Source organism: Chryseobacterium sp. BGA-UO-ETr-SB22 (genome assembly GCF_059567885.1).
Genome location: NZ_JCAQOV010000005.1, coordinates 115,343 through 576,715, shown reverse-complemented (window position 1 = coordinate 576,715; position 461,373 = coordinate 115,343). Strand labels below are relative to the sequence as shown.

The window sequence follows — 461,373 nt, the reverse complement described above, 5'->3', positions numbered from 1 at the left end:
CGTTTGAATTCTGTGAGGTAGACAACTCGTAAGCAATACCGTTATTTGAAGGAATTACTTTTCCGGTGATATTATAAATACTCTTTGCATAGTTCACCTTCAGCTTATCTAGAACTTTAAACTGATTGATCACTCTGTTTTCAAACTCTTTATAATTTTTAGGATCTGAGGTTCCCCAACCCACTTCGGAAAGTGCCATTAATCTTGGGAAGATCATATACTGCACCTGTTTAAAGTCTAAAATATATTCTGTCCACAAGTTAGCCTGAACTCCCATGATATATTTCGCTTGTTCGGCATTCAGTTCGGAAGGAATAGGATTGTAAGAATATACTTTGTCTAAAGGAGTAAAACCGCCAAAAGCGTTAGGCTCTGACTGCGGATCTCCCTGATAATGGTCGAAATAACAGTATGCACCGGGAGTCATTACGGCAAAATGTTTTGATTTTGCAGCTTCAATACCTCCGTTTACACCGGTCCAGCTCATCACCGCAGCATTCGGGGCCAATCCTCCTTCTAAAATCTCGTCCCAGCCAATGATTTTTCGTCCTTTACTGTTGACATATTTTTCAATTCTATGAATGAAATAGCTTTGTAAGCCATGTTCATCTTTTAAGTTGTTTTTCTTAATCAATTCCTGACAGTATACACATTCTTTCCATCGTGTTTTCGGGCATTCGTCACCACCGATGTGAATGTATTTGGATGGAAATAATTTCATCACTTCATCCAAAACATTTTCCAGGAAAGTAAATGTTTCATCCTTCGGACAGAAAACATCATCAAAAACGCCCCATTTTGTAGCAGCCTCAAAAGGTCCTTTTGTACAAGCCAATTCAGGATATGCAGATAACGCAGCCAAAGCATGCCCCGGCATTTCGATTTCCGGAATTACTGTGATATGTCTGTCCTGAGCATATTTTACTACCTCTTTTATTTGATCCTGGGTATAAAAATAAGGTCCGTAAGGTTTTCCGTCAAATGTATTGTCAACATATGCCCCAATCATGGATTCTTTACGTTTTGAACCTATCTGAGTCAGTTTTGGATATTTTTTAATTTCAATTCTCCATCCCTGATCATCTGTTAAATGCCAGTGGAAAGTATTCAGCTTATACATCGCCAGATAGTCTATATACTGCTTCACCTCTTCCACTGTGAAAAAATGACGGCATACATCCAGATGCATTCCTCTCCACGCAAACTTTGGCTGATCTTCAATTTTTAAAGCCGGAATTTTCTTACTCTCTTTATATTGCTCGAAAACCTGAATCAATGTTTGCAGCGCCAGAAAATAACCTTGTCTGGTGTATGACTTTATTCGAATCTGCTTGGGAGAAATTTCTATTGAATAATATTCTTTTTTCTGTTCCGCATCTGTTGAAGCCGCAGGAATTATAGAGCTTGTCAAATGGCTTCCACCATCCTTTTTAATGTCCTGAAATTTAAACTGAGAATCTAAGCGTTTTTTGAAATATTCCGTTTCTTCTTTTGGTAAATTGCCAGCTAATAACAAGGTTTCTGGTATAAGAAACTCTCCCTGTGAAAATTCAACTTTTTGAGGGTAAGGAATTAAATTCAATTTATTTTGGGCAAAAATCACATTTGAAATCAATACAAAAAATACTAAAAAAGTCCGTATCATTGGATGGAATTAAGGTTTGAGCTAAGATAATTATTTTTCAAAACTCTTGGGACTTTTTAAAAACAAAATTTAGACATCTTAAAGTGTTCAGTTTCTTATGAATGGATAACTTACAGTTTGCTAAACCATGTCCTTAGATATTCTTCTATTATATTCTGTTCATTATGGTTTGCTTTTTGATCAATTTAGACGACTTAAAAAAATTAAAAGATTTAAATTTGCAAAAAAATAGGATGAAAAAAAACTTTTTTCTGGCAGCTGGATTATTATTCTCAATGTCAACGCAGGCACAAATTTTCGATATCATAAAATCTGCCGTTAAAGATAAAACAGGGGTAGATCTTAATGTTCCCGTAAAAAATAACAGTACTAATACCACTACCACGACAACAACTGCCGGTCATGCCAATAATTCATCTCCTAATATTGGAAGCCTTACCTCTACTCAGATTTCTTCAGGATTAAAAGAAGCCTTAAGCATGGGAGTAACGGACGGAGTCAAAAAACTGGCGATCACCGATGGTTTTTTCAAAAATGAAGCAGTAAAGATTTTAATGCCCGAAAAATTAAGAAAGATCGACACTACTCTACGTTCTATCGGTATGGGAAGTCTTGCTGATGAAGGCGTGAAATTATTAAACAGAGCTGCTGAAGATGCCGTAACAGAAGCTGCTCCTATTTTCACCAACGCTATTACTTCCATGACCATTACAGATGCCAAAAACATTTTATTGGGCAGTAATAATGCAGCAACAAGTTATCTTCAGGGGAAAACACAAAGTCAACTTTTCAGTGCTTTTCAGCCTAAAGTAAAGGCATCATTAGGAAAAGTAGGTGCTGATACGCTTTGGAAAAACCTGATTTCAAAATACAATACTTTTACAGGGCAATCTGTAACAACGGATCTTAACGAGTATGTTACTACAGAAACTATCAATGGCGTATTCAAAATGGTAGCCGATAAAGAAAGCGGTATCAGAAATACTCCTGCAATGAGAACGACAAGTATTTTGCAGAAGGTATTTGGAGCGCAGGATGGGAAATAAAGAAGATTAGACTAAATATATAGAAGCTGTTTCATGATAAAGCAGCTTTTTTTGTTTTTAAATTTCTTTTGTCTTGAAACAAAAGAAACAAAAATTCAAGACTTGGACCTCTTCGCTAAAAATAAATCCTGTTCTCTAAAAATTCTAAACTTGCGCGAATCCATTATTGTTGAATGGGTTCTAAGTGTGTGTCGCGCTTCGGACAGGAGAATTTTCTTAACGTTCTCAGAATTTATTTTTTTAACGCTCCGAGTTCCTATGTCGGTTTTAAAGTCATTTATAGAAATATTTTTCCTTTTCCAGAATTTCAAATATAAAAACGTTTCATTAATGTGACAGTTCTTTTTTTTAGGCTTTAATTTCTTTTGTCTTGAAACAAAAGAAACAAAAATTCAAGACTTGGATCTCTTCGCTAAAAATAAATCCTGTTCTCTAAAAATTCTAAACTTGCGCGAAATCATTATTGTTGAATCGGTTCTAAGTCTGTCTCGCGCTTCGGACAGGAGAATTTTCTTAACGTTCTCAGAATTTATTTTTTTAACGCTCCGATTTCCTATGTCGATTTTATCTTCTATCTTATAAAAAGTTTCGGCCTCACTTTGTGAGGCCGAAACTTTTTATATTGTAATCAAATTAGAATTGCATTTCAGGAATTTCTCCTTCAATGATCAGATCTGCTTCTGTAGCTTTGATAATATCTTCTACTGAAACTCCCGGTGCTCTTTCCACCAGTTTGAAACCTGCTGGAGTTACATCCAGAACAGCTAGTTCAGTAACAACTTTTTTTACACAGTTGACTCCTGTTAAAGGAAGAGTGCATTTTTTAAGGATTTTGCTTTCTCCTGCTTTGTTCACGTGCATCATTGCAACGATAATATTTTCAGCAGAAGCTACAAGATCCATAGCGCCTCCCATTCCTTTCACCATTTTTCCGGGAATTTTCCAGTTGGCAATATCTCCATTCTCTGAAACCTCCATCGCTCCAAGAATGGTAAGGTCTACTTTCTGACCACGAATCATCCCGAAACTGAATGCAGAATCGAAGAATGACCCTCCTTCTAAAATAGTAATAGTCTGTTTTCCGGCATTGATGATATCAGCATCTTCTTCTCCTGCAAAAGGGAAAGGCCCCATCCCCAAAACTCCGTTCTCACTCTGGAATTCTACGGAAATACCTTCCGGAACATAGTTGGCAACCAAAGTAGGAATCCCAATTCCAAGGTTTACATAATAACGATCTTTGAGTTCTTTTGAAATTCTTTTGGCAATTTGTTCTTTTGTAAGCATAATAAAAACTTAGACTGCAATTTAATTATTTTCACTTGAATACAAAAGGCCTTTGTTGTATTCAATAATTAACACTGTTAGTTAAAATAATATCTGTAATTTTGCTTCATTATTTTAACAGAATGAAAATACTTTTTAAATATCTTAAACCTTATCAGTGGCTGATCCTCATTTCGTTATTTTTGGCTACTATTAATCAGGTTTTCTCTTTATTTGCCCCTGCTATTACAGGAAATATTCTTGACCAGTTGGTTACTCATCCTAATTTTTTTGATAAAGAAAAGTTACTACCCAGAAATCTAAATGAATATTTATACGGAAGTACTGTATACCATGGTGCCTTTTATTTTTTAGGACTGCTGATCGGAACGGCAATGGTGAGTAGAATTGCCAAGGCTTTTCAGGATTACGTGGTAAGCGTTATTACGCAAAAGTTTGGCGCTAAAATATTTACAGATGGCTTAAAACACTCTATGGCTCTTCCGTATCAGGAATTTGAAGATCAGAGAAGTGGTGAAACCTTATCTATTTTAACCAAAGTAAGAGAAGATACGGTGAAATTCATCACCAATTTCATCAATATTTTCTTTGGAATCCTGGTGAGTATTATTTTCGTTTCAGTGTATGCGATCCGTTTACATTGGTCGATCATGCCGGTTTATATATGCGGAATTTTCCTTATTGCCTTTGTTACCAATCTATTGAGCAAGAGAATAAAAGGTATTCAGAAAAATATTGTTACCGAAACCACTGCTCTGGCAGGAAGTACTACAGAAAGTTTAAGAAATATTGAAATTGTCAAAAGTTTAGGATTAACCAACCAGGAAGTAATCCGTTTGAATAACAATACCTATAAAATTCTTGGTCTTGAGCTGAGAAAGGTGAAAAGCATCCGTTCTTTAAGTTTTATCCAGGGAACGATGGTGAATTTTCTCCAGCAGATGATTACGCTGACTTTATTGTATTTGATTTTTAAAAACATTGTAACTCCGGGGCAATATCTGTCTTTGATGTTTTATGGTTTCTTTATTTTCGGGCCGATGCAGGAAATCGGGAATATTATTATTTCTTACCGTGAAGCTGAAGCATCTCTTCAGAATTTTGACCGTTTAATGAAAAAAGAAGTGGAAGAAAAACCTCTTCATCCGAAACAAATTGGTGCTATTGAAGAACTGGAATTCAAACACGTTTCTTTCAAACATCAGTCTGCGCAATATAAAGCTTTAAATAATATCTCTTTTGATCTTAAAAACGGAGAAACTATTGCTTTTGTAGGGCCTAGTGGTTCCGGAAAAAGTACGCTGGTAAAACTGCTGGTTGGATTGTACAGACCTCAGGAAGGGAATATTTTTTACAATGGAATTAATGGAAAAGAATTTGATTTTGATGAACTGAGAAATCAGATTGGTTTTGTAACGCAGGATACCCAGTTATTTGCAGGAACTATTAAAGAAAACCTTCTTTTCGTAAATCCCGCAGCTACTGAAGAGGAACTGGCTGTTGCTTTACAGAAATCGAGCTGTACAGCATTGCTGGAAAGGGCTGAAAAAGGAATTGAAACTGTTATTGGTGAAGGCGGTCTGAAGCTGAGTGGTGGTGAAAAACAAAGAATAGCAATCGCAAGAGCTCTTTTAAGAAAACCTCATCTGTTGATATTTGACGAAGCGACTTCTGCCTTGGACAGCATTACTGAAGAGGAAATTACCACGACTATCAAGGATATTTCAAAAGAAAAAGAACAGATCACAGTACTTATTGCGCACCGTTTAAGTACGATTATGCATGCCGATAAAATCTATGTTCTTGAACGCGGACAGGTAGTAGAAACAGGTTCCCACAGCAATCTGATTGCCGAAAAAGGACTTTACTACGCCATGTGGAGACAACAAATCGGAGAAAGAAAAACACTTACTCCCCAAGCATAAAAAAAGCGCTGAAAATATTTTCAGCGCTTTTTTATTTATTATTTGAGCTTATTCTTTAGTTCTTACGGTTCTCTGCTCAATTCTTTTTTCAAATTTTTCTCCCTGGAAAATTCTTTGAATCATGATTCCCGGAATATGAATTTCGTTTGGATCTAATTGTCCCGGTTCTACCAATTCTTCTACTTCAGCAATGGTGATCTTCGCAGCACCCGCCATAGGATGGTTGAAGTTTCTTGCAGAACCCTTGAAGATAAGGTTTCCGGCATGATCTCCTTTCCATGCTTTTACGATAGAATAATCTGCTTCGTAAGCATACTCCAGGATATGAGGTTTTCCTTTGAATTCTTTTACCTCTTTCCCTTCTGCTACTTCAGTTCCGTAACCTGCAGGGGTATAAAAAGCAGGAATTCCTGCCTGGGCAGCTCTGCATTTTTCAGCTAACGTCCCTTGTGGAGTAAGTTCTACATCCAGCTCACCTGAAAGCATCTGTCTTTCAAATTCAGCATTTTCTCCTACATAAGAAGAGATCATTTTCTTGATCTGTCTTTTGTGAAGCAGTAATCCTAATCCGAAATCATCTACTCCTGCATTATTTGAAATACAAGTAAGATCTTTCACATCACTTTCTACCAAAGCATTGATTGAGTTTTCAGGGATACCGCAAAGTCCGAATCCGCCAAGCATCAGTGTCATTCCATCCTGAATTCCTTCGATGGCCTCCTTTGCATTTTTTACTCTTTTATCTATCATGAAATATTAGATTTTTCTGTTGGCTAAATTTAATAAATTTTCTGGTATATCTGATGATCAGAAATAGTGGTGAATTGCATACTTTTTTTGAACCCTTTTTGTCTACATTTAACATCATAAAAATCAAACTTTTATCGATAAAAATGAACAAGTCGGTTCGTTTCTATGGCATTTCTCGTCAATTTGATTTATATTTGAGCCTTGAAAGTCCAGAAATACAAGCTATCATTGTTTTCGGGTATCATTGATTTAAACACACTATTAATATAAAAATTATTTCGCGGCAGACCATTACTGCCCTTTACTTCTTCTGATCTCTTCAGGGAACCATTTCAATATATACCATCACATTAATCATATACAAAATCAAACCTTAAATAAAAACATGAAAAAATTATTTACCTCAGCATTACTTGCTCTGGTACTGAGCATCAATGTGTATGCACAGGAAAAAACTTATTTTGATGAAAACTGGGAAAAAACCACTCAGGACAACATGGAATACTACCGTGAAACAACTCCTAAAGGCAAACTCACCCTTATCAAAGATTTCTATAAAGACGGAAAACTACAGATGGAAGGGCTGGCTTCTGATATAACTCCAAACAATGAAGTTTTTGACGGAAAAGTGACCTGGTACACTCCTGAAGGAAAGGTAATGAGTACAGTAACTTATTCTAATGGAAAACAGGTTGGAGCATCTCAGTCATATGACGATAAAGGCAGAATTACAGAAGATATGATCTATAAAGCTGACGGCAGCTTCACAGGAAAAATGGTGGCATACAAGGACCCTGAAAATGAATCTTATTATAACACGATAACCAATTATGAGAATTCTCTGCCTGTAAAGACCATTATTTACGATGAAGATATGAAGGGAATCAGATACGAAACCACTTCTGATAAAGACGGCAACTACGAGACTAAATATTACGGTGAGAAAGGGAAGCTTATTGGTACCTCTCCTTCGGGTTCCGGAGAAGGGCTGCAGGTAGATTATTACCCGAATCCAATGAGGATTTCAAAAATAGAAAAAACTAAAAGTGATGGCAGTATAAAAGAAAGTATCATCTATGCTAAAAACGGACAACTGCTGCAGGAACAAAAGAGAAACAAAAAAGACGGTTATAAAACCACTTATGATGAATCCGGTAAAAAAATAGGCCACCTTGTTTATCAGTATGATAAAGAGAATGATATTTACCAGCCAACAGAGGGTGAAGATTATCAGCTTAATTATGATTATGCACTGATCTCTTCTATTGATGTATATAAAAATGGTTCAATCATCACCAGTAAATACTTTGATGAAGAAGGAAAGTTATCCTCTGAGAAAATATTAAAAGACGATATTACTCAGGAGATTAAATATTACTCCCCGGACGGAAAACTGAAATCTACACTAACGTATAAAGATGAACTGCCTTATAATGGTACAGCCTACGAAGGACTTACCGAAACGCAATATAAGGAAGGCGTTTTAGTGAATATTAAAATGTATACCGAAGAAAAAAAGCTGAAATCTGAGAAGAAATTAAATTCGAAACAAACTGCTTACGATGCTACTATTTATGATCATAAAGGCGCTCTTTTATACACTTACAATCAGCCTTTGAGTGAAGACGGAGGTAATGATTACTTCTTCACAGCTCAAATTGTACAATACGTAAAAGGTAAGCCTGTCAATAAATCTTCTGTAAAAGCAGGTATTTTACAAAGCGGAAAAATAAAACTCACCACACTAAACGGAGTCAAAGAACTTGAACGCAGTGGAAAATGGATCCTCTTAAAATTATATAGTACAGATGGAAAACTTATCCAGGAAACCAAAACGCTGGCAGATATACCGGATGAGTATGCTTCTACGGAAAACCCGGCAGCATTAAGCGAGGATGATCTATATGTTGACTAATCACCGCATTCATACATCAAAGGCAGTTTCATTTTTTTGAAGCTGCTTTTTTGTTACTCATATGACACAGATTTTCACAGATGATTATGGAAAATGTACATTTGCCTGGCTCATTTTCTACACTCTGTTATAAGATTAAAAAAGAGACCGCTGGAAATAGCGGTCTCTAAAATTATAATTGTGTTTCGTTTACTTGTTACTGAATGATCAGTTTTAAAGTAAATAATTTTCTTCCGTGTACTTTTACAAAATAAACACCTGCCGGAAGGTTTTCATTCACCAAAGAGAAACGTTGGTTATTGATATTTTTCGATACATAAAGCAATTCTCCTGAAGCTGAAACCAATTCGATTTTCTCAATCGGGTAATCACTCTTAATGAAAGTAGGCTGTCCCGGTTTGGTTGGGTTTGGATACAACACTACATTTTTCTCTGTACTTCTGGTTTCTTCCGTTCCTAAGGTTGGTGAAGTTACCTGGAACTGTACTCTATTTGAAACTTCTGTATAAGAATCATTGGTAAACATAACCATATAATAGTTTCCTGGTGTAGCAGGTACTGCTGTTCCCTGAATCGTTTTTGTTCCCTGAGTCACTCCATCAAAATAAGTATAAGAAACGAAGTTATCGTCCGGTGTCTGAACACTTTGCGGATAAATTCCCAACCAGTCTTTGATAATCCCTGGAGAATCCGTCCATGAAGCGGTAATATTTTCTCCTAAAGTATATACTGGCTTATTGATCCATAAATCTGTCACTATATCTCCTACTTTAAAGAATACCTTCTCCCCTATTCCGTTATATCCATCTTCCAGCAGATACTGAGCATAATAATATCCTTTCGGAAGTCCTGTGAAATTAAGCGTTCCTGATGCAGTCGTTACATAGCTCCATTTGATAGCAGCTGTAGTTCCCGGAGTCTGCCCCATTTTATAAATTCCGATCCAGTCTTTCTGTAAGTTAGGTCCATTTGTAAAATTAAGAACCACTGTTCCTCCTACAGGATAAGTATCAGAAGTTGTCTGCAGCTGAACTTTCGGTCCTACATAGAACTCTTTTCTTGGAGTGATTTCGGTATAACCACCATTAGCAAAAAATCCTGCAAAATACTGACCCTTATTGGCCATACCATTATTAAAAGTAACGGTTCCTGCTACCTGTCCATTCGTATAACTATATACTTGTGAAGTAGTACTCGCCGGTGTTTGTCCTTTTTTATAAATTCCTACCCAATCCTGCTGATTTCCGGGACCTCCAGTGAAAGTAGCCGTAATTGCTTCATTTTGGGCGTATTCTGTTTTATTTAAAGTAAATGTAGGATTTGAAACTACACTTCCTGTGATTTCAAACTGCTTCACATCACTCCAATCACTCCACTCCAGGTTTCTGTCTCTGTAACGCGTTTTCACGTAATAGTTTCCGTTTGGAATAGAGTTTGCCGCCAAAGTTGCTTTTGTAATATCTACTCCCGCATTCAGGTTTTTGGTTTTATCAGGAGTTCCGTTTCCGTCTTTTCCGAACCAGTTTTCAAAATCTCGGTAGAACTCTTTTTCAATCACAGAAAAATTCGATGTCTTACTGATCAGAAACTGTGTTGTATTTAAAAGTTCATTATTTGAAGAGGTAAATGCACTTCCATTCAATGTCAAAGGTAAAGTGATAGTCCCCGAGAAACTGTTTGTAATGGATGGTTTTGCCGGTTTAGGCTGATTTTTATACCTGTGGAAAGAATCTACAAGCACATTATTCTTTTTGTTGTAGACTCCTCCAATAGAATAACATTCAATATCCACTTTTCCTGTCGGAATATCTACTTCTACAATCTGGTACGTCCAGTCTGTCAAAGTTTTCTGAACATCATCAAAATCTTTTTCATTAGACATTCCCCAATACTGGTCCCAAGCCGTTCCCCCGGAAATAATCTGATAGTTTGGTGTATTTTTCAACTGCCCTCTATGGTACAAATGATGGTGGGCCCCCACGTGCATTAAATATTTATCAGAAGTTACCAGAAGCGGTACAGCATTTTCTCTTACCCATGTAGAAATATCTCCCACATACTGCTCAGCCTGATAAGGTCTGTGGCTTAAAGAAATGATCCAGTCTACTGTAGTATCATTGTTAGCTGCTGTTAAGACCTGTTGAAGCCATGTCTGCTGTGCAGATCCCGTATGTTCTGAACTTAAACTTACGAATAATACATTCCCAGCCTGCTGAGCATAATAATTTTCATTTCCTGAGCTTATCCCTTTATAACTAATTTCATCAATATAAAAATGGGCATAGTAAGAATTCATTCCCATTGTTCCATAGGTCTCATGATTTCCTACTGTTGTCTGAATAGGCAGATACGGTGACAATTTGATGTTCTTTTTAAAGTGAACATTTTCATAATGATCCAATGTTCCTACATCCACCTGATCTCCCACCATAAAAGTAAGAGCAATATTATCCGAAGGATCTGAAGCAGTTCCGAATTTTTCTTTTAATTTTTTATAGGCATTCAAAGTAAGCGTGTCATATCTAGGCTCAGCTTTGATCTGATTGTCCCCCATAATAAGGAAACGGATCTTTCCATTAGCTGTTACAGCCTGCCCAGGCAAAGGAAGTGTTCTGAAATTATAAACAGCAGACTCGCTGGTACCTGTTTTTATCTTATAATAGTATTTCGTATTCGGCTGTAGATTGGTAACCTTTGCCGTATGATAATAATAGTTGTTGTTGTATCCGGTATCTGAGAAGATGTTGGTAGTTCCCGTTACTGTCACGCTTAAATTCGTTGGAGAATCTCCGTAGATCACGGTTGTTTCATTATTGGAAGCTGTTTTCCAATTGACGATCATAGAATTCGGCGTCGGGTTTTGTAAGTAGGGAAACAAAACCTGTCCGAAAGCCATCTGGACCGCGAAACAAAAAAAGAAGAAATAATGTTTCATAATAGCTTTAATTTTAAAATAACATATAGTTTTAAGTTGTGAATCAGGAATTTAAAAATCGGTGTTAAGATTTTTTATTTCGGGCAAAAGTAGAGTTCCCATATAAACTGTGTCTGATGGTATTTTAAATAAACTGTTAATTTTTTAACAAAACCGGAATGAAAAAATTATAGTTTTTAGTACATTAATTATTTGGTGTATTCAAAAACTATTTTGTACATTTGCAACCTGTTATTCAACCTCTGACGAAGAACGTGTAAGTTGCTTAGCTTTAACATTTTATTTTATTAATAATGGATTTATTAAAGTACGTACAAGACAAGTACATCGCTAAAAAAGAATTCCCTGAATTCAAAGCAGGTGATACAATTACTGTGTATTACGAAATTAAAGAAGGACAAAAGACAAGAACTCAGTTCTTCAAAGGAACAGTTATCCAATTAAGAGGTACTGGTTCTACAAAAACTTTCACTATCAGAAAAATGAGTGGTGATGTAGGTGTAGAAAGAGTATTCCCTATTAACCTACCTGCGCTTCAAAAAATCGAGCTTGATAGAAAAGGTAGAGTTAGAAGAGCTAGAATTTACTACTTCAGAGACCTTAGAGGTAAAAAAGCAAGAATCAAAGACGCTGCTTACAAGAAGAAATAATTCAGACAACAATACATACAAAGAGAGGCTGTTTACACGTAAACAGTCTCTTTTTTTGTTTAAAACATTCTTTATTTTCTATTTGGAGTCCTTTTCCTGTTTCTAAATTATCAATATGTATTCATGTTTCATTACATACTGTAAAAGTGTTCTAACCCCTATCAAGCTTTAGAACCTTGACAGGGTTTGGCGGAGTTTTTAACTATCCGAACGCTTTATTACCTGTAAAAATATTACTCATGTTTTATGAGATACTGCAAAGGAGTTGAGCCTGTATGCTTTTTAAAAAATTCTATAAAAGCACTGTCTGACGAGAAATCTAAAATATAGGACACCTCTCCTATTGAATTACCTTCTACCAAAAGCTCAATCGATCTTTGTAACCGCCACTGCTGTCTCCATTCCTGATAAGATAACCCTGTTTCTTTTTTAAAAATACGGCTGATTGTCTTCTCCACTGCTCCGATTTTTTCTGTAAGATCTTTCAACATTGGTGGCATAGCATATCGCAGAGTCCACTCTTCTGAAATTTTCTTAAAACGCCTGTCTTGTGGCATTGTAAGTTCCAGTTTTTCCTCCGGAGCACTGTTCATTTCATCCCAAAATACATGCATCAGACTGGCCTGATCATTTCTGAGATCTGACCATTCCCAAAAGCAGATCCTTTCGATAATTTCTTTTAATAAAGGATTTACATGCAACACTCTAAGGCCGGAGCCCATATATTTTTCTGCATAACTTTTATCAAAATAAACTGATCTGTAAGCCACAATATTTCTGAAATTTACACGGTGAATCTCATTGGCAGGAATCCAGAGCATTCTGAAGGGAGGAAGTACCAACTGTCTGTCAGAGGTTGTGACCGTCATACAGCCAGATGGCGCATAGAGCAGCTGAACCTTCGTTGTATGAAGATGAAAGCCGGAATCATGCATCACCATATCAGAAGCTATTCCAATTACTTTTCCCTGAATAGAATCCGCATCAAACTCTTCATTTTGCTTCAATACAGCCATGTCTTATTTTTGATGTTTTTTGTTTTTATATCATTATAAATATACATTGAAATTTTGGAAACTTTGCAGAAAAAAAATGAAAAAGACAAATCCTATCTGGCTGCTGACCGTGCTTGTAATGCTTCCTCAGTTTGTAGAAACCATTTACAGCCCTGTTTTACCAATGGTACAGGAACAATTCGGAGTGAAAGAAGAATCTGTCGCCCTGACGATCAGTTTATATTTTATAGCATTTGCTCTGGGAGTAGCATTTTGGGGAGTACAATGTGACAGAATCGGAAGGAAAAAGGCCCTGGAATATGGACTTATCACTTATGGCATCGGAACTCTGACGGCTGTTTTTGCGCCTAGTTTTATGGTTCTTCTTAGCGCCAGGGTTATTTCTGCATTTGGAATCTCCGTGGGCTCTATAGTAACCCAAACCATTCTAAGAGACACTTATGATCAAGACAACATCAGTAAAGTATTTTCCTGGATCGGAATTGGTTTATCCATAAGTCCTGTAATAGGAATGACCACAGGTTCAGCATTGGCCAGTTCTGTTGGGCACCAGGGTGTTTTCATAACATTATGCCTGCTCGGAGGGCTGTTTTTTATTCTTTCCCGGAAAAAAGTTTCGGAAACCCATCATTCAGTAAAGAAAATTAACATGGGTATTTTAGCAGGTTTATTAAAAAGGATGCTTCGTGATCAGGCGATCATAAAATGCTGCTTACTGATTATGAGTTTTAATGTCTTGCTGTTTTCATACTATTCACTGGCTCCATTTATCTTTAAAGACAATCATTATTCCTCTTATGTTTTTGGATACAGCAGTATTATACTGGCTGGCGGAACATTTTCAGGAGCAAAACTTAATAGATTTCTGTTATTGAGGAATATACAACCTAAACACTTAGTTGAAGCAGGTACATTTACTGCATTTATAGCTTCTATTTTCGTATGGATTCTGACAAATGCAGGAATATATTTCTTAATTCCCTATTTTTTTATTGTTATGGCATTCAGTATGGCAGTCCCGAATATTCTGAGTACTGCACTTATCAATTATAAAAACGAAACCGGAAGTGCCGGAGCTTTATTGGGATTGATTTATTATGTACTGATAGGTTTAGGCCTGATAAGCATTGGCTTTATACAGAATTTAGGGATTTCATGTGTCTTATTTTCGGGAATTGGAGTTTGTACTTTACTACTTATTGATTGCAAGAAGCAATAAAATTGAAACATTAAGTTTAATGAAATGATAAGGAAAGCAAAGTAGCTTATTATTTTAATCATTAAAAAAAAACTTAATGTTTCAAGTATTCTATTGTATAAAATGATACAGGGCATCAAAAAATTGAGGATATACTTCTATGTGAGGAAGATGTCCTACATTTTCAATCTCTACAAGTTTTGAACCTGCAATTTCACGCTGAGTTTTCTTTCCTAATTCCTGATACTGCCCCATTTTCGGCTGAAGTTCCTTGGGAGCTCTATCTTTCCCGATTGCAGTTCTGTCCCTTGTTCCGATAATAAGCAATGTGGGAACTTTTATATTTTTAAATTCATAGCATACCGGCTGATTGTAGATCATGTCCGAGGTAAGCGCTGCATCCCATGCTACCTGAGGGTAATCTTTATGAAGCGTCCATCCTGCAATCAGATCAAGCCATGGCTGATATTCTTGTTTCCATTTGTTATCATAATAGAATTTCAGCTGATAATTTTTATAGGTTTCAGCAGTATTTTTCAGTTCAGATTGATATGCCTGATCAATAGTCTGGTAAGCTGCAAACGTTTTATAGTCTTCAAGTCCTATTGGGTTTTCCAGAATCAGTTTCTGTACTTTCTCCGGATACAGCAATGTAAATCTGGCCGCTACCATTCCTCCCATCGAATGCCCCAGGATTATTGCTTTATCAATTTTTAATTCATCTAAAACTGCTTTTGCATTTTCCGCCAGCTGTGAAAAAGAAAACTGGTAAGCATGAGGCTTTGATGATTTTCCAAACCCGATCTGATCTGGAATCACTACCCTGAATCCTTTCGCAGACAAATCTTTTGCTGTTTTCTCCCAATACGCTCCGTTGAAATTCTTTCCATGAAGAAGCATTATTGTTTTTCCATTTGGTTTTTGTGGCTGTACATCCATATAAGCCATTTTCAAATCTTCTCCCTGAGATTTTAAATTGAGAAAATGAACTTCATAAGGATATTTATAGTCGGAAAGCATGGCATCCAGAGGTTTTACCTGTGAAAATATAAAACCAGACATCATCAGTGCAAAAGCAGCCGTTATATTTCTGAAATCTTTCATGAAACTTTATTTTAAAGATTAAAATTAAAAAAAACCGCTCCAAAAGGAACGGTTCAACTATTATTTTATTTAAATATTTTTTAAGACAATTCTGCCATCGGAACTTCTTTTACTTTTTTTGAAGGTAAATTCATCAAAACAATAGCAAAAAGAATCAGGGCAATTCCTATCCATTGGATTAAAAATACTTTCTCACCCAATAAAACAAAAGCCATCGTTACAGAAACCGGAAGTTCCAGTGAGGAAACAATACTTCCCAGACCCAATCCCGCATTTGGGAATCCGACATTGAATAAAATTGGTGGAATAATGGTTCCAAAGAGAGCCAGTACAAATCCGTACGTCAGGAATATTGAATAATTAAATGAGTGAATATGTTCTGTATTTTCTGTGAAATTCAAGTACAATGATTTTAAACCATCAAAATACATAGGTCCTATCTGAGCAAAGAATAAAAATGCAAAAACCACTACGGAGCCACCTGCCAGCATGATAATACTTTTCCTGAAAACCGGAAGATGGGTTGCCAGTGTATTGGAAGTAAACATTGTCAGGGTATATGAGGCAGCCGCCATCAATCCCCAGAAAACTCCATGCCAGTCCAGCTCAATCTCCATATTGATAAGATTCGTGGCCAAAACAGTTCCCAACAATACAATAACCACAGAAACTACTTTTCTTGCATTGGGCAGTTTTTTTGAAATAATACTTTCCACTACCACGCTGAACCAGACGGACTGCATCAATAGTACAATAGCAATTGAAACATTGATATATTGTACCGCAATATAATAGAATAAACTTGTCCCTCCCAGAGAAGTTCCTGCAAGCAATAGCATTCTTACTTCTTTAGAATTGGGCAGCGATAACTTTTGTTTTGAGGTTAGGGTCTGAATAAGATTAAGGATCAAAAGTCCTATTAAACCTAATACGAACTGGGAAGTAGTCACTTCCGAAGTGGTGAAACCATCATGGTAAGCCATTTTCACAAAAGTGGCCAACATACCGTATATACTAGCTCCAATCCCTACAAATAAAACACCTTTTAGTATATTTTTCTTCTTCATAATTTTTTTACAGCCTGCAAAGTTACGACATATAAATTAAACCAATCTAAAGTGTTATCATGATAGATAAACAAAATCGCCACAAGCAAGCTTGTGGCGATTTTAAAATTGATTATAAATAAATTATTTTTTAACCATTACTTTTGAAGCTGCTTCGAAACCTAATCCTTTGATTTTAACCATATAAGTTCCGTTTACCAAATTGCTTGTAGAAATTGCTTTCTTAGCATCTGGTGAGATTTTATCTTCAGAAGAAACCAGTTTACCAGACATATCATAAAGTTCTACGCTTACTTTTCCAAGGGTATTGCTTGGGAAGTTGATATAAAACTCATCTTTAGCCGGATTTGGATAGATCAAAACTTTATTATCTTTCTTTGTTTTCACTTCATTAGTAGCCAACAAACATTCTTCAGGTACCGCAAAATTTTCTACCTGATCTGTGATATTATTCTTAACCCCAGCTGAAGCATTTAAACCTAAACCTCTTTTGGCAAAAACACCCCAAATCATACATTTATCCTGCCCTTGTGTAGTTGCTAATTCAGCCGCTAATATAGCATCTCTTCCTTCAATAAAACTAGGGTTACATGCCTGAAGCTTTAATGCATTGGTGACTAACTGCAGTACTCTTGTACTTCCATTTGTAGTATTTGACAATACATCTGAAGAATATCCATATTTTTCAACATATTTCCAGTGAAGATCCCACAGCATTGTTGCCCAAACAAACCCAATGGAGTGTACGTCCGGAACCAAACTCCCATTTGAAGTATATTGCATTGTATTAGTATCTCCATAAGTAAAATCATTAATGGCAAAGTTAGGAGAATATCTTGCTGGTCTTATACCTCCTCCTTCATTTGGCTGTCCACCTACGTATGTACCCATACCTCTTGGTACTAAAGCGTTATCTCCTGCTTTATTTGTTAACATTAATGCAAAGAAATCAGACCATCCTTCACCCATTTGTTCTTTACTTACATTTGCGCTCAAACATGATGAACCTGTACCTGTAAGTCGATTTGAAATTCCATGTCCATATTCATGAATAACAATTCCATTATCGAAGCTTCCATCAGGAACTACATTATATATTGGATCTTTTTTTAATGTAACATTTACAGTTGCATTGGAAGCAAGCTGACTTTTTATATATTCTCCTTCTGAATTTGTAACAAGTATCGAAGGAATTGTAATCGTAGCATCTGCACCTCCCATGGCAGGTGGAATATTAACCGCTCCTGTATTATTATACACTATAACTCCAACAGCTCCAGCATTTTGAGCATTCTTTACTTTTACTGTAAAGCCACAATTGGTTCCTCCTCTTTCAATAAGTCCAATCTTTCCTGTAAGAGCTCCTGCTGGTAATGCCTGGCAACCTTGTATATCTGGTGAAAGTTTTACATCTCCAGTTACACCTAAAACATTTAACGCTGGACCAAACGCAGCTCCTATAACTATTGGCTCACGGGTAACCGCAGAACCGGGGCTATTATAAAATAGTAATCGGCTATTGGTTGTTGACCAAAGATACATCTGCATCCTAGGATTATAGCCATCTTGAGGAGGAGTAAAGTTTGCATTATTTAAGCCACCTCCATCTTGAGCTTCTGCATACACAGAATCATCATCTCCTCCTACAGGCCCATTACCAAAATTGTTCTGCTGGAAGTTTCTGGCAGATTCTGTAAATCCGAATTTATAAAAAACATCATGAATTTTGTTGTTCAGATAGAATAAATTGGTAATTGCTGCATTCCTGTTGTTTACAGAAGTTTCGTTGATATTAAAAGGAAAATTAAAATTTCTGGTAGCACCACCTTCAGCTGGGGTACCTGTAAGATAGTCAGGTGCCGTTAAAGCCGTTCCAGCAACATCCTCATAAGCAAAAACGTTGTTTCCTCTGGTAACCGTGTAATGATTAACTCCATCAGAATGCCATCCTTCAGGGGAAGCACTTAGATTCCAGGGATTGGTAAGAACTGATCTTGCTCCAAATGTAGGCGCTTCAATAGGCAATGGAAATACATTATAGGATGCATTATCCGGTAAAAGTAACGGAATATTATTCTGTGTTACATTATTTTGAGGCCCCATTAGGGTATTTTCAAAATGATCAGCATGGCTGTACTCAGCATCTGAGCTATAAGCATCATGATGGAAATTACAGGATAAAGTCAGATTGTTTTTTAACAGGATGTTTCCATTATTCGCATCTACTAAAATATTCCAGTAATTTGGAGTCTTGGGTTCCGTTAAGGTATATTCATAGGCTAAACGCAAGTTACCACTCTCGTCATTGGTATATACAAGTCTTTGATTGGCTGATGTCGCTCTTTTTTGAGTCTTCTCAAGATATTCAAGAATCGTAAAATTTGCAATATCAGGATTTTTCAGATCTTCAGCAATTTTTTGAAGAGCTGTATTCTTATTAATAACAGCTGTACCCGATGTAGATGCAGTATAATCTTTTACAAAATTATCTGTGTAGTAAACAATTTTACTGTCCTTGATCAATGCTGTTCCTACAGAGCTGTATATTGGTAAACCATTATAAGTCTGTAAAAATTTAACAACATTACCATTCAATGATTTTGACGGATCTACATTATCAACAATGATATTATTAAGATCAGATTTTTTATACTCTCTTATTTTATTTTGAGAAATATAATCTTTAATCAGTTTTTCATTATCCTGTCCAAACAATACTGTCGGAAATGCAGAAAATACTGCAAATAAAATAGGTAGAGCTTTGTTTTTCATATCCATTATTAAAGCTGCTAATCTACAAATAATTCACAAACCATCAATGTTTTTTTTATTTAAAATTTAAAAATAAACAAATACATACAAACCTATTATATTGGAATTGTTTTACATATTTCTCAATAAGGAGAACCTCGTCATAAATTTATGCCTACCACATTATATTTACCTTATTTTTAGATCTTTCTGATTTAATTACTTTATTAAATAAATCACACATCAATGGATATTCTTAATGATTATTGATCCCTATTTTTTTTGAAAAATTTTGTTTTCTGATGGCATATTACTGTTTCTTTCCTTATCAAGTTTTACATTTTATTGTATTAACATAAAAAAAGCCGCTCAAACGAGCGGCTCCTTATATATCAATGGTTCAAAGATTATTTACCTTCTTCCATTTTTCTTTTCAACTCTGCTAATGCATCGATGTCTCCAAGAGTAGATCTTTCTTCGTTGTTTGAAGAAGAAGATACGTTTCTAGAAGAAGATTCTTTAACGTTTTTCTTTTCTTCGTCTCTGAAGATACCTGTGTGAGATACTACTACTCTCTTGAATTCTTTGTTGAATTCGATTACTTTGAATTGAGCATCTTCACCTTTTTTGATTTTAGATCCATCTTCTTTCTCTAATAATCTTGAAGGACAGAAAGCTTCAACCTCAGCATCTTCGAATTGAACAGAAGCTCCTTTATCGTGAACTTCTACAGCTTTACCAGCGTGGATAGTTCCTTCAGCATATTTAGTTTCGAATTTATCCCATGGGTTTTCAGTCAATTGCTTGTGACCTAGAGATAATCTTCTAGCTTGGATATCTAATTCAAGAACTACAACATCTAATTTATCACCTACTGCACAGAATTCAGATGGGTGCTTGATTTTCTTAGTCCAAGAAAGATCAGAGATGTAGATTAATCCGTCGATACCTTCTTCTAACTCTACGAATACACCAAAGTTAGTAAAGTTTCTTACAGTTCCTACATGCTTAGATCCTAATGGATACTTAGTTTCGATATTTTCCCATGGATCTTTAGACAATTGCTTGATACCAAGAGAGATTTTTCTGTCTTCTCTATCTAAAGTTAATACTTCAGCTTCTACTTCATCACCTACTTTTACGAAATCTCCAGCAGATCTTAAGTGAGTAGACCAAGACATTTCAGAAACGTGGATTAATCCTTCTACACCTGGAGCGATTTCTACAAATGCACCATAGTCAGCAAGAACTACTACTTTTCCTTTTACTTTATCTCCAACTTTCATGTCAGCAGAAAGAGCATCCCAAGGATGAGCTTCTAATTGCTTCATACCTAATTGGATTCTTGTTTTCTCATCATCAAAATCAAGGATTACAACTTTTACAGTCTGTCCGTCCTCTAGGATTTCAGATGGGTGGTTCACTCTAGACCAAGAAAGGTCTGTAATGTGGATCAATCCATCAACACCTCCTAAGTCAATGAATACACCGTAAGAAGTAATATTCTTAACAGTACCTTCAAGAACCTGACCTTTTTCAAGCTGAGCGATGATTTCTTTTTTCTGACCTTCGATATCTGCTTCGATCAATGCTTTGTGAGATACAACTACGTTTTTGAACTCAGGGTTGATTTTCACAACTTTGAACTCCATAGTTTTTCCTACGAACTGATCGTAATCTTTAATTGGCTTAACGTCAATTTGAGAACCAGGTAAGAATGCTTCGATTCCGTGAACGTCAACGATCATACCACCTTTAGTTCTTGATTTAACAAAACCGTTAACGATTTCTCCAGTTTCGTGAAGTTCGTTTACTTTATCCCAAGCTTTAAGCGTTCTAGCTTTTCTGTGAGATAATTGTAACTGACCAGTTTTGTCTTCTCTCTTGTCAACCATTACTTCTACCTCGTCACCTACTTTTAGGCCTTGGTTGTAACGGAATTCGTTAAGAGAAATAACACCTTCAGATTTGAAGTTGATGTCTACGATAGCTTCTTTATCAGTTAATCTTACTACTCTACCAACTAAAACGTCATTATCGTTTAGGCTGTTAAGAGATCCGTTGTAGATTTCTTCTAAATCGCTTTTTTCTTTTCTCGCATCTGCATCAAGACCTGATTCGAAAGAATCCCAATCAAATTGTTCTGGTGCTACGTTTTGGTTTAATAAAACCTCTGCTGAATTTGTCTCTTTTGACATTTTCTAATAAAATTTGTATTCCTTCTTTTTTAATGGCTTGAATAAATGTGGATCTAAAAAATACGGAAGTAATTAATTTTTAATATTTTACCTTTTCAAACCTTTCACACAAAAGTGGGTGCAAAGATAGGAATTTTATTTTATATTAACAATGGGTTTTCTACTCCTTCTTATTAGAAATCAAGTAGAAACTTAAGTCTAATGTAATAGATTCATTCCCTGAAATGTTTTAATAGAAATTACCGGGATTTATCAAAAATAATTAACAAATCAATAAACCATGCAAAAAATTTTCCTATTATTTGCTATCATCTTTCTTTCATATCCTATTAATACAGTAAAATCTTGTACTATATTTTCGTGTTCGAGAGGTGGAGAAATGTTCGTTGCCGCCAATGAAGACGACATGACTCCTTTTACAAGAATCTGGTATAATCCTGCCACCAAAGACCGTTACGGATCCATCAGCTTTGGAGCTCCTGATATGCAAACTGCCGCAGCGATGAATGAATATGGGCTTTTCTATGATTTTGCTGCAGCTAATTACAATTTGAGTAAATTGAACCTAAAGAATCCTTACAAAGGAGATTTGATGTGGGAAATACTGGGAAAATGCAAAACCGTAAAGGAAGCCATGGTCTTTTTAAAAAAATATGATTACGCCATATCTTCCAAAGCCCTACTTGCTGATAAAGAAGGAAATTCTGTTGTGATCACCCCCGAAGGAATCATAGAAAAAACTGGTGCCTTTCAGGTGAATTCAAACTGTAATATGATCAATGGAAAACTCTCATGCAGAAGACCGGATATAGCCAATGAAATGCTTACTGCTTCTAAGGAAAATAATGTTGGATTTCTAAAAACTATTTTAGATAAAACACATCAGGAAGGAGAACTGAATACTCTATATTCTACCATCTGTAATCTTAAAAAGGGAATTATTTATGTGTATCTTTTTCATGACTACAATACAGTATATAAAATTGATTTAAAATCAGAACTCAAAAAAGGATACCGTATAGAAAATCTGGCAGATCATTTCCCTACTTCATTCGCATATGAAAATTTCTCAAAAAACCATTCTTTATACCTTAAGGAATCTATTTTCCAAGAAATACAGAAGGAAGACCCCGATACCACAATCGACCGCTATATCTCAGAAAGTAAAAAATCAGACCCAAAGAATAAAAATCTGGATTCTGCTCTGCTTGAAGTGGCTTTACAATTGATTAAATACTCATGGAATGAGCATAATAATGGCGCCATGTGGGATTACTGGTTCAGCAAACCTAACGGGTATGATGTAAAACCCTACAAAGACAACCGTCTGACCTCTGCTGAAAAGCTTCTAAAATACCTCTCGACTAAAGAAGAAAAAGATCTCAAACTACGAAATTTCATATACGAAATTTCAGGCTTCATCAATTTAGCTCAGGGAAATACCAGTACCGCCAAAGAATTTTATGAAAAGGCCATTTCAAAACCCGAAGAAGCTTATCCTGTTACTTTATTAAGGGGAAAAGAGATGTTGAGCAGATTGAAATAGAAGCAGATATTAGATTTTCAGATTGAGACTGAAGTTTACGTTGAAATTAAGTACATTATTTAAACACCCTTGTATCTAAACGCTTAAACTCTCCCATTCTCAAAACCTGCATCCATACTTCAAAAACTCTCCATGTCAAAACTTGCCCCCTAAATTCACTACCTTTGCACCATGGAACTACAATCAATCTATCAAAAACTGCAGATTCAGGATATGAATCAGATGCAGAAATCTACTTATACTGCGTCTGAGAACAATACAGACATTGTTTTACTCTCTCCTACAGGATCTGGAAAGACCCTTGCTTTTCTATTGCCGGTTCTCCGGAATCTGAAAAAAAATGTTCAGGGAGTTCAGGCATTAATATTGGTTCCGGCCAGAGAATTGGCTTTACAGATTGAGCAGGTTTTTAAAGCTATGGGAACAGATTTTAAAGTATCTGTTTGCTATGGTGGACATGATAAAAAAATTGAGGTCAACAACTTAATTGAAGCTCCTGCAGTTTTAATAGGAACTCCGGGAAGGGTTGCTTACCACGTGAGAAATAATAATTTTGATCCGAAAACGATTAAAACACTCGTTCTTGATGAATTCGACAAAGCGCTGGAGCTAGGTTTCCATGAAGATATGGAGTTTATTGCAGGTTCATTAAAAGGTCTTTCACAAAGAATTTTAACTTCAGCTACAACGATGGATGAAATTCCAACGTTTACCGGTTTAAAGAATGAAAAAACCATTGACTTTTTAAAACTAAGTGAAGTAAAACCAGATATCCAATTACGAAAAGTAATGACAATTTCTGAGGAAAAACTGGATACTTTATTTAATTTAATCTGTAAGATAGGCAATAAAAGGACTCTTATTTTCTGTAACCACCGTGAGGCTGTTGATAGAATCTCAGAGCTTCTTCATCAGATGGGAATCGACAGAGAAACCTTCCATGGCGGTATGGAGCAGGATGAAAGAGAACGTGCATTGCTCAAATTCAGAAATGATTCTGCCAGAATTCTTATCACTACGGATCTTGCTGCCCGTGGACTTGATGTTCCGGAGGTAGAATCTATTGTACATTATCAGCTTCCTCCAAAAGAAGATGCTTTTATCCACAGAAACGGACGTACTGCAAGGATGAATGCCAAAGGTTTTGTATACCTCATTATGACAGAGGAAGAAAACTTCCCATTCATTAAAAACAATACTCCTGAAGAAAGTGTCACTGGATTTACTAAAGTGCCGGAAAAAACACCTTTCCAGACTATTTATATCAGCGCAGGAAAAAAAGATAAGGTCAACAAAGTGGATGTTGTAGGCTATCTCATCAAAAAAGGAGAACTTCAGAAGGAAGATATCGGTTTGATTGAGGTAAAGGATACCACTTCTTATGTTGCTGTTTCCAGAAGTAAAGTAAATGCTGTTTTAAGAAAGCTTCAGAATGAAAAACTAAAGGGGAAAAAGGTAAAAATGGAAGTTGCTTACTAACTTTAAAGCGTCATTCTAAAATTTATAAACCACAAAAGCTTCAATATTTAAAGAAAAAGTAATTAACCGTCTGAGAATTCCCCTCCTCCGGAGGGGTGGCGAAAATTCAGAGAATTTTTGACGGGGTGGTTTCAACAATATAGTAAAAGAGCTCTGAAATTTCAGAGCTCTTTTATTTATATAAACATTGAATGCTATTTTATTCCTCTTACTCTGGTAGGAAATGTATACACAGATTTTGAAGCAGTAATAAATAGAATATCATTATTTTTTCCACCAAAAGTTACATTGGAGGTCCATTTTTCAGGAATAGGAATATGGTAAATTTTCTTTCCGGAACGGTTAAAAACATGTACCCCATCTCCTGTCAAATAAAGATTTCCATGCTTGTCCAGCTCCATTCCGTCTGATCCCATTTCACAGAAAAGTCTTTTTTCAGACAGTTTTCCTTCGCCCAATATGTCATATACATACGTTTTCCCGGCATCAATATCAGAAAGGTATAATTTTTTCAGTTTTTCGCTGCCTACAATTCCATTCGGCTGAGTAAATGTATCCAATTTGGTAACTTTCCCTGCTTTATCTCTGTAGTAAAGGCTTTTATGTGGAAGTTCCTGTTTAAAACCTATCCAATAATCTCTTTCGTATAATGGATCTGTAAAATACATTCCTCCGGTTTCATCATTCCAGACATCATTAGGGCCATTCAGTCTTTTTCCTTCAAAACCTCTAAGCAGGACTTCTACTTTTTTGTCTTTGGAAATTTTCCAGATTTCTCCCTGATCATCTGAGCAGGTAATTAAATATCCGTCTTTGTCAAAGTGCGTTCCGTTGGCCCTTCCCGTCTTGTCTAAGAATTCTATTACCTTATTGCTTTTCCAATCCCAATAATAGATCTTATCATTGGGTTGATCGGTAAAGTAAACATTCCCTTCTTTATCTGCTGATGGCCCTTCTGTGAAACTGAACGTATCTGAAACCATTTCTGGTTTTACTCCCTCATAAAACATTTTACTATAATTTACTGATTGACAGTTTACCAATGCGAAAACCAAACCAATCATGCCTATTTTAAAGATATTCTTCATACTTCATTTTTAGACCTGCAATTTACAATATGACTTACAGGTTTCAAAATATTTTCTCATTTTGATATAATAAAAACCAAGAACACAAAATGTCCTAATTGTCCTATTTTTGAAGTAGATCCTATTAGTAATAAGAGGATATAATCCGGAGCTTTGCAGTAACAGGATCGATCACTTTTTTCAATGATAAAATCAATTCAAAAAATAGGATGGATCCGGATGAAAATAGTACCAATATACTTTTATAGCATACAACAATGAGCGCAGAGTCCAACAATATCAAGTCTTTGGAAATTGAAAATGAAGATTTCAGAAATTCAGTGGGAACAATGGATGAAACCGGAAAAAGGAAGTGGATATTCCCCAGAAAACCTAAAGGAAAATACACCAACTACAGAAATTACACCAGCTATCTTCTTCTTGCTATCTTTTTCGGACTGCCTTTTGTAAAGATCAACAATAATCCTTTTCTGCTCATCAATGTCATCGACAGAAAATTCTTTATCCTTGGACAACCTTTTTACCTGCAGGACTTTTTTATCCTTGCATTAGGAGCGGTAACTTCTGTTATTTTTGTAATGCTATTTACTGTAGTTTTCGGAAGAATATTCTGTGGCTGGCTTTGTCCTCAAACTCTTTTTATGGAAATGGTTTTCCGTAAAATAGAATTCTGGATTGAAGGAGACCGAAACAAACAGATGAAACTCGACAGACAGGAATGGGATGCTGAAAAAATCCGAAAAAGACTGACAAAATGGTCTGTTTTTATTTTGATTTCGCTGGTCATCTCTACTTTCATGTTTATGTATATTGTAGGCTATGAGCAGGTTTTCCAGATTATGCTGGAAGGGCCTTCAGAACATCCTTTGAAGTTTATTACGATGATCTTTTTCACGATGACTTTCTATTTTGTTTTTGCATGGCTTCGTGAGCAGGTATGTACTCTGGTTTGCCCTTATGGAAGACTTCAGGGAGTTTTAATTGATAAACAGACAATCAACGTATATTACGATTTTAAAAGAGGGGAAGGCCGTTCAAAATGGAGAAATAATGAAGACAGAAAAGCGGCTGGTAAAGGAGATTGTATAGATTGTAATCAATGCGTTGTTGTCTGTCCTACGGGAATTGACATCAGAAACGGACAACAATTGGAATGCGTTAACTGTACCGCCTGTATTGATGCCTGTGATGAAGTAATGGAAAAGGTAGGTTTACCTAAAGGATTGGTTCGTTATGCTACAGAATCAGAAATTGAAAACCGCGAGAAATTCAGATTTACTCCGAGAATGAAAGCTACGACCGTTATTCTGGCATTACTGATCGGATTTCTTGGATTTTTAATGTACGACCGAGGTTCTATGGAAGCGAAATTCATTAAACCGGCAGGCTCTACATTCTTCGTTAAAAATGGTAAAATTACCAATACCTTTATTTATACGCTTCTGAATAAATCTAATGAGAAAAAGACTTTAAGTATCAAAGTTATCACTCCATCAAATGCAGAAATCACGTATTTCGGTTCTGAAAAAATCATCTTGAAAGGAGATCAGATCCTGAAAGGAAATATCAATATTTCCTTCCCTGAAGATGAGATTAAGTTTTCAAAACAAAATATGATCATCGGAGTTTTTGATGAAGAAGGAAAACTGATAGATTCATTTGAAACAACTTTTGAAGGACCGTTTAAGTTAGCTCTTTAGGAAGAAGATAATAGGTTGCAGGAATTAGGGAAAATGCGCAGTGAAATATTGATAGAGATTTTATTATATCAATGGTGAATTTTGCTTCGCAAGTGAATAGTTAATCTTAACAGAGAACTAAGATATCAGAACTGATAACCTTAAACATTGAACTATCAACTAAATTAAGCCTTATATTTCCTCATAAACTGAGTGGGAGTCATTCCGGAGCTTTTCCGGAATACTCTTACAAAGTAGGAATATTCTTCATATCCTAATCTGAAAGCAATTTCAACCAGGCTTTCGTCCAGATACATCAACATTCTTTTGGCTTCCAGTACTACTCTTTCTGTAATAACATCTGTAGCTGTTTTTTGAACAACAGTCTGTACAATTCTATTCAGATGTTTGGAGGAAATCCCTAATAAAGAAGCATAATGGGTAATCGATTTATGTTCTGCAAAATGCTGTTCAATCAGATTTTCAAAATCCTGATAATGTTTAAAATAGGAAAGTCCAGCGGCAGAATCCTGCGTATCAAAGTCTCTTGAAAATAATCGGGTGGAATTAATAAAGATCTGAGACATCAATGACAAAATAAGCCCTTCTTTCATTATATTTTTAGCCTGATGCTCTTCTCCGAGTTCCTTAAATAAACTAATATTCTTCTTCAATTCCAAAGCATCCAGTTGAAGTTTTCTAGGAAAAGACACAGATCCAAAAAAAGGGAAATTCCTCAGTTTCTGATTTACATAATGCATTTCATAAAATTCCTGAGAACAAAAGAAAATATAACCTTCTATATCTTCCGAAAGCTCCCAACTGTGAATCTGTCCGGGTGAAAGAAAGAAAAGGCTCCCCTCAGAAACATCGTATTTCTGAAAATCAATTTCATGTACCCCTGCTCCTTTGGTGAAAAGAACAGCAGCATAAAAATCATGCCTGTGTGGCTTTTCTATATGACGATGTCCTACCACCAAATGATTCTTCATCGTGTTAAAATAAAAATCTGAAGTATTTTTACCTGCCTGAAAAAGATCGATATGAAGAACAGAGATTGGATTCATCACTTATATTTATATGCTTTGTAAGGATTCACAAATTTAGACAAAAAAAAGACCAGTAATACCGATCTTTCTTATCCGTTACAAACTAATGTATGCTATTTTATAATAAGTTTACTGTTGTATAATGAAAGTCAGACCCTACTTTTTCCAATATATTTGGATACAATTTTAAAAAATTTTTATCTTTGAGGTTTAGGAGTCGTAAAATGAAAATAAATTTAGCTGATAAACTGTATTATTCTATAGGAGAAGTGGCAAAAGCATTCGATGTAAATACCTCATTAATACGCTACTGGGAACAGGAATTCCCTATTATCAAGCCTAAAAAAAACAGGAAAGGCAACCGATATTTCACTCCTGAAGATATCAAAAACCTTCAGATGATCTACCATCTGGTAAAAGAAAAAGGATATACTCTGGACGGAGCCCGCATCGCCCTGACCACAAACAGTAAAATTTCCGAAACCATCACCCTTATTGACCGACTGGAGTTTGTAAAAGCTGAGCTTATTAAGCTGAAAGAGTCTTTGGGAGAAAGGGATGGTGAATAGATTTTGTTTATACTCTCTACTACCCATCAAATCTGGGGTAAGCTTCCCAGAAAGAATAGAATTGAAGTTCAAAATATTAATCCTATTGATAAAATTGTTCAGCTTCATGAAGAAAAAATCCCTTTGTATTAAAGTATGCTGAAAGAAAAAGGATGAATGCGTTAGAGAAGCTACTTGAGAAGTAAGGGAATTTATAAAAATAAATTTTATAATAAAGAAAAACCCACTGCCTTTGCAGTGGGTTTTTCTTTATTATTACCTCTTCACACAACGCAGTTGTGTGGCAACGAGGGTGTAGCAATGACCACACATTTGAAACATTACCCATTTGTTTTATTTTTCATTTGTTTTTGGTACAAAATCATTTGTGGTATAAATAATAACAGAATAGATAATGATACAGGATTAAAACCTTTTAACACTGTAAAAATTAAAATAACGATAATTGATGTAATGAGTATTATTGAATTTATTCTATATGCTAATCTTAAATATCCTTTTTCAGCAAACTCATCCCAACTATCTATTATTTTAACATCATTTTTATTAATATCATTTTTCAATCTATTAATAAATTTCTCTGCTTCTTCAGATTTAATTTTAGAATTATTAATATAAATTACAGTATCATGTGTTTTTATTTTTCTTAAAAGACTTTCTTCATCTAAAACAATAACTTTTATATCATTAATTTTAATAGCTTTAATAGGATTATAATTAAAAATAACCTTTTTTCTCCATTCAAAAAACAATTCGTTTTCACTAATAGTTATTTTGAGACTACCAACAACATAATAGTAAATTAAAAGAACACTAATAACTATAAATAAAACCGAAATTATAAATGAATTTGTTTCTGCCCCTATAAAAATTGCTGTTAATAGAATTATAGGTAATAAAAAAAGGCATAGTAAAATTCTTGATTGTCTGAAAATTATGATATTATATTCTTGCATTATTTGTAATAAGTTTTTTTTGCTAAATCATAAACCAATATTCTAGTTCCATATTCCTGAAATTCTTTGTCATTATATTTTAAAATTAGAGCATTGAAATACAATGCCCTAATTATAATTTAATCATTAAAATGTATTCTTTAATGATCCGAGATAAATACCAAAAATAATAAACACAGGAAATGAAATAAAAACATAAGTGATTAATAAAATATCAGCAATAGTTTTTTTGTTTTACTAAATTTTTGCACTTTTTCATAAATTTCTTCATAAGAAGTAAATTTCCAATATCTTAATCCTAAAAATAAAATAATTGGCAAGCAATAGATTATTAATATATATTTGTTTGATGGTCCTAAATTAGGATTTAAATATTTATCTGATACAATAATAAAAAACACTAAATTCCAACACAGCATAGCGCATGTTAAAATAATTCCAGATCCCTTATGTGTCCCATCTTTTTCAAATTGATGATAGAAATTTGTTAACTGATAATATAAGTAATCAACGAGTATCATATATATTTTTTTAATAGCCCATGGCTGCGTTAAATTTTCTTTGTTCTGCTGCTCTCACACCGTCGTTGTAGTATTTATTCACTGCTCCTTCAATATGTTGTCCTATATCTTTTCCGGTTACATGTGTTGTAATTCCATTGGCAAGAAAATAAGTTCTGCTACAGCCTATCCTCAATCTATTTATGAAAGGTAAAATAAAAGAAGGCTGTCTCAAAAGTGAGACAGCCTCTTATAATTAAAAAGTATTTTTTAATGATCCTAAATAAAGACTAAAAAATATAAACCCTAACAACGAGATAGTAGCATAAATGATTAATAGAATATCAGCTATCATTTTTGTCGTTTTACTTAAATTTTGTACTCTTTCTTTAATCTCTTCGTAAGAAGTAAATTTCCAATATCTTAATCCTATCAATAAAATAAAGGGTAAAGCATATACTAATACAAAATATTTATTTGATGGTAAAGTCTTTATACCATAAAATGATCTAAAATCATTAATATAAATACTAAATTCAAGAATGGTAAACCAAGAGTCATTACAATTCCATACCCTTTTTCAGCTCCATCTTTATTGAAGTGTTTATAAAAATTAACTATTTGGTAATATAAGTAATCAATAAGTATCATATATAATTTTTAATAGCCCATGGCCGCATTATATCTTCTTTGTTCCTCTGCTATTAAATTTGGATTAGTTAATAATAATTTAAAATGTATTTTTTAATGTGCCTACATAAAGGCTTAAGATGAGCAATCCAAAAAATGAAATGATAGCATAACCAATTACTAGAATGTCAGCTATTATTTTTTTTGTCTTACTAAAATCTTTTACTTTCTCTTTAATTTCTTCATAGGAAGTAAATTTCCAATATCTCAAACTCATTAATAAAATAATTGGTAAACAATAAATTATTACTATGTATTTATTCGACGGTAAGGTGTTCATATCATAAAAATGATCTAAAAACATCAATATAAATATCAAATTAAATGAAAGTAAGGAACAAGCTCCTATAATCCCTGAAGCTTTATGTGTCCCATCTTTTTCAAAATGATGGTAAAAGTTAGTTATCTGATAGTATAAATAATCAACGAGTATCATATATATTTTTTAATAGCCCATGGCTGCGTTAAATTTTCTTTGTTCTTCTGCTCTCACACCGTCGTTGTAGTATTTATTCACTGCTCCTTCAATATGTTGTCCTATATCTTTTCCTGTTACTAATGTTGTAATTCCATTAGCTAGAAAATAAGTCCCTGCAATAGCTTGCCCCCAGCCTGTTGGTGAAATAGCCAATGCAGACATTACTAGATCTAATGAGTTAGATGTTGTTACTCCATTTTGACTAATATCAACGAATGCTAAAGCTGCACCAATTCCACCTAAAACTCTTCCCGCAACTTTAGTTCCCGCAGCTAATCTTTGTGCGTTTTTGACACTTACTTCCATCAATGGCACATATATTCTTCTTGAGCCTAATATCTTTGGCAGTGCTTTTTCAAAAACTAAATTGGTAGTAGAATAAGCTTCTCCAGCACCATATAAAACAGCTCTGTCAGCAGCAGGCTGAAATACAAACTTATTGGCAGAAAAAGCATATCCAGACCATGTTCTGAGAGTTTGCGAGGTTTTATGCAAATCGGTATCATACTCATAAGATGATTTTAGTTTCAACATACCAAAAGCACCTATCCCTGTTACAGTAGGATCAGGATCTTCATAATCTGTCCACCATCTTAATGTCCCTCCGATATTAGACATTCCTCCCGTTCCTCCATTATAAAATGCATCCATCAAATCTGCATACGCCTGTGTTTGTCCAAATGGAGTATAGTTTCCGTTTCCACTTCCTCCTCCTTGCCCAGGATATTGTCCCAGAAATTGCTGGTACATCTGTCTTCCACTGGTAAACCTGGGAGTTCTTCCTGAAGTATCAATAGAACCATCTTCGTTAAACCATCTTCCATCTACATCAAAGTTTGATATAGGGTTATTGGCTACATAAGCATAAGTACTGGTAAAAAGGTAGCTTTCTGCCAGCTGATCTATCCCGTTCCATCTTGCAATATCAGGCATATAGTCTCTCCAGCCATAGCTGTACATCCCTGTTTCCTGGAGTTCTTTGCCGTTGTGTTTAAGAATTAGAGTATTGGAAACCAATACTCTAATTTATTATCAACATATTTGGAACATTACCCAATTATCTAATTAATATATTTTTGACAATGGAATAAAACTTAAAACAAAAAACGTGATAATTCCTAAAATAACTCCTAAACTAATCCAAGCATATTTATGTCTTATTTTTTTGGGCTCTTTATCAAATTCATCAAAGTACTTTAAATATTTATTATTCTTAAACAGTAATTTCTCGTTAATAATCCAAGGCAAAACTAACAGTCCTATTATAAATATCCATTTATAGTAACTGCCTGGTTCCCAAAATATTTGTATTAACGACTTTCCTAATATTACCTGAAAAATATTAAATAAACCATATTCTATAAGAATTATTAAGCCTCCCATTTGAATGCCTGAAATGGTTATGTTTTGACCATACATACGATTGTTTATTGCATTTTCACTAGCTAATCTTATTTCTTGTGGTGAACTATTTTTCTTTCTGAGCGAACTTGCTATAAAAGGAATTTTATAAATTAAGTCAAAAATTAGAGTAATAGGATAGGTTATTATTTGAGAAGCCTTAACCTCAAATACATAAATAAAATAGTGGATATAGTTCCAAATTTTTTCCATAAATCATTATTTATTAAAATTTTTGTTTATTATTTTATAGGATCAGGTTTGTTTAAAATACCGCTAGCCCATTGTTCTGCATAATCTCCTCCATATACTCCTCCTAATATTCCTCCCACAATTCCACCAATTGCCCCACCAATTGCTGCTCCAGGTACTGCTCCAACTCCTTCAAACCAAACTCCTATCAGAGCTCCTAATTCTCCGCCAGCTAATGTTCCTGCTTTTCCTCCTAGCCAAGCGCCTGCCATTCCTCCTACTACGTTAGCTGTTGCAATTTGAGTTTTAACACCAAACTTTCCACCATCCTGATAAGTACCATATCCTATTTGTGCAGCACTGATTCCATATCCTACATAACCAGCTCTTTTGGAATATTTTCCAAGCATTTCAGTATTTCTTAGATAATCGCTTCTCAGCCCTATCAACGATCCTCTAGCTCTTCCTGCGTATGCAGTGCTTCTCATTTGTCCAAGATTATCAATCCAATATCCACTATTATATAGAACTGTTCTTCGATCAGCAAGATATTTAAATCCTCCTCCAGCGGTGCTGGCTCCCCAATCTGCCCAATTTTTATATGCATCTAATGGGAGGTCCTTAAATTTAGCGCTATAGCCTGTACCGAGATCAATTTCTCCATGTATATCTGTTCCACTATAAGTAGTTAAAGTAGGGTTTCCTATCCAACCTACAGCCCCATTATTGTCAAAGCTAAGCCCTGACATTGTTCCTCCATCTCTGAAATAGCTGAACATTGTGACTGCATCCTTTCCAGTAAAATTATATCCATCGCTACCACCGCCTCCTTGTCCGGGATATTGCCCCAAAAACTGCTGGTAAATCTGCCTTCCACTGGTAAACCCGGGAGTTCTTCCTGAAGTATCAATAGTACCATCCTCATTGAACCATCTTCCATCTACATCAAAATTTGAAATAGGATTATTGGCTACATATGCATAAGTACTGGTAGAAAGATAGCTTTCTGCCAGCTGATCTATCCCGTTCCAACGTCCAATATCCGGCATATACTCTCTCCAGCCGTAACTGTACATGCCTGTCTCCTGGAGTTCTTTACCGTTATTTTTTTAATCAGAGTATAAACCAATACTCTAATTTATTAGTGACATGTTTAAGATATTATCATTGATGAATTATTTTTAATATGAATAAATTAAAGAATATCAATAACCATGAAAAAATAATTGTTAGAATAATTATTAATCCGTTGGTTGCTTTATCTTTTCTATTCTCATTAATCCATCTATTTCTTAATTGCTGATATTTGTTTTTATATCTTATATTATTATAAATAAGAGTTCCAACCATTATAATTAGAAATATAATCCAACCATATTTAAGTTTTATATCTTGGAAAAATAATTCTTTTATAAATAATAGAAGATTAATTAAAATCCATGCCTGAACAGCTGATACGCTTATTAATGCTGTTGTAGCATCTGCTCCATCCCTCTTGTAATAAAATTTCGCAACTCTATAATAATGATAATCAAAAAAATCTTCCATAAATTATTTATTTAATGAACTAAAAATGTTAAAATCAGTACCTAATCGACTATTGTCTATGCCAGAAGCAATTCTATCTGTAATAGTAGTTCCCGTAATAACTCCTACTGCTAAGTCTGTAATACCATAAGCTATAGCTACAGGTCCAGCATATATAAGTCCAACCCCTAAAGCAACCTTAGCAACAGTTCCCCATCCGACCTTGTTATCAGAAACATCTTCCAATACACTTAAGCCTACACCCAGATAGCCTAAATACTTTCCGGCTTTTCCAATTGTTTTTAAGTTTTTTGATAAATTTCTTAGAGTACTTATAGATCCTCCTTTTGCCCCTAATTTTAAAAAAGCTTCATATTTATTTAAATGTAAGCCGCCGTAACCAATTAAAGCAGATGCTGATATAAAGTTGCTTTTATCTGCATACTTTACACCTTCAAGAAAATCTTCAAAAAAGCTTGGTTCATAAGTAGAAAAAGTTGCTTTATGTATTACTCCTAGATCAATTTCTCCAAATATCTCTGCCCCACCACTATAAGCAGTTAGAGTAGGAGTTCCTGTATACCATGTCAGCTGAGTATCACCGAAGCTAAGTCCAGACATTGTTCCTCCATCTCTGAAATAATTAAACATAGATATTGCTTGATCTCCAGTAAAATTATACCCATCACTTACACCGCCACCATCTCCGGGGCTCTGTCCTAAGAACTGCTGGTACATCTGTCTGCCACTAGTAAACCCGGGAGTTCTTCCCGAAGTATCAATAGAACCATCTTCGTTAAACCATCTTCCACATCAAAATTTGAAATAGGGTTGTTGGCTACATAAGCATAAGTACTGGTAGAAAGATAGCTTTCTGCCAGCTGATCTATCCCGTTCCATCTTGCAATATCCGGCATATAGTTTCTTCAGCCATAGCTATACATGCCTGTTTCTTGCAGTTCTTTGCCGTTGTATTTATAACTATAAAATTAGAGTATTGGTTTTCAATACTCTAATTTATTGCCAACATGTTTGAAACATTACCGAAATCATAGAAAGCAATTACCTTCCATCTCTTATATTCTGCATTTCTTTTATATAATTTGCATGATCTATAGAGTCTTTTATTTTTTGTTGTTCTATAAACTCTTTAGAATATGGTCCTGTATGATTTATTCTTGCTTTTCTAAACAACAGATAATATGAAAAAATCATGTTTATTATTATCATTATTATTATGCTCCAAACTATAACTCCTCCTTTCTTATTTCGATCTCTAGATAACTGATCAAACTCTTCATTATATTTTTTCCAGGTATCTTTATAATCAAATGATAAATAATTAAATACAAAAACAATTGTAACAGGTACAATAACAATAGGTTGTAAAAGATTTAAATGAACAGTTTTATTTGTAGTTATTAAAAAATAGTTTCCTATAGATAGTAATAACCATATTTCTAATACCCCTATTGAAGCTCCTGCTTTCCAGTTGCTTAACCACGGTTGTGAACTATTTTCGTAATGTTTATAAAGTTTATAAAAAAGATAATAGTACATTTTTTTAATTGACATAGCCTTTAAAATTTTATTGCAGAATTACTAAAAAATGGATGTCCAGTGATATGCTGCTCATATTCTTCTGTTCTTGTTGCTGTTTCAGAAGCACCAACCCATCCTCCCGGATAAAAATTATCTACTCCAAAATATATAGTACTAATCGCAGCACCGTAAGCACCTCCTTTCCATCCTATATATCCCATTAATGTATTTAAGATTGCTTTTCTAGGATCTACTGCATTAAGGGAGTTTGGATTAGTTGCATAATTTATGACACCTATACCATCAAATGCCACACCTAAAAAAATGAATATTTACCTATTGCATTTCCTATTTTAGTCATTTTGGCAATTGGTAAAGATCCATCTGTCGCTGGCATCTTACCAAATAAACTCAGATTTCTTCCTTTTAATACATAATTACTTGTTATCCCTCTTCTTATACCTTGAGTGTACATCCTTTCAGAATTTAGGTGTCCTTTAAGTAAAGATACACTTCCTCCTAAGCCCAAAAACCAATTTCCTTTCCCTGCAGGACCATACCAATCAGTTGTTGAGCTTCCTTTAAGTTTTAACATACCAAAAGCACCTATCCCTGTTACAGTAGGATCAGGATCTTCATAATCTGTCCACCATCTTAATGTCCCTCCGATATTAGATATTCCTCCGGTTTTACCATTTAAAAAAGCAGTCATCAAATCTACATACGCTTGTGTTTTTCCAAACGGGGTATAGCTTCCGCCACCTTCGTTATAATGCATACCATTAGAGGTACTGAAGGACATCGTAGGTTTGTATGCCCCTGGCATATAATCAAACGTAGTGGAAGGACGGATGCTTCCATCCTCATTAAACCATCTTCCGTCAACATCAAATTGTGAAACCGGGTTATTGGCAACATAAGCATAAGGACTGGTAGAAAGATAGCTTTCTGCCAGCTGGTCTATGCCGTTCCATCTTCCAAGATCAGGCATATATTGTCTCCAGCCGTAATCAAATAATCCTGTTTCCTGAAGCTCTTTGTTATTGTATTTGTAGCTGTAAAAGCTGCCAAATTTAGAAGTACTAAATGCCCCTGAGATATGATTCAGTCCAAAAGGATAATAATTGTTGGTATCAATAATTTCAGGAACGCCTGCGCTGTTTTTGGCAAAGGTTACCCTGGCATTTCCAAGGTGATCTGCGTACTGGTAAATGTAGCGGTTTTTCTAGAAAAGAGAGTAAAAACCACTGTAAAGCAGTGGTTTTTTGTTTTTATTCATGGATGCAAGGTATCAGCTCATTCCAGCGGAGGAGCATTGATTTTCAATACATTTGAAATATTCCCCAATCAATTATTCAATTTATATTTTTCAAAACTTTTTAATAGAGTGTCTTCCAGCTGAGTAAAACTACAACTTATAAAATTTGATGATATTGATATAGGAGTACCATAAGATTTATAATTTCCATTGAGTAATTTTGATTTTACACCTGTTGAAATATTAATGTAATGCTCAGGGTTCTTAACCTTTATAAGCAAAAAATTTGTCGATAACACATTGCTCTTTTCTATCGAAATTATATCCTCCCACTTAATGAGGCCAACACCTACAAAACTAGAATTATCAATAATTCCTAATTCATTTATTATAATCCCCATATTTTTATCAGATAATCTTTTTTTAATTATTGTAAGTAATACGAAACCAAAAAATGATAAAGCTACAATACCAGCAATACGTATAAAAAATATGTTTTTAAATATTGCGGATACGAATTTGTTTGGATTAATTGCTAGCCATCCTCCTAAAAATATAAATATTAAAGATCCAATTATTGATAATGAAAATTTTTTATTACTAGATTTAATTACTTTCGTTTCCATGTTCTCTTTTTGTTATTTAATAGATTACACCTTCTCCTGTTTTTGTCCCTATTATACCTCCAGCTATACCACCAATTATTCCACCAATAAGAGCTCCTGGAGCTGCTCCTACACCACCAAACCAAACACCAATTCCTGCTCCTATTTCTGCACCCAGAGTAGCTCCTCCCCAAGCTCCTATTGCACCTCCTACAGTTCCTGTGGTTGCCTTTGTAGCGTTATGTCCAAATGTTCCTCCGTCTTGCTGAATCCCGTTATAGATATTAACTCCTCCTATTATAACAGTTGCTGCTATACTAGCTTTTCCTAAAACATTTCCAACTTTACCCATGTAAGAAGGATTTATATATGTTTTACCATTTCCGTAAAATTTTGTAAAACCTAAATTAACTGGTTTATTTAGGCGAGCTGTACCAATATATAATTTACCTCCATTATTTCCATTATATGAAAGCCCTTCTGCAAATCCACCTAAACCATCATTTATATTTCCAATTAAACTCAAATTCACAAAACTTTGGGTAGAGATCTTAGCTCTATGTATTCCTCCGAGATCTATGTCTGAATAGATATCTTCCCCCATTCTATAAGCATTTTGAGTAGCAGTACCCGTATACCAAGTCAACTCAGTATCACCTAAGTTAAGTACAGATATAGATCCTCCATTTTTTAAATAACTGAACAATATACTTGAATCTTTTCCTGTAAAATTATAGCCTCCTTGATAACTATTTCCACCACCATCTCCGGGTCTTTGTCCCAAAAACTGACTATACATCTGTCTGCCACTAGTAAACCCAGGAGTTCTTCCCGAAGTATCAATAGAGCCATCCTCATTGAACCATCTTCCATCTACATCAAAATTTGAAATAGGATTATTGGCTACATATGCATAAGTACTGGTAGAAAGATAGCTTTCTGCCAGCTGATCTATCCCGTTCCAACGTCCAATATCCGGCATATACTCTCTCCAGCCGTAACTGTACATGCCTGTCTCCTGGAGTTCTTTGCTGTTGTATTTGTTATCTTTATAACTTCCCCGTCCAAAGAATGCATTTCCTGTTTTCAGGTGATTCATCCCAAAAGGATAATAATCATTAGCATCTGTAATCTCAAGAGCTCCTGCGCTGTTTCTTCCGTAAGAAACCCTTACATTCCCCAAATGATCTTTGTATTGGTAAATATACTGATCTTTCAGATAATCGTAAAATCCTTCTGCAGTGGGTAAATACTGCAAATCCGGAGTTTTCAGATTGGTGGTAAAGCTTCCTCCTACAGGCTGTACAGTAGGGTCTGTAACGATGCTATAAGCCTCTGGCTGCATTGCTCTGGCAGACATAGAAGAAAGTATCAACGCTTCCGAGCCACCTGAACTAGAATTTTCTGTTCTTACATATTGAAAACCGTCTAAATAATCTGTAATTCTTTTTGTGGTTGTAAAACCGTTAAATCCGGTAATCGTTGTTGTGTTTTCTTTTGACAGCTTTGTTCCGTCTGCCCTGTATTTTGTAATGATGGAAATATCTTCGTTTCCGTTTTTGTTTAAGTGAAGGCTATTGGGCAGATTCAAATAATTGTATTGAATAGAATTAATTCCTTTATCCAGCATGGTCAGCATATTTCCATTCTGGTCATAGGTGATGGTGTTTCCTCCACCTTCATAACCTGTCGGGTTTTGAGAAATATCATTGATATTTTTTGCCTGATTTCCTGTATAGGTATAATTCAAATTATCAATTACGGTTGCCGTATTGCTTCCATATTCTGCTAGGGAAGTTCTGTACAGATTGCTGATGTTTCCGTTGAGGTCATATAATAATGATTCCGTATTTTCTTTGCTGTACGGGTTGCCTGGGTTTTGATAATAACCAGCCGTCATTCTGTTCATTGAATCATAAGCATAGCCGTATCTTTTTGGAGTAAGTGAAGGATTTATCCCTACTGTTTCTACCGATCTCCAATCTACTTCTGTAATATTTCCATTATATTTCGGGGTTACATTTTTTCCTGCAAATTGTGCCGTATCCGGATTATCAATTCCGTTTTTTTGATTGTACTTGATTTTATAGGAAAAAAGTTTTCCTCCCAAATCTGCCAATCCCATCTGGTTTTTATTGACATCAGACAGCCAGCCACGGATATTGTAGGTATAATCTATACTCTGGAGATTATTACCTACTTTTTTGCTGGTTATTTGAGAAAGCTCGTTATAGGTATTTTCTGATAATAATTCTTCAGATTTATCATCTACCTGATGATAATGCTGCAAAAGCCTGTTCTGAGAATCATAAACATAACGCTGTTTAATAATTACTCCCGGTTCTCCCGGTTTTCTTACATGATACACGTTGCTTTTTTGTGGAACACCCAAAAAATCAAGTTCAGATTCTGTTTTAGAATATCCTCCTAAATGGTTAATAGAATAAGATCCAATAGCCCTTCCTTTAGAATCATAATAAATGTAATTCTTCGTCCAGTTATCATCTTCCATATTCTTTACAAGACTCATTACAGGAAGACTTTTCGTACTTACTGCATTAGCCGTTGAATTATCAGAAAGCAGCGCTTTTCCCATGATTGTATTGGGGAAAGCAGGATTAAAGCTGTATGAAGGATAGGTATCATAGTAATTAACACTTAAGATCTGGGTAACACCGGTAGGAGTAGAAAGCTTGGTATAATATACCGGCATACCGTTTAAGGTCATTCCTGCTGCTGCAGTTCTGGTTTCATATAAATTTGTATTGATGTTGGCACTGTTTTGCATGGATGCCCTGCCGGCAGGATTATTGGTGATTCCCGTGTAAACGATTCTTCCAAACTGGTCATATTTGGTAAAAAGCCATTGCCCTTTTCCTTTCAGGATTGTATCCTGTGACAAGATAAGTTGATCAGCCTTATTATACACCATATATTCCCAGCCTTTTCCCGGGATTTTCTTTTCTACCAGCCTGTTCCAACCATCATACCGGTACTGATAGCAAAGGTTATCCAATACAGTCTGTGTTAATGTAGAAGCAGAAGCTAATGGAGGAAGGGTATATACCAGTCCTCCATATTCGTTGTATATATAATACGTGTCTGCATTCTGGGTTCCGTCTTTTTTTCTTGTTAAGATGGTCTGTCCTTTCTTATTTTTGAATTGGGTAGTTACATTACCATCTTCATCCGTAACAGCAGATTTGTATAGCAGGTTCTCCGGATAAGTTCCTGAAAGACTTGGTTCACCATTAGTTCGTCCCTCTACCCAATTTGTTACCACGGTATATTTTTTCACGGCATCGGCTGAGGTATTGGCAGCATACGAAAACTGTACGGGATGTCCTGCCCAGTCGTTACCCACTTGTCTTTGTTCCTGTGGTCTTCCCAGAGGAGAAGATTCCAATATTTTTTCGGCATAGATTTTTTCACTTCCGTACAGGATAGAAGCATTGGAAAGCGGGTTTGTATATAAAGCTCCGTTTTGTGTCCCGGATTGCGGAACGGGAAGATAGCTTTTTACCTGTCTTCCATAGGCATCATATTCTACGGGAATGGCAATATCTTTTCCGGAAGGTGTTGCTTTTACCGCTATATTTTGCTTTGCTCTTCCAAGTCCGTCAAAATATTGTACAGATTCTGTTTTTTTGGAGCAATCTTCTGTTAGACAGTTTTTTTCATATACATAGTTCTCTGTCGAAGTAAGGTTAGTCTGTGCACAGGTAAAACCAACCACAAACAAATTGAGTAGTACTATTATTTTTTTCATTGTGTTTAGTTTTTGTAGTTGTATTGATATTCTTTTAGGGTTACATCATTCATATCTACAATTTTTTGTAACCTGTTATTAGTGTCGTACTTATAAATTACTCTGATCCCGTTAGGCGGGGTTGTTGTAGTCATGCCTATGAGTGGATTATAAGTTATGGTTGTGATCTGAAAGTCCTTCAATGCAGCTGTTTTTCTGAAATTATCCAGCGCAGTAAGTAGTGCCGATTCATTATCAGGGTTTTGGGCATCTGCAATGGAAGCATCTACAATGGTCTGAATATAAGGTGATACTTGTGCATAGGTTGCTCCCTCTATTTTTGCAATGGGCTGTGTTTTGTCATAGCCATATACAATAGCCGTGGGAATTCCTACGGAAGATGTGAACTGCAGAAGATTTCCTTTTTCATCATAGAGATCAAATTTCATAGTCGTTCTCGTAGTTCCATCACTAATGTTAGTAGCTAATATAGAAGTTGGGAGTGTGCTGCCTGTATTATCATATTTTGTCTCCGCTTTGGAAATGGCTTTCCCATCGCTTTTTTCTTCAACTAATACTGGAACATTCATAATGTGGGCATTGGAAAGATTAGCATATCCTGTTTCAGGATAGGTATAGAACTGTTCTATGGTGTTTCCATCCACCACTTTTTTAGTAGAAGCCACATCAAAATTGAACACATTGAAATTGGTTTCAGACTGCTCTTCCATACTTTGGTTATTGTCAAAATAGCCAGTGGAAGTAACAGATGATTTTTTCAGCCATGCTATTTTGGAAATGAAATTATTATAGCTCCAAAGTTGATAATCCTGGGCTCCGGGAATTTCTTCAAAAGTATAACTATTCTGCTCTGAAACCAGAAGCTTGTTTTGTGCATTATACACTTCTTTTTTATCTAATAACCCTCCACTTATTAAAGAATAATAAGGCCAGTAATTTCCATTTTTGGGATAATCATTAGGGTTTTTATAGTAGTATCTTACATGACCGTTGCTGTTATCGCCTTCCGTTATTTTAACATTTTTATACAATGGATAACTCTCAGCATTGGAATCTGATTCCGGAACGAATAAAGTACCCGATGAGGTTTGGGCATCCCCAAAAGTATTGTATTCATATTTTGTAATTTTTGCAGGTGTTATATCGGTAATACTATTGTAATACTTTATGTTGGCAATCCTTATACCACCTCCTGTAACGGTATTGGGAAAAGGCTGCGGAATATGTTCTATTCCAAAGAAATTGGCCATACCCCTTCCTCCAGAACCGGTTACCATCAATGTATAATTTCCAGGGGACAAATCGTATTCCCTTGCCGCATATTGGGAAGATCCGCAGGCATTTCCATAGATGAAAAATCCGTCGCTACTTTTAAGAACATAATCTACGTAGGTGGGAGTATTGGTATCCCAATATAGTGGGGCAGGATACAGTTCATCTACCCCAAAGACAAGAAATATTTTTTTAGACGGTGTTCCTGAAATAGTAAATGTATAATTAGCAACTTGTTTGGTATTGTACTGTAAATCCAAGAATGACTGAAGAAATTGTACTTCCGGATCTATAAAGTTGTTTCCACTTAGAATAGAATTTACATAGCTTTGCTCACTGCGGTCTTTATAATATTGATTAGATTCAAAGGTATATTCTACCATTCCTTTGGTCGGAGTGATTATCTTTTTTAAAATCCCCTGAACAGGTTGTGGGGTTTCAGTGGGATACAATTGATCACATAAAGTTCCTGGGGTCATCCCATATGATGGAGGGGCAATAGAAGCTCCATATTCAAATTCCGTTGTTTCAGAAACAAGCTCATTCTTATCCAGTTTTTTGAGTTTTGTAAGAGTTCTTTTAGAACCTGCATACTCAAAAGAATATCCCGAAATAAGGTGATTGTAATTATCCTTCAAGGTAACTTTCTGGATCTGATACGGATCATTCATCGTATTTTCCTTATATGGATCATACAAGTATATAAATTCTATTTTTCCAAACCCAGGAGAAGAAATTGTTTTTAACTTGCAGGTTTCGTAGAGTACTGTAGTATTGTTACTTTTATACTTTGTATCTTTCTGATAAGAAAAATTAGCAAGCTCAACATTATTGGCGTCTTTAATCTGTGTTAAAAAGAATGCTGATTTGTAAAGTTTACCTCCCGTGGATTCCATCTGCTGTTGGCGGTTACTTCTGCTGTAATCATTAAAAAAATACTTGATCCCTTTGACATCGGTTATTGTAAATGAGTCAAGGATAAGCGTTGCTGTATTGCTACTACGGGTATACTCAATTTTAATTTTATTGGAAGAAAGATTGACAAGTTCAAAAGTATTGGTATCAAGGTTTCTTTTAAACTTGAATTTGCCGGAAATTCCCGGAAGGTTATAATAATAAATATCATCAAACACGTTTTTATAGTAATAAGGACGGCTTGTATCATCATACATTTCGTCAATATCATACTCTATACTTCTTGAAATCACTCCTCCTGCAAATAAAGACCATCCTGCACCTACCTGGCTGGCTGGTTCACTCTCAGAAACATTCATAGGATTATAAGATAAACCTGCGTTTAAGCTCATCCCGTTGTTATAAGTTGGTAATCCTAACAAAGGAAACGAAATATCCGGAAGACCTGTTGCATTGGAAGTCGGAGTATTGGCATAGGTGGCAAGGGAGGAAACCGAGGGTACCGGATTGGGAGAATCTCCGAAATTAATTTCCTGCTGGGCATAAAATCGCCCCATACCAGCAATAAGGATTGCCAGTGAAATGATTATTTTTTTCATTATCTCGTGTTTATTTCTTGATTAATTTGGCATTCGCCGTTTTATTGTTATCCGTTTTTATCGTCACCAGATAAGCTCCCTGAACCAAAGCCTGAGTATTAATCTTTGTTACTCTGTTTTTTGTTTTTATACTTTGTAGTTGTCTTCCACTCATATCATACAGTATAATATCTGCATCTTTAAAGTCAAAACCAATTTCAACATAGGCATAATCAGAAACAGGATTCGGATAGATCTTGATATCATACTTCTCGATTAACTGATCCACCTGCTTGTCTCCCAGTTTTACAATTTTCCAGTTCTCTTTTCCCAGCTCTTCAGCACTGGTTCCAGCCAGAACAATAGAACCGTCTCTGTTCAGCTTTAAATCAGAAAGTCTCTCTTCCTTCTTTCTGGATTCTCCTTTGACGTGTTTTCTCCACTGTTCATTGCCATTTTTATCAAGGTATAACATCCAGAAGGTTTCATCATCAGTTTCTACTCTTCCTTCAGCCTGCGTGTAACCTCCTAATAGAATTCCTTTGGAAGATTTATCATCTGCGGAATGAAGAACGCTCATACCCATTAGGATATCTCTGTTTTTGAAATTGTAGGATTTCTGCCATTGTTCATCGCCTCTTTCATTTAAAGAAATCAGCCAAAGGTCTGTTCCTTCTTCAATTCCAACCGTTTTGTTTCCTGATCTTTCTGATCTGGATTCTCCGCCAATGATGAAGCCATTTGACGTTAAAGCCAGAGTTCTGATATGATCATCTCCTTTACCTCCAAAGTTCTTTTCCCATTCTACTTTTCCGTTTTTGTCTAACTTGACGATCCAATAATCGCCTTCACCGAAATTTTCGCTTTGCTTTGAGGTTGCAGAGAGCAGGTTTTGGGTTGCAGGTCTATCTGACGGAGTACTAGTATTGATCGTTGATTGCTGATGAGTTGTTTTAACAGCTCCGCTTCTGGAATAGATTCCCAGTAAGGCGCCTCCATCCTTCGTTGGAATCATCTTTTCCACTTCGTCTAAGCCTTTTCCGCCTAAGATTAATTGGGAGAGTTCTTTTCCGTCTTTATCCAATTTCGTGATCCAGACATCTTTGGAACCGTAACCTTTTGAAGAATTCTGTACATTTCCTGCTACAAAGAACCCTAAGTCTGTAGTTTGAATAACTGCTTTTGCTTCTTCATCTGAAGAACTTCCCAGAGTTTTCTGCCATAGTTCATCTCCAAATTCATTAATTCTGATCAGCCAGATATCTGAGCCTCCTTTAGAATCCTCTTTTTTATCCAGTCCTTTTCCTGAATAAGAGGTTCCGGCTAATAGAAATCCGCCATCTTGTGTAGTAACAGTTGCTGATAAATAATCATGATTTTGTCCTGAGAAGTATTTCTCCCAGACTTCATTTCCCTGCTGGTTTAGTTTTACCAGATGAAAATCATAGCCGTTGTTTTGCTTACTTTCTGAACTCTGCTGCTTATTGCTTTGAATTGAGCTTCCTGTAATAAGATACTGTTGATTGATTGTAGTAGTAACCTGGCTAAGAAAATCCTGGGTAGAGGATTTGATGTCTTTCTGCCATACCACTTCCTGGGCAGAAATGCCCAAGACCGTGCATAAAGTGAATGCACCGATATAGAATTTTTTCATTCCAATGTTGTTTTCTGAGTTAGTAATTAGTTTATTGAAAACTGCGCGAATTTAACACTTTTTAAGATATGAAAATCACAAAGTTGCGATTTAACATAAATCATACTATTTATTATTAAATTATTATCATAAATATCTTAATATGTCTTATCCTGATGCAAAATTATCTATGGACAACGACAAAAATTGTCGCATTACAAACAAAAAAAGATAAACCTTAATCAAAACATTCGGTCTCAATTACGAAATTATATCATATAAAAGATCAAATTTCTATTTACTTTTTAAGCATTAAATACAATCTGCATATCATATTTAATCATTTCATTATCAGCTATTGACATACTTTGTTTTTATTGATATTTTTACTGTATGATGAGAAAAAACTATTACCGAAAATTGGCATTCATGGTCACATTGCTGACTATTTTATTGGCTTATCAGAAATACACCAGCCGGGAAAAAGAACCTTTTCCTGATGTGAAATTCATTACAAGTTCTTCAAATTCTGTAGATCTATCAGACTTTGATCCCAATACACTGGATAAAGAGCAATGGCAAAAACTTGGATTTTCAGAGAAACAGACTGCTACAATTATGAAGTATAAAGATATTGTAGGAGGAAAATTTACATCAAAAGAACAATTGAAAAAATGTTATGCCATTTCTGAAGAGAAATTCAGTGAATTGTCATCTTTCATTTTACTTCCTGAAACAGCAGAAAGAGGAAATTCAAAAGGATTCAACAGTTATGAAAAGAAAGAAATTATTATTTCAGGGAAATTCAATCCTGATCGGTTTTCTGCTAACGATTGGCTCAAAATGGGTTTCAGTGAAAGACAGGCAGAAGCTATTTTGAAATACAGGAATTATTTGGGAGGAAGCTTTATCAGTAAGGAGAAGTTTAAAGAATGCTTTATCATCTCTCCGGAAAATTACAGCAAGCTTGAACCTTATTTGCTGCTACCAGCAAAAACTCCCGAAACGTTCCAAAATTCTGAAAAGAATAATACAGTTAAAACCAAAATTCAATATCATTCTTTTGATCCTAATCAACTGGATACGGAGGGCTGGAAAGCATTTGGGTTTTCAGAAAAACAAGCGGTTACCATTATCAATTACCGGGATAGAAATCTACGGGGTAGTTTTAAAAGCCCGGAAGATCTGCAAAAGTGTTTTGTAATTTCTGCTGAGAAATTTCAGGAAATGAAACCTTATATCAAACTTCAGGAAAAGCAGCAGGAAAAAACAGATTTTTCAAAAACAGATCTCAATGTGATTACTTTCAGACAGCTTATAGAATTTGGTCTGGATGAAAGAAGCGCAGGTTCTATTATTGGCTTCAGAAAAAAATTAGGAGGTTTCGTGAACAAGCAGCAGATTTTAAGCACCTATAATATTGATCAGGATCTTGTTCAAAAGCTAATTTCAACAGCACCGTTGAATACTTCAGAAGTACCCAGATATTCATTAGTGGATGCACCTGAAGAATGGCTTAAAAATCATCCTTATTTCAAATATTCTGCAGATAAAATCATATTCTACCGAATCAGTAATCCTGATGATAAAAAAATATGGAAGTTTTTAAAACTGAAACCTGAATATGAAGAAAGAATGAGGTTGTACATAAAATAATACAAGCTCATATCAAACAGAAAACAATCAACCCTTAAACCTATTTGAATTTAAACTTAACTATATCTACTTAACGTTCAAGCTATTTCCAATAAAAACTATTCCAAAATATTACTTTTTTGGAATAGTTTATTATCTGAAATTCTTCTAGATTTTAGTGATGCATATAATTGCTCGGGCCATTGGTTCCTTCAATTGATTCCGGAAGTATTCCATATCGGCCGCGTAAATCCACTGTACCTAAGGTGGTTCCTGTGTTGATATCAATCACACTAATGGTTCCGGAGTTTAAATTAGGGATATCCAATAAGTTATTTTGTACAGCTACAACTTCTTTTCCTGATTTGGTTTTGAAGAAAGCCATATGATGTGCTCCTTTATCCACATTTAAAGTCTTCAAAAGTTTTAGTTGGGGAAGATTGTTGATATCAAAGACAAGCACTTTTCCAGGATCAGCAAAACTCACATACAGTTTATTTGAATCATCAATATACATTTCGAGTGCCCAGCCTAACCCTTGTGTACTTCCGTCAAAAATCTTACTAAAAGCATCATATTCTTTGGTGACAGCATTGTAAGGAGCCAGCCAGATATCACCTCCAAGCATGGTTGTAGCAAGTGCATATTGCGGAAATTTTCCACGCAGCAGTAAAACTTCTACAGGAGCAGACATATCTGTTGGAGAGTCTGCTACCCGATAAGTCTTCTTTAATTCATAAGTATTGAGATCTATTAAAGTACATGTATTTCCCATCCCAGTAGTGAGATCCGGGTGAATGGTTGAACTCACCATCATTAATCCTTTTTCTTCATTGATTGAGATACCATGCGGATACATTATAAATTGATTGGGATTATCCTGAATTGGTGCTTTAATAGTTTTGATAAGCTGGTTATTATTAGTATTAAAAACACCTATACTACCATCTTTTGGGCCTCCTGCTCCCCCCATAAAGGTCATAAAGTATCTTCCGTCATTCGTGAAAAATAAATTTTCACCAACTGTATTCTCACCAGTGTCAATAGGGGTCGCATCAATTAATTTTGGCAGCCCATTTTGGTCTTCTCCTGTTTTTATCTCATAGAGATAACTGCCTCCCAAAGCAGTGGTGAACATTTTTTTTGCGTTTTGATTGTAATAAATATGATGCGGTAATACACCAACCCCCAATTCAAGCCTGCTGCTGATATTTCCAAAATTCGGGGCTTCAGGATCGAGTTCAATAACGGCAATTCCGTCTGGTAATCCTTTTAAACTTCTGTAATCAATGTAAAACGAAGAATCATGTGGGTGATCCGGATCGTGGTCATTCAGACAATTAGTAAACATTACCAAAGTCATAAACAAAAGAACTAAATTGAATTTTAATTTCATGATTTTCAGGTTATAGTTATTACTATTATAAATATAATTTATTTTCAGTAAAAACTAAAATATATTACACCAATATGTGAAAAATCATTAAATAGCGGGAATACAATTATATTTCCAGCAGTAAATACAGGAAAATATAAAAGTGAAACCGTTAAAGTAAAGTAAAAGTCTTAGTCGATTGTTTTAGTAGAATCTGAAAGCATAGAATTCAATGCACTCAGTTCATCTTCCGTAAGATCTCTCCATTTTCCAACAGGGAGGTCAAGTTTAATGTTCATGATACGGATTCTCTTCAGTTTTTTCACTTCATATCCGAGATATTCGCACATTCTACGGATTTGCCTGTTAAGTCCCTGGGTAAGAACAATTCTGAAATTCATATCATCAATCTTCTCTACCTCACATTTTTTTGTTACGGTATCCAGAATAGGAACTCCATTTCTCATTTTTTCCAGAAATCTCGGATTAACCGGCTTATCTACACGAACTATATATTCTTTCTCGTGATTATTACGGGCTCTTAGAATTTTATTGACGATGTCACCATCACTTGTCAGTAAGATCAGTCCTTCACTTGGTTTATCTAATCTTCCGATAGGAAAAATCCTTTTCGGGTGGTTGATATAGTCTACAATATTATTTTTTTCACGTTTTGTATCCGTAGTACATACAATTCCTACCGGCTTATTAAAAACAATATATATCGGCTTTTCCTGAGGTTCTCTGATTGGTTTTCCGTCTACCTCTACAAGATCTTCATCAGAAACTTTCGTTCCCATTTCAGGAATTTTCCCGTTTATTTTGATCCTGCCTTCTTCCAAAAGCTTATCTGCTGCTCTTCTAGAACAGTATCCTACTTCTGATAAATATTTATTGATACGTGTTTTTTCCATTAGTCTTCTCTGTAGCCTGTATAATTTTATTGCTGAAAATTGTAATTCCGTAGCCTGCCCATATAAAGGCAGCTTTGGATTTTGGGAAATTGCGAATTTCTAAAATGAGTCTATTTTCCTTCTTTTATTCTACAAAATCAGAATTGAAACTTGTAGAAGCATCATACCATCACCAGGACAAAAATAAATTTGAGCTGTATTATACAATACTTACGATCTATAAAGCAATATTTCAATCCTATTCCCAATGCAAAATTAGGCAAAAAATTATACCTGCCAGCTATTCTGATTCCGCCGGTAATTTTATTGAGTAAATAAAGAAAGAAATAAAGATCATTTTATTTTTATAGATCCTCGAACCTGTACTCGTTATTTAAAAACTGATCTGTAGCATTTTCAATAGCATAATCTCCAATCTTAGTACGTCTTAATTGGGTCAGATAGGCTCCCACTCCCAATTCCTGCCCGATATCATGTGCAAGACTTCTGATATATGTCCCTTTAGAACAGCCTACCATAAAGCTTATTAAAGGAAAATCTATTTTAATATCTTTAATATAATGAATAGTCGTTTTTCTAGCCTTCATTTCCACTTCTTCCCCAGCTCTTGCAAGGTTGTAAGCTCTTTCACCATCAATCTTAATAGCTGAATAAATGGGAGGTTTCTGTTCAATTTCTCCAACAAATTTTTCAAGAACTTCCTGTATCTGTTCTTCAGAAATGTGAGCAATATCCTGATGAAGAATTTCAGGCTTTTCAGTATCATAAGATTCTGTCTGTACACCAATCTTAATCTCTGTCCAATATTCTTTGGGAGCATCCTGTATTTCCGGAATTTTCTTGGTGAATTTTCCACAGCAGACAATCAAAAGGCCTGTTGCTCTAGGATCTAAAGTCCCTGCATGTCCGATTTTAAATTTTTTAGGGAGATCAAATTCCCTTTTAAGTTTGTATTTCATTTTATTGACAGCCTGGAAAGAAGTCCAGTCCAAAGGCTTATCTAATAAAAAAACGTATCCTGATTTCAGTTCTTCAGCAGTCATGAATGGGTATAATGAGTAATTTCCTATTTAAAGAAATAAAAATAAATCAACAGAGCAACTCCAACAAAAATACGGTACCAGCCCCAAGGTTTAAATCCATATTTGTTAAGCACTCCAATGAATGCTTTGATAGCGATAAGTGCTACAATAAATGCGACAACATTTCCTACCACAAAGATCATAATGTGATCCTGTGAAGCCATAATCATTTCATATCCTTTCTGTGGATTTGCGGTTTCTTTTCCCCAGGTTTTAACAAAAACCGAATACACCGTTACTGCCAGCATCGTAGGTACTGCCAGGAAGAAAGAGAATTCTGCAGCTGCTTTTCTGGTAAGTCCCTGAGTCATTCCTCCAATGATAGAAGCCGCACTACGGCTCGTTCCCGGCATCATTGCAAGGCATTGCCAGAAACCAATAGTCACTGCTTTTCTTATCGTAATTCCTTTTTCGTCGTCTATTTTAGGATTCTTAAACCATTTGTCAGCAAAAAGTAAAATAACGCCACCCAAAACCAACACCGAAGAAATAGCGATTTGATTTCCAAGAACAGCTTCAATTTTATCATCGAATAAATAGCCTAAAACCAATGCCGGAACTACAGCAAAAGCCAGTTTAAAATAGAACTGAATATTATTTAAGTCAAAAAACTTTTTCCAGTAGGCCACTACAACTGATAAAATAGCTCCAAACTGAATGGATACCTGAAACATTTTTAAAAATTCTGTTTCTTCAAGCCCCATAAGGTTGGCCGTAAATCCCATGTGTGCAGTAGAAGAAATTGGAAGATATTCTGTCAACCCTTCTACAATGGCAATAATAATTGCTTTGATTAAATCCATATTCTTTTAAAAAATTAAAAGATTAAGAGATCCGGAAATTCAGAATACAGTACTCTCAATTTCTTAATCTCTTAATCTCAAAATATAAAAATTTATTTATTTTCTTTTTAAGATAGCATATACTTCTATTACAAACCCAATAACAACAAAGAGAGGTGCTATTCTGATTCGTCTGAAAGAAAATATATCGTCATTCCATGAGTTCGGGTCAAACTTACCATCTACCGTATTGGCATCCGGTCCCATCATCAGTAGAAATCCTACGACAATAAACGCCAGCCCTATCAGCATCCACTTGAAATTCTGCGGTCCGAAATAGAAAGCGTTTTCCTGTGCTACTTCAGCCTCATGTCCAAAGTCTGAAGCGGAAAATTTATTTGTTTTTTTGCTCATTGTTAAGAGTAATATAAATCGTCAACGTTTGATTTTAAGAATCTCCATGTAGCGAAAATTGTACTTAAGACAGAGATAAAGACTCCTACTCCCAGTACCAAGATCACTAACCAGAAGTACTGGTTGTTGTCCTGTACGAAAGCAGAACCAATCTGGCTTGTGAAATAATACCAAACCCCACCTAAAGCAATAAGACCAATTACAGAACCAATAGCTCCTAAAATGATCGCTTCTATGATGAAAGGTTTAAGAATAAATCTTCTTTTCGCTCCTACCAGCTGCATTGTTTTAATAATAAATCTCTTCGAGAATATTTTCAGACGGATAGAGTTGTTGATCAATACAACAGCCAATACCAGGAACAGAATTGAAAATCCAAAGATCCACTTTAAGATTCTGCTCAGGTTATTGTAAACATCTACCATCAAAGTACTGTCATTTTTAACATCGATAATACCGGGAACAGATTTGATTTCTTTGATCGCTTCATCAATTTTTGCTGGATCTACGAATTCCGGTTTTAAAGCAACTTCAATAGAAGAAGGGAAAATATTTTCTTCAAACAATGCATCACTGTCAATTCCCATACTTTTCTTGGCTTCTTTTGCAGCCATGTCTCTTGAAATATAGGTTGCTTTTTTTACTGGACCTAATGTCTGTACCTTTTTAAAAGTTTCTTCCTCCAGTTTTGCAATTTTTACAGAATCTTTAGCATCATAATTTTCATCAAAGTAGGCGTTCACCACCAACTGTTCTTTGATATAGTCAGAATACTTCTGGGCATTAATTAAAATAAGCCCCATTAATCCTAACAAAAATAACACTAAGGCAATACTTATCACTACTGTAATATTGCTGGACCGAAGCCTTTTCTTATTAAATTCATCTACAGATTTAGCCATTAATATTAAAATTTTTGGCTAAAATAGAAAAAATCTTCCGAAATTTGGGACGAAATAAAGAAAATCATTGTTAATAAAATCATAAAAAACCTTGAGTGTAAAAGCAAAAAAACATCTTGGGCAGCACTTCCTGACAGATGAAAACATCGCAAGAAAAATCGTAGAAGGTCTTAGTTTTGAGAACTATAATAACATCATGGAAGTAGGCCCCGGAATGGGAGTTCTTACCAAATATCTTCTTGAAAAGGATCAGAACATTTACCTTGCAGAGATTGATACAGAGTCTATCGAATACCTGAAAAAAAAGTATACAAAGGTTACTGAAGATACTTTTGTGGGAGACTTCCTGAAACAGGACTTCAGTTTTATCAAAGATGATCAGATTGCCATCATTGGTAATTTCCCGTATAATATCTCATCGCAGATCTTATTTAAAATTGTAGATCATTATGAACTGATTCCGGAAATGGTAGGAATGTTTCAGAAAGAGGTAGCTGAGAGAACGGCAGCCGTTCCGAGAACTAAAGATTACGGTATACTTTCTGTCCTGATCCAGGCTTATTATGATGTATCTTATATGTTTACAGTACATGAGAATGTCTTCAATCCGCCACCAAAAGTAAAATCCGGAGTAATCCGTATTACAAGAAATCCAAAGGAAGGTCTTGCAGGCAACGAAATTCTATTTAAACAGATTGTAAAAACAGGATTCAACCAAAGAAGAAAAAAACTGTCTAATGCACTGAAATCTTTAAATATTCCTGAAGCTTTAAAAGGCCATGAGTTTTTAGATAAAAGAGCGGAAGAACTTAGTGTAACAGATTTTATCAACTTCGCCAATCTCTGGAAAGAAAATCAATAAACGTAAAAATAAAAGCTCCTGATAACGGAGTTTTTTTGTTGGAATAACAATAACGACCATTATTCCTAAAAAAGCAGAAAGCCTTTCAAAATACATTTGAAAGGCTTTCTTTTATATTACATTATCAGTTCTAATTTCTGTTTTTCAGCATGATCCATCCTGACCAGTTCATCTGAGCTTTTGATTTTGGATACTCAAAATTGAACTTATACCAGTATGTTGCTGTAGGAAGTCTCTTACCTCCCACTGTACCATTCCAGATAGGATTTTCTTTTGAGAATCTGAACATTTCCACTCCATATCTGTCATACACAGAACCTGTAAAGTTTTTAAAGTCTCCAAGAGCTTTAAGATCCAGTACATCATTGATTCCGTCTTCGTTTGGAGTAATAATATTATTGATTTGCAATGTAAAGAATTCAAGAGATCCCACACAATGTGTACCTACTCTTCTTACCAAAACTGTATAGTTTGTATTGTCTAAAAGACTGGTAAACACGTTTGAATCCTGCCAGCTGATTCCGTTGTCAATAGAATACTCCAAAGTACTTGGCATATTATTCATTGGAGGGTTTTCAGCCGTGATCGTTACTGTTTTCTTGATGCTTTCATAATTTAATCCAGTCACAAAAGGCGTAGCTGCACCCATTACTTTAGCTTCGAAAACTTTCTTACAAATTCCGTTATCAACTTCTACAGAATAGATACCCCATTGGTCTACATCAATTTTCTGTGTTGTTGCACCTGTGCTCCAAAGGTATTTAAAGCCTTGTCCTGCACCCGCATCAAGAGTCACTTTATCACCAATACACATTTCAACATCTTTTAATGGTGAAGTGATTTCCGGAGTAACTTCGATTCTTATTGTTGCTGGATTAAGAGATTTACAACCTTTTGCTCCAATAGCATATACTGTGAATGTAGTTGTCTGATATAAAGTAACAGTCTGCATATTTCCTGTTCCCATGAAGTTGCTCCACAGGTAAGTATCTCCACCTTCAGCAGTAAGGGTTACAGATTCTCCTGGACAGATTTTTATTCTGGAAGCTTTTACTTTAGCAGTTGGAGTTACTTCTTTCAGTAATTTCAGTTCTACCATTTTACTACAGAAAGCTCCGTTGGAAACTACAACATAAAGGATCTGACCGTCATTACCATTATAATTCAATGGAGTCTGAATATAATTATTGTTCTGTGCAATAGCATCAGCCTGATTTACGTAGAATTTAAAGATCGCTCCAGGTGTTGGGCTTATTGTCGGCATAATAGTACTTAAATCAAAAGTAGTAATATCCGGTGTGGTACAAAGCAATAAGGTTGCATCCTGGGCCTGAGGAGTTGTTCCTCCGTGAATCTGAATAGTCGCTTTACCCGGACATGGATTCCCCGGAACACTTACTTCGATAGTATAGGTACCAGGTTGTATGGCAGTAATAGTATTGGTAGTAGCATTAGGAACAGGTGCTCCATTATAATACCACTGATATACAAGGTTAGGATCATTTATAGAAGCAGTGATTACCTGAGGTACATTATCACACACGTTGATATCAGAAGGTAATTTGGTTCCTGCAGGGTCTAAAAGATCTACTCCAATATTGAAAGATCCTCCTTCCAGAAATACTGCAGAGTCATAACTGTGGTCACTGTAATCGGCAATTACCATTTTGAAGTGGTATTGCTGTCCTGCTACTACAGTTGCTGTAGCTGTCAAAGGAATTGTTCTTCCTTCAAAATTGGTTTCCACGTTACCAGTGTTATATCCAGCAAAATATTGTTCATTTACCGCACCACAACTTCCTGGTACTGCAGGGTGAATATTGGTAATACTTACAGGTCCTGCTCCTCCGGGAAGTACAGCCATATTCACATAAGGTCCTCCCGAAGTAGGTCTCAATAAAATCGCAAATGCATCTGCAAAGGTACATGGGAATGAACCTGTATATTCTTCGGAAGCAATCAAATAGTTAAATTTAATCTGACTTGTTGTTGGAACGAAGTCAAATTCCAGAAGAACAGCATCATTCAATCTGCTTTCCACTACTCCAATCACCTGTGCCAGATCAGCATCTGAACCTCCACCGTTGACATCACTCAGTCCTCCTTCAAAAGTGTTACCTGCTCTTCTCGCATATCCTGTAGAAAGGATAAGCCCATCTTTGAAAGGAAAATTGGTTGTAGCTTTATGGAAATACCCCCATGCTCTGTTGGCATCACTTGCAGCATGATTAGGAGTAATCTGCACATTACTTACATTCGGAGTCAGGCAGGTATTGGTCCCGGATGAGATCAATACATCTTTTACCATTTTCTCTATCGTGTAACTTGTTTCAGGATACTGCGGAGCATTTACATCAATAAAAGCTCCAGCCCTTCTGGATAATGCTGAAGGGATTTCCTTTGCATGTTTCCTGGGGGGCAGATTTTGTGAAAATAAAAAAGTCGAGATGACTAAAAAAAATAAACAAAGCGGTAGATATCTTCTCATAATATTTTTGTTTCAACAAATTTAATTTTTTTTTAAACATCTCACATACATATTTATATTTTTTACTGCAAAAAAACAAATTATAAACCTTTTAAAGCAAATTTTCGTTAATCAATCCCTATTCGCACAAATCATAAATAATATGGTAGCATCGTGTTACAAATTGTTTTAACATATTTATCCTCTATTTTAAATAATTCACAAAACGTGACAACGTTTACTTTATAAAACAACAAAATCTTTCATTGCTGAAAGATTTTGTTGTTTATTTTCTATTTTAATAATATCTAGTTTCTGTTCTTTAAGAGAATCCAGCCTGAACGTTGTTCAATTTTCTTACTGGCTGGGTTTTCCCACTGTACCCTATACCAATATGTGCCGGTAGGAAGGTTGATTCCTTTTAAAGATCCTTTCCAAATAACATCCCCTTTTCCAGCTTTGAATACTTCTGCTCCGTATCTGTCAAAAATGGAAGCTGCAAAATCTTTGTATCCACTGATTCCTGTGAAATCTATAGTATCATTTACACCATCCATATTGGGAGTAATAGCATTGCTGATAATGAATGTAAAATAATCCAATGAAGTACCACATTTTGCACCTTTCACCCTTACCATCAGAGTATACGTGGTATTGTTTAAAATACCAGTAAATACATTCGATGGCTGCCATGTTAATCCTCCATCAATTGAAAATTCTAAAACACCTCCAGTCGGGTTACTTGCTGTAAGGGTAAGAATATGATTATCATATACAACATTAGTAAACTGCGGCAGATCAGGATTAATCAGCTGAGCAGAGAATGTTTTGGAACAAACTCCATTACTGATTATTACAGAATAAGCACCTGCAACGTTAGTTGTTATCGTCTGAGTAGTTGCTCCTGTATTCCATAAGTAAGTATAATTTGGTCCCGGACCTGCGTCAAGAGTTCCTTTATCTCCGGCACAAACAAATACATCTTTCAATGTAGAAACAATTGCCGGAACTACTTCAATGGTTACTTTAGCAGGATTCACAGAGCTACATCCGTTTCCTCCCAATGCAAATACTGAATATTCTGTTGTTACGGTAGGAGTAACGACCTGCGTATTTCCATTTCCCGTAAGTCCTACCCAGTTATAAGTAATCCCTCCTGTAGCAGTCAGTGTCACAGATTCTCCTTCACAAATTTTTAATTTGGATGCCGTAAGCCCTGCTATTGGCGGACCTACCTGAACGGTAACTGATGCCGGTGTTGCAGAAATACATCCGTTAGCTCCAACAGCAAAAACAGTATATACCGTTGTTGTTGTAGGTGAAACAACCTGAGTACTTCCATTTCCTGTAATACCATTGCCCCAATTATATGTTACTCCACCAGAAGCTGTTAATGTTACAGATTCTCCTATACAAATACGAGGTACTGACGAAACAACAGCAGCAACAGGTTGTACCTTATCTTCCTGTACAGTTACTGTTGAAGTAAATGTACAACTTAAATTACCTGGCTGTGATACATTAGTAACCGTTAAAGTATACGTTCCACCAGCACTTACAACAGGAGTAAGTGTATTACCTCCTGATACGATAGTTCCTCCGGTTGTAGTCCATGTAATTGTAGATCCTGCAGGAACAACAGATGTTGATGCATTGATTGTAATCTGAGGTGCTGTACAGGTAATTGTTTGTGGCGCAGCAATGGTAAGAGTAGTTTGAGCCGTGCTTAATAATTGCAGAGATACTACATAGCTGCAACCTCCATTACTTGCCAATACATAAATTGTCTGGCTTCCCCCAGCCGGCGTATATGCTGTAGGTGTTACAATAAAGTTTCCGTTAGCAGCATTGGCGTCAGCCTGGTTTACATAATAGGTAAAAGTAACTCCTGCAGTAGTTGTGATCTGAGGCTGTGCTTCTGTAAGATTATAAGTTAACCCTGGCTGATAACACTTATGCAGTGTTGCATTCTGTGCTGTAAAAGGTTCTGATACTTCAATTGTTATGGTGGCAGGGTTTTGAGACGCACAGCCATTAGCGCCTACTGCTGTTACAGTATAAGTAGTAGTAACAGTAGGTGAAACAACCTGTGTGCTTCCGTTTCCGGTAAGGCCGTTACCCCAGTTATAGGTAGCACCTCCCGAAGCGGTAAGGGTTGCAGATTCTCCTTTACATATTTTTATTTTACTTGCAGTAAGTCCGGTAACTGGCGGAGCACTGTTACCTGTTACAGTTACATTACCTACAGCTGTACAGCTAAGATTCCCGGGCTGATAAACTTTTGTTATAGTTAAAGTATAGGTTCCTGCAGCATTGATAACTGGATTTAGAGTTGTTCCTCCTGAAACAATATTTCCTCCTGTAGTCGTCCAGTTGAATGTAGCACCTGCCGGATAAACGGAAGCTGATGCATCCAGTGTAGTCTGAGAGTTAGCACAGGTAAGTACTGCCGGAGGGGCAATAGTAGGTATCATTTGTGGTGCTTTCACCAATTGAAGTTGAGCTACCTTAGCACAGAAACCGTTTGCTACTCTTACATACACTGTTCCACCTGCACTCTGATGAGCCGTTGGATTAGGAATTGTATTTGTATTTCCTGCATTAGCATCCGCTAATGTGGTATAATATGAAAACACAGCTCCCGGAGTGGTACTTATTGAAGCTTGTGCTGATGTTAAATTAAATGTAGCATTTCCGGCAACATAACAGGCCGTTAATGTAGCGTTCTGTACAGTAGGAGATGTCCCACCTACTACTGTAATAGTAGCTTCTCCCGGGCAGGTATTTCCCTGGATAAAAACCTTAACAGTATAAACTCCCGGTGCTGTTGCCGTATAACTTGCATTGGTTGCACCGGCAATCGGGTTGGTTCCCGAATACCATTGATAGGTTATATTAGCTCCCTGAACAGAAGCTGTAAAAGTCTGTGGTGTATTATCACACATATTGACAGATGCAGGCAGCTGTACTCCAGCCGGATCCAAAATTTTCACTCCAATATCGAAAGATCCTGCTTCCAAAAATACGGCAGAATCAAAGTTAGGATCCTGATAGTCGGCAAGAACGATTTTAAAATGATACGTTTCTCCCGGGATTACAGTTGCTTTTGCTGTAAGAGGAATGGTACGCCCGTTAAAGTTGGTTTCGATCTGAGCGGTATTGGTACCTCCGTAATAGGCTTCATTTTTAGGTCCACAGTTTTGATACTGTGGGTGGATATTCGTTACACTTACAGGGCCTGCTCCTGCCGGAAGCACTGCAAGATTGGTATAAGTAGGATCAGATGCCTTTTTTAACAGCAAAGCAAAACCATCGGTGATGGTACATGGAAAGTTTTGCTGATATTCTTTTGAAGCAAATAAATATCTGAAAGTAACTTCAGTAGAAGCAGCAACAAAGTCAAACTCTATAGAAGTTGCATTGGTAAGGTTATTATTACTGATTCCCAATGCGTTCGCCAGATCTATATCTCCTCCTATTGTTCCAAGGTCATCACTTAAAGTTCCCTGAAGAGTATTCCCAGCTTTATTGGCATATCCGGTTGAAAGTATAATTCCTTTACTAAATGGAAAATTGGTATTTGACTTATTAAAATATCCCCAGCTTCGGTTCTGATTGGTAGCAGGTAAGTTTGGAGATACGGTAACGTTGCTTACGCTGGAATTTGTACAGGTACCTCCAGATATAAGGACATCTTTTACCAACTGGGTGATAGGATAGCCTGATTCCGGGTAACTTGGTGCATTAACGTCTATAAAAGCACCTGCTCTCAAAGAAGCAGCACTGGGTTTTGCCACAATTCCTACCCTTCCTCTATTTTGAGCCAAAATAAAGTTTCCTATAAAAACTAAAAATAACGCTAAAAATAAATTTCCTCTCCTCCTATTTAACATTTTATATTATTTTAAACAAAAATACTATTTTTTTTGATTGAAATTCAAGTTAACACAATTTACATTATTACTAACGCAAATTTATTTATGTTAGAATATCAACTCTATTTATTTTAATATAATAAAAAAAGACTGACAAAATAGTCAGTCTTTCGATTATAGTTTTAATTATTCTATATTTTTAAGTAATATCCATCCTGTTTTCACTGTAACTTCTTTACTCGCAGGATCTTCAAAGGTTACCTGATACCAGTAGGTGGAAGTAGGTAGTTTTTTACCCTGGAAATATCCATCCCAATACGGCCTCACCTTTTCAGCTTTGAAGACTTCTCTTCCGTATCGGTCAAAAACCTGTCCGCTGAAATTCTTATAATTAATGACTCCACTGAAATCAATAATATCATTAAGATTATCGCCATTTGGAGTAATTACATTTTTCATAACGAATGTAAAGAATTCAAGGAAGCCTACACAGCTCGTAAATTTAACTCTCACCCTGATGGAAATGACTTTATTTTTAGGAACATTGTTAAATACATTCGAAGCCTGCCATGTAACTCCGTTATCAACTGAATATTCCAAAATACCATTACTTGGATTGCTTGCTGTAAGAATCATTGTTCCATTATCATTATAATCCACTTTTATCACTTCTGGAATTACCGCTTTAATAACCTGTGTTTTAAACTCTTTAGAACATACTCCATTGCTGATTGTTACTGAATATTCTCCCGGAGTTGCTACAGTGATACTCTGACTTGTTTCACCGCTACTCCACTGATAGGTATATCCAGGCCCTGAACCTGCATCCAGGATAATTTTATCTCCCTGGCAGATATGTCCTCCTTTTAAGTTTGAAACGATAGCTGGTACTACTTCTATTGTAATACGTGCCGGCTGAAGTGATTTACATCCCTGTGCTCCGATAGCATATACGGTATACGTTGTTGTCTGGGTAGGACTCACCGTTCTTATTCCACCTGTAGTGGCTGCAGAGTCACTCCATTGGTACGTTACTCCACCTGAAGCTGTTAATAACAGAGACTCTCCTGCACAGATTTTTAATCTAGGAGCTGTAAGTAAGGCTGTAGGAGTTTCTTCTTTTCTTAAAGTTAAAGTTGCTATTCTACTACAGAAAGCTCCATTGGAAACCAGCACGTATAATACCTGTCCATCTGTTCCATTGTAGGTTGTCAGATTGGTGATATTACTGTTATTTTGAGCCTGTGCATCAGCTTGATTAGCATAAAAACGGAATACCGCTCCCTGCGTTGTACTGATCAGAGGTTTTGCTGTTTCTAAATCAAAGGTACTGAGCGTAGGGGTTGTACAAAGCTTAAGCACAGCATTCTGCACTGTAGGGCTCGTTCCTCCTACAATGGTAATGGTTGCTTCACTAGGGCACTGGTTACCCGGAACCATTACTTTTACAGTATATACTCCTGGTTGAGTAGCAATATAAATAGCGCTGGTTGCTCCCGGAATGGCAACTCCATCTTTATACCACTGATAAGTCATTCCCGGAATGGCTGCTACCTGTGCTTTCAGTTGCTTTGGTGTATTGTCACACATGTTGATGCTGCCTGGCAGCACTGCTCCGGCTTCATCTACAATTTTAATTCCGACATCAAAAGATCCTCCTTCTAAGAAAACAGCAGAGTCATGGGAAGGGTCCTTCGCATCTGCCAATACCATTTTAAAGTGATAGGTCTGCCCAGGAATTACATCTGCAACAGCCGTTAAAGGAGTTGTTCTTCCAAAATAATTAATAACAAGATGCGGATTTGCCAACGCACCAAAATAACCAGCATTGATAGGACCACAACTGAATCCATTTCCTGCAGGAACAATATTGGTTGCACTTACAGGCCCAGCTCCTCCAGGAAGTACAGCCAGGTTAGTATAGGTAGGGTCTCCAACTTTCTTTAATAATAGTGCAAAGGCATCAGAATATCCTGTACAAGGATAGTTGGAAGTATATTCATCAGAAACGAATATATAATTAAATTTTACCTGGTTGGAATTCGGTACAAAATCAAATTCAAGTGCGACAGCATCTGTTAAACTCACGTTGGCTCCAGTAGCTGCTACAAGGTCAGCATCACTTCCTGTTCCTACTGATTGTCCAACAGCTGACACATAGTTATTACCAGCTTCTGAAGCGTATCCTGTAGTCAGGACAATACCATCAGTAAAAGGAAAACTTGTTGTTCCTTTATGAAAATATCCCCAAAATCTGTTGCTGTTGGTCACATCATGATTAGGAGATACTGTAACATTGGTAACGTTGGCTGTTGTACAATTGGTACCACCATTGATCAAAATATTTTTCACCAATTGCTCAGGTGTATAATTTGATGGTAAATAAGGGGGTACATTCACGTCTATGAATGCTCCAGCTCTAAGACTGGCAGCAGAAGGCTTTATCTTTTCTGATTTTCTGACTGGTCTCGTTTGAGAAAATACAGAAACAGAAGCCAATAGAAAGGAAAAAAGGAAAAAATAGTTTTTTAATCTATAAATTAACATTTTGATTTCATTTGTTCAAATGTAGCAAAAATAATAATAACAAATCAGTCTTTAATGTTACTATTTTTCAATTAAACATCTAGATTCATAATATTTTTTTCTTATTATTATGTTTTCCGTAAATCACTTAGAGCAAAAATCTACCTATAAAAAAACGGATCAATGTGATTGATCCGTTCCTATATTCATTACTACCATTCAGTGGCAGTTATTCTTCTTTTTTCAGTTGATCAATCTCATTTTGCAGCTGAGAGATAATGTCTTTTAAAGCTTTTATTTCGTTTTTATTGGAGGTTACATTGCTTCTCAACATTACATTTTTTGCTCTCTCATTGTGATCTTCGTCTTCCTCTTCTTCATTGATCTCTTCAATATCTTCCTGGATATCCTCTATATCTTCATTGATCTCTTCGATATCTTCGCTGATCTCTTCAATATCCTCACTGATTTCCTCAATATCTTCCTGAATGTCTTCAATATCTTCACTGATCTCTTCAATATCTTCCTGGATATCTTCAATTTTCTCGTGACTTTTATTCACTGACATCTGGATAAAAATAGCCAGATAAATAGCTTCCAGAGACAGTACTGTGGTAAGAATCAGAAGCATCTTATCAAAATCTATGATATGCAGCATCGGAAGCAAAAACGAAGTAAGAAACAGCAGAGTATGTACAATCAGAGACTGGATAGACCCTATCCATGATGTAATGCTATCCGCTATTTTTTCAAGAACTTCTGTTTTTTCGTTATATTTTTTCATCCTTTATATTTTTACAACAGTTCTTTGGTAACTCCTAATCCAAACAAGGCAAAATCATATTTTGCAGGATCTGTTTCATCAAATTTCCTAATGGCAGCATCCAGTTCTTCAACCGTTTTCCAATCATTCTGTGTTCTGGAAACCAATCCCAATTTTCTGGAAATATTTCCGGTATGCACATCCAAAGGAATAGATAAGTTTTTCTGATCTATATTCTCCCAGATTCCAAAATCCACTCCCCGCTTATCCTTACGCACCATCCACCGCAAAAACATAATAATCCTTTTAGCAGACGAGTTTTTATAAGGAGAGCTGATATGTTTATGGCTTCTGTGTTTTTCTGTTTCCAGAAATCCGTTTCTGAATCTTTCTATGGCGTGGAGAAAATTATTCTCCGATTCTTTTACCTCAAACAGGCTTTCCAGGCTTTCATTTTCTTTATAAATCCTGTTGAACTGTCTGATGAAATAGGAAAAATCCTGTCCATTGAAAGTTCTGTGAATACTTTTATCCTGAATATCTTCAAGATCCTTTTCTGAATAATTCATCACAAAATCATAGGGAGAATTGCCCATAATATCAAGCATTTTATCCGCAGAATTAATGATTGATTTTCTGTTTCCCCAGGAAATTGTAGCCGCCAGAAATCCTGCAATTTCAATATCCTGTTTTAAAGAAAAACGATGAGGAATCTGTATGGGATCATTTTCAATAAAATCGGGAGCATTGTACTGATCTGCCTTTTCGTTGAGAAAATCTCTAAGTTCTTCAAATTTCAGCATATTCATTTTAAATCTTTACACTTTCCAATGCTTTTGGTAAAAATGTATTGGGAAAAATATTTCTGGCTTCATCGGTAAACACGGTCAGGTCTCCATATCTGTTGGAAAAATGTCCTAAAATAAGTTTTTCTACCTGAGCTTTCTGAGCAATAGTTGCTGCTTCCAATGCCGTAGTATGTCCTGTATAATCAGCCATTTCTTTCAAATCATGTAAAAATGTGGATTCATGATACAAAACGGTAACATTTTTAATAATCGGAATAACACTCTCAAGGTAACGGGTATCGCTGCAAAATGCATAGGATACCGGAGGAACAGGTTCCAGGGTCAGAATTTCGTTTTTAAGAACATAGCCATCGCTCAGTACAAAGTCTTTTCCTGCTTTTATATTATGATAGTCACAGGTTTCAATCTCGCTGTACTTAGCAATTTCTTTCATATTAAGATGCCTGTCTTTCGGTTTTTCCTTAAAAAGATAACCGTTACAGTAAATCCTGTGATCCAACGGAATAGTATATACTTCTACTCTGTTGTCTTCATATATTTTTTCGGAATAATCTTTATCCAGTTCATGATATACTACCTCAAAACCACGATGTGTTTCCGTAATCTGGAAAATGGTTTCCATCATCTTCTTAATGCCTTTCGGACCATAGACATGCAGCGGGGTATCTCTTCCTAAAAGGCGGAAAGAGGCAATAAGTCCCGGAAGCCCAAAACAGTGATCCCCATGAAGATGGGAAATAAAAATATGATTGATTTTTGAAAATCTTGCTTTTGCTTTTCTCAGCTGTACCTGTGTACCTTCTCCACAATCTATAAGAAAGAGCCTTTCTTCCATTTCCAACAGCTGGGCTGTGGGTGATGTATTGATGGTTGGAATAGCTGAATTAAAGCCTAATATTGTTAAATAAGTACTCAAATCAATAATTTATTATAACAAATGTACGATAGAAAATCTAAATGGTCAGTTTACCCTGATATTTAAACTTAATCGGTCACTTTTAAAAAATCCATAAATAAATCTAAAGCCTGCTTGCGGTGGCTGATTTTGTTTTTGTCTTCGGGATCCATTTCTGCAAAAGTTCTGTCATATCCTACGGGAACAAAAATAGGATCATATCCGAATCCTTTAAACCCTTTATTTTCTGTCAGTAAATTTCCGTGCACTCTGCCTTCAAAATATTGAGCTCCGTTTTCATCATAGTAGCACAGAACGGTCACAAAATAAGCTTTTCTGTTTTCAATTCCCTGCATTTCTTCCAGCACCTTTTCAATATTTTTTGCAAAATCGTGATCTCCGGCATAACGGGCAGAGAAAATTCCCGGTCTTCCATCCAAAGATTCTACTACCAGGCCGCTGTCATCACCCAAACTTGGAACACCTGTCTTTTCGAAACAGTATTTTGCTTTAATCAGGGCATTGGCATGAAAAGAGTCTCCATCTTCCACAATTTCTTCATGAATATTGTAATCGGCAAGACTTTTCACAACGCAATCGCTTCCCAGGATCTGTTGGATTTCTTCTTTTTTATGTTCGTTGTGTGTAGCTACTAATAATTCCATTTCTATATTCATTTTCAATTTTACTTTTTTAGCGTAGGTTGATTACATTTCGACATAATGTACTTTATTCTTTTTCATAAAGAGATAATAGAATAAAGAGAAAAGTACAATTCCGACAGCCAGGATCAGCCATTCTGAAACATTAAGGACCTTTGCAAAACTTTCATCTTTACCGTAAAGTACCAATAATGACAAGGTCAAATTATTAAACGCATGCAGCAATATCGGCATCAGTAAAGATTTTGTTTTATGATAGACCAATCCCAGCACACAGCCCAGCATCACTGCACTGATAAACTGCCATGGATTTCCGTGAACGACTCCAAAGATAATAGAAGCATACAAAATTGCTTTCCAGGGCTCTACTCCTTTATTAATCAATCCTTTCTGGATAATTCCTCTGAATATAATTTCCTCAAAAACAGGAGCCATGATTACCGTCATAATGATCATTATCACAGGATTATCTGTCAATTGGCTCATCAACCGGGTAAAATATTCATAAAAATCACCGAAAAAAGGACCTGTAGTAGGAATCTGAGCGGCAACAAATTCTGAAATAAACATCATCCCCACCATCATTGGAAAGATAAGGAGATAGGTAGAAAAGTTAACGGATGACAAATTGAAGTTAAGCTTCTTTTGGGTGGTACGCCTTACAATGAAAAAATCAAAAAAGGCAATAGCTGTAAGGAATCCTACAGCATTCACTACCATAAGGAACCAGTCTTTAAGCTCAAGATTTTCTTTGAAAACAACTTTCCAAAAAGTGCTGAATAATGAAACAGCCATTGTTCCCACGAATAATCCAACCACCAAAACAACACCGCCAAACCACGTGAAGGTAAACTTTGGATATTTGCTATTTTCCATCCTTTCTCTCTAAAAGTTTATTAGAAACAAAGATAATTTTTTTGAATGCCACGGGCAACTAAAAAAGGAATTTCTTATTTATTTGATGATGTAATAACAGTCATTTATAAACCGGTTTCAAACTCTACTGTCCACCTACTCTCTATACTGATACACATTGTTGTCATTTAAATTTGAAAACCTCGCAAAAAATCACGATTTTTGCAACTTCAAAATACGATATGTCAGACTTAATCAAAGAAATACAAAAAAGAAAGACCTTCGGGATCATTTCCCACCCGGATGCCGGAAAAACTACTCTTACGGAAAAGTTACTTCTTTTCGGGGGTGCTATTCAGGAAGCGGGTGCGGTAAAATCCAACAAAATAAAAAAAGGAGCTACCTCCGACTTTATGGAAATCGAAAGACAGAGAGGAATCTCTGTAGCAACTTCTGTATTGGCATTTGAATATAGAGACCATAAAATCAACATTCTAGATACTCCGGGTCACAAAGACTTTGCTGAAGATACTTACAGAACATTAACTGCTGTAGATTCTGTAATCGTTGTAATTGACGTTGCAAAAGGGGTTGAGGAACAAACTGAGAAACTGGTTAAGGTTTGCAGAATGAGAAACATTCCTATGTTGGTTTTCATCAATAAACTTGACCGTGAGGGTAAAGATGCTTTCGACCTGCTGGACGAAGTAGAACAAAAATTAGGATTAACAGTTTGCCCGCTTTCATTACCAATTGGTATGGGAAGTGACTTCCAGGGAATTTATAATATCTGGGAAGACAACATTCAGCTATTCCTGGAAGAGAAAAAACAGAAAGTTGGGGATTCTATTAAGTTTGATGACATTAATGACACTTCTATTGATGATGTTATTGGTGAAAAAGCGGCAAAAACTTTAAGAGAAGAGCTTGATCTTATTCAATCTGTTTACCCTGAATTTAACCGTGAAGATTATATGAATGGTGATCTTCAGCCTGTATTCTTCGGTTCTGCTTTAAATAACTTTGGGGTACGCGAATTATTGAATGCTTTCATTGATATTGCTCCAATGCCACAGCCTAAAGAAAGTGAGACCCGTCTGGTAAAACCTGAAGAAGAAACTTTCACTGGATTCGTTTTCAAAATCCATGCGAATATGGATCCTAAACACAGAGACAGACTTGCTTTCGTAAAGATTGTTTCAGGAACTTTCAAAAGAAACGAAAATTACTTATTGGTAAGAGAAGGTAAAAAAATGAAGTTCTCTTCTCCCAACGCATTCTTTGCTGATAAAAAAGAAGTGGTGGAAGAAAGTTTCCCTGGTGACATTGTTGGTTTACATGATACCGGAAGTTTCAGAATCGGAGACACACTGACTGGTGGAGAAAAATTGAGCTTCAAAGGTATTCCTAGCTTCTCTCCTGAACATTTCCGTTATATCAACAACAACGATCCTTTAAAAGCTAAGCAATTGGCAAAAGGTATTGATCAGCTGATGGATGAAGGGGTTGCACAGTTATTTACCCTTGAAATGAATAACAGAAAAATTATCGGAACAGTGGGAGCACTTCAGTATGAGGTTATCCAGTACCGTCTGGAACACGAATATGGTGCAAAATGTACGTATGAACCTCTATCCATGCACAAAGCATGCTGGGTAGAAGCTGACGAAAAATCTGAAGAGTTCAAAGAATTTGCAAGATTAAAACAGAGATTCCTAGCGAGAGATAAATACAACCAACTGGTATTCCTTGCTGACTCTTCTTTCACAATTCATATGACACAGGAGAAATTCCCGAATGTGAAACTTCATTTCATTAGTGAGTTCAGAGAAAATTAATCTTAAATAAGCAGACAAAATCGCGAAAAGGCGAAATTGTTTACGATATAGATCCGCAGAAATTTCTGCGGATTTTTTATGCTTTAATTATACAGTAATTCTTTAGTATAATTTAAACGATAGTAGATTCTACAGAATGATAAGTTGTACGGATAAATTCAGCGTTCTGTTTGTCATTCCGTAGGAATCTAATCCACAAGTAATAAAGTACCATTATTAAATGCTTCTTTAGAGCGTATAAATCTTATTCTTATACCATCAAAGCCTGGAATCTCTTTGTAAATCTTTTGTAAAACAAATACAAAACACTGAAAATACACCAGTTATCATTTTACCAGCACAATACATTCTATTTACAATCTTTACAAGAACTTCCCTCCTAATTTTACTTCATCAAAAAAATTAATGTTATGAAAAAGTTCATATTACTCGTTGCTGTATCAAGCACTTTCATTATGTGTAAAAAAGGAGAAATTGCACAAGGCAATATCCATGAAGCTATCAATGCGGCCGACAGTACTGCTAGTGCTGCTACAGAAACCATTGACAATGCCAGTAAAACTGCCAATCAAATCATGGATTCTGCCAGTATTAAAATAAAAGATTTTGAAAATACTAAAAGCGACATTCAGCAAAAAATAGAAAACACCTCAAAAATGGTAGATTCTTTATCTGAGAAAATTGCCACTACAAAACTGGAATCCAAAATAGAGAAAAAAGATTCTGCTGAAAAAAAATCTGAAAAAATTGCAGTAAAAGCTCCAGCTACAAAGATTATTAAAGAAACCAAAATCATTTATAAAGACAAGCCTAAAAACGACAGTTATGAACTGAATATGCCAAAAGATAAAATGGTAAAATCAGGATATCTTTCAATAAAAGCAGACAATGCAGAAACGGTGAAGGAAATCATCAGAGAAGAAGCTAATAAAAATAACGGCTACATCAAAAGTGAAAATCTTTCTTATGTAGAATCTGCCAGCCGCTATGGAGAGGATCAAAAAATATACAGCATTGATATCAAAGTTCCTATCCAGCATTTTGATGGTTTAATGGATGCTATCAACAGTAATGTTGGAGATATTGATACTAAAGATATTCAGGTTTCAGGGCGTAATTACGCAGACAATACGATCTGTACAATCAATGTAAATATCAGTGATAAGACTAAAACAGAAAAAGAACCTAAAACTTTTGGTGGAAAATCATTGGCAGCCATTGAATCAGGCTGGGGAGTGATCACTTCTATTTTCCTGTTTATTCTTCCGTTGTGGCCTTTATTCCTTATTGCCGGTATTGGGTATTATTTTTACAAAAAGAAGAACAAAAACGTTCCTGATAACGATTCTCACTAGATTTAAAATCCATCCTAAGGGTGGATTTTTAATATTTTTTTAATGAGGTTTAGAGGGCTAGATAAATTCTTATACTTAATTTTATAACATTAATAAAAACAGCTTGTTTATTAAAAAAATTCCTCTTAACTTTAAGTGTAATTAAAAGTAATGAATCTTCGTTATTATATAGGATTCACAACAAACCTGGAAATTTTTATTTCATATATTAATATTTTGTGATTTGGTGTAAAATAAGGCCCTCAGATTGAGAGCCTTATTTGTTTTATTTCATATTCACTATTTTGTCTACGACAAACTTTGTATTTCCTCTCCATGGGAGAGCACCGTTGTATTCTTTGTAATGCAGGTCAAAGGTTTTTCCGCTGTTGGTTTCCAATTGTTTGAAAATCTCAGGGTCATCTACAGAAAATTCAAACTCATAGCTTGTAATTGTTCCTGTTTTTCCTCTCCCGAAGCCTTCCTGAATCAGTTTACCTTCATAGGTTTTGAAGACATAACCTTTTTTCATGGCATAGTTCAGGTATCCGGATTTCACTCCTTCTCCGAAAACAAAATAGTACTTATACCAGACAAATACGCCCAGTAACAGCAGTACAACACCGAGTGTGATCCACAAAGATTTTTTCATAGGTAGTGTGTTTTATAAAATGTTATTTTGCGATGCTTCTTGAGATCACGATTTTCTGAATTTCAGAAGTTCCTTCGTAGATCTGAGTGATTTTTGCATCTCTCATTAATCTTTCTACGTGATATTCTTTCACGTATCCGTATCCACCGTGGATCTGTACTGCTTCAATAGTAGTGTCCATTGCCACCTGAGAAGAGTATAATTTTGCCATAGCTCCACTTTCAGAAATATCTTTTCCAGCATCTTTTTCACATGCCGCTTTGAAACACAGCATTCTTGCTGCCGTGATCTGTGTAGCCATATCAGCTAATTTGAATGCGATAGCCTGGTGATTGATGATCTCAGTTTTGAAAGCTTTTCTTGTTTTAGCATATTTTAATGCCAGTTCGTAAGCACCTGAAGCAATACCTAAAGCCTGAGAAGCAATACCGATTCTTCCTCCGTTCAATACTGCCATTGCAAAATTGAACCCGAATCCGTCTTCACCAATTCTGTTTTCTTTTGGAATTTTTACATTATTAAAGATCAAAGAGTGTGTATCACTTCCTCTGATTCCTAATTTGTCTTCTTTCAGTCCGATTTCAAATCCTTCCCATCCTCTTTCTACGATGAAAGCATTGATCCCTTTGTGTTTTTTCTCAGGGTCTGTCTGAGCAATTACGATATAATAAGAAGCTGTTCCACCATTGGTGATCCAGTTTTTGATTCCATTTAAAAGATAGTAATCTCCTTTGTCTTCAGCAGTTGTTTTCTGAGAAGTAGCATCAGAACCAGCTTCAGGCTCAGATAATGCAAAAGCTCCGATTACCTGTCCGCTTGCCAGTGGAGTAAGATATTTTACTTTCTGTTCTTCAGAAGCAAATTTTTCAAGACCGGCACAAACCAATGAATTGTTTACAGACATTACAACAGCTGCAGAAGCATCTATTTTTGCAATCTCCTCCATTGCCAGCACGTAAGAAACGCTGTCCATACCTGCTCCTCCGTATTGTGGATCTACCATCATTCCTAAAAGACCCATTTCTCCCATTTTTTTCACCTGTTCTGCAGGGAATTTCTGGTCACGGTCTCTTTCAATCACTCCAGGTAATAGTTCGTTTTGTGCAAAATCTCTTGCTGCCTGCTGAATCATCAGCTGTTCTTCCGATAAATTAAAGTCCATAAAAAAAATAATTAGATAGCCGTAAATTTACACTTTTTAAGCAAATCTGAAAAAATAAATTAAAAGCAGACAAAACGCACAAAAAAAGAGCTTTGAAAGAGGTTTTAAGGTTCGAAATAGCGGTAAATGACATGAAGGTTTATCAAATGGGAATACCATTCAATTCCAGAGGAAAAATAAAATACCAGGGTAAGATATACTTCATTCGTAATAAACTGCTGCAACCACCCTTTAAAAGCCACTGATCCCCTTTTTGATTCAATATATTATGGCAAGCATTTAACTAATTCCTAATTATTACATTCATACGTTTTCAATTAAAAAAAATGCTTATATTTAAATTTCTTTATAATTTATTTAAAAAATCATGACGATCAAGAGATTATTCGATATTCCGCACTACGCTTTAGAAAAATATCCTAAAACGGATATGTTTGTAACGAAGTATCAGGGTGAGTGGAAAAAAACTTCTACGCAGGAGTTTATTAATGAGGGAAATAAGATATCCAGAGGGTTACTGAAGCTGGGCATAAAACCGGGTGATAAGATCGCTTTGATTACTACCAATTCCCGTACTGAATGGGCGATTATGGACTTCGGGCTTTCTCAGATCGGAGTTGTTTCTGTACCTGTTTATCCAAGTATTTCACCTGAAGATTACGAATTTATCTTCAACAATGCTGAAATTCAGTACTGCTTTGTTTCTGATAAGGAGCTGCTGACTAAGGTAATGAAAGTGAAACATAACATCCCAACTCTACAGGGAATATTTACTTTTGACAACATCAGCGGTGCTGCCAACTGGAGAGAAATCCTGGATTTGGGTAAAGATGAATCTACACAAATTGAGGTAGATGATCTTTCCAATGCTATCAATACGGAAGATCTTGCCACTATTATCTATACATCCGGAACTACCGGAAGACCTAAGGGAGTAATGCTTACCCATAACAATATTGTATCAAATGTATTGGGAGCTATTCCACGAATTCCAAAGAAAAGAAGTTTCGATTATAAGGAAACAAGAGCATTAAGCTTCCTTCCTATCTGTCATATCTTTGAAAGAATGCTGTTCTATCTTTATCAATACAACGGTTTTTCTCTTTATTTTGCTGAAAGCATCGAGAAAATGGGGGAAAACGTAAAAGAAGTGAAGCCTCATTATATGACCGTAGTTCCAAGACTGGTAGAAAAGGTATATGATAAAATCTATAATACAGGATCTTCTGCTGGAGGATTGAAATCAAAAATATTCTTCTGGGCATTGAACCTGATCAGCAAAAAGAAAGTAATCTCAAAACCATCCGGACTTCAGGAAATTATTGCTGATAAACTGGTATTTTCTAAATGGAGAGAAGGTTTAGGCGGTGAAATCGTAACATTGGTTTCAGGATCTGCAGCATTGTCTACAAGACTTAACTTAATGTTCCAAAATGCAGGAATTCCAATTTTGGAAGGTTATGGTTTAACAGAAACTTCCCCGGTAATTTCCGTCAACAGCTTTGAGAAAATGAAAGTGGGAACGGTAGGAATTCCGTTGGATAATTTAAAAGTAAAGATTCAGGAAGATGGTGAAATTACGGTAAAAGGCCCATCAGTTTTCAAAGGGTATTTCCAAAATGAAGAGATGACTAAAGAAGCTTTCACGGCTGATGGATTTTTCAAGACTGGAGATATCGGACATATCGACAGTGATGGATTTTTACAGATCACTGACCGTAAGAAAGAAATGTTCAAGACATCCGGTGGAAAATATATTGCTCCTCAGACGATTGAAAATTTAGCAAAAGCTTCTAAATTTATAGAACAGATCATGGTAGTAGGTGATGGTGAAAAAATGCCGTGTGCTTTGGTACAGCCTGATTTTGAATTTGCAAAAAGCTGGGCGATGAGAAATAATCTGAATTTAGGTTCAACGCCGGAAGAAATTGCAAAAAGCGCTGAGCTGAAGCAAAGAATTGAAAAAGAAATAGAAGGCATCAACGAACATCTTGGAAACTGGGAGAAAATCAAAAAGATTGAGCTTACTCCTGAAGTTTGGAGCATTGAAAGCGGATTGCTTACTCCAACATTAAAACTGAAAAGAAAAGCGGTAAAAGAGAAATTTATTGCTTTGTATAATAAGATGTATGATCATCAGGAATAAATAATATCAACCGCTTCATTTGAGGCGGTTTTTTTATGTTTTAGCTAAAGCCAATAATGAAGATTTGTTTTTGATTAAACGGGCTAAAGACCTTTTCTATTGATTGTCTCATTAGAACTCTTTTTATTAGAGTTAGAATTGTCATTCCGTAGGAATCTCTACACATTCTTTTAACATGATATAGATTCCTACGGAATGACAAGGACACCGCAAAAAACTAAACAGGCTTTATAACAATAAACACAAAAAAAGCTGTTTCAGAAATGAAACAGCTTTTGTATAATTTAAAATCAATAATTAGAACTTAATTACAGATTTCATTCTTTCGTTTTCTTCCATTACCAACTCGTCATCAACAAGGATTTTCCCTGAATGCTCATCAATAATAATTTTCTTTCTCTGAGCAATTTCCATCTGCTTCTGAGGCGGGATTGTAAAGAAAGATCCTTTTGGAGCTCCTCTTTCTAATCCTACTACTGCAAGACCGTTGATAGAGTTTGTTCTGATTCTGTTGTAAGAAGCTAATAATCTCTCATCAATTTTACCTGCATATTCTTTAGATTGCTCTAAAAGATATTCTTCTTCTTTCTGAGTTTCAGAGATAAGACCTTCTAATTCTTCTTTCTTGAATTTCAAGTGGCTTTTCAAATCGTCGATCTTCGTATTCAGTTCACTTAAAGTTTCGTTTTTGTGAGCAATTTTAACTCCGAATTCTTTAATTCTTTTTTCAGCAAGCTGAATTTCCAGATCCTGGAATTCCATTTCTTTCCCTAATGCTTCAAACTCTTTATTGTTTCTTACATTATCCTGCTGAGATTTGTATTTATCAATTAAAGTTTTAGCATGGTTAATAACTTCATGCTTTGTTTTGATCTGATCGTCCTGTTCTTTGATATCAGCATGAAATTTTTCAGCTCTTTTTTCAAGACCTTCAATCTCGATTTCAAGATCTTCAACTTCAATTGGCAATTCTCCTCTAGTATTTCGGATTTCATCCAATCTTGAATCAATGATCTGTAAATCGTATAAAGCTCTTAATTTTTCTTCAACTGAAATATCGTTGGTTTTTGCCATATTTAAATGAAATAATTTACTGGGTTTGTTTTTTCAATAGATTTTGAAATTGCAAATGTACTAAATTTTTGTGACAAAATTTCAAATAATTGTTGACTAACAAATTGTTCTGATTCATAATGCCCTATATCACAAATCAGCATTTTAGACTCTGCCAAAAAATAGTCGTGGTATTTAAGATCTCCGGTAAGGTAAGCATCACATTTCCTGGCAGCTGCAGATCGTATTCCGCTGGCTCCGGAACCACCCAAAACCCCTACTCTTTTGATTTTTTTGTTGTTGAAAGAGGAATGTTTGATCACTTCAAGGCCAAACTTTTCTTTTACAAACCCAAGAAATTCCTTTTCATCCATTTCCTCTTCCAGATCTCCGTACATTCCCAATCCTGCATGATGGTTTTTATTATCAAGGCTGTATATCTGATGAGCGACTTCTTCGTAAGGGTGTGCCGCTTTCATCGCTCCCACAATCTGACCTTGTTTAAAGCCTTCAAAAATCACAGAGATCATATCTTCATCTGCATTTTCGCGAATACCCTGCTGCCCGGAAAACGGATTTGAACCTTCCACTGGTCTGAACGTTCCGTTTCCATTCACTGTAAAACTGCATTCGTCATAGAAACCAATATTTCCCGCTCCCGCTGAAAACATAGCTTCTTTTACCTTTTCAGAAAATTCTTTCGGAACAAAAACCGTCAGTTGTTTTAAATTGTTTTCTTTTGGCTGAAGAATCTTCATATTCTTTAATCCTAACTGGCTGCATATTCCATAATTGACCCCAAAGAAATCATTATCAAATGCTGTATGAATGGCATAGATAGCCACTTTATTTTCAATAGCCTTTAAAACCGCTCTTTCTACATAGTTTTTCCCTGTTAAAGATTTGAGTCCAGAAAATATAATGGGGTGAAAGCATACAATCAGATTGCAGTTTCTCTCAATAGCCTCGTCTACCACATTTTCCAGAGCATCATGACATACCAGAATCCCAGATACGTCACGGTCATAAACACCGCACAACAGACCTACATTATCAAAATCTTCTGCCTGTCTGATACTTATTTCCTCTTCAATCTTTGCAATTACAGTTTTTAGCTTCATTTATTTATATTTTTACGGTTACAGCGAAGATATTAATTTTACTAAAATTTTAAAGAATATTTCTGCTCCAATAAAAAAACCGGCTTTCATCGGCCGGTTTGAATTTGATATTAAAAAAATAGACTGTTAATCTTTGAAAAGCGATACTCTTGTAAAGGATTCCATTACTACACTACAGCTTATATCGGCTTCCATAAAAAGCTGATACCCTTTTCCCGGATCAAGACTCGCAGGATCGGCAATGGTATAGAAATAGAATGTAAGAATGTTACCTGTTCCACTTGAACCACTTGGAACTAATTGAATAGAGTTAATTTCAAAACCGGAATCAGGGTTTTTAAAAGTAGCCTTTACTGATCCTGAGGAATTGGACCCTGGAGTAATAGTAGCGATGGCTCTCCAGACATGGACTTGTCCGTTAATTTCGTTTTCTCTCCATTTACCAGTAGCTGAAATATAAATATTAGAGGTAACTCCCGGAAATGGAACTGTGGTTTCCGGCCAGCTTGTAGTAGGGCTTGCTGCAAAGACCAATGGGGTGGCATAGAGTATCTGCTGCCTTGGACCGTAGCCGCTTCCTGCTGCACTTAGACTGAGTGAAGGTTTTACATTTGCGTTTCCAGAATTTATTTTTACGACACCGTCGTTACCAGCCTGAGAAGATGTGGGAACAAAAAGCTGTCTCCAGAGGGTACCATCCCAATACTGGAAGTTATTCGTTGTCGTATTAAAAATAAGTGTTCCTGCAGTAAGGTTAGCATTCACAACACCTGCAGGTGGTATTGTGGAAACATTATTATCTGCCAGGTATGTATCCCGGTCAGTATCTGTAAGCCGAGGAATGAGAATCCCTTTCTGGTTGGAGACTATATCCAGTACTGCAGCACCATTGGGTGTTGAAGTATTAATCCCAACCTGAGCATGTACAAAACTGCTTATGAAAAACAGAATAAACAAGGTTAAAATTTTTCTCATGATATAAAGCTTTTGTTGGATAAAATTACAAACTTGAACTAATATTATGTTAAAAAATAAATTTTTATATGTCATTTTTTATTCGTATTTTACTTATTGTAAAGTATTGAAAACCATTAAATTAACTTGTGATAATTCACTTTTTGATGATGAAAATTGCATTAACATTTGCAAGATTCTTTTAACAATCCTATCTTTACCCTATACTCTATAGAAATTACTAACTTCGCTGTGAAATAACCTATACCAATGGAAAGAGAACATAATCTTGTTCCTGAAGACAATCTTTGGAAAAGATTCCTTTACCGGATCATTTATCGCTCCGATACGAAGCTCGGAAAACTGTTCGATATCATCTTATTATCTTTAATTCTTGCCAGCACTGCCATTATTATGATGGAAAGTATACCTCAGCTTGATAAAAGGTTTCATTACACCTTCCTGGTCCTGGAGTGGGTGATTTCCATTTTCTTCACTCTTGAGTATTCTATGCGTATTGCAGTGGTAAAGAATAAACGAAGCTATATTTTCAGTTTTTTCGGAATTATAGATTTTCTCGCTCTGGTTCCTTTCTTCCTCAGTTTTTTCTTTCCTATCACGAAGTATTTCCTGATTTTCAGGATGCTGAGAATGTTGAGAATCTTCAGGATTTTCAATTTGCTGGATTTTATGAATGACGGCTATCTTATTGTAAGGGCTCTGAAAAACAGTTCTAGAAAGATTTACATCTTCCTTCTCTTCCTGATTATATTCTCAGTTATTGTAGGATCACTGATGTTTATGGTGGAAGGCGGACGACAGGGATTTGAAACGATACCACAGTCTATTTATTGGGCAGTTGTTACTGTAACGACTGTTGGGTATGGTGATGTATCTCCTATAACACCTTTAGGGAAGTTTTTTGCGGTCGTTCTAATGCTGGCCGGTTACTCTATTATTGCAGTTCCTACAGGTATTGTAACAGCAGAAATGAGAAACAAAAGACAAAACCTGGAAATGGTATGTGAACGTTGTGGAAACGAAGATATTGATGATGATGCAAGATATTGTAAGCAATGTGGCAAGAAATTAGCTTGATATTGGGTATAAGTAAAATTTATTCACCAAATACCACAAAATCATGGAACCAAAAAAGAAAAACAAACCGAGCAGTTTAGTGATCATTCTTTTTGCACTGGTGGTGCTGATGATCATCGTCTACTTTATATTAGTAATGTTCTTCCCTACTGTTTTTGACCTTCTGAACAAGGGAGAGATACAGCCGGTACCAAATAAATAATGAGTAATAAATAATGAGTAATAAGTAATGATTTATATTATATACTAATCATACAGCAAAATAAGAAAGATGAGTGAAGTATTTCGCTCATCTTTCTTTTGACCCATTGATTTTCAAAGTAAATATCTGCTTCATAAAAAGGACGGATCATCAATGACCCGTCCCTTCCTTTTTATTTAAATGATAAATTATTTTTTAATGGCTTTGATGGTCTGCTTAGATCCGTCTTTCATTTCTAAAGTCACTAAGTAAACACCTTGCATTAAATCTCTTAAATGTATTGTAGATTCAGGGTTTGGAATAGTTTTCACTAATCTTCCTGTAACATCTGTTACTGATACATTTTTCACGTTTTTCACATCAGAGATATTCAACATATCCGTAAATGGATTAGGATATACTTTGATGCCGTTTTTCGCTGCAGAAACTTCAGATGTTGCCAGATTTGCATTACTAATGTTGATATCATCTACATACAGATTAAACTGGTCTGGATCTGAATAGGCATTAAATCCAAAGTAATACACTCCGGTTACAGGAACTGTAAATGTTATAGATTCTGTATGAGCCATTTCATCATTGATTGCAGGATAATCTGCCACTGAATTAGTCATTGCTGATGCAACTGGTGAAGTTCCGTAAGCTACTTTTAGTTTTTCAGCATAGGTAGATGAGTTATTTCCATACTTATAGCTAATGGTATATTGTGTTCCTGCTGTCAGGTTCAGTCCTTGAGTAAAGAACCATGCGTTGCCAGGGCTGGAGGAGTTATAATGGTATCTTAATACATTGGTAGCAAACCCCTGGCTATCAGAAGGCGGATCTGAAGTTTCCCAGTTATTCCCAGCTCCCGCGTTAACATTCATTGTACAGCCTGGAAGCTCAGGAACAGTAACATTTTCAAAATCTAAAGTATAAGGAAGGTTCGCACTTGAGCACAATGTCGTAAATGTAACAGAATCACTCCATACACTTGTACTGGTTGCACTACACGCAGATCTCACCCATACATAATAAACAGTAGAAGGAGCTAAACCTGGAATATTATAAGTAGTTGCTGTAACTCCCGTAAAATTAGGTGTAGTTGCAGCTGTAGGTGCTGTATTGGTTGTGCTGTAATAAATATCATATCCGCTTGCCGGTACAGGAGTGGCAGCCGTCCAGGACACCGTAGCTCCTCCGGCAGTAATATTAGACATCACTAATGCATTTGGCTCACTACAAGCTGGTGCCACATCTATATTAATATCATCCACATATAATTGATTCATATTAGCATCAGAATATGCCTGAAACCCAAAATAATACACTCCTGTGGCAGTTGGTGTGAAATTCGCAAAAGCACTGGTTGCTGTACTGGTAACAATATTCGAGTGATCAGCTAATGTATTGGTCATACCCGCACCTGTAGCTGAAGTTCCGTAGGCAATTTTTAACTTTTCAGCATATACAGTTCCTTCTGCATTTGCATATTTATATTTAATTCTGTAGCTAACTCCCGCGGTAAGGTTGATTCCATTGGTAAAAAACCAGGTATCTGCATTATTGGCATAGTCATAAGAATATTGAAGAACATTTCCCGTAAATCCTTGAGCATCCAAATCACCTGTCACCCACATATTTCCTGAACCGTCATTTACTACTGAGGTACAGTTCGGAAGATCTGGCGGAGTTATACTTTCGAAATCCAATGCATATGGCACTCCTACAGAAACGCAAGCTGTCATAAATGTTGCCATTTGAGACCATGCACTCTTATTTGAAGTACTGCATACAGAACGTGCCCACACGTGATAAACAGTAGCCGGAGCTAGTGTAGACAGACCAGCCGTTAAACCAGTACTAGTTCCGGAAGCTACAGCAGCAGCCGTAGGATATGTACTGGAAGTTGAGTAGTAATATTCATAACCGCTGCCTGGAGCAGAAGCCGGAGCCGTCCATCCAACCTGAGCTGAATTTGAAGTTACCGCAGTTACCGTTAAAGCAGACGGTGCAAAACAAGTCGGGACTGCACCAATTACTACTGTATAATCATGAGCTTCTCCATACCCATCTGTATTACAAGGAATGGGATCACTAGAGAATCGGTCTCCTACTCTCATTCTGTAAGTACCAGGAGTAACGGTAGAAGGAATTTCAATAAGCCCTGAGGTAATATTGTTTCCTCCTACAAAAGTACTGCTCGCAGAAGCTACAAGCTCCGGAGCTGCATCATCAAAAGTTCCGTCGTTATTAAAATCTATCCAAATACGTACATTCTGATCACTATAGTCATGTTTCACGCTAAAGTCATAACTCAAACCTGCACTAAGGTTGATCGTCATGGAAGTATAATCTCCATATGCATCAGTAGAGCAACCTGTATTAGGATGATCAAATCCTGCACCCGGAATTGCAAAGGAATCTATCACATCACCTCCGCTGCACCCACTTGCAAACGCAGGCGTACAGTAAGTCTGTGCGGAGGATAAAATGCCAGTCATTAAGAAACCAACGAGTAAAATGTTTTTCATATAAAATAGTATTTATAACTCAAATCTAGTGAAAATCAGTAATAAAAAAAATATTTTTTTAATTATATCACAATGAATTTAACTTTTCCTTTTACAAAAGATAATTCCACTTATAAAAAGAGAGGCTGCTCAAATTGAGCAGCCTCTTTCTCTTATTTTTTAAGAAATTATTTATCTCTTAATTGCCTTAATTGTCTGTTTAGATCCGTCTTTCATATTCAATACTACTAAATACATTCCTTGTTTCAGATCTCCCAATTGAAGCGTAGAAGAAGGATTGTCAATAGTCTTCATTATTCTTCCAGAAGCATCAACTACAGAAGCAGATTTTACTTTAGAAGCATCTGAAATATTCAGAACGTCTGCAAATGGATTAGGGTAAGCCTTAATTTCGCTGTTTTTCTTTTCAACTTCAGCTGTTGCAAGCCCTGAACATCCTTGTGTAACAGAAATACTATAATTACCAACTCTGGTTGCAGCATATCCTGTAAGTAATACATAATAAGTAGTCCCTGCAACTCCCGTAAATGTTAATGTCGGAGCATTATAAAGACTAACTGTACAACCGGCATCAGCATATCCTACCCCTGAGCTGTTACTGAAACAAGTAAGTGAACCACAAGTACCTGTATATACTCTTAAATAAGCGTCATATTGCGTACCGCAAGCATCAATAGTAATAGGACCGTTTTCAGTAGCTTTCACGGTGTACCAAACACCTTTATAAGATGCCGTACTTCCGGAACTACCACATGTTGAAGCAGGAAGTGTTTCATCCCCGGCAAGAGCATTAACACCCTGAGCCGTACCATTACAAGCCAGAGCAATAGCCGTATCACAAGTATCATTAGTTACTGACGAAGGAGTGGTTACAGCAATCTGGAAATTAGATGTTGTAGTTGAAGTACTTGTAGAAGAGTATACTCTAACATAATACATTTGTCCTGCTACAAGGTTTTGTAATAATATACTGGAATTCCCATAAGCACCATCAAAACAAGTCATAGCTGTTAAAGCTCCACATGTTCCAGAATATATCTGTGTACTTGTTGCATTATCAGTATATAAAACATGTACAAGGTGTGTAGCACCTGTTGCAGTAAATGAATACCAAACATCATCATTAGTACCGGATGCACTACATGTAGGTGCTGTAACTCCTGAACTCTGAGTAGCACTCACAGTAGAACCATTCACAGCATTCAGGAAAGCATCTGTGCTGCTCACAGATAGAGATGCAGCATTTGCACAATCATCATTTGCAGGTGGCGGTGGCGGTGTACCAATACAAATATTGAAGCTGTTAGCATATAATGTACTACCATTTGTATTAGAATTATAAACTCTTACATAGTAGGTCTGTCCCGCAGTAAGACCAGTAAGTGGTGTATTCACTGCAGTACCACATTTAATACTTGTCAAAGTACCACAAGCTCCACTGAAAACCTGAGTATATACACTCGTAGATGTAGAAGTTCCAACCGCAGCAACGTTTGAAAGCAATACTACATGGTCAGTACCTGTAGCTGTAAATTTATACCAAACATCATCATCAGCAGTTCCTGTACATGGACTTACTGCCAATCCTGAATTAGTAGCACTTAAAGTTGTCCCAGATACTGGTGAAGCACATGTCAATGTTGGGCTCACAGATAAAGAAACAGCAGCTGAACACTCATCGTTAGCAGGAGCTGCAGGAAGTGTTCCCATACAGATATCAAAAGAGTTAGCATAGAAGCTCGCCCCTGAATTAGCATCATAAGTATATACTCTTACATAATAAGTCTGACCTGCAGTAAGACCGGTTAAGTTTGTAAAGGTTGTATTTGAGCTGATACATGCAGTACTTACCAAAGCTCCGCAAGCACCACTGAATACCTGAGCATACAAAGATGTTGTAGAAACATTTCCTACAGAAACTATATTTTTCAGCTGGAAAGTATGACCTGTTGACGTTGCAGTAAATTTATACCAAACATCATCATCAGCTGTTCCTGAACAAGAACCAAGAGCAACTCCTGAACTTGTTCCTCCCAATGTTGTCCCTGCTGTAATACTAGCACAACTCATATCAGGGTTAATAGTAATAGCCACGGCGTTTGCACAGTCATCATTAGCTGGCGGTGCCGGTGGTGTACTTACACAAATATTAAAACTTGCATTCGCAGTAACAGTAGATGAATAAGTGTATACTCTGATATAATAAGTCTGACCTGGAGTAAGACCGGTAACGATATTCGTATCAGGATCAGAACACAGCATACTTGTCATAGTACCACAGCTTCCTGATAATACCTGGAAATACATATCTGAAACCCCTGTTGTAGTTCCCGTAGAAACTACATTAGAAATTGCTACAACATGACTTGCCGCTGTTGCAGTAAACTTATACCAAACATCATCATTTGGAGTTCCGTTACAAGCACCTGCAGCCATAGATTCTGTAGCTCCCAATGTATTACCAGGAGTTGTAGCAGTACAAGTCAAAGAAGGATTTACTGTTAAATTTACAGCATCCGAACAATTATCATTCGCCGGAGGTACTACAGTAGTCGTGAAATTTCTTTCAGTACATCCTGTTGATACAACACCACCGTTATAGGCTGTAATCGTATAATAATACTGCGTTGTAGGGTTCAACTGCTGTGCAGGAGTAAGAGTATAAGCAGTAACGTTACCCATATTAAAATTACTCAAAACATTGGATGAACCTGCAGATGTTCCGATACTTAAGTTGTATCCCAGTGCTCCGCTTACTGCAGGCCAAGAGAAAGTAGTTAACACAGGTAAACCAACCTGAGCAGCTGTAGGCGCACTCACAGACGGACATCCCAAGGTAGCCATTGTGGTAAAAGATCTTTCTGTACATGCAGCAGAAACTCCCGTAGAATTGGCAGCATATACTGTATAATAATATTGAGTATCGAAACTCAAAGAATTTGTTAGAGTATAAGAAGTTACATTCCCTACATCCTGCATATTCATCACATTGGTAGCCCCGGGCGTTGTCCCGATACTGATTTTATATGATGTAGCAGAAGCCGCTAAAGCCCAGCTAATGCTAGGCAACACAGAAACCCCTGTTGCTGCAGCCGCAGGAGCAGAAACAGCAGGACAAGCCGGCACTCCCGGAGTAAGCCCTAGCAGACTTGCAATAGATTTCGTTGCTGTTCTTGATCCTGTAGGCGGTGAAGCCGGATCCGGATTTGTTGCATCACTTCTATAATACAAAGTTGAATTGGAAGCCCCTGTAAAAGTATAGAATTTGTTTGAAGTTGCGGTGTAGTCTGCGGTATTCTCATCAACAACAACTAATAAATTATCTGTATTATTATAAGCAAATGGTGCTATAAAGTTTACAGTCACTTCTCCTCCGGAAGCACTTACTGTTCCCGAAAATACCTGAGACAGACCAGATACAGGAACCCAGTCTGTAGTACTTGAAAAAGATGTTTTAGTAGTATGACCTACATATACGACCCAATCTACTGATTTTGTAATATCAGCATTATTTGGCAAATAAAACTTCATTCCGGTAATATTACCCGCAGCGTTGGCGTTAATTTCACTTTTAGTAAAAATCTGCTGCGTATAGTTGTATCCGTAGTTGACATCAATAGGAACATACCCGCCCTGGGTAGTTCCGCTTCCCAGCATTATCTGGGCATTGGTAATGGAAGCTATTAAAAATAGACTTAATAGTAGTAATTTCTTCATAAATAGTAATAATAAAAGTTAGGGCGATAAATGTATAAATATTATTTTAAATATTAAAAATTATCATAAAATTTTGACAATAAACAAGCAAAAACACCTTTAAAATCAAATAAAATCAAACGTTTATTTAATTTAAATATTTATTTCGTAATCTATTGAATAAACATTAAATAACTAACAATCAAATACTTAAAATAGTATATCATTAAAATAGACTGTAGAAAAATTTTCTATTTAACATAAAAAACTATTTGAAAATTTTCACCAATATCACCAATACACAAACAAAAAAAGAGTGGCTTTTGGCCACTCTTTATATTATTATATCCTTTTTCCTAGTTTAAATAAAACTCATATTTATTAAGAAGCTGGATTTCTTTAATCAAATCTCCATTCAGATCAACTGAATGTTTCATAGACTGTACTTCGATATGGGAATCATCATCAAGATTTCTGATAAAGAATTTCAACTTTTGATTTCCTTTGTTTCTATCAAGAACTGTTCTGAAAAAGTCCAGATCTTCAGCTCGTACATCCATTACATCCATTACCAGAGATATACTCTTCGCAAACCGTTCGAAAGCTTCCTGAAGTTCTATCACATCATTCACATTCACGAAGACTCTTCCATCCTTTACCTGAGCAAATTTTATTTTGAAAATAACAAACCTCTGAACCTCCAGCTTTTCCTTCAGCCTCATATAATCCCTGTCTCCCAATCTGAATGAATATGATCCTGAATAATCTTCAAGGGTAACAAAAGCGACCTTTTCACCACTTCTGAAACCATCTTTTACCACATATTCCGTAATCAAACCTGCAACGGTATACTCTTTTCCACCGCCACCGTTTTCTCTTTCTTTCTGAAGTGTTTTCCAGTCTTTCTTTTTCTCTTCAAATAATTCTTCCTGCTTATTTGCAAATGCCTGTTCTTTATAGGCATCTACTTCATCAAGATTCAAAAAATGAAAAACCCCTTTCGGTTCAGCTTTTTTGGTAACTTCTTCTATCACTTCTTCCTCTTCACCGGCAACTATATCATCAGAAACAATTTCTACAAGGTCTGCAACCTCATCTGTAGAATCTTTTTCCAGAATAGGAGCTTCATCAGCAACCACTTTTCCTTCGTCCTTCTCCAACACAGATTTTTTAGAAAGCTGCCCCTGCATAAACTGATATTGATATTTAAATTCATCCAGTGGATGTGCAGAAAGATAAAACCCGATCGTTTCTTTTTCTTTATTAAGCTTATGCATATTTGGCCATTCCGGGCAAGGCGGCAATTTCGGCTGTTCAATCTGAACTTCTTCTGCAAAATCAGCAAAAAGAGAATGTTCCATCTCATTTTTACTCTCCTGGAAGCTTTGTCCATATCGGATCAATCTTTCAAGATTCGTTCTTCCGGCCATATCAATATCAAAATACTGACCTCTGTGGAAAGAATCCAATTCATCAAAAGCTCCAGCCAAAACCAAACTTTCCGCTACCCTTTTATTCATTTGCGAAGGCATAATCCTTTCAAAAAAATCATAAATATTCTTGAATCTTCCGTTCGCTCTTTCTCGTGTAATTCCTTCACTCGGACCTTCTCCAATCCCTTTAATTGCTCCCAAACCAAAACGGATCTGCCCTTTCTCATTTACAGAGAATTTATATTGAGATTCATTCACATCCGGTCCTAATACATCCACTCCCATACTTTTACAATCCTCCATGAACATGGTAATTGAATCCGTATTGTTAATGTTATTACTCATTACACTCGCCATATATTCTGCAGGATAGTTGGCTTTCAGATAGGCTGTCTGGTAAGCAATAAATGCGTAGCAAGTAGAGTGAGATTTGTTGAAGGCATATTCTGCAAAGGCTTTCCAGTCATTCCAGATTTTCTCCAGTCTTTCTTCATTCAGGTTGTTTTTTCTACCACCTTCAATGAATTTCGGGTACATTTTATTAAGAACATCAATCTGCTTTTTACCCATCGCTTTTCTCAAAGTATCGGCTTCACCTTTGGTAAAATTGGCCAGTTTCTGGGACAAAAGCATTACCTGCTCCTGATAAACGGTAATTCCGTAGGTTTCTTTTAAATATTCTTCTGTTTCCGGTAAGTCATAAACAATCTCTTCAATTCCATGCTTTCTGTTAATGAAGTTTGGAATATATTTAATCGGACCCGGACGATACAAGGCGTTCATGGCAATAAGGTCGGCAAAAACCGTTGGCTTAAGCTCCCTCATGTATTTTTGCATCCCGGGACTTTCATACTGGAAAATTCCTACTGTTCTACCTTCTTTAAATAACTGATAAGTTTTGGTATCATCAAGCGGAATAAGATCCGGATCAATATCCAGTCCATATCTTGCTTTCACCAGCTTCAAGGCATCTTTAATGATTGTCAAAGTTCTCAACCCCAGGAAGTCCATCTTCAGAAGACCTGCACTTTCCGCCACAGAGTTATCAAACTGTGAAACAAGAATATCCGCATCTTTTGCAGCGATGGTCACTGGTACAAGATTACTTACATCTTCCGGCGTAATAATGACCCCACAGGCATGAATACCCGTATTTCTGATACAGCCTTCCATTTTCTTCGCACTCGCAAGTACATCATGTCGGGCATCATCCGGACTATTCAGAACGTATCTCATTTCATCAACAAGCATCTGTTCTTCCGGCTTCAGTTTTTCATATTTCGCCAATGCTTTTGCAATGTTCATTCCCGGGCTTGGCGGAATTAGTTTTGCAATATTATTCGTATCAGGAATTGGCACATCCAATACTCTTCCTGCATCTTTAATTGCAGATTTCCCTCCTAAAACAGAGTAGGTAATAATCTGTGCTACCTGGTTTTTACCGTATTTTTCAACTACCCATTTGATAATTTTATCACGTCCCTCATCATCAAAGTCAATATCAATATCCGGCATGGAAACCCTTTCCGGATTCAGAAACCTCTCAAAAAGCAAATCATATTTAATAGGGTCTACATTGGTAATTCCGGTACAATATGCCACGGCAGATCCTGCGGCAGAACCACGACCGGGACCAACCCAAACGCCCATTTTTCTTGCTTCATTACAAAAATCCTGTACAATCAGGAAATAACCAGGATATCCTGTATTGGCAACTACCTCCAATTCAAAATCCAACCGTTCTTTGATTTCGTCTGTGATTCCTGTATCCATATATCTTTTTTTTGCCCCTTCATATGTTAAATGCGTCAAATACGCCATTTCACCTCGTTTCCCTCCATCAATATCATCTTCAGGATGAATAAATTCTTCCGGAATATCGAATTTTGGAAGTAAAACGTCTCTTTTTAAGGTATAAGGTTTGAATTTGGCCGTGAATTCTTCATAAGCATCAAAAGCATCAGGATAAGCCAAAAAAGCTTCTTTGATTTCGTCAGAATTTTTGATGTAATATTCTGCTGTAGCTAATCCTCTTCTCTTCCCAAAGCCTTTTCCGACAGGAGTCGTCAATTTTTCTCCGTCCTTGATACAGCTTACAATATCCTGAATATTAGAATCATCTTTATTGGTATAAAAAGTTTCGTTCTGGGCTAAAATTTTAACATTATATTTATCCGCAAAATGCAGTAAAACATCATTCAAATGCTCTTCTTCAGGCAGTTTATGATTTTGAATCTGAACATAAAAATCATCTTCAAAAGTATCTTTCCACCATTTGAAAAGCTCCTCTCCTTTTTGTTCACCGGTATTTAAGATCGCATCTGGAATATCTCCCAGAATTCCGGAAGTCAGAGCAATTAAGCCTTCTTTATATTCAGCAATCAATTCACGGCTGATCCTTGGAACTCCAAAATAAAATCCTTTTAAGAAACCAATACTTGAAAGTTTTGCTAAATTTTTATATCCTTCAAAATCTTTCGCCAGCAAAACCACCTGCGTTCTTCTGTCGGGATCATCTTTGGTAAACTGTTTCTGTTCGTAACGGTCTGAAATATAAAATTCACAACCCACAACAGGAATTAAAGACTCTGAAACAGGTTCAGCCTCATTAAATTCTTCTCCACTTTCTTCAGCTTCCTGTTTTTTTGCTAAATATTCTTTATGTTTTTTTGCACGGTCACCATTTGCCCCTTCAATTGCTGAAACAAATTTAAAAGCGCCCATCATATTCCCAAGATCCACCATACCGACAGCCGGGAAATTTTCATCAGAAGCTTTTTTAATCAAATCATTGATGCTTGAGGTAGCCGTAAGCGTAGAGAATACACTGTGATTGTCAAAATTGAAATATTTACCCAGATCAATTTCATCAACACTTCCGAAATCCTGTTGCTTTTTCTTATTATGAAAATCTGCAACCTGCCTTCTGATAACAATATTGAAAGGTTTTATCGGATCCGGATAAAGGCTCTTGAAATAGGCGAGCTGATCCTCAGAAATCTTTAATATTTCTGCCGGAACAACCCCAATTCTGATCATTTCAAAGAAAGCCCTGGCCGTAGCATTTACGTCGGCAGCAGCATTATGAGCCTCATCAAACTTGCTTCCATAAAGTTTTTCGTAAAGTTCTTCAAGTTTTGGAGATTTGTATCTTCCACCCCTTCCTCCACCTAGCTGGCAGAATTCGGTTCCCAAAATCATGGTATCCGCTTTGGGTTTTTCCTGTAGATTATCTTTAAGGTTTTTTCTGTAAAATTCTGCTCCTACGATATTGTAGTCGAATTCTACATTGTGTCCGGAAACAACTCTTGCCCTATCTAAAACTTCAGAAAATTCTTTTAAAATTTCTTCAAGGTCACGGCCTTCTTCATTAGCAATTTTTGTTGTAATTCCGTGAATACGGGCTGCGTTGAAGGGAATATCATACCCTTCAGGTTTTATTATATAATCCTGATTTTCAATCAAATTCCCATCATCATCATGTACCTGCCATGCAATCTGAACCATTCTTGGCCAGTTATCCGAATCTGAAAGCGGAGCGTTGAAATTTTTTGGTAAACCGGTTGTTTCTGTGTCAAAAATTAAATACATATAATTTTCTAACTTTTTTATAAAAAAGAGAATGTAAAGTTACTCCATTTTTTCTAAATATTGCTTTATAGCGGTGATATAAACAATCAATAATATTTAAAAAAATACAACAAATAAGGTATTTTAAAAAAAATATTTTAACAATTAAAAAGATAAATTAAAATTAGCTTAAAAAATTAGACTTATTCATCCAAACTAACTAATTATTAAAATATTAGCATAAATTTGATTTACGATAACTTTAACAATCTGTTACTTAAAATGAAAAAACAACTACTATTAATTAGTTCTTTGTTCGTTTCACTGATTAATGCTCAAAATAATGAAGAATTAAACAGGAAATTCGAACAACAAAGAACAGAGAACAATGAAAAATTTGACGCTTACATATCTAAACGATATAGCACTAATAAAACTCCTGAAGTTTTAAAAGAGATTGAACTGCAAAGAACCAATCTTGCTGGCTTTTTACCTGATAACAGACCTTATTTTTTCCAGGCACACGATATGGATCAGATTAAAAATTCCAATTCTGATTTTTTACAGGGAGGAACTATTACAGGATTAACCGGGTCTTTTAATGGGGAAGGAATCAAGTTTACTGTTTTTGACGGAAGCACCTCATCCGGTGTAGCCAGAGTATTTGCTGGTCACGTTTTTTTTAACAATCTACCCAATAGAATCACGAACAAAGAAAGCAGTACCGTCAACTATGGTGATCATGCCACCGCTGTTTCCAGCTTTATAGGCGCAAAAGATTACCCATACACCGTAACATTTACGAATAGTACAACAAGACAGGTTAATTTCAAAGGAATTGCACCTAACTCTACGATAGATGCATATGCTTTTGGAACTTCTGTTCTGGACGGCGAAACTACCCAAAAAACAGTTTTTCAAAAAATCACAACGGCTCAACCTAACATTTCCAATCATTCCTATGGAACAAATCAAGGATGGGCAGATCCTCAACTGATTAATAACGAACCTTCATGGGTATGGAATGGTGCATTTTCAAGCCCAAACAATACATTTGATGCTCAGGGAACTTATCACACCAATGATCGTGATTATGATCAGATTGTATACAACAACCCTTCTTACATCATTGTAAAATCTGCCGGAAACTCATTTGGTGAGGGACCTAGTGCTGATACAAGCACTTATAAAAAGTATTATAAAGATAATTCGGGAAATTTAGTTGAGTTCACTGCAACCGACACATTACCTCAAAACAATTGCGCGCAGGGGTATGACTGTATAGGAATTGGTTCTTTAGGAAAAAACATTATTGTTGTAGGTGCTGCAGACAGAATTACAACGAATGATGGCAGATATACGGCTTCTTCAGATGTTATCCATTCCGTTTATAGCAGCGCAGGACCTAGAGATGATGGTGGGATCAAACCGGATATTACAGCAGTAGGGACAAGTGTTGCCAGTGCATGGACAGACAATAACGCCACAGGAGGCAGTAAAATAGATATAGGAGACGGTACTTCTTATTCCGCTCCTGTAGTAACTGGTATTGTGGGACTTTGGACCCAGATTAACAAACAACTGTTTTCCGGAAACTTACTAAATGCTGCTTCCGCAAAAACCCTAATGGTACATTCAGCGAAAGAAGCAGGCAATATAGGCCCTGATCCACAATTTGGCTGGGGATTCATTGATGCAAAAAAAGGAGCTGAACTTCTTGTAGGGAAATCCAACAACAGCATTATCTTTAATGATGAAACATTGAACAGCGGAGTTGCCAATGTAAAAACAGTAAAAGCATCAGGTTCAGAACCATTAAAAGTTACTATTTCATGGATAGATCCTGAGTTCACCAACTTTACTAATCAATGGAGCAATATTTACAATAACAGAAGTTCCAAACTAATCAATGATCTGGATCTAAAAATTACAGACACTACTACCAATACGGTTTATTATCCATGGAAACTGGATGCCAACAACCCTATGACACCGGCTACCAAAGGAGACAATACTGTAGACAACGTGGAACAGGTGGTAATTGATGCTCCGGTTGCCGGAAGAACTTATAAAATAGAGATTACCAATAAAGGTATACTGAAAAATAATACAGGAGGCAATGCCCCCCAAAACTACTCTGTCATAGTAACAGGATTTACGGAAGTATTGGGAACTAAGGATGCAGCAAATCCTCTTAACAATCTTGCCATTGCCCCTACGATTACGAAAGATTTTACAAACATCCTAAAAGCACCTAAAAAGTCGACTTTCAACGTCTATGATCTCACAGGTAAAAAATTACAAAGTGGTACTATTAATAGCGAGAAAGAAACAGTAGATTTATCTGCTTATACAAAAGGAATTTACATCATTGAAGTAAAAACAGACAAAGATGTTATTTCTAAAAAAGTGATCAAGGAATAACCTATATAAACAAAGATTTTTCACAAAATACTAACAGTTGTTAGTATTTTGTTTTTTTATGTATATTTGCTTCCTATGGAAAATGCACTTCACGAAAAAGTTTCTCAGGATATATTACTCAAAGCGTATAATCATATGATGCTGGCTAAGGCAATGGCTGATATTTATGAAGAAAACAGAAACGTATGCAAATACGTTCACAGTACTTCAAGAGGTCACGAAGCCATCCAGCTTGCAACAGCATATCAGCTTAAGAAAGAAGACTGGGTTTCTCCTTATTACAGAGACGAAAGTATTCTTTTAGGAATTGGTTTTGAACCTTACCAATTAATGCTTCAATTACTAGCTAAAGCTGATGATCCTTTTTCCGGAGGAAGATCTTACTATTCCCACCCTTCAAGCAGGGATGAAAACAAACCTAAGATTGTTCACCAGAGTTCCGCAACCGGAATGCAGACTATTCCCACTACAGGAGTAGCTCAGGGAATCAAATATATTCAGGATTTCAATCTGCAGGAATTCGAAAACAACCCTGTTGTCATCTGCAGTCTTGGAGACAACTCTGTTACAGAAGGTGAAGTGAGTGAAGCTTTACAGTTTGCAGCATTACACCAGCTTCCTATCATCTTCCTTGTACAGGATAATGAATGGGGAATTTCCGTAACGAAAGATGAAGCGAGAACTTGCGATGCTTATGATTTTGTAGCCGGATTTACCGGATTAAGCAGAATGAGAGTAGACGGAACGGATTTCGTAGAAAGTTTTGAAGCAATGAAGAAAGCCGTGGATTTTGTAAGAACAGAAAGAAAACCTTTAGTTGTTTGTGCAAAAACCGTATTGATAGGACACCACACTTCAGGGGTAAGAAGAGAATTCTATAGAGACGAAGAAGATTTAACTAAACATAGAGCTAAAGATCCGGGAGAAATCCTTAGAAAACATTTACTGGAATCAGGAATTGACGAAGATCTTTTAAAACAAATTACCAAAAAGGCACGCCTTGAAGCAGAAGAAGCTTTTGAAAAAGCTAAAAATGCCGAAGAACCAAAGCCTGAAACTGTAATGCAGCACGTTTTTGCCCCTACTCCTATTACTGAGGAAGCAGGAACACGTGAGCCAGCTAACGGAGAAAAAATTGTGATGGTAGATGCTGCCATCCACGCGATCCAGGAATTGATGTGGAAACATCCTGAAGCCCTTCTTTACGGGCAGGATGTAGGAGAAAGAATTGGCGGCGTTTTCCGTGAAACGGTAACTTTAGGAAAAAAATTCGGAAGTAAAAGAGTTTTCAATACAGCCATTCAGGAAGCTTATATCATTGGATCTACCGCTGGAATGAGCGCCGTAGGACTAAAACCAATTGTTGAGGTTCAGTTTGCAGACTATATTTATCCGGGAATCAACCAGTTAATCACAGAGATTTCAAAATCAAATTATTTAAGTGGCGGAAAATTCCCTGTAAGCAATATCATCCGTGTTCCAATCGGAGCTTATGGAGGTGGCGGTCCTTATCACAGTGGGAGTGTTGAAAGTATTTTAGCCAACATTAAAGGAATCAAAATAGCATATCCAAGTAATGCAGCCGATTTTAAAGGTTTATTAAAAGCTGCTTATTACGATCCAAACCCTGTAGTAATGCTGGAGCACAAAGGATTATACTGGAGTAAAGTTCCTGGAACTGAAGATGCTAAAACGATAGAACCGGCTGAAGACTATGTTCTTCCGTTTGGAAAAGGTAAAGTAATCATTGAAGCTGATAAAGATGAAACTGAAAAAGGCAGAACTTTATTAGTGGTTACTTACGGAATGGGCGTTTATTGGGCTAAAGAAGCAGCCAAGAACTTCAATGGAAGAGTTGAAGTAATTGATTTAAGAACATTAATCCCTCTTGATGAAGAACTTGTTTTTGAAAGAGTGAAAGCCCATGGAAAGTGTATCGTCCTTACTGAAGAACAGCTTAACAACTCTTTTGCAGAAGCTTTTGCCCACCGTATCTCTAAAAACTGCTTCAAATATCTGGATGCACCGGTAGAAACTATAGGATCACTAGATGTACCTGCTGTACCAATCAATCTGATACTGGAAAAAGAAATGCTTCCGAATGCTGAAAAGCTCAGCAGTAAGATTGAAGAAATGCTGAAATATTAATTTTATATAAAATTAAAACCTCTAAATTTTTTAGAGGTTTTTTTTATCTTATTTCTTAATTATTTTCTTGATTATTATTCCCTTTTCTGTTTTAATTTTTAAGAGATAAACTCCGTTTATAAAACTGTTTACATCCAAAGAAACTTTAGTAGTATTGACTTGTTTTTTATTCAGGATTAAAAGCCCGCTCATATTATATACTTCAACATCTTCAATCTGATTAGATTTGACTGACATTAGATTAACTTCGGAAACAGCAGGATTAGGATAAACAATGACTGACAAGTCCTTTTCGTCCTTTACAATTCCAATTGTTTCATGGGTTCCTAATGTAATTTGGTCAACATTCATTACATATAATTCGTTACCATAGAAATTAAAGTTATTTGAATCATTAAATGGAGCATTCAAAAATATTTTATTATTTACTTTTGAGATAGAATTAATTATTTTGTTGTTTACTGGTATATTATTAGACTGAATAGAAAGTGGTGTTACTCCTCCGTTACCATTAGTAACCCATATTTCATTTTCTGAATACATTTTATTAAGAAAAAACAAATTTCCATTGATACAAACATTATTATAAGGTATATAATTATCAGGGAAAAATGTAGAATTATTTACAGCAGTATATATGTTACTAAACTGCCCATTATTATATAACCACATACTATTCCCGCTAGAATTAGGTGTACTCATATAATAAATTTTATTATCACAATGTGTTATAAAACTTCCACTATGTGAAGCTATAGGATAAGCTCCGTTATTAAATTCATTACTTGAAATTTTATAGGTACCATTAATTGTCCCATCAGAAATATAAGGGGCATGCTGTGTTAAATTAGCAGCATTCTCAGCACAAGCAAAAAAATATAATTTATCATTTAGAACATCTATATTATTATTGAAACCTGGATTAGAATAATGAGGATTACTGAAAGTTTTCAACATAAATGTTCCAATAACAGATCCATCAGAAACCCAAAGCTCTGTCTTATTTGTCCAATAATCTATTTGATTATTCACTAAAAAGAAAAACTTATTATTAGTATTCCCTAAAATTGAAGAAAAACTTTTGTTTCCATCCATATTATAAAATGTCTGAGTACCATTCTGAGTACCATCTGTAGACATTAAGACTTTTTTATTTAAAGTACTATCAAAGACTATATAATAGGATTTATTGTTAATAGAAGCGTATTTGTTTTCTGAACCTGGAGTAGCATTTAAATTATAAGTCCCATTTTCAGTACCATCGGAAACCCAAAGTTTAGAAGAGAAATCATTTTCACTTACTTTAAATAAAAATTTATTTGTATTCCCTACTCTAGCAAAGGATGGATGATCATAAGAATTTGAACCATCTTTTCCAATTGGGTTAATATTTTTAACCATTCTTGTACCAAGACTTGTACCATCACTAGCACATAATACTACAGGCGCACCTCCTATTGAACATGGAAAATAGATTTCATTATTCAATTGTATACTAGGAACATATTCAATTACGGGCCAACCATAAAAACCTACGTTAACATCGCTTTTTATTCTAGATGTGCCACTAATTGTACCATCTGAAATCATTGGTCCTAAACCATACTCATCGGTTCCAAAATAAAAAAGTTTATTATTAAACTCCTGTGGAGATAATAAATAAGACCCAGTACTAGAATTCGCATTATCATATAAATTGGGAAAACCAGTGCCAAAATTAAACTTAAAAATTTCCTGACCATACTTTTTATTACCTGCATTAATAATAAAATTATTATCTGACGTATCTGTAATTTCCATTTCAAAACCAGAATCATAATCGAATAATAAATTTTGAATAGGTTTTAATGAAGTTCCATTAAATGCTACCAAATTATTATTGTTATTATTGGAATATGCATTAAAAATCAAATAATTACTTTCACCGAAATTAGAGTTTGATTTTTTTACGATAGATCCGGTTTCAAGCTCAGGAAATATATCACCTAGCTTAGTCAATGTATTACCATCATAAAATAATTTTGTATATAAATTATTCCCTAAATAACAGTTAAAGTAAATTTTATTTTTAAAAGAGTAAATACTATTGATATTTTGAAGGTTTGGATATGAGCTAGAAGTAACTATATGAGTTCCTACACCCGTCCCGTCTGATTTCCATAAAGAATTATTATTGAAAAACACTAAAGAATTATTTTGCAAAAATAAATCCTCATTTCCACTAAAAGTACCAGGAAGATTTAAAACATCTACAACCGAATTATTATTAGAATCATAATATGATAAAGACAAAACATTATTCTTCCGTTTTATAAAATAAATAAAACCATTAAAATCAACCATCTTTCCATCTATGGTAAAATCATCTTGTATACCACTAAAAACAAGCGAAGTATTAGCTGTGGTTCCATCAGACTTCCACAACTTCATTTGTGAAGCTGAATTATACTTGGTAAAATAAAGGATATTGTTAACTTTTATGTAATTATTAGTCCCACTGTTGAAATTATTATTTATTGTATCCGCGAGCTCTGTTCCCACAGAAGTTTCATCAGAAACCCACAGCTCATTTCTAGTAGGTGATCCATACTGGTGAAAAATATCAAAAATAAGCTTCCCATTGACTTTTGTAAATGAAGTAATGATGAAATCTGATGATGAAAAGTTAGTATTAGGAAATTCTTTGATCATTTTAGTTCCTGCATCTGTTCCATCGGTCTTCCATAAACTTAATTTTGAGCTCTTTTTTATAAAAAAATAGGCATTATTATCAATTACAGAAATGTGTAAAGCTTTGGTAGCATCATAGGTATATGTATTATCTTCGTTGACATAATTTTTATATGCTGAACTTACTTTAATTAACAACTGACTATTTTCGTTTCCAGAACTTTTTATCGTAATTCCAAATTTTGTATTGAATATCAATTTATCAGAAGTGATAAAATTCATTCGGAAAGGCTTACTATCAGCACTAAAATTAGTCTCCAATAGATTAGCTGTTGCTTGCAAATTCTGCCCCATGAGATTGTTATTATTTAGCAAAATCAAAAACAAAATGAAAGAAGCAATTTTATATATTTTCATGGTTTAAAAAATTTTTGCAAAGATAATTATTTCAAGCTTTCTAATATCTTTAGATAAGTAAGAAATGCTTCCGAATGCTGAAAAGCTCAGCAATAAGATTGAAGAAATGCTGAAATATTAATTTTATATAAAATTAAAACCTCTAAATTTTTTAGAGGTTTTTTTATGCATTTTTTTTACTACATTTATTTAAGATTATCAATCTCAATCCTAGACTATTATAAACCAAGAAAACCCGATTACCCATTACCAGACAGGCAGGACAAACCAAAACCCATCACAGTTTGGTATTTATTTTGTCTCTACACGCAAAACACATTCATCTTTATGATCACAACCAAATACGTCAATTACAAACAGGTTCTCAATCTAGCTGGTATACATCTTATTTTAATCTCTATCTGGTGTACATTGATTGCTGTTTTCTTTTATTTCTTCAACTGGCACTGGATGACGATTCCCTGGGTTCCTGTTGCACTGATTGGTACCGCAGAAGCATTCCTTGTTGGTTTTAAAAATAACCAGGCGTATGACAGACTTTGGGAAGCAAGAAAAATCTGGGGTGGAATTGTGAATTCAAGCCGCTCGTTTGCTTCTATGGTGTATGCTTTTGATACCAAAAATGAAGGAATTGGCACTTTTGATCTTGAAGACCGTAAAAAAAGAATTGTCTTTCGCCATATTGCATGGTTATATACTTTCCGTGAACAGCTTTTGATTCCTACAGAATGGGAACATATCAGTACTGAAAAGAAATTCGGGAATATCAATTTGAGAAGAAACCGACTGATCAAAGCTGGTTTTCCGGATTACGGAAGAGCTCCTATTTTCCTGCACAAATATCTTTCGGAGGAAGAATATGAACTTAAAAATGATTATAAAAACTTTGCCACTTACCTGGTATCTCAACAGGCAAAAGATATCAATGAGCTTAAAAATATGGGTGCTATTACAGAATTCAACCAAACTCAGCTGCAAAACAGTCTGAACGAATTTTACAATTTTCAGGGACAGGCCGAAAGAATCAAAAAATTCCCTTCTCCAAGACAGTTTGCCAGCACAGCCTTTGTTTTCAATATTCTTTTTATCATGCTTCTTCCCCTGGGATTGGTAAATGAGTTTGCAAAGCTTGGCGATTGGGGAATCTGGACTTCTATTCCGTTCTGTATTATTATCGGATGGATCTACATTATTATGGAACTGGTGGGAGATTATTCTGAAAATCCTTTTGCAGGATTGATGTTTGACGTTCCTATGCTTTCTATCTGCAGAACCATTGAAATTGATCTTCTTCAGATGAGCGGAGAAACCGATCTTCCGGATCCTATTTCTTCTAAAAACGGAGTGTTGGTTTAATTTCTTTCTTAAAAAGCCATACATCAGGTCCTTAAAATCATTCAAAAAAAATTAAAAAATATACTTTAAAACATATTTAAAACTTCATTGTTTTTCATAATTTAGAGGAATTGAAAACATCAGCTAAAATCTGTCCAAAATTGAATTACGGTTCTGTTTCGGACAGATTTTAACGTATACTTTTTCGCCAACTAATAATTTATCCTTTCTTTTAAACAATGAAATCCAAGCAAGTACTGCAGGTTTTGACAATGCTATGTCTTACCCTATTCTGCCCTAAAGTAAAATCACAGGCAGCTTTTAACAAGGAATTACCAAAAGAATTTGAAGGCCAGTTCACCAAAGAAATCAATGACAGTATTCCATCCTTGGGTTCTTTCATTGTTACCCAAAACGGCAGGCTTTTGTATGAACACTATTTTCACGGAGCTAATAAAGAAACAACCTTCAGTGTAAAATCTGTTACCAAAAGTATCGTATCTGTTCTGGCAGGAATAGCAAAGGACAAAAACCTTCTTCCCAATCTCAACACTCCGGTTTTAAAAATCCTTCCGGAATACAATGTTTCAAGAAGCAGTTTCAAAAACATCTCTAATATTGAAGGTAAAATTCATCATGATTCTATCAGGAATACAGTAACACTAAGACAGCTGCTGACGATGCAGGCAGGTTTTGACTGGGTTGAAAATTCAAAAATTTCAACAGCTATGTTTTTTTCCGGTGATCCTGTAAAGTTTGTTCTGGATCTGCCTTTCGATGAGTATCCGGGAACTATATTCAACTATAACAGTGGAGAATCTCACCTTTTTGGTGCTGCTTTGGCAAAAATTGTAAAGACCAATCTGAAACAATTCGCGACTGAAAATCTTTTTAGACCTTTAAAAATGAATGTTACCCAATGGGATACAGACTCAATGAACAGAAATTTAGCAGGATCTGAACTTTTTATGAAACCGGAAGATATGCTGAAATTTGGATCTATGATCCTTAACAACGGAAAACTTAGCGGCAAACAGATTGTATCTCAAAAATGGATTCAGGAATCAACTTCTGAACAGGTAAAGCTGGATTCATGGGATGTAATGCCCAATGCCAACGGATATGGATATTACTGGTGGCGAAGAAAAACCAACGGACATCAGGCTTATGTAGCAACAGGCTATGGCGGACAGCTGATCTGCGTTATTCCTGATCTGAAAATGGTGATTGTAACAACCTGCTTTCTGAATGATAAGAACAAAGGAAGAGCAGAGATCAAAAGACTCCATTATTTCATTGATAAAATAACCACAGCTGATCAGTAAGAAGGAATAAAATAGAACAGAAAAGGCTGTAAAACATTCAGAAACATTACAGCCTTATGTTGAACAGTTCATACAACAGTCGGAAACAGTAGATTTTTTCATCAGCGAAAAAAGAATCTGAGCCGACCGTTTATGATACTCTGTTTTTTCAATAGCTTACAATACGATTGCCGTTGTATTTTTAATCTCGGAAATCATGAATGAGCTGTGCGTGCTTGCAATGTGCTGAAGCGTTGTAAGCTTCGTCAGCATAAAATTACGATAGTCTTCAATATCTTTCACTCCTATTTTAAGAATATAATCGTAATCTCCACTTACATGAAAGCATTCCGTAACCTCCTGTAAATCCATTACTTCTTTTTCAAACTGCAGTACAAATTCTTTTTTATGCTGGCTTAATTTTACATGGCACAGAACGATAAAATTTTTCTTAACTTTACCCTTGTCCAGCAAAGCCACATACTTTGAAATGACACCCGCATTTTCAAGCTTTTTTACACGCTCATAAACTGCTGTAACAGACAATCCAAGTTTACCGGATAGCTCTTTGGTGGTTTGCTTACAGTCATCCTGTAAAAAAAGTAAAAGTTTCTTATCAATTTCGTCAAGTTCCATAGATAATTTTTTGGTAAAAGTTTAATAATATCGAAGATACTAAATATTTTTTCTAAATAAACAATATTTTACAGTTTTATATTCTATATATTCAAATTTATGTTGTAATAATTAGGAAATTAACGCAAATTGGGACAATAAAATAAAAACAATATTTATGGAAAACTTTAACGCAGCCAATGAGATCCAGGATCTTCAGTATTTTGGTGAATTCGGAGGAGTGAATCCTTCTATCTCTGACAGCTCTACTTATACGTTCCTTTCTGCAAAGACGATGTTTGATACTTTCGAAGGAAATGCGGAAGGATGCTATCTGTATTCCAGACATTCATCACCCATGAATCTTTATCTGGCGCAAGCTCTTGCCAAGTTGGAAAATACAGAATCTGCCAACGTTACAGCATCCGGAATGGGAGCTATTACTTCTGTTTTGATGCAGGTGTGCAAAAGTGGAGACCATATTATTTCCAGCAGAACCATCTACGGAGGAACGTATGCTTTTCTTAAAAACTTCATGCCTCAGTTTAATGTAGCCACCAGCTTTGTTGATATCAACAATTTTGAGTCTATAGAAAATGCCATTACTCCCAATACGAAAGTAATCTACTGTGAAAGTGTGAGCAATCCGCTTCTAGAAGTAGCAGACCTTAGAAAACTTTCTGAAATATGTAAAAAACACAATCTTAAACTGATTGTAGACAATACCTTCTCTCCTCTTTCGATCTCTCCAACGGTATTCGGGGCAGATGTTGTGATCCACAGTTTGACGAAATTCATCAACGGAAGCAGTGATACGGTAGGAGGTGTATATTGTGCAACACAGGCATTTATTGACGATACTAAAAATGTAAATTCCGGTGCATGCATGCTTCTTGGGCCTACGATGGACAGCTTAAGATCTTCAAGCATCTTAAAGAACCTGAGAACATTACACATCAGAATAAAACAGCACAGCCACAATGCCATGTATCTTGCTGAAAAATTCGAGGAAGATGGTTTAAAGGTATCTTATCCGGGATTGCCATCACATAAAAACCATGAATTGATGAAAAGCATGATTCATGAAGAATACGGATACGGAGGATTACTGACTCTGGATGCCGGTACAACAGAAAAAGCAAATGAACTGATGGAGCTCATGCAGGCGGAAAACCTTGGCTATCTTGCAGTAAGTTTAGGGTTCTATAAAACTTTATTCTCTTGCTCAGGAAAATCTACTTCATCTGAAATTCCAGAGGAAGAACGCGCATCCATAGGGATTTCTGACGGATTGATCAGATTCTCCATCGGTCTTGACCACGACATCAAAAGAACGTATCATAAAATGAAGGAGTGTATGCTGAAAGTAGGCGTTCTTAACCACCATGAAAACATTTCCATATCCTAATTTATTGTAAAAAGGCTGTTTCAATTGAAACAGCCTTTTTTTATTTTTAGTTTAAATCATAAGATTCCTCTTTAGATTCCTGCGGAATGAAAAGTGGAATGTATATAAAGTATATATGTAAACTCATTTCCCCCAGACTCAATATAAATTATTCGCTTAGATTATCCATACAGTCTGTCATTCCGTAGGAATCTAGGTTGATATGTTTTTAATTTGAATAATAAATTAACGATAAATAAGGAGTTGGATTCCTGCGGAATAACAAACGTTGCGTTTTAATATATACCATAAAAGAATTCAATAAGAATGGACTTTAGCCAAAACCTGAACAAGATACTCCCTATTATTTCTTATAATAATGATGCGGAAAAGCTTCCTCCGGTTTCATTCTTACAACGTTCAGCAGAATCCAGGATTTTAGGAACCCGTATCCGTAAGAAAACATTTGAATGTATGTGGAAATAACCGCCATACCAGCAATACTGATATTTTTGGTCTGTAATAAAGCGTGAAACAACACCAAAAAGGTGTACAATCCATAAAAGCTAAGGATTATTCCTCTATGCATTATAAAATACTCCAGAAAGCCCATTATATATCCTAACATAAATAAGGTAGGAAATGCAAAAGAAATTTTTACATAATTCGGGTGTCTCTGATTAAGGATTGGCCTTGCGCAGCCAAACTGATAGACCTGCTTGGAGAATTTTCCAAAGTCTACCCTACGTTTATGATATACGGCAATATCATCAAAAAAAGCAGTGGTACACCCATTTTCCCAAAGGGTCATAGACAGATCAGGATCTTCACCTATTCTCATTTCTGAAAATCCGCCTACTTTTTCAAAAACGGCTTTTTTCACTCCCATATTAAAACTTCTGGGTTGAAATTTGGAAACCGCTTTCTTACTTCCCCTGATTCCTCCGGTTGTAAAAACAGAAGTCATGGAATAGGAAATAGCTTTCTGCATCAGATTAAATCCTTTATGCGCTTTATCTGCTCCTCCAAATGCATCACAAGGAATGGTAAGGATATCATTTTTAATATGTTCAATATAATCTTTTTCAACAATGACATCGCTGTCTACAAATACCAGCCATTCATTCGCTGCTCTTGCCGCCCCGTAATTTCTTGTCAGCCCTGGTCCAGAATTATCTTTTCTGAAATATTTAATACCCAACCCTTGTTCAAAGTTTTGGATGGTAGGTTTCAGATCGATCAGAGAACCGTCATCTACAATAATGATCTCGAACTCCTTATCTGTCTGCTGGGTAAGAGAGGTCAGCAACTCAAAAAGTTCGTCTTTTCGGTTGTAAATGGCAACGACAATGGAAATAGTAGGCTTCAAATTGAAAATTTTTCAAAATTACTTATTCGTAGAAAAACCTACAAACAGTTTAACAGCTTATTCAAAGAAATTAACGAAGTTAGATTGTATTCGTCTCAATGCATGGAAATTACAAATGAAATTCTGAGCCAACTTATTTGACATTTTAAACAAAATGAAGACGGGAAATCCAGCCTAATTTTGCTCTAGAAATTTAAACCAACAAAAAATGGAATCAACTATCAACCCATCACAACAGCCTCTTCAATCCGGCTTTAACGTTTACTCAACAGCTCAGGAAGTAATAAAAGGAATGGATCTTACCGGAAAAACAGTCATCATTACCGGCGGTTATGCAGGAATCGGCCTCGAAACTACAAAAGCCCTTACTGCAGCCGGAGCACATGTGATTATTCCCGCAAGAGATATTGAAAAAGCAGGAAAAAATCTTTCAGAAATTAAAAATTTTGAACTTGAAAAAATGGACCTGATGGATCCTTCATCCATAGACACTTTTGCAGAAAGATTCTTATCATCAGGAAGAAGTCTGGATCTTCTCATCAATAATGCAGGCATCATGTGGGTTCCTCTCCGCAGAGACAGCAGAGGTTTTGAATCTCAATTGGCAACCAATTATCTTGGTCAGTTTCAACTTACCGCAAGGTTATGGCCAGCTCTGAAAAAAGCAGACGGAGCGAGAGTTATAAGTGTTTCTTCATATGGACATCAGATGGCTCCTTTTGATTTTGAAGACCCTAATTTTGAGAAAAGAGAGTATGACACGCTTTCCGGATACGGACAATCTAAAACAGCCTGTAACTTATTTGCCGTAGAACTTGATGAAAGAGGAAAAGAACACAATATCAGAGCCTATTCTCTTCATCCGGGTTCTGTATATGGCACTGATCTGGGCAGAGAGGAACCTATTGAGCTTTTTAAGCAACTTGGAACGCATGATGAAAACGGAAATATCAAGCCGGAGGTTGAAGCCCGATTAAAAACTATTCAGCAAGGAGCAGCTACTACCATCTGGTGCGCTGTAAGTCCCCAACTTAACGAAATTGGCGGGGTTTATTGTGAAAACTGTGATATTGCGGAGATCGACAGAGGACAGATTGAACACAGGTTTGATGAACCGGCTACCATTCGTGGGGTACAGCCCTATTCTATTGACAAAAAAAATGCGGCGCAGCTGTGGAAACTGAGTGAAGAGATGTTAGGGTTCAGCTTTGACACCAAATAACTGTTTTTTAAATACATTTGTAATGAAAAACTTTTGATAATGGATTTCCAGCTGCAATACCTCACACCAGACATCAAGCTTTCAAGCTATGACGACAAGCTGTTCAAAACAGAAACGGTTTTTGAATATCATATGCTGGTATGGTTCATATCAGGAGAAACAAAAATTATTCAGGCCGATAAAACCTATCTGTTCAAAGCAGGAGATATTTTTCTGATTCCGAGGAATCATCTTGCCACAATCATCAATTATCCAAAAGACAGACTTCCTCATAAAGCAGTGGTCATGCACCTTACAACGGAACGTCTGAAAGCATTTTACAGCTCTGTTGATTACCAGAAGAAAACCGGGAAGCGGGAATCCAGTATTTACAGCTTTAGCAGTCACCCACTTCTGAAAAGCTGTCTTGCTTCTCTTATTCCTTATTTTGAGATTGAAGGGCCATTTCCTGAAAATATTGCTCACTTGAAGATCACTGAAGCCATCAGTATTTTAAGGGAAATTGATCAGAATATAGATTCTGTACTCGCAGATTTTGATGAACCGGGAAAAGTAGATCTGATTAATTTCATGGAAAAGAATTATATGTTTAATATGCCTTTGGAGCGATATGGCTATCTGACGGGAAGGAGTTTATCTACTTTCAACAGAGATTTCAGAAAGATTTTTCAAACGACACCACAGCGTTGGCTTACGCAAAAACGGCTTGAACTGGCCTATTATCATTTATCCAAAAGGAATAAAAAACCGTCTGATGTTTTTTTAGAAGTAGGCTTTGAGGACCTGTCACATTTTTCACATGCTTTTAAAAAGCAGTATGGTTTTGCCCCTTCACTGGCACGATAAAATAAAAGAGGCTATACACATGAGTACAGCCTCTTTTTATTATTTTAATTAAACTGAAATCTATTGCAGTTATTTTTTCTGCGAAATATCTGGATCTTTTAGTTCTTTCTTTTGAGATATTATATTGTGATTTAAAGGCTTTCTTTTAGATTTAGAGCCTGATGATTTTGATCCGGAGCTAAACAGACCAAATACATCCAAAACCACGTCAAATATATCTAAAAAATTCCAGGACATATATAATCTTTATTTATCTTCCAATTTATGTACCTTCTTGGTTCCTTCATACATTTCGTACTGTAAAAATCTCGTTTCCAGCTTTCCGTTGAAAAGTTTGATCTTTCTTGAAGGACGCAGACCTATTTTCTTCACTGCTTCAAGATCGGAAGAAATCAGCCATGCTAATGTATTCGGATAATGAGTCTTGAAGGTGTCTCCTATTTTTTTGTAGAAATCATCATCATTAATAGAAATTCTCTCGTCGTATGGAGGATTGAATACCATCAATAAAGGGAAAAGTTCTTTTTTAGACTCAAAGAAGTTTTGCTTTTTAATCTCGATAACATCCTCCATCTCTGCTGCTTCCACATTTATTCTTGCAGCATTCAGCATTCTAGAATCAATATCATAGCCCACAATTTTCCCATCAAACGGTCTCACCCTGTTAACTCTGAATTCTTTAATTTTCGAGAACAATTCTGCATCATAGTTATTCCAGTTCTGGAATCCAAATCTCTTTCTGAAAATCTGAGCCGGAAGATCCATAGCGATCATAGCCGCTTCAATCAATAATGTTCCTGAACCACACATAGGATCAAGGAAATTTCCTTTTCCGTCCCATCCTGCCAGCTGAAGCATTCCGCTTGCCAGCACTTCATTGATAGGTGCTTCTCCCTGTTCTTTTCTGTACCCTCTTTTAAATAAAGGATCTCCTGAAGAATCCATTGAGATCATCACCAACTCTCTGTCAATATGAAGATGGAATTTAATATCCGGATCTCTGGTCTCCACATTCGGACGTCTTTTGAATTTATCCTGGAAATAATCCACGATGGCATCCTTCATTTTTAACGTGACAAACTGTGAATGCTTGAACGTTTCAGAATTTACCGTAGCATCAATAGAGAAAGACTGGTCTACATCCATAAAGTTTTCCCATTCAAATTTGAATAGTCTGTCATAAAACTGATGCTGATTGAAAGCTTTAAACTCATGAATCGGCACTAAGATCTTCAATGCTGTTCTTGCAGAGTAATTGATCTTGTAAAGAAAACCCAAATCTCCTTCACAATTTACTGCTCTGTTTTTAATTTCAACATTTTTTCCACCCAGTTTTTTGATTTCTTCGGCAAGAATAGGCTCCAATCCGAAGAATGTCTTTATCTGTATTTTTATATTTTCTGTATCCATAAGTATGAATTAAAAGTTTTAAAGTTTTTAAAATCAAAAGATTAGCTATGTAACTTATTGTCCAATTGAATTTCTCAATCTCTTAATGTTGTAAAATACTTTGCTTTTAACCGCACAAATTTAGTTATTTTTGCATTATGGAATGGTTTGAATCTTGGTTTGATACCCCTTATTATCATTTGCTTTATAGCAACAGAGACTATACTGAAGCTGAAAACTTCATTAAAAAGCTCACAGCGGACCTTCAGCTTCCGCCTCAGTCGAAAATCATAGATCTTGCCTGCGGAAAGGGAAGACACTCAGTTTTCCTCAACAAATTAGGGTATGATGTTTTAGGGTTAGACCTTTCAAGACAAAGTATTGAATCTGATAAACAATATGAAAATCAAACCCTGCTTTTTGAAGTTCATGATATGAGAAACCCAATTGATGCAGACCCTATGGATGCTGTATTCAATTTATTTACAAGTTTTGGGTATTTTGATAATGAAAATGATGACAAAAAAGTATTCCAGTCGGTTTACAATGCATTGAAGCCCGGAGGATATTTTGTACTGGATTATCTGAATGAAGAGTACGTAAGAAATACTTTAGTCCCGGAAACAGCAATCACCCGCGGTGATATAGACTTCAAGATCATGAAAAAGATAGAAGGCAGACATGTCATCAAAGACATCCGTTTTGAAGCAGACGGGAAGCCTTTTCATTTCTTTGAAAAAGTAAAACTTCACCCATTAGAAGCCATTCATGCTTATGCTTCGGAATGTGGTTTTGAAAGAATAAAAATCTGGGGAGACTATCAGCTGAATGAATTTAAGAAAGAAAATTCCCCACGTTGCATCAATTTATTTAAGAAAAAATAATGACAACAGTACTTTTACTGATTTTAAGTGTAATAACAGGAGTATTTCTGGGAAAACACTTTGGTAAAAAAGAAAAACTGGCCAAAAATCTACTGATCTTAAGTGCCGGTTTTTTAATTACAATCTGCCTCAATGAAGTTTTCCCGCAGGTGTATACCTCTGCAGGAAGCAGTAATCTTGGGATATTTGTAATCGCAGGAGTTCTTCTACAGATGATTCTGGAGGCTCTTACCAAAGGTTTTGAACATGGACACTTCCATCATCATAATGAACACAACATCCTTCCTGCTGCTTTAATGGTGGGATTATTCATTCATGCTTTCATTGAAGGGATTCCTCTTGCCAATGAAGAGCATGAGATGTCTCCTTATCTTTGGGGAATTGTATTTCACAATCTTCCTATTTCATTCATTCTGGGAGCATTTCTATTCAACAGAAAAGGAGAATCAAAAAGTTCTTCATCTTATCCCTCTATTCTCATTGTCGCCTTATTTGCCCTGGCTTCTCCAATGGGAATGCTGCTAGGAAATTATTTCAATCCTGATCTTCAGCCGTATTTTCTGGCTATCGTAGGCGGAATTTTCCTTCACATCTCATCTGTGATTATTTTTGAAAGCAATAAAAATCACAATATTGACTGGGTAAAAATAGGACTGGTTATTTTAGGAGTTTCACTTGCATTAATGATGCATCTCTTCCATCAACATCCTGCTGCTCACTCTCATTAAAAAATAAAAAAGCTCCGAATCTTCGGAGCTTTTTTATTGATATAGCTTATTGAAAGCTTAGAATTTCCATCCTACGGTAAGGAAGAAATTGTTTCTGTTATTTTTAACCTCACTTGCTGCATACGCATCACTTTCGAAGATCTTATTAGCGGAATAGTAAGACGAATCTGAATTACCATCCATATATCCTCTCATAAAAGGGTTAGTGTACTTAGATGAGATATTCTGATAAGATGCATCTACATAGAAAGATTTGAAATCATACCCGATACCGAATGCAAGCGTATTTCTATCGCTTAGCATCATATTGCTGTAAGATTGATCCCCTACGCTCCCTGCATCATTAAATCTGCTGATCGTAAGCGCATCAAAAGGACTTGACTGGTAAGAGTAACCTCCTCTCAGTCTGAACTGTTGTACTCTGTATTCAGCTCCTACTCTTACTTCAGAAAGGTTTTTATAATTCTCCTTAAAGAAGTCATTTAGTGATCTTTCTGCACCTCCATATACTTTATAGTCAGGTTTTGTAAGCCCAAGGGTATAATCTACGTTTAAAGAGAAGTTTTTACTTGCTACAAACGCAGCACTCACCGTTGCTTTAAGCGGTGAAGTAAACTTTCTGTTTTCAGCACCCATATCATCCCCGTAAGTAGGGTCGTTGTAGAAATAGTAATTTCTGTCTATCGACCAAAATGTAGGTGTTTCAAGGGATGCCCCCACTCTGAAATTAGGACTTAGCTTTCCGATAACCCCTAATGAAGCAGAAAAACCTGAAGATCTTTCTGTATAAGGGGTATCCTGCTTACTGAATGCTTCAGTAGAATTATTGGCAAGGTTTCGGTATGCTAAAGTATCATATTGATCAACTGAAGCGTTGAAAAAATTTAAACCTGCTCCCAAATATAAATTATGATTATAATTCGCTCCTACCCCAAAGCTCATCTTTGACAGATTACCATATCTTTCATACATATGTCCTGCCAATGAAGCATCTTTGGTTATATCATTTTTATCAAAAGCGTAAACAATATTCTTATTACCTGGTGACTGAATTACATTATCAAGAGACTGATTGGAGAAATTAATACCAATATTAATAAACTTCCATCCCGTTTCCGTCATCAATGGGAAAGCAATAATCCCGCCTGCATTTCCAAGGTCTCCCTTAGTTTTGCTATAGTCTATAGTAGATCCAGCTAAAGTGCTGCTGTTTTTATTTCCTAAAATAGATAAAGTTCCTGAAACCTCTCCTGAAATAGCTACCCCTAAACCTGCCGGGTTGGTAAGCAAAGAGTTTGCATCACCACCCAGTGCACCATTAGCTCCAGCCATTGCATTGAATTTAGCCGATCCCACCATAGGAGTACTTGAGTAAACATCTACAGTATTTCTTATCACAGAAACATCCTGAGCCTGCGCATAAAATGCAGCAGAAATACTCATTAATACTAAAGATTTTTTTAACATTATTTTTTAATAGTTTATTCGTTTGAAAATTATCTGAAGCCACCTCTGCCTCCGCCGCCGGATCTCATTCCGCCTCCGCCGCCAGAAGAACCACCTCTGAAGCCGCCACCACCGGAGTTGAAGCCGCCGCTAGATCTGAAACCTCCTGAATCATTAGATCTGAAGCCTCCATTATTGTTGTTTCTAGGCTGTGGTTGCTGATAATTATAGTTAGGTCTTGTCTGTGGTGCAGTATTACGGAATCCACCATTGGACTGTGTATTTCTGAAACCACCATTTGAGTTGGAATTTCTGAAACCGCCATTATCTGTGTTTCTAAATCCTCCATTACTATTTCTAAAGCCTCCATTTGAGTTAGAATCTCTGAAACCTCCGTTATTTCCGTTTCTGAAACCTCCATTATTATTTCTGAAACCTGAATTGGCTGTATTGGTTCTGTATACTGCGTTGGCTACACCCGTATTTTGGAATCCACCACCACTGGCACCGCTTCTTCTATAAACAGGTCTGTTGTAGTAGCCACCACCCCAGTAACCGCCTCCGTATCCCCAATAAGGGTTTCCGTAACCGCCCCAGAATGGATCATAATATCCACCATAACCGTATCCCCAGTATGGACTTCCCCATCCGTAAGAGCCTCCCCAGCCCCAGCCGAATGATCCGCCCCAACCCCAGGACATACTTGCACCCCAGCCCCAGCCACGGTTCATGCCCCAGCCCCAATATGGGCTATATCCGCCATAACCGTATCCCCAGTATGGGCTTCCCCATGAATTATCATAGTAGTTGGTTTGAGAACCTGAATAAAGTCCCCAATCGGAATCTGTAGCATTGGAGTTCCAATTAGTATTGGTACCGCTCCAGTCATTATATCTGTTTTGCTGTTCTCTGGAATTCGTCTGTGCATTTTGAATGACATTGGAATCCTGATAATAGTCATAATATTCTCCTACCCTGTTTCCGCTATCATTAATGATAACTCCTTCAGGTAGCGTATCCTTATTGGGGTCGTAATACACCCCATCTGTCTCGCTATACCCTCCCATCTGAGCACCACAAGACACAAGTAACAATCCGCCTGATATAGCCAACACCCCTTTGGATCTTAGCAGACCAAGCAAATTTTTATGTATATTTCTTTTCATGATAACGTAAAAATTTTTAATTTAAATTATATTTGCAATCTGTACCAAAAATGTACCAAAATACTGGTAAAAAAATCTATCAAAAATAGATTTTTATTTTTAGATAACAATAATGTACAATAGTTAAAAAAATTTTAAAAAATAATGGCAAAATTAACCTCAAGAAGCGAAGATTACAGCAAATGGTATAATGAGCTGGTTGTAAAAGCTGATTTAGCTGAAAACTCAGGCGTGCGTGGATGTATGGTGATCAAACCGTATGGCTATGCGATCTGGGAAAAAATGCGTGATGAAATGGATAAAAAGTTCAAAGAAACAGGTCACGTTAACGCATACTTCCCGCTTTTTGTGCCCAAGAGCTTATTTGAGGCAGAGGAAAAGAATGCAGAAGGTTTTGCAAAAGAATGTGCTGTTGTTACTCACTACAGATTAAAAACCGATCCGAACAATCCATCAAAACTGATTGTAGATCCGGATGCAAAACTGGAAGAAGAACTTATCGTTCGTCCTACTTCAGAAGCTATTATCTGGAATACATACAAAAACTGGATTCAGTCTTATAGAGACCTACCAATATTGATCAACCAATGGGCGAATGTTGTTCGTTGGGAAATGAGAACACGTCTTTTCTTAAGAACTGCAGAATTCCTATGGCAGGAGGGGCACACCGCTCACGCTACAAAAGATGAAGCTGTTGAAGAAGCAGAAAAAATGAATAAAGTATATGCAGATTTTGCAGAAAACTTTATGGCAATGCCAGTAGTTCAAGGATTAAAAACGCCATCTGAAAGATTTGCAGGAGCAGATGAAACATATTGTATCGAAGCATTAATGCAGGATGGAAAAGCTTTACAGGCAGGAACATCTCACTTCTTAGGTCAGAATTTCGCAAAAGCATTTGACGTAAAATTCACCAACAAAGAAGGGAAAATAGAGCATGCATGGGCTACATCATGGGGAACATCAACACGTTTAATGGGAGCTTTGATTATGACACATTCTGATGATTTCGGATTGGTACTGCCTCCTACTCTGGCACCAATTCAAGTGGTGATTGTTCCAATCTTTAAAGGTGAAGAGCAGTTAGAGCAAATCAGTGAAGTAGCATTGGATATTCAGGCTAAACTGAAGGCAAAAGGTATTTCTGTGAAGTTTGATAATGACACTCAGAACAAACCGGGCTGGAAATTTGCAGAATATGAATTGAAAGGAGTTCCTGTAAGAATCGCAATGGGACCAAGAGATTTAGAAAACAAATCAGTGGAAATTGCAAGAAGAGACAATCTGACAAAAGAAGTTCGTTCTATTGACGGTTTGGATACTTATATTGAAGAGTTGTTGAAAACAATTCAGCAGGATCTTTACAACAAAGCTTTCGAATTCAGAAAAGATAACTTTACGAAAGTGGATACTTACGAAGAATTCAAAAAAGTCCTGGAAGAAAAAGGTGGTTTCATCTATGCACACTGGGATGGTACAGCTGAAGAAGAAGAACAGATCAAGGAAGAAACGAAAGCTACGATCAGATGTATTCCTTTAGATGATGATGTAGAAGAAGGAATTTCATTGGTTTCTGGTAAACCATCTGCGAGACGTGTATTATTCGCAAAAGCTTATTAATAATTTTAATGATTTTAAAAAAAATCGTTAATTTTTAAAGAAATATTCAAAAAAAAATGACATTTGGACGGATTTTTGTTTAAATTTATCTCAACATTAATCAAAAAAATTTATTATTATGTCTTTAAATGTCATTGATTTAATTAAAGGACAATTAGGTCCCGCTTTAGTTTCACAGGCTGCATCGCAGTTTGGAGAAAGTGAATCCGGTATTTCTAAAGCAATTGGCGGATTATTACCTGCTGTAGTAGGTGGATTGGCCAATAGTGCAGATAAGCCTGGCGTTGTGGATGCTATTACACAAGCCTCTTCAAGTGGAATTTTAGGAAATTTATTAGGCGGATCGTCTAGCAATCCTATTATCTCTACCTTGTTGTCTTCAATTTTTGGAGATAAAGTAAGTGGATTAGTTAATTCCATTGCCAGTTTTTCAGGAGTAAGCAATACCTCTGCAGGTTCTTTGTTAAACCTGGTGACTGGAGCTACAGTAGGCACAGTAGGAAAATATGCAGCAGACAATAATTTGGGTGCTTCAGGTATTTCCAGCTTACTGAACGATCAGAAAGGCATTATTTCTTCCTTATTGCCGGCAGGTCTTTCTTTGGCTTCCTTTGGATTAGGAGCTGAAAATTGGTTTGGTCAGGCTAAGGAAACTGTTTCTTCGGTAACTTCTACTGCTAAGGATAACATCGCAGAAGGTGTAGCTACAGCAAGAGAAAATGTTTCGGAAGGAGCAAGAGAAATAAGAGAACAATTTAACGATAATAACAACAATAATCAAGGCGGAGGCTCCATATGGAAATGGTTGCTTCCGCTTTTACTGTTACTGGCAGCCGGATATTTCTTGTGGAAACAGTGCGAGAAAAAACAGACCACTACCACAACTACGGCTACGTCTGATTCCGCTACAACAAGTTCTACTGCAGATACTGCTACAACAGGAACTGCAACACCTGTTCCGGCTACAGCTAAAACCGATGAAAACATTGATCTTAACGGAGTGATGTTGAAAGGTTATAAAGGCGGTATGGAAGATCAAATGATTACATTCCTAAAATCCGGAGCTTACAAAAATGCAGCTGATGATTCCGCACTGAAAGATAAGTGGTACGATTTTGACCATGTTAATTTCAAAATGGGAAGTTCTACAGAACTTGAAGCAGGTTCACAAGGACAATTAGATAACCTGGTGGCTATTCTTAAGGCTTTCCCTGATGCAAAAATCAAAGTTGGAGGCTATACTGATAAAACAGGAAATGAAGCTTCTAACGTAAAATTGTCAAAAGCAAGAGCTGAGTACATCAAAGCTGCTTTAGCTAAAGCTGGAGTTGGTGCACAGGTAATTGCTGCTGATGGTTATGGAAGTCAGTTTGCTAAAGTAGATGCTAAAGCTTCTGATGCTGAAAGAGCTGCTGACAGAAAAATGTCTGTAAGATTTGCAAAATAATCTTTAGATTCAATAAAAATTAGATCCCGGAAAGTAATTTCCGGGATTTTTTTTACCATGATGTCTCCTGTTTACATTTATTTAATTAAATTTGTTAGTCATTTCTAACATTTATGAATTTCAATATAAAAAGCGCTTGGCGAAAAGATAAAACATCTCATTCCTTATCAGAGGTTTATTCATCTATCAAAGTTCCTAAAAATGGAAATTTCTGGAGGAAGTATCTTGCATTTGCCGGACCGGGACTGATGATTGCGGTAGGATATATGGATCCGGGAAACTGGGCTACGGATATCGCCGGAGGAGCCCAGTTTGGGTATACTCTATTATCGGTCATTCTTATTTCTAATATTTTTGCAATGGTTCTGCAGCATTTATCCGTAAAACTCGGAGTTGTTGCAGAAAGAGATCTTGCACAGGCCTGCAGAGATCACTTCAGCCCTACTACCAATTTTATTCTTTGGGTATTCTGTGAAATAGCCATTGCCGCCTGTGATCTCGCCGAGGTCATTGGCTCTGCGATTGCCTTAAATCTATTATTTCATATTCCGCTGACCTGGGGAATTGTCATTACCACGGTGGATGTTTTAATTATCCTCTTACTTCAAGCCAAAGGTTTCCGATGGATTGAAAGTATTGTAGGAGGTCTTATATTCATTATCCTGGCCTGTTTCATTTATGAAATTGTGATCTCCCAACCTGCGTTCAACGAAATTCTGGGAGGATTGGTTCCTCAAAAAGAAATCATTACAAATCCTGCCATGCTCTATATTGCTATTGGGATTTTAGGAGCTACAGTCATGCCCCACAACCTGTATCTGCACAGCAGTATCGTACAGACAAGAGATTACACCCGAGATACTGAAGGGAAAAAAGAGGCCATAAAGTTTGCTACCTTAGACAGTACGGTTTCCTTGATGCTGGCCTTCTTCATCAATGCTGCAATACTTATTCTGGCAGCTGCCACATTCCATACAACAGGGAACGAACATGTTGCTGATATTCATGATGCCTACAAAATGCTGACTCCTATTCTAGGTGCTTCAATGGCAAGTATTGCGTTTGCTATTGCTTTACTGGCATCCGGACAAAACTCAACTTTGACCGGTACACTTGCAGGACAGATTGTAATGGAAGGATTCTTGAATATCAAATTAAAACCATGGCTTCGAAGACTCATTACAAGACTTATTGCTGTAATTCCGGCTCTTATTGTCGCTATCCTTTATGGTGAACAGGGAACGACCGAATTATTGGTTTTAAGCCAGGTGATTCTATCCATGCAGCTGAGCTTTGCGGTTGTCCCACTGGTTATGTTTACTAATGATAAAGCCAAAATGGGAGAATTTGTCAATAAACCGTTTCTTAAAATCTGTGTATGGGCAATTTCCATTATTATCATTGTTTTAAACCTATATCTCTTGTATCAAACGTTTATGGGAGAATAAAAAAATACAACTATAGTTTTTAAATTGACTATTGGACATTATTAAATGAATGGTCAATAGTCAATTTTTGTTTTGCAAAGTCAATTATTAATGAGCAAATTTACAAGCAAATCGGATTGATTTATTCACTATTCACCACTACTCATTTTTCTGCCTTAATGTCCTGATTTCAGATTTGGCAGGCTCTTTGTCAAACAATCAGTAAATAAATATTGAATTATGGAAAACCAGGATATTAACGAAGAAAGCATCAATAATCAGGAAGAAAACACTGTTCAGAATGACGCAACATCTCAGGACAATGTGACAGCAGCTCCTTCTCCAGAAGAACTTTTGGCAGAAGAAAAAGACCGTTACATCAGATTGTATGCTGAGTTCGAAAACTATAAAAAAAGAACAAGCAAAGAGAAGATGGAATTCTTCCAGTATGCCAACCAGGAGATGATGGTTTCAATGTTAGGGGTTTTAGATGATTTTGAAAGAGCATTAAAGGAAATCGCTAAAAACGGAAATCCGGCTGACCTTCAGGGTGTGGAACTGATCTATCAGAAATTCAAAAATAAACTTACCGAAAAAGGCCTACAAACAATGGAAGTAAGAGCTGGTGACAGCTTTAATGTTGATTTCCATGAAGCGATTACTCAGATCCCTGCTCCATCGGAAGATTTGAAAGGAAAAATCGTAGACGTTATTGAAACAGGATATACTTTAGGTGATAAGGTAATCCGTTTTGCAAAAGTAGTAACAGGAAATTAAAATTAATAATGATAAATGATGAGTGATAATGGATGAATATTTCACTTATTAGCTTTAAAATATCTTTTATCATTTATCAACAATCAATTATAAAATTGTCATGTCAAAAAGAGATTATTACGAGGTTCTTGAGATCAGCAAATCTGCATCAGCCGACGAAATAAAAAAAGCATACCGTAAAATGGCCATTAAATTTCACCCGGATAAAAATCCTGGTGATAAAGAGGCTGAAGAAAAGTTTAAAGAAGCAGCTGAAGCTTATGAAGTGCTGAGCGACGATCAGAAACGTGCAAGATATGACCAGTTTGGTCATGCCGGAGTAGGTGGAAACGGCGGTTTTGGAGGCGGGGGCTTCGGAGGCGGAATGAACATGGAAGATATTTTCAGCCAGTTTGGAGATATTTTCGGTGGTGGTTTTGGAGGATTCGGCGGTGGCGGCGGTGGTCGTCAGCAGGTAAAAGGTTCTAATTTAAGAATCAGAATCAAGCTGAATCTTGAGGAAATGGTAAACGGTACTCAGAAAACCATTAAAGTTAAAAAAATGAAGATGGCAGAAGGTGCCACTTCAAAAACATGTCCTACCTGTAACGGTTCCGGTGTTCAGCTTAAAGTAATGAATACCATGTTCGGTCAAATGCAGACTCAAACAACTTGTAGTACTTGCCAGGGAATTGGAAAAGTTGCTGACAAGATTCCTGCAGGAGCCAATGCACAGGGTCTTATCAAAGATGAAGAGGAAATCACGATCAACATTCCGGCAGGAGCAAGAGACGGGATTCAGCTTAATGTAAGAGGAAAAGGGAATGATGCACCATTTGGTGGAATTCCGGGAGATTTATTGGTGATCATTGAAGAGGAAGTAGATCAGACGATCAAGAGAGAAGGCGATAATCTTCACCAGGAACTCTATGTTTCTTTTGCTGAAGCAGCTTTAGGAACTAAAAAAGAAATTCCTACTGTAGGTGGAAAAGTAAAAATTACCGTTGATCCGGGAACTCAATCCGGAAAGATCTTAAGATTGGCAGGAAAAGGACTTCCAAGCATCGACAGTTACGGAAAAGGAGATATGTTCATCCACATCAATGTATGGACGCCGCAAAAGCTTACTAAGGAACAGAAAGACTTCTTTGAAAAGCAGATGTCCAGCGGAGAAATGGTTGCAGAACCATCCGGAAAAGAAAAAACTTTTTTTGATAAAGTAAAAGATTTATTCAATTAATATAAAAAGAGACTTTTTACAAGTCTCTTTTTTGTTTAAAGTTCAAAGTTTTAAATTCAAGGTTAAAATCTTGAACCAGATCATAAAAAATCCTGCATTCTTTCGAATACAGGATTTTTTGGTTATTTAATTCTAATTCTGTTTTATTTTTTTGCCGCTAAGGTATAGATTCCCTTTCCTAACGTAAATACGGCAACCGCCCCTAATCCGCCAACAACTCCAAGCGTAAGCTCTTTCAAAACATCCGGCCAGGTGGGAAGTATACCATGAAAAAATTCTATTCTATGTAGAAAAATTCCACCAGCAACCATTATTAAAGCAATTGTTCCTACGACTCCTAATATTTTAATAACAATAGGTAAAGCCTTCACTAATACATGCCCAAGCCTCCCGAAAAAACCTTTATCATTACTTTTTTTTATGAGTTTAAACCCTGCATCATCCATTCTTACGATCAAAGCTACAATTCCATACACTCCAACAGTAGCGATAAATGCAACCAAGCTTGTTACTAAAATCTGCGTAATGAAAGGATGGCTTTCTTCCAATACAGTTCCTAAAGCAATAATAACGATCTCGATTGATAAAATAAAATCCGTTGTAATTGCCGATTTTACTTTCTGTTTTTCTATTTCTTCAGAACTTTTTTCGTCTTCTACAATTTCCTCTATAACTTCATGACCCTTTTTGTCACGGTGAAAAAGAAATTCTATTACTTTTTCAACTCCTTCAAAAGCCAGATAGAATCCTCCAAGGATCAATACATAATTAATAGCTGGAGCATACAACCAATTGAGTAAAAAAACGACAGGCAAAATGATCAGTTTGTTGATAAAAGAACCTTTTGTAATTGCCCATAAAACCGGAATTTCCCTTGAAGAAAGAAAGCCAGTGGCTTTTTCTGCATTTACAGCGAGGTCATCTCCTAAAATTCCTGCTGTCTTTTGGGTAGCAATCTTACTGGTAACTGCTACATCATCCATCAATGCTGCAATATCATCTAAAATTGCAAAAAAGCCTGATGCCATATTTTAATAATTTTTTAATCTTTGTTAAGTTCAGCAAAAATAAATATTTAATTCCGTTTTTGGATTGATAATCTGACAATAATTTTGAAAATTATGAGAACGATAAAGCAACTCTTCGTTTTCAATATTTTATATCTTTGTTTAAAATCTATTCAATGGATGAAAACTGGGAAACCCAATTACAGGGTATATGGCTAAAACTCGGAACAATAAGCAATGAAGAGTTTATTCACCAAATTAAAAATCATACAGAATTATTAACGGATTCCCAGGCTATTGCTGATTTTGAGAAAGCCTGTGCTTTTGACTCAACGGGACACGAAAAGGAAGCAGAACCACTCTACAGATCTGCATTAGATCAAGGACTCACGGGTTTACGAAGAAGAAGGGCAAGAATCCAGCTGGCAAGTACATTAAGAAATAATGGAAAACTGGAAGAAAGCATCCTTATTTTAAGAGAAGAAAAAGCAAATTATTCTGATGAACTGAATGATGCTGTTGATTCTTTTCTCGCCCTTTCCCTTTCTTCAGCAGGAGAATACAAAGAAGCATTATCACTAACCCTAAAAGCCATTTCCAAACATCTTCCCAGGTATAATAACTCTCTGAAACGCTATGCTGAAGACCTATAATTCTTCAGATAAATTCTGAAATGATTACCCGCTGAGTATTCAACCCCTTACAGGTAACAAATTATACACTACTGGCATAACAAAAATCTGCTTACTTTTAACCGTTTTTAAAATCTGATACTATGCGACGTCAATCTTCTATTTTAGTCTTACTATATTCTCTTTTTATGTTCAGTATATTCTGTTCACCTCTAAAAGCACAGACTGAAACGAAGATCAACACTATTGATCAGGAAAAGAAAAAACAGGAAATAGATAGTATCATAAGAGCCTATGCAGCTATTAATAAATTTAATGGAACTGCCTTAATTCATTATCAAAATAAAATCATTTTTGAAAAGTCTTACGGCTGGCAAAATGTAGAAAAAAAGATACCGAATCAGGACGAAAGCATCTATCAGATCGCCTCTTTGACCAAATCTTTCACAGCACTAATGATTATGAAGCTAAGTGAAGAGGGAAAACTTTCTGTACATGATCCTATCTCAAAGTTTATTCCCGATTATCCGAGAGGAAATGAAATTACTATTGAGCATCTTCTTACCCACACCTCGGGAATTTATGAGGCTTTGAGAAATAAGGAGTATTTCCGTATCCTTCACACCAGAGAAATCATCACCAAAAATAAAGAACTTTCTTTTTTTAAAAATGAACCGCTGGATTTTGAGCCAGGCACTCAATTCTCGTATACCAATTCAGGGTATATTCTACTGGGAATTATTATTGAGAAAGCAACAGGACTTTCTTATGAAGATGCAGTAAGGAAAACGATATTAAACCCTCTGAAGATGACTCATACAGGCTTTAATTATCTAACTCTGAAAAGCCCATATAAAACGATTCCCTATTCTTATATTTCAAAAACAAAACAAGAAAAAACAGAAATATGGAATTCTTCATTAACGGGGCCTGCAGGACAGATTTACAGTACGGCTGAAGACCTGTACAATTATTACAAAGGATTAAGGGACTATACAATTGTATCCAAAGAAACATTTAAAAAAGCTACAACACCTTATTTGAGCGGCTATGGTTACGGATGGTTTATTGATGATCTTTATGGGAAAAAACTCATCAACCATGGCGGAAATATAGAGGGCTCTACAAGCTATTTCGCTATGCTTCCTGAAGAGGATCTCAGTATTATTCTTCTCAATAATATCACGAGTAAAAAGCTGGAAAAAGCTGGGAACACTATTTTAGCAGCCCTTTTAGATCAAACCTATACTCTTCCCCAGCCTAAGAAAGAAGTCACTTTAAGTACTGATTTACTTAAAAAATATGCCGGTAATTATAAACTTGCGGACAATAGTATTATTCATATTCTGTACGAAAATGGCCAGCTCTTTATTCAGAGCAATACTAACCCAAAAGTGAGAATGCTGGCTGAAAAAGAGAATGAATTTTTCCTGCAGGATGATGACAGCGAAATTTCTTTCATTTTCAAAAAGGCAGAAAAAGATGCAGTTATGATCAAAAAAGGACTTTCATCAAAAACCGCTGAAAGGCTTTAATTTTAATAGTGATCATTGGTAATACATCTATTTTTTTGTAAATTTAATTAATGAAAAGGCTCATTCTCAGGTATCATTTTTTCGTTATGGGATGCATTGGTTTCGTCCTGCAGTCCTGCAATACGAAATTCAGAGTCTGGGTGGGTCCCGGAGGCCAGCAGAAAATTTATAATTTGAAATACGGCGAGCATAAAAGACAGAAAATGGATGTCTTTCTTCCGAAAGATTATGCTGAAGATTCTCCCGTAGTTCTTATCATTCATGGCGGAGCGTGGACTTTAGGTAAAAAGGAGCACATGATACAGGTTCAGAAAATGCTTTTTGAAAACAAGATTCCGAGTATCAGTATGAATTACCGATTGGTTTCTGCCAAGAAAAAAATCACTTACAAAGAGCAGCTTGAGGATATTGGTCTGGTGGTTGAAAAATTCAATTCTTTAACCGACAAAGCAGAACTTCAGCCCAACAATTATATTCTTCTGGGAGAAAGTGCCGGCGGACATCTGGCGTTACTTTACGGATATCAGCATTCTGATCAGATCAAAAAGATTATTTCTCTCAGCGGACCTACAGATTTTTACAGTTCTGAGTATCTTAACTCTTTTTATTCCAAATATACTTCTCTCACTTTTCAGAAGGTAGTAGGCAGTAAATTTGAAAGGAAAAATGTTTCTGAAGCCTTTAAGGAAGCCAGTCCTATTGCGAATATTACCAATGTTCCTACCTTACTGTTTCAGGGGAATAATGATTTTCTGGTCAATCAGCATCAGGGAATTGCCATGGATTCAGCGCTTACCAAGATGAACGTTCCCCACAAATTTATCTTCATGAAAGGAGCAGGTCATGCTCCAAGGTTCTTCAGTAAAAGAAAGAGAGACAGTATCATCTATCCCAATATTCTGGAATGGATTAAAAAATAGCTATTATTTAATGCAATAAATAATTAAACTACTATTTTAAACAATTCATTCATAAGAATCTTTTAAGTATCCAGCATAAAAAATTTTTGTCTGGTAGATCTATTTAAAAAACGCTACGTTCGTAAAGAAATTTTAAAGCTTATATTCTATCAATCGCAAAGACACTTCGTTCAGCGAGGCAAATTACTTAGCTAAGTGAAGCGCCTCTGCGAACGAAAAGTAACGGATCATAATAATAACCTTGCGAGCTTTGCGTGGTAAAAAAAACATTTCTCATACATAAAAAAGCCGCCTCATTTCTGAGACGGCTGTATATTTTTGATTGAATTAATTCTTATTCAAAGTCCTGATCTTCATATTTGGAAAGATCTTCTTTTTTCCCGAATACAAACTTGAAAATTACAGGAAGAGTTGTTACCAATACAATGACGATGATAATGTACTCCAGTTTTTCTTTTAAGTTGATTCCAAACTGCTCCATAAACAACTTGTCCAGATAATGTCCGGCAAAGATCAGAATGAATGACCATAATATAGCACCAATAACATTATCTCTTAAGAATTCCTTTTTATCCATCTTCACAATTCCAGCTACAATGGGAGTAAAAGTTCTCACCACAGGTAAGAATCTCGCCATAATAATAGCTAATGCACCGTGTTTTTCAAAGAAATCATGAGCCTGATAAAGGTATTTTTTCTTGAAAAGCATTGAATCTGGTCTTTTATATAATGCAGGTCCTGCTTTTCTTCCAAAGTAATATCCTACTTCGTTCCCGATAATGGCGGCAATAGCAACTCCTGAAGCTAATATTGTGGTATCTAAGAAATCACTTCCTGTAGATCCAAAAGTCTCTTTGATGATTTCAACAGCATAAATCCCCGAAACAAACAAAAGTGAATCTCCAGGCAGGAAGAACCCTACAAAAAGACCTGTTTCAGCAAAAATAATAAATAAAATAAGCCAAAACCCTCCCATTTTAATATAAAACTCCGGGTTTAATAAATCCTTCCAGCTATTGAAATCTTCCATAAATATCGATGAACAACAAAAGTAAGCCTAAAATGTCTGAAACAAAAATTAATTATAAGATTTTAACTAAAATTCAAACATGATTTTTATAAGTCGAGATCATCATCCGAAACTGCCGTCCCATCGGCCATTAAGAATGCTTTTAAGAATGGGGTAAGATTCCCATTCATTACCGCGTCCACATCTGAAGTTTCATGACCTGAACGTACATCTTTTACCAATTTGTAAGGGTGCATCACGTAATTTCGGATCTGGCTTCCCCACTCGATCTTCATTTTATTGGCTTCTATCTCGTTTCTTGCCTTCAAACGCTCTTCCAGTTCCATTTCATATAATCTTGAACGAAGGAGCTGCATAGCTTTTTCTTTATTCTGAAGCTGGGAACGGGATTCTGAGTTTTCAATGATAATTCCGGTTGGTGCGTGACGAAGACGTACAGCTGTTTCTACCTTGTTTACGTTCTGTCCTCCTGCTCCGGAAGACCTCATCGTTTCAAAGGATATATCAGCAGGGTTAATATTAATTTCGATCGTATCATCTACTAAAGGATAAACGTATACGGAAACGAAACTTGTATGACGTTTCGCGTTACTGTCGAAAGGCGAAATTCTTACTAAACGGTGCACTCCATTTTCACCTCTTAAATATCCAAAAGCAAATTCGCCTTCTATTTCAAGGGTAACAGTCTTCACTCCTGCAACTTCTCCTTCCTGGAAGTTTAATTCACGGATTTTATATCCCTGTTTTTCTGCCCACATCGTGTACATTCTCATCAGCATAGCTGCCCAGTCGCAACTTTCTGTTCCTCCTGCTCCTGCAGTGATTTGAAGAACAGCAGAAAGTTCATCTCCCTCATTGGAAAGCATGTTTTTGAACTCAAGATCCTCAATTTTTTCAACCAATTGAGGGAAAGTCTCATCCAGTTCTTTTTCAGAATCCGGATCTTCTTTAGCAAACTCAAGTAAAACCTGCAAATCTTCAAACTGCGTCTGAATTTCGTCATAGCCCTCCACCCATTTTTTCTTGGAACGAAGTTGTTTTAAAAATGCTTCAGCAGTTTTCGGGTTGTCCCAAAATTCAGGAGCTGCTGTTTTTTCATCATCGTTGGCTATTTCTATTTTCTTTTTTTCAATCTGAAGGTATCTGTGTAAGTCTTCAATTCTGGATTGAACTTCTTTTATATGGTCGTTGTTAATCACGAATGTTTCTTTTTGCAAAAATAGGGAATTCTTTTAGAGTGGAGAGGTTTGAGTTGAGAGTTAAGAGATTTTTGGAACAATGAGATGCAGAAAAATAATTAATAAGTAATTATTCATTAATTATTTCGGCTTCAAAGCTTCTTCTAAGATATTCTTTTGATTGTTTACATTCCGATTTGAAACCTACCATAGTTAAAACATACACAAACAACAGCATACATAAAGGAAGAAAAAATTCTACGGATATTTCTTTTGCTCTTATATCTCTTATGGAAAAACCTATGAAGATAAGCAGGGCAAAAGAACACCAAACGATTAAAAAAAATAATACAAATGCATGTAATGACATAGTAACCTGTATTTTTGTCCCATCACTTTCTTTTTGAATTCTGCCATTTATTTGAGGAAGAAAAGAATTTCTGTATTGAATAACTTTGTTGATTTCAAAGCTATTATTATTTACAGATCCTTCATATTCTTTTATATAATTCTTTCCTAAACCAAACTTTTTAGGTTCTACAAAACCGGAAAGTCTTGTTAAAACTTCCTTTTCAGATAAATTTGTTTTGTAAATAATGCGTTCGTAAGGTATGTATTTCATTGGTTCACCACTTTATTTTAAATCATATCAGCCATTATTTCACCCATCTTCGGAGCCAGTGCCACTCCCATTCCTGAAAGTCTTACGGCACAAAACTGTCTTCCTGAAAGTTGTTTTACAATAGGTGATTTTTCATCACCCATGGCCATGATTCCTGACCAACGGAGTGCTATTTTAAAGTCTTTATGCGGAAGTATGACTTCTTTTAAAAAGTTTTCCAAATGATGTTGCAGAAATTCTGTCGTTTCAAAAGCCGTTGTTTCTTCTGTTTCAAAATCCTGATTTCTTCCGCCACCCAGTAACACTTGATTTCCGACATTTCTAAAATAATAATACCCTTCATCATAGTGAAAAGTTCCTTTCAGCTTCAATCCTTCTATAGGTTCTGTCAGAAGAATCTGTCCACGGGCAGGAATGATATTTTCATTTTCCAGGAATCTGGAAGTGAATGCATTGGTACAATAGATTATTTTATCTGCTTTTACAGAAAGATCATCAGAAAGACAAACCTCAACATTATTGATAGTTTCTTCAATATTCGTGACCTCTGTTCCGAATAAAAATTCAACTTTCAATTCATAGCATTTCTCCAGAAGTTTTTGTAATAGTTTCCCTGAATGCAGGCTTCCTTCACATGGATTTTCAATCAGAAACCGAGATTTCCCCAATCCGAATTCCTTTATTTTATCCTGTTTCAAAGAGTAGGTTTCTCCAAATCCGGTAATAGGTTTTAACTTTTCATTGATCTCATTGATATGAAGCAAAGGTTCTTCATTATTTAAAATTTCATAGCCTCCATTGAGTTCAAAGTCGATTTCATCACTTTTAAAATACTGTTTGATCTTCTGAAGACCATCAAACCTCATTCTAACAAGATCTAAAGTTTTTTCCCAGCCCATCTTTTGCGAATCGGCAATCACTTCTGTGAGGCTACCAAAACAGGCAAATCCTGCATTTCTCGTTGAAGCACCCAACGGAATTGCATTCCGTTCAATAATGAGAACAGATTTCTCAGGATATTTTTCTTTAATGGATATGGCAGTCCAGAGCCCGGAAAATCCGGCACCAATAATGATAACCTCTCTTTTTCTGTAGAAAGTGTCCAATTCCCAGATGCTGTTCATGAGTATTTTTTTGTAAAATGTATTAATGAAGGATACAGATCTGATAAAAGACAGATAGTAAAACTTTAGACCTCAAACATTAAACCTTGAACTTTCTTATCCCTTATCTTTCTCCTCATCATTATGTGAAAATCCAATAGCTCTTCTTGGCTCTTCAACAATTCTGTAGGTTTCCAGTTCGCTTTTTAGGGCCTGAATTCTAAACTGAAAATCATCAAAATTGTTGATAATAGCATCAGCCAGGAATCGGGCTACCTGATCAAGATATTCTTCGGTAAGCTTAGAAGCAGCATCTCTTAAAGCTCTGTTTAAAAGGTTCTGATCAATTTTCAGTTTTTCATTTCTGGTTTTTTGGTACAGATTTTTGATTCTTTTCTTTAAGCTTTGGGTAAAATCGATCAGCATTGTATTGCTGAAAGCCTTCATTTTTGCAGAGGATTCATGCCAGAAAGGGATTTTATCTGCTTTGTTGTTTTTAAGTATTTTATACAGTAAAGAATCTTCTTCAAGACCTCTCGTCATTGCATATAAAATGATCTCCGAACGTTCTGAAGCGTTGGGTGGAAAGATAGGAATCATTACATCAAATCTTCCCGGAGCAAGAATTTCTTCATCTATTTCTGAAACAGAATTGGCAGAACCCACCATTAAAACGCCTTCTTTTTCAAATTTTCCTATATAATGAAGAATAAGTTCCTGAGCTTCCAGATTACACGATGCAATATCGGTTTCAGCTTTTCGCTGCATCATAATTTCATCAAAATCATCCAGGAAAAGGAGCATTTTATTTTCTTTCATAATGCTCAGCAGAAAATCACTGAAATTGATTTCATTTCCGTCAATCAGTGAAGTTCCTAAATAGTGTTTTTTGACTTCTTTGAACTGGTAGCCAATGATTTCAGCAATCTTATTGGCCCAAAATATCTTACCGCTTCCCGGAGGACCATAGAGTACTATTCCTGCAGGTTTGTTGATTCCCCAGTCTTTGATCTGCTGTGGATTCAGGAATGGCTCCAGCACTGTAGATGTATAAAAGAACACATCTCTGTATCCTATAAAGTCCCTTTGCTGCAGGCTGGTTTTGTGTCCGAAATAATCATAAACAAACTGGTAGTTTCCACCCAATTTGTTATCAATTCCATAGCTTGATATTGAGGATTTGAAAAAACCGTTATCAAAAATATTAAGGTTGTTATCTTTAATCACTTTTTCAACCTTTTCTTTAGGCTGATTGATGACCTCGGCAATCTGTTCAAGAGTTTTATTTTTATCCAGGTCTTTTTCATATAACCTTAGAAAATCTATATTTTCCCGGGCAAATTTTTCAAAATCTTCTTTTACTTCAAAATTGGTACTGATGCATTCTACCAATTCCAGATCGAAATCCTGTATAAACTGTTTTATGGCTTCTGCAGAAACATTGAGTTCTTCTGCCAGTTGAATTAGCTTCATAAGTCTTGATTAATTCTATCAAATTTAATGTATTTACACCAAATTCATATTGATTTATGATAATTCTGTAACATTATCTAATTTAGATAGACTACTACTATGTAAAACAAATTACATGGAAAAGATTTTATCAGTAAAAAATTTGACGAAAAAATTCAAAAGAGTTGTGGTCAACAATATCTCTTTTGACGTTGAAAAAGGAAATGTCTATGGCCTCCTGGGTCCCAACGGAAGCGGAAAATCCACTACTTTTGGAATGCTGCTTTCAACCATCAACCCTACCAGCGGAGATTGGTTTTGGTTCGGTAAAAAAGGAACTGATCCGGAAACTTTAAAAAGAATTGGAGCCATTATAGAACAGCCCAACTTCTATCCTTATTTAAGTGCAGAAACGAACCTTAAAATTGTGGCGGAAATTAAAAATACTCCCTATTCAAGGATTGATGAAGTTTTGAAAACCGTTAATCTGTATGAGAGAAGAAAAGATACTTTTAAAACCTTTTCTTTGGGAATGAAACAACGTCTGGCTATTGCTTCCGCCATGCTGAACAACCCGGAAGTGATGATCTTAGATGAACCAACCAACGGATTGGATCCTGAAGGAATTATTCAGATCAGAGAAATCATCAGTGAAATTGCAAAACAGGGAATCACGATCATTATTGCCAGCCACCTTTTGGATGAAATAGAAAAAATATGCAGCCATGTGATTGTTTTAAAAGAAGGAAACTCCATCTACTGCGGAAGAGTGGACGAAATGACTTCCAACAATGGCTATTTTGAATTGAAAGCAGATAACAATACACTACTTTTCAATACGCTGAATGAACTACCATGGTTTAGTTTCGTCAATCAGGACAGGGATTATATTAAAGCCCAGATCCGTGATGATGCATCCATTTCAGCTTCGGCACTGAATCAGAAACTGGCGGAGAAAGGGATTTTCTTGTCTCATTTGGCCAAGAAAAAACTATCTCTTGAATCTCAATTCCTTGAACTTGTAAAAAACACCAATTAGTCATGATAAAATTATTAAAACTGGAATACTACAAAAACCTGAACTATAAGCCGTTCAAAGTTTTTACGATATTATATTTTGCTATTCTTATTGCTTTACTTTTCATTGGATTGGTTGATTTTGATCTTTTCGGAGGAACCATTAACTTAAAGGAGCAAGGGATTTATAATTTCCCGGAAATCTGGAATTTCACCACATGGATTGTTGCTTTATTGAAGATTTTCCTGGGACTGATCATTGTTTTCTCTATTTCGCAGGAATTCAGTAACCGGATGTTTAAACAGAATACGATTGATGGCTTAAGCAGAAAAGAATTCATCACTTCAAAACTACTGACGATAAGTATCTTTACCATTGTTTCTACAGTAATTGTATTTGGTCTTACCATATTTCTGGGTTATCAATATTCAAATACAAAAGAATCTACAAAAGTTTTTGCAGAGATTTTCTTCATTGGAAATTACTTTGTAAAGCTATTTACTTTCTTTTCTTTCTTAATGTTCCTTTCTATTTTGCTGAGAAAATCAGTGTTTGTATTTCTTGCCCTTTTTGTGTTCTGGATTGGTGAAGGAATTCTAACAGCCCTTGAAGTGTATTCAAAAGTAAAAGGAATGCAGGGGCCGCAAAGAAATGATATTCTTCAGAATGACTTTTTCATCACGCATCTTTTACCATTGGAAAGTATGTCCAGCCTTATTCCTAATCCAATGATGAGATTAAATATGGCTAAAATGATGGGCGTAAAATATGAGTTCCACTACCCTACGGAAAGTCTTATCGCATGTTTGGTGTGGTCTGCCATTTTCATATTCGGATCTTACTGGATTTTGAGAAAAAGAGATTGGTAGGTTTCAATGATTAGAATTTAAAGATTATTTTTAAGTGGTTCGTTTTCGAATCACTTTTTTTTGGCTTAAAATTTTCATTAGGTTTCGCTAAAACTATCCATGAAAAAAATATACTACATTCCGGGACTGATTAGTGCCATTCTGATTCCAGTTTTATTCTGGTATTATGGAAATCAGAAGTTTGAAGACATTAACGTTTCTGTGATGGATATTGGACTTCCCGCCAAATTAAAGGAAGATAGAAGCAACGATATGTATTCTTTTGAATCTGCAAGAAACTGGAATTACAAAAAAATAAAAGTAGCTCCCAACACGGCTAAACAAAACTCAAAATTGTATGTTTCTGAACTAAGAAACCTCCCAAAAAGAAATGAGAAAGAGTCTGGTATTGAGTTTATTTTAGATCAAAATAATACCTATGGTGATTTTATCTCAGTTTTGAATGATCTGGCAATAGCCAAACAAGAACAATATGCAGTTGATCTAGAGAAAACAGGACATATTTTTGCTGTTTATAGCTATATTGACCCCAATCCTAACCCTCTCGAATATAAATGTTTGCTTTGTAACGATACTATAGTGGGGCCTTTGGAAACTAATATGTTTGGATTATCTATTTATGAGAAAATAACAACAACTTTTACAACTCTTCCGAAAGAGTCCTTCTATGTAATTTTCGGATTTCTTATATTTCTGAATATCTCTATGCTCAGCATTAAAGAGCTATTTCAATTGCATCATTAATTCAAAATAAAAAGGCTGCCATCTGGCAGCCTTCCTTTCACATTACTTTTTATCTAACAACGGAAGATATTTTCCGTATCCTTTTGTTTCCATTTCAGCTTTTGGAATAAACTTCAGAGAAGCACTGTTGATACAGTAGCGAAGTCCTCCTTTATCTGTAGGACCGTCTGTGAAAACGTGTCCCAAGTGGGCATCACCGGTTTTACTTCTTACCTCTACTCTGTCCATTCCGTGGGTACGATCCAGTTTTTCATCAATCAAAGCCTTTGTAATCGGTTTTGAGAAGCTTGGCCATCCACAGCCGGATTCAAATTTGTCTGTAGAAATAAACAAAGGTTCTCCTGTGGTAATATCTACATAAATTCCTTCACGGGTTTCATTCCAGTATTCATTCTGGAAAGGTCTTTCCGTACCGTTTTCCTGAGTTACGTTATATTGTTCTGCGGACAATTTTTCTTTTAAAACTTTTTTATCCTGTTTTTGATAGGCTGGCTTTGGAAGTGGATTTGCTTTTTTCGCCATTTCAAAAAGTCCCGGTTCAATGTGGCAGTACCCTCCCGGATTTTTATCCAGATAATCCTGATGATAATCTTCTGCTCTGTAGAAATTTTTTAATGGAATCGTTTCCACCAATAAAGGTTTATTATAGTTTTTTGCCAGTTTCTGAACTTCATCTTTTACAACCGCTTCATCTGTTTTGTTGGTGAAATAAATTCCTGTTCTGTACTGGTTTCCTCTGTCATTTCCCTGCTGATCTTTACTGGTAGGATCAATGGTTTTAAAATAAAGGTCAATTAAGAGTTTCAGATCTACCTGCTCAGGATCATACTTCACTTTCACTGTTTCAGCAAAACCTGTTGTATGACTTACCACTTCTTCATAGGTAGGATTTTGAGTATTTCCGTTGGCATACCCCACATCTGTTCCTACAACCCCACGAATCTGTTGAAAAAAATGCTCTGTTCCCCAGAAACATCCTCCTGCAAAATAGATCTCTTTAACGTTTTTATTATCCATAATTTTCTCATTTTCTTTTTTTACTTCCACTTCATTGGGCTTCGTTTTCTTAAAAAGCCCGGATCCTGCAGCAAATACTGCTATACCCAGAACAATTCCGAGTACAATTAATATATTTTTCATATTTACTTTTTTATTCATTACTTATTATTTTGAACGATCATTAATCCAAATCCTAAGAGCATCAGGTCTTTTATAATAAAGAAATCTGTCACAGGAACTCCATCCACCACTTTCCACATTCCCGGCGTTGTAAACAAATAGCTTAATGTTACCAGAAAAGTGACAATCATTCCTATTCCTGCATACTTTTTCAGTACAGCAAATTTCGCACTAAATATGAGGAGTAAGGCAATGATAATTTCTATCGCTCCGATAAGATTTGACACTGCCTGGACGCTTATGATTTTATATACGAAAAAAGTTAAGAAATGGTTTTCCACCAAAGGTTTTATTGCAGCAGCTTCTGTAGGGGTAAATTTGAAAATACCGATCCACAGTAAAATAAGTGCTGCTCCGAAAAGCGAGACGTAATACCCTGTTCGGGTGAATTGATTTTTAGATTTCTGTACTGTTCCGACCATGTTTTAAGATTTTAATTGAATACTTTATTGTTTTCAATAGTATAGTCGGAGCCTTTTTACAATCCTGACAGAATTTTTCTTAGAAATTCAATTTATCGATCATTTTATTTTTAAAATCCTGAATTTCAGACTCATTTATTTCAGTTTTTTGTTCAGAAAATGTCTTTTTAAAAACTTGATCCAGAAGAGCTAGCTTTTCATTGTACATTCTGCACCATTTGCAGATCATCAGGTGCATGCTCAGCATCCTGTTTTCTTTGGCAGAAATAGATTGGGCATTTCGTTTTTCCATGAGCAGGGTTGCTTTGCTGCATGGTAAAAATAGTATATGTAATATCTTTCTTATCATTACTTATGATCTTGAAAACCAGTTAAACTCCAGACACTCTCTTAGCTGCATCCGGCTTCTTTGAAGGATCTTCCAAAGGTTAGTCGTAGAAACATTCAATTCCTGACTTACTTCCGGTGCTTTTTTTTCTTCTATATAATACATTTTAAGCAGGATCTTCCACCTGGAGGGCAATTCCTCAATGCATTCCTCCAATGTTTTGTTAAAATCATGATTGTCTAAAAGTTCATCTCCCTCTCCCGATACATTCCAGTCATTCAAAACATCATTATTTTTCCATGATCCTGTTTCATCAAAAAAATGATCCAGTCTGATATTGGGCTCTGATTTATATTTTTTCCTATAAAAATCAGCAATTTTCCTATTCAGAATAGCCATCAGCCAGGTGAGGGGCTGACTTTTCGCTTCAAAAGAATCATATCCAGAGTAAGCGGCAAGAAAAACCTCCTGAACAACGTCCTGAGCATCTTCTTTATTCGAAAGCAGATACAGCGCTTTTTTCAGGAGAGGTCCTGAATATTGTTCTATCCAGCTTTTCAGAATTTCATTTTTCATCATGGGAAAGGATGTTTTTTATCTTTATCAGATCATCACGAAGGTAGGAAGTTAAACGGATAACTCCAAAATTATAGAGTTCATCATTTATTTCAAATACTCCAAACCTTATAAGTTTATTCAACTTCACTATTTTTAAAGGTTATTATTTCATATAACCTGATTTTATAAAAAATGTATGATGTTCGTTTTTCGAATAATTGATGCTGATTATTTCTTTCAAAGCTGCTTTTTTATCTGCGGCCTTTTCATAATAACTCTTACAGATTGCATATCCTACAAAATAGGCAAGATCTGCGGGTTTATCTTTGGAGGGACTTCCGTTGTACATCCATTGATCTGTATCGTATTGATACATCTCCTTTTTAAAATCTGACCAAAGCTGTTCTTCATGCTGTTTGCCATAATCCATATAAGCAATATGGGGTAGTTTACCCAAAAGCTTTTCAGCAACAAAGTCACAGGAGCCTTCCATCAAAGCCCAGCCTAATAAATCAAGATCACGATATTCTTCTTCATTATTCACTCCGTTGATATAGTCCTGCTGTACATGCACCAGCTCATGGGCAATGTTATATTCTGTAGACAGTTTGATCTCCGAATCAGAAAGTGAGGTAAGTGCAGCAACTTCTGTTCCTATTAAAATAAATTCACGGGTTGTCGTTCCGCCTCTGTTAAAAGTACCTATCACAAAGCTGATCTGAGGACTATGAAATGGTGGGTATATTTTTTTAAAAGACGTATACAGTTTTTCTATATCGTAATTCTGCTGTACTATCTTCAACGTCTGCGCACGTACTTTATTCCAGCGCTTTGGTATTGTATTAATACTTCTTACGTAATCTGAAGCATTCATTGTATCCATTTTTATCAGTGCCTTAAGTGCCGGACTTGCTTTCTCCAGATACTCTGAATTGATGATTTCCATCTGTTTCAAAGAGTCCTTAGATTTCTGTACCAGATCATAGGCTTTCCAGAAGTTGGTAACATCCGTATTTGACACGCGTTTTTGAGAATAAACGAATATTGTTAAGAATAAAAATACGACACTATATTTCATAGGAAATTCTTTACGCCAAAATAAAACATTTAAATTGATTCCTAAGAAGATATAAAATAAGAATCTTTTCTCATAGCTCTGCAAGCCTTACAGGTTTATGCAGGGTCTGTAATGAAAGAAACAAATATCCGGCAAACTCACTCAGCACCATTCAAAACATAGCATAAAATTATTACAAATCGCTTAAAAATAGTAAATTTGCATCTTATCAAAATTTGATATTAAAAAAAGCAAAAGCAATACTATGACATCACAAGAGATACGTCAAAAATTTTTAGATTATTTTAAAAGTAAAGGGCATCTTATTGTTCCTTCAGCTCCTATTGTGCTGAAAGACGACCCTACCCTTATGTTTTCCAACTCCGGAATGACGCAGTTCAAGGATTTTTTCCTTGGCTACAAAACCCCTACCGCCCCTAGAATTGCCGATACACAAAAGTGTCTGAGAGTTTCAGGGAAGCACAATGACCTGGATGATGTAGGTAGAGATACTTATCACCACACCATGTTTGAGATGTTGGGAAACTGGTCTTTCGGGGATTACTTCAAAAAAGAGGCTATTGCTTTTGCCTGGGAATTACTGACTGAAGTATACGGAATTCCAAAAGAAAATTTATACGTAACGATTTTTGAAGGGGATGCTTCTGAAAATCTGGACAGAGACCAGGATGCTTATGATTTCTGGAAATCTCACATTTCAGAAGACAGAATCATCAACGGAAATAAAAAAGATAACTTCTGGGAAATGGGGGAAAGCGGACCATGCGGGCCGTGCTCAGAAATCCATGTTGACTTGAGAACACCAGAGGAAAAGGCTAAAGTTTCAGGACTTGAATTAGTGAATAACGACCATCCACAGGTAGTGGAAGTATGGAATCTGGTTTTCATGGAATTTAACAGAAAAGCTGACAAATCTTTAGAGAAGCTTCCTGCTCAGCACGTAGATACGGGAATGGGCTTTGAACGTCTTTGTATGGCGCTTCAAGGGAAGTCTTCCAACTATGATACAGATGTTTTCACACCGCTTATTGCAAAAGTTGAAGAGCTTTCAGGTAAGAAATACACAGGAATTTTAGAAAACGAAAAAGATATTGCAATCCGTGTTGTGGTAGACCACATCAGAGCGGTTTCTTTTGCTATTGCAGACGGGCAGTTACCATCAAACGGAGGTGCAGGGTATGTAATCAGAAGAATTTTAAGAAGAGGAATTTCTTATTCTTACCGATTCCTGGATATGAAAGAACCTTTCCTTTACAAATTGGTGGCTGTTCTTCAGGAGCAAATGGGACCTTTCTTCCCTGAACTTGAAAAACAAGGAAAACTGGTTGGTGAAGTGATCAAAAGTGAAGAAGATTCATTCTTAAAAACAATTGAAAACGGTTTGATCAGAGTAGAAAAGCTGATCCAGCAAACGATTGCAGATAATCAGAAAGTATTACCAAGTGAAGAGGTTTTCGAGCTTTATGACACTTACGGTTTCCCTGACGATTTAACAAGAATTATTGCTGAAGAAAAAGGATTAACTATTGATGAAGAAGGTTTCAAAGCTGAAATGGGAAAACAGAAACTTCGTTCCAAAGCAGATTCTGCTCAGAAAGTATATGACTGGGTAAATCTGGAATCAAAGCCTGAAATATTTGTAGGATATGACCAGACTGAATCTGAAACGTATATTACAAGATACAGAAAAGTAGAAAATAAAGACGGAGAATTTTACCAGGTAGTACTAAGCAACTCTCCTTTCTACCCTGAAGGTGGTGGACAGGTTGGAGATAAAGGTGTTCTGGAAAATGCTGTTGAGAGCTTTGAAGTACTGGAAACTAAAAAAGAAAACGGACTAATCATTTCGTTGATCAATGGTCTTCCGAAAGATGCAGGCGCTGTTTTCTATGCTAAAGTAAATGCTTCCGAAAGAAAAAATTCTCAGGGAAACCACTCTGTGACTCACCTTCTGCATGAAGCTTTAAGAGATGTTTTAGGGACTCACGTAGAGCAGAAAGGTTCTTATGTAGGGCCTGATTATCTTCGTTTCGACTTCTCTCATTTCAACAAAATGACAGAGGAAGAACTGGCATTAATTGAAGAAAAAGTAAACAAAAAGATCAAAGATAGCATTGCTTTACAGGAATTCAGAAATATTCCTATCCAGGAAGCTCTGGAGAAAGGAGCAATGGCTTTATTTGGTGAAAAATATGGTGACAGTGTGAGAATGATCCAGTTTGGAAGTTCAAAAGAACTTTGCGGAGGAACTCACGTAAAAAACACCAGCGAAATCGGTCATTTCAAAATCACTTCTGAAGGTTCTGCTGCTGCGGGAATCAGAAGAATTGAAGCTATTTCAGGAGACAAATCTGAAGAGTATTTCAACAATCTTGAAAAACAGATCATTGAGCTTTCTCAATTATTAAAGTCTAAAGATGTGGTAAGATCTATTGAAAAACTGATCGAAGAAAATACATCATTGAAGGCTGAAGTAGATGCCCTTAAAAAGGAAAAAGCAAAAGGAGAAATCGGTGAATGGAAGAATGCTTATGAGCAGAAAGGAAACAAACAGCTTCTTGTAAAGAAAACTTCTCTGGATGCAGGTTCTGTAAAAGATATTGTTTTCCAGTTGAAGAGAGAAATCCCTGCTTCTGTAACGATCATTCTTTCTGATGCAGACGGAAAACCAATGATTACCGTTGGAGTTTCTGATGATCTGGCTGCAGAATACCAAGCTGGTGCTATCGTAAAAGATCTTGCAAAAGAGATCCAAGGCGGTGGTGGTGGAAATCCAGGCTTTGCTACCGCTGGTGGTAAAAACCTTGATGGTTTAGAAAATGCTTACCAGAAAGCTTTGAATATTTAAAATAGCAACATCTATTATAAACGTTAGAACGGGCTGTTTCATTTTGAGACAGCCTGTTTTCGTTTTAACTATTATCTTTTATTTAACGCTAAGGACGCAAGAAATCCTCATATCATTATAGATATTTTCGTTCGCAAAGGCGTTACACTCAGCCATGAAATGATTGCGTTTTTTGCTAAATAGAATGCCTTTGCGAACGAAAAAAATAGATATCTAAAAGCCTTAGTGTCTCTGCGTTATAATATACCATTCCTTATTACTCAGATATTCATCAAAGTTTCTTTATTTATATCCGTTCTAATTATTGACCTTATCTTAACAAACCATCATCTAATCTTAAACTATTTGTTTTGTCTTATTAAAACTTAGTTAACACTATACCTTTAGTTTTGCCATAATCGAAATTCAAAAAATGAAATCATGAAAATTAACAAAACTATCGGAGCCCTACTCTTTGCTTCCCTTGTATTTCAAGGCTGCAACGATGACAATAACGGGAACTCTGACACACCTGTCAATGACAAAATCAAACTTGAAAATTTTTCTAAAGAACCTGCTTTCGTTTTTGGGATGCCTGGTTTTGAAAATTTAAATATTACCACCCTTATTTCCAGCTCTGATGTTCTTTCAGGTTCTCCTGATTTCGTTTTCGGAGGTCAGCCAGATGGAATGGGAATTATGAAAGATCCAAACTCTGACGGCTATCTGATGATCACCAATCATGAAATTAAACAGTCTGTATCAAGAGTTTATTTAGATAAAACATTTAAGCCTGTAAAAGGAGAATATATCTTAAACGGAACCGGAGGAATGACAAGATTATGCTCCGCTACATTGGCAACTCCTGAAATTCATGGTTTCAGTGCTTTTCTTACTGCCGGAGAATCTGGTGAAGAAAGTATGGTTCATGCATTGAATCCACTGGCAGCAGTATCTCAGGCATCAGATAAGACAAGAGTAAAACCAGCTTTGGGAAAGGCTTCAATGGAAAATGCAGTTCCGCTTCCTAAAGATATTTCCAATGGAAAATCGTATATCATCATTGGTGAAGACCAGTCTTATTCTTCTTCTCACCAGTCAGCAGGACAGTTGATCATGTACGTTGCCGATACACAGGGAGATCTTGATAACGGTAAGTTGTATTCTTTAAAAAGAACCAACAGCAACTATACTGAAACGGATATGACGAAAGGAAGCAGCTATGATGTAGAATTCGTTGAAATCCCTAACGCTAAAAATCTTACTGGCGCTCAGATTAATCAGAAAAATATTGATAACAACGCGATCCGTTTTTCAAGAGTGGAAGATGTAGATTACAGAAAGGGAGCTGGAAAAGGAAGAGAAATTTACTTTACCGCTACCGGAGAATCTTCTGACGGTGTAAATCCGAAAGCAGGATTAACCATGTGGGGAAGAGTTTATAAGCTTGTTCTGAATTCCAATAATATGCTGACAGGAAAGCTGGAAGTAGTTGCAGAAGGAGATTCTAACCCAGGAAATAACCTGATCAACCCGGACAACTTATGTGTTACTGAAAACTTTGTATACATCCAGGAAGACGGAGATTCTTATTACAAAAATGCCAACCACGATTCTTATATCTGGCAGCTGAATATTGCTTCAAAACAATACAAACCATGGTTGAATATGAAGCACAATAGAAGTGATTCTGCATGGCAGACTGCTTACAACCAATCCGGAGATCTTCAGAAATTCGGGTCATGGGAATTTGGAGCAATGGTGGATATTTCTGATATCATCGGAATCCCAAATACATTCTCTGTAAATATTCACTCTCATACCTGGCAGCTGGATAAATTCAAAAATCCTGACGGTTCCGGAATCAACACCAATAAAGAAGGTGGACAAATCGTAATCATCAGAAACGTAGAAAAATAGTTTTAATTCCTTCATATCAAATTAAAGTATCAATAGAAAATCTCTGTTGATACTTTTTCATACTTATGAATAAACTTTCAAAATACCCAATTCTTCTTTTCTTATACTGTGCAGCAGCACTTTTTACGCTTTATTATTGTAAAAATGATAAGCAGCAGCCCGTATACGAAGATCTTGGTTCTGTAAAAAACAGGATTATCAAGACCAATACTGATTTTGAAAAACAGATCAATGAACTGAGAATTCTTGTTTCTAAAGATTCTGATGAAAAACTTCTTCAGGAAAAATTTCAGGATATCAGAAAAACCTATAAAAAAATGGAATGGGCTGTAGAATATTTCCTTCCCCACTCTGCAAGGTTTATCAATGGTCCTGCTCTTCCTGAAATAGAAATGGATGAGCATACAGAAATTGAACCCGAAGGACTGCAGGTTCTGGAAGAGATGTTGTATCCCTATGATAAAGGAAATAAAGATGAGGTGACCAGAATGCTCAATAAGCTCATCAATAAAAGCAATACCATAGCAACCAACTTTCAGGTAATTACCATCAGTAAAGATCAGGTTTTTGATGCGTTAAGACAGGAAGCTTTCAGGATTTCAAGTTTGGGAATTGCAGGTTTTGATACTCCGGTTTCCGGAATATTTTTACAGGAAATGCCTTCTTCGCTGGAAGGGATTAAAGAGACTTTGGAACAAATTTCCACTGAACGCTCGAAAGACAAAGCCTTAAAAAGCATCATTGCAGAAATCAATTCAGCTATTGAAGTTCTGAAAAAAAATACAGACAAAAATACGTTTGATTACGCCAGTTTTATCCCGGATCATTTGAATAAGATCACCGCTCTGATGCTGGATTTTAAAAATCAGGAGAAAATCCCAGATGTTGAGGTAACGACAGCTTTAAATAAAAATGCAGCTACTTTTTTTGCCAAAAATGCTTTTAATCCTAACGCTTTTACTCCAGGAAAAGAATACGCATTCTCTGAAGAAAAAGCCGCTCTCGGGCATCAGCTTTTTAATGATAAAATCCTTTCCAACAATAATAACCGAAGCTGTGCAACGTGTCATATTCCTGAGAAAGCATTTACTGATGGGCTTGCCAAATCTATGTCCCTGGAAAATTCCGAGCTTGCAAGAAATGCTCCTTCTCTCAACTACGCGGGCTATCAGCATGGCCAATTCTGGGATATGAGAAAGGATGATCTGGAGGGACAGAGTTCGGATGTAATCTCCAATAAAGAAGAAATGCATGGTGATCTGAATGTAATTCTGGCCAAAATAAATAAGGATAAAAATTATCAGGCGGCATTTAAAAAGATTTACCATTCTCAAAAAACAGAGGTTTGGCAGCTTCAAAATGTACTGGCGAGTTATATCCGTTCTTTGTCAACATTCAATTCTGCTTTTGACAATTATATGAGAGGAAATAAGTCAGCAATGACGGAAAGCCAAAAGCAAGGTTTTAATCTTTTTGTTGGAAAAGCCCAATGTGCGATATGTCATTTCGTTCCGTTATTTAATGGTACCGTTCCTCCCAATTTCAAGAAAACCGAACAGGAGGTTTTAGGAACGGCAATCAATGGAGAAAATAAAACGTTTGACCATGACCTGGGGAGAGGAAAGTTTCATGAAACAGTACCTTCATTACAGCATTCCTTCAAAACTCCAACCCTTAGAAACATAAATAGAACAGCTCCTTATATGCACAACGGAGGATACAAAACATTGAAAGAAGTGATGAATTTCTATAATAAAGGCGGTGGAAAAGGTTTTGGCTTTAAAGTAGAAAACCAGACACTGTCTGATGCGCCGTTACAGCTTACGGATAAAGAAATAGATGATATTATTGAATTTATGAAAGCTTTGGATGATCAATAAGCCATCTGAAAGCACAAAATAACAACTGATCAAAAAAACTCTTGAACCAATCAGATTCAGGAGTTTTTTTATTCAAAATTTCCAGGAAATGCAGAAAGACTATCTGAGTGTTCCCATCATTCAGTTTTATAAGGCACAAAGTCCATAAAAACATTAGATTAAATCAATGTTATACTATGTTAAAAACTTTTCCAGAACAATAAATATCATTAATTTTGACCTAGTAATTTTACATGAAAAGGGGTTTACTGTTATTATTTTTTCTGATCTGCTTTTTGGGGTATTCGCAATCAAAAATTAAGGTTGTGGATGACGCCAGTCAAAAGCCTGTTTTTAATGCAAAAGTATCGTGTGACAACATAGTCATTGGATATACGAATGAACAGGGCGTTCTGGAATTTAAAACAGGATGCAAAAACATTGATATTGATGCTGATTCTTACCAAAAAGAAACAATATCGGTTGAGAGCAGTATGGAGATTTCTCTGCTCAAAAAATCATCAAAAACCACCAGTATTGAAGCTGTAGTTATTGAAGATAAAAGTGATCCCCGGGCCCTGGAAATTCTGAAAAAAGTAAATAAACTTTTTAACGAAAACTCTCCAAAAAGCTTAGGTTCCTATTCCTATAAATCCTACGAAAAAATATCCCTCGATATTGATGAAGACAGTCTTACACAGTTTAATCAGTATTTCAATGATTTAAACATTTTCAAGAAAAAAAGGGAAAAAGACTCATTAAATAATATTTCCGCAAGAAAAGTATTTTCAAAAAGTAAACTCTTTCTCTGGGAAAGGGCACAGGAGTTTTTATATTCCAAAAAATATGGCGAAAAGATCAATATCCTGGACAACAGAATTTCTGGTCTGAAGCAGCCTATTTATGAAATGATCGCGCTCCAGCAGAGTAACAGGGACATTGTTCCTGAGCAGGTGAAGCCTGAAAACAGAGGACTTTACAGGTTCTTTCTTTCGGATACTGTTACTCTTGACGGGAGAAAAAATTTTGTGATCCGTTTCCGTGAAGTCAATTACAAAAAGCCGGACAGAAAACGAAAGTATAACGGCGCCATTTATGTAGATACGGAAACCTACGGGATCAAAAAGATTGAAAATTTCAGTAAAAATAAAAACGACGGAATTATCACCAGCACATGGGTATTCTACAATAACAAATGGTTCCTTGCCCATGAAAAAACCAAGCTTAAAATGGGTAAAATGGCGATGGACGACAAAGAGCATGCTGACGATAAGAAAGACAAAAAAAGCTTCGGCACCTATGCTTTCCTCACCTCAAAATATTTTGATTTTGAAGCTCCTATCGAAGAGAATCCCAAAGATTTCAAAGGCTATACTTTCTCCGTAAAAAATATTGACGGCCATTCTCTGGACCGTTACAGAACAGAACCTCTTACGGAAAGAGAACAAAATACCTATAAGACCATCGACAGTTTAGGTAAAAAATATAAAATCGACAGCAAAGCACAGATCTTATCCGGATTACTAAACGGGCAGATCAGAGTAGGTTCTGTAGATTTCGCGGTGGATGAAATTGTCAACTATAACTCTTATGAAGGCTTCAGATTAGGTTTAAAAGCCAAGCTTAATGAAAATTTCAACCCTTATTTTTCACCGGATTATTATTTTGCATACGGTGTAAAAGACAGAAGATGGAAATATGGAATGGGGCTTGATATGAAAACCTCGCTGGAAAAAAACTCAATTTTCAGATTTGAGGTGTATGATGATGTAACCGCATCCGGAGAGTTTAACCGAAAACTCTGGAACTTCAAAATGAGGACGATGAATTTCGGGAATAACCTGAATAATGATAAATATTTTCACTTCAAAGGAGCATCTTTATCGTATATGAATGACGTAACGAATGGTCTTACCCTTGCCCTTGCCGTTAGAAGAAATACAGAAGAGGCAGAATTTGATTATCAGTTCAGAGACAGAGGGACTTCATACAGAAATTTCAATACACTTTTTACCTTAAAATATTCTCCGAATTCAACCAATATTATGACTCCCCAGGGAAAATCTCTGATTGACCAGAAATATCCTGAGCTCTATTTTAATTATGAGCAGAGTTACAAACTCCTGCAGGGAAACTTTAATTATTCCCGTTTTGATGCTCTTTTTGTTCATAATTTCAAGACACCGATCGGAACTACCGGTTTCAGGCTGTACGGAGGTGCTGTTTTGGGTGAAGCTCCAATCTGGAAAAACTTTACGATGAACGGGCTTGCTTCTCCGGGAAAAGATTTCAATTTTAACCTTACTTCTTACCTTGGATTTGCTACTCTGGAAGGAGGAAAATATTATAATGATAGGTTTATTGCGTATTACTTCACTCACAAGCTGCCTTGGTATTTCAAAAGTTTCGGGCACAATGTTTCCAGTTTTGATTTTGTTCTGAGAGGAACTATCGGAGATATGAAGCATCCGGAATACCATCAGTTTAAGTTCAGAAAATTGGATCACCTGTATCAGGAAGTAGGTTTGGAATGGAACAATTTCCTTTCCAGCTATTTTAACTTAGGTTTATTCTACAGAGTGGGTTATTATGCAACTCCTCATTTCAAAGAAAACTTTGCGATTCAGTTTAAACTGAAGTTTCTCGAGTTTTAATCGTCAGGAAAAGACAAAATCTTTATTTTTGAATGTAAATTCAGAAATATTAACCGATACTATATAAAAAAGAACATGCAGAAAATCGAAATCAAAGCAGAACAGTTTTTTGAATTATTAAAATTAAAAGACACTCCAATGTGGGACATTTTCTCACAGATGATCGATGGAAATGAAAAGGAAATTATCTTTTTAGACAATGAAGACAAGATCCTTTTTAATTATATTTTACCTTCTACAAAGGAAAAGCTGGAAGAAGACAGAAAGGAATTTTCAAAACAGTTTTCAGAGAAATTAGCTGAATTTAATTAAATACTGCTATGAATAAAAATTACATTTTCTCTCTGTTGGGCCTTTTCCTGTTTACGCTGGGAAATGCTCAAAATTATAAAAAGCCTTTGGTTTCTGCCATCAAAGAAGCTGATCTTCGTACCGATATGTATCAGCTTGCCGCAGATCAGTTCTGGGGACGAGAAGCAGGAACGCTGGATGAATTGAAAGTCTCCATGTGGCTTGCCGACAAAGCAAAAGAAGCTGGGATGAAACCTGCCGGAGATAACGGAACATTTTTCCAGTTCTTTGATATGTACAGACATCAGATTATCCCTCAAAGCAGTCTGAAAATTGGAGATAATAACTTGAAACTATGGAAAGACGTCCTTATTGCTGAACCTGTAAATGCTTCTATAGATGCCGAAATTGTGTATGCAGGAAACGCTGAGCCTGAAGATCTGGCAAAATTAAATATCAAAGGAAAAGTACTTGCCGTAAACGCTTCAGATAAAAACATCTCAAAGGATATGACCCTTTTTGTAAGAAGATATCCGGGATTTGTAAGGAATAAATATTACAATAAAGCTTCTGAACTGGGAGCGAAAGCCATTATCTTCATTACCGATGATACTTCTGAACAAAGCTGGGTAGAAGTACTCCCTCAAATGACTAGAGGAAGCTACGGTGTGGAAGGATTAAGAGAGAAAATCACCAATAATATTCCTGTTTTATGGATTAAAAGGGAAAATGCAGGCTGGGTAAAAAACAATCCTAAAGCTTCTCTGAACCTGATCACTGAAACTTACAAATATCCATCAGTGAATATCATCGGAAAAATAGAAGGTACAGATCCTGTTCTTAAAAACGAATATGTTTTATTAAGCGGACACCAGGATCATGACGGAATCCGACATCCTGTAAAGAATGACACCATCTACAACGGTGCTGATGATAATGCAAGTACGTGTGTTGCGATGCTGGCAATGGCGAGAGCTTACAAAAAGCAGCCGGGAAAAAGAAGCATTTTGTTTGTTTTCCATGGGGCTGAAGAAAGAGGATTGCTGGGTTCAAGATGGCATGCAGCTCATCCTGTTGTTCCTAAAGAGAAAATTGTTGCCGTGCTTAATGGTGATATGATTGGAAGAAATGATAATAATGAAGCGGCTTTATTGGGAGGAAATGCTCCTCATAAAAACTCTGAAGAGCTTGTAAAAATGGCTGAAGAGGCCAATAATGAGAGTACGAAATTCAAATATCTGAAAGATTGGGATTCTCCGAGCCACGCTGAATATTTCTATTTCAGAAGCGATCATCTTCCTTATGCTAAAATAGGGATTCCTGCTATATTTTTCACGAGTGTACTGCATGATCAGTACCATACTCCACAGGATGAATCTGAAAACATCAACTACAAAAAGTTGTATAAAATGACGGAATGGATGTACAGAACCTCCTGGAAAGTTGCTAATGAAGCAGAACGTCCGAAAGTAATTTCTAATTTTTCGTTAGAAAGATAATATATTAGGAAAAGACTTGAACCATTAAGAAAAATTTAGGTTGTAAGGAAAGTTAAGATTCAAATGAATTTGAATGAAGCATTCAGCTTACTAAATATCGAAAGAAATTTCCCTTCATTATTCTTAAAAACTTAATCAGTCTTAATGGTTTAAAATTATTTTTATTCTATAAAAAACATAAAAGCTTCACAATCTGTGAAGCTTTTTTCATCATTGTGTTTTTAGAATCTGTTTGAAAACGAAATAATTATTGAATATGATTTGGAACCATTAAGAAAAATTTAGGTTCTAAGGAAAGTTAAGATTCAAATGAATTTGAATGAAGCGTTCTGCTTATAAATATCTGAAGATATTTTCTTCATTATTCTTAAAAACTTAATCAGTCTTAATGGTTTAAAATTATTTTTATTCTATAAAAAACATAAAAGCTTCACAATCTGTGAAGCTTTTTTCATCATTGTGTTTTTAGAATCTGTTTGAAAACGAAATAATTATTGAATATGATTTGGAACNAACCATTAAGAAAAATTTAGGTTCTAAGGAAAGTTAAGATTCAAATGAATTTGAATGAAGCGTTCTGCTTATAAATATCTGAAGATATTTTCTTCATTATTCTTAAAAACTTAATCAGTCTTAATGGTTTAAAATAATTTTTAATTAATGATACTTCTTTTGTCTTGAAACAAAAGAACCAAAAATTCAAGACTTAGAAACTTCCGCTAAAAATGAAATCTGTTCTCTAAAAACTCTAAACTCGTGCGGTAGCAATGTATGTTTAGAATCATATTTTGTCCCGCACTCAGACAGTAGAGTTTTTTTAACGTTCACAGAGTTCATTTTCTTAACGATGCAGTTTCTTATGTCATTCATATGGTCGTTAAAAGAAAAATTTCTGTTTTAATAAATTTTCTTTTTAAATAAGCAAATTCATCAGCGATGGATCATTGTTAAGGTAGTTGACAAAAAAATCGTGTTGTTTCATTTTATCAATCAATGGGGTGAAATCTTTGTTTTGTTTTAAAGCTATTCCTACCACTGCAATCCCTTTTTCTTTTGAATTTTTTTGGGTGTATTCAAAATAGGTAATGTCATCATCAGGTCCTAACACATCCATTACAAAAGTTTTCAATGCTCCTGGACGTTGTGGAAATCTCACCAGAAAGTAATGTTTCAATCCTGCATACAGTAATGCTTTCTCTTTGATTTCTTCCATTCGGGTAATATCATTATTACTTCCACTGATGATACAGACTACATTTTTACCTTTTATTTCATTCCCATACTTTTCCAATGCTGCTACTGAAAGAGCTCCCGCAGGTTCTACCACAATAGCATCTTTATTATATAATGACAATATGGTTTCACATACGAGTCCTTCATCCACCATAGTCATATCATAGAGAATATCTTTGCAGCGTTCAAAAGTGAGATCTCCTACCTTCTGCACAGCAGCTCCATCTACAAACCTGCTTATCTTTTCAAGAAGGACAGGTTTTCCATTTTCCAGCGCTTTTTTCATGCTTGCTGCTGCTGAAGGTTCCACGCCAATAATTTTTGTCTGTGGTGACAGATGTTGAAATACAGAACAAATTCCCGCTGCTAATCCACCACCTCCAATCGGGACAAAAAGATAATCAACAATACCTTCCGCCTGCTCCAGAATTTCCAGTGCCGTTGTGGCCTGCCCTTCAATAATGGCAGGATCATCAAAAGGATGAATAAATGCACTGTTATTGTCTTTGCAAAACCTCATCGCAGCATCTTTGGCAGCATCAAATGTATCTCCGTACAAAATGACGTCTATGTATTCTCCTCCGAACATTTTTACCTGTTCAAGCTTTTGTCCGGGAGTAGGTAAAGGCATAAAAATAGTCCCTTTCACTTTCATTGCATGACACGCAAACGCCACTCCCTGCGCATGATTTCCGGCACTGGCACACACCACTCCTTTTGAAAGCTCTTCCTGTGACATCGTTGCCATCTTATTGTATGCTCCTCTGATTTTATAGGATCTTACTCTTTGAAGGTCTTCTCTTTTAAAACTAATATTCGCCTCATAAATAGCTGACAGATTATTATTGACAGCTAAAGGTGTTTTTACCACTACATCTTTTAATCGTTCCTCCGCTTTATAGACATTCTCTAAAACGGAGGAACTTATTCCCTCTTTCATCATCTGTATAAGTATTAATTGTTTTCGGGTCTCAGGCTTCGTACGGTCTTGCCGGCCTTCCACATTTCACTTTCTCTTAACTCGGTAAGCTCTACTTCCAGTTTTTCACGATAATCCGGCTTGCTGTTACTGTCTATTGAACGCTGTGCTTCATTTCCTTTAGCTACGTTATCATACAACTCTTCAAATAAAGGTGAAGTGGCATCTCTGAAACGCTTCCACCAATCCAAAGCTCCTCTCTGGGCTGTGGTACTGCAGTTGGCATACATCCAATCCATCCCATTTTCTGCTACCAATGGCATTAATGACTGAGTAAGTTCTTCTACAGTTTCATTGAAAGCTTCAGACGGGCTGTGTCCGTTTTTTCTCAACACATCATACTGAGCGGCAAATATTCCCTGTACAGCTCCCATCAATGTTCCTCGTTCTCCGGCAAGGTCGCTGTATACTTCTTTTTTAAAATCGGTTTCAAAAAGATATCCGCTTCCTATGGCAATCCCCAATGCCGTTACTCTTTCTCTTGCTTTTCCTGTTGCATCCTGATAAACGGCAAAACTACTGTTCAGACCTCTGTCTTGCAGAAACATTCTTCTCAACGAAGTTCCTGAACCTTTTGGTGCTACCAGAAATACATCTACATCGGCTGGAGGAACGATTCCTGTACGTTCGCTGAAGGTGATTCCGAAACCATGAGAAAAATACAACGCTTTTCCTGGGGTAAGATGTTGTTTTACTTTTGGCCAGTATTCAATCTGTGCGGCATCGCTCAAAAGATAGCAGATAATGGTTCCTTTTTCTAAAGCTTCTTCGATTTCAAATAAAGTTTCTCCCGGTACAAATCCGTCTGCTACTGCTTTATCCCATGATTTGGAGTTTTTTCTCTGTCCTACAATGACATTCACACCGTTATCTTTCTGATTCAAAGCCTGTCCCGGTCCCTGTACTCCGTATCCAATTACTGCTACGACTTCATTTTTTAATACTTCCTGAGCTTTTTCCAACGGAAATTCATTTCTCGTTACTACGTTCTCTTCTACTCCTCCAAAATTCAATTTTGCCATTTTTTTTGATTTTATTTGTTATTGATTATGATGTTTATTTTTTAGCTAGCGTGTTCTATTGCTGTCAGATAAGGGGTTCTGTGATAATGTACTTCCAGAACGTCTATCTGCTTTTCCATTTGTCTGCTGATTTTCTGGACAGAATCTTCCGTTTCTCTGATCACAATGACAAACTTTTTAACTTTTTCTATTTCTGAAGGACCAACATTGAAGGTCACCATAGAAATTCTTCTTCTTGAAAAAATAGCATTGATACGGCCGATCAATCCTAAATAATCTTCTGTATACGCGGTAATGGTATATTCTTTATGATCTGTTTTCATCTTTTTTATTTTTAAAATTTATTATTCAGTACAATTTCCGAAACACTTTTCCCCTGAGGAATCATCGGAAATACATTGTGTTCTTTTCCGGTCATCACCTCAAGAAGGAAAGATCCTTGGTGATCCAGCATTTCCCGAATGGCCCATTTCAAATCTTCTCTCTCAGAGACTCTATTTCCGGAAATATTATATCCTTTTGCCACCTGAACAAAATCAGGACTCTGAATATCTACTGAGGAATATCTTTCTTGGTGAAATAATTCCTGCCACTGCCTTACCATTCCCAGATAACAGTTATTAAGGATTAAAATTTTGACCTCTGGATGATACTGCATAATGGTTCCCAATTCTTGAATATTCATTTGAGCCCCTCCATCTCCCATGACAGCAATTACTGGACGGCCAGTCTCTGCATAGGATGCTCCTATTGCGGCAGGAAGACAGAATCCCATGGTTCCCAACCCACCGCTTGTAACATTGGTACGGGAATTTTTAAATTGAGAATAACGGCATGTGGCCATCTGATGCTGTCCCACATCGGTTACAATTACCGCCTCTCCTTCTGTCATCTCATTCAGATATCGGATCACTTCTCCCATTGTAATTTCTCCTTCTTCAGGATAAAGCTCTGTATTGATGAGGTTGATACTTTCAATTTCATGACAGTTTTTAAATCGTTCATGCCATTCCGGATGTTCTCTTTTTGTAATCCATTTTGTAAGAAACGGAAGGGTATGTTTACAGTTTCCAAGAACTGGAACATCCACTTTTACATTTTTATTGATCTCAGCCTTATCGATATCCAGATGAATGATTTTCGCCTGTTTCGCATATTGGTCTAACCTTCCTGTCACACGGTCATCGAAGCGCATCCCGACAGCAATTAACACATCACATTCGTTGGTCAATATATTCGGTCCATAGTTTCCGTGCATTCCTACCATCCCAACAGCTTGTGGATGATCGGTAGAAATGGCACTCATTCCTAAAACCGTCCATGCCACCGGAATTCCTGATTTTTCGGCAAATTCTAAAAACTCTTTTTCAGCTTTCCCCAGCATAATCCCCTGTCCGGCGATAATAAATGGTTTTTCAGCTTCATTGATCAGCTGTGCCGCTTTTTCAATACTTTCAAAACAAGGATCAGGATTCGGTTTATAACTTCTCAGCGAATGGCATGAAGAATATCCTTTATAATCAACAAATTGCAGCTGGGCATTTTTAGTAACATCAATCAGTACAGGACCTGGGCGGCCTGATTTTGCAATGTAAAATGCTTTTGCCAGTACTTCAGGAAGCTCATTGGCATCGGTGACCTGGTAATTCCATTTTGTAACCGGGCTTGTAACATTCATTACATCTATTTCCTGAAAGGCATCGGTTCCCAGAAGATGTTCAAAAACCTGTCCTGTAATGCAAACTAAAGGCGTATTGTCTAACAGAGCATCTGCTAATCCTGTAACAAGATTGGTCGCTCCGGGCCCGCTGGTTGCTAAAACGACTCCTACTTCTCCTGATACTCTTGCTAAGCCTTGTGCGGCATGTACTGCTGCCTGCTCATGACGTACCAGAATATGTTTCAGCGTTTCCCGATAATCATAAAGAGCATCATAGATAGGAATAATAGCTCCGCCAGGGTATCCGAAAACTGTTTTTACGCCTTCGTTAAGAAATGCTTCCAGGATGATCCGGCTTCCGGTAAGTTGTATTTCTGTTGATAAATTCAGGTTTTCCATATACTTTTATTGAGTGATTTCGTCTGTTACACAACCTTCAGCAGCTGATGATACCGTTAATGCATATTTATAAAGCAGTCCTTTCTTTACTTTAAGAGGTGGCTTTTGCCAACCTTTTTTTCTTCTTTCAATTTCTTCATCTGAAACTTTGAGCTGTATGGTATTGTTTACGGCATCAATTTCAATCATGTCATTATCGTTTACAAAGGCTATCAAACCGCCTTCATGGGCTTCCGGAGTGATGTGTCCCACTACAAAACCATGGGTTCCTCCGCTAAACCTTCCATCTGTAATCAAAGCGACACTGCTTCCAAGACCTGCTCCAATCAGCGCACTGGTGGGTTTCAGCATTTCGGGCATTCCGGGAGCGCCTTTCGGACCTTCATTTCGGATGACAATGACATCACCATGCTGTACGGTTCCATCCTGAATTCCTCTGATCAGATTTTTTTCCCCATCAAATACGCGGGCTTTCCCTACGAAACGTTCGCCTTCCTTTCCTGTTATTTTCGCCACACTTCCTTTCTCAGCAAGGTTTCCGTACAGTATTCTCAGATGTCCGGTAGCTTTTACAGGTTCTGAAAGAGGTTTTATGATTTTCTGTGTATTAAAATCCAGATCAGGAACATTTTCTAAATTCTCGGCTAAAGTCTTTCCGGTTACCGTCAGGCAATCCCCGTGTAATAGTCCGTGTTTCAAAAGGTATTTCATTACCGAAGGTATTCCTCCGTGCTCATATAAATCCTGCATCAGGTATTTTCCGCTTGGTTTCAGGTCGGCCAATACAGGAGTTTTATCACTCATCTTCTGGAAGTCATCCTGAGTAATGGACAACCCGACACTTTTCGCCATGGCTATAAAATGTAATACCGCATTGGTACTTCCTCCCAAAATAACAATCATTCGCAGTGCATTTTCAAAAGCTTTGCGGGTCATGATATCGGAAGGTTTGATATCTTTTTCCAGCAATATTTTCAGATATTTTCCTGCTTCATGACATTCTTCCTGTTTTTCTTTGCTTAAAGCGGGATTGGAGGATGAATACGGAAGACTCATTCCTAATGCTTCAATCGCAGAAGCCATGGTATTGGCAGTGTACATTCCTCCGCATGCTCCTGCTCCGGGACAGGAATTTTTCACAACACCATCAAAATCTTCTTCTGTAATTTCTCCTGCAATTTTTTTCCCTAAGGCTTCAAAAGCTGAAACGATATTGAGCTGTTCTCCTTTGTAACAACCGGGAGCAATGGTACCTCCATACACCATGATAGATGGTCTGTCTAGTCTTCCCATTGCGATAATGGTTCCCGGCATATTTTTGTCGCAGCCCGGCAATGCGATCAAGCCGTCATAGTATTGGGCTCCACAGATTGCCTCAATACTGTCGGCAATTACATCACGGCTCACCAGTGAATAACGCATTCCGTCTGTTCCGTTGCTCATTCCGTCGCTTACGCCAATAGTATTAAATATCAGTCCAGCCAATCCATGTTCCCATGTTCCTTCTTTTACCATTTTAGCGAGATCATTAAGGTGCATATTGCATGTATTTCCATCGTATCCCATACTGGCAATTCCTACCTGAGCCTTGTGCATATCTTCTTCTGTAAAACCTATCCCGTACAACATTGCTTTTGCTGCAGGCTGTTCACTGTTTTGTGTGAATGTTTTTGAATATTTATTTAACATATTATTCTTCATTTTCTTTTCTTCTCATCTGCTTAAAGCGATTTTTTTTATTTAATTTTCAGCCAAAACTACAGCTTGTAATATTTCTTTCATTTCTAACTTTCCCAAAAACTACAATATCCAATCATTTAAAAAACAGATGTATTTATTTGGTAATTAGATATTTAAATTCTAAAAATTTACAATGACAGAACTCTTACCCTTTTCAAATAAGCCTGTTGTACCTTCTCACTTACTGTATTCTCCCAGTTCTTTGTAAAAGGGACATCATCCAGGGAATCCAGTGCCACAATTTCGGCTGCTGTACCACAGAAAAACCCTGCATCTGCACCTCTCATTTCTTCAGGTTTAAAAAAGGATTCTTTAACTGGAATATCAAGTTCGTCACAGATTTCAAAAACCGTTTGTCTAGTAATTCCCGGAAGGATACTCCCTTTACCTGGAGTAAATAAAGTACCGTCTTTTTCGTAGAATACATTGGCTCCTGAACTCTCCGCAACATTTCCGTTTTCATCCAAAACTAATGCTTCATCATAGCCTTTGTCTTTGGCATCCTGACAGGCAAGGATCGAATTCACATAATGCCCGCCTACTTTTGCTTCCACTTTAAATGCTTTAGGATTTGGACGTTGAAAGGGTGAAGTCATGATTTTCATTTTATCTGCCAGATAGCCTTTGCTCCATTCCCAAGCCAGAAGAGACAGGTAAGATTTTTGTCCTTTTGAAAGTGACATATTGGGTGAACATGTGACCAACGGACGAATATAAGCATCTGTGAAACCGTTACGCTCCAGAAGTTCGTAGGTAAGCTCTGTAAGCTCTTCTGCGGAATAATCGAAGGGAATATGCATCAATTCTGCTGATCTTCTCAGTCTTTCATAATGTTCTTTTGCTTTGAAAATCTGGGTTCCATGATCTGTGCTGTAGGATTTAATACCTTCAAAAACAGAGTAACCATAGTGAAGGGACTGCCCATACAGATCCATTCCGGCATCTTTGGCTTTCATAAATTGTCCATCGAAATAGATGATCGTGTCGTCGTTATAATACATTTTATAGAGGTTTAAAAATTAACAAAAGGGAATAAAAAAAGCCCTCTCACAGTGTGAGAGGGCTCAATATATGTACAGTCATACATCTTCCTTCTCACAGACGCAAGGGAATAATAATGACGATAATAATTACTGATACTAACTGATACATACTTTTTTACTATAAAAAATTAAAACAAAAAAAACCGTTTCATAATTTGAAACGGTTTTATATATAATTTAAATTAAAATCTATCTAAAATGCCATTTCCTTCCTGCTGTTAATGACAGCAGCAATAATAGAAATGACAATAATATTTTTCTGATTCGTAAAATTCATACTGCAAATGTATAAACTTTTTAAATACTCACAAGTTTTTTTCACACTTTTTATTTTTTTCGCAAAAAATGGGTAAGCGTTTCCTTTGCTTCAGCTACTTCGTGAACCCTTAAAATTTTTGCGCCCTGCTCCAACACTTCCCTATGAAGTTTCTGTGTTTCTTCATTAATATCCAGAGGTGATTTCCCCAGCGGTTTATAGATAAATGACTTTCTGGAAATGCCTATTAAAAGAGGAAATTTTCCAAATCCGAGATATTCCACTTCTTGGATCATTTTCATCTGATCTTCTACGGTTTTTCCGAAGCCAAAACCAGGATCAAGAATGATATCATTTACTCCTTTTTCTAAAAGTTCTTTTGTTTTTTGGGAGAAATATCTGTTAACTTCCAATGTTATATCTTCAAAGCTTATCTTATCATGCATGGTTTCATAAGAAGGATTTACGTGCATCAAAATGTACGGAAGTTTTGTCTGGGCCGCCGTATCAAACATTTCCGTATCATACTGACCGCCAGAAATATCATTAATCATATCAATTCCTTCATTAAAGCCAAATCTCACTGTTTTTGCATAAAAAGTATCAAGGGAAATCAGAGATTCCGGAAATTCTTTTTTAATCAGAGAAATAATATTCCCAATCCTGTTTATTTCTTCTTCAGCAGTCAAAAACTCAGCGTTTGGGCGTGTAGACTGTGGCCCGATATCCAGTATTTCGGCTCCATCTTTCAACAATTTTTCAGCATGTTCTAAGGCAGATTTCTCGGTATTGAATTTTCCGCCATCAGAGAAAGAATCCGGGGTAAGATTGAGGATTCCCATGATTTTTGGGGTAGCAAGTTGTACTAATCTACCGTTACAGTTGATTGAGTAAGTTGCTGCGTTGGAAGGTTGGAGGGTTTGAGAGTTAGAGAGCATGGAGTTTATAATTGATGAATGATTTTGTATCCTGCAAAATTAGTGATTTGTGAGTGTTTAATGAGATGTTAGAAGCTGGAAATTAGAAATAATAGACAGGAAGCCAGAAGCTGAAGGTTAGAAGTTAGCGCACACACACTAAACCCCGAAATCTAATCCCCTTACTCTTCAACCCTCAAACGTTCCTACTCACTTCTTACTCTCAAACCCTCTCACTCACAAACTCATCTCCTCAAATTGAAAAATCTAAAACCGAATTCGTATATTTGGAAGATTAAGAAAATTTATGCTAAAAACATCAGTACAGTTCGAGAAAGTTATCAGTCAGTGTCGTGATCTTTTCGGTAAAAAATTACAGGATTACGGAGCTGCGTGGAGGGTGCTAAGACCGAGTTCCATTACAGACCAGATTTACATCAAAGTCAACAGGATCCGCACACTTCAGATGACTGATAAAAAAATGGTAGATGAGAGTGAAGAAGATGAATTTATTGCCATTGTGAACTATTCTATCATTGGACTTATTCAGCTTGAGAAAGGGCTTTCCAATGATTTCAATGAAAATAAAGAAGAAATTTTAGGTCTGTATGACAAATATTCTAACGAAGCCCAGGCTTTAATGGAAAGAAAAAATCATGATTATGGTGAAGCATGGAGAGATATGAGAATCTCATCCATTACGGATCTTATTTATCAGAAAGTATTAAGAACTAAACAGATTGAGGACAACCAAGGAAAAACAATCGTCTCTGAAGGGCTTGATGCCAACTATTTCGATATGCTGAACTATGCTGTCTTCTGCCTGATTAAGTTCTCGGAAAAAGAAAATCAATTCGAACCCAAAAATATTTAATATGCTTAAAGGTTTATTACGCTTTGTTATTGCCGTTATTTTTATCCTTTCAGGCTTTGTGAAAGCCGTGGATCTGGTAGGTTTTTCTTTCAAAATGGAAGAATATTTTGCCCCTCCGGTTTTCAATATGCCTTTTTTAGAAAAGTTTGCCCTGCTATTTTCCATTATAGTGGTGGTACTGGAGCTTTTCCTCGGATTTATGCTGCTGCTTAAATTAAAGCTTAAATTTACCTTGTCCATATTAATTGCCCTTTGTATTTTCTTTGGATTCCTTACTTTTTATTCGGCGTATTTCAATGTCGTAACAGATTGTGGATGTTTTGGTGATGCCATCAAATTTACGCCTTGGCAGAGTTTCCTGAAAGATGTTGTACTTCTTGTAGGATTGATTATCCTTTTCATTCTGTACAGAAAAGAATTCCGTAAAAAAGATGAATATGGGGTGACCGAGAAAGAACCTTCCAATACATTTAAATATATTCTTTTAACCGTTTTTTCTCTAGGCATGGTTTACATTATGGCACAGGGAATTATGCATGAACCAATCATTGATTTCCGTGATTACAAAATTGGGACAGACATAAAAGGTGAAAAAGGAAAAATTGATAAAAACCCTTCCGAATACAAGACTTTTTATTCTCTGAAAAATCAGAAAACAGGAGCTGTTGTAAAGGTAAATCAGGATGATTATATCAAAAAAACAGAATACTGGGCAGAAGGTTCTCCATGGAAAATTGAGGAAGGCAAAAATGAATCTGTATTGATTAAAGAAGGGTACAAATCTGAGATTGTGAAATTCAAGATTGAAGATCCTACAGGAATGGAAGTTACGAACGAAATCATCAACGCTCCAAAAGCAGTTTTGGTGTTCTCATATCATCCAAAAGATGTTCCTGCTGATCTGCTTCAGAAGGTGGAAGCTAAAGTAAATACGCAGAAAGGAGCTCTTATCTACGGAATTTCTACGTATCCGAATACTTTTAAAACCATTAAAAATGCAATGATGGACGGAACTGCCATCAAAACCATAGCAAGAAGCAACCCGTTTGTACTGATTCTTGAGAATGGAAAAATCATAGATAAACAACCCGCAAAAGATTATATCAACTAATTACTTCAATAGTGATGGAACAAAATTTCGCTTATATCAATGAAAATTACATTACGGAAAATGAATTATGTACTGTAACGGATATCAGTAAGGATGAGCTGGCTGCGCTTATTCAAAATGAATTAGTTCCACAGCCTTCTTACACGGTTTCCCGAAGTATCAGAATTACATCGCCTCTTAATGATGAGTTTGAAAATGAGATTACAGAAAAATATTTCAGTAAAAACTGTATTTCACTGGTTAAGAAGAATAAAGATTTGAGTGATGTTCATCAATATAAAGCAGAATTTAAAGAAAACTTCATCCAACATCTGATCAATCATCCTCATAAAGGTTTCGCTTATGACTGTATATTCCATACTTCTTTTCCGGAACAGGAAAAACTGGATGAAATATTTGAAAGTGAATGGGCTGCCTATTGTAACGGGATCTATGGGATTTGTACATTACATTCTACGGAAGAGGAAATTGTAAAAAAGGAAATTGCAGTAAAAAAACTGATTCATTTCAATACAGAATTTTCTGATAAAAAACTTACAGCGGATGAGTCAGACGAGCTGATAAAACTGAGTGAAGAATTCAATGAAGTAACACAGAAATTTGCTCCTTATCAAAGAAAATCAAGCAGCAGAGGTAAATATCTCGATAAAATTTTAGAAGAAAATAACTTAGACGATCTAGTAAAAAAATATTAAAACATGCAAAAATCAAATAAATCAATCGCCGGATATCACTTATTAATGATCCTTTCTTCTGTAGACGGAGAGTTTGCTCCTGAGGAAGGAATGCTGGTGCAGCAATATATGGCAGATGAATTTCCGTTCAGAATGAATCTTGACAATGAATTGGAAACCCTGGCTCTTTTACAGCCTGAAGAGTGGAAAGACCACTTTGAATTCCATGCAAGATGCTTCCATGAAGATTCTACTGAAGACGAGCGTGTAAAGTTTGTTCAGTTTGCAAAGTCATTGATCAAAGCTGACAATAAAGTAACTGAAGAGGAACATACATTCTATGTTCTGCTGAAAAATCTATGGGGATTATAGCATAAACACTAAAAAAGTAAATAAATCTATATTTAAATCTTATGAGAAGAAAAATAGTTGCAGGCAACTGGAAAATGAACAAAAATGTAATTGATGCACAACAATTGATGATTCAGTTACTAAGCTATAAAAACAACAATGCTACCAACTGTGAGGTTTGGATCGCTCCACCATCTTTGTATCTAATGATGGCAAAAGACATCTTTGAAAAGGACGAGATTGGGGTATTTTCTCAGGATATGAGCGAGCATGAAAGTGGCGCTTATACAGGAGAAATTTCTGCTGATATGCTAGAATCTATTGACGCTACCGGTTCACTGATCGGTCACTCTGAGAGAAGACAATATCACGGAGAAACAGATTCTCACTGTAACAGAAAGATCAAATTAGCTCTTGACAAAGGTCTAATTCCTGTCTATTGCAACGGGGAAACTCTTGAGCAAAGAAAAGCAGGACAGCACTTCGAGGTTGTGAAAAACCAGACTGAAGTCGCTCTTTTCACACTTTCTGCTGAAGAAATCAAGAAGGTAGTGATCGCTTACGAACCTGTTTGGGCTATTGGAACAGGAGAAACAGCAACCCCTGAGCAGGCTCAGGAAATTCATGCACACATCAGAAGCATTATCGCTGCAAAATACGGACAGGAAGTTGCTGATGAAATTTCAATCCTTTACGGAGGATCTGTAAAGCCAGACAATGCAAAAGAAATTTTCTCTCAGCCGGATATCGATGGAGGTCTGATTGGAGGAGCTGCTTTGAAATTAGAGGATTTCTCTAAAATCATTGAGGGTTTTAACTAAAATAAAGGAACTTTTAGAACAGACATGAAAAACTTCATTTTAATATTCTTCGGACTTCTTTTATTTGATCTTATTTATGTCTTTGTTTATGATCAGTTTTTAATTGGCATAAGACCTGACTTTTTGAGTTATCCATTGGCACTGATTAAGGCTCTGGTAAATTCTCCAGCCGTTTTATTTAATAAATTATTGCCTTTTTATGCTGATATTCCAACTTATCAGGCAGTACTTCTATTTATAGGAAACGTTCTGATACAAACATTTTTAGTTTATAGAGTTTTCTTTAAAAGGAGAAAAGTCAGCTAAGAAATACCATACAATAAAAACGGCGGCATCGAAGATGCCGCCGTTTTCCGTTAAAAAAATCTAATTATTGAATATCGACTACATACATAGTTCCTTTGTCTACCTTCCCTGTTTTAGGAAGAATTTTAGCCTTAGGGTTTCCGTTTCCATCATCCACTACTCCAAAATCATCATCATTGAAAACAGCCAGTTTATTATTTCCTAAATAAACAATTCCCTCAAACTTATCATGTTCGTAGCCCAGCTTTGCAACCAGATCTACGGCCAATGTTTTTGAAACAGCCTTTATCCCGGCATTGGTAATTTCGTCCCATGAACACTGTTCTAAGGCCTTACCATTAATTTTCATTCCGTCTACCGCATTAATATCAGTTCCATTCACATCGGAAGCATTGCTTAGGTTGATTCTGTATACTTTTTTAATTCCTCCCTGAGATCCGAAATTTCCATCTCTTTCAATCACCAGGAATTCATTATTACTTAAGGCTGTAATGTCACAAACTGAATCGGAAGCTCCTCCATCCTGTTTGTATAAAAACTGTTTGGTCTGCCCTGTAACAGTATCAAATGTGACAATTCTCGTCAAAGTAGTATTGGTAGCCAATGCTTTGCTGGGTACATACATCATTGACTGTATGGTTCCTACCAATGTTCTTCCATCGGGTGTAATAGCAAGTCCTTCCATCCCTCTGTTCGCTCTTCTTTTGGCTAAAACAGCAGGTAATTTTCTTGGTCCTGTATTTACGCCAATCGGGCTTATTCTTTCCATCTCCATTCCGTCTGCACTATAATGCACGATGTGTGGCCCGTATTCATCAGAAACCCAGAATGTACCGTCTGCTGCTGCTACAATACTTTCACTGTCTAATCCATATTGATCCGTCCCTAAAACATTTCCGGAAGCATCATAGGCTATTTCTCCGGTACTTCCCATTCCTGCAGGGTTTGGTAATCCTGTAATAGGCTGTCCTGATGGGTTTTTAAGCTTAATATATTTAATCACTTCTACATTTCCATCAGCATTGATTTTAAAATGCATAATGGTAGGCGTAAAGTTAGGGGTAAGAAATTTTTTTCCATTCTGGAAGTCAGTATTAGGTCCTCTATCTGTAATGACATAGAATTCACCTTTTCTTGTAGGGTGAGCAGCTGCTCCGGAACCAAATCCACCATTGATAACATCTACTCCGTTTATCGTAGCCAGTTTTGTAAATGGAAATTCCTGAGGCAGTTTGGAATAATTAATATCCTGATTAATTATTGTAGAATCAGCCTCACTGTTGCATGAAGCTAATACTGCCAGCACTGCAACAGACAATAGTAATTTTTTCATATTCACTTTTATGGCTGCGAAAATAGAGATTGATTATAAACTGATCTTGAATATAATGATAATTCTATTTTAACAATAGAACTACAAAATGAATTGAATATAAACAGAAAAAAGAAGATTTTAAAATGGAAATCCAGCAATCTAACTCAATTATTAATTAATATGAAAACCAACTTTTTAAGCATATCCGAAAAAAGATAATTCACAAAACGGACTCACAAATTTATATGATATATTTGCAGCGTTTTAAGGCTGAACATTGTTCATTAATAGGGAATCAAGTGAGAATACCATTCAAATTTTGAGCTGTACCCGCAACTGTAAACTGTTTAAACTTATAGCATATTAATACCACTGGACCTGAAAATCCGGGAAGGAGGCTGTAAGATGTGAGCCAGGAGACCTGCCTTAAAATACTGACTTTAGAGGAAAAAATACTTTCCTTTGAAGATAAGTTTCGGGAGTAAAACTTTAATTTAAATTATATCATGAGAAAAATCTATTTTTTTTTCTTGCTGCTTTGTATGCAGTTATTGTCAGCCCAATTCACAGAAAATGACATTAAATTCTGGGTAGGAACCGGTTCTAAAAAGGCCTATTTCATTGCAGATTTTAATGACAACAGCACTCCCAATTCTTATGCATGGGGATACCGCTTTGATAGCAATGATTTAACAATGGAAGATCTTATTAATGCTATTGTGGCCGCAGAACCCAAAATGCAGGTTGACATTCCTACAGGATACCTTTCTATTCTGAATTATAATCATCACACCTCCACTATTGATGACAGCTGGATAACATGGTCCGGATCCAGTGCATCAACCATGACATGGAATAATGGTGTAGGTTATACTCCTTTGGTTGACGGAAAATGGTATGGAGCTTCATACGGTCTTGATCATTACGACACTCCTCCTTCTACTCCTGTTGCAGCTTACAGCTCTTCATGGTACGTACCATCTCAGGTTACCAACTGGGTAGGAACAGGAAGCAATAAAAGCCTTGTGGTGATTGATTTCGGAACTGATAATGCCAATGGTGCCAATTCTTTTGTTTTCGGAATTAAATATAACGGGAGCATCACTGCTGAACAGGCTTTACAACTGATCCAGACTCAGGTTTCGTATTTTAATTATACATCGGCTAACAATCAGGTTTCCCATTTATCATTAAATTCATTCACCGGGAATACTTCCGGATCAGACAGCTGGAAGTTATACAAAGGAAAAGATTTGTCAAGCTGGCAAACGAAAACCAGCCTTTCTCAGGTTCAGCTGAGCAATGATGATTGGTTGGGGCTGAGTTTTGGGCAAAGAAGACCATTTACACCAACTGAAGCACAATTAACCTTGGGTACTTCTTCCGTTTCAAAGAAAAAATTCAGTATTTATCCTAATCCGGCAAGTGATTTCATTCAGATTGAAACAACTGAGAAACTAAAAGAAGTGAATATTTATTCAGCTGCTGGGCAAAAGGTACTAACTTCTCAGGAGTTAAAGATTCCTATCCGGGCTTTATCTTCAGGAGTTTATTTTGTTGAGATTAAAACAAATGGTGGTTCTGTGATGCATAAGATGGTTAAGAAATAAAGAAAAGCGCCTTTACACGTAAAACCACCCCGTCAAAAATTCTTTGAATTTTTGACACCCCTCCAGAGGATGGGAATTTTCACGTCTTCAGTTTAAATTTTTGTCAATAATTAGAATCTATGCAGAATTGCAAACTGTATGGAAAAACCATTATTCCAATTGTATCATTCTGTAGAAATCTAAACAGTCAATACAGTTCAAAATCCAGAATTGATTCAACAAAAAAACCGCACCAGATGGGTGCGGTTTCTTATGATTTTACAATCAATTATTTTTTCTCAGTAGATCTTTGCAGAACCTCATCTACCATTCCGTAGCCTTTCGCTTCTTCAGAAGTCATCCAGTAATCTCTGTCAGAAGATTTTTCTACCCACTCATATGTTTGTCCTGAGTGGTGACCAATGATTTCGTAAAGTTCCTGCTTCAATTTCAGCATCTCTCTCAAGTTGATCTCCATATCAGAAGCAACTCCCTGAGCACCTCCTGAAGGCTGGTGAATCATTACTCTTGAGTGCTTAAGCGCAGAACGTTTTCCTTTTTCTCCGGCAACCAATAATACAGCTCCCATTGAAGCAGCCATACCTGTACAGATTGTCGCTACATCCGGCTTAATAATCTGCATAGTGTCATAAATACCTAAACCTGCATAAACACTTCCACCAGGAGAGTTGATATAGATCTGAATATCTTTTGACGGATCTGCACTTTCTAAGAATAAAAGCTGTGCTGTAACAATATTTGCTACCTGATCATCAATACCTGTTCCCAGGAAGATAATTCTGTCCATCATCAAACGGGAGAAAACGTCCATCTGAGCAACGTTTAATCTTCTTTCTTCCATGATGTACGGAGTAAGATTCGTTGGCCCATACATTCCCATATACTGATCGGTAACCAAACCGTTGTTTCCTAAATGCTTTACAGAGAAATCTCTGAAATCTTTTTTAATGTCCATATTTCTATTATGTATTATTTTTATACTATTCTCGAAGTTTAAATTACAATATTTATTCCTAAAATTTTATAGGACTTTTTGTCACAGAATATCAAAAAAACTGACTTTAAAAACTATCTTTTTCTATCACCATAGATTCCTTTGATAGGCGAATATTCGATGATATTACTCAATCGCATCGAAGCCTGTTTCAGTAAGGTAATCTTTTTGATGAGCTCATAATATTTCCCTTCATCTGTGGTACTGTACTTATCAAGATCTTTAGCCGTTTCCGTGATTAAATAATCAATATACCTGTATTTATGCAATAAAACATCTCCCTGGATCTGATCTGCCACTTTATCACCATAATTGGGAGGATAAATATTTCTGGAAGCCCAGTTTTCAAGATCATCCAGTGGAATCAAAGCATCCACCACCTTTGTAGTAATCTCTTCATCCATAAAAGATACAAAAAAGTTTCCACTTCTAAGCTCATCTTTCTGAATTCCCTCTCTCACCTGAGTGATAATGACTTCATTACCTTTGACTAAAAACGTATACTGTTCTTCTTCAAAATGATGAAGAATTTCTTCAATTACCGTAATCTGATATTCTTCACCTTGTTCATTTCTACGTTTCAGAATAATATCCCCAAATGCCAGCATGTGTTCAACAAGTTTATTCTCCATAAACAGTACATCAAACAGGAAAGGATCTTCTTTTTCTTTTTCAAGAGGAACAATCTCCATCTTTGGAGCTGCTTTCTCCTTTTGCTGCTGTTGAACGTGATGGGTCTGATTCTGTGTGATCTGCTTCTGAACATCCAGTTCATTGAAAAGACTCTGCTCAGAAAGCCCGAATTTATTGGAAACCTCTTTAAGGTAAACTTCTCTTTTCAGTGCATTCTGTACAAAAGAAACAGACTTTACGATATCCCTTATTGCTTCTGCTTTTTTAATAGGGTCATTACCAACATCCCTCAACAGAATTTCCGCTTTGAAGTCGATGAAATCCATCGCTTCATTTTCGATGTACTTTTCTACGTATTCCTGTGGATGTTTTCTGGCGAATGAATCCGGGTCATCTCCATCAGGGAAAAGCAACACACGGATATTCATTCCTTCCGTAAGCAACATATCAATGCTTCGGAAACTGGCTTTAATACCGGCATTATCACCATCAAAAAGAATGGTTACGTTTTCCGTAAGCCTTTTGATCAGTTTGATCTGCTCTGTAGTCAAAGACGTTCCGGAACTGGCCACCACATTTTCAATTCCGGACATATGAAGTGAAATCACATCCATATACCCTTCTACCAAAAGACAGCCATTCTTTCTTGAAATAGCCTGCTTACTCTGGTTTAACCCATAAAGGACATTGGATTTATGATAAATCTCCGTTTCCGGCGAATTGAGATATTTTGCAGTCTTAACATTATTTTTAAGAATCCTTGCTCCAAAGCCCAGCACCCTTCCTGAAAAGCTGTGAATCGGGAAAATCACTCTTTCCCTGAAACGGTCTACTCCTGCAGGAGTGTTTTCCGGGAAAATAGAAAGTCCAGACTTCTCAAGGATTTCTTTGTTGTATCCTTTTTCCAGTGCATACGCAGTAAAAGCATTTTTCTTTTCCGGAGAATATCCCAACTGGAATTTTCTGATAATATCGTCCTTAAGCTCTCTTTCTTTAAAATAAGCCAGTCCGATACTTCTCCCCTCCTGGTCATCCCAAAGAATTTCCTGGAAATAAGTATTGGCAATCTCATGAATTTTATATAAAATATCTTTTTCGGTCTGTGCATGTTTAGCTTCCTCAGAAATTTCACGCAGATCCTCTTCTATTTCAATTCCGTACTTTTTTGCCGCGTGGCGAAGAGCTTCGGGATAGGTAAAGTTCTCAATTTCCATCAAGAAAGAAATCGCCGTCCCTCCCTTTCCGGTTGAGAAATCTTTCCAGATCTGTTTGCTTGGTGAAACAACAAAACTTGGAGATTTTTCTTCATGAAAAGGACTGAGCCCTTTAAAGTTAGACCCTGCTCTTTTCAACTGCACATACTCTCCCACAATCTCTTCAACGCGGATCGTGGAGAATATTTTATCAATGGTCTGTTTGGAAATCATGCTGTAAAATTAAGTATTTTTATAGAAATTGAAACTGTTTGAGAATGCGAGTTTCGAGTTTTGGGTTGCCGATTTTAGGTTTGATACTTACAACCAATTTTAGGTTCAATAATATTCACATAGATTTACTGTCCTTTATTCTTTTCTTTTTATTCTCAATTCCAATCTTTTAATTTCATTATTTTTGCAGAACAAATTAGCATATGCAGTTCACTATACATACAATCGAAGACTGGCAGGAAGTTGTTGACAGCATCATTCCGGAATTAAAACATAACATTTTTTTATTAAAAGGAAATCTGGGGGCAGGTAAAACAACTTTCACTCAATTTCTGCTTAAAAATATGGGCAGCAAAGATGAAGTAAATTCACCAACCTACTCTATTGTCAATGAATACAATACGGAGAAAGGAAAAGTATACCATTTTGATCTTTACCGCCTAAAAAATATTGAAGAAGTGTATGATATCGGAATTGAAGAATATCTGGACAACTCTTTTTTATGTATTATCGAATGGCCGGAAGTGTATGAAGAGGAGCTTTACGGCCTCAACTATCACACAATGAGTATTGTGAATACGGGTGAAAACAGAGAAGTTTCATTCGATTAAATATTATGTATCTTTGCTCATTAATTGAGTGTAAATAACAATCTGTAAGACATAATTTAATTTAAGGATGAGTACAAATATTTTTACTCCTTTCACAGAAGAAGAATTGATGCCGAAAGAGGAAAAATTGGAGGTTATTAAAAAGGGAAAACAGTTTAGCATTGGAATTCCTAAAGAAACCTGTCTCAACGAAAGGAGAACCTGCATCACTCCTGACGCCGTACAGGTGTTGGTAGAGCATGGCCATGAGATTATTATAGAATCCGGGTCCGGCGAGGGCTCGTTTTTTACAGATTTACAGTATTCAGAATCTGGAGCAAAGATCACCAATGATCCTAAAGAAGCTTTCGGACAGGATCTTATTCTGAAGATCAACCCTCCTACTGAAGACGAAATTGAGTACATGAAACCTAATACATATCTGGTTTCAGCACTTCAGATCAACCTGAGAGACAAGGAATATTTCTTAAAACTTGCAGAGAAAAAAATAAATGCCATTGCTTTTGAGTTTATCGTTGATGAATACAAACAGCTGTCACTGGTAAGATTAATCGGGGAAATTGCAGGAACGGTCTCTATTTTATATGCTTCAGAATTATTAGCCTTATCAAACGGTTTAATGCTTGGAGGTATTACAGGAGTAAGACCTGCAGAAGTTGTTATTCTTGGAGCCGGAATTGTAGGTGAATTTGCGACAAAAGCAGCAATAGGTTTAGGAGCCAGCGTAAAAGTTTTCGACAACTCTTTATCAAAGCTGAGAAGACTTCATACGATTGTTGACAGCCGTGTACCGACTTCCATTATTGATCCTAAAGAACTCAGCAAAAGCTTAAGACGTGCTGATGTAGTGATAGGAGCGCTACCTAGATTGAATATGACCCCTATCGTTACTGAAGATATGGTAATGAAAATGAAAAAAGGCAGTGTCATTATCGATATCACCATAGATAACGGTAAAGTTATTGAAACCTCAGAACTGACTACCATGGAAGATCCTTATGTCATCAAACACGGTGTCATCCACTGCGGACTTCCGAATCTTACCTCAAGAATGCCGAGAACCACCACCAAGGCCATCTCGAATTTCTTCCTTTCCTATATTTTAAATTATGACGAAGAGGGCGGCTTTGAAAACATGCTGATCCGCAAAAACGAAATGAAGCAGAGCTTATATATGTACAAAGGAAGACATACCAAGAAGATCATCTGCGACCGTTTCGGACTTACGTACCACGATATCAATCTTTTAATTTTCTAATGAAGAAACTGAAATTTTATGCAATAGGCTTCATTCCGGGGCTTTTACTCGTATTTTTTATTTTAAACAAAAAAGGGGCAAGCTGCAGCGGATATTTACCCAACAGCCGTGTTATTGCTGAAAGTCTTTCCAAAGAATTCAAATATTCTGAAGAGGCCAAAAGTGCAATGGCAGCCTACAAGATTGATGAAAAATTTATAAAAGACAGCATCATTACCAAAGGAAAAGTAGATTTTGACCGCAGCCATGCACAAAATAAACCTTGTCCGAGCTATCTTTTAACCTATCCTGAAAAAAATCCGTCTTACGAGATCACGTATGAAAAATGTGAGGAAACGTTGATGGTAAACGGTCTTAAAAAGCTTAAATAGTTTTAATACCATAGTATGGGCGGCAATTACTACATGATTCATGATTATCTGATATTCATCGGAGTTTTTGCTATTTTCCTGTTTCTGACAACCAGTATTTATCTCTACAGCCAGCATGAGAAACTGAAACAAAGAAATACTAAATTATCAGAAACCAACAAACTTATTGAACAGCGTCTGAATGAAGTCCGTCTGGAACATATTGGCACAAAGCTGAATCCGCATTTGTTTAAAAACATCCTTAATTCGGTTCAGTCTCATGCCTATCAGACGTATATGTCACTGGATAAGCTGGCCAATGTACTGGATTATATTTTATATGAAAGCAACAATAAGTATGTAAGCCCGAAAGAGGAACTCAATTTTGCTTTAAGCCTTATTGAAATTAATAAAATTAAGATCAATCCTCTTTTCGATTTTAGAATCAAATCAAGGATTGACAAGTCTGATTCTCTGTATGAAGAAAAGGTATTTGCTCCGCTGATCTCCGTGGATCTTATTGAAAATGCCTTCAAACATACGGATTTCCTGGCTCAGGACTCTTTCATTTCCATTTATATGGAGCTTGAAAACGGTATTTTCACCATGAAAGTAAGCAATAAAGCTTCGCTGAAAAATATTCTGGAAAAGGAAAAAAGCGGTTTTGGAAGCCAGTCTTTTGATCAAAGGCTTAAAATGATCTACAGCACTTATTACCACCTGGAAAGAAGTTCAAAAAACGGGGTCTTCACAGCAGAATTAAAAATCAATTTAGGAGAATTCTATGATAAAATGCGTTATTCTGGATGATGAATTATTAGCTATCAGCTACTTAAAACTTCTATGCGAACAGATCGACAATGTAGAAGTGGTAAAGGCATTCAATGATCCTAAAATCTTCCTGAGCGAAATAGACACCATCGACTGTAATCTGTGTATTCTGGATATTGAAATGCCCGGAATGACAGGCCTGCAGGTGGCTGAGATTATTTCAGGCTCAAAAAAAATCATCTTTACAACCGCTTATAAAGAATATGCAGCCGAAGCTTTCGACCTGAATGTGGTAGATTACGTAAGAAAACCTATCAAAAAAGAAAGACTGATCCAGGCCTTCGAAAAAGCTAAAGAACTGGTGGAAAATCCTCCTAAAAAAAGCTTTATCGAATGGAATACCAATATCGGAAAAACCGTCATATTCACAGAACAGATTTCTTATATCAAAACTTCTGAGATAGACAGCAGGGATAAAGATATCATCCTCAGCGACGGAACCACCATCGTATTAAAAAACCTGAATTTCAAAAACCTTCTGGAAATGCTTCCTTCCAAAGATTTTGCCCAGGTCAACAAAAAAGAGATCATTGCACTTTCTTCTATTAAAGTATTTTCAACCAACGAAATTATCACAACAATCGCCACCGAAGACCATGCGTTTCTGAAACTTCAGATTGGAGAAGCCTATAAAAATGCTTTGATGGAGCTATTCGGGAAATAGGCTATCCTACCTTTATTACAGTTCATTTTTTCCAAACTGTAATCTATTTATTTTTGCATTCATTGATTTTATTACATTTTTTAGAGCATTCATTACATTTAAAAACAAGAGTATTTTAATCTTAATATATTCTTATCAACTTTGCATCAAAATATTGGAATCATGAATTTGGGGAAATACAAAAATATTATCTTTTACATCAGTACCATTGCATTTTTTTCTTGCATCATGTACTGGTTCTTTATCCAGGGCAAAACACTGGAAATTGGAGAAAATATCACTCCAAGCAAGGCTACAGGGGCAACGATGTGGGAAAATTTCGCAGATTCTTTTCTGGCAAACCTTCATCATCCTTTAGCGCTTCTTCTTACTCAAATTGTAACCATTATATTGGTAGCCAAACTTTTCGGATGGATCTGTATAAAGCTGAAACAACCTTCTGTAATAGGTGAAATGATTGCAGGTATTGTTTTGGGGCCGTCACTTTTCGGATTATATTTCCCTGAGCTTTCTGCCTTTATCTTTCCTAAGGAATCGCTTCCCAATCTACAGTTTTTAAGCCAGATCGGTCTGATTCTCTTCATGTATATTGTAGGAATGGAACTTGATCTGAGTGTTCTGAGAAAAAAGGCTCACGATGCTGTAGTAATCAGCCATGCAAGTATTATTTTCCCTTTTGCATTAGGGGTTGGGCTTTCTTATTTTATTTATAAAGAATTTGCACCGGAAGGTATTCAATTCAGTTCCTTCGCTTTATTTATAGCGATTGCCATGAGTATTACAGCCTTCCCGGTTCTCGCAAGAATTGTTCAGGAACGAAATCTTCACAAAACCAAAATAGGAACAGTTGTCATTACCTGTGCGGCGGCAGATGATATTACGGCATGGTGTATTTTAGCAGCCGTAATTGCTGTGGTAAAAGCTGGATCTTTCTCAGGATCAGTATTTGTTATCTTAATGGCTATTCTGTATGTTTTCATTATGATAAAAGCGGTAAGACCCTTCCTGAACAGAATTGCTGAGTCGCAGAAAGGAAAAGGCTTCATCAACAAATCTTTGGTTGCTGTATTTTTCCTTATCCTTATTATCTCTTCTTACGCTACAGAAGTTATCGGTATTCACGCACTTTTCGGAGCATTTATGGCAGGAGCTATTATGCCAGAAAACGTTAAATTCAGGAATCTTTTCATAGAAAAAATAGAAGATGTTGCTTTGGTTTTATTGCTTCCTCTTTTCTTTGTATTTACCGGATTAAGAACCCAGATTGGACTATTGAATGATCCTCACCTTTGGAAAATTGGCGGGCTTATTATTCTGACAGCCGTTACCGGAAAATTTGTAGGAAGTGCCCTCACCGCAAGATTTTTGAGAATAAGCTGGAAAGACAGTCTTACAATAGGTGCCTTAATGAATACCAGAGGGCTTACAGAACTTATCGTTCTTAACATCGGTTATGATTTAGGTGTATTAGGGCCGGAACTTTTTGCAATGCTTGTTATCATGGCTCTATTTACAACGTTTATGACCGGGCCTTGTCTGGATTTTATCAATTACCTTTTTAAAGGAAAAAAATCAATGGTAGAAGAAGATGAGCCTGAAGATAATGATACAAAATACAGAGTCCTTTTATCTTTTGAAACAGCAAAAGCAGGAAGTAAACTGTTGAAACTCGCAGATAATTTCACCCATAAAATGAATGGGAACAAAAGTGTGACCGCAATGAATATTGCTCCTGTAGATGAACTTCACGCCTTCGATATAGAAAACTTTGAAAAAGAACAGTTTAAAAATATCATTGAAACGTCTCACGAGCTTCAGCTTGAAGTGACTACCCTTTTCAAAGCTTCTACAGATGTTGAAAGTGACCTGACCAATATTACCAACAAAGGAAATTATGATCTTCTTCTGATCATGCTTGGAAAATCTATGTATGAAGGAAGTCTGCTGGGAAGATTATTAGGGTTTACCACCAAAATCATTAATCCTGAAAAATTACTGAACACCGTAAAAGGAAAAGGGAATATTTTCAACAACTCTCCTTTTGATGATCTTACCCTTCAGGTTTTAGATAAAGCGACCATTCCTGTCGGAATCCTTGTTGATAAAGATTTTAAAACAGCAGACAAAATATTTGTCCCGATCTTTAATCTAAGTGATTTTTACCTTCTTGAATATGCTAAAAGGCTTATCAACAATAATAATTCTCAGGTTATCATTCTGGATGCTGCAGGACAGATCCGAAACAATATTGAGGTAAAAGAACTGATCAGAAGTATTGAACAGGTAGCTCCAAATCATATTACGCTGTATAATGAGAAAAAGATTGAGAAAGAATTTCTGAATTCTCAGGATCTGATGCTGATCAGCAGTAAAAGCTGGAAAAACCTCATAGATACAAAAAGTCTTTGGCTTTCTGATATCCCATCCACATTAATAATTTCAAACCCATAGTCCCAAATAACACACCGATATTTCTATTTCTATTAGAAGCTGTAAATATTATTCGTTGTCTGTAAAGAAAAAACGGGTATATTTATAGCTTCAATTTTTTGGGACATGCTGATTAACAGTGAAAATGGAGTTATAGAGCTGGAAGTCTTTACTACTAAGCTTTATAAAGGAATGAGTCTTGATCAGCTGAAACAGACTGATTTTTATAAAGAGAAGTATCAAACTATGTGGGATGTAAAAACCGGATATTTTTGGTATTATTTTCAACATATAAAAATAAAAGGATACCAGGTATCTTTCAGTTTGTGCTTTTTCGGAGATCAGCTGGACATCATCCATATGAACACATGGGAAAATGGAGATGCAAAAGACTGGAATGAATGGACAGAGGAAAAAGAAATGAAAGTTTTTCACAGAAACAATACCTTTCTCACCCAGATCCTGAAAATGTCTCCAACCCAAAAGAAGAAAACCCCTTACCCAAGCTGTACCTTTAAATTTCTCTGGGGAAATGTATGGTCGGTCTATGATCCGCGAAGTGCCAACAGCCTGATGGGAATCAATTTTAATGAAGAGGAAAAAAACAAATAAAAATAACTTATAACCAAAGCAATAAGATCGTAATATGTGCCGATATTCCATGATGGTTTACAAAGGACATTATGCCTGTTTTAACTGCCAGAAAACTTTTAAACGCCGTCACTTAAAAGATGTGGACCGGGATACTAAAACCTCGGTAGAAGCCAAGTGCCCCGAATGTGGAAACCTGATGGCCAATATGGGACTCGATTTTAAATCTCCTCCCAAAAATGACGACAAACAATGGGCTCACATCCGTGATTTGTATACCGTAGGAATCACTTTTCATTCATGTGGATGCTCTGGCCCCGGCTATATCCCACAAGACCGAAAGGCTATTATTACCTATCTGGAAAAAATCCGCTCAGAATATATGCACTCTCTGGTATTCTGGAGATACCGGATAGAACCTGAGAATAAAAAGGAACGGGAACTGGATTATCAAAAGTACAGTGGTCATTTGTGGGCTGTAAACCGTAACGCTTTTAAAGAAACAGTGACCAATCAGGAAGGAATCAACTATTGGCTCAAAAGAATTAATGAAGTGGAAGAAAGATTGAATATTATCAAAGCGGATAAACAATAACAACCATTTAATCAGCTAATTTCAGAAGCTTTTTAAAATCTTCTTTAATCTCTTTCTCCTGCTCAGCCGGATAATCCGCACTGATATTATATCCGCGTCCCGTAGTAGCATTGATTAAAATAACATTTCCGTTTTCAAAATAATTTCGGGTCATTGTAATTTCTGATTTTTTCAAATCAAAGGCTTCCGTATCATTATTCTCTTTCATTGCTTTAGCATCATAGAAAAGCGGCCGGTTATACCTGTACTCTTTCCCGAAAACAAACGATAGCTGCCCGTTCAGAAGATAATATTCTATCAACACCTGCCCCATTTCACCGTAATGCCTGGCAATGACTTTTTCCAACCCTTTATCTGTATAATAAAATGTGGCCTCCCCGCCTTCTGCAGATTCTCCCTCAATATTTTTCTTTTGAACAGAAGTCCATTTTGTCATGGAATTGATTCTTTTAAAATTGGTCTGAATAGGTTTCAGCCGTTTTTTTAAGCCTTTATTATTTGTTGTATCATTTTCATTGAATGTTTCGTTGATCCTTACAGTATCCTTTGCTTTCGTAGTGAAAAAAACAGATGACTGATCATTGGACTTCTGAGCATATGCAGAACCTAAACTGATCAATATTATTAAAACTCCGTATAAGAATCGACTCTTCATGTTTGCTGTTTTTATAACTTTAAAATTAATAATAACTTTTAGTTGTATTGTATATTATGAAACCACTAAAGTCATAAAAGTTTTTTGTTCTAACTGATTTAAAAGTACATAAGCTTTGAAAACCCTTATAGCAGCTAAGATTCCTACGGAATGACACAATTGGAATGATAATCTTACCCGCAAAGCTTGTCATTCCGTAGGAATCCAGCCTGCATTGCATTATTCAAGTATTGGAAAATACAACTCTGAGCAACACCCCAACTGATTTTTGACGGGATGGTTGATATGTTGGCTTTCCCTCATGTCGTAATTCTACTACAATTTTTAAAATTTAACCCTAAAATTTAATTTCAAATAGAGTTTTTTAATAGCTTTATCACATAATTCACATTGGATGGAAATTGATTTCTTACAATATAAGGTACGGAATGGGGACACGCTGACCTCTATCGCTTCCCGGCTGGGCATGACCGGTGAGGAGCTGAAGCTGTTTCACAATTCCCATTGCCAAAAGATGGATAAGGTTTGGTTTGAAAGCCTTAATGACGTTAAAAACATCTTTGTTCCTACGAATTTCAAAACAAAAGAACAAAAAGAACAAGAAAGAAAAAACAGTCTTCCTTCTCAATTTTCAGATACTATTTTTGCTAAATCATATACCGTTAATGAAACTTTTGAAAGTCCGTTTGAATCTCCCGTTACTATCGATTATACCATTGAACTTGATCTTCGCAAAGGCAGAAACAAAGGCCAACATATCCTGAACTATAGCCAGAACGATTTTAAATCCAATGGAAATACACCCGATGATAAGGTAAGCAGCTTATCCATTGCCTGCATGAAAAGTATTATGCCCATTGAATTTATACTGAATGATAAAGGTCAAATCACCGGATTTGCAGACCACAAAAAAATCACAGATACCTTTACCCATCAGCGCAAAGAACTTGAGGACTTTTATGTAGGAGAAGTTGCTCAAAATTACATGGATTCTTTTGAAAGAAATATCAGCGATGAAACGGTTTTCTTGCAGCAGTTAAAAAGTACACTCCTATTTCAAACTTTTTTACCTACAATAGATTGGTTCCAAAAGAAAACAAAATGGACAGAGCCGTTTTATTTTTTACAGAATTCATTTCCGGTAGCATGTGAAATCAACCCTGAACAAAAAAATGAAGAGAAAGATTCTGTTTTAACTATTTTAAATGGTAAAATCACAGAACTATGTACTCCACAAGAGATTATGCGCGGGATAAGACTCACAGAATCAACTGCAGAACCTGCTTCAGGAAATATAGTATTAGAATACACCACCCACACAAAAAATAAAAATCTTCTTCAGGTTAAAGCTTCAGTTTTACTCCGTCATGAAGAGGTATTTATACATCAACACCACATCAACATAACACAAGGATCAATATGAAAAATTATGTCACCCAAAAAGGCGATACTTTCAGTTCGCTGGCCCGGCAGTTTAAGCTGAAAAACGAGGGTATTTTAAAAACCTATCATAACCTCCACTGCCCGCCTGAAGATGTTATGCAGGAACCTGTTCCCGGAAAAACCATTTTTATTCCGGAAGATCCACAGCTTATGGCCGAGGAAACAGAACCTCAGAATATAGCTGCATCCCCTCACGAGGAATCTACAGAAGATGGAGTTTCTGAAGAAGAAAATTCAACGGAAGAACCTTCGCAAAATGAAGAGCAATCACCCGGGAAAGCAGAACAGCAAACCAATAAGGAGGAAAAGAAAGATAAAAAAGAAGATAGTGGTTCCAGTCCTCATGAAGGAAAATATTTTATTGTACAGAAAGGAACAGTACAATGCAATCAGGGATTCAAATTTCCAAAATTTAAAGTAACCAGCCATCAGAAGCATTATTGGAATGACGGTGAAGGACAGGCCGATTATCTGGCCGTAACAGAGGATGATCTTCAGCTTGATCCTGCAGCACAACCGTTTGGACAGTGTAAACTTAAGCCAACTTCCGGAGGATATCTTCCCTGCGCCTACGCTCCCGCTGGAAAATGGCAGAAGACTTATGAAAAAGTAAAAGTGATGGGAAAAAGCTGCCTTACGGAAATCTCAGAACTGATGTGCAGTACGGGAGGAAAAATAACCATCCTCAAGCATGGACAGCAAAGTGAAGTAGGTAAAAGCCAGGTTACCAAAGCGAATACGCAGGAACAGCAGGTTTACAATCCCGTTGTGGATTTTGATGAATTCAAGGAAGATACAAAAGGTACAGATGAACTTTATTACAGCTAAGCCATGACAGGAACTATAATCGGGAATCAGAATCCTCTGGTAGGAACAACGTATACCTACGAAATAAAACCTTTTGGACTATCATTCGGCCTAAAAGGAGATTATGAATGGTATCTATACAAGAAGCAGAAAAACGGAATATGGAAAGACATTACCAACAAGCCTAAAAAGGGTGAAAAGGTAACGTACAGATTCGGAGAAATAGGCCTGGGTATAGAATTTCAAATGAAAGTCTATGAGATTAAAAAAGGGATTTTACCCGGCATGCCTGCCACCCAACAACTTGCTGGCAGCTGTATATTAATTCCGACCAGTGATAAGGTTTCAAAAATAGAGAAAGTGATTCTTTTCAACAGAGGGGCAAAAGATGCCAATAAGGCAAGTTACCGCGATACTCTTATTGCACAGGCACATTGCATTGCGATGTTTAATAAAGAGATCGAATTTCATCTTTGGGAAGATGATGCGCCAGGAAAAGGTCACGATGCTAATATCAATAAAAATAACCGTCATACAAGAAGTTACAAGGCTCGGGTCAATGAAAAAGGGATTGCAGAAGTACCAATTCCCCTGATGTCTGATGAAAAAATTCTTCGTCAGATGGCCAATCAGTTTATGATGAAAGGTGACAGGAATGAAGGCGCTAATCATGAATATTATGTTACCGCAACTTACTCCGGAAAAATCCAGGGAGCCAGCCAGGTAAATGTAGATGTAGCCAATCCTGATTATAAAGGACAGCCTCAAAATCAGCCTAAACCTAAGCCTCAGCCCGACACTCAGACCCCAAAGTTTCCTACAAAACAAGGAGGAGCACCCAAACAGCCGGATCCTAAGGGTAATATTATAGAAGCTCTTTTCATTGATGATACTGGAAATGAACTGTCTAAAGTAACTGTCGGAGATAAAGTAAGAATAAGAATCCACTCCAAAAATATGGTGGGGAAACACATCCAATATGTAGTTTGGGAATATGATTCCACTTCCAATGATGAAGTTTACAGAAGTGGAAATATTAAAGTTCCTGCTGATGTATGTGACACTTCAGGATTTATCATTACAAAAGCTATTTTTGAAAAAGGAGTAGACTCCCCTATCGGCGACCCTGACTCCGATAAACAAAATTATTTTATAGAAATCATCTCAAAAGATCTTTCTGCAGAATCTCAAAAATTTGGGGTAAATTCGGAAGGCCTAATGCAAGTGGAAAAGGTGAAGAGTGCGGCGGGGGTACAGAAACAGCCGAAAAATAAAGCAACAGGAGAATGTTTTTGTAATAGAGATTTTGAAGAAAAAGATGTGAAACAACTTGTTAAGTTTCTAAAAGGAACTGAAACGATTTGGGAAGGACAAGCATTAAAAGGAGGTAAAAGAGCTACTTGCAATATCAGTGACAAATCTTTTGCCACCCTTACAAAAGCATTAAATTCTGCATTCAAAAAGTATAATATTAATACCTGTATTCAAAAGATACATTTCCTTGCACAAACTTGTGAAGAAACCGGTACCTTCGCTTTATCAGAAGAAACAAAAAGTGATTACCTATCAAGTCAAAGTATTTATAAAGGGCGTGGGTTACTACAACTAACCGGTGTCAGAACTGATGAGAAAGATTTAACAACTTTATTTAATAAACCAGGACCTTACAAAGATTATGCGGATTATAAAAATGATCAAAATATTGTGAAAAATCCGAGCATTGTTGCTAACAATGTAGATTATTGTATTGATAGTGGAGCTTGGATTTGGAGTGTTAATAAAAAAATGCCCAAAGCTCCTTCTCCCGCTGTAGATCGTTGGGGTATAGAAACATCAGAAAAATCACTCAATCAATTAGCTTTATTTGGTGATAAATATTTAGAATTGATATCTGTTCTTTTAAATGGAAGAAATGAAAAGACAAAAATGCCTAACGGATGGGAAAAAAGAAAAACCAATTATAATATCTTAAAAACTGGTTTTTTCATGTATGACAGATTTCACAATGATAATAACAAGCCCGCCAACGCAAAGGATATTGTTACTTATCATATTTATGCTGACGGAACAGTTGAACGCCATATTCCTAAAAAAATTAAATCTGGATATGAAAAAAAATACAAATATGTATATCATGATAAAGATAAAAAAGAACACGAAATCTGTATAGTTGACTGGATTGAAATAGATAAGGTGGAACGTCAAAAACCTAACCCTACTTCAGTTCCAAAAGGATATATCTCTCACGACTCCTTTAATATTTCTGGAGTCAACCAAAAAAATGTTTACAAATATAGTGATGGTTCCATCGTTGCTTCTGGTAAACCAGGAGAAGGTAGTGGAACTATTTTAAGAAAATACATTAAATCAGGAGGAAAAACAATTATTGTAAAAATACCAGATCCTTTGAGTTATAATTCCGGAAATTCTAAAATTAATCTTGTCTTTAAAGACACAATTAGAAAGTATATGGGACGAGATCATTTTGCCTGTTTGATTGGGGCATTAGCTGAATCAGGCTTTTCTCAAGTAACATCAGGAGGAGCTGCAATGCAAGATGGAACTTGTTTTCCAAGTGTCTCACATACAAATGGTAGTAGTATAGATGTAGCATATTTTACACATGCCAATACACAAAAATTTATTAATTCAATGATTAAATTTGGATTTAATTATTTTTTAGCAGGGACGGGAATGAGTTTTTCAAAACCTAAAGGTTTTAATGGAACTCTTGAAGGAGGGCACTCTGATCATAATGGCCATTTACACGGAGGTGCTCCTAAATCATTAAGTATAAGTATAAAAGAAATAAAAGAATAAATTTAAAATGAGAAACTTAGTTTTTTTATTAGTATGTATAATCGTAGGAAATATTTCATGCAAAAAAAATAGTACTGAGCATAATTTTGAGAAACACTCCCAAGATACTATTGAATCACAATATGAAACACCATACTTTGATGATGATAATATTAAAGATAAAGCTGTAATTAAGGCAAAACAAAATACGGAACTATCTAGTTTTATACTATCCATATACTTATCTTCATTGAACAAAACGGTTGAAATTCCCATATTAAATAATAGTATTCTATACAACAATACTGAAGCAGATTATTATTTAAGTGATCCTATTATTAAAAATAAAATAATTACCATTCGAGTAGATTATGCCGATCAAATTACAAAACCAAATATTTCTGGAGAAAGAAAAAATCTAATTGAAAAAATAAAATTTAGGTTTGATACTAAAAACAAAAAAATACAAGTTATTGGATATGATTTAAGCTATACAAAAGCTAAAAAAAATTATTCAAAATCATTTAATTTTATTACAGGCAAGTTTTATTCTACATCATCTTTTGACGGCAAAAAAGAAGAAGCATCTGGTTGGGCTTCAGAGCTTCAAAATATATACATAGAAAATTTGAACCGTGATTTTTTCAATAAACTTTTATTACACGGAAATGAAATTGAATAAAAGCTTATAAATAAAAACACATTGATAAAATCCCTTTTAATTTTATTATCACTTATATTACTTTCATGTTCAGGCAAGCAGGAAGAGAAAATAATAGAAAAAGAAACTGAAATAATTGAAAGTTATTTCACCCATCATAAATTCAAAAATACCAAGGAAAATTTTGATAAAATAAACATGGATCTACTTGGCATCAAACCTGATAAACTTCAAGACGGATATAATGATATTTTAATATTCAATGAAGCTACCAATTATCAGATATCAAAAGAAGGAAAATATATTAAAATAGGTAATGATATTCTACCTGATTTAGATAATGTCAAAGCAAGTATAAATAGTAATCAAAAACATCCTTATTTTGAGGAATTATTAACCCTAAACAAAATTATTTACCAGAATGACTTGACCTCAATCTTAAATGTAGCATCTAAAAATCCAGACCTTGCAATCGATTTAGTAGTTATGTTTAACTATGAAAAAAATGAAGCCATTTTTAATTCTGCGGTTAAAAATATCCAAAGCTGGGATGATATCGAACAAAGTTCTAGGCTATCATTTGTATTCTATAATAACACTACAAATTCATTTAAAATTAGAGAAAAGCTATTGGAAAGTTTAAAATCCAAAGATTCTTTTCTGTATGCACTAACATCTTATTTAACTGATAATAAAGACAATATCACAAAAGCAAATGGTATTACACCTGCTTCATTAGAAAAGGCTATTGCCTATCTTTTACAACTTGGCTTTACCGGTAAGGAAAATGTTGATATTCAATCCGACAAATCATACTTATTATTAAGTAATGTCTATGTTTCTCACCCAGAACTAAAGGACTCTTTTCAAAAAAACAAATATTATGGTTATCCATCTCTTGAAAAATACTCCAAAGAGTATGGACTTTTACAGGAAGATAATCAAGAAAAAGCGTATTCAATAATAATAGATCCTGATGGTTTCACTAACCTAAGAAAAGAAAAAAATACATCATCTCAAATTCTTCAAAAAATTAAAACCGGAGAACAGGTTGAAGTTTTAGATCAAAACGGAGATTGGTGGTTGGTAGTATCTAAAGAAGGTAAAAAAGGATATGTCCATAAGACCAGGATAAAATCGGAATAAGTAATTTAAACAAATGATAAAAAACTTTTTAATTTTACTATCACTCATATTTCTATCATACTCATGTGAACAGAAGAGAGAAGAAAAAAAAGATAACCATACTAGTCAAAGTGTTGAATCTGATTTAGAGAAAAATACAGGAAGTATTTCGTCATCAAAACGACAGATTTCAATTCCATTAGGAGAATATTTTGTAACCAATGAGAAGTTGGATGATTATGGAATTTCATTGAAAATTGATAAAGATTCTATCATTTATACAGAATCCGGAAACATGGGGAAAATGTATAATCAATATTCACTTCAACAAGATAAAACTGTTGATGGAAGAGTATTTTTAAAATATTCACAGGTAATTAATGGATATACAGGTGATGCAGATAAACCACCTTATTTCGGTACTCTTCGATATGATAAAGGTAAATTATTATTTGAAAGTGAGTACACAGAAAAAAGATATGGATTAAAAAATGTAATATTAAAAAAATAAATAATCCTTACTGTTTCCAAATGTTTGAAAATTAAGATAAATGCACAATGATGAAAACTTTTTTAATTCTATTATCATTCATATTTCTCTCATGCTCATGTGAACAGAAGAAGCAACAAAAAGATGTTTTTATAAAAGACAATACAAAATCAAACAAAACAAACTTTTTAATTACTGAAAATGAAATTTCGTCTTCAACAATAGTAAAAAAAGCAGATTCTATAACAATTCCTAAATCTTCTATTTGGTCAACTGATTGCAAAGCTGATAAATTCATCAGTATTAAGAGAGATATTAATAATATACAGTTCACAGTTCCTGGAAGATTTTCTATGAATGCTCAATTAAAAAAAATGGGCAATAATAAATATGAATTTTATTTTACCGATTTTCCTCCAATTATCCCTCTTCCAGATGAAATGCAAAACTGGGAAAATTTAGATAACAAAAAGGCAGTAGGCTATCTTCAAATAATTGATGAATCTAAAATAAACTTAACCTGGTTTGGTTTTTATAGTAAAAAAACTAAGAAAAATATACAAACTGAAAATCCTTTCAATAAAGAACATAATGTTCCTGCAAGCCTTATTAAATGTTCTGAATAAAATATTTGACATTAAGTTATGAAATATCTTTTACCCTTAATATTGATATCGTTTGTCCTTTTTAGTTGTGAAAGGAAAATTGAAAATTCGAAAAATAAAATTCCGAAAGCTCAGCAGACTCAAAAAATTTCTGATACAATCAAAAACAATATTGATTTTTGGAAAGGGGAATATCACTTTGAAGCTTCAAATAGAGACGAGGCAAAAACTATTTTTAACATCACAATAAATTCTCTTGAAGATATTTCTATAGATATTACTGAAGAAGGAACGACAAATACATATTCTAAATTAAAGGCTGAAGAAATTAACCATCAAAAAATTAAAATAAAATATGATGATTCTCCTGAGGAGATGGGAGTTATTTACATTGAAAAATCAGATGACAATTACTTTATTTCAGGAATTCCAATATACTTCATCAACCCCGGAAATAATGAAATGCCACTACAAAAAATTAAAAAAGAATAATCTACTATAGTCTAAATAGAAAAAACAAAAAAGTACATCATCCATTAACACCATCTATATACAATTTAGAAAAGAAATTTCGTTTCATTAAAAAAATATTTATACCTTTGCTTTGTGATTTTTAACAACGGAACATATTATTATAGAATTTTTACCTCAGCTTTGGGATAGGATTCTTATGAATATAATTTAAAACCTCGTCCTAGGGACGAGGTTTTTTTATTTTAAAAAATTTAAAAAGATGAAAATAAGTATTATTGGAGTAGGATTGATTGGAGGTTCAATGGCTTTGAAATTAAGAGAGAGAAACCTGGCCAGCTTCATCTACGGAATCGATAACAATACACAGCATATTAGTGAAGCATTAGATCTTAAAATAATTGATGCAGGAGCAGATCTGGAGGAAGGAATTAAAAATTCGGATCTGATTATTCTTGCCATCCCAGTAGATGCTGCCAGAAAAATATTGCCGTCTGTTCTTGACCTTGTATCTGATCAGCAGACTGTAATGGATGCCGGTTCTACAAAAGCGGGAATCGTAAACGCTGTAAAAAACCATCCGAAACGCTCAAGATTTGTAGCGTTTCACCCGATGTGGGGAACAGAAAACAACGGTCCGAAATCCGCTATTGCAGAGAGTTTCTCAGGAAAAGCAGGAGTAATATGCAACAAAGAGGAATCTGCAGATGATGCACTGAATACCGTAGAAAAAGTAGTCAATGCCCTTGACATGCACATGATTTACATGGATGCAGAAGCTCACGATGTCCACACCGCTTATATCTCCCATATCTCCCATATTACGTCTTATGCCCTTGCCAATACGGTACTCGAAAAAGAGCGTGAAGAAGAAACGATTTTTCAGCTTGCCAGTTCTGGTTTTTCAAGTACGGTACGTCTTGCCAAGTCACATCCGGAAATGTGGGTTCCTATTTTTAAACAAAACAAAGAAAATGTATTGGACGTTCTGAACGAACATATTTCCCAGCTCAGAAAATTCAAATCCGCTCTGGAAAAGGAAAACTACGAATACCTTGAAGAGCTGATTACCAATGCTAACAGAATCAGAGGAATTTTAAGATAAAATTCCTTTATACCATACTAAAGACCGAACGGTTTTTACTTTTATTTTATTAAGAAACCCTTAGTCAGTAATGTCTAAGGGTTTTATATTTTTAAATATGATGTACAATTTCTATTAACATTCCGGAACGTTGACTGCAATCGCCAATCCGCCTTCAGAAGTTTCTTTAAAACGGTCACTCATCGATTGAGCTGTTTCCCACATCGTCTGGATCACCTCATCTAATGTTACTTTTGCCTTAGTAGGATCACTTTCCAATGCAATATTGGCTGCTGTAATGGCTTTCATCGCCCCCATTGTATTTCTTTCAATACATGGAATCTGTACCAGCCCTTTGATTGGGTCACAGGTTAACCCAAGATGATGCTCCATAGCAATTTCTGCCGCCATTAATACCTGTCCGACACTTCCGCCCAGGATTTCTGTAAGTCCGGCTGCTGCCATTGCAGAAGATACTCCGATTTCCGCCTGACATCCTCCCATCGCTGCAGAAATGGTTGCATTTTTCTTGAATAATGTTCCGATTTCTCCTGCTACAAGCAGGAATCTTACAATATCATCCTCACTGGTAAATGGCGTAAAAGCCTGTGCATACATCAATACCGCCGGAATTACCCCACTCGCTCCATTGGTAGGTGCTGTAATAATTCTTCCGAAACTTGCATTCTCTTCATTCACCGCCAGCGCAAAACAGGCAATCCATTTGTTGATATTTGTAAAGTTCTCTTCAGCATCAACAACCTGCTGGAACCATTCGTCTTTATTTTTATAAATTTTGTCTCCTAACAGTTTTCTGTTGATTCCAGCAGCTCTTCGGGAAACATTCAGTCCGCCTGGAAGAATCCCTTCCTTATTCACTCCTTTGTAAATACATTCTTTAATCTGCTGCCAGATATAAAGCGCTTCCTGTCTCGTTTCTTCCTGAGTTCTCCAACTCTCTTCATTCATGAAGATTAAATCTGAAATCTTATCAAACCCTAGCTTCTCACAATACTTTGCAATATCCGAAGCTTTATGACATGGGTACAAAGTACGTACACACTGCTTTTGAATAGAGTTTTTTTCCTGGCTGGCAATAAAACCACCTCCTACAGAGTAAAAATCCTGTACAAGCTCGGTTCCGTCTTCGAAAACAGCTCTGAAGATCATTCCGTTCGGATGAAAATCAAGGCTCTTTTTCATATTTAAAATCAGGTGATGTCCGTAAACAAATGGAATAATTTTCTCCCCTCCAAGATTAATGGTTTGAGTACTTTTGATATAATCTATTTTCTCATCAATTTTTGAAGTATTGATCGTCTTAAAATCTTCTCCATTTAACCCAAGCATTCCTGCAATATCAGTTCCGTGCCCGATTCCCGTTTTTGCGAGTGAGCCAAAGAATTCAAGAAAAACCTCTTTAACTTCTTCTATTGATCTTTCTCTTTTTATAATCCTGATAAATGCAGCTGCTGCATTCCAAGGTCCCATCGTATGCGAACTGGACGGGCCTATTCCTACTTTAATAATCTCAAAAACCGATATTGATTCCATAAATGATTCGTCATTTTCCTCTAAAACAAAGATACATGATAAATCCTAATATATGCATAGCAAAATCTTAGATTTATCTGGTTTTTACAGCCCATAAAATAAGTACTTTTGTAAATGAACTGATAGTAACAATATCAATCAGATCTATCATTATATTGTTCTTTTTAATTATTTTTTTTTAAATGGAAACATTAATTAAGAGTATTCTGCAGCATGTCCCGCTAACTCCGGAAGAAATAGCCTTATGCAAAAGTTTCTGGACAGAAAAAACATTGGAAAAAGGTGATTTTCTATTGAGAAACGGAGAAATCTGCCGCCATGACAGTTATATCATTTCAGGAGTTTTAAAAGCTTTCTGCATCAATGAAGAAAACGGAAATGAAGAAATCCTTTTTTTAGCCATTGATCATTGGTGGGCAACAGATATTTCCAGTTTTTCAAAACAAAAGCCCTCCATTTATAATATACAGGCTGTAGAAAAAACAAAGCTCTTGCAGATCAGCCATCAGTCTTTTCAAAAAATGCTGAAGGAAATTCCAGCGTTAGAAAAATACTTCAGAATTATTCTGGAAAGTTATCTTGGAACCCTTGAAAAAAGAGTCGTATTTAATCATATGCACAAAGCAGAACAAAAGTATCATGATTTTCTGGATACTTACCCCGATATTTCCTCCAGAGTCCCGCAGTATCTGATTGCTTCCTATTTGGGAATCTCAGCAGAATTTATCAGCAGAATCAGGAAAAAAAATAAATCCTCTTGAACTAGATCAATTTTTCAGGAATAAATAATCAGGAATTTTGCTGGTATAAATTCTTAGCAAATGAAAATATTGATTATTAATGCCAGTGTAAGAAATGAGAGATCTTACAGCAGAAAACTTACACAGCTTTTCGTTGAAAACTGGAAAACCAGATATCCTCTTGATACTTTCACCTACAGGGAAGCAGGAACTGATAGTATTCCTAATATTGATGAATCCTGGATCGCAGGAGCATTCAAAAAGTCTGCAGACAAAACCGAAGAAAACCAAAAGCCTTTACAACTCAGTAATGAACTGATAAAAGAACTCAAGGAACATGACGTATATGTGATTGGAACTCCCATGTATAACTGGTCTATTCCATCCGGATTAAAAGCTTATATCGATCAGGTAATGCGGATTAATGAAACCTGGAAATTCAGATCCGGAGTGCCGGATGGTGATTACGTGGGGCTTCTCGAAAACAAAAAGCTCTTTATTCTGTCAACCCGGGGTGATACCGGATATGGTGAAAATGAAAAGAACGGACACGTCAATTTTCAAACGACTTACCTGAAACATATTTTCGGGATCATGGGCGTAAATGATGTCACCATTCATTCCTTAGATAATGAGGAATTTGGAGGTGAAGTCTTTGAAAAATCTAAAAATAAAATCTTTGAAACGATTCATTCAATTCAATAAATCATTTTGATTTTACTATATCACTCAGGAGACTTTTCTCAAAAGTCAAATAATTGGATTTTTGAGAAAAGTTTCCTGTTTTTGTCAGCTGAAACTTTCCTCATGCTGAGAAAGATCAAGCCCTTTATTTTCAGAATCTTCAGAAACTCTTAATGTAATTATGGAATCTGTAAGTTTATATAAAATCAATGAACCAAAAAAAGTAAAAGCAGAAACTAAAATCAATGCAGCCATGTGATGAAGGAAAACATCAATTCCTCCATGAAGCAGACTGGCTTTTTCACCGTGGGCAAAAATAGCGGTAAGAATCATTCCCATAATCCCTCCTACTCCATGACAGGCAAAAACATCCAATGTGTCGTCTATTTTCTTTAATACTTTCCAGTTGACCATCACATTAGAAACCACAGCAGCAATAAATCCTATAAAAAGACTTTCCTGAATACTCACAAAACCACATCCGGGAGTAATTGCCACCAGCCCTACTACAGCGCCTATACAGGCTCCCAAAGCGGAAACACTTCTCCCATTGATTCTGTCAAAAAATATCCATGTCATCATCGCTGAAGCAGAGGCTATTGTAGTTGTTCCAAAAGCTGTAGCTGCAGAAGCAGAAGCACTTAATGCTGAACCTGCATTGAAGCCAAACCATCCAAACCACAACATTCCCGTTCCCAGAAGCACATACGGAATATTGGAAGGTTCATGATGGGGATTTTTTCGGTTTCCTACCACCAAAGCTCCGGCAAGTGCTGCAAAACCGGCACTCATATGCACTACGGTTCCACCTGCAAAGTCTTTTACTCCAAAATATTTATTCAAAAGACCGTCAGGATGCCACACCATGTGACAAAGAGGGGTATAAATAAAGAGACTAAAAAGAACGATGAATAATAAATAAGATATAAAACGAACCCTTTCTGCAAACGATCCGGTAATAATTGCAGGGGTAATAACCGCAAATTTCATTTGAAATAAAGCAAAAAGGATAAAAGGAATAGTGGGTGCCATCATTTTATGAGGCAGATTACCTACTCCGCTAAAAAAGGGATAACTTAATGGATTTCCAATGATTCCGTAGTGTTTGCCAGCAATTGTAATGCCCAGAGATTCACCAAAAGACAAAGAAAAACCGATCACTACCCACACCATAGAAATTACGCCTAAGGCGATAAAACTCTGTAACATGGTAGAAATCACGTTTTTTCTGCCAACCATTCCTCCATAAAAGAAAGATAGTCCGGGTGTCATCAACAGAACGAGCCCTGCTGCAGCCAGAATCCAGGCTACATCTGCGCCTACAATTTTATCTTCACTTAAAAATTCTCCGGTATCCGGAATATCCGCAGCCGGATTCCAGAATAAACCACCCACTGCAACGAGTGTAATCACTGAGAATGAAACGATCCATTTTAATCCTATTTTCATGAAATTTACATTTAACCCTATCAAATTTAAATATAAATTATATAAAAATCACATTTTTAAAACAAATACCCCTTAAAAAAAACCATTTAAGTGATAATATTTTTATTTTTCACAAAATACTTCATTCAATATTTTTGAAACTTCTTTAGATTTTGTAGCGGGAAAAAGATGCGTTCCTCCTTTTATTACATAATCCGGCTTGGAATAACGAATTGGAAAAACAATGTCTTTATCACCCAGGATCTGAATCACATTGGGATTTTCTTCAAACTTCCATTCAGAAACTTTTTCTACAGACCATTTCAGGTAATAAGGATCTCTTACTTTAAAATACTGCAGAATTTTTGGATTTTTAGGATCAAATAGCTTTCGGATAACAGAGTACACATTCGCGGCTTTATCATTGAACAAGCCTACAGGCAGTATTCTCGGAATTTTGGTCACCTCGCCTGTCCTGATGAATTTTGACTTTTCTTTATCAGATTTTATACTTCCAAGGATGACTACTTTCTCCGCAGGTTTCAATAAATTGATCTCCTGTACAATAATTCCTCCGAAAGAATATCCCAACAGGCAGAACGGCTCAGAATCATCTACTTTATCCGCCATTCTTTTAACATAAGCATCAAAAGGCTCATTTTTTTCAGGGATGAGCCAATCTATAAAAATTAATTCATAGTGTTTGGGAAACTCTATTCTTTCAAGGACCTTAAAGTCTGCTCCCAGACCGCTGACGATATAAATTTTCATACTACGAATTTATAAAAAATACAGGGAACAGAGAATGGTTGTTACAAATCTTTGAAGCAGAAGAGGCATAAAAAATGAGCAGCTCTGATGAACTGCTCATTTTGTATATTGATCGTGTATTAATCTTATTTTTTCTTCTTTGGAGCTCTATTCTCGTTATCCAGCATTTCTGTAGTAACTTTGAATTGGATATCCATTTCGTTCTTAATGAAATAATCTTTCAATGAAGACTGATAGAATACTTTAAAATCTCTTCTGTTCAGAGAGAACTTCGCAGATTCAATAGAGGTTGTGAACTGAGTAACGTATACATTTGCAGGGAAAGAAATTGTTTTTCTCACTCCTTTAAGGGTAAGGTCACCGTATACTGTAGAATTGTATTCACTGTTTGCTAAAGGAATAATTTTAGTCAAATGGAATTTTGCAATAGGGAATTTTTTTACTTCAAAGAAGTTTGTGCTTTTCAGATCATTGGTAAGTTTAATTTGATCTTCATCAGAAACATCTCCAGCCATCATACTCCTCATATCTATTACAAATTCTCCATCTACCAGAACCGTGTGGTCAAAGTTGAATTTTCCGCTTTTTAGCTTTACCGTTCCTGAGTGGGAAGAAGCTTCAGTTTTCACCACCTTATACCCCCACCATCTGATCTCTGATGAAGTCACTTTTGCAACCTTATCAAATTTCTTTTGGGCAGAAACAAATGATATACTTGCGCACACCATAGCAAACAATAGTAATCTTTTCATTCTTTTTTATTTACAATTCAACAAAAATAAAAAAAAGTGTAGAACTTCTACACTTTTAATAATCTTTTTTTGATTAATTTATTGAGCAGTTACTTTTACAAGCATTTCAATATCATCTTTCACAAAAACATCCTGCATTGTAGACTTGTACGCTACATCAAATTTCTGTCTGTCGAAAGAAAATTTGTTAGACACTAAGCTTACTACTCCTTTGCTGTAAGAAATCTTAGCAGGGAAAGTAACTGGGCTTGTTTTTCCTTTTACAGTAAGGTTTCCTGTTACAAGAGAACTGTACACTTTATCGTTGTTTTTCTTTACTCCTGTAATTTTGAAACTTGCTGTAGGGAATTTTTCAACCTCAAAGAAGTCACCATTCTTAAGGTGTCCGTTCAATTTTTGTTGATATTCACCTGTAAGGTCAGTAGAACTGATAGAAGTCATATCCAAAACGAAGCTTCCGCCTACCAATTGGTTTCCTTTCATGATCATATCTCCAGACTTCACTTTCACTGTACCGTCGTGAGAGCTTGCTTCAGATTTTGCTACTTTGTATCCCCACCAGTGTACATCAGACGCTACTACTTTTTTTGACTGTCCGAAAGCTAAACCACCAGCTAAAACTGCTAATAAAAATATTTTTTTCATTGAATAGAGTTGTTTACTTATTTAACGAGACAAAGGTAGGTATCTTATCCAATAGATTTCATTGATGTACATCAATAAAAATTATTATTTTCATGAATAATATCATCCCATAAAAAAACTCCGAATTTCTTCGGAGCTGTATTTTATACTTGATAGTAAGCTGTATAAAGTGCTATACCATTTAATGCAGTGTGATTTTGCTTGACCAGATAGATCGGAATATTTTTAAGCATTCCTTCCATTTTATCACTGATCTTGAATTTTTCATAGAATTTTGCCTTATCAATATATTCTCTTACCATCTGAGGAATATCTCCTGCAATCAGTAATCCTCCGGTAGCTTTTACTTTTAATGTCAGGTTATTGGCTTCTCTTGCCAGAAACTCAAGGAAAGTATCTAAAGCAATTCTGCAGATCAATACATTCTCTTCGATTGCCGCTTTGTAAAGTTCTTCCACAAAATTCCCTTGTGCAAGACGCTCACTCAACCATTCCGGTTCAGGATGTCTTTTCACATCTCTTAAGAATCTGTAGATATTGAACAATCCTGACTTGGAAAGTACATTTTCCCAGCTTACAATACCATAGATATTATTCAGGAACTGGTAAAATTCAACTTCTACATTGGTTCTTGGGGAAAATTCTGAATGCCCTCCTTCTGTTGCGAAAGGTCTCAGGTATTTTCCGTCAAAGAAATATCCAGCTTCACCTAGTCCGTTTCCGGGAGCAAGAACTGCTACATTTCCTTTTTCAAGGTGTCCGCTTGTATAAATAGCTTCAAGATCGTTATCTTCAAGAAGAGCCATTCCGTAGGCAGAAGCTTCAAGGTCATTCAGCATGTCTACTTTTTCAAATCCGAAATCGCGGGCATATTCTTCAACATCTAAATTCCATCCCAATCTTGCCGGGCTGCTTTTTCCGTCAAGTACAGGACCTGGTACTGCCATTCCCAGACGTTTTATATTCTGCAGCTGATTATCCTGAATAAACTTCTTTAAAATATCTGAAAAGGAAGCATATTCTTTGGTTGCAAATTTATTTTGTACTTTTATCTCAAGACCTCCGTTCCCGGAAACAAAATAGCCTAAGATCGTTACATCTTCACGAAGACTTGCTCCGATGATAGAAACATTATCATTATTACTGTTTTCTACTCCTGGTAAATAAAGTGGAAATTTTGGATTCAGAATCATAACCTCAAATTTTACCAAATATAATAATTGTTTTTGTAAATCCTGCACAGAACAAAAAAACCTTTCCACTTTCGTGAAAAGGTTTTGGTTAATAATTGTTTATATATTAAATCTAACTACTTTCCTAATGGAATATTGTAACCGAATCCTACACCGATATTCCCCACATTATAGTCCTGACCGGCTAAATCTCCTTTTGTACCTACAAAAACCTTTTGGTATTGTACGAAGAAGTTCCAGTCTCTGTTGTGGTAACCTATCTCCGGTTTGATGTAGAACCCTCCGTTTGCTCTCTCAACATTAGTGTTGGATGCCACTGTTTTGTCCCCTACCAAGAAACCATATCCTAAGTCTGTTCCAAAATAGAACCCGGTTTGTTTCGGATAAATTCTGATTAAAGCAGCTACAGGAACTACTCCAACATCATTGTTTTTATATCCGTTGTTCTCTTTTCCAAAGTAGTGAGTATATCCTGTTGCGATACCTAATCCAAATCCTGGTGTAATCAGGTTTTGATAAGCTACATCCACTCCTACTGCAGCAGAAAGATTATCTGAGGGAACTGCTAAACCAACATTTGCACCTACTTTGATCATATTATTCATTTGAGAACTTTGGGCGCTTGCTATACCTGCTGTTAAAATACCAGCCAGTACTATTGCTTGTTTAAACATTTTCATAACTCTAATTTTTAAATTTTACTAAACAAGAGGATGTAAAAATCATGCCAAGCAAGGGTTTTTCTTTGATTTTAACATCATTAAAAACCATAAAACAATGAATATCAATGTATTATTTTTAACAAAATTTAAATATTTGTTTAACAAAAATTATCAAAAAATTGATCTTGAAAAGTGAATTAAGGAAAAATTAAGATTGAAATTAAAAGTAAGTAAACCATTAATTTATTCATACTAGTTGTAACCTCCTTGATCATCATAATATTAACAATCCTTAACCCGTTATTATTTTTAACCTTTTTCTTTAAAGTTTATCAAAAAAAATAAATTCCTCATGACAGCTGATTCATTATTAAAAAACAAGCATCTGCTTTGGCGGGCAGGTTTCGGTGTTGGCATTCATCAAATTGATGATCTGAAGAACAAAAGCATTACAACATTAATGACTGAATTATTGAAAGAGGACAGCTTCAGTGAGATCACTTATGATACACCTGATCAGGATTCAGCAGCAGATTACATGAACAGTACCGCTCCTGCAGACAAGAAAAAAGAAATGCAGCGGCTCAACAGGGAACAAAACAATGAACTGAATCTCAATTTTCTGAATACCATCGTAAACAGCAAGGAACAGATGAGGGAAAAGATGACATTTTTCTGGCACGGACATTTCGCCTCGCGTGTAGTCAATCCAAAGTTTAACAAACAGCTTTTAAATACCATCCGAAAGAACGCACTGGGAAATTTCAAAGATCTGCTTTTTGAAGTGAGCCAGTCGCCAGCCATGCTCAATTTTCTGAATAATCAACAGAATAAAAAGGATCATCCTAATGAGAATTTCGCCCGAGAGGTCATGGAACTATTTACCATGGGAAGAGGCAATTATACTGAAAAAGATGTAAGAGAAGGCGCCAGAGCCTTTACGGGATGGAGCTATGACAAAGAAGGAAATTTTAAAGAAAGAAAAAATCTGCATGATGAAGGTTCCAAGACTTTTCTAGGGAAAACAGGTAACTTCGATGGAAGTGACGTGCTCAATATTATTCTGGAGCAGAAGGCAACCGCTCAGTTTATTACAACGAAGATCTATAAATTCTTCGTTAATGAAAAAGTAGATCAGGATAGGGTCAGCAAGCTGAGCACCAATTTCTACAATTCCGGATATGATATCAAAAAACTGATGACTGAAATATTTTCAAGCCCCTGGTTTTATGATCAGAAGAATATCGGCAACAGGATAAAATCTCCTATAGAGTTGATGGCAGGCATGATGCGGATACTTCCTATGCATATTCAGAATCCTGAAAACCTCATCGTTTATCAGAAATTATTGGGACAGATGCTGCTTTATCCACCCAATGTTGCAGGATGGCCTAATGGAAAATCATGGATAGATAGTTCTACTCTGATGCTGAGGCTCCAAGTACCACAGATCTGGTCCGGACTCCGTCCTTTGGAATACAGTCCCCGACAGGATGATGATATTGATATGGGAATGAAATCCCGCGAAACAGCTTTAAACAAAAGCTTTAAAAACCCGAACATTACGATCGACTGGGAGCGTATTGAAAAGCTCTTCGCCCATAAAAACTGTGAAGACTATCTTCTTCAGAATACCCAAAGTCTTGATATGAACTCTGTAAAGAATTTCTCTGACAAGAGTATAAAAATGAATGTCATCAACCTGATGTCTACCCCGGAATACCAGTTAATGTAGGTTGGAGGTTTTAGGTTGTGGGCAGCAGGTAATATCGGCCACAGTATAGTTTAGCACCATTTATTATTTGCTGCTGTAAAATTTTTATAAAACAAACAATAGTAAAAATATAGACAAGTTCTACAACCTATTACATATTACCTATCAACCACCTTTACCCTAAAAACAAAATTATGCTAATCAAAAGAAGAGAATTCCTCAAAATAAGTTCACTGGCTACAGCTTCTATGCTGATGCCGAATTTCTTAAAAGCGATGACGCTTGATGAAGCTCTGAATCCCAATCAGAATATATTGGTGGTTCTTCAGTTTACAGGGGGAAATGACGGTTTAAATACTATTATTCCTGCTAAAAATGATATTTATTTCAGGGAAAGGAAGACACTGGCCATTCAGGATTCAATACCATTGACTGATGAAGCGGGGATCAACCCGTCTCTCTCCTATTTTAAGGAGCTTTTTGATAATGGAGAACTTTCTGTGATGAATAATGTAGGCTATCCTAATCCCGACAAATCTCATTTCCGAAGCATGGATATCTGGCAGTCAGCAAGCAGAAGTGATCAGTTTCTGGAAACAGGATGGCTGGGACGTTTTCTGGATGAAGAATGCTACCGCTGCGACCATCCTACCCAGGCGCTGGAAGTGGACGATATGCTAAGCCTTGCCTTAAAAGGAGAAAACAATAAAGCTTTTGCCTTTAAAGATCCTAAAAGACTCTATCAAACCAGTCAGGAAAAATATTTTAAATCTCTCTATGACCATCATCACGATGATGAAACCGTCTCTTATCTTTATCAGACTCTAGGTTCTACGATTAATAATGCAGATTATATCTTTGAAAAAAGTAAAGCCAAAAAGACGGAACAGGTTTATCCTAATTCTCAGTTGGGAAAAGACTTTAAGACCGTAGCTTCTTTAATAAAATCTGATATCAATACACAGGTTTATTATCTTTCGATCGGAAGTTTTGATACCCATGTCAATCAGAATGACAGACAGAAAAAATTATTTAATGACATTAATGAAGCTGTAACATCATTTGTTGCCGATATGAAAAACAACGGACTCTTCAATAATATCCTGCTGATGACCTTCTCAGAATTCGGACGTCGTGTGGCACAGAATGCAAGTAACGGAACGGATCACGGAACTGCCAACCAGATGTTTTTTATCAGTGGAAACCTTAAAAAGAAAGGCCTTTTGAACGCGCTGCCGGATTTACAAAATCTGAATGAAGGTGACCTGATCTATAAAGAAGATTTCAGAAAAGTATATGCTACGATTCTGAAAAACTGGCTTAAAGCGGACTCTTCTAAAGTGTTGGGATGGAAAGATGGGATTTATGATTTTGTTTAGAGAAACCCGTAAAAGTCACGAAAGTTTTTTGAATACTGTTTAGATTCCTACGGAATGACACAATTGGAATGATAATCTTACCCGTACAGTTTGTCATTCCGTAGGAATCCAGCCAATATCAACTGTCAAAAAAATGCATTGAAGAAAACGTACCCATAACAAATCTTTGAGTTAAAGGCACAAGAATTCCCCTCCTCTGGAGGGGTGGCGAAAATTCAAAGAATTTTTGACGGGGTGGTTTTCAGCGTTTACCAAAAATACCCATTAACAACAAAAAAGAGACTGTACATACTTATGACAGTCTCTTTTCAATAATTATAAATTTTAACTACTCTTACGTTTAAGCCGTAATCTGCTTTGTCTTTTTTTCTTTCTGATCTTCTTTTTTATCAAGTTTCTCAGATATTTTTTTTACAATATATTCTATCGCTATGGGTGCTATAATTGCAATTAATGCTTTAAATATTCTTGATTTCATAAACTTATTTTTGTGTGCTTAAATAATGCAATTTCCAAGCCAAGATAAAAAAGAGCAGGAAGTTTAATTCTCCTCAGGAATCACCAGATTCTGATAGTTTTTACTTCCTTCATTGAATTTCTCTTCCATTTTCACCCTTAATTTTTTAGGCTTATGAACAATCAGAGAGTTTCCGAATCCCAGCAATAACCTTTCCAGCTCAAAATTGATCTGAACACAAATTTTAAAAAGTGTCCCTTCATGATCTTCCTTAATAATCTCCTGGCTTTTATGCAGCGGCTTGGTCTTCACATAGGGAGCATTTCCAGAATCTACCCAGAAAACTACATTTCTAGGTTCCATTGTTTCTGCAACGGTAACTCCTACAATATCTTTGAAATATTCATCTCCATCCAGATCCTTATCAATATACGGAAGACTTTCATCTGTTTCAATACTTTCCATTCTGTCCAATGCCAGATTGTACATTTTCTGTTTGTAGAGGCAGATCAGAAACCAGCGGTTGTTGAATTCCTTCAATAACTGTGGATGTACTGTAAATATATTGGATTCTCTTGCTGTAAAGCTTTTGTAAAGAATCTTCAGTACTTTTTTATTCGCGATACTTTCATACAGGATGTCAATATGCTCCAATCCTTTCAGCTGTTCATTTTTATCCAGATGAATAATGGATTTCTGATTGGTTGCCTGAATAGAGTCTTCCAGTTTCTGAATGACACCATTCATCTCTTTGAACATGGAAAAGTCCTTGAACTGTTTTAAAATCTGGACTGCATTGTTCATGGCCTTCAGATCACTTTCATTCACAGAAATATTATGAATACTATACTCAGGATCATTGTAGCGGTAATATTTTCTTTCGTATACTTCAATAGGAGCTTCATACCCGAATTTTTCACTCCGCATATTCTGAAGATCAAGCTGAACCGTCCGTTTACTTACATAAGATTCTTTTCCTTCAAATTCAAATAATGCTTCTGAACATTCGTCAATGAGATCTTCCAGTGTATATTTCCTGTATTTGTTTTTAAGACATTTATCTAATGTTTTATACCGAATCAGGGCGTTTTTATTGGATGACATACCTTAGTGTTTAATGATGGTGTTTTTCAATAAGCAATTCACTTATTCTGTTTCTTGCTCTTTTCTAAAAAGCTATTTTCCCTTTAAGGCATTTTCGTCAAAAGTAACTCCCTCCCAACCAAACTTCATAAAGTTTCGGATATTCTGATGATCATTTCCCTCAGGGTTTTTCAATACATCTTCCCTGTAGAATTCCCCAAAAAGCCAAAGTGTTTCTTCTTTGGTAAGATCCTGAATGCTTGCAAAACTGAAAACTTTACACGAACCATTGTTCTGTCCTGCCTGATTTGTTGTATCCCCATTTTGAAAAGCGGTAGGAGTAAATTCATAATGATCATCAATGTACGCGATAACATCGCCAAACTGGATCGTTTCCGGGAAATGTTTTAATTGTTCTAATAGTACCATAGCTGCAGATTTTAATTTTGTTTTATAGTGTTCAGGTTCATGTGCCAATGTATAAATCAGCTTTTTGCCCCTTTTTATAACTTTTTTGTAAAAATAATTAAAATTTCTTTACCTACGCAAAACTATTGCGTAATAACGCAATTACTTTGCATCATCAAAATGAAACAAAATGGAATTTAATGGAAATCATTTAATCGAATTAGGATATAGACCAGCAAAATGGTTTAAAGATGCCATTAGCTATATCAACGAGAATAATCTGGATGAACATCAGATCACAGAATATCTGGTACAGTTCAAACAGCCGGATATTATTCCGCTTCATGAAACAGCTAAAGATTTTATGATCAACATACGTGCTGAAAATGAAAGTGAAAATGATAATGTGGAAAAAGTAATCAGAACCATGAAAGTACTGATGAAAACCCCTACACTAATTGGTGGAGCTGTAATGCCTGATGCCTGCCCTACAGGTCCTGAAGGTCAGATTCCGGTAGGAGGTGTGGTAATTGCCAAGAATGCTATTCACCCGGGATTCCATAGTGCTGATATCTGTTGTTCTGTAATGCTGACGGATTTTGGAAAAACCAATCCTAAAGATGTTTTAGATGCAGCGCATTCTATCACTCATTTCGGATATGGAGGAAGACCAAGAGGTGAACAGATGCCGATGTCTCAGGAACTGATGGATGCTTTCAGAGAAAATGAATTCTTAAATGATGAAAAACTGATCAGCATTGCCCGTTCTCATATGGGAACTCAGGGGGACGGAAACCACTTCCTATTCGTAGGAATTTCCAAAAATACAGGAAATACGATGATGGTAACACATCACGGATCCAGAGCTCCGGGAGCAGCCTTATATGATAAAGGAATGAAAACGGCTAACCGTTTCAGACAGGAAATCTCTCCTGAAACATTGAGAGAGAACGCCTGGATTCCTTATGATACTGAAGAAGGTAAATCTTATTGGGAAGCGCTTCAGCTGATCAGACAATGGACAAAAGAAAACCATACTTCCCTTCATGATGCCGTTTTGAATAAGCTGGCAATGGAGAAAGAAAACAGATATTGGAACGAACATAACTTCGTTTTCAAAGATGGAGATCTGTTTTACCATGCAAAAGGAGCGACTCCGCTGGATGATAAATTCATGCCTGATATCACGGGACCTAGATTGATTCCGTTGAATATGGCAGAACCAGTGCTGATTGTTCAGGGGAAAACGAATGAAAGAAACTTAGGTTTTGCACCACATGGAGCCGGAAGGAACTTCAGCAGAAGCCAGCATAAAAGATCATTGGCTCATAAAACAACTGAGGAAATCTTCAACGAAGAAACAGAAGGATTAGATATCCGTTTCTACTCCAATGAAGTGGATATTTCTGAACTTCCGAGCGCTTATAAAAGTGCTAAGACCGTAAGAGCACAGATTGAAGAATATGGACTTTGTGAAGTTCTGGATGAAGTGATGCCTTACGGATGTATCATGGCTGGAGACGTGCAGAAAAACGCTCCATGGAAGAAAAAGAAGAAATTCAGAAAAGCATAATTTTTAATTTAATATAACCCTCATGGGTTTTCAAAAAAACTAATAACCAGCCTTGCAGGTATAAAAGCCTGTAAGGTTTATGAAAACTTTTCATACGGCAGGAGCAGTAGCTCAGATGGTAGAGCAACAAAATTACTTTTCGCTGCAGGCAACTAAAGTTCCTATAAATCACCAAGATTGTGGGTCACAGGTTCGAGTCCTGTCTGCTCCTCAAGACAATGAAAATGCTTATATTAACCTATTCATTTTCATTAGTTAAAAAAAATTAAGGCAAAGAAAGTTCCTATATTTCCAGATTTACTTTCCGCCTTTTTACAAATTATAAGGCAAAGGGAGTTCCTATATTTTTTTGGATAAATTACTCCCCGCTTTTTATAAACTATAGGTAAAAGGAGTTCCTATACCCTTCACTTTTAATGAATCTACTCCTCACTTATTTTTTAAAATTAAAACAATGAAAACACTACAATTATTCAATGCTGTATTGGCCAAAGAATCGAATGCAGAGCCATTTATTTCTAATGATGGTTTTGTTATTGAACCTCATGCAGTTTGGGCAAAAAATGAAATTATTTCTTATTATGCCAAAGAAAAACTGAATGGAAATGATTTGAATAAAACTTTCCATAAATCCTGGGAGAAAATAAAGAATACTTCCAGAATTGAATTGTTTTTTGAACAGATTAAACATTATATTTCAACCTATGGAAGTAATTTTCAGAGTGAAATTTACATTCCTAAAGAAATATTGAATGTTCCTGATACAAAGTTGATTTTTAAAGTAATCAAAGCTTATACGGTAGAAGAAATGCAGGAAAAATGCCTTTCTCTTCTGAAGTCCGGTATTGCTTTAAAAGAAGAAACCATTGATGATTTGTTGTATATTCTGCATACGGAATTAGACTATGATTTCACAGGAAAAGAAAATATCAGAAATAAGGAAGCCATTATAAAAATAGCCGATCTATACGATATTTATCCTGAAAATCCTGTTGAGTTTTTCCGTTATGTTATTTATAAAACGACCAATACAACGCTTTTAATCAAAAATGATGAGTTGATTGATTTAATTAAGCAAAGTAATTTTAACCCAACCTATCTGTTTGAAAGCTTTGGTATGGAAAAACTGGCAGAAATTTTTAACAGATTCAAACCTTTATTCCTAGCTTATAAAAACAGAGCTCCGAAAGCGGTTAATAAAATTTCGAAGCTTTCTAAAGTAAACCATAAGCCATTGGTCTCAAATCCACTGAATGACGCTACAAATACATTGCTGGAAAACAGCGATTGGCATTGGCTGGAAAATGCGACACCGTTTGCATTATTCAAAGCATTGTCAGCGTGTTACTCAAGAATGTATGGTCAGGATACTTTTGTCTATAGAGTCAGAAACGGAAAATCATGGGTCAAAAAAGGTAAGGAAACTTACGTGAATCAATTTAACTATGATTTTATTTTAGATTTTCTGAAACTGAAATATGAAAACCTTTCCGGAAAGAAATTCTATTTCCCTGAGAATGTAGAATTTGCTTTACCAACTTCTGAAAAAATGTTTGTTGGAAATATTCCTACCGGAACCCGTTTTTATGGTGAAAGACTGGCAGTAGGTATTTATTGGGAAGATCAATGGGGAGCCAATGACCTTGACCTTTCAGGATTGAATATCGCCGGAAAAATAGGTTGGAATGCTGCTTATAATCATGGTGACGGACAATTAATGTACTCCGGAGATATGACATCTGCTCCTAACGGTGCCGTTGAATACCTTTACGCCAATAAAGGACATTGTGCGCCAACACTTGTTATGAATAACGTTTTCAGTGGAGATGCCAATTGTGGATATAAAATCGTGATCGGAAAAGGAGATAACATTTCTTACGATTATATGATGAATCCGAACAACCTATTTGCCGAAGCAAGATGTAATTCTGTTCAGAAGCAAATGATTCTGGGAATGCTGATGACAAAAAATGAAAAGCAATGCTTCGCGCTATTGAATTTCGGAGCCGGTCATTCTCATGTTTCAGGAAATACAGAAGTATCTACGATGGCAACAACGGCTTTGTACCAGCAATGGTTTGAGGCGATGTCCTTCAATGAGCTTGTAAAAGAGCTTGGAGCAGAGATTACGACAGAAAAGTCTGAAGCTGATTTTGATTTTTCACTGGAAAGCCTGGAAAAAGATAGTTTTATCAGGATTTTTAAATAAATTCTATGACGTCATCTGATGATATCGGGTGGCGTTTTTTTGTGGAGAGACAACTTTGACCACCCCGTCAAAAATTCTTTGAATTTTCGCCACCCCTCCAGAGGAGGGGAATGTTGCATCTTCAGTTGAAACATTACTCAGAATTGTAATTTCCCAATTAATTTCACTGATAACGCAGGCTGGATTCCTGCGGAATGACAAACTGTACGGGTAAGACTATCATTCCAATTGTGCCATTCCGTAGGAATCTAGCCTACAAAATTCAGAATTAGCTTATGTATTCTATTACAAAGGATTTAAGTTTCGGCTAAAGCCTATTGAAAAACTAATATTAATCAAACGGACTAAAGTCCGTTCCTATTGAAGATTACATTGCCTGGATTCCTACGGAATGACAAACTATATGGGCAAGACTATCATTCCAATTGTGTCATTCCGTAGGAATCTAAACATCATATTTTAATTAATAAAGAACTTTTAGAGTGACTATACATTCATCTTTTTAACAGAAAAGATTCCTTCATTGATATTAATGATGACTTTTTTCCCATAATCAATCTGAATATTGAACATATTTTCAAGCGGAAACTGAAGTACAGCCTGAAGGATCAGACGAATGACTCCTGCGTGGGTAATGATGAGAACCTTATTGACATTGTTTTTCTGAATGAGTTCATTCCAAAAGTTGAGAACACGAGTCTGTATTTCAAGGAGATTTTCACCTCCTGAAGTTTTTACATTGATAAAATCTTTATACCAGGGATTGATTTCTTCTTCCGGAATATCGGTCCATTTTTTCAGTTCCCAATTCCCGAAATTCATTTCACGAAGCCTCTCATCTGTTTGATAATCCAATTTAAAATAATCAGCCAGAAGATGGCATCGCTGGGAAGGACTTGAGACAACTATATCATAATTATCATCGATCTCCAATGTTTTAAAATCTTCAATACAATCCTTACGTAATGGCATTTCAGCAAAACCATAACACAGGTTTTCCTGATTTTCTACAGCAGTATGACGGATTAAATGAATTTCCATGCGATCATTGTTCCTAAGTAAAATAAAACTTCACAAACCTGCTGCACAGATCCCAAACAGTCACCTGTATAACCGCCAATATGCTTTTTAAAATACCATCCCATGTATATTTTGCCTAAATAGGCCAGCGCAAAAGCAAAAATCAACCGCCAGTCCGGAATCAGGAAAAAAGCAATTAAAACGCTGATAAATCCTACGAGTAAAGCCATTCCATCCAAAGGTTTATTGGCCAAAGGTTTTGATTTGCTGGCATCAATATCAGTAACATATTCGTGGGTATAAATCATTGTTCCTGAAATAAACCGGCTTGCTGTATGCGCTAAAATAATGATGCCGAGAACTCTAACTGGCGCTATCATTCCCAAAGCCTGGATGCCATAGAATTTCAACGCAAACAATAGAATAATTCCAATGGTTCCATAGGCTCCTACCCGGCTGTCTTTCATAATAGTCAGAATCTTTTCCTTTCCATATCCACCTCCGAAACTGTCGCACATATCTGTAAAACCATCTTCATGAAACGCTCCGGTCAGCAAAACACTGGAGATCATCATTAAAACAATCCCAATTTCCAGATTAAAAAGTATCGTGGAAAGATACAAAACCACTGCATTGATGAGCCCTATCACTAATCCAACCCATGCAAAATACTTTTGAGATTTATTCATAATCTCACTGGAATATGGAATGGTAAACGGAACCGGAATTCTTGTGAAAAACATCAGTGCTGTTGCAAAGTAGATCAGCTCATTCTTAAGGACTTTCATTGTTTTTTAGATATAAAAACCAGGATTAATCAATTTCAGTAAAAGTAGGAAAGCTTTCAGATATGATCAAAAGATAAATAGGAAAAATAAAAAACATGAATGTTATCACCTTACAATTTTTCCTTTAAATACGGTGTTTTTCTACTTTTGCATCATTAATAACCATGAAAAAAAACAAATGAAAAAAGCGTATTTCGTTGGATTATGTCTTATATCCATAGTAAGCTGTTCAGCTCCCGGTGATGAGCTGGAAAATGTAAATGAATCACAAGCCTTAAATCTATCTGACAAAAACATGTTAGGAAAAGGAGGCTTCAGAGACAATCCAGACACACCCACTCCTCCACCTGCGGGAATCTGGTCCAAATCTTTTTCCTTAACAAATCCTATTTATGGTTTCTACAGTGATCTTACCAAAAAACATCTGTACAATACCTCTCCTTTACCATCTGAACTTCCTAAATCTTATCCCGGATTAAGCTATTATTTTCAGGAAAGATTATTAGGTTCTGCAGATGGACCTGGTCCGGTCATTACAAGATGGTTTCACACAGGAAGTAATGATCTTGTATTAACGACTAATCCTAATGAACTTGCAGGACAAAGTTACTGGGAAAAAAGAGATCTCGGTACCAGCTATAACGGTGATGAGCCAGGAAGCTTTCCGATTTACAGGTACTTTAATTCTGATAAAAAGACTCACTTCTACACAAGGGATAAGAATGAGCTGGGAGACGGAAAAGATGGATTTGTTTATGAAGGAATTTCTTTCTACTTAAAAGATTCTGAGCCTAAAGCGTACCGAGTTCGCGACGGACAGTTTTTCCAGGATAATGCAACGGGAGCTTTGTACATCGTATTTGAAAGTACCCTGAGACGTATTGAATCCTTTGCTGTAATTAATAATCTGTTTGCTGTACAAGGTAAAGCCTATTTGGTTTTTAAAGTAAATATCGAAGACTACACCGGAGAAAGAGGGGCTGACATCACTTCAGGAACTCAACTGGTACGAAACACCAATACTGGAAAACTATATTTGGTAGATGATGGTTTATACAGATATATTCCTACCATGCAGATATTTAATTCATATAAATTGAATGAAGATGCAATTCAAAATAAACCTGTAAGAATGATGTTTACAGGTAAAGATGTTGCACATACTTATTAAGTCTTAATTTATTTAAATTAAACATAAAAGGGGCTTTATTGCCCCTTTATTATTTTATAAAGCTTAAGATGATTTATTAGAAATATTAGCCCCTTCAAAGCTCGACATTTCATTCAGGAAATTAACCGCACTTTGAATAATGGGATATGCTAATGCACAACCTGTTCCTTCTCCCAAACGAAGATTGAGATTTAAAATAGCTTTCTCTCTCATCAGTCCCAGCAGCTGAGGGTGGGCATTTTCATTGCTTACATGGCAGAAGATACAGTTGTTCAGAATTTCAGGGTTCTTTTTCCATACCGTAGCTACCGCTACCGTTGCAATAAACCCATCTACCATAATCAACATATTATGATGATACGCTTCTTCGATGGCACCAATCATTTGTACGATTTCTAATCCTCCGAAGGTTTGGGCAATTTCATCTTCAGTCATTTCAGTCGGATATTTCTCTATGGCTTCTTTTAAGATATTGATCTTATTGTCTAGCTGGTGGTCATTCAAGCCCGTTCCGCGCCCGATGCAATTGGTAATAGGAATATCAAAGAGCTTACTCATCATCAGAGAAGAAGCCGATGTATTCCCGATTCCCATTTCACCAAAACCAATGATATTACAGCCTTTCCCTGCAATTTCAGACACCACAGACTTCCCATTATCAAGTGCCTGCTGATATTCTTCAGGAGTCATGGCGGGTTCTTCCAGAATATTGCGGCTGGATTTTCGGACCTTCTTATTCACCAGATTTAAGCCCTCCGGAAAATCAAAATTCACTCCCGCATCTACAATTTTAATCTTAATTCCATTCTGTCTGCAAAAAACATTGATGGCTGCTCCTCCACCCAGAAAATTCATGACCATTTGATAGGTTACTTCTTGTGGATAAGCACTTACACCCGCTGTGGCAATTCCATGGTCAGCCGCAAAAACTACCATATGAGGATTCAATAACTGTGGTGAAGTGGTTTTCTGAACCATTCCGATTTTGTGAGCAATGTGTTCCAGATGCCCTAATGCGCCTAAAGGTTTTGTTTTAAAATCAATTTTATGCTGTAATTCTGATGATAACATGGATGTTGATAGTTATGTTAAATGGAAAAGTGCAATATTAGTGAATTTCAATAGTATTTTCTTTTGTCCTGACACAAAAGAAACAAAAAGTCAAGACCTGGAAAATTGAGCTAAAAATAAAATGTGTTCTCTAAAAATTCTAAACTCGTGCGAATTCATTATTGCTTTTTTGTATCAATATATTTGTCGCACTCAAACAGAAGAATTTTCTTAACGTTCACAAAATTTATTTTTTTAACGGACAATTTTCAAAGGTCAAAGCAAAATTTTAATCGACAATATTCATTTATCTACCTATTCTTTTAAAAATTTCTGTAACTCAACACAACTACGCGAGTACATTGCGTACAACTCTTTTTACTTTGCATTATAAATAAAAAACAATGACACCAAAAATACTAGAAAAAATAAAAGAAGTTGAAGCAACAAGGGGGATAAAAGTCCTTCTTGCTGTAGAATCAGGGAGCAGAGCCTGGGGTTTTGCATCTCCTGACAGTGATTATGATATACGTTTTATATACCGTCATGAAAAAGACTGGTATCTTTCTCCCTGGGATAAGGATGAAACGATAGAATTCATGACTGAAGATGATCTGGACGGTTCCGGCTGGGACTTGAGAAAGACTTTTCATCTTTTACTGAAGTCGAATGCGGCCTTGCTGAGCTGGTTCTATTCTCCAATAATATATAAAGCGGATGAAAAATTTGTGGAGCTGTTCAGGCCTTTGGCAGATGCCTGTTTTTCTCTGGTTGCCGTTTCTTATCATTATTTAAGCATGAGCAAGAAATATCTGGAAGCCTGCAGAAGCGATGAAGTAAAATTAAAAAGTTATTTTTATTGCCTCCGAACCACCCTTACCGGAAAATGGATCATAGAAAAAGGAACGGTTCCTCCTGTACTGTTCAGTGATCTGCTTGTTTTAACAGATGATGCAACCAGACGAAAAATAGAAGATCTTGTGGCCCTAAAAGCGACCAAAGGAGAATCTTATTACCACCCGAACGATTGGGAGCTTTTTAATTTTCTGGAGAAAACAATCGCTGAAAACGAAGAAAAATCTAAAAGTTTATCAGCAGGAAAGGCGAATAAAGGTGAGATGGAAAGGGTTTTTAGAGAGATATTGAAACTTTAATGAAAGATAACATGAAAATATTTAACTTCTTCAAAAAGAAGTATATTCAACCCCTTCAAAATAAGATTGAAAAATTGATTCCCAAGCAGGAAGAAAAAAAACATGAATTTATTGAAAGATGTCAATTCTTAAAGGAAGAAATGGGAATTGAAGTCCCTCTGTCAGTGATCGAAACTTTCAAAAGGTATGATCTTCCTAAACACAATTATTTTTATAGTATTTTTTGGAATGTGGATGATGATAGTTTTATCATTTTTTATACGGAAGCTTTTATTGAATTAGTTGTTACCCGATACAAAGAAATTCACGGAAAGGATGCTGATTTGGCTACATTGTTACAGCAGCTTGATGAAGCAGTTTATGAATTCCGTATAAAAGAAGATTGTTTTGACAGAACTAATCCTTCTTTTGACTTTATCAACAACTGTTATGAAGAGTTCAAAAAGGCTGGAGAAGAACTGACTATCACCATGGACCTGGGAAATTATGACAATCTTGTTCTCAATAAAGAAGAAAAAGGCAATGTAGGATATAATTTATCATCTTATAAAACAACTGCAGGAATAAAATATAAATTTCTTACACAATTCAGACCTTTACTGGAAGTCATCAAAGAAACTTTAGACAGCCAGCAAAGCCATAATTAATCTTATTAAATAAAATCAAATGAGAAATATAATCGCGCTCTCCCCCATGTATACGGAAGATAGTAATAATTTGAAGAAAGCATCACTCAATTCTTCTTACGAGCTAAACCGCTTCAATGCAAAATGGAATGTTCCGGAAGAATTTCGTGCGGATGTGGTAGCGGTATATGGTGAGGATATTTATGCAGAAATTGTTTCCGAGCAGTGCGATCTTACATTACTTAAACCTGCCGATGACTGGTTAAATCATATAGATGGTTCTTTTACTCAACGTCAAATTTCCTATGGTCAGTTAAAAGACTTTACTAAAGAAGAAAATATTTTCATTAAATGTTCCGACTTTAAAACTTTTAAAGCAGGCGTTTATCAAAAAATAAGTGATATTAAAGGTTTTGATTCTTTAGATCAGGAAATAACAGTGTTCACCTCCGAAGTAGTGGAGTGGGAACTTGAAGTGAGATGTTTTGTTTTAAATAATGAAATTAAAACTCATTCTTCTTATTGGAGAAACAATGCCTTTGATACCAATACACTTTCGGAAAAAGAACAGAAAGATATGTTTTCCTTCTTTGTATCTTTTATCCAAAAGTACTCTTCTACGCTGCCTGCTGCCATTGTGCTGGATTTTGGTATTATAAAAGGAAAAGGCTGGGCTTTGATTGAAGCTAATCCCGCATGGTGTTCCGGCTTATATGCTTGTGATGCAGAGAAAGCTTTGGAAGTAATTGTGAAGAGTTGTATTAAAAATTAGTATTATGGAAATGATTATTTTCATCGGAATTCCTGCAAGTGGAAAAAGTTCTTTTTACAAGGAGCTTTTTTTCAATTCGCATATCAGAATCAGCATGGATTTACTAAATACCCGAAACAAGGAAGGAAAGTTACTCCATTATTGTTTCGAAACACAATCAAAGATGGTCATCGATAATACGAATGTAACTCAAGAAAGCCGAAAAAAATATATTGAATTTGCTCAACAAAATAAATATGAAGTTATTGGGTATTATTTCGACAGCAGTGTTCAGGATTGTATAGAACGAAATAAAAACAGAAAAGACTCCATTAACGAAATTGGAATAAAGGCAAAATATAAAGAATTGGAAAAACCTTTATTTGAAGAAGGTTTTTCCAGAATATTCAGTGTGAAAATTGTGGATCAAAAATTTGAAATCAACGATTATGAAATTTGAAGAAATTGAAGCTTTAATGCGAAGAAATGAAAGTCTTTTGGAACAGTACATTCTGCCAGAAAATTTTATTGTTGTAAGATTAGATGGAAGAGGATTTACAAAACTCACCAAAGAGAAACTGTCCCTTGAAAAGCCATTTGATAAAAAATTCAGTGAGGTGATGGTAGATTCAACAAAACATCTCTTTAATATTGGGTTTAAAATCATCTATGGTTATACTCAAAGTGATGAAATTTCTCTGTTGATTCATAAAGATGATAATACTTTCAGCAGAAAAATAAGAAAAATTAACTCTGTTTTGGCAGGGGAAGTAAGTGCCTTTTTCAGTCTGCAATTTCAGGAAATCTGTGTTTTCGACTGTAGAACTATTGCCATTCCTAACCAGGAAATGCTTCTGGATTATTTTTGCTGGAGACAGGAAGATTCTCACAGAAACTCACTTTCTGCTTATTGTTACTGGACATTAAGAAAAAATGGTTTTAATGTCAAACAAACCACTGAAACCATTGAAAAAATGTCACAATCTGATAAAAACGAATTGCTTTTTCAGTACGGAATCAATTATAACAATCTTCCGCCATGGCAAAAACGAGGCGTCGGAATTTTTAATAAAGAAATGAACAAACAAGGATATAATCCTGTCACCAAAGAAGCGGTAAATTGTCTGAGAAACGAATTATTTGTTGAAAAAGAATTGACAATTCGTGAGGAATATAGAATGTTTTTAAAAGAGATTTTTGATACATTTTAATTCTTTGAAACTTAATTCACAGACAACAATTATCCCAAGAAGCCATATAGAAAATTTATGACCATCCAAGACCTAAAAAACAAAAACATCCTCCTCTTCGAAGCCATTTCCGGAAGTCGGGCTTTTGGGCTTGCAACAGAGAATTCTGATACTGATATCCGTGGGGTGTACTATCTGCCGAAGGAAGATTTCTTTGGTCTAAATTACATTCCGCAGATCTCCAATGAGACGAATGATCTTACGTATTATGAAATCGGGAGGTTTGTAGAACTGCTGCAGAAAAACAATCCTAATATTCTTGAAATTCTGGCAAGTCCTGAGGATTGTATTCAATATAAACACCCGTTGATGGATCTGCTGAAAACCGAAGATTTCCTTTCAAAACTCTGTAAAGATACTTTTGCAGGCTATGCTGTATCACAGATTAAAAAGGCAAAAGGACTCAACAAAAAGATCTTAAATCCTATTGATAAAGAAAGAAAATCTATTCTGGATTTCTGTTTTATTCTTGATGGACAAGGCTCTGTACCGTTGAAAAAATGGCTGCACGAATTCCCTTCCACTGGCAGGGGGAATAGCCTTTTGCAGGAAAAATGCGGATTGGTGGGTATTGATCATACCAAGGGAATGTATGCCTTATTTTATGATGAATCGGGAACATTGGGATATAAAGGTGTTATGCAGAATGAAGAGGCCAATCAGGTTTCTGTATCGTCCATTCCTAAAGATGAAAAGCCGGTCGCTTATCTGTTCTGTAATCTGGATGCTTACTCTGTTTACTGCAAAGATTACAGGGAATACTGGAAGTGGGTAGCTGAGCGTAATGAAGACCGTTACAATGTCAATCAGACTCACGGGCAAAATTATGACAGTAAGAATATGATGCATACCATCAGGCTCCTGCAGTCCTGTGAGCAGATTTTTAAAACCAGTTCACTGACGATCCGCGTAGAAAACCAGGATGAACTATTAGATATCAAAGCAGGAAACCAGTCTTATGAAAGTGTTATGGAAAAAGCAGAAAACCTGATACAATCAATAGAAGATCACTATGCTCAGTCACATCTTCCTGACTCTCCGGATGTAGAAAAAACAACAAAAATCTTAATTCAGATCAGAGAAAAACTGTATCATAATGATGAATTATAAATGATGAGTGATGAATGTGGGATTGATGAACTTCATCACTTCCACTCTCTTACTCCAAAACTCTCCTACCCTACAACTCACACTCCGTTCACTTCTTCGAAGCCTTTGCCATCGGATTATAATCCAGACAGATCTTGATCCAGTATTCAAAATCATCTGCTTTTTGGAAACCAATGGGTTCTACATAGCAATATCCATTTAACTGCTTCCCTTTCATAATCATCGGCAGAAATCCTTTTTTCTCCGAAACCTCATCTTCCATTTCGGGATCATAGCGGCACATCAGATTGCCGTGACTGATATTAATACACATTTTCCCATTCACCAGAAAAGACAGTCCGCTGAACATTTTCTTCTCTTCAACCTCAATATTGTCTATGATTGAAAGCCGTTCACGTACCCGGTCGGCAAGTTCTGTGCTGTAAGCCATGATTTCTATTTTTTTATTATTTAAAATTAATTAAAAACAGTGATTATCACACTATTTCCAGCACTTTATTCTCTGACTTACAGTAACACAAAATAAAATTTCATTTAAATTAATTATTGTTTTACGATAATTAATTATACATTTGCAATATCAATTATTATTCATGCCATGAACCAGACCAAAATTATTTCAAAGATTTTATTCTATATCTGCTCTGTATTGTCGGCCGGATATTTACTCACTTTTGTGTATTCCTTATTCTGCCTGATCAGCGGATTTGCGGTTACCCCTTATAAAGAGGGAAAGTTTCTCCACGTCAATTATCCGTTTACAGAACAACCTTTTCTAAATATCGAAAACAATTGCTCCTATATGATTTTTTCATTTCTGTCTGTACTCATCACTTATGGAATCTTTTTCTGGTTATCTGCCAGAGTTTTCAAAGTATTTTTCCAGCAGAAACTGTTTACTCAGGAAAACATCATTCAGCTTAAGAGATTTTACCTGTACAATATTTTTATCCCGCTTCCACTGGTGATTATCGCGAGTTTCTTTGTGGAAGTAGAAAGTATGATATGGGGACTGGTGTTTATTCACTTTATGCTTGGAATTTTCTGTCTGTTTCTTGCGAATATCTTTAAGCAAGGACTACATTTGCAAAACGAACAAGACCTATTTATTTAAAATGCCAATTATAGTCAACTTAGATGTGATGCTTGCCAAACGAAAAATGCAGAGTAAAGAATTGGCAGAAAAACTGGGTATCACGCCCGTCAACCTCTCTATCCTTAAAACTGGAAAAGCCAAAGGGGTCCGCTTCGATACGCTTGAAGCCATCTGTAAAATCCTGGAATGCCAGCCCGGAGATATTCTTGAATTTAAAGAGTAAATGAGTTGCGGGATGCGAGTTTCGTGTTGGAGAGTTTGAGAGTAAGCGAATTTGAGGATGGTGTGTAAAAATTCAGCTTCTAAATTCTCTAATTTCTAACTTCCAGCTGCTAACCTCCAAACCCTAACCTTTAAACCCTAATCTAGCTGCCAAAAGGCTGCCTGTCCTTCTATTCCCCAAACACAACGTTATGAACACATTATCAATCAACAACCTTAGTCTCACCTACAAGAATGGTTTTCAAGCCATTAAAAACATTTCATTGGAAATTAAAAACGGAATGTTCGGGCTGCTTGGTCCCAACGGAGCCGGAAAATCATCTCTGATGAAAACCATCGTAGGACTTCAGAAACCAACATCAGGAACATTACTTTTCAATGAAGTGGATATTATTAAAAACCCTGATTATATCAAACAGAATCTTGGATTTCTTCCTCAGGATTTCGGAGTGTATCCAAAGGTATCTGCCTATGATCTGCTGGAACATATCGCTGTATTGAAAGGTATTACTGACAGAAACCAACGTAAGAATCAAATTCTGGGTCTGCTTGAAAAAGTCAACCTTTCTGATTTTGCTAAAAAAGAAGTACACACCTTCTCTGGAGGGATGAAACAGCGTTTCGGCGTAGCTCAGGCATTATTGGGAGACCCGAAAATCATCATTGTAGATGAACCGACCGCAGGATTGGATCCTGAAGAACGCAACCGTTTCAATACATTGCTCAATGATATCAGCCAGGAGGTGATTGTTATTCTGTCCACTCATCTGGTTGAAGATGTCCGAAACCTCTGCTCAGAAATGGCAGTGATGAACCACGGACAGATTCTCAGAAAAGGAAATCCCGGAAAATTAATCGCAGAGCTTGAAAATAAAATCTGGTCAAAACCGATTGACAAAACCGAACTGGAAACCTATGGTTCCACCTATGAGATCATCAGCAGACAACTTCTCGAAAGAGAGCTTCACATTACTGTATTTTCTGAAGAATCTCCCAAAAATTTCAGTTCCGTAGCTCCTTTACTGGAACACGTTTATTTCCATACTCTCACTCAAAAACCTTAATCATGAACACGATATTTTTATTCGAAGCCGGACGCACTACCAAGCACTGGCTCACCTATCTTGTGGCCTTACTTCTGGTAGCTCTCGGTATTTTTTGCGGAAATCAATTCAATCTTTCAGTAGGAGAAGGAATTTATTTAAACTCACCTTATACCATCGGTTTTATGACCGGAATGCTGAGTCTTGTGGTTATTTTTTTCGCCACCGTATATGCTTTACAGCTCTTGTTTAAAGATCAGGATTCAAAATTTGATCATATCCTGTTTTCATTTCCGTTTTCAAAGTCCACTTATCTGAAAGGAAAGTTCACCGCTTATTTTCTTCAGACCTTTGTAAGCTTTTCATTTCTGATGACAGGATTTCTTATAGGACAAATCATGCGTACCGGAAGTGAAATGCAGGAAGGATTTACGATTATCCATTACATTTATCCAATTTTGATCTTTGGTCTTATCAACAGTTTATTTGTCTGCAGTTTTCTGTTTCTCATTTCATTTATTGTCAGGAAAAAACTGTTGGTTGTAGTGGGCGGACTGCTTCTGTATGTGCTTTATATGATTATTTTATTGTTTTCCAACTCTCCTTTTATGGCGGGAAGCTTACCTCAGTCTCTGGAAACACAGCAGTTTTCAGCTTTGATTGATCCTTTTGGACTGTCTGCTTATTTTATACAGGCCCGTGATCTTAGTTCGCATCAGAAAAATATCCAGATGACCCCTTTTACGGGATACCTTTTGTTCAACAGGCTCTTGTTTATCTTTATATCCGTTGGATTTCTTCTTCTTTCACTCAGATTATTTTCATTCTCCAATTTATCCGGAAAGAAAGTAAAAACATCGGGAATTATTCAGCCATTATCGGAAACGAACAGATCAGCATATTCAACTGCTTCAGCTAATTTTGGAGGACTGGCTTCTTTTCGGGCTGTATTTTCTTTTGTAAAAACCGATCTTACCTATCTGTTCAAAAGTATTGCTGTTCCTGCAGTTTCTATCCTTCTATTATTTTGTGTCGCTATGGAAATGTATGCCGAGATTGAAAAAGGAATTCGCCTTCCGCAGAAATATGCAGGTTCAGGACTTATGGCAACAACTATTTCAGAGAATTTTCATCTGCTTGGTCTTCTTATTTCAGCCTATTTTCTGAACGATATTTTCTGGAGAAGCCGGTCTTCCGGATTTTTCATGATTGAAAACAGTACTTATTTTTCAAAAAACAGATTAACGGGACATTTTATCACCATCTGCCTTCTGCTGATTTTCTTTACCGGAATTCTAATTGTTCAGGGAATTGTTTTCCAGGCCGCTTATCAGTATCTTCATATCGACTGGAAGGCGTATTTGGGTGTTTTCCTTTTCAATACTTTTCCTCTGATGCTGTTTTCCGGATTGATCCTTTTGATTAATGACAGAATCCCTAATAAATTCATTGCACTCGGGGTTTCTATTCTCGCAGTTTTTGTACTGTCCGGTCCGGTTTCCGGGAAAATCATCTCCTATCCTCTTTTCAGAATATTTTCTGATTTTAAAGGTACTTACAGTGATTTCAGAGGTTATGGAATCTATGAAAAGGCTTTTGCACAAAGACTTCTTTTCGGAACGGGTATTATCAGTATTTTATGGACAATTAATCGTTTAATAAGGAGTAAAAAAATATCTGTTATTTCTTCCATTTTAAGTATTTTTCTGCTGGTTTCAGGAATCTTTGCCGGAATACTTTTTATGAAAGGATATATTCCTAACAATGAAGACCAGGCTATCTTAAGCTCGGTAGAATATGAAAAAAACTTCCGGAAATATGAAAATCTTCCACAGCCAGATATTACTGATGTTACCACAGAAATCAAGCTTTATCCTTCAGAAAACACCTATCAGATCGTAGGAAAATACACCCTTATCAATCAAACCGATCAACCCATCAATAAAATTCTCATCAATTTTCATGAGGATTTAAAACTTGAATCTGCTGTATTGACATCTGGTTCTGAAGCAATGAAAATTAATAAAAATACTACAGAAGTCTTATTAAAACACAGTATGCAGCCGGGGGAAACAGCTTCCCTGAATTTCAACCTGTCTTACCAATGGTTTGCCGTCAATGGTCATCAGTCTTTTAATGCAGTGATTGAAGATGGTTCTTTTATGAGAATCAGCAGATATTATCCAACAATAGGCTATCAAAAGGATTATGAAATCCAGGATGAAAAGCAGCGCAGCCAGTTCAAATTGGGAAAACTTACGGAACTGAAGAAACCGGAAGCTCCTGAAGTGGTAAAAAAGGATTTTATTAATCTCCATATGACTGTTTCTACTGAAGGGAATCAAACAGCCATAGGCACAGGAGATCTGGTAAAGAAATGGTCAAAATCCGGGCGTCATTATTTCCAGTATAAAGCAGATCAGATTCCTTTCCGGTTTGCCGCTTCTTCAGCTAACTATGAAATAAAAAGCGAGAACTATAAAGGAATCATCATCAATATCTTTTATCATCAAAAACATGTTGAAAATGTAGATCATCTTCTGGAAAATGCGAAGCTTACTTTGGATTATTGCCAGCAGAATTTCGGGAAATATCCTTTTAAAACCATCAATTTTGCAGAGATTTCTTCTTTTACCCGAGGTTTTGCTGCAACAGCCTATCCTTCTGCTGTCTTTATGCCGGAAGATATGGTTTTCCATGCCAATATTCAGGCAGACAAAAAGCAAGATGTCATCAATGAACTTGCAGGACATGAACTTTCACATCTCTGGTGGGGAAACAGCCAGATCAATCCTGACGACAGAGAAGGGTCAGTAATGCTTACCGAAACACTGGCGATGTATACGGAAATGATGCTTTACAAGAAAATGCATGGCAGAGAAAAAATGATGGAAAGAATCAAAGTACATCAGCAGATCTATGACAATGAAAAAGGATTGTCTGAAAATGTTCCCATCTATAAAGCTACGGGAGATGCTCCTCATATTTCTTATTCCAAAGGCGCTGCAGCCATGGTAAAATTGAGTAATTTAATTGGTGAAGAGAACGTAAACACAGCTTTAAAAAGCTTTCTGAACCACAATCAATATCCCAGGAAACCTACTTCAATAGATCTGATTAATGAGTTTTATAAGATGACACCAGATGTCTCAGCCAGAAAACAGATCGACAGATTATTCAAAACCACAGAAAATATAACTTTTGCTTCAGGATCAAAAAGCGCCTCTACAAAGACAAAACAGGAATAATTTACAGATCGTTTTTAATTTTTTTTGAAAATATTTTTCAGGAATTGTAACAAAATAAAAAGGGATTCTACCAATTAGTTGACATATCAATAATTGATAAGTCATTTTAAATTCTGAAATATGGAAAAGTTAAATTCAATAATATTCTACAATATAGACAAAGCAATCAGAGCCTACAGAAACTATGCTCAGCGGCAGCTGAAAGCGCATGGTTATACGATCACTATCGATCAGTGGCTTATCATCAAAGCGATTCTGGAAAACCCGGGAATTACCCAGAATGAGATTGGTGATCTTGTTTTCAAAGACAATGCTTCTGTCACCAGGATTATTGATTTAATGGTAAAATCCGAATACATCACAAGACATGTTCATCCTGAAGACCGCCGAAAAACTAATCTGGGAGTAACAGATTCCGGAGTAAAAGTGATCAGAGAGGTTCAGAATATCGTAGAAAAGAACCGTAAAACAGCTTTGAAGGGGATCAAAAATGAGGAACTGGAAGTCATGTATTCAGCTTTACTGAAAATTTCAGAAAACTGTCTTAACCCTAAAAAGTAAAACGCTATGACCAGAATACTCACATTTATTTTTATCTGCATACTGATCTCGTTCAGCAGCAGATATTCTGCCCAGCAGGCTTCACAGAGTTTATCTTTATCCGGAAATATAAAATCCGGCAAAGCCGAGCAAATGGAGATCAATCTCTTTAATGCCGATCATCAGTTAATCAAAACAGAAATTGCTGATGGTAACGGTAAGTTTAATTTTAATGATTTAAAACAAGGAACTTATCAGGTAAAGATCAATAAAAACGGTACTGAAGTTTATCATTCAGAAAATATTTCTTTGGCTGAAAACACGACGCTCCCTTCTATAGATCTGAACGTAAAATCTATTGAAGGTGTAACGATCACCAAAACCAAACCTCTTATCGAAAGACAGGACGGAAAGATGATCATGAATGTTGAAAACAGCATTGCCAGCACCGGAAATTCGGCTTTTGAAGTATTGGAAAAAGCGCCTGGGGTGAGTATTGACAACAATGATAATATCAGCCTCCGCGGAAAAGGAAACCTTCTGATTCAGATTGATGGCAAAAATACACCAATGACCGGAAGTGACCTTGCAAATTACCTTAAGGGAATTCCATCCTCTACCATTGAAAAGATAGAATTCATCACCAACCCTTCTTCCAAATATGATGCGGCGGGATCTGCAATCATTAATATCAAGCTTAAAAAGGAACAGAGAAAAGGAACCAACGGAAGTGTTTCCACGTCTTTAGGAACGGGTAAATATGTGAAGAATAATAACAGTTTCAGCATTAACCACCGAAATAAGAAAATCAATATTTTTGGAAATTACAGCTTTGCTTACAGGGAAGCTTACAACGGTTTGGTACTGGACAGAAATTTCTATGAAGCCAACAATTTCAAAAAAGCATATGTTCAGGATAATTATCTGAGGTTCAGATTCAACAGCCATGTTGCCAAAGCGGGAATGGATTATTATCTGAATGATAAAAATGTGCTTGGCTTTTCTGTAGGGCTGGTTTCAAACAAGTTCAATATCAACGGCGATAATTCTAATGTGACACTGGGCAGCAACCATCTTCCTGAAAGCTCATTCACCACCGTCAACAGATCGAATGACCGCTGGACCAATCTTTCATTCAATCTTAATCATAAATACACGATTGATTCTTTAGGCTCTGAAATCTCTACTGATTTCGATTACATTAATTATGCAAATTCTTCACTGCAAAGTTTTGACACCCAAACGCATGATATAGCCAGCAACACAGATAATCTGGACATCATAAAAGGTGATATGGATGGAAAACTGAATATCTATTCTTTAAAATCTGATCTTACCAAGAATTTTAAACAGGAATGGAAGCTGGAAACAGGAATTAAAACCAGCTTTGTAAAAACTGATAATGATCTGAAGTTTTTCAATGCAAGTTCCGGTGTTCAGATTCCTGATCTTTCCAAAACCAATCATTTTATTTACGAAGAAAATATTAATGCAGTGTATGGAAATGTCTCTAAAAAATGGGAAAAGTTCAAAGCAACTGCAGGATTAAGAATGGAAAACACCAATGTAAAAGGAACCCAGCTTACCACCAATCAAGTTAACAAAAGGAATTACACCCAATTGTTTCCAAGTGCCGTTTTTGCTTATGATCTGACCGATAAAAGCAACCTTGAAGTTAATTTCAGCAGAAGGATCACAAGACCTAGCTACAACCAGCTGAATCCGTTTAAGTTTTATCTTGATCCCACCACTCTTAAAGCGGGAAATCCGGATCTGAATGCACAGACCACGATGAATTATGAACTAACGTACAGCCTGAGCAACAAATATTTTGCAACAGTAAGCTACAGCAAAACATCTAACAATATCACAGATATCCTTAAACCTGTAGTGGAAAACGGGCAGATAGTCACTGTACAAACGATTGAAAATTTAAATTCGGTATCTTATTTAGGATTATATCTTATTGCTCCTGTAAAGGTGACCAAATGGTGGGATATGAACAACAGTGCTAATTTCTACTACGGATCATACACCGGAAATGTTTCAGGAACACAGATTAATAACAAAGGAAATTTCACCTTTAATATTAACAGTATCAATTCATTCAAACTGGGAAATGGGTTCACGGCTGAACTCACCGCAAATTATAAGGCAAGAGAAGTATATGCTTATCTGGATGTGAGTCCTAACTGGTATCTGAATATCGGAGCTCAAAAGAAATTCAAAAACAACAGCACTCTGAAACTAGCTTTCACTGATATGTTTTTTACCAGCAATATAAAAGGACAAACCGTATATAATGATTATCTAGAAAATTTTGCTGTAAAAAGAGATACCCGTGTGGTGACACTTTCTTATACCTACAATTTCGGATCTTCTAAAAACGGACAGCCCAGAAAAACGGGTGGTGCTGAGGATCTGAAGCAGAGAATTGGAAGTTAATAACTATAGTCATTTCGAACCAAAGGTGAAACAATCTTATAATTTTCATTGAATTTCCAGAATTAAGATTGCCTCAATGCGCTGCATTTCATAATGACCTAAAAAGCAAAAATCCCTCAAATTGAGGGATTTTTTATATCTAAGAATGAATCTTATTAAGCTTCGTTAGAAGGAGCTTCGTTTTCCACTTGGTTTTCTCCTTGTGGTTTTTCTCCTTCAGGTCTTCTCTGCCCTTCAGGCCTTCTCTGTCCCTCAGGTCTTCCTTGTCCTTCTGGTCTTCTTTGACCTTCTGGTCTACTTTGTCCTTCCGGTCTTGCAGGTCTTGGTAAAAGAACTTTTCTTGAAAGTTTCATTTTCTTACGGTCATCATAACCCATGAACTTCACTTCTACTTCATCACCTTCTGCATAAGGAACTTTGTCTAGACGAGCCCATTCAATTTCAGAAATATGAAGAAGTCCTTCTGTTCCTTTAGCAATCGCTACAAATGCACCAAAGTCCATTACCTTCACTACTTTACCATTGTAAACCTCACCTACAACCGGTACGAAAGTAATTTCGTTAATTCTTGCAACAGCAGCATTGATTTTCTCTCTGTCTGTTCCTGCAATTTCGATACGTCCGATCTCACCTACTTCTTCAATAGCAATAACGGTATCTGTATCTTTCTGCATCTGCTGAATGATTTTTCCACCAGGCCCGATTACAGCACCAATGAAGTCTTTAGAGATCTCCATTACTACCATTTTAGGAGCGTGAGGCTTCACGTCTGCTCTTGGTTCAGAAATTGTTTCAGTGATTTTATTTAAGATGTGTAATCTTCCGTCTCTAGCCTGCATCAAAGCTTTTTCCATGATATCCATAGAAAGTCCCTGGATTTTGATATCCATCTGACAAGCTGTGATACCGTCTGCAGTACCTGTTACTTTGAAGTCCATATCTCCAAGGTGATCCTCATCTCCTAAGATATCAGAAAGTACAGTGAATTTACCAGATTTTGTATCCGTGATCAATCCCATTGCAATACCGGAAACAGGTTTTGTAATCTTTACCCCTGCATCCATTAACGCCAATGTTCCTGCACAAACTGTTGCCATTGAAGACGAACCGTTTGATTCAAGGATATCAGAAACAATTCTGATTGTATATGGATTTTCTTCAGGGATTACAGCCTGCAATGCTCTCTGAGCAAGGTTACCGTGTCCTACTTCTCTTCTTGAAGTTCCTCTTAGAGGTCTTGCTTCACCTGTAGAGAATGGTGGGAAGTTATAGTGTAGGAAGAATTTTTCGTCGTGCTGAGAAATAACACTGTCTACCATGTTTGCATCTTTCACAGAACCTAAAGTTACCGCTGTTAAAGACTGAGTTTCACCTCTTGTAAACACTGCAGAACCGTGAGCTCCCGGAAGGTAATCAATTTCTGACCAGATTGGACGGATCGTTTGAGGATCACGACCATCAAGACGGATATTGTCTTCAAGGATCATCTGACGCATAGCTTCTTTCTCTACATCATGATAATATACTTTTACGAAAGGTGTTACTCTTTCCAATTCTTCAGCATCTTCAGCATATTGAGCTAAAAACTCTTCACGAACTGCTTTGAATTTATCTCCTCTCTCCTCTTTACCAGATGGAGTTCTTGCAACTTCATATACTTTATCGTAAGTCTCCTTCCAAACTTTTGCACGAATTTCTTCGTCATGGTTTTCGTGAGAATATTCTCTTTTAGGGAAAGCTTTTCCTACTTTTTCTGCTAATCTTTCCTGAGCTTCAATTTGCTTTTTGATTTCAGCATGACCGAAGATAATAGCTTCTAACATCTCCTGCTCAGAAATTTCTTTCATTTCTCCTTCTACCATTACGATGGAGTCTTTAGTAGCTCCAACCATGATATCCAATTCAGAATTTTTCAATTCTTCATAGCTAGGATTAACAGAAAGTTTTCCGTCAAATCTTACCACTCTTACCTCAGACATTGGCCCATTGAAAGGAATATCAGTAATAGCAATAGCTGCAGAAGCTGCCAAACCTGCTAAATCATCAGGAATTGTTTTTCCGTCATAAGAAATTAATGAAATCATTACCTGAACTTCAGCATGGAAATCTTCAGGGAAAAGCGGACGTAGAACTCTGTCTACTAAACGCATCGTTAAGATCTCCTGATCAGAAGGTCTTGCTTCTCTACGGAAGAAGTTTCCAGGAATTCTTCCACCTGCATAGAATTTTTCTCTGTAATCAACTGTTAATGGTAAAAAATCTACACCAGGATTTGCTTCTTTATTGGCTACAACAGTTGCTAAAAGCATTGTTCCACCCATTTTTACTACCACAGATCCATCAGCCTGCTTAGCCAATTTCCCTGTTTCAATAGTGATTTCTCTGCCATCAGCAAGAGTAATCATCTCTGTAAACGCTTGAGGTATACTCATAAATTTGTCTTCTTAATACTCCGTATTGAGTATGAATTAATATTTAAACTCTTTAAATTTCGTGTGCAAAGGTACTATATAATAATGAAATATTAAATTTTTCACTTGCATAAATAGGCTCTCAAAATACAAAAAATTGGCTATCAGTTGATGAAATATTCAAAATTTATAGCTGTAATCTCAACTTATTCATTATTTGTGAAAATAAAAATGTGTTTTTCTAAAAATAATGCATTGAAAAATCCTGTTGTTTTTGTATTATTGTCTCAAAAAATGAAAATAACATTCTGACTTGAAAAGGAGTATACATTTCATTATAAAAACCATTAAAATTATTGCAAACATATAGGTGGATTCCTATATTTGCCTTACTTCACAAAAATGCAATGCTGTAGGCAAAAAAGAGTTAAGGACCTATCCTTATACAGATAAATAAATGTTTATGATTAATAAAGAAGTACAATCGCAAAGCAGGAATTATACGGTTCCGTTGGTTACCATCACCCTGCTATTTTTTATGTGGGGATTCATCACCTGTATGAATGACATTCTGATCCCCTATCTGAAGCAACTTTTCAATCTTACCTTTTTCGAATCCATGCTGGTGCAGTTCTGTTTTTTCGGGGCTTACTTTATCGGATCGTTGATTTATTTTCTGATCTCTATCACCAAGGGAGATCCTATTAATAAGTTAGGATATAAAAAAGGAATCCTGTTCGGGATTTTTCTGGCAGCTTTTGGCTGCGTGTTGTTTTATCCGGCAGCTACGTTCTCGTATTATCCGTTATTTTTAGGAGCTTTATTTATCTTAGGATTAGGCTTTACGGTACTGCAGATTACTGCCAATGCGTATGTTTCATTACTGGGGAGTGAAGAATCTGCTTCCAGCCGACTGAATATGACACAGGCATTCAATGCATTCGGAACAACGATTGCCCCTGTGCTTGGAGGCCACCTTATTTTTGAATTTTTCTCGTCTCCGGATGGATCATTCAGTGCAGTAGCAACGAGAATTCCGTATCTTATTTTCGCGGGTATTCTTTTGTTGGTAGCCTTATTGATTTCCAGAGTTAAACTTCCTTCATTCCAGATGGGTGAAGAGGAAGTGGTAAAAGGCTGGGGAGCGCTTGAATTCAGTCATCTGAAATTCGGCGTATTTGCCATGTTCTGCTATGTAGGCGGAGAAGTAGCAGTGGGGAGTTTCATCATCAGTTTCCTTGAACAGCCTCAGATCATGGGGTTTAATGAAATCATCAGTAAGAATTACCTTTCCATGTATTGGGGTGGAGCTATGATTGGCCGTTTCCTTGGAGCAATCTCTTTAAACCAATCTTTAAGCCAGAGCAAAAAAGCTCTTTATATGCTTGGGGCAGCAGGAGCTGTTTTCCTTGTGATCTTCAGCATTGTGAACCTTACCTTCTCTCAGATCAGCTTTTTCCTTGTGTTTATCGTTCTGAATTTCATTGCCTTTTTTGTTGGTAAAGCGGCTCCGGCTAGGACATTATCAATCTTCGCAGCCATCAATGTCGTATTACTGATTTCAGCCATGGTCAATCATGGGGAAATGGCGATGTACAGTATTTTAGGAATCGGAATTTTCAACTCTATCATGTTCTCTAATATTTATACACTGGCAATTTCAGGACTTGGAAAATATACGAGCCAGGGATCATCCTTAGTCGTAATGGCTATTTTAGGAGGTGCTATTGTTCCTATTTTCCAGGGATATCTTGCAGATCAGTTTGGAGTACAGCACTCGTTTATCATACCTGTGTTCTGCTATCTGGTTATTCTGATCTTTGGAGCGTATTGTACCAAATACCTTGGTCATGTAGAAAGCACTGAAGCTAAATCAGGGCATTAAAATCAATCATATCAAAATGTATAAGCGGAATATCCCAAAGGTATTCCGCTTTCTTTTTTCGATCTTAAAATGTAACTTTTCATTACCAAAAGCAACTTATCTAACAGATTAACACAATTATTATGAAAATACAATTAAAGCTTGAATACGCAGCATTTCTATTGTTGGGAGCCTATGGTTTTGCCCAAACGGGATATTCCTGGTGGTGGTTCGCGGGACTTTTTTTTGCTCCGGACATTTCCATGTTAGGTTATACCGTTAATACTAAGGTGGGAGCTTTCTTTTACAACCTTTTTCATCACTTAGGAATAGCTATTATCGTTTATTTCGCGGGAACAGCCTTATCTCTCCCTTATTTACAAATGATTGGAGCCATCTTATTTTCTCATTCCGCCTTTGACAGAATATTGGGTTATGGGTTGAAGTATCCGGATAGTTTTCAGAATACGCATTTGGGGAAGATTGGAAAGAAAGTGGAATAAAATAGCTATTGTAGAGGGCTAACCATCCCGTCAAAAATTTTTTGAATTTTCGCCACCCCTCCTGAAGAGGGGAATTACCACTCAGTTGGGATAGTTGCCCTATATTTTAATACATTTTCTATGGATGTTTCTAACTGGATTCCTACGGAATGACAAATTGAATGGATAAAAATACATTTGAATTGTGTCATTCCGTAGGAATCTAAATACTCTTTGTTACAATCAAAGACTTTTAAAACTTAAGTGCTCTTCTCAAACATTTAATAGTTTCTAAAAAATTTTTGTGCCTTTGTGGTTAAAGATTCCAAGTACTGCAAAACAAAAAAGCAACCTCTTTCGAAGTTGCTTTTATTTTGAAAATCTTTATAGATTATTTTCTTAAACCTAATGCAGCAATAATAGCTCTGTATCTTGCGATATCTTTCTTTTTAAGGTAATCTAATAAACTTTTTCTCTTACCTACCAATTTCACTAGAGATCTCTCTGTGTTGAAATCGTGACGATTAGCCTTTAGGTGTTGAGATAAGTGGTTGATTCTGAAAGTGAAAAGAGCGATTTGTCCTTCTGCGCTTCCTGTGTCTTGTGCAGATTTTCCATGTTGTGCGAAAATTTCCTGCTTTTTGTCTGTTGTTAAGTACATTCCAATATTGTTTAATGATTATTATGTAACGGGTGCAAAATTACGACTATTTTTTGATTCTGCAAACATTATTGATTTCATAAATCAAATTTGATAGAAAAAAATGTTAAAGATTTCTTAATAAATTGTATGCAATCCAACGAAAAGGCCGTAATTTTGCATTCGAATTACAAATGAAAAAAATTATATTCTTTACGGCAGTTGCTACTTTTTTATTCATCGGCATTACTTCGGTAAAAGCTCAGAAAACGGCTGATGACAAAATAAAAAAAGTTCTTTACTTCAATCCCGAGGTAGAGCCCGATGTTGATGAGATAAAAGATCCTACCAACACGGCATTCTTTGATGCTGTTTCCGATAATTTTAGCAGCAGAAGAAATAAAATGCTCCGGGCAGAAGTTCAGCTTCCTTTTGACAGTATAGATAAACAAACTATTGTAGATTACTGCCTCAATAACGATGCAGATTTTGCAATTGTCTCCAAAGTACGGTATTTCAAAGTAGGTTTTGGAAAATATGTTTTCTCCAATCAGGTAGTTGTCAGCATGAAACTTTTTGGTTCCGATGGAAATCTTGTCACGGAAACAGACCATGATACTTACCGAAAAAACATGCGTCTGCTGGGTTCTACCGTAAATTCTGTTAAAATAGGAACCGAGGGAGCTATAAAGGGAATCATTAAAAAACTGAGAAAGCTGAAACCTACCGAAGCAGAGCTTTGATCATCAATGGTCAATTTTGCTTCGTAAGTCAATCGCGAATTTTTATTCCGCTTTTCAATTAGCTATACCAGAAAAATTCATCATTCATCATTCATCATTCATCATTCATAATTCATAATTCATAATTCATAATTTTCACAAAGTATTTTCCTATTAAATAAAGCACTTGTCCACACTTATGGAACAAGCACTTTTACTTTAAATACATCATAAATAATTGATTAACAATTAAATATTTTCACCAAATGAGGATTTATTAAATATTTTTTACTATTTTAGTCTAATATTAAAACCAAAATATCATGAAAAATCTAAAGAAACTCAGCAGAGAAAAAGCAAAACAAGTTAATGGAGGATCCATGGAAAGATGCAGCGAAACCAATCCTTGCAGTGTTGGATGGTGTTGCTTTGGAATCTGTTCACCTTTCATTTGTATTGAATAAAAATAAACTAACTCACATAAAATCAAATCTCATGAAAAATCTAAAAAAACTCAGCAGACAAGTTCAAAAGGAAATCAAAGGCAGCGGTCCTTTCAAAAAGTGTACAGAACATTACGAATGTCCGGGTGGATCATGCTGTCATAACACATGTGTTCTCAATCCATGTCCACTGGAATAATATATGATCATTACAGACACCTGCACTTGTAGGTGTTTTTTATTTATAAAATCAAATAAATTATTGATTTACAGTAAAATATTTTCACCAACAAATGAATAATATAGAAATTTTCACTATTTTAGTTCAACATTAAATCCAAACTATATGAAAAACTTAAAGAAACTCAGCAGACAAGCTGCCAAAGAAATTAATGGTGGTATGAGACCATTCAGATGCAGCGAACTAAGACCATGTTCTGTGGGATATTGCTGCAATGGAGAATGTCTTGATCATGACTGTCCGATAGAGCCTTAACTATATTTGATCACCATGAAGAATTCAAATCTTAAGAGGCTGAACAGGCTGGAGCAAAAAAATATTAAAGGCAGCGGAATAAAAAAGTGTGGAGACAATTCAGATTGCGGACCATACCAGTGCTGTACAAATGCAGTTTGTACGTACATCCCTACCTCGGAATGTGAACCAATTTAAAGAATATTGGAATTTAAAATTTAATTTTTGACATCCGTTCCGACGGGTGTTTTTTTTTTGCTCTTATACTGAAGCACTAAACTTTAATTAATCCTTAATTTTGCCAGTTTATTGCCTAGTCTTAAAAATTTGAATTATTTTTGCATATCCAAAAAATTTCACGTTTTGAATTCTAGAGACGAACTTATCTTCAACCCTGCCGATATTGCCGAAACTCTCAGCGAACTTCCTGCTGATGAGAGGCTGCTCGCGTTTCTGAAGGTTCCGAAGGAATACAAAGCAGAGGTTTTTTCACATCTTGATCCTGATTTCCAGGAAGATACCATCAGGAGTATCGGAAGCGATGAAGTTTCTGAAATTCTGAATGCAATGACTCCGGATGACAGGACTGCTCTTTTCGAGGATTTCCCGGACGAGCTTATCAAATATTCTATCAATCATCTTAACCCGCAGGAAAGAAGAATTGCTTTAAAGCTGCTTGGCTACAATTCAGACTCTATTGCCCGTCTGATGACTCCTTATTATATCCAGATCCGTAGGGAATGGACGGTAAAAAGATGTCTTCAGCAGATCAAAAAGGTAGGAAAAAGAGTGGAAACCATGAACTATCTCTATGTGGTGGATGAAAGAAACCGTCTGATTGATGATTTAGCTGTGGGAAGTTTGCTGTTGGCCGAAGAAGATACTTTAGTGTCTGATCTTATGGACAACCATTTTGTTGCTATTACTACAATGACTTCCAAAGAGGATGCCGTTACTTATTTTGAAAAATATGACCGTTCAGCGCTTCCAATTATTACAGAATCGGGAGTTCTTGTAGGGATTGTAACTATTGATGATATCCTTGACCAGATTGAACAGCAAAACACCGAAGACATTCAGAAATTCGGGGGGCTTGAAGCCTTAGATTTACCTTATACCCAGACTTCTCTCATCGAAATGGTAAAAAAGAGAGGAATGTGGCTAATTATATTATTCTTTTCCGAAATGCTCACCGCATCAGCCATGGGATATTTCGAAGACGAAATCCAGAAAGCAGTGGTGTTGGCACTATTTGTTCCATTAATTATTTCCAGTGGTGGAAACTCAGGTTCACAGGCCGCAACGCTTATTATCAGAGCAATGGCACTTCAGGAAATCGGTTTAAAAGACTGGTGGTATGTCATGAAAAAAGAAATCTTCACCGGGTTGTTTTTAGGAGGAATTTTGGGAATTATCGGCTTCTTAAGAATCATGATCTGGCATGAAGCAGGCTTCTTCAGTTATGGTGCCCATTGGGTTTATGTAGGATTAAGTGTAGCCGTTTCTTTAGTATTGATCGTACTCTGGGGGACTCTTTCAGGGTCAATGGTTCCATTCATTTTAAAGAAATTAAAGCTAGACCCTGCTACTTCATCTGCTCCTTTTGTAGCAACTCTTGTAGACGTTACGGGACTTATCATTTACTTTTCTGTAGCCGGACTTTTCTTAACGGGAAAACTTTTGTAATTTTAGGCATCATCTAACATGCCAATATGAAAATCGTTTCACTTGTACCCTCTATTACTGAGGCATTATTTGACCTTGGACTCACCGAAAATGAAGTTATCGGGAGGACAAAATTCTGTATTCATCCTCAGGATAAAATAAAAAATGTAGCCGTAATCGGCGGGACCAAAAATATCAATATTGAGAAAATAAAAGCGCTGCAGCCGGATCTTATTCTTGCCAATAAGGAAGAGAACGTAAAAGATCAGGTGGAAGCTTTGATGACTGATTTTAAGGTAACCGTAACCAATGTTGAAACGATTGAAGACAATTATTATCTGCTTAAAAACCTCGGAAAACTTTTCGGAAAGGAAGAGAGAGCCCAGCTTTTCAATCTTAAAATATACGACATCCTGAATCAATCCAAGCTGGAAACTCCCATTAAAGCAGCTTATCTTATCTGGAAGAATCCTTATATGACCATTGGTTCGGATACGTTTATTCATAAAATTTTATCGGAGATTGGCTTTGAGAATATTTTCAAGGATAAAACCCGTTATCCTCAGATTACCACCGAAGATCTTGCGGATGCTGATGTAATCATGCTGTCCTCTGAACCGTTTCCATTTAAAGAAAAACATATTGAAGAACTACAGGTTTTTCACCCCAATAAAAAGATTATGATCGTAGATGGTGAAGCATTTTCATGGTATGGAACTCATATTGCAAAATGTGAGAATTATTTTAAAGAATTGCTGGCTGAAATCCACCTGATGCAGCAAAGCTGATTTTTTTTATCACCAACTTTAAACTCTAAACATTAAACTTACATGTCTGAAACAGTTATATTATCTGAAGGAGAAGAATTTGATCATGTTATTCAGGAAGTTTCAAAATATATCCATCTTTATGTAATGGCATTTGAAAAGAATGAGCGAACCATCACACAAATGGATAAGCGTGAAAATATGTATGGTGGAAACGGAACTGTATATATGCTGCAGATGTTTGATCAGAAGGAATTAGCCCACAATCGTCTGGCTGCCTATATGGTTTTACTGAATAAAGGTGATGAATCCGGGTTTCACACGCACAATCAAAGAAATGAGCAAGAACTGTATGTTGTGGTGCATGGAACCGGAGAATATCGGGAAAGAACTGGGGTTGAAGGCCCGATACGAAAGAAAATTCTTCAGAAAGGAGATATTACAGCGATCAGCTCTATAGGGTATCATTCTATTGAAAATATGGGAGATGAACCTTTAATCATGTTTGTCATTACCACTTATAATCCATAAAAAGTAAAACTGGCAATCTCTGGATTATATTTCATTTAATACTCATAAAAAAACTCCGACTATAAAAGCCGGAGTCTATATTGTAATTGTATTGAAGTTCTATTATAAAATCTTAGAAACTTCATTACAAAGCCATTCTAATAATTCACGGTCTTCATTGGTGAAAGGATCTACCGTATGGGAATCAATATCGATCTGACCGATGTTTTTTCCATCTTTAAAGATAGGAACTACAATCTCGGCTTTTGTATCAATGGAGCAGCTTAAATAATTGCTTTCTTCGTTCACATCAGGAACTACAAATGTTTCATTGGAAACAGCAACCTGGCCGCAAATTCCCTTACCGTAAGGAATAATGGTATGATCTGTTAGCGCACCTACATAAGGGCCTAAAATCAACTCCTCCTTATCTCCGTTTTTGAAATAGAAACCTGTCCAGTTGAAGTAAGAAATCTCCTGATCCAACAAGTGGCAAACTTTTTCAAGTTTTTCTTCTGTATTATGTTTTGGACTTTCAAGAATTGAGGAAAGTCTTTTCTTTAATTCTGACATTGTATATATTTTTTTAAGAGAATTGTTTTAGGGAAAGTTCTTCTTTATATCCGAACATTCCACGCTCTTTAATCATTTCTGCTACGCCTTCCGGAACCTGAGTTTCCCAGCCTTTCACACAACATGCTATTTTTCTCAATATTTCTCTTGAGTAGATTTCCAAAAACTCCGGATTATAGTTTGTAATATCTACAATACGATTGTTGTGTTTAAAATATTTATAGAGTTCTTTCAGGTTTTCTTCTACTTTCAGGTTTGAAGAATCCAGCAACTGATGGGTTTCAGGATCTTTGTAAGGATACAGATACACTCTCATCCCGTTTCTGAAAAATTTCCCGAATGCTTCAAGGATACCGCCTGACAGATTTTTGTAATATTTCTCGTCGAATACCATCAACATATTATTTACCCCCATTGCGACTCCAATATCTCCACTTGTATAAGATGCGAAATAATCGATTAGTCTGTAATATTCAGAGAAATTGGAAATAATAACGGTATATCCCAGCTTAGCCAGAATATCAACTCTGTCAAGGAAATCTCTTTCGTCAATATCTCCATCTGCTCTCAGATTGGAAATAGTGATCTCGATAAGAACTTCTGTTTCTTCATGCGTACAGATGGCATCTTTGAAAAACATATCCATCCCATTTTTAAGCATATCAATGTTTACTTTCGTTACCGGTCTGAAACTTCCTCTAACCGCGAAAATATTTTTCTTGTACAATACATCTGCCGGAAGCATATTGCTACCTTGAGAATTGAAAATCACCGCATCGGTCATTCCATTTTTCACCAGCTGAAGAGACATCAGCCTGTTATCAACGTAAGCAAAAGCAGGCCCGCTAAAATCGATCATATCAATTTCCAGGTTATCTTTCGCAACATCGTCATACAGAGATTCTACTAAAGTTCTTGGGTTGTCAAAATAATTGAAAGCCCCGAAAATAAGATTTACCCCAAGATTCCCTAAGGTCTCCTGCTGAAGGGTAGCATCATTTTCTTTGAATTTTACGTGAATCACGATTTCATTGTAATCTTCATTTTCTTTGGTCTGAAAACGAATTCCTACCCAGCCGTGGCCTTTTACAGTCTTGTCAAAATTGATGGTTGTTACCGTATTGGCGTAAGAAAAGAATTTTCTATCAGGATTATTATCTCTTGAAATTCTCTCTTCAATCAAAGCTACTTCATAGCGAAGCATTTTGCGAAGCCTGTTCTGGGTAACGTACCTGTTTTTTACTTCCTTTCCGTAGATGGCATCACTAAAATCTTTGTCATAAGCAGACATCGCCTTAGCAATCGTACCGGAAGCTCCCCCTGCTCTAAAAAAGTGGCGAACAGTCTCCTGCCCTGCTCCAATTTCTGCGAAAGTACCATAAATAGTAGGATCTAGATTAATTGTTAATGCTTTTTGTTTAGGAGTTAGTTTCTGATACATTAGGACATGAAATTTTTCGTAAATTTACCAAAATTAAACCAACCTCAAAAGAAAATGAAGTTGAAATTTTTAGGAACCGGTACTTCTCAAGGTGTACCCGTTATAGGCTGTACATGTGAAGTGTGTACTTCTGAAAATCCCAAAGACAAACGTTTACGTTCTTCTGTGATGGTGACTACGGAAGAAAATAAAAAAATATTGATTGACTGCGGTCCGGATTTCAGGCAGCAAATGCTTACCAACCAAGAACATACCGTAGATATTGCGTTGATAACTCATGAACATAATGACCACGTAATCGGGCTTGATGATATGCGGCCATTGATTTTTAAGAGTGGACATGATGTTCCTCTCTACTGCTATTCAAGAGTTGCTCATGAAATAAAAAACAGATTTCCTTATGCTTTTGCCGATGTAAGATATCCCGGAGCACCTGCTTTTGAACTTCATGAAATTGAAAATAAGCCTTTCCATGTATTGGATACGGAAATCACTCCCGTAGAAGTGATTCACTATAAAATTACGGTCTTCGGATACAAATTTAAAAACCTTGCTTATATTACAGATGCCGGATTTATTTCTGAAACTGAAAAAGAAAAACTGAAGAATCTGGATGTTTTGATATTAAACTGCATCAGAAAATTTGATCCTCATCCTGCGCATTTTATTCTTCCAGATGTTATCAAACTGTTTGAAGAACTAAAACCAAAGAAATTATTTTTAACACATATCAGCCATCATTTAGGACTGCATGACATTGAAGATAAACAGCTTCCGTCCGGAATGCACCTTGCCTACGATGGTTTGGAACTCAACTTTTAAAAATTTTTATTCAAAAAGCTTTTGAACATTGAAAAAAGTTCCTATATTTGCACACCAATTTGAAACAAACATCACGTTTGAAGTAAACATCAAGCCCAGGTGGCGGAATTGGTAGACGCGCTGGTCTCAAACACCAGTTCTTAGGAGTACCGGTTCGATCCCGGTCCTGGGTACAAGACCGGAAAGAGGTGATAATTCACTTTCCTTCCGGCTTTTTTTAGTTCCTAACTCATTGTTTATCTGGTATATATAAGAGAGTAAAACATTAGGTCGGGTGGTTCGATAATGATTTTTTGAAAATTGCAATTTTTGGGGGAATATCGAACCAATTATTTTGCGTTTAACGTCAATATCCCCGTCAGTATAGACTTTCGCGAGATCTACCAGGTTCGATAATGCTTGGTCTAGTAGTTTTAAAAAATCTATTTTTTTATTATCTTTTCCTTTAGTTAATTTAACTTCAAGCTTTTCAATTTGCCCTTTACATTCGGTCTTAATTTCAAAATAATCTTCATCATCAATTACCCCTTCCATAAGTTTATTTCTTGCCTGTTTCAACCTGCTGTTTAAACGATCTATCTCTAATAGAATTGCTTTCCTTTCCTTTTGGGGATTATTAATTAATTTTTCAAAATTTTGTTTCAATACCTTCTTTAAATAATTTTTTATAGATGTGCGCATTTCCAATGACTGCAATATCTCTAAAAATTTTGAGTTAATAATCTCAGATTTATAACGGTATGAACACGGGGACTGGCAATGGTAGTAATAATACTTATTTCCAGAACGTCCCGTAGATGCACTGCCTGTAATCAAATGACCACAATCCGGACATACCAGAAAACCTCGTAATGGTAAATTATCGTCAGACAATACTTTTACATTGGGTCTAGCTGGATTCACATTTCCATCCATTATACCTTGAACTTTTTCGAATAGTTCTTCACTGATCAAAGGTTCATGAATACTCTTAACAAAATGAGCCTCCTCTTCATTGAATTGTTCCACGTAAATTTTCCCGCAATATGCCGTATTGCGTAAACTTGCAAGAAAGGCACTTATCTTAACTGATTTTCCTTCCTTTCTGTTCATCATATCCATTATCTGGCTCGCTGAATATACGCCTTTTGACATTTCGTTAAATGCCCATCTCATGTTAGAAGCTTCTGGTTCCTTCAGAGTTACATACTTTTTTCCGTTCTCCGTTATTTTGTTAGCATAGCCGTAAGGCGCCCTTCCCATTAATCTGCCTTCCTTTTTAGCACGGCGCATTCCATAATAAGTATTCAAAGCGCGCCTGTCGTTTTCGACTTCCGGCGCAGCAAGATATATAGCCAACATCATTTTATTTTCTGGAATTGAAAGATCTAAAGGTTGCTCAATAGCCTGCGGTTCTACGTTAATTTTCCTAAGTATATTAATCATTTGATAAGCATCGCCAGCGTTCCTGCTGAAGCGATCCCATTTTGTAAAAAGCAGCAGATTTGTTTTTGAGCTTTTTCTCTTAAGTGTATCCAATAATTTGATCCACTCTGGCCTGTTAAAGGTCTTGGCTGAGTAATCTTCATAGATTATTTGACCTACTTTAATATTATTGTTTTCACAGTAACGTTTTAATCGCTCCTCCTGATCTCTTTGCGAATAGCCCTTATCTGCCTGCTCGTCAGTTGAAACACGGATATATAAATCGGCTCTTTTCATTTCTACAGTATTAAAATATTATTCATCCAAAAAACGCTTTAATACGATTGTTGATAGCATTTTTAGAAATTCTACAATCTGTTCCGCTTCCGCAATTGTTAGCTCAACTCTCTCCTCTTCTTTAAATATTTTGATAATATCATCAATGCTTATATTTTTAACTTCAAGTTTCCTTTCCATGACCGATATCTTTTGAATAAAAATATCCGGCATAATCAATCATAATGAATTGAGGCATTTACTTGCAACACTTGGCTTAGAGGTGCAAATTGATCTTAAAAGAAAAATTATAGTTTATCTCGCACTTTTAACGTTTACTCAAAAGATACAGCCTCTCAAAGCATTGTTCTACACAAATGCAGTAGCAAAGGCTCTCTCCTGTAAGTCAGCATTAGCAACAGAATTTACAATTTTGTTTATTATTTTTAAAGTGGCAACAAGAATGGTTGCGAAGAAATTCATCTTTCTTAGATGCAACTAAAATACAAATAATCAGTTGAATGTTAAAATTATAAAGTATAAAATCTAATTTTACTTTGTGAAATTTTGGAGGGACGGACTATGAAACTATATTAAGCGATAATACATCATTTCTTAATTATGACACCTTAATTGCCAAGTAGCAAAAAATATTAAAAAAACAGTAATACCGTTTTTTCTGTACAAGCCATATAAAACACTTTTTAGCCTAAATTGAATCCAAGGGCTTATGAACTCGATTATCCAATTTGCTTTTTAAGTTCCTCCTTACTTGGAAGGATAGCCTTATACTCTTTTGCAAATATTGTATTGTTGTTTTCTGGAAGTGTAAACTCGATGACTGTTTTGTTTTCTTCCTTGCAGAGAATAATTCCGATAGTAGGATTCTCTTCTTCCAGCTTTACTTTTCTGTCGTAATAATTGACATACATCTGCATTTGCCCGATATCCTGATGGCTCAGCTTTCCAATTTTTAGATCAAAAAGCACGAAACACTTCAATAAACGATTGTAAAACACTAAATCCACAAAGAAACTGTCGCCTTCGAATGTAAATCTGCTTTGCCGCCCTTCAAAGAGAAAGCCTTTTCCTAACTCCAGCATAAAATGCTCTAATTTATTGATGATCCCAGTTTCCAAATCACTTTCGGAATAGCGATTATCTTTTTTTAGATCTAAGAATTCCAAGACATAGTGACTTTTTAGAACATCGGTCGGCTTTTCTATGATCTGTCCTTTCTGAGCTAACTTCTTCACTTCTTCCTCATTCCTGCTTAATGCTAACCTTTCATATATAGCTGAATTAAACTGTCTTGTAAGCTCTCTAACGCTCCAGTTATTCTGACTCGCCTCTATTTCATAAAAATTTCTCTCATCTGAGTTTTCAATCTTCATTAATTGAATGTAGTGAGACCATGATAATGAAAAAAAAGAATTACGAGACACTGTTTCGTATTTTTCAGAAATTCTATTTTGATACGTTAAATAAAACTTTCTCATCCACTGCAAATTATCTACTGAGTAACCTCTGCCGAATTCTTTTGTCAATTGTTGACTTAGATTTTTCAAGGTTTCTTTTGCATACTCTGCTCTGTCCTTTCCGTCCTGCTCATTCTCAATGATCACCTTACCTATTTCAAAGTAAGTCAATACTATAGCGGTATTGATATTTCGAACAATACTGCGTTTAGCGTTTTCGATTAACTGCTTTATTGAAATAAAAAGATTGGATGGTAATTGACTCATATCTAAAAAATTAAAATTATCTCTGGACTCCACAGCACTAACATTTTGTGCGATATAAAGCTAATTAGCAGTATTAAAAGAAAGTTGCCGGGATTGGCTGTCATTGGCTGTCATTGGCGTAATCCAAAACGATTTCAACCAAAGAATACATCAATACTTCTCACAAGTTGTACTGCGCATTAAATAAGATTTCAATGTGATGAATCAGATCATTTTTTCATAATAAACCGGTAAAAAGGCAGCTAAGGTATTGTTGCCAGCCAGCGCTTTTCCCACCAAAAGACTACGGCATAAACGGTTTGCTCCCTAAAGGTACCCTCCAATTATTCCGTTTCCTTTTGGTCATTTTTCTTTGTCAGCACTTCATATCTGCTTTCTTTTTTCCGGTTTTTCTTTTGAAAAATATTAAACGAAGCCTGAAAGGCTTTCAGAGAAAGGACGGATAAAAGATTGAAAACAAAACAACATGTACAATCTTAAAAAAACAGTTATGAACATTATCGGAAGACTGACCAGAGATGCGGAAGTGCGCACCCTGTCAAACAAAAAACAAGTAGTTAATTTTTCAATTGCTACGAATGACAACTATCGCAATAAACAAGGCGAACGAATCGAACAGACAACTTATTTTGAATGTGCCTATTGGATTTCAACAAAAGTCGCTGAAATCTTAAATAAAGGAACATTAGTCGAATTAAGCGGAAGAGCTTATACATCGGCATGGATAGGAAGAGATGGTGAACCTCACGCAGGTCTAAATTTTCATACTTCGCAAATTAAAATTCATAACAGTACTAAAAAAAACGAAAATGATTCTAAATCATTCAGTAAAAAAGGTCAAAAAGAAACTGATAAATCTAAATCTGACGAAAGTTATACGGATGATGACCTATCTTTTTAAATCAAATACAATTTATACACATTTAAAATCTCAACATCATGGCACATAATTTAAATTTCAACAACAGAACAGGGAAATATTCATTTTTCAGTGTAAAGGAAAAAGCATGGCATAACCTGGGACAAATAGTAGAAGATTATCCAACAAGCGAAGAAGCCATAAGATTTGCAGGGCTTGATTACGAGGTGGAAAAATCACCGTTATTTACAAAAGCAACAGGCATTATCGAAACTCTGGACGGACTCGTAATGAATAATTCAGAATTGGAGATTTCAAACTATTTCGCCAATATCCGTACAGATAATAACATGGTTTTGGGAGTAGTCGGAAAAGATTACCATATTGTACAAAATCGTGAAGCCTTTTCTTTTTTCGATGCTATAGTAGGCGGTGGAGCAGGCATTTTGTACGAAACTGCAGGAGCTTTAGGAAATGGTGAGCGAATTTTTATTACCGCAAAACTTCCCGATTATATCCGTGTTGGAAACGGTGACGATATTACAGAAAAATACATTTTCCTTACTACTTCCCATGACGGGAGCGGAAGCATTACCGCCGCATTTACCCCCGTGCGCATCGTTTGCCAAAATACCTTGAATGCTTCTCTTAAAAACATGAGTAATGTTGTAAGAATAAAACATACAGCAGGAGCAAAGCAACGGTTGGACGATGCTCACAAAGTGATGGGATTAGCCAACACGTTAAGTGATCAATTAGAAAAGACTTTTAATCATTGGGCAAAGATTACAATTGGTGACGCAGAAATGAAAAAATTAATTCAGTTGGCACTCTGTCCAAATAAAGAAACTTTAACTCATCTGCAAAAAGGAAATTTTGATGAATTATCAACCGTTTTCAAAAACACCGTCGATGAAGCTTTTGCCTACGCAATGATAAGTGATACCCAACAAATGGAAACAACAAAAGGGACTTTATTTGGGGCTTACAATGCAGTGACAGGCTTCTATCAGAATGTAAAAACCTACAAAGACGACGAAGCCAAATTACAGTCCATTATTTTTGGTGGTACTGCACAAATGAAATCCCAAAAAGCATTTGAACTTTGCGAAAAGTTTGCTTACCATGGGGCAGATACTTTAATAATGAATTGAAATACGAATTATCAATGTACGGTAAACCGAAGTCTCCGCCGTACAGGAGCAAGCCAAATGAAATTCAATATTGTCAACGAAATAAAATTAAGTTATACTAGAAAAGGGAATTCTGAAAAGTTAGTCAGTAATTCACGAGATGCCATCGATGTTTTTCGTCAACATTTTGATTCTGATGAAATTGATTATCGAGAGTCTTTCTTTGCCCTATATCTAAATCAGAATAATAAGGTTCTAGGGATAAGAAAAATTTCTGAATCTGGAATTTCCTCAACTATAGTTGATGTTCGAATAATCATGCAAACAGCATTATTATGTAATGCGTCATCTTTAATAGTAGCACATAACCATCCATCTGGAAATTTAAAACCGTCAGCCGAAGATCTAAAAATTACTCAAAATTTAAAAGACGCATCAGAATTTTTTAATATTAAGTTATTAGATCATTGCATTTTAACCTCAACAGATTATATGTCATTTGCCGATGAGGGGCATATTTAAATCGGGATTATTAATACTTAAATAAGCGACAATCGAGAATTGTCGCTTATTTAAAATTCGGCGAAAAGACAATTCCTTCCTTGGGTCAGAAACGTCTTTTCGCAAATGTCAGGAGTAACCCTATTGAGAAAAATATAGATGCTTACATTTTCTCAAAAAGTTACAGGCAAATGTTAGTTTATCTATATAAACTCAGATTACAAAAAAAGGCTATTTCTGACGAAATAGCCAGGATTTTAAATGATGATTTTTTTATAAAGTTCCTGTACTTTGAGGGTTAAACTGAAAATTAACTTTCTGTCTATTACCCGCATTATCTGCTATCCATTATGTTGTGTAATCACTTATGTTACTGTTCCAGATATTTTGATGCTAAACACCTAAAAATAAGCATATAATTATCTGGAACAAAACATAATATTTAGAAATTGGAATGATTGATATGTTTGAAATTATTTTAATTGTAATACTTTTTCTTCAGCCACAAACTGGCCCTTACCAAAAGTATGAGTACCGGAACTTCTACTAACGGGCCAATAACACCTACGAAAGCCTGCGGAGAGTTGATGCCGAACACTGCGATAGCTACCGCAATCGCCAGTTCAAAATTATTTCCTGTAGCTGTAAATGCAATTGAAGCGTTTTTGTCATAAGGAACTTTCATTGATTTATTGATAAAAAAGCTCACGAAAAACATAAGGACAAAATAGATTACCAGTGGGATAGCTACTTTTACAACATCCATTGGCAGTTCCACAATTTTTTCACCTTTTAAACTGAACATTAACACAATCGTAAATAATAAAGCGTAGAGTGTTATAGGTGATATTCTAGGTACAAATTTTCTATTATACCATTCTATGCCTTTTGATTTGACTAAGAAATATCGGCTTAGAAAACCTGCGAGAAATGGAATACCCAAATAGATAAGAACACTTTCAGTGACGTCCTTCATCGAAACACTTACATTGAAGTTGGCTAATCCTAATTTACCGGGCAGGATATTGATAAATAACCAGACAAAGAAGCTGTAGGTAAACACTTGAAAGATACTGTTTAAAGCAATCAATAAAGCAGCGTATTCTCTGTTGCCTTTTGCGAGATCATTCCAAACAATGACCATTGCGATACATCGGGCTAAGCCAATAAGAATTAATCCGATCATATAATCCGGCTCATCTCTTAAAAACAAAATAGCAAGAACAAACATTAAAATAGGTCCTATCACCCAATTTAATAATAATGATATACTTATTACCTTTTTATCCCTAAAAGCAGTAGGTAAAATCGAGTAATCAACTTTAGCGAGTGGAGGGTACATCATTAAGATTAGTCCAATAGCCAATGGAATGTTAGTTGTACCTATAGATAGTGAGTCCATTACTTTTGAAGTGCCGGGAAATAAGAAGCCCAGGCCTACGCCAACTGCCATGGCAAGAAATATCCAAAGTGTTAAGTATCTGTCGAGAAATTTTAATTTTGGCTGCATATTATTTTAATTTATTCCTATTGTTTTACTTCTTCTTTCCATAATAATCGTGTCGCGCCAGGTATCTCCCAGTTTACCTATTTTTTCACGGAAACCGACTATTCTAAAACCAAAGCGCTGATGAAGCGCTACTGTTGCTTCATTTTCAGGAAACATTCCACTTTGAAGCATCCAAATTCCATAAGCTTCGCTTTCTTCAATTAGCTTGGCCATCAAGGTCTTTCCGATGCCTTTTCCTTTATGAGAATTAGAAACATAAATACTTACTTCTGCAACACCTCCGTAAACGCAACGGTCGCTCACTGCCGAAAGGGCTGCCCAGCCAACGATGATACCATCAACTACTGCTGCAAACCTGCTGTGTTTTAGTTTACTTTTATCCCAATCTTCCCACTCTGGGGCTGTTGTTTCAAAAGTGGCATGGCCTGTTTCAATGCCTTCTTTGTATATTCTGGAGATATTTGAATAATGCTCCTTACCGATCGCTGTTATTTCCATGCTATTTGTTTACCAGTGAAAAAACATAAAACATTTCTGCTGCAATCTGCAAGCTTCTTTCCGCATACACCTCTGTTTGCTGTGGGCTATTGTCCGAGGCTTTGGGATCATCGTATTTTATCGGGAATCTTGCCTCAGCTCCAAAAACCAAAGGACAGCCTTCATCTGCATTGTTACAGGTCATGATGGCACCGAATTCATTTTTAGGATTAAATTCGTTGTTATATTCTTTGGAAAAGCAGATAACCGCGGCCTCATTTTCGGCATATTTAATTGCATAGACAGGATTTTCTGTTTCGCTGAGCTTTTGAATCTGAAACCCCTGATTGCTCAATGTTTCTGCCACTTTTGGGAACATGGCTGTTGCCTCAGTACCTCCTGAATAGCAAAACACATTAGTAATACCAAAATGATAGGCTACTGTCTGAGCCCAGATCTGTGATAAATGGCTTCGTCGGCTGTTATGCGTACAGATGAAATTTAACCGGATTGTCTGGTTCTCTCTTACCTTCCTCTGTATGTAGTCCGCCAATGGCTGTAAAACTGTTTTTCTTTCTTCTGAAATACTATTTATTGAAATGGATTCAATGGTTGTTATAATTTTATGGTTCATTTTTATGGTTTAAAATTAATAGCCTCTTCTTAGATTTTCTGCATATTCATTAGGCAGGGGGCTTTCTTCTACCGCCTTTGCTGCTTTTTCAATGTCATAATCAAATCGTATAAACTCGACACCGATGCTTTCTTTGTTCAGTATAGAGCTGTTTTCATTGATGGACAGCATGACATAAGCACCGCGGACATCATTATCCTTGGGCTTACCAACGGAACCGATATTGACCGCATGACGATAATGAGCCTGGTCTTTGGATCCAGAATTTAAAATGCGGTGGTAAGGTTTGTGCGTATGCCCGAAACACATGATATCTGCATCAGCCTGCTCCATGATCCTGAGCATACTTTTTTCCTCACGGTCTTCAAAAAGATATTCATTGATCTTCCTTGGGCTGCCATGCACCAAAAGCAAATTGAGCTTATCTTCATTCAACTGAAACTCAACTTTGATATGGGCAGGAAGCGTACGCAAGTAGGCACGCTCATCGTCCTTCATGATAGAATTGGTAAAAGAGATGGAGATATTGCCATTGTCTTTTTCACTATCGGTTTTATAGGCACAGCCACACTCATTGCTCATACGTCCGATACCGAAATCGTAATTTCCTGCAATGGTTGGAATTTTCCGCTTACGGATTTCGTTAATCACTTCATTAGGCCAAATATTATAACCTACCAGGTCACCCAAACAAAAGATACTATCGGGATCTCTTTTATCTACATCTTCAAAGAAAGCTTCCAAAGCGGGTAAATTGGCGTGTATATCACTGAATAATGCAATTTTCATATTTTATTAGTTACTATTTTTTAAAAATTCTTCAATCTCAAGTATTGTCTGTTTTGCTGTTCTATTTACACCTATGATTGTGGCGGAGGCATAACCGGTCCAGTTGCCGTATCCGACGAGCCACAATCCGGGCATTTCTAATGATTTACTTTCACTGGTCTTTGCAACGCCCTTTTCGTCTATGTGTATCAATGATTTCAGATAAGAAGTATCATAACCGAATCCTGTACACCAAATAATAGCATCAAATTCCTCTTTGTCCCCATTATGCCAAATCACCCCCTTATCATATAACTTATCGAATGTACCACTTGACACCAATACGCCTCTGAGTTGGGCCTCTTTAACAGATGGAACCATTACTATATTTCCTAAATTATATTGCGATGCATCAAAGGGTTTTCCTTCTTTTTCGGCCTTGTATCGTGCCGAAGCTACGTTAAACAGATAATATCCGTCTACTTCGTCAGGCAAAAACTCTGGTTCCTTTTTGGTTGACCACTTTACAGCGGTAACTTTTGAGACCTCTGCGACAATCTGGGCGCCGGAATTACCTTCGCCTACCACCAGCGTTTTCCGTCCAGTAAAGTCTTTTGGGTTTTTATACTTTCTTGAATGAATTTGAAGCCCCTTAAAATCTTCTATTCCTGCTAGCTTTGGAATAGCCGGATTGCCCCAGGTCCCAGTTGCCGAAATAACTGTTTTAGCTTTTAAAGCTCCCTCAAGGGTATGGACCTGAAAAACATTCCCCTCCTTTTTAATTTCAAGAACTTCAATACCCCTCTTCACATTCAGTTGATAATGCTCTTCGTACTTACCCAAGTAGTCAATTGTTTCTTGTCTGAGCGGAAACCTATGCTCAGATTTTGGCATCAACCATCCGGGTAAAGAGCTGTAATCTGCCGGAGAAAACAGGGTCAGGCTATCCCAGCTATTGAGCCAGGCACCCCCCGGAATATCCTGTTTATCCAGTATGATGTATTTTAGTTTTGCCCGCCTCAGATAATATCCACATGCTAGCGCACTCTGGCCTCCGCCCATAACAATAACATCAAAGATCTCATCCATTGATTTTAATTTTAGTGCATTTTATTTAAAAGATATAATCGACATTTACAGCGAATTAGCAACATCCTCCACCCGGTGTACACGAATTATTTTGAGTACCTGCAAGTACAGAAAGATTTATCTTTTGCTTTTCAGAAGGTATCCCGCATGCATCCTGTGCAAGACAGGCAGTAGTCTTACTTTTCAATATAAAAGTTTTGCCATTGAACTCCAGATCATATTTTCCAATTGTATCACTTTGATATTCCACTTCGATCTCAGCATCTTCTATACCTAATTTTTCCTCCGAAAGTTTGATAATATTCAATAGTTTTCCAGGCTTTAAACGATGCTCAAAGTCATCGGCGTTCCATAGCTGAAAGTTCACTGCCTTTTCATCACGGATTACACCACCACAGTCAATGAATCTTTTATTAATCTGGCCGACTTCGGTCACATGGAAATGCTCGGGTACAAACGTTCCGTTTTCTAACTGAAATTCAACATTGTCTAATGTTGGAAGGATTTCTTTGATTTCTGATAATTTCATTGTTTTATATTTTATAGTTATAATGCAATATTACGATGGTTTCAAACAAATTTTTTTAACAGCACTTTAGCTGTAATTTATTAAAATACTTACTGAATCTGGGAATGTAAAGCAGCACATGTAAGAGGCTTATGATAATCGCTCCCGGCAGTAGATTTATTGCTATAAATCTAAATGTGCCATAGCTTTCTATATGTTGAAAGTTCTGCGCTAATGTAAAACCACTAGAATCAAAATTGAGTTTGATCACTAAAAATACAGCGATAGCCCCAAAGTGGAAGCCATTAACCATAAGATGGATAATATATTCCCAACGGGGAAGTCCCCCCATAAATTGTCTGCTGTCTTTTTCCACATAAGCATCCAACAGCAATGTAATGATGTCCGCAACAATCAAAACGCATCCGATTACAAACAAGTTGTTGTTTTCAATATTTATAAATAAAGTTGCAAGAATACCTGTAAATAAAAAGGCTCTTATCGTATGAGTAAGATGTTCAAAACGGCTTTCTTTATGCTCATAGAGGTGATATTTGTAAAGATGCAAAAATACACCATCAAATACTGCCAATAATGAATAGCTGATCAGTAATACCGAAGATATAATGAAAGCAGTTTCCATCATTAACAACATTTTTGATTGGTTACTGTAGAAATTATTTTTGAAAAATACTCTTTCAATATATTGAATGTATTTTCGTCAATACAGTAGCATACAGATGTTCCCTCAATGCTCCCTTGTATTAATCCCGCATTTTTTAATTCTTTCAAATGCTGTGATACGGTTGGCTGTGCTAGTGGCAGCTCATTGACAATATCTCCGGTGATACAGGTATTGACTTTTAACAGATATTCTATAATAGCAACCCTTGCAGGATGGCCCAATGCTTTAGCAATAACCGCAATCTGGTTTTGGCGGTCCGTAAAATGATCTGTCTTTGTTGCTCCCATTTTTAAATTATTATATTGCAATATTACGATATTATTTTTACATACAAAATAAAAAAAATGCATATCTAAATTTCATGTGATCTTTTTGCTTTGTTTTCGGTTAGTAATAATGTTGAATCTTATATGTAACTATTTAAGATTCAAATTTTTAATTGTATTTCAACGTTAGAATAAATAGGTATAAAGCAGAAACATATGTTAGAACAATTATTCAAAAGAAATTTAAATCATCATCAAAACGCTCCACTACTGAAAGAGCGAGTTGAGTATCTGAATTATCTGTCGATTAACAATGCTACAGTATTCAGATTGAAATTAATTGAAGGATATCTATTAAGAGCAACCGAATTGCTCCGTCTGCAGGATCATAGGATAATAACTGTGGAAGAAATTGAGACGGCCGCTGTGAAATGGGGAAAAATGAAAACTACTCACCATTTAAAAAAGAATTTTTCAGAATCTGGAAAAAAAAATTTTTCTATGTACACTAAATCATGGTTAAGGTACCTAAACTGGCTGGATGTACCTGTCATAGAAGAGGGAAATGAAATACTGCAGGAGTTATATAAAACATCCAGCACGCTAAAACGGCATCTAGGCCATCCATTACTTCGAGAGCGAATCTCATATTTGAAATATTTACAAAGCCAGGAGAAGCGAACTCTGGAATTAAAGGTTACAGCATCTTATCTTCTGCGAATAATAGAATTTTTGCATCTGGAAAATGGCAGGATAATTACTATTAAAGAATTAATTGAGGCTGCCCAAAAATGGGGATTAAGTAAAAAATACAATACAAAAACAAGTTCTAATCAATTTGGAAAGAAGCTGTTTATTAAAATTGGACTAGACTGGTTGGGCTTTCTGAACCGTGTGGAAGCAACTTCAGAAGAAAATGATATATTACTGAAAAAGTTATTTAAATTACGTCATGTTTTATTTCATCAAATAGAAAGCCCTTTACTGGCAGAACGGCTGCTGTTTTTACACCATCGGAAGAACCAAGGGATAAAAGATTCTACTCTTTATAACGAAGCAATGAGTCTATTGGTTATCATGACTCATCTTAAGTTCTATTCGGTACGGACAGTAAAAGTTTCTGAATTAACAGTTATGGCTGGTAATTGGTCAAGATTAGACAAGATACATCCCAGAACAAAAAATTATACTTATAAGAATAAGCTAAGCTTAATTCATACTGCTAAAATATGGTTGTCCTTATTAGATTGTTTGGAAGATGATACAGTGCCCTCAATTCCCTTTACAAAAGAATTGAGCGATTATTTATATTTTCAATCAAGAATCAAAGGTCTATCAGAAAGAACTATAATATCCAGACGCGGAATATTAAAGCGTTACCTGAAACTCATCAGTGAGCATTGTGTCCACTTTAATAAAGTTACACCAGATATCATTGGAAAAATTATTAGCTGCCGTAAGAAGACTGGTCTTTCCAGAAGAACAATTAAAAACGAATTAAGTGTATTGAGATCTTTCCTTTGCTTTGCATCTGAGAAAAGATGGTGTATGAACGATTTATCTCAATCTATCCGAGCTCCCAGAATCTATGAACATGAGCTGTTGCCATTAGCACCGACAAGAGAAAATATCCAGAAGATGGTCTCAGAATTCGTAATTGAAACACCTATTAATATAAGGGATTTTGCAATTTTACAGCTACTTACGGTTTATGGACTTCGAAGCAGTGAAGTAGCATATCTTCAGCTTGATGATTTAGACTGGCAAAAGGAGATTATCTACGTAAGAAGATCAAAAGGATGTAAGCCGCAATTATTTCCCTTAACCCAAACTGTTGGTGATGCCATAATACATTATCTTAAAGAAGTCCGGCCCAATGAATCAAGTTTGAGGGAAGTTTTCCTGACACAGATTGGACCTTACAAGAAGTTAAATAACAGCTCTATTTACGCAATCATAAACAAAATATTAAAACCGATGGATTGGAATATAAAATCCTACGGCCCTCATTGTTTACGACACGCAAGTGCCACTTACTTGATCAATACAGGTTTTTCATTAAAGGAGATCAGTGATTATTTAGGTCATCAAAAAATTGATACAACAAGAATATATTCAAAGGTCGATTTAACCAATCTGTACAAGGTAGCAGATATTAACTGGGAAATACTATGAAAATGCAAGATTTAGTAAATAGCTATATTGAATATAGGGATTCATTAGGAGAGTCTTGTACTATTCAGCTTAAATATCTGTTAAAACAATTCTCAAGAGAAATGGGTGCCAATATCAATGTTAAAGATGTTACTACAGAGATGGTGCTGGTCTTTCTAGTTGGAAAAAAAGGAATGATAACAAACAGCTGGTTTTCGAAACGGACTGTAATCAGAGGATTGTTTAATTACGCCAAATTAAAGAGATACATTTTTGAAATCCCATTACCCGATTTCTCTCCACAAAAACCTGCAAAATACATTCCTTACATCTACAGTAATAAAGAATTGAAAAGTCTTTTTGATTCGGCTTTGACTTATCAAAAGGGGCCTTCTCAAGTAGATCCTGTCATGATACGGACTATATTGATTTTAACATACACCATGGCACTGAGAAGAAGAGAAGTGCTCTTAATTAAACTTAAAGATATTGATTTAGCTAAAAAAACAATACTAATTGAACAATCAAAATTTTATAAAACCCGTTATGTAACTTTTAACCAGCAGATTAAAGATATCATTATCCATTATCTTCTGCATCGAAAAGAAAAATGTATCACACAAGATTCTGGTTCTTATTTGTTTGTATGGAAGGGTAATAAACCATTTGGAGGGTCATTGCTGGATGCTATTTTCTCCAAAATACGGTTAGAAGCTGGTATTAAGAGGACTGATGGAGCAGTTTATCAGCCTAGGATTTATGATCTTCGGCATACATTTGCGACAAATAGGTTAATTAGCTGGTATGAAGAGGGGAAAGACGTACAGATACTTTTACCTGTATTATCAACATTCCTGGGGCATCATCGTTTGGACTATACATCTGTATACCTTTCTATGACCAACAAATTGCTTGAAGAGGCGAATAAAAAATTTAACCATTATGCAAATGAAAATCGATTATGAAAAATATAAAATACCTAAGCACGTGGGTCAGGAGATTTTTGACCGAATATGTGATCAACAATAGAAATCTTTCGGCTAATACGCTTGCAAGTTATAGGGATACCTTGCGGCTGATAATACCATATGCCTCGAAATTGAGAAATAAATCTATTGACAAATTGATGATTGAAGATCTAAATGCTGATTTGATCAAAAACTTTCTCTCAAATATCGAAACAGAAAGAAAATGTTCCATATCTACCCGCAACCAGCGCCTAGCGGCTATTAATTCCTTTGCAAAATTCGTCGGCCAAAATTGCATAGATTATATAGAATGGGTTAGAATGATAAAACTTATACCGATTAAAAAAGGGCCTCAAAAGACAATAACCTATCTCGACCGGTCAGAAATGGATGCCCTGCTGGATGAACCTGAAAAGCAAACGAAACAAGGACAGCGAGATTATGCGCTTATTCTTTTACTTTATAATACCGGGGCAAGGGCTAACGAAGTTGCTCAGATGACTATCTCTAATCTTAGTCTTGCTCAGAGAAAAAACGAGATATCAACTGTCTTAATTAAAGGAAAAGGGAATAAACAAAGACGATGTCCTCTTTGGCAGGAGACAGTGGACCAATTAACAATACTTTCAAACGCAAGAGACCCTTCTGAGAATCTTTTTATTAATAGGCAGAAGCAATCAATGACCCGTTTCGGCATTTATAACGTGATTGAAAAATATACGGAAAGAGCTTCTTTAAAAGTCCCATCCATATCAAAAAAAACCGTCAGTCCGCATACTATAAGGCATACTACAGCAACGCATCTATTACAATCTGGTGTAGACATTAATACTATTCGGGCATGGCTTGGACACGTTTCTATCAATACAACGAATATTTATGCTGAAATAGATATTGAAATGAAAGCGAAGGCTTTAAGTGCCTGCGAAGTATCTGTGGACAAAAAAAGGACACATTGGAAAAATAATGATGACCTAATGACTTTTTTAAATAATCTTTAATTTGGTAGATTATTATGTTGTGTTCCAGATAATTATATCGCTTATTTTTAGGTATTAGCAGAAAAACCTCTGGAACACTAACATAAATGCCTACACAACATAATGGATATTATGTGGTATACCACATAAGACCCAAATATCAAAACTTTGGGAAACTGTAGATTCAGAAGTATAGTACAACCTGAATTCCTTTTCAGTTAACGGATAGAAATCATTAGGAACAAAGGATGGATCGTTAAATAAACGAAGACTTCCCTGACCTTCGGACTGAAAATATCGTATTGAATAAGTGGTTCCTGTATAATTTCCATTGGGAATAATACGACATCTGATTTCTACAGTTTCACCTTTAGAAACGTACTTCTGAACAGGCATCACCTCTGCCTCAAAAGGAAAATTCTGTTGAATTTCTAAATCATCTTTTTCACATGATTGTACATGCAACCCCACCATAACTACCATGATGAAAAGTTTAAATAGCATTCCTATTTTATTATTAACTATATTTTTCATTGTAAATATTTTAAAAATTATATCTTATTCCAACTCCTACCAGGGAGTAAAACTGAGCCATTTGACTATTTTTCAAAAACCGCAGTTGTCCATTGACCAGAAAAACCAAGTGATCCGTCAGATAACTTTCAATGGATAGCTTACCATTTGCTCCATAAATAAAATTATCTGTTGCTGTTAACAATGAACAGTCATATAGCAATTCATTGCCCCTATTAACCTGTTCGTAACCTGCAAGGCCTCCGATTCCAAGGTTAAGATTGACTGTGCGTGTGAACTCTCCCCATACATAAAAACTGTAACCACCGCCCAGCAGGAAAGTATCTATCGGAATATTATAGTTGGTGTATTCATAATACTTTATGCTATATTCTGCCAGTCCAAAAAAGTAATTACCATTCCTTAGGTAAGAAACAAGCCCCGCACTTAGCGCATAATTTTGATTTTCAGGAGATTTTGGAAATACTGAATATGAAAATTCAACACCTGTCTGTCCAGGAATCATTTGTTGAGCAAATGTTCTGCTGTTCAATGCAATCGTTAAGATGACTGCTAAAAAAATTTTGTTCATCTTACTTTGTTTTTATGGTTAAACTCTTTATCAATCTTGCACGAATCAGATCTGAATTTTCAAGCTGTATCTTCTGATGTCTTCCCCCGTTCTTCTCCAGAATTTCGATTTCCAGCACCTGATCTTTTAAAAGAGTAAACTGATCCAGCAGATAAACCCCTTTTATGTTTGAATGATCAGCTGCTGTCATTTGCGGGAAATAGGTACGAACCTTTTCTAATACCCTATCCTGAACAACCGTTCGTTTTAAATTCTTCTTGTCAACAATTTTAAAGTTGACCCATTCAATACTATATGCCACATTACTTTGATTCTCAATCTGCAATGTGAAATAAAATTTGCTTTCATTAACGTGGAGTGCCCTGACCGAAAACTCAATTCCATAACTTTTTGAAACAATATGTTTAGTAGTTCTGTTGCTTTTCTTGTAGAGATTTTCCATAATAAGCTCTGTCAGAGTAGTCGAGCTTCCTTTAAGGTCCTCAAACAATACATCAGTAGTATATTGCCGTTCAATACCCCTTTGAAGTTTTACTAAATCATAGCTGAGTATTTCCGGATAAGAACTGTAAGACACATCAAAATTGTAAAATTTTCCATCTTCAGTAATGACCGAAAAATTGGTTTCCTCTTCAAAATCTCTCACAGCCGATTTAATCCGGAGAACATTTCCGATAGGCTCTGCCTTATTGGCAACTAACAGTTCACTCCCCAGATCAACATATCGTATCGGTGATGGAAAAATCACGTGGCTTGTTTTACTGTAGGCGACCTGCATTTTGAAAGGTTCCAATTTTGCCTGTTCCAAGGAAATATAAGTTGTCACAGAATCCTGACCAAATATCTTGCTTGCCAACAGAAGTAATAGCATAATGAGAATATAATGGCTCTTTTGTGTATTCATTTTTTAATTTTTTGATTAGTTATTTTTGGGTAAGAGTAATACCTGATGGCTCGCTTTTACAGTGACTTTCAATTGTCTGACTCTTTTTTGAAAATAGCCTGACAATCCCTGTACGACTCCCCTGCTAAGATCAGCTGCAATCTGTTGTCCTGCTGATTGAGTCATCATAATATTGGTACCGGAAGTCTGGCTCATGTTAGCTACAATATCGCTTACCGCATCTTGTTCCGGTGAATAAGGAACATATAAACCCAATTGTCCATCATTGTCATAAACATTGATTTCTACAGGATAGACATTCGCCTTATATCGAATGGAGGATATTTTTAACTGAAGCCGCCCGCCCTGAAATTTACTTACCGCAATTAGCAAACTCCCTGCTGGGATTTCGGTTCGTCCGAGTTGCATCGCTTCTGAAATCCTAATGGATACTGTACTTTCGTTTACCAAAGTCTTAGTTTCATAGACCACACCCCTTATTGCGTTTTTTGCTTGAACTAATTTCTCTGAATCATTTTGACTGTCATAAAATTTATTCTGATTTAAACCTGCAATAAAGACACTATCTGATGGCTCTCTGTACAATGAAGAAACAATAGTGGGATGTGCTGGTTTTACTGAAGTCAATTTAATCTTCTTTTCAGTTGGTATTTCCACCTCTTCCTTTGGTGCCGGCTCTTCCTGTTTTGAAGTCGTTGGAAGGTACTTAGCTGCCATCTGATATGATTTTTCCATGAGTTCTAGCTGATTATTTATTCCTAAGCCAGCAGGAACAGCATTATTTTGCATCGCTTCATTCTTCAATCTTGAAATTTCTTTCCTCAAATTATTGACTTCGTGATCATCCCGACCATAAAATGAACTCAAGGTTTGTTGGGAATTGCGATAGCTGTTCAGAGCATTCTGATCTGATTGCTGAAGAATACTTGTTCTAGCCGCTACACTTGATGGATTGTTATTAGAATTTGAATCGCTTTGGTCATTCCAATAATCGGATAAGGTGGTTACAGCCTTTCTTTTCTCTTCGTTCTTTTGCTCTAACAACTGCTGCTCATAAGCCTTTTGCTTATCAGACTGCAACTGTCCTTCTTTTGCCTGCGGAATGGCAGCATTAAAACCACTCTCATCAATATTAGTATTGTTGGCTTTTGGTTTAAAAATGAGGTAAAAGCATGACGCACATACGGCAGCCATCAAAAAATAGATGATAGGCTTCTTCAGTCTTTCCCACTGCACTTTGGGAGGGTCACTCACTCCGTTGGAATTTTGTGAGAGATCATTTTCGGTCACTTTAATTTTCTCTGAGTCTTTCATATTCTATTTTTTAATGAGTGGTTCTACTGCATCATTCTGTCCAGAATCTTTTTCGATAGATTTCTTAGAAATACCATCAATATGATTGATAGACATGGTATTACTTCTTTGATTTGTAGAAATGAAAACATTGATAATGACAATAATTGTCAGCAAAACATAACTACCAAAGAAAACCTTGGTTAGAAATTTTTGTCGCCCTACTGGAAGAACTTTCCAACGGCTTTCAACCTTTACAACATAATTTTCTATTGTATCTCTTAGTTTTTTCATTGCAGTTATTTTAGCGTTCAACAGTTTCAACATCTCTATTTTCAAGCACGTTGAATTTTTCAATGGTAAACCCCTGAGGATTGCTGTCAGACCGTACCGAATTAACCAGTGAACAGTTGGTAACTAAATTTCTGATGGTAAGATTGCTGGATCTGATAATAAATTGTCTTGCGTACGTCTTTACGTCATAAGGGTAACTTTCAAAGTTGGCAACGACACTGTCCACCTCAATTCTCTGCTGAATATTACCTGAAATGATTCTGTTATAGTAACCTTTTTCCTGAAGGTCTCTATAGTAATTGAATGCTGATTGATCAGCCAAATTAAAAGCCCTTTTTACATTGCTTTCAATAGCATTCTTATCAGGTGCTATCGTGAAGAACAATTCATGAAATCGTCTCACATGCTCTCTTGCTTCAACAGGTCTGTTAATCGACATATCCTGAGAAAGGGCAACCATTAAAGATTTACCATTGTCCAGCACATAGATTTTCTCACGTTGTTCTTCAGCGAACTGATAGGATTTGAATACCACGACCCCTACTACTCCAAAACACAACATAGCAAAAACGAACGTAAACAAGCGGATCTGCTTAAAGCTGCTTTCAATATTTCTTAAGGTTTTAAATTCCATACCACTACATTTTTATTTTAATAATCTTCCCGAAATATTTCCTGTTGCTGAACCTACTGCCGCTCCTGCAACATTGCCTGATTTCGTGGCAGTCTGGTTCACATTGCGCATAAAATTGCCGGCACCTCCTGCCTGAATGATCCACCCTGTAACAGTTGGCACTGTAAAGTAGCCGATGATACCGATTACCATATAAATAATGTACACGGTATTAGAAGTATCAGGAATGAACGTAGGATCTGCCAGCATTTCGATATCCCTTTCTAAAATCAAAGTCTGTATCTTGGCAAGTATAGCACTGAATATATCAGCAACAGGCAGCCATAGGTAAACACTGATATATCTTGTCAGCCATTGACTTAAAGTAGTCTGAAATCCATTCCAGACGGAAATGGCAAAGGCAATAGGTCCCAAGATTGAAAGGACAATAAGAAAGAAGGTCCTGATGGTATCGATAACCAATGCTGCTGATTGAAAAAGAATCTCCAAAAATTCACGAAAGCCGTCCCGGATATCTTTCTTGATGGCAAACATTTCCCTTTCAATATACATTCCCGACATGGTGACCAGATCCGAAGGTGACCATCCCAATTCTTCCAGCTTTTTGTCAAATTCTTCGTTTGAAATAAGATAAGCCATCTCCGGATTTCTAAGCATGGCTTCCCGCTCCAATAGATCCTTTTTCTGCTGCAGCTCGTTCATATCCAGAACCTGATTCTCAAGCATTGAATGACTGCCCTGAACAATGGGACTCATCACACCATTCAGACTTCCTAAGACTAGTGTCGAGAAAAACATAATGCAGATACCTATGGCAAAAGGTCTCAGCATGGGAAACAAATCAATAGGCTCCGCACGGCTCAATGACTGCCAGACTTTTAATGCCACATAGAACAAGGCTCCTAGACCGGCAACTCCTTTTGCGACTGCAGCCATATCGGCGCACATCGGCATCATTTCTCCGTAAACAGAACGCAGTACTTCGTGTAAATTGTTCGGTTCCATGTTACCAGTATTTTTGATTGGAAGTCCCGTAAAGATCTAACACCCTTTGGGTGTTGTTCTGTTTTTTTGCTCTGAGATAACTTACCGAAATATTCTTATTGGTGTAGTACCGTACCAGATTATGATAAGCTTTAACTTCTTTATACACCCGGTCAATAACATCCATTCTTTCCTTATCATTAAGCGAGAGGCCATTTGAAGTAATAATCTCTTTTAGTTCTTTCAGCAGCTCCGTACTTTCCGTGAGAAGAGCAGAATAACCATTGGCAATAGATGCTAACTCCTGTGCATTAAAGTTGGGGTCATTTAGCATTTTACCGAAATTATTGACATACATCTCCGAAACATCGCCCACCAATAGGACTGTCTGCTGTACTTTTCTGGCATCTTTTACCAGATTATTGATAGCCTTCAGCTGGTCATAATATTCTTTGCCCTGCTCATACACCTTTTTAACTTCATTGAAGTTTTTTACGACATTGGATACCGTCGATGAAGTCTGTACAATTTCGTTGGCAGAGTTCAGAATACCTGATGCCAGATTAGCAGGGTCAGTTACTACAAATTGTGCTTTTGCATAGGTCAAGGTAGCAAAGAATGCTACCATTACTGTTTTAATGATTAAATTTTTCATTGTTGTAAAATTTTAATTGATTTAGTTGTTTTTCGTATTCGATTTGATTCTCTTGAGAGAGATCCGCTTGATGGCGTGTTCCACATTCCCATCAAGTTCTGATGCAAGATTCATCACTTCCATCTTTTCTGTTTCTTCAGTAGTGTAAGCGAGATATTCCTCTGTGGAAACTTCAGTAGCATAGACCGCAGAATGCGTTCCTCCTAATCCAATCCATACTTCCTTATACAGTCTTTTGGGATCATTGTTCATGTTGATTGACAGTACTTGAGACTTTTCTTTATCAGTTAATCCCAGCATAGCCTGAATATCATCGAATTTGTTCATGTACTTTCGCTGGTCGAGAAGAATCTTACAATCTGAGTTGTTAATAATGCTTTCCTTTACAATCGGCGACTGGATAATATCATCAACTTCCTGAGTCACTACGATTGCTTCCCCAAAGAATTTTCTGACCGTTTTGAATAAGTACTTGATATATTCGGCCATACCCTCTTTCGCAATCGCCTTCCATGCTTCTTCGATTAAGATCAGTTTTCTGATTCCCTTGAGTCTTCGCATCTTATTGATGAAGACTTCCATAATGATAATGGTAACTATTGGAAAGAGAATCTTGTGATCTTTAATGGCATCGATTTCAAAGACTATAAAACGTTTGGATAATAAGTCCAGCTGCTTTTCCGAATTCAGCAGATAATCATACTCGCCTCCTCTGTAATAAGGTTCCAACACATTAAGAAAGTTGGCAATATCAAAGTCTTTCTCCCTGACTTTCTTCTGCTCCAGTACTTTCTGATAATCATCTTTGACATACTCATAGAATCCATTGAAAGATGGATGTTGGTCATTGGATTTTATTTTTTCAATATATCCACTTACTGCATTGGACAATGCTACCTCTTCTGAGCGTGTCGGTGGTTCGTCATCTCTTTTCCATAGAGTCAAAATCAGTGTTTTAATACTCTCTCTTTTTTCAATATCAAAGACACCATCATCGGTATAGAATGGGTTGAAAGCAATCGGATTATCCTCGGTATAAGTAAAATAAACTCCATCCTCACCTTTCGTCTTTCCTCTGATCAGTTCACACAATCCCTGGTAGGAATTTCCTGTATCAACAAGAAGAACATGGGCACCCTGCTCATAATACTGCCTTACCATGTGATTGGTGAAGAAAGATTTACCACTTCCTGAAGGTCCAAGGATAAACTTATTACGGTTGGTAATGATCCCCTGCTTCATTGGCAGATCGGAGATATCCAGATGAATAGGTTTTCCCGTCAGACGGTCAGCCATCTTAATACCAAATGGTGAAGGTGAATCTTGATAATTGGTCTCTTCAGTGAAAAAACATATGGCAGGCTCAATAAATGTATAAAAGCTTTCTTCACTTGGAAAATCACCCGCATTGCCTGGAATTCCTGCCCAATATAATGTCGCTGTATCCGTTGTGTTGTGGCGGGGTTTGCATTCCATTAGCGCTAACGCACTTCCTGTATCATTCTTTAACTGCTTTAGCTCATGAGGGTTGTCTGACCATGACATTACATTAAAATGAGCCCGGATAGATTGCAATCCGAAGGAATGTGCCTCATTCAGATACTTTTCAATCCACTCTTTATTAATCTGATTCGCTCTGCTGTATCTTGCCAGTGAATGCATATTTCTTGCGGACTTTTCGAACTGGCGAAGGTTTTCATCACTGTTATCAATGAACAGATACTGGTTGTAAATGTGATTACAGTTTAGCAGAAGTCCTACGGGAGAAGCAAAAGACAAAAGACAGTCACTACGATCTGTACTTAACTTTTCATAACGGCTATGCGATGATACAGTACCCGGTAAATCCTCAGTATCCGATAACGTATGCATGCTGATCCGATTATTGCCGATTCGCATTTCTTCCGATCCTAATTTGATGTCCTGTAATGATGGTTTGACTTCACGGGACAACGTGAGATATTGCTCCAGTAGTCCTGAACTATCTTCAGTTCCTGATATCTCATCTTCAGTCATTCTTTCGAGATGGATATAGCCACTGTCATTCATTATTCTTTCCAGCTGATCGACAGCTTCAAGAAATCGACTGATAACTTCTTTGTCCTTAATCTCTTTTGGAATCAGTTTACCTTTGCAGAGAGAAGAAAAATTGCTCTGCATCCGCATTCTCTCTTTGCTGGTTTTCGTGATGAACAGATAGCAGTAATGATTTAAAAATGGTCTCTCATTGAAATGCCTTTCAAATGATTTTGACAGAAAACTATGATCTTCTATCGATAAATCAGGATTGTAGTTTTCTTTGATAAACCAATCCTGTTTATGTATTACCGTATAGTCGGGAAGCGTTTTAATTGCTTTGAACCATGAGGAGTGCATCGCTTCATATTCAGCTGAAGCAACGGTAAATAATTCCGGAAGTTGTACCCTAAAGCAAACCGTAACATCAGCATCCTTTGAAATAATACAATGATTTTCAATCGCCAGCAATGGAAATTTACTTTCCAACGTTGCTGCCTTGGAAGAATTTCTCATAGGTTTGCTTTTTTACGGTTAGTTTTCAGATATCGGTGGATACACTTACGGCTGATAATGTAGGTGGGATGTTTCTTGAGTGCACCCAACTTCATCAGACCATATTCTCCGTATTTCCCGTTCAGAGCGAAAGTCTGCCAGATGAGGAGTCCGCTGCAGGATGCTCCCAGGATGAGACAGAGATATGTATTGACACCAGCCATATACATAATCATTACACAGATCAATACCGCAAGCAAACCTCCTGCGAAAATAAAAAGGTATTGTGCTTTAAGACCCTTAAATTCTACCGTCCTTCCTATTCCTTTATTGATATGATAGGTATTCATAATCATTATTTTAAAGGAAGAATGAGCGAAGAATTGTCGCTGCGACAATCAGGAAGATACATGCTCCAAACCAGCTTGCAGCAGTTTTACTCGTATCCGGATCACCACTGCTGAACTTGTTATAAACCTTTACTCCTCCGATAAGCCCTACAACCGCACCAATCGCATAAATAAGCTGGGTAGCAGGTTCGAAATAGGAAGTGACCATTTGTGTTGCCTCATTGATTCCGGCACTTCCATTACCTTGTGAAAAAGCATGCGGAGCAATCAAGATTGCCAGTAATGCATACATCAGTTTTTTTCTCTGTTTTTCCATTTCTAAAATTTTAATTGTTTGGAAACACTGCGCTTTGCAGCTATCGGGAACAAATTTGTCGTGGAAAAACAGACTTATCGGGAAATGTCAGCAGTGGGAAGTTAATGGCTTTTAGTGGCACTTAAATAGTAATATAACCACTTCTACAAAAATTAATTTTGGAATTTCTAAAAATTAATCGTAATATTGCGATATAATTATTTTACGAAATTATGGGAGCGACCAAAACCGACCATTTTACAGATGAACAAAATAAAATTGCTATAATAGCAAAAGCATTAGGGCATCCCGCAAGAATTGCGATTATTGAATATCTTTTGAAAGTAAATACTTGTATCTGTGGTGATATTGTTAACGAATTGCCATTAGCGCAGGCAACGGTTTCTCAACATTTAAAAGAATTGAAGAATGCTGGTCTTATAAAAGGGAATATTGAAGGAACTGCGATTTGCTACTGTATTGATGAAAATACTTTTGGAATACTAAAAGATTATTTTTCAAATATTATTCTGACAACTGCAAATCAGAAATGCTGTTAAGGCATTTTTTTTAAACACATATATCGTAATATTGCATTTAACCAATAAATAAAAATTTATGAAACTATCAGAAATTAAAGAAATCTTACCAACATTAGATAATGTTGAATTTCAATTAGAAAATGGAACTTTTGTTCCTGAACACTTCCATGTAACAGAAGTAGGAACGGTAACAAAACATTTTATCGATTGTGGCGGAACAATCAGAAATGAAAAAGTAGTAAACTTTCAATTGTGGAATGCTGATGATTTTGAACATCGTCTAAAACCCGCAAAACTTTTAAATATTATTAAGCTATCAGAAGAAAAATTGGGTATTGAAGATGATGAAATTGAAGTTGAGTATCAAAATACTACAATAGGCAAATTTGATTTGGAATTTAATGGGAAAAGTTTTGTTCTTAAAAATAAAACAACAGCGTGCTTAGCTCAGGATGCTTGCGGAATTCCAGCTGAAAAACAAAAAGTAAACTTATCTGAACTTTCTAATAATCAAACCTCTTGTTGCACTCCAAATTCTGGGTGTTGCTAAATTCAAATAAAATTATGTATTCAAAACTATTAAAAACAATAGAGTTATTGAAAAATCAGGAAATCAGCGAAGATAGAAAAGCTACTTTAGCACCATTAGTTGATTTTATTCAAAAAAGGGTTGAAGAACAAAAAGAAGTAACCATTAACTTTATTTGTACCCATAATTCAAGAAGAAGCCATTTGTCACAAGTTTGGGCACAGGTTGCAAGTGTTTATTATAATTTGTCGAATGTAATTTGTTATTCAGGAGGGACAGAAGAAACAGCTATGTTTCCCAAAGTTGTAGAGACTTTGCAAGAACAGGGGCTTTTTATCAATAAAATTTCTTATACAGAAAATCCTGTATACACTATCAAGTATGATGAAGATAAACACCCAATTATTGGTTTTTCTAAGAGATATGACAGTTCATTTAATCCTACTAGTGGTTTCGTTGCGATTATGACCTGTTCTCAGGCAGATGGAGGATGTCCTTTTATTGCAGGGGCAGATAAACGCATTCCAATAACGTTTGAAGACCCTAAAATTTCAGATAATACGCCCGAACAAACGGCGGTTTACAATGAAAGAAGTTTGCAGATTGGTGCAGAAATGTTCTATGTCTTTTCACAGATAAAAAAATAAAATGGAAATAATTTCAATCAAAAAACATCACTATCAAGATATTGCCAATATTTACAAACAAGGCATTGAAACAGGTATTGCAACATTTGAAACCTCAGTGCCAACATGGGAAACTTGGAATGACAGTAAACTATTGCACAGCAGATTTATAGCTGTTGATAATAATGATGTATTAGGATGGGTTGCTTTATCAAAAGTTAGTAGCCGTTGTGTATATGAAGGTGTAGCAGAAGTAAGTATTTATATTGCTGAAAAACATAGAGGAAAGGGAGTGGGTAAAATTTTAATGGAAAATGTTATTAGAGAAAGTGAAGCTAATGGCATTTGGACTTTGCAATCAGGAATGTTTGCGGAAAATGATGCAACCATAGCATTGCATAAAATAGTTGGATTCAGAATCATAGGTTATCGAGAAAAGATAGGCAAGCTCGGAGGAGTATGGAAAGATAATGTGATTATGGAAAGAAGAAGCAAAGTTGTTGGAATAGATTAAAAAAATAAAATGCAACCAAAATTAAAATTTCTTGACAGGTTTCTTACTTTATGGATATTCTTGGCAATGTTTTTAGGAATAGGGTTAGGACATTTCTTTCCTACTATTTCTGATATTACCAATTCCTTATCAATAGGAGCTACAAATATTCCATTGGCAATTGGCTTAATCATTATGATGTACCCACCTTTAGCAAAGGTTGATTATTCATTGTTACCTAAAGTTTTTCAAGACAAAAAGGCAATTGGAATTTCTTTGTTACTGAATTGGATTATCGGTCCGGTTTTAATGTTCATATTAGCAATTATTTTCCTGAGAGATGAACCTAATTACATGATTGGCTTAATCCTTATTGGTTTAGCGAGATGTATCGCAATGGTGCTTGTGTGGAATGATTTAGCAAAAGGTAATCGTGAGTATGGTGCATTATTAGTAGCTTTAAACAGTATATTTCAAGTATTAAGTTACAGTTTTATGGTTTGGCTCTTTATTAATGTCTTACCTGAAAAATTAGGTTTGGCTAATTTTAATGTAACCGTATCCATGAGAGACGTTACTGAAAGTGTTTTGATATATTTAGGAATTCCTTTTCTAGCAGGTTTCTTGAGCCGTTATTTTTTAATTAAATCAAAAGGTTTAGAATGGTATAATAGAAAATTTATTCCTACTATATCTCCCCTGACTTTATATGCGCTTTTATTTACGATTGTACTTATGTTTAGTCTTAAAGGAGATAAGATTTTAGAATTACCATCAGATGTTGTAAAAATAGCTATACCATTAATGGTATACTTCGTGCTAATGTTCGTTGTGAGTTTCTTTATCAACAAATCGCTTGGAGTCTCCTATGATAAAAATGCTTCGATAGCTTTTACAGCAACAGGAAACAACTTTGAATTGGCAATTGCAGTATCGATTGCAGTTTTTGGAATCCACTCTCAACAGGCATTTGTAGGTGTTATAGGACCTTTGGTAGAAGTACCAGTTTTAATATTGCTTGTTAGAATAAGTTTATGGCTAAAGAAAAAGGTTTATACTTAACACGAACATTAATATAGACAAAAGGGAGTTCTATACAAACTCCCCTATATCGAAACCATCTGCAGGATTATTATGCTTAGAAGTAACGGCCTTGTCATTATTTGAAATACTCTCGTTTAACAAACTGGCAATTCTTTTTGAAGCATCTTCTAAAGAGTTTTCTAACAGATCAAAAAGCTCGGTCCCTTGGATTTTTTGAATTATATCCACTGCTTGTCGTTCTAAGTCAGGCTTCAGCACGTTCTGTTGAAGCAACTGACCCGCAGTACTCAATTCCTGGAAGGTAACCCCCGTAGCAAACCCGCTTTCAACGGTAGAGTTCTCATATTTCCAATCTTCATTCTCCTGCTCCCATTCATCATTTGTAACTAGGATATCATCCAGATTTTTAGTCTGACCCATAGTATCAAATTCAGCATCTCTGGTTTCTGATTCAAAATTATTTTCTGTTTGTAAAGTAGATTCATTTTGTCTCTCATTCGTATCGATTGGCGATGCTTGTCTTTCTCTTTGTTTCGTATCTCCCATAATAGATGGTAGATTCTTAGTTTTAGTAACATTATCATTTCCACGGATATTGATTGAAAATTTTTTGTCTACAAGAACTAAAACAAGAATGATTAATAAACCGATGATAATTATTTGTTCCATAAGATGATAGATTAAAAGATTGGACGGTATTTGTTATTGAAATCATCAGTAATTTCCTTTTCAAACATTTCAAAATGATAAGCCAGTATATTATCCAGATAAGCATACAGGGGAATCTGGTCATCGGCGATGATTTGAATAATGCGTGAGAGGCGTTCGTGATATTCAGGACGGATATAAATACTTTTATCACCACGCTTAGTCATTGTATGATACGTAAGAAACTGCTCCATATAACTTGTATCATTACTTTTCTGACTCTTCAACTTATTTTTTGTTACAGCTTTCTCCTTTTTGGGATCTGCATTTTTTACAGGAATTTCTTTCTTGGGGCTACCAGCCATAATGGACATCAGATATTGTTCATCGATACTGTGATCTTGATTGTTATTATTGTCGTGATCCATACTTTTATAGTTTTACAATTCTTAAAAATTCTTTTATAAATTGATCCAACCTGCATTGTGCTAGCAGCTTAGGATCTGCAGGCAGTAAAGTTGATCGGAAAACAGCCTTTGTAATGGTCTCCCCTTCTTTTCGAAATCTTTTACTGTCTGTAATGGTTGTTTCCATAAGCGGCAGCCCTAAATCTGAAATCACTTTACTGTAATTTTTGTAAAGCAACGTCCGCTCTCTTCCATCCACCTGATTCCAGAAAAGATGGATAGCCCGGATTCCTGTTTGAGTTTCTTTCATCAATACATTGGTTAGAACATTGGTGAAACTTAGCGTACTTTCCAATACGAGACGATCTGCAGTAATAGGAGAAAAAATATAATGGACATTGATCAATGTTTTTAAAATACCAGCAGTATTTACAGTTCCCGGCAGATCTAAAAATATAATGTCAGGAGTTATTTCCGAGCCATCAACATACATATCTATTTCTTGTAAAACCTGATCAGTTTTACTCTGAAAAATAGGATAAGCTTTTTTATTAATACTCGTAAATTGTTTGTGAGCCATCTTTTTTAAAATCTCATTCTGCATCACCATTTTTAAATCCCGCTCCCTCATTTGGAGTAAACTGTACTGCGGAAAGTCACAATCAAAGACGGCAACCCGATATCCCATTCGATAATGAAGGATGCTTGCCATTAATGTTGTAAATGTGCTTTTTCCTACGCCTCCCTTTTGAGTGGAAAAAGCAATAATTGTGGGTTGCTTTTTTGTTTTCATTATATTGAATTTTAGTTAATCCGAAATTGAAAGACTGAAGGACAGCAAGCCTTCAAACCATCATAAACTCAAGCATGATATTTCCCCATCACGAATGTTGGCTATGACCATTGAAAGCTGTATTAGCTTCCGGCATTAGTGAATGAGTCTCATCCGTGTTGCAATCCTGAAAGATGGAATTTCTAACTTCTATCTGTCAAAAATGATATCACGAAAGCTGACATTCCTGAAGGTAAGAATGCAGGATTTCCAGAGTGATAGAATGCTATCGGATTTGCAGTTAGTCCTGCCCTCCATCTGATGCAAATGAAAAATATTTCTGTTTCAGTGCTTTTATTATGGTAGTTCTTGGCAGTAGACTTCCATCTTTGGCTTTGTTTACTATATCGTTTGTCTAATTGATTGTGGTTTACTTTGTTTTAGAAGATTGAAGAGTTTTTCGAAATGATAGTGTCTGAATAGTATAATGTTATAAATCTATTCTATTCAAGATATTTCCTTTCACCCGAAAGGGGCAAGTTATGTTTTGAGTGCCTCATAACTTTTTTCGTGCCTCAAAACAACTTGCCCTGGCTGGGGCTTTAAAAACCACTCCGAAGTCGTGATTTTCTTAACATTAAATTAGAGAATATGGAAACAAATAGAAACAATAAAGGAGGGCGCAAGCCTAAGCTAAACCCAAGTAAAAACAGGTATGTATTTCGATTGACAGATGAAGAAAATGTTGGTTTTCTAAAATTATTTGAAGCTTCAGGCATGAGCAGCAAAGCAAAATTTATTACAACAATTTTGCTTCGGAGAGAATTAAAAATTATAAAAGTTGATGTTTCAACGATGGATTATCATACTCAACTCACTAAATTCTTTTACCAGTTTCAGTCGATTGGAAACAATTACAATCAGATTGTAAAAATTTTATATCGAAATTTTACGGAGAAAAAAGCTTCTCTGTATCTCTTTAAACTGGAAAATCATACTAAAAACCTAGCTGTAATCTGTAAACAGGTGATAGAACTCACGAAAGAATTTGAGCAAAACCATATTCAAAAAACTACTGATAAATGATCGCAAAAATTGGAAAAGGTGAAAATCTTTGGGGTGCCCTCACCTACAATCAGCAAAAAGTAGACAACGAAAATGGAACGGTTTTATTCACTAATAAGATTCCCGATTTGTGGGATCGACCTTATTCGGTTAAATTTTTTCATCAGTATTTTGAACCCTACTTGATTGCCAATAACAAAACTGAAAAACCGGTAAGACATATTTCTCTTAATCCTGATCCTAACGATAAGGTTGATGACAAAGATTATAGAGAAATGGCTCAGCAATATATGCAGGAAATGGGTTATGGCGACCAACCCTATGTCGTTTTTAAACATACGGATATTGATAGAACTCACATTCATATCGTCACCACCTGTGTACAGATCGATGGGACAAAAATATCAGATCGCTATGATCACCCGCGATCAATGGAAGCTTGCAGAAAACTGGAAAAACAATATAACCTGAAAGTCGCTGGTGAGAACAGAAATTTAAATCAAAGCTCTATTTTTAAACTTGTAGATTATACTAAGGGAAATATCAAAACACAATTATCATCCGTCATAAGACATATCCCTAAAACCTATGGCTTTCAAAGTATGGGTGCTTATAACGCTTTACTCTCTCAATTTAATATTTCAACTGAAGAGGTTAGCGGAGAACTGCATGGAAAGATGAGAAAGGGAATCGTCTATTTTGCTACGGATAAAAATGGGAAAAAAGTAAGTAATCCTTTTAAATCATCCCTTTTTGGTAAGCATGCAGGAGTAGAAAATATTCAGGTGCTCATTGAGAAATCTAAATTGAAAATGAAAAATGATCCTTCAAAACATATTCTTAAAAGAACGGTAGAAACTGCCCTCAGCACGAGTAAATCGGAAGCTTCTTTTAAGTCTCAACTTTTGGAACAGGGAATTGCTACAGTTATTAGAAAAAATAATCATGGAAAAATATACGGAATTACATTCATAGACCATAACTCCAAATCTGTTTGGAATGGTTCACAGCTGAGTAAAGAACTTTCAGCCAACTCATTCAATACACTGTGGAATGAGGTAGAAATAAAGCGTGAAACAAAATACGATCATAATGATCACTTTAATTTATCTGAGGAAGTATGGACAGAACAATTTCTTACGGATAGCATCAGTGGAGTTTTTGATGGATTTTTTAGCAGTTTATTATCTTCAGATATAAATACGGATCAGGAGGAACAAATTTTTGCATCTCAAATGAAAAAGCGCCAAAGAAAAAGAAGAAAAAAATAATCTTCTTTTGTAAAAACGGTCTTATAACGATGCTCAAAGAGCCAAAGACAGACAACTTATGCTTGCAATGACGCATTTGTAGTTGAGAATACGTAATCCTGTACTTATGCTTCTAAAATGTAATATGCAGGGTGAAGACGATTTGAGAGGACTTGCCAAAATCATGGCGTTTATGCGATCGGTAAGCATTATTCTAGTACTAATGCATCTCTATTGGTTTTGTTACGGATTTTTTGCAAAGCAACAATGGACATTGGAACTCATCAATAAAATACTTCATAATTTTAATAAGACAGCAGGCCTTTTTTCGCAACCTATTTATTCTAAGCTGTTTGCAATAGTTTTACTGGCTTTAAGTTGCCTCGGGACAAAGGGAGTCAAGAATGAAAAGATCACTTGGAAAAAAATTAGTATTGTTTTTTCTATCGGTTTTGTCTTATTCTTTTTAAACACAATCCTCTTACAATCTGCCAGCAGTTTTACTCCTGTACTTTACATGCTATCTACTGGATCCGGATACATTCTTCTAATGCAGGCAGGAGTCTGGATAAGCCGTTTACTCAAAACAGACTTAATGACCGATGTTTTTAACAATGAGAATGAAAGCTTTCAGCAGGAAACCCAATTACTCTATAATGAATACTCTGTTAACCTTCCTACACAATTCTATTATCAAGGGAAGTGGCATCAGGGATGGATTAATGTGGTAAATCCTTTTCGTGCTACCATTGTCTTAGGAACTCCAGGCTCAGGAAAATCCTATGCTGTTGTCAACAACTATATAAGACAACATATTGAAAAAGGATTTTCCATGTATATCTATGATTTTAAATTCGATGATTTGTCTACTATTGCGTACAACCATCTTCTCAATCATTCTGATGCTTATACCGTAAAGCCGAAATTCTATATCATCAACTTTGACGACCCAAGAAAAAGTCATCGATGTAATCCTTTAAATCCCGATTTTATGACGGATATATCTGATGCATATGAAGCTGCCTACACCATTATGCTGAATCTTAATAGAAGTTGGATCCAAAAACAAGGTGACTTCTTTGTTGAAAGTCCCATTATATTGTTAGCGGCAATCATATGGTTTCTTAAGATATATAAGAACGGTAAATACTGCACTTTTCCACATGCTATTGAACTGCTTAACAAAAAATATGAAGAGGTCTTTACGATATTAACTTCTTATTCTGAATTAGAAAACTACCTATCTCCTTTTATGGATGCATGGCAAGGGGGTGCCCAGGATCAATTGCAGGGGCAAATCGCTTCCGCAAAGATTCCTTTGTCAAGAATGATCTCACCACAATTATACTGGGTAATGACCGGAGACGATTTTTCTTTGGATATCAATAACCCCAATGAGCCTAAAATTCTTTGTGTTGGAAATAACCCTGATCGTCAGAATATTTATTCTGCTGCTCTTGGGCTATACAATTCGAGAATTGTTAAGTTAATTAATAAAAAAGGACAGTTAAAAAGTTCTGTCATTATTGACGAGCTTCCCACTATTTATTTCAGAGGTTTGGATAATTTAATTGCTACTGCCAGAAGTAACAAAGTTTCTGTATGTCTTGGGTTTCAGGATTTTTCCCAGCTGACAAGAGATTATGGAGACAAGGAAAGTAAAGTCATTCAGAATACGGTCGGCAATATTTTCAGCGGTCAGGTGGTCGGGGAAACAGCAAAAACCTTATCCGAACGCTTTGGAAAAGTACTGCAAAAAAGACAAAGTATATCCATCAATAGGAATGATACCTCTACCTCAATCTCTACCCAATTGGATAGTTTGATTCCAGCTTCGAAAATTTCTACCCTGACCCAGGGATTTTTTGTCGGTGCTGTATCTGATAATTTTGACGAAAGGATTCAGCAGAAGATTTTTCATTCGGAGATTGTCGTAGACAATGTTAAGCTTTCTCAAGAAATGAAAAGCTTTCAGCAGATACCACCAATCCGATCCTTTATTGATGAAGACGGGAATGATTCTATAACCAGGCAGATTCAAGATAATTACAGAGAAATTAAGTCAGATATTCTAAATATCATCACAGATGAAATGGATCGAATAAAGAATGATCCTGATTTGCAGCATTTAATGAAAACGGATTAAAGAATGAAACCTCAAATACTATACGATTTGAGGTTTCTATTTGGTATTATATTACTCAGCATCACTGTTCATAAAATATTGATTCAAATTGTCACTTACCAATTGAAGGAATTTGGTTGGCCCTTGTTTTCGGTTTCGGATTTCAAAGATGGTCTTATGAAAGTTACCTAAATCGCAATCCAGAGACTTTTCTGTAAATTTTATGACTTCGCTTAACTCTATATTGCCCCCATTAAAACAGCGCATTTGGTAAAGGGCATAGATAAGCTCTATAAGACCGACCTTTGATCCCGACCAGCTCAGAGGAGAAAATACTTTTGCCGTAAAGTTATCATTCGAATTTTCAATTTGCTTTTTTAAATACTGATCGAATTGCTGATTGGAAATAAATCTGGCGATCATATGATCGTGGGAAGTTGTAAAACTCGGATCATAATTATAAAATCCGGATGATAGCTTCATTTTTAGGTCGTAGGAATTACGAACAAATATTTTATGATCAAGATAGGTTGCTTCCCGTTTATAGTAACTGTAAAATTCAGAATGTTTCAAATAAAAGTCTTTCAATTTTTCCTGCTCTGACTCATAATATTTTTTTAAAGTCTTATTTCCGGCAGCCGGTTTATGAGATTCAATATCCAGCACTGCAGAATAATAAATAAATTTTGCAATAAACTGCGGTTTCAGTTTTTTAAAAAACAATACTTCTTCAGCAATATGATCAAAATGATGATTTGAAACAAGAAGTTTTAATTTCCTTATCGACTCATCGATAATAACTAATGCCTTTTCTGAAATTTTGATCAGATCATTTCCATCCGCGTTGACTTCATTAATCTTTAGGTCAAGATCCTCCAATAACTTTGAAGTCCTTGTAAAAATAGTTTTTGTTACCATGTCCTTTTTTCAGGAATTTACAAAAATTCGCTAACGATATACTTAATCAGCTAATATTCAGTTCCTTTTTTCGATTTCTTATATAATCAGTTGGCCGGATACCATTGATATCGAAAAACAGATTTGAAAAGTTTTGACGCGCAGCAATGCCGCATTCTTCCGCTAAAGCTTCGATGGTATAATTTAAATATTTGGTATTAGTGTTGAGTAAATTTGTAATATAATTAATGCGCAATTCGGCCATATATTTATTAAAATTCATTCCCTTTTGTTCATTGATATAAACCGAAAGATAGTGGGAATTGGTTCCTAGCTTTAAGGCAATACTTTTCTGGGTAATCCCTTTCTTTTTGAAATGTTGCTCCTGCTCAAACTTCTGAAGTTTTTCTTTTATTTCTAAAGCCATTTCCGGGGTAAGAGAAGTCTTTCTTATAGGCAGCTCTATCATTTCTTCTCTTAAAATATCATTCATATTATATCTTCCTTCAGCAATTCTCTTTTGAAGAAGCTGATATTGTTTTTTTATCTTTTGATCTCTTCGATACCGGACAACAAAAAAACCAAGAACTACACTTCCTGAAGCAATCAGTATCTGAGCCAATACTATTTTTTTAGTACTGGATCTCTCGATTTCTTCTTTTGCATCCATCAGTGTACGTCGGTCAAAATCTTTATGAAGTTTCAAAGATAAATAGGGAAAATCTTTGCTGATTAAGCTATCCGCTTTTAAAAGCTGATTGGTATAGTACAGTTGCTTTTCGACCTCTTTATCTTTATAATGATCGATAAGATAGTGATAGCTCTTATAGACCTCTGGAAGTATAAAATCATGTTTATTGAAAATAGAATCTATTTTGTTATAACATCCTACAGCCCTATTTACATTATCCTGTGCTTCATATGTTTTACCCAGGTAATAATATACTACAGATGCCCAGGCGAAATCATTTCTCTTTAGAATATTGGGTAAAGATTTTTGCAAGTGATCCCGAGCACCAACATAATCTTTATGATGAAATCTGGAAATTCCGATGCATTTTAGGAAATAGCTTTTTTCAAGTACAAAATCACTATTATTGGCAGTTAGCCGATAACCTAAATTACTTAAACTATCACTCTTGGCAAAATGATGCAGATATCTGTTAAGTACAGTCAATTGATGTAAGCAGTTGAGATACGCCTTCTCATAGTTAAACTGTTCATTTTCATGATGGTTTTCATTCAGCTTTGACCTGTAAAATGAAGTACATTCAAGAAAATGGTTCATGGCGTCATCATAATAGCCCAAATGACTTTTTACAATTCCTAAATGATAAAGGACTTTATACCTATGGTACTCATCTTTTGAGCCTTTTGAATGCGTATAGGCTTTAATATATTCATTTAAAGCCAGCTTAAATTTTTTCTGATAAAAATAATAGATGATTCCCTTGCTTAAATATTCTTTACTGATGTCATCTTTGCTTCCATGCTGCAAACTGACAGTAAGCGCACTGTCAGCATACTTCATCTTGTTTTGATAGTCAAACTGTCTTGCATCTCTATACCCTTGAATCAGCTTTGAAAAGTTATTTTCTTTTTTTGCTTTCTCAATGTACAGTTTTACATAGGGCATTGCATGAATGTCATCTATTGCCATTTTTTCATAAGGCTTTCTAATTTCACTGAAAATTTTTTCCTCTTTCTTTTGTGAAAATAAAAATTGTGAAAAAACAGGAAATAAGATGAGAAAGCAATAAAACTTTTTCATAGACTGATATTTAGAACCTCACCATCTCAAAAATAAACATTTATGTTTTAAATAAATCAAATTTCAATGAATTAAATAACAGAAAGACAAAAATCCTGTAAAATATGCAAATACAGCCACTTAAACTCTGATATTCTCATGTATTAATTTTAAAATTGAGACGTAACAATTTTAAAATAGAGCCATATAACAGTTTTTTTTAGCTCATAAGCCGGATAATTTTGACATCAGAATTCTAATATAATCCGGCCGGGATAACCCAATTAAAATTATCAAAATGAAAAAGTTTATCCCATTTTTTAGCATAATCATCGTAGCAGTTTGTCTACAAAACTGCACCCATCGAGATGAAGATATGATTTCAAATAGTGAATATATTGAAAAATTAGAGCCCACTATAAATGGCTTATTAATGAAACAGGATTCTGCTAAATCCATAGAAGTCATTGAAGATCCTGGAACAAAAGATCCTCCTGTCAGAGACGGTGATAATTGGCGGCTTACTCAGGATTAAAAACAAAAAAATATGATTCCCCATACCTCCATATCAGTTGTTACAGGCTTACCATGTCCAAAGAGTGGCATCTGGGAAAGTATGGGGAATTTCAAGACTACCGTACCCCTTTTCAAAGGTGAACCGATGCCCGAATACTGTGGTTGTAAAATTAAATGGAGATTGGTTCAAGTCTGTTAACCTCATAATAACATGCTATGAAAAATTTTCTCAATATAGTCCCTCCTTTTGTAAGCTACTTCTTTATCTTATTATTTGTATATGCAAGTGTCAGTAAACTATTAGAGTTTGAAAGATTTCAGATTCAACTGGCACAGTCGCCACTTTTAAGTGCTTATGCAGGTTTTGTCTCATATAGCGTCATTATTATAGAATGGGTTGCTTCTATTTTACTGTTGGTACCCCTTTGCAGACGCGCAGGCCTATACCTCTCACTGATTTTGATGTCAGCATTTACATCCTATATTTTCATCATTCTCAACTATAGTGACTTTGTTCCCTGTTCCTGTGGAGGAATTCTGGAAAAACTAGGTTGGACTGAGCATTTAATTTTTAATGCAGTGTGTGTATTACTTGCAATTATTGCCTTATTCTTAATAGAAAAGAAAATTCATGTTCGGACATCAAAAACCGCTTTAACAATAGTAACATCAATCGTAGTAAGCATTATAGTAATGATAGGTTTGTTTCTTTCCTCTGAGCATGTTATTAAAAAGGAAAATAATTTTACAAGGCGGTTTATCAAGCACCCTGTCATCGAGCATCAATCACTACAGCTGGACAATGATTTTTATTATTTTGCAGGGTTTGATGATCATAACATTTATTTGTCTAACCAGAAATATCCGCAACAGCTTCTCACAGTTGACTCTTCGATGCGTCGGACAGCCTCTACCTCTGCCCGAATAGAAACCGATCATCCTTATAAAAACATCAGGCAAATAGTATCAGACGGACATTTCTATATCTATGACGGATCGGTACCCATCCTGTTTAAAGGCAGGCTTGGGACTGAATCTACTACAAGAATAAGTTATAAAGACGCTTATTTTAATGATCTCAGGGTTATCGACTCTTCCCGTTTTGCCATCAGGACACAGATACGTCCGAGCAACCATTTAGTTCTAGGGCTTCTTGATATTGACAGTCCTGAGAAATTACAACTAAAAACAACCGTTTTACAGAAACAGACCGACGGCCTGTTCGACGTTGACGGAAGCATGGCTTATGAACAGCATACAAAAAAACTGCTATATACCTATACTTACAGAAATCAGGTGATTGTCATGAACAGCAGTATGCAGGTGCAGCAATTACTTAAGACGATAGATACTGTAAAAACTGCCCAAATCAAAACAACGAAGCTCTCTGACGGCACTTACAAGATGACAGCACCTGCCCTGAAGGTCAATATCAGATCTGTTGTGTATAGAAATCTGCTTTTTGTTCAATCCAGTCTGATGGGCAGGCACGAATCTAGAAAAGCATGGAAGAAATCAGATGTACTGGATGTATATGACATTGATAACAAAAGTTATGTAGGCAGCATCTATATTTTTAAAAAAGATGATCATACACTCAATGACATCATTGTCACGGACAAATATCTGTACGCCCTCCACAATAATCAGCTCACCCAATACAAAATAACAAAAGCATTATCTCAATATATCAAATCGGGGAAGCCGAAAACCGATCAACAGAGTAGGCAACACTAAATATTTCATGTTATGAAAAAGATCCTTTTCCCTGCTTTACTAGTGGTACTAGGAACAGGAACCGCATTTGCCACAAAGATGGTAAATCAGACCAACAAAGCGATTGTACCGGGATACCATATGGTTCCGGATGGTAATGGAAATTTCACGTGTGAACAAGCAGGTAAAAATTGTAGCGACATTCCTACAGGACCTATCTGTGAGCTGTCAGACGGCACTCAGCTGAAAGAACAGGTCTCAGAAACCTTCTGCGACAATGTTCTCAGAGAAATTCCACAGTAAAAGAAGAGGATGCCTTACAGGGCATCCTTTTTCATTTCTTTATCAATCCAGGGAATATCTTTTTTATCTTTCAGAAAGTAATCCCACCACTCCAGGATTCTTAAATGCAGGTCCATGCTCTCAGTACTGTTTTTTGCCAGATCATGATCCTGATCTTTGTAATATAGTATTACCGCCTTTTTTTGATTCCGCAGTAAGCCGGTATACAATTCTTCTGTATGAGTATAAGGGACATTTCCATCTTTCAGCCCTGTCCAGAGCATGATCGGCTTATTAATTTTCTCTACATTGGCAATAGGACTGTTATCATAGTAAAGCATTTTGTTCTTAGAAAACGGCCCCTTCATATCAAACTGTCCGTTTTCAAAGCGGGGATAATTGGGAAGCTTTCTTTCCTGACTGAAGGAAAAATAAAATTTCACCAGATCCGTAACTGCTGCTCCTGATATATAGGCCGCAAAACGATGGGAATGGGTTGCTATGAAACTGGTGCTGAACCCGCCAAAAGAATGTCCCATTAGTCCCACTCTATTGCTGTCAATATTGTTATTTCCTTTCAGGGCATCCAGTCCTGAATGCACACAATCCAACGCTGAAAATCCAGGTCCGCGACTGTCCAAAACCACATCGGGAAGAAAAACAAAATAGCCATTATCAATTAATGACCGGATGTTAATCCCTATTCCTGAAAAAAAAGGAAAAGGATACACCGATGCACTTTTATTCTGGACTTCATAGATCGACAGAACTAATGGATACTTCTCTCGGACATCAAAGTTAAGCGGATAGTACAATACACCTTTAATGGGTATTCCTAAACTATTCTTGTATGAAAGTACTTCCTGCCTAGCCATAATGATCTCCTGATCATGCCTGTTGCTTTGATACACTTTTTTCTTTTGACCGCCGTGATATTGATAAATTGCCTGAGGACTGTTGAAATTTTCTTCCAGACTGATAACCGTATGACTCCCGGGATTGATTTTGAAATCGCTAACCCTGTTTTTAGTAGCCGGAAGCAGCACCTTTATTGTACTGTGGAACCACTGAGCATATGATGTTTCATTGCTGTTTGGATCATACTGCTCAAAGATAATGGGATTATTTGTGTCAACACTACGGATTCGAAAATCCGCACCTAATGTTCCATAGATAGCCTCTTCTTTGACATTGACAATGCTTACTTTTTTATTTTCTGTGACAGCTATTGGCGCCAGGTTTTCCGCATGCAGATCAAACCGGTAAAGACCGCTTCGGCTTTCAAAAAAAACATACCGGTTATCGTGACTGAATACAGGCCTTTGGATTTCTTCATTTCCAATCGTTTTTTCTTTCGATGATAACGTATGATACAGAATCCATCGTTTTTTCTCTTCATTGAAGCCTATGATAAACCCTCCTTCCCGGCTGACTACCAGGTTTGAAGTTTGTGTGAGTATCTTTTTTGATGTTTTACCAACACGGTCATATAAATAAATGTCAAACCAGGAAACCGAACTGACATACGCATTCCTCTCCTTCCGGTCAAAGCTTAGAAAATACCTGTCATGGTCCATAGCCGCCATAAACATACCGTTGCGATTGATCTTTTCCAACTGTTCTGACTCTACATTATACACCCAGTATTCGTGGTACTGCTCTCCCATTCTATAGAGCCAAAGATCCTGATCGGTACCATATTTTATTTCCGGCTGGGTACCTGGAGCAGGTTTTGGACGGGTATTACAATCCAGAAAAAAAGCACCTCCGTTATTGATCTCACGAACTTCGATATAATCTGCTTTCATAAAGCCATTGCCAACTCTTGAAACTTTCAGGGATTTGGTGTCGAGTAATACAAGCTGCAATCCGCCAGAAGACTTCTCCTGTTCTGTAACTGCCAGATACCTTTGTGAGGGCGTCAGCATGACTTTTTTTATACCCTGCTTAGAAGTATACACCTTTTTAAATGTTTTAGACTGCAGTGACCAAACAGATAAGACATTGTTCTGCTTCACAAGGATGTACAGCTGGTTCTTTTTATTGCCTACCAGCTGTGCCACATCGTTAACGGAAGCAACAAGTTTGTCTTTGCTGTCAAATACTTCCAGAAGACGGTTTTTATACAAAACAGCATAGTAACCATGAGAAGGAAGAACCTCTATGGCACCGGCGTCCTTAAAATCTTTCTTATGCCCGGACCGAAGGTTAACAAGCTGCGCTCTATCTTTTCCTAACCATAGGAAACGGTTACCGTTTAAAAACCAGCTTTCAGAGACACCTACAAAAGCATCCGTAAGATCCTGCTTTTTACCGTCTTTGACAACGACCGTCGTATCCGTATTCTTTTTATAAATCTTAGTAAAGGAAATCCACTGGTTTTCATCATCAACTTTAAGGTTGGCAATGGTGTAGAATTTAGCATACCTCTGCTTGATGGAATCCATATTATACTGCCCCAACAAACCGCTACTCCAGATAAATGTGATTACGGCGCATAGAAACGGTTTAATCTTAATAGCCTTCATTCTGAGGTTTTAAATTAGAGTTCAATAAAATGTCCTGCTGGGGTATCGGCCAAAGCTTATGATAAGGCTTCCAGTTGGGCTTCGCCTGTAAAGCTGTATCGAGCTTCCCTGTTCTTTTAAGATCGAAAAAACGATTTCCCATTTCTGTAAAAAACTCCCTACGGTTTTCCATGACAATCTCATTGAGTGTAACTTCCTTTGATAAAGGCATCGCTAACGGCAGTATTCCTGCCCTCTGTCTGGTTTTATTGAGGTACGAAAGGGCTTCATCTATTTTATTTTGCTGTACCAAAGCCTCGGCTAAAAGAAGATACACCTCCTCCAGGCGGGCAATAATTGAATATTCCGTTGTATTGGCAGTCCTATTTTTGTATTTCTCAGCCCTGTACCAGGTTGTTCCGTTAAAAGTTACCGGAGCCATCCAATACTGCTTTCTTAGATCTGCAGAAGAAAAGGTATTGACAAGCCCTGAACTGAGCGCAGTCATCGAAGGTGCTGAATTGGTAAAATAATAAATTCCGGACTCTTTGGTCCCGTCCCCCGAATTTTTAGGCTTTAGCTGCCAGAGGATATGGCTTCCCGATTTAATGAAGACCTTGGTAATGTCATTCTGAAACTGGTACAGCGGACTTTGAATGATACCTTTGTATAAAAGCTCTGCCTCTGACCATTTTCCCTCTAGCAGACAGACTTTAGCCAATAGCAGTTCCGCCATTTTACGGTTAGGATAAATCCTCTCCGTATTTCTGTAGTTGTCCTGAAGCAGGCTGATGGATTCTTTAAGATCTTCACTGAGCTGTATAAGCACCTGTGACTTATCAGTTTTTGAAATCGACTGATTAACCTGATAATCGGTAGTTGTAGGATAAGGAATATCTCCATATACCTGCTGAAGGTATAACAGCAGCATGGATCTGACCATTAATGCCTCTCCTTTGATCCGGTTGCGGTCTGCCTGGGAAATGGACTTTGACTTTTCAATACCTTCCAGTATGGCATTGGCGACATACACCTGCTTATAAGAAGTTGACCAATCCGTATAAATACTTGCGTTGGAATCGTTCTGAAGGTTGTGGGCAATCTCAGGAAGTCCATTGGTGGCTGTAGTGGAATAAAAGTCCAGATCATCAGTATAAAGCCCTAATAATCTACCGGACTGTTCCCCCGCAAACGGAGAGCTATCACGTAGTCCTGAATATAGTCCTGCCAAAACAGCATCCGCCGTCTGCACATCCACAAATACCTGATCGGAAGCAATCTGATTGGAAGGCAGTTCTACCTCGATCAGTTTTTCACAGGAACTCATACTTGATAATACTACAAATCCTGTTATGATATAGAATTGTTGATAAAGTTTCATTGTCATAGTTTTAAAAGTTAATCTGCATGCCAAAGGAATAGGTTTTAAGAGGCGGCAGGAATCCTAAAGATGAAAACTCGGGGTCCAGCCCGAAATAGCGGGTCCAGGTATAGAGGTTCTGCCCTTGAAAATAAATCTTGGCTTCTTTGATGAGTTTGCCCCGCAAAGGAATCCGGTAGCTGAGCTGAATATTTTTCAAGCGGATAAACGACCCATCGGACACCGTTGCATCACTCATCTGAAATAAACTGTGCTGGGGTGATGCGGTAGCGTGATACGGCATATACAATCCATTCGGATTATCAGGTGACCAGACATTCAGGGCCTCTACCGGAAGGTTCCGCATCAGTCCTGGGGATGACATTTGATAATTAAAATTGCGGCTCTGCTGTTTGACGAACTGGACAAGCAGTGACAGCGACCAGTTTTTATAGCTGAAATTATTGCTCCAGCCACCGAAAAACTCTACGCCTATATTTTTAATTACCTGCCTGTCATCAGGGGAACTGATCTTACCATCACCATTGTAATCCGTAAAGATATACTGACCGCTCTGAGGGTTAATACCTTCCAGATGGTACAATTTGACAATATTCACAGGCTGCCCAATTGCATAAGAGTTGGCATAGGTAGAGCCTTCCAGCCCCGGGAACGACAGAAGTTTATTCCTGGGAATGCTTAGATTGGCAGATGTTTCCCATTTAAAAGCTCCGGTAAACGGACGGCCCGCAATCTCAAATTCCCACCCCGTATTTTGAATGGTAGCATCCAGATTGGCCAACACTGAAGTAAACCCAGTTACCGAAGGAAGCTGATAACCTACCAGTTGGTTCGAGGAGCGGTTGCGGTAATGGGATGCTGTAATATTAAGTCTATCCCTAAAGAATCCCATTTCCAGTGCAGCTTCCAATTTGACGGTTTTTTCCCAACTGAAATTAGGATTGAACAATTTGGAAGGAACCAATCCCGTTACATTATTATACCCTAAAGTAGAAGTGATAAACGTATCGTTATACTGGTAGTTCCCAATATTATCGGTTCCTGAAGAACCATAACTTCCCCTCAGCTTTCCAAAGGAAAGCCAGGATAGTTCTTTCATAAAGCTTTCATTGGAAAACAGCCAGGCAGCCCCTATCGCTCCGAAGTTCGCAAACTTACGGTTACTTCCAAAACGGCTGCTTCCGTCTCTTCTCCCTGTAATATTAATGATATACCGGCGGTCAAACTGGTAATTAAGTCTTCCGAAGACAGCTGTATATTTATATTCCGTTTTGATTTGGTCCGAGATCAGTTTGGTAGTAGCCGCCGCAATATTTTCAATAAATGCATTGCTGGTAAAACCATACCCCTGTATGGCACCCTGAGTATTCAGATCAGCCTGATAGGTGCCCCCTGCCAGGACATCTATCTGATGACGTCCTTTTTTGAAGGTCCAGTTCAATTGCGGTTCCAACGTGTAGGATAGCCTGCTTTTATTACTCTGCAGCGCTCTGGAATTGGCAGGACCTATACCCAATGACGGATTATAGATCGTACTGGGCTGTAAGGAAAGTTCATCAAAGGTCTGATAACTGATCCCTCCATTGAGTTTGATCTGTACATTTTTCAACAATTCGTAACCCGCCGTGAAATTATTCATAAACTGCACATTGTTGTTGGAATAGGTGCTGTTATAGGCAGCCAAAGGATTATCAAAAGTATTGTTCTGCCAGTTGATATTCCCCTGTGAATCGTACAGTGCCGGAGCATTGGGAGCCAGAAATAAAGCACTGCCGGTATTGTCCAGGCTGATTACATTATGTTCCAGCTTTGAAAAGAGTGTTGACATGGTAAAATTAAGACGGTTGTCTGCTGAGCGGTGTGACAGGTTGCCTAGTAAGGTATTGGTTTTATACCGGAAATCTTTGGCAAAGACCGTAGTCTGCTCATTGTGTCCGTAACTTACCAGAAAAGAGGTTCTCTCCCCACCTCCCGATAAAGACAGCTGGACATTGGAAGTTACCGAAGTATTGCCGAGAAGTGTACTGAACCAATCGGTATAACGGTTCTGATCCCATGTACCGTTAATATCATACGCAGTGGCCGGATATACTGAAATTCCATCATTCGCATAGGCCTGCCTGCGCATTCCCAGATACTGCTCCGTGTTCATCATGGTAAGATTGGAAAGGCTGCTGCTTAACGCATAGGATGTATTAACGGAAAGTCCTAAAGAACCTTTCTTTGCCCGTTTAGTGGTCACGAGTACCACTCCGTTGGCCCCTCTTGAACCGTAGATTGCGGTCGCATCTGCATCTTTTAAAACTTCAATGCTTTCAATATCATTGGGGCTGATATTACTTAGAGGATTCAGGTTGGCATCTGACAAAATATTGGCACCGTAAACAGCAGTCATTCCGCTTCCCACGGGGACACCATCCACTATGTATAAGGGCTGGCTGCCATCAATTTCACTGTTGGCATAGGTTCTCAGGCTATTACGCCCCCGGATCTGGATACTGTAGCCACCTCCCGGAACTCCTGAATTCTGGGTGATACTGACTCCTGCCATTCTTCCCTGTACGGTTGATAAAACATTGGTGACAGGCTGGTTTTCTATATCTTTTGCTGAAACTTTGGCGATACTACCGGTTCTTTCTTTGTCTTTAACCTTATAGTAGCCAGCGTTGAGAATAACTTCTTCGATTCCCTTTACTTTTTGTTCTAAGCTGATATTAACGACGGTCTGATTAGTGAGTGTGAATTTTTCTTCTGAATAATCAGGGTGTCTGAACAATAGGATGGTATTTTCTGCTGAAACCTGTAAAGTATAGGTTCCGTTGTTGCCGGTCATCGTTACCTGGTCACTACCCTCTTGGGAGATTATAACTCCCTGTAAAGGTTTGCCTGATGAGGTTACGGTACCGGAAATGGTGCGTGTCTGGGCGTTTGTCTTGATGCTTACAGCGGTAAACATGAGCCCAAAGAAAATGCCCCCTATATTGTAATAGGAATTTTTCATAGATTTGTAAAGGTTTTTAATTTCTAAAGATTAATTACTGAACTACGCTCTTTCCCGTAAGTGTCCAAACTGCATGGGAAGGGGCTTTTTTCTTTCTTCTGATTTTTAAGTTGAGTAGTTTTTTGATTCATTTTTTAGATAAAGACTTTCCTGATGCCCTGTGGTTTGAAAAAGGACTGGTGAGGTTCTGTAATCAGTGACCTTTAGGGCACCGGAAAGAATTTAATATGAATGAAATCCGTGTTCCCGTGTAAGCTTTTGAAAGCCGCAATAGGTTGTACATTCCTATTGTATCGTGTCTGATACTATTTTTAGGAAGCGGGCTTAGATTTTTTGTTTAGAGATAAAACGAACTGCATTGAAAAAACGGCATGGGACTCAACATTATCCAATTCGGGGTACTGGTATACCTTACATACAGATAAGAGAGCCCACGCCTAGGTCGTGAGCTTCCTGCTTATCATCTCGTATGTTAAAAATTACCAGTTTTCGAATTTGAGACTCTAAGCAATAGCTTCTATTATTCTTTGAAGTATCGCAAAGTTACATTTTCTGTAACCTATTTTACAAATATAACAATATTTTCTCATTGCGCACAGAAAACCGCAATATTTTTTTACCCTTTCTTTTAATTTGCTCTAATGGACGACGAGAAAGACGTAATTATTGCCATTTGCAAATACATTTATCTTAACTGGATTTCAAAGGCGGAATCACAGAGAGATTTTGCATCAAAATGCGGCGTAGAGGAAAGTACTGTTAGAAGAATAAAAAATATTGCACTTGGAACATCAAAGACTGATTACAATATGTCTTTAAAAACTTTGATTAAAATCTGCCAAAAAAAGCAAATAACTTTAGAAGATTTTTTCGGAAATATAAATAGATAAAATCCTAACTAATAGTTAGGATTTTTCATTTACTTCGAACTTATCATTAAAATCAATTCTGTATATTTGAGATAAACTAAATAGCAATTTGAAAATTTAAACATGAGTGAATTTGAAAAAACTGACCCGTATGTGTTTATTTTAGAAAGCTTAGATTTTGAGGATGAAAAAAGGGGTTCCTTTGAGGGCGAAATTATTTCTCAGATTTTGAGTATGTCTAACATTAAACACAAGTACTTTTATATTAGAACAAAAAGAGAATTTGAACACTTTATAGATGAATTTGCAAAGTCAAATTATAGATATCTACATATTTCCTGCCACGGAAGTACAGATAAAATCTCTACAACTCTAGATGATATTTCTTTTCAAGATCTCAGCATTATTTTAGGTGATAAACTTGATAGAAAACGGTTATTCCTGTCCTCCTGTCTTTCTACAAATGAATCTTTAGCTGAAGCTATTTTTCCTACATCTGATTGTATTTCTATCGTGGGACCCAATAAAGAAATTAATATGGATGATGCCGCTATTTTCTGGAGTTCATTTTATCAAAAAATGTTCAAAGAGAACATAAAATACATGAAAAACGAGAAAGTTAAGGAAACTATAAAGTACTTAAAAGAGTTTTTAAATATTCCTATCAGCTACTTTGCCTCAACAAATTCAGAAAAAGGTTGGAGAGAATCTAATTTATAATAATCGAGATATGAATGAAAAAGAAGTTATAAATAATCTACTAAATATAGATATACAAGACAGTCAGATTATTTCTACACTTGCACTAGCTATACGAGGTGCTAGAGAATTAGGAAACAGAAATGTAGAAAATGGGAAAATTGATCAGCATTATAGTATTGATATTTTAGATAGACAAATAGAAAATAGAACCTTTGTAAGTAGCAAATTTTTAGCGTTAACAAATTATTTGATAATTATTGACTTAATTGGAAATCTTTTTTTTCACAAAAATGGATCAGAAAATACCAGTGATACTTTTAAAAATGCTCTAAATAATTTTACGGATTTAGATAGTAAAACTATAAACTCACTCAAAAATTTAAGAAATTCTCTTGCTCATCAATTTAGTCTAGGAAACGAAACTGAAATATTTGTCTTAGATTATTCAACTTCTTCCGATAAAATTATTGAGAGTGCTGAAGAAATATATCATGTCGGAAAAAGAAATATCAAAAAAAATGAAAAAAACTTTACAACAGCTTATTACTGGAATATATGTGAATTAGTCGAAAATATCTTCTCAAAAATTCTAGTTTTGAACAGTCAGAACGAGTTGTCGATTCTCAACAAATATAAAAATGGTACAAGTATTAAAATACATCATTTTAATTCGATGTTCTTTGTAGATTAATCACAAAGACTACATAATTTAGATACACAGTTAACTGTTTTTATGATAAAAAATTAGTAAATAATTGAAATGATATTGTAAATTTTACTACTTGTATATTTGTTCTTTTTGTAAATATAGAAAAATGATAAATTTATTAGGTATGATAATTTTGTATTTAAAAAATAGAATTATATATGGACGCAGATATCAAATTTAAGTATTTCCAAGAATGGTTAAATAACGGTGGAAAATTAACTTTTTCAAATCTGATAGAAGATTACAAAAAGATAACATTCAAAGAAGATGGTAAAGTTAATCCAGAAAGTATTTCAAATGACATAAATTCAGCTATGCTTTCAGTAATTGCTACTCATTTGGGAAATCCACATTTTGATGGAAAAAATTTGAGTGAATATATATCAATACTACAAAAGGAGCAATACTTTGACCAAATAAATATAGAGACCGAAAAGGATTTTGATGAATTCTATAATAAAGAGATAAAGGAAAAGCATGTTTTATACAGAGGAGTTAAAGAATCAAAATGGAGGTTATATAATTCATTGCAGCGACATTGGATTTTAAATAATTACTTAGGGAAGGATATTGATTATAAAGATTTCAATAAAGAACTTGTAAATAATGCAAGGACTCAAAACAATAATCTACTTACTAAATTTTTAAAAATTAATGGTATTTTCCCTCAAAATGATATTGCAATACTTAGCTTTTTACAACATTATGGATCTCCTACACCACTTCTAGACTGGACCTATAGCCTCAATACAGCATTATTTTTTGCGACAGAAAATCTAAGCAATGATATAAATTTAGATATAGACAATTATTTCAGTGTTTATATTCTGGAAGAAAAGTATTTAGTAGATTCAAGCTTACGAAAAGTTGTGAATAAAGTTTTATCTGATCTTGAAACAAGAGTAAAAGATAATACGTCAAGAAATGCAGAGCTGGATGGAATTAGTAAGAGTGATATGGAAAAGTTTTTTAGCCCAAATAGATTGAAACTCACTACTAGAATGCTTTATGGAAAACCTGTAATTACAAAAGCCTCTTCGATTGATGGATTATTCCTTTATCCTATGGCTTACTTTTCTGATAATGATGAAAATGATGAATATTTAATACCTTTTTCATTAAATAACAATTTAAATGTAGTAAATCAAGAGGGCGTATTTCTTTTTAACAATGATCCGATAAAATCTTTGGAGGAAAATTGTATGGATCAATACAGGAAAGATAACCCTGATGAGGATAACTATAGATTCTCTAAATGTATTAATATCAATAAAAGCATCGGAAAGTATGTGATCAAAAAACTCAAAGAAAATTTTATTGATAAGAATTTTATTTTTCCTGATCCTTATCAATTAGCATCACAAATCTTCAGAAACACAACAAAATAGTACTTTCATAAAAAAGAGGATGATTTTATCATCCTCTTTCAAGCGGTGAGTCCCGGCATCGAACCAGGCTTCCCTTTTAATTCTTTAGACTTTCATCCTTTCAGATTATTTCGGTAACTCACCATCGACACCGAAACTCACTAAAACAAGTAGTTTTCCTAAAAGAGCTATTGTAGAACCTAATGAAAGGTTAATTAAAATTGATTTTATTGTATCCATACATTTTAAATTTTTATTATTCAACCATCTGTCACAGACAACTACCAAGACATCTTTCAAATGAAACATACTAAACAACGCTAAGGGAATTTCCAGATCTTCATATAAAAAAAATTATATTTTAATTTATTTGTCCTGAAATATTTATTTATAGTAATGAGATTTATTTTAAGAGTGAAATCTCAGCTAAATATCAGGCTAGTTTTTTCGGGTTATTTTTAGTTTTAAAAAAACGTACAATATATGTTTATAAAAGACTAAATTTTATTCCGTGAAAATACTGATTATTTTTTACGGAATAATTATTAATTTCCGTTTTTACGGAAAACCATAACAAAAAGCAAGCAAAAGTCAATACATTTGTTTATGGTCAAAAAAAATAATCAAAGAGTAACCTAGAATAATCATCAAATAGAATGTCAGAAAACAAGTTTACTTCACACTTTGAAGTTACTAACGGAGCAAACATTGTCCCTATCAAACGAATTGAAATTTTTTCTCCAGAAGAATGGGAATTATTCACAAAAGAGTATTTAGAAGTGCTTCAAGATGATTATGCTGAAATTGAAAGGATTGGCGGTGCTAATGACAATGGACGTGATGTTATAGCATATATTGAACCTTCAACAGTAAAAAACTACAAGTGGGATTGTTTTCAATGCAAACATTATGACCATTCGCTTCATCCTTCTGATGTGTATGTTGAGATAGGTAAAATATTATACTATACTTTTAAAAAAGATTATCCGATTCCGCAAAATTACTTTTTCGTAGCGCCTAAAGGTTGCGGTACCTCTCTATCCAAACTTCTCTCAGATGAAAATCTATTAAGACAGAAAATTAAAGATAATTGGATGCAAAGTTGTGAAAAGAAAATTACAAAACACTCAGATATTAAACTGGAGGGCCCATTTTTAGATTATATTGAAAATTTTGATTTTAGAATCTTTAAGAAAACTAATATTAAAGATATTTTAGATCAGCATAAAAAGCATCCTAATCATATCATAAGATTTGGCGGCGGTCTTCCAAGCAGACCAAAACTTGATGAAGCCTCAATTGACAAAATTAAAGCAAATGAATTAGTATACGTTAAGCAGTTATTTCTTTCTTATGGGGACGAATCAAAGATCAAGTATGAAAATATAAATGACTTAAAATCAAATATTAATTATCAAAATCACTTTAACAGAACTAGAATTAATTTTCATTATGCTGAACAACTAAGAAATTTCTACAGAGACAGTTTACCTATCAATACGTTTCAAGATTTTCAGAATGAGATTTATCACGGAATTATTGATACAGTTGAGGAGACACACGAAAATGCATTTAAGAGAATTAAAGCTTCTGAACAGTTAGCCTCAACGCTACAATTATCATCAAATCCTTTGACAACGGTAAGCATTGTAAATGATAGAAAGGGGATTTGTCACCAATTAGTTAATGACAAAAAAATAATATGGAAAGATGACACCAAGTAATCCATTCAACAATCAATTAGAAATAGGTCTAAGATTGCTTTCTATACTAAATGAAGCATTTCCAAAAAAAATCAATTTACAAAGTTTAATCTACATTGATTACATAGTTATTCACTCCGGCGACTTTGATAATGCTACTCAAAGTATTCACGCTCCTGTACCATACAGAGAAAGTGAGATATTTATAAAAAGAAATCTCATTAAAGACAGTTTGGATTTCTTACTTTATAAAAATTTAGTTGATATAAGTTATGATTCTGATGGAATCACCTATGTAGCCACTGAAGATTCTACACCTTTTCTAGACAAATTATCTGAACAATACACACGAGAATTACTAATTCGTGTGAAATGGTTTTTTAGTAAGTACGAATCTACTGACGAGCTATTATTAAGAAATATTTTTAGCACCAGAGATAATTTAACTAATACAGAATTTAATATTGGAATTTTAAAATAATGGCTGGATATATCTTTAAAGAATTACGTTTGACAGGCGAAAATAAAAAAGACGCCTTTGTTCAATTTAAACATGGTTTAAATGTTATTTCCGGACCATCTAATACCGGTAAGACATTTATATTTGATTGTCTTGATTTTATGTTAGGCTCATCAGATAAGCTGAAAGCAATCCCAGAGATAAAAGGCTATTCTAATATTTTTCTTGAATTAGAAGCTGATGACCAATCTTATACAATTGAAACTGAAATAAAAAATAATAACTCTTATAAACTATATCGTTCTAAAATCAATAAGTTAAATACCGAACCTGAAATTTTAAAACGAAAGTTAGATTCAAATACTAAGGATAATTTAAATAGTTTTTTTCTAAACTTAAACAAAATTGACAATAAAAAGATAAGAAAAAATGCTAAGGGAGACACAATTAGTTTATCTTACAGAAATGTTGTCAAGTTTGCTTTAATTGATGAAGAACGTATCATTACAAAAGAATCTCCTATTGTATCACATTACACGCGAGAAACTGAAGAATCAAATACTTTAAGGTTTTTTCTCACAGGAAATGATGACAGTGGTATTATAAAAAAAATCTCCAACCAAGAAATAGAAAGGAGAAAAGGAAAGATTGATTTATTACATGAATTTATCAATAATGCCAATATTGATTCTAATTTGAACAGTGATGAGATTGAAAGTCAATTGGAAAGAATTAATGTTTCTTTAAATAATTTCACACTTAATTTTAACAGAATTAAAAAGGATTATTTGTCTGTTGAAACTGACTATACAAATAAAAATATTGAATATGTAGATTTCAATAAACGTCATAGCGAAATAACAGAATTGCTAAAAAGATCATATATACTAGAGCAACAATATAATAGTGATATATTAAGACTAAAATCCACAATAGAGTCAGGTCTATTTATGTCCGAAAATGGTGATGCATCATGTCCAACTTGTAAACAAGAAATCACTACTAAAACACTGGACATTGAACAAATTATTATTTCTTGTGAGTCGGAAATTCAAAAAATAACTTCTCTTTTAAAAGAATTAAAAGCTTCACAAACATTAATTAGTGAGGAAGAAAAAGATATTGAGAAAAAACTATTATCAACGACCATCGAACTTGAACAGCTAAGAATAAAATTACAAGACGGAATTGGAGTTGAACTAGACAAAACAATTGAGACTCTTACAAATTTAAATAATAAAAAAAGTCAACTGATCGGAATTCAAGATATTATTAGCAAAACCAATTCTTTTTCACAAACTATCAAAGAATTAGAATCATCAATTCCAGCAACTAAAGGTAACTATCCAACTCTCACATCAGATATTACAAAAAAGCTTTGCAAAAAGATGTCTGAAATACTGAAAGAAATTGGAGAAAACAAAACAGTTAATTACAGCAGTGAATCATTTGAATTTGAAATAGGAAATAGTTTTAGGAATACCTATGGGAAAGGATATAGAGCTATTTATTATTCAGTATATATAATTGCTTTACATGAAATAATGGAAGATAATACCTTCAAAATAGGTGTACCTGTATTAGATTCACCTTTAGTCACATATAAGAAACCCAATGCAAGCGGAGAAGGTATTGATTTAAATTTAGCAATGGATTTCTACAGATATTTATCTAAAACAAAAATTAGACAAACTATAATTATAGAAAACGAAGTACCACCACAAGATATTATAAATAAAATTAATCACATACAATTTAAAGGATTCGGAGATGGTTTTATACCAAAATAAAATACATTAATATATTTGCAACCAGCCAAGAACCTATGCAAAAATCTACACCACATTCCCTTAGAAAAGAAGCGATCTACATTGATTGTAAAGACAGAACTGATGAGATAGAATCTTATTCTTTGGAGGGCAATAAGTGTGTTGTGGAATATAAAAGCAGCGAGAAAACGTATTCTTATCCTCAAAGTAGAATTAAAATCGTAAGATCAGCTATTCAAAGTGAGAGAGCTGGAAATATCTTTTCTTATCTAAAGGCGATTGCAGAAAGTGTTGGTTTGAAGACCGAGGAAGGCAATAATATTCTTGCCAATAGCTATGGGAGCATTCGTTTTATTCCTGAGACTTCAATTCTTTACAATTATCTTAATGGGAAAGAACCTAGTAAGAATTACCACGCCTCTACTATTGAAATCTTTCCTTTTGGTTTTAATCTAAGCCAGAAAGCTGGAGTTGACAATGCGTTTTCAAATCCGCTAAGTGTTATAGAAGGTCCTCCCGGAACAGGTAAGACCCAGACCATTCTTAATATTATTGCCAATGCAGTGATGAATAATCAGAGTGTGGCTGTCGTTTCAAGTAATAATTCGGCGACAAAAAATGTTTTTGAGAAGCTGGAGAGCAATGGGGTTTCTTTTATAGCGGCATTGTTGGGAAGCAGCCAAAATAAAAAGGAATTTATCGATGCTCAGACCGAAATACCGGATCTATCAGATTTTAGATTAGAGGAAGAAGAGGAACAATCTCTTATGCATTCTACTCCCCTTCTTTTTGCTGAACTTACTGAAAAGTTGGAACTAAAGAATGAATTGGCTTTACTTGCTCTGGAAATCGATAAGATCAAAACAGAGTATCAGCATTTTACGGATGATATCGCTTTGGCAACAGAAATCCGTTTTAAAAAGAATGTCAGTTCAGATCAGCTGCTTTCTTTATGGATTACATTGGAAGAGTATGAGAAAACAGGGAAGAGATTTTATTGGTGGCGAAAACTGATATTTCCATTTCTATATGGGGTAAGAGATAAGATTTTCTATACCCTATCTTACGAAGAGATGATCAGGATTGTTCAGTCAAAATATTACGGTGTAAAAATTTCAGAGCTTACTCTCAGAAAGCAGGAGCTACAAAATACATTACAGCATTTTTCCTTCAATGATAAGATGAAAGAATATACTGAAGGATCAATACAACTGTTTAAAAACAAACTCTACCAAAAATATAAAGAACAAGAACGTTCAGAATATACTGAATGGGATCTCCGTTTTAAATCAGAAGAATTTATTAAAGATTATCCTGTCATTATGAGTACAACCTACTCTTTAAGGAGAAGCCTTGCTGAAAATGTAGTCTACGATTATGTAATTGTTGACGAATCTTCACAGGTGGACCTTGCAACAGGTGTACTCGCATTATCCTGCGCAAAACAAGCAGTTATTGTAGGAGATTTAAAACAGCTTCCCAATGTCGTAGATTCCGAAACCGCAGAAAACACAAATCAGATTTTCAAGAACTATAATATTCCGGAACCTTATCGTTATTCCAATCACAGCCTGCTTTCTTCCGTAACAGAAGTATTTCCAAAAGTGCCTAAAACACTTTTAAAGGAACATTATCGCTGCCATCCTAAAATCATTGATTTTTGTAACCGTAAGTTTTACAATGATCAGTTGATTATTCTTTCTGAAGGACAGGTAGAAAGAGAACCTTTATTAGTCTACAAAACAACTGAAGGCAATCATGCCCGACAAAGAGAGAATCAGCGGCAGATTGATGTGATTATTAAGGAAATCATTCCACAACAAAAGCTGGAGGGTGTGAATCTGGGAATTGTAACGCCTTACCGTAATCAGACCTTAGCGCTACAGAGTGTATTTCAAGGAACAGATATCAAAGCCGATACGGTGGATAAGTTTCAGGGAAGAGAAAATGATGTGATCATTCTGTCTACAGTAGACAACGAAATCTCAGAATTCACCGACAATCCGAACCGTCTGAATGTAGCCATTTCCAGAGCCAAAGATCAGCTGATTCTATTGGTGAACGGAAATGAAAATGACAATGACACGAATATCTCAGATCTGATCCGTTATATTGATTACAATAATTTCAAGGTTATCAACAGTGAGGTACATTCCATTTTTGATTACCTGTACAAAGGCTATGAAGAAAAAAGAAGAGCTCTTTTATCGGATCAAAAAAAGAAATCTGTTTTCGACAGTGAGAATCTAATGTATTTATTAATCGGGGAAGTTTTGTCCGACGATCAATTTTCTAAATATGGTGTTATTCTTCATCATCCCTTAAGAAATTTACTGTTAGATTTTTCCAGATTAAGTCCTGAAGAAGAACGTTATGCCAGACATCATGCTACACACCTTGATTTTCTGATCTATAATAAGCTGGGGAAAAACCCTGTATTAGCCATAGAAGTCGATGGGTATGAATACCATAAACTGGAAAGCCGACAAGCCGAAAGAGATATCATGAAAAATGAGATCCTGGAGAAGTATAGAATTCCTTTGGTAAGGTTTTCGACGGCGGGAAGTGGGGAAAGAGAAAAGCTAATAAACGTACTAAAAACATTAATAGGCTAATAATAAGCCCCTAACAAAAGTTGCAAACGGTTTCTTATTAGGAAGATAAAATTATATGCTTAATAGATAAGTGTTTAATAAAACCCATCTCTGTATAAATGATTATAGACCAACGATATTACTTCTTGAGACCAATACAGCATTTCTTATACTTTTTTCCAGAGCCGCAAGGACATCGGTCATTTCTACCAATTTTTTTATAACGGCTCAAATTATTGTTAATTGGAAAATCCCTAACAGTTAATGTTTCCCGAACCATTTTTTTAGTTTCTAAGAAATTAATGTTTTTATTTGCATCCGAATAATACAAAATATCGTCTTCGGACCAATCCTTTGCGTTAAGTAGGATGAAATCCTCAGAATTGGTTTGAGTAAATTTAGGAGCGTCAATAGCAATCCCTATTATTTTTTCATATTTAGGAAATTTGTTTTTTGTAACACCACATGCAATTTCAAGCAGCGCTTGTCTTTTAGGTCTATATTCATTATCGTAATCTCTATTTCTGGGATCGTGTAATTGTAAAAAGACATAAACTTTATCTTTATAAAAGGATGGCATAATAGATAAATTACGCATAAGCGTTGTACCATCTCCAGGAAATCCCTCTATAGCTCGTGTCATAAGATCAGACAATGTTCTTCTAAAAAATCTAGGTTCTTTGGCCATTTCACAAATAGCGCTTTCACCTTTAAAGATGTTACTATTTCCTTTAAGAGTTTGATCTAAGGCATTTTGAGTAGTATATTGAAGTAAATTATCCCACAGCTCAGATGTTTTATTTGCTTCTTTTCTCTTTTTGTACAAAGCTGAATTTTCAAAGGAGTTCCACGCACCTTCCGAAATCATAATACTGGTTGCTTTCTCATCTATAACTCCAACAAAATGTTTTTGCTTTACCGAATCAAAGTTTTGAAAGTAATTAGCTAACAGGTCTTCTTCTCCACAATAAATGATACTATCGTAGTGTTTTAAAGCCTTCTCTTTCTCTGAAAGATATTCAGAAAAATCGTATACAGTATCTAATTCTTTAAGAATGATTTCTAAATTAAAAGTATCAAAAATATGAATAGGCTTATTACTGTCGAGCTCCACAAGAAAAGGTATATCAAGTCCTAATCTTTCCATTTTACTGTAAGTTACAGCAAGACTTCCGTTAATATTTTCGGTTGAATGCCGCAAACAAGCTTCCGCTGCTCCATGAGCAATAATAATACTGTATATAGTTAAATTTTCATGAGGTATGAGTATCGGAAAAGGTGTTGTTTTTTTACTATCCAAATATATTTTATCGGGATTTTCAAGTACATATCTTCTTGCTCCTTCCGCTGTTCTTATTTGGTTCTCAATTACATTTTTGTGCCAGCGTTTCCATTGCACATCAATATCACCCTCCAAATTATCGAATTTCCTACTTTCACGATCAAAAAATAAAAAAATCTTATTGTCAAAGACAGCCATTAAATCGCATAATTCCTTTGTATCTTCTTTGTAAGGATTTGGATAAGACCATAGTTTTAAGAAAGTAGCATCACATAGTTTTGCCAATATTCTTTCTGTTTCAGTATAACCTGTAGATTTTTCAATTGCCATTAGTTTTAATCTTTAAGAGATAATGTAAGGTAGCAAATATTTAGTGAGTCTAACATAATTTTATTCTTTTTTATTTGTTAATCAATACTTTAAATATTCCTTACGTAAAATTTTGAGACTACGGAAAACCGTAATTAGTTCCTTTAAACTTCATTTAGATTTGCATATATAAAATTAACTACAATGAAAAAATCATTTCTTTATCTGGTATTACTTCTCTCTGTTATTTCGTGTACAAACTATTACACTGTTAGACTTCAGGAAGATACACCTCTTTACTACAGCAGTGACAGCAGTAGATCAGTTACCATTATTCCTAAAGATACGGAAGTTTTCTTGTCTTCAAAAGCTGGTAAGAAAAATTACAGCAAACTTAAATGGGGAAATTATTACGGATGGGCTTATAAACCCAGCTACACAGCTTATATTGGCTATTCTAAAACCTCATCGTATTATTCTTCACCAGTAAGATCATCCTCGAATTATAGTTCTCAATCAAATTCAGGCAGTTCAGTACATGTTAAAGGTTATACGCGAAAAGATGGAACTTATGTTAGACCGCATACAAGGAGTGCACCGAGAAGGAGGTAATTGCAATCAAAATTGATCGTCTCAAAATACGTTGCCCACCCTTTCTGAAACCAACGGTTACGGCTTTCCGTAATGAAAATGGTGACCAAAAATTTACTTTTGATCTGGTATTAATCTGTTTTGATATCAAAATAATTATTAATTAATCTTTATTTGTACTATGAATACAATCGAAGCAATCAAACCAGGGCCCAAGCCTAAAAAACCAGATGGAGAACCTGACAGAAGAAGAAGGGTAAACCCTCCCAATCAACCAAAGCATCCAAAACTAAAACCTCACGAACACGAAAAAGGGGATTAGACTTGGATAAAATGTAAAATGTAGAAGCAGCTCATTGGCTGCTTCTTTAAATTATTATTTTTTTGAAATTAATTCTTATTTCCAAATTCAAATGATGTACTGAAATCATTTTTAAGAATGATGAAAGCATCAAACTTTTTACCGTTCTTGCTTTTCATATCTTTGATTAATGATGTTTTGTTTTGAGTTAATAATAAAGTAAGATCTTTAATACTGAGTTGAACTCCGCATATCATTCTGAAGAGAATCCAGCCGCATTGTTCATCTGGGCATTTTACAATTTTGTCTTTGATGATAAGATGATTTTGTTGGCATTTGGGACATTTTAGTTGGGGAACATTTTCTTGGGGAATATGAAGTGATAAGAGTTCGTTGGTGATTTCTGCTGTGTAGGCTTGGATGTCGTTCATGAATTGGGTTTTATTGAGTTCACCTTTTTCAATTCTATCCAGAGCTATTTCCCATTCTGCGGTCATTTGGACATTGGCTATTTTTTTGTCTTTGACAAGATTGTAAACCTGTAAACCTTTATCTGTAGGATGCAAGGTTTTGCTTTTCCTGATGATATAGTCTCTGCTAAGCAGGGTTTCGATAATGGAAGCTCTGGTGGCTGGAGTTCCGATGCCGATATTGGATAAAGCTTTCTGTTCTTCTTTGCTTTCAATAGATCGGCCAACATTTTCCATGGCTGATAAGAGATCAGCTTCTGTAAACAGTTTGGGAGGCTGGGTAGTTTTTTCAAGTAATTCGGTTTTTGAGATCTTCAATTCATCTCCGATTTTGAATTCCGGAAGTTCAGTAAGGACTTCATTTTTATTATTGGAATTTTCATTGTCAGACAGAATTCCTTTGATGGCTCGCCAGCCTTTCTCTAGGATTGTAGAGCCTTTGATCTGGAATTCATAATGATGTACTTTTATCTGGATTTGGGTGACTTGTTTTATACAGGCATGGGATAAGGATTCCAATAAACGGTAAGCAATCGTATCATAAATGGCTTTTTCCGTAGCGCTAAGTGCGGAAGGTGTTTTGTTGGTTATGAGTAATCCGTGATGGTCGGTAACTTTTAGATCATTGACGATCCGTTTGTTGAAGTTTCCGAATTTTAAATGGGTTATGGCTGATTTAAATTGATCGGTTGCATTAAGAATTCTGACCAGTTCAGGAATCTCTGTCCATAAATCTTCAGGAATATACTTGCTGCCGGTTCTTGGATAAGTGATGAACTGTTTCTCATAGAGGGTTTGGGCTGTTTGTAAAACCTCATCGGCAGAAAGTCCCAACTTTCTGTTGGCTTCTTTCTGTAATTCTGTGAGGTCGAAAAGTAACGGAGACTGTTCCTGCACTGTTGTAATGGATACATCTTCTACAACAGCTTTTCCCTCCCGCTCTATTGATTTTTGGATTTGTTCTGCCTGCTTTTTTTCTTCCCATTGTAATAGTGAGAGGCTGGTAAAGTCTGTATATTCTTTTCTATGGCTCAGCTGGATTTGAAAGTATTTTTGCTTCGTGAAGTTTTGATGCTGAAGAAACCGTTGACAGATGAGAGCAAGGGTTGGTGTCTGTACCCTGCCTAATGAATAAACATCTTGGTTTCCTGCGATGGTTAATGCCTGGGTGGCATTAATTCCTACCAGCCAGTCCGCTTCGCTTCTGGCTTTAGCAGCTTGATACAAACCATCAAAGGTAACGCCTGGCTGAAGATTCTTAAAACCTTCCTGTATTGCCTTCTCGGTAAGGGAACTGATCCATAGTCTTTCAAAGGGTTTGTCACATTGTAGGTAGTGATATATATAGCGGAAGATCAGCTCTCCTTCCCTTCCTGCATCTGTTGCGACAATGATACTGCTGCATTGATTGATGACTTGTTTTATGGTGTTGAGTTGTTTTAAAGCCGAAGGATCAGGCTCATCACCTTTTGCTTTCTTTAGTTTTTTAGGAGTTAGAATAAAAGGATTCGGAAAGATAGGCAAAGAGGCTTTGTTAAAGCCTCTTATACCATAATCTTCCGGCATTCCCAATGCGATCAGATGTCCTAATGCCCAGGTGATACAATATCCGTTCCCGGATAAATAACCATCTTTCTTTTCATGGGCTCCTAATAATTGTGCTATTTCTCTTGCGACACTCGGTTTTTCTGCGATGATTGCTTTCATATGATGGATTTAGATGATTATTATAGTTTTTGCCTTCTTGGTTTTCTAACCTTTTTTTGCTGGTCTTCCTGCTGTTTATTGGCAGGCTGCTGCTGTTTTGATTCTAAAGGCTCCTTCACATTCTTAGTAGCTTCATTGGTTTTACCCTGCGTGTTGACCGCAGTTTGGGTTTTATGATCTTCTGTAGGCTTTGCCTCTTCTTTAAGTTTATTAGGATTGGTGAATGAAAAGTCGGTTTTGAAAGTTTCTTTGTTGAAGGTAATATAACCTTGATAGGCTTTACCTTTAGCATCGGTAAGACCATCAACGTAAACGGTTTGCCCGGCTTTGAATTTTTCATATTGTGAATCGTCCAATTCTTTTCCTCTGAATACTTTGGGTGCTTCTTGATCCGTAGTTTGAGTTTGCTGTTGGTTATGATGGTGCTGTTGACTTTGTTGTTGATTCTGATTATTATTGAACAGAAATTCCACATAACGCTTATCCGCATTGAATTGTACGGTGGCATTGAAAGGCTCTCCTTTTTTTGAAGTCATCCCTTCAAGATACAATGGTCCTCCTTCCAGCAGGGTTTGTTTCTGATGTTCATCAAGCCTAATTCCTTTGATTTCATCAGGGATTTTCATGTACTCCGCTCGATAAGCTACGAGTTCATTGGTGAGTCGGTCACGGCTGATGACAGATGGAATAATTTCATCCGTCTTAGGATTGACCAGATCTACTACTCTGCCCATATTCCCGGTTTCCTTAAGATTCTTCTTGTCTTCATCCGTGAACTGATGACCCAGAAATTTATTATTGAGACTGGGCTCTTTTCGGATTCCATGCAGGTGAACGGCAACCTGTCCCGTATCTCCTGTTTGAAGGGATAATCGAACATCCATTTTGCTCACTGCCGTTCCCAGATTAATGGTAATGGGGATTAATGTATTGGTTTTAAAACCTCTGAGTAATGAATCCATCGCATTCATTTTTTCAAGCTTTTCCTGATTAAGTCCGAATTTTTCCATCGTTTTCCAGTCGATCTGTTCCGGCTGAAAACGGTACTCCTGATTGTCTGTGTTGTTGTCCATTGTATTTTGATTTTTTGGATTGTTGTTGTGTTGAGGTAAAACTTCGTAGTCTTTCAGCTTTTCTTTTTCTTCAGGTGATGCCTGATCGACATATTTCTGAAGATCCTTAGCGGTATTAACAGCATCGTATTCCGATACCTTGAAAAAGTTGAAATGCGTGGGATTTTTGAGCTGCCGGTAAAAGTTTGAAAAGAAGTTGGAGAAAATATCTCCGTGTTTATCAACGTTGATAAGCTGATCATTATCCTTTTTTTCTTGTGGAGGAACTTTTTGAAGGTTTCCGTCTTTATCTACACCTTTGACCATCTCAACCTGATTGGTATGAATGTTCAGGACAAGGAGTGTGTCTGTTGATGGTTTGAGTTCATCGGATTCCTGAGCGTTTATCAATTCATTTTCCATTGTATTTCATTTAATAGAACGAAGGTATAGGCTCAATTAAGAGGCTCTACAAGGGTGGAATGGTGATGAATGATTTGGCTGTTGATGTCTTTTTCTATCAAGAGTTTAAACACTCTCGGATGAGTTGATGGACATCAGAAAGCTTATAATACAGCTTTCCGCTGATGGTATAGTATGGCAGCTTTTTATCAGTCCGGTACCGCTGTAATGATCGGGAACTTATCTTTAAAAGCTGTAAAACATCCTGGTTATCCAGAAGCTGTTCCCCGTCTATTTCTATAAATCTGGATTGGTTCTTAAGCATTTGCTCTTTCAGAAGATCAAATCTTTCCATGATTCTCTCCATCCAGGCTATAAACTCTGTTCTTTCAATATTCATAATGGTGATTTTTATGATTGTTGGTGATGTAAAATTGGACAACAGAAATCATATAAAATCACTAGTTTTTCGTAGTTACGAAGAGATTTATTTTTTAGAAATAAATATTTTGCTAAAAATTGATATTTACAGTAAAATATTACTGTTACTCAATATTAACATGTTGACTCAAATCACCAATTTTTATTAATGAAGCATTATCATTTGCTATTAAGTAATCTTAACACAGTATTGGTGAGTTATATCTTTTCATTTATAAAATATAATATTACTTAGGCTAAATTCATTTACTCTTTTCCTGATTTTATCCGAATATTATCTTTAATATTGGGACTTCCATAAAATTGTTATCTGATATTATAAAGAAATTAAAATCAAAAAAATATCAACCTTGTTTAATTAAACAAGGTTGATATGAATGGCCAACTAAACTTATTATAAAATACACTTCGAATTAGATCAAATACGTAGATAAATTAGCATTTATCTGACATCAACAAAATCTATATAACTCACATTATATTTTAATTGACATTCACTCCAAATACATATCCTACTAAAGCGGTTATTCCCATGGCGACCGTTCCCCAGAAACAAATTCTCAGTATAGCAATCCCAATATGAGAACCTCCTGTTTTTGCAGAAATTGCTCCCAAAATCATTAAAAAAATAATAGAGAATCCATATTGAAAGTATACCATTTCCTTAATAGGTGCTAAAAAAGAAACCATAAAAGGTAGCAAAGCACCCAATGCGAATGATCCAAATGATGCAACAGCTGCAATTAATGGTTTTGCCTGGGTAATTTCATTAATACCTAATTCATCATGAGCATGAGCAGCTAACGCATCATGTTCGGTAAGCTCAGTAGCAACCTGTAGTGCAGTCTTTTTACTGACTCCCCTTCTCTCATAGATTTTCGCCAATTCTTTCAGCTCTACTTCAGGTATTTCTTCCAGTTCTCTTTTCTCACGCAATAAATCCGCTTTTTCAGTATCTTCTTGTGAACTGACTGAAACATACTCACCGGCAGCCATAGACATTGCTCCGGCAATCATCCCCGCTAAAGCTGCAAGCACAATAGTATTGCGATCCGGTTGTGCGGCCGCAACACCAATGACAATACTTGTAGTAGACAACAAACCGTCATTAGCACCTAAAACGGCTGCACGAAGCCAGCCAATTCTATTTACATAATGTTTTTCTAATTGGTGATGCATATTAAAAATTTAAAACAAGCCCAGCTCCAAAATTTTTAGGTTCAAGAACGGGATATATTAAAGTTATATTTTTTGATTCTTTCTTATTAAACAGCTTATTTACAGTCGGAAATAACCAGTAAGCCAATTCTGTACTTAAAATACCAAATCCTGCTCCTGCCACTACATCTCCTACCCAGTGTTTATCATTTAATGTCCTGTAAATCCCCGTAAAAATAGCAACGGGATACCCGGTAATTGCCAGCCAAAAATGTTCATCCTTATATTCTCTGAATAAAAATTGTGCAGAGGAAAAAGCTGCCGCTGTATGACCGGAAGGGAAGGAAAGATGATTAGACATGTCAGGCCGCTCTTCTTTTACCACATGTTTTAAAGGGAGCACAAAAGCAGCAGAAATAAGCTGAGATGTACCATAAATAATGGTTCTCTCTTTAAGATTGTGCTTTCCTTTAATTCCTGCAAGATTATATCCATACACCATTACTACCGGTAAATATTGCGTATAATTATCCAGCTTGATATGTTTGGGTTGATGTTCACCGATTTCATACTGAGTAGATCTATTCAGGTTTTTAAGGTCATCGGAACTTAAACTCACAATACCATAGGCAATAAAAACAGTTGGGATAATGAGTTTTTTATAAGTGGGCTGATAAACCTTGTCATCATACTTACCGAAATTCGAATTTTTTAGTTTAACTGAATCATATATAACCTGTCCGAAACAAATGTCTGAACAGGTTAAAGTAATCAGGATCATGGTTAGTAATCTCATAATCTATCATTTAAATCTTAAATTTAGTGAAATGATATCAGATTTCATCCCTATAGATTTGGTATAATGACCGTATCTGATTTCCAACATATTCAGTCTTTCGATACCAAATAAACCATTTTTAGGACTGAATCGGATTCCTGCTCCATAAAAATGGCTGTCGAATTTTGAAAGATCATAATTGCTTGTATAAAAATCATCAAATGCCGTATGCAGTTGATAAGGCGCAAAATATTTAGCTGCAGTCTGAGAATAATATCTGTAAAACGGACTCACCGAAACAAAAGGTGAGATCTTCAAGGGGGTTTCCAGGCTAATTGTATTTGATTTTAGTCCCCAATCGTCGGTATAATAACGATAATAGGCTCTTAGAATCACTTTATCCCCAAGGAAGTAATTTGCTCTTACTCCTAAAGGAATTTTGAACCGTTTATCGGGCAAAGCTTCCTGATGAACTGAGCTATCATTGAAATAAACTCTGTGGAAAGGCAAACTTAAATATCCTGTCTGCTGAACGCCGTCCGCCAAAAATTCAACCTGAAAGTTCTGATTGATGATTTGCGAATAAGAAAGCGACAGTGCATAAGTATTTCTTCCGCTTGTGCCGTAGTTCTCGTGTTCACCTCCTGTGCTTCCGTTTGTTCTGAGCTCAATCGGGGCAATCAGTTTTACCTGATCCAGATAAGCCTGGAATTTTGCGGTAAACTCTCCCATTTTATTCTTGGTTTTTTGTGAAAACCCGATGTTTGCACCGTAAGATGCATAATCAAATTCAAAAGAGGTAGAAACACCTGCCATTAAAGTCGTTCCTTTTTCGGTATTCTCACGGCTCCAGCTTAATGCAGGATAAATTCTGTTGTCTGCGTGAGAAGCGGATGAATTGGCTTTCAGGTCTATCATATCGGAAGATGCCGATGTGTAATGATCGATTCCGACACTGAACCCTAATTTATTTTTCCGGTCTTTTTTATCATATTTTACCATTGTTACATCAATCGTATTGGAAATATCTGTAAGCTTCTCTGTTCCGATTCCTCCTGTGACCGCTGAATTGTTTCCATCCTGTTTGTAATAGCTGGAAACCAAATTGGCTTCATCAAGAGTTAGTTTTTTCGGTTGCTCGTTGCTAGCATTTTCCTGCGCTTTTGCATTGAAAATTCCGAAAAGAGCGAAGATACTTATTATCAATTTTTTCATTTTAAATCACAATTAAATTTTACAATTACTCTCTTAATTACATCCGCAACCGCCTCCCACTTTTCCGGCATTGGCTCCTGAAGAACCTTCCCTGTAGGATTGGAAGCTCAGTTCGGTTTTTTCGATCGTTCTGTTTCCAAGAACCATTTCTGCATCGTTCAGTTTGTTTTTTTCATATTCTTTTACAGTGGTGCAGGATTGCAGGGAAACAATTGTGATTAGCAGGGAAATTCCTGCTGTTATTTTTATGAAATTTTTCATTTTGATTTCTTTTTTTGATGAAATTATTCTGTCATTCCGGGATAGGTGGAGTCTCGGCTATGAGTTGAGATTCTTCATTCCATTATATTGACAGAAACATTTCATTTTAAATTAATGTTTTGAGATGAATAAATTCTGTCCTGATCATCGATGATGATGCATTCCAGATGATTGATCTGATTCACCATATTGAGGGCAGAATCAATCCCCATAATGCTTACCGGAGTTGCCATGGCATCGGCAATCTCAGCATTCGGACAAAAGATCGTAACACTTTTTACACCAGAAACAGGCATTCCCGTTTTCGGATTGATGGTATGAGAATATTTTTTGCCGCCTATGACGACAAATTTTTCATAATTTCCGGAAGTTGCAATGGCCATATCTGTGATGTTCATGTAAGAGAATGGTTGTTTTACATTATTGGGATCAGCAATTCCAACAGTCCATGGTTTTCCGTCTGCCTGATTTCCCCAAGTCGTCAAATCACCAGAAGCGTTTACAATTCCCGATAAAACACCTCTTTTCTGAAGAAGTTTTTTTGCCTTTTCCGCGGCATAGCCCTTTCCGATTCCTCCGAAACCAATTCGCATTCCTTTTTCTTTAAGGAAAATGGTTTGGTTTTCGCGGTCAAGAATAATGTTCTGATAATTAACCAGTTTCAGATGGTCTTTAATCAGTTCAGGATTGGGAAGCTCTTTCATTTCCCTGTCGAAATTCCAGAAACTTTTATCGATTCCACCATAGGAAATATCAAAATATCCGTCCGTTATTCTGCTGATTGTTAGACTTCTTTCAATGAGATCAAAAATTTCCCAATCTACTTTTACAGGCTTGATTCCTGCATTTCTGTTGATGAGATTGGTTTGGCTTTCCTCACTGAATGTCGTCAGAAGCTTTTCAATTCTCCTGATTTCGTCAATTGCTGCATCAATATGCTGATTCGCAGAATTTTTATCATCGCTTACAGCGGTAATTTCAAAAGCGTTCCCCATTAATTTTTGAGGTCTTTTGAATTCTCTTAACATACCTTTTATTTTTGATTTTCTTTGATACTTCTTATCTCTTTACTGAAAGCCAATGCATTTTCCGAAGGAAGACCTTCCCAGCTTTTCAGTATTTTTCCTTCAGAATTCAATAAAAGGGTGTAAGGAAACAGGCCTTTTGAATTATAATGATCCGCAAGTAAAGCGTTTTCTTTTTTCAGTTCGGGAGAAAGCTGATTTTTCTTATTTCGTGGAAAATCTGCATTGATGTAGACAATCACCTTTTCGGTTTCCAGCTTTTTGAAATCTTCTGTTTCGATAATGTTTTTATGAAGTTTAATACATGGAATGCACCAGTCTGAACCGGAAAAATTAAGTAAAATAAGTTCTTTATTTTCTGTAGCTTCTTTTTTTGCGATTTCTAATCTGTTTTGTGCATGGAAACCAACAGCAAATACAACCATTAATAAGGCTGAGATTATTGTTTTCATTACTTAGAATTTATAATGATTTTGTTTTTAAGAATATACGATAAGTTGGTTTATACTTAAACCAAATAATTAAAATGAATTATGAAAATGCATATCTGGGCGGTTCCCACACGGAGTTTAAAAATCCTTTACAATAAAAATCTTCGTCATAAAACGGTATTTTATGAGATTTTATATGTTGAAATAAGTCGTTTCTGGTTTCCAGACTGAATCCCTGATTGATTGTAAAAACCAAAGTAAGAGGTATAGAATGAATGATAAAAGGTAACCTTTGATCCTTACCATAATCACCATCTTTAACCGGATGATCGTAATGCGTTTTCAAGAATGCTGTAAGCGACATTTCCGGATTTAAAGCTTTGTGTTCACAATAATGTTCAATAAGTTCCGGGACTTTCAAAAGCTGATACAGTTCGGTTGTAGAAACCAAATACAGTGACAACAATAATATGGAAATCAGCTTTTTCACTAATCAAAATTATGAAATGTTTATTTAAGAATGATTTTAAATTAAATGTAATTAACTATTTAATCCCATTCCTTATTTCATTCACCCATTTTTCTATTTCAGATTGATCAGTCAGCGAAAGTTTTGCTTTCTGATGAATAACTGTGTAAGAAGTAAGCGGCATTTCGCCCTCTTTTACCGTTTCTACGATTTCATTTAGTTTCTTAAGCTTTTTTTCACGGCTGTAAGTATTAAATTCATCAAAATTCAAATGTCTTTTACCCGAATTGACATGATCCGACAGCCACCATTTCACTGGTTGCATATTGCTGTACCAAGGATAAAAAGTATTGTTGGAATGGCAGTCGTAGCAACTGGTTTTCAAAATAGACTGAACGTTTTTCGGTATTGCATAAAAATTTCCGATGGCATTGGCAGATTGGTTCGGACTGATATTTTTTTTTACATCAATGAACTGAATACCGATAAACAGTACCAACAATACAGTTAAAATATTCTTTATTGAGAAAAATGATTTATTCATTATTTTAGGTTTTTGAATTTATTTTTTTAATTATTTAAAGCGGAATTATTCCTCTTCACTTGCCGTATTTTTAAGCTTCATCAAAAGCGTGTACGCATTTTTGGTGACGATTTTTCTGTTCTTAAAATCTTCAAAGTTTTTAATTTGAATGAAACCGTTTTCAGCTTCTCCCAACATTACCGGAATCAGTTTATAGGTTTGTCTTTTTTCCTGAACAAAAACATAATCTTTACCTTCAAAATTGACGGTACTTTCCTCTGGAAGTGCATTGGAAAATGATGTTTGAGTCTCGATCTCAGCATTCATATACATTCCGGGAGTCAGGCTATGGTCATACTGCTCAAAATGGCAATGTACATCTGCCGTTCCGTCCGCATTGATATCTTTGCTGATCAGAATAATTTCTCCATCATATTTTTTCTCTGGCTGTGTATTGGTATAGGCTGTAAATCTTTGTCCGATTTTCAACATTCCGAGATCTTTTTCATACACTTTAAGATTCAGATGAATGTCATTGGGGTTGATAAGTTCAAATAAAACATCAGACGGATTGACAAACTTGCCTATATTCACATTAACTTTGCTCACAAAACCATTGATTGTACTGTACACCGGAACGCTTTTCCTAATGTTTCCCGAAGTTAAACTTCCCGGATTGATATTAACGAGCTGAAGCTGTTCTGCCAAAGTATTCATCATAATTCTCTGGCTGTTCATCTCAGACTGCGCCTGCTGCATTACTTTATCACTGCTTGCCTGACTCTGGTTCAGTTTTTTTTGTCTGTTATAATCCAGCTCTGCAAAATGAAGTTTTGATTTTGCCATCAGATAATCCTGCTGAAGCTGTATAAACTGAGGATTTTCGATTACGGCAATCACCTGTCCTTTATTCACCCGCATTCCAGGAAGCAACGTCGTATTTTTAAGATAACCGCCCAATGGAACACTTACCGAAACCAAATTCTGAGGCGGAACATCTATTTTTCCATTGATTTTAAGTACCGTAGAAATATTTTTCACAGAAAGTGACTCTGTTTCTATAGGTGTATTTTTAAGCTGAGCATCACTAAGTACAACGAGACTTTCATCTTTAGGAATCGTTGGTTTTATAACAGCTTCTTCTTTCTTATTGCACTGAACCGAAAAAAAGAGGGTAAGCATTAATACAATCGAATATTGATTTTGAATTGATTTTGACATAATTTATTGATTTAAAGTAATATATTCCAGTTCAACAATACTTTCATTAAGATTCCAAACGGCATCGGTGTAATTATTTTTGATACTGATCGCCTGATTGGCAAGCATTACAAATTCCAGATAATTGATTTCTCCGTTGATGAACTGTTTTTGAGCAGTTTCAAGAATAGTATTGGCATTTTTCAGTTCATATTTCTCGTACTGAGAAACAATTTCCAAATTTTTCTGCTGAATCTCCGAGAGTTTTTTATACTGATTATTTAATGTAAACTGAGCATTTTGCCAATCATTTTGACTGACCGATTCAGCAATTTTCGAAGATTCAATTCTTGCTTTCTGGCTTCCCGAAAATATAGGAACAGAAACTCCCAGCTGAAAAGAATGAAACTGTGGCGAAGAATTGTAAATTTTATCATCTGCTCCCATTCCACGGAAACTATTGAGATTGTAGGCGAACTGTAAACCCGGTAGTAATTTGGATTTCTCCCAAGCGGTTTGCTGTGCTGCAATATTTTTTTGCTGTTCCAATATTTTTAACGATGGATTACCGGAAACATCATTTTGTAAACCAGAAAGAGACAAAATACGTTCTCCACCTGGAATCAATTCCGTTTCTGAATTCAGAAGCCATTGTAACTGCAGCTGCAAAGTTCTGAGTTCCTGCTGCACCTGTTTAATCTGGATTTCAATAGCTGATTTTTGGTTGGCAGCAGTCGCTTTCTCCAAAATATTACTCTCACCGCTTTTTAATCTTAAAGTTGCCTTATCCAGAAATTGAGAATAAAAATCTAAAGATTCATTCAGTATTCTTTCCTTTTCCTGCCAATATAAGATATTGTAGAACGTAAGCGTAACACCTTTTTTCAGTTGATATTCTTTTAATGAAATATTAAGCTCACTTTTTTTCCATTCTTCGGTGTACAGATTTTTTTGTCTTTTGTATACGGTAGGAAATGTAATGCTCTGGGAAATTCCGAATTTCATATCACGGTAAGCACTGTTGATTTGTCCATAATCCGCAGAAATTCCTGTCTGAGGGATGTCTAAAGAAGTTTTTATGAGTGCTTTTGCATATTCTGATTTTAATTTCTCATTTTTAAGACCTCTGTTGTTTTTTAAAGCGATGTCAACCGCTTCATTTAAGGTGATTTTGGCTTGAGAGTTCATAACACTTCCTGTTAATACAAAAAAGATGATAAGAGCAGGTGTTACTATATTTTTTCGTATGTTTTTCATTTTAAATCCTTTTTCTATCGTTACGTAAAGCAATGGAAGCACAAAAAGCGTGAGTAATGTGGCAATCAAAAGTCCACCTATCACCACGGTTGCCAATGGTCTTTGGACTTCTGCTCCAGCACCGTTACTTAGAGCCATCGGAATAAATCCCAATGAAGCCACAAAAGCAGTCATCAACACAGGTCTTAACCTTGCTTCTCCTCCGTCTACAACGATTCTTACTATATTTTTAATTCCGCTTTTATACAGTCTGTTGAATTCCGAAATCAGGACAATGCCATTGAGAACCGCCACTCCGAAAAGAGCAATAAACCCTACCCCTGCACTAATACTGAAAGGCATTCCTCTTGCTGCCAGTAAGAACACGCCTCCAATAATAGAAAGTGGAATCGCCGTATAAATCAAAAGACTTTCTTTAACAGAATTAAAAGCAAGAAACAATAGCACGAAAATTAAAATCAAAGCAATCGGTACTGCAATCATCAGCCTGCTTTTGGCATTTTTAAGGTTTTCAAAAGAACCTCCGTACGTGACGTAATATCCCGGAGGAAGCTTCAGCTGTTGGTCTACCTTAGTCTGAAGTTCTTCTACAATTCCCTGAACATCTCGGTTTTTGATATTGAAACCGACCACAATTCTCCGCTGTCCGTTCTCACGTTGGATTTGGTTAGGACCATCTTTGATGTCGATATTGGCAAGCTGCGAAAGCGGAATCTGATTACCTGATGGCGTGGGAACCAGTAAATTCTTTACATCATCCAGATTCTTACGGTCATTACTATTTAATCTTACCACCATATCAAAGCGTTTTTCACCCTCGAAAACCAAACCTGTACTTTGTCCTGCAAAAGCAGTATTGATCACCCTGTTGATATCTCCAATCGACAAATGATATTGCGCTATAACCGGTCTGTTGTACTGGATAATCACCTGCGAAAGACCTGAAACAGGCTCTATATATAAGTTTTGAGTTCCCTTTACTGTATTGATTATTTTCCCAAGCTGATTGGCATTTGTAACCAGAGTTTCCAGATTTTCTCCGAATATTTTCAAAACAACATCTTGTCTTGCGCCGGTCATCAATTCATTAAAACGCATCTGAACGGGATACTGAAAACCAACGGTAATTCCAGGAACATCTTCCAAAGCTTTGCTCATTTTATCAGATAGCTCCGGAAAGCTTTTGGCAGAAGTCCATTCGCTTTTATCTTTCAGAATCACCATCATATCAGAAGCATCCATCGGCATCGGGTCGGTGGGAACTTCTCCGCTTCCTATTTTAGTGACTACTTTCTGAACTTCCGGAAAGCGCGTTTTCAAAATATGGGCCGCTTTTTGTGTACTTTCAATAGTGGTTTTGATATTACTTCCTGACAAAACCCTAGTATCAACAGCAAAATCACCTTCCTCCAAGGATGGAATAAATTCACCGCCCATTCTGCTCAGAACCACAACGGCAAGAATAAAAAGAACTATGACAATACTAAAAATGGTTATTGGAACTCTTAAAACTTTTAATAAGGTTTTACGGTAAAGAGTTTCAACCTTCGCCATCAAACGGTCTGAAAAGTTCATTTTGTGGCCTATTTTTTTGCTTAAAATAATAGAACTCATCATCGGAATATAGGTAAGTGAAAGCAGAAATGCCCCCAATAAAGCAAAGGCAACGGTTTGCGCCATCGGTTTGAACATTTTTCCTTCAATCCCTTGTAATGTTAAAATAGGCAGATACACGATAAGAATAATAATCTGCCCAAAAACTGCACTGTTCATCATTTTTCCAGCAGAATCTATGACAATGGTATCCATTTCCTGCTTCGAAATAGAAATTGTTTTCCGGAATTTGGCATTATGGGTAAACTGATGCATAACCGATTCTACAATAATAACAGCCCCGTCTATAATCAAACCGAAATCGAGTGCACCAAGGCTCATCAGATTACCGCTTACCCCAAAGAGATTCATCGTACAAATGGCAAAAAGCATTGCCAGAGGAATAACTGAAGCTACCAATAGACCCGCACGGAAGTTTCCAAGAAACAAAACCAGCACAAAAACAACGATCAATGCGCCTTCCATCAGATTTTTTTCAACAGTACCAATGGCATTGTTTACCATTTTGGTTCTGTCCAAGAATGGCTCAATCACAACTCCTTCGGGCAAAGTTTTCTGGATCTGCAAAATCTTAGCTTTTACATTTTTAATAACCTCACTGCTATTTTCGCCTTTGAGCATCATCACAATAGCACCAGAAACTTCACCATTATCATTATAGGTCATTGCTCCGAATCTTGTAGCATAACCATACCTCACCTCTGCAATGTCTCTTATAAATAAAGGGACACCATTATTCTTGGTGGAGATAGAAATATTCTTGATATCATCAAGATTTCCAACTAGTCCTTCGCTTCGTATGTATAGAACGGTAGGTCCTTTTTCGATATAAGAACCACCTGTATTCTGATTATTGGTTTTTAATGCATCGAATACATCTGTAATGGTAATTCCGTAAGCATTAAGTTTGTCCGGATTTACAGAAATCTCATATTGTTTCAGTTTCCCACCAAAACTGCTGACTTCCGCAACCCCCTTTACACCCAGCAATTGTCTTCTGACAATCCAGTCCTGCAGGGTACGGAGTTCCGTAATATCATATTTACTTTCGTATCCTTTTTTGGGACGGACAACATATTGATAAATTTCACCCAGTCCTGTTGAAATAGGTCCCAGCGTAGGGGTTCCTATATCCGGAGGGATCTGGTTCTGCACCTGCTGCAGCCTTTCTGCAACCTGCTGCCTCGCCCAATAAATATCTATATCATCATCAAATACGATGGTGACCAGTGAAAGGCCAAACCGCGAGAAACTGCGGATTTCTTTTAACCCTGAAATATTACTGTTGGACTGTTCTATGGGAAAAGTAACTAATCTTTCGATATCCGTAGCTCCGAATGAAGGAGCTGTTGTTATCACCTGAACCTGATTATTGGTAATATCAGGGACTGCATCTATCGGTAATTGGGTCACCTGATAGGCCCCAACACCTATCAATCCGAATACCAATAATGCTATAATGAGTTTATTCTTTACAGAAAACCCAATGATTTTTGTAAGCATATTTAATTCTGTTAAATCTTGTTGTAATAAATAGTATTTGTTTCTATTCCTGCCAGGTAAGAGTGTAAACTCCTATTCTTATCAAAGAACAGAAAACACAAGGTGATTGAATCCAGCCCAATCACAGCAGGATAGAGACCAACACCAACGTGTTGAACTTTAAAAACAAACGGAAATGATTAACAGTTTTTAGGAGGCTGCCAGATAGAATGTAAAGCACCTTTATCATAAAAAGGTTCATCATAAGAATAAACTTTCTCGTGATGATCTGTTATGATCTGCTTTTTGACCTCAAATGTGATATTAGGACTTATAGTAAAAACAAGAGCAAGGGGAAAAGAATGAGCGATGAAAGGTAGTTTTTGATCGGTCTGATAATCCGCATCTTTTACAGGATGGTCATAATGCATTTTAAGAAAAGACATAAGAGTAATTTCTGCATTTTGTTCCTTGTGCTCTATAAAATGTTCTATAAGTACGGGAATCTTCAGCAACTGATACAACTCGGTTGTCGAAACCAAATAAAAGGAAAGTAATATTATGGAAATGAACTTTCTCACAATACAAAATTAGATTTTTTTCTTTTTAGAATAATTATAAAATAGTACAATTTTAAGCATTATTTCAGAAAATGAATTCCTTATCTTTTATTAGAATTTTTACCGGTATTTGTAGCTCCGTTTGAATTTTTACCCTTAATGCTTCTTGCGCAGAGGGTTCACCGTGAACAAGCATGATCTGTTGAGGAGAATTTTTAAATTTTCTTATCCATTCCATTAATTCAGATTGGTCAGCATGTGCTGATAATCCCGTTAATTCAACAACATTTGCGTTTGCAGGATAATATTTTCCGTGAATTTTTAACTCATGAGATTCATTAAGCAATGCTCTTCCACGAGTACCTTCTGCCTGAAAACCAACAATTAATACGGTATTCCGGCTGTTTCCTATATCATGCTTTAAGTACTCAAGAACACGCCCTCCTGTCATCATACCACTGCCGGCAATTATTATTTTACTTTGTTTATTATGAACTATTTCTTCAGTATTCGTATATTCTTTATTGATATTCACCTGTTCAATAATTTCCAGCCATTTTTCTTTATTAACAATTGTGTGTTCAGCATATTCAACCATAATATCCGTAGCAGAAGCAGCCATTGGGCTATCCATAATTACAGGAAGATTGTAAGGGATTCTGTTCTGTTCCTTGAGCTGATAAAGAATATAAATAAGCTCCTGTGCCCTGCCTACAGCAAAACTGGGAATAATTATATTACCATGGTTTTTAACAGTGAGATTGATCCAGTGTTCCAATTTATCATATAAATTGGTATTGTCATGAAGTCTGTCTCCGTATGTCGATTCCATCACTATAAAATCCGCTTCGGTGAAAAAATCAGGAGGAGGTAAAATAGTGCTGTGAGTCCGTCCGATATCTCCTGAAAAAATGATCGTTTTCTCAAAACATTTGATCTCCACAGAACAGGCTCCAATAATATGCCCGCAGGGTTTAAACCTGCATTGAATATGATCACTAAGTTTGATCGCGGTGTTTTCACTAACCGTAAAAAATTGTTTAAAAGATCTTTCAGCATCATTTATCGTATACAACGGTTTTGCAGGATTATGTTTGGTATAATGATGAAAATTCGCTTTCTCCGCATCTTCTTCCTGCAGCTTTGCACTATCGAGTAAAATCAATTTTGCTAATTCTTTGGTAGGCTCAGTCATGTAAATTTTACCTTTAAATCCGTTTTTTACAAGAAGAGGAATATAACCGCAATGATCAAGATGAGCATGCGTAAGAATGACAATATCTATTTCAGCAACATCGACATTTAATGATTCCCAGTTTTGTTCACGCAAAGATTTAATGCCCTGAAACAATCCACAATCTACTAATATAGTAAGTTCCGAGGTCTTTAATAAATGCTTGGATCCGGTAACTGTTTCGGCTCCTCCAAGAGATTTTAAAATAATAGTATCCATTTTTTTAGTTTTATAAATCTGTTGCGCAACGGCCTATTCTGGCTCTGATACTTGAATAATCTCCTGAATGCGCAATAGGTTTTTATGAATTAATACTGAAAAATTTTAGCGTATTTTGATCTCTTTTACTTCTTTTTTATCCAGATTAGATTTATTAATGGTAATATTTAATAATCCCCCTTTATAATTGGCTTTTATATGGCCTAAACTAATACTATCCGGTAAACGGAAACTGCGGACAAATGAGGAAGCTGAAAACTCTTTTCTGACATAATTTTCTTTTTCTTCTTTTTTCTCTGCACTGGTTGCAGCACTGATGATCAATGTTTCGTCCTCAACTGCAACTTTGAAGTCCTTTTTCTTAAATCCCGGAGCTGATACTTTAAGCTTATAAACACCATTTTTATCAATAATGTTAACTGTTGGCTCCGTTTTAGCCAACTGATCAACAAGATCATCATTCTTCCAAAAATTTTCTACCAGAGATTCTAATGATTGAGATTCATTTGATGGATTGGTTTTTTCCAAAGTTTTCATAACACAATTATTTTAAGGTTTATACTTCAAAGGTATAAGAGAAATAATTTTTAAATTATGACGATCGTTGCGTTTTGAAATGATACTAATCACTTTTTTCCCAGGCATCGAGAATTTTAATTATTGAGGAAATCTTGAATGTTGAATCTGTAATGGTAATGTATTTCAATCCGGCATCCTGAATTATTGATACATCCACAGGAGCCTGTTCCTGGAATCTGAATATAAAATATCTAATCCCAAAGGATATAAGTTTCAAAATAAGACTGTTTGAAACCGGGTTTTCCTGATCAATGATTATGGCAGTATCTTTTGCTTCTGCAAAATGAACGGTAGCTTCACTTAAAGGATCTACTATAATCGTAATTTTATGTTTTTTACGATTAGCCAAAGCCAGAAGCTTTTTATCTTCCTGGCTGATATGATAAACAATGACTTTCATACTGTCTTTTGAATGATCAAATGTATAGATCTCATTATCAATATTCAATGTATAAAATCATTATAAAAAGTGACAGATATTAGTTTTTTAATTTTTGAAGACGTGAAACGTCCAGTATCGTAATCCTGCCTGCATTTCTATCTATTAAATTTTCTTCTTTAAAATCACTGAGAATTCTGCTTACCGTTTCAATAGCCATTCCAGCCATAGAAGCGAGGTTTTCTCTTGAAATTTCAAAATTTTCCGTGTGAGGATGTTTTGTATGAATCTTAAGTAAAACTTCCGCCATTCTTTTTCTCACAGAAAAATAAGCAAGCTGCAATAGCTGCTCTTCGTGGGTAATAACATTCTGGGCAAGAATTTTGATGAATTTTTCCGCTATATCAGGATATTTATACAGTAGTTGATCAATAACTTCTCTGGGAACTGAGCATAAGGTAGCATCCTCCAATACTTCAGCTGTCTCTTTATATTCTTTTCCTGCAAATAATGAAGTGATTCCAAAATATTCTTCCGGACTGTAGACTGCTGTCATGAGTTCTTTTCCGTCTTCTGTCATTTTTGTTGTTTTCACTGAGCCTGATATAATAAGATAAACAGCATTTGCAGTATCACCTTCATAATAGATAATCTGTTTCTTTTTAAAAGATTTGACTTTTCGTTCATCAAAAGCTTTCTTTAATTCATCAAGTCCATGCGCACCGTGAAATAAATTGGTCATTTGACTAAGAATATTGCTATAAAGGCTTTTCTGACGTTCTTTCTTTTTCAATCGGCTTTCAATAGCACTGAGAAGTTCTATATCATCAAATGGCTTAGTAAGGTAGTCATCCGCCCCCATTTCTATTCCTTTTCGGATTTCTATCCGATCCGTTTTTGCCGTTATAAAAATAAAAGGGATAAGCGCAGTATCCTCTCTTTTGCTTAAAAGATGTAAAACCCCATACCCGTCAAGCTCCGGCATCATAATATCACATAATATCACATCCGGTATATGCTTAATAGCCAGATCTACTCCCTGTTTACCATTAGAAGCCTGAAATACTTCATAACTGGCAAGCTGAAGAATCTCCGAAGTGCTTTCGCGGATATCGTCATTATCTTCGATTATCAGTAGGCGTGTCTTTTCCATTGGTACTAAATTGGAGTATTGTTAGCTGAATTTTTATGAAATGATAAGGTAAACTCAGTACCCTTATCTGATGTACTTTCAAAATGAACCCGACCATCCATGAGATTTACATACCGCTGAACAATATTGAGACCTAAACCTGTTCCGGGAATATTTCCTATATTATGTGCCCTGAAAAATGGCTGAAAAAGACCGGATTGGTCTCCTTCGGGTATTCCTATTCCATTATCCTTTACTGAAAACACATACCTATCTTCATTTATTTCTGTAGAGAATTCAATCAACGTATGTTCTCCTGAATATTTTATAGCATTGCTCATTAAGTTCATTAAACAATTTCTTAATAAGTTTTGATCCAAATTGATTTCACTTTCTGATCCTGTGTGCTGGTATATTATAATTTGATCTTCTTTGGTGATAAGCTGCATTTCTTCTGTAAGTTCTTCTGAAAACTTAACAATATCAAATGAATCATAATGGGGTTTTACAATTCCGGTATCCAATTTTTCTAAGGAAAGAAAATCATTGAGGATGGAATTCAAACTGGCAATTGCATTTTTTATCTTATGGAGATGTTTTAATATTTGGATATTGTCTGAAGTTTGAAGATATTTTTCAATAAGTACGGCAGAAAGCTGCATAGAACTTAAAGGGGTTCGAAACTCGTGTGATGCCATTGATACGAACCGGCTTTTCATTTTGTTAAGATCTTTTTCTTTTTCCAGCGATGTATTAGCTTCTTCCTTGGCCACCTCCAATTCATGAAGCATTTTTTTTAGTGATTTTGTACGGTTTTCGACTAATTTTTCCAGCTCACCAGCATACCTTTTAAGAGATTCTTCCGCTTCTTTTTCTTTGGAAAGATCGTGGATAAAACCTGTATAAATCATCCTATGCTGATATTGTACTTCGCTTACAGCAAGCCTAAAAGGAAATTTTGATCCATCTTTCCTTAATCCTCTGACTTCCCTTCCTTTGCCTATTATTTTTTTTTCTCCGGTAGTCTGATAATGAATAAGGTAACCATCATGTCTGCTTTTATCGGGTTCCGGCATTAATACTGAAATATTTTTTCCGATTAATTCTTCCTCTTTGTAGCCAAATATTTTTAGTGCAGAGGGATTCAGGCTTTCTATTTTCCCCCTGTCATCAATGGTTATAATACCGTCAATAGCCGTTTCAATAATGGCTTGCAACAGTTTGGCACTTTCCATAGTTATCGTATTATGCAGACATATAAAGTTATACATTTTAGCATAATGAACATATATGATCTATGAAAATGTTTTCGTATTCAATATTATTTCCATTATAAGCAATTATATGTAATAATTAATTTTAAATATTCAAAAATGAACATGAACATTTTCAGGAATCGTTAATAGGGGAATTTCTAATTCTACAGCCTGTCTTGCGGCATGACTTCCCCAAAATAGTCTTTTGAAGAAACTTTTATCATGATGGCCCATCACCAGCATATCGATGTCTTTGTTTTTTAATATTTCCAAACCGTAATCTATATTTTCACTGTATATACAGTTATAGCAAGTTTTACCATTCAGGTTCTTTAGAAACGTCTCTTTTTTATGTTCATAAGTGGCATCCTGGATCACATCATTATTGCTCTGAATAATATGGGTAATCAAAAGCTCAGCATCAAAGTATTTGGCAAATTCAATTAATAATTGAGCAGTTTTTATGTCTTTTTTATTCAGATCTGTAGCGAAGGCAATCTTCTTAAGTCCATTATATTTATGGTTTAATGGAACTAAAAGAAGCGGATATTTTGTGTTTTCAATCATCTGTATACTGTTGCTTCCGAAAATAAAGCGGGTAAGCATTCCTGCTCCCTGCATGCCCATTACGATAAGAAGCGGCTTTTTATTGGCTGCCATATTGTTGATAACATGAACCGCATCGCCTCCCTCACTTTCATAATGTATTGAAGGATGAAATGGAAAAGCTTCATCTCCCCATACAACTTTTTCTCTTTCTTCCAGTGCCTTTGCCAAATTTTTAAGCTCTTTTGTATTTTCTTCATATAAATCTGGATATTCATATACAGACCATACGGTCTGCCCAAGCATTGGACTTTCAATCGGTAAGCCAAAGGCGTGGCATAAATCGATGTTGGCCTTCAGGGCATGGGCCAAATGCAGAGCATAAAAGGCCGCATTTTTCGCAGGCTTTGAGTAGTCAGTGGCGACTAAAATCGTTCTCATAATCTGATTATTTATTTTGGTTAAATTTATTTTCTAATGAATCATCTAAATGGTAAATATCTTTATATAATACAGGCTTTCCATCCGTTATAAGACAGGTCAGATAGGTTATAATGATGGGAACAGGTTGCTTTAGAACAAAATCTTTTCTTTTATACTCTGACATTGCATTTTCCAAAACAGGAATCTTGTTTCCTGAACCATCGTTTTTTAATATGAGAGATGCAAGTTCTTTAGCGTTCTCAACACGAATGCACCCGTGGCTCAAAGCTCTTTCATCTTTATTAAACAATTGTTTCTGAGAAGTATCATGGAGATATATTCCATAAGAGTTTTCAAATCTAAAAACCACCGCTCCCAATGCATTATCACATCCGGATGACTGTCTTATACTATATCGGTAAGGGTTTTGACGGATCTCTTTTAGTTTTGATGAACTTATTTCAACTTGATTCCCGTTTTTATCATAAACCGAATAATGATGGTTCTCTAAATATTGGGGACTTTTTAAGATTTTAGGCAGCATTTCTTTTATGAAAATACTTTGGGGAACTTTCCAGTCAGGCGCTGTTGTAAAATAAGTAATACTGCTGCTCAAAACTGGTGTTTTGGTGGTTGGCTTTCCTATAATTACTTTAAAATCAAACACATCATCTTGATGATAAAGTTTCAATGTATAAGAAGGAATATTTACCAGAATATAGTTCGTCTCTTTGGTATCAATCCATCGTAAGCGCTCCATATTGACGATGATTTTTTCAGCTTCCCTTTCTGGAGCTATACAGTCATTTTCCGTATAGAGAATATTTAAATAGTTCTGGAAGTCTGTGTACGCTTTTATTTTAGGCTGAACCTCAAGGATTGTCTTAAGGAAATCTGTCTGCTGTCTTGCATTCAGCAGTATATCTTCGGATCGAAATCCATTAATATCATTGGAATCAATATATGCCGAGTTGTACGAAGGATTATATTTTCCAAAATGCATATTATTGATGAATGTTATTAAGGCATCGGTCATCAGAATATCAAATACAGCTTTCTCTTTTTGATTTATTTCGGTAGGGGAATCTCTCAATTTTTTTAATTTCTGAAGAGAAATACTATCCCAATGATAATCAGATAAAGAGAGTCCGAACCGGTAGGAGTATTCCAGCAACAACATTGCTATCTCAGGTTGATCCAACTTCTGCATATCATCTATCCAAGCGTATTCAGATTCATTTTTGGTATAAAACTGAATAACCGATTTCGGGTAATGCAGCGTAGAGAGGTTGACATTGTCTTTAAGAAGTATGGCTATCTCAGTATTCGTTTTTACATTCTGACCAAATACAATAGTACTGCAAACAGTACAGAAAAAAATAATCGCGAAGTTCATAAAAGTTTTCATGAGTAATAATTTAGCAGTGTAAATTTCCAAATTACGGTCTCCCTAAATAATGACTCCGGTCACTAAAAAAAATGATATAACATTATTTAAACCCAAATAAAAAAACAGATTATCAATGTTTTAAACCAACCACCATCATGTTATATAGTGATGGGCATCATATTATTTCCAATGCAGCTTCAAGACCTTTGGAATGAATTAAAATAAACATTATCATGAAAAAATTATACTATCATCAAGTGATTCTTTTTACAGCATTTGTATGTACTGTACTTCTCAATTCCTGCAGCTCTACTCATATAGCAAGCAGTTGGCGGGATCCGGGTAAACAGATCCATGCTACAGATTGGAAAAAAGTACTGGTGATGGCACTATTAAGAAATGAAACCAATCGCCGCAGCGCCGAAGATGAAATGGCGAAATACTTCGATGGAAAAGGCATTACCTCTTACAGTTATCTGGATGAAAATTTTAACAGAAAGGATGAACAGGCTTTACGAAGTAGAATAAAAAAAGACGGTTTTGATGCTGCTATAACAATGCGTTTGATTGATGTGGATAAAGAAAAGGTATATACTCCCCAGCAATATTATATGTACCCTGTGTATTATAATGATTTCATCACCTATTATTACAGAAACTGGATGTATTATAATATTCCCGGCAATTATACCATCACCAAAAAGTTCATTATTGAAACTATAATTTATTCTATTAAAGATGATAAAATAATATGGTCAGGAATTACAGAAACGTATGATCCGAAGGGAGTAAAAAGACTAACGAACGAAATTGCTAAAGCTCTTCGCAATAAAATGCAGCAGGAAGGATTTATTGAAAAATAATCAATACAAAAATAGTAGACCATCATGATCAACGTAAAAAAAGAAGGTATCATCCTAGAAAAAACCAATCTTGGATTTGAAAGTTCCGGAGTTTTAAATCCTGCTGTACTATATGAAAAAGATTTTGTTCATCTATTTTACAGAGCGGTGAGCAAAGACAATTATTCGAGCATTGGTTATTGCCAATTGAAAACACTGCTAACAATTGAAAACCGAATGGAAATCCCGTTTTTGTATCCACAATATAATTATGAAAAGAAAGGGGTGGAAGATCCAAGGATTGTAAAGATCGATGGTTTGTATTATCTCACTTATACGGCTTACGACGGAATTAATGCATTGGGCGCATTAGCTACCTCAGAAGATTTGGTCATTTGGGAAAAAAGAGGATTGATTGTGCCACAGTATTCATATGAGGAGTTTAAACACCTAGCTGAATCCAGAGGTGAATTGAATGAAAAATACTTCCGTTTTAACGGAAAATATATCGTTCCTAAAAAAAAGGGTAAAAAAATACTGATTTGGGACAAAAATGTAATTTTATTTCCAAGGCGTATTCATGGGAAACTTTATTTTTTACATCGAATAAAACCAGACATTCAAATTGTTTCTGTTTATGATTTGAGTGAGTTTACCCATAACTTTTGGGATAACTTTCTCTTAATGTTCAGCGATCACATCCTCATTTCATCAAAATACGACCACGAAGTAAGCTATGTAGGAGGTGGATGTCCTCCCATTGAAACAGAAAAAGGCTGGCTTCTAATCTACCATGGTGTTCACGATACAGTGGATGGTTATGTTTACTGTGCTTGTGCGACATTATTAGATTTAGAAAATCCTACCCGCGAAATAGCCCGTTTACCCTATCCATTGTTTAAACCGGAATACAATTACGAGCTGCATGGTAAAGTTAATAATGTTTGTTTTCCCAGTGGAACGCTGGTTCGAGAGGATACATTATACATCTATTACGGAGCGGCAGATGAGCATATTGCGTGTGCTTCGGTTTGCCTTTCGGAATTACTGAAAGAATTAACAACTTATAAAAACATACCCCATGAATAATAAACTAAATAGGAGAAAAAGACTACTTAAACAGCTCGCTTTAAAACGTGTTTCAGAAAAAACACCTCAATTACTGATGCTCAGCACCTTTCCACCCAGAGAATGCGGCATCGCGACCTATACTCAGGATTTAATACAGGCAATTACCCACAAATTCACAGAATCCTTTGATATTAAAATATGTGCATTGGAATACGGAAAGCATGATTATGATGAGAATGTCAATTATATTTTAGAAACACAAAACCCTCATTCCTATTACAGATTAATCCGGGATATTAATACCTCAGATCGAATTGAATTAATCGTTCTTCAGCACGAGTTCGGTTTGTTCAGAGGCAATGAAAAAGAATTATTAATACTCCTACAATCTGTTGAGAAAACCTCTGTAGTGGTATTCCACACCGTTTTACCGAAACCGGACAGGGAAACACAACAATATATTCAGAGTATCGCTGAAATTACAAATATGCTAGTCGTAATGACTCAGTCTGCTAAAAAAATATTAGAGGATGATTATCTTATAGCACAGGAAAAAATTACGGTGATTCCCCATGGCACACACTTAGTACAGCACATTGATAAAAAATTTTTAAAAGAAAAATATGGTTACCAGCACAGAAAAATACTTTCAACTTTTGGTTTGCTGAGTTCAGGTAAGGGTATTGAAACAACACTAAAAGCCTTGCCTTCCATTATTAAGCAACATCCTGAAACATTATTTTTAATTATAGGAAAAACCCACCCGTGTGTTATACAACAGGATGGTGAAAAATACAGACAAAGTTTAGAATTACTAATCGAAAAATTAGATTTATCGGGGAATGTAGATTTTGTTAATGATTATTTACCTCTTGACTTATTATTGGAATACTTGCAATTAACAGACATTTACCTGTTTACCTCCAAAGATCCCAACCAGGCAGTAAGCGGTACTTTTTCCTATGCTATCAGCTGTGGCTGCCCTATTGTTTCTACTCCTATTCCACATGCTCTGGAAATATTGGAAAAAGGAGCGGGCATCATTATAGATTTTAATGATGCACCGCAACTCGCTAAACAGGTAATTAATTTACTGGACGACAAATCAATGAGAAATCAAATGACATTAAACGGTTTACATCAGATGATTCCGACTGCATGGGAAAATTCTGCCATAGCCCATGTTAAGTTGTTTAGAAGTCTTTTAAATTCCGGTTCATCTATTTCGTATAAAATCCCAAAGATCAACCTTAATCATTTGAAAAAAATGACCACTGATTTTGGAATCCTTCAGTTTTCAATTATAAATCACCCTGACAAAGATTCGGGATATACCCTGGATGATAATGCCAGAGCGTTGATAGCGATGTGCCAATTCTACAGAATCTATAAAAGAAAAAATGATTTAAATTACATCAATATCTACTTTTATTTCATACTATTTAGTTTCCAAGACGAAGGCTACTTTTTCAATTATGTTGATATACAAAAACAATTTACAGAACAAAACAGCACCTGTAATCTTGAAGATGCTTTTGGCAGAGCAATATGGGCATTGGGATACTTGATTTCGATGCAGGATATCATCCCTTCAGAACTAATTGTCAAGGCAAAGAAACTTTTTAATAAAGCTATTTTGCAAGCCGAATCTATCCATTCAACCAGGGCAATGGCATTTATCATTAAGGGAATGTATTTTGCGAATACTAAAAATGGTAATCCGTTAAATATTCGACTTATAGAACAACTTGCCGACCGTTTAGTTCAAATGTATAAACATGAAACTGATAACGAGTGGCAATGGTATGAAAGCTATCTCACGTATGCCAATAGTGTGCTTCCGGAAGCAATACTTTTTGCATGGTTAACAATCCGTAAACCAATATATCAATCAATTGCTTTGGATTCTTTTGACTTTCTGCTGTCAAAAATATTTTCTCAGGATGCAATTAAAGTAATCTCTAATAAAGGCTGGATGCATAATGGTCAGGAAATTAATCCAGCCCATACGGGTGGAGAGCAGCCCATTGATGTATCCTATACCATTATAGCACTAAACGAATTTTACAATAATTTCAGAATTGAAGATTATAAATACAAAATGTTTACTGCTTTTGATTGGTTTTTAGGAAATAACCATTTAAACCAAATAATATACAATCCCTGTACCGGAGGATGCTATGACGGTGTGGAAGACAGCTATATCAATCTGAATCAGGGAGCTGAATCTACCATTAGTTACTTAATGGCAAGGCTGACCATAGAAAAACATATTGTATCAGCAGAAAAATCAGGACAAAACACACAAGATAAAAAAATACATTTCTTAAAACCAATCTGAAATGATAGAGCTTTCTATGCTCTTACTAAGGAATCAATAACTTGAATTTCAAATCAACTACAATAAATTTTCAATTAACAATCTTAACATTTTTATTAACCAAAAAAAATTAAAATGAAAGCAAATACAAAATTACAGAGAGAGGTTCAGGATGCCATTGCATGGGAACCTTTATTACACGCAGCAGAGATTGGTGTCACCGTAAAAGATGGTGTGGTTTCTCTTACAGGCGTAGTTGACAGTTATGCAAAAAAAGCAGAGGCAGAAAAAGCAGCCAAAAAAGTTGCTGGAGTAAAAGCTTTAGTCGAGGATATTGAAGTTAAATTTCCTAGCTCTTGGAAAAAAACAGATGCCGAAGTTGCAACAGAAGTATTAAATACTTTTAAATCAAACTATACTATTCCTGATAACAATATCAAGATAAAAGTTGAAGATGGATGGGTTACTTTGGAAGGTCAGTTACCATGGAACTATCAGAGAGAAGCAGCAGAAAGAGCAGTAAAATACCTTTCTGGTGTAAAGGGTGTACTGAACAAAATCAAAATCAAATCAGAATTGGATGATACCATACAAAAAAAAGATATTGAAAATGCACTCAAGAGAAGCTCAATTTACGATAATGATATTAAAGTATCTGTGTTAGGAACTACGGTAACTTTAAAAGGAACCGCAAATTCTTTGTATCAAAAAGAAGAAGCAGGACGCATTGCCTGGAAAACCCCCGGCATTTGGAATGTAAAGAATGAACTGGAAGTTAATTATGAATATGATTTTTATTAATCTTTGATTAACCTCTGACCTGTGGAAGATCATATAGTTTTCCACAGGTTTTATATCATTTACATAGGGATCAATTTTTAATTCTTTTTCATCACTATAATACCATTAACTAGATTATTAAGAAAAATAGTTAAATATAAATTCAATCAACAAATCTGAAATTATGAAAAATTTAGAAAATAAAGTAGCCATTATAACAGGCGGCTCCGGAAGCATTGGCAAAATTACAGCTAAAATATTTTTAGAAGAGGGAGCAAAAGTAATACTCGTCGACCTCTCTGAAGATGCATTAAAAGAAACCGCTTACGAATTAAATAGTGAACATATAAAATATTGTGTTGCTGATGTTTCAAAAGCTGGTGATGTTGAACATTATGTTACTGAGACCGTAAAACTATTTGGAAAAATAGATGTATTTTTCAACAATGCCGGTATTGAAGGGGTTGTGAAGCCAATTGAAAATTATCCTGAAGACGTTTTTGATACAATTATGTCCGTCAATGTTAAGGGGGTATGGCTAGGAAATAAATATGTTTTATCCCAGATGAATGATGGCGGAAGCATCATTATGACTTCATCTGTTGCCGGTATATTGGGATTTGCAGGCTTAAGCGCCTATGTCACCAGTAAACATGCTGTTGTTGGCATCATGCGAACCACAGCTCTTGAAGCAGCTAAACGGAAAATCAGAGTAAATACGGTTCATCCATCTCCTGTAAATAACAGAATGATGCGCTCTATAGAAGAAAACTCTGCTCCAGGACATGCTGAAGAGATTAAAAAACAATTTGAGGCGACAATACCATTAGGGCGTTATGCTGAACCTATTGAAATAGCAAAGCTGGTTTTATTTCTTGCCGGTGACGACAGTCAATTCATTACAGGAACAACTCAGATAATTGATGGTGGAATGTCTGCTGAATAATATAGGTATTCTCTACAGCGGTAAAGAAACAAAACTCCTTATTTGGAAATAAGGACAATGAAAATTTTTAACACCTCCCTTTCATATTAAGTTGCAGGTTGGACATATCAGTCTTTACTAGGTAGAGCTTCCTATTTCATTAAATAAACGCCTTGCATTTTGCTTTGTAAAAAGTCCTGTTCCTTCGGCCATTGTAGTGGCAGATCCACATGCGATTCCCATGGAAAGGACTTCTTTATAATTACCTCCTTTCACCAAAACAGAAACCATTCCGGCAACCATGCTATCTCCAGCACCAACTGTACTTTTCACTTCTACATCAGGTGCCGCAATTTGAATTTTTTCAGCTGCTGAAAATAAAATCGCTCCCTGAGAACCTAATGAGACTACCACAATCTCAGCTTTTCCCTGCGAAATAATAAGTTGGGCAGCTCGGTCTACATCATCATCTTCCAACTTGTCTTTTCCAACTAAAACCGCAAGCTCCCCTATATTGGGTTTTAATAAAAATACACCTTCTTCTACAGCTGTTTTCAGAGCTTCTCCTGATGTGTCGATAATTACTTTACTCCCTTTTGACTTACACGTACTAACAAGCTGTTTCATAAAATTCGAATCGGTTTCCGCTGGTAAACTGCCACTGATTACTACAAAATCGGGAAACGGATTCACTACTTTAACACTATTTAAAATTTCTTTTTGCTCGTCTTGTGTTAAAAGTTCTCCAGGAAATCCAAACCTATATTGCTTGTTGTTAGAAGTATCTAAAACAGTAAAATTTTCCCGGGTTTCTGCAGCAGTAGGGAAAGATACTAGATTCAGTTGTTCGGCTTGGAGTAACTCTTCCAGCAACCTGCCCGTTCTTCCACCGGAAGTAAAAAACATATCTGATGAAATCCCTAATCTTTTTAATGCTCTGGATACATTAACTCCACCTCCTCCTGCCTCATATTTAGGGGAATGACAACGCAATTTTTTTTCAGGAATGATGCTTGCAACACTGCTGCTCTTGTCTACCGACGGATTCAATGTGATTGTTAAAATAGATTTTTCCATTTTATTAAACTTTTTTATACTACTGAATTATCCAGCACAGTATCATTATCAAATTATTACTGTCCTCCTATTATACAAAAAATGATGCTTCCTATTATTTATTCAAATTTCAACAATAAGGAACAGACTGCCAAATATTTGATCTGATCAACATCATGTTTCATAGTGATGCTGGTCATCTTATCTTCTGTAAAGTTTCTGGAACTTTGAAACATAAAATTTATAATCAAATGAAATCAAATGAAAACAAATGCAGAATTACAAAAAGATATTCAGGACGCTATTAAATGGGAACCCTTACTAAATTCAGCAGAGATCGGAGTGATTGTTAAAGATGGAATTGTTACCCTTACAGGAACTGTAGATAGTTATGCCAAGAAATTACAGGCAGAGCATGCCACAAAAAATGTCTCGGGAGTAAAAATTCTGGTAGAAGATATTGAAGTAAAATTACCCGATCCCAGGTCAAAAACTGATGTCGAAATTGCCGGTGAAATTATTGCCGCATTTAAGGCAAACTCTTTTATTCCAGAAGAAAAAATAACGGTAAAAGTAGAAAATGGTTGGGTAGATTTAGATGGTGAAATGTCCTGGGAGTATTTAAGGGATATTACAGAAAATGCCATAAAGTATCTTCCCGGAGTTAAAGGTATTTATAACAATATTATTATTAACCCGGAAGTCCATAACACCATTGAAAAGAGTGATATTGAAAAGGCTCTTGACAGAAGCTCAATCGATAATAGTGAAATTAGTGTTTCTGTATCCGGAACAACGGTCACATTAACCGGGAACGTACACACTTGGCATCAAAAAGAAGAAGCAGGACGCGTCGTCTGGAAAACACCAGGTATACAAGATGTAAAAAATGAATTAACAGTGGATTATGAGTATGATCTTTAATTCATTACTAATTCTTAAACGTTCCGGATTGTACATTGTGTCTATCGGCTGAAAGTATTTCTGTAAAGATCAATAATGGACAATCTAACTATATGAACATATAAACGCAACATCGTGGAAACCTATTTAAAAAACAATCTTAGTATTGTCGGCAATATAGCTTCATTCTCCAGTCGCTTTTTTAAAGAAATTTTCAAACCGGGCTTTGAGTGGAAAGATTTTATCCGACAGTGTTTTGTTGTGGGTTATCAGTCATTAGCATTGGTGACCATAACAGGTTTCATCATGGGACTGGTACTCACCATACAGTCACGACCTGCGATGGCAAGGTTCGGAGCCGAGTCTATGATACCCGGTATGGTTTCGCTGTCATTAATAAGAGAGATTGCACCTGTCATTACGGCTTTGATTTGTGCCGGAAGAGTTTCATCAGGAATTGGAGCTGAATTAGGATCCATGAAAGTAACGGAACAAATTGATGCGATGGAAGTTTCAGCGATTAATCCGTATAGGTATCTGGTGGTGACCAGAACCCTTGCTACGACATTAATGATTCCTATTTTAGTACTATATGCTGATCTGATTGGAATCATAGGTGGTTTTATCGGGATTAATATGCACAGCGAAAGCAATGTGGAACATTATTTTTCAAACATATTTGAATCTCTGGAATATACAGATATTGTACCAGCTATCATCAAAACCTTTTTTTTCGGTTTTTTTATCGGGATTATTGGCTGTTATGAAGGATTTAATGCTTCGGGGGGCACAAAAAGCGTTGGAAAAGCGGCAAATTCAGCTGTAGTCATTGCTTCATTGATGATCTTTATCATTGATTTGATAGCAGTACAGGTAACTGATCTATTTTTTGAATTGTAATGGAAAATACTAAAAATTTACCTGTCGGGTATGACCGGTCAGTAACCGGCACATCACTGATAGAATTTAAAAATGTTTACAAATCTTATGGTAGTAATAAGGTGTTGAACGGCATCAGTTTTACCGTTAAAAGAGGAGAAAATCTGGTCATATTGGGAAAGTCAGGCTCAGGCAAGTCTGTTGCTGTTAAATGCCTTGTCGGTCTCACTAAAGTGGATAAAGGGGAAATATTTATATCAGGAAAGGATATAACAAAATTGAATGAGAAAGAACTCAACCGGATCCGGATGAAAATTGGTTTTCTATTTCAAAACGGAGCTTTATATGATTCCATGACAGTCCGAGAGAATTTGATTTTTACATTACAGCACAATCATAAGAATCTTACTGAACAGGAAATGGAATCTGCTGTTAAAGAAGCATTACAAAACGTAGGATTAGAAGAAGCTATTGATCAGTTGCCGGCAGAACTCTCAGGAGGAATGAGAAAGAGAATTGGACTGGCAAGAGCATTAATCATTAAACCGGAAATTATAATTTATGATGAGCCGACAGGAGGTCTAGATACCATCACAGCTCGTGAAATTATCGGGCTCATCCGAAATATCAAACTAAAATACAATACCTCATCTATTATCATAACACATGATTTAACCTGCGCAAAATATACCGGTGATAGAATCATCGTACTCAAGGATGGTATCATTAAAGCTGAAGGCAGCTATAAAGATATCGAAAATAATGCCGATGATTGGGTAAAATCTTTTTTTGAAAAATAAATAGAGCAGCCATGAGCAACGAGTCATCAAACAACTGGAAATTGGGAATTTTTGTTACAGCAGGCATCCTTCTTTTCATAACAGCTATCTACTTTATTGGTGTCAACAGAAATCTGTTTGGCTCTAATTTCGCTCTGCGTTCAGAATTTAAGAATGTCAGCGGATTAAAGCAGGGAAGTAATGTCCGTCTTTCGGGTATTAACATAGGAACGGTTAATAAAATAGATTTTATTTCAGATTCATTGGTTCTGGTAAAGTTAGTAATCAGAAAAGACGTTCAAAAATACATTAAAACTGACGCGGTTGCCAGTATAGCATCAGACGGATTAATGGGTGATAAAATTCTTATTATTTCGCCCGGCACCACCTCCACTACCATAGTGAAGGATAATGACGTGATTGCTTCTTATAAAACAATTGAAATAGATGATCTGTTCTCAAGCATAAAACAAAGTACAGACAACGCCAAAACAATTACTGATGAGCTGGTTAAATTCAGTAGTAAAATGAATAATAAGAATAGCTTGTTGACAAAAATAATGACCGATAAGGATTTTGCATCGAGCATTGACAAAACCATAAAAAATTTACAGATAAGCTCTCAGGAACTAGCAAAATTCACCCCAATACTGAATAATAAAAACGGAACTATAGCAAAAATATTTACCGATAAGAAATGGTCAGATCATATTGAAAGCAGCATTTCCAATTTACAGAACAGCTCTCGTGAAATCAATATTTTCACTACAAAACTTAATGATAAAAACAATGTGCTTTCTCAATTATCTTCCAACGATACTTTAGCTCTTTCAATAAAAAATACACTGAGTAATCTTGAAAAAAGCTCTGATGATCTTATTCAAATTACGTCTAAAATAAATAATGATGAGAATGTATTATCGAAACTTACTAACAATCCTAAACTCGGGAAGTCTGTAGATTCCACTATTATCAATATTGAGAAAGGCGTGGGTGAACTGAGAGAACTAGAGGCCGCCGCCAGGAATAATTTTTTATTAAGAGGCTATTTTAATAAAAAGAAAAAAGAAACTGAAAAACAGAAATGATGATTATTGTTAATCCATTCAAAAGTGTGATTCATTTATTCTTACCGCCATGCAAAGTTACTACAAAACTCACAGAAAAGAAATAGGCCTGAGCATTGGGCTCTTGCTAAGTGTATTGAGTTTTACAATTAATCCTTTTACATTATCTCATCATGCCAATCAGGTTCTTTCCGTTGCTGTTCTTATGATTATCTGGTGGATTTTTGAAGCAGTGCCTATGGCTGTTACCGCTTTAATACCTATTGTATTATTTCCCGCTTTTGGTATTTCTTCCATAAAAGAAGTCGCTCAAAGCTATGCAGATCCAATCGTTTTTTTATTTATGGGAGGTTTTTTTATTGCAATAGCCATCGAAAAATGGAATTTCCACAAAAGAATAGCCTTGGGAATTATAAGAATCACAGGAACCAATGGAAATCGTATCATCCTTGGTTTTATTATGGCAACAGGCTTCCTCAGTTTATGGCTCAGTAATACCGCAACGACCATGATGATGTATCCTTTGGCTGTATCGGTCATCCACGTCGTTAATAATCACAATAAAAATGAAAAAAATACACAAAACTTTTCTTTAGCACTCTTGCTTTCTATTGCTTACGCTTCCAACTTTGCTCTGGGTACTGTCATTGCTACCCCTCCCAATGTTGCTTATGTGGGGTATATTAAAGACAGGTTCAATTATACCATCGGCTTTTCTGACTGGATGGTGCTGTTTTTGCCGCTGACTTTAGTTTTATTATTAATGCTTTACGGAGTACTGGTAAAAATAATGTACCCTAATAATATTCAACACAATGATGAAGCTTCAGACACAATAAAAAAATCCCAACTTCAGTTGGGAGCAATTAGCAGGCCCGAAGTACGAGTCCTGCTGATTTTCATTTTTACCATTTTATTATGGATTTCAAAAGACCTGTTAAATAATTGGCAAACTTTTTTTAAACTGGACGACACGGTTATTGCCCTATTGAGTGCTGTTCTTTTATTTTTAATGCCATCCGGAAACAAGAAAAACAGGAAACCTGAAAGATTACTGGTTTGGCGCGATACTCAGAAAATGGCCTGGGATATACTACTGCTATTTGGAGGAGGAATTGCATTAGCCAATGCTCTTGAGGTATCACAGTTAGCTCATGAATTGGCAAACGGTTTGGCCTATATTACCACCAGTAATCTGCTTTTAATTATCGTAACCATATCTGCCATCTCTATTTTTTTAAGTGAAGTGATCAGCAATCTGGCTTTAATAATGATTCTTTCACCCGTGGTGACTACTCTAGCCATATCTTTACACATTGATCCCCTTCTACTTGGAATTCCCATGACATTAAGTGCAAGCTGCTCATCTATGCTTCCTATGGGAACTCCTCCAAATGCAATAATTTTTGCCAGAGGAAATATAAAAATTCAGACGATGATGAAAACAGGATTTGTACTTAATATCATTTGTATCATCATCATTTCGTTGGTATGTTGATTCTTTATCCCCATGATGCCGGGTATGAAATTATAAAATCAAAGGATCTTATTATATTAATCCTCTTTTATTTTAGGCTTGATTTCTTTGGCATATATCATCAAACTTTCTTCAATACAAGCATAAGCTTCTTCCTTATTTTTAAAACCAAATACCTGCACAGTTTTTCCTTCCAATTTTTTATATTCTTCAAAAAAATTCTGAATCCCATTAACCGTGTAAACCGACAGGTCTTCAATATCATGAACATCTGCCAAAGAGGAATCATTTTCAGCCACAGCTATTATTTTATGATCTTTTTTTTCTTCGTCCGTCATTTCCATTATTCCTATCACCCTTGCATTAACCAGGGTAAGCGGAACGAGACTTTCCGAACATAGCACCAGAATATCCAACGGATCTCCGTCATTGTAATATGTCTTGGGGATGATCCCATAATTGGCAGGATAATACATAGAAGATAAAAGAATCCTATCCAGTCTTATCAGTCCTGATAGTTTGTCGATTTCGTATTTTGTATGGCTGCCACTAGGTATTTCAATAACAGCTGTAACTATTTGTGGCAGGTTATCTCCTGGTGAAACGTCATGCCATGGGTGTTGGTTTCCTATCATTGTCTTATTGTATTGATTTTTTAGCTAAAAGAAGAGCACTCTTGAATGAGCACCCTTCTTCTTGTGAGATTCTGTCAAACAAACTGCATTCTGCGCTAATCTTCACGGTTATTAATTTGCTTGTGTAAAATTCATTAAATTATTCATTCCAAGAAATGATATCAGTCACTAAAAAAAATGATATTGCCAAATGAAAACACAGGTTTAAAGCCAGTCCTTTTTTAAGGTAATTATTACCGTACTTGCTTATCAAGGTTTCATTTTTTCTTTCTTCTCACATATTTATAGATCTCAAACCATAAAACAGAAACGGCTGCAATGAAAACAGTCATCCCCAATTCGTTTATATTGAGCGCTGTTACTTTAAAAAATAGAGAAATTGGCTTTACATATAATATAACTAAAAGCATTATCAGTACCAAAGCGGAAATACCGATGAGTAAAGGATTACGGTTTCTGAAACTTTCCAACACACTATAAAAGAATGACCGGTTGACAAAGCTCAGTAATATATTGGCAAATATTAAGGTACTGAATACCATTGCCCTTGTCTTTTCTTCGCTACCACAGTTTTGAACAGCAAACTGATAGGCAAGCAAAACTCCGAGAGTGATTACCACGCCCTGAACAATACTGATTCCCAGTTCATTTAAACTTAAAAAAGTATCTCCCATAGCTCTTGGAGGCTGTTTCATTGTGTTTTTTTCCATAGGTTCATTTTCATAAACAATAGAGCAAGTCGGCCCCATTACTAATTCAAGGAAAATAACGTGAACCGGAGTAAATATATGAGGAAATACCCAGCCCAAAAACAGAGGTAAAGAAACCGTCAGAATAATAGGAATATGAATGGAAATAATATACTGAATCGCCTTTTTAATATTGGTATAAATTCTTCTTCCTGCGGCAATTCCAACAATCAATTTTTCTAAATCATCATTCGTAATAACCAGCGCAGCAGCTGATTTGGCAATTTCGGTTCCTTTATTTCCCATTGCCACACCAATATGGGCGGCTTTTAGCGCGGGACCGTCATTAACTCCATCTCCAAGCATCGCTACTACTTCACCTTTCTTTTTCAGGGCATTTACTACCGCAAGCTTGGCATCAGGAAACATTCTGGTAAACAAAACCGTATTCTCCGAGATCTGCATCAGCTCTTTTTCAGAACGGCCTATAATATCACTGCCATTGATTGCAGGGGCCTCATTTTTAATTCCTGCCTGGAGCGCAATCGCATTCGTTGTATCTGCATTATCACCGGTAATAACTTTTACCTTAATCCCTGCATCATAAATACTTTGAAATACCTCTTTTATTCCTTTTTTAGGAGGATCATAAAATACAGTCAGCCCTAAAAATTCAAAATTAAAATCCTGCTGTTTTTTTGGAAAACTGTTTCCTTCAAAATGGGACTTCGCAACTCCCAATACACGATACCCTTGCTGTCCAAATATTTTTACAATATCTCTTATCTTATTTTTTTCGGTCTCTGAAAGCCTGGAAACGCTTAAAATAGCTTCGGGAGCTCCTTTCGCTGCAATGATTCTGTCTTTATTGGTATTTTCAAAAAGATGGGTCATCATTGGGGGTTTCCCTTCAAGCGGATATTCGTGAAACATCTGATACTCTTTTCTGATATCATTCTTTTGGGTTTCTTCAAATATTTTGTGCAGAGTAATTTCCATAGGGTCAAAAGGCACTGGCTCACTGCTCCACATTGCAAAATCAATCAGTTCACTTAAATCATCATTTTTAAATTCCTTTTCTTCATAAATCCTGTCGGAATGATAATCATACAAATGTTGAAGCTTCATTGAGTTCTCAGTAATGGTCCCGGTTTTATCGGTACAGATAACCGTGGTACTTCCCAGGGTTTCCACAATACTGCTCCGTTTGATGATAATTCCTTCACGCATCAGCTTCCACGCTCCCAAAGCCATAAACGTTGTAAATGCCACAGGAATTTCTTCAGGCAATACTGACATTGCCAGTGTTAATCCACTAAGTAGGCTTGTTACCAGGTCTCCGGTTTTGATATAACTGAAGATGCAGACCATCAAAAAAATAACAATACCGATAACTGCCATCCATTTTACAAACTTCCGAATCTGGATCTGCAATGGCGAAATTTCTTCTTTTATATTCAGTATTGATTCTCCAATTTTACCTACACGTGTTTCTTTGCCTATTTTTTGTATCTTAAAAACAGCTAACCCCGAAACCGTCACACTTCCGCTATAAACAAGGTTATCCTCAGATTTGTTATCTTTAAAAACTGAAAAACTTTCACCGGTAAGCGAAGATTCATTCACGGAAAAATCATTGCTGTGTACAATTACTCCATCAGCATTAATAATCCGTCCTTCCTCGGTAATGCATAAATCACCTACGACAATTTCGTGTGTCGGAATTTCTACTGCCTCTGAATTTCTGATAACTGTACTTAAAGGTTCGTTGAGTTTTTCAAGTTCTTCCAAAGCTTTTTTACTACGGTTATCCTGATAAAAGGATATTGCAGTCACCGCCACAATTGCCACAAACATGAAAGCTGCTTCACCATAGTCTCCTACAATCACATAAATAATTGAAATAATGATCAGCAAAATCAGCATGGGTTCTTTTAAAATGTCAATCAGCAAATCAAACCATGTATTCTTACGGATATCCTCCAAGCGATTATATCCATATTTCAGTCTGGAAGCTTCCACTTCATCGTTTGTAAGACCTCTAAGACCTTCAGGTAAGTTGTAAGACATATCAAATAAATAGGTTATCTAAAAATAAGCAATTATTTATATACAAATTGAATTTCCATGCCTGACCAGTATCAGGTTTCAGCGTGATACTGATCATGGTATATGCTGGAAAGTTTCTGGAATTTTGAATGATAAATTAAGATGTAATGAAAACAAATGCCGAATTACAAAAGAATGTTCAGGATGCCATTCAATGGGAACCATTATTACACTCAGCAGAAATAGGAGTTACAGCAAAAGACGGTGTGGTTTCCCTTACAGGAGAAGTTGATCATTATGCAAAAAAAATAGAAGCGGAAAATGCTGCAAAAAAAGTTGTTGGAGTAAAAATCTTAATAGAAAATATCATCGTGAAATCTCCAGACTCCTTATCAAAAACCGATAATGAAATTGCCCATGAAATTTTAGAAGCCTTTAAATCCAATGTATTTATTCCGGAGAATATGATCAAAGTAATTGTTGAAAATGGGCAGGTAACTTTAGAGGGTGAAGTGCAGTGGGACTATCAGAGAGAAATTATTAAAAATGCAATCCATTATCTTCCAGGTATAAAAGCGATCATCAATAATATTAAAATCCAATCAGAAATAATAGATGTTATCAAACAAAAAGACATTGAAAATGCCATGAAAATGAATTGGTTGGTTTACAATAGCGATATTCATGTAAAGGTATCCGGTACTACAGTGACGTTAACAGGAACAGTAAATTCATGGCATCAAAAAGAAGAAGCCGACCGTATTGCATGGAAAACTCCGGGAATACAGCATGTAGAAAACTGGCTATTTGTAGATTATGAATATTCAAAAAATAGTTGACTATCTGAAATGTAAGCTTCAATTCAATCGGTATACCGGAACATTGAAAAATTGCCATAAAAACTACTTTTAACAGAGAGCAAAGTATTGACAGAAAAAACAAATGGTAAACAAAGAGAACATACTGAAATATACTTTAAATAAAACTAATTTTAAATTTTGAAAGATCAACAATGGAAACAAGCTATATCAGCAAAAAGAAGATCGGGAAAGGTGAAGAAATACAAGGGCAGGACATTAGAGATGGTATTTTTAATTTATTAAGAATGGATTTCCCCGGCTTTTCAAAAGATCATTATATTTCTTTAATTGAACTTAATAAATACAGACGACTATATCTGACTTCTTTAATATCACAGGAAAAAGGTGAACTAGCCATCATAGACTTGGATGTGATGGATGCCATTAAAAATAACTCCATTCTGTCAGAAAATATACAAGCCGAAATTGAATCAGAATTAACTATTGGAGAAAAAATTGCAGATAAAGTGGCATTATTTGGAGGCAGCTGGGCATTTATTATTGTATTTTTTTCATTTATATTACTATGGATGATGATTAATGTTTGGTTATTAACCAATTCATTTGATCCGTTTCCGTTTATTTTACTCAATCTCATTCTTTCCTGTTTAGCAGCCATTCAGGCTCCCATTATTATGATGAGCCAAAACAGACAGGAACAAAAGGACAGACTAAGAGGAGAACATGACTACAAAATCAATTTAAAAGCTGAATTAGAAATTAAATTGCTAAGTGAAAAAATAGACCATCTATTGGTAAATCAAAACAAAAAACTGTTGGAAATACAAGATATACAAACTGATTATCTGGAGGATCTGATGAAGGAAATAAAAAGAAAAAGTTAAACACAGTTTATATGTATTACGTTATTTTTTGCACAATTATTAAAAACAAATTTCCAATAATTGTTTTTTTTAAGGCAGCAATAACGATAAGGGTTATTATGGTCCTCCCCTCAAGAGTAAAGAACGGTTTCTTAAAACGAATTCACTCCACGACAATACAAATCTAAACAATTCCCGTAAGGATGATCATCACAGCGGTAAAAATTGCATCTCTTGTAAGACTAACTGGCTCGACTAGGCATAATCTGTAAAGGCTATATAACATCATAATCATTCAAGCGTGTAACAAAATGATGTTCAACAAATTTGTTCGAAGTATTGCATAATGCTATGAGTTCAGTAGTATCATAGTTTTCAAAATCAAAATCATCAGATACTTCAATCATATATTCAATAACTTTTTCCGTATCTAAAATATCAATTTCAGAAGAATTGAGCATAGATTTTCCCTCCAAAAAGGGAATTTTCTGGGTTACCGAATCCTTAAATCTATATAAAGTTATAGTTTTCATAATTTCATTTTTTATCTTTCTCAAACGTAATAAGTTGCATTCTTATCGTAGTAAGATATCGCTTGAGATCTTGTATTGTAATATTCGCCTCATTAGATGACATAAATAATGGAGTTTCATTTAGCAGGAAATATAATTCGGGATATGAAGACTGTATTTTAGTTGTCACCTTAAAAATTTTTCTTGTAAGATTCTGGAAAGTTTCAGCTGATCTCATATCTTTTTATTTTGGAAGTAATAATATATTCAAATAAAAAGAACAGAAGCTTAAAAGCACCTGCCCTTTTTCGATTAAAATCCCTTAAAAAATAAATATTGTTTCTCGGGTTTTAGTACGCTCATTATAAAAGCTGAGTGTCATTAAGAATTTTAATAACTTCTTCACGGTTTTTGCTTAATTTATTTCCTATCCTTTCCAGTAATTTATTCTCTTTTCCTGTCTCAAACATCAAGTCCGAATCTTTAAGCAGAGAGAACTGTTCTTTCAACTGATGAGATTGTTGCTTCCAATCTCCTTTTATTTTAAAAGCTTTCGTGCTTTTAGTAGGATTGGTATTCATCATTCAAGATTATATGTAACAGAATTATTACTCTCCAAAGTTGAATATTTATTATAAGATCTGTCCTATACTTTTTACAAATAATTTTACATATATCACATCTTTCCGGTTAAATATCTTCCAGATTTTTAAGACGTTTATGTTTGAGTTGCTTATAAAATGATGGAGAAAGCCCTGTTATTTTTTTGAATTGATTGGAAAGATGAGCAGCACTACTGTAATTGAGTTTATAGGAAATTTCAGTAAGATTAAGCTCATCATACAAAAGCAGCTCTTTTACCTTTTCAATTTTATTGATTATGATAAAATGCTGAAGAGTTATTCCCTTTACCTCAGAAAATGTATTGGCTAGATAGGTGTAATCATAACCAAGTTTTTTACTGATATAGTCTGAGAAATTTTCTTTTGGAAGAGATTCTGAATAATGAATCATTTCTGTGACAGTATTCTTTATTTTTTCAATCAAAATACTTTTTTTGTCATCCAATAGTTCAAGCCCTGTCTTCAGAAGATTTTCTTTCAACATAAGCCTTTGTTTAACACTAATATCATCCAATATTTCTACCAAACCAAGATCTACCACAGCATTTTTAATACCTAGTTTTTCCAGCTCCTGATGAACAACCATTTTACAACGCAGGCTCACCATATATTTTATATACAGTTTCATAAGACTTCCTGTATTTCAGTCTGTTAATCAATATGCTAACAGCTACTTTATTCAAAGTTAATCCTTTAAAATTTAATATCTATGATTTATGTAATAAATGAACATACTATTACAAAGTTTTCCCTTTCTAATCAATGATCTTTACATACAATAAAAAATATATGTTAAAAGGAAAGGAAACAAAGAAAAAGTCGGATAAAACGCCTCCTTCAAAATCAGCAAAAGAGAAGCGACAAGACAAACAAGATAAAAAAAGAAACAAAGAAAATGAAAGTCGCAATGCTGCAACCTAAATGATAAAAATAAAAAAAGAAGGAATCATCCTCAGGAAAACCGACTTAAGCTTTGAGAGCGAAGGAGTTCTAAATCCTGCTGTTATTCAGGAAAACGGGAAAATACATTTGTTTTACCGCGCCGTTGCCAAAGGTAATTTTTCAAGCATCGGATATTGTATATTATCTGATCCTCTTACTATAGAAAGACGATCAGACTCTCCAATTATTACTCCTGAATTTGAATATGAAAAGCATGGCATCGAAGATCCCAGAATCGTAAAAATAGATGATTTGTTTTATCTTACATATACAAGTTACGACGGCATTAATGCTTTAGGAACATTGGCCACTTCAAAAGATTTGAAATCTTGGAAAAATGCAGGAATTATTGTTCCTAGAATCCCCTATGACAAGTTTAAATGTTTATTAGAATCTGAAGATTTAATCCCTGAAAAATATAAAAGATATAATGAATTTCAGATCAGTCATACAGATAGTGTTCCTATCTTTTTATGGGACAAAAATCTGATTTTTTTTCCAAGAAAAATAAATGGCAAATTTTATTTTCTCCACAGAATACGACCCGATATTCAAATTGTAAATGTAGAAAACATTGAAGATTTAAACTTTGAATTTTGGGAAAATTATTTTTCTCACTTTAAGAATCACATCTTTTTATGTCCCAAATATAATCATGAATCCAGCTATATTGGAGGTGGATGCCCACCCATAGAAACAGAGTACGGATGGCTGCTAATCTATCATGGAGTTCATGACACCGTCGACGGATATGTTTATAATGCCTGTGTAGCTTTATTGGAACTTGAGAACCCTGAAAAAGAAATTTGCAGACTTCCATATCCTCTTTTTGAGCCGGAGAAAGAATGGGAAATGAAAGGTGAAGTTAATAATGTCTGCTTTCCTACAGGGGCTATTGTAGAAAAAGATACACTTTATATCTATTATGGAGCTGCAGACGAAAGAATTGCCGTTGCCTCTTTGAGTATTTCAAAGCTATTGAAAGAATTGATGATGCATGCAATATAATTGATGGTTCATTAGAATTATCAAATCTAAAAATGAAATAAAATGAATAAAAATATTAATTCAGACGTGGAGGACAAAGCCATAAGACCATCTTTAAAAAAAGAAAAAGACATTGTCTATAATAAACCCGAGATTATCTTTATCAGTACTTTTCCTCCAAAGGTATGCGGAATTGCCACTTATACACAAGACCTTATAAAATCGCTTCAGTCGAAATTCGGAGAATCATTTCAAACAATTATTTGCCCCATGGAAACAGAGGGGGAAAATTATGAATATGAAGAACATCCTAAATACAAATTAAATATCTCAGATGCCGTTTCCTTTCTGGAATTGGCTGAAAAGATCAATAGAAATGATAATATCCAACTTGTAATGCTTCAGCATGAGTTTGGCTTTTTTAATGAAGCCCAAAACGGATTATATCTTTTCCTACAAAACTTAAAGAAAGAAATCATTATCACCTTTCATACTGTACTCCCCAATCCGGATATAGAATTAAAAACGAAAGTAAAGGACCTAGCAGATTTTTCCAAGTCAATTGTCGTAATGACAGACATCTCCGCGGAGATCCTTTCAAAAGATTATAGTATTTCTTCTGACAAAATCACCGTCATTCCACACGGAACACATTTGTTGCCTTTTACAGATAAAAATGCGTTGAAAGAAAAGTATGGGCTTAAAAATAAAAAGGTTTTATCTACATTTGGTTTATTAGGTTCAGGCAAAAATATTGAAACCACCCTGAAAGCTTTGCCCAAAATTATTGCTCAGAATCCTAATGTCATTTTTCTAATTCTTGGCAAGACGCATCCTGCTATCGTCAGAAACGAAGGAGAAAAGTATCGTGATATTTTGGAGGATCTTACCTGTAAACTTCATCTGGAAAACCATATCCGTTTTATTAATGAATATTTACCCTTACCTGAATTATTAGAGTATCTTCAACTTACCGACATTTATCTTTTCACTTCAAAAGACAGAAATCAGGCAGTAAGTGGTACTTTTTCCTATGCTATCAGTTGCGGGTGTGCCATTGTTTCTACTCCTATTCCACATGCTTTAGAAGTTTTAAAAGAAGAAACAGGAATAATCATTGATTTTGAAGCCCCAAAACAATTGACTTATGCTGTTAATACTTTACTGAAAAATGAAAATAGTCGTGAAAAATTACGCATAAAATCTTTGCAAAAAATGGCTCCGACCGCTTGGGAAAATTCGTCTATTTTACACGCTTTATTATTTCAGAAATTCAGAAACAGCAATGCAAAACTCAAATATGCCTTGCCTAAATTCAATCTTGATCACATCCAAAATATAACTACAGATTTTGGGATGATACAATTTTCCAAGATCAGCAAACCAGATATTGATTCCGGTTATACCCTAGATGATAATGCTCGTGCAATGATTGCTATTTGCCAACATTACAAAGCCACCAAAAACAAATCTGACCTGCAATTAATTTCAATCTATTTAAATTTCATTAAATTTTGTCAACAAAAAGATGGCAGTTTCCTAAATTATGTGGATAAGGAAAAACAATTTACCCAACAGAATTACGAAACCAACCTTGAAGATTCTAACGGAAGAGCGATATGGGCTTTGGGTTATTTAATTTCATTAAGAGAAATTTTACCACAGGAATTTTATGAACTCGCAGAAGCCATGCTTCAAAAAAACTTGGTTTTTGCTGAAAAAATATATTCCACCAGAGCCATAGCTTTTATTATAAAAGGATTGTATTACCAGAATTCTGAAAAAAACATTCCTTTATTAAAAGAATTGGCGAATCGTTTGGTGAAAATGTATCAACACGAAGCTAAAGGCAATTGGTTTTGGTTCGAAAGTTATCTTACTTACGGAAATAGCGTATTGCCGGAAGCTTTATTATTTGCTTGGGTTGCTACTAAAAATGATATATATAAGGAAATAGCGAAACAGTCTTTTGCGTTTCTCTTGTCTAAAATAATTGTCAACGATACTATAAAAGTGATTTCTAATCAAGGCTGGTTACAAAAAGAAAGCAAGGAAAACAACACATCCAATGGCGGAGAACAGCCTATTGATGTGGCTTATACTATTCTAGCATTAGCTTCATTTTATAAGATTTTAGATAATGAAAAGTATTTACAGATGATGCACAATTCCTTTAATTGGTTTCTTGGAAAAAACCAGTTAAACCAAATTATTTACAATCCTGTAACCGGAGGTTGCTATGATGGGCTTGAGAAAAACAACGTGAATATTAATCAGGGAGCAGAATCTACGGTCAGTTATCTTATGGCAAGAATTAGCATGGAATTTCTAACAGGTTTTAGAACCTCAGACAATTTATAATTTAGATGGTTCCATATTAATTTTACCTATTACAAATCAAAACTATTGGGCTATGGAAGCCTGAAAGACGAATTCATAAAATACCTGAACGATTATACATGTTTTACAGAAGTGACAATACATAGAAATGATATTATATTAAGCTTATATGCTACATACAATTATCACAAATTTTATGGAAAAGGATGTAACATATTACAAGGAACGATTACAAAATTTATTGAGTAATAGTTTTCCAGAATTAGTTCCTAACACAGCATTAATAGAGCAGCGTTCCCAATGGGCGAAAATTGTATATGATGGTGCTATAAGGTCTGGAAGTTCGATTGAGCAATGTGAATATTATACGGATCACATCCTTTTTGAGAAATTTCATTTTTCAAAATTCGAGACCGTTTCAAATATTATCAACAATAACTTTGGAAATCTCATGAAACATGATGAGCTAAAGTTTTTTAGTCTGAAAATGTTAAAATTATGCGCCCCTATATTTGATAAATATGAACTTAGTGATGATTTTGCCTATACCTATGATTTTGATAAACTTTGCATGGAAATAACAGCTTCAATCCTTAATTGGATTAAGGAATATGAATTCTAAATATTAGAATTTATCTATCAAAGGAAATAAAAACAATTCTGAATACTTGTATTAGTATGATATACACAACATAAAAAAATAATTTGTAATACTATTGATTATAAAATATTCAACTTTAGAAAATTGAAAGATAAATTTACTTCATAATTCATTACTAAATATATTCACAGTGAAAGCTATATAACAAAATTCTTTGACCCTTTTCCTTTTATTTTTCTTAATTTTATTCTTTATCTTAACCCCGGTCACCATTCAAACTCCCATTACTATAATGAGCCAAAACAGACCGGAACAAAAAGATAGGCTGAGAGGAGAACACAATTACAAAATTAATTTAAAAGCCGAATTAGAAATTAGATTATCGAGTGAAAAAATAGACCACTTATTGGTAAAAAAAGTATTACCGCAACAATGTTGCAGTAATACTAAAAAAAAATACATAATATTCAGACCTATGTATTCTGTTGACAAATCAAGTTTCTCAATATTGTCATTCTCTTTTTTCAATTTATAGAAAAGGCTGTGTTTATCTAAGAATTTTTCTACTCCTTATCTTCCTCTCAAAATACCTTTTCCCAAAAATTCAATAACTTATTACAAGCGGTATCTACTAGAGTAAAACTGTTAGGAATTTCGTCCCATTTACTCCAATAAGTAACAAGCCTCGTTCCAATAGGTGTTGCATCAAGCTGTTCCCTCACATATGCCGAATAATCGTAGTATAAATCTCTATCATGAATAATTGTATCATCAATGGAACAAGAAGTATCTATATTTTCATAAAAAGAATTAAAAAAATAGAATGCTTCGTATTCTAAAAAAGAGACATCTTTTATATTTACATTAATAAAATCAACATTATTTATATTGTGTTTATCGGCTAATTTTTTTGATATTTTAGTTAGAGATGCTCTTTGCTCAATTCCGTAAAATATACCATCTGTAGAAGCTGCTCCCACAAGACAAAATTTACCCGCTCCGGATCCAATATCCAAGACTCTTCTATTGGTATCATCAACTAAATATTTAGCAGCCATCTTAGCAACAGCAACAGGAGTCCAATGACGTTGTGACAAAGCTTTTATATGTTCAGGATATATTTCATTAAAAGCATTGTCATCAATATCCATATTTAATTTAAGGTATTCAAAAATCATTCTATCATTCAATTATATGCCTCACAGATTAAGAAATTATTTTACCAATCATGGGTAAAATAAACAAAATACAACAATTTGAAAAATTGACATTATAAGAGGTAAGCTATTTTACATTAATAAATGGAAAAGCCACAATTATTGCTTTTGTTGGTTTATTTCTAATAGTAATGAAAATTTCATTTCCTACAGCCGAATTTTCAACGGAGATGTATCCCATTCCAATCGCTTTTTTAAGGGTCGGTGACATAGTTCCTGAAGTAACAGTTCCTATAATTTCATGATTCCCATTCCAAATTTCATAGCCATGACGTGGAATTCCCTTATCTTCCATTTCAAATCCTACTAGCTTTTTGGATACTCCTTTTTCTTTTTGAATTTGTAAGAATCCGCTATGAACAAAGTCTTTATTGAATTTTGTAATCCAGCCTAGCCCAGCTTCTAAAGGAGAAGTATAATCATCAATATCATTCCCATACAAACAGTAGCCCATTTCCAATCGTAATGTATCTCTGGCTCCTAAACCAATGGGCTCTATTCCTTCTTCTTTTCCAGCTTCAAAAAGAGCTTCCCATATATGTGCGGCATATCTGTTTTCCACATATATTTCAAATCCTCCCGCTCCAGTATATCCAGTGGCAGACAGTAAAGCATTAGGAATATGCGCTAATTCACCGATAGTAAACGTATAATATTCCATGTCTTTCAGACTGATATCTGTCAATTTTTGTAAGACCTGTTCTGCTTTGGGTCCTTGAACCGCTAATAATGAAATAGAATCCGAAATATTGCTAACCTGTGCATCAAAGGAATTCTGTCCCTGGATCCAGTTTAAGTCTTTTTCTATATTTGATGCATTGACGACCAATAAATAATCGTCCTGACTGATCATATACACTAAAAGATCATCAATTATTCCTCCGGTGTCATTAGGCATACAGCTGTATTGCACCTTTCCGGGAAAAAGTTTTGAAGCATCATTGGACGTAATCTTCTGGATTAATGACAAGGCCTCTTTTCCCTGTATGAGAATTTCTCCCATATGAGAAACATCAAATACCCCCACCTTATTTCTTACAATTTCATGTTCATGATTTATACCCTTGTATTGAACAGGCATTTCATAGCCTGCAAAGTCGACCATTTTCGCTCCTAATAAATGATGAAGTGCATTAAATGGCGTTTTCTTGATTTTTACTGTTTTCATACTATGATAAACCTATTAACAAATTGTATGACTCGGCGGTCAAAAGTCCTTCAGTATCTGCTAGATTATTGACTTTCATTTTAATCATCCATCCTTCTCCATAGGGGTCAGAATTGACTAATTCAGGATTTGATTCCAACTTCGGATTGATTTCCATTACTTCACCGGCAATCGGCAAAAAAAGATCGGATACTGTTTTCACTGCTTCAACGGTCCCAAATACGTCATGCTGTTGTAACTTTTCTCCAAGCGTTTCGATTTCAACATATACAATATCACCCAATTCATGTTGTGCAAAATCTGTGATTCCAATATATGCCATATCATTTTCTATTTTTACCCATTCATGGTCTTCTGTATACAAAAGATTTTCAGGAATTTCCATTTCTATTCGTTCTTTATTTTGATTTATTTATTTTTTTGGACAGGACCTCCCTCTATAATTTCATTATTAGCAAAAGACTCAAACTCTTTAAAATTCTCCATAAATTGAGTAGCAAGATGGATAGCCTTTTGATCATATTGAGAAGAGTCTGTCCAAGTATTTTTTGGATTCAGGATTTCAGAAGGAACTCCTTCACACTGTACCGGCATTTGAAGTCCAAAGACATCATCACTGATGAAATCAACATTTTCTAATTTATTTTCTAATACTGCAGTGATCATAGCTCTCGTGTATGACAACTTTATACGTTCCCCTACTCCGTAAGGGCCCCCAGACCAACCTGTATTAATAAGCCACACGTTTACTTTATTCTCATTTAGCTTTTTCCCTAAAAGTTCAGCATATTTTGTAGGATGAAGAGGAAGAAAAGGTTTTCCAAAGCATGCTGAAAACGTGGTCTGTGGTTCAGTAATTCCCGCTTCAGTTCCAGCTACTTTTGCCGTATATCCAGAAATAAAATGATACATCGCCTGACCCGTTGTTAATTTTGAAATTGGAGGCAATACACCAAAAGCATCGCACGTCAAAAAAAAGATATTATTGGGAACACCTCCAACAGAAGGATGGATGGCGTTATCTATAAAGTCGATCGGATAGGCAGCTCTTGTGTTTTCAGTTACGGAAGTATCATCATAATTAACAATATCTGTTCCCTCAAAAAAACGTACATTTTCAAGCAAAGTACCCTGACGAATTGCCGAAAAAATTTGAGGCTCTTTCTCTTGGCTTAAATTCACACATTTAGCGTAACATCCCCCTTCAAAATTAAAAACATTCTCATGATCCCATCCATGCTCATCATCCCCAATTAATTTTCTGGACGGATCCGCTGAAAGGGTAGTTTTTCCCGTTCCTGAAAGTCCAAAAAATACGGAGGTATCTCCATTCTCACCAATATTAGCAGAACAGTGCATAGATAGGATCTCTTTCTCATGGGGAAGGATATAATTCAATACCGTAAAAATGCCTTTTTTAATTTCACCTGTATACGCACTTCCTCCAATAAGAATGATTTTTTTTGTGAAGTTGATAATGGTAAAGTTATGCTGACGGGTCTTATCAGTTTCCGGAACAGCCTTGAAACTTGGGGCAGTAAGAATAAGCCATTCGTGCTTAAATGATTCAAGCTCTTTTTTATTAAATCTTAAAAACAAGTTATTGGCAAATAAACTTTGCCATGGGTTTTCTGTGATAACCCTTATATTTAAACGATATTCAGATTTTGCACACGCATAAACATCTTTAACATAAAGATCACTTTGTGAAAGGTGTTCCACTACACGATTGTATAATCTATCAAAATCTTCCGGCAAAAAAGAATGGTTTATATCCCCCCACCAAACAGAATCTTGAGTTGTATCATCTAAGACTACATATTTATCTTTTGGGGAACGTCCCGTAAACTCACCGGTATCACAAGCCAATGCTCCTGAGTCTGTTATAATACCCTGCCCTTTCCTTAAGGTCTGTGAAATTAACTGTGCTTCTGATAGATTCCAAAAAATCTCTTTTGCAGATTGAATTCCTAACTCTTTTAAACTTTCTAAATGATTCATTTCAAGATGAGTTTTTTACTTTCGAGCAAAAGTACCCTCTTTATCAATAAATTTTTATGATCTATCTCTTCATAAAATTTGATTTAAGTCAAACTTTTGAGTAATCAAAATAACTTACTTTAATTAAATTTTTCATTATTTTAATCTCGAATTAATATCGATGATTCATATACAAAAAGAACTTACTAAAACAGGATTCAGTATTAATCCGTTAAGCTATATTATCAAAAAAAAACAAGGAAAATCAAATTTTAATACATTAGAATATTTTTGTATTTTATTTACACTTGATGACCTAACCATTGCTCTTGAAGATCAAACTTATTACATAAAAGGAAACAGTGTTGTGTTTATCGGACCGCATAAGAAGTTCTCATTTAGTGATTATAAAACACAAGAAATATATATGTTCTCTTTTTCCTCTCTTTTCTATGAACATCATTCTAATAATCCTACTTGTCTATATTCGATCTTATTTTTTAATTCAAGAAGGAATATTTTTGTTTTCCCTTATCTTCATGCAACCAAAGATATGATAAGACATTCGTTGATAGACCGACTCTATAACTTTCAAAGTAAAAATAAAAAGCTTTTTATTTCTGCAGCTTATATAACAATTAAATCCCTAATTCTTGATGCATCATTAGCTCTCAATAATAGAATAAACAATACGGCTGAAACCTCAGAAACCAGTACTAATATATTAACATCTTTCAATATGAAAATTAGCCAGAACTAGCTTTCATAGAAATATATATTTAATTTTTGCAAACAGATTAATTCATCTTAATTTTCTTTTCAATACATAATATTTATATAATAACCTATCATACCAGATCACAAAGAAAAGTATTCCAACAGAAAACAATAATGTCTTTATATGAAAGACTTCATAAGTAAAACCGCCTATTACCCCTCCAGAAAAAAAACATAATACAATTACAATTTTTAACATAATGCTTTTTTTAAGCTGGCTATACGAAATCGCGTTTCCGTAAAAAAACAGCTTGGACATTTCTATCCCCAAGTCAGTAAAGATTCCTGTTAAATGTGTTGTTCTTACAACGGACTGAGATACTCTTGTTACTAAAGAATTCTGTAGCCCCATTGCAAAAAGTAAAAGGCAGGCTATCATATTGGGACTGATTATTATTTTAAAATCGGCAAATAGTCCTATGAAACCCAAAATAAAAATTTCTATTAATAAGGGAATAAAGTGAGATTGGAATTTTCTGAAACGGGATACAAATTCTACCAGAAGGCTGGAACTGAAAGCTCCCCCTAAAAAACATCCGATAAATAAAAGGTAGAGTGCTGCATCATAATAATCCTTCAATACTACTTCCTCGGAAAAAAAAGCAAAATGCCCTGTAATGTTTGTAGTTAATATCTTAATTGATAATACCCCTACAATATTGACTGTCCCTGCAACAAAGGAAAGAAGTGATGCTAATTTAATATTATGAAAATAAGTCCTGTTTTTTCCTCTATGTCTAAACATATCTACCCTATTTCGACTGTTACAATAGATACTTCCATATCTGTTACACGATTTTCCTTCTATTTAATTAATTATAGTTGGAAAACTTCATCGTAATTATGAACACAGTTGTTGACGAATCCCTGTTCTGCCATCCATTTATCGCTGTACACTTTTGTAATGTATCTTGACCCATGATCCGGATATATTAAAACGACAATATCTTTTTCAGAAAATTCGTGAGACTGTGCATATTGCATTAATGCCTGAGTAACCGCTCCTGTGGTATAACCTCCCATAATAGCTTCTTTCAAAGCGATTTCACGGGTTCTGTAAGCAGACATCTCATCATTTACCCTTACAAATTCATCTATTTTATCAAAAAGTAGAGCAGAAGGGATTAAATTTTTTCCCATTCCCTCAATCTGATAAGGATGAACATCTTCTTTGTGAATTTCTCCTGTCTCGTGATAGCTTTTAAGAATAGATCCATCAGCATCTACACCAATTACTTTGATATCAGGATTTTTTTCTTTTAAAAATTTTGCTGATCCGGATAAAGTTCCACCCGTTCCAGTACAGGCAAAAAGGTGTGTGATTTTACCTTCTGTCTGTTCCCAAATTTCAGGTCCGGTTGTCTGGTAGTGAGCATCAATATTTAGTTCATTAAAATACTGATTGATGTAAACTGAATTTGGTGTTTCTGAAGCGATTCTTTTAGCAACTTCATAATAAGATCTTGGGTCATCTGCAGGTACATTGGCAGGGCATATATAAACTGTTGCTCCAAGTGCCTTAAGATAAGCTACTTTTTCGGGCTTTGTCTTGTCACTTACAGCAAGTATACATTTATATCCTTTAATGATGCAAACCATTGCAATAGAAAAACCGGTATTTCCGGAAGTAGTTTCTACAACTACAGAATCTTCTTTTAATAAGCCTTTTTTCTCAGCGTTTTCTATAATATGAAGTGCAATTCTATCTTTAGTGGAATGTCCAGGATTATATGACTCTAACTTGGCATAAACGGTTGCAGGAATATCTTTTGTAACAGTATTTAGCTTCACCATAGGAGTGTTTCCTATTAGGCCAAGGATATTATCGTAAACATTACTCATTATTTGTTATTTTCAATAAAAAATAACTGGATAAATAAAAGGTAAAAAATTTGGCTATATCAATATGTATATGAAGAGTACATGTTTTTATTTATCCAGTATACTTAAAAATTCGTTATATAATAATTTATCTCTAACTTCTCTTCATTACATTCAGTTCATCTCTTAAAAAGACTTTCTTTCCCATTTCAAGAGCAATTTTCTTACTTTTGCAAAAATAATCCGTTTAGAAAGATAACTTGGTGATTTATGTAGGCTTAAAATGTGATTTAAGTTAAATTTTGAGTTCTTTTTCAATATTTAAGAAGTAAAAATTATGGTTTCAAAATTTATTTTTAATAATCAATATCTTTTTAACGAGCTTCCTGAGTATGATAAAAACCTACTCATTACTGCCATGAAAAGTAAAAACTACCGTAATCATGAAGCTATATTTACAGACGGCACAAAGCCCACCGGTATTTACTATTTAAATGAAGGTAAAATAAAGAAGTACAAAGTAGACAATGATGGAAGAGAGCAAATCATTTACATTTACAGTTCGGGTGAATTTTTCGGATATTCTGCTATTTTAAGTAATGAGACTTATGGAGATACCACATTAACCCTTGAAAATTCTGTCATCTCATTTATTTCAAAAGATGATTTCTTAAATATCCTTAATCAGTCACCAGTTTTTTCAAGACTCTTATTAAAATCCCTTAGTCACGAGTTTAGTGTCATGGCTAATCTCATGGCAGTCTTATCACACAGAACCGTTAGAGAACGGGCTGCTCTCAGCTTATTGATCCTTCATGATAAATATGCATCTAACGAGTCCAAAGAAAATGTTTTTATCACGCTATCCCGAATTGATCTGGCCAATATGGTGGGGACAGCAAGAGAAACCTTAGCCCGTATTCTCAATGATTTTAAACAAGATAATTTTATTAAAATTGAAGGACGCAAAATACAATTAATCAACATTGAACAATTGGTTCGTATTGCTAATTTTTAAATTGAAAATATGGATTCAATGAGGATAGTAAAATATCATCACCCGATACTCAAATGAGATAAAACTGATTAAGTTTTTCTTCACAAAGTGTTTTATCGCCTCTATCCATCGATCATCATCATTAAGACATGGAATATAATGGAAGTTTTTTCCTCCTGCATGCAAAAACTGTTCTTTTCCTTCCACCGAAATTTCTTCAAGTGTTTCGAGACAGTCAGACACAAATGCAGGACATACCACAGCAAGATTTTCAACGCCTTTTGACGGAATTATCTCTAAGGTTTGATCAGTATAAGGTTCGATCCATCTGTCTTTTCCTAATCTTGACTGAAAAGAGATAATAGTCTTTTCTCGTGGCAAATTCAAATATTCAATAACTTTTCTGGTCGTCTCAAAGCATTGATGACGATAGCAGAATTGATGGCTGGGATTTGTTTCCCTAGAGCAACAGTCGTTGCTGGACTTGAAGGGAAAAATGTTAATCTCAATCAGGAAACTAAATCAACAGTCAGCTATCTCATGGCAAGGCTATGTTTTCCCAAATAACAACCCTTAATTATCGCCATATTAAATATTAATACACAATAGCTTATGGAACTATCGTAATAAAAAGGTAAATTAAAAAAATAGCGATCAGTACAATTCCCTGCATGATATTGGTTCTGCCTGTTGCCAGTGAGACGGTAATAATAAAAAGAGACAGCCCCAAAAGTATTGTTGATTTAATATCTATTCCTAATGTCATTCTTATACCGGTTATTACAGATATGATAGCGATGGCAGGAATACTCAGCCCGATACTAGCCAAAGCAGAACCAAAAGCCAGATTTAATGAGGTTTGGATCTCATCACTTTTCGCAGCCCTGAACGCAGCCACCCCTTCAGGAAGGAGAACAATACCTGCAATAATGATACCTACAAGAGATTTGGGAGCACCCGCGGAAACCACTATATGCTCAACATCCTTTGAAAGAAGCTTTGCCAGTAAAACAACTATTCCCAGGGATAATAGTAACAATATACAACTGATATACAATTGTTTTCGGGAAATCATTTCATGATTATCTTGTACTGGCTGATTTTTGGATAGTTTGTTCTCTGGAGAAATGAAAAAGCTTCGATGTCTAAACGTTTGGATCATAGTAAATCCAAGATAAAGTCCTAAAGAAATCAAGGCGATAAAAAGCAATTGAAAGGATGTATATTCGCCTCCGAGATGACTTACCGTATAATTAGGCAGAATAAGCACAAAAATAATAACAGAGGTAAGCGTAATGAGTGCCGTACTTACCCCCTGTAATGTAAAGCTCTGTTCTTTGTATCTTAAGGAACCTATCACAATACAGCTCCCAATGATTCCGGTAAGGATTATCATTACAGCAGCAAAAACCGTATCTCTGGCAAGGGTAATGGTTTCTAAGCCTTTTGCTCCCAGCATAATAGAAATAATAAGTCCTACTTCTATGACCGTAATGGCAAATGCCAGAAGCAAGGTTCCAAATGGCTCTCCCAAGCGATGGGCAATAACTTCGGAATGATACACCGCTGCCAAAACACTTCCCATCAAAAATAAAGCAAGAATCACAGAGTAATACCCTGAAGAAAAAACAGTATTTCCAACATAAGAAAGCCACGCCAGAATAGGAACTAAAAAAGTCCACATCCATAAATATTTTTTTATATTCATAAAAACAATGATATTTTTTACAATTGAATTGTCCTTTGGAGAAAATCACAAGATTTATATTCCCTTTTTCAAAAACAATTTCTAAAAATGATTTGAAGCAGACTAGAGAGGATATACTGGAAATATCAAATAATGAAAAAAGTGAATATGTCGGAACTTAGAGTCCGGATCATCAGTTCAATGTAGTTAATCAGCAAGATACAATTAATTAATAACTTATTAGGAATTATATAGTAGTATTTTAGGTTTGCAATCATGTCCTAAGGCTCAATAATCTCTATTACTTCATAAATAGTCACCAAAACCATTGTTTTTAGGATCAACCGTCTTACAGATGCTCAAAAATAAACTGGAATTTTGTAAAAGTGTGATATGTACAACATAAAAGAAACAATCTGTAGTACAATAGATTATTAAACACCCATCTTTGTATTGTAGCAATGAAGTTACACTAAAATCCACCATATGGACACAAACAAAAACAAAGACGACAAATTTTTCAAAACTCCTGGAGACTGGATTGAGCAGTCAAAACAACTGAAAGAAAAATTTTCAACATTAACGGATCACGATTTGAAGCTTGAAGAAGGGAAAGAAAGGGAGATGCTGGAAAGAATCGGAAATAGATTAAGAAAAAACCGTGAAGAAGTTCTCAATATTATCAAAGAAATCAATCTTTCATAAATTGTTTTCAAGAACAGTTAAAACCTATTGATAAAAATATATTTATCAGAGACTTAATTGTAAAAAGGGATGGAATATCAGACAGTTCTATCCCTTTTATTTACAACAGATTCTGATCTTCCATACTTAAACAAGCAGTGATGAAACATCAAGAACTTGAAAAATCAAAAGTATATCTTATCAGTCAGATTGTGGAATACATATCGAATTCTGTAGTCAGTAAAACCATATTAGAAAAATTACCTTGCAATATCAGCGCTTTAGCATTTGATGAAAAAGAAGGATTATCTGAAAAAACTTCTCCTTTTGACGCTTTTGCACAAATTATTGAAGGTAAGGCAGAAATTATTATAGACGGAGCCACTTATTTTATGGAAGAAGGTGAGTGTATTATTATTCCTGCCCATAAATCTCATTCTATAAAAGGAAATAAACGCTTTAAGATGATCGTAACAATAATAAGAAGCGATAATTAATAATCTAAATACCTTATCTATTTTAACAGAAAAGATATTTTAAAAAATTGAAATTCAAAAATAATTCTCTGAACCATCTAAGCTGAAAATCCCATTATTATTTCTTTTACAAATAAAGATCACCAAAATTAAATACTATTTGATGTCATGAAAATAATACACCTTTTTCATTTTAAAAACTCAATTTTCCGTAAAATCCCTTTCTTCAAAGAAGACGATAGAATGAAAAGTGATGTAATAGAACTCGATATAATGAATATTGAAATAGTAACCGAGTATATTGTTAAAGCCCATGATAGTTTTACTTTTGAGAACACATCCAATACTGATCTTTTATCAATGTGTAAAAAAGCCCAAAAAACGATAGAACATTACTTTGTCGTAAGATTGGAATGATTAGGATGTTATTTAACAAATCAGATTCCTTGCAGATAAGTAAGTATATATTTAATACGAACGGTTTACCTATTATTTTCTTCTAAAAAATGATATAGAAAAATAACGTCTCCTGTATAAGCGGGCTTAGATTGATTTCTTATCAAAAGTTTTGCTTCTACCACTACTTTTATGGTTCTCCTGAGGTCGGTGACAGATTTTACAGTTGCCTGAAGTTTTACATCACTACCTACAGTTACAGCTTGACCAAATTTAAGATTCTCAATTCCATAATTGATTTCCATTTTTACGTTTCTCACCTCAGCAATTTGTTTCCAGAGATAAGGGATCAGCGATAAAAGCAAATAGCCATGAGCAATAGTAGATTTGAACGGGCCTTCTTTTTCAGCTCTTTCTTTATTAATATGGATCCACTGGTCATCTAAGGTTGCCTCTGCAAACCTGTTGATTTGATTCTGATCTATGGTGTGCCAGTCAGAAAACCCAACCATTTGTCCTTCGAAAGCCTTATACTCAATAAAATTGTTAATGATAATCATATTTGTCTGTCTTTTTATTTAAACTGATTGGAATTCTTTCTTGAAAAACCTCTCACATAAATGTGAGAGGCAAATGAACATAATGGAAAATAAAAAGTGATTTACATCAATGTTCTTTCAAACAATATTTCAAAGGTTACTGGACTTTGAATTGTAAAAAAATATAAAAATATAATACTGAAATTGAAAATAATATTTATTTCAAACAGATGATATTAAAGTTTAATTATGCCAGTTTTACATTAACCGCATTTAAACCTTTATCACTCTTTTGTACATCGAAAACGACTTTATCATTTTCACGGATTGATCTTGTGTCTAATCCTGAAGAATGTACAAATATATCTTTACTCCCGTCTGTAGGAGAAATAAATCCGAAGCCTTTTGCTTCATTGAAAAATTTTACTGTGCCTTGTTGCATTGTAATTATTATTAAAAAATTATTTATTGTTTTCTGTAAACTCTACAGATTTTATTTATAAAATGATCTGACCGGCATTGTGAATCCTATCAGTTTTTGAATATTTTTAAGATCTAAGCGCTCATCGGTATCGCAAAATGAAATAGCGGTACCTTCCGTTCCTGCCCTTCCGGTTCTTCCGATCCTGTGAACATACGTTTCAGGAATATTGGGAAGCTCATAGTTTACTACATGTGGAAGATCATCAATATCAATACCTCTGGCTGCAATATCTGTAGCTACCAATACTTTAATCTTACTGCTTTTAAAATCATCAAGTGCATTCTGTCTTGCGGTCTGAGATTTGTTCCCATGAATCGCTGCAGCAAAAATCCCTACTCCTTCCAATTGCTGTACCAGCTTATTGGCAATATGCTTAGTACGGGTAAAAACTAGTGAACGCCTCATATTTTCATTTTGCAATAAATCAATCAACAAACCCGTCTTATCTCTTTTTTCCACAAAATAAACGGATTGTTTCACCGTTTGTGCGGTTGAAGATACCGGAGTTACAGTAACCTCTACAGGATTATTCAGAATTGTTTCCGCAAATTTTCTTATACCTGAAGGCATTGTGGCCGAAAAAAATAATGTCTGCCTTTTCTGGGGAATCAGCTTTAAAACTTTTTTGACATCATTGATAAACCCCATGTCAAGCATTCTGTCTGCTTCATCCAAAACAAATATTTCTATTTTAGAAAGATCAATATGTCTTTGAGTAACCAAATCCAGCAATCTGCCGGGTGTAGCCACCAGAATATCTACTCTTTTCCTAAGAGCCGCAAGCTGTCCGCCCGCTGGGACTCCTCCATAAATAGAGAGTTGTGATAAAGGTAAATATTTGCTGTACACAGCAAAATTCTCTTCAATCTGTATTGCTAATTCCCGGGTCGGTGTAAGTATTAATGTTCTGATCTCTTTATGATCAGGGGTATATTTTTTTAACAACTGAAGAATAGGCATTGCAAATGCTGCCGTTTTTCCTGTACCTGTCTGGGCACATCCTATAATATCTTTTCCTGCAAGAATATGGGGTATTGCTGTATACTGTATTTCAGTTGGCTTAGAATACCCTGCTTCTGTTACAGCACGGATAATGGGATTGATTAAATTTAAATTTTTGAAACTCATCATAATGTTCGGTCTTCCCGATATTTTGTAAGCAAATTCCCTTTTCAGAATTTGAATTGGTGTATCATAATGATGAATAAAAAAATCTTTTTTCTTCATCATTTTACTTGCTTAACTTCCGATAAATTACCTGTGTAGTATTCATGAGCCTGCAATAACGTATCATTCTAGGATGAAAAGACTTGTGGAGTGTTTTCACATTCGAAACCCGATTGATAATTGGGTGGCTGAAAAAGCAAAAACTGAAAGAAAAAATGGTGAGTTTAAACTATTACAGAATGGCAAAGGCAGAAACCTGTTTTATAAATGTATTGCAAATATACAACAAAACAATTAGGCAACAGTAAATTTAATTAACTGATTATCAAAAACATATTCGTAGCTTACGCACATAAACTGAATTGTTTGCCTGTGCGGATGATTTTAAATTTCAGCCCCATGCAAAAGTCATTGTACATAACTCGTCCCCATTCCCAAACTACAGACCTGCATTCAGCTCCGCAGGTGAGGATTGCTTATTTTATTATGATCCATCATAAACCTGATACATTTAAAGAAATGTTTCAAAAAATTTATACAAGGGATCAGTTTTACCTTATTCATATCGACCGGAAAGCAAAAGCAGAATTTACAGAAGAAATACAATTATATTTAATACACTTCCCCAATGTGTATATTTTGGAAAGCATGAATATTGTGTCCGGAGGATTTAGTATGATCCGGGCTGAACTTAATGCGATGGAATATCTTTTGAATGTAAGTCATGACTGGGATTATTTTATCAACCTGAGTGGTGAAGACTCCCCACTCAAGTCACAAAATATTATACGTCAATTCCTTACCGTTAATAACGGAAGAAATTATCTTTTTTATTATGACCAGAAATTTTACAGGCCTGATACACTGCAAAGGATACAAAATCATTTTACAGAGCTAACCCATAAAATATCTTCATTTATTTATAAAAGAGAATTTATGAAGGAAGTTATACCTTATATTGGTGGGAAATGGCTTATCTTTACAAGAGAAACCTGTGTATTTTTAACCAATAATAAAAGGGTAATGGATTTTGAAGATTATTACCTTCACACTCTTTTACCAGCTGAATCATTTTTCCAGACAGTACTCCTCAACACAGCCTTTAGTGATATTATTGTGAATGATGATAAAAGAGCAGTCATTGAAAAAACTTTTTTTAGTAAAGACCAATATACTGACAACTTCATAGAAACTCTAAAATCCTCCAATGACCTTTTCATCAGAAAAATAGATGATAAAACAAATAAAAATATTCTAAAATATATTAATGACACTTATCTTCTTCCTTTACCTGAAATTAATGAAGTTGAAAGAGAACTTAAGAGAAATGATCACGATGACAAATGGTCATAAGAAAGCTTTATACGCTTGTAAATAAATTAGGAACTGCACACAAGATAGTTTCATATGAATAATTAAAATAAAAATTGATGCTGATAAAAGAGGAGCTTTTGATGAACTATGGAGCTAAAATTGTAAATTTTACAAAGGGAAAATATGTATTTAAAGAAAATGATGACGTAGTCTCTTATTTTCAAATTTCAACAGGAACTGTGAAGATTGTCAGTGAGAAAAAAGCGGGTCGTGAATTTATTCACAACATTTCTATTCAAGGTGATTGTCTAGGAGCACTTTTCCTGTTCTTAAAACATCCATATTCTGTAAGTGCCATTGCAATGGAGAACTCTAGGATAATCAAATTGGAAAGATTGGGCTTTGATTTAATGCTAAAAGATAATCCCAAAATACTGTTAGATTTATACAAATATACCGCAGAAAATATGCATTATACCTACCTGATGAAAGGATTTGCATCAGAAAGCCCGTCAGAAAAAATAACGAATCTATTCAACTACTTAAAAAAATCAAAACCTCCGACTGATTCTTATCAAGTATTTCTCACCAGACAGCAAATTGCATCGCTAACAGGATTACGAGTGGAAACTGTTATAAGAACAATTAAAAAACTGCAAAATCTAGGAATACTCCTGGTTATCAATCGCAAAATATTTTATTAATAATATATCTTTTTACTTGACTAAAAACTTCCAAATTGAATATTATAATGGCTACAGAAAATAATTTAGGTTTGCTTTTCATAAAATTTATTTTTGATTGGTTAATAATTATCTATTAAGAATCTTCCCCATTTCCATTACTTATGATACTCTTCTTCTGTCACAGGTTGTAACCATTCTACCGAACCCTTCTTATTATCAGTGACTGCAATCTGAACGAAATATGAATTTTCACTAGCACCGTGCCAATGCTCAACATTTGCAGGACATTTGATAACATCTCCTTTATGTAAAATCTTTTTAGGTTGCCCTTTTTCCTGATAATATCCTATCCCATCAGTTACAAGGATAATTTGTCCACCGGGATGAAGATGCCATTTAGTTCTCGCTCCGGGTTCAAAAGTTACATTACCTACCCCCGTATTAAGTGTCTGTTCTTCCTGTCCCAGCATTTGCAGCCAAACGTTGCCTGTAAAATTGTTATTGGTTACTTTTCCCCCTTTAGGAAAAATATTAGTCATTGCTCTTTCCAATGTAGATTTACTGCAACAGCTTGATACAATTAATATTGATAAAAGTAATGTAACTATTTGTTTCATATTTAAATATTTAATCTTAATTCTTTAATAAAAGAAGGCTTGTTATAATTTGCCTTGCCACACTTAATATTAAAACTTTCAGCTTTTTATAGATTTTTTCCGAAAAATTCAGTCAGTTTTTTAACTGCTTTTTCTACATATTCAGGTCTCCAATACGTTTGGATATGCGTAGCACCATCAATGATGAATAGTTCTTTCCCTTTTGCATTTACTGCTTTCTGAAAAGCTTCATCCGTCATATATTTGGTATCTGCTTTACTTCCAGCTATCATCAATAAAGGTTGATTAATCAAATCCATATTGTCCGCAGCATCCCAGGTCATTAAATCCAGTAAATTGCTGGTGGGATATAAAAAAGTCGAGTTGGGATGAGCATTGGTGCGATAATAATAAATATAACCTTCCCGATAGAGATCCGTATTTGTTTTCTGAATTTCTTCATCGGTAATGCTTGCCACACCTGAATATACTATTTTACCACCCGCTACTTCCTGTGCCCTTGCATCGGAGGCTTGTTTCAAACGCTCCTGAATAGTATTCAATCCCGAATTCATAAATCCATTACGTCTTACTTCTCCAGAATTAAACATACTTAAAGTAGCAATCGCTTTAAATCTTTTATCTGATTGAGTGGCTTTCACAGTATAGCCACCACCACCGCAGATACCGAATGCTCCGATTCTATTAATATCAACTCCAGGATATTGTGAAATGAAATCTGCCATTCTGCGAATGTCTTCCGTTCTATATACAGGTCTATCGGTGTGTCGAGGTTCTCCCCCACTTGCTCCCTGATAAGATGCATCTGCAGCAATGGTAATATAGCCAGCTTCCGCTAAACGTTGTGCATAAAGACCTGCTGTCTGTTCCTTAACACCTCCATTTGGGTGTGCAACAGTGATCGCAGCATATTTTTTTGAAGGATCATAATTTGCCGGTGTGTAAACATTGGCAGCGATATCAATTCCATTCAATTTATACTTTACAGGATAAATATTTACTTTTCCTGTTACATTTTCTTTGATTGCATCATCATAAACCAATCCGAAAGGATTATTATGTTTGACAACTTCAATTTTTTCCATTTTTGTTTTTTTTGTTTGTGCATTAATACTAAAGCTTGTTGCTATAATAATTAATGTTGTCATTGACATTATTATCTTTTTCATTTTTTTATTTTAGATCGTTTATTTAGGTTTATTTTCTAAAACCTGATTTAAAACCATTTTGGTTGCATTTGATTTTTCTTTATTAATAGTAGAGCTGACAACAGTAACAAATTCCTTCAACTGCTGTGGTGACCATCCAACGTTTAACGAAATCCCTAAATGAGAGTGCAACATTGGTTCAGCATCACCAATAGCACTGATTACAGAAATCGTCACCAACTCTCTTTGTGCATAAGTCAAAACATCCCTCTCAAAAATATCTGCGAATAGATGTTCCTTTAGAAATATATCTATTGTCGGTGCAAATGCTGAATAGCCGGAAAGTTTGTCTGGTTGTTTTGTTTGGGTAAGTTGACCCAGAATTTCCTTTCCTCGCTCATACTTGTTGTTTTCATTATCAATAAGCGAAGCTTCTTTTCCAACAATATCATTAATACCTTTCACCTTCCTTTCATCAAGAACTTCCATAAAAGTCTGTAAACCTCTTATGCTTCTAGGAAAACCACAATAAGCATAGGTATGTACCAAAATTTCCTTTATTTCATTAATAGTCAGACCCGAATCAAGACCGGAATTTAAACTACCTTTTAATTCTTTCAATTTACCTTGCGCTGTAAATGAGGAAATAGCAATGGTACTTTTATCTTTTTCACTTAAATGATTACTTGGTGTTGTTAATTGTTGTGCTTTCATATCAGTTACAAAAAGTGAAACACTCATTATCTGGATTATTAAAATGAAATACTTCAATTGTTTCATTATTTTACTTTTAAAGTTTAATTCAACTACATTATTTAGACATTCCGATTCTGGTAAGCCATTCTTTTACTTTCTTTTCTGCTTCAATTTTCTTCTTTCCTTCCATTACGAACAGAATACCATCCCGCTCAACACCACCTTTGATCGTAAAGCCTTCTAATATTGTACTGCCAGGACTTAGCTTTTTCACGGTGTCAAAACTGTTTCCAATACCATAACCTGCATTGGTATTAAAAGGAATAATTGTTTTCCCTTTAAAATTGTTCTGGCCCAAAAAACTTTTCATCGGAGGTGGTAATTGCATTCCCCAGGTTGGAAACCCCAAAAAGATCACATCATATTTTTCTATATCGTCAATCTTTGTTTTAAGCGGAGGTAAAAAATTAGTGTCATTTTCTTTCGCCACCTGATCTACAATTGCTTTGTAATCTTCGGGATAAGGATTCTGTAATTCCAACTCAATTAAGGTTCCACCGGTATTTTGATGAATGATGTCGGCAATTGTTTTTGTATTTTTTGTTCGAGATAGATAAACAATCAATACATTTTTGTCTTTCAACATTTCCTTTTTTTCAGACATTGATTTCTGAGCTTTTGAGCAAGATGATAATAATAGAAGTACTGCACAAAACCATACACCAAAATTTTTCAACTTTTCCATATATCATTTATTGTTTAACAAAATTCAGAAAATAGCAGTTTAAAATCGGTAGACAGATTACGGATAATGCAACCAATATTACTTATCCAACCCTTTCTCTTTCAACCATTTTGATAATAATCCTGCAACTTCTGCATTATTCAGATCAGACATTAGAAAATGGGTATTTCCTTTGATACCCAATTCCGGAAGATGAACAATAGTAACGTCACCACCGTGACTATTGACAACTTTCGCCCATTGCCTTGCCGTTTTCAGAACGGTTCTCCAAAAATTTAGTGATGCTGCAGTAGTTTCTTCAGTTGGAATATAATCTCCATAGTAAACTATAATTGGGATTTTGGTTAGCTTCATAAAATCTTGTATGGGAACACCTTTTCCTCCTCGGTTTCCTTCAGGTTCTTCTCCTTCCGGAAAGGTGAATCCTCCAGGTTCATAGGCAACTACAGCTTTAATTTTTTCATTTTTAATGGCTGTTTTCCATCCGGGTGAGCCTCCTGCCGAATGTGTGAAAAGAATCCCGTTTCCGGATTTATCCATAACCGAAGACATTGCATTAACAATCGTTGCTTCATCTACATTTGCTGTATTAGGTGTCATCATACGGAAAAATTGATCCATAGAAATGCTGTCTTTTGGAAACTGAACGCCTTCATTGAATTTGGGGTAAAGACCAATTCGAAATTGGGTAAACCAAGTCTGGTCATCTGGCGTACCGCTAATTTGTCCGGGTTTTGTAGTCTGCCCGGCCTCTCCACGCCCCGGCTGATCGACAAGATAAACACTATAACCGTTTCTTAAAAATAGATTAGCAAAACCTTCTCTTCCATCTGCTGTGGTCTGCCAGCTTCGTCTGGACTGTCCATAACCGTGCAGGAAAACCATCGAAAGTTTTTTAGGTTTTACAGGAATTTGGTAAAAAACATCAGCGTGATCTCCGTGTCTTGTTTGCCCACCTTGAGGAACATTCCATGGTTTTAAAGGATCGAAAACGCCATCACTTTTGATAACCGAACCTCCAGCAGAAAAATTGCCTTGTGATGCAATAGTAATTGGTTTTTGTGCCACCTTATTTTGTCCCTTAACAAAAAAATTGGAGACTAAAATTAAGGTAATTAAGCTTAAATATTTCATTGTTTTATTTATCATTGCTCATTCTTTTAAATTTAATTATCAATAATTTAGAAAAGAAAATGAATACACTTTTCTTTTGGTAAGAATAAAATATTACACTTGATTGATTTTAGTATATTCTTATTTTCCGACCCTTTCTTTTAAGTGCTGCGGATATCTTTCTCCAACAACTTTAATTACAGAAAGAGCATCTTCGATTTCAGATAAATCCTGAGAACTCAGTTTTAAATCAACTCCGCCAATATTTTCTTTTAAACGATGTAATTTGGTAGTGCCGGGAATTGGAGCAATAAAGCTCTTTTGAGCCAGCAACCAAGCTAAAGCAACCTGAGCAGGAGTAGCTTCTTTCTCCATTGCAATTGATTTTAATAAATCTACTAAGGCCTGGTTTGCCTTTCTGTTTTCTTCAGAGAATCTAGGCACAATATTTCTAAAATCTGAGTCCTCAAATTTTGTTTCTTCATTGATTGCTCCTGTTAAAAAACCTTTGCCTAATGGGCTGAACGGAACAAATCCGATTCCTAATTCTTCTAATGTAGGAATGATTTCTTTTTCAGGTTCACGGTAAAACAAAGAATATTCACTTTGCAAAGCGGTTACGGATTGTACTGCGTGTGCTCTGCGAATCGTTTCCACCCCAGCTTCCGAAAGACCAAAATGCTTGACCTTACCTTCCGTAATTAAATCTTTTACCGTTCCGGCAACATCTTCAATCGGAATATTTGGGTCAACTCTATGCTGATAAAATAAATCAATATAATCCGTCTGTAGTCTTTTCAAAGAATCCTCTACCACTTTTCTGATTCTTGCAGGGCTACTGTCTAAGCCCTTTGTAGAATCTCCATCTTCAAATCCGAATTTGGTGGCCATTACAACATCTTTTCTAAAAGGTTTCAATGCTTCTCCAACTAATGCTTCGTTAGTGAATGGGCCATAACATTCAGCTGTATCAAAAAAAGTTACGCCATTTTCAAAAGCGCTTCTTATTAACTGAATGGCTTCCTGCTTTTCGGTTACTTTTCCATAACCAAAACTTAATCCCATACATCCTAATCCTAATGCGGAAATTTCTAATTTGTTATTTCCTAATATTCTTTTTTCCATTTTTACTAAATTTTATTTTGTTTTTAAAGGCGCTTCCACATCGGAAAATTGCTGTACAAAAGGTGATATTTCTTTTGACAATTTATGATCAATTGTATTTTCTTTAAGTATTGAATTGAAAGTTAGCAATGTACTTCCAACAGCTGCTAAACCAGCTGTCTTTATTTATATCTGTTCTATTCATTTGATCATATTTTTACTGATGCAATTTGATTACAAGTCCAATTTTCTTTCACTAAGCCATTTAACCATATTGGGATCTCTATGGTCAAAGAAAAGACTGGAAGCAGTATCTAAAGTGGCGATAGCATTCATCTCTTCAGAAGAAAGTTCAAAATCGAAAATGTTGAAATTTTCAGCCATCCTTTCTTTTCTTACCGATTTTGGAATAACGATAACATTTCTGCTTGTTAACCAGTTCAAAATCACCTGAGCTACAGATTTGTTATATTTTTCTGCGATTGTTTTTAAAACTTCATTATTAAAAATATCATTCTTTCCTTCTGCAAAGGGTCCCCAGGATTCTATCTGTACATTATTTTCAATTAGGAATTTTTGTGTTTCAACCTGTTGATGGAAAGGATGTGTCTCTACCTGATTGATTGCCGGTGTAAATCCACTGTTGGCAATTAAATCGGCAATCCTGTCTGGATGAAAATTGGAAACACCTATAGCCCTTACTTTTCCTTGTTTATACAATTCCTGCATTGCTCTCCAAGAACCAAATACATCTCCATAAGGTTGATGAATAAGGTATAAATCCAGATAATTCAACTGAAGTTTTTTCAATGATGTTTCAAAAGCTTTTAATGTATTTTCATATCCAGCATCCTGCACCCAAAGCTTTGTTGTTATAAATAAATCTTCTCTTGCAACCTGGCTGGCTTTGATCGCATTACCAACAGCTTGCTCATTTCCATAAGATGCAGCAGTATCTATTAATCTATATCCAGTGTCGATAGCATCAATAACAGCTTTTTCACATTCCGCAGGATCCGGTACCTGAAATACTCCAAATCCTAAAATTGGCATTTCTAATCCGTTGTTTAATATTACTTTTTTCATTTTTGATTTTAATTTAAATTATTGCTTCATAAAGAAGTTAATATTGTTTATCAACTTGTTATTGCAAATTTACAACCTATTGACAAGCATATTGGTAGACAGATTACGGAATTGATAACCAATATTACTGTTCTGACTCTGATTGTAAAAAAGAGGTTGTTTTTATCTTTAGATTTGCATTACAAAATGATACAGCAATGAGCAATTCCATCAATTTTGAGACAGTGGATGATTATAATCAATTTAATAATCAGGAAACTTTACATCCTTTGGTAAGTGTGATAGATTTTTCAAAAGCGCATAAAAGGACCGGGTCTAAAATGTACTTTAATCTGTACTGTATTTTTTTAAAAGATGTGAAATGCGGTGACCTCAAGTACGGTCGGGCAACTTATGATTACCAGGAAGGAACGTTGGTTTTTGTTTCTCCGGGACAAATTGTTGATGTAGAAAATAAAATTGACATCTATCAGCCTTTGGGACACGGATTAGTTTTTCATCCGGATTTAATCAAGGGAACTTCTTTAGCTAAAAGTATTTCTGAATACGGTTTCTTCGGATATCAAACCAATGAAGCATTGCACCTCTCTAAAAAAGAGCAGCAAATGGTTTTGGAAATGTTCGCTGATATTCAATTTGAATTGAGCCGGCCAGTGGATAAACACAGTAAAAAAGTTATCACATCAAATATTGAGCTTTTTCTTAATCATTGTGACCGCTTTTATGACCGTCAGTTTATTACGCGGGAAAATGTCAATAAAGGTATTTTAGAAAAATTTGAAGAATTATTAAACAACTACTTTTCATCTGAGAAACCTAATACCGTAGGGCTTCCATCTGTAGCTTACTGTGCAGATGAATTACATTTTTCACCCAACTATTTTGGAGATCTGATTAAGAAAGAAACAGGAAAAACTGCACAGGAATATATTCAGAATAAAATTATTGATGTTGCCAAGGAAAGAGTTTTCAACATTGATCAATCTATTGCTCAGATTGCTTACGAATTAGGATTTAAATATCCACAGCATTTTATCAGACTTTTCAAGCAGAGAACGGGTGTCACTCCTAATGAATATAGAAGTTTGAATTAAATCTGTTATCAGAATAACTATTTACTTTTTATTTGGAAGTTAAAAATTTTCTAACTTTCATACCAAATACCTCTATTTTATTTTCAATTAATATAGAGAAAAGCACAGCCAAATAAAGACTTACTATTGCAATATAACTCTTGTTTAATTTTGCTCACACGTAGCAAATCATTGATAAAAGTGTTAGAAGATACGCTAGTCTTGGTCACATTAAAGGATTATTTAATTCTACGATTCTTTCTAAATCTTCCACTAAATGTTTCGATATCTCTTCGTTTATGGGTACAAAAAACCTCTGAAATCATTTGATTTTCAGAGGTTTTTGATTTTTAGGGTGGTCAAAAGGGTGGCTAATTATTTTATTTAATTCAATTTTTTTTAAACAAAAGAATTCAGGATATTTTGAAATCTTGAACTTTTCCCCTCCCTATACCCTTTTTCTTTAGCTTGCCTCATAATATATTTATTAAAAGGACGTAATTTATTTTGTTCAGATTTTTTACATTCCACTATGTAATTGTCAATGAGGATATCTAATTGTAATATTCCATCAGCAAAGTAATCTTCAAGTTTAATTAGAATTTCAAGAGGTACCATTACAAATTCTTTCACAAAACAATCTTCAGGAATAATTCTACTCCGTTTCAATTTTTCAAACCTGTCATTCAGTAAATACCTGAAACCTTCAATGTCAAAGCAAGGATCTTGATAGACAATTATAGGATAAACATTAAATCTATCCGTTATCTCAAATCTATCCAAATTCTGGAAGATTGTAGTTAAGTAATTCTCTATCACATTTAGTAACTGTGTTATACCTTTATCTTTATGTTTTTGATTTTTCCCACTTTTTTCTATTGTCTTAAGTTCAAAGTTTTGAAGAAACTCACGCTGAATTTTCTCTAAATTACCGCAATGTTTAATCTTAGCATTTAGCATAACATCTTTAAATTCAAATAAAAATATGTTTTTTCCTTTTCTGATATAAAAATCAGGTTCTCCATCTCCTATTTTTTTTCTCAACTCATCTCCTGATATAAGTTTTTTATATGTTTTTGAAAAGCAACCTTGCATTATTTCATAAAACAAATATTTTTCTGTAAAACGTTCTCCTACTAATTGCTTAAGTTGAGGATAATTTTTTATTTTATTCATCCCCTTCTCTTTCAACGTAGAAGCAAGATCAAACAAAAAACTCTGAAACATTTTATCAATAAAAAATTTTGAAAAAATAATACTGTATAAATTATTGCCATGATAATAAATTGGCTTACTTCTTAATCCAGTAAAATCAGATGTCCTTTTAAAACTGTTGATATCAATACTCATCGCATTTAAAAGCTTTTTCTGATAGCATCTCACAGGAACGATTTTCATCAAGTTTGTAGCTCCTTCTTCATTAGTAGCATTTCTGAGATAGATGTGCAAAACAAAGTGTAAATAATCCTCCCATTTTTCAATCTGGTTTTCTTTTAGAAATACTTTTAGATATCCTTTGAATTCTACATCTTGCTCACAAAAAACCATAAAGTGATAAAACCTTATAAATTCTACTCAATAATCTTTAGGATAAATTACATCATTAATTTTTAATTGTACTGGCAAATGATGTAAAACTTGAGAGTCCGCATCTTTAATAGACGCCAAATCCTGAGTTGAATAATGAATCCTTTCATCACAACAAATTAAATAAGCAATAAATAAATTTGAAAAATCATCCTTTGACTCAAGTATATCCTCATTATTCTCATTATGGTTTTCTAAAATATACTCAATTAATATCAATAAAGAAGCTTTATCTATAAACACGTAACTCCCTAATTCATTAGTAATATATTGTAAATAATCAGTGATTTCACGTTGTAATTTTGCATTCATTTTAAACAATAATGGAATAAAAAAATCAAGTTCGCTTTGGTTACTTGTCATTAAACCCTTTTTAAATAGCAAATATGAAAGCCATTCAATAGCACTTTTTGATGGAATATTTTTAAGAATATCCATCAGATTATCTTCACCTGCAGGAAATATACATGAATATGTAATCTGCCTTTTCACCACTAAGCACTCCATTTCTTTACTAATTAATAATTTGAAATATTTTCATTTGATTTGTTAATTCTAAAAGAATAGAATGTGTAATAAAGAGTAAACTTAGCAAGTGAATTTTCAGTTTTCCAAAAATTTCGATAATCCAATTTTATACACATTTTTTAATTGGTATTTAATTTTATAATTTTAGACTCTGGTAATCCTAATTTATATTTTTGCCTGATAACTTCAGTAAAAAGATCAATTCTTGTTGATATCCATATATTTTTCTCACTTGACCATTCGGTTAATATTGAGACGAGCTTTTTATCTACTATATCAGTTTCATTAACTAATTGAGTTGGTACAAACCAAACCCCTCCTCCACTGATTCCATATGGATCTGGCCCAGTAATTTTTCTTTTGGTTTGATTATCAATTACCCTTTTTTTTTCATATGTAAGAATCAAATTTTCATATTCCTTACAATTTAAATCTTTATATTTTTTTTCATCAGCAGGTACAGTATTGTATATAAATGGGCTACTTTTTAATTCACCTTTATACTTATTAAATCGATTCTTAGATGCTGGAAATCCAATTGCAGTATAATAAGGAAGATTTTTAATTTCGTGGTTTATTCCCAACTGATTTTGGTTAATAAAGGAATATTGTCTTTTTATATAATCAACACTTTCATCATCTAATTTCAATATTGCGATGTCAATTTTATCATCTTTCCTTTTCTGGTTTTTATCTAAATTATTAAATGTCCATTCCCCACCAAGTTTCACAGTAAGCTTTTCCTCAATTCCTATCACAATTTCATTTTGTAAATCTTCAGACACATGAGCAGCAGTAAATAGAAAATGACAATCATCTATTTTCACTAAAACCCCTGTTGCATGAGGCTCAGGATTGCCATTTATTATTTTTAAATAATGACAAGTACATTTATAAGCATCTTGACTTGCTCTTAATTGAATTTCTTGATGATATTCCATCGTGGTTTTAATTATTGACATATTTTTTTGATAATTAGTTTTAATCTTTAAAATTATCCTTTAAAAATTAAATTTCTTTACGGTAACCCGTATGATTTGATTGCCTTTGAGACTTTTTAATATTAATAATCTATTCCTATAATATAAGCTAATGAAAAGATAACTCATCTAAAAGATTAAAAAATCATAAAAGCCTTATATATCGAATATAATAAGGCTTTTATGAAATATAATATTGATTATAAAGAATTCTAATTTACATATTAGTCATTACTAAAATACAAACCAATTTGTTGTACTCTTAAAATTTGATTTTCAATATGTTCATAAGAACAATTTTTATTTTCTAAATAATCTCTGTGCATATCTAAGAAATCATTAAAACCAACACCTTCCCTGTTAGCAATCTTTATAGCTTCTAAAGCTCTTTTTCGATCGTATTCATGCCCTGCAAAAATAAGATCCACAACACCATATGAAGTTTTAATTAAATTTTGTAGTTCTTCCATAATTATAGATTAAATATATTTTGTCTAAATTAAATTGTGTAGTGTAAGATTTATATTGTATAATATAGAATTTCTTAACGTTTAATAATTGTATCTTTCCAAATAATTTAAGTAGTCATTTATACGACTAATATAAATATTGGTTGAAATATGCTCGTAGTCAGAAACAATACTAAAAGTCACTGTTCTATTTAAAAATTTAATAGCTTCTTTAATATCCTCATTCTCCAATCGAGTAAAAAAATCTTGATAAACATTATATGGAATTTGATATGAATTATTCCCTAGACTATAGAATGAAAACTCTCTTGGTACTATTTCTATAAATTTTTGAATATCTTCTTTAAAGAAATTTAGTAATTCATAAAATAAAATATCACTAAATTCAAAATGAATCTTAAAACCACTTTCTGTTCTTTCAACAAGATACTTATCGGCATAATTTGCTCCGTAAAATTTAAAAAATTCATTTTCTGGATTAATTACATCTGAAACCTTAATTTGTTCATATTCTGTGAGTATCTCTTGAACAGAATCTAAATCTTCAGTAGAATAAAGTTCATAAAAATGATCATAATCTTTATGTCTAAATGATCTACTTTGTTCGTTGAGTTTTCTATACAGTCTTATCTTTTGACGTGCCTCTTCTAAGTTCATGTTTAAATATTTTTGGTTATTGTTTTTTAAAGATAAAAAAATCAAATTAAAATTCATTAATTACATTTTTTCCAAGTATATTAAATTTAAATCTATGTTCAATTAAAATAAGTATGCATGAGAAATCAATTTTCATAATTTATTCATCTTCTCTAGAATATTCATTCAAAAATCTATCGGAAAAATCCTATGTATCATTTTCGTTTGTTTTTTTAAACATCACTTAGAGGATAAAAAGTATTTCTATAACTTCCAAACATTATAATAAGTATTAAATTTTTCACCACGGTCACTTCATCAATTTTATTATTCATTTTCTATTCAAAATTAAATCTAAATTTGATTGAATATAAATTTAAAATCAATACAACCTTTTAACTTTAATAGTAATAATCATGTAAAACATCTTTCAATCGAACGGTTTTATTTGACACTATATCGTAACCAAAATCATTTTTAAAGTCAGTTATTTTATTTTTCCAAGAAGACACCTCATTATCTACCATATTGACCTGTGCCAGTAAATTATAATAAGATATTTTTTCACTTACAGAATTACTTGATAACAAAAGTTCTTTTATAGCTAAGCTAAAGTTCTTATCTCTTTTAAGCCTCTCAATCATTGGTATAAAAAAGTATCTATGATAAATTTTGGCCTCACTAGTATTCCCAAAAATCCTTTTTAGAAATTCTTTCAAAGTATCTATATCTCGAAATAAAAACTTGAGATTAAAATCTACATAATCATCAACGTAATATTGATTTTGAATTATCTCGTTAAACATATCTCTAAGAATGGGTTCATCCGGCCAACCACTACACAAAGCTATAATTTTGCCAGAACTACCATTTAGTTTTACATCCTTTATCTCTTCATAAACTTGATTGTCATTTTTAAAATTAGTCCCTAACAGTCTACCAGCAAGAATCTCATTATGTCTTTCCTTATTATTAATAAAGCGTAATAAAATACTCTTTAGAATAGGACTTTTAGGAGATGTTCTATTTAGAAAACTAATTATCGAATTGTTTTTGATTGTTTGAGAGTTGTTCGATATGAATTCCATTAAATAACTATAAGTTGGTGAGGACTTTGAAGAATATTTCGCAAAAAAACCCCAGATATCCTCTATATCTTTGTTATATTTTAAATCCCCAACGATTGAACCAAAATCCTTACCGCTATAAGAAATTAGATAATCAAAATTATCAAGTATGGATTTTATCATTATTCCACTTGAAGATTCCTGGTAAGTATATTCGCTAAAGATATCAAGTAATTTTGATTTATATTTACCTTTACCTTCAACATCTTCAATTAATGAATACTCATCTAACTTTTTCGTGATTAAAAAACCTGTAAAAGCAATTCTCCTCTTAACTTCATGATCTATTCCTCTGGCAAAAACTAATGGCTTACTTAGGTTTATTATTTTATTGGTATTAGTTTCCTTAATATGGTTAAATAAACAAATTGCCATATCTGCCATTACTTCTTCTTCGGCTTCTGTTTCAAAATTACTTAAGGCTGTTTCAATATTATTAGGAAATATTGATAAATCAGAAAATGCTTCAATAATCGACAATTTAAACTCCTTTGCTAAAGGAATAGATTTTTTTAGCATTTTATCTTCTGATTTTATTAATGTTGGAAAATAATGAACCGCTAAAACATAAAGAGTGTTATCATTTTCTATATGTTCTAAGAAATACTTCTGAACAATTTCGCTTGAATGAAAATTCTTTACAATTATATCAATTGCAGTGTAATATTGTCCCCAAAATTCTTTAGGAAAAGTTTCAAGTTGATCAATAAGTCTCTTCAAAATATTTGATTCAAAATATTCTTTATCAATTTCAATTAATGCTGATATAGACCTTTCTCTAAAGGTTATTTTTTTATCAAATAGAATTCCTTCTAATATTTTTATTGCTTCTTCTTTTTCATTTCTATCAAATACTCTAGAGATAAAATGTGCAGAGGCAGATGTCTTTTTTGTTTCAACCGTTCTAAAATACTCTTTTAGCTTTTCTTTAACTTGTTTATCATCTTTCCAACCATCTAAAAGTGCCATTACACTCCAATGAGAAGTATAGGAATTTTGCAAATCCTCAAAAAGAGAATTTTTAACTTTTTCCGAATGAACAAAAATACTTGCAAATGCAGTCTCGGGACCAATATGACTAAATTCTTTTAAATATTCATTTAACCAATTCTCAACAACTGGAACTAATTCTTCAATATCTTTAAAATAGTAAACCAAATGTTTAAACATTTCATGTCTGTCGGAAATAAAAGGAAATTTTTCTTTAAATTCAGATTTAATTATATTGATTACGTCTTGCTCTTTGTTAAAACAATGAAAAAGGACTTTCCAAACAATTCCTCTATCAAATACTTTTTCTTGGTCATTATGATAATGTTCTTTTTCTAACGATTTGATTAGTATTTCTTTCAAAAAGTTGTCCGTATTAAATCCATCAATTAATAAATCAACAGCTTCATCTTTTAATTGATAAGGAATCTGATTTATAGTTTTTATTATCAATTTTAAATCATCCTGAGTATGTTTCTTTGCGAAAATTTTATACTTAAATAAATAAAATTGAACAACAGAATCATCAACTTCAATAGAATTTATTAAGTTCTCTCTTTCTACTTCTGATATGTCATTTGTGATAATACTATTAATTGCAAAAGCTAAAATTTCTGGATTTGAGCAGTTTGAAATAATACCTTTTATAAGCTTAAAAACATCTCTATTTTTAATATGTTTATTAAAAGCATAGGAGGCATCATGTCTTTGCTCTATTGTTCCATTAATAAAAGCTTTTTTTAAAAATTCTATTTGTAGTTTATTTAAATTGGGAGTATATCGTAATGCATTAACACGATAATCTCTGTACTTGTATTGATTCGGAAAAAACTGTATCAGGAAAGCCTGGATTTTTTCTTTTAATCTCCCATTTTGTAAAGCATTAAGGATTTGCTTAAGCAATGCTTCTTTATATGTCAGGTCTGTTTCATACTCAAAATCTCTTATAATAGAATCAAATGCTTCATTCATAATGTCACTTGGTGTGTTGTCTAGATTAATAGCAACTTCATATGAAATAAGTGAAAGATAATTTTTTTGAAATTTTTCACAAGTAGCTTCTTTTAAAGCATAAAAATGTTTAGTAAACTTTTTAATCTGTTTTAATGGTATTAATCCAAAAAAACTAATAATTACCTGATGAAAAGTGGGATTAGCAGAATGAGCTTTTATAAATTCACTAGCTAAATCTTCATCAGATTCATACAATTGTTGTGCAGCCAAAAATTCTTGAAATTGTTTATGTCCAAAAGCGATTTCTTCATTTGATTTTTCAATGATAATTCCAAAGTTATTTGCTCCGACTTCTATTAATTTTTGGCTATGGACTTTTGCTTTTGCTTTATCATATTCAGCATAAGTAATAAGATATTGTTCAACTACTTTTTGTGCTTCGCTTTTTAAAATTACACCATCATTACTCTCTTTCTGAATATTGATTGCTAATTCACAAAAAATATCTTTAAAATCAACATCAATTATTTCCTCTTGAACTATTCCCGCATCTGTGCCCCGCTTTACAGGATGTTTTTTTATTAAGTATTGGGTTATTTCCTTAAGTGCTTCCAATTTGTTCTTAGGCAGAACCGAATCTTGCATTTTTTGTATAATTAAAATACTCAATAGCAAAGGTATTTCTGCTAATTTTTTTAAATCGCCTGACTGTCGCAATTCTTTTATAAAATTATCCGTTAGTGTTTTTGAATAATCTTTGTCTCTATTTGTATCTTGTAAGGAAGTCCATTTACTATACCAATTTTGAACAAAACTTCTTTGTTGAGAAATAGAAAAACCTGCAAGATTTAAAACGTATAGGTTCGTGAAAAAGTCTTTTAGTATCTTAAATCCGTATGGTCGACTCGAATAAAGAACTTTACAATCATAAAGTTCTCTTAATGCTTCAACACGTGTTATTGCTTGTTGTGCAGAAGAAATACTGCTCCATTCGTCAATCCCATCAATTATCAAAAATAGTCGTTCGTCATCTATTGCATCTTTTACTACATCAAACAAATAATTTTTGCCAAAACTATTAAACCAAAGATTAAGGATTTCTGAGATGCTTAATGAGTCATTTTGACTAAGGTGTTTTGTTATGAAGGCAAAAGGTAGCCACACAGGTAATGTTTTACCATATTTTTGCGAAATATTTTCTAACTGAGGATCTGAACTTAAAATATCTAATGTAATATATCTAAGCAAAGTACTTTTGCCAGCTCCGGGGTCACCAATAATTATATTTTTATTATTGTTTACTAATGCATCATCTACTTTTATTCGGATATCAATACTGCTTTCTTCGACGTCGTTATGATTATTTAAATTTTTGCGTTTAAATTCATTTTCAGATTGTCCATAATAATCATAAAAATACTGATCATAATTTACGTTTGATATTGAGTCATCTTTAGTAGGTTTAAAACCTTCCTCTTTTACACTTGAGAGAATATCTGGAATAATAAATCTATCCTGTAAAGTGTATGGACTATTTAATTCTTTAATTGGAATTCCAGGATCTTGAATGTTAAAAATTGTTGAATAAAATTCATATAATTCTTTCCTAAATTTTACGACTTGTTGAGCATCGATTTTTTTTGATTTCGAAAGCTGTTGTAAGGCAAGCTCTCCATTAAATTTTTTAACCCATTCCAGACCAAAAAAATCAAATACGATTTGAGGTTGATCTTTAAGAAGCCGTGAAAGTTGAATTTTATCCCATTTCACCAAAGTAATATTTTCATTTTCAAGCTCTGTTTTAAGTTCTTCAAATCTGTCTTGGATTTGGGTTTTATTCCACTCACAAGATGTACATAAATACAATTTATCGCTTTTGCTGTAAAAGTCTTTACCTTTAAAGTAATCAATAGCCTTGTTTATATCATCTAAATCGAATTTTTGATATCTTTTGCATTGATAAGAGTAGTATTTTCCATTTGATTGTCTTGCATAAATATCTATTCCTTGTTGCGCTTGCCCCTTTATACCATATATCTCACAATCGTTTACAGAAAACTCTGTTTGTATTATAGCTAAGCATAGCTTTTCAAAGTCCTCCCATGCTAATTTTTCTAAAGGAAGTTCTTGAATTTTTGAATCAATGGGAAGGTCAGCTATGGAGTTAACTGGTGTATAGAGGTAACTTAAATTCATCTCTTTTTAATTCGTGTAATATTTTCTAGTTATTTATTTTTATTTGCCATTTTCTTTTATTCTTAATTTATGAATTGTCAAGAATTCTGGCATATCAGTAAAATGTTTTCAAGAGCTTCAATTGCAAATTAAAATTTTAATCTTTGGTTGAATCCTGGCACACCCTATTTTCATATTGTTACATTATACTCATAGTATGTAAATTTATGAAACTTTGATTAATGACATAGATTTTGGGAAAACAAAAAATAAGGTGATTGATTTAGATAACTTGTCAAATCTCAAAAAAGCTACAGTTATATTGAGATTATCAATAATCATATTCAAAAATATTAAACCCATATTATAAAAAAAGTAACCTCAGATCGAATCTGAGGTTGCCCTTTTTGTATAAAATTTATTTTATTAACCTACTTTTTTTCCAGTCTCCTCCAATAACAGCCTTATATTTCCTCTTATTATCTTATCATCATTAAATAACTTACAATCAAAACCAAATGATTCATAGAATGGAATCAGCCAATCAAAATTATCAGCATCAACGCTCGATAAGTCTCCTGTTATACATTTGATACCTTTTTTCCTTGCTTCCGCAATGACAAAGTTCATTAATACTCTACCGTATCCTCTATTTTCCGAATCATTCCTTGTTAGAAAATCAACAATCTTAATTTCATTCCCATAGTCTCTAAAGTGCATTACAGAATCCCAAAATTTATCATCTCCATTTTCACCTGACAAGTAAATACTATCAAAAAGATTCTTTTGAGAATAGGTCATAAAGACTATTTCACCATGCTTAGTTAAAGTTGCCTCTGTCGTAGAGTTTTCATTTCTTTCAAGAATATATTTCATCCGTTCTAATCTTTTAGATAACAGTTTATTTTCTTCTATCAAGATTTCATTATTTTTATACAATTCACTCCTCTTATTCTGGGAAATTTCCAAAAATTTTTGTTTTGATTCAAATTCACTTTTAAGAATCATACGAGCTATTGCCTTAATTCCAATAATTATTAATACGATAATTACTTTCATTAATATAAAAGGAGATAGCAAAACAAATTTTAATCCTTCAATAGTACTTTTCATATTTTATTATTTTTAAAATAAATATAATAATTTTGTATTAAATTCCTGTATTCTATTTACTTTTTAAACGCTTATTATCAGACACTTATACAAACTATCTAATAAATAAGAAAAAAAACAATAAATCTTTAATAATCAACACTTTAAATAATATTAAATTAATGATTCGACTTTTTGATCTTGTCAACATAACAAAAATCGAACTAACTGTTAATTAAGTAAATGAAGCGATTTTTAAGCTCAACTTAATTGTCGTTTTGTGAGATTTTGCAAAGAAAGTAACCAGGTTATGTTTTTTAAATCTATATAATTTTATTTCTTAATATGCTGCTGTGAAATGCTGTTTGTGGTGTTTTTGATTTTCTATCTCATCTGCAATAACAACAGCCAAATCTTCAACTGAAAGCATACTTATTTTATCATCATTAAATACAGGAGAATTTTTTCCTAAACGATAATTTCCTGTTCTTCCAGTTTTGATATGCGGATGCATTTCGTATGGTGGACTGAAAAATACCCAATCTAACTCTGTTTCATTTTTTAGTATATTCAAATAATCTCTTGATGCTTTTCCACCCTCTCTAAATTCTTCCGGTACTTCTTCAGTGTCAATTGCCTGAATCCCATCAGCAACGTATAAACTACCTGCACCGCCAATAACAATATAACGTTTAACACCTGCAAGTTTCACTGCTTGCTGAATTGCTTTCGAACCTGTAAGATAATCATTATAAATATTTGGATTTTCCCAACCAGCATTAAATGCACTAACCACAACATCACTGTCTTTTAAAATTTCAGCAAGTTTTTTTACGTCTGTAACATCTGCCGAAACCATTGTTAAATTTGAATTGTCTGTTGTAAGTAAGTTTCTTGAAATTCCTGTAACGCTATGGTTACGATTTGTCAATTCGTTTGTGATATTTTTTCCCACAAATCCTGTTGTTCCAATTACTGCTATTTTCATTTTTATATTGTTTATAATATTGTCTCAAAAATACGAATAGTAGTTACATATATCACAACAGATACCTTTTGGTAACTAGTTTCCTTTTGGTAATTGGTTTTGTATCTTTGTTGCCATGAAAAAGGGAAAATCAGAACTCGCAGATATTTGTAGGATACAACTTAAAGGTGTCAAGGATACACAAGATCTATTAAGCGGAAAATGGAAAACGGTTATTATAGCTGCTCTATATTATAACGGAAAATTCAGATTTATGGAATTAAACCGACATATTGATGGAATTGCACCAAAAGTATTATCCAAAGAATTAAAAGATTTAGAAATGAATCAACTCGTCAAAAGAACAGTATTAAATACAATGCCAATTACCGTTGAATACGAACTTACACCACATGGCGAAAGTCTGAACAAGGTTATTGAAGCTATGGGCGAATGGGGCGTTAACTACAGAAAATCAATTTAAAATAGATTTATCTGTTTTAGTTATGGAGGTTTCTAGCTAGTATTGATTTAATAAAGACATCATGTCAATGCTCCTCTCAATACATTAATTGAAAATAAAAATTATTCTGCATACCCCAAAACCTTCGTTACTTTGATTTGAAAACAAAATGCTATGAATCATGAAAAAATTAATAGAAAAGAAAAAGTATATTGGAATAATCTGGCAACAATTATCTGATCATGAAATTAATTTGACATTTTACTATAGTGTTTATAAAAAGAACATCCTGAATAAAAAAAGTTAATTGAAAAATATTCTCTCATGGAAAATGCCAGAGATATTTTTATTCATCAAGAAATTATAAAATTTTATTCCGAAAGTGTATTTAAAATAAAACACTGAATTTTAAACTTACTATTTTTTATATCCTCCCATATTTTATTTATGATACCTTCTGTTAATCCATGGATAAAAATATTTGAACATACGCTCGTCTTGATCACATTTTTCTCACCTGAGATTATCCACTATTTCTAAATACTTTCAACTTCCAGATCCCTATTTCTGCATACGCCGTCATCAAAATATTGGAAATACTCTACTTTTTTTATAAAATGCAGTATTTCTACTTAATCATAAAATTGAGATTAAAAATAAATTTGCGCATCGGTTGATAATTTTTATTAATATTTTTTTTAAAAAACACAATCTAATTAAAAATATAGACCACAAGTATTAAAAACTTAAATAACGTAATGCATGAAAATTAAACAAATTTATTCCCTGATCGCACTATGTTCCACAACAGCGATCCTACAAGCACAGGTAGGGATTAACACAACAGATCCACAGGCAACTTTAGATGTTACCGGAAGTACAAGCACCAGTATGAAGGATGGTATCCTCCCTCCAAGGGTTTCTAAACAGCAATTAGCGGCAAAAGACGCAGGCACTTATGGAAGTTCCCAGACAGGAGCCATCGTTTATATCACAGATATCACTTCCCCATCCGGAACAACGCCTAGTTTAGCAGAAGTTGGGAGCATTAACAGTACTGGATACTATTATTTTACCGGATTACAATGGGTTCCTTTTTCAACAAACCTTTACAATTCGGATGGAAATCTTTCAGGAAACAGAGTGGTAACACAAGATGCCAATACTTTAACCTTTACTACTACAGCTATCAATGGTTTTTCTGTTGATGGAACTACCCTTTCTGTAGATGGGGCAAATCACAGAATAGGATTCGGAACGGCTTCTCCTGAAACAAAGTTTCACGTAGTATCTACCATTCCAAGTTTAAACCGATATAACCTGATTGATGCGACAGCCGGAACTAACCAATACGGAATTGTATCTTTGAGAAACACTTCTGCTTTGGCAACAGGAAATTATTCATTACTTGGTTTTACCAATAATGGCCCTTCTTCAGGAGGTTCCAACTGGGCATTAGGATCTATCCGTACAGGATCAACATTAACCAATGGCTCAGAAGAAGATTTCTATATCGGAAACTCTACCGGAGGAGGATTAATTGAAAGAATGAGAATCAGTCCTATAACAGGAAATGTGGGAATCGGGACATCTTCTGCAACCAATAAACTTCACATCAATGCTACAAACCCTGTAAGACTGGAAGGATTGCAGGCATCATCAGGAACAGCAGGAAGTTTAACAGTCAACAGTACAGGTGTAGTTCAATTAAAAAACTCAGCAAGCATAAGTGCTGCAAGAGGTACCGGAATAGTAGTCATTACAATAAACAATAATTTTGTAAATACAGTACCATCAGCAAAAACTTTTGATAATCTTAATGAAATGGCGAGTAATACTTTTACAGCTTCTGCAACCGGATTATATAAGGTTGATTTTACGATTAATTATCCTCAAAGAGGAGCCACAGAAGATGGTGGAGACGGCTATTTAGGCTATGCACAGATCAGTTTGAACGGAATTCAGCAGGCGTTTACCAATACTAAAGTTACTCTCCCAGAAGCATCCGGAGCACCCTCATTTGTAACATGTTCGAATTCTACATTGTTAAAAATGAATGCAGGCCAGGTCCTTTCATTTCAGGCACTTTCTTTTGGATCAACACCGAATACAACCAATATTGTAGCTCCGTTTACAATCAATGTAGTTCGTATTGATTAATCTTTTGAACAAAAACAGGTAAAAGTTCCCCTTTACCTCTTCAGGCAAAATTCTATCAACACAAATATAAAAGACCACTTGCAAAACACAGGTGGTCTTATTTTTATTAAATAATCTGTTTTTAAACTAATTCAAGCCTTTCAAAACCGTTTCAAGCTCAATATCCCGTTTCTGAATAATATCATCGTCAGAATAATGGATATAATCATTGATCCTCACTCCTACTTTTTGGGTCTGGGAGTTGTCATAATAGAAAATTCCATTCCCGGTAAATTCCAGGTTATATCCTGCAGGCAGTTTTACGGTTCTGATATCACCATCTGCACCCGATGTTTTCTGACCAATGGTTTTAGACTGAGGGAAGACATTCTGAAGATTCATTGTATTCCATTCGCTCATACTTAAGGTTTCCGGATTGACGATTATGAACACCTTCCCTTTATAAGGATGAACTGTTTTATTTTTAATATCAGAATAATAAGTCCCAAATTCTTTATAACTGATAGGAATATAAGTTCCGATATTTTTCACGTTAGGTTTATAATATTTCCCAAAATAATTCTCCACTGGTGAAAAGTATTTGTAGACATAATGAAATACAAATCCGCCCCAATCCGGATATCCACGCATATCAAAGACGATAGCTTTTTTTGATGAAGCTTCTTTAAAGACAGCATCCATATGATCATCCAGCTTATCATCAGGAATATTCTCTGTAAGAGCAAAAGCATCATTGATTTTAAAATAGGCAATATCTTTATGCACCATTTTATACTGCTTCTTCAGGAGATTTTTATTTTGAATATATTCCGTCACGATGTCCCGCTGCTGTTTGTCTGAAAAATTGACACACTCTGTATTTGTATAATAGGTTTTGTTATCTTTTGACTCAATTTTCATCTCTTTATGAGACTGGTCATCAGGCCAGATCAGATTCCGCTGATAATCTGACATCAGGTACAAAAGTGTTTCAGGATTGGAAGCAGAAAGCAAGTCTTTCTTTTCTTTAATAATCTGACGGATACCTTTACCGCTAACCTCCGTTATTCTATCTCCAACATGAATATTAGCTTTAGAACATATCTCAGGCAAAAGAAGATGGGTTACCAGCAAATGATCATTCAATATCACATAATCAAAAGGTGGATAATACGATCTGTGAAAAATTTCATTCTTATAATTCAGCTGGTCATAAAACCAGAAAGAATGGGTATCTTCCATGGTAGAAACTACTTTTGCCAGAATAATCTCAAAGTCCTTTCTTGATGTACAGCGAATAGTTTGGTCTACTAAATCTGAGAAATAAGCTTCAGCATTTTTCTCCATCAGGTATTTATGTGGATAAAGATAATCAATCGTACCCTGCAATTTGGCCAATGTCAGTAAGCGGTTGGCTAACGGTAGGTTTTCATCTTTTTTAAATTCGTGTGTTTTAGAATCAGATATTTTTTCTTTCTGATCAGCTTCAGCAATAAATCTATGGCTGTAGATATCATTCAGCAATGTTTTGTTTTCTGAACTGATTTTTTTATTTTTCTGATACCATCTGAAATTTTGATTGACAGCGAGTACATCTTTAGGGTTATCAATAACCGGAGCACCGGAGAATTTATTGTTCAGATTTTTTGATAAAAGGGTAATGACTGCATTTTCATCTGATTGTTCATTCACTTTTCCAATAGTCTCCAAAAACAGACTGTCGGCATCTTTTTTACCACTGGCTACATCAGGATGGTAATATTTTATGAAATTCCAGGTCTTCATAAAATAAGGATAACGATCTTTTTGAGCATGAACTGTAGTCTGAATCGCAATCACAAAAAACAAAATAAAAATATTCTTCATTTATTTAAATTTGCGATGTAAAATACACTTTTTAAGACATATAAGATGTAAATAATTTTTCATCTCTTTTCACTTCCAGCTCAGACAGAAGTAGTACAGCCTTTACGCTACATTGACTCCGAAAATATGACCTACGAATGCTGTAATTCCCATTGCAACAGTTCCCCAGAAACAGATCCTCAAGACGGCTACTTTAATACTGGAACCTCCGGCTCTGGCAGAGACTGCCCCTAAAAACATTAAAAATATAATTGAAAATCCGTATTGGAAATACACCATTTGTTTAAGAGGTGCCAAAAGAGAAACACTAAACGGCAATAAAGCACCTACTGCAAATGACCCGAAAGAAGCCATTGCCGCCTGCAAAGGTTTCGCCTGTGTTATTTCATTAATTCCTAATTCATCACGGGCATGTGCCCCAAGGGCATCGTGTTCTGTAAGTTCCATAGCTACCTGCATCGCTGTTTCTTTGGTACAGCCTCGTTTCTCATATACTTTAGCAAGTTCTCTAAGTTCTATTTCCGGCATTTCTTCAAGCTCACGTTTTTCACGAAGTAAATCTGCTTTCTCCGTATCTTCCTGTGAACTTACGGAAACATATTCCCCTGCTGCCATAGACATTGCTCCGGCAATCATCCCTGCAAGTGCTGCAAGAATAATGATATGACGATCCGGTTCTGCAGCGGCAACCCCGATAACAATACTTGTAGTGGATAATAACCCGTCATTCGCTCCCAATACAGCTGCCCGAAGCCAGCCTACCCTGTTTACATAATGTTTCTCCAACTGATGATGCATAGCTTTTGTTTTGGTGGTAGGCTAAAGTTACCAAATGTTTCATCAAGAATCATTTTAAATTATGTTCATTTTTATCCCGTATAAAGACCTATTCAGCTCAGAAATAAAATTCTATCTTACATACAAAATGCAACTGTACCCTCTTGAAAATCAAATTAAAAAACACAGAAATATTTCCATTCGGCCCGGAAATTCCTATTTTCTTATCTTTGCAGGAATGAATTTATTATATATCAACTGGGACGTTAATCCCGAAATCGTCAATATCTTAGGATTTCCTTTAAAATATTACGGACTGCTATTTCTTACAGGACTTGTTTTATGTTTAAATATTTTAAAACGTATTTATAAAAAAGAAGGCCTCAGTTCACAGGCTCATGAAGCTTTATTTTCCTATGCATTGATAGGAATTTTACTGGGAGCCAGACTGGGACACTGTCTTTTTTATGATTTTGATTATTATTCCCAACATCCTCTTGAAATCTTGTTACCAATTCAAAAGGGAGTGGACGGAAGTTACCATTTTACAGGATTTGCAGGACTTGCCAGTCATGGTGGTGGTATCGGATTGGTGATCATGCTTCTTATATATGCGAGAAAATTTTCTATCCCGTTCATGACCGTTTTAGATGCCATAGCGATTGTACTTCCATTGGGTGGTACTTTCATCAGGCTCGCCAATCTTATGAATTCTGAAATTATTGGAGTTCCTACGGATGTTCCATGGGCTTTTATTTTCCGTCAGGTAGATAATCTTCCGAGGCATCCTGCTCAGCTTTATGAGGCTATCTCTTATTTTATTATTTTCCTTTCTGTGTATTTTATTTATAAGAAAAACATATTTAAGATTGGAAAAGGATTTTATTTTGGAATCAGTATTCTGTTGATCTTCATCATGAGAATTCTGATTGAGTTCATCAAGGTAGATCAGGTAGAATTTGAACACGGAATGAGTCTGAATATGGGACAATTATTGAGTATTCCTTTTGTTCTTCTCGGTCTATTCTTTATCATCAAAAGTATATTGGAAAAAGGAAAGGTGAAAACCACTTAATTTCCTGATTTCTTATAAAATAAAAAACTCACTGAAAGCTGTTTTCAGTGAGTTTCTTTTTTAATGGATTGTCCAATGAATTATCTTGTTGTATATCCTCCGTTAGCAAAAATAGTCTGCCCGGTAATCCACCAGCCTTCTGTTACCAGAAATTCTACCAGTGGAGCTATATCTTTAATATTGGTAAGTCCACCCAGTGCTGAAGCTGATTTATGATAAGCAACAGCATCATCTGTTTCCTGTCCATAGAAGAAAGGAGTATCCATTGGGCCAGGTGCTACAGCAGTTACTGAAATTCCTCTTGCTCCGAATTCTTTAGAAGCAGCTCTTGTAAAATGTTCTACAGGTGCTTTTGCTCCTGCATACGTAGAATACAGTCCTGTGTAAGCCGCCAGCAAGGAAGTAACAATGGTACAGATTTTCCCGTTATCATTCAGTTTTTTACCTGCTTCCTGCAAAAAGAAGTAAGCAGATTTTGAATTGACATTGAACATAGTATCGTATTCTGCTTCCGTAGTCTCTGAAAATGGTTTTTTCAGTACCATTCCCACCGTATTGATTGCAATATCAATCCCTCCGAAACGGGAAATTACCTCATCAAAGAATTTTGTAACATTGTCTACTTTGGTAAGATCTCCCTGAAACAAAAATGCTTCTGCCCCTAATGCCTGTACCTCAGCAAGTGTTTTTTCACTATCTGTTCTTGAGCTTTCACTGTTATAATGTATTGCCAGTTTTGCTCCTTTCGCTGCAAAATCTCTACTTAAAAGTCCTCCCAGGTTTTTACCGCCTCCAGCAATTAAAACAACTTTTCCTTTTACATTTTGTGTTGACATTGTTTTTTATTTTTAAATGTTAATGAGGCAAAGATGGATAATAAAAACATCCTCAACATGGTGAAGTTTTCGGGAATTGTATTAAAATTCAATATGACTATCAGTTTTTTTTGAAATTTAATTTTAAACTGAAGCAAAAAACATTAATATTTTTTATATAAACAATATTTTTTAATAGAATGCTATTTTCCAGCCAGATATGATCTGAAACGCTCCTCTTCTATTAAACAAAGCCATATAATTCACTAATACGCTTCAATTTTAGGCATAACATTTGATGCTCTTCCAGCCATATTATACACCACTTCATTTTTATAATATATTTTTTTTATAATCCTCAGTGTTCTGAGGATTTTTTTATGTCTATGTTCAAGCTCTTATTATCGTCTTACACTCAGACTATAAAGGGATTCCGCCAGATCTGCTGTAAAACCATTTCTGATAATCAATCATTTAAAACCTGATTATTCATTTTATTGTTGTATATTTGTACATTAAATAACCAAGTCTATACTTTGTTTTCTGTAACGACCCGAATATTTTTTATTCAGTCTTTGCTTTTTGAGCAGCCATATTTTAAACTTTTATTTTTCTACTAAGAACAATACTTGTCGGAATTTTAAAGCTCTGTATGATTGGAGTGATCCAAGACAGAAAACACAACCAGGCTTTATAGGGGTCTAAAACAGACCAGATTGAACCAATTAATTTATAGAAACTAAATACTAAAAATAATTTATGGCAGATTCTTTTTCTAAAAAGGAAAATTTCAAGAAAAAAATTCAAAAGCAAAAAGAAAAGGCGCTAAGACGCGAAGAACGTAAAACGAACAACAACAAAGGAGCGGAGGACGTCTATATGTATGTAGACGAATTCGGAAGATTAACTTCTACTCCACCTGAACAAAGACAGGAAGTAAACCTTGATGATATTCAACTGGGTGCAGCTCCTATTATTGAGGAAGATCCAAGAAAAACAGGAATTGTTACTTTCCTGAGTGAAAAAGGATATGGTTTCATCACTGAAGACAATTCTAAAGAAAATATCTTCTTCCACAACAACAACTGTGTAGAGCCGGTAAAAAAAGGAAACAAAGTATCTTTCGAAAAAGAGAAGTCTCCTAAAGGATTCTCTGCTGTTGAAATTCAGATTGTTAAATAATACTTACGCATAAGACAATCCTGCTTTACGGCAGATATGTTTTAAACAATACAGAAAGAGACTGCCCATTTGGACAGTCTCTTTTTTTAATCATATAAAAAAATATCTCAACTTTTTAAAAGCTAGATTCTGATGCAAACACATGGGGCAGTAATCTGTCAATCCAGGATCATAATACTCAATAAAGCAACACCTTAACTCTATTCTGAACCATATTTCGGATAATCCAGAATTCCTCTTCCTCTACTGATTTTAAATACTCTTTTGAGATCTACTTCAAATTTTCATGGTTATTGTTTTACTTAGATAAATATCCTGAAATTATTTCAATGATGATTACGGGAAACCGTAGAGCATAATTAAAAAATAAAAGAAGCTGCCTAAAAGACAGCTTCCTTCATCGTAAAAAAAAGTAAAAATCAATCCAGTTTTCCGCCCAATGCTTTAAACAGCAAGACGTTATTTCTGGTATTCTGGTGCTGGAACTGTAATAGATCCAGTTCAGCGGTCAGTTTGCTCTTCTGAGAGTTGATCAGTTCAAAATAATTGGCATATCCCGTTAGATAGAGATCGTTGGAAACCTCTACACCACGGTCAAGAAAACCTACTTCTTCTGATTTCAGTTTCAAAACACGTTCATAGATCTTAGTCTGTTTCAGGATCGACTGAAGCTCGTTAAAAGCAGTTGTAATACTTTTCTGATAGTTTAAAAAAGCAATTTCCTGCTCTTTGCTTGCTACTTTGAATTCATACTTTAACTGTCCTTTATTAAAAACAGGAACCATCAGTCCTCCCAATAGCTGTCCGGCCAGAGAACTTGGCTTAAAGAAAGTCTCTACAGAAAAAGAATTCAGTCCGAAACCGGCACCAAGATCAATCTTAGGGTAAAAAGCAGCTCTTGCAGCCTTCGCATCAGCCTGGGAAGCTTCTAAAACATAATAGTTCGCCGCTACATCCGGCCTGGAATGAATGACACCTTCTACATTAATGGTTTTATTTAATACCTCCATATTGGTAGGCATCAATATTTTCCCACGTTTTACATCTCCGCCGTAACTTCCCGTCAATGTAGTGATCGCCTGTTCTACCGTAACGATCTCTACTCTTATATGTTCGATCTCCGCCAGCCAGTTGTTATTCTGTGCTTTGAATTGCTGCACAGCTAGTTCTGTAGCTTTTCCTACTTCACGCTGCGCCAGAACAATCTCAAATGCCCTCTGCTGAAGGTTATAATTCTTCTGATAAATGGCAAGACGGTTATCCAAAGTCACCAGCTGATAATACAGATTGGCAATATCTGTAAAAAGCTCTACCTGAAGCAACCTCAAACCTTCTGTGGAAGCCAGATATTTCTTCTGGGCAGCAATCTTTTTGTTTTTCAGCTTGCCCCACGCATCAATTTCCCAGCTGCTTCTAGCTCCTACCCAGTAATTAGGAGTGAAATTTCGGTTGATTTTCTGATCTTCCGTAATATTGGGAGAAAGATTGGTATCATAGTTTCCAACGCCTTCCATCGTATATTTTCCGTACCGGTCACCGGAAGCCTGCGCTCCCACTTCAAGGGAAGGCAGTAAATCCATCTTTGATCTTTGGAGGAAACTGTTGGCAATTTCCACTCTTTGCTGGGCAATCTGGAAATCCGGATTGGCCTGCACTACTTTATCAAAAAGTTCCAGCAGCTGTGGATCTATAAAGTAGGCCTTCAGGTTGATCTGCTGAAATTCATCTGAACTTTTATTTTGATCTGTTTTGATCAGTTCATTCGGTAATTCCTGAGCTTTTTTCAACTCGGTTACTTTGGGAACAGCACATGAAACCAGACTCAGGGATGCAATTCCGTATATTATATTTCTATGATTTAATCTTTTCATCTTTCTTCTTATTTTCAAGTTTTGCAAAGAATATATAGAGTCCCGGAATCACCACCAATCCAAAGATGGTTCCTATCAGCATTCCTCCCGCCGCAGCTGTACCAATGGAACGGTTACCTATTGCTCCTGCTCCGGATGCAATACATAATGGAATAAGTCCTGCCACAAATGCAAAAGAGGTCATCAGAATAGGTCTCAGACGCTGTCTGGCTCCTTCAATTGCTGCCGGGACGATATCATATCCCTGTTTATTTCTTGCGACTGCAAATTCCACAATCAGAATAGCATTCTTAGCCAGAAGCCCGATCAGCATGACCAATGCCACCTGTGCGTAAATATTGTTATCCAATCCCACAAGTACCAATGCGATATAGGAACCGAAGATTCCCGTTGGTAAGCTTAATAATACCGGCATCGGAAGAAGGAAACTTTCATACTGTGCAGCCAGTAAAAGGTAGACGAATAAAAGGCAGATCGCGAAAATATAAACCGTCTGGTTTCCTGATAATATTTCTTCTCGTGTCATTCCTGACCACTCAACATCAAATCCTCTAGGCAGCTTTTCTTTAGCAACACGTTCTACCGCAGCAATGGCATCTCCGGAGCTGTAACCGTCTGCAGGTTCTCCATTGATCATCGCCGACATATACATATTGTATCTCGTCAATACTTCTGGTCCGTACACTTTTTCAATAGTGATGAAGGTAGAAAACGGAACCATTTCACCCTTATCATTCTTTAAATATAAATTCAGAATGCTTTCAGGGGTATCTCTGTGCTCCGGACTTGCCTGTACCATCACTTTGTACATCTGGCTGAAACGGATAAAATTCGTAGCGTAATAAGATCCAAGCATTGTTTGCAATGTAGACATCGCATTGTCTACTGAAATTCCTTTCTTCGCCGCCATATCATAATCCACATTGATCATATATTGCGGGAAAGTAGCATCAAAACTGGTAAAACTGTTCTGTAATTCAGGAGCTTCATTCAGTTTTTTAACAAAATCCTTAGTAATTTTATCTGTATTTTCAATAGTTCCTCCGGTTCTGTCCAGCAAACGCAGTTCAAAACCACTGGTATTACCGAATCCGGGAACTGTGGGCGGTGCAAAGATCTCAATCTGGGCATCAGCTATACTTTTTGTTTTATCAGAAAGCTCTGCAATCAGATCATTTACTGAAATATTTCTTTGTTTCCAATCTTTAAGATTGATCATCGCCATCCCGTATGATGAACCTGCAATTTCCGTTACAATACTGTAGCCAGCAAGAGTGGTCACGTTTTCTACTCCATTTATCTTTTTGGCAATAACGGTCACTTCATCCAGTACTTTTTCAGTTCTTTCTACCGTTGCTCCCTGTGGAGTAGTTACACTCACATACACCATTCCCTGGTCTTCCATGGGAATAAACCCGGTTGGCAGGAATTTGCTGGTCACAAAAGTCAACCCAACAAATAGAAACAACAGCCCAAAAGTTACTGTAGTTCTTGTCGCAAATTTTGATAAAATATTTACATAACCATTGGTCAGTCTTTCAAAACCTGTATTGAAACTCTGGAAAGCCCTATCGATGATGGTTTTCTTTTTATTATGATTGTGAGGTTTTAAAATAATAGCACAAAGTGCTGGAGTTAGCGTCAATGCATTCACTCCGGAAATCACAATACTGATTGCCAGTGTCAGTGAAAACTGACGGTAAAATACTCCCACAGGACCATCAAGGAAAGCCACCGGAATAAATACGGCTGACATTACAATGGTTATAGCCACTACCGCTCCTGCAATTTCTTTAGTAGCACTGATGGTGGCATCCATGGCATTCATGCCTTCTTCCATCTTAACATGGACGGCTTCAACGACGACAATGGCGTTATCTACCACAATTCCGATGGCAAGAACCAAGGCAAAAAGAGTCAAAAGGTTGACCGAGAAATCCATCATATTCATGAAGGCAAAGGTTCCTACAAGTGCTACCGGAACTGCCAGCACTGGAATCAATGTGGAACGCCAGTCCTGAAGGAAGATAAATACTACAATTCCTACCAGAATAAAGGCTTCAATTAGAGTTGTCAGTACCGCACTGATGGACGCATCCAGGAATCGGGAAACATCATAAGCCATATTGTACTCCATTCCGGGTGGGAAGGATGTGACTTTTAATTCTTCCATTTTTGCCTTTACGCTTTCAATAACTTCGGAAGCGTTGGAACCGGGACGCTGTTTCATCATAATGGATGCAGAGGGCCTTCCGTCTGTTTTGGAAACCATTCCGTAGTTCATTGCTCCGAATTCAACTTTAGCGATATCTTTAAGCTTTAAAATGGTTCCGTCCACATCAGATCTGATGGGAATTTCTTCATATTGTTTAGGCTCAAAAAACTTTCCTTTATATTTGATTACATACTGAAGCTGACTGGAGGTTTTACCAGATGTTTCTCCTACTTTTCCTGGTGCTGCAGAAATATTCTGTTTTTGTAGTGAAGTAATCACTTCATCTGCAGAGATATTGTAAGCCGCCATTTTCTGTGGATCCAGCCATACTCTCATTGAGTATTCTTTCTGCCCCATAATCTCGGCACGGCCTACTCCGTCAATACGTTTCAGTTCCTGAAGGACATTAATATCCGTAAAGTTATAGATGAACTGCTCATCCTGACTTGGATCTGTACTTGTGATATTAAGGTACATCAGCATACTGTTCACCTCTTTTTCAGTGGTAACTCCGGCTCTGATCACCTCTTCAGGAAGTTCATCAAGAATGGTTGTCACCCTGTTCTGAACATTTACCGCTGCTACATCAGGATCTGTTCCCACTTCAAAGAAAACCTGAATAAGGGTAAGACCGTCATTGGAGGTAACCGTAGACATATACGTCATTCCTGGCACTCCATTGATTGCCCTTTCCAAAGGAAGAGCTACCGCATTGGCAGATACTTCGGCATTCGCTCCTGTATATTTTGCTGTAACGGTGACTGAAGGTGGTACAATATCCGGAAACTGGGTAATCGGCATCTTTAATAAAGCCATTATTCCCAGCAGGACAAATAATATGGAAATAACCAACGAAAGAACCTTCCGTCTTATAAACATTTCTACCATAGTAAATTGATTTAAAGATTATGAAAGGTTAATACTTCTTTTTGATTTTGATGATGTCACCGTCTTTTAAAGACTGAGTTCCTTCATAAATGATTAAATCTCCTTTTTTAAGACCGCTTTCTACCATATAAGAATCTCTTAATGTAGCTCCGATTTTAATACTGGTCATTTTCACTTTATTCTTTTTATCCACTACAAAAACATAGGTCTTATCCTGGATGGAGAAGGTGGATTTTTGTGGAATAAGGATCGCATCAGCCTGATGTTCGGAAATGATAAGTTTTCCGGAAGTACCGTGTTTGATCAGATGATCCGGATTCGGGAACAGTACTTTATAACGGATGGAACCTGTGGCTCTGTCGATTTCCCCTTCAGCTGTTTTTAAAGCTCCGTTAAACTGGTAATTAACCCCGTTAGGCAGTGTCAGTTCTATTTTTTGATGGCTTCCGATCTTATCATTGGCTAAAAGCTCAAAATATAGGTTTTCGGGAATTGAGAAATACGCGTATACTTCATTCAGCTGAGACAGCGTAGTCAGCAATGTACCATTTTCTACCAAACTTCCGTCTTTATGGGGAATCACGTCAATTACCCCGTCAAAAGGTGCAGTGATTCTTGTAAAGCTGATCTTCTGAAGAACCGTTTTCTTTTCTGCATCAGCGAAAGCATGTTTTGCTTTGGCGGAAGACAGCTTTGCCTTCACCATCTCCAGTTCGTTATTGGCAACGAATTTTTTAGCATGAAGACTCTGAATCTGCTTCAGTTCCACTTCTGCAATACGGACATCGGCTTCAGTCTGCTTTAAGGTTGCATTGGCTTTCAGAAGTTCCATCTGCAGCTCGGCATCATTGATTTTAAATAAAGCCTGCCCCTGATGTACAAATTGTCCCTCGTTTACATAAATATGCTGTATAATGCCTCCGATTCTGGAACGCATTTCAACATTTTTTTTAGCCTGGATATCAGTGACAAACTGGTTGCTCACCAATGTATCTTTTTCTTTGATTTCCAGCACGGGAACGTCCTTATCTTTGTTATTATTTTTCTCCTTGTCTTTACTGCATGACACAGCGAATAATGTTGCCAGAAGGCAAATTATTACAGTTTTCAAATACATTTTTAAATGTTTAAGTTATAAAATTCCGTTAAAGTAATCTGATTTTGAACAACTTAAACCTAGTACAACTGAAGAAGATGGAGAAAGGATTTAACTCCACAAATAGTAGATACAGCAATCTCCGGAAGGGTGATTTTTGGAATCACTTTTAAAATTCCTGAAAAATCTGCAATTGCGGGATCATTTTTCTTGATAGAATGTTTTACAATTTTGGCAGCAGCAGGCAATGCATGCGTGTTCATATCTGCCTCTTCATAAACATCCAGAAGATGAATATTGGTTACATGGGGAACGTGAGGAACATTCTGCAATGATTTTTCTGCCCAATTCGAATTGAAAAGGGTAAAAACCAGTATGATATAAAATAAGAAAAATGACCTCAGACCTGCCATGTCAACCAGAACACATTAGTTTTTTAGTAAAAACGATATTCCTGCAAAAATAGGGATTTCTACTGGGAAATCCGGTCATTGAACTGTTAAAAAAACTTAAACAATGAATGGATAATTTCAATAATTAGAATTTAGATTTCTACGAAATAGCAATCAAACCGTTATGATTATCCATAGCCTCAGTCATTCCTTAGGAATCTATATAAAATTATTAAAGGTTTCGGCAAAAGCCAATTGAATTTGATTATTGTTTTTAAACTAAGCTCTCTCAAAAGTGTCATTCTGAACGAAATGAAATGTAGTGAAGAATCTCAGGTATTTTATTATCAATAAGATTCTTCCTTCGTCAGAAATCGAAGATCCGAAGTCAATGACAAAAACCAAATTATCTGACTTTTGAGACAATCTCGTTGCTATTTAATAACTAAAACAATCTGCTGAGTACTCTGAAGCGGTAATCAAAGATATGTTCCAGTTTCTTTTTGACGAAAATACGATGTGCAATTTCTCCCAAAAAACCCATGGGAAGTTCATAATCTATAGTATCTCTCATCAGAACGCCTTCTTCATTGGAAATAAATTCATGGTGATGATTCCATAATTTGTATGGGCCTTTTTTCTGGAAATCGATAAAGCTTTTTTGAAAATCAACGTGGGTAATTTCTGTCTGCCATTTCATTTTAATACCGAATAATGGGGAAACATAATAGTCGATGAGCATTCCTTCATAGATTTCATCATCTGCCATTTCTGTCAATACAATAAAACCCATGTCTTTTGGGGTAATCTCTGAAAGGTTATTGGCTGAAGAGAAAAATTTCCAGGCAGTTTCTATATCACAATTGAGCTGTTGTTCGCGGAAAAGCGTATGTTTCATAAGGCGGAATCAATTTACATGATTGTTGTGAAACAAATGTATAACAAAGATTTAATTATATATCCACATCAGAACGGGTTTCTTTGAATCCTGAATCATCGGATCAATTTCCTTCATCGCATTGTTGGAAACGGTAGGGCAACCCCATCCTTCAGGAGATCCGTTTGGAAAAACTTCGTTATCACTCATCTTATCCCAGGAATGAAAGACAATAAATCTTTTTAAAGCATTGCTGTTTGTTTCTTCAAGGCCATGCATCAGGTATTTTATATTGATTCCCCAGTCGCTGTAACCCCTTCCTTCAAGCTTATATTTCCCTAAAGAGGAAAGATGACTTCCGTCTTCATTACTGAATCCCGGATTCGCTTTAGAATTATCTTTGCTCCATGAATTGGAACCACAGCCATGACCAACCAGGTATTTTTTTGAGATCTTATTATTTTTAAAATCCCAGACAAAAAAGCGGTTTACCCCAGAATGGAGGCTCATATCAATAAGGATACAGAAATCATTGTTAAGGTTCTTCGAGTTACAGAATGTCAATGCTTCTTCTGCTTTCATTTTTATCCTGGAAAAGTCAGCAGCAGGTTTCTTTTCAGCCACAGCAGGTATTTCAGCAGTATTTATCATACTGCCTTTTTTCTCCTGAGAACATGAACACAGCCAAAGAGTGATAAACAACAGATAAATCCTCTTCATGAATTATTTATAGTGCTGAAAGATTCCGAAATCTGACGGAGTCCAAAGTGCCGCTTTCTGACCTGCAGCCTTTAAAGCATTATTAGACCATGTATTGCATGTATAAAGAAAGCTGTAGGTACCTTTTGCATCATAAAAGGCATCATTATCACTATATACGGCATTGGTAGGAATCAGCATGAAATTACCGTTCTGATCTCTGTCAAATTTATCTTCTACAAATTTTACAAGATTCTCATACTGGCTTCTGCTGATCATGATCATTTTACAGTCTTCTCCTTCTTTCATGGTATTATAATATGTACAATGCATGGCAGAATCACTTAACCAGAATGCAGCTTTTACAGCGGTTGAAAACTTAAGGTCAGCCCAAGTAGGAGTATCCAGATAGAATCCTTTATCACCCCAGCCTATTCCGATATAGTGATAATCTGTTTTTTTTGATTTTGTATTGGCGAAAGGAATTTTCATGCTCCAGTCCTGGAGATCATTTTTTACAGGCATTACTATATCTGTATGCACTCCGTTGGTATAGATATAAATTGGGATTTCTTTCTTCTGGCCATCATCTTTAGCCGAAACCGGAATATAGGGAATCAGCAATCCAAGAATTACATAAATCACCACAATTCCCAAAATAATTCCTATCACTTTCAGGAGATACATTATTATCGTTTTCACAGTCATGTTTTTTAATAAAATTTAATCTTTAATTTTTAGTAAAAGTATTTGTTTTAATCGAAAAATTAGCTATATTTAGTTACGAAATATTCACAAATATGCGTAAAACTATCAAATCCCAAAAAAGGTTTAAAGTAAGAGTAAAAACTGCTCCTAAAAGAGTACAAAAAAAACGTTGATTTTCGGTGAGATTCTGATCTCCTGAAAATCAATTTTTCTTTATAGGAAAGGTTTTTCAAGCAACTTATTGGTATAAATCTTTACCTCCTTAAAGCCAAAAATTTAAGGAATGGTCAATTATCAGCTCTGGTTTGGAACTACAAAAAATTCCAAAGGAGGGATTGTCACCAAAAGTTCAGGGAAAAATCAGTCAGAAGACTTCTGCAAAAACTCAATATTTCTCTTCAGTCCTGCAAATTTGGTCCTTTTCACCGGGGACTTTCTAAAGATTTCTGAGAAAATTTCCTGAGTAATTTCTTTCCATTCTCCTTTTTTGAAGTTTTTCAAGGCTTCATTGGGTTTGAAACGGCTTTGTTTGTTGGGTGCTGAGAAACGGTTCCAGGGGCAGACATCCTGACAGATATCACAGCCAAACATCCAGTCTTCCATTTTATCTTTAAAATGATCCGGAATTTCATTTTTAAGTTCTATAGTTGCGTAAGAAATACAACGGCTTCCATCAATGATTTTCTCAGAAACAATAGCATCTGTGGGACAGGCATCAATACATTTCCTGCAGCTTCCGCAATGGTCTGTGGTTGCATGATCAGCAATCAGTTCCAGATCGCAGATAATTTCGGCAAGAAAATAAAAAGATCCGCTTTGTTTGGTAATGAGGTTTGCATTTTTTCCTACCCAGCCAATCCCTGATTTTCTAGCCCAGCTTCTTTCCATAATGGGTGCTGAGTCTACAAAAACCCGAAATCCAAACTCCCCTATTTCTTCCTGCAGCTCATCTACCATCTCACGGAGAATCTCTTTGATCACTTCATGATAATCTTCTGCATACGCATATTTTGAGATCTTATAATTTTCTAATATTGAAATTTTTTCTTCAGGAAAGTAATTGTAAGAAAGTGAAATAACAGATTTAGAACCCTCCACCAAAAGCCGGGGATCAAGTCTTTTATCGAAATGATTTTCCATGTACTTCATTTCGCCGTTATAGTTGTTCTTCAGCCATTTTTCAAGGTGAGGAGCATCTTCTTCCAGAAAATCAGCTTTGGAAATGCCACAACTCTGGAATCCAAAACTTTTTGCCTTGGACTTTATGAGTTGGGAATATTTTTCAGCGCCTGCATTCATAATTTCACACTGCAAAATTAAGATTATTTTATCAATCTTCTGATTTTGCAGGAAGTTCATACCACAGCTGGTTTCTTTTCTGAAAAATTATGTTTTCATTAGGATTTTTTTCAAAAAAAAATTGCGTAATTTCGTTTCTAATTTAATATTTAAACTCTACAACTATGTCTTTAATAGAAGTAATACAATCTGGAAACTATGAATTAATCGACGTTCGTGAGCCAATGGAGCTTGAAATGGACGGCAATATAGATGGTGCTAAGAATATTCCTTTAGGTGAGGTAGAAGATAGACAGGATGAGATTCTATCTATTGAAAAGCCGGTAATTTTATTCTGCAGAAGTGGAAACAGAAGCGGAAAAGCATTGGATTATCTTAACAATCAAGGATTAAAGGACGGTTATAACGGCGGAGGCTGGGCTGAGCTGAAGGCTGTTCTGGAAGCAAATCAGGGAACTTTTTAAAAGTTCCTTTTTTTTATCCCTTATTTCTATGAATCTGAAAAATCAATTTGAAACACTTTGCTCTCCTTTCACTGAAAACCAACAGCTGATCAATAGCCTGTGGAATGAGATTGAAACCAGATATTCTGAAAAAGGCAGACATTATCATGATCTTCTTCATCTTGAAAATATGTTCCGTGAACTTGAAGCGGTGAAAATGAATATCTCAGATTTCACAGCTATTTCTTTTTCAGTATTTTACCATGACGTTATCTACGATGTAACTTCAAAAACTAATGAAGAGAAAAGTGCTACTAAAGCAGAAAAAAGGCTTGCCGAACTTCATTTAGATAAGAATACTATTTCAATAATTTCAGAGCAGATTCTTGCTACAAAATCGCACCAGAAGTCTGGTTATGAGGATACCAATTATCTTTTAGATGCTGATCTTTCTGTGTTGGGGAAAGATTTTAAAACCTATTTGGAATACACCCAAAATATAAGAAAGGAATATTCTATTTATCCTGATTTCCTTTACAAACCCGGACGAAAAAAAGTAATCAAGCATTTCCTGGAACTTGAAAGCATCTTTAAAACAGAGTATTTTAAGAAAAAATATGAGGTTCAGGCAAAGGAAAATATTGCGGCTGAACTTCGGTTATTGTAATCGAAAAAGACACTTTTTAACAAGTGTCTTTTTTTGTTTTTTTATATTAAAAATGTTTATTAATAAAACTTGTAGTTTTTTCCAGTACCAGATCGGGAGCTTCTTTATGCGGTGTATGCCCGATATTGGGAATGATATATTTCTCAGCACTTCCACTCACCTGAGTAACCGTTTTCTCTACCTGATCCAATGTACCATATTCATCGGCTTCTCCCTGGATGAATAATAACGGACAAGTGATATGCTTCAAAAGATGTTCAATATTCCAGGTTCTGTAATCGTCCCGTGTCCAGGTTTCTGTCCATGCTCTGAAAAGCGTTTCTACTTTATCACCATGGTATTTCTGTAAGCGTTCCGGAAGATTGGTCGTTTTGTAAGCGTCCCAGGCATCATATACTCCTTTTAAAGTAACGTCTTCCACAAAGATATGTCCTGCTTCACAGATAACGGATTTTACTCTTTCGGGATATTTTGCAGCGGTAATTAAAGCTATTGTTCCTCCATCACTATGCCCGAAAAGAATAGCGTTATGAATATTCATTTCAGCCAGTAAACCGTTCAGTATGTCTGCTTCCAGCTCCATATAATTTACTGGTCTTTCATGGGTCGGCATCGGATCTGATTTTCCATAGCCTAAGCGGTCATATACGAGAACGTTACAACCTGTAGCCTCGGAAAGCTTCGCTGGAAAATCTCTCCAAAGCTGCACGGAACCTAATGAATCATGCAGAAAAACAATGGTAGGTCTTTTTTCGTTTGAATTATGATATTCTATATAAAGGTTTTGCCCTTTCACATTTATGATCTTACTCTCTGTCATCTTAATTGGTTTATCGTTCAATATCAAAATATTATTGATTTAAATCCGAACAAAAATACCAAATAGCAAAATAAGTACGAAATACAAATAATAAATATGTGAAAAATCCACAAAATACCATTTAAAACAAAACATCAGTCAAAAAGCAATCAATTTTTATATCTTTATTGGAAAAAATCCGGATGGACACATTAGGAAAACAAGAATTGGAATTATTAAGGATTCTTCAGAAGAGCTCCAGATTTGACATTACCGACCTTACCGAAAGGCTGAATATGTCCCGAACTTCTATTTATGATAAGATAAAAAAGCTGGAAAGCGAAGGTTATATTACCAATTATGTAGCTTTGATTAACCCCAAAAAGGTAGGCCTGAATTTCACGGTCATTATTACCGTATCTCTCAACAGCCAGCAGATTGAATATGTAGAGGAGTTTTCAAAAAGAATAGCAACGCTGGACGAAGTTGTAGAAGCTTATGTTACAGGCGGTATTTTTGATTATATTTTGAAAGTTGTAGTACAGAGTCCGGAAGCTTTCAGTGAGTTTATAGCGACTAAACTTTCCGTTATTCCTCATATCAGTAAGATTAAAAGTTCATTTGTTATGAGCCATATCAAGCAGTCTACGGAGCTTCATTTTTAATAGAAAAAGGAACCCAGATCTGAGTTCCTTTTTTATTATAATGTAGGTATTATTGTTTCTTCAAATTCTTTTAACAGATGATTGAAAACAGTTTCCACCGGGAGAACTTCATCAATCAGGGCAGAAACCTGGCCTATTTCCAGCTCACCATCTTCCATATCTCCTTCAAACATTCCTCGTTTTGCTCTGGCTCTACCCAATGAAGCAACCAAAGCATCTTTATCTCTCCCAATCTGATAGATATCTTCCAGTTCACTGAAAAATTTATTTTTAACCATTCTCACAGGTGCCAGTTCTTTCAGTGTAAGATGGGTATCTCCTTCCTGCAGTTCTGTAATTTTCTTTTTCCAGTTTTCGTGAGCACTAGCTTCTGTAGTGGCAGCAAAACGGGACCCGATCTGCACACCATCTGCCCCAAGAATCATTGCCGCTTTGATCTGCGAACCTAAAGCAATTCCTCCTGCAGCAATTAACGGCTTAGAAATATGCTTTTTCACATTCGGAATAAGGCAGAACGTTGTTGTTTCATCTCTTCCGTTGTGGCCTCCGGCTTCGAAACCTTCTGCAACAATAGCATCTACTCCTGCATCTTCGCATTTTACAGCAAATTTTGTAGAGGAAACTACGTGGGCTACTTTTATTCCTTCTTTCTGAAGGGTTTCTGTATAAGTTTTCGGATTACCGGCTGATGTAAATACAATTTTAACTCCTTCTTCGAGAATGATCTGAATAATCTCTTCAATGTTAGGATACAACATCGGTACATTTACCCCGAAAGGTTTATCTGTAGCCTGCTTGCATTTCTGGATATTTTCTCTTAGAATGTCAGGATACATACTTCCCGCTCCAATTAAGCCCAATCCACCACAATTGGAAACCGCAGAAGCCAGTCTCCATCCTGAGTGCCAGATCATACCTGCCTGGATAATGGGATATTTAATAGTAAAAAGGTGTGAAATTTTGTTTTGGCTAGCCTCCATATCATGAAGTTTTTTTGCAGAGTTGAAATCTATAAAATTGCTCATGTGTAAAAATACTAAAAACAACGGTTGCCAAGCGTTTCTATTTATCAAAAAAATTACAGAAAAGCAGCTAAATACGATCTTTTTTATATTTTTCTAAAACTGAATCTATAATAAAACTTATTTTGAAAAAATTTTGAACCAGTTCGTATACATTTTCCTGTATATCTTCTGTTTTAAGATTAACCCAGCCCTGCATTAAGGTTAATGGACCATATTTCACACTTACATTAGGCCAATCTTCCTGAGATTTCAAAAACTCATTCCGGAAATCCTGCGCAAAATTCCTACTGGATATCATATAGCTTTTTAATGTTCTCAGCTTTAAAGCATGGATATTATAGTACATTCTACCTTCCTGAATCGTTTCATCAGTTATCCAGATTGAAAAGAAAATTCTACCTGCAGCATCCAATGGAGATTGTGGATTTCCTGACCATTCAGGTTTATAGATTTTAAGGGCTGCGGATTCCAGAACAATATCAACAGAGAATTCCAATCCTTCGATTTCAAATTTTTCTTTGGATACTTTTGCTACAGCAAGATGAAACTTATTAAGATAAAAAGCATAATCCATATCATCCGTTTTTGTAAAGATATTGAATAGACCGTTTCAATTTATAGAAATAGAACATTTAAATTTAACAGCGAAATAGAGGATTTTATATTCTACTTTTTCTACAAAAAAAACCTTCAGAACTTCTGAAGGTTTTCATTTTATTTTGCCATGGATTGTTTCTTCCAGTTAGACTTAAAGCTACAACTGTTGTAACGTCCGTCAATGGAGATAAAAGTTGTTGGTAACTTAGAGTTAACAAACTTTTCAATCATTTCACTTTTCTTTTTATTCAGCGCCATCTGTTTGATTCTGCTGAAGTCTGTTTCCAGGGTAATCTGGTGAGAAGGAATCACATCTTCAATTTTAATGATTTTGATCTGCTTTCTCTTGTTTTCTTCATCTTCAAAAGCAGTCGTAATGTCTCCTTTGTTCAATCCTGCCAATTCGTAGCTGATTGTTCCCGGAATACTTTCTCTTTCAATTTTATCAGAACCATCTGCTCCAGGAATTACCCCTGCGTTGAATTTTGTTCTTTTATCATCTGAGAATTTAAAAGCAGCATCTTTAAATGTCATTTTACCACCCGCGATAAGACCTCTGATACTGTCTAGTTTTGCTTTTGCTGTTTTAAGCTCATCATCTGTAGGTACTGCCTTTAACAAGATATGTCTTGCGTCATATACTTTACCTGATCTTTTCAACAACTGGATAATGTGGAAACCGAATTCAGATTCAATAGGATCTGAAATATCATTTTCCTGAAGGTTCAATGCTGCAGCTTCGAATGGCTTCACCATCTGTCCTTTATTGATATTTTTGTACAATCCTCCGTTAGCAGCTGATCCTTCATCTTCAGAATAAATTCTAGCCTGGCTCTCAAAAGTCTCGCCACCAAGAATATCCTTCTTGATCTTCTTCAATCTGTTGATAAGGTCTTGCTTGTGTGCTTCCGTTAATGTTGGATAGATCATAATCTGAGCTAAAGTAACCTCATCTTTTACTTGTGGCAGCTGTGTTTTATACATATTATAAAAGTCAGTTACCTCATTTGGAGTTACATCGGCCTTCTCAGTTATTCTCTGGTATTTTGCCTGTCCGTAATACTGGTCTGTATCTATTTTTTCAATAGCATTTTTCAGCTCATAAGCATTTCTGAATTTGTAGGCAGCAAGCATTGTTTTTTCATCCGGAAATTGAGAAAGCATCTGACGATATTTTGCATTAGCTTGTTCTTTAATTGCTGCAGAACGATTTTCAATTAGGGTATCTTTTTTTGCTTCATATACAAGAAGCTTGTTGCTGATAAGGTTTTCCAGGAACTCACATTTGTCTGTATTGGCAGCTCCCTGTTGTTTTCCATAATTCATCTGCTCGAGTACATCAGATTCCAACACAATCTCATTCCCGATAACAGCTGAAATACCATCCACCAAATCTCCTTGTTTAAGCTGGGCATTCATCATATTTGAAGAGAATATCATGATGAAAATCCCAAGAAGAAAAGTGATTTTTAGTTTATTTGTCATTTTACTATTTTAACAAGTTGCAAATTTAGAATTCTTAACGAATTTCACTCAATTTTTTATTATAAATATTTCTTAAAAAGACTTATTTACTGCAGTTCAACATCAAAAGTCGTTAATTCTTTGAATTGTCTCAATCTACTGAACATATCTGCTTCGCTTACCTCCTCTATTCTTTCTGTTCCGAACTTCTCTACTGTGAATGAAGCCATAGCAGATCCTACGATAAGAGCCGATTTCATTGTTTCGAAATCTATTTTCTCTTTTTTAGCAAGATAAGCAGCAAATCCTCCAGCAAATGTATCTCCAGCTCCTGTAGGGTCGAAAACATCTTCTAACGGAAGTGCAGGAATAGCAAATACCTTATTGTCATGGAAAAGTAAAGCTCCATGCTCTCCTTTTTTGATGATCACATACTCAGGTCCCATTGTATGAATCTTTTTAGCTGCTTTTACTAAAGAATATTCTCCTGAAAGCTGTCTTGCTTCTTCATCATTGATGGTAATGACGTCTGTTTTTGCAATCATATCCATTAAGATATCCCATGCAGAATCCATCCAGAAGTTCATGGTATCAAGGATAACCAATTTCGGACGGTTGTTCATTTTTTCAAGTACAGATAACTGAACTCCAGGGTGTAGGTTTCCAAGTAACAAAATTTCGGCATCCTGCATAGAATCCGGGATTTTCGGATCAAAATTCTCCAGCACATTTACTTCTGTAACCAAAGTATCTCTTGTATTCAAATCATTGTGGTATTTTCCAGACCAGAAGAATGTTTTTCCTTCTTTTACAATTTCAATTCCTTCGATGTTTACATCTCTGTCTGTGAACATATCAAGATGTTCTTGTGGAAAGTCTCCTCCTACTACAGAAACAATTCCGGATTTAACGCCTAAAATTGATGAAGTGATTCCGATATAAGTGGCTGCACCTCCTAAAATTTTGTCCGTTTTACCAAATGGTGTTTCAATTGCATCAAATGCAACACTTCCTACAACTAAAAGTTTCATATATTTTTCAATGTATATTAAAAGTAATTATTTTTTCCATTCAAAAGTGTCTAGCATGTGCTTCATATCATTTTTGATATAGTTCACTGCAGGCGCAAGAGAGTCCGGTTTCGGTCTCGTATTAAAGTATAGGTAAGCAGTAACGAAGTGTTTCGTACTGTCTGTAATGTAAAACTGAAGATTGGAAGCACTCTGCCCTTTCAGTTCATAGAAGTTCCCGTATACTTTCTTTTCAGGATATTCGAAAGATTTCGTATCTATAGAACTGGCTTTGATGGTATGTTCGTATACCATTTTTTCAGCTTCCTTGATGTGTTCTGCAAAGTCATTCTGTATCGGGTAGTAAGTAACGAAAAGCTTTGCCTTCATTTTAGGATAATTCACATAGAACCAACACGGTTTTTTAGCGGGTGCAATAGAAGCAAAATCCGAGTACTCAAAGGTATAGGCACAATCGTTTTCAAACTTTTGGTATTTCGGTGCAGGGTATTCAAGACGCAGTTCTCCATAAGGTTTTGGGGAAGGATCTTTTCCACATGAAATTAAAAGCAGTGATACAAAAATAAAAATGACTTTTTTAATCATTTTGCAAAAGTACAAATTAGATTTCAGATTTCGGAAGACAAATTTCAGTCTTTCAGAGAGTTTTGAATGTAATTTTCTAAAGGCTTTGGAAACGATTTTTCGTGAGAGCCTTCAACATCTGTAATCAGATACTGATTTTCAGCGATAAAATCATTCCATATCTTTTCTGAAGTGACTTCAACATTCAATATTTCAATGCTTAAATTCTTATGAGTCAGTTTATGGCCAATCGTTTTTGAACCTGTGATGAAAGGTTCCATATCAGAAGAAATGGCTGTAGGAAACTCAAATAACTTCTTCCATATAAAATCATCTTTTCTCTGACGAATCAGAAATTGGTTGTTTCTGTGAACAAAATAATAGGTCAACGCCAGATCTTCTGCTTTTACCTTTTTCGTTTTTACGGGATAATCTGAAATTTTATGCATAGAAAATGCAAGACAGTCTTCATTAACAGGGCATTCTCCGCAAAGTGGATTTTTGGGTTTACAGATCTCTGAACCTATATCCATCATCGCCTGATTAAAATCACCTACATTTTCCGGCATCACCAAAGCGGCAAGCTCAGAAAAATAGGCAAAGGCTCTTGAATTGGAAATATCAAAGTCATCGGCAAAAAGACGGCTCAGAACGCGGTAGAAATTACCATCAACAGCAGGCATTCTGCCACCGAAACAGATACTTGAAACCGCTGCTGCTGTATATTTCCCGACTCCTTTAAGTTTTAAAATTTCTTCGTATGGTTCAGGAAAGACACCCTGATAATCATTCATGATCTGCTGGGCAGCTTTATGGATATTGATGGCTCTGGAATAGTAGCCTAATCCTTTCCAATATAATAGAACTTCATTTTCTTCAGCTTCTGCCAACGTTTTTACATCGGGGAATCTTTTAATGAAATTATTGTAATGATTTAATCCCTGATTGATCCTTGTCTGCTGAAATACAATTTCACAGATCCAGATTTTGTACGGATCTTTTGTCTGTCTGAAAGGCAAATCTCTTGCATTATTACTGTACCATCCCAGGATTTTGCTGCCAATGTGTAGAAAATCTGAATTTCTGCTATCCTTCTTCAAAAATTTTTGTTTTGCTTTTTATGAAATACTCATAAACATCGTTTATGGAGTATTTTCAATTGGCAAAGATAAAATTTATTTATCAGCTTTCACAGAATAAACGGGAGCTGCTTTTAGCCATTGATAATTAAGGTTTCTGTCCTTCTTTAAAAAACGGTATCCTTCCAGGTTTTTCAGGTAGACATACATGGAATCAGTATTTTTTATCTTTAATTTATATTGGGATAAAAATAGCATAGGCATTTCTACGGTGGAATCTCTTACTGTTTTCAATACTTTTCCTGATCTTACTTTGTAGAGGAAGAATGATTTTCCACGGCCTTTTGAGCTGTCTGCCAACTTTACGTCTGCGCTTGCAATGACCAGTTCACTACCATCAAAACATTCATCTTTATTCATGATGTATGCTTTCCCTTCCTGGCGCTCGTCTGCAAAAAGATCATTTTCGTACTGCCCCGGACTTTGGTATTTTTTTTCACAGCTTATCAAAAGTACCATCAATATAGCGGGTAAGCCAATGATAAGTTTCTTATTCATATTAAATTTCATAGGTGTTGGTTGAAAAAAAACCGATGTAAAATTGCATCGGTTTTTGTTATGTAAAGTACGTGTATGTTATTCCTGAGTATATTCTGCATCCCATTCGTTACCATCATCTCCTTTGTGTCCGTCAAGTTTAATAACGAAACTTTTCGTAGGGAAATAAGGGGTCATACGGATATCCAGCCAAACTCTGTCTTTATTTACTCTATCCTGCTCGAAACGAACAATCTTGAATTTTTCAATCAATTTGTCAGGTCCTTTGATATTATCAAGGAAAGTTACGATCTGTCTTCTCAAATCGTCTTCATTTTTAGCATTCCAGTTTTCGAAAGCTCTTCTGTTCAGGAAGTCTAGAAGTACTTTGGTTACATAGTCGAATACACGAACTACGGAATACGTCTGAAGACCGATATTGTCTCCTGTAAATAATGTCTTCGCAGAGAAAGCCATAATTTTTCCGTACTCGTTTACCATTGGTACAAGACCCATTTTTTCCAACTGAGAAATTTCACTTTTCTTCAATTCGAATTTTACAGCGTCTACTTCGTTGATATTACCATGTTTTTTACCAGCTGCTACCTGAGACATCAGCGTTTTGTGGATTTTTCCGGCTAATGAAGTGGAAGGTGGAAGTTCTACGTTTTCTTCTTCACCTACTTCTTCAGCTTTACCACGTCCTACCAGCCAGTTACACGTCATAATAACGTTACTTCTGTGAAGTTCTCCCCCTGTAAGGTTTGCAGAGTGGAATAAATCTACCACGTCATCCGGCTTATCAAGGTTGGCGAAGTCTGTAACCATCATTACTTTGTTTTCGTTACAGATTTTTGCCCACTTCTCGATTACTTTGTTGGATCCTAGATATCCTGGTATTGCAAGGATTGAATAGTTATCTCTAAGGTCAAGACGGTCATAGTAGTTTTTGAATTCTTCTGAGATTGCATCAATGAACAAAGGATTGTCCAAATCTGAAACCTGTTCTATGCTTGCGTTTACAATACTTACATTGTCCACTTTATCCAATTCTGTATTTTTATAGAATTGAGCTACTGTTCTATAGTTGGTTTCCAACATACGAACGGTATCCAGTGTATTTTTTAAGTTTACCTTTAAGTTTTGGTCGGCCTGTTGTGCTTTAGTTTTGCACGTATCAGCCATTTTATCTGCAGATTCACTACCTTCTAAAAGGTTTACCCAAAGATTGATCTTCTGAAGAAGTTCTTTTCTTTCGTCTGCTTTATTGCTGTCATTCAGGAAGATTTCTTTTCTTGCCTTTCTTGTTGGGTTCATATTGGCAATACCGTCTACAACGGATTCAACAAAGCCAAATCCTCCCATTTTATTGAGCTCTGCAAGTGGGTTGCCCTTCGGTTGCCCGGAGTGTTGCTGCTGACCCTGCTGCTGGCTTTCTTGTGCCTGTAATTTGCTATCCATGATTTAATGTAAGTCTTTAATTATTTTTCAAGTTCTTGTGCCACTTCTTTCAATACATCTATGAACGCCGCTCTTGTCTGATCGTTCTCCAGCATATTGCGTAGAATTTTGTTTGTTTTCAGCTGACGTACTATTTTATTGTACTGCTCCTGCTCCATGCTCAGCTGCTGCAGATAATCTGACTTCTGAGTAAGGCTTTTAGGGGTAAAGTCTCCAAGGTTTTGAAAACGGAATTCTTCTTCTACCACTCCTCCGTCTTCTGTCTCGTGTTGTACCGATATTGAAGGCTGAAAATGTTTGAAAACGTCTTCCACTGTTTTTAATCCTGTTACGATTTCAGGAGTATAAGACTCTTCTGTTGTAAGTTGGCTTACTATCAGTGATTTATTTTCCTGTATTTCCTGAATAGCTTCATTAGCGTCCACTTTTACTTCGTTTCCGCCAACACCATAATTAAACATTGCCATATTATTATTATTTTGAGATTTCTTATTTTGGTTTGGATCTGTCTTTGAGTAATTTACAGATGAATCAAATAAATTACCAATCCAGTGTTTAAATTTAAAAAAAAACTGTAACATACAAAATTTTACTAAGATTTTTCTTGAATCTTCTAAATCTATTTATATTTATTCAACATACAATCACCGCATTACGATATCACTAAGCTATGAAAAAATAAATAAAATCATTCAAGAAAAAATAAAATAAAATTTTTGTCTGCTTTACTCCTGCATAAATGTATCAAATGAATGTTAAAACAAGAATTCTTCAGACGTTACAAAAAAATATTCTTTATATTTAAACAAAGTGAAAAGGGGCATGAAAGATGTAAAAATAGCGTTTAGAAAACCAATATTTCCAGTTTCAGAAGGATTAGAGCAATATTTGGAAAAATATAACAGAACCACTAAGATTAAGTTTCTGTATGAAGACCTGCTAAGGTTTAGCGACAGTGTGAATATCCTGGATAAAGAAGGTAAAGACACTTTGTGGCTCGGGGTATTGTATCCTGAATATGAATTTAAAGAAATAGAGGCTAATTTAAATAAAATTTACACTCTTCTTCATTCTGATGGGGATACCGCCACTCTACCTTATCTGAAAGTGGATACCATTGACTTTTGTACCTTCGGAAACTCTAAACCTTTTCGGGTTCGGGTGAGAAATATACTGAACGATAATTATACTAATTTCTATATCAAGCAGGCTGATGCTTCCCGGATATTCGGACTGGAGCTTGAAGATCTCCTTTCTCCCAACCGGATCAACTTTCTGGTTTACAAGAATACTCTGATTGAAGAGCATATTTTAGGAATTCCCGGTGATGTTTTTATTCAGAAACATCTGCTCAACTGTACGGAGCTGGAAAAGGCACAGATTTCCAAGGAATTTGTAAAATTCAATGAACGCTGCCTCATTGGGCTTCTTGGTGATATGAGATCTTATAATTATGTTGTTATTCCAATACATGATTTTGACCAGGTTATTTACAGAATCCGTCCCATTGATTTTGATCAGCAAACTTATGAGGGAAACCTGAAAGTCTATCTTCCGCAGTATTTCAAAGAAAACAGCCAGATGGTCAATATGGTACTGGAAAAACTGAAACCCAGTTCTATAGAACAATACCGTAAGGAAGTGCGTTCACAAATCGTAAAAAGAGTGACCAGCAGTAAAAACAGATTTGATGAACTCATTTCTATTATGAAAAAAGACAATATCGCGCCGGAAGCCAATGTTACAGAATTAAAGACTGCTTTACAAAAACTCACCTACGATGTCAATTTTAAGTATTGTAAAAGTATGGGAGACATTATAGAAACCGGAATAAAGTTTGTGATCCGGAATTATAAGAAAGAATATTAAAAAAGAGAATCCGCCTGCATGAGACGGATTCTTTCTTTTCTAACAATTTTAAGGTAAAATTACCAGATTTTTATTCTGTCCTGAGGAGCTTTATATAGTTTGTCTCCTTGTTTGATATCAAATGCTTTGATGAATGAATCCTGGTTGACCAATGGACCAAAAGCTCTGAACATTCCCGGAGAATGCGGATCTGTTTTCACCTGGTTGATCATATACTGATCGGTAGCTTTTGTTCTCCACACGGTTGCCCAGCTCATAAAGAATCTCTGATCCTGAGTAAATCCGCTGATCTTCCCTGGGTTTCCTTTATCTTTTAAATACATCTGAAGAGCATCGTAAGCAACAGCTACTCCACCTAAGTCACCTATATTTTCTCCACTTGTGAATTTACCATTTACAAAGCTTCCTTTTACAGGTTCATAAGCACTGTACTGAGCGGCTAACTGACCTACTTTTGCATCAAAGTTTTTACGGTCTGCATCTGTCCACCAGTTATTAAGATTACCATCTCCATCGAAACGGGAACCGCTGTCATCAAATCCGTGAGAAATTTCGTGACCGATAACGGCACCAATACCTCCGAAGTTCACGGCTGCATCAGCTTTAGGGTTGTAGAAAGGTGGCTGAAGAATGGCTGCAGGGAATACAATTTCGTTGTTTGATCCGCTGTAGTACGCGTTAACAGTTTGCGGAGACATTCCCCATTCTGTTTTATCAACAGGCTTTCCTACTTTGTCCAGACTTCTCTGATACTGCCATGCTGCTACATTCTGAAGGTTAGAATATAGTGTTGCTCCCTCTTTTGGAGATTCTACTTTCAACTGTGTATAATCTTTCCATTTGTCAGGGTAAGCAATTTTCACGGTAAACTTGGATAGTTTTTCCTGAGCTTTTACTTTCGTATCAGGAGACATCCAGTCTATATTGGCGATATGGGATTTGAATGATTTTAAAAGGTAATCAATATATGTTTCCATCTGCTTTTTCGCTTCAGGAGTGAAGTATTTGTCTACATACAGTTTACCGAAAGCTTCTCCAAGAACACCATTTACAAGGGTAAGTCCTCTCTTATCCATAGGACGCTGCTCTTTCTGACCCTGTAAGTATTTAGCATAGAAATCGAATCTGATCTGTTCTAAGCTGTCATTCAGATTGCTCGCATTTCCATTGATGATATGGTATTTAAGATAGTCTTTCAGTAAAGGAAGATTTTTCTGTGTTACAAACTGATCCATATTCTGGTAATACTTCAATTCTCCAATGATCACTCTGTCAGTATTTACACCAGCATCTTTCAGATATTTTGCAAGGTCAACATTTTTCACAAGACCTGACAGTTCTGATACATTTTTAGGGTTGTATCTTAAGTTGGCATCTCTGTTCTGCTCAAGAGTCAATAAGTAATTAGCCAGCTGTTTTTCAAAATCTACTACATTCTGTGCCGCCTGAGGAGAATTTTTATATCCTAAAACTCCGAATAGTTTTCCGACATAAGCCTGGTATTCTGTCAACGTTTTAGTATTGGCATCATTTACTTTCTGATAATAGTCTCTTCCCAAACCTAGATCCGGACCACCAAGATACACCGCATTCATATTGGAATTCTTCATATCAGCACCCACTCTCCATCCGTAGAAAGAGTTGTCTCCCAATCTTGTAGCTTCCAAAAGGTATTTCTGAAGATCACTAAGACTTTTAATGGCATCTACCTTGGCAAGATCAGCTTTGATAGGAGCCAGACCTTCTGCATTTCTCTTATTGGTATCCATAAAAGAAGCGTAAAGATTCTGGATTTTCTGTCCTTCAGATCCGGCCGGATATGATTCTGTAAGAATTTTGTTTAATATATCTAATGAAGCATCATCTACATTTTCTCTCAAAGCATTGAAAGAGCCCCAGTTTGCTTTATCGGAAGGAATCTGAGTGGTTTTCACCCAATTTCCGTTCACATAGCTAAAAAAGTCATCCTGCGGGCGGACACTGGTATCCATATACGATAAATTGATTCCCTCTTCTTTTGCTTCTTCTTTTACCGGTTCAGCTACTTTTGCTGTAGCTTCAGTTTTATTCTCTGTCCCTGCAGTCTTTGCTGCACCACACGAATTAAGAAATACAATACCTGAAAGGGCAAGTATTCCAATATTTAGCTTTTTCATTAAAGATAATTTTTGATTTTACACAAACTTATCAAATATACAAACTTTAATGATACGTGATGAGGGATATTTATAGAGAAATGGAGATTTAGAGTTGAAAATTTAAAGTTTTGAGTTGAAAGTTCAAGGTTCATAGGTTAAGGTTGAAGTTTTTGGGTGTCTTTGGGAATGTGGGTAAAGAATGAGATTGTTGTAAACCACCCCGTCAAAAATTCTTTGAATTTTTGCCACCCCTCCGGAGAATGGGAATGATGGAAGCCGTTATTGCAATTACAGTTCTTCCAATCCCAAATCTATAACTCCCACCACCTATTACCTATTACCTATTACCTAAAAAAACAAAACCGCCCATTGCTGAGCGGTTGTTATTTTTACCAGATTTTGATTCTTTCTTCTGGAGTTTTGTATAATTTGTCTCCTTTTTTCACATCGAATGCTTTGTAGAAAGCATCAACGTTGATAAGCGGACCAAAACTTCTGAAGTATCCTGGAGAGTGCGGGTCAGTTTTCACCTGATTCACCATATATTTCTCACTGGATAATGTTCTCCAAACGGTTGCCCAGCTTAGGAAGAATCTCTGATCCTGAGAGAATCCACTGATTTTTCCTGGGTTTCCTTTGTCTTTCAAATACATCTGAAGAGCGTCATAAGCGATGTTTACTCCTCCTAAGTCAGCGATATTTTCACCGTTTGTGAAAGTACCGTTTACAAAAGTTCCTTTTACCGGCTCATATTTGTCATATTGAGAAGCAAGAGCTTTTGTTGCTTTTTCGAAGTTAGCTTTATCTTCCGGAGTCCACCAGTCTACTAAGTTACCATCAGCATCGAACTGTGCACCTGAATCATCAAATCCGTGGCTCATTTCGTGACCGATAACGGCACCAATACCTCCGAAGTTTACAGCAGCATCAGCTTTAGGGTTGAAGAATGGCGGCTGAAGAATAGCAGCAGGGAATACAATCTCGTTGTTTACCGGGTTGTAGTAAGCGTTCACAGTCTGTGGAGTCATTCCCCATTCTGTTTTATCCACTGGCTTACCAATTTTAGCTAAATCTTTGTTGTACTGCCATTCACCAATGTTCTGAAGGTTTTTATATAGATTTCCACCTTTTGCTTCAGAAACGATATTTAATTTTGAATAGTCTTTCCATTTGTCAGGATAAGCAACCTTTACTGTAAACTTGTTCAGTTTCTGCATTGCTTTTTCCTTAGTCGTTGAAGACATCCAAGCTAAGTTATTGATATGAACTGCGAAACTTTTCTTTAAGTAGTCGATCAATTCTACCATCTGAGCTTTAGCTTCAGCAGGGAAATATTTCTCAACATATAATTTTCCGAAAGCTTCTCCTAAAGAACCGTTGATCAATTCAAAACCTCTCTTGTTAAGAGCTCTTTGTTCCTGCTGCCCTCTAAGGTATTTACCATAGAAAGCAAACTTCATGTTTCCTAAGTTTTCACTTAAGTAAGAAGCACTTCCGTGGATCATGTGGAATTTCAGATAATCTTTGATCACAGAAAGATTCTGAGCATTCACTAATTTATCGAAATCTTTATAGAATCCTAGTTCACTGATAATTACTTTATCTGTATTTACTCCTACTTTTTTAAGATACGCTGGAAGGTCAACTCCTTTTACCAAAGCAGAAAGTTCTGCCATCGTTTTAGGGTTATACTGAAGCGTGTTATCACGGCTCTGCTCGTTTGTCAGATACGTCTGTGCGATGCTTTTTTCATAATTTACGATACCTTTTGCTGCTTCATCAGCATTTTTGTACCCTAATTCTTTTAGCATTGAAGCTACATATTTCTGATATTCAGCAATAGCTTCTGTATTTTTCTCGTTTACTTTCTGATAATAATCTCTTCCTAAACCTAAAGAAGGATTTCCTAAGTAAACGGCATTCATTTTAGAATCTTTAAGGTCTGCATCTACACCCCATCCGTAGAAAACATTTTCTCCTTCTTTGGTTACCGATGTAAGATAAGTCTGAAGATCAGCCATGTTTTTAATGGCATCAATTTTAGTCAGATTTTCCTGGATAGGTTTGATTCCGTCTGCATTTCTCTTCTCCATGTTCATATAAGTAGCATACAGATCCTGGATCTTTTTACCTTCACTTCCGTCAGCAAATTTATCTTTCAGAAGAGAGTTCAGGATTGTCATGGAATTGTTATCCGTGTCCTCAGCCAGTTTGTTGAAGCTTCCCCAAGTTGGTTTATCAGATGGAATTTTGGCAGTTTTCATCCAGGTTCCACTCACATAGTTGTAAAAATCATCCTGAGGACGCACTGAAGTGTCCATCAAGCTAAGGTCTAAGCCTTTGTCTGTGTTGTTCACTGCTACTTTAGCAGCTTTAGCTTGTGCGCTCATGGTAGTCTGAGTACAGATCCCTGCTATTAAAAACAAAGAAAGCGTTATTTTTTTCATTATGATAACAATTTTTAGAATATGTATGATTTATTTCGAATTTGTTACTTCTTAAGAAAACAAATTTAAACAAATATTAAGAAGTTGCTATCTCTTTTACATTTCCAGTCCTTTTCAGGAACCCCCAGGCCTGCATTTCACCTTTCAATGCCTTTCTTAAACTTTTAAACAATACAATATACATCAGCCATCTATACCCGAATCTCTGTGGAATAATATACAGCAGGTTGATTAATTTTTCGCGCTGCATGATGAATGCCACTAAAGCTAAGGAAGCGTCCACCAGAAGAAAGATCAGATAATAGGTAAATATTTTATCTCCGTTTCCAGACAGAATTCCAAAGAACATAATCACATCCGCCAGCGGTGAGAAAAATGGAATAATATATTGAAATAATAAAATATTCGGCATTGCCCAAAGTCCCAATCCTTTATATTTGGGGTTAAGGAAAGTCTGTTTCTGTTTCCAGAACATCTGCATGATCCCATAGGTCCAGCGAAAACGCTGTTTTAAAAACTGATTGGCAGTTTCCGGAGCTTCAGTTACAGCAACCGCTCTGTTTTCATTAGCAACTGTATAGCCTGCTTTTAAGATTTTCACGGTAATATCACAATCTTCGGCTAAAGTATCGGATGAATAGCCTCCAGCTTCAATAATCACAGCTCTTTTGAATGCTCCAATTGCTCCCGGGATTACGGTAATCGCGTTGATGTGAGCATAGGCCAGTCTGTCAAAATTCTGACTTGTTGTATATTCTATAGCCTGCCATCTGGTGAGCCAGTTGACTCTGTTCCCAACTTTAACATTTCCAGCTACGGCAGCAATTTTTTCTTCCGGATCTGAATTTAAAAATCTTGCAACCAGATATTTTATGGCATCCTGCTGCAGTTTGGTATCTGCATCAATACATACTACATATTCTGCATCCGTCTGTGATATTCCGAAATTCAGGGCCGTTGCCTTTCCACCATTTTTTTTGGTGAAAATTTCGAGTTTCGGGTGATCAGGGAATGCTTCTAATACTTTTTCATAAGTAGAATCCTTACTTCCGTCATCTACCATAATGATATTGAAATTCGGGTAGGTCTGTTTCAATAAATTTTGCAGAGAAGAAACAATATTCACTTCTTCATTATAAGCGGGTACAATAATGGAAACTTTCGGATAGGATTCCAAGATTGGAAATTCACCAAGTTTTTTCTCTTTTTTTCTTTCTTTAAAAGCCCAGTATGCCATCAGCAATAGTCTGATCAATCCTAATACAATGAAAATGGCAAACAATGCCACCAGAAAATGGCTTATTCCATAAATTACAGTAGCCAGTACAAGGTTGAGCTGCATGATATAATATGACTTCGTTTTTGGAACTTCAGGCATCAGCTCACTTCTTGTTTTGTGCAGAATACTGGTCAGGTTTGTAAAATGATAGCCTTGTTTCTGAAGTGTTGGAATCAGAATTTTTAAAGCTTTTACCGTTTCTTCTCTGGTATCTCCGCCTGCATCGTGAAGAAGGATGATATTTCCTCTTTCTTGTTTTACTCCGGCCATTACACGTTTTACAATTTCATCTGATTTTATTCCCGGCTGCCAGTCTTCAGGGTCAATATTTTCTCCGATATCCAGATAATTCTGCTGTCTTGCTAATGCTACGGGAATAATCTCTTCTGAAGTGGTAGGCTCAGAATCTGCGTTATATGGAGCTCTGAACAGAATTGTGCTGTGTCCTGTTACGCATTCTATCAGTAATCTTGTCAGCTTCAGTTCCAGTAAAGCTCTTTCCGGGCTTACTTTTGCTACATTTTCATGGGTGAAGGTATGGTTTCCGATCTCGTGTCCTTCACGGTAAATCCGTTTAACAAGCGGAAGATTTTTTTCTGCATTTAATCCTACCAAAAAGAAAGCTGCCGGAACATGGTATTTGGACAGCACATCCAATATCTGTGGAGTATATGTTTCGTCCGGACCGTCATCAAAAGTAAGCACCAGCTCTTTTTGGGGAGCGCCTCCGTATTTTTTTACTTCGTAAGAACTTGGATAAGTGATGTAATTTTCGTCTGTGATAATTTTTTCTTTCGGATCAATTTCCAGTGCTATTTTTCCGTCATGAGGAGTATTCAGAACATCCAGTACTTCTCCGTCTCCGATATAATCCACCATGGTCTGGCCCTTTACATTTTCAAGGGTTTTCAGATTCAGTTTGGAAAGACCGGTAAACGTAAGGTCTTTATCATAGAAATTCCAGACTCTGCTGTCTTCACTTCCCAGTCTCCAAAGTGCTGTTCCTGCCAACGGATATTCTGAGGAGAAACGCATTGTATTGAAAATAGAAGCCGCATCATTGAAAAATACGGTGTGGGTTAAATTTTTAGAATCTGTATAAGAATAATTTAAATTAAAAGTATTGTCATTAAAGTCAATTACCGCTTTACTGGCGCTGGCTTTAGTAATGGCCTGCATATAGGTTACAGAAGTATTGTCATCTTTATTGGAACTCCAGTCGTAGCCATAAGCTCCAAGGCCTAAAATAATTTTTTGCGGAGAAGTTTGTTTTACGATTTTTCCGGTCTGCTCTTCGATCCATTTTTGGGAAGAAACAGGCCCTGCATCACTTCCTGCAGAATATTCATCGTAAGCCATCAATACAAAGTAATCTACATAAGGATTCAATCTTGGAATGTTATAATCATCATTATCTGTCATGATATCCATCGTTACCAGTAGCTGGTTCTTTTTGAAAGTTTCTGAAAGCTCTTTCATAAAGGCAATCAGGTTTTCATCAGAATTCAGGTTCATATCCTCAAAGTCAATATTAATTCCTTTGAAATGGTATTTTTTACACTGCTGGGCAATTTTTTGGACCAGATGTGTTCTCTTCTGCGGATCGTTTAGCACTTTCATCAATCCTTCGGAGCGAAATTCCTGATTGGAATTGTTGCTCAGCATCGGCATTGCAGCAACTCCGGTTCTTCTGATCACTTTATATCCTTCCGGATCTACATTCGTCTTCAGATCTCCTGTTTTGGGATCAAGGAAAAACCATTCCGGGAAAACAAGATTCACGTGTCTGATATTTCTTTTCAGAGACATCATAGACTGAGGATCCCATGCTACATAAAATGCAGACCGGATTCCACCTGGAAACTGAGCCCAGTTTCTGTTCTGATTTTTATATCTTTCTGCTCTCGCCTTCTCAATCTTATCAAGGCTGGTATGGATTGTTTTTTCCGAAATAAAGCTTCTGAATCCTTTATATTCTTTGGAAATTTTATTCTCCTGAAGATAAGGTTTATTGGCAGTAATTACGGCTTTATAATCTTCTTTAAAAGGAATTTTAGGACTTCTGTCCAGGGTCATCATCAGCCCCAAAGCAAGCAAAAGCAGTATTCCTACAAAGATAAAAATACGGCTTCCCCACTGTACACTTTTCCAGCGTTTCTTGCTGTTGGTCTGAAAAACCTGTTTGGAATTTTCCACAATTTTGAAATTTATGGAATGGCTCTCAAAAAGTGTGAAAAACTCTATTAAAATTAATTAAAAAAAAATTAAAAAGTTAAAAGTGTATCTAACTGTTTATAAGAAGGCTTACAAGATCCTGAATCACCTTCTGTGAAACGAAATTCATAAAATCTACTCTCTCCAGATGCGGCATGTATAATTTGAATGTTTCTGCTTTGTCATTAATTCTTATTGTATAGTAAACCGTTCCTATATCTTTGCCATCTTCCCCTTTTCCAGGGCCGGCTACACCTGTTGTAGAAAGAGAAATATTGGTTTCAAACAATTCCTGACAACCTTTTGCCATTTCCTGAGCTACCTCTTCACTCACTACAGTAAACTGATCTACGGTTTCTTTGGAAACATTTAAAATCTTCATTTTTCTCTCTGTAGCATAAGGCACTATTCCGCCAAGGAAATATTTTGAACTGCCGGAAACTGAAGTGATCATCTTTGCCAGTTCACCTCCTGTACAGCTTTCTGCCGTGGAAATTGTCAGGTTTCTTTCGGTAAGCATTTCTGCGAGAATATTTTCAATTTTATCTTCAGATACAGCGATTACGTGACCTTTTACTAAAGGAAGTAATTTCTGAATTTCTTCTTCTGTAATTTGTTTCAGTTGATCTTCATTATCACCGGAAGCCGTCAGACGAAGCTTTACACGGGTTCCTACCGGAAGATAAGACAATGCAATATTTTCCGGAAGCTCCAGTTCCCAGTCTTCAATGGTGTCTGCCAAAATACTCTCAGGAATTCCCACCACAGAAACAATCCTGGTATGAATATAATGAAGGCTGAATCTTTCCTGTAAATAGGGAATAATCTGATCTTTGATAAGCGGTTTTACCTCATAAGGAACACCCGGAAGGCTGTAACACAGTTTTCCATCCTGTTCCATCATCATGCATGGAGCCGTTCCGTAATGGTTTTGGAAAACAATGGATTTGGTTGGGACAAAAGCCTGTTCTTTATTTCTTTCCAGAATATCCAGACGGCCTCTTCTTTCCATATAATTTTTAAGATGATTGAATGTCACCTCATCCAGAGCAATTTCATCATTGAAATACTCAGCCAGTGCCTTTTTGGTTTTATCATCTCTGGTAGGGCCCAACCCTCCTGTTGTAATGACTAAATCACCTGATTCAAAAGCAACGCTCAGTGCTTCTTTAATGGTTTCAATTTCGTCTGAGATTGTAAGAATCTGAGTAACTTTTATTCCTATGTTTTTAAGTTCAGCAGCAATAAAATTAGAATTGGTATCTACCGTGTTTCCAGAAAGGATTTCATCACCAATGGTAATCAGAACAGCTTTTTCCATATATTATTTTGTTGAAAAAAATTCTATGCAAATGACGGAAAATTCTCTGGCTGCAGCAATATAAATTGATTTTTTCTATTTTTGACGAAATTTATTTAAAACTACAATTAAGAATTATGTCTAAATATGATGATGCTTCATGGCATTATGGTGGTGATTTCCCTGAGGAGCTTCCTCAGAAAAACGGAGCAACGCATACAGGAATGTTCCTGAACTGGTGCATTCATAATAATCTGATTTCTGATGAACTGAAAGAAGATAGTGAAGAGGAAATTGAAAAATTAAAACGTAGAGAAATTACGGGTGCAGAATTCATTATGGATTCCTGCGACGGGAAATTTTCTGAGTATGACCTGAGTGAGCTGGGAAATCTTTTTGCAAAGGATTATTATGCAGACGATACCGATTTCGGAAACAGATACAGCTCGTTTGCTGATGATTACGTCAATATTTTTGATACTAAAGCAGAGGAAAACGATTACGAATACGAAACGTTCTATCACATTGAGGATACTTATGAAAACTATGATCTGATGAAACAGGTCATTGATCACCGTTTTGAGGAATGGAAAGAGTATATTAAAAACTAAAAAATGAGGGCAAATCTGCAAATCACTGAAATCTAAATCTATCAGCTTTTCTGCAATTTTGCCCTTTTATTTTTTACTGATTATGCTTTACCCAGATCAGTTCATCGGTATTATAACCTATTTTTTTTGCTTTCTGAAGGAAACGCTGGCGGATGCTTTCAGGAATGTTAGTGGTACGGGAAAGAATCCATAAATATTTTAAACTGCTTCCTGCCACCAAAGCATATTGATAGTCTTCATCAATATCTATGACGTTGTAACCAGCCCAGATCGGTTTAAAAAATGACACTTTCAAACGGGCTTCTTTCGGGTCTTTTACAAATTTTGCTTCCCCGATAGATTCATTCCATACTTTTTTAACGTAATCGTACCCTTTATTTCTGACCTGAACTGTCCCATCCGGATTCTCTGTATATTCTGCAGTGACGTTGTCCATGTTTTTTTCAAACCTGTAGTCAAAACGGGCAACTTCGTACCATCTGCCAAGGTATTTTTTAAGATCAAAATTCTTTACCGCAGAAGCACCTCGCGGAATTCTTACAGAATATGAATTGAAAATAATAAGCCCCAGTGCTCCCAACGAAACGGGAAGTATAATTTTATGAATGGTTTTCATGACAGGAATATTTTGTGTGATTACTATAAAAACGTCAAAAATAATGCCTTAAACCTGTTAAGGAACAATAAATTCTATGAAAATACTTTCAGAAAATTATCTTTAAAACTTCCTGAAACCTCAATTTCAGTATCGTCAGACAGCATTACAGTTCCACTTTTATGATAGGATTTCACAAAGCCTGTATTGATAATATGGGAACGGTGAACTCTCACAAACGGATTTTCCAGCAGATCATCGAAATGTTTCAAAAACCGACATACCATTTTCTTGGAACCGTCTGTAAGATAGACCTGCGTAAAGTTTCCATCTGCCTGTAATCTAACAATATCTTCGGTCTTTACGACATCAAATCCTTGCAGGGTCGGAAGAATCAGCTGCTGTTTTTCAGGTTTTAATTTCAGGTTTTCAAGCAGGATCTTATTTCGGTTGAGCTCTTCTTTTTTCTCAAGACTTTCTACTACTTTATTCACCGCCAGAATCAATTCCTGAATATCAATAGGCTTTAAAATATAATAACTTGCCGATTTGTTCAGAGCCTGTAGTGAATATTGTGAAAACGCAGTAATGAAAATGGTTTCATAGGAGAAATTTTTGGTTGCTTCCAATACATCAAAGGCATTTCCAAAAGGCATTTCAACATCCAGGAATACCAGCTGAGGCTGCTTTTCTGCAATTAAAGGAACAGCTTCTTTGATATTTTCAGCTTCGCCAAGAATTTCTACCTGCGGGCAGTATTTGGTAAGATAGCTTCGTAAAACTTCTCTTGCTATGAGCTCATCATCTACAATTACGGCTTTTATTTTCATTGAGGTCAGATATTAAGTTGCAGGAATAGGTTGCTGGTGCAAATTAGGAATATTTCCTCAACTCTACAATCTCACGCAGTCTATGGCTATACTTTCTTCCAGCACCAGGCGTATTTTACGATCAGCATTGTAATTATACATTCTACTATTGCAAGGAAAACATAAAATAAATACCAATCTGAAAAGGAAGTAATACCAATAAATACCATAATCAAAGTAAAAAATGTACCAAAGATGATATTGAGAATCCTATTGACCGCTGGTTTCAGGATCAGAGAAAGAAATACCATTACAGCAGGAATCGCCAGAACAGCTGAAGCAAGAAGTAATTTCGGAGGAGAATCTAATAAATTGGTTCCTTCTACCAGACCGCGTGCCTTTCCAGGAGTATAAAGCTCGAAATAATCACCGTACAGATAGCACAAAGTAACTGAAGCCCAAAGACCCGCCAGTATAATTTTCACATTGATCTGTATATCTTCAAATTTTGTAGAATTGCTCATGGTTATGATTTTTAATTTTGATTTAGTTTTTTATTTCGTACTCCAACCAACAGCAACCATAGACAGGTTCCTATCTCTCCTATTGTTGCCGGTAATGTGATAAAATTTGATATAGAATAGTCTGAAAAATGAGGTATCACAATTCTTCCAAAGACATTGATCAGATATCCAAAGCAGCCCAGCATTAAGAAAACACCTAAAATTTTGGGCAAAAAGCCGGATTTATAGACCAAATATCCAAAAGGAAAAAGCCATAATCCCCAAAAGATCTGTGCAATTAAAAGTCCTTTATTATAACTATTCAGAAAGAGCATCGTCTGAGCTTGCAGATATTTTACATCAAACACTTTCAGATAATCAGCACCTTCAATAAGGGTAAGTACAGAAAATTTACTTTGGAGATTGATAAAAGAAATGGGAATACTAATCAGCGCAAGAATAACCATCATTTTCGCATGGGTTTCGTCCACGTTTTTCAGCGATTGATATAACGTTAAAGGAAGTAATGTGAAAGCGATATAGCAAATGATACTGCTGGCAATACCCAATCTGAACAATGGGACCGAGGAAGAAATATTTTGAAAGGTCAATACAGGGTTTTCCCAGACAATTAGTTTTGACGGAACGTACATTAAGCTGAAAAATCCGGTTAAGATAACAATGAGATAAAAAAAACCTGCAAGTCTGAATGTTTTAATATTTGCAGTCATTTTGGTTATGTCTTTATCTGTTAAGACAACAACTTTCTCAAAATGGTTACAGGTTTTTTCAAGTAACAGGTAGCAGATAAGATCTAAAAGGTATTGTAAAACTTAAACTTTCATGTACTTATGTGACTTTGATCATATAATAAGAAATCAAAAATTTTCTATTTTGAAAACATAGTAGATCAAATAGAAATACAGATCACATCCTGAGCTTCACTTAACTCAAATTGATTTTAAGAGTTACCAAAACTCCGGCATTATTTTCTTTATCTTTTACAGAGCAGATAATATCTTTCTTGTACAAATCATTGAGCAGCTGAATTCTTTCCAGCGTATTCTTCATTCCTCTGCCCTCTCTTGTTTTTTGGTGCTCGGTTTTCTGCTTTTTACTTTCCTCTATTCCTATTCCGTTGTCTTCAATAAAGACCTTAAGGTAAGATTCACTTTTCTCAAAGTTTACTTTTAAAAATCCTTTTTCTGTTCTGTAACGGAGCCCGTGCCAGATTGCATTTTCCAGAAATGGCTGTATGAGCATTCCAGGAACCTGAAGGTTTTGCATATTCAAACTTTCATCAACTTCAATTTCGTAATCGAATTTATTGGCAAAGCGGGTTTTTTCAAGAGCAAGATAGTTTTGAAGAAGATCAAGCTCCTGCTGGAAAGGAATAAAATCTTCTGTAGAATTTTCCATCACGCCACGCATCAGTTTGGAGAATTTTGTCAGATATTGATTGGCTTCCAGCTCATTATTGGTTGCAATAAAGTGATTAACGCTATTCAAACTGTTAAAAATAAAATGCGGATTCATCTCTCTTCGCAGCGACTGAAGCGCAATTTTCTTATTTTTCGTCTGAACCTTTTTCAGTGTTCTGAAAATAAAAATAATCAATCCGGTCAGCAGAATCAAAGCACCTATCAAGCTGTAATTAAATACATCTTTCTTTCGGATAAGTTCGTCTTTCAGTTCTCTTTCTTTTTCCAGCTGTGAAATTCGCTGTTCTGTATCTTCTAAGATTTTGTTGTCGACCAGACTTCTATCCTTGGAAACCAGGTTTGGAAGTTTTCCCAAAAAGTCTCTGTACAATTGAACGGAAGCATCAATATTCCCTGAAATAGCATACAGACTGTCCAGCTTTTTTACACTTTTCTGTGCTTCTAATGTATGTCCTTTATCTAAAGCAATTCCGTAAGCATTTTTCAAAAGGTCCACCGCTTCTTTAGGGTCATTTTTTTTAATATAAATATCTGCCAGCTCCTGAATCTGATTGACTTTTTCCTGCGAATTTTCTTTTACAAAATCTTCTTTCAGTACTTTCTTTTTAGCTTCAATAGCTTTATCATAATTTTTGTTCTCAACATAAAGATCTGCCAGCTTTTGATTGATCGCCAATGCCTGTTGAGGTGCTTCTTTTTTAGAAATTTTATAGGCCGTATTCAGATTTTCTTCGGCACTGGAAACATCTTTCTGTTTGAGATTTACATCAGCTAACTGACTGTAGCTTTCTGCGAGATCACCCTGCTCGTTTTCTTTTTTACTTAAGTTAATATTACTCTGAATAGCTTCTGCCCTAAGTTCTGGCGTAGGAGAAGAAAGCCTTGTAACATCATTAGAATTGACGGCCTTACTTTTTTCACTGTAACCCATTTGTGCCACTCTGCTATAGTTGCTGATGGCAGGGGTTATTTTATTCTGTTTTTCCTGTGACTGGGCTAATCTGCGGGTTGCTTTTTCAATATTAGGCTTGTCATTGAGCTTTTCGTACAGATTTTTCGCTTTAGTGTAATATTCTTCACTCTTCGGAAAATTCCCGCTGTTAAAAAAGGTTTCACCGATATTATAATAAGAATCTGCCTGAGCAGGTTCATTTTTCGTATCCATTGCTTTTTTCAGCTTCTTTGTTTCCACCTGTACATCTTCCACCGCAGCAGCGGTAGTATTAGTGGTTTGGGCAGACATTGTATTTCCCCAAAGCATCAGTAAAAAGATTGAAAGAAGTGTAAGCATTTTCATAAAACAAAGATATACATATATATAGTGTACTCAAAAACTATTCACCAAGCGAAAATCCCCTTTCACCAAGTTTAGTCTTTGATAATGTGAGTGTAAGACTAAGTTTGGAGCAAAATAATTCAAATTTAAAAATCATGAAAAAACTAACTCTTATTTTTTTACTCATTACAGTATCTTTTTTAAGTTCTTCAAAAGCACAGGTTGGAGGAAACCAGATCTACAGAGACAGAAATAATAACGACTATTCTGCCCTCAGAAATCTCCCTGAATTCATCAACACCAATACCTATTTTGCTACCGATTCAACCTTAATTATTACTGTAAAAGTACTGATGAACAAAACGGCAGACCGATATAAGCTTACACTGGGGTTGAATGAAGAGGCAGCCACTCCCAAAATTGCCATTGAAAATATCAACAGAAGAATCAATGGTTTTATAAAAAGGGTATCCTCAATGGGCATCAAAGACGATGATATTTTTGTGGACTTTATCTCTCAGACCAAAATCTATGACTACAACGTCAATAAAGATTCACAGACCGCCGTCCAGAAAATGGATGGATTTGAAACTAAGAAAAATATCATTATTACGGTGAACAAGCACTCCATGATCGAAAAACTGATCTCTGAAGCTTCAGACTTCCAGATCTACGATGTTATTAAAGTAGATTATATCAGCAGTGATATTGATAAAATCCAGGAAGAACTTATCAAAGAGGCTTATACCGTTTTCGACAAAAAAAAGGACAATTATTTTAAACTGTTTAAAAAAGAAATTATCGGAAGTCCAACCGCTTCTTCAGGTTTTACTTATGTTTTCCCCAAAAGCCAATATCAGAATTATACGGCTTTTGAAAGTGCCAATGTTACGTATGGATATGATACCAAATATGTCAGAAAGGAAGAAAGAAAATCTAAAACCTTTTATTATGATGGGACAGATTATACCGGCTTTGATAAAGTGATCAATAATGCTAATCCTGAAGTGGGCATACAATATATTATGAACCTCAACGTAAAATATGATCTGAAAAAGAATAAAGGAAAGTAATCATTTTTCGGAACTCACCAAGTGAAAGCTCAGTTTCACCAAGTCTCCCGGTTTTGGGCTTTTGATCGGCGTAATTTTACATCAGTAATTAAAAATTTAAAAACAGGAAATTATGAAATTGAAACATTTTTTATTAATCGGAATTTTAACTCTTGGAAGTTTTGTAAATGCTCAGACACAAGAAGTAAAGAAAAATGCAATTGAAGTAACAGGTGTTGCAGAAATGGAAGTAGAACCGGATGAAATTATCTTCAGCATCGGAATAAAAGCAGATAACAAAAATGATCTGGCAGATAATGAGAAGAAGTTATTTGAAACCTTAAAGAATGCAGGAATAAAGAACGAAGACATTAAGTTCAAATCAATGTACCAGAATCTATATTCTAAAACAGCCAAGTTTACTAAAAGCTATCAGTTTAAAGCCAGCACAAAATCAAGTCTGAGCAAAATTTTTGAAGACCTGAACCAGAAATGGGTAAGCAGCCTGAACATTGCAGAGGTAAAGAGTACTAAAATTGCAGATTTCAGAAAAGCAGTAAAGATCAATGCTTTGAAAGCCGCTAAAGAAAAGGCAGACTATTTACTGGAAAGTATGGGTAAAAAGACAGGGAATGCTCTTGAAATCGTAGAAATAGAAGACTATACAAGCGATATGATCATGCCGGCCGCTTACAAAGGCAGAATGAACAGTGTACAGATGGAAATGGCTGATGCTCCGGTAGATTATTCTTTCGATAACATTGAAAATATCAAACTGAAATACAGCATCAAAACACGATACGAGATTCTTTAAAATAACAGATTTAAAAGACAGTTCCTTTGGGAGCTGTTTTTTATTTTTTGGCCTCTTTAGTCTTACCAAGTCAAACCACCATTTCACCAAGTCTCCCAATTTCCAGCCTTAAATAAGGATAATTTTACTCTAGGAATTCAAAATAATAAACGATGAAACGCTATTTTTTACTATTAATCATATTTTCGGCTGCCTTTAGTAAAGCACAGGAAATAAAAAAAGAAATTGAAGTAAAGCAGGCCACTGTATTTCTTCAGGGAGCAAAGGTTTTTGGAAGTACAAATGTAAGTCTTCAGAAAGGCAGAAATACCATAAGAATTGTCAATCTTCCCAATAATCTGGATGAGAATACGTATAAAATAAATCTTGAAAAAAATACAACGCTCCTTTCCATTACTCCTCAAAATAATTTTTTGAAGAATGATGAATTATCGGACAGTGAAAAGAAACTTGAAACAGAGACAAAAAAGCTTCAAAGACAGGTCAGCCTGCTAAATATTCAGATCAAAAACCTGACGGGTGAACAACGGATCATTAATGATAATTTAAAAGTGTCTGTCAATGATAAATCAACTCCACAGGAACAGCTCATTAAACTTACAGAGTTTTACAGAAAACGAATGCTGGAAATTGATAATCAGGTATTTCTCCTTGACGAGCAGAAAACGGTTCTGGATGAAAATATTGCAAAGCTCAACAAACAGTCTGCGGAAGAGCAAACTCATAAAAATACCAACCGTAAAGAGCTTCTGCTGGAAATTCTTGCAGATCAGGAAACCAATCTGAATCTTGGAGTAAGCTATATTGTTTCTGATGCCGGATGGGTTCCTTCTTATGATTTGCGTGCTGAGTCTGTAAAGAAACCTCTTGAAATGGTTTATAAAGGTAAAATTTATCAGAAAACCGGACAGGACTGGAAAAATGTAAAGCTGTTTGTCTCTACCTACAGACCTTCATATAATCAGGACAGACCTATTTTATCTCCATTGTATGTAGCGGAATATACGCCATACAATTCTCAGATGGAAGTAGCCGGCTATAAATCTAAAAAGGAAGTTTCAGCGGCAAATGCCTACCAAATGAGAGAAGATATTGCTGTAAAACCTAGTCAGATTCCGGTAGCTTCAGTCTCTGACAGTCAGATGAATGTGATCTATGAGCTGAATTATAACCAGACCATTGTAAGCCAGGAGAAGGAACAGTATGTCATCCTGGATAAAAAACAGATTGATGCCACTTACAAATACCACACGGTTCCGAAACTTAATAATCAGGTGTTCCTGATGGCTTTTGTAAAGAACTGGCAGAACCTCAACCTCATCAATGGAGAAGCTAATATTTATTTTGAGGATAATTATATTGGAAAAACCAACATTACAAGCAATTATGTAAAAGACGAATTCCCGATTTCTCTTGGAGTAGATGAAAGAATTACGGTAAAAAGAATCAAGCTTGAAGATAAAACGTCTCAAAAGGCAATGAATTCCAACAAATGGGAAACAGAGTCTTATCAGATCAGCATACGAAATAATACGAAAGAAAGTATTGAGCTTGAGGTTCTTGACCAGCTTCCGATCAGTGAAAATTCTAAAATCCTGGTCAAAACACTGAACCTTGGTGATGGAAGCCTTGATGATAAAACAGGCAGTATCCTTTGGAACAAGAATATCGGTTCAGGAAGTTCAGAGAAGATTACATTCTCCTATGAAGTAAAGTATCCGAAAGAGATGCAGATTCAGTATTACAGCAGATAACCAATAAAAAAAAAAACAATATGACAACTTTAAAAATCTTAGCACTTGCAGCGGGTACAGCTTTTTTAAGCTCCGGTACTATTCCGGAAAACCGCTGTACAAAAAGTAATGTAGACAGTCATGTACCGGCACAAAAAGTAACAATGATTCCGGCAAACTCAATCTTAAAGGATAATAAAATTCAGGTCGCTCTTTTACTGGATACTTCCAATAGTATGGACGGGCTGATTGATCAGGCAAAATCCAGACTGTGGAATATTGTAAATACGTTGACCACTCTGAAATACAACGGAAAGTCTCCCCAGATTGAAATTGCCTTGTATGAATATGGAAATGATGGAATCCGTGATGAAAATTACATCCGCCAGGTTGCTCCTCTTACTCAGGATCTTGATCTTATTTCCGAAAAACTATTTGCCTTAAGAACTAATGGCGGCAGTGAATATTGCGGAGCTGTTATACGTGATGCTTCTGCCAACCTGAACTGGGATAGCAATGATAAAAGTATGAAACTGATTTATATTGCAGGAAATGAAGCATTTGATCAGGGGAAAATAAATTATAAAGATGTTGTTTCAAAAGCAAAAGGTAAAAATATCTACACCAACACCATTTTCTGCGGAAGCCGGGAGGAAGGTATTCAGACTTCATGGCAAAACGGAGCTTCATTGGGAGGTGGAAAGTATTTCAATATTGACAGTGACAGGAAAGTACTCTATATTGAAACGCCTTACGATATCAAAATTTCCGAATGCAATGCAAAACTAAATGACACTTACATTTATTATGGAAGTCATGGTTCGGATTACAGACTTAAGCAGATTACCCAGGATAAAAATGCAGAATCACAGTCGGCATCCAACCTAGTGGAAAGAGCTGTAGCCAAGTCTAAAAAGAATGCCTACAAAAATGACCACTGGGATCTGGTGGATAAAGCGGAAAAGGATGCCGGATTTATTGCCAGCGTAAAAGAAAGTGAACTTCCTGCTGAACTGAAGGGAAAAAGCAAGGAAGAAATTCAAAAAACGATCACAGCAAAGTCTGCTGCCCGCGATAAAATTCAGAAAGAAATTGAAGAGCTTTCCAAAAAGCGCCAGACCTATATTGACGGAGAAATGAAGAAACGGGGTACTGATGATTCTGACGATCTGGGAAAAGCCATTGAGAGTTCTATTGTTGAACTGGCTAAAAAGAATGGATATAGTTTGTAGTTGAGCAGGCAGTCTTTTTGTGACTGCCTGTTTTTTTTAACCACCCCGTCAAAAATTCTTTGAATTTTCGCCACCCCTCCAGAGGAGGGGAAGTGAGCAACTTCAATTGAAATATAGGTTTTATCCATGCAGTTTGTCATTCCGAAGGAATCTAAATACCCTTTATTGTAGATTAAAAATCGTAGATTTTTTTTAAAACTGTTATACGTTTTATATCTGTAAAGTTTTAAACTTGAAATAAATAAATAAATAAATAAATAAAGCCTTTAAAAATTGTTGTGACTTTTGTGGTTAAAAATCCCAATTTTATCTTCCAAATTTAAAATACCTTGATAGCGGATGCTTTTTGTTCTTCATAAATAGAGAGGCCATCTCCATTCCTGTTACTGAAAAAGTAATTCCGTTTCCTCCAAAACCTAATACAAAGTAGGAATTTCTCAATTTTTTATGTTCTCCGATATAAGGCAGACCGTCCTTAGTCTCGCCAAAAGTTCCTGCCCACACAAAATCAGGGTAAAAATGATAATCAGGTTTTATTTTCTTCAGATTTTTAAGGATTTCTTTTTCTTTTTTATTGAGAAGAGCATCCCGTTTTTCAGCATCATAAAAGTCTTCATCTCCTCCTCCGATAAGAATTCGTCCGTCATCGGTAGTCCGCATGTAGAGATAAGGATCATCCGTATTCCAGACCAATGTACTGCTGATATTTTTAAACTTGTCTTTATCCATTTCAGAAACAACGGCATAGGTACTTTTCAGATTCACAAAGTTTTCTTTCAGGAGATTTTTACTTTCATACCCAATACAGTAAATGATCTTTTTTGCTTTGATCTGACATCCACTGTTTACCATAACCAGATTAAAACCTTTATGCTCTTCCACTTTTACCATTTCTGTCTTATCAAAGATCTTCAGTCCTTTCTTTACATTGTGCATAAAAAGCTCATGAGCAAACTGAAAAGCATCAATACTGGCTCCCTGTTTAGATAATATTCCACCATATGTGTTCTCAAATTCAAATTTTTCCAGAACCTGTTCCGCTTCCAGCCACTGCACTTCAAATCCGTTTTCTTTTCTCGCTTGATATTCTTTCTTCAGCCATGCTGTATCTTTCTTTTTTGAAGCAAAATACAAGGATTTCTTTCGTTTAAAACCTGCATCGGATTTAATCATTTTTGAAAGTTTTTCCAGTGTATCAATAGCATAACTACAAGCTGTATAACTTAAAACAGCTCCTTTTTTGCCTATTTTTTCTATCAGTTCATAAAGAGGAACGTCTATTTCGTACTGCAGCATTGAAGTCGTAGCAGAAGTGCTTCCGTTGCAAAGCTCTCTTTTATCAATAAGGATGGTATCATACCCGTCTTCTATCATCTGATGGGCAATCAGACTTCCAGTAATTCCACCTCCCACAATGAGAACATCACATTTTTCATTCGATTTTAAAGAAGGATAAGATGCTAACAATCCGTTTTTTAAAAGCCAAAAAGGTTCATTTGATTTGAGATCCATATTAATATTTTACATTGAAACTAACAATATTTATACCTTTTTTAACAATTTTTCATCAAATTATGGTGTAATTATTGTTGTTCTTTTAAACTCAAACCACCATAAAATATTCATTATGATAACAATTATTCCAGAAGCCCCGGAAAATGTTGCAGCATTCAATGCAACGGGAGAAGTAACGAAAGAGGATTTTGAAAGACTGGTAATTCCGCGCGTAAAAGAGAAGGTAGAGCAATTCGGTGAGTTGAATTACTTATTGTATTTGGATACCGATCTGGATAATTTTACCATGGGAGCATGGCTTGAAGATCTGTTGTTAGGATTGAAAAATCTTACCAACTGGAATCGGTCAGCCATTGTTACTGACAAAGAAGGTATACGTAATTTTACCAGTATTTTCAGTGTTCTGATGCCGGGAGAGTTTAAATCTTTCCCCAAAGAAAATTTATACAATGCCCTCTACTGGTGCAAAAACGGAGATGAAGTAGAGGCATAAAACTCATGTTATACAAAAGAGCCTGTTTCTGATTGAAACAGGCTCTTTTTTTATTTTTCACTTTAATCAGTTACATTTTTATTTATCACAGGATACACATTCTGCAGCAACTTCCTCTTCATTTTGAGCCTTTGAACCGTACAGATACATATATCTTATACTTATAACCACTCCTATAAAAGTCATTCCCACTCCTACCAGTGATGGATAGTTGAATGAATAACCATATTCCAAAGGAATTCCCCCAAAGAAAGCTCCCATTGCATTGGCAATATTAAAACCAGCCTGCATAAAAGCAGCCGCCATCATTTCACTTTTTGGAGCGGCTTTCATCATCATAATATTGATAGGTGATGCAATAGACATAGATAGAGCGCCACACATAAACGTCAGTACCAAAGCAATGTTCGTATGTTCTGCAAGGAAGAAAACACCTCCAAGAGAAATCATCATTAAAAAGATCAGAAGGGCACATGTTTTTTCAGGGCCTAATTTATCTGAAACAATCCCTCCTACCAGGTTTCCAACTACCATTCCGGCTCCGGCAAGAACCATCACATAGGCCATTTGGCTGCTTTTGATTCCGGCAACAACGGTCATTAAAGGCGTAATATAACTTAACCACGTGAAAAGACCTCCAAATCCAATCGCTGTAATGGCAAGTACCATCCACGACTGTTTATTTTTAAGGAATTTCAACTCTTCCATGAAGTGGGTATTTTGGTTAGATTCCATTGCAGGAAGCCACAGTTTCAAAAATAATATGGCAAAAAGACCAATAACTGCTACAATAGCAAAATACAGTCTCCAGTGGAAGGTATGCCCGATGTAGGTGACCAGAGGAACCATGGCTAGGTTGGCGACCGTGAGCCCTGTAAACATCATCGATATATAAAATGCTTCTTTCCCTTTTCCTGCCATTTTTGAAGCGACTACCGTTCCTACTCCAAAGAATGCTCCGTGAGGAAGCCCGGACAGAAAACGAATAATCAGCATACTGTTATAATCAGGAGCAATAGCGGAAAGCCCGTTAAATATTGCAAAAAGGATCATAAACGCTATCAAAACTTTTTTTGGCGGAAATTTTACCGAGTACCCAATCAGAATCGGTGCTCCGATAACCACTCCCATAGCATAGGCAGAAATTAAATGTCCGGCCTGCGGAATCGTGATCTGTAATGTTTTTGCAATATCCGGCAACAGTCCCATTACGGTAAATTCCGTAGTTCCTATTCCCAAACCACCGATCGCCAGTGGTATTATTCTTTTATCAATCTTCATTGTATCTAAATCTTTTTTCTGAATTAATTTCTTTCAAATTAAAAAGTACCTGAGTGTCTTCATTTTGAAAGTGCAAAAATCGCAAGAAAGTTTGAATTTCACACCTCTTTGAATGATAAAAATTTGCTCCATATTAACCTTTTTATGTAATTTTATATTCAGAAACAATCAAATGAGAACAAAATGAAAATCCAGAAGGAAATTATTGAATTTGAAAAAGGGAAATCATTCAAACTGTTTGCCCCTTCTCTGAAAAACTGTTTTTTCTGGCATTATCATCCGGAAATTGAACTGGTCTATGTAGAAGCAGTAAATGGAATCCGGCACGTTGGAAAAGATATTTCAGGCTTTACAAACAGCGATCTTCTGTTGATTGGGTCAAATGTTCCTCATCTTAATTTTGATTATGGTATTCAGACAGAATGCCAACAGCTTGTATTGCAAATGCGGGAAAGCTTTCTTCAGGATATTATTCTTCCTGTTCCGGAATTTGAGAACATCAAAATTCTTTTGGAACGGTCATATCTTGGACTGTCATTCTCAGGAGAAACTAAAAATACAGTGGTTGAAAAACTCCAGATCATTAAAGATAAAAACTCTTTTGAATCGTTGGTAGGGTTAATTGAAATTCTACAAATTCTCGCCGATTCAACAGAAGTGAAGGAACTCAATAAGGAAGATACAAGAATCAAATGGTTTCTGAATGATAAAATCAGAATGGGAACCATCTACGACTACATCCATGAAAATTATGACAGTAAACCAAACGTCAACGAAATTGCAAAAATTGTAAGCCTGAGTACTCCTGCTTTTTGCCGTTATTTTAAAAAGCAGACCAATATGACCTTTACAGATTTCGTTAATAATTACAGAATCAATCAGGCTAAAATATTTCTGTTGAAAGATTATTCGGTGACTGAAGTTTGTTTTCAGGTAGGGTTTGAAAGCCTTTCTTACTTTAATAAGTTATTCAAACAACATACGGGAGAAACGCCTTCCGAATTTAAGAAGAAACATTTTAAACCTATTGAAATTAATGGCCGGATTGGGGTAATTACTAAGGAGACGGCTTGTAATAAGTAGGAGGTAAATGATGCAATGTAAATCATTGAAGATAACTACTACACCACCCCGTCAAAAATTCAAAGAATTTTTGCCACCCCTCCAAGGGAGGGGAATGATGGAAGTCGTTATTACAAATGGAATACTTTCACTCCCTAATCCCTATAACCCTCTACCTGTTTTCTTCTACCTGCCATCTAAAAAAACAAAAACCGCTCATTGCTGAACGGTTTATATTTTAATGAATATGTTTTTCTGCGTGGTAAGAACTTCTTACAAGAGGAGAACTTTCAACGTGTCTGAAACCTAAGCTTCTTGCAAAATCTCCAAACTCATCAAATTCTTCAGGAGTGATGAATTTTTTTACTGGAAGATGCTTTTTAGTTGGCTGCAGATATTGCCCAAGGGTAATAACATCTACATTAGCGTTTCTGATATCTTCGATCGTCTGAAATACCTCATCTTTAGTTTCACCTAATCCAAGCATTACTCCTGTTTTGGTTCTTCTTTGTCCGGCTTCTTTCAGATATCTTAATACTTCAAGGCTTCTTTCATATTTTGCCTGGATTCTCACTTCTCTGGTCAGACGTTTTACCGTTTCCATGTTGTGAGAGATTACTTCCGGAGCTACATCTACTAATCTGTCAAGATGCTTTGTAAGCCCTTGGAAATCCGGAATCAGAGTTTCCATCGTTGTTCCCGGAGAGATTCTTCTTACAGCATTCACTGTTTCACCCCAAAGAATAGATCCCATATCTTTCAGATCATCACGGTCTACAGAAGTAAGAACGGCATGTTTGATCTTCATTAATTTGATTGATCTTGCTACTTTTTCAGGTTCATCCCAATTTACATCCAGCGGTTTTCCTGTTTTTACGCCACAGAATCCACAGCTTCTAGTACAGATATTTCCTAAAATCATGAAAGTTGCTGTACCTTCACCCCAACATTCTCCCATGTTCGGGCAGCTTCCGCTTTGGCAGATTGTATTTAATTTATATTTATCAACCAAAGTTCTCAGCTCTCTGTAATTCTTTCCGGTAGGAAGTTTTACGCGGATCCATTTTGGTTTTTGAACGGTAGTGTCTTGAACTGAATTTTCCATTTCTAAAATTGAAGTTCAAAGTTAAGGATTTTTTAATGGAAACCATCAACCAGAGATATTGATGAAACTGATAATTCAAAATTTCATTGTACATTTAAGTTTTCAAAATTCTTTATGAGAAAAACAGTATTTCTTTTATGTATGGCAGCCGGAACATTCTGTCTTGCTCAAAAACAATTTCAGCCAGCGGGTTCTACCCTGCTTGAAACAGTAGACGGAGATCTTGATGGTGATAAAATTCCTGAAAAAGTAATGATCTACACCACAAAAGATGAGGGTGAGCTGGGAAAAATTCGTGAAATACAAATCCTGAAAAAAGTCGGTGGACAATGGACGGTTCTTGAAAAATCAAGAAATGCCGTTATGGAAAGCAGTGCCGGAGGTATGATGGGTGATCCTTATCGAGAAACTCAAATAGAAAAAGGAATTCTGATTATCTCTCAAAATGGCGGAAGCAGCTGGAAATGGGACGTTACAGACAAATATAGATTTCAAAACGGACATTTTGAATTAATCGGTACATCCACTACTTCCGGAAGACCCGGAGATTATTGGAAAGAGGTAGATTTCAACCTTTCCACAGGACAGCTGAACTATTCAAAAGAGGTGGAAAATACAGCTGAGCATGGTAAATCTTTAAAGGAAACTTATATTCAGAAAGGATTAAAGATCAATCTCCAAAACAGAAATCAGGAAAAGCAACGGAAAATTATTCTTCCGAAAACAAAGGAAGAAGTTTATTTCTAAATTAATGCCTTTGAAATTTAAGTTTTGGCTTCAGCCAATTTTGAATTTGAATTTTTAGTAAACGGACTAAAGCCTATTTCTATTGAATACCATTAATTTATCTGACGTTTAATTATCATCAAACTCATTATTCTTCAAGAGTTCGGCTAAGACTTTTTTGGCACGCATTACCCGTACTTTGGTATTGGCAACAGAGATTCCCAGCTCTTCAGCAATTTCTTTGATGCTCTTTTCTTCAAAAAATCTCAATTTGATAATATCCTGATAATTGGCATCCAGAGATTCTATGGTTTTGATGATTTTCTTTTGTTCTTCTTGAGAAATCAGAAGTTCCTCAGGAGATTTTGCGTATTGATTTTTAACCTCATCTAAGTTTTCAACGGCATCTTCATTGTCACGGTTCTTCTTTCTCCAAAAATCGATTACTGTATTCTGGGCAATAGTGAGTATCCAGGTTTTAAACTGAAAATGAGGATCAAACATATCCAGTTTCGATAATACTTTTGAAAAAACATTTACGGTAATTTCATCGGCATCATTTTCATCCCTTACCTTTTTCATAACAAAAGAGAAAACATCCACCCAAAAAACATTTATGAGTTTAGTCTGGGCCTTCTGATCTTTATCCTTGGCCTTCTGTATGAGCAGGAATAGCTGTTCGTCGTTCATTAATAACAAATATAGAATATTTGAAGCACAATTGCAAAAGAGAAAGATAACGTATCTGCTCATGTTTGCGAGGTTACCATCAAAGCATTTTATGGATTTTACGATTTTGCTTATTTACTGTTTCGCCTTTTTCTCTTCCTTCTGAATTTACTATCTTTGCTTCTTAAAATTTTAAAGTTAACAATCAATGAATTCCTTTATAGAAGAACTGAAATGGCGTGGTCTGTTTGCCGATATGATGCCAGGAACCGACGAACAACTGAATAAAGAGGTAACTACTGCATATATTGGTTTTGATCCTACTGCCGATTCTTTACATATCGGAAGTCTTATCCAGATAAAAATTTTAGCTCACTTCCAGCAGCATGGCCACAAACCAATTGCTTTGGTAGGAGGTGCTACAGGAATGATAGGTGACCCTTCAGGGAAATCAGCTGAGAGAAATCTTTTGGATGAGGACACTCTTTTACACTACGTTGACTGTTTAAAAAACCAGCTTTCAAAGTTCTTACATTTTGATGGAAATGAGCCTAACAAAGCTGAATTGGTGAACAACTATGACTGGATGAAGAACATTTCTTTCCTTGATTTTGCTAAAAATATTGGTAAGAACATCACTGTAAATTACATGATGGCAAAAGATTCTGTAAAGAAAAGACTTTCCGGAGACGCAGGTGTTGACGGAATGAGTTTCACGGAATTTACATATCAATTAATTCAGGGATATGATTTCCTTCATTTATATCAAAATAACAACGTGAAGCTTCAAATGGGAGGTTCTGACCAGTGGGGAAATATCACTACAGGAACAGAACTGATCCGTAGAAAAGCTCAAGGAGAAGCCTTTGCATTAACGGTTCCTTTGATTACAAAAGCTGACGGTTCCAAATTCGGGAAATCTGAAAGCGGGGAAAACTATTGGCTTGATAAAAAGAAAACATCTCCTTACAAATTCTACCAGTTCTGGCTGAATGCTACTGATGATGATGCTGAAAGATTTATTAAATTCTATACTTTTTTAAGCAAAGAAGAGATTGAAGCTCTAATTGAAGACCACAAAACGGCTCCGCACGAAAGAAAACTTCAAAAGAGATTAGCTGAAGAAATTACAGTTTGGGTACATGGAAGAGAAGAATATGAAAAGGCTTTGAAGGCTTCTGAGATTCTTTTCGGACGTTCTACTGCTGAAGATCTGGTAAGCCTTGATGAGGAAATATTCCTTGAAGTTTTTGACGGGGTTCCTCAGAAAGAAATTGCAAAAGCTGATGTTTTAGGAGTGAATATTGTAGATCTTCTTTCTGAAAAATCAGGATTCTTAAAGTCTAAGAGTGAAGCACAAAGAGAGATCAAAGGAAACTCAATCTCTGTCAACAAGCAAAAGGTAAATGATACTTTTACAGCCAATGAAACTGATCTTATTGACGGTAAATTTCTATTGTTGCAAAAAGGTAAGAAAAGCTACTTTATTGTTAAGGTAGGCTAATCTTAAATACCACATAAAAATAAAAACAGGCGCTGAGATGAATCTCAGCGCCTGTTTTATGTCCTAAAAATTTGATATTAAAATGTATAGCTTGTAGAAGCTGATAAATACTGTCCGCTGGAAGTTCCTTCTTTCTTAAGTTCTCCGTCTACCCAGATCTGAACCTTCAACGTAGCAGAAGCGTCCGGCCCGATAGCATTTACTGCAACATTGGCACTGTATGCGCCCGGCTCTGATGTCACTTCAGGACTGCTCCAGGTAGTTCCGCTAAGGCTTGTTGCGGTTGTAGGGTTACCATCAATTCCGTAAGCCGCTACATCTATATTACTTCCCGAAGAAGCAATTGCTTTAAAAACCACTTTATGACTTTTCCCTGCTCCATTCACATTATTGTCATCATCATCTTTACTGCATGAAGCTGTAAATCCTATAAGCATTGCCGCCATTACTGCAACCAATGCACCTCTTAACAGCTGATTCATTCTCATTTTTTTCATAATCTTTTTGTTTAAATTTTAGTTACTATATTGAATATTCTATGATTAATGATTTGATGTTTGCAAAGCTATGAGCAACACTTATCTCTATCAATCCTGAAAAACCAGTAATTTTTTCTACCTAAATTCAGGTATTTTTTATGCTAAAATTTTTAATTAAATTGAGCTTTTAAAAAAATATTTTCCAGAATTGATCCATAATGAAGAGATTACTTGCCCTATTAAGCCTATTCTTATTTTTTAAATTGCAATCCCAGCAAATCATTCCGCTTAATGAGAAATCTTATGTAGACAGCTTACAAAGTATTACAAAGGGAAATCTTCCGGATACGTCAAAAGCAACGGCTTTTTTTCTTTTATCTAATTATTATAGAAACAGTGATTCTGTTTTGAGTAAAAAATATCTTGAAAATGGGAAGATACAGGCCCGAAACAATCCTTTCTTTTCAGCAAAATATTATTATTACGAGGGACAATATAACCTGGACAGAAACAAAAGGAAGGCGGGTATTTCTTATCAGCAGGCTATCAAATCTTTATCTAAATTTAAAAATGAAGAATCTGATTTTTTTCAGGCATTGGCCTGGTACAGCTATGGAGTTACCCAAAAGGATAAAGAGGGATATATTCCTTTAGTCAAAATCATGCTTGAGAAAAGTATTCCTCTGGTTGAAAAATATGAAAACAGCAGAAATTTAGGTTTCTTATATACTCAGCTTGCGGTGATCCTTACTTATAATGCACAGTTTAAAAAGTCAGAAGATTATAATAACAAAGCATTGAAAATTCTCGAAAAACAATATCCGGGGTCCGCTGAATTATTTTTCACTTACCTCAATTCTGCCAACAATTTCTGCTATCAGGCCAATGGAGATGAGGCTGAAAAGTTTTTACATAAAGCTGAAAAGCTCATTAGTTCTTATCCTGAATCTTCATCTAATGCTTTCTATTATTACAGTAAAACACTTTTCTATATTACCCGGCAAAAAAATGCAGAAGCACTCCCGGTTATAGAAAAAGGAATTTTTTATGCAAAAAAGTTCAATCAGAATCTTCTGGCTCAGATGTTTTATTTTAATAAGTTTGATATTTTAAAGAAACTTAAAAGGTATACCGAAGCTAAAACTACATTAGAAGATGTTTTAGCAGAAAAGTCCTTGGCTATTGATCTTAACAACAGAAAAACGTTTTATAAACAGCTTTCTTTACTCAATGAAGAAACAGGAAATACCAAAGAAGCTCTCTTATGGGAGCAGAAATATTCTAAACTCAACGACAGCCTGAACACTGAGAATGTAAAGCTTGAAATCAATAAACTCGAATCTAAGTTCAATACTGCTGAAAAGGAAAGAAAAATAGCGACTTTAAATGCTGAAAAAAATCAAAAAGATCTGGAGGTCAACAAGAAGAACTCTTACTTATGGGGAATGAGTCTTGTTTTATTACTAGCACTAAGCCTTCTGGGCTTTCTTTTCATCATTTTCAGGAAAAATAAAAAAATAAACGAGCAGAAAATAGAAGACATTAAACAAAAGGAAGAATTATCTCTTACCAAAGCCATTCTTGATGGTGAAGAACGGGAAAGAGAGCGTATTGCAAGAGACCTTCATGATGGTCTTGGCGGAATGCTTGCCGGAGTTAAAATCAATTTTTCTACATGGTCTTCCAACCATCTGCAACCCGAAAAAGATCAGGAATTTTATAAAATCTTAGGCCAGCTGGACAACTCTGTGAGTGAGCTCCGGCATGTAGCCAGAAATCTAATGCCTGAATCACTGCTTAATTTTGGACTGGAAACCGCTTTACATGATTTGTGCGAATTTTACATCAGGAAAAACCTAGAAATTGATTTTCAGGCTATTGATATCAGTAAGGCATTACCTTTAAATATTCAGCTTAATATTTACAGAATTGTACAGGAATTACTAGCCAATGCAGTAAAACATGCAGAAGCCAGCAGCATATTACTTCAATGCTCGCAATCCGGTGAAAATTTTCTGATTACCATTGAAGACAACGGAAAAGGTTTTGATAAAAATATTGAAAACACGACCAAAAGTATGGGACTTCGCAACCTAAAAAACAGGGTCAATTACCTGAAAGGGAAAATGGAAATACATTCCGATAATCAGGGAACTACCATTAATATAGAACTCAACACCCATGGAGAATGAGAAAATAAATATCATCATCGTAGACGATCACCCTATTGTCATTGAAGGTCTTAGAATGATGCTGAACAGCCAGCCTTTCTTTAATATAGCGGGAAGTTTTACTTCCGGCGCAGAAACACTCAGCTTTATCCGGTCGCAAATGGTAGATATTATTCTTCTTGATATTGCCCTACCCGATGCCAATGGAACGGAACTCTGCAGGGAAATTAAAAAAATATCCCCGAATACTTCAGTAATTATGTTCAGTAACCGCTCTGAACGGAGCATCATCATGCAGTCTATACAAAACGGAGCAAGTGGTTATCTTCTCAAGAATACTTCTATTGATGAGCTTGTAATATGCATCAAAGGGGCTCTTTCCGGAGATATTGTTTTCTGCAATGAAACCAAACAGATTATCAGCCGTCCTTCTCAACATGATCTGCCCATTCCCCGCCTTACCAAAAGGGAAAAACAGATCCTGCAGATGGTAGCACAGGGAAAAACAAGTAATATAATTGCCGAAGAACTTTTCCTGAGCCCACTTACTGTAGATACCCACCGTAAGAATCTGCTTCAGAAATTTCAGGCAAAGAACTCAACAGAACTGATCAATCTTGCGGTACAGCAGCAACTGATTGAAAAATAAAAAACCGCTCTAAGAGCGGTTTTTGTATATAAGTTTTATACTATTTTATGGTTCTAAGAAACTGTAATCGATAGAAGCAACTAATACTCCTTTTCCTTTTTTCTTAACAGTTCTTGCAACTTCTCCATCTATATAAAGATTGATCGTTAATTCAGAATTATCATCCGGCATAGATGCGTTAGCATCAAGATTTAATTGTGCCTGGCTGGAGTTCACAAAGAATTCCCCACTTGTCCACGGTGAAGTTACTGGTGACTGCGGAGTATTGTATATGGTATTCTGAGCCGTGCCCACCTGTGTTACCACACTTATAATGTTTCCTCCTGTAGTGGTTTTCACTTCGAATTGAACCACATGATCCTTAAATTCTTCATCGTCATCTTTTTTACAAGAATTGACAACGGTAATTACAGAAAATAATAAAACGAATAAAAAAGAAAGTCTAAGTAAACTTTTTGAATTGTAAAATTGCTTCATTTCTCCAAATAGATTTTTTAATGTTTCAAATATAAGTTTTTTATTAATATAAAAATAACTTTTATGAAAATTTTCTAACAAAGATTTCCAAATAATATCAAATCAACAAAAATAAAAACCAAGCTATAAAGTCCAAAAACACACTCCAAAGAATCAATCATTACACATAAAGCATCATTCGCCCAAAGTTCATTGTGTGAATAATAAAAGTTAAGATTCTGAATCTAATTTAATTATCTTTGCTGTATGAATTTAGATTATCTAGTAAGAGAGCCAGAAAATATTACATCCAATACTCCTATTCTTTTTATGCTTCATGGTTACGGCAGTAACGAGCAGGATCTTTTCAGCTTCAGGGAAACGCTTCCCACTGATTGGATCATTGTAAGTTTCAGAGCTCCGCGTGATACTCAATTTGAAGGATATTCCTGGTATGATATTAATTTCAACGATCCCGAAAACTTTATTGATGTTCCTCAGGCAAAGGAATCTTTAAATGCTGTATTGGAAAGTATGCTCAAGATCATCAACCATTATGGACTTACAGAAAGTAAAACTCATCTTTGCGGTTTCAGCCAGGGAGGAATTCTGTGCTATGCTTTGGCTTTAAAACATCCTGAGCTTTTCAATTATGTTGCCTGTCTTAGCAGTTATCCTGAAGATAAAATTCTTGATGGTATTGTAAAAGATAAAAAGAAACTGGAAGGACTTCGTTTCTTCGTTTCACATGGTTCTGATGATGCGGTGATTCCACTTGAATGGGGAAGAAAAGCGGCTGACCTTCTGTATGATCTTAGCTGTTATTTCACGTTCAGAGAATATATGAGCGGACATGGTGTCAATCAGAAGAATTATATGGATCTGATGGAATTCTTTTCCAAATAACCAAGATCCAATTTGAAATAAATTCAACAAATTCGCCTACTTCATTGTAGTTTATATAAACATTCCAGCTTTTGGAATGTTTTTTTATTAACATATAGATAATTTCAGTAAATTCAGTAAATGAAATTTAAATTGCTTTTACTGGGATTGTTTCTTAGCATTTTTGTAAATGCCCAGAACTCTTTTGAGTTGATTAATACGAAAAAAGCGGTGATTCCTTTTCAGTTTATCAACAATCTTATCTTTATTCCTATCAATGTAAACGGCGCAGAACTTACTTTTTTGCTGGATACAGGAGTTTCTGAGACAATCCTTTTCAGTCTGGAAAATAAGGAGGTCAAACTAAGTAATATTGAGAAAATTAAGTTTTCAGGTCTTGGAGGAAATATAAGTATTGACGGTTTAAAATCCGAGCGTAATATAGGTAAAATAGGTGATGTGATTGTCAATACTTCCATGTCTCTTTATATTATTATTGATGAAGAATTTAATATTTCATCTCACGTAGGAATTCCTGTAAATGGGGTTATCGGATATCATTTTTTCAAAGACCATCCTATTTATATTGATTATAGCTCTAAGAAAATAATAGTTTATGAAAATACTGATCTTTTAAAAAAGAAAATCAGAAGGTTTGAAGAATTCCCAATTACTATTGAAAAAAACAAACCTTATTTGTATGCTGGTGTAGAAATGACAAATGAAAAGAAAGACTCAAAACTACTGATCGACCTTGGCAACAGTGATGCTATCTGGCTATTCCCTACCCTCATTAAAAATTTCGTGTACAACAGGCCCAATATTGATGATTTTCTTGGCCGTGGCTTCAATGGAGATATTTATGGCAAAAGAAGCCGTATTCATAATTTTTATCTTGGAAATTTTAAGTTTGAAAAACCTCTTACTGCTATGCCAGATGAATTTTCTATCCAGCACGTTAATTTAGTGGAAGATAGAAAAGGTTCTATAGGAAGTGAAATTATGCGCAGATTTACAATTGTTTTCGATTATACTAACCAAAAATTATATTTGAAAAAAAACAGAAACTTTGATGATCCTTTTCACTTTAATATGAGCGGTTTGGATTTCAAACAGGATGGATTAGAATGGCAGGAAGACAGGGTAAAAATTGAAACTCAAAAATCAGCTACAGCAGTAAATGAAGTTTATAAAGATGCCTTTCAATATAAATTCAGTTTGAAACCTATATTTTCCATTGCAGGAGTAAGAAAAGATTCTCCCGCTTATGAAGCAGGCCTGCAAAAGGATGACAGAATCCTGAGCATCAATGGAGAACGGACATCAGACATGACTCTTGAAAAAATTATGGAGCTCATGAAATCTAATGAAGGAAGAAATATTACCATGATTATTCAAAGGAAAAATAAAGAACTGACATTACGTTTCATGCTGGAAGATCCTATTCCTTATCAAGAATAAAATTATGAATACCGAAGAGACCACATTAGACAGGATAAGAACCAGACCCAGATTTAAAATGTTTACTCATCTTACGAAAGAAGAGTATGCTGACAATCTGAAAAAATATATGGAAGAGCATAAAGATGAGTTTTCAGGTAATATCAATAAAGAAGTTGCTACCATCTGGATAAAAACAGAATATGACAACTATTGGAAGCCCTGCCTTGCCTTACGGGTAGAAATGGAAGATGAGCATACAGCAATACGTGGAGTATTTGGCCCCAGTTCTGCGGTATGGACATTCTTCATGTTCCTGTATTTTTCTTTTTCTATTCTCTGGATGACCTTCTTCACTATGTATTACGTAGAGAAGCAAATAAAAAGCGCTGAATACCCTTGGGCACTAAGCGCTTCTTTTATCATGTTATTTTTTATTCTTCTTACTTATATTGCTGCAAGATTCGGGCAGCATAAAGGTAAAGATGAAATGCTTAAGCTGAGGAAGTTTGCTGAAGAATCCACTCTGCATTTTGAAAAGAAAATTAATTAGACTGAGATTCTACAGGTTTTTCATTCTGAACGGGTGTAGCCATTGCTTTTGCTGTCTTGATAGAATCTGCTACTTTTTCTCTGTTGCTTTGTTCTTTCAGCATTTTCGGAACATCCGGTTCCAGAAGTTTTGTAAGTTCTTCAACAGATATATTATTCGCATTAGGATCATCCAAAAGTTTTCTCCACGGCTTTCTTCCGCCCCATTTATAATCCCCGAACACCATTACCGCAGTCCCTTTTGCCTTGGTAGTTGCACCACCAGGATTCAGAATCCAGGTATCTGCATAGGAATACAGCCATTGGGCATCTTTCCTCAACAATCGCAGACACGAGTGTGAAGCAGGATATCCCGGAAGTGTATATTCATGCCATCCGATCCCTCCAATATTGTGAATATTAAAATTATAAGGAAGTTTCCATTCGGTACTCACAGTAGAAATTGCCAGTTTCTTTTTCCAGTTGGCAAAAGTAAGCCCTCTTGTGGTCTGAGCTGCCTTTTTACCCATACTTGTAGGTCCCCATTTCACAAGACTTCCATTGGAATATACTGCAAAAGCCTGTATAGGATATGAGAAGATAACGAACTTCTTCACGCCACTCAATACATCTAACTGCATTGGGAATGGTGAATAAGCCATTAATGTTGTATCTATTTTTGCAGGAACCACCAGTGTATCGGCATTCCATTTACTTTTAGAATCCAGTCTGTTTAAAGCTAAAATAGCGGTACGTTCTTCTACACTATACTTCTTACTGTATTCGGCATAGATAGAATCACGCATCTTTTGATCCTTTGGAAGAACAAAAGCATTATAAAAACCATTTTCCTGCATTGCAGGCGGAATAGATTCTTTCTTTACGACAGGAACAGAATCTTTCTTTATAGAATCTTTTTCAGCCTCCGGCGTCTCCGAAGCAGACACTGTATCTTTAAAAGTATCGCTTATTTTATCTATTTCTTTTTTACAGGAAACAAGGAAAACTGCGCATAAACATGCATAAAGAAAGGATTTTTTCACAGATATGTTTTTCATAAATAAATCGGCCATTTAGTTTGGCTACCCAGTACAAATATCAGACCTAAAATTGAATCACAAAAGACATTATTAAAAATACCGTAAAAAAACGGAGGTTTTATCACTGAAAATGAGGAGTTATAACTGATAAAATTCTTAAGTATGATCATTTCAAAGGAATTTTCACATATTTAAAAGAAGAATTATTCCTCTGACTGTTCTTTCGTGGCAACCCATTCTAAAGTTCCATTTTTACCAAAACGGTAGATATCCTGATGCCATCTTGCTCCACCCCGGCATCCGGTTTTTAAAAGCTTTTTATCTTTTTCTATGGTTACATCGCATAGACACGAACAGCTTGAGCGGGAATAATCCGGTTCTTTAAGTTTTTCAAAGCGTTTACTTCCCGGATGATACAGATAAATATCAAAATTCCTGTAAACACCCATCCCGTCATCAGGAACAGAGAATGCAATATCCTCATACCCATCAAAGTTATAATCTGCTATAATACTCTGTCGCGCAAACGAAGGCTTATCTGGTGCAGGAAGTTCAACAGCCATTTTTTTACCGTCCGGATAAGCAATGGTGAAGTGATTGTTGTAAAAATGATTAAAGGCAAGTAAAGCACCGTGCAGGAGATATTTGCTGCTTCCGTCATATTTTTCGTCCTCAACCATTTCCAGCTTAAACTTTCTGTTGTCTTTCGCTCTTGTATAGCTAATATTTGAAGCCTGATGATGCATGATTTCAAACTCATATACTCCATTTATTTTTCCGTCAATCATTTCATTCCAGGTATAATACTCAATATCCGGCTGCCCATCACTTCTCCCATCTGTATCAACTTTAAAACTTTTTACCTGTAAAGGAATGATTTCTTTTTTTCCTGCATATTGTACAAATGCACCTTTTCCCTGTGCGCCATAATAAAGAGTGAGTCTGAACTCCTTTGCTTCTCCTATAGATTTCAGAGTAAAAGGCTGCGCGGAATATACGGCAGAGATCATGATAATACAGAATAGCAATAATTTTCTCATAGGAATAATTTAAATAATCAGATTCACCACAAATCTTATAATCCATAAAAGTACGATCAACAGCAGTATTGAAAACTGAACTTTATTGACGTTTTTATTTCCGAATTTCCATACGAGAATCCGGTCTATAATAATCACCAGCAATATGGGCACCAGACTGAATAGTAAATACATTCCAAACAGTGCATCAGGAGCTGACGATCCATTCATCAGAATAACAGAAGTAATCAATCCGGCAATTATCGCAATGATTCCTACAATAAAAAAGAGAGTCCAGTTTTGAAATTGTTTTTTCATGGATAAATAATATTAATGATTGGTTATAGTGAAGCGGATATTGAACCTGTAATAATAAAATATCCAGAGAGCCATCCATGGCAGATTCATAATCAGAAAAACGATTGTTTCTTCACCACTCAGCTTTCCATCGGTTATCAGAAAAAAGGAATATATTGAAACCGTTACAGGCAGCAGAAACCAGCACAAAGCTGTTTTAATTTTTCCTTGAAAAAGTTTTACAACAGAAAAAAAACTGCTTAAAGACAATATACTCAGAAACACGATCCAAAAAATGGCAAAAACATAGTCCAGTCCACCCATATCACAATTTCTTGGTGAATCTCTTACCACTCGGGTTACATTTAAAAATAGAAACAGAAATACACAGGAAACCAATGTGGAGATCCGCCAGGTTTTAAGTATTGAGAGGAAAATAAATTTTCTTTTTGACATCCAACTTATGCTTATTAGCTAAAATAGGAATATCCGCTTAATATACAAAACCGGAAAAAATACCCATTAGGATTTTATTTTAAGCGCTGTCTATATTTCTGAGCTGATATTTAATAATTTGTTAAAGATGCCATGCTTATATTATCTATAATTTTGGCAAAATATCAGTTATCATGTTATACATCATTATGGTAGTTGTACTACAGGCACTTATCACCCTTACTCTGCTCATGTCCCTCATCAAAAACAGGGAATCTGTACTGAATATGCTGTTATTGTATATTGGAGTGGTCACGCTGGATATGGGATATGAATATTTTATCATTCAAAAATTCGGTTATGAATCTGTTCTGTATGAAATTCCGGGAAGTCTGCGTGTTTTTAAAGGACTTATTTTTCTTTATATCACTACCCATTTAATCCATGCAACATGGAGAGATAAGCTTAAATACCTTATCATTCCGCTGACATTGGTTGTTATTCATCATGCGATTGCAACTTCTGCTAAAATGCTTGATCTTTCCTGGGCAGATCTGGCTATCAGATCTTATAAATCATACTTTGTGTACTACAGCTTCTACTGGATTACCTGCCTTGTCTTGTGTATTTATTTACTGACAAGATATCGCAAAAACATTACCCATCCTGTAGCGGGTAATTTCCGATATCTGGTTTGTTACGTATTATTAGGTGTCTTGATTTTCTGGACGGTTTATCAATTAGGTTGGGATACTCTGATCTATCAGAAGATCTACAGCCTCCTGTTTCTCCTTCAATTCGGATGGATTTTGTACATTTATATTTTAACGTACCAGCACAAACTGCAGGAACAGCAAACTCCAGCATATTTTTCTGCCCCAAAAGAAACCTATCAGTATAAAGATCTTTCAAAAATAGATTTTGACTCTGTGGAAAGTGCCATTATTTCCTTCTATCAGGAGAGTCATGTGTATCTGGATGAGGAGTTTACTTTAGATCAGCTCTCGAGTCATCTGAAAATAAGCAAGGCAGATTTAAGCATCACTTTTAATAAACATCTTCATTCCAATTTCCACGAATATACCAACAGAAGCCGTATACAGCACTTTAAACAGATTCTATCGGAAGACCCTTCAGCCAGTGTTATAGATTTGGCATTTCAATGTGGTTTTAAATCCAAATCTACTTTTTATAAATATTTTAAAAAGGAATTCGATTGTCTTCCTTCTCAGCTTGTTCATTAGTTACAATTATTTAATATTAGCAACTTATTGATTTACAATATGGTTCACCTCGAACTCAACAGAAGGAGTTGCATGAAATTTAAATGAACTAAAACTTTTGACAGAGCTGACATCTTTGCACCAAACTTTATAAGGATGTCACGAGAAAGACTTTTTTTAACAAAAGCAGCATTTTTTCTTCTAGGGCCTTTGGCCTTTGCACAAACCACTGTTCACGGAACTGTAGTAGACAGCCAGGGAAATCTTCCCAATGCTATGGTTTATATTGAAAACAGCGGACAGAAGGTAACTTCTGATACTGATGGTTCTTTTGTTCTTAGCAATGTTTATGACGGCAGTTATAAGCTTGTTGTAGAATATAAAGCATATGATAATGTTTACATTCCTTTCACCATTACAAATAAAAAGGAAGTAGATCTTGGCTTAATTAAATTCGGAGCTAAGTTTAAAGAAAATAACCTTCAGGAGGTAGTGGTTACCAGTGTGTATAAAGCATCACAGGCCAGAGCGATTACCATGAAGAAAAACTCCAACACAATTACGGAGGTACTGTCTGCAGATGCTATCGGAAAACTGCCGGATCGTAATGCCGCAGATGCTGTACAGCGTATGCAGGGTGTATCTATTGAAAGGGATATGGGTGAAGGACGTTTTGTAGCGGTAAGAGGAACACCTATACAATGGACTTCTTCTACCCTGAATGGCAACAGAATGCCCAGTGCCAGTGGTGATAATGCCAACCGTGGAGTTCAGTTGGATATCTTTCCCTCAGAACTTATTCAGAATGTACGCTTATCTAAAGCTTTGACACCGGATCTTGATGGAGATGCCATTGGAGGAAATGTAGATTTTATCACGAAAACCTCACCCAATAAGGAGACTTTAGCTATAAGTATGGCTACAGGATACGTCAACATGTCAAAATCTCCCAGTTATAACACATCTATTGTCTACGGAAATAAAATTACTGATAAGCTGAAATTCATTACCTCAGCTGTGATCTGGGAGCGCTCTACAGCTATTGATCAGATGAGAAATATTTACAACTATGGACTGAAAGATAAAACAGCCTCTTATTCTATCAATCAGCTTCAGCTTCGTGATTATCTGGCGAACCGAAGAACGCTGGGATTCAATTTGGGATTGGATTATGAGATCGACAGCAGAAACAAATTATATGCAAAAGCATTATACAGTCAGTATAAAGATGGTCAGTCCGTAAGAGAAACCTATTTTAATTTTGATAGTAAAAATGTCATGCTGCAGGCCCGTCATGCAGATTATCTTACAGATCTGTATTCTATGCAGCTGGGTGGTAATCATCAGGTGGGACAGCGTATGCAGGTGGATTGGTCTTTATCCAAAGCACGTTCTGAGTTTAAGTTCAATTCGCCAGATAATCTTGAAAAGGATCAAAAAGGCTATCCTATCATTAATTTCGTACAGCCTATGACCTATGGAAATTTATCTGCTGACGGAAGAAAATATATGGCAATGGATGCTCCGGACGGTATTGGTGACACCGGAAGATATACCCTCCCTTATAATCAGCAGGCAATAGCTGCAGATAAACTCAAATTGAATCAGATTATCCTAAGCCAGAATCATAACAGTGAAACGGATCTTAGAGGGCAGGTTGATATAAAATATAAAGCAGCGGATAATTTCGAGATTAAATTCGGAACAAAATACAACAACAAGAATAAAATAGTTGACAGCTCCATATTGGTTTGGATGCCTAAATCATCATTGGGAATTCCCGGAGCTCCGGTAACTTATCTGAATCAGCTTCAGCGTGAAGCTTTCCAGTACAAAGGAGGTTTTATGAATCCATTGGGCAATCCTTATAATGCAGTGATCATTGATCAGATTACCAATGCACAAATTGACCAGATGTACAATCCCACCACACAAAATAGTTTAGGACTGATGCAGGTGAGCGGTAAAGACAGTAATTCGAATATTACAAGTTCTTACAGAGGCACTGAAAATGTATGGGCGGCATACCTGATGGGAACATGGAAAATTTCAGACCAGCTTCAGGTACTGGGAGGTTTCAGAAATGAATATAATGACGTTACCTTCTGGGGTAAAAAAGTTATCTCTGATAAAGACAGTAAAACGGAAGACATTAAAGACAATAAAACCTATAATGTAGTACTTCCTATGGTGAATATGAAATGGAATATCAGCAGCGACCGGATTCTGAGACTTGCCTATACCCGCTCTTTTGCAAGACCGGATTTCAACGATCTGAACCCCGGAACCATCGTTAATGATATTTCCAACACCGTCACTCAGGGAAATACCAAACTGGATCCTACGTTTTCAAATAATTTTGATCTTATGTTTGAGAACTACTTCGGAAAGCTGGATCTGATAACAGCCGGAGTATTCTATAAAGATATCACAAACCTTATCTATAAAGATCAGTCTGTGGTAGATCTGGCAGGAAGAACATATACTTTTATAGCCCCTAAAAACCTGGAAGGAGCAAAGCTGTTCGGTTTTGAATTCGGTATCTCCAAACGTTTTGAAAACCTTCCTGGTTTTTTGAAAAACATCGGTTTTGAAGGAAACTATACTTATATCTCTTCCAAAATGGATATGCCGGTGTACGAAAACGGCAAGCAGACAGGAACAATGTCTACCACGATTCCCAATCAGGCAAAGCATATTTTCAATACCATATTGTTCTATGAAACCAGTAAACTGATGATCCGTCTGGCTGGAAATTATAAAGGAAATTATGTAAGCGAAATCAGAGCAGCGGCTGGTGCAGATCACTATCAGTATTTTGATAAAAACTTTACGGTAGACCTTTCCACTTCTTACAGCCTTACAAAGAAAATCCGCCTGTTTGTAGAGCTTAACAATATTTTTAATGAACCCAACCGCTATTATATGGGAACAAAAGACCGCGTAGAAAACATTTCTTATTCAGGAATACGTGGACAGCTGGGCTTCACTTTCAATTTTTAATCAAAAGTTATTTTATTCATATGAAAAAGTATATATATGGAGCTGCATTTTGTATGACAGCACTGCTGCAGGCACAGGATAAATGCCAGAATCTAAGAATCAATCAACTGCAGATTGTAGGAACTCATAATTCATATGCCAAGCCGGTAGATCCTAAAGTACTGGATCTTGTAACTCCTATCATTAACGGAATGATGCAGAAATACGACAGCATGATGTCTGAAGAGCAAAAAGCTAAATTTAAAGAGTATCACCCTTACGGAATGGACCTGAAGGAAGGACTTAATTATAATCATCCTGATTTCACAGAACAGCTCAACGCTAATCTGAGAGGCCTGGAAATAGACGTCTATTATGATCCGGAAGGTAACAGATTCAGCCATCCTGCCACATATGAGATACTAAAAGCAAAGGGAGTAACAGATCTGGCTCCTTTTAACACGAAAGGACTGGATCAACCGGGTTTCAAAGTACTGCATATGGCAGATATAGATTTCAGAACTCACTATCCGACTTTAAAAGATGCTCTTACAGCACTTAAAACATGGTCTGATCAACATCCGGAGCACACTCCTGTTTTTATGATGATCGAAGCAAAAGATTCCGGGTTCCCGATTCTTGAAAACAGTACAAAAGTCCTTCCTTTTGATAAAAAAGCTTATGATGACCTGGATGGAGAAATTGTAAAATACCTTGGAAAAGACAAGATCATTACTCCAAAAGAAGTTCAGGGTAAATACAGTACGCTTAAAGAAGCTGTAACCCACAATAACTGGCCAAAATTGAATGACAGCAAAGGAAAATTTATTTTTATGCTGCTTCCAGGAAGTGCCGGAACTTTATCTTCAAAAAACAATCCTTACCTCATAGACGGTTCATTAAAGGAAAGAATCATGTTCCTGAACAGTGAGCCAGATGATTCATTCGCAGGATTTATACTGCGGGATAATGCCATCGTAAGACAGAAAGAAATACAGGATCTGGTAAAACAGGGTTTTATGGTCAGAACCAGATCAGATATTGAAACCTATGAAGCCAAAACCAATGATTTCACCCGGTCTAAAGCAGCTTTCAGCAGCGGTGCTCAAGTGATCTCCACTGATTTCTTCCGCTCCGGAAATATTTATGGAACGCAATATTTTGTACAGCCTCCTCAGGGGAAAGATTATCTTAATAATCCTTTAAATTCTTCATGCAAATAAATAGCAAGCCGGTTCTGTTCAGAACCGGCTTTTTAATTGAATATTAAATAGTTTTATTTTTTATACCAAACCTTCTAATTGCTGAAAGATAGGGATCAGTGCTTCTCCTTTTTTAGTAAGATTATATTCTACGTGTAAGGGTTTCTGTTTAATGACAATCCTTTCTAATAAATCCATTTCTTCCAGCTCTCTCAGAGCAGTAGACAATGTTTGTTTATTAGATCCTTCTAAATCGCGCAGCAAACCACTGAAACGTAAAGTTGATTTGGATGCAAGAACGAAAATTTCCAGTTTTAGCTTCCCTGAAAGGGATTTTAAAAGTTTCTGGACAGGGCATATCTCTGTAGCCTCGGCTGAGGTTTTATTAGTCAGATTTTTTTGACTCATTGTGTGTTTTTTTTAATATTGTAACTTTGCAAACATAATGGTTATTAGCAAATTAATACAGTTTTACAACCCTATTTATTAAAAAACATTACAAAAAGCGCAAAAAGACAATAGAAAATTCTCATTAATATAATATTTATTTTATGATATTTTCTTTCTGATTCTCCTGATTGTAATTTGATATAATTGTATAATTGATTATCCATTATTTTTTATAAAAACTAAAAACCTAAAACACAAACATGAAAAAAAAGACTTTTATTCCCAATCCGGGCTGCAATATCCCCTATTCTATCAGCCTATACTCCACTGCAAGACAACATCATCCGACATACCTGCTGTAATTACATTATATCAGAAAACGGCATTGCTTTAACGGCTTACCAATACGATCCTGATTCTCTAATCTTGATTTCGTAAAAGTAATGGTTGTATGAATAATCGGTTCTACAAGTTCGATATAACCAGTAACATTTTGATTTTAAAGCAATTGTTATTTTAAAGTAGATCTGCTTTATAATACTTCTTCTATATCTATGATTCAGAATCTACAATACCGTAGAATTTGAATACCGGATATTCATAGGATCAAATATTAATCTAAAAAAACATGTGTATGAGAAAAAAAACCTTTTTATCAATCTGGGCTGTATTATGCTCAGCAGCATCCGTTTATGCTTCTCCACGAGGCGATACGGATTGGCATTTTCGTGGTGCCCCTATTATTTCAGGAAGTTATATTCCTGTGACAACCTACAATTTTGATCTGGATCCTTTGATTGTAATTTCACAAAACGTGAATGAAAAAGGTGCCGTTGTCATGAGCGGACAGCTCCACAAACCTGTCACAACCAGTGATATTCTGATTTCTGTCAAATATCAGAATACGCAGGGAGAATGGATCAGTGTGTGGTGTAAAACATTGTATGCAAGCAACCAGTATGATGAAAATCTTAATGCAACATTTGAATTGCCTGCTTCTGTAAACAGTACATACAATTTAAAAGTTGAGCTAGGTTCAGAGACAAACAGCTTCTCCGACATCACATGGAATAAAGCTGTGAGCCATTACAAATTTGGTGATTATACCGCAACAACCTGTGAACTGGATGAGAATGAATACACCATACTTTTCACCCCGAAAAAAAATGGTACAGTATTGTTTAATGCTAATGGAACTGTTTCAGGAGTAAAAGACAGGGTAAAATCACAGCATTTGACAAAGAAACTGGATGATATTGTTTTATCAGTCAACGCAAATGGTACGTTAGATAACACGAATGCCAATGCGCCTGTCATCAACATTGAAAATCCTAATAATCTCGGTACGATTGTCAGCTCACAGAAATATATCTACCAGGGCAGTGATACAAGTCCTTTTGAGTTTTCTTATCATGACCCTGTTTATGTATTTGCCGGTAAGTTTTCAAGTTCGGGCTTCTTTATTAACTTCAGTAACTGGTTTTTACCTCCTGAGGAGGGCGGAGAACCCTGGGGCAGAGGATATTTGGATTTTACAAACCCTAATGCTTTAGTTAACAGGTATTACAACCTCTACAATTACATCAACGAGAAACTGACCGACATCATTGCGGATCAAGAGCCTGTAGTTATTGTTGTAAGCAAAATAACAGGTTTCAGGGTATACAAATCTACCGGACAGTATATCACTGTCAATGCATTAAGCAATTATAATACAGTGAATGATTTCGGTTACCCTCCTTTGTATGACAAACAGAGAGGCCCCGGATCTGAAAATTTCTTTTTAAGCAATACTCCTAAAGCTTCATTATATGGTATCGGAGCCATCAGAAACAGAAAGGTACGTGCTGACTGGAACGGACCGATGAGACCACTTCCGGAAGTAGAAGCTGAAATCAAAAAATTCATAAAGTACGTAGGTATTTTTGGAAATTCAACGGCATATGATTCAGCAGATTGTTCAAACAACTGTTTTGTAATCAACGCCGGAGCACAACCTGATAATACAATAGCAGACTGGACTAAAGCTCCCAACAGTTACATCTTTACAGGTAAAGATAATGATGGAAATAATGTAGACGGATTGTATATTCCTGTAAAAAAAGCCTACGAAATGTGGCGAAACGGGAATTTCATGAAAGGTATTGACGTGCCTTCGGGAGTAATAACAGCTGATGTTTTATGGGAAGACAATATGGGACTGATAAAATCTAAAGAAAATTATACTTTGGATATTATAGGTTCCGGTGAAAATGCAAAAATAAAAGTTCCTGTCAATAAAGTAAAAAAAGGAAATGCGTTGATTGCCTATAAAGTAAACGGAGAAGTTTTCTGGTCATGGCACATTTGGGCAACAGACGATCCTACAAACGGAACCACCTATAAAAGCTATGATGATATAAAAAGACAATTAAGCGACGGAACCGTAGAGACTATTCCTAATTCTGAATGGGGCTGGATGGACAGAAACCTTGGGGCTACCGGTAATTCTCTTAATGGAAGCGGCTGGCACAAGAACGGAGGTCTTTTATATCAATGGGGAAGAAAAGATCCGTTCCCTTCATTAACTTACACTGATGCAAGTTTTTATCAGGTGACAGGCAGCTTAGGAAAGATTATTTATGATGATGCAGTACCAAGATTAAGATTTACCAACAGTCCTTTCAATGATTATAAAAATTTTAATGAACTGAGATTGTTTGTGAATAAATCAGCAGCCAACATTACAAATAACATTCGAGCGTCTGTAAAAAACCCGTTAAGTTTAATTTATGTAAATGATGACAATACCGTTACCCCATCTACCTATGGTAATATTAGTGGAACACTTTACTATTATAACTGGTTTGGGCAGGTACCTGGATTACAGACCAATGAGCTAAGTAAAGTTAACTTATGGTCGGATAACTCCCAGGGTATACAGGCAACAAATATTAATGCTCCACAACCTTACAGAAATAAATCTTCTTATGATCCGTGTCCGAACGGATGGAGGCTGCCTTCAGTTTTAGTGGCGTCATCCACAAAAAATGTAAGGATGGATTTTACGCCTTTTGGAGCTAAAGTAAATAGTCCGCTATCAGCTTTAAATGGTGTTCAGTCAAATATTCCTCCGGGATTATCTAATTTAAAAACCTATCTCGCCGGTATAAAAATATATCCTCAGTATGGTTTCGATATGACCAATGTTGGGGGTAACAATATCGGGATATTCCCAGGAACAGGATGGATTGGAAGAGGAGCTGCTTCAGATGCCAGATATCACACTAAAGCAACTTTTACAGACCAGCTTGAAACTTATCTGTGGACATCTACAATGACTACTTTTGGTGATTATTCAACAGTAGCCAGCGCATTAAGATTAATTCCGGCTGCTGACCAGATTGTCAATAACTATCGACCGGACGCGGCTAATTATCCTAATGTTTATGGATTATACAGCTATAGACCTTCAGATGATTATTCAACGAATAATGCGCAGGCGTGCAGATGTATTAAAGATCCTTTATTCGTAAAGAATAATTATAATTTCGAAACAACCTTCTTCAGTGAAACTGAAACCTACAAAACGGGATTAGAAAATCCTAATACTTATATGGTTTCAAAATCTACTGCAGAGCAGATAATTTCAGTGCCTGTGAGTAAAGCTTTTTCTGTACAAAGTAATTATTTAGGCAATACTCAGATTCTGAATACGACCAGTTTCAATGATTTGAAAGCGAATATCCTTTGGACGGATAATCCTGCTTTAGTAACGCAATTAACAATAGATAATACTTCTTCCAAAGAGGCCAATATCAATGTAAAAGTAAATGCCAATCAGTCCGGAAATGCTGTAGTGACTCTGCATAATGGTTCCATAAGCAATCCTGTATACTGGAGCTGGCACATTTGGGTAACCAATACATCTGTAAATTCTTTTACCCATGTAAATGACACCCCTATTACCACTGATAATTATGTAAATTACACTCAATATGGAACGATTCTGAAAACAAGTATCATGGATAGAAACCTTGGCGCTACTGAGGCAATGCCAAGTCCGTATAATCCTACTGTACCTGCTCAGGTAAGCCAGCTCAACAGCTCACAGGGGCTGCATTACCAATGGGGAAGAAAAGATCCGCTGCCTATATTCAATAATATCAACGGTTCTAAATACAATATATTCCTAGGTACTACCAATAACGGTGTTGTAACCTATTCAGCCTTTACAGAGGCGAATTATAATTCAAGTAATATAGTGAATTACAATACCTATAAAAGCAGTATTACTGCAACTGATAAAATAGATGTGAGAATAGAAAAGATGCTGGGATATTCCGTTGCCAATCCTTTAAAACTAATGATGCCGGTTACAGCATATCCATATCGTGGGGATAATACGCCTCATTATACTCTTGCTTCAGACTGGTTATTTGATAGTCAATATCATAGTTTATATGATGAAAGATGGGGAATTGGCGGTAAAAAATCTGTATTTGATCCTTGTCCGAATGGATGGAGAATTCCGGAAGTTTTAGGTAAAGGCTCAACGAAAACCTCTCCCTGGAGTCTTAAAAGCAACCCTGAAGCACTCAGAACTGTTGACGGTACGGAAGCCGGTTATTTTGGAACCCCTATTTATAGTGTAACAGCGCCAAGCTTTTGGGGAAAAACTGTAGGATATTCATTTACTAACAGTTTGTATAATATAGGAAATTATCCAAAGGCTGTCAGCAGAGGAAGCAGAAGCGTAATGTACGCAGGTGCTATAAGTAATGCTATTGGTGCATCAGGAGGAATATGGTATGCTAATTTAAACGGTGAAATGACCGGACGATCTACTTATATGTATTTTGATATTTATAATAGAAATAATGTAAAAAATACCGATATAGATCCTTTTGCATCTCTAAGCTGCAGATGTGTAAAACAGGAAGATAACGGCAGTCCGAGAGGTCCGCTGCCAGGTATTCCTGTAACACCAAACACAGGAATTCAGGCAAGAACTGCATTTAGCAAGACAGCTATTGAGGAAAAAGTAAAAGATGATAAGTTAGTTCTTTATCCTAATCCTGTGAAAGATATCCTGTATATTGAGGCAAAAGATGATAAAGAGTATTATTATCAGATCTATAATATGTCGGGACAGCTTATGAAAGAAGGTAAATTTATCAATAAACAAACAGATGTTACTTCATTATTAACCGGAGGTTATCTGGTAAGAATTAACAATTCTGAAACTATTGTAAAAATTATTAAAAAGTAAATTATAAAGACATTACTTTGAAGCAATGATGGCCGGAATTTCTTCCGGCCATTTTTTTATTTATGTTTAAATATATAAGAGTAGAGAATGTTTTTGTCTTTTCGGATGAGCTCCAAATTTATCAATAAAACAAAAAAAGTCTTCTATTTCTAGAAGACTTTCTGCGATCCGGACGGGACTCGAACCCGCGACCTCCGCCGTGACAGGGCGGCATTCTAACCAGCTGAACTACCGGATCAATTTTTTAAAAGTAAATTGACAAAACTTTTGCAATCCGGACAAAACCAATACTTTTCAGAAAAGTCCTATCCATCTGCTTTAAACTACTCTTTTACTTACTAAATCATTTTTGTAAACAATCTAAGAGCGTTTGTTTTTAACTGGTGCAAATATATAGCTTTTTTTAGTTTTTCCAAAGGAACCTATTCCTTTTCTTTTAAAGCTATTTGTAAAATACACATTTTCAAACATAAAAATTTCAGATATAACTGCTCTAAACACACATTTTAACAGATCATCTTAGAACATTTAAGAAAGTCAATTATAAAAACACACACAAAATCAACATTCTTGTTACTCTAAAAATATTTATTTCAAGATCTAATTTTAAGATGATGAATTATTAAAATGAAGAAGAATTCTTTTCTAATGATCCAGCTGGTCTGAAAAGATTAAAAGAAATTCATACAGGAAGAATTTCCGATACAGTATGTTTGCTGTATCGGGAAATAGAATATATTCAAAATTTCTCATGAAATATACCCTATCTTTTTTTCTTTCCAAAATCAAGATTCACTTTCTGTTCTAACCTTAGCATTGGTAAGTTTTAAACATAGCTCTTCTTATCTTTCTAACTCCAAAATAAATTATCCTAAAACTGAATATTCTTTCTTATTTGAAAAAACCTCTATCATAACTTTTGCAATCCTCTCTCTCTCATTATCTGACAGATTAGATCCTGAAGGCAGACATAAGCTATTTTCGAAAAGGGTTTCTGCTACTTTTCCTCCGTAATATGGTGCATCTTCAAATACAGGTTGTAAATGCATAGGTTTCCAGATAGGTCTGGATTCGATATTGTCCTCCAAAAATGCCAAACGTAAATCTTCACGGGATTTTGATGATTTTGTTTCATCTATTGTAATAACAGATAACCAATGGTTACTGTAAAAATCAAGACTTGGTTCCGAAAGTAATTCTACCCCATCTATATTTTTACAAATTTCAGAATAAAATTCGTGCATTTTTCTACGTCCGTTTACTCTCTCTCTCAAAACCTCCATTTGTCCCCTTCCAATACCAGCACTAATATTACTCATTCTGTAATTATATCCGATATGTGAATGCTGATAATGTGGAGCGTCATCCCTTGCCTGTGTAGAAAGAAATACAACTTTATCTTTATCTACCTGAGAATGACATACTAAGGCACCACCTCCTGAAGTCGTAATTATCTTGTTTCCATTGAATGATAAAATACCAAAACGTCCAAAAGTACCACAAGCTTTTCCTTTATACTGAGATCCCAATGATTCAGCAGCATCTTCTATTAAAGGAATATTGTACTCTGTAGAAATTGCTAAAATTTCATCCATTTTTGCCGGCATTCCATATAGATTGACAACAATAATAGCTTTCGGCTTTTTACCTTTTACAATTCTATCTTCTATAGCCTGCTTCAAAGCTATCGGACACATGTTCCAGGTATCTTTTTCAGAGTCGATAAATACAGGCGTAGCTCCCAGATAAGCAATAGGATTAGCAGAAGCAGAAAATGTCATAGACTGGCATATAACCTCATCATCAGGACCAACATTACATTCTACTAAAGCTAGATGTAAAGCAGCAGTTCCTGAGGAAAGTGCAGCTACTTTTACTTTTTCATTTAAGAAAATTTCCAGATCTTCTTCAAAACCATCAACATTTGGACCTAAAGGAGCTATCCAATTTGTATCAAATGCCTCATTAATGTACTTTAATTCGTTTCCTCCCATGTGGGGAGAAGACAACCATACTCTTGATTTCATATTTTAATATTCTAAATTTTTAAACTTCTACTTTTTATAATTTTTCCGGGATTACCTACAACAGTACAGCCATCCGGTATATCGCTGATAATAACTGCTCCGGCACCAATGATGCACCATTTTCCGATTGTTATTCCCTGTATTACACTGGCTCCGATTCCGATGTGAGTTCCTTCACCTACATATACATTGCCCCCCAGTGCAGCATTTGGAGAAATATGTACAAAGTCTTCAAGGATACAATCATGATCAATTGAAGCATTTGTATTGATAATACCATGTTTTCCGATTCTTACTAACGCATTAATAGTAGCACCAGGCATCACAGTAGTTCCCTCTCCTATCTTTACTCTCTTGGATATGATTGCCCTGGGATGAAAAAGAGTAACATAGTTGAACTGCTCTTTCTGCTCCACTATTCTTTTCCGGACTCTGTTATTCCCTATAGAAATAACAACATCGATATTATGCTGGGGAATTTCGTTAAGAACAGGATAGTTTAATACCGTTTCTTTCATTAAATGTTCATCAATGAAAGCTTCAATACTAAAACCATTCTCTTCAGCCAACTCAGCCACTACTTTACCATGGCCACTTGCTCCGTATAAATACATGCTCTGTCTACATTTATTAATTAATTATTTCCCTTAAAAGCTTCTACTGTAGCTTGATCTGCCTGGTTTATTCCTTCTCTTATTATTACTTTTTTTAAAGTAAGAAGGACTACCTTACAATCTGTTACCAAAGACAGATTGTCTACGTACCATACATCCAGTTCAAATTTCTTTGTCCAGGAAATAGCATTTCTTCCGTTTACCTGTGCCCAACCTGTAATCCCGGGACGTATTGTATGTCTGCGTCTCTGAGATTTATTATATAAAGATAGGTATTGTGGCAGCAAGGGCCGGGGTCCTATAATTGCCATATCTCCTTTCAATACATTGATTAATTGCGGAAGCTCATCCAGGGAAGACTGGCGTATAAAACTTCCAACCGGAGTTAAGCGCTCCGAATCTGGCAAATAATTGCCCTCAGCATCTTTTTTGTCGTTCATTGTCTTAAACTTAATGATATTGAATATCTTCTCATTTAAGCCCGGTCTTGCCTGAACAAAGAACGGTTTACCCTGATTGGCAAAGTATAATAAGATCATTACAATTATAAAAATTGGAGCCAGCATGATGAGCGCTATCAACGCTATCAAAAAATCCAGAATCCGTTTCAAAAAAAACTTATACACGATATTCTTTTTCTTTAATCAGTTTTTTATACTCACTTAATATTGCATTCCAAATCACTGACTGCTCGAATCGATCTTCAATCATTGGTCGTGCATTCTTTTTTAATGCCTGATAATAATCTTTGTCTACAATCATTTTCTCCATTTCTTCTGTAAGTCTTTCACTGTCTTTTACCGGAACAATCACTCCATTCTGATTTTCTACTATAATTTCGTTGCATCCATTGATATCAGAAACTATACTTGGCAATTCCATTGCTCCTGCCTGCATCACTACATTAGGGAATCCTTCCCGATAGCTAGGAAAAACCAATGCATCAGAAATCGCAAAATAAGGACGAACATCCTTTTGAAATCCTACAGAGATAATATCTGGGTTATTTTCAATTTCACTTAATGTATCGGGATGTAACGGATCCAGCTCCTGTTCCATAGGACCCACCAGTAATAATTTTGAATGTTGTTGGTTTTCTTGTTTATTTAGAGCAGAAAAGGCTTTTATCAGTTCATTAATTCCTTTGTCTCCCACCAAGCGCCCTACAAACACAAAAACGAAATCTGTGTCTTTTATTTTTAATTCTTTTCTTAGAAGAGTTTTCTGATCTTCTGAAACCTGTTCAGGTGAAAAGAATGAAGTATCGATTCCGTTTGATGAACCATTTCCGATTACTTTAAGCTTGTATTTATTTACATAATTATGCTTGATGATATAATCAGACAACCCCTTTGAGTTTGGATATACATGTGTTGCAGAAGCATAGGTTAGTTTTTCAACAAAATCTAAAATCTGACGTTTCACACCTGTTACCTCCATCAATGGTAAACCTGCTACCGTATGCAGTCTATGAGGAACTCCTGCCATTCTTGCAGCCAGCATCCCTACAATACCAGCTTTAGGAGTATGGGTATGAACAATTTGTGGTTTCTCTTTTCTTAAAAATTTATACGTACTCCATAAAGACTTAATATCTTTAATTGGAGTAATCTGGCGGGACATATCAATCGCTATTACCTCTATTTCTTCATCTTTTTTGACTTCATCGAGCTCCTTACCTGGTGAGGAAACACCAATTACATCAAAATGTTCTGACATAAACCGATGCTGCCCTTTCAGTAGAATCTTTAAAGAAAGTGGTACCGTTGTAATCCGTATCAATTTAGTTTTCAATTTCTTTTATTTTTATGTATTATTCCTATAAAATCTAGAACTAATTAATAAATTTCTCATAAATATTTTGTGTGTTATTATTTTTACTCACTTATCAACAATTCACTTATTTGTGATTTTAAAAAAGATAATAATTTTTTATAACCAGTATAAATCCAAAACCTATTTCAAACAGAAACTAGTTTTTGGATTAAATATTGCATCATTACTATCCTGGAAAATAATTATTTTTCAGGTTTGCATAAGTGTTTTTTGTGATTTAACAGCTTTTTGTGACAGAGACAAATTGTACATTGTCACCAAATTTTCATCAGCTATTTTATTGGTATTGAATACCTTGATATTCTCTATTCTACGTTAGATGATTTGATTGTTTACAGAATATTTCAGTTTTTCAAGTTTCATAAGCAGTTTCATTATATTTTTAACATTAAAGGAATATTAAAAAATTTCTATTTCAATTTTTAAGTTCTTTTCAGTAATAATACCACAAGCAAAAATCTTTCCATTCTTACTTTTTTGGGAAAATTCACCACATCGAAAATAATCAATGCTTATAATTTCTTTATTATTTTGGCAGGCACACCGCCTATTATAGAATTTTCTTCAAAAGTTTTATTAACAACAGCCCCTGCTGCCACAATTGATCTTCCTTTAATTACTACGCCAGACAAAATCCTTGCTCCACAACCTATCCACACATCATCCTCAATAATAATTGGTTTCATAACTTCTTTATTATATTTTATGGGAGTTGTAAGATCTTCCCAAGTATGATTTGTAGAAATAAGCGTTGTTGCATGTGCTATTGATACATCATTACCTATCTTAATTCCTCCCGCTCCTTCTAGATAACACATTGGATGAATACTAATATTATTTCCAAATTCTATACTATTCAAGTTAAATATAAATACTCCTGGTTGTACAGATACATTATCCCCAACCTTCTTGGCTAAATTTTTTATAAATATATATCTTAAAACAAGCCCTAGTTTACCGTTTGTATTTCTAACACTTCTTAATAAAAATTCATTTCCGTTTTTACCTAAAATACTAAAAATTTTAACTAATAAATCAATAATCTTTTTGAACTTTTTAAACTGATCTCTACCTTTCATTATTTAATTTATTAATATTGATATCATTAGAGAAGCTATCTCTTACATAAAGTCCAAAGCCAACTGGCAGGAAAATAAGAGATAATGGAAATACTCCCACCTCTTTCAGTAATTTAAATATATTTTGATTTTTACAAAAAGCAAATCTCCAATAATTAATTATAGATTTTATTTTAAGTTTTAAAGGACTTTTTGAATTGTTGGCTAATTCTTTATATAGTAATGTTGCATATTTAGCGTTCTTTCTTCTGTTACGAATGCTATTATAGCTCAATCCCCCTTCTAAATATTCTGTTATATAAATGGCCTCATTAAAGTACCTGAATTTATATTTCAGAGCCATTCTATTCCATACTATTGATTCTGCAACGAATTTTTCGCCATCAATATCAGGGAAGTAAAATTCTCTAAACTTTTCAGTTATTAAAACCTTTGCCATATCAGCTATAACCCCAAATTTCTCTCTTCTTTCTATTAAATTTGAATCTGTTATAAAGGTGGGAAATTGTTTGTTTCCAATAATATTCCCTTTAGGTGAAGCTCTATAACCTACAACTCCAATAAAAGAATTATCTCCTTTTATACTTTTATACTGATGATCAATAATTTCCAAACTATTATCTGGTAAATAATCATCACTGTCTACAATAAAAAATAGCTCCCCTTCTGCTAAATCCAAACCTTTATTGATAGCTCGATGCTTACCCCCATTATTTGTTTTATTATATTTTATCGTTATTTTACCATCATCAATACATTTTTTGATAAATACTGATGTATTATCTGTACTCCCATCATCTACAATTACCCATTCAAAATCACTAAATGTTTGACTTAGTAAGCTTTCATAAAGCTTTAGTAATTCTTTTTCTCTATTGTAAGTAGGTGTAAAGACTGTTATTAATTTCATTTCTAAACATTTATATTAAAATATTCTATAATTTAACACAATCACTTCTCAGCAATAGTTGTTAATTTTTCATATTGACTTGAGGATATAAGTCAAATAGTTTTCCTTCACTAAAAGGCTTTTTAACATTATTAGTGGACAATTTATCAATATTAAAATACCCCCCTATTTTTCTGACAAAAGGCTGGTCTTTAAAACCAGCAACATAAATTCCCACATTTGAGTTTTCTACTAAAATATTAGAACAAAAAATAGTAGCCGATTTTGGAATAGACTGGCTACCATATTTACCTAAATGTAGATCTATACCTACATTTGTATTATTTATTTTTATATTACTTATATTAACATTTTCTAATATGTTAATATTATCATTAGGCTCAATATCAATACCCGCCATTGGATTAGTACCATTAACGTTTGCAATTAATAGATCTTTAATAATTAAATCTTTGCCTCCTTCAATTGAAATGCCATTTCTTCTAACATTATTTATTACTCCTCCTATTATTTTTATATTCTCTACCTCGAACAGCATATTTTTAGCAATACCAGGTCTTATGCTAGTCATTGTTTTCACTATCATAATTCCGTCTCCCCAACAATTAGAAATATTTGCATTATAAATCTCAATATTTCTAGAACCTCTTATATCAATACCCATTCCCCATTCTCCCTTAGTATCTAAGTGTTTATCACGATCACCTATTAACTGCGGGTTATAAATTTTAACATTTTCAACAGCATGTAAACCAATAATCTGATACTTTACATCAGCAGTTGGTTTTAATATTAATGCTGACTTTTTTTGAAAATATATTTGCGAGTTTGATTGTGCAAAAACTCCTGTAGTCATTAATGGGAAGTCTGGCATTATAACATTTTTATTAGCATCAATAGCTTTTTGAATATAGTTTGTATAATCCACACTTCCATCTTTCACATATCCTTTTGGAAGTATTGTTTCAATTTTAAAAAAATCAGCCGTCTGTATATTAATATCCTGAGTTACTATTGATGAATAATCAATCAATATTTTCTTCCTTTTTTGAGAGCAACAAATGCTCGAAAATAGTAAGAAGTTAAATAGAAAAAAAATGCTTATAGTTCTCATAATAAATTATTTATATTATTTTAAATTAAATATTAGGAATAAGAAAAAACAAAGTAAAAATATACCAAACAAGTTGATTACCCCCATTTTATTTCTAGTTTGCGTATAAGGATACATTAAAAATGGTATAAAAATCCAAGATAATACGCCAAATCTATCACTAAAAGCAGCAGAAAACATAAGAAAGAAAAAAGCAGATGTAAGCATATACGTTACATAAAACCTTTTATACTTTAAATGCTCCTCAATATCTTCAATACTTTTAAGAGTATAATATCCAATAATTGCAAATATAGTATTGAATATAAAAAAGTTCAATCTAAACCCAGTTTTGTAAGCAACTTTAACTCCTTTGGAATAATATTGATCTAATCTTTCTTCTACTAAAATATTTATCACAGGTATTTTGCCTAATAGTTCATTAAGGTTAAAACTAACTAATGAAAGTACTGTAGCTGCTATATAAATCGAAAATATGACCTTGAGGTTGTTAATCTTAGTAGACATAAAGAAAACCACAATAGGAATGATAATAGAAGCATGATTAAAAAAAGCAATAGTGAAAAATACAATAGACAACCATCTTTTTTTATTATAGAAAGTCATAGCTAGAAAGAAAAAGGAAAAAGCAATCCCTTGTTTTGTTGTATTAATTCCCATTGCCTTAAAGAAAAACATACTTATCACAATAAAGAAAACAAGAAATCTATTTTTTTCTGTTAAATTCCGTATACCTATAATAAGAGGTATTATATACAACATGGCATTTATTGTAAAAAATACTTTATAGTTATTACTCAATTTAAGAGCAAGTAATGATATAAAGTAACTTCCTACATCTTTTAACTCACTTAAAGATTTAATGACTCGGGAACCGTTAAAATAAACTAATGTTCTTGCTGAATCGGCTCCTACAACTTTATCTCTTGTCCCTATTATAGCAATAATTACCAATGCATAAAACAATAATAATGCATTCTGAATACCATCAGAATTTTTTTTTCGATTTACATATTCATTTGTTAAAATAATAGCAAAAAAAGCAGCACTTAAATAAACAAGTGTAAATCTCAGATTAAATGCATCAATAATACTTTCCATCTCTATATTTTACAATTTCTGCATGATGTTGTCTAATTCGAGATCATAATTATAGCTGATATAAAATGACTTAGCATTCCTGGAATATTCTATATAGTTTTCTAAGATATTTTGCAGGGTTTCAGATATCTGATTTTCTCTCTGAAAATCAATACATTCTCCCATTCTGTTGGTTACAATCGTATTAATAAGCCCCGGAATATCATTTCCTATCATTGGTATGGCAAAGTTAGAAAACTCCCATAATTTGTTGGGTGCACAAAATATATTATTCAATGAAGAATGATCATATGTTAATATACCAATATCAGCATGGCTGGTTACATGCAAATGATAAGGAGGTGCAACAAACGGAATATGAATGATGGAAGGACAGATAGCCTGCAGCTTTTTCAAATATTCTGTTTCCTTACCCATTATAATCAATGCAAAATCTTCTGACTGATTGATATAACGACAGATGCCTTCCAATTCTCTTTCAGGGAAAATTACTCCCTGGTAAATAATTTTCTTTTTCCCTTTAACAGGTTCCAATAGATTTGATAATTCTTCCGTCAAAGGAAGATTTCTTTCAGACAACTCTGAATAAGGTTTATTCAGAATAACTTCTGGGGTTTTATTCAGCTTCCACCAAACGCGAAGTATATTGGCTCTGTCTAAATTAGAACAAATGACCAGCTTTGCATTTTTTGCAAATTTTTCAAGGCCTTTTATGTACCTAGGTGCATAATCGAACAGCTCATATAAATTAAGCACATAATTCAGTGACAATAGTTTTTTTCCTAAAGCCAGTGTGGTATCCGCAGCTGGAATCCAGATCAGTTTATCCTGATACTGGTTTTCGATTATAATTTTCCAAAAGGTTGTTCTGATCTTAAACCAATATAAAATCTTGTTGGATGAAGGCTTTATTTCTGTTAAATGAACTTTATAACAAAGACGGTTCAGTTCATCTATTAAGTTTCCTTTTTCAAAACCTAAAACAAGATGTATTTTGTAACCATTTTTATTCAGATACTTTATAAAAGCCAATAAAGGAGGATAATCTGAAACACAGGTTTTATGAACAATTACAATTTCTTTATTCTCCATTAAATTTGCTGTTATATTTTTTTACAAATTGATTCAACATATCATCTGCTTTCGATCTCAGATCTGAAATAGACTTCTGATGATCATTATCTAATTCAGATTTTACTAAATCTCCTAGCTTCCCGATTTCAAAATGATCATCCCATAAAGCAAATGAAGGAATTTGCTCTGTAAGAATTCTTAATTTAGGCTCTATTTCAACACAGATCACTTTTTTCCCCAACAAACCAGCAATGATTGCCCCATGGTAACGTGCCGTAATAAATGTAGAAAAAGAGTTTAAAATTTCTATAAAATCATTGATTTCCATTGTTTCAGGATGCCAGATGATACTTTTATAATTCTGTATCCTTTTTAACCATTTCGGGTCTTTATCTTTTGCAAATACAATAAATGTCACATCCAGATGCGGATTGGAATTCACAAAACTAATCAATTGCTCCTGATAATCAGCAGGACTGTTCTTCCAGTCCCAGTCTCTTACAATAATTCCTATTTTATTGGTGTCATCTGCCTTTAAAACGTTTTGAATATGTTTATAAAAATAGGACGAAAACACTACATCAGCTCCTAAGAATGATTCAATGTTCCACTCGTTACAGTAATCATAAGAAACCTGATCTCTGACTCCTGTGAAGAATGAATCTCTTAATTGATTCTTTGCAAATTCTATAGCCTGGATATTATTATTAAATGGCCCTAACCCAAAACCGAGAAAAGCTTTTTCATAACTGGCTGCTGCCACATTATTCCCAGAGCCAATTTTCTGAAATACTTTTTTAAGTATTTTAACCGGATTCTTAGAAATATTATTCTTTATTTTGGTTGCAAGTGTAGACTTTTCTATAAAAGAAAAAAACTGTGTTCCACCTCCATACACTAACAGATCATCTTTCTGATTATTATTATAAGAAGAATCACTTAAAAATTTTGAGACATAATGATTTTCAGCTCCTATAAAATTCAATGAGCTATTTTTGACATTAGCTTTGATAAAATCTTCAAATACGATCATTAATAAATCATCACCAAAATTACTATCACCATATGCTCCTTTTATTGATATATTCATGAAATATAATATTTTATAAAGTGATTTATTACAATCATTACAACCAGTACGGATGTAATCAAAAAAAGTTTTTTAATTTTTATTTTTTTACTCTCAGATTTCAGTATATCCATGAATCTCAATAGAAACATACAATAAAAGCCCAATAAAAATGAAATAGATATCCCTTGTAATCCTAATGATTGGATAAGAATTATACTAAATACGATTGATATAACTGCTCCTATTAATGAGGTTAGTGTAATTTTCAATGTATTTTTTTCTTTCTGATATTTTAATCCGAGAAAACCAGCAATTGCATTGAATCCTACTCCTAAATATAAATAAGGCATATATTGCCAGGTTTCAAAATATTCTTTTGAAACTAAAACTTTCGTCATTAAAGGTGATAGTATTCCTAAGGTAAAAGCCAAAGCCATTTCAAACATGATGAACTTATCTAATAATCTATTGAAAGTAGCATCATTTTCTTCTTTTAAAATCCTATCCTGTAAAGGCAACAGTAAAACAGAATTAATGACTAACAGCAAAGCCGGAAAACGGCTCGCTACTGCATACACCCCATTTCCTTCAGCTCCCATATAGTGCAGGATGATAAATTTACTGGCAGAAGATATAGCCCACCAGCTCATTAAATTAGGAATCAAAGGCAAAGAATAGGATGCCATTGATTTAATAAGTTTAGGATCCCAATACTTAAATTTGAAATATTGAATTATTTTTACTTTATATAAAATCGTGATACACGCAACTGTATAAGCTACGATATTGGCAATGAAAACACCTTCTACATTTAATTTTAACAGGTAGATAAAAACGATATTAAAAACCACAATTAAAAAAGTAGTTAAAATTCCGTTGATCGCAAACTGTTTCGTATTTCCTTGTCCCCTCAGAATACTCTGTAATAAGGGCAATAAACAATTAAGGAAAATAAGTATTATAAAATATTCCTGATATTGAAAGCTGTTAAAAAAGACATAAATAGAAAACCCAACGCAAAAAATAAGATACCCTATGCATAATGTTATGATAGAATTGGTCATAATTTTTGCCTTCTCAGTTTCACTGACATATTCTTTATCAATTAACCATCTGTAGGTAGCATCAGAGATCTGTAAAGAGACCAATGGTGCAAAAAGACTTATTGTGGTGAGCAGTAAGTCATATTCTCCCAATTCTTTTTTGGTGAGAAAATAGGTATAAAAAGGGACTAATAAAAATGAAAGAATCTTTGATCCAAAGCTTCCAATGGAGTATGTCAAAGTTTCTTTAAACATCTTCTTTTTTACCAGAGAAGATATATTCATTATTTACTTTTTATAAAATTTACAATGCGTTCACATGCAGTCCCATCTCCATAAGGATTGTGTAATTCCCTCATGGATTGATAGCGTACAGGATCATTTAATAAACTTTGTGCTTCTGAGACAATTTTATTTTTATCTGTACCTACCAGAATTACCGTCCCAGCATTCACAGCTTCAGGTCTTTCCGTAGTATCACGCATTACCAGTACTGGTTTTCCAAGACTTGGAGCTTCCTCCTGTATACCTCCGGAATCTGTAATGATCATATAAGACTGATTCATGAGCCATACAAAAGCCGGATATGCTAAAGGCTCTATCAGGATTACATTTTTAACATCTGATAAAATTTCATACACCGGGCCTTTTACATTCGGATTAAGGTGCACGGGATAAATAATCTGGATATCAGGGTTTGTGACAGCTATTTCTTTCAAAGCTTCACAAATATTAACAAATCCCTGTCCATGATTTTCACGTCTGTGCCCTGTTACCAGTATTATTTTTTTTGATAAATCTATATCAGCCTTAAGTGCTTCTATTTCTTTATTATCTATATTCTCCACTTTTGCAGAGCTAAAGAATAATGCATCTATCACAGTATTTCCTGTAATTAATATATTTTCTTCTTTGGTGTTCTCCGCTAATAAGTTCTGCTTTGACTGTTCTGTAGGAGCAAAATGATAATCTGCAATACGTCCCGCCACCTGTCTGTTAATCTCTTCAGGGAATGGAGATCTTTTATCATGTGTTCTCAATCCCGCTTCTACATGGCATACTTTGGCACCGGAATAAAAACTCGCAATACTAGTTGCCATTGTAGTAGTGGTATCTCCGTGTACATAGACATAATCCGGATTAAAATCTTCCAAAACAGATTTCAGTCCGGTAATAATATCAGCTGTCAGGTTATATAAATTTTGGCCGGGCTTCATTAAATTTAAATCATAATCCGGCTGGATATCAAAAAAACTTAAAACCTGATCCAACATCTCTCTATGCTGAGCGGTAACACAAACTTTAGTCTCAAATGATGATTCTTTTTGAAATTCTTTTACCAGAGGAGCCATTTTTATAGCTTCAGGTCTTGTTCCAAAAACAATCAGATGTCTCTTTTTCATAATTTTAAGCAAATAAATAGTTACAGTCTGGAATCACACTCTTCCAAAACTCCCTTTACATCATAAATAATACCTCCTTCCTTTAGATAATTATTCAGGTTGATTCCCATAAATTCTTTGTGGGCAACGGTAAGAATAATTGCATCAAATTTTTCATCTGGAATTTCATTTACAACATTAAGATCATATTCATGTTTCACTTCTTCAGGCTTAGCCCAAGGATCAAAAGTAGTAACGTGTAAAGAATAGTCTTCAAGCGCCTGAATAACATCTACCGCTTTGGTATTACGTACATCTGGACAATTCTCTTTGAAGGTTATTCCTAAGTTTAATACTTTTCCTCCATTGATTGTGATCTTCTTTTTGATCATTGTCTTTACCAGCTGGGAAGCTACATATTCCCCCATAGAATCATTAAGACGGCGTCCTGCCAATATAATTTCGGGATGATAGCCATTCTCCTGAGCTT

407 protein-coding genes, 3 tRNA genes, 2 pseudogenes and 1 riboswitch (2 of these 413 only partly in view) are annotated in these 461,373 nt (G+C 35.6%); of the genes and pseudogenes, 175 read left to right on the top strand and 237 right to left on the bottom strand.

Annotation, left to right across the window (positions count from 1 at the left end):
- Positions 1 to 1,645: the 5' portion of a glycoside hydrolase family 20 protein gene (locus tag AC57AW_RS09825; RefSeq protein WP_496351713.1), read on the bottom strand. Its footprint begins 617 nt before the window's first position; only the first 1,645 of its 2,262 coding nucleotides appear in the window; the start codon lies at positions 1,643 to 1,645; the stop codon falls past the left edge of the window.
- A gap of 233 nt (positions 1,646 to 1,878) precedes the next feature.
- Here AC57AW_RS09825 and AC57AW_RS09820 point away from each other — a divergent pair, with 233 nt between their 5' ends.
- Positions 1,879 to 2,691 (top strand): DUF4197 domain-containing protein, encoded by an 813-nt coding sequence (locus AC57AW_RS09820; protein ID WP_496351712.1) that lies wholly within the window; start codon positions 1,879 to 1,881, stop codon positions 2,689 to 2,691.
- Between the two features lie 633 nt (positions 2,692 to 3,324).
- Here AC57AW_RS09820 and AC57AW_RS09815 read toward each other — a convergent pair.
- A complete protein-coding gene (locus tag AC57AW_RS09815) occupies positions 3,325 to 3,978 on the bottom strand; it encodes a CoA transferase subunit B (protein ID WP_047376943.1) in 654 nt (217 codons plus the stop codon).
- A gap of 122 nt (positions 3,979 to 4,100) precedes the next feature.
- On the opposite strand from AC57AW_RS09815, the gene AC57AW_RS09810 reads away from it, so the two are divergent.
- Positions 4,101 to 5,903, top strand: a complete 1,803-nt coding sequence (locus tag AC57AW_RS09810) for an ABC transporter ATP-binding protein (RefSeq protein WP_496351711.1) — start codon at positions 4,101 to 4,103, stop codon at positions 5,901 to 5,903.
- 48 nt (positions 5,904 to 5,951) lie between these two features.
- Here AC57AW_RS09810 and AC57AW_RS09805 read toward each other — a convergent pair whose 3' ends face one another.
- The gene (locus AC57AW_RS09805) at positions 5,952 to 6,653 is read right to left on the bottom strand and encodes a CoA transferase subunit A (protein ID WP_496351710.1); all 702 of its coding nucleotides are present in this window, start codon (positions 6,651 to 6,653) and stop codon (positions 5,952 to 5,954) included.
- Between the two features lie 385 nt (positions 6,654 to 7,038).
- On the opposite strand from AC57AW_RS09805, the gene AC57AW_RS09800 reads away from it, so the two are divergent.
- Positions 7,039 to 8,568: a toxin-antitoxin system YwqK family antitoxin gene (locus tag AC57AW_RS09800; RefSeq protein WP_496351709.1), complete on the top strand. Its 1,530-nt coding sequence runs from the start codon at positions 7,039 to 7,041 to the stop codon at positions 8,566 to 8,568.
- 196 nt (positions 8,569 to 8,764) lie between these two features.
- Here the strand turns inward: AC57AW_RS09800 and AC57AW_RS09795 are convergent, their stop codons facing one another.
- Positions 8,765 to 11,503, bottom strand: coding sequence for a fibronectin type III domain-containing protein (locus tag AC57AW_RS09795; protein WP_496351708.1), 2,739 nt, complete (start codon positions 11,501 to 11,503; stop codon positions 8,765 to 8,767).
- Positions 11,504 to 11,796: 293 nt separating this feature from the next.
- Between AC57AW_RS09795 and rplS the strand changes: the two genes are divergently transcribed.
- Positions 11,797 to 12,153: a 50S ribosomal protein L19 gene (rplS, locus tag AC57AW_RS09790; RefSeq protein ID WP_047376947.1), complete on the top strand. Its 357-nt coding sequence runs from the start codon at positions 11,797 to 11,799 to the stop codon at positions 12,151 to 12,153.
- Positions 12,154 to 12,386: 233 nt separating this feature from the next.
- Here the strand turns inward: rplS and AC57AW_RS09785 are convergent, their stop codons facing one another.
- Positions 12,387 to 13,169 (bottom strand): AraC family transcriptional regulator, encoded by a 783-nt coding sequence (locus AC57AW_RS09785; protein ID WP_496351707.1) that lies wholly within the window; start codon positions 13,167 to 13,169, stop codon positions 12,387 to 12,389.
- A gap of 76 nt (positions 13,170 to 13,245) precedes the next feature.
- Between AC57AW_RS09785 and AC57AW_RS09780 the strand changes: the two genes are divergently transcribed.
- Positions 13,246 to 14,388 carry a multidrug effflux MFS transporter gene (locus tag AC57AW_RS09780; protein WP_496351706.1) on the top strand — a complete coding sequence of 381 codons (1,143 nt, stop codon included), beginning with the start codon at positions 13,246 to 13,248 and terminating at the stop codon, positions 14,386 to 14,388.
- Between the two features lie 90 nt (positions 14,389 to 14,478).
- Here the strand turns inward: AC57AW_RS09780 and AC57AW_RS09775 are convergent, their stop codons facing one another.
- The 4 genes from AC57AW_RS09775 to rpsA form a co-directional block, all read right to left on the bottom strand.
- Complete coding sequence (locus tag AC57AW_RS09775; RefSeq protein WP_496351705.1) at positions 14,479 to 15,471, bottom strand: alpha/beta fold hydrolase; 993 nt, start codon at positions 15,469 to 15,471, stop codon at positions 14,479 to 14,481.
- Positions 15,472 to 15,551: 80 nt separating this feature from the next.
- Positions 15,552 to 16,538, bottom strand: a complete 987-nt coding sequence (locus AC57AW_RS09770) for an EamA family transporter (protein WP_496351704.1) — start codon at positions 16,536 to 16,538, stop codon at positions 15,552 to 15,554.
- Positions 16,539 to 16,661: 123 nt separating this feature from the next.
- Positions 16,662 to 19,310, bottom strand: coding sequence for a T9SS-dependent M36 family metallopeptidase (locus AC57AW_RS09765; RefSeq protein ID WP_496351703.1), 2,649 nt, complete (start codon positions 19,308 to 19,310; stop codon positions 16,662 to 16,664).
- A 386-nt stretch (positions 19,311 to 19,696) separates the two neighbouring features.
- Complete coding sequence (gene rpsA / locus AC57AW_RS09760; protein WP_318848154.1) at positions 19,697 to 21,487, bottom strand: 30S ribosomal protein S1; 1,791 nt, start codon at positions 21,485 to 21,487, stop codon at positions 19,697 to 19,699.
- Between the two features lie 280 nt (positions 21,488 to 21,767).
- On the opposite strand from rpsA, the gene AC57AW_RS09755 reads away from it, so the two are divergent.
- Positions 21,768 to 23,033, top strand: a complete 1,266-nt coding sequence (locus tag AC57AW_RS09755) for a C45 family peptidase (RefSeq protein ID WP_496351702.1) — start codon at positions 21,768 to 21,770, stop codon at positions 23,031 to 23,033.
- Positions 23,034 to 23,204: 171 nt separating this feature from the next.
- Positions 23,205 to 24,512, top strand: a complete 1,308-nt coding sequence (locus AC57AW_RS09750; RefSeq protein ID WP_496351701.1) for a DEAD/DEAH box helicase — start codon at positions 23,205 to 23,207, stop codon at positions 24,510 to 24,512.
- Between the two features lie 194 nt (positions 24,513 to 24,706).
- On the opposite strand, the gene AC57AW_RS09745 is transcribed toward AC57AW_RS09750, so the two are convergent.
- The gene (locus AC57AW_RS09745; RefSeq protein WP_496351700.1) at positions 24,707 to 25,600 is read right to left on the bottom strand and encodes an SMP-30/gluconolactonase/LRE family protein; all 894 of its coding nucleotides are present in this window, start codon (positions 25,598 to 25,600) and stop codon (positions 24,707 to 24,709) included.
- Positions 25,601 to 25,857: 257 nt separating this feature from the next.
- Here AC57AW_RS09745 and ccoG point away from each other — a divergent pair, with 257 nt between their 5' ends.
- On the top strand, positions 25,858 to 27,300 hold the full coding sequence (gene ccoG / locus AC57AW_RS09740) for a cytochrome c oxidase accessory protein CcoG (protein WP_496351699.1): 1,443 nt from the start codon (positions 25,858 to 25,860) through the stop codon (positions 27,298 to 27,300).
- Positions 27,301 to 27,464: 164 nt separating this feature from the next.
- Here the strand turns inward: ccoG and AC57AW_RS09735 are convergent, their stop codons facing one another.
- Positions 27,465 to 28,346 carry an AraC family transcriptional regulator gene (locus AC57AW_RS09735; protein WP_496351698.1) on the bottom strand — a complete coding sequence of 294 codons (882 nt, stop codon included), beginning with the start codon at positions 28,344 to 28,346 and terminating at the stop codon, positions 27,465 to 27,467.
- Positions 28,347 to 28,552: 206 nt separating this feature from the next.
- On the opposite strand from AC57AW_RS09735, the gene AC57AW_RS09730 reads away from it, so the two are divergent.
- Positions 28,553 to 28,897, top strand: a complete 345-nt coding sequence (locus AC57AW_RS09730) for a MerR family transcriptional regulator (RefSeq protein ID WP_047423629.1) — start codon at positions 28,553 to 28,555, stop codon at positions 28,895 to 28,897.
- A 320-nt stretch (positions 28,898 to 29,217) separates the two neighbouring features.
- On the opposite strand, the gene AC57AW_RS09725 is transcribed toward AC57AW_RS09730, so the two are convergent.
- The 17 genes and pseudogenes from AC57AW_RS09725 to AC57AW_RS09645 form a co-directional block, all read right to left on the bottom strand.
- On the bottom strand, positions 29,218 to 29,853 hold the full coding sequence (locus AC57AW_RS09725) for a hypothetical protein (protein ID WP_496351697.1): 636 nt from the start codon (positions 29,851 to 29,853) through the stop codon (positions 29,218 to 29,220).
- A 203-nt stretch (positions 29,854 to 30,056) separates the two neighbouring features.
- On the bottom strand, positions 30,057 to 30,374 hold the full coding sequence (locus tag AC57AW_RS09720; protein ID WP_496351696.1) for a hypothetical protein: 318 nt from the start codon (positions 30,372 to 30,374) through the stop codon (positions 30,057 to 30,059).
- 10 nt (positions 30,375 to 30,384) lie between these two features.
- Positions 30,385 to 30,549 (bottom strand): hypothetical protein, encoded by a 165-nt coding sequence (locus tag AC57AW_RS09715; RefSeq protein ID WP_496351695.1) that lies wholly within the window; start codon positions 30,547 to 30,549, stop codon positions 30,385 to 30,387.
- Between the two features lie 534 nt (positions 30,550 to 31,083).
- Positions 31,084 to 31,479: a hypothetical protein gene (locus AC57AW_RS09710; RefSeq protein ID WP_496351694.1), complete on the bottom strand. Its 396-nt coding sequence runs from the start codon at positions 31,477 to 31,479 to the stop codon at positions 31,084 to 31,086.
- A 9-nt stretch (positions 31,480 to 31,488) separates the two neighbouring features.
- Positions 31,489 to 32,538, bottom strand: coding sequence for an RHS repeat-associated core domain-containing protein (locus AC57AW_RS09705; protein WP_496351693.1), 1,050 nt, complete (start codon positions 32,536 to 32,538; stop codon positions 31,489 to 31,491).
- Positions 32,539 to 32,586: 48 nt separating this feature from the next.
- On the bottom strand, positions 32,587 to 33,135 hold the full coding sequence (locus AC57AW_RS09700) for a hypothetical protein (RefSeq protein WP_496351692.1): 549 nt from the start codon (positions 33,133 to 33,135) through the stop codon (positions 32,587 to 32,589).
- A gap of 29 nt (positions 33,136 to 33,164) precedes the next feature.
- A pseudogene (locus tag AC57AW_RS09695) lies at positions 33,165 to 34,205 on the bottom strand (RHS repeat-associated core domain-containing protein); the annotation flags it as partial.
- Positions 34,206 to 34,278: 73 nt separating this feature from the next.
- Positions 34,279 to 34,662 (bottom strand): hypothetical protein, encoded by a 384-nt coding sequence (locus tag AC57AW_RS09690; protein WP_496351691.1) that lies wholly within the window; start codon positions 34,660 to 34,662, stop codon positions 34,279 to 34,281.
- 3 nt (positions 34,663 to 34,665) lie between these two features.
- A complete protein-coding gene (locus AC57AW_RS09685; RefSeq protein WP_496351690.1) occupies positions 34,666 to 35,379 on the bottom strand; it encodes a hypothetical protein in 714 nt (237 codons plus the stop codon).
- On the bottom strand, positions 35,361 to 35,558 hold the full coding sequence (locus AC57AW_RS09680; protein ID WP_496351689.1) for an RHS repeat-associated core domain-containing protein: 198 nt from the start codon (positions 35,556 to 35,558) through the stop codon (positions 35,361 to 35,363). Before AC57AW_RS09680 ends, AC57AW_RS09685 begins: the two co-directional genes overlap by 19 nt.
- A 145-nt stretch (positions 35,559 to 35,703) precedes the next feature.
- Positions 35,704 to 36,216, bottom strand: coding sequence for a hypothetical protein (locus AC57AW_RS09675; protein ID WP_496351688.1), 513 nt, complete (start codon positions 36,214 to 36,216; stop codon positions 35,704 to 35,706).
- A gap of 5 nt (positions 36,217 to 36,221) precedes the next feature.
- Positions 36,222 to 36,497: a hypothetical protein gene (locus tag AC57AW_RS09670; RefSeq protein ID WP_496351687.1), complete on the bottom strand. Its 276-nt coding sequence runs from the start codon at positions 36,495 to 36,497 to the stop codon at positions 36,222 to 36,224.
- Between the two features lie 2 nt (positions 36,498 to 36,499).
- The gene (locus tag AC57AW_RS09665; RefSeq protein WP_496353878.1) at positions 36,500 to 37,321 is read right to left on the bottom strand and encodes an RHS repeat-associated core domain-containing protein; all 822 of its coding nucleotides are present in this window, start codon (positions 37,319 to 37,321) and stop codon (positions 36,500 to 36,502) included.
- Positions 37,322 to 37,530: 209 nt separating this feature from the next.
- A complete protein-coding gene (locus AC57AW_RS09660) occupies positions 37,531 to 38,067 on the bottom strand; it encodes an STM3941 family protein (RefSeq protein WP_496351686.1) in 537 nt (178 codons plus the stop codon).
- Between the two features lie 16 nt (positions 38,068 to 38,083).
- Positions 38,084 to 41,815 (bottom strand): DUF6443 domain-containing protein, encoded by a 3,732-nt coding sequence (locus AC57AW_RS09655; RefSeq protein ID WP_496351685.1) that lies wholly within the window; start codon positions 41,813 to 41,815, stop codon positions 38,084 to 38,086.
- A gap of 5 nt (positions 41,816 to 41,820) precedes the next feature.
- Entirely contained in the window at positions 41,821 to 44,601 is a 2,781-nt protein-coding gene (locus AC57AW_RS09650; RefSeq protein ID WP_496351684.1) for a hypothetical protein, read from the bottom strand.
- A 10-nt stretch (positions 44,602 to 44,611) separates the two neighbouring features.
- On the bottom strand, positions 44,612 to 46,234 hold the full coding sequence (locus AC57AW_RS09645; protein ID WP_496351683.1) for a T9SS type A sorting domain-containing protein: 1,623 nt from the start codon (positions 46,232 to 46,234) through the stop codon (positions 44,612 to 44,614).
- Between the two features lie 408 nt (positions 46,235 to 46,642).
- On the opposite strand from AC57AW_RS09645, the gene AC57AW_RS09640 reads away from it, so the two are divergent.
- Positions 46,643 to 47,869, top strand: coding sequence for a helix-hairpin-helix domain-containing protein (locus AC57AW_RS09640; RefSeq protein WP_496351682.1), 1,227 nt, complete (start codon positions 46,643 to 46,645; stop codon positions 47,867 to 47,869).
- 154 nt (positions 47,870 to 48,023) lie between these two features.
- Here the strand turns inward: AC57AW_RS09640 and AC57AW_RS09635 are convergent, their stop codons facing one another.
- From AC57AW_RS09635 to AC57AW_RS09610, 6 genes are all read right to left on the bottom strand, one after another.
- Positions 48,024 to 49,244, bottom strand: coding sequence for a YncE family protein (locus AC57AW_RS09635; RefSeq protein WP_496351681.1), 1,221 nt, complete (start codon positions 49,242 to 49,244; stop codon positions 48,024 to 48,026).
- 170 nt (positions 49,245 to 49,414) lie between these two features.
- Complete coding sequence (gene rluF / locus AC57AW_RS09630; RefSeq protein ID WP_496351680.1) at positions 49,415 to 50,137, bottom strand: 23S rRNA pseudouridine(2604) synthase RluF; 723 nt, start codon at positions 50,135 to 50,137, stop codon at positions 49,415 to 49,417.
- Between the two features lie 344 nt (positions 50,138 to 50,481).
- Positions 50,482 to 51,180, bottom strand: coding sequence for a tRNA pseudouridine(55) synthase TruB (gene truB, locus AC57AW_RS09625; RefSeq protein ID WP_496351679.1), 699 nt, complete (start codon positions 51,178 to 51,180; stop codon positions 50,482 to 50,484).
- 23 nt (positions 51,181 to 51,203) lie between these two features.
- The gene (locus tag AC57AW_RS09620; RefSeq protein ID WP_318848172.1) at positions 51,204 to 52,022 is read right to left on the bottom strand and encodes an undecaprenyl-diphosphate phosphatase; all 819 of its coding nucleotides are present in this window, start codon (positions 52,020 to 52,022) and stop codon (positions 51,204 to 51,206) included.
- Positions 52,023 to 52,118: 96 nt separating this feature from the next.
- Positions 52,119 to 52,415: a DUF3098 domain-containing protein gene (locus AC57AW_RS09615; protein WP_318848173.1), complete on the bottom strand. Its 297-nt coding sequence runs from the start codon at positions 52,413 to 52,415 to the stop codon at positions 52,119 to 52,121.
- Positions 52,416 to 52,417: 2 nt separating this feature from the next.
- The gene (locus tag AC57AW_RS09610) at positions 52,418 to 53,317 is read right to left on the bottom strand and encodes a cell division protein FtsX (RefSeq protein ID WP_318848174.1); all 900 of its coding nucleotides are present in this window, start codon (positions 53,315 to 53,317) and stop codon (positions 52,418 to 52,420) included.
- 91 nt (positions 53,318 to 53,408) lie between these two features.
- Here AC57AW_RS09610 and rsmA point away from each other — a divergent pair, with 91 nt between their 5' ends.
- Positions 53,409 to 54,179 (top strand): 16S rRNA (adenine(1518)-N(6)/adenine(1519)-N(6))-dimethyltransferase RsmA, encoded by a 771-nt coding sequence (gene rsmA / locus AC57AW_RS09605; protein WP_496351678.1) that lies wholly within the window; start codon positions 53,409 to 53,411, stop codon positions 54,177 to 54,179.
- A 130-nt stretch (positions 54,180 to 54,309) separates the two neighbouring features.
- On the opposite strand, the gene AC57AW_RS09600 is transcribed toward rsmA, so the two are convergent.
- The 8 genes from AC57AW_RS09600 to AC57AW_RS09565 form a co-directional block, all read right to left on the bottom strand.
- On the bottom strand, positions 54,310 to 56,667 hold the full coding sequence (locus AC57AW_RS09600) for a choice-of-anchor L domain-containing protein (protein ID WP_496351677.1): 2,358 nt from the start codon (positions 56,665 to 56,667) through the stop codon (positions 54,310 to 54,312).
- 287 nt (positions 56,668 to 56,954) lie between these two features.
- A complete protein-coding gene (locus AC57AW_RS09595; RefSeq protein WP_496351676.1) occupies positions 56,955 to 60,539 on the bottom strand; it encodes a choice-of-anchor L domain-containing protein in 3,585 nt (1,194 codons plus the stop codon).
- Positions 60,540 to 60,707: 168 nt separating this feature from the next.
- Positions 60,708 to 63,068, bottom strand: a complete 2,361-nt coding sequence (locus AC57AW_RS09590; RefSeq protein ID WP_496351675.1) for a choice-of-anchor L domain-containing protein — start codon at positions 63,066 to 63,068, stop codon at positions 60,708 to 60,710.
- A 208-nt stretch (positions 63,069 to 63,276) separates the two neighbouring features.
- Entirely contained in the window at positions 63,277 to 63,831 is a 555-nt protein-coding gene (locus tag AC57AW_RS09585) for a DUF1003 domain-containing protein (protein WP_318848179.1), read from the bottom strand.
- Between the two features lie 11 nt (positions 63,832 to 63,842).
- Positions 63,843 to 64,613, bottom strand: a complete 771-nt coding sequence (locus AC57AW_RS09580; RefSeq protein WP_496351674.1) for a TIGR02757 family protein — start codon at positions 64,611 to 64,613, stop codon at positions 63,843 to 63,845.
- A 7-nt stretch (positions 64,614 to 64,620) separates the two neighbouring features.
- A complete protein-coding gene (locus tag AC57AW_RS09575; RefSeq protein ID WP_496351673.1) occupies positions 64,621 to 65,535 on the bottom strand; it encodes a ribonuclease Z in 915 nt (304 codons plus the stop codon).
- 68 nt (positions 65,536 to 65,603) lie between these two features.
- Positions 65,604 to 66,179, bottom strand: coding sequence for an RdgB/HAM1 family non-canonical purine NTP pyrophosphatase (rdgB, locus tag AC57AW_RS09570; RefSeq protein WP_496351672.1), 576 nt, complete (start codon positions 66,177 to 66,179; stop codon positions 65,604 to 65,606).
- Positions 66,180 to 66,221: 42 nt separating this feature from the next.
- Positions 66,222 to 67,052 (bottom strand): CPBP family intramembrane glutamic endopeptidase, encoded by an 831-nt coding sequence (locus tag AC57AW_RS09565; protein WP_496351671.1) that lies wholly within the window; start codon positions 67,050 to 67,052, stop codon positions 66,222 to 66,224.
- Positions 67,053 to 67,273: 221 nt separating this feature from the next.
- Here AC57AW_RS09565 and AC57AW_RS09560 point away from each other — a divergent pair, with 221 nt between their 5' ends.
- Positions 67,274 to 68,869 carry a peptide chain release factor 3 gene (locus tag AC57AW_RS09560; RefSeq protein WP_318848182.1) on the top strand — a complete coding sequence of 532 codons (1,596 nt, stop codon included), beginning with the start codon at positions 67,274 to 67,276 and terminating at the stop codon, positions 68,867 to 68,869.
- 410 nt (positions 68,870 to 69,279) lie between these two features.
- Positions 69,280 to 70,224, top strand: a complete 945-nt coding sequence (locus AC57AW_RS09555) for a DUF4349 domain-containing protein (protein ID WP_496351670.1) — start codon at positions 69,280 to 69,282, stop codon at positions 70,222 to 70,224.
- A 265-nt stretch (positions 70,225 to 70,489) separates the two neighbouring features.
- Here AC57AW_RS09555 and AC57AW_RS09550 read toward each other — a convergent pair whose 3' ends face one another.
- Both AC57AW_RS09550 and AC57AW_RS09545 read right to left on the bottom strand, forming a co-directional pair.
- Positions 70,490 to 70,855, bottom strand: a complete 366-nt coding sequence (locus tag AC57AW_RS09550) for a hypothetical protein (protein WP_103234213.1) — start codon at positions 70,853 to 70,855, stop codon at positions 70,490 to 70,492.
- 22 nt (positions 70,856 to 70,877) lie between these two features.
- The gene (locus AC57AW_RS09545; protein ID WP_318848184.1) at positions 70,878 to 72,017 is read right to left on the bottom strand and encodes an acyl-CoA dehydrogenase; all 1,140 of its coding nucleotides are present in this window, start codon (positions 72,015 to 72,017) and stop codon (positions 70,878 to 70,880) included.
- 367 nt (positions 72,018 to 72,384) lie between these two features.
- Here AC57AW_RS09545 and AC57AW_RS09540 point away from each other — a divergent pair, with 367 nt between their 5' ends.
- Positions 72,385 to 74,163 (top strand): AMP-dependent synthetase/ligase, encoded by a 1,779-nt coding sequence (locus AC57AW_RS09540; RefSeq protein WP_496351669.1) that lies wholly within the window; start codon positions 72,385 to 72,387, stop codon positions 74,161 to 74,163.
- Positions 74,164 to 74,460: 297 nt separating this feature from the next.
- On the opposite strand, the gene AC57AW_RS09535 is transcribed toward AC57AW_RS09540, so the two are convergent.
- The 3 genes from AC57AW_RS09535 to AC57AW_RS09525 form a co-directional block, all read right to left on the bottom strand.
- Positions 74,461 to 75,237, bottom strand: a complete 777-nt coding sequence (locus tag AC57AW_RS09535) for a zinc ribbon domain-containing protein (protein ID WP_496351668.1) — start codon at positions 75,235 to 75,237, stop codon at positions 74,461 to 74,463.
- Between the two features lie 2 nt (positions 75,238 to 75,239).
- Positions 75,240 to 76,337 (bottom strand): Nif3-like dinuclear metal center hexameric protein, encoded by a 1,098-nt coding sequence (locus tag AC57AW_RS09530; protein WP_496351667.1) that lies wholly within the window; start codon positions 76,335 to 76,337, stop codon positions 75,240 to 75,242.
- A gap of 126 nt (positions 76,338 to 76,463) precedes the next feature.
- Positions 76,464 to 77,312: a phage tail-like protein gene (locus AC57AW_RS09525; RefSeq protein WP_496351666.1), complete on the bottom strand. Its 849-nt coding sequence runs from the start codon at positions 77,310 to 77,312 to the stop codon at positions 76,464 to 76,466.
- Positions 77,313 to 77,561: 249 nt separating this feature from the next.
- Between AC57AW_RS09525 and AC57AW_RS09520 the strand changes: the two genes are divergently transcribed.
- Positions 77,562 to 78,389, top strand: a complete 828-nt coding sequence (locus AC57AW_RS09520) for an ion transporter (protein ID WP_496351665.1) — start codon at positions 77,562 to 77,564, stop codon at positions 78,387 to 78,389.
- A 43-nt stretch (positions 78,390 to 78,432) separates the two neighbouring features.
- Positions 78,433 to 78,591 carry a hypothetical protein gene (locus AC57AW_RS09515; RefSeq protein ID WP_318848190.1) on the top strand — a complete coding sequence of 53 codons (159 nt, stop codon included), beginning with the start codon at positions 78,433 to 78,435 and terminating at the stop codon, positions 78,589 to 78,591.
- Between the two features lie 188 nt (positions 78,592 to 78,779).
- On the opposite strand, the gene AC57AW_RS09510 is transcribed toward AC57AW_RS09515, so the two are convergent.
- The 3 genes from AC57AW_RS09510 to dnaE all read right to left on the bottom strand — a co-directional run bounded on the left by AC57AW_RS09510 (position 78,780) and on the right by dnaE (position 89,824).
- Positions 78,780 to 81,104: a GEVED domain-containing protein gene (locus tag AC57AW_RS09510; protein WP_496351664.1), complete on the bottom strand. Its 2,325-nt coding sequence runs from the start codon at positions 81,102 to 81,104 to the stop codon at positions 78,780 to 78,782.
- Between the two features lie 171 nt (positions 81,105 to 81,275).
- Positions 81,276 to 84,821 carry a T9SS type A sorting domain-containing protein gene (locus AC57AW_RS09505; protein ID WP_496351663.1) on the bottom strand — a complete coding sequence of 1,182 codons (3,546 nt, stop codon included), beginning with the start codon at positions 84,819 to 84,821 and terminating at the stop codon, positions 81,276 to 81,278.
- 335 nt (positions 84,822 to 85,156) lie between these two features.
- Positions 85,157 to 89,824, bottom strand: a complete 4,668-nt coding sequence (gene dnaE, locus AC57AW_RS09500; RefSeq protein WP_496351662.1) for a DNA polymerase III subunit alpha — start codon at positions 89,822 to 89,824, stop codon at positions 85,157 to 85,159.
- A 261-nt stretch (positions 89,825 to 90,085) separates the two neighbouring features.
- Here dnaE and AC57AW_RS09495 point away from each other — a divergent pair, with 261 nt between their 5' ends.
- Together AC57AW_RS09495 and AC57AW_RS09490 are read left to right on the top strand one after the other, a co-directional pair.
- On the top strand, positions 90,086 to 92,227 hold the full coding sequence (locus tag AC57AW_RS09495) for a S8 family peptidase (protein ID WP_496351661.1): 2,142 nt from the start codon (positions 90,086 to 90,088) through the stop codon (positions 92,225 to 92,227).
- 75 nt (positions 92,228 to 92,302) lie between these two features.
- Entirely contained in the window at positions 92,303 to 94,375 is a 2,073-nt protein-coding gene (locus AC57AW_RS09490; RefSeq protein ID WP_496351660.1) for an alpha-ketoacid dehydrogenase subunit alpha/beta, read from the top strand.
- A 48-nt stretch (positions 94,376 to 94,423) separates the two neighbouring features.
- On the opposite strand, the gene AC57AW_RS09485 is transcribed toward AC57AW_RS09490, so the two are convergent.
- On the bottom strand, positions 94,424 to 97,462 hold the full coding sequence (locus tag AC57AW_RS09485; protein WP_496351659.1) for a T9SS type A sorting domain-containing protein: 3,039 nt from the start codon (positions 97,460 to 97,462) through the stop codon (positions 94,424 to 94,426).
- A gap of 327 nt (positions 97,463 to 97,789) precedes the next feature.
- Between AC57AW_RS09485 and AC57AW_RS09480 the strand changes: the two genes are divergently transcribed.
- Both AC57AW_RS09480 and AC57AW_RS09475 read left to right on the top strand, forming a co-directional pair.
- Complete coding sequence (locus AC57AW_RS09480; protein WP_318848197.1) at positions 97,790 to 98,818, top strand: bestrophin family protein; 1,029 nt, start codon at positions 97,790 to 97,792, stop codon at positions 98,816 to 98,818.
- Positions 98,819 to 99,036: 218 nt separating this feature from the next.
- Complete coding sequence (locus AC57AW_RS09475) at positions 99,037 to 100,122, top strand: serine hydrolase domain-containing protein (protein WP_496351658.1); 1,086 nt, start codon at positions 99,037 to 99,039, stop codon at positions 100,120 to 100,122.
- Positions 100,123 to 100,278: 156 nt separating this feature from the next.
- Here the strand turns inward: AC57AW_RS09475 and AC57AW_RS09470 are convergent, their stop codons facing one another.
- Complete coding sequence (locus AC57AW_RS09470) at positions 100,279 to 100,737, bottom strand: Lrp/AsnC family transcriptional regulator (RefSeq protein WP_318848200.1); 459 nt, start codon at positions 100,735 to 100,737, stop codon at positions 100,279 to 100,281.
- A 157-nt stretch (positions 100,738 to 100,894) separates the two neighbouring features.
- Here AC57AW_RS09470 and AC57AW_RS09465 point away from each other — a divergent pair, with 157 nt between their 5' ends.
- On the top strand, positions 100,895 to 102,124 hold the full coding sequence (locus AC57AW_RS09465; RefSeq protein ID WP_496351657.1) for an aminotransferase class I/II-fold pyridoxal phosphate-dependent enzyme: 1,230 nt from the start codon (positions 100,895 to 100,897) through the stop codon (positions 102,122 to 102,124).
- 343 nt (positions 102,125 to 102,467) lie between these two features.
- On the opposite strand, the gene AC57AW_RS09460 is transcribed toward AC57AW_RS09465, so the two are convergent.
- A complete protein-coding gene (locus AC57AW_RS09460) occupies positions 102,468 to 103,472 on the bottom strand; it encodes a glycosyltransferase family 2 protein (RefSeq protein ID WP_496351656.1) in 1,005 nt (334 codons plus the stop codon).
- A 208-nt stretch (positions 103,473 to 103,680) separates the two neighbouring features.
- Between AC57AW_RS09460 and AC57AW_RS09455 the strand changes: the two genes are divergently transcribed.
- On the top strand, positions 103,681 to 104,694 hold the full coding sequence (locus AC57AW_RS09455) for an SDR family NAD(P)-dependent oxidoreductase (protein ID WP_496351655.1): 1,014 nt from the start codon (positions 103,681 to 103,683) through the stop codon (positions 104,692 to 104,694).
- Between the two features lie 39 nt (positions 104,695 to 104,733).
- The gene (locus tag AC57AW_RS09450; protein ID WP_496351654.1) at positions 104,734 to 105,540 is read left to right on the top strand and encodes a helix-turn-helix domain-containing protein; all 807 of its coding nucleotides are present in this window, start codon (positions 104,734 to 104,736) and stop codon (positions 105,538 to 105,540) included.
- Positions 105,541 to 105,786: 246 nt separating this feature from the next.
- Here AC57AW_RS09450 and AC57AW_RS09445 read toward each other — a convergent pair whose 3' ends face one another.
- Complete coding sequence (locus AC57AW_RS09445; protein WP_496351653.1) at positions 105,787 to 106,950, bottom strand: THUMP domain-containing class I SAM-dependent RNA methyltransferase; 1,164 nt, start codon at positions 106,948 to 106,950, stop codon at positions 105,787 to 105,789.
- Between the two features lie 137 nt (positions 106,951 to 107,087).
- Here AC57AW_RS09445 and AC57AW_RS09440 point away from each other — a divergent pair, with 137 nt between their 5' ends.
- Together AC57AW_RS09440 and AC57AW_RS09435 are read left to right on the top strand one after the other, a co-directional pair.
- Positions 107,088 to 107,813, top strand: a complete 726-nt coding sequence (locus AC57AW_RS09440) for a class I SAM-dependent DNA methyltransferase (protein ID WP_318848207.1) — start codon at positions 107,088 to 107,090, stop codon at positions 107,811 to 107,813.
- Positions 107,813 to 108,541 carry a ZIP family metal transporter gene (locus tag AC57AW_RS09435; RefSeq protein WP_496351652.1) on the top strand — a complete coding sequence of 243 codons (729 nt, stop codon included), beginning with the start codon at positions 107,813 to 107,815 and terminating at the stop codon, positions 108,539 to 108,541. The genes AC57AW_RS09440 and AC57AW_RS09435 overlap by 1 nt, the downstream gene beginning before the upstream one ends.
- 57 nt (positions 108,542 to 108,598) lie before the next feature.
- Here AC57AW_RS09435 and AC57AW_RS09430 read toward each other — a convergent pair whose 3' ends face one another.
- A complete protein-coding gene (locus tag AC57AW_RS09430; protein WP_496351651.1) occupies positions 108,599 to 110,008 on the bottom strand; it encodes an OmpP1/FadL family transporter in 1,410 nt (469 codons plus the stop codon).
- A gap of 29 nt (positions 110,009 to 110,037) precedes the next feature.
- Entirely contained in the window at positions 110,038 to 111,153 is a 1,116-nt protein-coding gene (locus tag AC57AW_RS09425) for a prolyl-tRNA synthetase (protein ID WP_318848210.1), read from the bottom strand.
- Between the two features lie 144 nt (positions 111,154 to 111,297).
- On the opposite strand from AC57AW_RS09425, the gene proS reads away from it, so the two are divergent.
- The 5 genes from proS to dnaJ all read left to right on the top strand — a co-directional run bounded on the left by proS (position 111,298) and on the right by dnaJ (position 117,643).
- On the top strand, positions 111,298 to 112,773 hold the full coding sequence (gene proS / locus AC57AW_RS09420) for a proline--tRNA ligase (RefSeq protein WP_496351650.1): 1,476 nt from the start codon (positions 111,298 to 111,300) through the stop codon (positions 112,771 to 112,773).
- A 118-nt stretch (positions 112,774 to 112,891) separates the two neighbouring features.
- On the top strand, positions 112,892 to 114,220 hold the full coding sequence (locus AC57AW_RS09415; protein ID WP_496351649.1) for a DUF937 domain-containing protein: 1,329 nt from the start codon (positions 112,892 to 112,894) through the stop codon (positions 114,218 to 114,220).
- A gap of 113 nt (positions 114,221 to 114,333) precedes the next feature.
- Positions 114,334 to 115,668 carry an Nramp family divalent metal transporter gene (locus tag AC57AW_RS09410; RefSeq protein WP_496351648.1) on the top strand — a complete coding sequence of 445 codons (1,335 nt, stop codon included), beginning with the start codon at positions 114,334 to 114,336 and terminating at the stop codon, positions 115,666 to 115,668.
- A 219-nt stretch (positions 115,669 to 115,887) separates the two neighbouring features.
- Positions 115,888 to 116,424: a nucleotide exchange factor GrpE gene (locus AC57AW_RS09405; protein ID WP_496351647.1), complete on the top strand. Its 537-nt coding sequence runs from the start codon at positions 115,888 to 115,890 to the stop codon at positions 116,422 to 116,424.
- 100 nt (positions 116,425 to 116,524) lie between these two features.
- Entirely contained in the window at positions 116,525 to 117,643 is a 1,119-nt protein-coding gene (dnaJ, locus tag AC57AW_RS09400) for a molecular chaperone DnaJ (protein ID WP_318848214.1), read from the top strand.
- 143 nt (positions 117,644 to 117,786) lie between these two features.
- Here the strand turns inward: dnaJ and AC57AW_RS09395 are convergent, their stop codons facing one another.
- Entirely contained in the window at positions 117,787 to 118,671 is an 885-nt protein-coding gene (locus AC57AW_RS09395) for a DUF808 domain-containing protein (protein ID WP_496351646.1), read from the bottom strand.
- A 155-nt stretch (positions 118,672 to 118,826) separates the two neighbouring features.
- Between AC57AW_RS09395 and AC57AW_RS09390 the strand changes: the two genes are divergently transcribed.
- From AC57AW_RS09390 to AC57AW_RS09380, 3 genes are all read left to right on the top strand, one after another.
- Positions 118,827 to 119,303, top strand: coding sequence for a tetratricopeptide repeat protein (locus AC57AW_RS09390; protein ID WP_496351645.1), 477 nt, complete (start codon positions 118,827 to 118,829; stop codon positions 119,301 to 119,303).
- Positions 119,304 to 119,425: 122 nt separating this feature from the next.
- Positions 119,426 to 120,817 carry a serine hydrolase gene (locus AC57AW_RS09385; protein WP_496351644.1) on the top strand — a complete coding sequence of 464 codons (1,392 nt, stop codon included), beginning with the start codon at positions 119,426 to 119,428 and terminating at the stop codon, positions 120,815 to 120,817.
- A gap of 50 nt (positions 120,818 to 120,867) precedes the next feature.
- Positions 120,868 to 121,737, top strand: a complete 870-nt coding sequence (locus AC57AW_RS09380; RefSeq protein ID WP_496351643.1) for an alpha/beta hydrolase — start codon at positions 120,868 to 120,870, stop codon at positions 121,735 to 121,737.
- Between the two features lie 334 nt (positions 121,738 to 122,071).
- On the opposite strand, the gene AC57AW_RS09375 is transcribed toward AC57AW_RS09380, so the two are convergent.
- The 5 genes from AC57AW_RS09375 to AC57AW_RS09355 form a co-directional block, all read right to left on the bottom strand.
- Positions 122,072 to 122,767 (bottom strand): DedA family protein, encoded by a 696-nt coding sequence (locus tag AC57AW_RS09375; RefSeq protein ID WP_496351642.1) that lies wholly within the window; start codon positions 122,765 to 122,767, stop codon positions 122,072 to 122,074.
- 86 nt (positions 122,768 to 122,853) lie between these two features.
- A complete protein-coding gene (gene prfB / locus AC57AW_RS09370) occupies positions 122,854 to 123,966 on the bottom strand; it encodes a peptide chain release factor 2 (protein WP_318848317.1) in 1,113 nt (370 codons plus the stop codon).
- A gap of 109 nt (positions 123,967 to 124,075) precedes the next feature.
- Positions 124,076 to 124,567, bottom strand: coding sequence for a hypothetical protein (locus AC57AW_RS09365; protein ID WP_496351641.1), 492 nt, complete (start codon positions 124,565 to 124,567; stop codon positions 124,076 to 124,078).
- A gap of 17 nt (positions 124,568 to 124,584) precedes the next feature.
- A complete protein-coding gene (locus AC57AW_RS09360; protein ID WP_496351640.1) occupies positions 124,585 to 125,691 on the bottom strand; it encodes an NAD(P)/FAD-dependent oxidoreductase in 1,107 nt (368 codons plus the stop codon).
- A gap of 96 nt (positions 125,692 to 125,787) precedes the next feature.
- Entirely contained in the window at positions 125,788 to 127,143 is a 1,356-nt protein-coding gene (locus AC57AW_RS09355; protein WP_496351639.1) for an AAA family ATPase, read from the bottom strand.
- A 115-nt stretch (positions 127,144 to 127,258) separates the two neighbouring features.
- Here AC57AW_RS09355 and AC57AW_RS09350 point away from each other — a divergent pair, with 115 nt between their 5' ends.
- From AC57AW_RS09350 to AC57AW_RS09340, 3 genes are all read left to right on the top strand, one after another.
- On the top strand, positions 127,259 to 128,161 hold the full coding sequence (locus AC57AW_RS09350; RefSeq protein ID WP_318848221.1) for an ABC transporter ATP-binding protein: 903 nt from the start codon (positions 127,259 to 127,261) through the stop codon (positions 128,159 to 128,161).
- A gap of 2 nt (positions 128,162 to 128,163) precedes the next feature.
- Entirely contained in the window at positions 128,164 to 129,009 is an 846-nt protein-coding gene (locus AC57AW_RS09345) for an ABC transporter permease (protein WP_496351638.1), read from the top strand.
- Between the two features lie 99 nt (positions 129,010 to 129,108).
- Entirely contained in the window at positions 129,109 to 129,753 is a 645-nt protein-coding gene (locus AC57AW_RS09340) for a hypothetical protein (protein WP_496351637.1), read from the top strand.
- 42 nt (positions 129,754 to 129,795) lie between these two features.
- Here the strand turns inward: AC57AW_RS09340 and msrB are convergent, their stop codons facing one another.
- The 6 genes from msrB to AC57AW_RS09310 all read right to left on the bottom strand — a co-directional run bounded on the left by msrB (position 129,796) and on the right by AC57AW_RS09310 (position 133,261).
- Positions 129,796 to 130,893 (bottom strand): peptide-methionine (R)-S-oxide reductase MsrB, encoded by a 1,098-nt coding sequence (gene msrB, locus AC57AW_RS09335; RefSeq protein ID WP_496351636.1) that lies wholly within the window; start codon positions 130,891 to 130,893, stop codon positions 129,796 to 129,798.
- 17 nt (positions 130,894 to 130,910) lie between these two features.
- Complete coding sequence (locus AC57AW_RS09330; protein ID WP_496351635.1) at positions 130,911 to 131,354, bottom strand: DUF417 family protein; 444 nt, start codon at positions 131,352 to 131,354, stop codon at positions 130,911 to 130,913.
- Positions 131,355 to 131,433: 79 nt separating this feature from the next.
- The gene (locus tag AC57AW_RS09325; RefSeq protein ID WP_496351634.1) at positions 131,434 to 131,646 is read right to left on the bottom strand and encodes a hypothetical protein; all 213 of its coding nucleotides are present in this window, start codon (positions 131,644 to 131,646) and stop codon (positions 131,434 to 131,436) included.
- Between the two features lie 60 nt (positions 131,647 to 131,706).
- Positions 131,707 to 132,261 carry a sigma-70 family RNA polymerase sigma factor gene (locus tag AC57AW_RS09320; RefSeq protein WP_496351633.1) on the bottom strand — a complete coding sequence of 185 codons (555 nt, stop codon included), beginning with the start codon at positions 132,259 to 132,261 and terminating at the stop codon, positions 131,707 to 131,709.
- Positions 132,248 to 132,382: a hypothetical protein gene (locus AC57AW_RS09315; protein WP_496351632.1), complete on the bottom strand. Its 135-nt coding sequence runs from the start codon at positions 132,380 to 132,382 to the stop codon at positions 132,248 to 132,250. Before AC57AW_RS09315 ends, AC57AW_RS09320 begins: the two co-directional genes overlap by 14 nt.
- Before the next feature lie 21 nt (positions 132,383 to 132,403).
- Positions 132,404 to 133,261, bottom strand: coding sequence for a gliding motility protein GldB-related protein (locus AC57AW_RS09310; RefSeq protein ID WP_496351631.1), 858 nt, complete (start codon positions 133,259 to 133,261; stop codon positions 132,404 to 132,406).
- A 301-nt stretch (positions 133,262 to 133,562) separates the two neighbouring features.
- On the opposite strand from AC57AW_RS09310, the gene alaS reads away from it, so the two are divergent.
- The 6 genes from alaS to AC57AW_RS09280 all read left to right on the top strand — a co-directional run bounded on the left by alaS (position 133,563) and on the right by AC57AW_RS09280 (position 144,368).
- Entirely contained in the window at positions 133,563 to 136,166 is a 2,604-nt protein-coding gene (gene alaS / locus AC57AW_RS09305) for an alanine--tRNA ligase (RefSeq protein WP_496351630.1), read from the top strand.
- A gap of 420 nt (positions 136,167 to 136,586) precedes the next feature.
- Positions 136,587 to 138,065, top strand: a complete 1,479-nt coding sequence (locus AC57AW_RS09300; RefSeq protein WP_496351629.1) for a PhoX family protein — start codon at positions 136,587 to 136,589, stop codon at positions 138,063 to 138,065.
- Positions 138,066 to 138,130: 65 nt separating this feature from the next.
- The gene (locus AC57AW_RS09295; protein WP_496351628.1) at positions 138,131 to 139,945 is read left to right on the top strand and encodes a cytochrome-c peroxidase; all 1,815 of its coding nucleotides are present in this window, start codon (positions 138,131 to 138,133) and stop codon (positions 139,943 to 139,945) included.
- 305 nt (positions 139,946 to 140,250) lie between these two features.
- Entirely contained in the window at positions 140,251 to 142,578 is a 2,328-nt protein-coding gene (locus tag AC57AW_RS09290) for a hypothetical protein (protein ID WP_496351627.1), read from the top strand.
- Between the two features lie 75 nt (positions 142,579 to 142,653).
- On the top strand, positions 142,654 to 142,890 hold the full coding sequence (locus tag AC57AW_RS09285) for a hypothetical protein (protein WP_496351626.1): 237 nt from the start codon (positions 142,654 to 142,656) through the stop codon (positions 142,888 to 142,890).
- A gap of 8 nt (positions 142,891 to 142,898) precedes the next feature.
- Complete coding sequence (locus AC57AW_RS09280; RefSeq protein ID WP_496351625.1) at positions 142,899 to 144,368, top strand: M20/M25/M40 family metallo-hydrolase; 1,470 nt, start codon at positions 142,899 to 142,901, stop codon at positions 144,366 to 144,368.
- A gap of 913 nt (positions 144,369 to 145,281) precedes the next feature.
- Here AC57AW_RS09280 and ilvA read toward each other — a convergent pair.
- The 7 genes from ilvA to folP form a co-directional block, all read right to left on the bottom strand.
- Positions 145,282 to 146,544, bottom strand: a complete 1,263-nt coding sequence (gene ilvA, locus AC57AW_RS09275; RefSeq protein WP_496351624.1) for a threonine ammonia-lyase — start codon at positions 146,542 to 146,544, stop codon at positions 145,282 to 145,284.
- 11 nt (positions 146,545 to 146,555) lie between these two features.
- A complete protein-coding gene (gene ilvC, locus AC57AW_RS09270; protein ID WP_318848236.1) occupies positions 146,556 to 147,602 on the bottom strand; it encodes a ketol-acid reductoisomerase in 1,047 nt (348 codons plus the stop codon).
- A gap of 41 nt (positions 147,603 to 147,643) precedes the next feature.
- A complete protein-coding gene (locus tag AC57AW_RS09265; RefSeq protein ID WP_318848237.1) occupies positions 147,644 to 147,925 on the bottom strand; it encodes a hypothetical protein in 282 nt (93 codons plus the stop codon).
- 11 nt (positions 147,926 to 147,936) lie between these two features.
- On the bottom strand, positions 147,937 to 149,661 hold the full coding sequence (ilvB, locus tag AC57AW_RS09260; protein WP_496351623.1) for a biosynthetic-type acetolactate synthase large subunit: 1,725 nt from the start codon (positions 149,659 to 149,661) through the stop codon (positions 147,937 to 147,939).
- Positions 149,662 to 149,667: 6 nt separating this feature from the next.
- Complete coding sequence (gene ilvD, locus AC57AW_RS09255; RefSeq protein ID WP_496351622.1) at positions 149,668 to 151,350, bottom strand: dihydroxy-acid dehydratase; 1,683 nt, start codon at positions 151,348 to 151,350, stop codon at positions 149,668 to 149,670.
- Positions 151,351 to 151,529: 179 nt separating this feature from the next.
- Positions 151,530 to 152,402, bottom strand: coding sequence for a branched-chain-amino-acid transaminase (gene ilvE / locus AC57AW_RS09250; RefSeq protein ID WP_496351621.1), 873 nt, complete (start codon positions 152,400 to 152,402; stop codon positions 151,530 to 151,532).
- Between the two features lie 369 nt (positions 152,403 to 152,771).
- On the bottom strand, positions 152,772 to 153,638 hold the full coding sequence (gene folP, locus AC57AW_RS09245; protein WP_496351620.1) for a dihydropteroate synthase: 867 nt from the start codon (positions 153,636 to 153,638) through the stop codon (positions 152,772 to 152,774).
- A 286-nt stretch (positions 153,639 to 153,924) separates the two neighbouring features.
- Between folP and AC57AW_RS09240 the strand changes: the two genes are divergently transcribed.
- From AC57AW_RS09240 to AC57AW_RS09215, 6 genes are read left to right on the top strand one after another with little or no spacing between them, the layout of a single operon-like run.
- On the top strand, positions 153,925 to 154,491 hold the full coding sequence (locus tag AC57AW_RS09240) for a DUF1599 domain-containing protein (protein ID WP_318848241.1): 567 nt from the start codon (positions 153,925 to 153,927) through the stop codon (positions 154,489 to 154,491).
- A 1-nt stretch (position 154,492) separates the two neighbouring features.
- Positions 154,493 to 155,602 carry a BT_3928 family protein gene (locus tag AC57AW_RS09235; protein WP_318848242.1) on the top strand — a complete coding sequence of 370 codons (1,110 nt, stop codon included), beginning with the start codon at positions 154,493 to 154,495 and terminating at the stop codon, positions 155,600 to 155,602.
- A 14-nt stretch (positions 155,603 to 155,616) separates the two neighbouring features.
- Positions 155,617 to 156,297 carry a DUF6058 family natural product biosynthesis protein gene (locus AC57AW_RS09230; RefSeq protein ID WP_496351619.1) on the top strand — a complete coding sequence of 227 codons (681 nt, stop codon included), beginning with the start codon at positions 155,617 to 155,619 and terminating at the stop codon, positions 156,295 to 156,297.
- A gap of 3 nt (positions 156,298 to 156,300) precedes the next feature.
- A complete protein-coding gene (locus AC57AW_RS09225) occupies positions 156,301 to 156,648 on the top strand; it encodes a tellurite resistance TerB family protein (RefSeq protein WP_034692300.1) in 348 nt (115 codons plus the stop codon).
- A gap of 41 nt (positions 156,649 to 156,689) precedes the next feature.
- A complete protein-coding gene (tpiA, locus tag AC57AW_RS09220) occupies positions 156,690 to 157,448 on the top strand; it encodes a triose-phosphate isomerase (protein ID WP_105702468.1) in 759 nt (252 codons plus the stop codon).
- A 24-nt stretch (positions 157,449 to 157,472) separates the two neighbouring features.
- Positions 157,473 to 157,754: a hypothetical protein gene (locus AC57AW_RS09215; RefSeq protein ID WP_496351618.1), complete on the top strand. Its 282-nt coding sequence runs from the start codon at positions 157,473 to 157,475 to the stop codon at positions 157,752 to 157,754.
- 64 nt (positions 157,755 to 157,818) lie between these two features.
- Here AC57AW_RS09215 and AC57AW_RS09210 read toward each other — a convergent pair whose 3' ends face one another.
- Positions 157,819 to 159,087, bottom strand: coding sequence for an esterase-like activity of phytase family protein (locus AC57AW_RS09210; protein WP_496351617.1), 1,269 nt, complete (start codon positions 159,085 to 159,087; stop codon positions 157,819 to 157,821).
- A gap of 232 nt (positions 159,088 to 159,319) precedes the next feature.
- Positions 159,320 to 159,512: riboswitch (cobalamin riboswitch) on the top strand.
- Positions 159,513 to 159,575: 63 nt separating this feature from the next.
- On the opposite strand from AC57AW_RS09210, the gene AC57AW_RS09205 reads away from it, so the two are divergent.
- Positions 159,576 to 160,679, top strand: a complete 1,104-nt coding sequence (locus AC57AW_RS09205) for a T9SS type A sorting domain-containing protein (protein WP_496351616.1) — start codon at positions 159,576 to 159,578, stop codon at positions 160,677 to 160,679.
- Between the two features lie 268 nt (positions 160,680 to 160,947).
- On the opposite strand, the gene clpP is transcribed toward AC57AW_RS09205, so the two are convergent.
- Together clpP and dnaG are read right to left on the bottom strand one after the other, a co-directional pair.
- On the bottom strand, positions 160,948 to 161,634 hold the full coding sequence (gene clpP / locus AC57AW_RS09200; protein WP_034726592.1) for an ATP-dependent Clp endopeptidase proteolytic subunit ClpP: 687 nt from the start codon (positions 161,632 to 161,634) through the stop codon (positions 160,948 to 160,950).
- 113 nt (positions 161,635 to 161,747) lie between these two features.
- Complete coding sequence (gene dnaG / locus AC57AW_RS09195) at positions 161,748 to 163,733, bottom strand: DNA primase (RefSeq protein WP_496351615.1); 1,986 nt, start codon at positions 163,731 to 163,733, stop codon at positions 161,748 to 161,750.
- Positions 163,734 to 163,936: 203 nt separating this feature from the next.
- Between dnaG and tsaE the strand changes: the two genes are divergently transcribed.
- The 8 genes from tsaE to AC57AW_RS09155 all read left to right on the top strand — a co-directional run bounded on the left by tsaE (position 163,937) and on the right by AC57AW_RS09155 (position 171,063).
- Positions 163,937 to 164,344, top strand: coding sequence for a tRNA (adenosine(37)-N6)-threonylcarbamoyltransferase complex ATPase subunit type 1 TsaE (gene tsaE, locus AC57AW_RS09190; RefSeq protein WP_318848248.1), 408 nt, complete (start codon positions 163,937 to 163,939; stop codon positions 164,342 to 164,344).
- Between the two features lie 67 nt (positions 164,345 to 164,411).
- Positions 164,412 to 165,602: an alanine dehydrogenase gene (locus tag AC57AW_RS09185; protein ID WP_142719438.1), complete on the top strand. Its 1,191-nt coding sequence runs from the start codon at positions 164,412 to 164,414 to the stop codon at positions 165,600 to 165,602.
- On the top strand, positions 165,602 to 165,973 hold the full coding sequence (locus AC57AW_RS09180; RefSeq protein WP_496351614.1) for a hypothetical protein: 372 nt from the start codon (positions 165,602 to 165,604) through the stop codon (positions 165,971 to 165,973). Before AC57AW_RS09185 ends, AC57AW_RS09180 begins: the two co-directional genes overlap by 1 nt.
- A 15-nt stretch (positions 165,974 to 165,988) precedes the next feature.
- Entirely contained in the window at positions 165,989 to 166,762 is a 774-nt protein-coding gene (locus AC57AW_RS09175) for a histidine kinase (RefSeq protein ID WP_496351613.1), read from the top strand.
- The gene (locus AC57AW_RS09170) at positions 166,737 to 167,447 is read left to right on the top strand and encodes a LytR/AlgR family response regulator transcription factor (RefSeq protein ID WP_496351612.1); all 711 of its coding nucleotides are present in this window, start codon (positions 166,737 to 166,739) and stop codon (positions 167,445 to 167,447) included. Before AC57AW_RS09175 ends, AC57AW_RS09170 begins: the two co-directional genes overlap by 26 nt.
- A gap of 162 nt (positions 167,448 to 167,609) precedes the next feature.
- Entirely contained in the window at positions 167,610 to 169,898 is a 2,289-nt protein-coding gene (locus AC57AW_RS09165; RefSeq protein WP_318848253.1) for a cation:proton antiporter, read from the top strand.
- A gap of 105 nt (positions 169,899 to 170,003) precedes the next feature.
- A complete protein-coding gene (locus AC57AW_RS09160; protein ID WP_496351611.1) occupies positions 170,004 to 170,489 on the top strand; it encodes a hypothetical protein in 486 nt (161 codons plus the stop codon).
- A gap of 49 nt (positions 170,490 to 170,538) precedes the next feature.
- A complete protein-coding gene (locus AC57AW_RS09155) occupies positions 170,539 to 171,063 on the top strand; it encodes a hypothetical protein (RefSeq protein WP_496351610.1) in 525 nt (174 codons plus the stop codon).
- Between the two features lie 7 nt (positions 171,064 to 171,070).
- On the opposite strand, the gene AC57AW_RS09150 is transcribed toward AC57AW_RS09155, so the two are convergent.
- Positions 171,071 to 171,718, bottom strand: coding sequence for a hypothetical protein (locus tag AC57AW_RS09150; RefSeq protein ID WP_496351609.1), 648 nt, complete (start codon positions 171,716 to 171,718; stop codon positions 171,071 to 171,073).
- Between the two features lie 394 nt (positions 171,719 to 172,112).
- On the opposite strand from AC57AW_RS09150, the gene AC57AW_RS09145 reads away from it, so the two are divergent.
- From AC57AW_RS09145 to AC57AW_RS09105, 9 genes are all read left to right on the top strand, one after another.
- Positions 172,113 to 173,141, top strand: a complete 1,029-nt coding sequence (locus AC57AW_RS09145; RefSeq protein ID WP_496351608.1) for a LysM peptidoglycan-binding domain-containing protein — start codon at positions 172,113 to 172,115, stop codon at positions 173,139 to 173,141.
- On the top strand, positions 173,138 to 173,989 hold the full coding sequence (locus AC57AW_RS09140) for a DUF4280 and LysM peptidoglycan-binding domain-containing protein (RefSeq protein ID WP_496351607.1): 852 nt from the start codon (positions 173,138 to 173,140) through the stop codon (positions 173,987 to 173,989). Before AC57AW_RS09145 ends, AC57AW_RS09140 begins: the two co-directional genes overlap by 4 nt.
- 3 nt (positions 173,990 to 173,992) lie before the next feature.
- Positions 173,993 to 176,788, top strand: coding sequence for a hypothetical protein (locus AC57AW_RS09135; protein WP_496351606.1), 2,796 nt, complete (start codon positions 173,993 to 173,995; stop codon positions 176,786 to 176,788).
- A gap of 7 nt (positions 176,789 to 176,795) precedes the next feature.
- Complete coding sequence (locus tag AC57AW_RS09130; RefSeq protein ID WP_496351605.1) at positions 176,796 to 177,449, top strand: hypothetical protein; 654 nt, start codon at positions 176,796 to 176,798, stop codon at positions 177,447 to 177,449.
- A 21-nt stretch (positions 177,450 to 177,470) separates the two neighbouring features.
- A complete protein-coding gene (locus AC57AW_RS09125; protein WP_496351604.1) occupies positions 177,471 to 178,574 on the top strand; it encodes an SH3 domain-containing protein in 1,104 nt (367 codons plus the stop codon).
- Positions 178,575 to 178,587: 13 nt separating this feature from the next.
- A complete protein-coding gene (locus AC57AW_RS09120; protein WP_496351603.1) occupies positions 178,588 to 179,064 on the top strand; it encodes a hypothetical protein in 477 nt (158 codons plus the stop codon).
- A gap of 50 nt (positions 179,065 to 179,114) precedes the next feature.
- Positions 179,115 to 179,669, top strand: a complete 555-nt coding sequence (locus AC57AW_RS09115; protein ID WP_496351602.1) for a hypothetical protein — start codon at positions 179,115 to 179,117, stop codon at positions 179,667 to 179,669.
- 18 nt (positions 179,670 to 179,687) lie between these two features.
- A complete protein-coding gene (locus tag AC57AW_RS09110) occupies positions 179,688 to 180,140 on the top strand; it encodes a hypothetical protein (RefSeq protein WP_496351601.1) in 453 nt (150 codons plus the stop codon).
- Positions 180,141 to 180,381: 241 nt separating this feature from the next.
- Entirely contained in the window at positions 180,382 to 181,224 is an 843-nt protein-coding gene (locus AC57AW_RS09105) for a prephenate dehydrogenase (protein WP_496351600.1), read from the top strand.
- A 114-nt stretch (positions 181,225 to 181,338) separates the two neighbouring features.
- Here the strand turns inward: AC57AW_RS09105 and AC57AW_RS09100 are convergent, their stop codons facing one another.
- The gene (locus AC57AW_RS09100; RefSeq protein WP_496351599.1) at positions 181,339 to 182,757 is read right to left on the bottom strand and encodes an L-serine ammonia-lyase; all 1,419 of its coding nucleotides are present in this window, start codon (positions 182,755 to 182,757) and stop codon (positions 181,339 to 181,341) included.
- 182 nt (positions 182,758 to 182,939) lie between these two features.
- On the opposite strand from AC57AW_RS09100, the gene AC57AW_RS09095 reads away from it, so the two are divergent.
- Positions 182,940 to 183,518 carry a Crp/Fnr family transcriptional regulator gene (locus tag AC57AW_RS09095; RefSeq protein WP_496351598.1) on the top strand — a complete coding sequence of 193 codons (579 nt, stop codon included), beginning with the start codon at positions 182,940 to 182,942 and terminating at the stop codon, positions 183,516 to 183,518.
- 60 nt (positions 183,519 to 183,578) lie between these two features.
- Complete coding sequence (locus AC57AW_RS09090) at positions 183,579 to 184,202, top strand: FMN-dependent NADH-azoreductase (RefSeq protein WP_496351597.1); 624 nt, start codon at positions 183,579 to 183,581, stop codon at positions 184,200 to 184,202.
- A gap of 84 nt (positions 184,203 to 184,286) precedes the next feature.
- On the opposite strand, the gene AC57AW_RS09085 is transcribed toward AC57AW_RS09090, so the two are convergent.
- The 6 genes from AC57AW_RS09085 to AC57AW_RS09060 form a co-directional block, all read right to left on the bottom strand.
- The gene (locus tag AC57AW_RS09085; protein ID WP_496351596.1) at positions 184,287 to 185,630 is read right to left on the bottom strand and encodes an ammonium transporter; all 1,344 of its coding nucleotides are present in this window, start codon (positions 185,628 to 185,630) and stop codon (positions 184,287 to 184,289) included.
- Positions 185,631 to 185,732: 102 nt separating this feature from the next.
- Positions 185,733 to 186,380 (bottom strand): alpha/beta hydrolase, encoded by a 648-nt coding sequence (locus AC57AW_RS09080; RefSeq protein WP_318848267.1) that lies wholly within the window; start codon positions 186,378 to 186,380, stop codon positions 185,733 to 185,735.
- Between the two features lie 125 nt (positions 186,381 to 186,505).
- A complete protein-coding gene (locus AC57AW_RS09075) occupies positions 186,506 to 187,132 on the bottom strand; it encodes a YceI family protein (RefSeq protein ID WP_047381173.1) in 627 nt (208 codons plus the stop codon).
- A 78-nt stretch (positions 187,133 to 187,210) separates the two neighbouring features.
- On the bottom strand, positions 187,211 to 187,777 hold the full coding sequence (locus tag AC57AW_RS09070) for a YceI family protein (protein WP_496351595.1): 567 nt from the start codon (positions 187,775 to 187,777) through the stop codon (positions 187,211 to 187,213).
- 143 nt (positions 187,778 to 187,920) lie between these two features.
- Positions 187,921 to 188,970: a glucokinase gene (locus AC57AW_RS09065; protein ID WP_496351594.1), complete on the bottom strand. Its 1,050-nt coding sequence runs from the start codon at positions 188,968 to 188,970 to the stop codon at positions 187,921 to 187,923.
- Positions 188,971 to 189,086: 116 nt separating this feature from the next.
- Positions 189,087 to 189,650 carry a hypothetical protein gene (locus tag AC57AW_RS09060; RefSeq protein WP_318848270.1) on the bottom strand — a complete coding sequence of 188 codons (564 nt, stop codon included), beginning with the start codon at positions 189,648 to 189,650 and terminating at the stop codon, positions 189,087 to 189,089.
- Between the two features lie 334 nt (positions 189,651 to 189,984).
- On the opposite strand from AC57AW_RS09060, the gene AC57AW_RS09055 reads away from it, so the two are divergent.
- Positions 189,985 to 191,367: a DUF1800 domain-containing protein gene (locus AC57AW_RS09055; RefSeq protein WP_496351593.1), complete on the top strand. Its 1,383-nt coding sequence runs from the start codon at positions 189,985 to 189,987 to the stop codon at positions 191,365 to 191,367.
- A gap of 173 nt (positions 191,368 to 191,540) precedes the next feature.
- Positions 191,541 to 192,725, top strand: coding sequence for a DUF1501 domain-containing protein (locus AC57AW_RS09050; protein WP_496351592.1), 1,185 nt, complete (start codon positions 191,541 to 191,543; stop codon positions 192,723 to 192,725).
- A gap of 340 nt (positions 192,726 to 193,065) precedes the next feature.
- On the opposite strand, the gene AC57AW_RS09045 is transcribed toward AC57AW_RS09050, so the two are convergent.
- The 3 genes from AC57AW_RS09045 to AC57AW_RS09035 form a co-directional block, all read right to left on the bottom strand.
- Positions 193,066 to 193,203 (bottom strand): hypothetical protein, encoded by a 138-nt coding sequence (locus AC57AW_RS09045; RefSeq protein WP_496351591.1) that lies wholly within the window; start codon positions 193,201 to 193,203, stop codon positions 193,066 to 193,068.
- 63 nt (positions 193,204 to 193,266) lie between these two features.
- A complete protein-coding gene (locus tag AC57AW_RS09040; RefSeq protein ID WP_318848274.1) occupies positions 193,267 to 194,286 on the bottom strand; it encodes a helix-turn-helix transcriptional regulator in 1,020 nt (339 codons plus the stop codon).
- A 72-nt stretch (positions 194,287 to 194,358) separates the two neighbouring features.
- Positions 194,359 to 194,694, bottom strand: coding sequence for a HopJ type III effector protein (locus AC57AW_RS09035; protein WP_496351590.1), 336 nt, complete (start codon positions 194,692 to 194,694; stop codon positions 194,359 to 194,361).
- Between the two features lie 751 nt (positions 194,695 to 195,445).
- On the opposite strand from AC57AW_RS09035, the gene AC57AW_RS09030 reads away from it, so the two are divergent.
- From AC57AW_RS09030 to AC57AW_RS09020, 3 genes are all read left to right on the top strand, one after another.
- Positions 195,446 to 196,246, top strand: coding sequence for an RtcB family protein (locus AC57AW_RS09030; RefSeq protein ID WP_496353877.1), 801 nt, complete (start codon positions 195,446 to 195,448; stop codon positions 196,244 to 196,246).
- A gap of 100 nt (positions 196,247 to 196,346) precedes the next feature.
- A tRNA-OTHER gene (locus tag AC57AW_RS09025) sits at positions 196,347 to 196,457 on the top strand.
- A gap of 243 nt (positions 196,458 to 196,700) precedes the next feature.
- Positions 196,701 to 198,455, top strand: coding sequence for a hypothetical protein (locus AC57AW_RS09020; RefSeq protein WP_496351589.1), 1,755 nt, complete (start codon positions 196,701 to 196,703; stop codon positions 198,453 to 198,455).
- A gap of 486 nt (positions 198,456 to 198,941) precedes the next feature.
- On the opposite strand, the gene AC57AW_RS09015 is transcribed toward AC57AW_RS09020, so the two are convergent.
- A complete protein-coding gene (locus tag AC57AW_RS09015) occupies positions 198,942 to 199,496 on the bottom strand; it encodes a histidine phosphatase family protein (RefSeq protein WP_496351588.1) in 555 nt (184 codons plus the stop codon).
- Positions 199,481 to 200,263, bottom strand: a complete 783-nt coding sequence (locus AC57AW_RS09010; RefSeq protein WP_496351587.1) for an adenosylcobinamide-GDP ribazoletransferase — start codon at positions 200,261 to 200,263, stop codon at positions 199,481 to 199,483. Before AC57AW_RS09010 ends, AC57AW_RS09015 begins: the two co-directional genes overlap by 16 nt.
- A gap of 178 nt (positions 200,264 to 200,441) precedes the next feature.
- Between AC57AW_RS09010 and AC57AW_RS09005 the strand changes: the two genes are divergently transcribed.
- Positions 200,442 to 201,434 (top strand): hypothetical protein, encoded by a 993-nt coding sequence (locus AC57AW_RS09005; RefSeq protein WP_496351586.1) that lies wholly within the window; start codon positions 200,442 to 200,444, stop codon positions 201,432 to 201,434.
- Between the two features lie 63 nt (positions 201,435 to 201,497).
- Here the strand turns inward: AC57AW_RS09005 and cobT are convergent, their stop codons facing one another.
- Positions 201,498 to 202,505 carry a nicotinate-nucleotide--dimethylbenzimidazole phosphoribosyltransferase gene (cobT, locus tag AC57AW_RS09000; protein ID WP_496351585.1) on the bottom strand — a complete coding sequence of 336 codons (1,008 nt, stop codon included), beginning with the start codon at positions 202,503 to 202,505 and terminating at the stop codon, positions 201,498 to 201,500.
- A 383-nt stretch (positions 202,506 to 202,888) separates the two neighbouring features.
- Here cobT and AC57AW_RS08995 point away from each other — a divergent pair, with 383 nt between their 5' ends.
- From AC57AW_RS08995 to AC57AW_RS08970, 6 genes are read left to right on the top strand one after another with little or no spacing between them, the layout of a single operon-like run.
- Positions 202,889 to 203,638: a nucleotidyltransferase domain-containing protein gene (locus AC57AW_RS08995; RefSeq protein ID WP_496351584.1), complete on the top strand. Its 750-nt coding sequence runs from the start codon at positions 202,889 to 202,891 to the stop codon at positions 203,636 to 203,638.
- A gap of 11 nt (positions 203,639 to 203,649) precedes the next feature.
- Complete coding sequence (locus AC57AW_RS08990) at positions 203,650 to 204,285, top strand: hypothetical protein (RefSeq protein ID WP_496351583.1); 636 nt, start codon at positions 203,650 to 203,652, stop codon at positions 204,283 to 204,285.
- Between the two features lie 19 nt (positions 204,286 to 204,304).
- A complete protein-coding gene (locus tag AC57AW_RS08985; RefSeq protein WP_496351582.1) occupies positions 204,305 to 205,036 on the top strand; it encodes an ATP-grasp domain-containing protein in 732 nt (243 codons plus the stop codon).
- 4 nt (positions 205,037 to 205,040) lie between these two features.
- A complete protein-coding gene (locus AC57AW_RS08980) occupies positions 205,041 to 205,475 on the top strand; it encodes an AAA family ATPase (protein WP_496351581.1) in 435 nt (144 codons plus the stop codon).
- Positions 205,465 to 206,226, top strand: coding sequence for a tRNA(His) guanylyltransferase Thg1 family protein (locus AC57AW_RS08975; RefSeq protein ID WP_496351580.1), 762 nt, complete (start codon positions 205,465 to 205,467; stop codon positions 206,224 to 206,226). The genes AC57AW_RS08980 and AC57AW_RS08975 overlap by 11 nt, the downstream gene beginning before the upstream one ends.
- A gap of 57 nt (positions 206,227 to 206,283) precedes the next feature.
- The gene (locus tag AC57AW_RS08970) at positions 206,284 to 207,375 is read left to right on the top strand and encodes a nucleotidyltransferase domain-containing protein (RefSeq protein WP_496351579.1); all 1,092 of its coding nucleotides are present in this window, start codon (positions 206,284 to 206,286) and stop codon (positions 207,373 to 207,375) included.
- A gap of 88 nt (positions 207,376 to 207,463) precedes the next feature.
- Here the strand turns inward: AC57AW_RS08970 and AC57AW_RS08965 are convergent, their stop codons facing one another.
- Positions 207,464 to 207,805, bottom strand: a complete 342-nt coding sequence (locus AC57AW_RS08965) for a TfoX/Sxy family protein (RefSeq protein ID WP_496351578.1) — start codon at positions 207,803 to 207,805, stop codon at positions 207,464 to 207,466.
- 168 nt (positions 207,806 to 207,973) lie between these two features.
- Here AC57AW_RS08965 and AC57AW_RS08960 point away from each other — a divergent pair, with 168 nt between their 5' ends.
- The 6 genes from AC57AW_RS08960 to AC57AW_RS08935 all read left to right on the top strand — a co-directional run bounded on the left by AC57AW_RS08960 (position 207,974) and on the right by AC57AW_RS08935 (position 215,969).
- Positions 207,974 to 208,489, top strand: coding sequence for a DUF2975 domain-containing protein (locus tag AC57AW_RS08960; RefSeq protein ID WP_496351577.1), 516 nt, complete (start codon positions 207,974 to 207,976; stop codon positions 208,487 to 208,489).
- Between the two features lies 1 nt (position 208,490).
- Positions 208,491 to 208,694, top strand: coding sequence for a helix-turn-helix domain-containing protein (locus AC57AW_RS08955; RefSeq protein ID WP_002980904.1), 204 nt, complete (start codon positions 208,491 to 208,493; stop codon positions 208,692 to 208,694).
- A gap of 190 nt (positions 208,695 to 208,884) precedes the next feature.
- A complete protein-coding gene (locus AC57AW_RS08950) occupies positions 208,885 to 209,757 on the top strand; it encodes an ABC transporter ATP-binding protein (protein ID WP_496351576.1) in 873 nt (290 codons plus the stop codon).
- A 2-nt stretch (positions 209,758 to 209,759) separates the two neighbouring features.
- Positions 209,760 to 212,984, top strand: coding sequence for a M1 family aminopeptidase (locus AC57AW_RS08945; RefSeq protein WP_496351575.1), 3,225 nt, complete (start codon positions 209,760 to 209,762; stop codon positions 212,982 to 212,984).
- Positions 212,985 to 213,104: 120 nt separating this feature from the next.
- Positions 213,105 to 213,545, top strand: coding sequence for a MarR family winged helix-turn-helix transcriptional regulator (locus tag AC57AW_RS08940; RefSeq protein WP_496351574.1), 441 nt, complete (start codon positions 213,105 to 213,107; stop codon positions 213,543 to 213,545).
- 6 nt (positions 213,546 to 213,551) lie between these two features.
- Positions 213,552 to 215,969 carry a TonB-dependent receptor domain-containing protein gene (locus AC57AW_RS08935; protein WP_496351573.1) on the top strand — a complete coding sequence of 806 codons (2,418 nt, stop codon included), beginning with the start codon at positions 213,552 to 213,554 and terminating at the stop codon, positions 215,967 to 215,969.
- A 155-nt stretch (positions 215,970 to 216,124) separates the two neighbouring features.
- Here AC57AW_RS08935 and AC57AW_RS08930 read toward each other — a convergent pair whose 3' ends face one another.
- On the bottom strand, positions 216,125 to 218,401 hold the full coding sequence (locus tag AC57AW_RS08930) for a polyribonucleotide nucleotidyltransferase (protein WP_496351572.1): 2,277 nt from the start codon (positions 218,399 to 218,401) through the stop codon (positions 216,125 to 216,127).
- Between the two features lie 442 nt (positions 218,402 to 218,843).
- Here AC57AW_RS08930 and AC57AW_RS08925 point away from each other — a divergent pair, with 442 nt between their 5' ends.
- On the top strand, positions 218,844 to 220,265 hold the full coding sequence (locus AC57AW_RS08925; RefSeq protein WP_318848295.1) for a sugar MFS transporter: 1,422 nt from the start codon (positions 218,844 to 218,846) through the stop codon (positions 220,263 to 220,265).
- 122 nt (positions 220,266 to 220,387) lie between these two features.
- Positions 220,388 to 220,747, top strand: a complete 360-nt coding sequence (locus tag AC57AW_RS08920; protein WP_318848296.1) for a DUF4260 domain-containing protein — start codon at positions 220,388 to 220,390, stop codon at positions 220,745 to 220,747.
- A 370-nt stretch (positions 220,748 to 221,117) separates the two neighbouring features.
- Here AC57AW_RS08920 and rpsO read toward each other — a convergent pair whose 3' ends face one another.
- The gene (gene rpsO / locus AC57AW_RS08915; RefSeq protein WP_045494446.1) at positions 221,118 to 221,387 is read right to left on the bottom strand and encodes a 30S ribosomal protein S15; all 270 of its coding nucleotides are present in this window, start codon (positions 221,385 to 221,387) and stop codon (positions 221,118 to 221,120) included.
- A 173-nt stretch (positions 221,388 to 221,560) separates the two neighbouring features.
- On the opposite strand from rpsO, the gene AC57AW_RS08910 reads away from it, so the two are divergent.
- The 6 genes from AC57AW_RS08910 (at position 221,561) to AC57AW_RS08885 (ending at position 225,969) form a co-directional block, all read left to right on the top strand.
- Complete coding sequence (locus AC57AW_RS08910; RefSeq protein ID WP_496351571.1) at positions 221,561 to 222,109, top strand: pyruvate decarboxylase; 549 nt, start codon at positions 221,561 to 221,563, stop codon at positions 222,107 to 222,109.
- Between the two features lie 348 nt (positions 222,110 to 222,457).
- Positions 222,458 to 222,730 carry a bacteriocin-like protein gene (locus AC57AW_RS08905; protein WP_496351570.1) on the top strand — a complete coding sequence of 91 codons (273 nt, stop codon included), beginning with the start codon at positions 222,458 to 222,460 and terminating at the stop codon, positions 222,728 to 222,730.
- 147 nt (positions 222,731 to 222,877) lie between these two features.
- The gene (locus tag AC57AW_RS08900; protein WP_496351569.1) at positions 222,878 to 223,027 is read left to right on the top strand and encodes a bacteriocin-like protein; all 150 of its coding nucleotides are present in this window, start codon (positions 222,878 to 222,880) and stop codon (positions 223,025 to 223,027) included.
- Positions 223,028 to 223,369: 342 nt separating this feature from the next.
- On the top strand, positions 223,370 to 224,692 hold the full coding sequence (gene mgtE, locus AC57AW_RS08895) for a magnesium transporter (protein WP_318848298.1): 1,323 nt from the start codon (positions 223,370 to 223,372) through the stop codon (positions 224,690 to 224,692).
- Between the two features lie 26 nt (positions 224,693 to 224,718).
- On the top strand, positions 224,719 to 225,459 hold the full coding sequence (locus AC57AW_RS08890; RefSeq protein ID WP_496351568.1) for an ABC transporter substrate-binding protein: 741 nt from the start codon (positions 224,719 to 224,721) through the stop codon (positions 225,457 to 225,459).
- A 42-nt stretch (positions 225,460 to 225,501) separates the two neighbouring features.
- Positions 225,502 to 225,969 carry a cupin domain-containing protein gene (locus AC57AW_RS08885; protein WP_496351567.1) on the top strand — a complete coding sequence of 156 codons (468 nt, stop codon included), beginning with the start codon at positions 225,502 to 225,504 and terminating at the stop codon, positions 225,967 to 225,969.
- A 102-nt stretch (positions 225,970 to 226,071) separates the two neighbouring features.
- Here the strand turns inward: AC57AW_RS08885 and AC57AW_RS08880 are convergent, their stop codons facing one another.
- Both AC57AW_RS08880 and AC57AW_RS08875 read right to left on the bottom strand, forming a co-directional pair.
- Positions 226,072 to 226,521: a GAF domain-containing protein gene (locus AC57AW_RS08880; protein ID WP_496351566.1), complete on the bottom strand. Its 450-nt coding sequence runs from the start codon at positions 226,519 to 226,521 to the stop codon at positions 226,072 to 226,074.
- Positions 226,522 to 226,534: 13 nt separating this feature from the next.
- On the bottom strand, positions 226,535 to 227,962 hold the full coding sequence (locus AC57AW_RS08875; protein ID WP_318848301.1) for a TonB-dependent receptor: 1,428 nt from the start codon (positions 227,960 to 227,962) through the stop codon (positions 226,535 to 226,537).
- A 54-nt stretch (positions 227,963 to 228,016) separates the two neighbouring features.
- Between AC57AW_RS08875 and AC57AW_RS08870 the strand changes: the two genes are divergently transcribed.
- Both AC57AW_RS08870 and AC57AW_RS08865 read left to right on the top strand, forming a co-directional pair.
- Positions 228,017 to 228,784: an MBL fold metallo-hydrolase gene (locus AC57AW_RS08870; RefSeq protein ID WP_318848302.1), complete on the top strand. Its 768-nt coding sequence runs from the start codon at positions 228,017 to 228,019 to the stop codon at positions 228,782 to 228,784.
- Positions 228,785 to 228,877: 93 nt separating this feature from the next.
- A tRNA-Leu gene (locus tag AC57AW_RS08865) sits at positions 228,878 to 228,957 on the top strand.
- Here the strand turns inward: AC57AW_RS08865 and AC57AW_RS08860 are convergent.
- The 3 genes from AC57AW_RS08860 to AC57AW_RS08850 form a co-directional block, all read right to left on the bottom strand.
- Positions 228,911 to 230,485, bottom strand: coding sequence for a recombinase family protein (locus AC57AW_RS08860; RefSeq protein WP_496353876.1), 1,575 nt, complete (start codon positions 230,483 to 230,485; stop codon positions 228,911 to 228,913). The two genes, AC57AW_RS08865 and AC57AW_RS08860, sit on opposite strands and share 47 nt — an antisense overlap.
- 18 nt (positions 230,486 to 230,503) lie before the next feature.
- On the bottom strand, positions 230,504 to 230,665 hold the full coding sequence (locus tag AC57AW_RS08855; RefSeq protein WP_290300469.1) for a hypothetical protein: 162 nt from the start codon (positions 230,663 to 230,665) through the stop codon (positions 230,504 to 230,506).
- A 539-nt stretch (positions 230,666 to 231,204) separates the two neighbouring features.
- Positions 231,205 to 232,209 carry a PDDEXK nuclease domain-containing protein gene (locus AC57AW_RS08850; RefSeq protein WP_496351565.1) on the bottom strand — a complete coding sequence of 335 codons (1,005 nt, stop codon included), beginning with the start codon at positions 232,207 to 232,209 and terminating at the stop codon, positions 231,205 to 231,207.
- A gap of 490 nt (positions 232,210 to 232,699) precedes the next feature.
- Between AC57AW_RS08850 and AC57AW_RS08845 the strand changes: the two genes are divergently transcribed.
- Genes AC57AW_RS08845 through AC57AW_RS08835 form a run of 3 tightly spaced genes read left to right on the top strand, consistent with a single transcriptional unit; the run spans position 232,700 to position 234,723 of the window.
- On the top strand, positions 232,700 to 233,110 hold the full coding sequence (locus tag AC57AW_RS08845) for a single-stranded DNA-binding protein (RefSeq protein ID WP_428140554.1): 411 nt from the start codon (positions 232,700 to 232,702) through the stop codon (positions 233,108 to 233,110).
- Between the two features lie 38 nt (positions 233,111 to 233,148).
- Positions 233,149 to 234,222 (top strand): DUF932 domain-containing protein, encoded by a 1,074-nt coding sequence (locus AC57AW_RS08840; RefSeq protein WP_428140510.1) that lies wholly within the window; start codon positions 233,149 to 233,151, stop codon positions 234,220 to 234,222.
- A 57-nt stretch (positions 234,223 to 234,279) separates the two neighbouring features.
- A complete protein-coding gene (locus AC57AW_RS08835) occupies positions 234,280 to 234,723 on the top strand; it encodes a JAB domain-containing protein (protein ID WP_428140509.1) in 444 nt (147 codons plus the stop codon).
- A gap of 457 nt (positions 234,724 to 235,180) precedes the next feature.
- Here the strand turns inward: AC57AW_RS08835 and arsB (AC57AW_RS08830) are convergent, their stop codons facing one another.
- From arsB (AC57AW_RS08830) to AC57AW_RS08795, 8 genes are read right to left on the bottom strand one after another with little or no spacing between them, the layout of a single operon-like run.
- Positions 235,181 to 236,212, bottom strand: a complete 1,032-nt coding sequence (gene arsB, locus AC57AW_RS08830; protein ID WP_496351564.1) for an ACR3 family arsenite efflux transporter — start codon at positions 236,210 to 236,212, stop codon at positions 235,181 to 235,183.
- 6 nt (positions 236,213 to 236,218) lie between these two features.
- Positions 236,219 to 236,710, bottom strand: a complete 492-nt coding sequence (locus tag AC57AW_RS08825) for a GNAT family N-acetyltransferase (protein ID WP_496351563.1) — start codon at positions 236,708 to 236,710, stop codon at positions 236,219 to 236,221.
- A 1-nt stretch (position 236,711) separates the two neighbouring features.
- Positions 236,712 to 237,323, bottom strand: a complete 612-nt coding sequence (locus AC57AW_RS08820; protein ID WP_496351562.1) for an arsenate-mycothiol transferase ArsC — start codon at positions 237,321 to 237,323, stop codon at positions 236,712 to 236,714.
- 15 nt (positions 237,324 to 237,338) lie between these two features.
- Positions 237,339 to 238,112, bottom strand: a complete 774-nt coding sequence (locus AC57AW_RS08815; protein WP_496351561.1) for a metallophosphoesterase family protein — start codon at positions 238,110 to 238,112, stop codon at positions 237,339 to 237,341.
- Positions 238,113 to 238,118: 6 nt separating this feature from the next.
- Positions 238,119 to 239,180 carry an ArsO family NAD(P)H-dependent flavin-containing monooxygenase gene (locus AC57AW_RS08810; RefSeq protein WP_496351560.1) on the bottom strand — a complete coding sequence of 354 codons (1,062 nt, stop codon included), beginning with the start codon at positions 239,178 to 239,180 and terminating at the stop codon, positions 238,119 to 238,121.
- Between the two features lie 55 nt (positions 239,181 to 239,235).
- Positions 239,236 to 239,709 carry a DUF6428 family protein gene (locus tag AC57AW_RS08805; RefSeq protein WP_496351559.1) on the bottom strand — a complete coding sequence of 158 codons (474 nt, stop codon included), beginning with the start codon at positions 239,707 to 239,709 and terminating at the stop codon, positions 239,236 to 239,238.
- A 55-nt stretch (positions 239,710 to 239,764) separates the two neighbouring features.
- The gene (locus AC57AW_RS08800) at positions 239,765 to 240,334 is read right to left on the bottom strand and encodes a hypothetical protein (protein WP_496351558.1); all 570 of its coding nucleotides are present in this window, start codon (positions 240,332 to 240,334) and stop codon (positions 239,765 to 239,767) included.
- Positions 240,334 to 240,660 (bottom strand): ArsR/SmtB family transcription factor, encoded by a 327-nt coding sequence (locus AC57AW_RS08795; RefSeq protein ID WP_021190660.1) that lies wholly within the window; start codon positions 240,658 to 240,660, stop codon positions 240,334 to 240,336. Before AC57AW_RS08795 ends, AC57AW_RS08800 begins: the two co-directional genes overlap by 1 nt.
- A 195-nt stretch (positions 240,661 to 240,855) precedes the next feature.
- Between AC57AW_RS08795 and AC57AW_RS08790 the strand changes: the two genes are divergently transcribed.
- From AC57AW_RS08790 to AC57AW_RS08780, 3 genes are read left to right on the top strand one after another with little or no spacing between them, the layout of a single operon-like run.
- Positions 240,856 to 242,814, top strand: coding sequence for a tyrosine-type recombinase/integrase (locus AC57AW_RS08790; protein ID WP_496351557.1), 1,959 nt, complete (start codon positions 240,856 to 240,858; stop codon positions 242,812 to 242,814).
- Between the two features lie 2 nt (positions 242,815 to 242,816).
- Entirely contained in the window at positions 242,817 to 243,758 is a 942-nt protein-coding gene (locus AC57AW_RS08785; protein WP_496351556.1) for a tyrosine-type recombinase/integrase, read from the top strand.
- Complete coding sequence (locus AC57AW_RS08780) at positions 243,755 to 244,762, top strand: tyrosine-type recombinase/integrase (protein WP_496351555.1); 1,008 nt, start codon at positions 243,755 to 243,757, stop codon at positions 244,760 to 244,762. Before AC57AW_RS08785 ends, AC57AW_RS08780 begins: the two co-directional genes overlap by 4 nt.
- Positions 244,763 to 244,852: 90 nt before the next feature.
- Here the strand turns inward: AC57AW_RS08780 and AC57AW_RS08775 are convergent, their stop codons facing one another.
- Genes AC57AW_RS08775 through AC57AW_RS08725 form a run of 11 tightly spaced genes read right to left on the bottom strand, consistent with a single transcriptional unit; the run spans position 244,853 to position 253,787 of the window.
- Positions 244,853 to 245,275, bottom strand: coding sequence for a DUF3872 domain-containing protein (locus tag AC57AW_RS08775; RefSeq protein WP_496351554.1), 423 nt, complete (start codon positions 245,273 to 245,275; stop codon positions 244,853 to 244,855).
- A gap of 10 nt (positions 245,276 to 245,285) precedes the next feature.
- On the bottom strand, positions 245,286 to 245,846 hold the full coding sequence (locus AC57AW_RS08770) for a conjugal transfer protein TraO (RefSeq protein ID WP_496351553.1): 561 nt from the start codon (positions 245,844 to 245,846) through the stop codon (positions 245,286 to 245,288).
- 1 nt (position 245,847) lies between these two features.
- Entirely contained in the window at positions 245,848 to 246,750 is a 903-nt protein-coding gene (traN, locus tag AC57AW_RS08765) for a conjugative transposon protein TraN (protein WP_428140505.1), read from the bottom strand.
- Positions 246,751 to 246,765: 15 nt separating this feature from the next.
- Complete coding sequence (traM, locus tag AC57AW_RS08760) at positions 246,766 to 248,064, bottom strand: conjugative transposon protein TraM (protein WP_496351552.1); 1,299 nt, start codon at positions 248,062 to 248,064, stop codon at positions 246,766 to 246,768.
- 3 nt (positions 248,065 to 248,067) lie between these two features.
- Positions 248,068 to 248,337, bottom strand: a complete 270-nt coding sequence (locus tag AC57AW_RS08755) for a hypothetical protein (RefSeq protein ID WP_496351551.1) — start codon at positions 248,335 to 248,337, stop codon at positions 248,068 to 248,070.
- Between the two features lie 10 nt (positions 248,338 to 248,347).
- Positions 248,348 to 248,971 carry a conjugative transposon protein TraK gene (gene traK, locus AC57AW_RS08750; RefSeq protein ID WP_496351550.1) on the bottom strand — a complete coding sequence of 208 codons (624 nt, stop codon included), beginning with the start codon at positions 248,969 to 248,971 and terminating at the stop codon, positions 248,348 to 248,350.
- A gap of 12 nt (positions 248,972 to 248,983) precedes the next feature.
- Positions 248,984 to 249,976, bottom strand: a complete 993-nt coding sequence (gene traJ / locus AC57AW_RS08745; protein WP_496351549.1) for a conjugative transposon protein TraJ — start codon at positions 249,974 to 249,976, stop codon at positions 248,984 to 248,986.
- Position 249,977: 1 nt separating this feature from the next.
- Complete coding sequence (locus tag AC57AW_RS08740; RefSeq protein WP_496351548.1) at positions 249,978 to 250,610, bottom strand: DUF4141 domain-containing protein; 633 nt, start codon at positions 250,608 to 250,610, stop codon at positions 249,978 to 249,980.
- Positions 250,611 to 250,631: 21 nt separating this feature from the next.
- Positions 250,632 to 253,142, bottom strand: a complete 2,511-nt coding sequence (locus AC57AW_RS08735) for a TraG family conjugative transposon ATPase (RefSeq protein WP_496351547.1) — start codon at positions 253,140 to 253,142, stop codon at positions 250,632 to 250,634.
- On the bottom strand, positions 253,139 to 253,471 hold the full coding sequence (locus AC57AW_RS08730; protein WP_496351546.1) for a DUF4133 domain-containing protein: 333 nt from the start codon (positions 253,469 to 253,471) through the stop codon (positions 253,139 to 253,141). Before AC57AW_RS08730 ends, AC57AW_RS08735 begins: the two co-directional genes overlap by 4 nt.
- A 10-nt stretch (positions 253,472 to 253,481) precedes the next feature.
- Positions 253,482 to 253,787 carry a DUF4134 domain-containing protein gene (locus tag AC57AW_RS08725; RefSeq protein ID WP_345989914.1) on the bottom strand — a complete coding sequence of 102 codons (306 nt, stop codon included), beginning with the start codon at positions 253,785 to 253,787 and terminating at the stop codon, positions 253,482 to 253,484.
- 212 nt (positions 253,788 to 253,999) lie between these two features.
- Here AC57AW_RS08725 and AC57AW_RS08720 point away from each other — a divergent pair, with 212 nt between their 5' ends.
- The 5 genes from AC57AW_RS08720 to arsB (AC57AW_RS08700) are packed head-to-tail and all read left to right on the top strand — an operon-like array spanning position 254,000 to position 257,018.
- Positions 254,000 to 254,326 carry an ArsR/SmtB family transcription factor gene (locus tag AC57AW_RS08720; protein ID WP_496351545.1) on the top strand — a complete coding sequence of 109 codons (327 nt, stop codon included), beginning with the start codon at positions 254,000 to 254,002 and terminating at the stop codon, positions 254,324 to 254,326.
- 58 nt (positions 254,327 to 254,384) lie between these two features.
- Positions 254,385 to 254,858 carry a DUF6428 family protein gene (locus AC57AW_RS08715; RefSeq protein WP_496351544.1) on the top strand — a complete coding sequence of 158 codons (474 nt, stop codon included), beginning with the start codon at positions 254,385 to 254,387 and terminating at the stop codon, positions 254,856 to 254,858.
- A gap of 14 nt (positions 254,859 to 254,872) precedes the next feature.
- Positions 254,873 to 255,484: an arsenate-mycothiol transferase ArsC gene (locus AC57AW_RS08710; protein WP_496351543.1), complete on the top strand. Its 612-nt coding sequence runs from the start codon at positions 254,873 to 254,875 to the stop codon at positions 255,482 to 255,484.
- Position 255,485: 1 nt separating this feature from the next.
- The gene (locus AC57AW_RS08705) at positions 255,486 to 255,977 is read left to right on the top strand and encodes a GNAT family N-acetyltransferase (RefSeq protein ID WP_496351542.1); all 492 of its coding nucleotides are present in this window, start codon (positions 255,486 to 255,488) and stop codon (positions 255,975 to 255,977) included.
- 9 nt (positions 255,978 to 255,986) lie between these two features.
- Entirely contained in the window at positions 255,987 to 257,018 is a 1,032-nt protein-coding gene (arsB, locus tag AC57AW_RS08700) for an ACR3 family arsenite efflux transporter (RefSeq protein WP_496351541.1), read from the top strand.
- Positions 257,019 to 257,048: 30 nt separating this feature from the next.
- Here arsB (AC57AW_RS08700) and AC57AW_RS08695 read toward each other — a convergent pair whose 3' ends face one another.
- From AC57AW_RS08695 to AC57AW_RS08685, 3 genes are read right to left on the bottom strand one after another with little or no spacing between them, the layout of a single operon-like run.
- Positions 257,049 to 257,669: a hypothetical protein gene (locus tag AC57AW_RS08695; RefSeq protein ID WP_336688096.1), complete on the bottom strand. Its 621-nt coding sequence runs from the start codon at positions 257,667 to 257,669 to the stop codon at positions 257,049 to 257,051.
- An 11-nt stretch (positions 257,670 to 257,680) separates the two neighbouring features.
- Positions 257,681 to 258,076 (bottom strand): DUF3408 domain-containing protein, encoded by a 396-nt coding sequence (locus AC57AW_RS08690; protein WP_496351540.1) that lies wholly within the window; start codon positions 258,074 to 258,076, stop codon positions 257,681 to 257,683.
- Between the two features lie 4 nt (positions 258,077 to 258,080).
- Positions 258,081 to 258,848 (bottom strand): ParA family protein, encoded by a 768-nt coding sequence (locus tag AC57AW_RS08685; RefSeq protein WP_336688094.1) that lies wholly within the window; start codon positions 258,846 to 258,848, stop codon positions 258,081 to 258,083.
- Positions 258,849 to 259,478: 630 nt separating this feature from the next.
- On the opposite strand from AC57AW_RS08685, the gene mobA reads away from it, so the two are divergent.
- The 3 genes from mobA (at position 259,479) to mobC (ending at position 263,288) form a co-directional block, all read left to right on the top strand.
- A complete protein-coding gene (gene mobA / locus AC57AW_RS08680) occupies positions 259,479 to 259,913 on the top strand; it encodes a conjugal transfer protein MobA (protein ID WP_120233063.1) in 435 nt (144 codons plus the stop codon).
- Positions 259,910 to 261,163, top strand: coding sequence for a conjugal transfer protein MobB (mobB, locus tag AC57AW_RS08675; RefSeq protein WP_336688093.1), 1,254 nt, complete (start codon positions 259,910 to 259,912; stop codon positions 261,161 to 261,163). Before mobA ends, mobB begins: the two co-directional genes overlap by 4 nt.
- Before the next feature lie 124 nt (positions 261,164 to 261,287).
- The gene (mobC, locus tag AC57AW_RS08670) at positions 261,288 to 263,288 is read left to right on the top strand and encodes a conjugal transfer protein MobC (protein ID WP_496353875.1); all 2,001 of its coding nucleotides are present in this window, start codon (positions 261,288 to 261,290) and stop codon (positions 263,286 to 263,288) included.
- Positions 263,289 to 263,339: 51 nt separating this feature from the next.
- Here the strand turns inward: mobC and AC57AW_RS08665 are convergent, their stop codons facing one another.
- Both AC57AW_RS08665 and AC57AW_RS08660 read right to left on the bottom strand, forming a co-directional pair.
- The gene (locus AC57AW_RS08665) at positions 263,340 to 264,185 is read right to left on the bottom strand and encodes an RteC domain-containing protein (RefSeq protein WP_496351539.1); all 846 of its coding nucleotides are present in this window, start codon (positions 264,183 to 264,185) and stop codon (positions 263,340 to 263,342) included.
- A gap of 46 nt (positions 264,186 to 264,231) precedes the next feature.
- Entirely contained in the window at positions 264,232 to 265,935 is a 1,704-nt protein-coding gene (locus tag AC57AW_RS08660; RefSeq protein WP_496351538.1) for a helix-turn-helix domain-containing protein, read from the bottom strand.
- A gap of 277 nt (positions 265,936 to 266,212) precedes the next feature.
- On the opposite strand from AC57AW_RS08660, the gene AC57AW_RS08655 reads away from it, so the two are divergent.
- Positions 266,213 to 266,449, top strand: a complete 237-nt coding sequence (locus AC57AW_RS08655) for a hypothetical protein (protein ID WP_496351537.1) — start codon at positions 266,213 to 266,215, stop codon at positions 266,447 to 266,449.
- Between the two features lie 48 nt (positions 266,450 to 266,497).
- Here AC57AW_RS08655 and AC57AW_RS08650 read toward each other — a convergent pair whose 3' ends face one another.
- Positions 266,498 to 266,635, bottom strand: coding sequence for a hypothetical protein (locus tag AC57AW_RS08650; RefSeq protein ID WP_496351536.1), 138 nt, complete (start codon positions 266,633 to 266,635; stop codon positions 266,498 to 266,500).
- An 11-nt stretch (positions 266,636 to 266,646) separates the two neighbouring features.
- Here AC57AW_RS08650 and AC57AW_RS08645 point away from each other — a divergent pair, with 11 nt between their 5' ends.
- Entirely contained in the window at positions 266,647 to 268,167 is a 1,521-nt protein-coding gene (locus AC57AW_RS08645) for a MauE/DoxX family redox-associated membrane protein (RefSeq protein ID WP_496351535.1), read from the top strand.
- A gap of 12 nt (positions 268,168 to 268,179) precedes the next feature.
- Positions 268,180 to 268,449 carry a DUF6520 family protein gene (locus tag AC57AW_RS08640; RefSeq protein ID WP_123842670.1) on the top strand — a complete coding sequence of 90 codons (270 nt, stop codon included), beginning with the start codon at positions 268,180 to 268,182 and terminating at the stop codon, positions 268,447 to 268,449.
- A 14-nt stretch (positions 268,450 to 268,463) separates the two neighbouring features.
- Here the strand turns inward: AC57AW_RS08640 and AC57AW_RS08635 are convergent, their stop codons facing one another.
- Genes AC57AW_RS08635 through AC57AW_RS08625 form a run of 3 tightly spaced genes read right to left on the bottom strand, consistent with a single transcriptional unit; the run spans position 268,464 to position 275,317 of the window.
- Positions 268,464 to 270,956, bottom strand: a complete 2,493-nt coding sequence (locus AC57AW_RS08635; RefSeq protein ID WP_496351534.1) for a S9 family peptidase — start codon at positions 270,954 to 270,956, stop codon at positions 268,464 to 268,466.
- Complete coding sequence (locus tag AC57AW_RS08630; RefSeq protein WP_496351533.1) at positions 270,943 to 272,316, bottom strand: RagB/SusD family nutrient uptake outer membrane protein; 1,374 nt, start codon at positions 272,314 to 272,316, stop codon at positions 270,943 to 270,945. The genes AC57AW_RS08635 and AC57AW_RS08630 overlap by 14 nt, the downstream gene beginning before the upstream one ends.
- Before the next feature lie 10 nt (positions 272,317 to 272,326).
- Complete coding sequence (locus AC57AW_RS08625) at positions 272,327 to 275,317, bottom strand: SusC/RagA family TonB-linked outer membrane protein (RefSeq protein ID WP_496351532.1); 2,991 nt, start codon at positions 275,315 to 275,317, stop codon at positions 272,327 to 272,329.
- Positions 275,318 to 275,958: 641 nt separating this feature from the next.
- On the opposite strand from AC57AW_RS08625, the gene AC57AW_RS08620 reads away from it, so the two are divergent.
- The 8 genes from AC57AW_RS08620 (at position 275,959) to AC57AW_RS08585 (ending at position 285,511) form a co-directional block, all read left to right on the top strand.
- Positions 275,959 to 276,207 (top strand): helix-turn-helix domain-containing protein, encoded by a 249-nt coding sequence (locus AC57AW_RS08620; RefSeq protein WP_062669263.1) that lies wholly within the window; start codon positions 275,959 to 275,961, stop codon positions 276,205 to 276,207.
- A 102-nt stretch (positions 276,208 to 276,309) separates the two neighbouring features.
- Positions 276,310 to 276,906, top strand: a complete 597-nt coding sequence (locus AC57AW_RS08615; RefSeq protein WP_496351531.1) for a hypothetical protein — start codon at positions 276,310 to 276,312, stop codon at positions 276,904 to 276,906.
- Between the two features lie 10 nt (positions 276,907 to 276,916).
- Positions 276,917 to 277,579, top strand: a complete 663-nt coding sequence (locus AC57AW_RS08610) for a hypothetical protein (protein WP_496351530.1) — start codon at positions 276,917 to 276,919, stop codon at positions 277,577 to 277,579.
- A 176-nt stretch (positions 277,580 to 277,755) separates the two neighbouring features.
- Positions 277,756 to 278,985: an FRG domain-containing protein gene (locus AC57AW_RS08605; RefSeq protein ID WP_496351529.1), complete on the top strand. Its 1,230-nt coding sequence runs from the start codon at positions 277,756 to 277,758 to the stop codon at positions 278,983 to 278,985.
- Positions 278,986 to 279,620: 635 nt separating this feature from the next.
- Positions 279,621 to 280,688 (top strand): ABC-three component system protein, encoded by a 1,068-nt coding sequence (locus tag AC57AW_RS08600; protein ID WP_496351528.1) that lies wholly within the window; start codon positions 279,621 to 279,623, stop codon positions 280,686 to 280,688.
- Complete coding sequence (locus tag AC57AW_RS08595; RefSeq protein ID WP_496351527.1) at positions 280,675 to 281,148, top strand: ABC-three component system middle component 2; 474 nt, start codon at positions 280,675 to 280,677, stop codon at positions 281,146 to 281,148. The genes AC57AW_RS08600 and AC57AW_RS08595 overlap by 14 nt, the downstream gene beginning before the upstream one ends.
- Positions 281,148 to 282,917, top strand: a complete 1,770-nt coding sequence (locus AC57AW_RS08590; protein ID WP_496351526.1) for a hypothetical protein — start codon at positions 281,148 to 281,150, stop codon at positions 282,915 to 282,917. Before AC57AW_RS08595 ends, AC57AW_RS08590 begins: the two co-directional genes overlap by 1 nt.
- A gap of 35 nt (positions 282,918 to 282,952) precedes the next feature.
- The gene (locus AC57AW_RS08585; RefSeq protein ID WP_496351525.1) at positions 282,953 to 285,511 is read left to right on the top strand and encodes an AAA domain-containing protein; all 2,559 of its coding nucleotides are present in this window, start codon (positions 282,953 to 282,955) and stop codon (positions 285,509 to 285,511) included.
- A gap of 118 nt (positions 285,512 to 285,629) precedes the next feature.
- Here AC57AW_RS08585 and AC57AW_RS08580 read toward each other — a convergent pair whose 3' ends face one another.
- A complete protein-coding gene (locus tag AC57AW_RS08580) occupies positions 285,630 to 287,102 on the bottom strand; it encodes an SEC-C metal-binding domain-containing protein (protein ID WP_496351524.1) in 1,473 nt (490 codons plus the stop codon).
- A 183-nt stretch (positions 287,103 to 287,285) separates the two neighbouring features.
- On the opposite strand from AC57AW_RS08580, the gene AC57AW_RS08575 reads away from it, so the two are divergent.
- Both AC57AW_RS08575 and AC57AW_RS08570 read left to right on the top strand, forming a co-directional pair.
- On the top strand, positions 287,286 to 287,693 hold the full coding sequence (locus AC57AW_RS08575) for a hypothetical protein (RefSeq protein ID WP_496351523.1): 408 nt from the start codon (positions 287,286 to 287,288) through the stop codon (positions 287,691 to 287,693).
- Between the two features lie 160 nt (positions 287,694 to 287,853).
- A complete protein-coding gene (locus AC57AW_RS08570; RefSeq protein ID WP_165690254.1) occupies positions 287,854 to 287,994 on the top strand; it encodes a hypothetical protein in 141 nt (46 codons plus the stop codon).
- A 68-nt stretch (positions 287,995 to 288,062) separates the two neighbouring features.
- Here AC57AW_RS08570 and AC57AW_RS08565 read toward each other — a convergent pair whose 3' ends face one another.
- The 21 genes from AC57AW_RS08565 to AC57AW_RS08465 form a co-directional block, all read right to left on the bottom strand.
- Positions 288,063 to 290,150: a type IA DNA topoisomerase gene (locus AC57AW_RS08565; RefSeq protein ID WP_496351522.1), complete on the bottom strand. Its 2,088-nt coding sequence runs from the start codon at positions 290,148 to 290,150 to the stop codon at positions 288,063 to 288,065.
- 20 nt (positions 290,151 to 290,170) lie between these two features.
- Complete coding sequence (locus AC57AW_RS08560; protein ID WP_496351521.1) at positions 290,171 to 291,625, bottom strand: DUF3945 domain-containing protein; 1,455 nt, start codon at positions 291,623 to 291,625, stop codon at positions 290,171 to 290,173.
- 97 nt (positions 291,626 to 291,722) lie between these two features.
- Positions 291,723 to 292,004: a helix-turn-helix domain-containing protein gene (locus AC57AW_RS08555; RefSeq protein ID WP_007845572.1), complete on the bottom strand. Its 282-nt coding sequence runs from the start codon at positions 292,002 to 292,004 to the stop codon at positions 291,723 to 291,725.
- Between the two features lie 524 nt (positions 292,005 to 292,528).
- Positions 292,529 to 293,224: a VIT1/CCC1 transporter family protein gene (locus tag AC57AW_RS08550; RefSeq protein ID WP_034670026.1), complete on the bottom strand. Its 696-nt coding sequence runs from the start codon at positions 293,222 to 293,224 to the stop codon at positions 292,529 to 292,531.
- A 1-nt stretch (position 293,225) separates the two neighbouring features.
- Positions 293,226 to 293,999 (bottom strand): phosphatase PAP2 family protein, encoded by a 774-nt coding sequence (locus AC57AW_RS08545; RefSeq protein WP_156121965.1) that lies wholly within the window; start codon positions 293,997 to 293,999, stop codon positions 293,226 to 293,228.
- Between the two features lie 6 nt (positions 294,000 to 294,005).
- Positions 294,006 to 295,196: a DUF3570 domain-containing protein gene (locus AC57AW_RS08540; protein ID WP_007844656.1), complete on the bottom strand. Its 1,191-nt coding sequence runs from the start codon at positions 295,194 to 295,196 to the stop codon at positions 294,006 to 294,008.
- A 33-nt stretch (positions 295,197 to 295,229) separates the two neighbouring features.
- Positions 295,230 to 295,457, bottom strand: a complete 228-nt coding sequence (locus AC57AW_RS08535; RefSeq protein WP_007844654.1) for a DUF4266 domain-containing protein — start codon at positions 295,455 to 295,457, stop codon at positions 295,230 to 295,232.
- Between the two features lie 101 nt (positions 295,458 to 295,558).
- Positions 295,559 to 296,485 (bottom strand): FAD:protein FMN transferase, encoded by a 927-nt coding sequence (locus AC57AW_RS08530; RefSeq protein ID WP_007844640.1) that lies wholly within the window; start codon positions 296,483 to 296,485, stop codon positions 295,559 to 295,561.
- A 5-nt stretch (positions 296,486 to 296,490) separates the two neighbouring features.
- Positions 296,491 to 296,934, bottom strand: a complete 444-nt coding sequence (locus AC57AW_RS08525) for a thioredoxin family protein (protein WP_007844638.1) — start codon at positions 296,932 to 296,934, stop codon at positions 296,491 to 296,493.
- A gap of 79 nt (positions 296,935 to 297,013) precedes the next feature.
- Positions 297,014 to 297,403, bottom strand: a complete 390-nt coding sequence (locus tag AC57AW_RS08520) for a hypothetical protein (protein ID WP_007844636.1) — start codon at positions 297,401 to 297,403, stop codon at positions 297,014 to 297,016.
- 55 nt (positions 297,404 to 297,458) lie between these two features.
- Positions 297,459 to 297,926, bottom strand: a complete 468-nt coding sequence (locus tag AC57AW_RS08515) for a heme-binding domain-containing protein (RefSeq protein ID WP_007844634.1) — start codon at positions 297,924 to 297,926, stop codon at positions 297,459 to 297,461.
- Positions 297,927 to 297,971: 45 nt separating this feature from the next.
- A complete protein-coding gene (locus tag AC57AW_RS08510; protein ID WP_007844632.1) occupies positions 297,972 to 299,126 on the bottom strand; it encodes an efflux RND transporter periplasmic adaptor subunit in 1,155 nt (384 codons plus the stop codon).
- A 3-nt stretch (positions 299,127 to 299,129) separates the two neighbouring features.
- Entirely contained in the window at positions 299,130 to 303,479 is a 4,350-nt protein-coding gene (locus AC57AW_RS08505; RefSeq protein WP_007844627.1) for a CusA/CzcA family heavy metal efflux RND transporter, read from the bottom strand.
- A 179-nt stretch (positions 303,480 to 303,658) separates the two neighbouring features.
- Complete coding sequence (locus AC57AW_RS08500) at positions 303,659 to 303,904, bottom strand: hypothetical protein (protein WP_496351520.1); 246 nt, start codon at positions 303,902 to 303,904, stop codon at positions 303,659 to 303,661.
- 199 nt (positions 303,905 to 304,103) lie between these two features.
- Positions 304,104 to 305,471, bottom strand: a complete 1,368-nt coding sequence (locus tag AC57AW_RS08495; protein ID WP_496351519.1) for an MBL fold metallo-hydrolase RNA specificity domain-containing protein — start codon at positions 305,469 to 305,471, stop codon at positions 304,104 to 304,106.
- Between the two features lie 105 nt (positions 305,472 to 305,576).
- Positions 305,577 to 306,008, bottom strand: coding sequence for an Hsp20/alpha crystallin family protein (locus tag AC57AW_RS08490; protein WP_047437520.1), 432 nt, complete (start codon positions 306,006 to 306,008; stop codon positions 305,577 to 305,579).
- 85 nt (positions 306,009 to 306,093) lie between these two features.
- Positions 306,094 to 306,450 (bottom strand): hypothetical protein, encoded by a 357-nt coding sequence (locus AC57AW_RS08485; RefSeq protein ID WP_496351518.1) that lies wholly within the window; start codon positions 306,448 to 306,450, stop codon positions 306,094 to 306,096.
- Positions 306,451 to 306,529: 79 nt separating this feature from the next.
- On the bottom strand, positions 306,530 to 307,582 hold the full coding sequence (locus tag AC57AW_RS08480) for a response regulator (protein WP_007844617.1): 1,053 nt from the start codon (positions 307,580 to 307,582) through the stop codon (positions 306,530 to 306,532).
- A 5-nt stretch (positions 307,583 to 307,587) separates the two neighbouring features.
- The gene (locus tag AC57AW_RS08475; RefSeq protein WP_496351517.1) at positions 307,588 to 308,796 is read right to left on the bottom strand and encodes a PAS domain-containing sensor histidine kinase; all 1,209 of its coding nucleotides are present in this window, start codon (positions 308,794 to 308,796) and stop codon (positions 307,588 to 307,590) included.
- Positions 308,797 to 308,928: 132 nt separating this feature from the next.
- Complete coding sequence (locus tag AC57AW_RS08470; RefSeq protein WP_007844610.1) at positions 308,929 to 309,804, bottom strand: universal stress protein; 876 nt, start codon at positions 309,802 to 309,804, stop codon at positions 308,929 to 308,931.
- 7 nt (positions 309,805 to 309,811) lie between these two features.
- Entirely contained in the window at positions 309,812 to 311,194 is a 1,383-nt protein-coding gene (locus AC57AW_RS08465; RefSeq protein ID WP_496351516.1) for a L,D-transpeptidase family protein, read from the bottom strand.
- Positions 311,195 to 311,409: 215 nt separating this feature from the next.
- On the opposite strand from AC57AW_RS08465, the gene AC57AW_RS08460 reads away from it, so the two are divergent.
- The 5 genes from AC57AW_RS08460 to AC57AW_RS08440 all read left to right on the top strand — a co-directional run bounded on the left by AC57AW_RS08460 (position 311,410) and on the right by AC57AW_RS08440 (position 317,135).
- Positions 311,410 to 312,039 (top strand): hypothetical protein, encoded by a 630-nt coding sequence (locus AC57AW_RS08460; RefSeq protein ID WP_007844606.1) that lies wholly within the window; start codon positions 311,410 to 311,412, stop codon positions 312,037 to 312,039.
- Between the two features lie 24 nt (positions 312,040 to 312,063).
- A complete protein-coding gene (locus AC57AW_RS08455) occupies positions 312,064 to 313,107 on the top strand; it encodes a glycoside hydrolase family 130 protein (protein WP_496351515.1) in 1,044 nt (347 codons plus the stop codon).
- On the top strand, positions 313,100 to 315,430 hold the full coding sequence (locus AC57AW_RS08450; RefSeq protein WP_496351514.1) for a glycosyltransferase: 2,331 nt from the start codon (positions 313,100 to 313,102) through the stop codon (positions 315,428 to 315,430). The genes AC57AW_RS08455 and AC57AW_RS08450 overlap by 8 nt, the downstream gene beginning before the upstream one ends.
- Before the next feature lie 114 nt (positions 315,431 to 315,544).
- The gene (locus AC57AW_RS08445; protein ID WP_496351513.1) at positions 315,545 to 316,210 is read left to right on the top strand and encodes a BON domain-containing protein; all 666 of its coding nucleotides are present in this window, start codon (positions 315,545 to 315,547) and stop codon (positions 316,208 to 316,210) included.
- A gap of 163 nt (positions 316,211 to 316,373) precedes the next feature.
- A complete protein-coding gene (locus tag AC57AW_RS08440) occupies positions 316,374 to 317,135 on the top strand; it encodes an SDR family NAD(P)-dependent oxidoreductase (protein WP_496351512.1) in 762 nt (253 codons plus the stop codon).
- A gap of 117 nt (positions 317,136 to 317,252) precedes the next feature.
- Here the strand turns inward: AC57AW_RS08440 and AC57AW_RS08435 are convergent, their stop codons facing one another.
- Positions 317,253 to 318,191 (bottom strand): 1-phosphofructokinase family hexose kinase, encoded by a 939-nt coding sequence (locus AC57AW_RS08435; protein WP_122636978.1) that lies wholly within the window; start codon positions 318,189 to 318,191, stop codon positions 317,253 to 317,255.
- A 240-nt stretch (positions 318,192 to 318,431) separates the two neighbouring features.
- Between AC57AW_RS08435 and AC57AW_RS08430 the strand changes: the two genes are divergently transcribed.
- From AC57AW_RS08430 to AC57AW_RS08410, 5 genes are all read left to right on the top strand, one after another.
- Positions 318,432 to 319,094: a BON domain-containing protein gene (locus tag AC57AW_RS08430; protein ID WP_047437542.1), complete on the top strand. Its 663-nt coding sequence runs from the start codon at positions 318,432 to 318,434 to the stop codon at positions 319,092 to 319,094.
- 114 nt (positions 319,095 to 319,208) lie between these two features.
- Positions 319,209 to 319,973 (top strand): MlaE family ABC transporter permease, encoded by a 765-nt coding sequence (locus AC57AW_RS08425; protein WP_496351511.1) that lies wholly within the window; start codon positions 319,209 to 319,211, stop codon positions 319,971 to 319,973.
- Positions 319,973 to 320,752 (top strand): ABC transporter ATP-binding protein, encoded by a 780-nt coding sequence (locus AC57AW_RS08420; RefSeq protein ID WP_122636979.1) that lies wholly within the window; start codon positions 319,973 to 319,975, stop codon positions 320,750 to 320,752. Before AC57AW_RS08425 ends, AC57AW_RS08420 begins: the two co-directional genes overlap by 1 nt.
- Before the next feature lie 11 nt (positions 320,753 to 320,763).
- On the top strand, positions 320,764 to 321,819 hold the full coding sequence (locus tag AC57AW_RS08415; RefSeq protein WP_496351510.1) for an MlaD family protein: 1,056 nt from the start codon (positions 320,764 to 320,766) through the stop codon (positions 321,817 to 321,819).
- Between the two features lie 49 nt (positions 321,820 to 321,868).
- A complete protein-coding gene (locus AC57AW_RS08410; protein WP_496351509.1) occupies positions 321,869 to 323,296 on the top strand; it encodes an SLC13 family permease in 1,428 nt (475 codons plus the stop codon).
- 56 nt (positions 323,297 to 323,352) lie between these two features.
- On the opposite strand, the gene AC57AW_RS08405 is transcribed toward AC57AW_RS08410, so the two are convergent.
- Both AC57AW_RS08405 and AC57AW_RS08400 read right to left on the bottom strand, forming a co-directional pair.
- Positions 323,353 to 323,910, bottom strand: coding sequence for an inorganic diphosphatase (locus tag AC57AW_RS08405; RefSeq protein WP_496351508.1), 558 nt, complete (start codon positions 323,908 to 323,910; stop codon positions 323,353 to 323,355).
- 257 nt (positions 323,911 to 324,167) lie between these two features.
- Positions 324,168 to 326,669 (bottom strand): cation-translocating P-type ATPase, encoded by a 2,502-nt coding sequence (locus AC57AW_RS08400; RefSeq protein WP_496351507.1) that lies wholly within the window; start codon positions 326,667 to 326,669, stop codon positions 324,168 to 324,170.
- 146 nt (positions 326,670 to 326,815) lie between these two features.
- Here AC57AW_RS08400 and AC57AW_RS08395 point away from each other — a divergent pair, with 146 nt between their 5' ends.
- Together AC57AW_RS08395 and AC57AW_RS08390 are read left to right on the top strand one after the other, a co-directional pair.
- Positions 326,816 to 327,487: a BON domain-containing protein gene (locus AC57AW_RS08395; RefSeq protein WP_047437553.1), complete on the top strand. Its 672-nt coding sequence runs from the start codon at positions 326,816 to 326,818 to the stop codon at positions 327,485 to 327,487.
- 173 nt (positions 327,488 to 327,660) lie between these two features.
- Positions 327,661 to 328,353 (top strand): DUF1003 domain-containing protein, encoded by a 693-nt coding sequence (locus tag AC57AW_RS08390; RefSeq protein ID WP_047437555.1) that lies wholly within the window; start codon positions 327,661 to 327,663, stop codon positions 328,351 to 328,353.
- Between the two features lie 254 nt (positions 328,354 to 328,607).
- Here the strand turns inward: AC57AW_RS08390 and AC57AW_RS08385 are convergent, their stop codons facing one another.
- From AC57AW_RS08385 to AC57AW_RS08375, 3 genes are all read right to left on the bottom strand, one after another.
- Positions 328,608 to 328,865, bottom strand: coding sequence for a hypothetical protein (locus AC57AW_RS08385; RefSeq protein ID WP_047437558.1), 258 nt, complete (start codon positions 328,863 to 328,865; stop codon positions 328,608 to 328,610).
- 341 nt (positions 328,866 to 329,206) lie between these two features.
- Positions 329,207 to 329,428 (bottom strand): hypothetical protein, encoded by a 222-nt coding sequence (locus tag AC57AW_RS08380; protein WP_122636984.1) that lies wholly within the window; start codon positions 329,426 to 329,428, stop codon positions 329,207 to 329,209.
- A gap of 106 nt (positions 329,429 to 329,534) precedes the next feature.
- Positions 329,535 to 330,095 (bottom strand): helix-turn-helix domain-containing protein, encoded by a 561-nt coding sequence (locus AC57AW_RS08375; RefSeq protein WP_496351506.1) that lies wholly within the window; start codon positions 330,093 to 330,095, stop codon positions 329,535 to 329,537.
- Positions 330,096 to 330,256: 161 nt separating this feature from the next.
- Between AC57AW_RS08375 and AC57AW_RS08370 the strand changes: the two genes are divergently transcribed.
- From AC57AW_RS08370 to AC57AW_RS08350, 5 genes are all read left to right on the top strand, one after another.
- Positions 330,257 to 330,388, top strand: coding sequence for a hypothetical protein (locus AC57AW_RS08370; RefSeq protein WP_007844566.1), 132 nt, complete (start codon positions 330,257 to 330,259; stop codon positions 330,386 to 330,388).
- Positions 330,389 to 331,417 carry a glycoside hydrolase family 130 protein gene (locus tag AC57AW_RS08365; protein WP_496351505.1) on the top strand — a complete coding sequence of 343 codons (1,029 nt, stop codon included), beginning with the start codon at positions 330,389 to 330,391 and terminating at the stop codon, positions 331,415 to 331,417.
- 42 nt (positions 331,418 to 331,459) lie between these two features.
- Positions 331,460 to 333,757 carry a glycosyltransferase gene (locus AC57AW_RS08360; protein WP_496351504.1) on the top strand — a complete coding sequence of 766 codons (2,298 nt, stop codon included), beginning with the start codon at positions 331,460 to 331,462 and terminating at the stop codon, positions 333,755 to 333,757.
- A gap of 175 nt (positions 333,758 to 333,932) precedes the next feature.
- Complete coding sequence (locus AC57AW_RS08355) at positions 333,933 to 334,358, top strand: DUF1896 family protein (RefSeq protein ID WP_496351503.1); 426 nt, start codon at positions 333,933 to 333,935, stop codon at positions 334,356 to 334,358.
- Positions 334,359 to 334,629: 271 nt separating this feature from the next.
- On the top strand, positions 334,630 to 334,872 hold the full coding sequence (locus tag AC57AW_RS08350; RefSeq protein WP_228445360.1) for a DUF1003 domain-containing protein: 243 nt from the start codon (positions 334,630 to 334,632) through the stop codon (positions 334,870 to 334,872).
- A gap of 46 nt (positions 334,873 to 334,918) precedes the next feature.
- Here AC57AW_RS08350 and AC57AW_RS08345 read toward each other — a convergent pair whose 3' ends face one another.
- The 4 genes from AC57AW_RS08345 to pckA form a co-directional block, all read right to left on the bottom strand.
- The gene (locus AC57AW_RS08345) at positions 334,919 to 335,515 is read right to left on the bottom strand and encodes a methyltransferase domain-containing protein (protein WP_047437565.1); all 597 of its coding nucleotides are present in this window, start codon (positions 335,513 to 335,515) and stop codon (positions 334,919 to 334,921) included.
- Positions 335,516 to 335,621: 106 nt separating this feature from the next.
- The gene (gene gcvT, locus AC57AW_RS08340) at positions 335,622 to 336,722 is read right to left on the bottom strand and encodes a glycine cleavage system aminomethyltransferase GcvT (RefSeq protein WP_496351502.1); all 1,101 of its coding nucleotides are present in this window, start codon (positions 336,720 to 336,722) and stop codon (positions 335,622 to 335,624) included.
- Between the two features lies 1 nt (position 336,723).
- Positions 336,724 to 337,107, bottom strand: a complete 384-nt coding sequence (gene gcvH, locus AC57AW_RS08335; protein WP_047437567.1) for a glycine cleavage system protein GcvH — start codon at positions 337,105 to 337,107, stop codon at positions 336,724 to 336,726.
- A gap of 23 nt (positions 337,108 to 337,130) precedes the next feature.
- Positions 337,131 to 338,723 carry a phosphoenolpyruvate carboxykinase (ATP) gene (gene pckA, locus AC57AW_RS08330; protein WP_496351501.1) on the bottom strand — a complete coding sequence of 531 codons (1,593 nt, stop codon included), beginning with the start codon at positions 338,721 to 338,723 and terminating at the stop codon, positions 337,131 to 337,133.
- A gap of 160 nt (positions 338,724 to 338,883) precedes the next feature.
- Here pckA and AC57AW_RS08325 point away from each other — a divergent pair, with 160 nt between their 5' ends.
- Complete coding sequence (locus AC57AW_RS08325; RefSeq protein ID WP_496351500.1) at positions 338,884 to 339,462, top strand: hypothetical protein; 579 nt, start codon at positions 338,884 to 338,886, stop codon at positions 339,460 to 339,462.
- A gap of 42 nt (positions 339,463 to 339,504) precedes the next feature.
- Here the strand turns inward: AC57AW_RS08325 and AC57AW_RS08320 are convergent, their stop codons facing one another.
- On the bottom strand, positions 339,505 to 340,224 hold the full coding sequence (locus tag AC57AW_RS08320) for a YoaK family protein (RefSeq protein WP_496351499.1): 720 nt from the start codon (positions 340,222 to 340,224) through the stop codon (positions 339,505 to 339,507).
- Between the two features lie 71 nt (positions 340,225 to 340,295).
- The gene (locus tag AC57AW_RS08315) at positions 340,296 to 341,321 is read right to left on the bottom strand and encodes a PLP-dependent cysteine synthase family protein (protein WP_496351498.1); all 1,026 of its coding nucleotides are present in this window, start codon (positions 341,319 to 341,321) and stop codon (positions 340,296 to 340,298) included.
- A 316-nt stretch (positions 341,322 to 341,637) separates the two neighbouring features.
- On the opposite strand from AC57AW_RS08315, the gene AC57AW_RS08310 reads away from it, so the two are divergent.
- The gene (locus tag AC57AW_RS08310; protein ID WP_122636993.1) at positions 341,638 to 342,318 is read left to right on the top strand and encodes a Crp/Fnr family transcriptional regulator; all 681 of its coding nucleotides are present in this window, start codon (positions 341,638 to 341,640) and stop codon (positions 342,316 to 342,318) included.
- A gap of 49 nt (positions 342,319 to 342,367) precedes the next feature.
- On the opposite strand, the pseudogene AC57AW_RS08305 reads toward AC57AW_RS08310, so the two are convergent.
- Both AC57AW_RS08305 and AC57AW_RS08300 read right to left on the bottom strand, forming a co-directional pair.
- A pseudogene (locus AC57AW_RS08305) lies at positions 342,368 to 342,774 on the bottom strand (ferrochelatase); the annotation flags it as partial.
- Positions 342,775 to 342,907: 133 nt separating this feature from the next.
- Complete coding sequence (locus tag AC57AW_RS08300; RefSeq protein WP_496351497.1) at positions 342,908 to 344,005, bottom strand: calcium:cation antiporter; 1,098 nt, start codon at positions 344,003 to 344,005, stop codon at positions 342,908 to 342,910.
- Positions 344,006 to 344,470: 465 nt separating this feature from the next.
- On the opposite strand from AC57AW_RS08300, the gene AC57AW_RS08295 reads away from it, so the two are divergent.
- The 3 genes from AC57AW_RS08295 to AC57AW_RS08285 all read left to right on the top strand — a co-directional run bounded on the left by AC57AW_RS08295 (position 344,471) and on the right by AC57AW_RS08285 (position 345,561).
- Positions 344,471 to 344,689, top strand: coding sequence for a hypothetical protein (locus AC57AW_RS08295; protein WP_496351496.1), 219 nt, complete (start codon positions 344,471 to 344,473; stop codon positions 344,687 to 344,689).
- 140 nt (positions 344,690 to 344,829) lie between these two features.
- Complete coding sequence (locus AC57AW_RS08290) at positions 344,830 to 345,165, top strand: cupin domain-containing protein (RefSeq protein ID WP_496351495.1); 336 nt, start codon at positions 344,830 to 344,832, stop codon at positions 345,163 to 345,165.
- Between the two features lie 147 nt (positions 345,166 to 345,312).
- A complete protein-coding gene (locus tag AC57AW_RS08285) occupies positions 345,313 to 345,561 on the top strand; it encodes a heme oxygenase (RefSeq protein WP_122637001.1) in 249 nt (82 codons plus the stop codon).
- 65 nt (positions 345,562 to 345,626) lie between these two features.
- Here the strand turns inward: AC57AW_RS08285 and AC57AW_RS08280 are convergent, their stop codons facing one another.
- The 3 genes from AC57AW_RS08280 to AC57AW_RS08270 form a co-directional block, all read right to left on the bottom strand.
- The gene (locus AC57AW_RS08280; protein WP_047437600.1) at positions 345,627 to 346,100 is read right to left on the bottom strand and encodes a MaoC family dehydratase; all 474 of its coding nucleotides are present in this window, start codon (positions 346,098 to 346,100) and stop codon (positions 345,627 to 345,629) included.
- Between the two features lie 226 nt (positions 346,101 to 346,326).
- Positions 346,327 to 346,521 carry a cold-shock protein gene (locus AC57AW_RS08275; protein WP_007845908.1) on the bottom strand — a complete coding sequence of 65 codons (195 nt, stop codon included), beginning with the start codon at positions 346,519 to 346,521 and terminating at the stop codon, positions 346,327 to 346,329.
- 51 nt (positions 346,522 to 346,572) lie between these two features.
- Positions 346,573 to 347,691, bottom strand: coding sequence for a DEAD/DEAH box helicase (locus tag AC57AW_RS08270; RefSeq protein ID WP_496353874.1), 1,119 nt, complete (start codon positions 347,689 to 347,691; stop codon positions 346,573 to 346,575).
- A gap of 438 nt (positions 347,692 to 348,129) precedes the next feature.
- Here AC57AW_RS08270 and AC57AW_RS08265 point away from each other — a divergent pair, with 438 nt between their 5' ends.
- Together AC57AW_RS08265 and AC57AW_RS08260 are read left to right on the top strand one after the other, a co-directional pair.
- A complete protein-coding gene (locus AC57AW_RS08265) occupies positions 348,130 to 349,083 on the top strand; it encodes a beta-1,6-N-acetylglucosaminyltransferase (protein ID WP_496351494.1) in 954 nt (317 codons plus the stop codon).
- Between the two features lie 77 nt (positions 349,084 to 349,160).
- Complete coding sequence (locus tag AC57AW_RS08260; protein ID WP_007845912.1) at positions 349,161 to 349,748, top strand: Crp/Fnr family transcriptional regulator; 588 nt, start codon at positions 349,161 to 349,163, stop codon at positions 349,746 to 349,748.
- Between the two features lie 137 nt (positions 349,749 to 349,885).
- On the opposite strand, the gene AC57AW_RS08255 is transcribed toward AC57AW_RS08260, so the two are convergent.
- The 7 genes from AC57AW_RS08255 to AC57AW_RS08225 all read right to left on the bottom strand — a co-directional run bounded on the left by AC57AW_RS08255 (position 349,886) and on the right by AC57AW_RS08225 (position 356,239).
- Complete coding sequence (locus AC57AW_RS08255) at positions 349,886 to 350,347, bottom strand: cupin domain-containing protein (protein WP_496351493.1); 462 nt, start codon at positions 350,345 to 350,347, stop codon at positions 349,886 to 349,888.
- Between the two features lie 86 nt (positions 350,348 to 350,433).
- Positions 350,434 to 351,432, bottom strand: coding sequence for an alpha/beta hydrolase (locus AC57AW_RS08250; protein WP_496351492.1), 999 nt, complete (start codon positions 351,430 to 351,432; stop codon positions 350,434 to 350,436).
- Positions 351,433 to 351,534: 102 nt separating this feature from the next.
- Positions 351,535 to 352,275 carry a carboxymuconolactone decarboxylase family protein gene (locus AC57AW_RS08245; RefSeq protein ID WP_007845915.1) on the bottom strand — a complete coding sequence of 247 codons (741 nt, stop codon included), beginning with the start codon at positions 352,273 to 352,275 and terminating at the stop codon, positions 351,535 to 351,537.
- 31 nt (positions 352,276 to 352,306) lie between these two features.
- Positions 352,307 to 352,936 carry a flavodoxin gene (locus AC57AW_RS08240; RefSeq protein WP_007845916.1) on the bottom strand — a complete coding sequence of 210 codons (630 nt, stop codon included), beginning with the start codon at positions 352,934 to 352,936 and terminating at the stop codon, positions 352,307 to 352,309.
- A gap of 78 nt (positions 352,937 to 353,014) precedes the next feature.
- Entirely contained in the window at positions 353,015 to 354,004 is a 990-nt protein-coding gene (locus tag AC57AW_RS08235; RefSeq protein WP_496351491.1) for an alpha/beta hydrolase, read from the bottom strand.
- Between the two features lie 186 nt (positions 354,005 to 354,190).
- Positions 354,191 to 355,174: an aldo/keto reductase gene (locus AC57AW_RS08230; RefSeq protein WP_496351490.1), complete on the bottom strand. Its 984-nt coding sequence runs from the start codon at positions 355,172 to 355,174 to the stop codon at positions 354,191 to 354,193.
- Positions 355,175 to 355,387: 213 nt separating this feature from the next.
- Positions 355,388 to 356,239, bottom strand: a complete 852-nt coding sequence (locus AC57AW_RS08225) for an aldo/keto reductase (RefSeq protein ID WP_496351489.1) — start codon at positions 356,237 to 356,239, stop codon at positions 355,388 to 355,390.
- Positions 356,240 to 356,436: 197 nt separating this feature from the next.
- Between AC57AW_RS08225 and AC57AW_RS08220 the strand changes: the two genes are divergently transcribed.
- Positions 356,437 to 357,333 carry a helix-turn-helix domain-containing protein gene (locus AC57AW_RS08220; protein ID WP_496351488.1) on the top strand — a complete coding sequence of 299 codons (897 nt, stop codon included), beginning with the start codon at positions 356,437 to 356,439 and terminating at the stop codon, positions 357,331 to 357,333.
- A gap of 378 nt (positions 357,334 to 357,711) precedes the next feature.
- On the opposite strand, the gene AC57AW_RS08215 is transcribed toward AC57AW_RS08220, so the two are convergent.
- From AC57AW_RS08215 to AC57AW_RS08180, 8 genes are all read right to left on the bottom strand, one after another.
- A complete protein-coding gene (locus tag AC57AW_RS08215) occupies positions 357,712 to 358,860 on the bottom strand; it encodes a hypothetical protein (RefSeq protein ID WP_496351487.1) in 1,149 nt (382 codons plus the stop codon).
- Between the two features lie 27 nt (positions 358,861 to 358,887).
- Positions 358,888 to 359,406 carry a hypothetical protein gene (locus AC57AW_RS08210; RefSeq protein ID WP_496351486.1) on the bottom strand — a complete coding sequence of 173 codons (519 nt, stop codon included), beginning with the start codon at positions 359,404 to 359,406 and terminating at the stop codon, positions 358,888 to 358,890.
- Positions 359,407 to 359,546: 140 nt separating this feature from the next.
- The gene (locus AC57AW_RS08205) at positions 359,547 to 360,389 is read right to left on the bottom strand and encodes a hypothetical protein (protein ID WP_318848304.1); all 843 of its coding nucleotides are present in this window, start codon (positions 360,387 to 360,389) and stop codon (positions 359,547 to 359,549) included.
- A 242-nt stretch (positions 360,390 to 360,631) separates the two neighbouring features.
- Positions 360,632 to 360,877, bottom strand: a complete 246-nt coding sequence (locus AC57AW_RS08200; protein ID WP_318848305.1) for a hypothetical protein — start codon at positions 360,875 to 360,877, stop codon at positions 360,632 to 360,634.
- A gap of 81 nt (positions 360,878 to 360,958) precedes the next feature.
- Positions 360,959 to 361,534: a hypothetical protein gene (locus tag AC57AW_RS08195; RefSeq protein ID WP_318848306.1), complete on the bottom strand. Its 576-nt coding sequence runs from the start codon at positions 361,532 to 361,534 to the stop codon at positions 360,959 to 360,961.
- A 380-nt stretch (positions 361,535 to 361,914) separates the two neighbouring features.
- Positions 361,915 to 366,780, bottom strand: a complete 4,866-nt coding sequence (locus AC57AW_RS08190; protein WP_496351485.1) for an NACHT domain-containing protein — start codon at positions 366,778 to 366,780, stop codon at positions 361,915 to 361,917.
- Between the two features lie 405 nt (positions 366,781 to 367,185).
- Positions 367,186 to 367,872 carry a GNAT family N-acetyltransferase gene (locus tag AC57AW_RS08185; protein WP_318848308.1) on the bottom strand — a complete coding sequence of 229 codons (687 nt, stop codon included), beginning with the start codon at positions 367,870 to 367,872 and terminating at the stop codon, positions 367,186 to 367,188.
- A 319-nt stretch (positions 367,873 to 368,191) separates the two neighbouring features.
- On the bottom strand, positions 368,192 to 368,839 hold the full coding sequence (locus tag AC57AW_RS08180; RefSeq protein WP_496351484.1) for an NAD(P)-dependent oxidoreductase: 648 nt from the start codon (positions 368,837 to 368,839) through the stop codon (positions 368,192 to 368,194).
- Positions 368,840 to 368,954: 115 nt separating this feature from the next.
- Between AC57AW_RS08180 and AC57AW_RS08175 the strand changes: the two genes are divergently transcribed.
- The 3 genes from AC57AW_RS08175 (at position 368,955) to AC57AW_RS08165 (ending at position 371,441) form a co-directional block, all read left to right on the top strand.
- Positions 368,955 to 369,302 carry a winged helix-turn-helix transcriptional regulator gene (locus AC57AW_RS08175; RefSeq protein WP_496351483.1) on the top strand — a complete coding sequence of 116 codons (348 nt, stop codon included), beginning with the start codon at positions 368,955 to 368,957 and terminating at the stop codon, positions 369,300 to 369,302.
- 160 nt (positions 369,303 to 369,462) lie between these two features.
- Positions 369,463 to 369,588 carry a putative phage abortive infection protein gene (locus AC57AW_RS08170; protein ID WP_496351482.1) on the top strand — a complete coding sequence of 42 codons (126 nt, stop codon included), beginning with the start codon at positions 369,463 to 369,465 and terminating at the stop codon, positions 369,586 to 369,588.
- 455 nt (positions 369,589 to 370,043) lie between these two features.
- Positions 370,044 to 371,441, top strand: coding sequence for a phage tail-like protein (locus AC57AW_RS08165; protein ID WP_496351481.1), 1,398 nt, complete (start codon positions 370,044 to 370,046; stop codon positions 371,439 to 371,441).
- A 126-nt stretch (positions 371,442 to 371,567) separates the two neighbouring features.
- Here the strand turns inward: AC57AW_RS08165 and AC57AW_RS08160 are convergent, their stop codons facing one another.
- Together AC57AW_RS08160 and AC57AW_RS08155 are read right to left on the bottom strand one after the other, a co-directional pair.
- Positions 371,568 to 373,286 (bottom strand): S41 family peptidase, encoded by a 1,719-nt coding sequence (locus AC57AW_RS08160; protein ID WP_496351480.1) that lies wholly within the window; start codon positions 373,284 to 373,286, stop codon positions 371,568 to 371,570.
- 102 nt (positions 373,287 to 373,388) lie between these two features.
- Positions 373,389 to 374,084, bottom strand: a complete 696-nt coding sequence (locus tag AC57AW_RS08155; protein WP_496351479.1) for a VIT1/CCC1 transporter family protein — start codon at positions 374,082 to 374,084, stop codon at positions 373,389 to 373,391.
- A gap of 217 nt (positions 374,085 to 374,301) precedes the next feature.
- Between AC57AW_RS08155 and lgt the strand changes: the two genes are divergently transcribed.
- Complete coding sequence (gene lgt / locus AC57AW_RS08150; protein ID WP_496351478.1) at positions 374,302 to 375,138, top strand: prolipoprotein diacylglyceryl transferase; 837 nt, start codon at positions 374,302 to 374,304, stop codon at positions 375,136 to 375,138.
- Between the two features lie 80 nt (positions 375,139 to 375,218).
- On the opposite strand, the gene AC57AW_RS08145 is transcribed toward lgt, so the two are convergent.
- Positions 375,219 to 375,974 (bottom strand): SDR family oxidoreductase, encoded by a 756-nt coding sequence (locus AC57AW_RS08145; protein ID WP_496351477.1) that lies wholly within the window; start codon positions 375,972 to 375,974, stop codon positions 375,219 to 375,221.
- A 738-nt stretch (positions 375,975 to 376,712) separates the two neighbouring features.
- Between AC57AW_RS08145 and AC57AW_RS08140 the strand changes: the two genes are divergently transcribed.
- A complete protein-coding gene (locus AC57AW_RS08140) occupies positions 376,713 to 377,135 on the top strand; it encodes a cold shock domain-containing protein (protein ID WP_318849266.1) in 423 nt (140 codons plus the stop codon).
- A gap of 419 nt (positions 377,136 to 377,554) precedes the next feature.
- Here AC57AW_RS08140 and AC57AW_RS08135 read toward each other — a convergent pair whose 3' ends face one another.
- The 8 genes from AC57AW_RS08135 to queG all read right to left on the bottom strand — a co-directional run bounded on the left by AC57AW_RS08135 (position 377,555) and on the right by queG (position 387,180).
- Entirely contained in the window at positions 377,555 to 379,006 is a 1,452-nt protein-coding gene (locus AC57AW_RS08135) for a TolC family protein (RefSeq protein ID WP_496351476.1), read from the bottom strand.
- On the bottom strand, positions 378,987 to 382,109 hold the full coding sequence (locus tag AC57AW_RS08130) for an efflux RND transporter permease subunit (protein ID WP_496351475.1): 3,123 nt from the start codon (positions 382,107 to 382,109) through the stop codon (positions 378,987 to 378,989). The genes AC57AW_RS08135 and AC57AW_RS08130 overlap by 20 nt, the downstream gene beginning before the upstream one ends.
- A 28-nt stretch (positions 382,110 to 382,137) precedes the next feature.
- A complete protein-coding gene (locus AC57AW_RS08125) occupies positions 382,138 to 383,226 on the bottom strand; it encodes an efflux RND transporter periplasmic adaptor subunit (RefSeq protein ID WP_496351474.1) in 1,089 nt (362 codons plus the stop codon).
- A gap of 59 nt (positions 383,227 to 383,285) precedes the next feature.
- Positions 383,286 to 383,618, bottom strand: coding sequence for a hypothetical protein (locus tag AC57AW_RS08120; RefSeq protein ID WP_318849270.1), 333 nt, complete (start codon positions 383,616 to 383,618; stop codon positions 383,286 to 383,288).
- A 424-nt stretch (positions 383,619 to 384,042) separates the two neighbouring features.
- Positions 384,043 to 384,495, bottom strand: a complete 453-nt coding sequence (locus AC57AW_RS08115) for an SRPBCC family protein (protein ID WP_318849271.1) — start codon at positions 384,493 to 384,495, stop codon at positions 384,043 to 384,045.
- 51 nt (positions 384,496 to 384,546) lie between these two features.
- Positions 384,547 to 385,194, bottom strand: coding sequence for a murein L,D-transpeptidase catalytic domain-containing protein (locus tag AC57AW_RS08110; RefSeq protein ID WP_496351473.1), 648 nt, complete (start codon positions 385,192 to 385,194; stop codon positions 384,547 to 384,549).
- A 3-nt stretch (positions 385,195 to 385,197) separates the two neighbouring features.
- Complete coding sequence (locus tag AC57AW_RS08105) at positions 385,198 to 385,881, bottom strand: TIGR02117 family protein (protein ID WP_496351472.1); 684 nt, start codon at positions 385,879 to 385,881, stop codon at positions 385,198 to 385,200.
- Between the two features lie 360 nt (positions 385,882 to 386,241).
- Positions 386,242 to 387,180 (bottom strand): tRNA epoxyqueuosine(34) reductase QueG, encoded by a 939-nt coding sequence (queG, locus tag AC57AW_RS08100; RefSeq protein WP_496353873.1) that lies wholly within the window; start codon positions 387,178 to 387,180, stop codon positions 386,242 to 386,244.
- Positions 387,181 to 387,344: 164 nt separating this feature from the next.
- On the opposite strand from queG, the gene AC57AW_RS08095 reads away from it, so the two are divergent.
- Together AC57AW_RS08095 and AC57AW_RS08090 are read left to right on the top strand one after the other, a co-directional pair.
- Positions 387,345 to 387,644 (top strand): rhodanese-like domain-containing protein, encoded by a 300-nt coding sequence (locus tag AC57AW_RS08095; protein WP_309432708.1) that lies wholly within the window; start codon positions 387,345 to 387,347, stop codon positions 387,642 to 387,644.
- A 28-nt stretch (positions 387,645 to 387,672) separates the two neighbouring features.
- Positions 387,673 to 388,290, top strand: coding sequence for an HD domain-containing protein (locus AC57AW_RS08090; protein ID WP_496351471.1), 618 nt, complete (start codon positions 387,673 to 387,675; stop codon positions 388,288 to 388,290).
- A 46-nt stretch (positions 388,291 to 388,336) separates the two neighbouring features.
- Here AC57AW_RS08090 and AC57AW_RS08085 read toward each other — a convergent pair whose 3' ends face one another.
- The gene (locus tag AC57AW_RS08085) at positions 388,337 to 389,110 is read right to left on the bottom strand and encodes an alpha/beta fold hydrolase (RefSeq protein WP_496351470.1); all 774 of its coding nucleotides are present in this window, start codon (positions 389,108 to 389,110) and stop codon (positions 388,337 to 388,339) included.
- Between the two features lie 182 nt (positions 389,111 to 389,292).
- Here AC57AW_RS08085 and AC57AW_RS08080 point away from each other — a divergent pair, with 182 nt between their 5' ends.
- The gene (locus tag AC57AW_RS08080) at positions 389,293 to 389,754 is read left to right on the top strand and encodes an Lrp/AsnC family transcriptional regulator (RefSeq protein ID WP_496351469.1); all 462 of its coding nucleotides are present in this window, start codon (positions 389,293 to 389,295) and stop codon (positions 389,752 to 389,754) included.
- A gap of 35 nt (positions 389,755 to 389,789) precedes the next feature.
- Here AC57AW_RS08080 and AC57AW_RS08075 read toward each other — a convergent pair whose 3' ends face one another.
- The 9 genes from AC57AW_RS08075 to AC57AW_RS08035 all read right to left on the bottom strand — a co-directional run bounded on the left by AC57AW_RS08075 (position 389,790) and on the right by AC57AW_RS08035 (position 397,979).
- Positions 389,790 to 390,779 (bottom strand): NAD(P)H-dependent flavin oxidoreductase, encoded by a 990-nt coding sequence (locus AC57AW_RS08075; RefSeq protein WP_496351468.1) that lies wholly within the window; start codon positions 390,777 to 390,779, stop codon positions 389,790 to 389,792.
- A gap of 67 nt (positions 390,780 to 390,846) precedes the next feature.
- Positions 390,847 to 391,353 (bottom strand): hypothetical protein, encoded by a 507-nt coding sequence (locus AC57AW_RS08070; RefSeq protein WP_318849278.1) that lies wholly within the window; start codon positions 391,351 to 391,353, stop codon positions 390,847 to 390,849.
- A gap of 140 nt (positions 391,354 to 391,493) precedes the next feature.
- The gene (locus AC57AW_RS08065; protein WP_318849279.1) at positions 391,494 to 392,861 is read right to left on the bottom strand and encodes a peptidylprolyl isomerase; all 1,368 of its coding nucleotides are present in this window, start codon (positions 392,859 to 392,861) and stop codon (positions 391,494 to 391,496) included.
- An 86-nt stretch (positions 392,862 to 392,947) separates the two neighbouring features.
- On the bottom strand, positions 392,948 to 393,871 hold the full coding sequence (locus tag AC57AW_RS08060; RefSeq protein ID WP_318849280.1) for a PfkB family carbohydrate kinase: 924 nt from the start codon (positions 393,869 to 393,871) through the stop codon (positions 392,948 to 392,950).
- A 27-nt stretch (positions 393,872 to 393,898) separates the two neighbouring features.
- A complete protein-coding gene (gldD, locus tag AC57AW_RS08055) occupies positions 393,899 to 394,456 on the bottom strand; it encodes a gliding motility lipoprotein GldD (RefSeq protein ID WP_318849281.1) in 558 nt (185 codons plus the stop codon).
- 44 nt (positions 394,457 to 394,500) lie between these two features.
- Positions 394,501 to 395,535 carry an A/G-specific adenine glycosylase gene (gene mutY, locus AC57AW_RS08050; protein WP_496351467.1) on the bottom strand — a complete coding sequence of 345 codons (1,035 nt, stop codon included), beginning with the start codon at positions 395,533 to 395,535 and terminating at the stop codon, positions 394,501 to 394,503.
- A gap of 75 nt (positions 395,536 to 395,610) precedes the next feature.
- Positions 395,611 to 396,072 carry a hypothetical protein gene (locus tag AC57AW_RS08045; protein ID WP_318849283.1) on the bottom strand — a complete coding sequence of 154 codons (462 nt, stop codon included), beginning with the start codon at positions 396,070 to 396,072 and terminating at the stop codon, positions 395,611 to 395,613.
- A 78-nt stretch (positions 396,073 to 396,150) separates the two neighbouring features.
- The gene (locus AC57AW_RS08040; RefSeq protein WP_318849284.1) at positions 396,151 to 397,512 is read right to left on the bottom strand and encodes a DUF5458 family protein; all 1,362 of its coding nucleotides are present in this window, start codon (positions 397,510 to 397,512) and stop codon (positions 396,151 to 396,153) included.
- A gap of 20 nt (positions 397,513 to 397,532) precedes the next feature.
- Positions 397,533 to 397,979, bottom strand: coding sequence for a type VI secretion system contractile sheath small subunit (locus AC57AW_RS08035; protein WP_496351466.1), 447 nt, complete (start codon positions 397,977 to 397,979; stop codon positions 397,533 to 397,535).
- Between the two features lie 355 nt (positions 397,980 to 398,334).
- On the opposite strand from AC57AW_RS08035, the gene AC57AW_RS08030 reads away from it, so the two are divergent.
- Positions 398,335 to 399,381 (top strand): hypothetical protein, encoded by a 1,047-nt coding sequence (locus tag AC57AW_RS08030; RefSeq protein ID WP_496351465.1) that lies wholly within the window; start codon positions 398,335 to 398,337, stop codon positions 399,379 to 399,381.
- A 59-nt stretch (positions 399,382 to 399,440) separates the two neighbouring features.
- Here AC57AW_RS08030 and AC57AW_RS08025 read toward each other — a convergent pair whose 3' ends face one another.
- The 4 genes from AC57AW_RS08025 to AC57AW_RS08010 form a co-directional block, all read right to left on the bottom strand.
- Positions 399,441 to 401,537: a M13 family metallopeptidase gene (locus AC57AW_RS08025; RefSeq protein WP_318849287.1), complete on the bottom strand. Its 2,097-nt coding sequence runs from the start codon at positions 401,535 to 401,537 to the stop codon at positions 399,441 to 399,443.
- 371 nt (positions 401,538 to 401,908) lie between these two features.
- On the bottom strand, positions 401,909 to 403,966 hold the full coding sequence (locus AC57AW_RS08020) for a M13 family metallopeptidase (RefSeq protein WP_496351464.1): 2,058 nt from the start codon (positions 403,964 to 403,966) through the stop codon (positions 401,909 to 401,911).
- Between the two features lie 76 nt (positions 403,967 to 404,042).
- Positions 404,043 to 407,441, bottom strand: coding sequence for a trifunctional glycoside hydrolase family 18/polysaccharide deacetylase/glycosyltransferase family 2 protein (locus AC57AW_RS08015; protein WP_496351463.1), 3,399 nt, complete (start codon positions 407,439 to 407,441; stop codon positions 404,043 to 404,045).
- Positions 407,442 to 407,529: 88 nt separating this feature from the next.
- Positions 407,530 to 408,780, bottom strand: coding sequence for a CinA family nicotinamide mononucleotide deamidase-related protein (locus tag AC57AW_RS08010; protein ID WP_496351462.1), 1,251 nt, complete (start codon positions 408,778 to 408,780; stop codon positions 407,530 to 407,532).
- A gap of 116 nt (positions 408,781 to 408,896) precedes the next feature.
- Here AC57AW_RS08010 and AC57AW_RS08005 point away from each other — a divergent pair, with 116 nt between their 5' ends.
- A complete protein-coding gene (locus AC57AW_RS08005) occupies positions 408,897 to 409,370 on the top strand; it encodes a DUF7832 domain-containing protein (protein WP_496351461.1) in 474 nt (157 codons plus the stop codon).
- A 73-nt stretch (positions 409,371 to 409,443) separates the two neighbouring features.
- Here the strand turns inward: AC57AW_RS08005 and AC57AW_RS08000 are convergent, their stop codons facing one another.
- From AC57AW_RS08000 to AC57AW_RS07980, 5 genes are all read right to left on the bottom strand, one after another.
- On the bottom strand, positions 409,444 to 409,986 hold the full coding sequence (locus AC57AW_RS08000; RefSeq protein WP_318849291.1) for a lipocalin family protein: 543 nt from the start codon (positions 409,984 to 409,986) through the stop codon (positions 409,444 to 409,446).
- A 74-nt stretch (positions 409,987 to 410,060) separates the two neighbouring features.
- A complete protein-coding gene (locus AC57AW_RS07995; RefSeq protein WP_496351460.1) occupies positions 410,061 to 410,795 on the bottom strand; it encodes a LytR/AlgR family response regulator transcription factor in 735 nt (244 codons plus the stop codon).
- An 86-nt stretch (positions 410,796 to 410,881) separates the two neighbouring features.
- Positions 410,882 to 411,298 carry a DUF6326 family protein gene (locus AC57AW_RS07990; protein ID WP_496351459.1) on the bottom strand — a complete coding sequence of 139 codons (417 nt, stop codon included), beginning with the start codon at positions 411,296 to 411,298 and terminating at the stop codon, positions 410,882 to 410,884.
- A gap of 11 nt (positions 411,299 to 411,309) precedes the next feature.
- The gene (locus AC57AW_RS07985; protein ID WP_496351458.1) at positions 411,310 to 412,008 is read right to left on the bottom strand and encodes a DUF4386 domain-containing protein; all 699 of its coding nucleotides are present in this window, start codon (positions 412,006 to 412,008) and stop codon (positions 411,310 to 411,312) included.
- 214 nt (positions 412,009 to 412,222) lie between these two features.
- A complete protein-coding gene (locus AC57AW_RS07980) occupies positions 412,223 to 414,016 on the bottom strand; it encodes a sensor histidine kinase (RefSeq protein WP_496351457.1) in 1,794 nt (597 codons plus the stop codon).
- 134 nt (positions 414,017 to 414,150) lie between these two features.
- Here AC57AW_RS07980 and AC57AW_RS07975 point away from each other — a divergent pair, with 134 nt between their 5' ends.
- The 4 genes from AC57AW_RS07975 (at position 414,151) to AC57AW_RS07960 (ending at position 418,826) form a co-directional block, all read left to right on the top strand.
- Entirely contained in the window at positions 414,151 to 415,068 is a 918-nt protein-coding gene (locus tag AC57AW_RS07975) for an SIMPL domain-containing protein (RefSeq protein ID WP_496351456.1), read from the top strand.
- Positions 415,069 to 415,180: 112 nt separating this feature from the next.
- Complete coding sequence (locus AC57AW_RS07970; protein WP_496351455.1) at positions 415,181 to 415,861, top strand: SIMPL domain-containing protein; 681 nt, start codon at positions 415,181 to 415,183, stop codon at positions 415,859 to 415,861.
- Positions 415,862 to 416,013: 152 nt separating this feature from the next.
- On the top strand, positions 416,014 to 417,615 hold the full coding sequence (locus tag AC57AW_RS07965) for a DUF4139 domain-containing protein (protein ID WP_496351454.1): 1,602 nt from the start codon (positions 416,014 to 416,016) through the stop codon (positions 417,613 to 417,615).
- Positions 417,616 to 417,635: 20 nt separating this feature from the next.
- The gene (locus AC57AW_RS07960; RefSeq protein ID WP_496351453.1) at positions 417,636 to 418,826 is read left to right on the top strand and encodes a VWA domain-containing protein; all 1,191 of its coding nucleotides are present in this window, start codon (positions 417,636 to 417,638) and stop codon (positions 418,824 to 418,826) included.
- Between the two features lie 306 nt (positions 418,827 to 419,132).
- Here AC57AW_RS07960 and AC57AW_RS07955 read toward each other — a convergent pair whose 3' ends face one another.
- Positions 419,133 to 420,338, bottom strand: coding sequence for an NAD(P)/FAD-dependent oxidoreductase (locus AC57AW_RS07955; RefSeq protein WP_496351452.1), 1,206 nt, complete (start codon positions 420,336 to 420,338; stop codon positions 419,133 to 419,135).
- 115 nt (positions 420,339 to 420,453) lie between these two features.
- Between AC57AW_RS07955 and AC57AW_RS07950 the strand changes: the two genes are divergently transcribed.
- Positions 420,454 to 420,834, top strand: a complete 381-nt coding sequence (locus AC57AW_RS07950; protein WP_223600550.1) for a SpoIIAA family protein — start codon at positions 420,454 to 420,456, stop codon at positions 420,832 to 420,834.
- A gap of 78 nt (positions 420,835 to 420,912) precedes the next feature.
- Here the strand turns inward: AC57AW_RS07950 and AC57AW_RS07945 are convergent, their stop codons facing one another.
- The gene (locus tag AC57AW_RS07945; RefSeq protein WP_318849300.1) at positions 420,913 to 422,115 is read right to left on the bottom strand and encodes an MFS transporter; all 1,203 of its coding nucleotides are present in this window, start codon (positions 422,113 to 422,115) and stop codon (positions 420,913 to 420,915) included.
- A 183-nt stretch (positions 422,116 to 422,298) separates the two neighbouring features.
- Here AC57AW_RS07945 and AC57AW_RS07940 point away from each other — a divergent pair, with 183 nt between their 5' ends.
- Positions 422,299 to 423,198 (top strand): AraC family transcriptional regulator, encoded by a 900-nt coding sequence (locus AC57AW_RS07940; RefSeq protein WP_496351451.1) that lies wholly within the window; start codon positions 422,299 to 422,301, stop codon positions 423,196 to 423,198.
- Between the two features lie 217 nt (positions 423,199 to 423,415).
- Here AC57AW_RS07940 and lipA read toward each other — a convergent pair whose 3' ends face one another.
- Positions 423,416 to 424,282 (bottom strand): lipoyl synthase, encoded by an 867-nt coding sequence (lipA, locus tag AC57AW_RS07935; protein WP_034692098.1) that lies wholly within the window; start codon positions 424,280 to 424,282, stop codon positions 423,416 to 423,418.
- Between the two features lie 114 nt (positions 424,283 to 424,396).
- On the opposite strand from lipA, the gene AC57AW_RS07930 reads away from it, so the two are divergent.
- Positions 424,397 to 425,029, top strand: a complete 633-nt coding sequence (locus AC57AW_RS07930; protein ID WP_318849302.1) for a hypothetical protein — start codon at positions 424,397 to 424,399, stop codon at positions 425,027 to 425,029.
- 108 nt (positions 425,030 to 425,137) lie between these two features.
- Here the strand turns inward: AC57AW_RS07930 and AC57AW_RS07925 are convergent, their stop codons facing one another.
- Entirely contained in the window at positions 425,138 to 425,698 is a 561-nt protein-coding gene (locus tag AC57AW_RS07925; RefSeq protein ID WP_318849303.1) for an RNA polymerase sigma factor, read from the bottom strand.
- 187 nt (positions 425,699 to 425,885) lie between these two features.
- Between AC57AW_RS07925 and tyrS the strand changes: the two genes are divergently transcribed.
- Positions 425,886 to 427,181: a tyrosine--tRNA ligase gene (gene tyrS / locus AC57AW_RS07920; protein ID WP_318849304.1), complete on the top strand. Its 1,296-nt coding sequence runs from the start codon at positions 425,886 to 425,888 to the stop codon at positions 427,179 to 427,181.
- 77 nt (positions 427,182 to 427,258) lie between these two features.
- On the opposite strand, the gene AC57AW_RS07915 is transcribed toward tyrS, so the two are convergent.
- Positions 427,259 to 427,678: a hypothetical protein gene (locus AC57AW_RS07915; protein WP_318849305.1), complete on the bottom strand. Its 420-nt coding sequence runs from the start codon at positions 427,676 to 427,678 to the stop codon at positions 427,259 to 427,261.
- A 200-nt stretch (positions 427,679 to 427,878) separates the two neighbouring features.
- Between AC57AW_RS07915 and AC57AW_RS07910 the strand changes: the two genes are divergently transcribed.
- Together AC57AW_RS07910 and AC57AW_RS07905 are read left to right on the top strand one after the other, a co-directional pair.
- Positions 427,879 to 429,852 (top strand): tetratricopeptide repeat-containing sensor histidine kinase, encoded by a 1,974-nt coding sequence (locus tag AC57AW_RS07910; protein ID WP_496351450.1) that lies wholly within the window; start codon positions 427,879 to 427,881, stop codon positions 429,850 to 429,852.
- Positions 429,842 to 430,480 carry a response regulator gene (locus tag AC57AW_RS07905; protein WP_496351449.1) on the top strand — a complete coding sequence of 213 codons (639 nt, stop codon included), beginning with the start codon at positions 429,842 to 429,844 and terminating at the stop codon, positions 430,478 to 430,480. Before AC57AW_RS07910 ends, AC57AW_RS07905 begins: the two co-directional genes overlap by 11 nt.
- A 45-nt stretch (positions 430,481 to 430,525) precedes the next feature.
- Here AC57AW_RS07905 and AC57AW_RS07900 read toward each other — a convergent pair whose 3' ends face one another.
- Positions 430,526 to 430,957, bottom strand: a complete 432-nt coding sequence (locus AC57AW_RS07900; protein ID WP_223601703.1) for a hypothetical protein — start codon at positions 430,955 to 430,957, stop codon at positions 430,526 to 430,528.
- Positions 430,958 to 431,203: 246 nt separating this feature from the next.
- Between AC57AW_RS07900 and AC57AW_RS07895 the strand changes: the two genes are divergently transcribed.
- From AC57AW_RS07895 to AC57AW_RS07885, 3 genes are all read left to right on the top strand, one after another.
- Positions 431,204 to 431,842 (top strand): alpha/beta hydrolase, encoded by a 639-nt coding sequence (locus AC57AW_RS07895; protein WP_318849308.1) that lies wholly within the window; start codon positions 431,204 to 431,206, stop codon positions 431,840 to 431,842.
- 120 nt (positions 431,843 to 431,962) lie between these two features.
- On the top strand, positions 431,963 to 433,282 hold the full coding sequence (locus AC57AW_RS07890) for a PDZ domain-containing protein (protein ID WP_496351448.1): 1,320 nt from the start codon (positions 431,963 to 431,965) through the stop codon (positions 433,280 to 433,282).
- A gap of 4 nt (positions 433,283 to 433,286) precedes the next feature.
- Complete coding sequence (locus tag AC57AW_RS07885; protein ID WP_496351447.1) at positions 433,287 to 433,814, top strand: hypothetical protein; 528 nt, start codon at positions 433,287 to 433,289, stop codon at positions 433,812 to 433,814.
- Here the strand turns inward: AC57AW_RS07885 and AC57AW_RS07880 are convergent.
- The 4 genes from AC57AW_RS07880 to AC57AW_RS07865 all read right to left on the bottom strand — a co-directional run bounded on the left by AC57AW_RS07880 (position 433,807) and on the right by AC57AW_RS07865 (position 436,604).
- Positions 433,807 to 434,850, bottom strand: coding sequence for a L,D-transpeptidase (locus AC57AW_RS07880; protein WP_496351446.1), 1,044 nt, complete (start codon positions 434,848 to 434,850; stop codon positions 433,807 to 433,809). The two genes, AC57AW_RS07885 and AC57AW_RS07880, sit on opposite strands and share 8 nt — an antisense overlap.
- 185 nt (positions 434,851 to 435,035) lie before the next feature.
- A complete protein-coding gene (locus tag AC57AW_RS07875; protein WP_496351445.1) occupies positions 435,036 to 435,872 on the bottom strand; it encodes an XAC2610-related protein in 837 nt (278 codons plus the stop codon).
- Between the two features lie 9 nt (positions 435,873 to 435,881).
- Positions 435,882 to 436,169 (bottom strand): hypothetical protein, encoded by a 288-nt coding sequence (locus AC57AW_RS07870; RefSeq protein ID WP_496351444.1) that lies wholly within the window; start codon positions 436,167 to 436,169, stop codon positions 435,882 to 435,884.
- 12 nt (positions 436,170 to 436,181) lie between these two features.
- Positions 436,182 to 436,604, bottom strand: a complete 423-nt coding sequence (locus AC57AW_RS07865) for a hypothetical protein (protein WP_496351443.1) — start codon at positions 436,602 to 436,604, stop codon at positions 436,182 to 436,184.
- A 173-nt stretch (positions 436,605 to 436,777) separates the two neighbouring features.
- On the opposite strand from AC57AW_RS07865, the gene AC57AW_RS07860 reads away from it, so the two are divergent.
- From AC57AW_RS07860 to AC57AW_RS07850, 3 genes are all read left to right on the top strand, one after another.
- Complete coding sequence (locus tag AC57AW_RS07860; RefSeq protein WP_496351442.1) at positions 436,778 to 437,827, top strand: AraC family transcriptional regulator; 1,050 nt, start codon at positions 436,778 to 436,780, stop codon at positions 437,825 to 437,827.
- Positions 437,828 to 437,962: 135 nt separating this feature from the next.
- Positions 437,963 to 440,809: a TonB-dependent receptor gene (locus tag AC57AW_RS07855; RefSeq protein ID WP_496351441.1), complete on the top strand. Its 2,847-nt coding sequence runs from the start codon at positions 437,963 to 437,965 to the stop codon at positions 440,807 to 440,809.
- A 20-nt stretch (positions 440,810 to 440,829) separates the two neighbouring features.
- The gene (locus tag AC57AW_RS07850; RefSeq protein ID WP_496351440.1) at positions 440,830 to 442,011 is read left to right on the top strand and encodes a phosphatidylinositol-specific phospholipase C domain-containing protein; all 1,182 of its coding nucleotides are present in this window, start codon (positions 440,830 to 440,832) and stop codon (positions 442,009 to 442,011) included.
- 60 nt (positions 442,012 to 442,071) lie between these two features.
- Here AC57AW_RS07850 and AC57AW_RS07845 read toward each other — a convergent pair whose 3' ends face one another.
- The gene (locus AC57AW_RS07845; RefSeq protein WP_496351439.1) at positions 442,072 to 442,398 is read right to left on the bottom strand and encodes a winged helix-turn-helix transcriptional regulator; all 327 of its coding nucleotides are present in this window, start codon (positions 442,396 to 442,398) and stop codon (positions 442,072 to 442,074) included.
- Between the two features lie 616 nt (positions 442,399 to 443,014).
- Between AC57AW_RS07845 and AC57AW_RS07840 the strand changes: the two genes are divergently transcribed.
- On the top strand, positions 443,015 to 447,631 hold the full coding sequence (locus tag AC57AW_RS07840; RefSeq protein ID WP_496351438.1) for a T9SS type A sorting domain-containing protein: 4,617 nt from the start codon (positions 443,015 to 443,017) through the stop codon (positions 447,629 to 447,631).
- A gap of 164 nt (positions 447,632 to 447,795) precedes the next feature.
- On the opposite strand, the gene AC57AW_RS07835 is transcribed toward AC57AW_RS07840, so the two are convergent.
- The 14 genes from AC57AW_RS07835 to AC57AW_RS07770 form a co-directional block, all read right to left on the bottom strand.
- Positions 447,796 to 447,869: transfer RNA gene (locus AC57AW_RS07835), tRNA-Asp, on the bottom strand.
- Positions 447,870 to 448,497: 628 nt separating this feature from the next.
- The gene (locus tag AC57AW_RS07830; protein WP_496351437.1) at positions 448,498 to 449,658 is read right to left on the bottom strand and encodes a DegT/DnrJ/EryC1/StrS family aminotransferase; all 1,161 of its coding nucleotides are present in this window, start codon (positions 449,656 to 449,658) and stop codon (positions 448,498 to 448,500) included.
- Positions 449,659 to 449,669: 11 nt separating this feature from the next.
- A complete protein-coding gene (locus tag AC57AW_RS07825) occupies positions 449,670 to 450,272 on the bottom strand; it encodes an acetyltransferase (protein ID WP_496351436.1) in 603 nt (200 codons plus the stop codon).
- A gap of 20 nt (positions 450,273 to 450,292) precedes the next feature.
- Positions 450,293 to 450,898: a sugar transferase gene (locus AC57AW_RS07820; protein ID WP_496351435.1), complete on the bottom strand. Its 606-nt coding sequence runs from the start codon at positions 450,896 to 450,898 to the stop codon at positions 450,293 to 450,295.
- Positions 450,891 to 451,991, bottom strand: coding sequence for a glycosyltransferase family 4 protein (locus AC57AW_RS07815; RefSeq protein ID WP_496353872.1), 1,101 nt, complete (start codon positions 451,989 to 451,991; stop codon positions 450,891 to 450,893). Before AC57AW_RS07815 ends, AC57AW_RS07820 begins: the two co-directional genes overlap by 8 nt.
- Positions 451,992 to 452,620: 629 nt before the next feature.
- Complete coding sequence (locus tag AC57AW_RS07810) at positions 452,621 to 453,187, bottom strand: acyltransferase (protein WP_496351434.1); 567 nt, start codon at positions 453,185 to 453,187, stop codon at positions 452,621 to 452,623.
- On the bottom strand, positions 453,177 to 454,097 hold the full coding sequence (locus tag AC57AW_RS07805) for a glycosyltransferase family 2 protein (protein WP_496351433.1): 921 nt from the start codon (positions 454,095 to 454,097) through the stop codon (positions 453,177 to 453,179). Before AC57AW_RS07805 ends, AC57AW_RS07810 begins: the two co-directional genes overlap by 11 nt.
- Positions 454,098 to 454,158: 61 nt before the next feature.
- Positions 454,159 to 455,211, bottom strand: coding sequence for a glycoside hydrolase family protein (locus AC57AW_RS07800; protein ID WP_496351432.1), 1,053 nt, complete (start codon positions 455,209 to 455,211; stop codon positions 454,159 to 454,161).
- Between the two features lie 15 nt (positions 455,212 to 455,226).
- The gene (locus AC57AW_RS07795) at positions 455,227 to 456,312 is read right to left on the bottom strand and encodes an EpsG family protein (protein WP_496351431.1); all 1,086 of its coding nucleotides are present in this window, start codon (positions 456,310 to 456,312) and stop codon (positions 455,227 to 455,229) included.
- A 9-nt stretch (positions 456,313 to 456,321) separates the two neighbouring features.
- On the bottom strand, positions 456,322 to 457,404 hold the full coding sequence (locus tag AC57AW_RS07790; protein ID WP_496351430.1) for a glycosyltransferase family protein: 1,083 nt from the start codon (positions 457,402 to 457,404) through the stop codon (positions 456,322 to 456,324).
- On the bottom strand, positions 457,394 to 458,476 hold the full coding sequence (locus tag AC57AW_RS07785; RefSeq protein ID WP_496351429.1) for a polysaccharide pyruvyl transferase family protein: 1,083 nt from the start codon (positions 458,474 to 458,476) through the stop codon (positions 457,394 to 457,396). Before AC57AW_RS07785 ends, AC57AW_RS07790 begins: the two co-directional genes overlap by 11 nt.
- On the bottom strand, positions 458,473 to 459,786 hold the full coding sequence (locus tag AC57AW_RS07780; RefSeq protein ID WP_496351428.1) for a lipopolysaccharide biosynthesis protein: 1,314 nt from the start codon (positions 459,784 to 459,786) through the stop codon (positions 458,473 to 458,475). The genes AC57AW_RS07785 and AC57AW_RS07780 overlap by 4 nt, the downstream gene beginning before the upstream one ends.
- Positions 459,786 to 460,904, bottom strand: a complete 1,119-nt coding sequence (gene wecB / locus AC57AW_RS07775; protein WP_496351427.1) for a non-hydrolyzing UDP-N-acetylglucosamine 2-epimerase — start codon at positions 460,902 to 460,904, stop codon at positions 459,786 to 459,788. The genes AC57AW_RS07780 and wecB overlap by 1 nt, the downstream gene beginning before the upstream one ends.
- A 20-nt stretch (positions 460,905 to 460,924) precedes the next feature.
- On the bottom strand, positions 460,925 to 461,373 hold the 3' portion of the coding sequence (locus AC57AW_RS07770; RefSeq protein ID WP_496351426.1) for a nucleotide sugar dehydrogenase. 844 nt of this gene lie beyond the right edge of the window; the window shows 449 of its 1,293 coding nt (coding positions 845–1,293); its start codon lies off the right edge, out of view — the gene reads right to left on this strand; its stop codon occupies positions 460,925 to 460,927.

Coding starts and splice junctions, on each gene's coding strand:
- AC57AW_RS09820 (WP_496351712.1), top strand. CDS start 1,879: ATGAAAAAAAACTTTTTTCTGGCAGCTGGATTATTATTCTCAATGTCA.
- AC57AW_RS09815 (WP_047376943.1), bottom strand. CDS start 3,978: ATGCTTACAAAAGAACAAATTGCCAAAAGAATTTCAAAAGAACTCAAA.
- AC57AW_RS09810 (WP_496351711.1), top strand. CDS start 4,101: ATGAAAATACTTTTTAAATATCTTAAACCTTATCAGTGGCTGATCCTC.
- AC57AW_RS09805 (WP_496351710.1), bottom strand. CDS start 6,653: ATGATAGATAAAAGAGTAAAAAATGCAAAGGAGGCCATCGAAGGAATT.
- AC57AW_RS09800 (WP_496351709.1), top strand. CDS start 7,039: ATGAAAAAATTATTTACCTCAGCATTACTTGCTCTGGTACTGAGCATC.
- AC57AW_RS09795 (WP_496351708.1), bottom strand. CDS start 11,503: ATGAAACATTATTTCTTCTTTTTTTGTTTCGCGGTCCAGATGGCTTTC.
- rplS (WP_047376947.1), top strand. CDS start 11,797: ATGGATTTATTAAAGTACGTACAAGACAAGTACATCGCTAAAAAAGAA.
- AC57AW_RS09785 (WP_496351707.1), bottom strand. CDS start 13,169: ATGGCTGTATTGAAGCAAAATGAAGAGTTTGATGCGGATTCTATTCAG.
- AC57AW_RS09780 (WP_496351706.1), top strand. CDS start 13,246: ATGAAAAAGACAAATCCTATCTGGCTGCTGACCGTGCTTGTAATGCTT.
- AC57AW_RS09775 (WP_496351705.1), bottom strand. CDS start 15,471: ATGAAAGATTTCAGAAATATAACGGCTGCTTTTGCACTGATGATGTCT.
- AC57AW_RS09770 (WP_496351704.1), bottom strand. CDS start 16,538: ATGAAGAAGAAAAATATACTAAAAGGTGTTTTATTTGTAGGGATTGGA.
- AC57AW_RS09765 (WP_496351703.1), bottom strand. CDS start 19,310: ATGAAAAACAAAGCTCTACCTATTTTATTTGCAGTATTTTCTGCATTT.
- rpsA (WP_318848154.1), bottom strand. CDS start 21,487: ATGTCAAAAGAGACAAATTCAGCAGAGGTTTTATTAAACCAAAACGTA.
- AC57AW_RS09755 (WP_496351702.1), top strand. CDS start 21,768: ATGCAAAAAATTTTCCTATTATTTGCTATCATCTTTCTTTCATATCCT.
- AC57AW_RS09750 (WP_496351701.1), top strand. CDS start 23,205: ATGGAACTACAATCAATCTATCAAAAACTGCAGATTCAGGATATGAAT.
- AC57AW_RS09745 (WP_496351700.1), bottom strand. CDS start 25,600: ATGAAGAATATCTTTAAAATAGGCATGATTGGTTTGGTTTTCGCATTG.
- ccoG (WP_496351699.1), top strand. CDS start 25,858: ATGAGCGCAGAGTCCAACAATATCAAGTCTTTGGAAATTGAAAATGAA.
- AC57AW_RS09735 (WP_496351698.1), bottom strand. CDS start 28,346: ATGAATCCAATCTCTGTTCTTCATATCGATCTTTTTCAGGCAGGTAAA.
- AC57AW_RS09730 (WP_047423629.1), top strand. CDS start 28,553: ATGAAAATAAATTTAGCTGATAAACTGTATTATTCTATAGGAGAAGTG.
- AC57AW_RS09725 (WP_496351697.1), bottom strand. CDS start 29,853: ATGCAAGAATATAATATCATAATTTTCAGACAATCAAGAATTTTACTA.
- AC57AW_RS09720 (WP_496351696.1), bottom strand. CDS start 30,374: ATGATACTCGTTGATTACTTATATTATCAGTTAACAAATTTCTATCAT.
- AC57AW_RS09710 (WP_496351694.1), bottom strand. CDS start 31,479: ATGATACTCGTTGATTATTTATACTATCAGATAACTAACTTTTACCAT.
- AC57AW_RS09700 (WP_496351692.1), bottom strand. CDS start 33,135: ATGGAAAAAATTTGGAACTATATCCACTATTTTATTTATGTATTTGAG.
- AC57AW_RS09690 (WP_496351691.1), bottom strand. CDS start 34,662: ATGGAAGATTTTTTTGATTATCATTATTATAGAGTTGCGAAATTTTAT.
- AC57AW_RS09685 (WP_496351690.1), bottom strand. CDS start 35,379: ATGTACCAGCAGTTCTTAGGACAGAGCCCCGGAGATGGTGGCGGTGTA.
- AC57AW_RS09680 (WP_496351689.1), bottom strand. CDS start 35,558: ATGCCGGATATTGCAAGATGGAACGGGATAGATCAGCTGGCAGAAAGC.
- AC57AW_RS09675 (WP_496351688.1), bottom strand. CDS start 36,216: ATGTCAATTAAAAAAATGTACTATTATCTTTTTTATAAACTTTATAAA.
- AC57AW_RS09660 (WP_496351686.1), bottom strand. CDS start 38,067: ATGGAAACGAAAGTAATTAAATCTAGTAATAAAAAATTTTCATTATCA.
- AC57AW_RS09655 (WP_496351685.1), bottom strand. CDS start 41,815: ATGAAAAAAATAATAGTACTACTCAATTTGTTTGTGGTTGGTTTTACC.
- AC57AW_RS09650 (WP_496351684.1), bottom strand. CDS start 44,601: ATGAAAAAAATAATCATTTCACTGGCAATCCTTATTGCTGGTATGGGG.
- AC57AW_RS09645 (WP_496351683.1), bottom strand. CDS start 46,234: ATGAAAAAATTCTATATCGGTGCATTCACTTTATGCACGGTCTTGGGC.
- AC57AW_RS09640 (WP_496351682.1), top strand. CDS start 46,643: ATGGTCACATTGCTGACTATTTTATTGGCTTATCAGAAATACACCAGC.
- AC57AW_RS09635 (WP_496351681.1), bottom strand. CDS start 49,244: ATGAAATTAAAATTCAATTTAGTTCTTTTGTTTATGACTTTGGTAATG.
- rluF (WP_496351680.1), bottom strand. CDS start 50,137: ATGGAAAAAACACGTATCAATAAATATTTATCAGAAGTAGGATACTGT.
- truB (WP_496351679.1), bottom strand. CDS start 51,180: ATGACTGCTGAAGAACTGAAATCAGGATACGTTTTTTTATTAGATAAG.
- AC57AW_RS09620 (WP_318848172.1), bottom strand. CDS start 52,022: ATGGATTTAATCAAAGCAATTATTATTGCCATTGTAGAAGGGTTGACA.
- AC57AW_RS09615 (WP_318848173.1), bottom strand. CDS start 52,415: ATGAGCAAAAAAACAAATAAATTTTCCGCTTCAGACTTTGGACATGAG.
- AC57AW_RS09610 (WP_318848174.1), bottom strand. CDS start 53,317: ATGGCTAAATCTGTAGATGAATTTAATAAGAAAAGGCTTCGGTCCAGC.
- AC57AW_RS09600 (WP_496351677.1), bottom strand. CDS start 56,667: ATGAGAAGATATCTACCGCTTTGTTTATTTTTTTTAGTCATCTCGACT.
- AC57AW_RS09595 (WP_496351676.1), bottom strand. CDS start 60,539: ATGTTAAATAGGAGGAGAGGAAATTTATTTTTAGCGTTATTTTTAGTT.
- AC57AW_RS09590 (WP_496351675.1), bottom strand. CDS start 63,068: ATGTTAATTTATAGATTAAAAAACTATTTTTTCCTTTTTTCCTTTCTA.
- AC57AW_RS09585 (WP_318848179.1), bottom strand. CDS start 63,831: ATGAAAAAATATAACGAAAAAACAGAAGTTCTTGAAAAAATAGCGGAT.
- AC57AW_RS09580 (WP_496351674.1), bottom strand. CDS start 64,613: ATGCTGAAATTTGAAGAACTTAGAGATTTTCTCAACGAAAAGGCAGAT.
- rdgB (WP_496351672.1), bottom strand. CDS start 66,179: ATGGAATTATTAGTAGCTACACACAACGAACATAAAAAAGAAGAAATC.
- AC57AW_RS09565 (WP_496351671.1), bottom strand. CDS start 67,052: ATGGAAAATAGCAAATATCCAAAGTTTACCTTCACGTGGTTTGGCGGT.
- AC57AW_RS09560 (WP_318848182.1), top strand. CDS start 67,274: ATGTCAGACTTAATCAAAGAAATACAAAAAAGAAAGACCTTCGGGATC.
- AC57AW_RS09555 (WP_496351670.1), top strand. CDS start 69,280: ATGAAAAAGTTCATATTACTCGTTGCTGTATCAAGCACTTTCATTATG.
- AC57AW_RS09550 (WP_103234213.1), bottom strand. CDS start 70,855: ATGAAAAAATCTTTGTGGATCACACTCGGTGTTGTACTGCTGTTACTG.
- AC57AW_RS09545 (WP_318848184.1), bottom strand. CDS start 72,017: ATGGACTTTAATTTATCGGAAGAACAGCTGATGATTCAGCAGGCAGCA.
- AC57AW_RS09540 (WP_496351669.1), top strand. CDS start 72,385: ATGACGATCAAGAGATTATTCGATATTCCGCACTACGCTTTAGAAAAA.
- AC57AW_RS09535 (WP_496351668.1), bottom strand. CDS start 75,237: ATGGCAAAAACCAACGATATTTCAGTTGAAGAAAAATTAAGAGCTTTA.
- AC57AW_RS09530 (WP_496351667.1), bottom strand. CDS start 76,337: ATGAAGCTAAAAACTGTAATTGCAAAGATTGAAGAGGAAATAAGTATC.
- AC57AW_RS09525 (WP_496351666.1), bottom strand. CDS start 77,312: ATGAGAAAAATTTTAACCTTGTTTATTCTGTTTTTCATAAGCAGTTTT.
- AC57AW_RS09520 (WP_496351665.1), top strand. CDS start 77,562: ATGGAAAGAGAACATAATCTTGTTCCTGAAGACAATCTTTGGAAAAGA.
- AC57AW_RS09515 (WP_318848190.1), top strand. CDS start 78,433: ATGGAACCAAAAAAGAAAAACAAACCGAGCAGTTTAGTGATCATTCTT.
- AC57AW_RS09510 (WP_496351664.1), bottom strand. CDS start 81,104: ATGAAAAACATTTTACTCGTTGGTTTCTTAATGACTGGCATTTTATCC.
- AC57AW_RS09505 (WP_496351663.1), bottom strand. CDS start 84,821: ATGAAGAAATTACTACTATTAAGTCTATTTTTAATAGCTTCCATTACC.
- dnaE (WP_496351662.1), bottom strand. CDS start 89,824: ATGTATTTAATTTTTGACACAGAAACAACCGGTTTACCAAAAAATTTC.
- AC57AW_RS09495 (WP_496351661.1), top strand. CDS start 90,086: ATGAAAAAACAACTACTATTAATTAGTTCTTTGTTCGTTTCACTGATT.
- AC57AW_RS09490 (WP_496351660.1), top strand. CDS start 92,303: ATGGAAAATGCACTTCACGAAAAAGTTTCTCAGGATATATTACTCAAA.
- AC57AW_RS09485 (WP_496351659.1), bottom strand. CDS start 97,462: ATGAAAATATATAAAATTGCTTCTTTCATTTTGTTTTTGATTTTGCTA.
- AC57AW_RS09480 (WP_318848197.1), top strand. CDS start 97,790: ATGATCACAACCAAATACGTCAATTACAAACAGGTTCTCAATCTAGCT.
- AC57AW_RS09475 (WP_496351658.1), top strand. CDS start 99,037: ATGAAATCCAAGCAAGTACTGCAGGTTTTGACAATGCTATGTCTTACC.
- AC57AW_RS09470 (WP_318848200.1), bottom strand. CDS start 100,737: ATGGAACTTGACGAAATTGATAAGAAACTTTTACTTTTTTTACAGGAT.
- AC57AW_RS09465 (WP_496351657.1), top strand. CDS start 100,895: ATGGAAAACTTTAACGCAGCCAATGAGATCCAGGATCTTCAGTATTTT.
- AC57AW_RS09455 (WP_496351655.1), top strand. CDS start 103,681: ATGGAATCAACTATCAACCCATCACAACAGCCTCTTCAATCCGGCTTT.
- AC57AW_RS09450 (WP_496351654.1), top strand. CDS start 104,734: ATGGATTTCCAGCTGCAATACCTCACACCAGACATCAAGCTTTCAAGC.
- AC57AW_RS09445 (WP_496351653.1), bottom strand. CDS start 106,950: ATGGATACAGAAAATATAAAAATACAGATAAAGACATTCTTCGGATTG.
- AC57AW_RS09440 (WP_318848207.1), top strand. CDS start 107,088: ATGGAATGGTTTGAATCTTGGTTTGATACCCCTTATTATCATTTGCTT.
- AC57AW_RS09435 (WP_496351652.1), top strand. CDS start 107,813: ATGACAACAGTACTTTTACTGATTTTAAGTGTAATAACAGGAGTATTT.
- AC57AW_RS09430 (WP_496351651.1), bottom strand. CDS start 110,008: ATGTTAAAAAAATCTTTAGTATTAATGAGTATTTCTGCTGCATTTTAT.
- AC57AW_RS09425 (WP_318848210.1), bottom strand. CDS start 111,153: ATGAAAAGAAATATACATAAAAATTTGCTTGGTCTGCTAAGATCCAAA.
- proS (WP_496351650.1), top strand. CDS start 111,298: ATGGCAAAATTAACCTCAAGAAGCGAAGATTACAGCAAATGGTATAAT.
- AC57AW_RS09415 (WP_496351649.1), top strand. CDS start 112,892: ATGTCTTTAAATGTCATTGATTTAATTAAAGGACAATTAGGTCCCGCT.
- AC57AW_RS09410 (WP_496351648.1), top strand. CDS start 114,334: ATGAATTTCAATATAAAAAGCGCTTGGCGAAAAGATAAAACATCTCAT.
- AC57AW_RS09405 (WP_496351647.1), top strand. CDS start 115,888: ATGGAAAACCAGGATATTAACGAAGAAAGCATCAATAATCAGGAAGAA.
- dnaJ (WP_318848214.1), top strand. CDS start 116,525: ATGTCAAAAAGAGATTATTACGAGGTTCTTGAGATCAGCAAATCTGCA.
- AC57AW_RS09395 (WP_496351646.1), bottom strand. CDS start 118,671: ATGGCATCAGGCTTTTTTGCAATTTTAGATGATATTGCAGCATTGATG.
- AC57AW_RS09390 (WP_496351645.1), top strand. CDS start 118,827: ATGGATGAAAACTGGGAAACCCAATTACAGGGTATATGGCTAAAACTC.
- AC57AW_RS09385 (WP_496351644.1), top strand. CDS start 119,426: ATGCGACGTCAATCTTCTATTTTAGTCTTACTATATTCTCTTTTTATG.
- AC57AW_RS09380 (WP_496351643.1), top strand. CDS start 120,868: ATGAAAAGGCTCATTCTCAGGTATCATTTTTTCGTTATGGGATGCATT.
- AC57AW_RS09375 (WP_496351642.1), bottom strand. CDS start 122,767: ATGGAAGATTTCAATAGCTGGAAGGATTTATTAAACCCGGAGTTTTAT.
- AC57AW_RS09365 (WP_496351641.1), bottom strand. CDS start 124,567: ATGAAATACATACCTTACGAACGCATTATTTACAAAACAAATTTATCT.
- AC57AW_RS09360 (WP_496351640.1), bottom strand. CDS start 125,691: ATGAACAGCATCTGGGAATTGGACACTTTCTACAGAAAAAGAGAGGTT.
- AC57AW_RS09355 (WP_496351639.1), bottom strand. CDS start 127,143: ATGAAGCTAATTCAACTGGCAGAAGAACTCAATGTTTCTGCAGAAGCC.
- AC57AW_RS09350 (WP_318848221.1), top strand. CDS start 127,259: ATGGAAAAGATTTTATCAGTAAAAAATTTGACGAAAAAATTCAAAAGA.
- AC57AW_RS09345 (WP_496351638.1), top strand. CDS start 128,164: ATGATAAAATTATTAAAACTGGAATACTACAAAAACCTGAACTATAAG.
- AC57AW_RS09340 (WP_496351637.1), top strand. CDS start 129,109: ATGAAAAAAATATACTACATTCCGGGACTGATTAGTGCCATTCTGATT.
- msrB (WP_496351636.1), bottom strand. CDS start 130,893: ATGAAAAATATATTAATTGTACTCGGAATTGTTCTGGGTATAGCAGTA.
- AC57AW_RS09330 (WP_496351635.1), bottom strand. CDS start 131,354: ATGGTCGGAACAGTACAGAAATCTAAAAATCAATTCACCCGAACAGGG.
- AC57AW_RS09325 (WP_496351634.1), bottom strand. CDS start 131,646: ATGGAAAAACGAAATGCCCAATCTATTTCTGCCAAAGAAAACAGGATG.
- AC57AW_RS09320 (WP_496351633.1), bottom strand. CDS start 132,261: ATGATGAAAAATGAAATTCTGAAAAGCTGGATAGAACAATATTCAGGA.
- alaS (WP_496351630.1), top strand. CDS start 133,563: ATGACATCACAAGAGATACGTCAAAAATTTTTAGATTATTTTAAAAGT.
- AC57AW_RS09300 (WP_496351629.1), top strand. CDS start 136,587: ATGAAAATTAACAAAACTATCGGAGCCCTACTCTTTGCTTCCCTTGTA.
- AC57AW_RS09295 (WP_496351628.1), top strand. CDS start 138,131: ATGAATAAACTTTCAAAATACCCAATTCTTCTTTTCTTATACTGTGCA.
- AC57AW_RS09285 (WP_496351626.1), top strand. CDS start 142,654: ATGCAGAAAATCGAAATCAAAGCAGAACAGTTTTTTGAATTATTAAAA.
- AC57AW_RS09280 (WP_496351625.1), top strand. CDS start 142,899: ATGAATAAAAATTACATTTTCTCTCTGTTGGGCCTTTTCCTGTTTACG.
- ilvA (WP_496351624.1), bottom strand. CDS start 146,544: ATGATGAAAGAGGGAATAAGTTCCTCCGTTTTAGAGAATGTCTATAAA.
- ilvC (WP_318848236.1), bottom strand. CDS start 147,602: ATGGCAAAATTGAATTTTGGAGGAGTAGAAGAGAACGTAGTAACGAGA.
- AC57AW_RS09265 (WP_318848237.1), bottom strand. CDS start 147,925: ATGAAAACAGATCATAAAGAATATACCATTACCGCGTATACAGAAGAT.
- ilvB (WP_496351623.1), bottom strand. CDS start 149,661: ATGGAAAACCTGAATTTATCAACAGAAATACAACTTACCGGAAGCCGG.
- ilvD (WP_496351622.1), bottom strand. CDS start 151,350: ATGTTAAATAAATATTCAAAAACATTCACACAAAACAGTGAACAGCCT.
- ilvE (WP_496351621.1), bottom strand. CDS start 152,402: ATGTATTATAACGACGACACGATCATCTATTTCGATGGACAATTTATG.
- folP (WP_496351620.1), bottom strand. CDS start 153,638: ATGCTCTCTAACTCTCAAACCCTCCAACCTTCCAACGCAGCAACTTAC.
- AC57AW_RS09240 (WP_318848241.1), top strand. CDS start 153,925: ATGCTAAAAACATCAGTACAGTTCGAGAAAGTTATCAGTCAGTGTCGT.
- AC57AW_RS09235 (WP_318848242.1), top strand. CDS start 154,493: ATGCTTAAAGGTTTATTACGCTTTGTTATTGCCGTTATTTTTATCCTT.
- AC57AW_RS09230 (WP_496351619.1), top strand. CDS start 155,617: ATGGAACAAAATTTCGCTTATATCAATGAAAATTACATTACGGAAAAT.
- AC57AW_RS09225 (WP_034692300.1), top strand. CDS start 156,301: ATGCAAAAATCAAATAAATCAATCGCCGGATATCACTTATTAATGATC.
- tpiA (WP_105702468.1), top strand. CDS start 156,690: ATGAGAAGAAAAATAGTTGCAGGCAACTGGAAAATGAACAAAAATGTA.
- AC57AW_RS09215 (WP_496351618.1), top strand. CDS start 157,473: ATGAAAAACTTCATTTTAATATTCTTCGGACTTCTTTTATTTGATCTT.
- AC57AW_RS09210 (WP_496351617.1), bottom strand. CDS start 159,087: ATGAAAAAATTACTATTGTCTGTTGCAGTGCTGGCAGTATTAGCTTCA.
- AC57AW_RS09205 (WP_496351616.1), top strand. CDS start 159,576: ATGAGAAAAATCTATTTTTTTTTCTTGCTGCTTTGTATGCAGTTATTG.
- clpP (WP_034726592.1), bottom strand. CDS start 161,634: ATGGACATTAAAAAAGATTTCAGAGATTTCTCTGTAAAGCATTTAGGA.
- dnaG (WP_496351615.1), bottom strand. CDS start 163,733: ATGATTTCCAAACAGACCATTGATAAAATATTCTCCACGATCCGCGTT.
- tsaE (WP_318848248.1), top strand. CDS start 163,937: ATGCAGTTCACTATACATACAATCGAAGACTGGCAGGAAGTTGTTGAC.
- AC57AW_RS09185 (WP_142719438.1), top strand. CDS start 164,412: ATGAGTACAAATATTTTTACTCCTTTCACAGAAGAAGAATTGATGCCG.
- AC57AW_RS09180 (WP_496351614.1), top strand. CDS start 165,602: ATGAAGAAACTGAAATTTTATGCAATAGGCTTCATTCCGGGGCTTTTA.
- AC57AW_RS09175 (WP_496351613.1), top strand. CDS start 165,989: ATGGGCGGCAATTACTACATGATTCATGATTATCTGATATTCATCGGA.
- AC57AW_RS09170 (WP_496351612.1), top strand. CDS start 166,737: ATGATAAAATGCGTTATTCTGGATGATGAATTATTAGCTATCAGCTAC.
- AC57AW_RS09165 (WP_318848253.1), top strand. CDS start 167,610: ATGAATTTGGGGAAATACAAAAATATTATCTTTTACATCAGTACCATT.
- AC57AW_RS09160 (WP_496351611.1), top strand. CDS start 170,004: ATGCTGATTAACAGTGAAAATGGAGTTATAGAGCTGGAAGTCTTTACT.
- AC57AW_RS09155 (WP_496351610.1), top strand. CDS start 170,539: ATGATGGTTTACAAAGGACATTATGCCTGTTTTAACTGCCAGAAAACT.
- AC57AW_RS09150 (WP_496351609.1), bottom strand. CDS start 171,718: ATGAAGAGTCGATTCTTATACGGAGTTTTAATAATATTGATCAGTTTA.
- AC57AW_RS09145 (WP_496351608.1), top strand. CDS start 172,113: ATGGAAATTGATTTCTTACAATATAAGGTACGGAATGGGGACACGCTG.
- AC57AW_RS09140 (WP_496351607.1), top strand. CDS start 173,138: ATGAAAAATTATGTCACCCAAAAAGGCGATACTTTCAGTTCGCTGGCC.
- AC57AW_RS09135 (WP_496351606.1), top strand. CDS start 173,993: ATGACAGGAACTATAATCGGGAATCAGAATCCTCTGGTAGGAACAACG.
- AC57AW_RS09130 (WP_496351605.1), top strand. CDS start 176,796: ATGAGAAACTTAGTTTTTTTATTAGTATGTATAATCGTAGGAAATATT.
- AC57AW_RS09120 (WP_496351603.1), top strand. CDS start 178,588: ATGATAAAAAACTTTTTAATTTTACTATCACTCATATTTCTATCATAC.
- AC57AW_RS09115 (WP_496351602.1), top strand. CDS start 179,115: ATGAAAACTTTTTTAATTCTATTATCATTCATATTTCTCTCATGCTCA.
- AC57AW_RS09110 (WP_496351601.1), top strand. CDS start 179,688: ATGAAATATCTTTTACCCTTAATATTGATATCGTTTGTCCTTTTTAGT.
- AC57AW_RS09105 (WP_496351600.1), top strand. CDS start 180,382: ATGAAAATAAGTATTATTGGAGTAGGATTGATTGGAGGTTCAATGGCT.
- AC57AW_RS09100 (WP_496351599.1), bottom strand. CDS start 182,757: ATGGAATCAATATCGGTTTTTGAGATTATTAAAGTAGGAATAGGCCCG.
- AC57AW_RS09095 (WP_496351598.1), top strand. CDS start 182,940: ATGGAAACATTAATTAAGAGTATTCTGCAGCATGTCCCGCTAACTCCG.
- AC57AW_RS09090 (WP_496351597.1), top strand. CDS start 183,579: ATGAAAATATTGATTATTAATGCCAGTGTAAGAAATGAGAGATCTTAC.
- AC57AW_RS09085 (WP_496351596.1), bottom strand. CDS start 185,630: ATGAAAATAGGATTAAAATGGATCGTTTCATTCTCAGTGATTACACTC.
- AC57AW_RS09080 (WP_318848267.1), bottom strand. CDS start 186,380: ATGAAAATTTATATCGTCAGCGGTCTGGGAGCAGACTTTAAGGTCCTT.
- AC57AW_RS09075 (WP_047381173.1), bottom strand. CDS start 187,132: ATGAAAAGATTACTATTGTTTGCTATGGTGTGCGCAAGTATATCATTT.
- AC57AW_RS09070 (WP_496351595.1), bottom strand. CDS start 187,777: ATGAAAAAAATATTTTTATTAGCAGTTTTAGCTGGTGGTTTAGCTTTC.
- AC57AW_RS09065 (WP_496351594.1), bottom strand. CDS start 188,970: ATGATTCTGAATCCAAAATTTCCACTTTATTTACCAGGAGTAGAAAAC.
- AC57AW_RS09060 (WP_318848270.1), bottom strand. CDS start 189,650: ATGAAAATGTTTAAACAAGCAATAGTACTGGCTGGTATTTTAACAGCA.
- AC57AW_RS09055 (WP_496351593.1), top strand. CDS start 189,985: ATGACAGCTGATTCATTATTAAAAAACAAGCATCTGCTTTGGCGGGCA.
- AC57AW_RS09050 (WP_496351592.1), top strand. CDS start 191,541: ATGCTAATCAAAAGAAGAGAATTCCTCAAAATAAGTTCACTGGCTACA.
- AC57AW_RS09045 (WP_496351591.1), bottom strand. CDS start 193,203: ATGAAATCAAGAATATTTAAAGCATTAATTGCAATTATAGCACCCATA.
- AC57AW_RS09040 (WP_318848274.1), bottom strand. CDS start 194,286: ATGTCATCCAATAAAAACGCCCTGATTCGGTATAAAACATTAGATAAA.
- AC57AW_RS09035 (WP_496351590.1), bottom strand. CDS start 194,694: ATGGTACTATTAGAACAATTAAAACATTTCCCGGAAACGATCCAGTTT.
- AC57AW_RS09030 (WP_496353877.1), top strand. CDS start 195,446: ATGGGAACTCAGGGGGACGGAAACCACTTCCTATTCGTAGGAATTTCC.
- AC57AW_RS09020 (WP_496351589.1), top strand. CDS start 196,701: ATGAAAACACTACAATTATTCAATGCTGTATTGGCCAAAGAATCGAAT.
- AC57AW_RS09015 (WP_496351588.1), bottom strand. CDS start 199,496: ATGGAAATTCATTTAATCCGTCATACTGCTGTAGAAAATCAGGAAAAC.
- AC57AW_RS09010 (WP_496351587.1), bottom strand. CDS start 200,263: ATGAAAGTCCTTAAGAATGAGCTGATCTACTTTGCAACAGCACTGATG.
- AC57AW_RS09005 (WP_496351586.1), top strand. CDS start 200,442: ATGAAAAAAGCGTATTTCGTTGGATTATGTCTTATATCCATAGTAAGC.
- cobT (WP_496351585.1), bottom strand. CDS start 202,505: ATGTTATCATCAGAATTACAGCATAAAATTGATTTTAAAACAAAACCT.
- AC57AW_RS08995 (WP_496351584.1), top strand. CDS start 202,889: ATGACACCAAAAATACTAGAAAAAATAAAAGAAGTTGAAGCAACAAGG.
- AC57AW_RS08990 (WP_496351583.1), top strand. CDS start 203,650: ATGAAAATATTTAACTTCTTCAAAAAGAAGTATATTCAACCCCTTCAA.
- AC57AW_RS08985 (WP_496351582.1), top strand. CDS start 204,305: ATGAGAAATATAATCGCGCTCTCCCCCATGTATACGGAAGATAGTAAT.
- AC57AW_RS08980 (WP_496351581.1), top strand. CDS start 205,041: ATGGAAATGATTATTTTCATCGGAATTCCTGCAAGTGGAAAAAGTTCT.
- AC57AW_RS08975 (WP_496351580.1), top strand. CDS start 205,465: ATGAAATTTGAAGAAATTGAAGCTTTAATGCGAAGAAATGAAAGTCTT.
- AC57AW_RS08970 (WP_496351579.1), top strand. CDS start 206,284: ATGACCATCCAAGACCTAAAAAACAAAAACATCCTCCTCTTCGAAGCC.
- AC57AW_RS08965 (WP_496351578.1), bottom strand. CDS start 207,805: ATGGCTTACAGCACAGAACTTGCCGACCGGGTACGTGAACGGCTTTCA.
- AC57AW_RS08960 (WP_496351577.1), top strand. CDS start 207,974: ATGAACCAGACCAAAATTATTTCAAAGATTTTATTCTATATCTGCTCT.
- AC57AW_RS08955 (WP_002980904.1), top strand. CDS start 208,491: ATGCCAATTATAGTCAACTTAGATGTGATGCTTGCCAAACGAAAAATG.
- AC57AW_RS08950 (WP_496351576.1), top strand. CDS start 208,885: ATGAACACATTATCAATCAACAACCTTAGTCTCACCTACAAGAATGGT.
- AC57AW_RS08945 (WP_496351575.1), top strand. CDS start 209,760: ATGAACACGATATTTTTATTCGAAGCCGGACGCACTACCAAGCACTGG.
- AC57AW_RS08940 (WP_496351574.1), top strand. CDS start 213,105: ATGGAAAAGTTAAATTCAATAATATTCTACAATATAGACAAAGCAATC.
- AC57AW_RS08935 (WP_496351573.1), top strand. CDS start 213,552: ATGACCAGAATACTCACATTTATTTTTATCTGCATACTGATCTCGTTC.
- AC57AW_RS08930 (WP_496351572.1), bottom strand. CDS start 218,401: ATGAGTATACCTCAAGCGTTTACAGAGATGATTACTCTTGCTGATGGC.
- AC57AW_RS08925 (WP_318848295.1), top strand. CDS start 218,844: ATGATTAATAAAGAAGTACAATCGCAAAGCAGGAATTATACGGTTCCG.
- AC57AW_RS08920 (WP_318848296.1), top strand. CDS start 220,388: ATGAAAATACAATTAAAGCTTGAATACGCAGCATTTCTATTGTTGGGA.
- rpsO (WP_045494446.1), bottom strand. CDS start 221,387: ATGTACTTAACAACAGACAAAAAGCAGGAAATTTTCGCACAACATGGA.
- AC57AW_RS08910 (WP_496351571.1), top strand. CDS start 221,561: ATGAAAAAAATTATATTCTTTACGGCAGTTGCTACTTTTTTATTCATC.
- AC57AW_RS08905 (WP_496351570.1), top strand. CDS start 222,458: ATGGAGGATCCATGGAAAGATGCAGCGAAACCAATCCTTGCAGTGTTG.
- AC57AW_RS08900 (WP_496351569.1), top strand. CDS start 222,878: ATGAAAAACTTAAAGAAACTCAGCAGACAAGCTGCCAAAGAAATTAAT.
- AC57AW_RS08890 (WP_496351568.1), top strand. CDS start 224,719: ATGAAAATCGTTTCACTTGTACCCTCTATTACTGAGGCATTATTTGAC.
- AC57AW_RS08885 (WP_496351567.1), top strand. CDS start 225,502: ATGTCTGAAACAGTTATATTATCTGAAGGAGAAGAATTTGATCATGTT.
- AC57AW_RS08880 (WP_496351566.1), bottom strand. CDS start 226,521: ATGTCAGAATTAAAGAAAAGACTTTCCTCAATTCTTGAAAGTCCAAAA.
- AC57AW_RS08875 (WP_318848301.1), bottom strand. CDS start 227,962: ATGTATCAGAAACTAACTCCTAAACAAAAAGCATTAACAATTAATCTA.
- AC57AW_RS08870 (WP_318848302.1), top strand. CDS start 228,017: ATGAAGTTGAAATTTTTAGGAACCGGTACTTCTCAAGGTGTACCCGTT.
- AC57AW_RS08860 (WP_496353876.1), bottom strand. CDS start 230,485: ATGAAAAGAGCCGATTTATATATCCGTGTTTCAACTGACGAGCAGGCA.
- AC57AW_RS08855 (WP_290300469.1), bottom strand. CDS start 230,665: ATGGAAAGGAAACTTGAAGTTAAAAATATAAGCATTGATGATATTATC.
- AC57AW_RS08850 (WP_496351565.1), bottom strand. CDS start 232,209: ATGAGTCAATTACCATCCAATCTTTTTATTTCAATAAAGCAGTTAATC.
- AC57AW_RS08845 (WP_428140554.1), top strand. CDS start 232,700: ATGAACATTATCGGAAGACTGACCAGAGATGCGGAAGTGCGCACCCTG.
- AC57AW_RS08840 (WP_428140510.1), top strand. CDS start 233,149: ATGGCACATAATTTAAATTTCAACAACAGAACAGGGAAATATTCATTT.
- AC57AW_RS08835 (WP_428140509.1), top strand. CDS start 234,280: ATGAAATTCAATATTGTCAACGAAATAAAATTAAGTTATACTAGAAAA.
- arsB (WP_496351564.1), bottom strand. CDS start 236,212: ATGCAGCCAAAATTAAAATTTCTCGACAGATACTTAACACTTTGGATA.
- AC57AW_RS08825 (WP_496351563.1), bottom strand. CDS start 236,710: ATGGAAATAACAGCGATCGGTAAGGAGCATTATTCAAATATCTCCAGA.
- AC57AW_RS08820 (WP_496351562.1), bottom strand. CDS start 237,323: ATGAACCATAAAATTATAACAACCATTGAATCCATTTCAATAAATAGT.
- AC57AW_RS08815 (WP_496351561.1), bottom strand. CDS start 238,112: ATGAAAATTGCATTATTCAGTGATATACACGCCAATTTACCCGCTTTG.
- AC57AW_RS08810 (WP_496351560.1), bottom strand. CDS start 239,180: ATGGATGAGATCTTTGATGTTATTGTTATGGGCGGAGGCCAGAGTGCG.
- AC57AW_RS08805 (WP_496351559.1), bottom strand. CDS start 239,709: ATGAAATTATCAGAAATCAAAGAAATCCTTCCAACATTAGACAATGTT.
- AC57AW_RS08800 (WP_496351558.1), bottom strand. CDS start 240,334: ATGATGGAAACTGCTTTCATTATATCTTCGGTATTACTGATCAGCTAT.
- AC57AW_RS08795 (WP_021190660.1), bottom strand. CDS start 240,660: ATGGGAGCAACAAAGACAGATCATTTTACGGACCGCCAAAACCAGATT.
- AC57AW_RS08790 (WP_496351557.1), top strand. CDS start 240,856: ATGTTAGAACAATTATTCAAAAGAAATTTAAATCATCATCAAAACGCT.
- AC57AW_RS08785 (WP_496351556.1), top strand. CDS start 242,817: ATGCAAGATTTAGTAAATAGCTATATTGAATATAGGGATTCATTAGGA.
- AC57AW_RS08780 (WP_496351555.1), top strand. CDS start 243,755: ATGAAAAATATAAAATACCTAAGCACGTGGGTCAGGAGATTTTTGACC.
- AC57AW_RS08775 (WP_496351554.1), bottom strand. CDS start 245,275: ATGAAAAATATAGTTAATAATAAAATAGGAATGCTATTTAAACTTTTC.
- AC57AW_RS08770 (WP_496351553.1), bottom strand. CDS start 245,846: ATGAACAAAATTTTTTTAGCAGTCATCTTAACGATTGCATTGAACAGC.
- traN (WP_428140505.1), bottom strand. CDS start 246,750: ATGAATACACAAAAGAGCCATTATATTCTCATTATGCTATTACTTCTG.
- traM (WP_496351552.1), bottom strand. CDS start 248,064: ATGAAAGACTCAGAGAAAATTAAAGTGACCGAAAATGATCTCTCACAA.
- AC57AW_RS08755 (WP_496351551.1), bottom strand. CDS start 248,337: ATGAAAAAACTAAGAGATACAATAGAAAATTATGTTGTAAAGGTTGAA.
- traK (WP_496351550.1), bottom strand. CDS start 248,971: ATGGAATTTAAAACCTTAAGAAATATTGAAAGCAGCTTTAAGCAGATC.
- traJ (WP_496351549.1), bottom strand. CDS start 249,976: ATGGAACCGAACAATTTACACGAAGTACTGCGTTCTGTTTACGGAGAA.
- AC57AW_RS08740 (WP_496351548.1), bottom strand. CDS start 250,610: ATGAAAAATTTAATCATTAAAACAGTAATGGTAGCATTCTTTGCTACC.
- AC57AW_RS08735 (WP_496351547.1), bottom strand. CDS start 253,142: ATGAGAAATTCTTCCAAGGCAGCAACGTTGGAAAGTAAATTTCCATTG.
- AC57AW_RS08730 (WP_496351546.1), bottom strand. CDS start 253,471: ATGAATACCTATCATATCAATAAAGGAATAGGAAGGACGGTAGAATTT.
- AC57AW_RS08725 (WP_345989914.1), bottom strand. CDS start 253,787: ATGGAAAAACAGAGAAAAAAACTGATGTATGCATTACTGGCAATCTTG.
- AC57AW_RS08720 (WP_496351545.1), top strand. CDS start 254,000: ATGGGAGCGACCAAAACCGACCATTTTACAGATGAACAAAATAAAATT.
- AC57AW_RS08715 (WP_496351544.1), top strand. CDS start 254,385: ATGAAACTATCAGAAATTAAAGAAATCTTACCAACATTAGATAATGTT.
- AC57AW_RS08710 (WP_496351543.1), top strand. CDS start 254,873: ATGTATTCAAAACTATTAAAAACAATAGAGTTATTGAAAAATCAGGAA.
- AC57AW_RS08705 (WP_496351542.1), top strand. CDS start 255,486: ATGGAAATAATTTCAATCAAAAAACATCACTATCAAGATATTGCCAAT.
- arsB (WP_496351541.1), top strand. CDS start 255,987: ATGCAACCAAAATTAAAATTTCTTGACAGGTTTCTTACTTTATGGATA.
- AC57AW_RS08695 (WP_336688096.1), bottom strand. CDS start 257,669: ATGGAACAAATAATTATCATCGGTTTATTAATCATTCTTGTTTTAGTT.
- AC57AW_RS08690 (WP_496351540.1), bottom strand. CDS start 258,076: ATGGATCACGACAATAATAACAATCAAGATCACAGTATCGATGAACAA.
- AC57AW_RS08685 (WP_336688094.1), bottom strand. CDS start 258,848: ATGAAAACAAAAAAGCAACCCACAATTATTGCTTTTTCCACTCAAAAG.
- mobA (WP_120233063.1), top strand. CDS start 259,479: ATGGAAACAAATAGAAACAATAAAGGAGGGCGCAAGCCTAAGCTAAAC.
- mobB (WP_336688093.1), top strand. CDS start 259,910: ATGATCGCAAAAATTGGAAAAGGTGAAAATCTTTGGGGTGCCCTCACC.
- mobC (WP_496353875.1), top strand. CDS start 261,288: ATGCAGGGTGAAGACGATTTGAGAGGACTTGCCAAAATCATGGCGTTT.
- AC57AW_RS08665 (WP_496351539.1), bottom strand. CDS start 264,185: ATGGTAACAAAAACTATTTTTACAAGGACTTCAAAGTTATTGGAGGAT.
- AC57AW_RS08660 (WP_496351538.1), bottom strand. CDS start 265,935: ATGAAAAAGTTTTATTGCTTTCTCATCTTATTTCCTGTTTTTTCACAA.
- AC57AW_RS08655 (WP_496351537.1), top strand. CDS start 266,213: ATGAAAAAGTTTATCCCATTTTTTAGCATAATCATCGTAGCAGTTTGT.
- AC57AW_RS08650 (WP_496351536.1), bottom strand. CDS start 266,635: ATGAGGTTAACAGACTTGAACCAATCTCCATTTAATTTTACAACCACA.
- AC57AW_RS08645 (WP_496351535.1), top strand. CDS start 266,647: ATGAAAAATTTTCTCAATATAGTCCCTCCTTTTGTAAGCTACTTCTTT.
- AC57AW_RS08640 (WP_123842670.1), top strand. CDS start 268,180: ATGAAAAAGATCCTTTTCCCTGCTTTACTAGTGGTACTAGGAACAGGA.
- AC57AW_RS08635 (WP_496351534.1), bottom strand. CDS start 270,956: ATGAAGGCTATTAAGATTAAACCGTTTCTATGCGCCGTAATCACATTT.
- AC57AW_RS08630 (WP_496351533.1), bottom strand. CDS start 272,316: ATGAAACTTTATCAACAATTCTATATCATAACAGGATTTGTAGTATTA.
- AC57AW_RS08625 (WP_496351532.1), bottom strand. CDS start 275,317: ATGAAAAATTCCTATTACAATATAGGGGGCATTTTCTTTGGGCTCATG.
- AC57AW_RS08620 (WP_062669263.1), top strand. CDS start 275,959: ATGGACGACGAGAAAGACGTAATTATTGCCATTTGCAAATACATTTAT.
- AC57AW_RS08615 (WP_496351531.1), top strand. CDS start 276,310: ATGAGTGAATTTGAAAAAACTGACCCGTATGTGTTTATTTTAGAAAGC.
- AC57AW_RS08610 (WP_496351530.1), top strand. CDS start 276,917: ATGAATGAAAAAGAAGTTATAAATAATCTACTAAATATAGATATACAA.
- AC57AW_RS08605 (WP_496351529.1), top strand. CDS start 277,756: ATGGACGCAGATATCAAATTTAAGTATTTCCAAGAATGGTTAAATAAC.
- AC57AW_RS08600 (WP_496351528.1), top strand. CDS start 279,621: ATGTCAGAAAACAAGTTTACTTCACACTTTGAAGTTACTAACGGAGCA.
- AC57AW_RS08595 (WP_496351527.1), top strand. CDS start 280,675: ATGACACCAAGTAATCCATTCAACAATCAATTAGAAATAGGTCTAAGA.
- AC57AW_RS08590 (WP_496351526.1), top strand. CDS start 281,148: ATGGCTGGATATATCTTTAAAGAATTACGTTTGACAGGCGAAAATAAA.
- AC57AW_RS08585 (WP_496351525.1), top strand. CDS start 282,953: ATGCAAAAATCTACACCACATTCCCTTAGAAAAGAAGCGATCTACATT.
- AC57AW_RS08580 (WP_496351524.1), bottom strand. CDS start 287,102: ATGGCAATTGAAAAATCTACAGGTTATACTGAAACAGAAAGAATATTG.
- AC57AW_RS08575 (WP_496351523.1), top strand. CDS start 287,286: ATGAAAAAATCATTTCTTTATCTGGTATTACTTCTCTCTGTTATTTCG.
- AC57AW_RS08570 (WP_165690254.1), top strand. CDS start 287,854: ATGAATACAATCGAAGCAATCAAACCAGGGCCCAAGCCTAAAAAACCA.
- AC57AW_RS08565 (WP_496351522.1), bottom strand. CDS start 290,150: ATGAAAGCAATCATCGCAGAAAAACCGAGTGTCGCAAGAGAAATAGCA.
- AC57AW_RS08560 (WP_496351521.1), bottom strand. CDS start 291,625: ATGGAAAATGAATTGATAAACGCTCAGGAATCCGATGAACTCAAACCA.
- AC57AW_RS08555 (WP_007845572.1), bottom strand. CDS start 292,004: ATGAATATTGAAAGAACAGAGTTTATAGCCTGGATGGAGAGAATCATG.
- AC57AW_RS08550 (WP_034670026.1), bottom strand. CDS start 293,224: ATGCATCACCAATTAGAAAAACATTATGTAAATAGAATTGGCTGGCTT.
- AC57AW_RS08545 (WP_156121965.1), bottom strand. CDS start 293,999: ATGAGATTACTAACCATGATCCTGATTACTTTAACCTGTTCAGACATT.
- AC57AW_RS08540 (WP_007844656.1), bottom strand. CDS start 295,196: ATGAAAAAATTGATAATAAGTATCTTCGCTCTTTTCGGAATTTTCAAT.
- AC57AW_RS08535 (WP_007844654.1), bottom strand. CDS start 295,457: ATGAAAAATTTCATAAAAATAACAGCAGGAATTTCCCTGCTAATCACA.
- AC57AW_RS08530 (WP_007844640.1), bottom strand. CDS start 296,485: ATGTTAAGAGAATTCAAAAGACCTCAAAAATTAATGGGGAACGCTTTT.
- AC57AW_RS08525 (WP_007844638.1), bottom strand. CDS start 296,934: ATGAAAACAATAATCTCAGCCTTATTAATGGTTGTATTTGCTGTTGGT.
- AC57AW_RS08515 (WP_007844634.1), bottom strand. CDS start 297,926: ATGAATAAATCATTTTTCTCAATAAAGAATATTTTAACTGTATTGTTG.
- AC57AW_RS08510 (WP_007844632.1), bottom strand. CDS start 299,126: ATGTCAAAATCAATTCAAAATCAATATTCGATTGTATTAATGCTTACC.
- AC57AW_RS08505 (WP_007844627.1), bottom strand. CDS start 303,479: ATGCTTACAAAAATCATTGGGTTTTCTGTAAAGAATAAACTCATTATA.
- AC57AW_RS08500 (WP_496351520.1), bottom strand. CDS start 303,904: ATGTCTTTTCTTAAAATGCATTATGACCATCCTGTAAAAGATGCGGAT.
- AC57AW_RS08495 (WP_496351519.1), bottom strand. CDS start 305,471: ATGGATACTATTATTTTAAAATCTCTTGGAGGAGCCGAAACAGTTACC.
- AC57AW_RS08490 (WP_047437520.1), bottom strand. CDS start 306,008: ATGAAAACTTTGGAAAAAACCAATCCATCAAATGAATCTCAATCATTA.
- AC57AW_RS08485 (WP_496351518.1), bottom strand. CDS start 306,450: ATGAAAGTCATTGTTTATCATATCAGCCAGGAAGATAAAAAGCTTCTG.
- AC57AW_RS08480 (WP_007844617.1), bottom strand. CDS start 307,582: ATGGAAAAGACACGCCTACTGATAATCGAAGATAATGACGATATCCGC.
- AC57AW_RS08475 (WP_496351517.1), bottom strand. CDS start 308,796: ATGGAAAGTGCCAAACTGTTGCAAGCCATTATTGAAACGGCTATTGAC.
- AC57AW_RS08470 (WP_007844610.1), bottom strand. CDS start 309,804: ATGAGAACGATTTTAGTCGCCACTGACTACTCAAAGCCTGCGAAAAAT.
- AC57AW_RS08465 (WP_496351516.1), bottom strand. CDS start 311,194: ATGAAAACTTTTATGAACTTCGCGATTATTTTTTTCTGTACTGTTTGC.
- AC57AW_RS08460 (WP_007844606.1), top strand. CDS start 311,410: ATGAAAAAATTATACTATCATCAAGTGATTCTTTTTACAGCATTTGTA.
- AC57AW_RS08455 (WP_496351515.1), top strand. CDS start 312,064: ATGATCAACGTAAAAAAAGAAGGTATCATCCTAGAAAAAACCAATCTT.
- AC57AW_RS08450 (WP_496351514.1), top strand. CDS start 313,100: ATGAATAATAAACTAAATAGGAGAAAAAGACTACTTAAACAGCTCGCT.
- AC57AW_RS08445 (WP_496351513.1), top strand. CDS start 315,545: ATGAAAGCAAATACAAAATTACAGAGAGAGGTTCAGGATGCCATTGCA.
- AC57AW_RS08440 (WP_496351512.1), top strand. CDS start 316,374: ATGAAAAATTTAGAAAATAAAGTAGCCATTATAACAGGCGGCTCCGGA.
- AC57AW_RS08435 (WP_122636978.1), bottom strand. CDS start 318,191: ATGGAAAAATCTATTTTAACAATCACATTGAATCCGTCGGTAGACAAG.
- AC57AW_RS08430 (WP_047437542.1), top strand. CDS start 318,432: ATGAAAACAAATGCAGAATTACAAAAAGATATTCAGGACGCTATTAAA.
- AC57AW_RS08420 (WP_122636979.1), top strand. CDS start 319,973: ATGGAAAATACTAAAAATTTACCTGTCGGGTATGACCGGTCAGTAACC.
- AC57AW_RS08415 (WP_496351510.1), top strand. CDS start 320,764: ATGAGCAACGAGTCATCAAACAACTGGAAATTGGGAATTTTTGTTACA.
- AC57AW_RS08410 (WP_496351509.1), top strand. CDS start 321,869: ATGCAAAGTTACTACAAAACTCACAGAAAAGAAATAGGCCTGAGCATT.
- AC57AW_RS08405 (WP_496351508.1), bottom strand. CDS start 323,910: ATGATAGGAAACCAACACCCATGGCATGACGTTTCACCAGGAGATAAC.
- AC57AW_RS08400 (WP_496351507.1), bottom strand. CDS start 326,669: ATGTCTTACAACTTACCTGAAGGTCTTAGAGGTCTTACAAACGATGAA.
- AC57AW_RS08395 (WP_047437553.1), top strand. CDS start 326,816: ATGAAAACAAATGCCGAATTACAAAAGAATGTTCAGGATGCCATTCAA.
- AC57AW_RS08390 (WP_047437555.1), top strand. CDS start 327,661: ATGGAAACAAGCTATATCAGCAAAAAGAAGATCGGGAAAGGTGAAGAA.
- AC57AW_RS08385 (WP_047437558.1), bottom strand. CDS start 328,865: ATGAAAACTATAACTTTATATAGATTTAAGGATTCGGTAACCCAGAAA.
- AC57AW_RS08380 (WP_122636984.1), bottom strand. CDS start 329,428: ATGATGAATACCAATCCTACTAAAAGCACGAAAGCTTTTAAAATAAAA.
- AC57AW_RS08375 (WP_496351506.1), bottom strand. CDS start 330,095: ATGAAACTGTATATAAAATATATGGTGAGCCTGCGTTGTAAAATGGTT.
- AC57AW_RS08370 (WP_007844566.1), top strand. CDS start 330,257: ATGTTAAAAGGAAAGGAAACAAAGAAAAAGTCGGATAAAACGCCTCCT.
- AC57AW_RS08365 (WP_496351505.1), top strand. CDS start 330,389: ATGATAAAAATAAAAAAAGAAGGAATCATCCTCAGGAAAACCGACTTA.
- AC57AW_RS08360 (WP_496351504.1), top strand. CDS start 331,460: ATGAATAAAAATATTAATTCAGACGTGGAGGACAAAGCCATAAGACCA.
- AC57AW_RS08355 (WP_496351503.1), top strand. CDS start 333,933: ATGGAAAAGGATGTAACATATTACAAGGAACGATTACAAAATTTATTG.
- AC57AW_RS08350 (WP_228445360.1), top strand. CDS start 334,630: ATGAGCCAAAACAGACCGGAACAAAAAGATAGGCTGAGAGGAGAACAC.
- AC57AW_RS08345 (WP_047437565.1), bottom strand. CDS start 335,515: ATGATTTTTGAATACCTTAAATTAAATATGGATATTGATGACAATGCT.
- gcvT (WP_496351502.1), bottom strand. CDS start 336,722: ATGAAAACAGTAAAAATCAAGAAAACGCCATTTAATGCACTTCATCAT.
- gcvH (WP_047437567.1), bottom strand. CDS start 337,107: ATGGAAATTCCTGAAAATCTTTTGTATACAGAAGACCATGAATGGGTA.
- pckA (WP_496351501.1), bottom strand. CDS start 338,723: ATGAATCATTTAGAAAGTTTAAAAGAGTTAGGAATTCAATCTGCAAAA.
- AC57AW_RS08325 (WP_496351500.1), top strand. CDS start 338,884: ATGATTCATATACAAAAAGAACTTACTAAAACAGGATTCAGTATTAAT.
- AC57AW_RS08320 (WP_496351499.1), bottom strand. CDS start 340,224: ATGTTTAGACATAGAGGAAAAAACAGGACTTATTTTCATAATATTAAA.
- AC57AW_RS08315 (WP_496351498.1), bottom strand. CDS start 341,321: ATGAGTAATGTTTACGATAATATCCTTGGCCTAATAGGAAACACTCCT.
- AC57AW_RS08310 (WP_122636993.1), top strand. CDS start 341,638: ATGGTTTCAAAATTTATTTTTAATAATCAATATCTTTTTAACGAGCTT.
- AC57AW_RS08300 (WP_496351497.1), bottom strand. CDS start 344,005: ATGAATATAAAAAAATATTTATGGATGTGGACTTTTTTAGTTCCTATT.
- AC57AW_RS08295 (WP_496351496.1), top strand. CDS start 344,471: ATGGACACAAACAAAAACAAAGACGACAAATTTTTCAAAACTCCTGGA.
- AC57AW_RS08290 (WP_496351495.1), top strand. CDS start 344,830: ATGAAACATCAAGAACTTGAAAAATCAAAAGTATATCTTATCAGTCAG.
- AC57AW_RS08285 (WP_122637001.1), top strand. CDS start 345,313: ATGAAAATAATACACCTTTTTCATTTTAAAAACTCAATTTTCCGTAAA.
- AC57AW_RS08280 (WP_047437600.1), bottom strand. CDS start 346,100: ATGATTATCATTAACAATTTTATTGAGTATAAGGCTTTCGAAGGACAA.
- AC57AW_RS08275 (WP_007845908.1), bottom strand. CDS start 346,521: ATGCAACAAGGCACAGTAAAATTTTTCAATGAAGCAAAAGGCTTCGGA.
- AC57AW_RS08270 (WP_496353874.1), bottom strand. CDS start 347,691: ATGAGTTTCAAAAATTTAAATTTAATCAATCCCATTATCCGTGCTGTA.
- AC57AW_RS08265 (WP_496351494.1), top strand. CDS start 348,130: ATGCAAAAGTCATTGTACATAACTCGTCCCCATTCCCAAACTACAGAC.
- AC57AW_RS08260 (WP_007845912.1), top strand. CDS start 349,161: ATGCTGATAAAAGAGGAGCTTTTGATGAACTATGGAGCTAAAATTGTA.
- AC57AW_RS08255 (WP_496351493.1), bottom strand. CDS start 350,347: ATGAAACAAATAGTTACATTACTTTTATCAATATTAATTGTATCAAGC.
- AC57AW_RS08250 (WP_496351492.1), bottom strand. CDS start 351,432: ATGGAAAAAATTGAAGTTGTCAAACATAATAATCCTTTCGGATTGGTT.
- AC57AW_RS08245 (WP_007845915.1), bottom strand. CDS start 352,275: ATGAAACAATTGAAGTATTTCATTTTAATAATCCAGATAATGAGTGTT.
- AC57AW_RS08240 (WP_007845916.1), bottom strand. CDS start 352,936: ATGGAAAAGTTGAAAAATTTTGGTGTATGGTTTTGTGCAGTACTTCTA.
- AC57AW_RS08230 (WP_496351490.1), bottom strand. CDS start 355,174: ATGGAAAAAAGAATATTAGGAAATAACAAATTAGAAATTTCCGCATTA.
- AC57AW_RS08225 (WP_496351489.1), bottom strand. CDS start 356,239: ATGAAAAAAGTAATATTAAACAACGGATTAGAAATGCCAATTTTAGGA.
- AC57AW_RS08220 (WP_496351488.1), top strand. CDS start 356,437: ATGAGCAATTCCATCAATTTTGAGACAGTGGATGATTATAATCAATTT.
- AC57AW_RS08215 (WP_496351487.1), bottom strand. CDS start 358,860: ATGGTTTTTTGTGAGCAAGATGTAGAATTCAAAGGATATCTAAAAGTA.
- AC57AW_RS08210 (WP_496351486.1), bottom strand. CDS start 359,406: ATGGAGTGCTTAGTGGTGAAAAGGCAGATTACATATTCATGTATATTT.
- AC57AW_RS08205 (WP_318848304.1), bottom strand. CDS start 360,389: ATGTCAATAATTAAAACCACGATGGAATATCATCAAGAAATTCAATTA.
- AC57AW_RS08200 (WP_318848305.1), bottom strand. CDS start 360,877: ATGGAAGAACTACAAAATTTAATTAAAACTTCATATGGTGTTGTGGAT.
- AC57AW_RS08195 (WP_318848306.1), bottom strand. CDS start 361,534: ATGAACTTAGAAGAGGCACGTCAAAAGATAAGACTGTATAGAAAACTC.
- AC57AW_RS08190 (WP_496351485.1), bottom strand. CDS start 366,780: ATGAATTTAAGTTACCTCTATACACCAGTTAACTCCATAGCTGACCTT.
- AC57AW_RS08185 (WP_318848308.1), bottom strand. CDS start 367,872: ATGAAAAGTACTATTGAAGGATTAAAATTTGTTTTGCTATCTCCTTTT.
- AC57AW_RS08180 (WP_496351484.1), bottom strand. CDS start 368,839: ATGAAAATAGCAGTAATTGGAACAACAGGATTTGTGGGAAAAAATATC.
- AC57AW_RS08175 (WP_496351483.1), top strand. CDS start 368,955: ATGAAAAAGGGAAAATCAGAACTCGCAGATATTTGTAGGATACAACTT.
- AC57AW_RS08170 (WP_496351482.1), top strand. CDS start 369,463: ATGAAAAAATTAATAGAAAAGAAAAAGTATATTGGAATAATCTGGCAA.
- AC57AW_RS08165 (WP_496351481.1), top strand. CDS start 370,044: ATGAAAATTAAACAAATTTATTCCCTGATCGCACTATGTTCCACAACA.
- AC57AW_RS08160 (WP_496351480.1), bottom strand. CDS start 373,286: ATGAAGAATATTTTTATTTTGTTTTTTGTGATTGCGATTCAGACTACA.
- AC57AW_RS08155 (WP_496351479.1), bottom strand. CDS start 374,084: ATGCATCATCAGTTGGAGAAACATTATGTAAACAGGGTAGGCTGGCTT.
- lgt (WP_496351478.1), top strand. CDS start 374,302: ATGAATTTATTATATATCAACTGGGACGTTAATCCCGAAATCGTCAAT.
- AC57AW_RS08145 (WP_496351477.1), bottom strand. CDS start 375,974: ATGTCAACACAAAATGTAAAAGGAAAAGTTGTTTTAATTGCTGGAGGC.
- AC57AW_RS08140 (WP_318849266.1), top strand. CDS start 376,713: ATGGCAGATTCTTTTTCTAAAAAGGAAAATTTCAAGAAAAAAATTCAA.
- AC57AW_RS08135 (WP_496351476.1), bottom strand. CDS start 379,006: ATGAAAAGATTAAATCATAGAAATATAATATACGGAATTGCATCCCTG.
- AC57AW_RS08130 (WP_496351475.1), bottom strand. CDS start 382,109: ATGGTAGAAATGTTTATAAGACGGAAGGTTCTTTCGTTGGTTATTTCC.
- AC57AW_RS08125 (WP_496351474.1), bottom strand. CDS start 383,226: ATGTATTTGAAAACTGTAATAATTTGCCTTCTGGCAACATTATTCGCT.
- AC57AW_RS08120 (WP_318849270.1), bottom strand. CDS start 383,618: ATGGCAGGTCTGAGGTCATTTTTCTTATTTTATATCATACTGGTTTTT.
- AC57AW_RS08115 (WP_318849271.1), bottom strand. CDS start 384,495: ATGAAACATACGCTTTTCCGCGAACAACAGCTCAATTGTGATATAGAA.
- AC57AW_RS08110 (WP_496351473.1), bottom strand. CDS start 385,194: ATGAAGAGGATTTATCTGTTGTTTATCACTCTTTGGCTGTGTTCATGT.
- AC57AW_RS08105 (WP_496351472.1), bottom strand. CDS start 385,881: ATGACTGTGAAAACGATAATAATGTATCTCCTGAAAGTGATAGGAATT.
- queG (WP_496353873.1), bottom strand. CDS start 387,180: ATGAATGCAGGCGCTGAAAAATATTCCCAACTCATAAAGTCCAAGGCA.
- AC57AW_RS08095 (WP_309432708.1), top strand. CDS start 387,345: ATGTCTTTAATAGAAGTAATACAATCTGGAAACTATGAATTAATCGAC.
- AC57AW_RS08090 (WP_496351471.1), top strand. CDS start 387,673: ATGAATCTGAAAAATCAATTTGAAACACTTTGCTCTCCTTTCACTGAA.
- AC57AW_RS08085 (WP_496351470.1), bottom strand. CDS start 389,110: ATGACAGAGAGTAAGATCATAAATGTGAAAGGGCAAAACCTTTATATA.
- AC57AW_RS08080 (WP_496351469.1), top strand. CDS start 389,293: ATGGACACATTAGGAAAACAAGAATTGGAATTATTAAGGATTCTTCAG.
- AC57AW_RS08075 (WP_496351468.1), bottom strand. CDS start 390,779: ATGAGCAATTTTATAGATTTCAACTCTGCAAAAAAACTTCATGATATG.
- AC57AW_RS08070 (WP_318849278.1), bottom strand. CDS start 391,353: ATGGATTATGCTTTTTATCTTAATAAGTTTCATCTTGCTGTAGCAAAA.
- AC57AW_RS08065 (WP_318849279.1), bottom strand. CDS start 392,861: ATGACAAATAAACTAAAAATCACTTTTCTTCTTGGGATTTTCATCATG.
- AC57AW_RS08060 (WP_318849280.1), bottom strand. CDS start 393,871: ATGAAACTTTTAGTTGTAGGAAGTGTTGCATTTGATGCAATTGAAACA.
- gldD (WP_318849281.1), bottom strand. CDS start 394,456: ATGATTAAAAAAGTCATTTTTATTTTTGTATCACTGCTTTTAATTTCA.
- AC57AW_RS08045 (WP_318849283.1), bottom strand. CDS start 396,072: ATGAATAAGAAACTTATCATTGGCTTACCCGCTATATTGATGGTACTT.
- AC57AW_RS08040 (WP_318849284.1), bottom strand. CDS start 397,512: ATGGATAGCAAATTACAGGCACAAGAAAGCCAGCAGCAGGGTCAGCAG.
- AC57AW_RS08035 (WP_496351466.1), bottom strand. CDS start 397,979: ATGGCAATGTTTAATTATGGTGTTGGCGGAAACGAAGTAAAAGTGGAC.
- AC57AW_RS08030 (WP_496351465.1), top strand. CDS start 398,335: ATGAAAGATGTAAAAATAGCGTTTAGAAAACCAATATTTCCAGTTTCA.
- AC57AW_RS08025 (WP_318849287.1), bottom strand. CDS start 401,537: ATGAAAAAGCTAAATATTGGAATACTTGCCCTTTCAGGTATTGTATTT.
- AC57AW_RS08020 (WP_496351464.1), bottom strand. CDS start 403,966: ATGAAAAAAATAACGCTTTCTTTGTTTTTAATAGCAGGGATCTGTACT.
- AC57AW_RS08010 (WP_496351462.1), bottom strand. CDS start 408,780: ATGGAAAAAGCTGTTCTGATTACCATTGGTGATGAAATCCTTTCTGGA.
- AC57AW_RS08005 (WP_496351461.1), top strand. CDS start 408,897: ATGTCTAAATATGATGATGCTTCATGGCATTATGGTGGTGATTTCCCT.
- AC57AW_RS08000 (WP_318849291.1), bottom strand. CDS start 409,986: ATGAAAACCATTCATAAAATTATACTTCCCGTTTCGTTGGGAGCACTG.
- AC57AW_RS07995 (WP_496351460.1), bottom strand. CDS start 410,795: ATGAAAATAAAAGCCGTAATTGTAGATGATGAGCTCATAGCAAGAGAA.
- AC57AW_RS07990 (WP_496351459.1), bottom strand. CDS start 411,298: ATGAGCAATTCTACAAAATTTGAAGATATACAGATCAATGTGAAAATT.
- AC57AW_RS07985 (WP_496351458.1), bottom strand. CDS start 412,008: ATGACTGCAAATATTAAAACATTCAGACTTGCAGGTTTTTTTTATCTC.
- AC57AW_RS07980 (WP_496351457.1), bottom strand. CDS start 414,016: ATGAAAATGCTTACACTTCTTTCAATCTTTTTACTGATGCTTTGGGGA.
- AC57AW_RS07975 (WP_496351456.1), top strand. CDS start 414,151: ATGAAAAAACTAACTCTTATTTTTTTACTCATTACAGTATCTTTTTTA.
- AC57AW_RS07970 (WP_496351455.1), top strand. CDS start 415,181: ATGAAATTGAAACATTTTTTATTAATCGGAATTTTAACTCTTGGAAGT.
- AC57AW_RS07965 (WP_496351454.1), top strand. CDS start 416,014: ATGAAACGCTATTTTTTACTATTAATCATATTTTCGGCTGCCTTTAGT.
- AC57AW_RS07960 (WP_496351453.1), top strand. CDS start 417,636: ATGACAACTTTAAAAATCTTAGCACTTGCAGCGGGTACAGCTTTTTTA.
- AC57AW_RS07955 (WP_496351452.1), bottom strand. CDS start 420,338: ATGGATCTCAAATCAAATGAACCTTTTTGGCTTTTAAAAAACGGATTG.
- AC57AW_RS07950 (WP_223600550.1), top strand. CDS start 420,454: ATGATAACAATTATTCCAGAAGCCCCGGAAAATGTTGCAGCATTCAAT.
- AC57AW_RS07945 (WP_318849300.1), bottom strand. CDS start 422,115: ATGAAGATTGATAAAAGAATAATACCACTGGCGATCGGTGGTTTGGGA.
- AC57AW_RS07940 (WP_496351451.1), top strand. CDS start 422,299: ATGAAAATCCAGAAGGAAATTATTGAATTTGAAAAAGGGAAATCATTC.
- lipA (WP_034692098.1), bottom strand. CDS start 424,282: ATGGAAAATTCAGTTCAAGACACTACCGTTCAAAAACCAAAATGGATC.
- AC57AW_RS07930 (WP_318849302.1), top strand. CDS start 424,397: ATGAGAAAAACAGTATTTCTTTTATGTATGGCAGCCGGAACATTCTGT.
- AC57AW_RS07925 (WP_318849303.1), bottom strand. CDS start 425,698: ATGAACGACGAACAGCTATTCCTGCTCATACAGAAGGCCAAGGATAAA.
- tyrS (WP_318849304.1), top strand. CDS start 425,886: ATGAATTCCTTTATAGAAGAACTGAAATGGCGTGGTCTGTTTGCCGAT.
- AC57AW_RS07915 (WP_318849305.1), bottom strand. CDS start 427,678: ATGAAAAAAATGAGAATGAATCAGCTGTTAAGAGGTGCATTGGTTGCA.
- AC57AW_RS07910 (WP_496351450.1), top strand. CDS start 427,879: ATGAAGAGATTACTTGCCCTATTAAGCCTATTCTTATTTTTTAAATTG.
- AC57AW_RS07905 (WP_496351449.1), top strand. CDS start 429,842: ATGGAGAATGAGAAAATAAATATCATCATCGTAGACGATCACCCTATT.
- AC57AW_RS07900 (WP_223601703.1), bottom strand. CDS start 430,957: ATGAAGCAATTTTACAATTCAAAAAGTTTACTTAGACTTTCTTTTTTA.
- AC57AW_RS07895 (WP_318849308.1), top strand. CDS start 431,204: ATGAATTTAGATTATCTAGTAAGAGAGCCAGAAAATATTACATCCAAT.
- AC57AW_RS07890 (WP_496351448.1), top strand. CDS start 431,963: ATGAAATTTAAATTGCTTTTACTGGGATTGTTTCTTAGCATTTTTGTA.
- AC57AW_RS07885 (WP_496351447.1), top strand. CDS start 433,287: ATGAATACCGAAGAGACCACATTAGACAGGATAAGAACCAGACCCAGA.
- AC57AW_RS07880 (WP_496351446.1), bottom strand. CDS start 434,850: ATGAAAAACATATCTGTGAAAAAATCCTTTCTTTATGCATGTTTATGC.
- AC57AW_RS07875 (WP_496351445.1), bottom strand. CDS start 435,872: ATGAGAAAATTATTGCTATTCTGTATTATCATGATCTCTGCCGTATAT.
- AC57AW_RS07870 (WP_496351444.1), bottom strand. CDS start 436,169: ATGAAAAAACAATTTCAAAACTGGACTCTCTTTTTTATTGTAGGAATC.
- AC57AW_RS07865 (WP_496351443.1), bottom strand. CDS start 436,604: ATGTCAAAAAGAAAATTTATTTTCCTCTCAATACTTAAAACCTGGCGG.
- AC57AW_RS07860 (WP_496351442.1), top strand. CDS start 436,778: ATGTTATACATCATTATGGTAGTTGTACTACAGGCACTTATCACCCTT.
- AC57AW_RS07855 (WP_496351441.1), top strand. CDS start 437,963: ATGTCACGAGAAAGACTTTTTTTAACAAAAGCAGCATTTTTTCTTCTA.
- AC57AW_RS07850 (WP_496351440.1), top strand. CDS start 440,830: ATGAAAAAGTATATATATGGAGCTGCATTTTGTATGACAGCACTGCTG.
- AC57AW_RS07845 (WP_496351439.1), bottom strand. CDS start 442,398: ATGAGTCAAAAAAATCTGACTAATAAAACCTCAGCCGAGGCTACAGAG.
- AC57AW_RS07840 (WP_496351438.1), top strand. CDS start 443,015: ATGAGAAAAAAAACCTTTTTATCAATCTGGGCTGTATTATGCTCAGCA.
- AC57AW_RS07830 (WP_496351437.1), bottom strand. CDS start 449,658: ATGAAATCAAGAGTATGGTTGTCTTCTCCCCACATGGGAGGAAACGAA.
- AC57AW_RS07825 (WP_496351436.1), bottom strand. CDS start 450,272: ATGTATTTATACGGAGCAAGTGGCCATGGTAAAGTAGTGGCTGAGTTG.
- AC57AW_RS07815 (WP_496353872.1), bottom strand. CDS start 451,991: ATGTCAGAACATTTTGATGTAATTGGTGTTTCCTCACCAGGTAAGGAG.
- AC57AW_RS07810 (WP_496351434.1), bottom strand. CDS start 453,187: ATGAAAGGTAGAGATCAGTTTAAAAAGTTCAAAAAGATTATTGATTTA.
- AC57AW_RS07805 (WP_496351433.1), bottom strand. CDS start 454,097: ATGAAATTAATAACAGTCTTTACACCTACTTACAATAGAGAAAAAGAA.
- AC57AW_RS07800 (WP_496351432.1), bottom strand. CDS start 455,211: ATGAGAACTATAAGCATTTTTTTTCTATTTAACTTCTTACTATTTTCG.
- AC57AW_RS07795 (WP_496351431.1), bottom strand. CDS start 456,312: ATGGAAAGTATTATTGATGCATTTAATCTGAGATTTACACTTGTTTAT.
- AC57AW_RS07790 (WP_496351430.1), bottom strand. CDS start 457,404: ATGGAGAATAAAGAAATTGTAATTGTTCATAAAACCTGTGTTTCAGAT.
- AC57AW_RS07785 (WP_496351429.1), bottom strand. CDS start 458,476: ATGAATATATCAATAAAAGGAGCATATGGTGATAGTAATTTTGGTGAT.
- AC57AW_RS07780 (WP_496351428.1), bottom strand. CDS start 459,786: ATGAATATATCTTCTCTGGTAAAAAAGAAGATGTTTAAAGAAACTTTG.
- wecB (WP_496351427.1), bottom strand. CDS start 460,904: ATGAAAAAGAGACATCTGATTGTTTTTGGAACAAGACCTGAAGCTATA.